The 442297-nt window shown below is 64.9% G+C and carries 434 protein-coding genes, 12 tRNA genes, 2 pseudogenes and 1 riboswitch (2 of these 449 running past the window's edge); of the genes and pseudogenes, 171 read left to right on the top strand and 277 right to left on the bottom strand.

The genetic code is table 11. The annotated features are described in order from the left end of the window. Positions 1-1563, top strand: partial view of an EAL domain-containing protein gene (locus CTR55_RS09975; protein WP_296285796.1) — the 3' portion only. The gene continues 1314 nt to the left of window position 1, outside the view; the window shows 1563 of its 2877 coding nt (coding positions 1315-2877); its start codon lies off the left edge, out of view; the stop codon is at positions 1561-1563. A 6-nt stretch (positions 1564-1569) separates the two neighbouring features. Here CTR55_RS09975 and CTR55_RS09970 read toward each other — a convergent pair whose 3' ends face one another. Then, complete coding sequence (locus CTR55_RS09970; RefSeq protein ID WP_296285794.1) at positions 1570-2193, bottom strand: XRE family transcriptional regulator; 624 nt, start codon at positions 2191-2193, stop codon at positions 1570-1572. A 111-nt stretch (positions 2194-2304) separates the two neighbouring features. Between CTR55_RS09970 and CTR55_RS09965 the strand changes: the two genes are divergently transcribed. The 3 genes from CTR55_RS09965 to CTR55_RS09955 are packed head-to-tail and all read left to right on the top strand — an operon-like array spanning position 2305 to position 4938. Next, positions 2305-3417 (top strand): FAD-binding oxidoreductase, encoded by a 1113-nt coding sequence (locus CTR55_RS09965; protein ID WP_296285792.1) that lies wholly within the window; start codon positions 2305-2307, stop codon positions 3415-3417. Positions 3418-3437: 20 nt separating this feature from the next. Next, positions 3438-3812, top strand: coding sequence for a RidA family protein (locus tag CTR55_RS09960; RefSeq protein WP_184589263.1), 375 nt, complete (start codon positions 3438-3440; stop codon positions 3810-3812). Between the two features lie 58 nt (positions 3813-3870). Next, a complete protein-coding gene (locus CTR55_RS09955; RefSeq protein WP_296285788.1) occupies positions 3871-4938 on the top strand; it encodes a hypothetical protein in 1068 nt (355 codons plus the stop codon). 84 nt (positions 4939-5022) lie between these two features. Here the strand turns inward: CTR55_RS09955 and CTR55_RS09950 are convergent, their stop codons facing one another. Beyond that, positions 5023-5469, bottom strand: a complete 447-nt coding sequence (locus CTR55_RS09950) for an Hsp20 family protein (RefSeq protein ID WP_296285787.1) — start codon at positions 5467-5469, stop codon at positions 5023-5025. Positions 5470-5616: 147 nt separating this feature from the next. Between CTR55_RS09950 and CTR55_RS09945 the strand changes: the two genes are divergently transcribed. Further along, the gene (locus CTR55_RS09945) at positions 5617-6363 is read left to right on the top strand and encodes an SDR family oxidoreductase (protein ID WP_296285784.1); all 747 of its coding nucleotides are present in this window, start codon (positions 5617-5619) and stop codon (positions 6361-6363) included. A 122-nt stretch (positions 6364-6485) separates the two neighbouring features. Here the strand turns inward: CTR55_RS09945 and CTR55_RS09940 are convergent, their stop codons facing one another. From CTR55_RS09940 to CTR55_RS09890, 11 genes are all read right to left on the bottom strand, one after another. Next, a complete protein-coding gene (locus CTR55_RS09940) occupies positions 6486-7445 on the bottom strand; it encodes a tRNA-dihydrouridine synthase (RefSeq protein ID WP_296285782.1) in 960 nt (319 codons plus the stop codon). A 76-nt stretch (positions 7446-7521) separates the two neighbouring features. Beyond that, positions 7522-7977 (bottom strand): thioesterase family protein, encoded by a 456-nt coding sequence (locus CTR55_RS09935; protein WP_296285781.1) that lies wholly within the window; start codon positions 7975-7977, stop codon positions 7522-7524. Next, positions 7974-8624, bottom strand: coding sequence for a bifunctional 4-hydroxy-2-oxoglutarate aldolase/2-dehydro-3-deoxy-phosphogluconate aldolase (locus CTR55_RS09930; RefSeq protein ID WP_296285780.1), 651 nt, complete (start codon positions 8622-8624; stop codon positions 7974-7976). Before CTR55_RS09930 ends, CTR55_RS09935 begins: the two co-directional genes overlap by 4 nt. Before the next feature lie 167 nt (positions 8625-8791). After that, a complete protein-coding gene (locus CTR55_RS09925) occupies positions 8792-9631 on the bottom strand; it encodes an alpha/beta fold hydrolase (protein WP_296285779.1) in 840 nt (279 codons plus the stop codon). Positions 9632-9645: 14 nt separating this feature from the next. Continuing rightward, entirely contained in the window at positions 9646-10185 is a 540-nt protein-coding gene (locus tag CTR55_RS09920; RefSeq protein WP_296285777.1) for a TetR/AcrR family transcriptional regulator, read from the bottom strand. Positions 10186-10356: 171 nt separating this feature from the next. Next, a tRNA-Glu gene (locus CTR55_RS09915) sits at positions 10357-10432 on the bottom strand. Between the two features lie 58 nt (positions 10433-10490). Then, positions 10491-10566, bottom strand: a tRNA-Ala gene (locus CTR55_RS09910). Positions 10567-10610: 44 nt separating this feature from the next. Beyond that, a tRNA-Glu gene (locus CTR55_RS09905) sits at positions 10611-10686 on the bottom strand. Between the two features lie 68 nt (positions 10687-10754). Beyond that, a tRNA-Ala gene (locus CTR55_RS09900) sits at positions 10755-10830 on the bottom strand. 281 nt (positions 10831-11111) lie between these two features. Continuing rightward, positions 11112-12596 (bottom strand): glutamate--tRNA ligase, encoded by a 1485-nt coding sequence (gene gltX, locus CTR55_RS09895; RefSeq protein ID WP_296285776.1) that lies wholly within the window; start codon positions 12594-12596, stop codon positions 11112-11114. A gap of 61 nt (positions 12597-12657) precedes the next feature. Then, on the bottom strand, positions 12658-13578 hold the full coding sequence (locus tag CTR55_RS09890; protein WP_296285775.1) for a LysR family transcriptional regulator: 921 nt from the start codon (positions 13576-13578) through the stop codon (positions 12658-12660). 109 nt (positions 13579-13687) lie between these two features. On the opposite strand from CTR55_RS09890, the gene CTR55_RS09885 reads away from it, so the two are divergent. After that, the gene (locus CTR55_RS09885) at positions 13688-14722 is read left to right on the top strand and encodes an HlyD family secretion protein (protein WP_296285774.1); all 1035 of its coding nucleotides are present in this window, start codon (positions 13688-13690) and stop codon (positions 14720-14722) included. Positions 14723-14771: 49 nt separating this feature from the next. Continuing rightward, entirely contained in the window at positions 14772-16271 is a 1500-nt protein-coding gene (locus tag CTR55_RS09880; protein WP_296286508.1) for an MDR family MFS transporter, read from the top strand. Between the two features lie 154 nt (positions 16272-16425). Here CTR55_RS09880 and uvrB read toward each other — a convergent pair whose 3' ends face one another. Beyond that, complete coding sequence (gene uvrB / locus CTR55_RS09875; protein WP_296285773.1) at positions 16426-18441, bottom strand: excinuclease ABC subunit UvrB; 2016 nt, start codon at positions 18439-18441, stop codon at positions 16426-16428. Positions 18442-18625: 184 nt separating this feature from the next. Between uvrB and CTR55_RS09870 the strand changes: the two genes are divergently transcribed. Together CTR55_RS09870 and CTR55_RS09865 are read left to right on the top strand one after the other, a co-directional pair. Beyond that, positions 18626-19822 carry an amino acid aminotransferase gene (locus CTR55_RS09870; RefSeq protein ID WP_296285772.1) on the top strand — a complete coding sequence of 399 codons (1197 nt, stop codon included), beginning with the start codon at positions 18626-18628 and terminating at the stop codon, positions 19820-19822. A 68-nt stretch (positions 19823-19890) separates the two neighbouring features. Beyond that, positions 19891-19966 (top strand) — tRNA-Asn (locus CTR55_RS09865). 411 nt (positions 19967-20377) lie between these two features. Here CTR55_RS09865 and CTR55_RS09860 read toward each other — a convergent pair. The 9 genes from CTR55_RS09860 to CTR55_RS09820 form a co-directional block, all read right to left on the bottom strand. After that, on the bottom strand, positions 20378-20725 hold the full coding sequence (locus tag CTR55_RS09860) for a ComEA family DNA-binding protein (RefSeq protein WP_296285770.1): 348 nt from the start codon (positions 20723-20725) through the stop codon (positions 20378-20380). A gap of 192 nt (positions 20726-20917) precedes the next feature. Further along, positions 20918-22906 carry a nucleoside-diphosphate sugar epimerase/dehydratase gene (locus tag CTR55_RS09855; RefSeq protein WP_296285768.1) on the bottom strand — a complete coding sequence of 663 codons (1989 nt, stop codon included), beginning with the start codon at positions 22904-22906 and terminating at the stop codon, positions 20918-20920. 71 nt (positions 22907-22977) lie between these two features. Further along, the gene (locus CTR55_RS09850) at positions 22978-24003 is read right to left on the bottom strand and encodes a glycosyltransferase family 4 protein (protein WP_296285767.1); all 1026 of its coding nucleotides are present in this window, start codon (positions 24001-24003) and stop codon (positions 22978-22980) included. Then, on the bottom strand, positions 24000-24962 hold the full coding sequence (locus CTR55_RS09845; RefSeq protein ID WP_296285766.1) for an SDR family oxidoreductase: 963 nt from the start codon (positions 24960-24962) through the stop codon (positions 24000-24002). The genes CTR55_RS09850 and CTR55_RS09845 overlap by 4 nt, the downstream gene beginning before the upstream one ends. A 56-nt stretch (positions 24963-25018) precedes the next feature. Further along, positions 25019-26170 (bottom strand): tetratricopeptide repeat protein, encoded by a 1152-nt coding sequence (locus CTR55_RS09840; protein ID WP_296285764.1) that lies wholly within the window; start codon positions 26168-26170, stop codon positions 25019-25021. Beyond that, a complete protein-coding gene (locus CTR55_RS09835) occupies positions 26163-26468 on the bottom strand; it encodes a LapA family protein (protein WP_296285763.1) in 306 nt (101 codons plus the stop codon). Before CTR55_RS09835 ends, CTR55_RS09840 begins: the two co-directional genes overlap by 8 nt. 33 nt (positions 26469-26501) lie before the next feature. Next, positions 26502-26786 (bottom strand): integration host factor subunit beta, encoded by a 285-nt coding sequence (ihfB, locus tag CTR55_RS09830; RefSeq protein ID WP_015478091.1) that lies wholly within the window; start codon positions 26784-26786, stop codon positions 26502-26504. A gap of 198 nt (positions 26787-26984) precedes the next feature. Beyond that, entirely contained in the window at positions 26985-27584 is a 600-nt protein-coding gene (locus CTR55_RS09825) for an FMN-dependent NADH-azoreductase (protein WP_296285762.1), read from the bottom strand. Between the two features lie 148 nt (positions 27585-27732). Next, on the bottom strand, positions 27733-28047 hold the full coding sequence (locus CTR55_RS09820; protein WP_296285760.1) for a 3-phosphoglycerate kinase: 315 nt from the start codon (positions 28045-28047) through the stop codon (positions 27733-27735). Between the two features lie 55 nt (positions 28048-28102). On the opposite strand from CTR55_RS09820, the gene CTR55_RS09815 reads away from it, so the two are divergent. The 4 genes from CTR55_RS09815 (at position 28103) to CTR55_RS09800 (ending at position 32350) form a co-directional block, all read left to right on the top strand. Then, complete coding sequence (locus CTR55_RS09815) at positions 28103-29029, top strand: LysR family transcriptional regulator (RefSeq protein ID WP_081519335.1); 927 nt, start codon at positions 28103-28105, stop codon at positions 29027-29029. Positions 29030-29060: 31 nt separating this feature from the next. Beyond that, positions 29061-29852 (top strand): alpha/beta fold hydrolase, encoded by a 792-nt coding sequence (locus CTR55_RS09810; protein ID WP_296285759.1) that lies wholly within the window; start codon positions 29061-29063, stop codon positions 29850-29852. Between the two features lie 29 nt (positions 29853-29881). Then, the gene (locus tag CTR55_RS09805; RefSeq protein WP_296286507.1) at positions 29882-30442 is read left to right on the top strand and encodes a peptidylprolyl isomerase; all 561 of its coding nucleotides are present in this window, start codon (positions 29882-29884) and stop codon (positions 30440-30442) included. A 75-nt stretch (positions 30443-30517) separates the two neighbouring features. Then, positions 30518-32350: an ABC transporter ATP-binding protein gene (locus CTR55_RS09800; RefSeq protein ID WP_296285758.1), complete on the top strand. Its 1833-nt coding sequence runs from the start codon at positions 30518-30520 to the stop codon at positions 32348-32350. A gap of 196 nt (positions 32351-32546) precedes the next feature. On the opposite strand, the gene CTR55_RS09795 is transcribed toward CTR55_RS09800, so the two are convergent. The 3 genes from CTR55_RS09795 to zwf are packed head-to-tail and all read right to left on the bottom strand — an operon-like array spanning position 32547 to position 35384. Next, on the bottom strand, positions 32547-33194 hold the full coding sequence (locus CTR55_RS09795; protein ID WP_296285757.1) for a bifunctional 4-hydroxy-2-oxoglutarate aldolase/2-dehydro-3-deoxy-phosphogluconate aldolase: 648 nt from the start codon (positions 33192-33194) through the stop codon (positions 32547-32549). Positions 33195-33211: 17 nt separating this feature from the next. Further along, on the bottom strand, positions 33212-33928 hold the full coding sequence (gene pgl / locus CTR55_RS09790) for a 6-phosphogluconolactonase (RefSeq protein ID WP_296285756.1): 717 nt from the start codon (positions 33926-33928) through the stop codon (positions 33212-33214). Next, positions 33915-35384: a glucose-6-phosphate dehydrogenase gene (zwf, locus tag CTR55_RS09785; RefSeq protein WP_296285755.1), complete on the bottom strand. Its 1470-nt coding sequence runs from the start codon at positions 35382-35384 to the stop codon at positions 33915-33917. The genes pgl and zwf overlap by 14 nt, the downstream gene beginning before the upstream one ends. A 186-nt stretch (positions 35385-35570) precedes the next feature. On the opposite strand from zwf, the gene CTR55_RS09780 reads away from it, so the two are divergent. Beyond that, positions 35571-36428 carry a MurR/RpiR family transcriptional regulator gene (locus CTR55_RS09780; RefSeq protein WP_296285754.1) on the top strand — a complete coding sequence of 286 codons (858 nt, stop codon included), beginning with the start codon at positions 35571-35573 and terminating at the stop codon, positions 36426-36428. Between the two features lie 28 nt (positions 36429-36456). Here the strand turns inward: CTR55_RS09780 and def are convergent, their stop codons facing one another. Next, on the bottom strand, positions 36457-36996 hold the full coding sequence (gene def / locus CTR55_RS09775; protein WP_296285753.1) for a peptide deformylase: 540 nt from the start codon (positions 36994-36996) through the stop codon (positions 36457-36459). 238 nt (positions 36997-37234) lie between these two features. Between def and CTR55_RS09770 the strand changes: the two genes are divergently transcribed. After that, on the top strand, positions 37235-37789 hold the full coding sequence (locus CTR55_RS09770) for a magnesium transporter (protein WP_296285752.1): 555 nt from the start codon (positions 37235-37237) through the stop codon (positions 37787-37789). Positions 37790-38244: 455 nt separating this feature from the next. Beyond that, positions 38245-38658, top strand: coding sequence for a DUF5064 family protein (locus tag CTR55_RS09765; RefSeq protein ID WP_296285751.1), 414 nt, complete (start codon positions 38245-38247; stop codon positions 38656-38658). Positions 38659-38660: 2 nt separating this feature from the next. Here the strand turns inward: CTR55_RS09765 and CTR55_RS09760 are convergent, their stop codons facing one another. Beyond that, positions 38661-39497 (bottom strand): S1-like domain-containing RNA-binding protein, encoded by an 837-nt coding sequence (locus tag CTR55_RS09760; RefSeq protein ID WP_296285749.1) that lies wholly within the window; start codon positions 39495-39497, stop codon positions 38661-38663. A gap of 282 nt (positions 39498-39779) precedes the next feature. Beyond that, entirely contained in the window at positions 39780-41546 is a 1767-nt protein-coding gene (locus tag CTR55_RS09755; protein WP_296285748.1) for an ABC transporter transmembrane domain-containing protein, read from the bottom strand. Between the two features lie 166 nt (positions 41547-41712). On the opposite strand from CTR55_RS09755, the gene CTR55_RS09750 reads away from it, so the two are divergent. The 4 genes from CTR55_RS09750 (at position 41713) to CTR55_RS09735 (ending at position 44700) form a co-directional block, all read left to right on the top strand. Then, a complete protein-coding gene (locus CTR55_RS09750; protein ID WP_296285747.1) occupies positions 41713-41919 on the top strand; it encodes a hypothetical protein in 207 nt (68 codons plus the stop codon). A 199-nt stretch (positions 41920-42118) separates the two neighbouring features. Then, positions 42119-43228, top strand: a complete 1110-nt coding sequence (locus CTR55_RS09745) for an AI-2E family transporter (protein WP_296285746.1) — start codon at positions 42119-42121, stop codon at positions 43226-43228. A 191-nt stretch (positions 43229-43419) separates the two neighbouring features. Next, positions 43420-44142, top strand: coding sequence for an RNA pseudouridine synthase (locus CTR55_RS09740; RefSeq protein WP_296285744.1), 723 nt, complete (start codon positions 43420-43422; stop codon positions 44140-44142). 291 nt (positions 44143-44433) lie between these two features. Beyond that, complete coding sequence (locus CTR55_RS09735) at positions 44434-44700, top strand: hypothetical protein (RefSeq protein WP_296285742.1); 267 nt, start codon at positions 44434-44436, stop codon at positions 44698-44700. A 92-nt stretch (positions 44701-44792) separates the two neighbouring features. On the opposite strand, the gene CTR55_RS09730 is transcribed toward CTR55_RS09735, so the two are convergent. Together CTR55_RS09730 and CTR55_RS09725 are read right to left on the bottom strand one after the other, a co-directional pair. Next, on the bottom strand, positions 44793-46607 hold the full coding sequence (locus tag CTR55_RS09730; protein WP_296285741.1) for a monovalent cation:proton antiporter-2 (CPA2) family protein: 1815 nt from the start codon (positions 46605-46607) through the stop codon (positions 44793-44795). 58 nt (positions 46608-46665) lie between these two features. Continuing rightward, positions 46666-47379 (bottom strand): lipoate--protein ligase family protein, encoded by a 714-nt coding sequence (locus CTR55_RS09725; protein WP_296285740.1) that lies wholly within the window; start codon positions 47377-47379, stop codon positions 46666-46668. Between the two features lie 262 nt (positions 47380-47641). Here CTR55_RS09725 and CTR55_RS09720 point away from each other — a divergent pair, with 262 nt between their 5' ends. Further along, the gene (locus CTR55_RS09720) at positions 47642-48844 is read left to right on the top strand and encodes a GGDEF domain-containing protein (protein WP_296285738.1); all 1203 of its coding nucleotides are present in this window, start codon (positions 47642-47644) and stop codon (positions 48842-48844) included. Positions 48845-49112: 268 nt separating this feature from the next. Here CTR55_RS09720 and CTR55_RS09715 read toward each other — a convergent pair whose 3' ends face one another. The 10 genes from CTR55_RS09715 to ccmA form a co-directional block, all read right to left on the bottom strand. Beyond that, positions 49113-49520 (bottom strand): hypothetical protein, encoded by a 408-nt coding sequence (locus CTR55_RS09715; protein WP_296285737.1) that lies wholly within the window; start codon positions 49518-49520, stop codon positions 49113-49115. A 22-nt stretch (positions 49521-49542) separates the two neighbouring features. Then, complete coding sequence (gene ccmI / locus CTR55_RS09710; protein WP_296285735.1) at positions 49543-50754, bottom strand: c-type cytochrome biogenesis protein CcmI; 1212 nt, start codon at positions 50752-50754, stop codon at positions 49543-49545. After that, entirely contained in the window at positions 50751-51233 is a 483-nt protein-coding gene (locus CTR55_RS09705) for a cytochrome c-type biogenesis protein (RefSeq protein ID WP_296285733.1), read from the bottom strand. Before CTR55_RS09705 ends, ccmI begins: the two co-directional genes overlap by 4 nt. Continuing rightward, on the bottom strand, positions 51230-51772 hold the full coding sequence (dsbE, locus tag CTR55_RS09700; protein ID WP_296285732.1) for a thiol:disulfide interchange protein DsbE: 543 nt from the start codon (positions 51770-51772) through the stop codon (positions 51230-51232). The genes CTR55_RS09705 and dsbE overlap by 4 nt, the downstream gene beginning before the upstream one ends. A 2-nt stretch (positions 51773-51774) precedes the next feature. Beyond that, on the bottom strand, positions 51775-53748 hold the full coding sequence (locus tag CTR55_RS09695; RefSeq protein WP_296285731.1) for a heme lyase CcmF/NrfE family subunit: 1974 nt from the start codon (positions 53746-53748) through the stop codon (positions 51775-51777). A gap of 1 nt (position 53749) precedes the next feature. Beyond that, positions 53750-54235, bottom strand: coding sequence for a cytochrome c maturation protein CcmE (gene ccmE / locus CTR55_RS09690; RefSeq protein ID WP_296285729.1), 486 nt, complete (start codon positions 54233-54235; stop codon positions 53750-53752). Next, complete coding sequence (ccmD, locus tag CTR55_RS09685) at positions 54232-54408, bottom strand: heme exporter protein CcmD (RefSeq protein WP_296285727.1); 177 nt, start codon at positions 54406-54408, stop codon at positions 54232-54234. The genes ccmE and ccmD overlap by 4 nt, the downstream gene beginning before the upstream one ends. Next, a complete protein-coding gene (locus tag CTR55_RS09680) occupies positions 54405-55151 on the bottom strand; it encodes a heme ABC transporter permease (RefSeq protein ID WP_296285726.1) in 747 nt (248 codons plus the stop codon). The genes ccmD and CTR55_RS09680 overlap by 4 nt, the downstream gene beginning before the upstream one ends. Before the next feature lie 65 nt (positions 55152-55216). Continuing rightward, positions 55217-55888, bottom strand: coding sequence for a heme exporter protein CcmB (gene ccmB / locus CTR55_RS09675; protein ID WP_296285725.1), 672 nt, complete (start codon positions 55886-55888; stop codon positions 55217-55219). Then, on the bottom strand, positions 55885-56541 hold the full coding sequence (gene ccmA, locus CTR55_RS09670; protein ID WP_296285724.1) for a cytochrome c biogenesis heme-transporting ATPase CcmA: 657 nt from the start codon (positions 56539-56541) through the stop codon (positions 55885-55887). The genes ccmB and ccmA overlap by 4 nt, the downstream gene beginning before the upstream one ends. A gap of 258 nt (positions 56542-56799) precedes the next feature. Between ccmA and CTR55_RS09665 the strand changes: the two genes are divergently transcribed. After that, positions 56800-58401, top strand: coding sequence for a flagellar hook-length control protein FliK (locus tag CTR55_RS09665; RefSeq protein WP_296285723.1), 1602 nt, complete (start codon positions 56800-56802; stop codon positions 58399-58401). After that, positions 58398-58739, top strand: coding sequence for an EscU/YscU/HrcU family type III secretion system export apparatus switch protein (locus CTR55_RS09660; protein ID WP_296285722.1), 342 nt, complete (start codon positions 58398-58400; stop codon positions 58737-58739). Before CTR55_RS09665 ends, CTR55_RS09660 begins: the two co-directional genes overlap by 4 nt. A 6-nt stretch (positions 58740-58745) precedes the next feature. Here the strand turns inward: CTR55_RS09660 and CTR55_RS09655 are convergent, their stop codons facing one another. From CTR55_RS09655 to CTR55_RS09515, 29 genes are all read right to left on the bottom strand, one after another. After that, a complete protein-coding gene (locus CTR55_RS09655) occupies positions 58746-59243 on the bottom strand; it encodes a hypothetical protein (RefSeq protein WP_296285721.1) in 498 nt (165 codons plus the stop codon). Between the two features lie 162 nt (positions 59244-59405). After that, positions 59406-59765: a DUF2802 domain-containing protein gene (locus tag CTR55_RS09650; RefSeq protein ID WP_296286506.1), complete on the bottom strand. Its 360-nt coding sequence runs from the start codon at positions 59763-59765 to the stop codon at positions 59406-59408. A 49-nt stretch (positions 59766-59814) separates the two neighbouring features. Next, complete coding sequence (locus CTR55_RS09645; RefSeq protein ID WP_138520549.1) at positions 59815-60294, bottom strand: chemotaxis protein CheW; 480 nt, start codon at positions 60292-60294, stop codon at positions 59815-59817. Between the two features lie 73 nt (positions 60295-60367). Beyond that, positions 60368-61291 (bottom strand): CheW domain-containing protein, encoded by a 924-nt coding sequence (locus CTR55_RS09640; protein ID WP_296285720.1) that lies wholly within the window; start codon positions 61289-61291, stop codon positions 60368-60370. A gap of 112 nt (positions 61292-61403) precedes the next feature. After that, positions 61404-62192, bottom strand: a complete 789-nt coding sequence (locus tag CTR55_RS09635; protein ID WP_296285718.1) for a ParA family protein — start codon at positions 62190-62192, stop codon at positions 61404-61406. A 49-nt stretch (positions 62193-62241) separates the two neighbouring features. Beyond that, positions 62242-63123: a flagellar motor protein MotD gene (gene motD / locus CTR55_RS09630; RefSeq protein ID WP_296285717.1), complete on the bottom strand. Its 882-nt coding sequence runs from the start codon at positions 63121-63123 to the stop codon at positions 62242-62244. A gap of 13 nt (positions 63124-63136) precedes the next feature. Then, entirely contained in the window at positions 63137-63877 is a 741-nt protein-coding gene (locus CTR55_RS09625) for a flagellar motor protein (RefSeq protein WP_296285716.1), read from the bottom strand. Continuing rightward, positions 63877-64998: a chemotaxis response regulator protein-glutamate methylesterase gene (locus CTR55_RS09620; protein WP_296285714.1), complete on the bottom strand. Its 1122-nt coding sequence runs from the start codon at positions 64996-64998 to the stop codon at positions 63877-63879. The genes CTR55_RS09625 and CTR55_RS09620 overlap by 1 nt, the downstream gene beginning before the upstream one ends. Positions 64999-65069: 71 nt before the next feature. After that, positions 65070-67277 carry a chemotaxis protein CheA gene (locus CTR55_RS09615; RefSeq protein ID WP_296285713.1) on the bottom strand — a complete coding sequence of 736 codons (2208 nt, stop codon included), beginning with the start codon at positions 67275-67277 and terminating at the stop codon, positions 65070-65072. A gap of 31 nt (positions 67278-67308) precedes the next feature. After that, the gene (locus tag CTR55_RS09610) at positions 67309-68091 is read right to left on the bottom strand and encodes a protein phosphatase CheZ (RefSeq protein ID WP_296285712.1); all 783 of its coding nucleotides are present in this window, start codon (positions 68089-68091) and stop codon (positions 67309-67311) included. A gap of 18 nt (positions 68092-68109) precedes the next feature. Then, on the bottom strand, positions 68110-68484 hold the full coding sequence (locus tag CTR55_RS09605) for a chemotaxis response regulator CheY (protein WP_085988857.1): 375 nt from the start codon (positions 68482-68484) through the stop codon (positions 68110-68112). 197 nt (positions 68485-68681) lie between these two features. Continuing rightward, a complete protein-coding gene (fliA, locus tag CTR55_RS09600; protein ID WP_296285710.1) occupies positions 68682-69431 on the bottom strand; it encodes an RNA polymerase sigma factor FliA in 750 nt (249 codons plus the stop codon). Beyond that, positions 69428-70255, bottom strand: coding sequence for a flagellar synthesis regulator FleN (gene fleN / locus CTR55_RS09595; RefSeq protein ID WP_017520297.1), 828 nt, complete (start codon positions 70253-70255; stop codon positions 69428-69430). Before fleN ends, fliA begins: the two co-directional genes overlap by 4 nt. A 164-nt stretch (positions 70256-70419) precedes the next feature. Then, positions 70420-71730, bottom strand: coding sequence for a flagellar biosynthesis protein FlhF (gene flhF, locus CTR55_RS09590; protein ID WP_296285709.1), 1311 nt, complete (start codon positions 71728-71730; stop codon positions 70420-70422). Positions 71731-71767: 37 nt separating this feature from the next. Beyond that, the gene (flhA, locus tag CTR55_RS09585; RefSeq protein WP_296285708.1) at positions 71768-73891 is read right to left on the bottom strand and encodes a flagellar biosynthesis protein FlhA; all 2124 of its coding nucleotides are present in this window, start codon (positions 73889-73891) and stop codon (positions 71768-71770) included. Positions 73892-73933: 42 nt separating this feature from the next. Next, a complete protein-coding gene (locus CTR55_RS09580) occupies positions 73934-74326 on the bottom strand; it encodes a hypothetical protein (RefSeq protein ID WP_296285705.1) in 393 nt (130 codons plus the stop codon). Positions 74327-74334: 8 nt separating this feature from the next. After that, positions 74335-74766, bottom strand: coding sequence for a hypothetical protein (locus tag CTR55_RS09575; RefSeq protein WP_296285703.1), 432 nt, complete (start codon positions 74764-74766; stop codon positions 74335-74337). 78 nt (positions 74767-74844) lie between these two features. Next, the gene (gene flhB, locus CTR55_RS09570) at positions 74845-75981 is read right to left on the bottom strand and encodes a flagellar biosynthesis protein FlhB (protein ID WP_296285701.1); all 1137 of its coding nucleotides are present in this window, start codon (positions 75979-75981) and stop codon (positions 74845-74847) included. Beyond that, the gene (gene fliR, locus CTR55_RS09565; protein ID WP_296285699.1) at positions 75981-76757 is read right to left on the bottom strand and encodes a flagellar biosynthetic protein FliR; all 777 of its coding nucleotides are present in this window, start codon (positions 76755-76757) and stop codon (positions 75981-75983) included. The genes flhB and fliR overlap by 1 nt, the downstream gene beginning before the upstream one ends. Next, entirely contained in the window at positions 76757-77026 is a 270-nt protein-coding gene (gene fliQ, locus CTR55_RS09560) for a flagellar biosynthesis protein FliQ (RefSeq protein WP_017520291.1), read from the bottom strand. The genes fliR and fliQ overlap by 1 nt, the downstream gene beginning before the upstream one ends. Before the next feature lie 184 nt (positions 77027-77210). Further along, on the bottom strand, positions 77211-77975 hold the full coding sequence (gene fliP / locus CTR55_RS09555; protein WP_296286505.1) for a flagellar type III secretion system pore protein FliP: 765 nt from the start codon (positions 77973-77975) through the stop codon (positions 77211-77213). Between the two features lie 23 nt (positions 77976-77998). Then, complete coding sequence (gene fliO, locus CTR55_RS09550; protein WP_296285698.1) at positions 77999-78496, bottom strand: flagellar biosynthetic protein FliO; 498 nt, start codon at positions 78494-78496, stop codon at positions 77999-78001. A gap of 1 nt (position 78497) precedes the next feature. Further along, the gene (gene fliN / locus CTR55_RS09545; protein WP_296285697.1) at positions 78498-78968 is read right to left on the bottom strand and encodes a flagellar motor switch protein FliN; all 471 of its coding nucleotides are present in this window, start codon (positions 78966-78968) and stop codon (positions 78498-78500) included. 22 nt (positions 78969-78990) lie between these two features. Beyond that, the gene (gene fliM / locus CTR55_RS09540) at positions 78991-79962 is read right to left on the bottom strand and encodes a flagellar motor switch protein FliM (RefSeq protein WP_296285696.1); all 972 of its coding nucleotides are present in this window, start codon (positions 79960-79962) and stop codon (positions 78991-78993) included. Between the two features lie 9 nt (positions 79963-79971). After that, on the bottom strand, positions 79972-80493 hold the full coding sequence (gene fliL, locus CTR55_RS09535) for a flagellar basal body-associated protein FliL (RefSeq protein ID WP_296285695.1): 522 nt from the start codon (positions 80491-80493) through the stop codon (positions 79972-79974). A gap of 803 nt (positions 80494-81296) precedes the next feature. Beyond that, complete coding sequence (locus CTR55_RS09530; RefSeq protein WP_296285694.1) at positions 81297-82595, bottom strand: flagellar hook-length control protein FliK; 1299 nt, start codon at positions 82593-82595, stop codon at positions 81297-81299. A gap of 66 nt (positions 82596-82661) precedes the next feature. Further along, positions 82662-83003: an Hpt domain-containing protein gene (locus tag CTR55_RS09525; RefSeq protein ID WP_296285692.1), complete on the bottom strand. Its 342-nt coding sequence runs from the start codon at positions 83001-83003 to the stop codon at positions 82662-82664. A 114-nt stretch (positions 83004-83117) separates the two neighbouring features. Further along, a complete protein-coding gene (locus CTR55_RS09520) occupies positions 83118-84815 on the bottom strand; it encodes a SpoIIE family protein phosphatase (RefSeq protein WP_296285690.1) in 1698 nt (565 codons plus the stop codon). Positions 84816-84843: 28 nt separating this feature from the next. Beyond that, positions 84844-85149 (bottom strand): STAS domain-containing protein, encoded by a 306-nt coding sequence (locus CTR55_RS09515; RefSeq protein WP_296285688.1) that lies wholly within the window; start codon positions 85147-85149, stop codon positions 84844-84846. Between the two features lie 255 nt (positions 85150-85404). Here CTR55_RS09515 and CTR55_RS09510 point away from each other — a divergent pair, with 255 nt between their 5' ends. From CTR55_RS09510 to CTR55_RS09500, 3 genes are all read left to right on the top strand, one after another. Then, positions 85405-86121, top strand: a complete 717-nt coding sequence (locus CTR55_RS09510) for a TorF family putative porin (protein WP_296285687.1) — start codon at positions 85405-85407, stop codon at positions 86119-86121. A gap of 294 nt (positions 86122-86415) precedes the next feature. Next, positions 86416-87219 (top strand): AraC family transcriptional regulator, encoded by an 804-nt coding sequence (locus CTR55_RS09505; RefSeq protein WP_296285685.1) that lies wholly within the window; start codon positions 86416-86418, stop codon positions 87217-87219. A gap of 49 nt (positions 87220-87268) precedes the next feature. Continuing rightward, positions 87269-87886, top strand: a complete 618-nt coding sequence (locus tag CTR55_RS09500; protein ID WP_296285683.1) for a LysE family translocator — start codon at positions 87269-87271, stop codon at positions 87884-87886. 9 nt (positions 87887-87895) lie between these two features. Here the strand turns inward: CTR55_RS09500 and CTR55_RS09495 are convergent, their stop codons facing one another. The 31 genes from CTR55_RS09495 to CTR55_RS09345 all read right to left on the bottom strand — a co-directional run bounded on the left by CTR55_RS09495 (position 87896) and on the right by CTR55_RS09345 (position 128898). Next, on the bottom strand, positions 87896-88549 hold the full coding sequence (locus CTR55_RS09495) for a DUF1345 domain-containing protein (RefSeq protein WP_296285681.1): 654 nt from the start codon (positions 88547-88549) through the stop codon (positions 87896-87898). Then, on the bottom strand, positions 88537-89373 hold the full coding sequence (locus CTR55_RS09490; RefSeq protein WP_296285680.1) for an aminoglycoside phosphotransferase family protein: 837 nt from the start codon (positions 89371-89373) through the stop codon (positions 88537-88539). Before CTR55_RS09490 ends, CTR55_RS09495 begins: the two co-directional genes overlap by 13 nt. Positions 89374-89425: 52 nt before the next feature. After that, positions 89426-89869, bottom strand: coding sequence for a flagellar export protein FliJ (fliJ, locus tag CTR55_RS09485; RefSeq protein ID WP_296285679.1), 444 nt, complete (start codon positions 89867-89869; stop codon positions 89426-89428). Between the two features lie 121 nt (positions 89870-89990). After that, positions 89991-91346 carry a flagellar protein export ATPase FliI gene (gene fliI, locus CTR55_RS09480; protein WP_296285678.1) on the bottom strand — a complete coding sequence of 452 codons (1356 nt, stop codon included), beginning with the start codon at positions 91344-91346 and terminating at the stop codon, positions 89991-89993. After that, positions 91336-92133, bottom strand: a complete 798-nt coding sequence (gene fliH / locus CTR55_RS09475; RefSeq protein WP_296285677.1) for a flagellar assembly protein FliH — start codon at positions 92131-92133, stop codon at positions 91336-91338. Before fliH ends, fliI begins: the two co-directional genes overlap by 11 nt. Position 92134: 1 nt before the next feature. Continuing rightward, positions 92135-93151, bottom strand: a complete 1017-nt coding sequence (gene fliG, locus CTR55_RS09470) for a flagellar motor switch protein FliG (RefSeq protein ID WP_296285676.1) — start codon at positions 93149-93151, stop codon at positions 92135-92137. Then, on the bottom strand, positions 93144-94937 hold the full coding sequence (gene fliF / locus CTR55_RS09465) for a flagellar basal-body MS-ring/collar protein FliF (protein WP_296285675.1): 1794 nt from the start codon (positions 94935-94937) through the stop codon (positions 93144-93146). The genes fliG and fliF overlap by 8 nt, the downstream gene beginning before the upstream one ends. 19 nt (positions 94938-94956) lie before the next feature. Continuing rightward, positions 94957-95286 (bottom strand): flagellar hook-basal body complex protein FliE, encoded by a 330-nt coding sequence (gene fliE, locus CTR55_RS09460; protein WP_296285673.1) that lies wholly within the window; start codon positions 95284-95286, stop codon positions 94957-94959. A gap of 670 nt (positions 95287-95956) precedes the next feature. After that, positions 95957-96295 carry an endonuclease domain-containing protein gene (locus tag CTR55_RS09455; protein ID WP_296285671.1) on the bottom strand — a complete coding sequence of 113 codons (339 nt, stop codon included), beginning with the start codon at positions 96293-96295 and terminating at the stop codon, positions 95957-95959. Positions 96296-96448: 153 nt separating this feature from the next. Next, positions 96449-97864, bottom strand: a complete 1416-nt coding sequence (gene fleR, locus CTR55_RS09450) for a sigma-54-dependent response regulator transcription factor FleR (RefSeq protein WP_296285670.1) — start codon at positions 97862-97864, stop codon at positions 96449-96451. 5 nt (positions 97865-97869) lie between these two features. Continuing rightward, on the bottom strand, positions 97870-99099 hold the full coding sequence (locus CTR55_RS09445; RefSeq protein WP_296285668.1) for an ATP-binding protein: 1230 nt from the start codon (positions 99097-99099) through the stop codon (positions 97870-97872). A 122-nt stretch (positions 99100-99221) separates the two neighbouring features. Continuing rightward, complete coding sequence (locus CTR55_RS09440) at positions 99222-100697, bottom strand: sigma-54 dependent transcriptional regulator (RefSeq protein ID WP_296285667.1); 1476 nt, start codon at positions 100695-100697, stop codon at positions 99222-99224. Positions 100698-100966: 269 nt separating this feature from the next. Continuing rightward, complete coding sequence (locus CTR55_RS09435; protein ID WP_296285665.1) at positions 100967-101263, bottom strand: flagellar protein FliT; 297 nt, start codon at positions 101261-101263, stop codon at positions 100967-100969. 14 nt (positions 101264-101277) lie between these two features. Further along, the gene (gene fliS, locus CTR55_RS09430) at positions 101278-101658 is read right to left on the bottom strand and encodes a flagellar export chaperone FliS (RefSeq protein ID WP_296285664.1); all 381 of its coding nucleotides are present in this window, start codon (positions 101656-101658) and stop codon (positions 101278-101280) included. Positions 101659-101781: 123 nt separating this feature from the next. Beyond that, complete coding sequence (fliD, locus tag CTR55_RS09425) at positions 101782-103233, bottom strand: flagellar filament capping protein FliD (protein WP_296285663.1); 1452 nt, start codon at positions 103231-103233, stop codon at positions 101782-101784. Positions 103234-103315: 82 nt separating this feature from the next. Next, positions 103316-103666: a flagellar protein FlaG gene (locus tag CTR55_RS09420; RefSeq protein WP_296285662.1), complete on the bottom strand. Its 351-nt coding sequence runs from the start codon at positions 103664-103666 to the stop codon at positions 103316-103318. A 77-nt stretch (positions 103667-103743) separates the two neighbouring features. After that, positions 103744-105249, bottom strand: a complete 1506-nt coding sequence (locus CTR55_RS09415) for a flagellin (RefSeq protein ID WP_296285661.1) — start codon at positions 105247-105249, stop codon at positions 103744-103746. Positions 105250-105595: 346 nt separating this feature from the next. Further along, positions 105596-106897: a flagellar hook-associated protein FlgL gene (gene flgL, locus CTR55_RS09410; protein WP_296285659.1), complete on the bottom strand. Its 1302-nt coding sequence runs from the start codon at positions 106895-106897 to the stop codon at positions 105596-105598. A gap of 21 nt (positions 106898-106918) precedes the next feature. Then, the gene (gene flgK, locus CTR55_RS09405) at positions 106919-108955 is read right to left on the bottom strand and encodes a flagellar hook-associated protein FlgK (protein WP_296285658.1); all 2037 of its coding nucleotides are present in this window, start codon (positions 108953-108955) and stop codon (positions 106919-106921) included. Positions 108956-108967: 12 nt separating this feature from the next. Continuing rightward, positions 108968-110224: a flagellar assembly peptidoglycan hydrolase FlgJ gene (flgJ, locus tag CTR55_RS09400; RefSeq protein ID WP_296285657.1), complete on the bottom strand. Its 1257-nt coding sequence runs from the start codon at positions 110222-110224 to the stop codon at positions 108968-108970. 10 nt (positions 110225-110234) lie between these two features. After that, complete coding sequence (locus CTR55_RS09395; protein WP_296285655.1) at positions 110235-111377, bottom strand: flagellar basal body P-ring protein FlgI; 1143 nt, start codon at positions 111375-111377, stop codon at positions 110235-110237. Positions 111378-111412: 35 nt separating this feature from the next. Further along, positions 111413-112105 (bottom strand): flagellar basal body L-ring protein FlgH, encoded by a 693-nt coding sequence (gene flgH / locus CTR55_RS09390; protein ID WP_296285653.1) that lies wholly within the window; start codon positions 112103-112105, stop codon positions 111413-111415. Between the two features lie 69 nt (positions 112106-112174). Further along, a complete protein-coding gene (gene flgG / locus CTR55_RS09385) occupies positions 112175-112960 on the bottom strand; it encodes a flagellar basal-body rod protein FlgG (protein ID WP_296285650.1) in 786 nt (261 codons plus the stop codon). Positions 112961-113028: 68 nt separating this feature from the next. After that, complete coding sequence (gene flgF, locus CTR55_RS09380; RefSeq protein ID WP_296285648.1) at positions 113029-113778, bottom strand: flagellar basal-body rod protein FlgF; 750 nt, start codon at positions 113776-113778, stop codon at positions 113029-113031. 252 nt (positions 113779-114030) lie between these two features. Further along, the gene (locus tag CTR55_RS09375) at positions 114031-115536 is read right to left on the bottom strand and encodes a flagellar hook protein FlgE (RefSeq protein WP_296285645.1); all 1506 of its coding nucleotides are present in this window, start codon (positions 115534-115536) and stop codon (positions 114031-114033) included. Between the two features lie 27 nt (positions 115537-115563). Continuing rightward, positions 115564-116262, bottom strand: a complete 699-nt coding sequence (gene flgD / locus CTR55_RS09370; protein WP_296285643.1) for a flagellar hook assembly protein FlgD — start codon at positions 116260-116262, stop codon at positions 115564-115566. Between the two features lie 19 nt (positions 116263-116281). After that, complete coding sequence (gene flgC, locus CTR55_RS09365; RefSeq protein ID WP_017520252.1) at positions 116282-116728, bottom strand: flagellar basal body rod protein FlgC; 447 nt, start codon at positions 116726-116728, stop codon at positions 116282-116284. Between the two features lie 5 nt (positions 116729-116733). Further along, on the bottom strand, positions 116734-117141 hold the full coding sequence (gene flgB, locus CTR55_RS09360) for a flagellar basal body rod protein FlgB (RefSeq protein ID WP_296285639.1): 408 nt from the start codon (positions 117139-117141) through the stop codon (positions 116734-116736). Between the two features lie 783 nt (positions 117142-117924). Further along, positions 117925-119109, bottom strand: a complete 1185-nt coding sequence (locus tag CTR55_RS09355; RefSeq protein WP_296285638.1) for a thiolase family protein — start codon at positions 119107-119109, stop codon at positions 117925-117927. A gap of 172 nt (positions 119110-119281) precedes the next feature. Further along, positions 119282-128416: a retention module-containing protein gene (locus CTR55_RS09350; RefSeq protein ID WP_296285636.1), complete on the bottom strand. Its 9135-nt coding sequence runs from the start codon at positions 128414-128416 to the stop codon at positions 119282-119284. 137 nt (positions 128417-128553) lie between these two features. After that, entirely contained in the window at positions 128554-128898 is a 345-nt protein-coding gene (locus CTR55_RS09345; protein ID WP_296285634.1) for a hypothetical protein, read from the bottom strand. Here CTR55_RS09345 and CTR55_RS09340 point away from each other — a divergent pair. From CTR55_RS09340 to CTR55_RS09330, 3 genes are all read left to right on the top strand, one after another. Beyond that, entirely contained in the window at positions 128897-130255 is a 1359-nt protein-coding gene (locus tag CTR55_RS09340) for a TolC family outer membrane protein (RefSeq protein WP_296285632.1), read from the top strand. The two genes, CTR55_RS09345 and CTR55_RS09340, sit on opposite strands and share 2 nt — an antisense overlap. A gap of 178 nt (positions 130256-130433) precedes the next feature. Beyond that, entirely contained in the window at positions 130434-132596 is a 2163-nt protein-coding gene (locus tag CTR55_RS09335) for a type I secretion system permease/ATPase (protein WP_296286503.1), read from the top strand. 5 nt (positions 132597-132601) lie between these two features. Further along, positions 132602-133954: an HlyD family type I secretion periplasmic adaptor subunit gene (locus CTR55_RS09330; protein WP_296285631.1), complete on the top strand. Its 1353-nt coding sequence runs from the start codon at positions 132602-132604 to the stop codon at positions 133952-133954. 186 nt (positions 133955-134140) lie between these two features. On the opposite strand, the gene soxR is transcribed toward CTR55_RS09330, so the two are convergent. Beyond that, positions 134141-134620, bottom strand: a complete 480-nt coding sequence (gene soxR / locus CTR55_RS09325; protein WP_296285628.1) for a redox-sensitive transcriptional activator SoxR — start codon at positions 134618-134620, stop codon at positions 134141-134143. A 74-nt stretch (positions 134621-134694) separates the two neighbouring features. On the opposite strand from soxR, the gene CTR55_RS09320 reads away from it, so the two are divergent. After that, entirely contained in the window at positions 134695-135051 is a 357-nt protein-coding gene (locus CTR55_RS09320) for an antibiotic biosynthesis monooxygenase (RefSeq protein ID WP_296285627.1), read from the top strand. A gap of 97 nt (positions 135052-135148) precedes the next feature. Here CTR55_RS09320 and CTR55_RS09315 read toward each other — a convergent pair whose 3' ends face one another. The 4 genes from CTR55_RS09315 to CTR55_RS09300 all read right to left on the bottom strand — a co-directional run bounded on the left by CTR55_RS09315 (position 135149) and on the right by CTR55_RS09300 (position 139171). Then, a complete protein-coding gene (locus CTR55_RS09315; RefSeq protein ID WP_296285626.1) occupies positions 135149-135592 on the bottom strand; it encodes an acetyltransferase in 444 nt (147 codons plus the stop codon). 178 nt (positions 135593-135770) lie between these two features. Beyond that, positions 135771-137381: an ABC-F family ATP-binding cassette domain-containing protein gene (locus CTR55_RS09310; protein WP_296285625.1), complete on the bottom strand. Its 1611-nt coding sequence runs from the start codon at positions 137379-137381 to the stop codon at positions 135771-135773. 297 nt (positions 137382-137678) lie between these two features. After that, complete coding sequence (locus CTR55_RS09305) at positions 137679-138278, bottom strand: DTW domain-containing protein (protein ID WP_296285624.1); 600 nt, start codon at positions 138276-138278, stop codon at positions 137679-137681. Further along, positions 138275-139171: a LysR family transcriptional regulator gene (locus CTR55_RS09300; RefSeq protein WP_296285622.1), complete on the bottom strand. Its 897-nt coding sequence runs from the start codon at positions 139169-139171 to the stop codon at positions 138275-138277. Before CTR55_RS09300 ends, CTR55_RS09305 begins: the two co-directional genes overlap by 4 nt. A gap of 288 nt (positions 139172-139459) precedes the next feature. Here CTR55_RS09300 and speB point away from each other — a divergent pair, with 288 nt between their 5' ends. From speB to CTR55_RS09270, 6 genes are all read left to right on the top strand, one after another. Next, positions 139460-140419 carry an agmatinase gene (speB, locus tag CTR55_RS09295; protein ID WP_169940816.1) on the top strand — a complete coding sequence of 320 codons (960 nt, stop codon included), beginning with the start codon at positions 139460-139462 and terminating at the stop codon, positions 140417-140419. Between the two features lie 16 nt (positions 140420-140435). Continuing rightward, the gene (locus CTR55_RS09290) at positions 140436-140846 is read left to right on the top strand and encodes a nuclear transport factor 2 family protein (protein ID WP_296285619.1); all 411 of its coding nucleotides are present in this window, start codon (positions 140436-140438) and stop codon (positions 140844-140846) included. Between the two features lie 25 nt (positions 140847-140871). Further along, entirely contained in the window at positions 140872-142386 is a 1515-nt protein-coding gene (locus CTR55_RS09285; protein WP_296285618.1) for a cytosine permease, read from the top strand. Between the two features lie 113 nt (positions 142387-142499). Then, entirely contained in the window at positions 142500-143879 is a 1380-nt protein-coding gene (locus CTR55_RS09280) for a sodium:solute symporter (protein WP_296285617.1), read from the top strand. A gap of 100 nt (positions 143880-143979) precedes the next feature. Next, entirely contained in the window at positions 143980-145581 is a 1602-nt protein-coding gene (locus tag CTR55_RS09275) for a 5-guanidino-2-oxopentanoate decarboxylase (RefSeq protein WP_296285615.1), read from the top strand. A 315-nt stretch (positions 145582-145896) separates the two neighbouring features. Continuing rightward, the gene (locus tag CTR55_RS09270; protein WP_296285613.1) at positions 145897-146622 is read left to right on the top strand and encodes an MBL fold metallo-hydrolase; all 726 of its coding nucleotides are present in this window, start codon (positions 145897-145899) and stop codon (positions 146620-146622) included. A 74-nt stretch (positions 146623-146696) separates the two neighbouring features. Here the strand turns inward: CTR55_RS09270 and CTR55_RS09265 are convergent, their stop codons facing one another. The 4 genes from CTR55_RS09265 to CTR55_RS09250 form a co-directional block, all read right to left on the bottom strand. After that, positions 146697-146831 (bottom strand): PA1414 family protein, encoded by a 135-nt coding sequence (locus tag CTR55_RS09265; RefSeq protein WP_275094722.1) that lies wholly within the window; start codon positions 146829-146831, stop codon positions 146697-146699. Between the two features lie 175 nt (positions 146832-147006). Then, positions 147007-147885, bottom strand: coding sequence for a DMT family transporter (locus CTR55_RS09260; protein ID WP_296286502.1), 879 nt, complete (start codon positions 147883-147885; stop codon positions 147007-147009). A gap of 247 nt (positions 147886-148132) precedes the next feature. Further along, complete coding sequence (locus tag CTR55_RS09255; RefSeq protein WP_296285610.1) at positions 148133-149230, bottom strand: extracellular solute-binding protein; 1098 nt, start codon at positions 149228-149230, stop codon at positions 148133-148135. A 114-nt stretch (positions 149231-149344) separates the two neighbouring features. Next, a complete protein-coding gene (locus CTR55_RS09250; RefSeq protein WP_296285609.1) occupies positions 149345-150385 on the bottom strand; it encodes a histone deacetylase family protein in 1041 nt (346 codons plus the stop codon). A 253-nt stretch (positions 150386-150638) separates the two neighbouring features. Between CTR55_RS09250 and CTR55_RS09245 the strand changes: the two genes are divergently transcribed. From CTR55_RS09245 to CTR55_RS09235, 3 genes are all read left to right on the top strand, one after another. Then, positions 150639-153098, top strand: a complete 2460-nt coding sequence (locus CTR55_RS09245; RefSeq protein ID WP_296285608.1) for a DUF3772 domain-containing protein — start codon at positions 150639-150641, stop codon at positions 153096-153098. Positions 153099-153303: 205 nt separating this feature from the next. Beyond that, positions 153304-154350 (top strand): class I SAM-dependent methyltransferase, encoded by a 1047-nt coding sequence (locus CTR55_RS09240; RefSeq protein ID WP_296285606.1) that lies wholly within the window; start codon positions 153304-153306, stop codon positions 154348-154350. Positions 154351-154483: 133 nt separating this feature from the next. Then, entirely contained in the window at positions 154484-155053 is a 570-nt protein-coding gene (locus CTR55_RS09235) for a hypothetical protein (RefSeq protein WP_296285604.1), read from the top strand. 69 nt (positions 155054-155122) lie between these two features. Here CTR55_RS09235 and CTR55_RS09230 read toward each other — a convergent pair whose 3' ends face one another. From CTR55_RS09230 to CTR55_RS09215, 4 genes are all read right to left on the bottom strand, one after another. Further along, positions 155123-155338, bottom strand: coding sequence for a DUF3079 domain-containing protein (locus CTR55_RS09230; RefSeq protein WP_296285602.1), 216 nt, complete (start codon positions 155336-155338; stop codon positions 155123-155125). Between the two features lie 134 nt (positions 155339-155472). Further along, on the bottom strand, positions 155473-156492 hold the full coding sequence (locus tag CTR55_RS09225; RefSeq protein ID WP_296285601.1) for an AraC family transcriptional regulator: 1020 nt from the start codon (positions 156490-156492) through the stop codon (positions 155473-155475). Between the two features lie 208 nt (positions 156493-156700). Further along, a complete protein-coding gene (locus CTR55_RS09220; protein ID WP_184593066.1) occupies positions 156701-157882 on the bottom strand; it encodes a VWA domain-containing protein in 1182 nt (393 codons plus the stop codon). A 104-nt stretch (positions 157883-157986) separates the two neighbouring features. Beyond that, positions 157987-158832: a MoxR family ATPase gene (locus CTR55_RS09215; RefSeq protein ID WP_296285598.1), complete on the bottom strand. Its 846-nt coding sequence runs from the start codon at positions 158830-158832 to the stop codon at positions 157987-157989. A gap of 299 nt (positions 158833-159131) precedes the next feature. On the opposite strand from CTR55_RS09215, the gene cysK reads away from it, so the two are divergent. From cysK to CTR55_RS09200, 3 genes are all read left to right on the top strand, one after another. Then, a complete protein-coding gene (cysK, locus tag CTR55_RS09210) occupies positions 159132-160106 on the top strand; it encodes a cysteine synthase A (RefSeq protein ID WP_296285597.1) in 975 nt (324 codons plus the stop codon). 211 nt (positions 160107-160317) lie between these two features. After that, positions 160318-161412, top strand: coding sequence for a polyamine ABC transporter substrate-binding protein (locus tag CTR55_RS09205; protein WP_296285596.1), 1095 nt, complete (start codon positions 160318-160320; stop codon positions 161410-161412). A gap of 441 nt (positions 161413-161853) precedes the next feature. Next, on the top strand, positions 161854-162759 hold the full coding sequence (locus CTR55_RS09200) for a DMT family transporter (RefSeq protein WP_296285595.1): 906 nt from the start codon (positions 161854-161856) through the stop codon (positions 162757-162759). A gap of 175 nt (positions 162760-162934) precedes the next feature. Here the strand turns inward: CTR55_RS09200 and CTR55_RS09195 are convergent, their stop codons facing one another. Further along, positions 162935-163840 carry a DMT family transporter gene (locus CTR55_RS09195; protein ID WP_296285594.1) on the bottom strand — a complete coding sequence of 302 codons (906 nt, stop codon included), beginning with the start codon at positions 163838-163840 and terminating at the stop codon, positions 162935-162937. An 85-nt stretch (positions 163841-163925) separates the two neighbouring features. Continuing rightward, the gene (locus tag CTR55_RS09190) at positions 163926-164423 is read right to left on the bottom strand and encodes a GNAT family N-acetyltransferase (RefSeq protein WP_296285593.1); all 498 of its coding nucleotides are present in this window, start codon (positions 164421-164423) and stop codon (positions 163926-163928) included. Between the two features lie 163 nt (positions 164424-164586). On the opposite strand from CTR55_RS09190, the gene aceK reads away from it, so the two are divergent. Further along, positions 164587-166323, top strand: coding sequence for a bifunctional isocitrate dehydrogenase kinase/phosphatase (gene aceK, locus CTR55_RS09185; RefSeq protein WP_296285592.1), 1737 nt, complete (start codon positions 164587-164589; stop codon positions 166321-166323). Between the two features lie 90 nt (positions 166324-166413). Here the strand turns inward: aceK and CTR55_RS09180 are convergent, their stop codons facing one another. The 4 genes from CTR55_RS09180 to CTR55_RS09165 form a co-directional block, all read right to left on the bottom strand. Next, the gene (locus CTR55_RS09180; RefSeq protein ID WP_296285591.1) at positions 166414-166938 is read right to left on the bottom strand and encodes a DUF2937 family protein; all 525 of its coding nucleotides are present in this window, start codon (positions 166936-166938) and stop codon (positions 166414-166416) included. 89 nt (positions 166939-167027) lie between these two features. Further along, a complete protein-coding gene (locus tag CTR55_RS09175) occupies positions 167028-167801 on the bottom strand; it encodes a class II glutamine amidotransferase (protein WP_296285590.1) in 774 nt (257 codons plus the stop codon). Positions 167802-167804: 3 nt separating this feature from the next. Then, the gene (locus CTR55_RS09170; protein ID WP_296285589.1) at positions 167805-168251 is read right to left on the bottom strand and encodes an HIT family protein; all 447 of its coding nucleotides are present in this window, start codon (positions 168249-168251) and stop codon (positions 167805-167807) included. Between the two features lie 64 nt (positions 168252-168315). Next, positions 168316-168786, bottom strand: coding sequence for an MFS transporter (locus tag CTR55_RS09165; protein ID WP_296285588.1), 471 nt, complete (start codon positions 168784-168786; stop codon positions 168316-168318). 103 nt (positions 168787-168889) lie between these two features. On the opposite strand from CTR55_RS09165, the gene CTR55_RS09160 reads away from it, so the two are divergent. Beyond that, the gene (locus CTR55_RS09160; RefSeq protein WP_296285587.1) at positions 168890-170950 is read left to right on the top strand and encodes a S9 family peptidase; all 2061 of its coding nucleotides are present in this window, start codon (positions 168890-168892) and stop codon (positions 170948-170950) included. Then, positions 170950-171291, top strand: a complete 342-nt coding sequence (locus CTR55_RS09155) for a CPCC family cysteine-rich protein (protein ID WP_296285586.1) — start codon at positions 170950-170952, stop codon at positions 171289-171291. The genes CTR55_RS09160 and CTR55_RS09155 overlap by 1 nt, the downstream gene beginning before the upstream one ends. A 7-nt stretch (positions 171292-171298) precedes the next feature. On the opposite strand, the gene CTR55_RS09150 is transcribed toward CTR55_RS09155, so the two are convergent. Beyond that, complete coding sequence (locus tag CTR55_RS09150) at positions 171299-171748, bottom strand: YcgN family cysteine cluster protein (RefSeq protein WP_296285585.1); 450 nt, start codon at positions 171746-171748, stop codon at positions 171299-171301. A gap of 258 nt (positions 171749-172006) precedes the next feature. On the opposite strand from CTR55_RS09150, the gene CTR55_RS09145 reads away from it, so the two are divergent. Then, positions 172007-172600: a nitroreductase family protein gene (locus CTR55_RS09145; RefSeq protein ID WP_296285584.1), complete on the top strand. Its 594-nt coding sequence runs from the start codon at positions 172007-172009 to the stop codon at positions 172598-172600. Between the two features lie 141 nt (positions 172601-172741). Here the strand turns inward: CTR55_RS09145 and CTR55_RS09140 are convergent, their stop codons facing one another. The 3 genes from CTR55_RS09140 to rnd all read right to left on the bottom strand — a co-directional run bounded on the left by CTR55_RS09140 (position 172742) and on the right by rnd (position 175422). Beyond that, entirely contained in the window at positions 172742-173674 is a 933-nt protein-coding gene (locus tag CTR55_RS09140) for a D-2-hydroxyacid dehydrogenase (protein WP_296285583.1), read from the bottom strand. A gap of 249 nt (positions 173675-173923) precedes the next feature. After that, complete coding sequence (locus CTR55_RS09135; RefSeq protein ID WP_296285582.1) at positions 173924-174217, bottom strand: YcgL domain-containing protein; 294 nt, start codon at positions 174215-174217, stop codon at positions 173924-173926. 65 nt (positions 174218-174282) lie between these two features. After that, a complete protein-coding gene (gene rnd / locus CTR55_RS09130; RefSeq protein ID WP_296285581.1) occupies positions 174283-175422 on the bottom strand; it encodes a ribonuclease D in 1140 nt (379 codons plus the stop codon). Between the two features lie 134 nt (positions 175423-175556). Between rnd and CTR55_RS09125 the strand changes: the two genes are divergently transcribed. Next, positions 175557-176618, top strand: a complete 1062-nt coding sequence (locus tag CTR55_RS09125; RefSeq protein ID WP_296285580.1) for an SMP-30/gluconolactonase/LRE family protein — start codon at positions 175557-175559, stop codon at positions 176616-176618. Positions 176619-176622: 4 nt separating this feature from the next. Here CTR55_RS09125 and CTR55_RS09120 read toward each other — a convergent pair whose 3' ends face one another. Beyond that, complete coding sequence (locus tag CTR55_RS09120; protein ID WP_296285579.1) at positions 176623-177417, bottom strand: lysophospholipid acyltransferase family protein; 795 nt, start codon at positions 177415-177417, stop codon at positions 176623-176625. Positions 177418-177497: 80 nt separating this feature from the next. Between CTR55_RS09120 and CTR55_RS09115 the strand changes: the two genes are divergently transcribed. The 4 genes from CTR55_RS09115 (at position 177498) to CTR55_RS09100 (ending at position 181258) form a co-directional block, all read left to right on the top strand. Then, on the top strand, positions 177498-178352 hold the full coding sequence (locus CTR55_RS09115) for a sulfurtransferase (protein WP_296285578.1): 855 nt from the start codon (positions 177498-177500) through the stop codon (positions 178350-178352). A gap of 115 nt (positions 178353-178467) precedes the next feature. Continuing rightward, positions 178468-179121, top strand: coding sequence for a tetratricopeptide repeat protein (locus CTR55_RS09110; protein WP_296285577.1), 654 nt, complete (start codon positions 178468-178470; stop codon positions 179119-179121). Between the two features lie 182 nt (positions 179122-179303). After that, the gene (locus tag CTR55_RS09105; RefSeq protein WP_296285576.1) at positions 179304-179783 is read left to right on the top strand and encodes a hypothetical protein; all 480 of its coding nucleotides are present in this window, start codon (positions 179304-179306) and stop codon (positions 179781-179783) included. Between the two features lie 185 nt (positions 179784-179968). After that, positions 179969-181258: an outer membrane protein transport protein gene (locus CTR55_RS09100; protein WP_296285575.1), complete on the top strand. Its 1290-nt coding sequence runs from the start codon at positions 179969-179971 to the stop codon at positions 181256-181258. A gap of 182 nt (positions 181259-181440) precedes the next feature. On the opposite strand, the gene CTR55_RS09095 is transcribed toward CTR55_RS09100, so the two are convergent. After that, positions 181441-182010, bottom strand: coding sequence for a MarR family transcriptional regulator (locus tag CTR55_RS09095; protein ID WP_296285574.1), 570 nt, complete (start codon positions 182008-182010; stop codon positions 181441-181443). A 114-nt stretch (positions 182011-182124) separates the two neighbouring features. On the opposite strand from CTR55_RS09095, the gene CTR55_RS09090 reads away from it, so the two are divergent. Genes CTR55_RS09090 through CTR55_RS09080 form a run of 3 tightly spaced genes read left to right on the top strand, consistent with a single transcriptional unit; the run spans position 182125 to position 182899 of the window. Then, positions 182125-182349, top strand: a complete 225-nt coding sequence (locus CTR55_RS09090; protein ID WP_296285573.1) for a glutaredoxin domain-containing protein — start codon at positions 182125-182127, stop codon at positions 182347-182349. A gap of 10 nt (positions 182350-182359) precedes the next feature. Beyond that, a complete protein-coding gene (locus CTR55_RS09085) occupies positions 182360-182614 on the top strand; it encodes a DUF2024 family protein (RefSeq protein WP_296285572.1) in 255 nt (84 codons plus the stop codon). Between the two features lie 3 nt (positions 182615-182617). Further along, positions 182618-182899 (top strand): Rho-binding antiterminator, encoded by a 282-nt coding sequence (locus CTR55_RS09080; RefSeq protein ID WP_296285571.1) that lies wholly within the window; start codon positions 182618-182620, stop codon positions 182897-182899. Positions 182900-182914: 15 nt separating this feature from the next. On the opposite strand, the gene CTR55_RS09075 is transcribed toward CTR55_RS09080, so the two are convergent. Further along, positions 182915-183454: a DUF2058 family protein gene (locus CTR55_RS09075; RefSeq protein WP_296285570.1), complete on the bottom strand. Its 540-nt coding sequence runs from the start codon at positions 183452-183454 to the stop codon at positions 182915-182917. Positions 183455-183616: 162 nt separating this feature from the next. Here CTR55_RS09075 and CTR55_RS09070 point away from each other — a divergent pair, with 162 nt between their 5' ends. After that, positions 183617-184549 carry an aspartyl/asparaginyl beta-hydroxylase domain-containing protein gene (locus tag CTR55_RS09070; protein ID WP_296285569.1) on the top strand — a complete coding sequence of 311 codons (933 nt, stop codon included), beginning with the start codon at positions 183617-183619 and terminating at the stop codon, positions 184547-184549. A gap of 161 nt (positions 184550-184710) precedes the next feature. Here CTR55_RS09070 and mazG read toward each other — a convergent pair whose 3' ends face one another. The 6 genes from mazG to CTR55_RS09040 form a co-directional block, all read right to left on the bottom strand. Continuing rightward, on the bottom strand, positions 184711-185544 hold the full coding sequence (gene mazG, locus CTR55_RS09065; RefSeq protein WP_296285568.1) for a nucleoside triphosphate pyrophosphohydrolase: 834 nt from the start codon (positions 185542-185544) through the stop codon (positions 184711-184713). Next, positions 185537-187795, bottom strand: a complete 2259-nt coding sequence (relA, locus tag CTR55_RS09060) for a GTP diphosphokinase (protein ID WP_296285567.1) — start codon at positions 187793-187795, stop codon at positions 185537-185539. The genes mazG and relA overlap by 8 nt, the downstream gene beginning before the upstream one ends. Before the next feature lie 89 nt (positions 187796-187884). Beyond that, entirely contained in the window at positions 187885-189255 is a 1371-nt protein-coding gene (gene rlmD, locus CTR55_RS09055) for a 23S rRNA (uracil(1939)-C(5))-methyltransferase RlmD (protein WP_296285566.1), read from the bottom strand. A 1-nt stretch (position 189256) separates the two neighbouring features. Next, positions 189257-190156, bottom strand: coding sequence for a cysteine synthase CysM (gene cysM / locus CTR55_RS09050; protein WP_296285565.1), 900 nt, complete (start codon positions 190154-190156; stop codon positions 189257-189259). Positions 190157-190268: 112 nt separating this feature from the next. Beyond that, positions 190269-191615 (bottom strand): sensor histidine kinase, encoded by a 1347-nt coding sequence (locus tag CTR55_RS09045; RefSeq protein ID WP_296285564.1) that lies wholly within the window; start codon positions 191613-191615, stop codon positions 190269-190271. A gap of 1 nt (position 191616) precedes the next feature. Next, entirely contained in the window at positions 191617-192327 is a 711-nt protein-coding gene (locus CTR55_RS09040; protein WP_296285563.1) for a response regulator transcription factor, read from the bottom strand. Positions 192328-192454: 127 nt separating this feature from the next. Between CTR55_RS09040 and CTR55_RS09035 the strand changes: the two genes are divergently transcribed. From CTR55_RS09035 to CTR55_RS09020, 4 genes are all read left to right on the top strand, one after another. After that, complete coding sequence (locus tag CTR55_RS09035) at positions 192455-195226, top strand: ATP-binding protein (protein WP_296285562.1); 2772 nt, start codon at positions 192455-192457, stop codon at positions 195224-195226. Positions 195227-195243: 17 nt separating this feature from the next. Beyond that, entirely contained in the window at positions 195244-196233 is a 990-nt protein-coding gene (locus CTR55_RS09030) for a 2-hydroxyacid dehydrogenase (RefSeq protein WP_296285561.1), read from the top strand. A gap of 62 nt (positions 196234-196295) precedes the next feature. Continuing rightward, on the top strand, positions 196296-196736 hold the full coding sequence (locus CTR55_RS09025; protein WP_296285560.1) for a hypothetical protein: 441 nt from the start codon (positions 196296-196298) through the stop codon (positions 196734-196736). Continuing rightward, the gene (locus tag CTR55_RS09020) at positions 196733-197131 is read left to right on the top strand and encodes an META domain-containing protein (protein WP_296285559.1); all 399 of its coding nucleotides are present in this window, start codon (positions 196733-196735) and stop codon (positions 197129-197131) included. Before CTR55_RS09025 ends, CTR55_RS09020 begins: the two co-directional genes overlap by 4 nt. A 7-nt stretch (positions 197132-197138) precedes the next feature. Here the strand turns inward: CTR55_RS09020 and dinB are convergent, their stop codons facing one another. After that, entirely contained in the window at positions 197139-198257 is a 1119-nt protein-coding gene (dinB, locus tag CTR55_RS09015; RefSeq protein WP_296285558.1) for a DNA polymerase IV, read from the bottom strand. Positions 198258-198428: 171 nt separating this feature from the next. Here dinB and CTR55_RS09010 point away from each other — a divergent pair. The 6 genes from CTR55_RS09010 to CTR55_RS08985 all read left to right on the top strand — a co-directional run bounded on the left by CTR55_RS09010 (position 198429) and on the right by CTR55_RS08985 (position 203669). Further along, positions 198429-198505 (top strand) — tRNA-Met (locus CTR55_RS09010). A 116-nt stretch (positions 198506-198621) separates the two neighbouring features. Next, positions 198622-198698, top strand: a tRNA-Met gene (locus CTR55_RS09005). Between the two features lie 117 nt (positions 198699-198815). After that, a tRNA-Met gene (locus CTR55_RS09000) sits at positions 198816-198892 on the top strand. Between the two features lie 163 nt (positions 198893-199055). Beyond that, the gene (gene mprF, locus CTR55_RS08995) at positions 199056-201689 is read left to right on the top strand and encodes a bifunctional lysylphosphatidylglycerol flippase/synthetase MprF (RefSeq protein WP_296285557.1); all 2634 of its coding nucleotides are present in this window, start codon (positions 199056-199058) and stop codon (positions 201687-201689) included. 1 nt (position 201690) lies between these two features. Further along, entirely contained in the window at positions 201691-202965 is a 1275-nt protein-coding gene (locus CTR55_RS08990) for an AcvB/VirJ family lysyl-phosphatidylglycerol hydrolase (protein WP_296285556.1), read from the top strand. 140 nt (positions 202966-203105) lie between these two features. Beyond that, positions 203106-203669 carry a cytochrome b gene (locus tag CTR55_RS08985; RefSeq protein WP_296285555.1) on the top strand — a complete coding sequence of 188 codons (564 nt, stop codon included), beginning with the start codon at positions 203106-203108 and terminating at the stop codon, positions 203667-203669. A 210-nt stretch (positions 203670-203879) separates the two neighbouring features. Here the strand turns inward: CTR55_RS08985 and CTR55_RS08980 are convergent, their stop codons facing one another. Beyond that, a complete protein-coding gene (locus tag CTR55_RS08980) occupies positions 203880-205013 on the bottom strand; it encodes a GNAT family N-acetyltransferase (protein WP_296285554.1) in 1134 nt (377 codons plus the stop codon). Positions 205014-205227: 214 nt separating this feature from the next. Here CTR55_RS08980 and CTR55_RS08975 point away from each other — a divergent pair, with 214 nt between their 5' ends. Then, positions 205228-205476: a hypothetical protein gene (locus CTR55_RS08975; RefSeq protein ID WP_296285553.1), complete on the top strand. Its 249-nt coding sequence runs from the start codon at positions 205228-205230 to the stop codon at positions 205474-205476. On the opposite strand, the pseudogene CTR55_RS08970 reads toward CTR55_RS08975, so the two are convergent. Beyond that, positions 205477-205620: pseudogene (locus tag CTR55_RS08970) on the bottom strand (glycosyltransferase family 1 protein); the annotation flags it as partial. Between the two features lie 59 nt (positions 205621-205679). Then, complete coding sequence (locus CTR55_RS08965) at positions 205680-206489, bottom strand: UDP-2,3-diacylglucosamine diphosphatase (RefSeq protein WP_296285551.1); 810 nt, start codon at positions 206487-206489, stop codon at positions 205680-205682. Between the two features lie 138 nt (positions 206490-206627). On the opposite strand from CTR55_RS08965, the gene CTR55_RS08960 reads away from it, so the two are divergent. From CTR55_RS08960 to CTR55_RS08950, 3 genes are all read left to right on the top strand, one after another. Further along, a complete protein-coding gene (locus CTR55_RS08960) occupies positions 206628-207392 on the top strand; it encodes an AraC family transcriptional regulator (RefSeq protein WP_296285550.1) in 765 nt (254 codons plus the stop codon). 68 nt (positions 207393-207460) lie between these two features. After that, positions 207461-207802, top strand: coding sequence for a tRNA-binding protein (locus CTR55_RS08955; RefSeq protein ID WP_296285549.1), 342 nt, complete (start codon positions 207461-207463; stop codon positions 207800-207802). Between the two features lie 87 nt (positions 207803-207889). Next, a complete protein-coding gene (locus CTR55_RS08950) occupies positions 207890-208756 on the top strand; it encodes a DMT family transporter (RefSeq protein ID WP_296285548.1) in 867 nt (288 codons plus the stop codon). Positions 208757-209071: 315 nt separating this feature from the next. Here the strand turns inward: CTR55_RS08950 and rfaD are convergent, their stop codons facing one another. Both rfaD and CTR55_RS08940 read right to left on the bottom strand, forming a co-directional pair. Beyond that, the gene (gene rfaD, locus CTR55_RS08945) at positions 209072-210064 is read right to left on the bottom strand and encodes an ADP-glyceromanno-heptose 6-epimerase (RefSeq protein WP_296285547.1); all 993 of its coding nucleotides are present in this window, start codon (positions 210062-210064) and stop codon (positions 209072-209074) included. A gap of 125 nt (positions 210065-210189) precedes the next feature. Continuing rightward, positions 210190-210474 carry a SelT/SelW/SelH family protein gene (locus CTR55_RS08940; protein ID WP_296285546.1) on the bottom strand — a complete coding sequence of 95 codons (285 nt, stop codon included), beginning with the start codon at positions 210472-210474 and terminating at the stop codon, positions 210190-210192. Between the two features lie 70 nt (positions 210475-210544). Here CTR55_RS08940 and CTR55_RS08935 point away from each other — a divergent pair, with 70 nt between their 5' ends. Further along, positions 210545-212749, top strand: a complete 2205-nt coding sequence (locus tag CTR55_RS08935) for a patatin-like phospholipase family protein (protein WP_296285545.1) — start codon at positions 210545-210547, stop codon at positions 212747-212749. 233 nt (positions 212750-212982) lie between these two features. Here the strand turns inward: CTR55_RS08935 and CTR55_RS08930 are convergent, their stop codons facing one another. The 5 genes from CTR55_RS08930 to recQ form a co-directional block, all read right to left on the bottom strand. Next, the gene (locus CTR55_RS08930; protein WP_296285544.1) at positions 212983-215070 is read right to left on the bottom strand and encodes a FimV/HubP family polar landmark protein; all 2088 of its coding nucleotides are present in this window, start codon (positions 215068-215070) and stop codon (positions 212983-212985) included. 449 nt (positions 215071-215519) lie between these two features. Next, positions 215520-215954, bottom strand: a complete 435-nt coding sequence (gene slyA / locus CTR55_RS08925; RefSeq protein ID WP_296285543.1) for a transcriptional regulator SlyA — start codon at positions 215952-215954, stop codon at positions 215520-215522. A 106-nt stretch (positions 215955-216060) separates the two neighbouring features. Then, a complete protein-coding gene (locus CTR55_RS08920; RefSeq protein ID WP_296285542.1) occupies positions 216061-217077 on the bottom strand; it encodes a DUF2804 domain-containing protein in 1017 nt (338 codons plus the stop codon). A 135-nt stretch (positions 217078-217212) separates the two neighbouring features. Next, positions 217213-218379 carry a GGDEF domain-containing protein gene (locus CTR55_RS08915; RefSeq protein ID WP_296285541.1) on the bottom strand — a complete coding sequence of 389 codons (1167 nt, stop codon included), beginning with the start codon at positions 218377-218379 and terminating at the stop codon, positions 217213-217215. A gap of 223 nt (positions 218380-218602) precedes the next feature. Continuing rightward, positions 218603-220747, bottom strand: a complete 2145-nt coding sequence (recQ, locus tag CTR55_RS08910; protein WP_296285540.1) for a DNA helicase RecQ — start codon at positions 220745-220747, stop codon at positions 218603-218605. Between the two features lie 196 nt (positions 220748-220943). Between recQ and CTR55_RS08905 the strand changes: the two genes are divergently transcribed. From CTR55_RS08905 to lapD, 4 genes are all read left to right on the top strand, one after another. Beyond that, positions 220944-221531 (top strand): YecA family protein, encoded by a 588-nt coding sequence (locus CTR55_RS08905; RefSeq protein ID WP_296285539.1) that lies wholly within the window; start codon positions 220944-220946, stop codon positions 221529-221531. A gap of 7 nt (positions 221532-221538) precedes the next feature. After that, on the top strand, positions 221539-221940 hold the full coding sequence (locus tag CTR55_RS08900) for a YbaN family protein (protein WP_296285538.1): 402 nt from the start codon (positions 221539-221541) through the stop codon (positions 221938-221940). Between the two features lie 155 nt (positions 221941-222095). Next, on the top strand, positions 222096-222797 hold the full coding sequence (gene lapG / locus CTR55_RS08895) for a cysteine protease LapG (protein ID WP_296285537.1): 702 nt from the start codon (positions 222096-222098) through the stop codon (positions 222795-222797). Positions 222798-222809: 12 nt separating this feature from the next. Continuing rightward, entirely contained in the window at positions 222810-224765 is a 1956-nt protein-coding gene (gene lapD / locus CTR55_RS08890) for a cyclic di-GMP receptor LapD (protein WP_296285536.1), read from the top strand. Between the two features lie 114 nt (positions 224766-224879). Here the strand turns inward: lapD and pap are convergent, their stop codons facing one another. Then, a complete protein-coding gene (gene pap, locus CTR55_RS08885) occupies positions 224880-226385 on the bottom strand; it encodes a polyphosphate:AMP phosphotransferase (RefSeq protein WP_296285535.1) in 1506 nt (501 codons plus the stop codon). Positions 226386-226494: 109 nt separating this feature from the next. Here pap and mnmC point away from each other — a divergent pair, with 109 nt between their 5' ends. Both mnmC and CTR55_RS08875 read left to right on the top strand, forming a co-directional pair. Then, positions 226495-228462, top strand: coding sequence for a bifunctional tRNA (5-methylaminomethyl-2-thiouridine)(34)-methyltransferase MnmD/FAD-dependent 5-carboxymethylaminomethyl-2-thiouridine(34) oxidoreductase MnmC (gene mnmC, locus CTR55_RS08880; protein ID WP_296285534.1), 1968 nt, complete (start codon positions 226495-226497; stop codon positions 228460-228462). A gap of 54 nt (positions 228463-228516) precedes the next feature. Beyond that, on the top strand, positions 228517-229266 hold the full coding sequence (locus CTR55_RS08875) for a sulfite exporter TauE/SafE family protein (RefSeq protein WP_296285533.1): 750 nt from the start codon (positions 228517-228519) through the stop codon (positions 229264-229266). Between the two features lie 3 nt (positions 229267-229269). Here the strand turns inward: CTR55_RS08875 and CTR55_RS08870 are convergent, their stop codons facing one another. Continuing rightward, positions 229270-229749: a MarR family winged helix-turn-helix transcriptional regulator gene (locus tag CTR55_RS08870; RefSeq protein ID WP_296285532.1), complete on the bottom strand. Its 480-nt coding sequence runs from the start codon at positions 229747-229749 to the stop codon at positions 229270-229272. A 132-nt stretch (positions 229750-229881) separates the two neighbouring features. Between CTR55_RS08870 and CTR55_RS08865 the strand changes: the two genes are divergently transcribed. The 4 genes from CTR55_RS08865 (at position 229882) to CTR55_RS08850 (ending at position 235032) form a co-directional block, all read left to right on the top strand. Then, positions 229882-231651, top strand: coding sequence for an N-acetylglutaminylglutamine amidotransferase (locus CTR55_RS08865; RefSeq protein ID WP_296285531.1), 1770 nt, complete (start codon positions 229882-229884; stop codon positions 231649-231651). 79 nt (positions 231652-231730) lie between these two features. After that, entirely contained in the window at positions 231731-233521 is a 1791-nt protein-coding gene (gene ngg, locus CTR55_RS08860) for an N-acetylglutaminylglutamine synthetase (protein WP_296285530.1), read from the top strand. After that, a complete protein-coding gene (locus CTR55_RS08855; protein WP_296285529.1) occupies positions 233518-234741 on the top strand; it encodes an osmoprotectant NAGGN system M42 family peptidase in 1224 nt (407 codons plus the stop codon). Before ngg ends, CTR55_RS08855 begins: the two co-directional genes overlap by 4 nt. A 60-nt stretch (positions 234742-234801) precedes the next feature. Further along, complete coding sequence (locus tag CTR55_RS08850; RefSeq protein ID WP_236201709.1) at positions 234802-235032, top strand: YheU family protein; 231 nt, start codon at positions 234802-234804, stop codon at positions 235030-235032. A gap of 303 nt (positions 235033-235335) precedes the next feature. Here the strand turns inward: CTR55_RS08850 and CTR55_RS08845 are convergent, their stop codons facing one another. The 10 genes from CTR55_RS08845 to CTR55_RS08800 form a co-directional block, all read right to left on the bottom strand. Then, the gene (locus CTR55_RS08845) at positions 235336-235665 is read right to left on the bottom strand and encodes a YnfA family protein (protein WP_296285528.1); all 330 of its coding nucleotides are present in this window, start codon (positions 235663-235665) and stop codon (positions 235336-235338) included. Between the two features lie 20 nt (positions 235666-235685). Next, on the bottom strand, positions 235686-236111 hold the full coding sequence (locus tag CTR55_RS08840) for a hypothetical protein (RefSeq protein ID WP_024766159.1): 426 nt from the start codon (positions 236109-236111) through the stop codon (positions 235686-235688). A gap of 243 nt (positions 236112-236354) precedes the next feature. Beyond that, positions 236355-237167 carry an SDR family oxidoreductase gene (locus CTR55_RS08835; protein WP_296285527.1) on the bottom strand — a complete coding sequence of 271 codons (813 nt, stop codon included), beginning with the start codon at positions 237165-237167 and terminating at the stop codon, positions 236355-236357. A 167-nt stretch (positions 237168-237334) separates the two neighbouring features. Then, positions 237335-237634: a hypothetical protein gene (locus tag CTR55_RS08830; RefSeq protein ID WP_296285526.1), complete on the bottom strand. Its 300-nt coding sequence runs from the start codon at positions 237632-237634 to the stop codon at positions 237335-237337. Positions 237635-238034: 400 nt separating this feature from the next. After that, a complete protein-coding gene (locus CTR55_RS08825; RefSeq protein WP_296285525.1) occupies positions 238035-238193 on the bottom strand; it encodes a DUF3309 family protein in 159 nt (52 codons plus the stop codon). A gap of 120 nt (positions 238194-238313) precedes the next feature. After that, positions 238314-238940 (bottom strand): 3'-5' exonuclease, encoded by a 627-nt coding sequence (locus tag CTR55_RS08820; RefSeq protein WP_296285524.1) that lies wholly within the window; start codon positions 238938-238940, stop codon positions 238314-238316. Next, on the bottom strand, positions 238937-240727 hold the full coding sequence (locus CTR55_RS08815; protein WP_296285523.1) for a putative nucleotidyltransferase substrate binding domain-containing protein: 1791 nt from the start codon (positions 240725-240727) through the stop codon (positions 238937-238939). Before CTR55_RS08815 ends, CTR55_RS08820 begins: the two co-directional genes overlap by 4 nt. A gap of 75 nt (positions 240728-240802) precedes the next feature. Further along, positions 240803-242458, bottom strand: a complete 1656-nt coding sequence (locus CTR55_RS08810) for a cation acetate symporter (RefSeq protein WP_296285522.1) — start codon at positions 242456-242458, stop codon at positions 240803-240805. After that, positions 242455-242766: a DUF485 domain-containing protein gene (locus CTR55_RS08805; protein WP_296285521.1), complete on the bottom strand. Its 312-nt coding sequence runs from the start codon at positions 242764-242766 to the stop codon at positions 242455-242457. Before CTR55_RS08805 ends, CTR55_RS08810 begins: the two co-directional genes overlap by 4 nt. Before the next feature lie 212 nt (positions 242767-242978). After that, entirely contained in the window at positions 242979-243833 is an 855-nt protein-coding gene (locus CTR55_RS08800; RefSeq protein WP_296285520.1) for a glycine betaine ABC transporter substrate-binding protein, read from the bottom strand. A 283-nt stretch (positions 243834-244116) separates the two neighbouring features. Here CTR55_RS08800 and CTR55_RS08795 point away from each other — a divergent pair, with 283 nt between their 5' ends. Then, on the top strand, positions 244117-244338 hold the full coding sequence (locus tag CTR55_RS08795; protein WP_296285519.1) for a DUF2061 domain-containing protein: 222 nt from the start codon (positions 244117-244119) through the stop codon (positions 244336-244338). Positions 244339-244412: 74 nt separating this feature from the next. After that, a complete protein-coding gene (locus CTR55_RS08790; protein ID WP_296285518.1) occupies positions 244413-245972 on the top strand; it encodes a beta (1-6) glucans synthase in 1560 nt (519 codons plus the stop codon). Position 245973: 1 nt separating this feature from the next. On the opposite strand, the gene CTR55_RS08785 is transcribed toward CTR55_RS08790, so the two are convergent. Further along, the gene (locus tag CTR55_RS08785; protein WP_296285517.1) at positions 245974-246339 is read right to left on the bottom strand and encodes a hypothetical protein; all 366 of its coding nucleotides are present in this window, start codon (positions 246337-246339) and stop codon (positions 245974-245976) included. Between the two features lie 111 nt (positions 246340-246450). Here CTR55_RS08785 and CTR55_RS08780 point away from each other — a divergent pair, with 111 nt between their 5' ends. From CTR55_RS08780 to CTR55_RS08760, 5 genes are all read left to right on the top strand, one after another. Then, positions 246451-247017 (top strand): hypothetical protein, encoded by a 567-nt coding sequence (locus CTR55_RS08780; RefSeq protein WP_296285516.1) that lies wholly within the window; start codon positions 246451-246453, stop codon positions 247015-247017. Between the two features lie 68 nt (positions 247018-247085). Next, positions 247086-247571 (top strand): GNAT family N-acetyltransferase, encoded by a 486-nt coding sequence (locus CTR55_RS08775; protein ID WP_296285515.1) that lies wholly within the window; start codon positions 247086-247088, stop codon positions 247569-247571. A gap of 85 nt (positions 247572-247656) precedes the next feature. Next, positions 247657-249006 carry a serine/threonine protein kinase gene (locus CTR55_RS08770; RefSeq protein ID WP_296285514.1) on the top strand — a complete coding sequence of 450 codons (1350 nt, stop codon included), beginning with the start codon at positions 247657-247659 and terminating at the stop codon, positions 249004-249006. A gap of 4 nt (positions 249007-249010) precedes the next feature. After that, complete coding sequence (locus CTR55_RS08765; protein WP_296285513.1) at positions 249011-249823, top strand: VacJ family lipoprotein; 813 nt, start codon at positions 249011-249013, stop codon at positions 249821-249823. A 139-nt stretch (positions 249824-249962) separates the two neighbouring features. Further along, a complete protein-coding gene (locus CTR55_RS08760; protein ID WP_296285512.1) occupies positions 249963-250823 on the top strand; it encodes a pirin family protein in 861 nt (286 codons plus the stop codon). A 125-nt stretch (positions 250824-250948) separates the two neighbouring features. On the opposite strand, the gene CTR55_RS08755 is transcribed toward CTR55_RS08760, so the two are convergent. Beyond that, positions 250949-252133 carry a patatin-like phospholipase family protein gene (locus CTR55_RS08755; RefSeq protein WP_296285511.1) on the bottom strand — a complete coding sequence of 395 codons (1185 nt, stop codon included), beginning with the start codon at positions 252131-252133 and terminating at the stop codon, positions 250949-250951. A gap of 46 nt (positions 252134-252179) precedes the next feature. Continuing rightward, positions 252180-253112, bottom strand: coding sequence for a lipid A biosynthesis lauroyl acyltransferase (locus CTR55_RS08750; RefSeq protein ID WP_296285510.1), 933 nt, complete (start codon positions 253110-253112; stop codon positions 252180-252182). Between the two features lie 144 nt (positions 253113-253256). Here CTR55_RS08750 and minC point away from each other — a divergent pair, with 144 nt between their 5' ends. The 6 genes from minC (at position 253257) to CTR55_RS08720 (ending at position 258009) form a co-directional block, all read left to right on the top strand. Further along, entirely contained in the window at positions 253257-254207 is a 951-nt protein-coding gene (gene minC / locus CTR55_RS08745) for a septum site-determining protein MinC (RefSeq protein ID WP_296285509.1), read from the top strand. Positions 254208-254268: 61 nt separating this feature from the next. Then, positions 254269-255084 carry a septum site-determining protein MinD gene (gene minD, locus CTR55_RS08740; RefSeq protein ID WP_296285508.1) on the top strand — a complete coding sequence of 272 codons (816 nt, stop codon included), beginning with the start codon at positions 254269-254271 and terminating at the stop codon, positions 255082-255084. Continuing rightward, a complete protein-coding gene (minE, locus tag CTR55_RS08735) occupies positions 255081-255335 on the top strand; it encodes a cell division topological specificity factor MinE (RefSeq protein WP_296285507.1) in 255 nt (84 codons plus the stop codon). The genes minD and minE overlap by 4 nt, the downstream gene beginning before the upstream one ends. 84 nt (positions 255336-255419) lie before the next feature. Further along, a complete protein-coding gene (locus CTR55_RS08730) occupies positions 255420-256055 on the top strand; it encodes an RluA family pseudouridine synthase (protein WP_296285506.1) in 636 nt (211 codons plus the stop codon). Positions 256056-256244: 189 nt separating this feature from the next. Further along, the gene (locus tag CTR55_RS08725) at positions 256245-257534 is read left to right on the top strand and encodes a M18 family aminopeptidase (protein WP_296285505.1); all 1290 of its coding nucleotides are present in this window, start codon (positions 256245-256247) and stop codon (positions 257532-257534) included. Between the two features lie 73 nt (positions 257535-257607). Beyond that, positions 257608-258009, top strand: a complete 402-nt coding sequence (locus CTR55_RS08720) for a GFA family protein (RefSeq protein WP_296285504.1) — start codon at positions 257608-257610, stop codon at positions 258007-258009. A 177-nt stretch (positions 258010-258186) separates the two neighbouring features. Here CTR55_RS08720 and CTR55_RS08715 read toward each other — a convergent pair whose 3' ends face one another. Beyond that, on the bottom strand, positions 258187-258903 hold the full coding sequence (locus CTR55_RS08715; RefSeq protein WP_296285503.1) for a UTRA domain-containing protein: 717 nt from the start codon (positions 258901-258903) through the stop codon (positions 258187-258189). 331 nt (positions 258904-259234) lie between these two features. Here CTR55_RS08715 and CTR55_RS08710 point away from each other — a divergent pair, with 331 nt between their 5' ends. The 6 genes from CTR55_RS08710 to CTR55_RS08685 are packed head-to-tail and all read left to right on the top strand — an operon-like array spanning position 259235 to position 264431. Continuing rightward, positions 259235-260293: an ABC transporter substrate-binding protein gene (locus tag CTR55_RS08710; RefSeq protein ID WP_296285502.1), complete on the top strand. Its 1059-nt coding sequence runs from the start codon at positions 259235-259237 to the stop codon at positions 260291-260293. A gap of 57 nt (positions 260294-260350) precedes the next feature. Further along, positions 260351-261160 carry an alkaline phosphatase family protein gene (locus tag CTR55_RS08705; protein WP_296285501.1) on the top strand — a complete coding sequence of 270 codons (810 nt, stop codon included), beginning with the start codon at positions 260351-260353 and terminating at the stop codon, positions 261158-261160. Continuing rightward, a complete protein-coding gene (locus CTR55_RS08700; RefSeq protein ID WP_296285500.1) occupies positions 261157-261999 on the top strand; it encodes an ABC transporter permease subunit in 843 nt (280 codons plus the stop codon). The genes CTR55_RS08705 and CTR55_RS08700 overlap by 4 nt, the downstream gene beginning before the upstream one ends. Continuing rightward, positions 261983-262786 carry an ABC transporter permease gene (locus CTR55_RS08695; protein WP_296285499.1) on the top strand — a complete coding sequence of 268 codons (804 nt, stop codon included), beginning with the start codon at positions 261983-261985 and terminating at the stop codon, positions 262784-262786. Before CTR55_RS08700 ends, CTR55_RS08695 begins: the two co-directional genes overlap by 17 nt. Then, positions 262783-263778, top strand: coding sequence for an ABC transporter ATP-binding protein (locus CTR55_RS08690; protein ID WP_296285498.1), 996 nt, complete (start codon positions 262783-262785; stop codon positions 263776-263778). Before CTR55_RS08695 ends, CTR55_RS08690 begins: the two co-directional genes overlap by 4 nt. Beyond that, the gene (locus CTR55_RS08685) at positions 263778-264431 is read left to right on the top strand and encodes an HAD family hydrolase (protein ID WP_296285497.1); all 654 of its coding nucleotides are present in this window, start codon (positions 263778-263780) and stop codon (positions 264429-264431) included. Before CTR55_RS08690 ends, CTR55_RS08685 begins: the two co-directional genes overlap by 1 nt. Positions 264432-264458: 27 nt before the next feature. Here CTR55_RS08685 and CTR55_RS08680 read toward each other — a convergent pair whose 3' ends face one another. Next, complete coding sequence (locus CTR55_RS08680) at positions 264459-265625, bottom strand: site-2 protease family protein (RefSeq protein ID WP_296285496.1); 1167 nt, start codon at positions 265623-265625, stop codon at positions 264459-264461. A gap of 28 nt (positions 265626-265653) precedes the next feature. Next, positions 265654-266616, bottom strand: coding sequence for an NAD(P)H-quinone oxidoreductase (locus CTR55_RS08675; protein WP_296285495.1), 963 nt, complete (start codon positions 266614-266616; stop codon positions 265654-265656). Positions 266617-266754: 138 nt separating this feature from the next. Here CTR55_RS08675 and CTR55_RS08670 point away from each other — a divergent pair, with 138 nt between their 5' ends. Both CTR55_RS08670 and CTR55_RS08665 read left to right on the top strand, forming a co-directional pair. Further along, positions 266755-268833, top strand: a complete 2079-nt coding sequence (locus CTR55_RS08670; RefSeq protein WP_296285494.1) for a carboxy terminal-processing peptidase — start codon at positions 266755-266757, stop codon at positions 268831-268833. 98 nt (positions 268834-268931) lie between these two features. Further along, entirely contained in the window at positions 268932-270680 is a 1749-nt protein-coding gene (locus tag CTR55_RS08665) for a bifunctional diguanylate cyclase/phosphodiesterase (RefSeq protein WP_296286500.1), read from the top strand. A 1-nt stretch (position 270681) separates the two neighbouring features. Here the strand turns inward: CTR55_RS08665 and CTR55_RS08660 are convergent, their stop codons facing one another. From CTR55_RS08660 to CTR55_RS08650, 3 genes are all read right to left on the bottom strand, one after another. Continuing rightward, the gene (locus CTR55_RS08660; protein ID WP_296286498.1) at positions 270682-271098 is read right to left on the bottom strand and encodes a sel1 repeat family protein; all 417 of its coding nucleotides are present in this window, start codon (positions 271096-271098) and stop codon (positions 270682-270684) included. Positions 271099-271168: 70 nt separating this feature from the next. Next, positions 271169-271534: a hypothetical protein gene (locus tag CTR55_RS08655; protein ID WP_296285493.1), complete on the bottom strand. Its 366-nt coding sequence runs from the start codon at positions 271532-271534 to the stop codon at positions 271169-271171. Beyond that, positions 271531-271848, bottom strand: a complete 318-nt coding sequence (locus CTR55_RS08650) for a helix-turn-helix transcriptional regulator (RefSeq protein ID WP_296285492.1) — start codon at positions 271846-271848, stop codon at positions 271531-271533. The genes CTR55_RS08655 and CTR55_RS08650 overlap by 4 nt, the downstream gene beginning before the upstream one ends. Positions 271849-271945: 97 nt before the next feature. Here CTR55_RS08650 and CTR55_RS08645 point away from each other — a divergent pair, with 97 nt between their 5' ends. Then, positions 271946-272692: a transporter substrate-binding domain-containing protein gene (locus CTR55_RS08645; protein ID WP_296285491.1), complete on the top strand. Its 747-nt coding sequence runs from the start codon at positions 271946-271948 to the stop codon at positions 272690-272692. Here CTR55_RS08645 and CTR55_RS08640 read toward each other — a convergent pair. From CTR55_RS08640 to CTR55_RS08625, 4 genes are all read right to left on the bottom strand, one after another. Next, on the bottom strand, positions 272680-273105 hold the full coding sequence (locus tag CTR55_RS08640; protein ID WP_296285490.1) for a DUF1232 domain-containing protein: 426 nt from the start codon (positions 273103-273105) through the stop codon (positions 272680-272682). The two genes, CTR55_RS08645 and CTR55_RS08640, sit on opposite strands and share 13 nt — an antisense overlap. A gap of 374 nt (positions 273106-273479) precedes the next feature. After that, a complete protein-coding gene (locus tag CTR55_RS08635; RefSeq protein ID WP_296285489.1) occupies positions 273480-274226 on the bottom strand; it encodes an FKBP-type peptidyl-prolyl cis-trans isomerase in 747 nt (248 codons plus the stop codon). Between the two features lie 286 nt (positions 274227-274512). Then, a tRNA-Asp gene (locus CTR55_RS08630) sits at positions 274513-274589 on the bottom strand. Positions 274590-274602: 13 nt separating this feature from the next. Continuing rightward, a tRNA-Val gene (locus CTR55_RS08625) sits at positions 274603-274678 on the bottom strand. A 177-nt stretch (positions 274679-274855) separates the two neighbouring features. Between CTR55_RS08625 and rdgC the strand changes: the two genes are divergently transcribed. The 4 genes from rdgC to CTR55_RS08605 all read left to right on the top strand — a co-directional run bounded on the left by rdgC (position 274856) and on the right by CTR55_RS08605 (position 277670). Next, entirely contained in the window at positions 274856-275776 is a 921-nt protein-coding gene (rdgC, locus tag CTR55_RS08620) for a recombination-associated protein RdgC (RefSeq protein ID WP_296285488.1), read from the top strand. A 71-nt stretch (positions 275777-275847) separates the two neighbouring features. Further along, positions 275848-276804, top strand: a complete 957-nt coding sequence (locus CTR55_RS08615; protein ID WP_296285487.1) for a bile acid:sodium symporter family protein — start codon at positions 275848-275850, stop codon at positions 276802-276804. A gap of 134 nt (positions 276805-276938) precedes the next feature. Continuing rightward, positions 276939-277253, top strand: a complete 315-nt coding sequence (sugE, locus tag CTR55_RS08610; RefSeq protein ID WP_017522056.1) for a quaternary ammonium compound efflux SMR transporter SugE — start codon at positions 276939-276941, stop codon at positions 277251-277253. 207 nt (positions 277254-277460) lie between these two features. Further along, complete coding sequence (locus CTR55_RS08605; RefSeq protein WP_015478234.1) at positions 277461-277670, top strand: cold-shock protein; 210 nt, start codon at positions 277461-277463, stop codon at positions 277668-277670. A 68-nt stretch (positions 277671-277738) separates the two neighbouring features. Here the strand turns inward: CTR55_RS08605 and CTR55_RS08600 are convergent, their stop codons facing one another. The 4 genes from CTR55_RS08600 to CTR55_RS08585 all read right to left on the bottom strand — a co-directional run bounded on the left by CTR55_RS08600 (position 277739) and on the right by CTR55_RS08585 (position 283643). Beyond that, complete coding sequence (locus CTR55_RS08600; protein WP_296285486.1) at positions 277739-279613, bottom strand: MFS transporter; 1875 nt, start codon at positions 279611-279613, stop codon at positions 277739-277741. A gap of 168 nt (positions 279614-279781) precedes the next feature. Continuing rightward, entirely contained in the window at positions 279782-281947 is a 2166-nt protein-coding gene (locus CTR55_RS08595) for a TonB-dependent receptor family protein (RefSeq protein WP_296285485.1), read from the bottom strand. Positions 281948-282154: 207 nt separating this feature from the next. Beyond that, positions 282155-283006: an AraC family transcriptional regulator gene (locus tag CTR55_RS08590; protein WP_296285484.1), complete on the bottom strand. Its 852-nt coding sequence runs from the start codon at positions 283004-283006 to the stop codon at positions 282155-282157. Positions 283007-283073: 67 nt separating this feature from the next. After that, positions 283074-283643 carry a GNAT family protein gene (locus CTR55_RS08585; protein ID WP_081520201.1) on the bottom strand — a complete coding sequence of 190 codons (570 nt, stop codon included), beginning with the start codon at positions 283641-283643 and terminating at the stop codon, positions 283074-283076. Between the two features lie 261 nt (positions 283644-283904). Between CTR55_RS08585 and CTR55_RS08580 the strand changes: the two genes are divergently transcribed. Next, a complete protein-coding gene (locus CTR55_RS08580) occupies positions 283905-287381 on the top strand; it encodes a PAS domain-containing hybrid sensor histidine kinase/response regulator (protein ID WP_296285483.1) in 3477 nt (1158 codons plus the stop codon). Between the two features lie 148 nt (positions 287382-287529). Here the strand turns inward: CTR55_RS08580 and CTR55_RS08575 are convergent, their stop codons facing one another. After that, on the bottom strand, positions 287530-287988 hold the full coding sequence (locus CTR55_RS08575; RefSeq protein ID WP_296285482.1) for a DMT family transporter: 459 nt from the start codon (positions 287986-287988) through the stop codon (positions 287530-287532). A gap of 82 nt (positions 287989-288070) precedes the next feature. On the opposite strand from CTR55_RS08575, the gene CTR55_RS08570 reads away from it, so the two are divergent. After that, positions 288071-288985 carry a LysR family transcriptional regulator gene (locus tag CTR55_RS08570; RefSeq protein ID WP_296285481.1) on the top strand — a complete coding sequence of 305 codons (915 nt, stop codon included), beginning with the start codon at positions 288071-288073 and terminating at the stop codon, positions 288983-288985. Between the two features lie 4 nt (positions 288986-288989). On the opposite strand, the gene CTR55_RS08565 is transcribed toward CTR55_RS08570, so the two are convergent. Beyond that, positions 288990-289808, bottom strand: a complete 819-nt coding sequence (locus CTR55_RS08565) for a MerR family transcriptional regulator (protein WP_296285480.1) — start codon at positions 289806-289808, stop codon at positions 288990-288992. Between the two features lie 272 nt (positions 289809-290080). On the opposite strand from CTR55_RS08565, the gene CTR55_RS08560 reads away from it, so the two are divergent. From CTR55_RS08560 to CTR55_RS08545, 4 genes are all read left to right on the top strand, one after another. Beyond that, positions 290081-290980 (top strand): M24 family metallopeptidase, encoded by a 900-nt coding sequence (locus CTR55_RS08560; RefSeq protein WP_296285479.1) that lies wholly within the window; start codon positions 290081-290083, stop codon positions 290978-290980. After that, positions 290977-292749: an SDR family oxidoreductase gene (locus CTR55_RS08555; RefSeq protein ID WP_296285478.1), complete on the top strand. Its 1773-nt coding sequence runs from the start codon at positions 290977-290979 to the stop codon at positions 292747-292749. Before CTR55_RS08560 ends, CTR55_RS08555 begins: the two co-directional genes overlap by 4 nt. A gap of 8 nt (positions 292750-292757) precedes the next feature. Continuing rightward, complete coding sequence (locus CTR55_RS08550; protein WP_296285477.1) at positions 292758-293648, top strand: metal-dependent hydrolase; 891 nt, start codon at positions 292758-292760, stop codon at positions 293646-293648. Between the two features lie 89 nt (positions 293649-293737). Next, a complete protein-coding gene (locus CTR55_RS08545) occupies positions 293738-295084 on the top strand; it encodes an FAD-binding oxidoreductase (protein ID WP_296285476.1) in 1347 nt (448 codons plus the stop codon). A gap of 122 nt (positions 295085-295206) precedes the next feature. On the opposite strand, the gene rmuC is transcribed toward CTR55_RS08545, so the two are convergent. The 4 genes from rmuC to CTR55_RS08525 form a co-directional block, all read right to left on the bottom strand. Then, a complete protein-coding gene (gene rmuC, locus CTR55_RS08540) occupies positions 295207-296571 on the bottom strand; it encodes a DNA recombination protein RmuC (protein WP_296286497.1) in 1365 nt (454 codons plus the stop codon). A 570-nt stretch (positions 296572-297141) separates the two neighbouring features. Next, positions 297142-297351: a hypothetical protein gene (locus CTR55_RS08535; RefSeq protein ID WP_296285475.1), complete on the bottom strand. Its 210-nt coding sequence runs from the start codon at positions 297349-297351 to the stop codon at positions 297142-297144. Between the two features lie 77 nt (positions 297352-297428). After that, positions 297429-298193, bottom strand: coding sequence for an RES family NAD+ phosphorylase (locus tag CTR55_RS08530; protein WP_296285474.1), 765 nt, complete (start codon positions 298191-298193; stop codon positions 297429-297431). Then, positions 298194-298562, bottom strand: a complete 369-nt coding sequence (locus CTR55_RS08525; RefSeq protein WP_296285473.1) for an antitoxin Xre/MbcA/ParS toxin-binding domain-containing protein — start codon at positions 298560-298562, stop codon at positions 298194-298196. Between the two features lie 283 nt (positions 298563-298845). Here CTR55_RS08525 and CTR55_RS08520 point away from each other — a divergent pair, with 283 nt between their 5' ends. From CTR55_RS08520 to CTR55_RS08510, 3 genes are all read left to right on the top strand, one after another. Next, complete coding sequence (locus CTR55_RS08520) at positions 298846-299328, top strand: GreA/GreB family elongation factor (protein WP_296285472.1); 483 nt, start codon at positions 298846-298848, stop codon at positions 299326-299328. A 143-nt stretch (positions 299329-299471) separates the two neighbouring features. Further along, entirely contained in the window at positions 299472-299819 is a 348-nt protein-coding gene (locus CTR55_RS08515; RefSeq protein WP_017522075.1) for a carboxymuconolactone decarboxylase family protein, read from the top strand. A 100-nt stretch (positions 299820-299919) separates the two neighbouring features. Continuing rightward, complete coding sequence (locus CTR55_RS08510) at positions 299920-300285, top strand: hypothetical protein (protein ID WP_296285471.1); 366 nt, start codon at positions 299920-299922, stop codon at positions 300283-300285. A gap of 88 nt (positions 300286-300373) precedes the next feature. Here CTR55_RS08510 and CTR55_RS08505 read toward each other — a convergent pair. From CTR55_RS08505 to dapA, 5 genes are all read right to left on the bottom strand, one after another. After that, positions 300374-300463 (bottom strand) — tRNA-Ser (locus tag CTR55_RS08505). A 95-nt stretch (positions 300464-300558) separates the two neighbouring features. Beyond that, complete coding sequence (gene purC / locus CTR55_RS08500; RefSeq protein WP_296285470.1) at positions 300559-301269, bottom strand: phosphoribosylaminoimidazolesuccinocarboxamide synthase; 711 nt, start codon at positions 301267-301269, stop codon at positions 300559-300561. A gap of 29 nt (positions 301270-301298) precedes the next feature. Next, complete coding sequence (locus CTR55_RS08495; RefSeq protein ID WP_296285469.1) at positions 301299-302057, bottom strand: MBL fold metallo-hydrolase; 759 nt, start codon at positions 302055-302057, stop codon at positions 301299-301301. Next, complete coding sequence (gene bamC / locus CTR55_RS08490; RefSeq protein ID WP_296285468.1) at positions 301996-303186, bottom strand: outer membrane protein assembly factor BamC; 1191 nt, start codon at positions 303184-303186, stop codon at positions 301996-301998. Before bamC ends, CTR55_RS08495 begins: the two co-directional genes overlap by 62 nt. A gap of 13 nt (positions 303187-303199) precedes the next feature. Beyond that, the gene (gene dapA, locus CTR55_RS08485; protein ID WP_296285467.1) at positions 303200-304078 is read right to left on the bottom strand and encodes a 4-hydroxy-tetrahydrodipicolinate synthase; all 879 of its coding nucleotides are present in this window, start codon (positions 304076-304078) and stop codon (positions 303200-303202) included. 171 nt (positions 304079-304249) lie between these two features. Here dapA and CTR55_RS08480 point away from each other — a divergent pair, with 171 nt between their 5' ends. Both CTR55_RS08480 and CTR55_RS08475 read left to right on the top strand, forming a co-directional pair. Next, positions 304250-304807: a glycine cleavage system protein R gene (locus tag CTR55_RS08480; protein ID WP_296285466.1), complete on the top strand. Its 558-nt coding sequence runs from the start codon at positions 304250-304252 to the stop codon at positions 304805-304807. A gap of 25 nt (positions 304808-304832) precedes the next feature. Beyond that, positions 304833-305303 carry a peroxiredoxin gene (locus CTR55_RS08475; RefSeq protein ID WP_296285465.1) on the top strand — a complete coding sequence of 157 codons (471 nt, stop codon included), beginning with the start codon at positions 304833-304835 and terminating at the stop codon, positions 305301-305303. A 96-nt stretch (positions 305304-305399) separates the two neighbouring features. On the opposite strand, the gene CTR55_RS08470 is transcribed toward CTR55_RS08475, so the two are convergent. Next, positions 305400-306479: an AI-2E family transporter gene (locus CTR55_RS08470; protein WP_296285464.1), complete on the bottom strand. Its 1080-nt coding sequence runs from the start codon at positions 306477-306479 to the stop codon at positions 305400-305402. A 54-nt stretch (positions 306480-306533) separates the two neighbouring features. Beyond that, positions 306534-306785 (bottom strand): sulfurtransferase TusA family protein, encoded by a 252-nt coding sequence (locus CTR55_RS08465; protein ID WP_296285463.1) that lies wholly within the window; start codon positions 306783-306785, stop codon positions 306534-306536. Positions 306786-307012: 227 nt separating this feature from the next. On the opposite strand from CTR55_RS08465, the gene CTR55_RS08460 reads away from it, so the two are divergent. After that, complete coding sequence (locus CTR55_RS08460) at positions 307013-308449, top strand: M48 family metalloprotease (protein ID WP_296285462.1); 1437 nt, start codon at positions 307013-307015, stop codon at positions 308447-308449. 62 nt (positions 308450-308511) lie between these two features. On the opposite strand, the gene nadA is transcribed toward CTR55_RS08460, so the two are convergent. From nadA to CTR55_RS08375, 17 genes are all read right to left on the bottom strand, one after another. Next, positions 308512-309570, bottom strand: coding sequence for a quinolinate synthase NadA (gene nadA, locus CTR55_RS08455; protein WP_296285461.1), 1059 nt, complete (start codon positions 309568-309570; stop codon positions 308512-308514). Positions 309571-309729: 159 nt separating this feature from the next. Further along, positions 309730-309805: transfer RNA gene (locus CTR55_RS08450), tRNA-Lys, on the bottom strand. Between the two features lie 59 nt (positions 309806-309864). Next, positions 309865-310539 (bottom strand): 7-cyano-7-deazaguanine synthase QueC, encoded by a 675-nt coding sequence (gene queC / locus CTR55_RS08445; protein ID WP_296286496.1) that lies wholly within the window; start codon positions 310537-310539, stop codon positions 309865-309867. A gap of 38 nt (positions 310540-310577) precedes the next feature. After that, entirely contained in the window at positions 310578-311225 is a 648-nt protein-coding gene (gene queE / locus CTR55_RS08440; protein WP_296285460.1) for a 7-carboxy-7-deazaguanine synthase QueE, read from the bottom strand. A gap of 199 nt (positions 311226-311424) precedes the next feature. Continuing rightward, a complete protein-coding gene (gene ybgF / locus CTR55_RS08435; protein ID WP_296285459.1) occupies positions 311425-312267 on the bottom strand; it encodes a tol-pal system protein YbgF in 843 nt (280 codons plus the stop codon). Positions 312268-312273: 6 nt separating this feature from the next. Continuing rightward, the gene (gene pal / locus CTR55_RS08430) at positions 312274-312780 is read right to left on the bottom strand and encodes a peptidoglycan-associated lipoprotein Pal (RefSeq protein WP_296285458.1); all 507 of its coding nucleotides are present in this window, start codon (positions 312778-312780) and stop codon (positions 312274-312276) included. A gap of 52 nt (positions 312781-312832) precedes the next feature. After that, complete coding sequence (gene tolB, locus CTR55_RS08425) at positions 312833-314131, bottom strand: Tol-Pal system beta propeller repeat protein TolB (protein WP_296285457.1); 1299 nt, start codon at positions 314129-314131, stop codon at positions 312833-312835. Continuing rightward, positions 314128-315183 carry a cell envelope integrity protein TolA gene (tolA, locus tag CTR55_RS08420; protein ID WP_296285456.1) on the bottom strand — a complete coding sequence of 352 codons (1056 nt, stop codon included), beginning with the start codon at positions 315181-315183 and terminating at the stop codon, positions 314128-314130. Before tolA ends, tolB begins: the two co-directional genes overlap by 4 nt. Continuing rightward, positions 315180-315644 carry a protein TolR gene (tolR, locus tag CTR55_RS08415; RefSeq protein ID WP_296285455.1) on the bottom strand — a complete coding sequence of 155 codons (465 nt, stop codon included), beginning with the start codon at positions 315642-315644 and terminating at the stop codon, positions 315180-315182. The genes tolA and tolR overlap by 4 nt, the downstream gene beginning before the upstream one ends. Before the next feature lie 24 nt (positions 315645-315668). Next, on the bottom strand, positions 315669-316364 hold the full coding sequence (gene tolQ, locus CTR55_RS08410; RefSeq protein WP_296285454.1) for a protein TolQ: 696 nt from the start codon (positions 316362-316364) through the stop codon (positions 315669-315671). A 1-nt stretch (position 316365) separates the two neighbouring features. Next, positions 316366-316812: a tol-pal system-associated acyl-CoA thioesterase gene (gene ybgC / locus CTR55_RS08405; protein WP_296285453.1), complete on the bottom strand. Its 447-nt coding sequence runs from the start codon at positions 316810-316812 to the stop codon at positions 316366-316368. A 52-nt stretch (positions 316813-316864) separates the two neighbouring features. After that, a complete protein-coding gene (ruvB, locus tag CTR55_RS08400; RefSeq protein ID WP_296285452.1) occupies positions 316865-317923 on the bottom strand; it encodes a Holliday junction branch migration DNA helicase RuvB in 1059 nt (352 codons plus the stop codon). 10 nt (positions 317924-317933) lie between these two features. Beyond that, complete coding sequence (gene ruvA / locus CTR55_RS08395; protein ID WP_296285451.1) at positions 317934-318539, bottom strand: Holliday junction branch migration protein RuvA; 606 nt, start codon at positions 318537-318539, stop codon at positions 317934-317936. Between the two features lie 34 nt (positions 318540-318573). Continuing rightward, a complete protein-coding gene (gene ruvC, locus CTR55_RS08390; protein WP_207885031.1) occupies positions 318574-319098 on the bottom strand; it encodes a crossover junction endodeoxyribonuclease RuvC in 525 nt (174 codons plus the stop codon). Between the two features lie 110 nt (positions 319099-319208). Then, the gene (locus CTR55_RS08385; protein ID WP_296285450.1) at positions 319209-319955 is read right to left on the bottom strand and encodes a YebC/PmpR family DNA-binding transcriptional regulator; all 747 of its coding nucleotides are present in this window, start codon (positions 319953-319955) and stop codon (positions 319209-319211) included. Positions 319956-320025: 70 nt separating this feature from the next. Further along, on the bottom strand, positions 320026-321804 hold the full coding sequence (aspS, locus tag CTR55_RS08380; protein WP_296285449.1) for an aspartate--tRNA ligase: 1779 nt from the start codon (positions 321802-321804) through the stop codon (positions 320026-320028). Positions 321805-321847: 43 nt separating this feature from the next. After that, entirely contained in the window at positions 321848-322117 is a 270-nt protein-coding gene (locus tag CTR55_RS08375) for an FmdB family zinc ribbon protein (RefSeq protein ID WP_296285448.1), read from the bottom strand. 245 nt (positions 322118-322362) lie between these two features. On the opposite strand from CTR55_RS08375, the gene CTR55_RS08370 reads away from it, so the two are divergent. The 3 genes and pseudogenes from CTR55_RS08370 to CTR55_RS08360 all read left to right on the top strand — a co-directional run bounded on the left by CTR55_RS08370 (position 322363) and on the right by CTR55_RS08360 (position 323645). Beyond that, entirely contained in the window at positions 322363-322833 is a 471-nt protein-coding gene (locus CTR55_RS08370; protein WP_296285447.1) for a Dps family protein, read from the top strand. Between the two features lie 215 nt (positions 322834-323048). Continuing rightward, positions 323049-323360 (top strand): annotated as a pseudogene (locus CTR55_RS08365) (cold shock domain-containing protein membrane protein); the annotation flags it as partial. Positions 323361-323405: 45 nt separating this feature from the next. After that, positions 323406-323645, top strand: coding sequence for a cold-shock protein (locus CTR55_RS08360; protein WP_296286494.1), 240 nt, complete (start codon positions 323406-323408; stop codon positions 323643-323645). A gap of 53 nt (positions 323646-323698) precedes the next feature. Here CTR55_RS08360 and CTR55_RS08355 read toward each other — a convergent pair whose 3' ends face one another. Beyond that, a complete protein-coding gene (locus CTR55_RS08355) occupies positions 323699-323905 on the bottom strand; it encodes a SlyX family protein (RefSeq protein WP_296285446.1) in 207 nt (68 codons plus the stop codon). Positions 323906-323908: 3 nt separating this feature from the next. Further along, the gene (locus tag CTR55_RS08350; RefSeq protein ID WP_296285445.1) at positions 323909-324334 is read right to left on the bottom strand and encodes an HIT domain-containing protein; all 426 of its coding nucleotides are present in this window, start codon (positions 324332-324334) and stop codon (positions 323909-323911) included. 714 nt (positions 324335-325048) lie between these two features. Here CTR55_RS08350 and CTR55_RS08345 point away from each other — a divergent pair. After that, entirely contained in the window at positions 325049-326362 is a 1314-nt protein-coding gene (locus tag CTR55_RS08345) for an OprD family porin (protein ID WP_296285444.1), read from the top strand. A gap of 84 nt (positions 326363-326446) precedes the next feature. Here the strand turns inward: CTR55_RS08345 and CTR55_RS08340 are convergent, their stop codons facing one another. Next, positions 326447-326854 (bottom strand): PaaI family thioesterase, encoded by a 408-nt coding sequence (locus CTR55_RS08340; RefSeq protein ID WP_296286493.1) that lies wholly within the window; start codon positions 326852-326854, stop codon positions 326447-326449. A gap of 111 nt (positions 326855-326965) precedes the next feature. Between CTR55_RS08340 and CTR55_RS08335 the strand changes: the two genes are divergently transcribed. Next, positions 326966-328681: a proline--tRNA ligase gene (locus CTR55_RS08335; protein WP_296285443.1), complete on the top strand. Its 1716-nt coding sequence runs from the start codon at positions 326966-326968 to the stop codon at positions 328679-328681. Between the two features lie 8 nt (positions 328682-328689). Next, positions 328690-329646 (top strand): hypothetical protein, encoded by a 957-nt coding sequence (locus tag CTR55_RS08330; RefSeq protein ID WP_296285442.1) that lies wholly within the window; start codon positions 328690-328692, stop codon positions 329644-329646. A 3-nt stretch (positions 329647-329649) separates the two neighbouring features. On the opposite strand, the gene CTR55_RS08325 is transcribed toward CTR55_RS08330, so the two are convergent. Then, positions 329650-329925: an acylphosphatase gene (locus CTR55_RS08325; protein WP_296285441.1), complete on the bottom strand. Its 276-nt coding sequence runs from the start codon at positions 329923-329925 to the stop codon at positions 329650-329652. Next, positions 329925-330395: a TlpA disulfide reductase family protein gene (locus tag CTR55_RS08320; protein WP_296285440.1), complete on the bottom strand. Its 471-nt coding sequence runs from the start codon at positions 330393-330395 to the stop codon at positions 329925-329927. Before CTR55_RS08320 ends, CTR55_RS08325 begins: the two co-directional genes overlap by 1 nt. Positions 330396-330425: 30 nt before the next feature. Between CTR55_RS08320 and CTR55_RS08315 the strand changes: the two genes are divergently transcribed. Then, positions 330426-331835 carry a PilZ domain-containing protein gene (locus CTR55_RS08315; protein WP_296285439.1) on the top strand — a complete coding sequence of 470 codons (1410 nt, stop codon included), beginning with the start codon at positions 330426-330428 and terminating at the stop codon, positions 331833-331835. A gap of 185 nt (positions 331836-332020) precedes the next feature. Continuing rightward, complete coding sequence (locus tag CTR55_RS08310) at positions 332021-332416, top strand: hypothetical protein (RefSeq protein WP_296286492.1); 396 nt, start codon at positions 332021-332023, stop codon at positions 332414-332416. A gap of 4 nt (positions 332417-332420) precedes the next feature. Here the strand turns inward: CTR55_RS08310 and CTR55_RS27380 are convergent, their stop codons facing one another. Next, the gene (locus tag CTR55_RS27380; RefSeq protein WP_363710894.1) at positions 332421-332615 is read right to left on the bottom strand and encodes a hypothetical protein; all 195 of its coding nucleotides are present in this window, start codon (positions 332613-332615) and stop codon (positions 332421-332423) included. 168 nt (positions 332616-332783) lie between these two features. Continuing rightward, positions 332784-334013, bottom strand: a complete 1230-nt coding sequence (locus tag CTR55_RS08300; protein WP_296285438.1) for a YihY family inner membrane protein — start codon at positions 334011-334013, stop codon at positions 332784-332786. Between the two features lie 125 nt (positions 334014-334138). Here CTR55_RS08300 and arsC point away from each other — a divergent pair, with 125 nt between their 5' ends. Genes arsC through CTR55_RS08285 form a run of 3 tightly spaced genes read left to right on the top strand, consistent with a single transcriptional unit; the run spans position 334139 to position 335535 of the window. After that, positions 334139-334492: an arsenate reductase (glutaredoxin) gene (arsC, locus tag CTR55_RS08295; protein WP_296285437.1), complete on the top strand. Its 354-nt coding sequence runs from the start codon at positions 334139-334141 to the stop codon at positions 334490-334492. Further along, a complete protein-coding gene (gene wrbA, locus CTR55_RS08290; RefSeq protein WP_296285436.1) occupies positions 334489-335085 on the top strand; it encodes an NAD(P)H:quinone oxidoreductase in 597 nt (198 codons plus the stop codon). Before arsC ends, wrbA begins: the two co-directional genes overlap by 4 nt. Continuing rightward, complete coding sequence (locus tag CTR55_RS08285) at positions 335086-335535, top strand: DUF2069 domain-containing protein (protein WP_296285435.1); 450 nt, start codon at positions 335086-335088, stop codon at positions 335533-335535. A gap of 24 nt (positions 335536-335559) precedes the next feature. Here CTR55_RS08285 and hda read toward each other — a convergent pair whose 3' ends face one another. After that, positions 335560-336264 carry a DnaA regulatory inactivator Hda gene (gene hda, locus CTR55_RS08280; protein ID WP_296285434.1) on the bottom strand — a complete coding sequence of 235 codons (705 nt, stop codon included), beginning with the start codon at positions 336262-336264 and terminating at the stop codon, positions 335560-335562. A 146-nt stretch (positions 336265-336410) separates the two neighbouring features. Next, positions 336411-337451 (bottom strand): DUF2066 domain-containing protein, encoded by a 1041-nt coding sequence (locus CTR55_RS08275; RefSeq protein WP_296285433.1) that lies wholly within the window; start codon positions 337449-337451, stop codon positions 336411-336413. A 213-nt stretch (positions 337452-337664) separates the two neighbouring features. On the opposite strand from CTR55_RS08275, the gene purM reads away from it, so the two are divergent. Genes purM through CTR55_RS08260 form a run of 3 tightly spaced genes read left to right on the top strand, consistent with a single transcriptional unit; the run spans position 337665 to position 340103 of the window. Then, a complete protein-coding gene (purM, locus tag CTR55_RS08270) occupies positions 337665-338726 on the top strand; it encodes a phosphoribosylformylglycinamidine cyclo-ligase (protein ID WP_296285432.1) in 1062 nt (353 codons plus the stop codon). Continuing rightward, a complete protein-coding gene (gene purN / locus CTR55_RS08265) occupies positions 338726-339376 on the top strand; it encodes a phosphoribosylglycinamide formyltransferase (protein ID WP_296285431.1) in 651 nt (216 codons plus the stop codon). The genes purM and purN overlap by 1 nt, the downstream gene beginning before the upstream one ends. Before the next feature lie 10 nt (positions 339377-339386). Next, a complete protein-coding gene (locus CTR55_RS08260; protein ID WP_138526296.1) occupies positions 339387-340103 on the top strand; it encodes a DUF3108 domain-containing protein in 717 nt (238 codons plus the stop codon). 211 nt (positions 340104-340314) lie between these two features. On the opposite strand, the gene CTR55_RS08255 is transcribed toward CTR55_RS08260, so the two are convergent. From CTR55_RS08255 to CTR55_RS08235, 5 genes are all read right to left on the bottom strand, one after another. Beyond that, positions 340315-341256 carry a DUF2167 domain-containing protein gene (locus tag CTR55_RS08255; protein ID WP_296285430.1) on the bottom strand — a complete coding sequence of 314 codons (942 nt, stop codon included), beginning with the start codon at positions 341254-341256 and terminating at the stop codon, positions 340315-340317. A 255-nt stretch (positions 341257-341511) separates the two neighbouring features. Then, entirely contained in the window at positions 341512-342063 is a 552-nt protein-coding gene (locus tag CTR55_RS08250) for a glutathione peroxidase (protein WP_296285429.1), read from the bottom strand. A 48-nt stretch (positions 342064-342111) separates the two neighbouring features. Then, on the bottom strand, positions 342112-342234 hold the full coding sequence (locus tag CTR55_RS08245) for a hypothetical protein (RefSeq protein WP_296285428.1): 123 nt from the start codon (positions 342232-342234) through the stop codon (positions 342112-342114). Further along, a complete protein-coding gene (locus CTR55_RS08240) occupies positions 342231-343424 on the bottom strand; it encodes an MFS transporter (protein WP_296286491.1) in 1194 nt (397 codons plus the stop codon). Before CTR55_RS08240 ends, CTR55_RS08245 begins: the two co-directional genes overlap by 4 nt. Positions 343425-343498: 74 nt before the next feature. Next, the gene (locus CTR55_RS08235) at positions 343499-343915 is read right to left on the bottom strand and encodes a MarR family winged helix-turn-helix transcriptional regulator (protein WP_296285427.1); all 417 of its coding nucleotides are present in this window, start codon (positions 343913-343915) and stop codon (positions 343499-343501) included. Positions 343916-344089: 174 nt separating this feature from the next. Here CTR55_RS08235 and CTR55_RS08230 point away from each other — a divergent pair, with 174 nt between their 5' ends. Then, positions 344090-345910: an acyl-CoA dehydrogenase C-terminal domain-containing protein gene (locus CTR55_RS08230; protein WP_296285426.1), complete on the top strand. Its 1821-nt coding sequence runs from the start codon at positions 344090-344092 to the stop codon at positions 345908-345910. Positions 345911-346182: 272 nt separating this feature from the next. Here the strand turns inward: CTR55_RS08230 and CTR55_RS08225 are convergent, their stop codons facing one another. The 10 genes from CTR55_RS08225 to cobO form a co-directional block, all read right to left on the bottom strand. Continuing rightward, positions 346183-346998 carry an adenosylcobinamide-GDP ribazoletransferase gene (locus CTR55_RS08225; protein ID WP_296285425.1) on the bottom strand — a complete coding sequence of 272 codons (816 nt, stop codon included), beginning with the start codon at positions 346996-346998 and terminating at the stop codon, positions 346183-346185. Positions 346999-347010: 12 nt separating this feature from the next. Further along, complete coding sequence (gene cobC, locus CTR55_RS08220) at positions 347011-347598, bottom strand: alpha-ribazole phosphatase family protein (protein WP_296285424.1); 588 nt, start codon at positions 347596-347598, stop codon at positions 347011-347013. Further along, entirely contained in the window at positions 347595-348650 is a 1056-nt protein-coding gene (gene cobT, locus CTR55_RS08215; protein WP_296285423.1) for a nicotinate-nucleotide--dimethylbenzimidazole phosphoribosyltransferase, read from the bottom strand. The genes cobC and cobT overlap by 4 nt, the downstream gene beginning before the upstream one ends. Next, positions 348647-349168 carry a bifunctional adenosylcobinamide kinase/adenosylcobinamide-phosphate guanylyltransferase gene (gene cobU, locus CTR55_RS08210; protein ID WP_296285422.1) on the bottom strand — a complete coding sequence of 174 codons (522 nt, stop codon included), beginning with the start codon at positions 349166-349168 and terminating at the stop codon, positions 348647-348649. Before cobU ends, cobT begins: the two co-directional genes overlap by 4 nt. A gap of 184 nt (positions 349169-349352) precedes the next feature. Continuing rightward, the gene (locus CTR55_RS08205) at positions 349353-350792 is read right to left on the bottom strand and encodes a cobyric acid synthase (protein WP_296286489.1); all 1440 of its coding nucleotides are present in this window, start codon (positions 350790-350792) and stop codon (positions 349353-349355) included. An 8-nt stretch (positions 350793-350800) separates the two neighbouring features. Next, positions 350801-351820, bottom strand: coding sequence for a threonine-phosphate decarboxylase CobD (gene cobD, locus CTR55_RS08200; protein ID WP_296285421.1), 1020 nt, complete (start codon positions 351818-351820; stop codon positions 350801-350803). Beyond that, a complete protein-coding gene (cbiB, locus tag CTR55_RS08195) occupies positions 351820-352932 on the bottom strand; it encodes an adenosylcobinamide-phosphate synthase CbiB (RefSeq protein ID WP_296285420.1) in 1113 nt (370 codons plus the stop codon). The genes cobD and cbiB overlap by 1 nt, the downstream gene beginning before the upstream one ends. Continuing rightward, positions 352929-353579, bottom strand: a complete 651-nt coding sequence (gene bluB, locus CTR55_RS08190; RefSeq protein WP_296285419.1) for a 5,6-dimethylbenzimidazole synthase — start codon at positions 353577-353579, stop codon at positions 352929-352931. The genes cbiB and bluB overlap by 4 nt, the downstream gene beginning before the upstream one ends. Next, complete coding sequence (locus CTR55_RS08185) at positions 353576-354871, bottom strand: cobyrinate a,c-diamide synthase (protein ID WP_296285418.1); 1296 nt, start codon at positions 354869-354871, stop codon at positions 353576-353578. Before CTR55_RS08185 ends, bluB begins: the two co-directional genes overlap by 4 nt. A gap of 262 nt (positions 354872-355133) precedes the next feature. Beyond that, entirely contained in the window at positions 355134-355745 is a 612-nt protein-coding gene (gene cobO, locus CTR55_RS08180) for a cob(I)yrinic acid a,c-diamide adenosyltransferase (RefSeq protein WP_296285417.1), read from the bottom strand. 269 nt (positions 355746-356014) lie between these two features. Next, positions 356015-356238: riboswitch (cobalamin riboswitch) on the bottom strand. Positions 356239-356368: 130 nt separating this feature from the next. On the opposite strand from cobO, the gene CTR55_RS08175 reads away from it, so the two are divergent. From CTR55_RS08175 to CTR55_RS08155, 5 genes are all read left to right on the top strand, one after another. Beyond that, positions 356369-357514 (top strand): MlaE family lipid ABC transporter permease subunit, encoded by a 1146-nt coding sequence (locus CTR55_RS08175; protein ID WP_296285416.1) that lies wholly within the window; start codon positions 356369-356371, stop codon positions 357512-357514. Next, positions 357511-358296, top strand: coding sequence for an ATP-binding cassette domain-containing protein (locus CTR55_RS08170; RefSeq protein WP_296285415.1), 786 nt, complete (start codon positions 357511-357513; stop codon positions 358294-358296). The genes CTR55_RS08175 and CTR55_RS08170 overlap by 4 nt, the downstream gene beginning before the upstream one ends. Continuing rightward, a complete protein-coding gene (locus tag CTR55_RS08165) occupies positions 358297-359235 on the top strand; it encodes an MlaD family protein (RefSeq protein WP_296285414.1) in 939 nt (312 codons plus the stop codon). Next, complete coding sequence (locus CTR55_RS08160; protein ID WP_296285413.1) at positions 359232-359864, top strand: ABC-type transport auxiliary lipoprotein family protein; 633 nt, start codon at positions 359232-359234, stop codon at positions 359862-359864. The genes CTR55_RS08165 and CTR55_RS08160 overlap by 4 nt, the downstream gene beginning before the upstream one ends. Positions 359865-360282: 418 nt before the next feature. Then, entirely contained in the window at positions 360283-360573 is a 291-nt protein-coding gene (locus CTR55_RS08155) for a LasR-specific antiactivator QslA (protein ID WP_296285412.1), read from the top strand. Between the two features lie 162 nt (positions 360574-360735). Here the strand turns inward: CTR55_RS08155 and CTR55_RS08150 are convergent, their stop codons facing one another. The 3 genes from CTR55_RS08150 to CTR55_RS08140 form a co-directional block, all read right to left on the bottom strand. After that, entirely contained in the window at positions 360736-360987 is a 252-nt protein-coding gene (locus CTR55_RS08150) for a hypothetical protein (RefSeq protein WP_296285411.1), read from the bottom strand. Between the two features lie 199 nt (positions 360988-361186). Continuing rightward, positions 361187-361393: a hypothetical protein gene (locus tag CTR55_RS08145; protein ID WP_296285410.1), complete on the bottom strand. Its 207-nt coding sequence runs from the start codon at positions 361391-361393 to the stop codon at positions 361187-361189. A gap of 120 nt (positions 361394-361513) precedes the next feature. Next, positions 361514-361948 (bottom strand): hypothetical protein, encoded by a 435-nt coding sequence (locus CTR55_RS08140; protein WP_296285409.1) that lies wholly within the window; start codon positions 361946-361948, stop codon positions 361514-361516. Between the two features lie 254 nt (positions 361949-362202). Here CTR55_RS08140 and CTR55_RS08135 point away from each other — a divergent pair, with 254 nt between their 5' ends. From CTR55_RS08135 to CTR55_RS08115, 5 genes are all read left to right on the top strand, one after another. Then, on the top strand, positions 362203-363204 hold the full coding sequence (locus CTR55_RS08135) for a D-cysteine desulfhydrase (RefSeq protein WP_296285408.1): 1002 nt from the start codon (positions 362203-362205) through the stop codon (positions 363202-363204). 119 nt (positions 363205-363323) lie between these two features. Then, positions 363324-364124, top strand: coding sequence for a cystine ABC transporter substrate-binding protein (gene tcyJ, locus CTR55_RS08130; protein WP_296285407.1), 801 nt, complete (start codon positions 363324-363326; stop codon positions 364122-364124). Continuing rightward, entirely contained in the window at positions 364124-364795 is a 672-nt protein-coding gene (tcyL, locus tag CTR55_RS08125) for a cystine ABC transporter permease (RefSeq protein WP_296286487.1), read from the top strand. Before tcyJ ends, tcyL begins: the two co-directional genes overlap by 1 nt. After that, entirely contained in the window at positions 364792-365559 is a 768-nt protein-coding gene (tcyN, locus tag CTR55_RS08120) for an L-cystine ABC transporter ATP-binding protein TcyN (RefSeq protein WP_296285406.1), read from the top strand. Before tcyL ends, tcyN begins: the two co-directional genes overlap by 4 nt. Positions 365560-365685: 126 nt before the next feature. Continuing rightward, positions 365686-366384: a pirin family protein gene (locus tag CTR55_RS08115; RefSeq protein WP_296285405.1), complete on the top strand. Its 699-nt coding sequence runs from the start codon at positions 365686-365688 to the stop codon at positions 366382-366384. A 63-nt stretch (positions 366385-366447) separates the two neighbouring features. On the opposite strand, the gene CTR55_RS08110 is transcribed toward CTR55_RS08115, so the two are convergent. From CTR55_RS08110 to ttcA, 6 genes are all read right to left on the bottom strand, one after another. Continuing rightward, entirely contained in the window at positions 366448-367110 is a 663-nt protein-coding gene (locus CTR55_RS08110; protein ID WP_296285404.1) for a class I SAM-dependent methyltransferase, read from the bottom strand. A gap of 15 nt (positions 367111-367125) precedes the next feature. Further along, positions 367126-367656 (bottom strand): C40 family peptidase, encoded by a 531-nt coding sequence (locus CTR55_RS08105; RefSeq protein ID WP_296285403.1) that lies wholly within the window; start codon positions 367654-367656, stop codon positions 367126-367128. 80 nt (positions 367657-367736) lie between these two features. Further along, a complete protein-coding gene (locus CTR55_RS08100; RefSeq protein ID WP_296285402.1) occupies positions 367737-368363 on the bottom strand; it encodes a C40 family peptidase in 627 nt (208 codons plus the stop codon). Between the two features lie 69 nt (positions 368364-368432). Next, on the bottom strand, positions 368433-369197 hold the full coding sequence (locus CTR55_RS08095; protein ID WP_296285401.1) for an NAD-dependent deacylase: 765 nt from the start codon (positions 369195-369197) through the stop codon (positions 368433-368435). A gap of 29 nt (positions 369198-369226) precedes the next feature. Continuing rightward, positions 369227-369898: a DNA-3-methyladenine glycosylase I gene (locus tag CTR55_RS08090; protein WP_296285400.1), complete on the bottom strand. Its 672-nt coding sequence runs from the start codon at positions 369896-369898 to the stop codon at positions 369227-369229. 35 nt (positions 369899-369933) lie between these two features. Next, positions 369934-370761, bottom strand: a complete 828-nt coding sequence (ttcA, locus tag CTR55_RS08085) for a tRNA 2-thiocytidine(32) synthetase TtcA (RefSeq protein WP_296285399.1) — start codon at positions 370759-370761, stop codon at positions 369934-369936. 101 nt (positions 370762-370862) lie between these two features. Here ttcA and CTR55_RS08080 point away from each other — a divergent pair, with 101 nt between their 5' ends. From CTR55_RS08080 to CTR55_RS08070, 3 genes are all read left to right on the top strand, one after another. Next, a complete protein-coding gene (locus CTR55_RS08080) occupies positions 370863-371459 on the top strand; it encodes a DNA-J related domain-containing protein (protein ID WP_296285398.1) in 597 nt (198 codons plus the stop codon). Between the two features lie 160 nt (positions 371460-371619). Continuing rightward, positions 371620-372216, top strand: a complete 597-nt coding sequence (locus tag CTR55_RS08075) for a Yip1 family protein (RefSeq protein ID WP_296285397.1) — start codon at positions 371620-371622, stop codon at positions 372214-372216. A 262-nt stretch (positions 372217-372478) separates the two neighbouring features. Next, positions 372479-372976, top strand: a complete 498-nt coding sequence (locus CTR55_RS08070; RefSeq protein WP_088419775.1) for a SprT family zinc-dependent metalloprotease — start codon at positions 372479-372481, stop codon at positions 372974-372976. Positions 372977-372982: 6 nt separating this feature from the next. On the opposite strand, the gene CTR55_RS08065 is transcribed toward CTR55_RS08070, so the two are convergent. Both CTR55_RS08065 and CTR55_RS08060 read right to left on the bottom strand, forming a co-directional pair. Then, positions 372983-374164, bottom strand: coding sequence for a CaiB/BaiF CoA-transferase family protein (locus CTR55_RS08065; RefSeq protein ID WP_296285396.1), 1182 nt, complete (start codon positions 374162-374164; stop codon positions 372983-372985). Positions 374165-374206: 42 nt separating this feature from the next. Continuing rightward, positions 374207-375346: an acyl-CoA dehydrogenase family protein gene (locus CTR55_RS08060; RefSeq protein WP_296285395.1), complete on the bottom strand. Its 1140-nt coding sequence runs from the start codon at positions 375344-375346 to the stop codon at positions 374207-374209. Positions 375347-375491: 145 nt separating this feature from the next. Here CTR55_RS08060 and CTR55_RS08055 point away from each other — a divergent pair, with 145 nt between their 5' ends. Then, the gene (locus tag CTR55_RS08055) at positions 375492-375956 is read left to right on the top strand and encodes a GNAT family N-acetyltransferase (protein ID WP_296285394.1); all 465 of its coding nucleotides are present in this window, start codon (positions 375492-375494) and stop codon (positions 375954-375956) included. 194 nt (positions 375957-376150) lie between these two features. Here the strand turns inward: CTR55_RS08055 and CTR55_RS08050 are convergent, their stop codons facing one another. Beyond that, positions 376151-377467 carry an OprO/OprP family phosphate-selective porin gene (locus tag CTR55_RS08050; protein ID WP_296285393.1) on the bottom strand — a complete coding sequence of 439 codons (1317 nt, stop codon included), beginning with the start codon at positions 377465-377467 and terminating at the stop codon, positions 376151-376153. Between the two features lie 300 nt (positions 377468-377767). Here CTR55_RS08050 and CTR55_RS08045 point away from each other — a divergent pair, with 300 nt between their 5' ends. Then, entirely contained in the window at positions 377768-378700 is a 933-nt protein-coding gene (locus tag CTR55_RS08045) for a DedA family protein/thiosulfate sulfurtransferase GlpE (RefSeq protein WP_296285392.1), read from the top strand. A gap of 93 nt (positions 378701-378793) precedes the next feature. Here CTR55_RS08045 and CTR55_RS08040 read toward each other — a convergent pair whose 3' ends face one another. Genes CTR55_RS08040 through CTR55_RS08030 form a run of 3 tightly spaced genes read right to left on the bottom strand, consistent with a single transcriptional unit; the run spans position 378794 to position 380759 of the window. After that, on the bottom strand, positions 378794-379033 hold the full coding sequence (locus CTR55_RS08040) for a zf-HC2 domain-containing protein (protein ID WP_081515839.1): 240 nt from the start codon (positions 379031-379033) through the stop codon (positions 378794-378796). After that, on the bottom strand, positions 379027-379635 hold the full coding sequence (locus CTR55_RS08035; RefSeq protein WP_296285391.1) for an RNA polymerase sigma factor: 609 nt from the start codon (positions 379633-379635) through the stop codon (positions 379027-379029). The genes CTR55_RS08040 and CTR55_RS08035 overlap by 7 nt, the downstream gene beginning before the upstream one ends. 2 nt (positions 379636-379637) lie before the next feature. Next, a complete protein-coding gene (locus tag CTR55_RS08030) occupies positions 379638-380759 on the bottom strand; it encodes a beta-ketoacyl-ACP synthase III (RefSeq protein WP_296285390.1) in 1122 nt (373 codons plus the stop codon). A gap of 424 nt (positions 380760-381183) precedes the next feature. On the opposite strand from CTR55_RS08030, the gene CTR55_RS08025 reads away from it, so the two are divergent. Beyond that, complete coding sequence (locus CTR55_RS08025; RefSeq protein WP_296285389.1) at positions 381184-381696, top strand: ankyrin repeat domain-containing protein; 513 nt, start codon at positions 381184-381186, stop codon at positions 381694-381696. A 1-nt stretch (position 381697) separates the two neighbouring features. Here the strand turns inward: CTR55_RS08025 and CTR55_RS08020 are convergent, their stop codons facing one another. Further along, the gene (locus tag CTR55_RS08020) at positions 381698-382600 is read right to left on the bottom strand and encodes a LysR family transcriptional regulator (protein WP_296285388.1); all 903 of its coding nucleotides are present in this window, start codon (positions 382598-382600) and stop codon (positions 381698-381700) included. Positions 382601-382703: 103 nt separating this feature from the next. Here CTR55_RS08020 and CTR55_RS08015 point away from each other — a divergent pair, with 103 nt between their 5' ends. Further along, on the top strand, positions 382704-383894 hold the full coding sequence (locus CTR55_RS08015) for an MFS transporter (protein ID WP_296285387.1): 1191 nt from the start codon (positions 382704-382706) through the stop codon (positions 383892-383894). Here CTR55_RS08015 and CTR55_RS08010 read toward each other — a convergent pair. Then, entirely contained in the window at positions 383876-384940 is a 1065-nt protein-coding gene (locus CTR55_RS08010; RefSeq protein ID WP_296285386.1) for a GGDEF domain-containing protein, read from the bottom strand. The genes CTR55_RS08015 and CTR55_RS08010 overlap by 19 nt on opposite strands. 185 nt (positions 384941-385125) lie before the next feature. On the opposite strand from CTR55_RS08010, the gene CTR55_RS08005 reads away from it, so the two are divergent. Beyond that, positions 385126-385545 carry a 3-isopropylmalate dehydratase gene (locus CTR55_RS08005; protein WP_296285385.1) on the top strand — a complete coding sequence of 140 codons (420 nt, stop codon included), beginning with the start codon at positions 385126-385128 and terminating at the stop codon, positions 385543-385545. 19 nt (positions 385546-385564) lie between these two features. Here CTR55_RS08005 and CTR55_RS08000 read toward each other — a convergent pair whose 3' ends face one another. After that, the gene (locus tag CTR55_RS08000; protein ID WP_296285384.1) at positions 385565-386002 is read right to left on the bottom strand and encodes an HIT family protein; all 438 of its coding nucleotides are present in this window, start codon (positions 386000-386002) and stop codon (positions 385565-385567) included. 132 nt (positions 386003-386134) lie between these two features. On the opposite strand from CTR55_RS08000, the gene CTR55_RS07995 reads away from it, so the two are divergent. Next, a complete protein-coding gene (locus tag CTR55_RS07995; RefSeq protein WP_296285383.1) occupies positions 386135-386839 on the top strand; it encodes a glutathione binding-like protein in 705 nt (234 codons plus the stop codon). 243 nt (positions 386840-387082) lie between these two features. On the opposite strand, the gene hrpA is transcribed toward CTR55_RS07995, so the two are convergent. The 3 genes from hrpA to fadD1 form a co-directional block, all read right to left on the bottom strand. Continuing rightward, a complete protein-coding gene (gene hrpA / locus CTR55_RS07990) occupies positions 387083-391156 on the bottom strand; it encodes an ATP-dependent RNA helicase HrpA (RefSeq protein WP_296285382.1) in 4074 nt (1357 codons plus the stop codon). Positions 391157-391320: 164 nt separating this feature from the next. After that, positions 391321-393006, bottom strand: coding sequence for a methyl-accepting chemotaxis protein (locus CTR55_RS07985; protein ID WP_296285381.1), 1686 nt, complete (start codon positions 393004-393006; stop codon positions 391321-391323). An 85-nt stretch (positions 393007-393091) separates the two neighbouring features. Then, positions 393092-394777 carry a long-chain-fatty-acid--CoA ligase FadD1 gene (gene fadD1 / locus CTR55_RS07980; RefSeq protein ID WP_296285380.1) on the bottom strand — a complete coding sequence of 562 codons (1686 nt, stop codon included), beginning with the start codon at positions 394775-394777 and terminating at the stop codon, positions 393092-393094. 525 nt (positions 394778-395302) lie between these two features. Here fadD1 and CTR55_RS07975 point away from each other — a divergent pair. Next, on the top strand, positions 395303-395539 hold the full coding sequence (locus CTR55_RS07975; RefSeq protein ID WP_296285379.1) for a YdcH family protein: 237 nt from the start codon (positions 395303-395305) through the stop codon (positions 395537-395539). Positions 395540-395633: 94 nt separating this feature from the next. Here the strand turns inward: CTR55_RS07975 and fadD2 are convergent, their stop codons facing one another. Beyond that, a complete protein-coding gene (gene fadD2 / locus CTR55_RS07970; protein ID WP_296285378.1) occupies positions 395634-397322 on the bottom strand; it encodes a long-chain-fatty-acid--CoA ligase FadD2 in 1689 nt (562 codons plus the stop codon). A gap of 305 nt (positions 397323-397627) precedes the next feature. Here fadD2 and CTR55_RS07965 point away from each other — a divergent pair, with 305 nt between their 5' ends. The 3 genes from CTR55_RS07965 to CTR55_RS07955 all read left to right on the top strand — a co-directional run bounded on the left by CTR55_RS07965 (position 397628) and on the right by CTR55_RS07955 (position 400366). Then, positions 397628-398581 carry an alpha/beta hydrolase gene (locus CTR55_RS07965; protein WP_296285377.1) on the top strand — a complete coding sequence of 318 codons (954 nt, stop codon included), beginning with the start codon at positions 397628-397630 and terminating at the stop codon, positions 398579-398581. Beyond that, the gene (locus CTR55_RS07960; protein ID WP_296285376.1) at positions 398578-399048 is read left to right on the top strand and encodes a MaoC family dehydratase; all 471 of its coding nucleotides are present in this window, start codon (positions 398578-398580) and stop codon (positions 399046-399048) included. The genes CTR55_RS07965 and CTR55_RS07960 overlap by 4 nt, the downstream gene beginning before the upstream one ends. Before the next feature lie 142 nt (positions 399049-399190). After that, positions 399191-400366 carry an MFS transporter gene (locus CTR55_RS07955; RefSeq protein ID WP_296285375.1) on the top strand — a complete coding sequence of 392 codons (1176 nt, stop codon included), beginning with the start codon at positions 399191-399193 and terminating at the stop codon, positions 400364-400366. On the opposite strand, the gene CTR55_RS07950 is transcribed toward CTR55_RS07955, so the two are convergent. The 7 genes from CTR55_RS07950 to CTR55_RS07920 form a co-directional block, all read right to left on the bottom strand. Continuing rightward, positions 400350-401204: an HlyD family secretion protein gene (locus tag CTR55_RS07950; RefSeq protein ID WP_296285374.1), complete on the bottom strand. Its 855-nt coding sequence runs from the start codon at positions 401202-401204 to the stop codon at positions 400350-400352. The two genes, CTR55_RS07955 and CTR55_RS07950, sit on opposite strands and share 17 nt — an antisense overlap. 13 nt (positions 401205-401217) lie before the next feature. Further along, complete coding sequence (locus tag CTR55_RS07945) at positions 401218-401427, bottom strand: DUF1656 domain-containing protein (protein WP_296285373.1); 210 nt, start codon at positions 401425-401427, stop codon at positions 401218-401220. Beyond that, positions 401414-403402 carry an FUSC family protein gene (locus tag CTR55_RS07940; RefSeq protein ID WP_296285372.1) on the bottom strand — a complete coding sequence of 663 codons (1989 nt, stop codon included), beginning with the start codon at positions 403400-403402 and terminating at the stop codon, positions 401414-401416. Before CTR55_RS07940 ends, CTR55_RS07945 begins: the two co-directional genes overlap by 14 nt. A 181-nt stretch (positions 403403-403583) precedes the next feature. Beyond that, complete coding sequence (ccoM, locus tag CTR55_RS07935) at positions 403584-403694, bottom strand: cytochrome c oxidase subunit CcoM (protein WP_024764625.1); 111 nt, start codon at positions 403692-403694, stop codon at positions 403584-403586. A gap of 203 nt (positions 403695-403897) precedes the next feature. Further along, complete coding sequence (locus CTR55_RS07930; protein ID WP_192430650.1) at positions 403898-404059, bottom strand: hypothetical protein; 162 nt, start codon at positions 404057-404059, stop codon at positions 403898-403900. Further along, on the bottom strand, positions 404056-404655 hold the full coding sequence (locus CTR55_RS07925; protein ID WP_296285371.1) for an alpha-ketoglutarate-dependent dioxygenase AlkB: 600 nt from the start codon (positions 404653-404655) through the stop codon (positions 404056-404058). The genes CTR55_RS07930 and CTR55_RS07925 overlap by 4 nt, the downstream gene beginning before the upstream one ends. Positions 404656-404703: 48 nt before the next feature. Then, a complete protein-coding gene (locus tag CTR55_RS07920) occupies positions 404704-405009 on the bottom strand; it encodes an aspartate-semialdehyde dehydrogenase (protein ID WP_296285370.1) in 306 nt (101 codons plus the stop codon). Between the two features lie 228 nt (positions 405010-405237). Here CTR55_RS07920 and rapA point away from each other — a divergent pair, with 228 nt between their 5' ends. Together rapA and CTR55_RS07910 are read left to right on the top strand one after the other, a co-directional pair. Continuing rightward, positions 405238-408090, top strand: coding sequence for an RNA polymerase-associated protein RapA (rapA, locus tag CTR55_RS07915; RefSeq protein WP_296285369.1), 2853 nt, complete (start codon positions 405238-405240; stop codon positions 408088-408090). Between the two features lie 314 nt (positions 408091-408404). Next, positions 408405-408857: a universal stress protein gene (locus CTR55_RS07910; protein WP_296285368.1), complete on the top strand. Its 453-nt coding sequence runs from the start codon at positions 408405-408407 to the stop codon at positions 408855-408857. Positions 408858-408925: 68 nt separating this feature from the next. Here CTR55_RS07910 and CTR55_RS07905 read toward each other — a convergent pair whose 3' ends face one another. After that, on the bottom strand, positions 408926-410584 hold the full coding sequence (locus CTR55_RS07905) for a phosphoethanolamine--lipid A transferase (RefSeq protein WP_296285367.1): 1659 nt from the start codon (positions 410582-410584) through the stop codon (positions 408926-408928). A 296-nt stretch (positions 410585-410880) separates the two neighbouring features. Between CTR55_RS07905 and CTR55_RS07900 the strand changes: the two genes are divergently transcribed. Continuing rightward, positions 410881-413043, top strand: a complete 2163-nt coding sequence (locus CTR55_RS07900; protein WP_296285366.1) for a bifunctional diguanylate cyclase/phosphodiesterase — start codon at positions 410881-410883, stop codon at positions 413041-413043. Positions 413044-413059: 16 nt separating this feature from the next. On the opposite strand, the gene CTR55_RS07895 is transcribed toward CTR55_RS07900, so the two are convergent. Together CTR55_RS07895 and CTR55_RS07890 are read right to left on the bottom strand one after the other, a co-directional pair. Next, positions 413060-413851 (bottom strand): TIM barrel protein, encoded by a 792-nt coding sequence (locus tag CTR55_RS07895; protein ID WP_296285365.1) that lies wholly within the window; start codon positions 413849-413851, stop codon positions 413060-413062. Continuing rightward, complete coding sequence (locus CTR55_RS07890) at positions 413848-414747, bottom strand: NAD(P)-dependent oxidoreductase (protein ID WP_296285364.1); 900 nt, start codon at positions 414745-414747, stop codon at positions 413848-413850. The genes CTR55_RS07895 and CTR55_RS07890 overlap by 4 nt, the downstream gene beginning before the upstream one ends. Positions 414748-414903: 156 nt before the next feature. Between CTR55_RS07890 and CTR55_RS07885 the strand changes: the two genes are divergently transcribed. From CTR55_RS07885 to phnE, 4 genes are read left to right on the top strand one after another with little or no spacing between them, the layout of a single operon-like run. Continuing rightward, positions 414904-415761 carry a putative selenate ABC transporter substrate-binding protein gene (locus CTR55_RS07885; RefSeq protein WP_296285363.1) on the top strand — a complete coding sequence of 286 codons (858 nt, stop codon included), beginning with the start codon at positions 414904-414906 and terminating at the stop codon, positions 415759-415761. Then, positions 415758-416564, top strand: a complete 807-nt coding sequence (locus tag CTR55_RS07880; RefSeq protein WP_296285362.1) for a phosphonate ABC transporter ATP-binding protein — start codon at positions 415758-415760, stop codon at positions 416562-416564. Before CTR55_RS07885 ends, CTR55_RS07880 begins: the two co-directional genes overlap by 4 nt. Then, a complete protein-coding gene (locus tag CTR55_RS07875) occupies positions 416558-417400 on the top strand; it encodes an ABC transporter permease (RefSeq protein WP_296285361.1) in 843 nt (280 codons plus the stop codon). The genes CTR55_RS07880 and CTR55_RS07875 overlap by 7 nt, the downstream gene beginning before the upstream one ends. Beyond that, positions 417397-418167, top strand: a complete 771-nt coding sequence (gene phnE / locus CTR55_RS07870) for a phosphonate ABC transporter, permease protein PhnE (RefSeq protein WP_296285360.1) — start codon at positions 417397-417399, stop codon at positions 418165-418167. Before CTR55_RS07875 ends, phnE begins: the two co-directional genes overlap by 4 nt. Before the next feature lie 165 nt (positions 418168-418332). On the opposite strand, the gene CTR55_RS07865 is transcribed toward phnE, so the two are convergent. The 5 genes from CTR55_RS07865 to CTR55_RS07845 form a co-directional block, all read right to left on the bottom strand. Then, the gene (locus tag CTR55_RS07865; RefSeq protein ID WP_296285359.1) at positions 418333-419034 is read right to left on the bottom strand and encodes an ATP-binding cassette domain-containing protein; all 702 of its coding nucleotides are present in this window, start codon (positions 419032-419034) and stop codon (positions 418333-418335) included. A 3-nt stretch (positions 419035-419037) separates the two neighbouring features. Next, positions 419038-419805 carry a high-affinity branched-chain amino acid ABC transporter ATP-binding protein LivG gene (gene livG / locus CTR55_RS07860; RefSeq protein ID WP_296285358.1) on the bottom strand — a complete coding sequence of 256 codons (768 nt, stop codon included), beginning with the start codon at positions 419803-419805 and terminating at the stop codon, positions 419038-419040. Continuing rightward, complete coding sequence (locus CTR55_RS07855; RefSeq protein ID WP_296285357.1) at positions 419802-421058, bottom strand: high-affinity branched-chain amino acid ABC transporter permease LivM; 1257 nt, start codon at positions 421056-421058, stop codon at positions 419802-419804. The genes livG and CTR55_RS07855 overlap by 4 nt, the downstream gene beginning before the upstream one ends. Further along, positions 421055-421978, bottom strand: a complete 924-nt coding sequence (gene livH, locus CTR55_RS07850; RefSeq protein ID WP_296285356.1) for a high-affinity branched-chain amino acid ABC transporter permease LivH — start codon at positions 421976-421978, stop codon at positions 421055-421057. The genes CTR55_RS07855 and livH overlap by 4 nt, the downstream gene beginning before the upstream one ends. Before the next feature lie 116 nt (positions 421979-422094). After that, positions 422095-423216 carry a branched-chain amino acid ABC transporter substrate-binding protein gene (locus CTR55_RS07845; protein ID WP_296285355.1) on the bottom strand — a complete coding sequence of 374 codons (1122 nt, stop codon included), beginning with the start codon at positions 423214-423216 and terminating at the stop codon, positions 422095-422097. A 307-nt stretch (positions 423217-423523) separates the two neighbouring features. Between CTR55_RS07845 and CTR55_RS07840 the strand changes: the two genes are divergently transcribed. The 3 genes from CTR55_RS07840 (at position 423524) to CTR55_RS07830 (ending at position 424848) form a co-directional block, all read left to right on the top strand. Beyond that, positions 423524-423841, top strand: coding sequence for a DUF2288 domain-containing protein (locus CTR55_RS07840; RefSeq protein WP_296285354.1), 318 nt, complete (start codon positions 423524-423526; stop codon positions 423839-423841). Between the two features lie 65 nt (positions 423842-423906). Next, positions 423907-424272 (top strand): DUF5064 family protein, encoded by a 366-nt coding sequence (locus CTR55_RS07835; RefSeq protein ID WP_296285353.1) that lies wholly within the window; start codon positions 423907-423909, stop codon positions 424270-424272. Between the two features lie 243 nt (positions 424273-424515). After that, complete coding sequence (locus tag CTR55_RS07830) at positions 424516-424848, top strand: hypothetical protein (protein ID WP_296285352.1); 333 nt, start codon at positions 424516-424518, stop codon at positions 424846-424848. A gap of 53 nt (positions 424849-424901) precedes the next feature. Here the strand turns inward: CTR55_RS07830 and CTR55_RS07825 are convergent, their stop codons facing one another. From CTR55_RS07825 to xerD, 5 genes are all read right to left on the bottom strand, one after another. Further along, positions 424902-425183 carry a DUF3509 domain-containing protein gene (locus tag CTR55_RS07825; protein ID WP_296285351.1) on the bottom strand — a complete coding sequence of 94 codons (282 nt, stop codon included), beginning with the start codon at positions 425181-425183 and terminating at the stop codon, positions 424902-424904. 181 nt (positions 425184-425364) lie between these two features. Next, entirely contained in the window at positions 425365-426774 is a 1410-nt protein-coding gene (gene thrC, locus CTR55_RS07820; RefSeq protein ID WP_296285350.1) for a threonine synthase, read from the bottom strand. A gap of 51 nt (positions 426775-426825) precedes the next feature. Beyond that, entirely contained in the window at positions 426826-428130 is a 1305-nt protein-coding gene (locus CTR55_RS07815) for a homoserine dehydrogenase (RefSeq protein WP_296285349.1), read from the bottom strand. 174 nt (positions 428131-428304) lie between these two features. After that, positions 428305-429033, bottom strand: a complete 729-nt coding sequence (locus tag CTR55_RS07810; protein ID WP_296285348.1) for a thioredoxin fold domain-containing protein — start codon at positions 429031-429033, stop codon at positions 428305-428307. Positions 429034-429212: 179 nt separating this feature from the next. Further along, entirely contained in the window at positions 429213-430109 is an 897-nt protein-coding gene (gene xerD / locus CTR55_RS07805; protein ID WP_296285347.1) for a site-specific tyrosine recombinase XerD, read from the bottom strand. 88 nt (positions 430110-430197) lie between these two features. On the opposite strand from xerD, the gene CTR55_RS07800 reads away from it, so the two are divergent. Next, entirely contained in the window at positions 430198-432042 is a 1845-nt protein-coding gene (locus CTR55_RS07800) for a sodium:proton antiporter (RefSeq protein WP_296285346.1), read from the top strand. 98 nt (positions 432043-432140) lie between these two features. Then, positions 432141-432818: a hypothetical protein gene (locus CTR55_RS07795; RefSeq protein ID WP_296285345.1), complete on the top strand. Its 678-nt coding sequence runs from the start codon at positions 432141-432143 to the stop codon at positions 432816-432818. Positions 432819-432973: 155 nt separating this feature from the next. Here CTR55_RS07795 and CTR55_RS07790 read toward each other — a convergent pair whose 3' ends face one another. The 6 genes from CTR55_RS07790 to ffh all read right to left on the bottom strand — a co-directional run bounded on the left by CTR55_RS07790 (position 432974) and on the right by ffh (position 437010). Beyond that, complete coding sequence (locus CTR55_RS07790) at positions 432974-433387, bottom strand: acyl-CoA thioesterase (protein ID WP_296285344.1); 414 nt, start codon at positions 433385-433387, stop codon at positions 432974-432976. Between the two features lie 150 nt (positions 433388-433537). After that, the gene (gene rplS, locus CTR55_RS07785) at positions 433538-433888 is read right to left on the bottom strand and encodes a 50S ribosomal protein L19 (RefSeq protein ID WP_017522234.1); all 351 of its coding nucleotides are present in this window, start codon (positions 433886-433888) and stop codon (positions 433538-433540) included. A gap of 43 nt (positions 433889-433931) precedes the next feature. Next, positions 433932-434696, bottom strand: coding sequence for a tRNA (guanosine(37)-N1)-methyltransferase TrmD (trmD, locus tag CTR55_RS07780; protein ID WP_253444704.1), 765 nt, complete (start codon positions 434694-434696; stop codon positions 433932-433934). 5 nt (positions 434697-434701) lie between these two features. Continuing rightward, positions 434702-435238, bottom strand: coding sequence for a ribosome maturation factor RimM (gene rimM, locus CTR55_RS07775; protein ID WP_296285343.1), 537 nt, complete (start codon positions 435236-435238; stop codon positions 434702-434704). A gap of 5 nt (positions 435239-435243) precedes the next feature. Continuing rightward, positions 435244-435492 (bottom strand): 30S ribosomal protein S16, encoded by a 249-nt coding sequence (rpsP, locus tag CTR55_RS07770; protein ID WP_296285342.1) that lies wholly within the window; start codon positions 435490-435492, stop codon positions 435244-435246. 144 nt (positions 435493-435636) lie between these two features. Next, on the bottom strand, positions 435637-437010 hold the full coding sequence (ffh, locus tag CTR55_RS07765; RefSeq protein ID WP_296285341.1) for a signal recognition particle protein: 1374 nt from the start codon (positions 437008-437010) through the stop codon (positions 435637-435639). Positions 437011-437231: 221 nt separating this feature from the next. On the opposite strand from ffh, the gene CTR55_RS07760 reads away from it, so the two are divergent. The 3 genes from CTR55_RS07760 to CTR55_RS07750 all read left to right on the top strand — a co-directional run bounded on the left by CTR55_RS07760 (position 437232) and on the right by CTR55_RS07750 (position 440967). Next, complete coding sequence (locus tag CTR55_RS07760; protein ID WP_296285340.1) at positions 437232-438032, top strand: inner membrane protein YpjD; 801 nt, start codon at positions 437232-437234, stop codon at positions 438030-438032. A 42-nt stretch (positions 438033-438074) separates the two neighbouring features. Beyond that, on the top strand, positions 438075-439367 hold the full coding sequence (locus CTR55_RS07755) for an HlyC/CorC family transporter (protein ID WP_296285339.1): 1293 nt from the start codon (positions 438075-438077) through the stop codon (positions 439365-439367). A gap of 286 nt (positions 439368-439653) precedes the next feature. After that, a complete protein-coding gene (locus CTR55_RS07750; protein WP_296285338.1) occupies positions 439654-440967 on the top strand; it encodes an MFS transporter in 1314 nt (437 codons plus the stop codon). 165 nt (positions 440968-441132) lie between these two features. On the opposite strand, the gene CTR55_RS07745 is transcribed toward CTR55_RS07750, so the two are convergent. Continuing rightward, positions 441133-441858 carry an SGNH/GDSL hydrolase family protein gene (locus tag CTR55_RS07745; protein ID WP_296285337.1) on the bottom strand — a complete coding sequence of 242 codons (726 nt, stop codon included), beginning with the start codon at positions 441856-441858 and terminating at the stop codon, positions 441133-441135. Next, positions 441855-442297, bottom strand: partial view of a formate-dependent phosphoribosylglycinamide formyltransferase gene (gene purT, locus CTR55_RS07740; protein WP_296285336.1) — the 3' portion only. The gene runs 739 nt beyond the window's last position; only the last 443 of its 1182 coding nucleotides appear in the window; the start codon falls outside the window, past its right edge; it ends in the stop codon at positions 441855-441857. Before purT ends, CTR55_RS07745 begins: the two co-directional genes overlap by 4 nt.

The following is a 442297-nucleotide window of genomic DNA, read 5'->3' as shown; positions in this document are numbered from 1 at the left end:
CAGACCGCCCTGGGCATCAACATCTGGGCCGACGCGGATGAACGCCTGAACATGATCGCCGCGCTGAACCGCGACGGCTTCGTCCACCACCTGGAAATGCGCGGCCGCCACCGCGACGGCACAATCAAGACGGTAGACGTGTCGGTGGAGCCGATCGAGCTGGGCGGCGTGAACTGCCTGCTGCTCACCGCTCGCGACACCAGCGAGCTGCGTGAGGCCGAGGCGCGCATCCAGCACTTGGCCTATCACGACGCCCTGACCGACCTGCCCAACCGCGCGCTGCTGATGGACCGCCTCAAGCAGCAGATCGCCCTGCTGCAGCGCCACAGTCTGCGTGGCGCGCTGCTATTCCTCGATCTCGATCACTTCAAGCACATCAACGACTCCCTCGGCCACTCCGTCGGCGACTCCATCCTGCAGATGGTCACCGCGCGCCTGGAGGCCAGCGTGCGCCAGGAAGACACCGTGGCGCGCCTGGGCGGCGACGAGTTCGTGGTGCTGCTTACCGGCATCGAAGGCAGCCGCCTGGACACCGCGCAGCAGGTGCGCCAACTGGCGGAAAAACTCCGCGACCTGCTGGCCGAACCCATGCTACTCGACGGCCACCGCCTGCAGATCACCCCAAGCATCGGCATCGCGCTGATCCCCGACGACGGCGCAACCCCGGACGACCTGCTCAAGCGCGCCGACATCGCCATGTACCGCGCCAAGGACGCCGGGCGCAACACCGTGCAGTTGTTCCACGAATCCATGCAGCAGGCCGCCAGCGAGCGCCTGCGCCTGGAGAACGGCCTGCGCATGGCGCTGGTGCGTCGTGAGTTCAATCTGCATTACCAGGCCCAGGTGGACGCCCGCGACTCTCGCATCGTCGGCGCGGAGGCGCTGCTGCGCTGGAGCCACCCGACCCGCGGCCCGCAGTCGCCGGCCGGCTTCATCCGCGTACTGGAAGACAGTGGGCTGATCGTCGAAGTCGGCCAATGGGTCATCGAGGAGGCCTGCCGCACCGGTGCGCGACTGCTCGCCGAAGGGCTCATCGACATCGAGAACTTCAGCCTGAGCGTGAACATCAGCCCCCGGCAGTTCCGCCAGAGCGATTTCGTCGAACGCCTCCTGGCCCTGCTGCACAAGACCCAATTGCCACCCAGCCTGCTCAAGCTGGAGATCACCGAGGGCATCGTGATCCAGCAACTGGACGACACCATCGCGCGCATGGAGCGTCTGCGCGAGGCGGGTGTGCAATTTGCCATGGACGACTTCGGCACCGGGTATTCGTCGCTCACCTACCTCAAGCGCCTGCCGGTGGACAGCCTGAAGATCGACCAGAGCTTCGTTCGCGACGCGCCCAACGACAGCAACGACGCGGAAATCGTCCGCGCCATCGTGGCAATGGGCAAGAGCCTGGGGCTGGAACTGGTGGCCGAGGGGGTGGAAACCCCGGAACAACTCGCGCTGCTGGCAGAACAAGGTTGCCACCTGTACCAGGGCTACCTGTTCAGCCGTCCGGTGCCGCTGGACGACTTCATCGCACTGCTGCCCCGCCGCGATATCCAGCAGGCGACCTGAGGCCCGCTACTGCGCGGGCCGCAATTCCGACATCACCACCATCACCTGCGCCTCGTCGGCTTCGCCATCATTGAGGTAGAGGTGGCCAACGCTGCTGTCGAAATAAGCTGTCTCGCGCGTGCCGATACTCACCGACTCCCCCGTCTCGAACTGGATGCGCACGCGGCCGGACACCACCATGGCGAACTCCTGGCCGGGGTGGCGGACGAAGTCGTCGAACTCGCCGACCTCGCGGGCGAAGATGCGCGCATACAGCGGCGTCATGCTGCGCTGCGGGAAATCGCCGGCAATGGGGTAGTACTCGTAGCCGCCCGTGTCGTAGCCGGCGGCGTCATCGATGCCGGTCTTGACGAAAGTCTTCAGCCCCATCAGCCCGCCGACGGACGGCAATGGGCGAAACAACTGGGCGATATCCACCTGCAAGGCGCGGGCGGCGGCAGCCAGCTTATCGTAGCTCACCGCGACCTGCGCCAGCTCCATCTTCGACAGGGTGGAAACCGCCACGCCAGACAGGTCGGAGAGCTGTTTCAGGGTCAATTTCTGCTGCTTGCGAACCGCCCGCAGGCGCGCACCGACTTCGTCTCGATCCAGTTGCTGGGGCTTGGGTAGTGCCTGGGCGGTTTCGCTCATGGGACATCTCGTGAGGGGGCCGACGAAAGTTTACCGGGCCTTGCCTTTGGCGCAAAAATTCTCATATCTTAGATTTCTCACATAAGAGAAATTCTCCAGAAGGCCCTTGCAGTGAGCCATTTCGATTTCGTCATCATCGGCGCCGGCATTGCCGGCGCGTCCCTCGCCTACCGCCTGAGCGAGACCCACAAGGTACTGGTGCTGGAGCGCGAAGAGCAGCCCGGCTACCACTCCACCGGGCGTTCCGCCGCCATGTTCATGGAGGCCTACGGCACGCCGCAGATCCAGGCGCTGACCCGTGCCAGCCGCGCCTTCTACGAGAACCCACCAGTGGGTTTCACCGAGCACCCGATCCTCACGCCGCGCGGCTGCCTGTACGTCGGCGGCCCGGAACACGTCGAGCTGCTCAAACAGGCCGAGTCCACGCCGGGCGTGGAACGCATCAGCACCGAGCAGGCGCTGGAATTCCTCCCCGTCCTGCGCGCCGAGGCCATCATCGGCGCCCTCTACGAACCGGACGCCCGCGATCTCGACGTACACGCCCTGCACCAGGGTTATCTGCGCGCACTGCGCCAGCGCGGCGGCGAGCTGCGCTGCAACCGCGAGCTGCTGTCGGCAGGCTATGCAGATGGCGCGTGGACGCTCGAACTCAGTCAGGGCGAAACCATCCAAGCCGCGCAACTGGTCAATGCCGCCGGCGCCTGGGCCGATCACGTCGCGGAACGCTGCGGCATCCGCCCAGTCGGCCTGCAGCCTTGCCGCCGTACTGCCTTCACCTTCCCGGCACCGGTAGGCATGGACATCAGCCGCTGGCCGACAGTGATCGGCATCGACGAAAGCTTCTACTTCAAGCCGGACGCCGGTCAGCTGCTCGGCTCGCCCGCCAACGCCGACCCGGTCGAGGCGCAGGATGTACAGCCCGAGGAACTCGACATCGCCCTGGGCGCGCACCACATCGAAGAGCACACCACCCTGGCGATCCGCCGGCCGAACCACAGCTGGGCCGGCCTGCGCTCCTTCGTCGCCGATGGCGACCTGGTGATTGGCGAGGACGCGCAGAACCCGGCGTTCTTCTGGCTGGCCGCCCAGGGCGGCTACGGCATCCAGTCCGCCGATGGCGTGTCGCGCCTGGCCCAGTCGCTACTGCTCGGCGAGGCACTGCCCGAATCCCTGCGCCAGCAAGGCGTCGATCCCCAGCGCCTGAGCCCGGCGCGCCTGCGTTGAATTCCCCCGGAGACCTTAGAATGAGCGATATCCAGCGTTACCCCAGCACCCTGCCCTTCCCCTTCTCCCGCGCCGTGAAGGCCGGCGGCTTCCTGTTCCTGTCCGGACAGATCCCGATGACCGCGGACGGCCAGGTGGTGAAAGGCGACATCCAGACCCAGACCGAAGCGGTGATGACCCGCATTGCCGAGAGCCTGGAGGCCTGTGGCGCCAACTACTCCCAGGTGGTGAAAGCCACCGTGTGGCTGTCGGACATGGCGCACTTCGCCGGCTTCAACGAGGTGTACAAGCGCTACTTCGAACAGGGCCTGCCGGTGCGCTCCTGCGTGGCATCGGCACTGGCGCTGGGCGTGGACGTCGAGGTGGAAGTCCAGGCCTACGTCGGCCAGGCGTGACCCTTTCCGGCCCCGCCGCGAGCGGGGCCGCTCTCATAACAACAACAGAGTCTCGATCATGAAAACCAGTCTCAAGCTCGGCGGGGCATACATCGGCCTGGTGGTGGGCGTCGGCTTCGCCTCGGGCCAGGAGATCCTCCAGTTCTTCGGCGGCTTCGGCATCATGGGCCTGGCCGGCGCGGTGGTGGCGCTGGCGCTGTTCGCCTTCCTGCTGATGAACCTCTACCAGATCGGCAGCCGCCTGCAGACCCAGTCGCACAAGGAAGCCATGGAGTACATCTGTGGCAAGCCGCTGGGCCGCGTCGTCGACCTGATGCTGACCTTCTTCCTGTTCGGCACCATGGTGGTGATGTTCGCCGGTGCCAACTCCTCCTTCGAGCAGCAACTGGGCATCGGCCACTCCATCGGCGGCATTGTCCTCGGTGTGCTGACCGTCATCACCGTGTGCCTGGGCCTGAAGCGGGTGATCACCCTGATGAGCCTGATCACTCCGGTGCTGATGGTCATCGTGGCGATCATCGCCGTCTACGCGCTGACGCATATCCAGAAGCCGCTGGCGGAGCTGGAGCAGATTGCCCTGGCGGTGCCACACCCGGCGCCCAACTGGCTGCTCGGCGCGCTGCTGTACGTCTCCTACAACGTCGCCGCCACCGCGGCGGCAGTGGTGGTGATGGGCGGCAGCGTGGCGAACCTGCGCACTGCGGCAATGGGCGGCGTGTTCGGCGGCATCGGCGTGGGCGTGCTGATCCTGGCCATGGCCCTGGTGATGCTGGTGCAGATCGACGTGATCGGCGGCAGCGCCATTCCCACGCTGCTGCTGAGCAACAACATCGCCCCGTGGTTCGGCGATGTGATGCTGGCCCTGCTGCTGGTGAAGCTGTACTGCACCACCAGCGGTTTCGCCTACACCCTGGCCGCGCGCTGCGCCGCCTACGGCGTGCCCTTCCGCGTGGCGACCGTGGTCGCGGTGGTACTCGCCTTCATCGCCAGCCAGGTGGGCTTCGTCAAGCTGGTGGGCCTGGTCTATCCGGCCATGGGTTACCTGGGCTTCGTGCTGATGGCGGCGATCATCTTCGCCTGGTGGCGCAACCGCTCGGCGCCGTCGCCCGACCAGCAGAAGGCCTGATCGACGCACGAACAAAAACGCCCGTCTCTTGCGAGACGGGCGTTTTGCTTTGCGACTACGGTCCGGCTAACGCCGGGACACTGCTTAGCCTTCGATGGCCGGGGTCTGGCCGTTGATGGCGATCCGCTTGGGCTTGGCTTCTTCCGGAACGATGCGTACCAGCTCGACGCTGAGCAGCCCATTCTTCAACTGCGCGCCCTGTACCTCGATGTGGTCGGCGAGGCGGAACGACAGCTTGAAGGCGCGCTGGGCGATGCCCTGGTGCAGGTAGGTAACGTTCTCGGAAGCCTTTTCGCGCTTGCCGCCATTGACGGTCAGCACGCCGCGCTCCACTTGCAGCTCCAGGTCTTCCTCCTGCAGGCCGGCAGCGGCGATGACGATGCGGTACTGGTCGTCACCATGCTTCTCGACGTTGTAGGGCGGGTAGGAACTGCCGCTTTCACTGCGCAGGGCGGACTCGAACAGATCGTTGAAACGATCGAAACCGACGGACTGGCGGAACAGCGGGGCGAGGGAAAGGACGTTGCTCATGCGAATCTCCTGAAATTTTCAGCAAGGTATGATCTGGAGCCTGACATCAGAACTCCGCTGCGGGACCCGACTTCGGCCTCCCGCAGGAACATAGATTGGGCTGCCCAAAATTATTTCAAGCCCCCCTTTGCCACAGGAAGATTCTCCATGCACAAGGTCATGTTGATCACCGGCGCCAGTCGCGGCATCGGTGCCGCCACCGCGCTGCTCGCCGCTGAGCGCGGCTTCGCCGTGGCAATCAACTACCGCCGCGAACGTGAAGCAGCCGAGGCGCTGGTCGCGCAGATCACAGCCAATGGTGGGAAGGCGCGCGCCTTCGCTGCCGACGTAGCGAACGAGGAAGACGTGCTACGGCTGTTCCGCGAAGTCGACGAAGCCTTCGGCCGCCTCGACGTACTGGTGAACAACGCCGGCATCCTGGAACGCCAGATGCGCCTGGAAGACATGGACATAGCGCGCCTGCAGCGAGTCTTCGCGGTGAACGTCACCGGCACCTTCCTCTGCTGCCGCGAGGCAGTGAAGCGCATGGCCCGCAAGCATGGCGGCGAAGGCGGGAGCATCGTCAATGTCTCCTCCATGGCCTCGCGCCTGGGTTCGCCCAACGAGTACATCGACTACGCCGCTGCCAAGGGCGCGGTGGACAGCCTGACCATCGGCCTGGCCAAGGAAGTGGCGGCAGACGGCATCCGCGTGAATGCGGTGCGACCGGGGCTGATCAACACCGAAATCCACGCCAGCGGTGGCGAACCAGGACGGGTGGCGCGCCTGCAATCGGCGATTCCCCTGGGCCGGGGCGGTGAGGCGGAAGAAGTGGCGCGGGCGATCCTGTTCCTCGCCTCGGACGAGTCCAGCTACAGCACCGGCGGTTTCGTCGATGTCAGCGGCGGGCGCTGATTCGGCGTTGTCACGGACCACGCTTTTGTAGGAGCGAGCTTGCTCGCGAAGCGTCCAGACAGCGACTTCAGCCGGTTGACCTGTTCGCGAGCAAGCTCGCTCCTACGAAGAGCGGTACGGAGTCAGGCAGCGGCCTCGATTTCAACCTGCAGCATCCGGTCCAGCACGTCGCAGTCATGCTCGCGGCGCACCTGGGCGAACAGCTCCACGGCTTCGGGATAACTGCGCGTGAGCATCCCCAGCCATTGCTTCAAGCGCCCCGGTGCATAGCGCGGCGCCAGCTTGCGCCGGGCCTGGCGCCAGAAGTCGTCGAGCAGTACGCGCACTTCCGACCAGGGCATCGGTACCACCTCGCGGCCATCGCGCCAGGCGGCGATCTGCCGGGCGAGGTCCGGGCGGGAGACCAGCCCGCGACCGAGCATGATGTCCGCCACCCCACTGATGGAGCGGCAACGGTGGTAATCCTCCAGCGTCCAGACTTCGCCATTGGCGAACACCGGCACCTTCACCGCATCGGCCACTTTCGCCACCCACTCCCAATGCGCCGGCGGCTTGTAGCCGTCGGCCTTGGTCCGCGCGTGCACCACCACATGGGCGGAGCCGGCATCGGCCAGGGCGCGGGCGCAGTCGATGGCGCCGTCCGGGCTGTCATAGCCCAGGCGCATCTTCGAGGTCACCGGAATGTGCGCGGGCACGGCGCGGCGCACCGCCTCGATGATGCTGAACATCAGCTCGGGCTCTTTCAACAGCACCGCGCCGCCACGGGAGCGGTTCACCGTCTTGGCCGGGCAGCCGAAGTTCAGGTCGATCACCGGGGCGCCCAGCTCGCAGGCCTGCACGGCGTTTTCCGCCAGCAGCTGCGGATCCGATCCGAGCAGTTGAACGCGCATCGGCACGCCGGCGCGGGTACGGCTGCCGTGCGCCAGTTCCGGGGCGAGCGCCAGGAAGGACGACGGCGGCAGCAGCCGGTCATTGATACGGATGAATTCGGTGACGCACCAGTCGATGCCGCCGACGCGGGTCAGCACATCGCGGAGGATGTCATCTACCAGACCCTCCATCGGGGCCAGGGCGATCTGCACGGGAGAATCTCGGGCTATGGCAAAGGCCGCGGATTGTAGGGAATGCGCCGCGCCGGGAAAAGCGCGGCACGACGGATCACGCGCCGGCGGCCACGGTCTCCGGGGCGAGCAGCGCGCGGCCGTAGCCCTCGATGAACTCCACCGGCATGCGCTTGGGCTTGCCGCTGGACAGTTCGATGCAGACGAAGGTGGTTTGCGCGCGCAGCAGGGTCAGTGCGTCGGCGGGGCGCACCAGCTGGAAGTGACGGGTCATCTTCAGGCGCTGGTCGGATTCGACGATCCAGGTGCCCAGCTGCAGCTGCTCACCCTCGTATGCGGCCGCCAGGTAGTCCACCTCGTGGCGCACCACGGCCATGGCGCGGTCCAGGCGACGGTACTCGGCCAGGTCCAGGCCCAGGCTCTGGGAGTGGCGCCAGGCACAGCGCTCCAGCCAGCTCACATAGACCGCATTGTTGGCGTGGCCGAGGCCATCAATGTCCTCGGCCTTGACTTCGATATCGATGACGAATGGATCGGGCAACTGCCAGCTCATACCGAATGCTCCAGGCTTGCGGCCAGCGCGCGCGCTTCTTCGGCCAACTGAGTGATCTGATCCCAGGCACGAGCACGCACCAGGCTGGGGGGTGCGATCCAGGTGCCGCCGACACAGGCGACATTGGGCAGGCGCAGCACGTTGAGCAGGTTTTCCTGGGTGATGCCGCCCGTCGGGCAGAAGCGAATGCCGGCAAAGGGCGCCTTGAGGCTTTTGAGCATCTTGATCGCGGCGTTGCCGTCGGCCGGGAACAGCTTCAGTGAGCGGTAGCCGTACTCCAGCGCCACCAGCACTTCGGAAGGCGTCATCACACCCGGCAGGAACGGCATCTTGGCGTCTTCCGCCGCCGCCACCAGGCGCGGCGTGCAACCAGGACTGACGGCGAATTGCGCACCGGCATCGCGGGCTTCCTGGAACTGCTCGGTGTGGATCAGCGTGCCGGCGCCGACGATCATTTCCGGCAGTTGGCGGCGAATCTCCGCCACCGCGTCCAGCGCCTGCGGCGTGCGCAGGGTCACTTCCAGCACCCGCACACCACCGTCGTACAAAGCGCGGGCCAGGTCACCGGCCAGCGCCACCTCATCGATCACCAGCACCGGCATGACCGGGCGCGCCTGTTGCAGCACCCAATCCATCGACAGACTCATGCAATCCCCCAGTCGGCCACCCGCGTGCGCAAGACCTCGCGCCCAGGCCGGGGCGGCCGGAAATGCCCGAAAGTCTACGCCAGGCCGCCGGGCCTGACGACCCGCAACAGGCCAACATGAAACGAAAACGGCGGCTTGTAGCCGCCGTTATCAGGCGGGTGAATGACTCAGGAAGCCAACGCCAGGGGTAGCGGCGTCTCGACCTCTTCCAGCAGCTCCAGAATGGCTTCGGTGACCGCTGCATCCGCCAGCACCCGGTGATGACCGCCATCCTTCAGACGCAGCAGGCGACTGCGCGACCAGGCCTCGTGGATGGCCGCAGCCTCGCCCACACGCACGTACCTGTCGTCCTCGGCGTGCACCACCAGGCCGGGAAAATCCAGCCGATAGCGCGCGACGTCCAGCTGTTTGGCGGCGATCCCCGCGCGCCCTTCGATCATGCGGATGAAGCGCGAGCGCGCCACAGGCGGCAAGCCGACCATCCTGGAGAAACCACGCAGAACCCCCAGCACATTGCTCGGCGCGCCGATGGTCACCAGCGTCTCGGTACGCAGACCCATTTGAGTCGCTAGCAGCGCGCTGGCTCCGCCCATGGAATGGCCGATCACGGCGCGTAGTGGAGGCAGTTCGCTGGACGCTTCCAGCAAGGCGCGGGCGAACAGCACGATGTCCGCTTCCTGACCGGGCGAGCGGCCATGCCCCGGACCGTCCAAAGCGATCACCCCGTAGCCGGCACCCACCAGCTTCTCGATCAGCGTGGCGAACTGGGTGGGGCGCCCTTCCCAACCGTGCATCAGCAGCACCGCCGGCCCCTCGCCCCAGCGCAGGGCGGACAGGCCGAAGCGCAAGGTGACACGTTCAGAGCTGGCCAGCAGCGGCAGCTCCCAGTCACGCGGCGCGTATTCGTTGGGCGTCACGAACAGCTGACGCATGCGCTGCGCCGCCCATTGCGGTGCCACACGACCCAGGGTGGCGTTGACTCCTCGAACCCAGCTCAGACTGTTCATTTTGACGCACCTCTTCAGATCACCGCTTTTTTTGCGGCACGCAGGACACGGTCGGACAGGTCGCCATTACCCAAGGCACGGGCCAGCGCCAGTCCGCCAATCATCAAAGCCATGTCGCTGAGCACGGTGTCGATTTCCTCAGGGCGGCCGGCCAGCGCCGCCACCATCAGCTCCACGTGCTCTTCCAGGGTCTGGCGGAAGCCCTCCGGCAGGTTGGCCACTTCGTTCAGCGAACTGGGGATCGGGCAGCCGTCCTCTTCGGTATCACGGTGCTTGCGGGACAGGTAGAACTGCGCGGTCAGCGCGCGGCGCTCGGCAAAGCTCAATTGCGGGTCAAAGCGCTTGAGCCCTTCCCGGCGTTTGGCGAGCAACTCGCGGAAGGCCTCCAGCATCAGCGCGTCCTTGCTCTCGAAGTGCGAATAGAAGCCACCCACCGTCAGCCCCGCCGCCGACATCACCTCACCCACACTGGGGCCGACCGGCCCGTGCTGCAGCAATGCGCTGGTAGCGGCGGAAAGGATGCGTTCGCGGGTCTGGGCTTTCTTGTCGCTCATGGCTGGCTTCTCGCTCGGACAAAATATTATGTGGAGAATATTATTCTCATAATAAAAATCGGCAAGCAGAAAGCGCGACCACTGGTCGGAGGAAAATTTTCGGGAGGGAGAAAAAACAAAAGGGCCACTGAAAGTCTCAGTGGCCCTATAGGCATCGCAGAGCGATAAAAATGGCGTCCCCTAGGGGACTCGAACCCCTGTTACCGCCGTGAAAGGGCGGTGTCCTAGGCCACTAGACGAAGGGGACATATCCTTCGAAGAAACCCACCAGGCGGTGGATTCTGGCTTCATCCCGATTGGGAAATTGGTGGAGCTAGACGGGATCGAACCGTCGACCTCTTGCATGCCATGCAAGCGCTCTCCCAGCTGAGCTATAGCCCCAGATGACTCTGGCTGACGATGCGAACGCATCGTCGCTGGAATAGTGGCGTCCCCTAGGGGACTCGAACCCCTGTTACCGCCGTGAAAGGGCGGTGTCCTAGGCCACTAGACGAAGGGGACGCAAAACCTTCGATATAAGCTCTGTCCGGACCAGACAAAACTTACTGGACTCTTGGTCCATAAGAATTTGGTGGAGCTAGACGGGATCGAACCGTCGACCTCTTGCATGCCATGCAAGCGCTCTCCCAGCTGAGCTATAGCCCCAAAGTACCGCTGGATCTACCGTTCCGCTCCGTCCTGCCAGTGCAGTTCGTCGCTGGAACGGGGCGCATCTTAGGGGCGGGACGAACCCCTGTCAACACTATTTTTTCAGATCTCTAATTTTTTTCTCCCACAGAACAATCACTTATGTGACCGCCCCCGTTTCCGGCCAGCGAAATTCGCGGCTCGCCTCCCCTCCTCCGACTCAGCCGCAACCACCGCCGCAGGCAAGGAAAAGGCCGGGCGCTTTGCAGCGCCCGGCCTTTTTTAGTGTAGGAAAGAACTCAGGAGCCGATGGCGTCGCGAATCTTTTCCCACTCCTTGGCTTCCTTCTTCGACGCACCACCCAGCAGCTCCAGGGCCTGGCGCAGGCGATAGCGCGACAGGTCAGCGCCGAGGATCTCCATGGCATCAAGCACCGACACCGAGCTGACCTGGCCGGTGATGGCCGGGAACATCAGCGGCATCACGTCACGCAGCTTGAGGCCCAGATGCTCGGCCACGGCCTGGATGGTCGCAGTGATGCGATCCTTTTCCCACTGGCGCAGCGCTTCGAGCTTCCACAGCACCAGTTGCAGGACCTGGCGGACCTGGGTGGCGTCAAGCTTCTTGTGTTCGAACAGTTTGGCGTCCAGCTGCACGCCGCCACTGAAGAAGAAGCCGGCCAACGGAGCGATCTGGCTGAAGTTCTCCACGCGGCCCTGCACATGCGGAGCGATCTTCATCAGGTACTCGGGGTTGAGCGCCCACTTCTGCACTTCCCTGGCGAAGTCCTCGACGGACAGTTCGCGAATCCACTGGCCGTTCAGCCAGGAGAGCTTCTCGATGTCGAAGATCGGACCACCCAGCGACACGCGGGACAGGTCGAAGTGTTCGATCATCTCCGCCAGGCTGAATTTCTCGCGCTCGTCGGGCATGGACCAGCCCATGCGGCCGAGGTAGTTCAGCAGCGCCTGGGGCAGCAGGCCCATGCGCTCGTAGAAGGTGATGGAGGTGGGGTTCTTGCGCTTGGACAGCTTGCTCTTGTCCGGGTTGCGCAGCAGCGGCATGTAGCAGAGCACCGGCTGTTCCCAACCGAAATACTCGTACAGCTTGATCAGCTTGGGCGCCGAGGGCAGCCACTCTTCGCCGCGCAGGACGTGGGTGATGCCCATCAGGTGGTCGTCGACCACGTTGGCGAGGAAGTAGGTGGGCAGCCCGTCGGCCTTCATCAGCACCTGCATGTCCATGCGGTCCCACGGGATTTCCACGTCGCCACGGAGCATGTCCGGGACCACGCAGACACCCTCGGTCGGCACCTTCATGCGCACCACATGGGATTCGCCGGCAGCAATGCGCTTGGCCGATTCCTCTTTCGCAAGGTGCATGCAGTGGCCGTCGTAGCGCGGGGTTTCCTTGCGCGCCTGTTGTTCGGCACGCAGCGCGTCGAGGCGCTCGGAGGAGCAGAAGCAGGGGAAAGCATGGCCTTTGTCGACCAGCTCATCGCTGTACTGCTTATAGATGGCGCCACGTTCGCTCTGCCGATACGGGCCGTGCGGGCCGCCGACGTCCGGGCCCTCGTCCCACTCGATACCCAGCCAGCGCAGCGCGTCGAAGATCTGCTGTTCCGATTCGCGGGTCGAGCGCACCTGATCGGTGTCCTCGATGCGCAGAATGAACTGGCCGCCGTGCTGGCGGGCGAAGCAGAGGTTGAACAGCGCGATATACGCGGTGCCGACGTGCGGGTCGCCGGTGGGAGACGGCGCGATACGGGTGCGGACTGTGGTCATGAAGGCTCTCGTGTGCAGCAATTCTTCGTGTGAAGCGGACAGCGCACGACGGCGCGCGCGCTCATGGGTGCGATGGTATCAGGCGGGCCGCCTTCGGCTCCAGCCAACGACCGGGATCGATAGGCAGGTTGTGGATCAGGAAGTCGAGAAATGCCTTCACCTTCATCGCCTGGAAGCGCCGCGACGGATAGACGGCATACAGCTCGCCCACCGGCAACTGGACCTGGGGCAACACTCGAACCAGATGACCACTGGCCAGTTGTTCATCGACGATCAGCTCTGGCAGCGAAGCAATTCCCACCCCGGCCAGCACGGCTTCGCGGGCGAAGGTGATGTTGTTGCACGACAGCACCCGGTGACACGGTACGGTTTCCCCGCGAAGCGGCCAATAGCGCTGGGAGTCCGCCTGGAGCAGCACCGCACGGTGGCCGGCCAGTTGTTCGACGGTGTCCGGGCGGCCGTGCAGCGCCAGGTAATCCGGGCTGGCGCACAGGCAGCGGTTGGTGGTCAGCATGCGCCGGGCGATCAGGGTCGAGTCTTCTGGCTGGCCAACCATGATGACGATATCCACACCCTCCTCCAGCGGATCGACGGTGCGCGAGGTCAGTTCAACCTCGGCATTGATCTGGGGGTAAAGGTTCATGAATTCGCCCAGCACCTTGGCCAGGTACATCTGGCCGAACTCAATGGGCGCGCTGATCCGCAACAATCCCGAGGGGGCCTGCTGCAACTGCATCACGGCCTGCTCGGCTTCGGCAAAGTCGTGCATGATCTGCCGGCAACGGTCGTAGTAGGCCTGACCCACCTCGGTCAGGCGCAGCTTGCGGGTCGTACGGTTGATCAGGCGTACGCCCAGGCGCTCTTCCAACAGCGCGATGCGCCGGCTCACCGTGGACTTCTGCATCCCAAGACTGTGCGCGGCCTGGGTGAAACTGTGCAGCTCCACCACTCGAGTGAAGATCAGCGCATCATCCAGCCCCATGATTGTTCCCTATAAGCAACAAAGTTTCCGAAGTGTAGCGGCTACGTGCCGCCACGGAACACTGTTACATTGGCAAACATTTTTTGGCCAACCAAACGCTCGTTTACCTATGCCCGCACAATTACAACGCCGCCTGACCGTGTTCTTCATCATCCTCGCCGTGGTCGCCCTTGCCTTCCTGGCGCGCTGGTACTTCGTCGGCCGCTTCGTCGAGACCACCGACAATGCCTACGTGCAGGGTGAAATCACCCGCATCGCCAGTCAACTCGGCGCCCGCGTCGATGAGGTGCTGGTGCAGGACAACCAGCATGTGGAGAAAGGCCAACTGCTGGTGAAGCTGGAAACCGCCGACTTCCAGCTGGCGCTGGACCGCGCCAAGGCCACCCTGGCGACCCGCGAGGCGGAATTGGAGCAGGCGCGCAGCAAGCTCAAGGGCCAGACCAGCATGATCGCGGCCAGCGCGGCCGACGTGAACGCCAGCCAGGCCACTCTCGGCCGCACCGAGGTCGACCTCGGTCGCGCCCAGGCACTGCGCAAGCCTGGCTATGTGTCGGAGGAGCGCGTGACCACCCTGGCCGCCGACTCCAACGTCGCCCGTTCCCAGGTCGCCAAGGCCCAGGCCGACCTGCAGGCCCAGCGCGTGCAACGCGAAACCCTCGGCACCGATGTGCAGCGCCTGCAAGCGCAGATCGAGAGCGCCCGCGCAGATATCACCCAGGCCGAGATCAACCTCGCTCGCACCGAAATCCACGCCCCAGTCAGCGGCCTGGTCGGCCAGCGCGGCGCCCGCGTCGGTCAGTACGTGCAGGTGGGCAGCCAGCTACTGTCGCTGGTGCCAGACGACGGCATCTGGGTCCAGGCCAACTTCAAGGAAACCCAGATCGGCAAGATGCGCCCCGGCCAGACTGCCAAGCTGGTGTTCGACTCCTTCCCCGACCAGCCCATCGAAGGCCAGCTGCAGAGCCTGTTCGCCGCCTCCGGCGCGCAGTTCAGCCTGCTGCCGCCGGACAACGCCACCGGCAACTTCACCAAGGTGGTGCAGCGCATTCCGGTCAAGATCACGTTCGCCGACGACAATCCGCTCAAGGGGCTGATCCGCCCGGGCATGTCCGTCGCGGCCGAGGTCGAGCTGGGTGGCCGGTGATGCGCTGATCCGGCCGGTCGGGGAACCGACCCGCCGCGACTGGATCGCCGTGTTCAGCGCCATGCTCGGCGCGTTCATGGCGGTGCTCGACATCCAGATCACCAACTCTTCGTTGAAAGACATCCAGGGCGCGCTGGCCGCCACCCTGGAAGAAGGCTCATGGATCTCCACCTCCTACCTGGTGGCCGAGATCATCATGATCCCGCTCACCGCCTGGCTGGTACAGCTGCTCTCGGCGCGCCGGCTGGCCTGGATGATATCCGTCGGATTCCTGTTCTCTTCTCTGCTCTGCTCGTTCGCCTGGAACCTGGAGAGCATGATCGTGTTCCGCGCCATGCAGGGCTTCACGGGCGGCGCGCTGATTCCCCTGGCCTTCACCCTGGCGCTGATCAAGCTGCCGGAGCACCACCGCCCCAAGGGCATGGCGCTGTTCGCCATCACCGCGACCTTCGCGCCCTCCATCGGCCCGACCCTGGGCGGCTGGCTGACGGAGAACTTCGGCTGGGAATACATTTTCTACATCAACATCCCGCCGGGCCTGCTGATGATCGCCGGCCTGCTCTACGGCCTGGAGAAGAAGGAAGCGCACTGGGAACTGCTCAAGAGCACCGACTATGCCGGCATCGTCACCATGGCCATCGGCTTGGGTTGCCTGCAGGTGTTCCTCGAGGAAGGCCACCGCAAGGACTGGCTGGAATCCAGCCTGATCGTCAGCCTGGGCAGCATCGCCGTGGTCAGCCTGATCCTCTTCGTGATCCTGCAGACCTCACGACCGAACCCGCTGATCAACCTGGGCATCCTGCGCAACCGCAACTTCGGGCTGTCGAGCATCTCCAGCATCGGCCTGGGAATGGGCCTGTATGGCTCGATCTACGTGTTGCCGCTGTATCTCGCGCAGATCCAGGGCTACAACGCCATGCAGATCGGCGAAGTGATCATGTGGATGGGCGTGCCGCAGCTGTTCCTCATTCCACTGATCCCCAAGCTGATGAAGATCATCGAGCCGCGCCTGCTCTGCGCCATGGGCTTCGGCCTGTTCGGCATGGCGAGTTTCTTCTCCGGGGTGCTCAACCCGGACTTCGCCGGCCCGCAGTTCAACCAGATCCAGCTGCTGCGCGCCCTCGGCCAGCCGATGGTGATGGTCACCATCTCGCTGATCGCTACTGTCTACCTGCAGCCGCAGGACGCGGGCTCGGCTTCCAGTCTGTTCAACATTCTGCGTAACCTCGGCGGCGCCATTGGCATCGCCTTGCTGGCAACCCTGCTGGATAGCCGAGCCAAGGTCTATTACGACTACCTGCGCGAAGCGGTGGTGCCGGTGAACGGCGCGGTGGACGAGCGCCTGGCGCAGCTGACCTCGCAACTGGGAACACAGCAGGCTGCGCTGGGCAAGATCAGCGAGATCGTCCACCAGCAGGCGGCGATCATGGCTTACAACGACGCCTTCCACGCTATCGGCATCGTGCTGGCAGTGAGCATGCTGGCGGTGCTGCTGACCCGCCCGCTGCCGGCGGGCATGGGGGCTGGGGCGGGAGCTGGGGCGCACTGAGCATCCCGCGCTACGCCACCCCTTGCAGGAGCGAGCTTGCTCGCGAACCTTGTGTCACGACGGGGCCTGAAGGTGCTGGGCGATTCGCGAGCAAGCTCGCTCCTACGAAAAGCTGGGCCAGGACCGTACTCGCCAGCCGGCGAGTCCCCATCACTCAGCCCATCGACACCATCCGATCACGCAACTTGCCGATCTCGTCGCGCACCCCGGCCGCGGCCTCGAACTCCAGGTCGCGGGCTAGCTGATACATGCGTTCTTCCAGTTGCTTGATGCGCTTGCCGATCTCGTCCGGCGTGCGCAGCTCGTTCTCGTAGCGCCCGCTCTCCTCCGCTACCTTCGCCAGGCTGCGGCGCTTGCCCTTGGCGCCCGGTACCACGGCACCCTCGAGGATGTCCTTGATGTCCTTGGTCACGCCCTTGGGCACGATGCCATGCAATTCGTTGAAGGCCACTTGCTTGGCGCGGCGGCGGTCGGTCTCGTTGATTGCCCGCTCCATCGAGCCAGTGATCTTGTCGGCATAGAGAATCGCCTTGCCGTGCAGGTTTCGTGCGGCGCGGCCGATGGTCTGGATCAGCGAACGCTCAGAACGCAGGAAGCCTTCCTTGTCCGCATCGAGAATGGCGACCAGCGCCACTTCCGGCATGTCCAGGCCCTCGCGCAGCAGGTTGATGCCCACCAGCACGTCGAACTTGCCCAGGCGCAGGTCGCGGATGATCTCCACCCGCTCCACGGTGTCGATGTCCGAGTGCAAGTAGCGCACGCGCACATCGTGGTCGCCCAGGTAGTCGGTGAGGTCTTCGGCCATGCGCTTGGTCAGGGTGGTGACCAGCACGCGCTGCTCCAGCGCCACACGTTTGCCAATTTCCGAGAGCAGGTCATCCACCTGGGTGGTCGCCGGGCGGATTTCCACTTCCGGGTCGACCAGGCCAGTGGGCCGCACCACCTGCTCGATCACCCGACCGGCATGCTGCTCCTCATAAGGGCCGGGAGTCGCCGAAACAAAGATAGTCTGCGGGCTGATCGCCTCCCACTCCTCGAAGCGCAGCGGGCGGTTGTCCAGCGCCGAGGGCAGGCGGAAGCCGTACTCCACCAGGGTTTCCTTGCGCGAACGGTCGCCCTTGTACATGGCGCCAACCTGGGGAACGCTGACATGGGACTCGTCGATCACCAGCAGGGCGTTGTCCGGCAGGTAGTCGTAGAGGGTCGGCGGCGGCTCGCCGGGGCCACGCCCGGAGAGGTAGCGCGAGTAGTTCTCGATGCCGTTGCAATAGCCCAGTTCAAGAATCATCTCCAGATCGAAGCGGGTGCGCTGCTCCAGGCGCTGAGCTTCCACCAGCTTGTTGTTGGCGCGCAGGTAGTCCAGGCGCTGCTTGAGCTCGGCCTTGATGTGCTCCATCGCCTCCAGCAACGTCTCCCGCGGAGTGACGTAGTGGCTCTTCGGGTAGAAGGTGAAGCGCGGCAGCTTGGTCAGCACCTCGCCGGTCAGCGGGTCAAAGGCGGCGATGTTCTCCACCTCATCGTCGAACAGCTCGATGCGGATGGCCTCCAGGTCCGATTCCGCCGGGAAGACATCGATGACGTCGCCGCGCACGCGGAAGGTGGCGCGGGCGAAGTCCATGTCGTTGCGGGTGTACTGCAGGCTGGTCAGGCGGCGCAGCAACTCGCGCTGATCCATCTTGTCGCCGCGATCCAGGTGCAGGACCATCTTCAGGTACGACGCGGGGTCACCCAGGCCGTAGATCGAGGACACGGTGCAGACGATGATGGCGTCCTTGCGCTCCAGCAGCGCCTTGGTCGCCGACAGCCGCATCTGCTCGATGTGGTCGTTGATCGAGGAGTCCTTCTCGATGTAGGTATCCGAGGACGGCACGTAGGCCTCGGGCTGGTAGTAGTCGTAGTAGGAGACGAAGTACTCCACGGCGTTATTCGGGAAGAAGGCCTTGAATTCGCCGTAGAGCTGCGCAGCCAGCGTCTTGTTCGGCGCCAGCACCATGGTCGGGCGCTGCACCTGGGAAATGACGTTGGCGATGCTGAAGGTCTTGCCCGAACCGGTCACCCCCAGCAGCGTCTGGTGCGACAGACCCGCTTCCAGCCCCTCGACCATCTGTCGGATGGCTTCCGGCTGGTCGCCGGCGGGCTCGAATCGCGAATCCAGTTGAAAAATCGACATGGGAACCTCGCATTGGCGTGTGACGCTTCGGTCGCCAAAGCGTCATACCAGTCGAAAAGCATGCGCGACAACTCGCCGCCTGCCGTAGAGGCCTATATAATACCGGCCCGTCGACGCAACCCCCAGCGCCGTGAGCGGGTGGGTTGCAATTGCACTTCACTCCCGCCTTAGAGCTGCTGCCAAAATGAGTCTGTTCTCCGCTGTCGAAATGGCCCCTCGCGACCCGATCCTGGGCCTGAACGAAGCTTTCAACGCCGATACCCGTCCGGGCAAGATCAACCTGGGCGTTGGTGTGTACTACAACGAGGAAGGCCGTCTCCCGTTGCTGCGCGCCGTACAGGCCGCGGAGAAGGCCCGCATCGAGGCCCACGCTCCGCGCGGCTATCTGCCGATCGAAGGCATCGCCGCCTACGATTCGGGCGTGCAGAAGCTGCTGTTCGGTGCTGATTCCGAGCTGCTGGCCGAAGGCCGCGTGGTCACCACCCAGGCCGTCGGCGGCACCGGCGCACTGAAGACCGGCGCCGACTTCCTCAAGCGCCTGCTGCCCAACGCCACCGTTGCCATCAGTGACCCGAGCTGGGAAAACCACCGTGCGCTGTTCGAAGCGGCCGGCTTCCCGGTGCAAAACTACCGCTACTATGACGCCGCCACCCAAGGCGTGAACCGCGTCGGCCTGCTGGAAGACCTCAACGCCCTGCCCTCGCAGTCCATCGTTGTGCTGCACGCCTGCTGCCACAACCCGACCGGCGTCGACCTGACCATGGACGACTGGAAGCAGGTTCTGGACGTGCTCAAGGCCAAGGGCCATGTGCCGTTCCTCGACATCGCCTACCAGGGCTTCGGTGATGGCATCGACGAAGACGCCTCCGCTGTGCGCCTGTTCGCCCAGTCGGGCCTGAACTTCTTCGTTTCCAGTTCCTTCTCCAAGTCGTTCTCGCTGTACGGCGAGCGCGTTGGCGCTCTGTCGGTGGTGACCGACAGCCGTGAGGAATCCGCCCGCGTCCTGTCCCAGGTCAAGCGCGTGATCCGCACCAACTACTCCAACCCGCCGACCCACGGCGCCAGCGTCGTCGCCGCCGTGCTGAACAGCCCGGAACTGCGTGCCGTGTGGGAAGAGGAACTGGGCGAGATGCGCACCCGCATTCGCACCATGCGCGTGGCCATGGTCGAGCAACTGGCCACCCTGGGCGCCAAGCGTGACTTCGGCTTCGTTGCCCAGCAGCGCGGCATGTTCTCCTACTCCGGCCTGACCGCCGAGCAGGTGGAGCGCCTGAAGAACGAGTTCGGTATCTACGCCGTCGGCACCGGCCGTATCTGCGTTGCTGCGCTGAACAACGGCAATCTGGACACCGTTACCCGCGCCATCGTCCAGGTGCTGTAAAAAATCAGGGGAAGTCGTCGGGGCTATGTTGACTTCCCCTTTTTAATCAGTAAGATACGCCCCGTTGTTCCGCGATAGCTCAGTCGGTAGAGCAAATGACTGTTAATCATTGGGTCCCTGGTTCGAGTCCAGGTCGCGGAGCCAAAAATTCAAAGCCCTCGGCACATGCCGGGGGCTTTTTTATTGGGCGTGGACTCTCTCCAGGGACTGCGTCCCAGGTGATTCCCCCTTCGGGGCCGCGCTGAAGCGCGTTCGGCTAACGCCGTCGAGTCCAGGTCGCGGAGCCAAAAATTCAAAGCCCTCGGCACATGCCGGGGGCTTTTTCATTGGGCGCTGGACTCTCTCCAGGGACTGCGTCCCAGGTGATTCCCCCTTCGGGGCCGCGCTGAAGCGCGTTCGGCTAACGCCGTCGAGTCCAGGTCGCGGAGCCAAAATTCAAAGCCCTCGGCACATGCCGGGGGCTTTTTTATTGCAGCGAAAAAAGAACCTTCACTCTCTGCACCACCCTGAGAAAACCGGTCATCGACCGGCTTTCTCATTTCATCAAGTGACGGTTCAGAGCGAAATGCGGTCGCGGTTCTTATCCAGAGTGCCCTTGCCGATGCCCTTCACCTCCAGCAGCTGATCGACCGTGGCGAACGGGCCGTGGGCGGTGCGGTAATCAACGATGGCCTGGGCCTTGACCTTGCCAATCCCCTTCAGCGACTTCTGCAGCTCCTCGACCGATGCACTGTTGATATTCACCGACTCCACCTGCGAGACAGGTGCCTTCGCAGCCGGCGCAGCTGTTTCGGTGGCGGGCTGAGCGGTGGGATCGGCTTTCGTGGCCGCCTGGGCGATGCCTCCGAAGGAGAGGCTCGCCAGCAGGATCATGCTTGCAACGGATAGCAGGCTCTTTTTCATGGGTCATTCCTGGACGTAGATAGCGGTAGGCGGTCGCGGTTGCGCCGCCTGGAAAACATATCGCCAGGAATGACCTTGAAAACGTCGGTTTAGAGAGTCGGCGGCAATTTCCGCTGCCGCCGACAGATCACCAAGAAAGGGCTGACAACGCTCACAGACGCAGCAATCACAGCGTCTGCTAGGAGCCCTGGATCAGGGCTCCATCCGCCGCTGCTGGTGGATCAGGTCGACAATCTCGCCCTCAGGGCAATAGCCGCTGACGGTTTCCCGCAACAGTTGCCGCACCCGAGCGTAATTGCCGTGCTCCACCGCCTTGAGCAGATCGGCCAGGACCAACTTGAAGCCTTCCCAGGGCATCAACTCCTCGTTGGCCTTCATGATCATCGGATGCTCGGTGACGCTGACGTTGTCGCCGATCAGCAGCTCTTCATAGAGCTTCTCACCGGGACGCAGGCCGCTGAACTCAATGGAGATATCGCCGTGAGGCGCACGCTCGGAACGAACGCTCAGACCGGACAGGTGGATCATGCGCTCGGCCAACTCGAGGATCTTCACCGGCTGCCCCATGTCGAGCACGAACACGTCGCCGCCGCGCCCCATGGAGCCCGCCTGGATCACCAACTGGGCTGCTTCGGGAATAGTCATGAAATAGCGGGTGATGCCCGGATGGGTCACGGTAACCGGCCCGCCACGCTTGATCTGCTCGCGGAACAGTGGGATGACGGAACCGGACGACCCCAGCACATTACCGAAGCGCACCATGGTGAAACGGGTCTTGTTGACCTGGTGCACGCCGGATTTATCGCCAAACAGCACCGGTGCAGATTCCTGACTTAACGCCTGCAGGATCATCTCCGCGAGGCGCTTGGTGCTGCCCATCACATTGGTCGGGCGCACTGCCTTGTCGGTAGAGATCAGGACGAAATGTTGTACACCCGCCTGCACCGCCACCTGAGCGGTATGCAGAGTGCCCATGACGTTGTTCAGCACACCTTCAGAGATGTTGTGCTCGACGATGGGCACATGCTTGTAAGCCGCGGCGTGATAGACCGTGGCGACTTTCCAGGTACGCATGACATCCAGCAGGCGCTCGGCACTGCGCACCGAACCCAGGATCGGCACCAGTTGTACTGCGAGAGACTCGCGCTTGATGCGGTTTTCCAGCTCCTGGTGAACCCGGTAGAGGTTGTATTCGCTGTGTTCGAACAGTACCAGCACGGTCGGCCCGGACCCGAGTATCTGGCGGCAAAGTTCAGAGCCAATAGACCCCCCGGCGCCAGTTACCATCACCACTTCGCCGCGGATGCAGTGTTCGAACAGCTCCTTGCGCGGCTCCACCGCATCCCTGCCCAGCAGGTCGGCGATGTCCACTTCCTGGATGTCATCCACACGCACCCGACCGTTCGCCAGATCGATGAACCCGGGAACGCTTCGTACATGGACCGGGTAAGGCTCGAGCAAACCGAGAATCTCGCGGCGACGGGCTCGGGTCGCGGACGGGATGGCCAGCAGCACTTCCTGCACACCGGTCTCGTCGATCATCTGCTGGATATGCTTGGGCTTGTAGACGCGCAGCCCGGCAATGACGCGGTTGGCGATCTCGTCGTCGTCATCGATGAAGGCCACCGGCCGCATTGCACGCCCCAGGCGCAACGCCGCCACCAACTGGTTGCCGGCAGAGCCGGCCCCATAGACGGCGACCTTGGGCAAGCCGTCCTGCTGCTTCAGGAAAGGAACGGCCTGAACCGTGCTGTACCAATCCCCCATGAAATACTGGCGCATCGCCAAACGCAGGCCACCGATCAACAGCAGGCTCAGCCACCAATAGTTGAGCACCAGGGAGCGCGGCACCATCTCGGTCACCGAGCGGTTCCAGTAGACGATCAGCGACAGCAGCAATGCGGAGACCGTAACGGCCTTCCAGATCGCGATCAGCGCATCATTGCCAAGGTAACGCATGACCGCTCGGTACATGCCGAAGCGAATGAACAACGGAATCGCCACCATCGGCGCCACAACGAACAGCCAGCCATGAACCCGGAACGGATACTCCAGATCGTCCGTTCCCAGACGCACGATGAACGCCAACCACAAGGCGAACCACACCAGGAAAATATCGGTGGCGACCTGCAGTAACCGTTTATGTCGTCTCGGAAGCCTCAACAGGCGTTCTCGGAGCATCAGCGCTTGTCCTTAATCCTGAGCGGAGAAAATAGTCCACCCGCTACATTGACCACCAAATCCGGCGGAGTTCAGCTCACTTCCTGTTCATCCGGACGGCCTGCACCCAGATGAGCTACGACAAGCACCAGAGGAGCATAGGCCACAATCAATGCCAGCAAGCCCGAAACATGCCCTAGCGCCACCAGCAAAGCCAGCGGTACCAGCCACAGCACATTGATGGCCGTCACCGTCAGCGACACCCGCAGGTGGCTACCGTAGCGTCGCGATGCCCGCTGATAGGCATGGCTGCGATGCGCCTCGTAGACACGCTCGCCACGCATCAGGCGACGGATCAAGGTGAAGGTGGCATCCACTACAAACACGCCGAGCAGGATCAACCAGCTCCAGACCAGTGGCGAAGCCATCGACCCCGCCTGCAATGCCAGCCCTCCCAGGATCAGTCCGAGGAAGCCGCTACCCGCATCCCCCATGAAGATCCGTGCCGGGGGGAAATTCCACACCAGAAACCCTGCTACAGCCATGCCCAGGATCAAGGGCAGCCAGACCAACTGTGGCGCCCCGACGAGCCAGCTGCAAAGGGCGCCGCCCAGGCAGACGCTGATGGCCTCCAGGCCGGCGATCCCGTCGATACCATCCATGAAGTTATACAGATTGAGCAGCCAGACCAGGAACACCAGCCCCAGGAAGTCGCCCATCAGGCCCAGATCCAGCGTCCCCCAGGGTACTGGCAGCGCGGGTACGCCTCCCAGCCAGCAAAGCAGCCAGAGCGCGGCGACAAAATGTCCCAGCAGCCGCCAACGCGCGGGGATATGTTGGTGATCGTCAAGGAAACCAATGACCGCCACCAGGGCACCAGCCGGCAACAATGCCAACAGGCTGCGCCCATCCACCGCCCCCAGGACGCCAGCCAACGGCAGGCAACCGAGAAAGCCCAGCACAATGGCCACGCCACCGCCACGCGGTGTGGGAACCTGGTGCGAGCTGCGGGCATTGGGAATGTCCATGATGCTGCGCGCCAGTGCATAACGACGTACCCCGGCTGTCATCGCCCAGGATGCGACAAACACGGCCACCAGCAGAATCCCCATGCTCATCGTCCCGGCTCCTGACCGCATCCCCGCGCCGTTTCCCGCAGCGCCTGCTCGACACTGACGGGAGGAGTCCAGGCCAATCGACTGCGCGTGGCGGAAATGTCCACCTGCAACGACCCCAGCAGACGCTGCACCTGCTGCCCCCGCCCCGTCAGCAGCCCGAGCAGACGCAGCAGCGCAGCCGGTATCGGCAGCAAGCGCGGCCGAACCCCCAGAGCCTTGCTCAGGCCACGGCAAAGCTGTGCGGTCGACATATCCTCACCGTCACTGACCAGGAAAACCTGCCCGGCCGCCGCAGGATGGCGAGAGCAGAGCAGCAACAGATCGACCAGGTTGTCCCGCGCCACCAGGCTGCGGCGATTGTCGATGGCGCCGAAGGGCAACGGCAATTGCCGCTGCAAGGCGCGCATCAGACTGGCAAAGTTGGCTTTCACACCCGGACCATAAACCAGCGGCGGGCGCACCACTGCCACTTCCAGACTCGTCTGCCGGGCAACGTCGAACAACGCCTGCTCAGCTTCGAGCTTGGACTGCCCGTAGGGATCCTGCGGTTGCGGCTCAGCGTCGGCGGTAAACGGATGGCCCGGCGCGGTTGCCTCGCCATTGACCTTGATCGAACTGACGAAGACGAAGCGCTTCACTCCCGCCGCCGCCGCTTCCTGCGCCAGGTGGCGGGTCGCCTCGACGTTGACTGCGCGAAACTCGGCAAGGGGATCGGCCGCCTGCTCGTCCATGACATGGACGCGCGCAGCGCAATGAATCACCACATCGACCCCCTGCAGCGCCGACGCCCAGGATTGAGCCACGCTCAGCCCGTCGATGCGAGCCACCTCGACACCGTCCGGCCAGGAGGTTGCAACGCCGCGCTGGGCGACGCGAACCTGTACATCGTTTTCCTGGCACAAGCGCGCCAGCACGCCTCGGCCGACAAACCCGCTCGCGCCCGTCAGTAGAACCTTCAATCAGATACCTGCAGAACCTGACGCCAGCGGCGTCTTCCATGTTTTGAGCGAGCGCGTCAGAGCGGCGAAATGACCGGGCGCAACGCGTTCCAAGCATGACAACTGGGACATTGCCAATGCAGTTCGCGACCGGCAAAACCACACTTGCCGCATCGATAGCGCGGCATTGTCTTATACAAACCGATGATTATCGGAGCGATTTTCTCAGTCGGCGAGTCTTTTTCAGCATCCTTGCCGGCAACTTCCAAGTACTCGCCAACGCCCTGCCACGAAGGATGACGCTCCACCCGCTCCAGCAAGCTTTCGCGCCAGGTCGACGAGCTTGCCGACTGCCCACACTCCGCCAGTAGCGCGAGAATGGCCGGCGGCACCTCTTCCCCCTCGGCCAACTCACGCAGACAGTCGTGCAGTTCGGGCAGATCCAGCCCGTCATGGCGGCGCAACAACGGCACGACCTCACCCAGGAAAGCCTTGGCATCGCGTGCCAGCTCGCCGATGGTGGCAATCGCCGCTGCCTGGTCCTTGCGCCAGAGCTCGCAGTCCAGGCGCATCAGCATGGCGCGCACGCAACGCTTGTCCACGCGGCGGGCCTCGCGCAGCAGTTCCTGCATGGCGCTGCGATCCCCGGTCCGGCCCTTCTCCTGGGCCAACTCGCAGTAATAGTTGGCCAAGGCGGCACTGAGTTCCGGGCGGCTCGGGACCAGCCGGGCGGCCAGTTCGATGGCGCGCGACCAGTTTTTCTCGCGTTCGCAGATCAGCCGCTGCTCATCCAGCGCTTCGTGGGAGATAGGCTCCTCACCCTGCTGCGTCAGCTCGTCCAGCAGCTCTTCGGCGCTACCCAGCAGGCCGCCGGCAATATAGTCACGCGCCAGCTCCAGACGTACCTGCGCGACCAGCGAACCATCCTCACCGGCGCGGCCGAGCAGGTCCTGGTGAATATGGATGGCTTTCTCGATATCGCCCCGGCGGCGAAACAGATTACCGACATGCAGGTGGCTTTCGAGGGTTTCCGGGCTGACGACCAACCCTTGGGAAAGGCTCTCCAGCGCGTCGTCGGAATGCCGCTCCAGCAGGTTGTGCATGTTGTGGACGCGGGCCCGAAGAGTCTCTTCCGGAGCCGCTTCAGGCCTGGAAAGAGAACGACGCCCCAACCACCAGCCGATGGCCAGGGCGCAGAAGAAGAACAGCGTGGCGATGACGCTAGGCATGATCCGTCAGCGACTTTTCACGCAGCGCGTCATTCTCCTTGCGGAAACGGGTGACTTCGGAGCGCAGCCCGGTCATGCGGACGTGCGCCTTCGCGCGAAAGGGGATGCTCAGCAACAGGCCGATTGCGCCGCCGACGACGAAGGCAAGGGAGATGAAGACCACCAGCGGCCACTGCGGCGACTGCCAGCCGAGGAAGGTCAGCTGCGCAGGCTGCAGGTTTTCCAGGACGAAAACCACAACGACAGCGGCCAGGACGACCAGCGCCAGAATCAGCAGAAAACGTTTTGCCCGAAGCATGGACACTCCTTCTTGAAGACGGGTACCCCGGGGTCACTCGGGTTCGTTGACGCGATCGCGCAACTCCTTGCCGGGCTTGAAGTGCGGGACGAACTTGCCGTCCAAACGCACGGATTCGCCGGTTTTCGGATTACGGCCGGTACGCGGTGCGCGGTAATGCAACGAGAAGCTACCGAACCCCCGGATTTCGATGCGATCCCCAGTGGCCAGAGCCTGGGACATTTGCTCAAGCATGGTCTTGATCGCCAGCTCCACATCCTTTGCGGAAAGCTGCCCCTGATGGGTGACGATTCTCTCGATCAACTCCGACTTGGTCATGGTTTTCCCTTCTTTTTCAAGCGGCTAGATCAGCTCTAGGTTCTTTTAGCACGCTGGTCATGCTTTGAACAGCCCGAACCCGAAGGATGTGTTTTCCCGCCGGTCAAGCGCTTGCCGAATAAAAAATGGCCGATCTCGGGGGAGGAGATCGGCCACGGTCGCGCCCAGGAGCGGAGGGCGCGCAAGGGAGAAAGCGAATCAGGCGATGGCGGCGAGCTGTGCCTTGGCCTTGGCCAGGCCCTTCTCGGCGAACTCACCGCCCATGTTCAGGCCTTCGGCGTGGATGAAGGTCACGTCATGAATGCCGACGAAGCCCAGCGCCTGGCGCAGGTAGGGTTCCTGGTGATCCAGCGCGCCACCGGCGTAGACGCCACCGCGGCTGGTCAGGACGAAGGCGCGCTTGCCGGTGAGCAGGCCTTGCGGGCCGGTCTCTGTGTATTTGAAGGTGACGCCGGCGCGCAGCACGTGATCCAGCCAGGACTTCAGGGTGCTGGGGATGGCGAAGTTGTACATCGGCGCCGCCAGAACCAGCACGTCGGCGGCCTGCAGCTCGGCAGTCAGCAGGTTGGAGCGTTCCAGCGCCGCGCGTTCGATTGCGCTGTGCTCCTGCGCCGGCTTCATCCAGCCGCCCAGCAGGTTGGCGTCCAGGTGCGGCACCTGCTCGAGGGCCAGGTCACGGACCTGAACTTCGTCCGCCGGGTGAGCGGCCTGCCACTGGGCGATGAAATCGCGGGTCAGTTGGCGGGAAACGGAACCTTCCTGACGGGCACTGCTTTCGATAACCAGGACGCGGGACATGGACTGGACCTCCATCGGTCGTTGAATATGTCGATGGAGGCCATCCTAAAGATTAATAAATCGATAAAAAAGCGTAAAAAATCGCTTCTAATTATCGAATAAATTGATTTCTTGCTATGCTGCTTCTAGTCTTGTCCGGCAAGCGTACTCAGGACGGATTACAGGTCAGCTTGATGCGCAGCTTGATCACCGCGCGGCTGAAGCTGGAAGTCAGGTTGGCTTCCTTGCCCGGCGCCATAGTGGCCTTGCGCACATGAGGCGTCTCGGGGCCGTTGACGAAGACCGCGGTACAGGTCACATCCTGCTGGCCGCCATTGCGCAGGATGATTGCGCCCATCTGGTCGCCGATGTCCTGGGTCTCGACATCCACCTCGGTGCCATTGAGGCTCTTCTGCACTTCGATGGGATAAGCCAGGGCGGTCAGCGGCAACAGTGCCAGAACGGCGCAACAGAATTTTTTCATGGCGGTCTCTTGTGGGTCTTCTGCGGACCGCCAGATTAGACAAGAGGAAGCGAGGATGAAAGCGCCCCGCGTTACCCTGGACCAGTGGAGAACCCTGCAGGCCGTGGTCGATCACGGTGGATTCGCCCAGGCGGCGGAAGCCCTGCACCGTTCGCAGTCGTCGATCAGCTACACCGTGGCACGCATGCAGGAGCAACTCGGCGTGCCGCTGCTACGTATCGATGGGCGCAAGGCCGTACTCACCGAAGCCGGCGAAGTGCTGCTGCGCCGTTCGCGGCAACTGGTGAAATCCGCCGGCCAGCTGGAAGAGCTGGCCCACCACATGGAACAGGGCTGGGAGCCGGAAGTCCGCCTGGTCGTCGACGCCGCCTACCCCACCGTACGCCTGGTCCGTTCGCTGTCGGCCTTCATGCCGCAGAGCCGCGGTTGCCGCGTACTGCTGCGCGAAGAAGTGCTCTCCGGCGTCGAGGAAGCCCTGGTGCAGGGCCACGCCGACCTCGCCATCAGCGGCCTGAACATCCCTGGCCACCTGGGCGCCGACCTTTCCATCGTCGACTTCGTCGCCGTTGCTCATCCCGATCACCCATTGCATCGTCTGCAGCGTGAGGTCACCCACCAGGACCTGGAAACCCAGATGCAGGTGGTGATCCGTGACTCCGGTCGCCTGCAGCCACGCGACGTCGGCTGGCTCGGCGCCGAGCAGCGCTGGACGGTGGGCAGCCTGGCCACCGCCGCCACCTTCGTCAGCAACGGCCTGGGCTTCGCCTGGTTGCCACGACACATGATCGAGCGCGAGTTGCGCGACGGCCAGCTCAAGCCGCTGCTGATGAAACAGGGCGGCGTGCGCGAGAGCCGCTTCTATCTTTACCCGAACAAGGAAAAGCCCCTGGGCCCGGCCACTCAGATCCTCGTGGAGCTGCTGACCACCTTTGCCAACGTGCCCCTCGACGCCCATTTCGCCGCCCCGGAAAGCCCGGCCTGACGCCACAGGCCGCACGAACAAGGAGCCCTTCATGCCGTTCTTCGACCACGCCGGTCACCGTCTGCACTACGAGGAAAGCGGATTCGGCACACCGGTGCTGCTGGTGCACGGGCTCGGCTCCAGCACCCGCGACTGGGAGTACCAGGTGCCGGAACTGGAAAAGCGTCACCGGGTGATCGCCCTCGACGTGCGCGGTCACGGCCAGTCGGACAAACCGCGCCAGCGCTACAGCATCGCTGCCTTCGCCGAGGACGTGATCGCCCTGCTCGACCATCTGAGCCTGGGTCGTGTGCATCTGGTCGGCATCAGCATGGGCGGCATGATTGGCTTCGAACTGGCTACCCGCTGGCCGGAACGACTCAATAGCCTGACCATCGTCAACAGCGCCCCGGAAGTGAAACCACGCAGCCTGCGCGAGTATCTGGAAGTGGCGCGCCGACTGTTCCTCGCCCATGTCCTGGGCCTGGACACGGTGGGCAAGGCGCTGGGCAAGATGCTTTTCCCCAAGCCCGAACAGAGCGACCTGCGCCGCAAGATCCAGCAGCGCTGGCCGCAGAACGACAAGCGCGCCTACCTCTCCAGCCTGCACGCCATCCTCGGCTGGGGTGTGCAGGAGCGCCTCGCGCGCATAACCTGTCCAACCCTGGTGATCAGCGCCGACCGCGACTACACCCCGGTATCGCTCAAACAGGCCTACGTCGGGCGCCTGCCCAACGCGCGCCTGGTGGTGATCGAGGACTCGCGCCACGCGACGCCGCTGGACCAGCCGGAACGATTCAATTCCACCCTGCTCGACTTCCTCGATCAGGTCGACCATCCCTAGAACCTTCAGGAAACATCCGCCAAATGACCCTGTTCAAACGCTTCCTGCTCGCTGCCTGCTCCCTGGTCCTGGCCAGCTCGGCAATCGCCGCCGACGCCAACAAGCCGCACGTGCTGCTGTCCACCACCTCGGGCGAAATCGAAATCGAGCTGTACGCCGACAAGGCACCGATTTCTGTGAAGAACTACCTGTCCTACGTCGACAGCGGCTTCTACAACGGCACCATCTTCCATCGCGTGATCCCCAACTTCATGATCCAGGGCGGCGGCTTCACCGAGGCCATGAAGGAGAAGGACACCCAGGCGCCAATCAAGAACGAGGCCGACAACGGCCTGCTCAACGAGCGCGGCACCCTGGCCATGGCGCGTACCAGCGACGTCAACTCCGCCACCAGCCAGTTCTTCATCAACCTGACCGGCAACGACTTCCTCAACCACGGCTCCCGCGACTTCGGCTACGCCGTGTTCGGCAAGGTCGTGCGTGGCATGGGCGTGGTCGACCAGATCGCCGGCGTAAAGACCGGCAACCGCGGCATGTTCCAGGACGTACCGACCACCCCGGTGGTCATCCTCTCCGCCAAGCGTCTGTGATTCTGCGGAACCACGGCTGACGGAGGCCATTGACGGCAGGGCCGGGAAGGCCCTGCCAACAACCCGAGAGCCATCATGCTTTACCGTCGTTTCGAACGTCTGATCGATCCCTTCCGCGACGCCCCCGAGCGCATGCCGCCGTCCGACGTCATCCGCTTCTACGTCTACTACCTGCGCCAGGTCTGGCCGGTATTCCTCGCCCTGCTCTTCGTCGGCCTGATCGTCGCGCTGATCGAAGTCGCACTGTTCAGCTACCTCGGGCGCATCGTCGACCTCGCACAAGGCTCGGCCCCCGCCGACTTCTTCAGCCTGCACGGCCGCGAACTGGCCTGGATGGCCGTCGTCGCACTGATCCTGCGCCCACTGTTCAACGGCCTGCACGACATGCTGGTGCACCAGAGCATCAACCCCAGCATGACCAACCTGATCCGCTGGCAGAATCACCGCTACGTGCTCAAGCAGAGCCTGGGCTTCTTCCAGAACGACTTCGCCGGGCGCATCGCCCAGCGCATCATGCAGACCGGCAACTCCCTGCGCGACTCCGCCGTCCAGGTGGTCGACGCCATCTGGCACGTGCTCATCTACACCATCAGCGCCCTGGTGCTGTTCGCCGAAGCCGACTGGCGCCTGATGATTCCGCTGATAGTCTGGGTGTTCGGCTACATCGGCGCCCTGGGCTACTTCATCCCGCAGGTGAAACGCCGCTCGGTGGAAGCCTCCGATTCGCGCTCCAAGCTCATGGGGCGCATCGTCGACGGCTATACCAACATCACTACCCTCAAGCTGTTCGCCCACACGCGCCAGGAAGAAAACTACGCCCGCGAAGCCATCGACGACCAGACCCGCAAGGCCCAACGCGCCGGTCGCGTGGTGACCTCGATGGACGTCACCATCACCATTTTCAACGGCCTGCTGATTGCCGGCACCACGGGCCTGGCCCTGTGGCTGTGGACCCAGTCGCTGATCTCGGTGGGCGCCATCGCCCTGGCCACCGGCCTGGTCATCCGCATCAACAACATGTCCGGCTGGATCATGTGGGTGGTGGGCGGCATCTTCGAGAACGTCGGCCAGGTGCAGGACGGCATGCAGACCATCGCCCTGCCCCGCCAGGTGGTCGATGTGCCTGATGCCAAGCCGCTGGAGGTGAAGCACGGGGAAGTGCGCTTCGACCAGGTATCCTTCAGCTACGGCAAAGGTGGCGGCTTAATCAGCGGCCTCGACCTCACCGTGCGCCCCGGCGAGAAGATCGGTCTGGTCGGCCCCTCCGGCGCCGGCAAGTCGACCCTGGTGAACCTCCTGCTGCGCCTGTATGACCTGGAAGGCGGTCGCATCCTGATCGACAGCCAGGACATTGCCCACGTCACGCAGGAAAGCCTGCGCGCGCACGTCGGCATGGTCACCCAGGACACCTCGCTGCTGCATCGCTCGATTCGCGACAACCTGCTCTATGGACGTCCGGATGCCAGCGATGAGGAGTTGCAGGACGCGATCCGGAAAGCTCGCGCCGCGGAATTCATCCCGCAGTTGAGCGATGCCGAGGGCCGCACCGGCCTCGACGCCCATGTCGGCGAGCGCGGCGTGAAGCTCTCCGGCGGCCAGCGCCAGCGCATAGCGATCACCCGCGTGCTGCTCAAGGACGCGCCGATCCTGATCCTCGACGAGGCCACCTCGGCGCTGGACTCGGAAGTGGAAGCGGCGATCCAGGAAAGCCTGGAGACCCTGATGCAGGGCAAGACGGTGATCGCCATTGCCCACCGCCTCTCCACCATCGCGCGCATGGATCGGCTGGTGGTGCTGGAGCATGGCCGCGTGGTCGAGAGCGGCAGCCATGCCGAACTGCTGGCCCATGGCGGGCTGTATGCGCGGCTCTGGCGACACCAGACCGGCGGGTTTGTCGGAGTGGATTGAGCGGCATCGCTGTCGTTGCTGAGCGCCCTGCGACAGGCTTTTTGTAGGATGGTGTGGAGCTTGCGATACCCATCGGCTTTTCCTTCCGAGCCATTGATGGGGGTATCGCTGCGCTCCACGCCATCCTACGAAGAGCAGTCTTGTGGAATTCATAAAAAAGCCCGGCATAAGCCGGGCATGTCCAGATCGGGACAGCTCAGTGTGTATCCAGTAGCGCCAGCGCCTCGCGGCTCAGGCGCTCGACCGTGGCCCAGTCGCCGCTGTCGATGGCAGCCTTGGGCAGCATCCAGCTGCCGCCCACGCACATCACGTTGGCCAGCCGGTAGTAGTCGTTGAGGTTATCCGGGCCGACGCCGCCGGTGGGGCAGAAACGCACCTCGGGGAACGGGCCGCCAAAAGCCTTGAGCGCCTCTACCCCGCCAGCGACCTTCGCCGGGAACAGTTTGAAGCGACGCAGGCCATGGCGGTACGCGGCCATGATTTCCGACGCGGTCGCCACGCCCGGTAACAGCGGCACCGGGCGGGTCACGGCGTACTCCAGCAACTGCTCGGTGCAGCCCGGCGTGACGATGAACTTCGCCCCCGCCTCTTCCGCCTGGCGGAAGGTCTGCGCGTCGAGCACGGTGCCGGCGCCAATGAGCAGCTCCGGGCGCTGCTCGCTCAACTGGCGAATCGCGGTGAGGCCCAGCGACGTCCGCAAGGTCACTTCCAGAACGGTGATACCGCCGGCGGCCAGCGCGTCCGCCATGGGCAGGATGTCCGCCTCGCGGTCGATGGTGATCACCGGCAGGATGCGCGCGCGCTGCGCCAGGGCATCGATCTGCTGGATGTGTTGTTCAGACATTGCGGTAACTCCGTGCCTCAGGGGCACCAGTGGATCGAAAGAGGTGAACGCAGGAACGCATTGACCGGCATGCGCTGGTCGTCGTTGTCACTCAGCGCCTGGCTCAGGGTGGCCAGCCTGGATTCGCCCTGAATCGCCAGTATCTGCACCCGCGCGCCCTGCAGCACGGCGCGGGTCAGGGTCAGGCGCTGGTGCGGTACGGTCGGTGCCCACATCGACAGGCAACGGCGCGTACCGGCGGGGTCGAGCGCCTCGACCAGATTGGCGCTGCCGGGGAACAGGGACGCCGTGTGGCCGTCATCGCCCATGCCCAGCACCAGCACGTCGATCGGCAGCATCAGCTCATGCAGGTAGCGGTCGGCCTTGTCGGCCGCCTCTTCCAGGCTGGTCGCCGGCTGGTAGAGGCCGATGAACTGCGCCTTGGCCGCCGCGCCCTTGAACAGGTGACGGTGCAACAGGCCGGCGTTGCTGTCGGGGTGCGACTCGGGCACCCAGCGTTCGTCGGCAAGGCTGACGGCCACTTTCGACCAGTCCAGCACCGCGCCGCTCAGGGCTTCGAGGAATGCCACTGGGCTGCGCCCGCCGGACACCACCAGCAGCGCACGGCCGCGCTCGATCAGCGCCTCGCGCAGTGCATCGGCGACGGCTTCGGCCAGGCCGCGAGCCTGTTCGGCGGCGTCGTTCCAGGTCTTCCAGGCCATGCCTTCAGCCAGTTTCGGTTCAGAGATCGCCATACCAGTCCCTCCCGTCGCGTGCGATCAGGGCAACCGAGGCCTGCGGCCCCCAACTGCCAGCCGGGTAGGGCTTGGGCTCCTCACCCAGGCGCCCCCAGCCGGCGATCAGGCCGTCACACCATTTCCAGGCGGCCTCGATCTCATCCTTGCGGACGAACAGGTTCTGGTTGCCTTGCGTGACTTCCAGCAACAGTCGCTCGTAGGCATCCGGCGTCCGGGCGGTCTGGAAGGTTTCGGAGAAATTCAGTTGCAGCGGGCCGGTACGCAGTTGCATGCCCTTGCCCAGGCCCTGGTCCTTGGTCATCACCTGCAGGGAAATGCCCTCGTCCGGCTGCAGGCGGATGATCAGGCGGTTGCTGATCAGCGAACGCTGCTCCGGGGCGAAGATGTAGTGCGGCGGCTCCTTGAAGTGGATGACGATCTGCGAATGCTTCTGCGGCATGCGCTTGCCGGTGCGCAGGTAGAACGGCACGCCGGACCAGCGCCAGTTGCGGATATCCACACGCAGGGCGACGAAGGTCTCGGCATCGCTGTTGGAATTGGCATTCTCCTCGGCGAGATAGCCAGGCACCGCCTTGCCGTCGATGTAGCCGGCGGTGTACTGGCCGCGCACCACGCGGGTCGCCAGTTGCTCGGGGGCGATCGGCTCCAGCGCGCGCAGCACCTTCACCTTCTCGTCGCGGATGCTGTCGGCGGTGAGGTCCGCTGGGGGGTCCATGGCGATCAGGCAGAGTAGTTGCAGCAGGTGGTTCTGCACCATGTCACGTAGCTGGCCGGCCTTGTCGAAGTAGCCCCAGCGGCCTTCGATGCCGACCTTCTCGGCCACGGTGATCTCGACGTGGGAGATGTGGTTCTGGTTCCACTGCGTTTCGAACAGACTGTTGGCGAAGCGTAGCGCGATGAGGTTCTGCACCGTCTCCTTGCCCAGATAGTGGTCAATCCGGTAGATGCGGTTTTCCGGGAAGAAGCGCGCCACCGCGTCGTTCACCGCGCGGGACGACTCCAGGTCGTGGCCGATGGGTTTCTCCAGCACAACCCGAGTGCGCTCGGCGAGGCCGGCGGCAGCGAGGTTCTCGCAGATGCCTCCGAACACCGAGGCAGCGGTGGCGAAGTAGGCGACCAGGGTCTTCTCGTCACCGACCAGCTCGGCCAGTGCCTGGTAGGAGCCGGCATCGAGGAAATCCAGGCTCAGGTGATGCAGGCGCGCCTGGAAGCGGGCCCAGACGGTTTCGTCCCACTCCTTCGCTGGCACGGCCTGGCGAAGACGGCTCTCGATGGTCGCCAGGGGCTCTTCGCTGGCACCGTCGTCGCGGGCCAGGGCGAGAATGCGGGTATCGCGGTGCAGCAGGTCTTCGCGGTCGAGCTGGTAGAGCGCCGGAATCAGTTTACGCAGGGCAAGATCACCCAGGGCGCCGAACAGCGCGAGGGTGCAGGGCAGAACGCGGACTTCAGGCATTTGTTGTTACCAACCAAATTTTGAACGATATTTAGCCTTCTACGCCAGCATTAAGACAAATATGTAGTAATTAAACAACATATTTTTACCGCCTCGCGCCGCTGTTGGTCGCCTGCCGGCCTGACGTTAGGATAGCGCCGCTGACCGTAGCCAACCGGTCAACCGTCGATTGCCCAAGGAGCACGGATGAAAAACCTGCTGGAGCATATCCAGAGCCGTCTGGAACAGCTGAACAAGGCCGAGCGCAAGGTCGCCGAAGTGATCCTGCGCGACCCGCAGCAGGCCACGCGCTTCAGCATCGCCGCGCTGGCCCAGGCGTCGAGCGTCAGCGAGCCAACGGTGAACCGTTTCTGCCGCTCGTTTGGCATGAGCGGCTACCCGGAACTGAAGATCCAACTGGCCCAGAGCCTGGCCAGCGGCGCGGCGTTCGTGACCCAGGCGGTGGCCGCCGACGACGGTCCCGAAGCCTACACGCGGAAGATTTTCAGCAGCACCATCGCCTCGCTGGACAGCGCCCACAAGCTGCTCGACCCGAAGCTGATCGACCGCGCCGTGGATCTGCTGATCCAGGCCCGGCAGATCCATTTCTTCGGCCTCGGTGCGTCCAGCTCCGTGGCGCTCGATGCGCAGCACAAATTCTTCCGATTCAACCTGGCGGTGTCGGCCCACAGCGATGTGCTGATGCAGCGGATGATCGCCTCGGTGGCGCACACCGGCGACCTGTTCGTGGTGATTTCTTACACCGGCCGCACCCGCGAGCTGGTGGACGTGGCGCACCTGGCGCGGCAGAACGGTGCCTCGGTGCTCGGCCTGACCGCCGCCGATTCGCCGCTGGCCAAGGCCAGCACGCTGAGCCTGGACATTCCGCTACCGGAGGACACCGACATCTATATGCCGATGACTTCGCGGATCATCCAGCTGACCGTGCTCGATGTACTCGCCACTGGCGTGACCCTGCGCCGAGGCGTGGACTTCCAGCCGCACCTGCGCAAGATCAAGGAGAGCCTGGTGGCGACGCGCTACCAGCTCGACGAGGAAGACTGAGCGCTCCTACAGGAAAGCCCCTGCGCCGTCAGTCATCCGCGTTCGGATCGAGCCCCGGGAACAACACCTCGGTAAAGCCGAACTTGCTGAAATCGGTAATGCGCGACGGGTACAGGCGGCCGATCAGGTGGTCGCATTCGTGCTGCACCACGCGAGCGTGGAAGGCTTCCACCGTGCGGTCGATGGGTTGTCCTTGCGGGTCGACGCCCTGGTAGCGGATGCGCTGGTAACGATTCACCGCGCCGCGCAGGCCTGGTACGGAAAGGCAGCCCTCCCAGCCCTCCTCCAGCTCATCGCCGATGGGCGTAATCACTGGGTTGAGGAGGATGGTCGCTGGCACTGCCGGCGCGTCCGGATAGCGCTCGCTGCGCTCGAAACCGAAGATCACCAGTTGCAGGTCGACGCCGATCTGCGGCGCGGCCAGACCGACGCCGCCGACGTGGTGCATGGTCTCGAACATGTCGTCGATCAGTAGCTGCAGCTCGGCGCTGCCGATCATCGAATCGGGCACCGGTGGGGCGATGCGCAGCAGGCGCTCGTCGCCCATCTTGAGAATCTCGCGGATCATCTCGGCCTCGTTCGCCGTTGTGTGAAAGCGGCATGCTTCCAATGAGAGCTGCATCCTCGGCCCCACTGGCCGCTCTGGCAACCCCGCTACCGCCGGGCAGCGCCCCGCAGGCCGCGTCGTCACGGTGTTAGACTGATTTCTGCCGACAACCATCGAACGACGGATATTTGCCGATTTTCGCGGCAGATAGCGATCGAACCCTGGGGGAATCTTGCGTTCCGGGGGCGGGAGGTTCGTCATGAACAGGCATTACTACATCAGCGACAACCTGGACGATCTGGAACAGGTCGAACAGGAGCTTTCCGAAAGCGGTATCGGCATCGAGCAAATGCATGTGCTCAGCGACAGCGATGCGGACATGCAGGAGCACCGTCTTCACGAAGTGCCCTCGATGATGAAGAAGGACGTGGTGCACTGGGGCAAGATCGGCCTCATGATCGGCGCCGCGCTGGCCGCGCTGGTGCTATTGGTGGGCTACCTGAGCGGCTGGACGCAGACGGCGGCCGGCTGGATTCCCGTGGTGTTCCTCGCCGCGGTGCTGCTGGGCTTCAGTCTGTGGGAAAGCAGCTTCTTCGGCCTGCAGCGCCCCAGCGGCGACGTACGCCGCTTCCAGGACAACCTGCATGAAGGCCGTCATGTGTTCTTCGTCGATGTGAAGCCCGAGCAGGAACCGGTGCTGGACATGGTGGTGCGCCACCACCCGCGCCTGGAGATCGCCGGTTTCGGCAGCGCCATGCCGGCCTGGTGGCTGTCCATCGAACAGGCCTGGAACCGCTTCCGCCACATGATGTGACGCAAAGGCGCTGTCCAGCGACCGCCCTCTCCCGCGCTGCTGATGCCCGCGGCAGGTGGGTTGCGGACCAGCCTAACGAGACCGTCCGCCGTTCAGCCGCGCCCAGAACAGTTAGCCGGCTATTGATTTAAATCACCCGCCGACCTCCAGCCGGGTTCGACACTATTCGAGCCCCAATTCTCAGGAGGCTGGGAAATGCCCACATCACCCAACCAGCAGCTTGGCCTGGCCACCCCACCGCCCTGATGGTCGGTACCATGATCGGGGCGGCATCGCCTCTCTGCTATAAGGCGTCGCGAAAAGCGCCAACTCCAGCGCCATACTGAGCGGCTGGGTCATCAGCGGCGTCGGTATGCAGATGTTCGCCTTTGCCCCCCAGAGCCTGTCCAACCGCAAACCTGAATTGGACGCGCGCTTTGGCTTTCAAGGAGAAAAGTGCTTCCCAGGAGAACAGCATGACCACGCCCACCCAGGTCACCATCCATTCCAGTGTTGGCCTCGACCAGCAGCAATACCGCATCCGCCTGAGCTACAAGGTGGAGAATGCCGCCAGCCGCGATGCGCAGGTGAAATTCGAACTGGACGGTGAGATCGACGGCCAGCCGTTCAAGGACGGCTTCGAGCTGCCCGGCGATATCGCCTTCAACTTCGCCGCCAGCGCCACGCGCATCCTGCGTCGCCACGGCCTGCGAGTCTGCCATGGGCCGATACTGCGCTTTCGCAGGGAACACGACCGGGTGTTCGACGACCTGCGCCGTCAACTCAAGGCTGAGCCGGGTACGCCGATCGACCTGCAGCGCATGGACTCACTGGCACCGGCACAACCGCGCTGCGCAGTGGCCGAATCCATCGTCCGCGGGCGGAGCTAGCCTCAGGCCAGTTCGATACCGTCGTCATGAATGACGATCAACCCCTGCTTGAACAACCCGCCGATGGCCTTCTTGAAGTTGCCCTTGCTGACGCCGAACTGCTGGGCGATGGCCTCCGGCGGGCTCTTGTCGCTGAGCGCCAGTTGGCCGCCGGCCTCGCGCAGGGCCTGGAGGATCTGCTCGCTGAGCGCATCGGACAGGCCAGCGCCCGCCGGCTGCAGGCTCAGGCTGATCTTGCCGTCGGCGCGCATTTCCTTGATGTAGCCCTTCTCGCGCAGGCCACCACGGAGGAACTTGAAGGCCTCGTTCTTGTGGATCAGGCCCCAATGCTTGCCTTCGATGATCGCCTTGTAACCTAGGTCCGTGCGCTCCACGACCAGCAGCTCGACTTCCTGGCCGGCACTGTAGTTAGCCGGAGTATTGTCCAGGTAGCGGTCCAGGCGCGCGGTGGCGGTGATGCGGCGGCTGCGCTCATCAAGATAGACGTAGACCACGCAGTAGTCACCGACCTGCAGCGGGCGCTTCTCTTCCGAGTGCGGCAGCAGCAGGTCCTTGGGCAGGCCCCAGTCGAGGAACAGGCCGATACGGTTGACCTCGACCACCTTGAGGCTGGCGAAGCCGCCGACCTGCACCTTGGGCTTCTGCGTGGTGGCGATCAGGCGGTCTTCGCTGTCCAGGTAGATGAACACGTTGAGCCAGTCGCCCACTTCGGTGTCTTCGTTCTTCGGCACGTAGCGTTTGGGCAGCAGGATTTCGCCATGGCTCTCGCCATCCAGGTAGAGACCGAAATCGGTGTGCTTGACCACCTGCAACGAATTGAACCGACCTATGACTGCCATGACGCTTACCTCGTGAACGGGGCGAGCATTCTACGCGCATTGGAACCGGAATGCCGGACAAGTGTAGGAGCGAAAGGGCACCCAGCGCTTGCTCGCGAACGAGGTACTCGGCGAGCACGACCATCCATCGTTCTGCCCAACGGTCCCCTCTACCGCTTGCGGAGGAGGGTTAGGGAGGGGGAGCGGAGTCCAACCGACGTCCGTCGCGAATCCCCCCCTCCCCAGCCCTGGCGACGCGCCCCGCTCCGAAGGGAGAGGGAGCAATCCGTGTGAGGCGAGATATCAGCGCTCTACCTGGCCAAACTGCAGTTCCGCCAGGCGCGCATAGAGCGGGCTGCTGACCACCAGCTCGGCGTGCCGCCCCAGCGCTACCAGGCGGCCGTGCTCGATCACGGCGATACGGTCGGCGTTGAGCACGGTGGCCAGGCGATGGGCGATCACCAACGTGGTGCGGTCGCGCATCAGCCCCGGCAGCGCCTGCTGGATCAGGTGCTCGCTCTCGGCATCCAGTGCGCTGGTGGCTTCGTCCAGCAACAGAATAGGCGCGTCCACCAGCAGCGCGCGAGCAATGGCCAGGCGCTGGCGTTGGCCACCGGAAAGGCCCAGGCCACTCTCCCCCAGGTGTGTCTGGTAGCCCTGCGGCAGGCGCAGGATGAATTCGTGGGCATGGGCCGCGCGGGCCGCCGCCTCGACCTCGGCGTCGCTGGCGCCCGCTCGGCCGTAGCGAATGTTCTCCTCCACCGTGCCGAAGAACAGCGCCGGGTTCTGCGAGACCAGGGCGAAACTGCGGCGCAAATCCGCCGGGTCGAGCTGGGCGATGGGCTGGCCGTCGATCAGGATGCGCCCCTGCTGCGGATCATAGAAGCGCAGCAGCAGGTCGAACAGGGTGGATTTACCAGCGCCGGACGGGCCGACCAGCGCCAGGGTCTCGCCCGGTTCCACGCGCAGATCGATGCCGTCGATCGCCCACTGCTCCGGGCGCGATGGATAGGCGAAACGCACGGCCTGCAAGTCGATACTGCCGACGATGCGTTCGGGCAGGCGTAGCAGGTTACTGGTCGGCGCAACGATTTCACTGCGCGCCCGCAGCAGCTCGGCGATGCGCTCAGCGGCGCCGGCCGCGCGCTGCAACTCGCCGATCACTTCACTGAGCGTGCCGAAGGCCATGCCAACGATCAGGCTGTAAAACACGAAGGCCGCCAGGTCGCCGGGGCTGATGCGCCCGGCGATCACGTCCATGCCGCCGACCCAGAGCATCACGCCCACCGCGCCCAGCACCAGCAGGATCACCACGCTGACCAGCCAGGAGCGCTGCAGGATGCGTTTGCGCGCGGTATCAAAAGCATCTTCGACAGTGCGGCCGAAGCGAGCTCGGTCCTGCGCCTGGTGGTTGTAGGCCTGCACCGTCTTGATCTGGCCGAGGGATTCGCCGACGTAGCTGCCGACGTCCGCCACGCGATCCTGGCTGAGCCGCGAAAGACTGCGCACGCGGCGGCCGAACAGCAGGATCGGCGCGATCACCAACGGCAACGAGGCGACCACGATGCTGGTCAGCTTGGCGTTGGTGAAGAACATCAGGATGATCCCGCCCAGCAACATCAGCACATTGCGCAGCGCCATGGACAGCGAAGAGCCGATCACCGATTGCAGCAGTGTGGTGTCGGCAGTCAGGCGCGACTGGATTTCCGAAGACCGGTTGTTCTCGTAAAAGCCGGGGTGCAGCTCGATCAGGTGGTCGAACACACGCTGGCGGATATCGGCGACGAAGCGTTCGCCGATCCACGACACCAGATAGAAGCGCACAAAAGTTCCCACCGCCAGGCACAGCACCAGCAGAAAGAAGATGCCGATGGCGCGGGTGAGCAGTGGTTCGGACTGGGTGATGAAACCCTGGTCCACCAGCAGGCGGATACCCTGCCCCAGGGAAAGGGTGATGGCGGCGGTGAACAGCAATGCCAGTAGGGCGCCGACGGCGCGCCAGCGGTACGGCGCGAGAAACGAACGAGCCAGGCGCAGGGCATTGCGCTGGCGGGACGACAGCAGGGACATGGTGGGCTCAAGACGGCCGGAATGGGCTGAGGGTAGCACCGCCGGAGCGCCATAGGCGAAGGACGTTTCAGACAAGGGAAAGGGACCGTTCGTTCCGATCCCTCCCCGAAAGGTGCTCGTTTGATGTACAATGGGCGGCCAATTTGCGTAGACAGGTATGGCAGATATGACCACGCAGCCCTCCACCCGCCAGAAAGCCACCCGCCAGAAAGCCACTCCAAAAGCTCCCGCTGCCACCGCAACCAGCGAAGCACTGGACGCTCAGATCGCCGCCTTCCTGAATTCCGGCGGTGAGATCCAGCAGATCGCCAAGGGCGTCACTGGTCAGAACTACGGCGCACCGAGCCGCCACATCAGCCTCGGCAAGAAGTAAGACTTCGCAGGCAAGCCTGCCGGCTCCCGGTAGGCTGCCCGCCTCCTCCGCGCGCCCTCCCCCGTGATACACCCCCGCTTTACACTTCAGTTTCCGCAATTCCGAATGTCCCGTCTTGCCTCCGCACCTTGCACTCGGGCAGAGTCCGCCGATAGTTAGGACTGGGTCGAACCACGACCCCCTCGCAAGGAGCACACCCATGCTGCCCTCTCCGGAAAAGCTGCTTTCGCGCAACCTGCTCGACGTGCTGATCCGCGCCGGCCTGATCCTGTTGCTGGCCCTGTTCTGTTTCCGCATCTTCCATCCCTTCCTCGACCTGATGCTCTGGTCGGTGATCCTCGCCATCTCGCTCTACCCTCTGCACCAGCTGCTCAGCCACTGGCTAGGCGAGCGCCCCAACAGCGCGGCGACGCTGATCGTAGTGTTGGGCCTGGTGATCCTGCTGGTGCCGGTAGTGATGATCGGCATGTCCATGGCCGATTCGGTGCGCGACCTGGTGCATGCCATCCAGAACCGCACCTTGCAGATCCCGCTGCCGCCAGACTCGGTGCAGAACTGGCCGGTGGTCGGGCAGTACATCTACCCCTTCTGGCACCGCGTGGCCACCGACTTCATGGGCGTGGCGCAGCAGGTGGCGCCGCACCTGCAGGGCGTGGCGAAGAAGGTCGCCGGGCAGGCGGCAGGCGTCGGCATGGGGCTGATGCAGTTCCTCGCCGCCTTCGTCATCGCCGGGGTGATCATGGCCTACGGCAAGCTGGGTAGCCGGACCGCCTGCGACATCGCCATCCGCATTTCCGGGCCGGACCGTGGCCCCGGCCTGGCCGAGCTGTGCACCGGCACCATCCGCGCGGTGGCCCAGGGCGTGGTGGGCGTGGCCTTCATCCAGACGCTGATCCTCGGCCTCGGCTTCATCGTCATGGGCATCCCCGGCGCCGGCCTACTCGCGCTGGGCGTACTGCTGCTGGGCATCACCCAACTGCCGGTGGTGCTGATCACCTTGCCGGCGATCGCCTATGTGTTCATGACCAACGATTCGCTGCTGGTGGCCATCCTGTTCACCATCTGGACCGCCGCCGGCGGCCTCAGTGACAACGTGCTCAAGCCGCTGATGTTCGGCCGTGGCAGCAAGGTGCCGATGGCGGTGATCCTGATCGGCGCCCTGGGCGGCATGCTCAGTAACGGCATCATCGGCCTGTTCGTCGGGCCAGTGGTGCTGGCCCTGGGTTACGAGCTGTTCATGTCCTGGGTCCACGAGCGCGAAGCGCCCGTTGCACCGCCCGCCGAACCACCCGTGCAGCCTGCCCCCTGATATCCCGCTCGCGGTGCGAACCGCGGGCGCTCACCCTGCAATGGACTGCTCCCGATGTCGCAACGCGGCTCCCCTACTGTCGCCAGCCTTCTGCTCTCGCCACTTGGTCTGAAGGTGTGACCGGAAGCAGCGCGGATCATTCCGCCGGCTTGCGGTTACAATGGGAGCTTTCCCCTGTCTGGTTACCCGAAATGTCCGAAGCCATCCGCCTGTCCAAGCGCCTCGCCGAGCTGCTGCCCTGTTCGCGCCGCGAAGCCGAGCTGTACATCGAGGGCGGCTGGGTCACGGTGGACGGCCAGCGTGTCGAAGAGCCACAGTTCAAGGTCGATACCCAGCGTATCGAGTTGCTGCCGGGCGCCTTCCCCGAGCCGATTCCGCCGGTGACCATCCTGGTGCACAAACCCGTCGGCTTCGGCAGCGGCAACGGCGCCAATTCCGCCCAGCAGTTGCTGACGCCGGACAAGCGCTGGGCCGAGGACAACCTGCAGCAACGCCTGCTGCGCAAGCACTTCGGCCACCAGTTCAACACCACGGTGCTGGAAACCGACGCCAGTGGCCTGCTGGTCTACACCCAGAGTCGCGGCGTGCAGCGCCGGCTGGTGGACGAGGCAGACAACATCGAGCACGAGTACGTGGTCGAAGTCAGCGGGCAGATCGCCGACAACGGCTTGAAGCGTCTGTGCCGCGGCATGCTGATCGACGGCCGCGAGCTGCCGCCACTGAAGGTCAGCTGGCAGAGCGAAAACCGCCTGCGCTTCGCCGGCAAACAGTTCCGCCCTGGCCAGATCGCCGCCATGTGCCGCGCCGTCGGCCTTCACGCCGAATCGATCCGTCGCCTGCGCCTGGGTGGCGTGGCCATGGGCAAGCTGCCCGCCGGCCAGTGGCGGTTCCTGCAGCCGGGCGAGAAGTTCTGAGACCCTGACCTGCAGGAGCGAGCTTGCTCGCGAACCCGCCTCAAGTTGCAGTCAGTTCGCGAGCAAGCTCGCTCCTACGAAGAGCCAAACCGCTCTGCGATGAGGCTTTGCGCCGCCATCGATAACGTCGATAGTCACCAGTCGACGCATTCAGTTCTCTTGATAGTCCGCGCGCGGCATCTTTGCCCTATCAACTCGCTGGCAGGAGATTCGCCGGCCCCGCCATCGGGCCGCAGGGGCGAACAAGCTACTCGCGAGACGCCCCCAACGGATCGTCAAGAGGACACCTCCATGCAAGTCATTCTCGATTTCCTGCTGCTGGTCGGCTCCCTGGTGGAGCTGCTGCTGTACGTCGCTCTGGCCAGCGTGGTGCTTGCCACCGTCCTGCTGCTCGGCGGAATCGCCGTGCTGACCCTGCGCTCGCCGGGCTCGGCGGTGGTCATCCCCGACCGTCGCCCTTCGGCCAGCCGCCAGCCTCGCCCCGCGGTGAAACATCAACTGGCCCGGCCAATACTGGTCGCCGTGGCAAACGATCCGATCCTGGCGAAGTCCGCCTGAATCAGTCCTGCCTCCCTTCAGCCCCCCTGAGCGCAACGTCCTGTCGCGCCTGCAAACATTTCCCCTGACAGCAACGGAATACTGCCTGGCCGTCAGTGGTGGCCGATGCCCTGGTCTTCCAGGTGGTCGGCCTCGAACAGGGTTTCCAGCTCCTTGCGCGCCTCGCGGGCGGTCTGGATCACCGCCTTCTCGTCGTCGTAGACGCGGTACTGGGCCATCAGCACCGCTTCGTCGTGGCGCTTGAAGCGACGGATGCGCGCGGCAACCTGCTCCTCGTTCAGACCCAGGCCAGTGAGCAGCAGGCGGCTCATCTCCAGGCTTGAGTGGAAGGTTTCGCGCACCGGCGTCGCGTCGGCGTCCAGCAGGTGGTAGACGTGTTGGCGGTTACGCGCCCGGCCGATGACTTTCATGTGCGGGTAGAGCTTGCGCACCAGCCGCGCGGTCTCGATGTTGGTCTGCGGGTCGTCGGTGGCGACGACGAAGAACTCGGCCTTCTCCACCTGGGCAGCACGGAGGATTTCCGGGCGTAGCGGGTCGCCGTAGAAGATCGGGATGTTGCCGTAGCTGCGGGTCAGCTCGATGGTGTCCACCGAGGTATCCAGTGCGACGAAGGGCACCCCCTGCGCACGCAGGATACGCGCGACCACCTGGCCCATCCGGCCCATGCCGGCGATCACCACACGCGGCGCGTCATCCGGCAACTGGCGGTACTCGGGCGGCGGCTCGCGCAGGGCGGCCGGTTTGGGTTTGATGCTGCGCGCCAGGGCCAGCACCAGCAGCGGGGTCATTGCCATCGACAGGGTGATGCACAGCACCAGCAGCGAGTGCAGCTTGCCGTCCATCAAGTCCTGGGCCAACGCGAGCTTGAACACCACGAAGGCGAACTCACCGCCAGCGCCCAGCAGCACGCCCAGGCGAATCGCCGAGACTTTATCCAGCCCGCCAGCCAGGCGACCAATGACGAACAGCAGCGGCAACTTGATGCCCAGCAGCAGCAGGGTCAGGCCGATCACCAGCAGCGGCTCGCTCTTCATCAGGCCGAGGTCGGCACTCATGCCCACACTGATGAAGAACAACCCGAGCAGCAGGCCCTTGAAGGGTTCGATCTGCGCTTCCAGCTCATGGCGGTATTCCGAATCCGCCAGTAGCAGGCCGGCGAGGAAGGCGCCCAGGCCCATGGAAACGCCGGCCTCTTCCATCAGCCAGGCAGTACCGACCACCACCAGCAAAGCCGTGGCGGTCGACAGGTCGGCCTGACCGGTGCGCGCCACCGTACGGAACACCGGGCGCAGCAGGAAGCGCCCGCCGATCACCACCACGGCGACACTGCCGACCACTTCCATCACATGGGCCCAGTCGCCGCCCGCTGCCGCCGAGTCAGCGCGCGCACCGAGCAGCGGGATCATGGCGATCAGCGGGATGGCAGCGATGTCCTGGAACAGCAGGATGGCGAAGCCCAGGCGGCCGTAGGGTGTCGTCAGTTCCTTGCGCTCGGCGAGAATCTGCAGGCCGAAGGCGGTAGACGACAGCGCCAGCCCGCCGCCCAGCACCACGGCGGTATTCACCGGCAGGTCGAAAGCCAGCACGGCGATGCTGCCGATGGCCAACGCGGTAATCAGCACCTGAGCCAGGCCCACACCGAACACCTGCTTGCGCATCACCCACAGGCGTTTGGGCGACAGTTCCAGGCCGATGATGAACAGCAGCAGCACCACGCCCAGTTCGGAGAGGCTGGCCACGCTGTCGGGGTTGTCGATCAGCCCCAGCAGCGACGGGCCGATAAACACCCCGGCGAGCAGGTAGCCGAGCACCGCGCCCAGTTGCAGGCGCTTGGCAATCGGCACCATGAACACCGCCGCGAGCAGGAAGACCACTGCCGACTGCAGGTAATTCGTCCCATGTTCCATGTATCAAGACTCCTTGGAAGGGTTGGGGCGAAGCGAAGATCCACCCATATCGTTCATCTCAGACATCCAGCGCCACACCCTCGGCCAGCAGATGTCGCTGGAACTGCCCTGCGAGCGCAGCGACCTGCTCCCACGGCTGCTCGTAGCGTTCATCCAGCGCCACATGGCTGGCGGCACGCACGCGCACGTCGAGCCCGCAGTTCTCGTAGAACGCATTCACTGCCGCCACCATCGGCTCGCGCTGGTTTTCCATCAGGATGGCGCCGTGGGCCAGCACCACATAGCGCCCGTCACTGGGCCGGCGGCGCCAGCGCTGGGCAGTGCCGACCAGCTTGCGACCACCCAGGTTGACGTTGTAGCGACCATCGCAGAAGGCGCCCTCCACTTCCCCCAGCCCCGGATCGAGGCCAAGCGCGGCAAGCCAGTCGCACAGCGGCTGACACAGGCGCAGGTAGGCGGTTTCGATGCGCGTCTGTTCGTTGTCGCTCGGCGGGATCGCATAGACCAGTGCGACGTTGAGCACGCCAGCGGATTGCGGTACCGGCTCACCACCGGTATCACGCAGGGCGATCGGCCAGCCCAGTCCTGCGCACGCGGCCTCGGCGGCGCCGAAGCCTTCCAGGCGACTCAGCCGGCGCGGCATCACCAGGGACTGCTCCAGCGGGCGCCAGAACAACAGGCCGCTGTCGCGATCACCAGCGAAGGTGGCGTCGAGCAGCGCGCGCTCGGCATCCAGGCCCTGCTGTGCCGACAGTCGTTGCACTCTATTCATGACAGCGTCCTTGGGATGAATGATGCTCACCATGGGGTTCATGGCAGCATGGGTGAACAAACCGGGTTGCGGACTATGCCCGCCGAGGGCCTATCCGACAATGTTCCCGGCCAATTTGTTGCCGCACTCAAACATTTCAGCGTAGCGGCCTGTGACTGCCGTGGTGTCGCGCCAGGTCAATGCGATTTCAAACTGCCCCGCAACGAAGCGGCGCTGCGTCTATCCTGCTACTGGCCAGCACTTGCGCAGGAGGCCAGAGACCGTGCCCAGGACGTTGCTCCAGCGTCTGCACCACGCCATTGCGGTCAACGACGCGCTGGCGCTACCTATCGCCCGGGAAAACCTCCGGCGGCTGTACTTTTCCGCGCTGCTGGCGGTGCCTTTCGACCTGATCCACATTCTGGTCTTCCGCCTCAACCTGCAGGGCTCAAGCCCCGAATACGATGACTGGCGGCTGGACATCATCCGCGTCCATGTCGTCGTCGCCGTGCTCTTCACCCTCCTCGGCCTGCTCGCCTGGCAGGCCTCGCCACCACGGCGCAGCACGCCGCTGTGGTATATGCAGACGCTCACCGTGCTGGGCAGCGCCTTGGTACTGGGGTTCGGCATCGCCATCACCGGCGCCGACCAACAGGTCACCAGCAGTATCACGCCCTTCCTCATGGCCTCGGTCGCCACGGCGCTGATCATCCTGCTGCGACCGACCCTGGCGGTCGTTCTCTATATCCTCGCTCTGGGCGCCTTCGAACTGACCATGGCGCTGACTCAGGGGAGCCCGCAGCTACGGCTGTCGAACCAGATGGGCGGACTGACCATCTGCGGTATTGGCCTGGTGCTGTCGTTCATCCTCTGGCACGGCCATGTGCGCAACCTGCGCCAGCGCGAGTTCCTCCGCCAGCAACGGCTGGAACTGGAGGAAAAGAACCGCCAGCTGGAATACCTGGCCGGCCATGACCCGCTGACCGGGCTGTTCAACCGCCGCCAGTTCGACCAACTGGTGGGCATGGAGCTCTCACGCGCCACTCGCCAGCCGGCACCGATCAGCCTGCTCATGGTGGACCTGGATCATTTCAAGTTCATCAACGACCGCTACGGCCATCCACTGGGCGACGAAGTCATCCGCCACACTGCGACCCTGCTGAGAAACCACACGCGCACCGGGGACAGCGTGGCGCGCCTGGGCGGCGAGGAGTTTCTCCTGCTGCTGCCCGACACTTCACAGCCCCAGGCGCGGGTCATCGCGGAGAAGGTACGCCGCCTGCTGGAGGAAACCCCTCTCCCCATGAAGGACGGCCTGCTCTACCTCACGGCGAGCTTTGGCATCGCCTGCCTGGACGCAGGCCTGCCGGGCACCTACGAAGGACTCTACGCGGCGGCGGACAAGGCGCTGTACAAGGCCAAGGCGAGCGGGCGCAATCGGGTGGAGGTGATAGCGCTGGGTGCGGAGATGGGGACGTTCGACTGACGGCCCAAACTCTCTGCTATCCCGAGTGCGTAGGAGCGGACTCCGTCCGCGATAGGCTGGGTCGCGCTCCCGGGTTGGCAGCAGCGCGTTGAGATGATCGCGGACAGAGTCCTACCTGAAATATCGCGCTGGGGCATGCCCTCTCCCCCGCCCTGGCTGCGCGCCTCGCTCCGAAGGGAGAGGGTTAGGGAGAGGGCGGTGGGCACAACCGAGTAATGGACCGTTCGCGAGCAAGCTCGCTCCTACGAAAAGCCGGTAGCGCTGTGCGTTACTGCGCGTATTTACGCGTCAGCCCCGGTGGTACACCGCTGCTGTCGGTCTCAGTCCACGGGCCCTGCGGGCCGACGCCCCAATACCAGCCGCCATCCCAGTGGTAATAGGTGCGCTGGCGGTAGTAGAGATCCTTCTGCCCCTGGATCACGTAAACGCCCAGGCTGGCGTCCCAGCGGCCCTTGCCGCCGGGCGGCGGGGCGAACTGGGTCGGACGCTTGGACACAGCTGCCGGTTTGGACGGCTGCGGGGTGATAGGCGAGCTGGAGGTTTTTGCCGGGGGGATCGGCTTGCCCGGCTGCGAGGGCGGCAACGTCTGCACGGGCGGCTGCTCCGGCTGCTGCGGTTGCACCACGCAACCACCCAGTACCAGCATGGCGCCCAGCGCCAGCAATCTGCCCTTCATCGCTCAACCCTCTCTTGTCGTATTACTTCTGGTCCGGACTGTCGATTGTCACGCTCTGCTCGCCCGCCTGGGAAGTAGACAACGAAGCGCTTCGTCCGATCCATTCCCCCGCGGTGGCGTTACCGGCACGGGAGATACGCGCAACCAGCTGCACCTGCGGATGCTGGGAGAGCTTGAGCTGCGGCATCATCGCGTCGGCATCGCTGAGCGAAACCTCGCTGGGCAGGTCGGAGACCTTCAGGCGCTTCACCGCCAGCGGCATCGGCGGGCCGCTCACGGCGCGGGCGAAGACGAACACGCTGTCGTCCGGCTTGACCTGGCCCTTCACGGCGGCGGTCAGGTCGACCTTCACCTTCAGGGTCACGCCAGCCGTGGCGGCGGCAATCGGCGCCTCGGGCGGGGTCTGACCCTTCTCGACCATGCGCTGGCGGGCGCGCTCGATGCCACCGGCGATGGCATCGCGGGAGGGATCGTCCGGCGGCAGCACCGCGACCAGGCGGCCCCAGTAATCGATGGCATCGGCGTACTTCTCGCCCTCGAAAGCGGCGATGCCGAGCAGGCCGAGGGTGGTGACTTCCTGCGGGTCCTTCTTCAGCGCTTCGTCGGCCAGATCGAGGACCTGCTGGCTGAGCGCCTTGTCACCGGCGAAGTACAGCGCCTGGGCCCACTGACCAAGGACCTCCGGTTGACGACCGGAAAGGCGCGCGGCCTGCTCGAATGCCTTGGCAGCGTCGGCGGCGCGGTTCTGGGTCATGTAGGTGCGGCCGAGGAAGTACCAGCCTTCGGCGGAGTCCGGCTGGGCCTGCACCGCGCGCTCCAGGCGGGCGGTCATCTCCTCCATGGACTTGGGCGCCTGGGCGAACTCGCGGGCCAGCTCGACCTTGTCGCTGGCGCCCCAGTGCAGGTAAAGGCCCAGGGCGAGGAACGGCAGGACCAGCGCAGCCAGCAGCGGCGCGGCGCGGCCGAGGCGGGAGCGGCGGTCATCGCCGGCGCCCTCGGTGTCGGAGAGCAGCTCGCGGGCCGCTTCGGCGCGGCCGGCTTCGAACTGCGCGGCGTCCAGGGTGCCGGCGTCACGCTGGGTACCCAGCTCGGCCAGACGCTCCTGGTACAGGGCGACGTTGAGGGCGGTGCGGTCTTCCTCGGCCTGGGCCTTGCGGCCGCGCAGCAGAGGGACGAGGAGGAATGCCAGGGCTACCAGCAACAGCAGGCCGGCGGCGAGCCAGAAATCGATCATTTGTCTTGGTTATCCAGCAATTGGTCGAGACGCGCCTGCTCCTCGGCGGACAGCGTGGTGGAAGTGGCCGCGGACGGGCGACGGCGGCGCACGACGATGGCGCCGATGACGATCACGCCCAGGCCCAGCAGAACGGCGGGACCGAACCAGAGCAGCCAGGTGCGCTCGCTGACTTCGGGCTTGTAGCGCACGAATTCGCCGTAGCGGTCGACCATGTAGTCGATGATCTGCTGGTTGCTCTTGCCGGCCGCCATCTGGGTGAAGATCTGCTTGCGCAGGTCGGCGGCGATCGGCGCGTTGGAGTCGGCGATGTCCTGGTTCTGGCACTTGGGGCAGCGCAGCTCGGTGGTCAGGTCACGGAAGCGCGCGCGTTCCGCGTCATTGGCGAACTCGTAGGTATCGATGGCGGCGTGGGCAATGCCGGTGAGGCACAGGCCCAATCCAAAAGAGAATGCGGCGGCGGCAAGAAGACGCTTCATTTGCCCTCCGCTTCGTCGACCAGGCCCTGGTAGATCGGCGCCAGCTGTTCACGCCAGACCTTCTCGTCGACGGCGCCGACCAGCTTGTGGCGGATGATGCCGTCCTTGTCGATGATGTAGGTCTCCGGCGCGCCGTAGACGCCCAGGTCCAGGCCCAGGGTGCCCTGCGCATCGGCGATGTTCAGCAGGTAGGGGTTGTGCAGCTCCTTGAGCCACTTCTGCGCGGCGGCGTCATCGTCCTTGTAGTTGATGCCGTAGATCACCACGCCCTTGGCGGCAAGGTCAGTGAGCACCGGGTGCTCGAAGCGGCAGGTCGGGCACCAGGTGCCCCAGACGTTGACCAGCGCCGGCTTGCCCTTGATATCGGCCTCGGTGTAGGTCTTGCCCGGCTCGGTGACGCTGGGCAGGGAGAACGCCGGGAACGGCTTGCCGATCAGCGCCGAGGGCAGCTCGCTGGGGTCCAGCCACAGGCCACGGAAGAGGAACACCGCGACGACCAGGAAGATCGCCAGGGGCAACAGCAGGATCGCACGCTTCACACTCAGGCTCCCTGTCCGGCAAGGCCCAGGGCCTCGCGTACACGCGTTTTCACTTTCAGCCGATAGCGACGGTCCAGCGCCGCCAGCACGCCGCCCAGGGCCATCATCAGGCCGCCGAGCCAGATGAAGCGCACGAAAGGCTTGATGTGCACGCGCACGGCCCAGGCGCCATTCTCCAGCGGCTCACCCAGGGCGACGTAGAGGTCGCGGGTCAGGCTGCCGTGGATGCCGGCTTCGGTCATCATCGAGCTCTGTACGCTGTACAGGCGCTTCTCCGGGTGCAGCGTCGCAACTTCGGAACCGTTGCGGGTCACCAGCACGGTGCCCTTGTCGGAGGTGAAGTTCGGGCCTTCGAAGTGATGGGTACCCTCGAAACGGAACTGGTAGCCGGCCAGCTCCACCGACTCGCCCGGCGCCATGCGCAGGTCGCGCTGGGCGCTGAACTGGCTGGTGAGGACCACGCCGATGGCGCAGATGGCGATACCGAAGTGCGCCAGCTGCATGCCCCAGTAACTGCGGTTGAGGCCCGCAGCGCCGGCGATCACGCCCTTGTGGCGAACCTTGTCGAAGAAGTCACGCACACCGGCCAGCACCACCCAGGCGGCCAGCATGAACACGCTCAGCACTTCCCAGTGCAGCTCGCCGTACAGGAAGCTGCCGAGACCGCCCAGCACCACGGTGCCGATCAGCACCGGGGTGAGCATGTTGCGCAGCCAGCGGGTCGGGGTGTCCTTCCAGCGCACCAGCACGCCGACCGCCAGGGTCAGCATCAGCGCCGCGATCAGCGGCACGAACAGCGCGTTGAAGTACGGCGGCCCGACCGACAGCTTGGCGCCGCTGATGGCGTCGAGCACCAGCGGGTAGAGGGTGCCCAGCAGGATCATCGAAGCGGTGACCACCAGGATCAGGTTGTTCAGCAGCAGCAGGGTCTCGCGGGACCACAGCGCGAAGCCGACCTGGCTCTTGACCACCGGCGCGCGCAGGGCGAACAGCGTCAGTGAGCCACCCACCACCAGCAGCAGGAAGGCGAGGATGAATACGCCGCGCTCGGGGTCCGAGGCGAAGGCGTGGACCGAGGTCAGCACGCCGGAGCGGACCAGGAAGGTACCCAGCAGGCTCAGCGAGAAGGCTGCGATGGCCAGCAGCACGGTCCAGCTCTTGAACACACCGCGCTTCTCGGTCACCGCCAGCGAGTGGATCAGCGCAGTGCCCACCAGCCAGGGCATGAAGGAGGCGTTTTCCACCGGGTCCCAGAACCACCAGCCGCCCCAGCCCAGCTCGTAGTAGGCCCACCAGGAGCCGAGCACGATGCCGATGCCAAGGAAGGTCCAGGCCACCAGCGTCCACGGCCGCGACCAGCGCGCCCAGGCGGCGTCAAGGCGACCGCCGAGCAGCGCGGCGATGGCGAAGGCGAAGGCTACCGAGAAGCCCACGTAGCCCATGTAGAGCATCGGCGGGTGGAAGATCAGGCCCGGGTCCTGCAGCAGTGGGTTGAGGTCGTTGCCGTCGGCCGGCACCTGCGGCAGCAGGCGGCTGAACGGGTTGGAGGTGATGATCAGGAACAGCAGGAAGCCGGTGCTGATCATGCCCATCACGGCCAGCACGCGGGCCAGCATCACTTCCGGCAACTGGCGGGAGAACACCGACACGGCGAAGGTCCAGCCGCCGAGGATCAGCGCCCAGAGCAGCAGCGAGCCTTCGTGGGCGCCCCACACGGCGCTGAACTTGTAGAACCAGGGCAGCGCGCTGTTGGAGTTGCTGGCGACGTAGGCCACCGAGAAATCATCGTGGAGGAAGGCCCAGGTCAGGCAGCCGAAGGAGAACAGCAGGAAGGCGAACTGCCCCCAGGCTGCCGGGCGCGCCAGGCTCATCCACTGGCGATCGCCGCGCCAGGCGCCGATCAGCGGGAAGAACGACATCACCAGCGCCATGCACAGCGCGAGGATCAGCGAGAGGTGGCCGAGCTCGGGAACCATGTCAGTTACTCCCCTGTTGCGGCGCGGCGCTGCCGTTCTGGCTGGCCTCGTAGTGTTCCAGCTTGCCGCTGTCCTTGAGCGCCTTGGTGACTTCCGGCGGCATGTACTTCTCGTCGTGCTTGGCCAGCACTTCGTCAGCGGTCAGCACGCCAGCGGAGTCGATCTTGCCGAGGGCGACGATGCCCTGCCCTTCGCGGAACAGGTCCGGGAGGATGCCGCGGTACTTCACCGTGACCTCCCTGGCGAAGTCGGTGACCACGAACTCCACGTCCAGCGAGTCGCCCGAGCGTTTCAGCGACCCCTTCTCGACCATGCCGCCGGCACGGATGCGCGTGTCATGCGGGGCTTCACCGTTGGCGATCTGGGTCGGGGTATAGAACAGGTTGATGTTTTCCTGCAGCGCCGACAGCGCCAGGGTGACGGCAACCCCTACGCCAGCGACGATGGCGAGGACGATGTACAGACGCTTCTTGCGGACCGGATTCACTTGCTGGCCTCCCGGCGCAGACGACGCGCCTCTTCTTGCAGGTAACGCCGGCGCGCCACGATTGGCGAGACGACGTTGATCGCCAGGACCACCAGGCAGATGGCGTAGGCGGACCACACGTAAGGGCCATGGTGACCCATGGCGATGAAATCGGAGAAGGACTCGAAACTCATAGCGCGCGCTCCACCTCGGCCTTGACCCAGCTCGCGCGGGCTTCGCGCTTGAGCACTTCCAGGCGCATGCGCATCATCAGCACCACGGCGAAGAAGCAGTAGAAGCCGGCGACCATCATCAGCAGCGGAATCCACATCTCCGGCGGCATCGGCGGCTTTTCAGTCAGGGTGAAGGTGGCTGGCTGGTGTAGGGTGTTCCACCAATCCACCGAGTACTTGATGATCGGGATGTTCACCACGCCAACGATGGCCAGCACCGCGCAAGCCTTGGCCGCGCTGTCGCGGTTGGTAATGGCCTGGCCCAGGGCGATGATGCCGAAGTAGAGGAACAGCAGGATCAGCATCGAGGTCAGGCGCGCGTCCCAGACCCACCAGGCGCCCCAGGTCGGCTTGCCCCAGATGGCGCCGGTGACCAGCGCAACGAAGGTCATCCAGGCACCGATGGGCGCGGCGCACTGCACGGCGACGTCGGCGATCTTCATCTTCCAGATCAGCCCGACCGCGCCGGCCACCGCCAGCATCACGTAGCAGGACTGGGCGAGGAACGCCGCCGGGACGTGGATATAGATGATCCGGAAGCTGTTGCCCTGCTGGTAATCCGGCGGTGCGAAGGCCAGGCCCCAGACGGTGCCGGCGCCGATCAGCAGGATCGCGGCGACCGCGAACCAGGGCATCCAGCGTCCGCTGATCTCGTAGAACCACTTGGGCGAGCCAAGCTTGTGAAACCAAGTCCAGTTCATCATCAGGCTCTGTACTTCAGGGCTCTAGTCTGCCGCCAGTCCCGCTTCCCAGGCTGGCGATCGTTCGTTCACTCGCCGACGCTGATCTTCAGCCCGGCGGCGATGGCAAAGGGCGTCAGCGTCAATGCTAACGCCGTCAGGCTGGCCAGCCACAACAGGTGCCCGGCGGTGGGCATTCCCTGCAGCGAGGCCTGCAGCGCTCCGCTGCCCAGGATCAGCACCGGAATGTAGAGTGGCAGGATCAGCAGGGCCAGCAGCAGGCCGCCGCGCTTGAGCCCTACCGTCAGTGCCGCGCCGACGGCGCCCAGCAGGCTCAGTACCGGCGTGCCCAGCAACAGCGACAGCAGCAGGTCCGGCAGGCAGCGCGCCGGCAGGCCCAGCATCAGGGCGAACAACGGCGACAGCAGCACCAGGGCCAGCCCAGAAACCAGCCAGTGTGCCAGCACTTTGGCCAGGACCAGTAGTGGCAGGGGGTGCGGCGAAAGGACCCACTGTTCTAAAGAACCATCCTCGAAATCGCTGCGGAACAGGCCATCCAGCGACAGCAGCACCGCCAGCAAAGCCGCAACCCAGACCAGGCCCGGCGAGAGGTTCTTGAGCATTTCCGATTCGGGGCCGACCGCCAGCGGGAACAGCGCAATGACGATGGCAAAGAACACCAAAGGATTAGCCAGCTCCGCCGGACGGCGGAACAGCAGGCGCGCTTCGCGGGCGAGCAGCAGGGTGAAGACGTTGCTCATTGCGCCGCCATCTCCCGCGCATGCTGGCCCAGGTCGAGGGCACGGTAGCCCTGCGGCATGCGCTCCAGGGTGTGGTGGGTGGTCAGCACGACCATGCCGCCTCGCTCGCAATGGCTGGCCAGGTGTTCTTCCAGTTGCGCCACGCCCTGTTTGTCGAGGGCGGTGAAGGGTTCGTCGAGAATCCACAGCGGCGGCGCATCGAGATAAAGGCGTGCCAGGGCCACGCGGCGCTGCTGGCCGGCGGACAAGGTATGGCTGGGAACGTCCTCGAAGCCGCGCAGGCCGACAGCTTCCAGTGCGCGCCAGATGGCATCGCGATCGGCCGGCTGGTGCAGGGCGCAGAGCCAGGCGAGGTTCTCTTCAGCGGTGAGCAGGCCCTTGATGCCGGCGGCATGGCCGATCCACAACAGCAGGCGGGCGAGTTCGTGGCGTTGCTCGGTCAGCGGCTTGCCATTGAGCAGCACGTCACCGGCGGTGGGCTGCATCAACCCGCTGAGCAGGCGCAGCAGGCTGGTCTTGCCGCTGCCATTGGGACCGACGATCTGTAGCATCTCGCCAGCGCCCAGTCGCAAATCGAGACGCTCGAACAGCATGCGCCAGTCCCGCTCGCAGGCGAGCGCCACGGTTTCGAGGAGGGGATGGTTCAAGGGCATTGGCAACCGTCAGGCAGAAAAATTCAGTGGTGCAAAAAAGCGGCCATACCGCCCGGACCGCCAAGCGCGGCCTCGGGCGGCGCATTATACACAGCCGTTCCTACGCCAGACGTCAGGTTTTTCGACAGGGTGTAACGTCAAAACAGCGCACCCTCCCCCCTCTCCCTCCGCCCCATTCCCGCCGGACGGTCTAAAGTGCCGGCAACTGCCGCCGATACAGTGGGCGTAATCCCGTTCCGTCTTCCAGTCAGGTTTCCGATGCCGAGCGAAATTGGCGCTTCCCGCCCGCTACCGCCTACGCCGTCGCTGCGCAACACGCAGAGCGCGGCCGAGCTGACGCTCAAGCTCGCGCAGAGTCTGGGCGACCTGATCCCGCCCGGCGAAAAAGCCAGCGCCGAAGTGCTCGCGGTACGCGAGACCCCAGTCAATTTCCAATTGCTGCTGCGCCTGACCATGGCCAGCGGCCAGCAGGCTCTGGTGGTTGCGGACAGCCAGCAGGCGCTACCCAAGGGCAGCACCCTGGAACTCGCAGCGCTGAACCAGACCCAACTCACCGCCACCCTGATCAATCAGACGAGCCTCACCCAGTTGAGTGCGGGAGGTCGCCAGGGGCCGCTGGGCAGCCTCGACCTCAACCTGCTTCCGGTGGGCACGCTGATCCAGGGCAAGATCGACGCGAGCCAGCTGCTCGCCCAGGGCAAGGCCGAGCAGGCCGTCTACAAGGTGCTGGTGACGCTGCTCAATACGCCGCTGGCGGGGCGCCAACTGAGCATCGAGTCGCCCAACCCGCTGCCACAGGGCAGCCTGCTCAGCGCCCGCGTACAGAGCCAGCAGGCCCTGCAGTTCCTGCCGCTGGACACCCGCCTGGACCAACTCATCCTCAACAACCAGCTGTCCGCGCAGCAAAGCCGCCAGGGTTCGCTGGAGGGTCTGTTCAACGCGCTGCAAGGCGCAGGTCGCGGACAGTCGATGTCGCCCGAGCTGCACCAGGCTGTGGACAAGTTGCTCGCCGCCCTCCCCGATGTCCGCCAGCTCAGCGACGCCAAAGGCGTCGCCCAGGCCCTGCAACACAGCGGAGCCTTCCTCGAAGCCCAGCTATTGCGCGGCGCCGAAGCGCTGCCGCAGGACCTCAAGGCCAACCTGCTGCGGCTGATCGCCCAACTGCTGCCGGCCACCCAGAACGGCACTGCCGCCGGCGTACTCGGCAACCTGCCCGGCAACGCCCTGGCCGGGGCCAGCAACCTGGCGCAGTCGCTGCCGGCCTTCGTCCGCAACGCCCTGGGCGTGCTGGGGCAGGCCGGCGGGCGTACTCCCCCGCCAGCCAGCTTCCCGCTGCCCAGCCGGCTGGCGCACCAACTGGAGAATGAAGGCGACCTGGAGTCCCTGCTCAAGCTGGCCGCGGCCGCCGTCTCGCGCCTGCAGACACACCAGCTCAGCAGTCTCTCGCAGAGCGAAGTACTGCCCGACGGCACCCTGCTCAATACCTGGCAGATGGAAATCCCCCTGCGCCAACAGCACCAGTTGGTGCCTTTGCAGGTACGCATTCAGCAGGAAGAAAAGCCTGCCAGCGAGCGCGACCCACAGCAACAGGACACGCTCTGGCGGGTGGAGCTGGCTTTCGATCTCGAACCGCTGGGCCCGCTGCAGGTCCAGGCCACCCTCGCCCACGGCAGCATCGCCAGCCAGATGTGGGCCGAGCAGGCCAGCACCGCCAGCCTGATCGACCGCGAACTGGGCACCCTGCGCCAGCGCCTGAACGATGCCGGCCTGACCGTCGGCGAGCTGTCCTGCAGCCAGGGCAAGCCGCCCCAGGGCCCGCGTACCGCGGTGGAACAGCGCTGGGTGGATGAGACCGCATGAAGAAGCAGAAGACACCGCCGCGCCAGGTCATCGCCCTCAACTACGACGGCCAGAATGCCCCGACGCTGACGGCCAAGGGCGACGACGAACTGGCCGAGACCCTCCTCGCCATTGCCCGCCACCACGAAGTGCCGATCTACGAGAACGCCGACCTGGTGCGCCTGCTGGCGCGACTGGAACTAGGCGAGGCGATCCCCGAGGCGCTCTATCGCACCCTCGCAGAGATCATCGCCTTTGCCTGGCACCTCAAGGGCAAGAGCCCGCTGAACAATCGACCCAGCCCACAGGAAGGCGATGCTCCGCGGCTACTGGAACGACCGACGCCCCACCCCGACTGAAGCCGATCAGCGCTGGCAGTCACTGCCTGTCAGGCAGGACAGGTGATCACCGGAAGGCGCGTAATCATGGAATTCGCGCACCGAAGAGCGAATCGGCCGCTCATCCTCGCTGTGGTAGAGCACCATGCTGCTGGTCACTTCGCGCAGTTGCGCCAGCGATACCGGCTTGTCCAGCACATCCAGCAACGGCACGCGGTTGGCCCAGGCCCACTGCATCAGGCCGCTCTTTTCCTCGGCGCTGTAGTGTCCGACCAGCAGGAACTGGCGGAAGGTGTTGCTCTGGCTGAGCGCCTTCAGGCTGAGCAGCTCGCCCGCGCCCGGACGAAAATCGTCGTGGATGAACAGGCTGTAGCGCTGCCGGCTGGCCAGCGCCTTGCGCACCTCGTCGAGGTTCAGGCACAGACTCAGGTGATAGAACTCCAGGCGGTTGAGCAGCACGCTGTAGTTCAGCAGCCTGCCGGGATGCGAGCACAGCACCATGGCCCGGTGGGAAATGGTCGCCATATCGATAGCCTCGGGAAATATTGACGAGGCCAATTTAGCGACGACTTGCCACTTTTCTTATCAGACGAGTCCTAATTGCCGGTAGTGAAATTCCTACAAGCAAGGAATCCCGATAAACGGCAGAAGTGGGGAGAACAGCGTACTCCAGGCCTCGACGCGGGCTCAGTCCCGCGCCTTGCCCTGATGCAGGCGAGCAACCAGCTCGGCTTCAGCCTGGGACAGGCCACAGCTCTGGGTCAGGTCTTCAGGGCTCGCGCCCATGCCAACCAGACGCGCCGCCTGGCTGAAGGACAGGCTGGTGGGGTCGCGCTGCTCGATGCGCACCAGGCGCTCGGGCAGCGGCGCGACCTGCTTGTTCAGCTCGCGCAGCTCTTCGCCCATGCGGATGTTGACCTGCTGGTAGGACTCGATGCGCTTGCCCGCATCCTTCAGGCGCTGCTCGAACGCCGCAAGCTGTTTTTCCAGCAGCACCGTCTGCGCTTCCTGCGCGCGCTGCCGGCCGGACAGCCATACGCATGCCATGGCCAGGCCAACGCAGGCAACCCCCAGTACCACCAGAGCGATCAGCACCTCAGATGCTCTCCAGCTCCGACCATTCTTCCTCGGTCATCATCTTGTCCAGCTCGACCAGGATCAGCAGTTCGCCGTTCTTGTTGCAGACGCCCTGAATGAACTTCGCCGACTCATCATTACCAACGTTGGGCGCGGTCTCGATCTCGGACTGGCGCAGGTAGACGACCTCGGCGACGCTATCGACCAGGATGCCCACCACCTGCTTGTCGGCTTCGATGATGACGATGCGGGTGTTGTCCGAGACCGGCGCCGGGTCCAGGCCGAAGCGCTGGCGGGTGTCGATCACGGTGACCACGTTGCCGCGCAGGTTGATGATGCCCAGCACGTAGCTCGGGGCGCCGGGGACCGGAGCGATCTCGGTGTAGCGCAGCACTTCCTGGACCTGCATCACGTTGATGCCGTAGGTCTCGTTGTCCAGGCGGAAGGTGACCCACTGCAGAATCGGATCTTCGGCACCTTGCGCTGACGTTTTCTTCATATCCCCTCGCCTCTTCTGGTTCCACGCCGCCTGCGGCGCAGAGGTTTTCGTTCAATTGAGTGGTGGCCCAGCCTCAGGGCTGCAGGCGCTTGGCGGCGCCGCTGGCGATCAGTTCGGCCAGGGCCGAGACGTCGAGCAGCGCGCACATCTGGTCGATCACCGTGCCGGCCAGCCACGGGCGTTGCTGGCGCTGGCTGCGCCATTTCACCTCGGACGGGTCCAGGCGCACCGAACGGCTGACCTGGTGCACGGCCAGCCCCCATTCGTAGCCCTGCACGGAGATCACGTATTGCAGCCCTTCGCGGTAATCGTCGCGGTAACGCTCGGGCATCACCCAACGCGCGGTATCGAGCACCTTCAGGTTGCCGTTCTGGCCCGGCAGGATGCCGAGGAACCAGTCCGGTTGGCCGAACAGCGGGGTCAGGTCGTGCCCTGCCAGCGGGTAGATCGAGCCCAGGCACACCAGCGGCACCGCCAGGGTCAGCCCGGCAACGTCGAACAGCAGGCACTCGAAGGGTTCGGCAGCCCACACCGGGCGACCATCGTCGAGCAGCTTCAGCGGCGCGACAGGCATCTCGGCGCTGCCAGGTTGGTGCAGGTCGATGACCTGGCCAATCTGCACCGGCGGCTCATCAACGGCCGGGTCATCGATAACCGGCGGCTCGATAACCGGGGCCTTGGCGACCGGCGCGCGAACGGCAACGTTGAGGCGCGCATCGCGAACCTGCTCCTCGAGCACGGCGGCCTCGAACTCATCGAGGCTGACGCTGATGTCCGAGGTCTGAACCACCGCCGTCTGGGGCTCGGCGGTCAGCGGCACGACTGGCTCGCTGACGACCAGTGCCACCGGGGCGACCGGAGCCTGAACAACGGGCGCGGCAACAGGCTGCGCCACCGGCTCCGGCGCGAAGTCTTCGAAAGTGGCCTCCTGCAGCAGCGCGTCCAGGTAGGACTGCAGCGCGAGCTGGGGGCGCGTGGCGGTAGCGGAACGACTCATGAGGGATGACCGCGCAAGGTGACTGTCCAGCCTATCGGCAGCGGGCGCACAGGACTTGAACGCATCCGTCGGATTCTTTTGTTCAGGCCGGCCTTCTTCAGCAACAGCATCTTCAGGCTACCTGGCTCGCCGGCACATGGGCCAGCAGATGCTTGAGCAGCGCACGGTAGGCGATCACGCCGCGGCTGTTGCTGTCATTGCGCGAGGGCACCATGCCCAGGCGGCTGGCGTCGCGCAGCTTGGTATCCACCGGAATGAAAGCCTGCCAGAGCGTATCCGGGTAGGTGTCACGCAGCACCCGCAGGGTGCCCAGGGAGGCCTGGGTGCGGCGGTCGAACAGGGTCGGCACGATGGTGAACGGCAGCGCCTGCTTGCGCGAGCGGTTGACCATCTTCAGGGTGTTGACCATGCGCTCCAGGCCCTTGAGGGCGAGGAACTCGGTCTGCACCGGAATCACCAGGTGCTGGCTGGCCGCCATCGCGTTGACCATCAGCACGCCCAGCAACGGCGGGCTGTCGATGATCGCGTAATCGAATTCGTGCCACAGCTGCGCCAGACTCTTGGCGATCACCAGGCCCAGGCCGTTCTGCCCCGGCGACTGGCGCTCCAGGGTGGCCAGCGCGGTGCTCGAAGGCAGCAGGCGGATGTTCTCGTGGCTGGTGGGCAGCAGCAGCGACCGGGGCAGCCCCTCGGGCACGTTGCCCTGGTGCAGGAACAGGTCGAACACGCTGTGCTCCAGGGTGTCCGGGTCATGGCCGAAGTAGCTGGTCATCGAGCCATGGGGGTCCAGGTCGACGATCAGCACACGCTTGCCGGCGTCCGCCAGCAGGCCCGCCAAGGCAATGGAGGAGGTGGTCTTGCCGACGCCACCTTTCTGGTTGGCTACCGCCCAGACTTTCATAGTGCTGGCTCCCCGCAGGCCGTGAGTCGGATCAGGGTCATCATGTCGTTCAGTCCCCTGCCGATGACGAAGAATTGACGGCGCCGCTCGCGGGCGCCTCGCTGGCTATCACTGGTGCAGATTGCGTGCCAGCATGCCGCAGTACCGGGTCCGGCTGCGCCTTGCCGCTACCCACGCCGCTGATGCTGCGGCGCACCTCCAGGTTACGGGAGATCACCAGCACCACCCGGCGGTTGCGTGCGCGGCCATCCGCCGTGGCATTGTCCGCCACGGGCTGGAATTCGCCATAGCCCACCGCCGCCAGCCGACCGGCGTCGAGGCCGTCCTGGGCGAGCATGCGGACGATGCTGGCGGCGCGGGCCGCCGACAGTTCCCAGTTGGTCGGGTACTGCGAATTGTGGATCGGCACGTTGTCGGTGAAGCCTTCGACGTGCACCGGGTTGCGGTAAGGCGCCAGAATCATGGCGACCTTCTCGATGATCGCGAAGGCGGCGTCATTGGGAATCGCATCGCCGCTGGGGAACAGCAGGCTGGAATTGAGGGTGATCTCGATCCAGAACTCGTTGCCGCGCACCGACAGCTGATCGGTGGAAATCAGGTCGCCGAAGGCCTGGCGCACGCTCTCGGTGATCTGCTGCAGGCTATCGGGGTTGCCCTGGGCCTGGCCCTCGTCCTGCGGCTCGTTCAGCGACTGGTCCGGCTGCGCGGTACGCGGGCGCTCCTCGCCAACGGGAATCGGGCGGATCGAGCGGTCCGGCTGGTTGAACACGCCGGTCAGGGTTTCCGAGAGGATCTTGTACTTGCCCTCGTTGATCGAGGAGATCGAGTACATCACCACGAAGAAGGCGAACAGCAGGGTGATGAAGTCCGCGTAGGACACCAGCCAGCGTTCGTGATTTTCGTGTTCCTCGTGGCGCCGACGGCGAGGCATGCGCATCCCCTCCTCAGCCGACGAAGCCTTGCAGCTTCAACTCGATGGAGCGCGGGTTCTCGCCTTCGGCGATGGACAGCAGCCCCTCCATCAGCATTTCGCGGTAGCACGACTGGCGCAAGACGACGCTTTTCAGCTTGTTGCCGATGGGCAACAGCAGCAAGTTGGCCAGGCCCACGCCATAGATGGTGGCGACGAAGGCCACGGCGATACCACTGCCCAACTGGCTGGGGTCGGCGAGGTTGCCCATCACATGGATCAGGCCCATCACCGCGCCGATGATGCCGATGGTCGGCGAGTAGCCACCCATGGCTTCGAATACCTTGGCGGCCGCCAGGTCGCGGCTCTCCTGGTTGTACAGGTCGACTTCGAGGATGCTGCGGATGGCTTCGGGCTCGGCGCCGTCCACCAGCAGTTGCAGGCCCTTGCGCGCATAGGGGTCGCGCTCGGCGTCGGCGACGGCTTCCAGGCCCAGCAGACCTTCCTTGCGCGCCGTCATGCTCCAGCCAACCACATGGTTGATGCCGCCGACCAGGTCCAGCTTGGGCGGCAGGATCATCCAGCGCAGCAGGGTCAGGGCGCGCTTGAGTACCGCCACCGGGGTTTGCAGCAATGCGGCAGCCAGCGTGCCGCCGACCACGATCAGTGCCGCCGGGCCATTGGCCAGGGCACCGACGTGCCCGCCCTCGAGGAAGTTGCCACCAATGATGGCAACCATCGCGAGAATCAGGCCGACCAGGCTGAGGACATCCATCAGCCGCAGGCCTCGGACAGGTGACGGCCGATGTCGTCCAGGCTGTACACCGCATCGGCCAGGCCCGCCTTGGCGATGGCCATGGGCATGCCGTAGATCACGCAGCTGGCTTCATCCTGTGCCCACACCTGGGCGCCGCCCTGCTTGAGCATGCGCGCCCCTTCGCGGCCATCGGCGCCCATGCCGGTGAGGACCACCGCCAGCACCTTGTCGCCATAGGCCTTGGAGGCGGAGCCGAAGGTCACGTCAACGCAGGGTTTGTAGTTGAGGCGTTCGTCACCGGGCAGGATGCGGATCGCGCCGCGAGCGTCGACCATCATCTGCTTGCCGCCGGGGGCCAGCAGGGCCACGCCAGGGCGCAGGATGTCACCATCTTCTGCTTCCTTGACGGTGATCCTGCAGAGCTTGTCCAGGCGCTCGGCGAAGGCCTTGGTGAAGGCCGCCGGCATGTGCTGGATCAGCACCAGGGGTGCGGGGAAGTTGGCAGGCAGCTGGGTCAGGACCCGCTGCAGCGCCACCGGCCCACCGGTCGACGTGCCGATGGCTACCAGCCGGTAGGGCTTACGCTTTGGGGCAGCGGAGGTCGTCGGCGCGGTGGCGGCGGGTGCGTGACTGCCGCCTTGCGCAGTCGGCGCAGTGGCAGGGCGAGAGATGCTGCCGGCAGCGCTCGGCGCAGCGGCCGGGGCGCTGGAAGAATAGGACGAATAAGCCGCGAAGCGACGGTTGCTCTTGGCAATGGTATGGACTTTCTCGCACAGCAACTGGCGGACCTTGTCCGGGTTGCGCGAGATGTCTTCGAAATTCTTCGGCAGGTAATCGACGGCGCCGGCGTCCAGCGCGTCCAGGGTCACCCGCGCGCCCTCGTGGGTCAGCGAGGAGAACATCAGGACCGGCGTCGGGCAGCGCTGCATGATGGTCCGCACGGCGGTGATGCCGTCCATCAGCGGCATCTCGTAGTCCATGGTGATCACGTCGGGCTTGAGCGCCAGCGCCTGATCGATCGCCTCGCGGCCATTGGTCGCCGTGCCGACCACCTGGATCTGCGGGTCAGCCGAAAGAATCTCCGAGACGCGGCGGCGGAAGAACCCCGAATCGTCCACCACCAGGACTTTGACAGCCATAGACACTCCTGAAAAAACGTCTTCCATCACACGGACGGGCGCGGGGTCATCCCACGGCCCGCCCCTGGCGGTCAGATACGACGGGCGTAGCGCTTGAGCATGCTCGGCACATCGAGGATCAGCGCAATGCGGCCGTCCCCGGTGATCGTTGCCCCGGCCATGCCCGGTGTGCCCTGCAGCATTTTGCCCAGCGGCTTGATCACCACCTCTTCCTGGCCCACCAGTTGGTCGACCACGAAGCCGATGCGCTGGGTGCCCACGGAAAGGATCACCACATGGCCCTCGCCCGGCTCGTCGTGCTGCGCGCCCGGCACCAGCCAGCGCTTGAGGTAGAACAACGGCAAGGCCTTGTCGCGGACGATCACCACTTCCTGGCCGTCGACCACATTGGTGTTCGACAGGTCGAGGTGGAAGATTTCGTTGACGTTGACCAGCGGGAAAGCGAACGCCTGGTTGCCCAGCATCACCATCAGGGTCGGCATGATCGCCAGGGTCAGCGGGACCTTGATGACGATCTTCGAGCCCTGGCCCTTGGCCGAGTAGATATTGATGATGCCGTTGAGCTGGGAAATCTTGGTCTTCACCACGTCCATGCCGACGCCACGGCCGGAGACGTCGGAAATCTCGGTCTTGGTCGAGAAACCCGGGGCGAAGATCAGGTTGTAGCAATCGGACTCGGACAGGCGATCGGCCGCGTCCTTGTCCAGCAGGCCCTTCTCCACGGCCTTGGCGCGCAGCACGTCCGGGTCCATGCCTTTGCCGTCGTCGGAAATCGACAGCAGGATGTGGTCACCCTCCTGCTCGGCGGACAGCACCACCTTGCCCGAGCGCGACTTGCCGGCGGCTTCGCGCTCGTCCGGGCCTTCGATGCCGTGGTCCACCGCGTTGCGCACCAGGTGCACCAACGGGTCGGCCAGGGCCTCGACCAGGTTCTTGTCGAGGTCGGTCTCTTCGCCGATCAGCTCGAGATTGATCTCTTTCTTCAGGTTGCGCGCCAGATCGCGGACCTGGCGCGGGAAGCGGCCGAAGACCTTCTTGATCGGCTGCATGCGGGTCTTCATGACCGCCGACTGCAGGTCAGCGGTGACCACGTCGAGGTTGGAGACAGCCTTGGCCATCGCCTCGTCGCCGCTGTTGGCGCCCAGGCGCACCAGGCGGTTACGCACCAGCACCAGTTCGCCGACCATGTTCATGATCTCGTCCAGGCGGGCGGTGTCCACGCGCACGGTGGTTTCCGCCTCGTTGGCCGGCTTCTCCACGGCAGCAGCAGCGGGCTTGGCGGCTGCCGTCGGTACTGGAGCCACGGGTTTCGACGCCGGCGCGACGACAGGCTGAGTCGTCGGCTTGGCGGCCGCGACCGGCTCTTCCTTGGCGCCGGTGAACTGGCCCTTGCCGTGCAGCTCGTCGAGCAGCTTCTCGAATTCGTCGTCGCTGATGTTGTCGTCGGCGGCAGCCGGGGCAGTCTCGGCCTTCTGCTCAGTAGCGGCGGCCTCGACAGCAGCAGCGGTGGCCGCTTCTTCCTTCGCGCCGGTGAACTGGCCCTTGCCATGCAACTGGTCGAGCAGCGCCTCGAACTCGTCGTCGCTGATCTCGTCACCAGAACCCGCGGTCGGCGTCTCGGCAACCGGTGCCGGAGCTGCGCTGACGGGCTCCTTGGCAGCAGCGCTGAACTGGCCCTTGCCATGCAACTGGTCGAGCAGTGCTTCGAATTCGTCGTCGGTGATGTCGTCGCCGCCGCTACCGACCGGCGCGACGGGCGCGTCAGCGGCGGGTTCGAGGGCATCCATCAGTTGTTCGAACTCGGCATCGGTGATGTCGCCATAAGCGGCCGGGGCTTCTTCCACGACGGGCTCGGCAACGGCCGCGGCGGGAGCTTCGGCAGGAGCGGCGTTCGGGTCGGCCAGACGCGACAGCGCAGCGAGCAACTCGGGCGTGGCCGGGGTCGGCTCCTGCGCATCGCGCACCTGCTGGAACATGACGTTGACGGTGTCCAGCGCCTGCAGGACCACATCCATCAGCTCGGCATCCACGCGGCGTTCGCCCTTGCGCAGCATGTCGAAGACGTTCTCGGCGATGTGGCAGCACTCCACCAGCGCATTCAGCTGGAGGAAGCCCGCACCACCTTTGACGGTATGGAACCCACGGAAGATTGCGTTGAGCAGGTCCATGTCATCCGGGCGGCTTTCCAGCTCGACCAGTTGCTCGGACAGTAGCTCGAGAATCTCGCCGGCCTCCACCAGGAAGTCCTGGAGGATTTCGTCATCGGCGTCGAAGCTCATTCAGTGCTCCCTCTACAGCGTCAACCGACGCTTAAAAACCAAGGCTGGACAACAGGTCGTCGACATCGTCCTGACCGGATACGACGTCCTTTCTTGTATCGGCAGCAATCTGCGGACCTTCACCCTTGGACGATCTTTCTTTTTCCACCGCGTCGCGCATGCTCTCGTGGTCATGCTCGATGCCAGCGTAGCGATCGACCTGCCCGGCCATGCAGACCAGCTTGACCAGGTTCGACTCGACCTCGGTGACCAGCTTGGTAACGCGCTTGATCACCTGCCCGGTGAGGTCCTGGAAGTCCTGCGCCAGCAGGATGTCGTTCAGGTGCGAGGAGAGCTTGCGGCTGTCCTGGGCGCTGATGTAGAGGAACTGTTCGACGCGCTTGGCCAGGTCGCGGAAGGCTTCGGGGCCCAGCTCGCGGCGCATGAAGCGCGACCAGTCTTCCTGCAACTCCTTGGCCTGGGTCTCGATGTGCATGACCACCGGGGTGCACTCCTCCACCAGGTCCATGGTGCGATTGGCCGCTTTCTCGGTCATCGTCACCACATAGGACAGGCGGTCGGTGGCGTCGGCGATCTGCGAGACTTCCTGGGCGCGCGGGGAGTTGGGGTCGATCTGGAAGTTGACGATGGCGTTGTGCAGCTCGCGGGTGAGCTTGCCCACTTCCTGGTAGAGACCGCGATCACGCGCCTGGTTGAGCTCGGAGATCAGTTGCACGGCGGTCTGCACGTCGCCCTGCTCCAGGCACTCAACCAATTCGTGTGCGTGTTTTTTCAGGGTCGACTCGAAGTCACCCGTGGATTCGTTGAAATCCATGACGCCCTCTTGTCAGCCTCAGCTGCCGACCCGCTCGAAAATCTTCTCGATCTTTTCTTTCAGCACCTGAGCGGTGAAAGGCTTGACCACATAGCCGTTGACCCCGGCCTGGGCCGCTTCGATGATCTGGTCGCGCTTGGCTTCGGCGGTGACCATCAGCACCGGCAGGTGCTTGAGGCGCTCGTCGGCGCGGACCGCGCGCAGCAGGTCGATGCCGGTCATGCCGGGCATGTTCCAGTCGGTCACGAGGAAGTCGAAGTTGCCGCTGTGCAGCATCGGCAGCGCAGTGGTGCCGTCGTCGGCTTCTGCGGTGTTGGTGAACCCCAGGTCCCGCAGGAGGTTCTTGATGATGCGCCTCATCGTGGAAAAGTCGTCCACGATGAGAATTTTCATGTTCTTGTCCAAACCTGCCTCCATCGATACCAAACGCGCCCTGGCGGGCGTGCCGTCAATTCATCGAGCGTCGTGCGCTCTTTGCCGCGGGTGCGTCAAAGGGACGTCACCCAAAAATTCGTAAGCCTCTAACTTGCCTAAAGAAAATGCCTTCAGACTTTTCGCTAGGAACAAGCAGGCGCGAAACTACCCGATGCTCAGCGAGCGCGCCACTCCGCCAGCCGCGAGCGCAGGCGCGCGGCGCACTGGCTGTGCAGCTGGCTGACACGGGATTCGCTGACCCCCAGCACTTCGCCGATCTCCTTGAGGTTGAGCTCCTCGTCGTAGTACAGGGCCAGCACCAGCCGCTCGCGCTCGGGCAGCTTGGTGATGGCGTCGGCCAGGGCCGCCTGGAAGCGTTCGTCTTCCAGCCCGTGGGACGGCTCGTTCTCGTGGTGCGAAGCGTCTTCGACAAAGCCGCTCCCCTGGTCACCGTCCTGCAACATGTCATCGAAGCTGTACAGACGGCTGCCCTGGGTGTCGCTGAGGATGCCGTAATAATCTTCGAGACTCATATTGAGTTCGGCAGCAACCTCCTGATCTTTAGCGTCACGTCCGGTTCGCGCCTCGACGGCGCGGATGGCGTCGCTGACCATGCGGGTATTGCGGTGCACCGAACGCGGGGCCCAGTCACCCTTGCGCACCTCGTCGAGCATGGCGCCGCGGATGCGGATGCCGGCGTAGGTCTCGAAGCTCGCGCCCTTGCCGGCGTCGTATTTCTTGGCAGCCTCCAGCAGGCCGATCATGCCGGCCTGCATCAGGTCCTCCACCTGCACGCTGGCCGGCAAGCGGCCGAGCAGGTGGTAGGCGATGCGCTTGACCAGAGGCGCATGCTTCTGGATCAGCAGTTCCTGGGAGTTGTGCGCCTGTGCCTTGCTGTACATACGCGCTCCGGAGGCCGCGGTCATACGGCCGAACCCGTGGGATGTTGCACCAGGCGCTCGACGAAGAACTCCAGGTGCCCTCGTGGGTTGGCCGGCAGCGGCCAGCTGTCGACCTTCTGCGCCACCGCGCGGAAGGCCAGGGAAGCCTTGCTGCGCGGGAACGCCTCATACACCGAACGCTGCTTCTGCACCGCCTTGCGCACCGACTCGTCGTAGGGAATGGCGCCGACGTACTGCAGCGCCACGTCCAGGAAACGGTCGGTGACCTTGGTCAGCTTGGCGAACAGGTTGCGGCCCTCCTGCGGGCTGTGGGCCATGTTCGCCAGCACGCGGAAACGGGTCATGCCGTAGTCGCGATTGAGCAGCTTGATCAATGCGTAGGCATCGGTGATGGACGTGGGTTCATCACAAACGACCAGCAGCACTTCCTGCGCTGCCCGGACGAAGCTCACCACCGAGTCGCCGATGCCGGCGGCGGTGTCCACCACCAGCACGTCGATGTTGTCGCTGATGTCGCTGAAGGCCTGGATCAGGCCGGCATGCTGCATCGGCGTGAGGTGCACCATGCTCTGGGTGCCCGAGGCCGCCGGAACGATGCGAATGCCGCCAGGCCCCTGGAGGATCACGTCGCGCAGGTCGCATTCGCCTTCGATCACGTCGGCCAGCGTCCGCTTGGGCGACAGGCCCAGCAGCACATCGACGTTGGCCAGGCCCAGGTCGGCATCCAGCAGCATGACGCGACGGCCCAGATCGGCCAGCGCCAGCGACAGATTCACCGACACGTTGGTCTTGCCCACGCCACCCTTGCCACCAGTGACCGCGATTACCTGAACGGGATGCATGCCCATATCAATACCTTGTCTCGTCGTTCGACCGTCGCGCTTCTGGCGCTTCGGCTAATCCGGCTGCGGTGCTCTACCGCCGCCGGTGCTCGCGGATCTTCTGACAGAGCATCCGCATCGCTTGGGCGGCTCAACCGGCCGCCCCACGCCCCACCCGGGGCTCACAATCCTCAGCTGGCGCGACGCACCGGCTGCTGATAAAGACCGGCAAACAGGTCGGCCATCGCTTCTTCGCTCGGTTCCTCCGGCGACTGCAGGCTCACTGCACGGCTGACCAACTGGTGCGCGCGTGCCACCTGCAAGTCATCCGGGATCTTCGGCCCGTCAGCCAGATAGGCTACCGGGAGATGCTGGCTGATAGCCAGAGCCAGAGCTTCGCCGAGGCTACCCGCTTCGTCCAGTTTGGTCAGGATGCACCCGGCCAGCCCGCAGGAACGATAGTTCTGCCAGGCGGCCTTGAGCACCTGGCTCTGGCTGGTCGCAGCCAGCACCAGGTAATTCTTCACGTTCAGGCTCAGCGACGACAGCGCTTCGAGCTGCATGCGCAGCGCCGGATCGTTGGCGGGCAGGCCGGCTGTGTCGATCAGCACCAGACGCTTGCGCGCCAGCGGCGCCATGGCCTGGATCAGCGACTGGCCGGGGTCGACCAGGGTCACCGGCACGTTGAGGATGCGGCCCAGGGTCTTGATCTGTTCCTGCGCGCCGATACGGAAGCTGTCCATGGACACCAGCGCGATGCTCTGCGCGCCGTATTTCAGCACGTAGCGGGCAGCCAGCTTGGCCAGGGTCGTGGTCTTGCCCATGCCGGCCGGGCCGACCAGGGCGATCACCCCGCCCTGCTCCAGCAGGTCGGTTTCCGGGGTGTTGATGGAACGTGCCAGGTGCGCCAGCACCATGCGCCAGGCCTGCTTCGGGTCGGCAATGGAAGCCACGCGCTCCAGCAGCTTGCGCGACAGGTCGGCCGGCAGGCCCATGCGCTGCAGGCGGCGCCACAGGTTGGCCTGTTTCGGACGCTGGCTCTGCAGCTGATTCCAGGCGATGGAGCCCAACTGCACTTCGATCAGTTCACGCAGGCCATTGAGTTCGAAGCGCATGGCTTCCAGCGCCTGCTGGCCTACGGCGCCAGCTACCGGGGCGGCCGGTGCCGCCATGGCTTCGGCCAGGGTTTCGGCGGCGCTGCGGCGCGGCGCTTCGGTGCCGTACATTTGACGGTCCTTGCGCACGCCCTCGCTGGCACGGGCCGGAGTGGAAAGGTCGGCCTTGGCCTGGGCGATCGTCGCCTGGGTCTTGCGCAGCTCGGCCTCCAGCGCAGGGTTCGGCTTGCTGGCCGCGATCGGGGCCTGGTAATCCAGCGCCGCGGTCAGCTCCACGCCGCCGGCGACCCGGCGATTGCCGATGATCGAGGCGTCCGGGCCCAGCTCGTCACGGACCAGTTTCATGGCCTGACGCATATCAGCGGCGAAGAAGCGTTTTACCTGCATGGCCTGGGACCTCGATGCGCTCTATCTATTCTTCCGACTACTGCTGCCCAACGGTGGCAACAATGGTGACCTGTTTGTTGTCGGGGATTTCCTGGTAAGCCAGCACGTTCATGGTGGGAACCGCCATCCGGGCGAATCGCGACATCATCGCGCGGATGGGACCTGCCACCAGCAGAATCGCCGGCTTGCCAAGCATCTCCTGACGCTGCGCCGCTTCAACCATCGAGCGTTGCAGCTTTTCGGCCATTCCGGGTTCCAGCAACATGCCGTCTTCGGAGCCCTGCCCGGCCTTCTGAAGACTATTGAGCAATATCTGTTCCAACCTCGGCTCCAGGGTGATCACAGGCAGCTCCGGCTCTAGTCCCACAATGGTTTGCACGATTGCACGGGCCAGCGCGACGCGAACCGCCGCCACCATCGCGGCGGGATCTTGACTCTTCACCGCCACGTTGGCGATGGCTTCGGCAATGGTGCGGATGTCCCGTACCGGCACCTGCTCCTGCAGCAGCGCCTGCAACACCTTGAGCAGCGTCGACAGGGAAATCATCCCCGGCACCAGCTCTTCGGCGAGCTTGGGCGAGGTCTTGGCCAGCAGTTGCATCAGTTGCTGGACTTCCTCGTGGCCGAGCAGCTCGTGGGCATGCTTGTGCAGCACCTGGTTCAGGTGAGTGGCGACCACGGTACTTGCGTCGACCACGGTGTAGCCCAGGGACTGCGCCTGATCGCGCTGCGAGGCTTCGATCCACACGGCTTCCAGGCCGAAGGCCGGGTCCTTGCCGGCGATGCCGTTGAGAGTGCCGAACACCTGGCCGGGGTTGATCGCCAGGTCGCGGTCCGGGTAGATCTCGGCCTCCGCCACGCTGACGCCCATGAGCGTCAAACGGTAGGCGTTGGGCAGCAGGTCGAGGTTGTCGCGGATGTGCACCGACGGCATCAGGAAGCCCAGGTCCTGGGACAGCTTCTTGCGTACGCCCTTGATCCGCGCCAGCAATTGACCGCCCTGGTTGCGATCCACCAGCGGAATCAGGCGGTAGCCCACTTCCAGGCCGACCATGTCCACCGGCGTCACGTCGTCCCAGCCCAGCTCCTTGGTCTGTTCGGCACGCTGCGCGGGCAGCAGTTCCTGCTGGGTCTGGGCTTCCTGCTCGGCCTTCTGGCTGGCCTGGCGCTGGCGGTGCCAGATCAGGTACGCACCAGCGGCAGCCAGGCCGCCCAGGCCGATGAAGGACACATGCGGCATGCCGGGCACCAGACCCATGGCGATCAGGATGGCCGCCGAGATGGCCAGCGCCTTGGGCGAGGCGAACATCTGCCGGTTGACCTGCTGGCCCATGTCCTCGGCGCTGGAAACGCGGGTCACCATGATCGCGGCGGCGGTGGACAGCAGCAGCGAAGGCAACTGCGCCACCAGACCGTCACCAATGGTCAGCAGGGCGTAAACCTTGCCGGCGTCGCCGAAGCTCATCGAGTGCTGGACCATGCCGATGGCCACGCCACCGATAAGGTTGATGAAGAGGATCAGCAGGCCGGCAACGGCGTCACCGCGGACGAACTTGCTGGCACCGTCCATGGAGCCGTAGAAGTCGGCCTCCTGGGCCACTTCGGCGCGGCGTGTCTTCGCTTCGCCCTGCTCGATCAGGCCGGCATTGAGGTCGGCGTCGATGGCCATCTGCTTGCCGGGCATGGCGTCGAGGGTGAAACGCGCGCTCACCTCGGAGATACGCCCGGCGCCCTTGGTGACCACCACGAAGTTGATGATCATGAGGATCGCGAAGACGACGATACCGACGACGTAGTTGCCGCCGATCACCACCTCGCCGAACGCCTGGATCACCTTGCCCGCGGCCGCGTGGCCATCGTGGCCGTGCAGCAGCACGACGCGGGTGGAAGCGACGTTCAGCGCCAGGCGCAACAGAGTGGCGACCAGCAGGATGGTCGGGAACACGGCGAAGTCCAGCGGGCGCAGGGCGTACACGCTGACCAGCAGCACCACGATGGACAGGGCGATGTTGAAGGTGAACAGCACATCCAGCAGGAACGGCGGGATCGGCAGGGTCATCATCGCCAGCATGGCGAGCAACAGCAGCGGCACGCCGAGGTTGCCCCGGCTTAGCCCCACCAGATTGCTGCGAACAGTGCCGATCAGTTGCGTACGATCCACCCGAAACTCCCTTGCGCGTGGGTGGCCGAGTCGGCCACCGGATCAAACTTTTGACGCCCAACGGGCATCCGCACAGGGTTTTGCAGGAAGCGTTCCAACTTTCTCGACTGTGTGGAAATGCCTGGCGCAGAGCGGCCAGGCGGATGGCGAACTCCACGCGGCTGCGCTTCCAGGTCTTGTAGCGAGGACGAACGGCAGGCAGAGCAACGCCACGCCAATGCAGCCGCCGATGGGCAGGGCCAGCAGCCGCCGCTGCATTGAGGCGATCCAGCCGCTGCCGAGGGTGCTGGCAAGGTCGGTGACCGGGCTTTCCAGGCGGGGAACGGTGATGGCGGATGGGATGTCTTCCTGCGCGGCATCGGCGGTATCCACCGTGTTCGCCGGTTCGTCAGGCTGTGCCGCCAGCGCGAGGGGCACGCCCAGCAGGAAGAGCAAGGTTTTCATCAGGCAGCCGTTCGCGGACGCCCACGCAGGGCCTGGAGAACGCCCATCGACAGCTTCGGGTCATGCAACTGGCCGTGCCAGGCACGGAAGGCACTGAAACCGAGGCTGATGACGGCATAGACAGTGACCAGAATGCCAAAGAGCCCGATCAGCGCACGGCTGGCCAGTTCGAGCAGCTCGATTTCCCCGTCCCGCGCGACCACCCCAAGGGACCCGATCAGCAGGCCGGCAGCCACGCTGAATAGCAGCACGGATAGAAGCAGGTCCAGTACCCGCAGCATCACCTCGCGCGCCAGCGGTAACGCTCTGCGCCGGAGCAGGAGATAGCCCAGCACCAGCAACGGAGCAGACCAGAACGAAACGTAGAGGAGCAGCGGCGAGACAACGGGGATGAGTACGGCGATACGGCGGTCGCGGGCAGTGCTTTCCATGGCTTTACTCTGTGCCTCCTGGCAGCGGTGAGAACCTCGGATGCTAGTACAACCCACCGACGCGCGCAGCCGACCCGATCACTCGTCGCGGCGCAAATCCGGCGGAATCGGCAGGTCCGGCATTGGCCCGGGGCGTTTGCCCTTGCCGGCGCGGAACTGCTTGAGCTGGTAGACGTAGGCCAGCACCTGCGCCACGGCGAGGTAGAGGCCGGCGGGAATCTCGTGATCCAGCTCGGTGGAGTAATACACCGCCCGCGCCAGCGCCGGCGATTCGAGCACCATGACCTTGTGCTCCTGGGCGATCTCGCGAATCTTCAGCGCCATGAAGTCGTTGCCCTTGGCCAGCAGTTTGGGCGCGCCGGTGGCGGCCGGGTCGTACTGCAGGGCGACGGCGAAGTGGGTCGGGTTGGTGATCACCACGTCGGCCTGGGGCACGGCCTGCATCATTCGCCGGTTGGCCATCTCGCGCTGCATCTGGCGGACCTTGGCCTTGACCTCCGGCTTGCCCTCGGAGTCCTTGTACTCGTCCTTGACCTCCTGCTTGGTCATCATCAGCTTCTTGCGGTTGTCCCAGAGCTGGTAGGGCACGTCGAAAGCGGCGATGAGCATCAGGCTGCAGGCTAGCCAGAAGGCACTCCAGCCCACCACTTTGGCGCAGTGGATCAGCGCCTGCTCCATCGGTTCGTGGGCCATGGCCAGCAGGTCGTCCTGGTCGGACTTGAGCACCAGGATGGCCACCGCCAGCACCACGGTGAATTTCACCAGCGCCTTGGACAGCTCCACCACCGAGCGCACGGAGAACATGCGCTTGAGCCCTTCCAGCGGGTTCATCCGGCTGAACTTGGGCGCCAGCGCCTCGGCCGAGAACAGCCAGCCGCCCAGCGACACCGGCCCGATCAGCGCTGCCGCCAGCAGCACCGCGAGGATCGGCCAGACGCCGTCACCGGCGATCTTCGCCGCGGCCGCCAGCAGGTTGAGCATGCTCTCGCTGTTCATCAGCGTGGCGCGGTCCAGCTCGAAGCTGCTACGCATCAGGCGCATCAGCGCGTCGGCCAGGTTGGCGCCATACATCAGCAGCGCACCGGCGCCAGCCACGAGCACGGCGAGGGTGTTCAGCTCCTTGGATCGCGGCAGCTGGCCTTTCTCGCGCGCCTCCCGGCGCCGTTTCTCGGTGGGTTCCTCTGTCTTGTCTTCGCTGCTGTCGTTCTCGGCCATCAGCGGGCCCTCACGAGTTCGCGAAGCAGTTGCAGCCCCTCGCTGGCGAGCGACTGGTACTGCGACAGGATATCGGCGCTACCGATCCAGACGATGATGAAGCCCATGATCAGGGTCAGCGGGAAGCCGATGGAGAAGATGTTCAGCTGCGGCGCGGCGCGGGTCATGGCGCCGAAGGCGAGGTTGACCACCAGCAGCGCGGTAACCGCCGGCAGCGCCAGGATCAGCCCGGCGCCGATCACCCAGCCAAGCTTGCCGGCGACGGTAATCAGGTGATTGCCCGACAGCCCCTCGCCCACCGGCAGGGTCACGAAGCTCTCGGCGAGCACCTCGAACACCACCAGGTGGCCGTTCATGGCGAGGAACAGCAGGGTCACCAGCATGGTGAAGAACTGCCCCAGCACCGGCACCGAGATGCCGTTGGTAGGGTCGATCATCGAGGCGAAGCCCAGGCCCATCTGCATGGAGATGATCTGCCCGGCGATGACGTAGGCGTGGAACATCAGCTGCAGGGCAAAGCCGAGCATGGCGCCGATGAGGATCTGTTCGCCGATCAGGAACATGGCCTTCATGCTCAATGCATCGACCTGCGGCATCGGCGGCAGGCTGGGCACCAGCACCACGGCGATCGCCAGGGACAGGTAAAGACGCACTCGGGTGGGCACCAACTGGGTGCCGAAGATCGGCATCACCATCAGCAGGCTGGCGATGCGGAACAGCGGGAACAGGAAGGACCCGATCCAGCTGCCAATCTGCGCATTGCTGAGTTCAAGCATCAGCCGATCAGCGTGGGGATGCTGGTGATCAGCGTCTGGGTGTACTCCATCAACTGCCGAATCAGCCAGGGCCCCAGCACGATGAGGGTGAGCAGCACCACGATCAGGCGCGGCAGGAAGCTCAGGGTCTGCTCGTTGATCTGCGTGGCGGCCTGGAACATCGCCACCAGCAACCCCACCAGCAGGCTGGGGACGATCAGGATGGCGACGATCATGGCGGTCAGCCAGAGCGCTTCACGGAACAGGTCGACGGCGACTTCGGGGGTCATGGTCAGTCCTCTTTCGCCCCGGCACGCAGGAGTGGCGAGGGTAGCAGTGTGCTGTGCGTAGGATGGGTGAAGCTTGCGATACCCATCGGCGATATCTGCGGAGTACTCGATGGGTATCGCTGCGCTCCACGCCATCCTGCGGAGTCACCGGGAGCTGTTGTTCCGGCCGAGCAGTCGGGCATCGCTACACCGTCCCGAAACTGCCGGCGAGCGTGCCGATGATCAGCGCCCAGCCGTCCACCAGGACGAACAGCATGATCTTGAACGGCAATGAAATGATCAGCGGCGAGAGCATCATCATGCCCATCGCCATCAGCACGCTGGACACCACCAGGTCGATGATCAGGAACGGAATGAAGATCATGAAACCGATCTGGAACGCGGTCTTCAACTCCGAGGTGACGAACGCCGGCACCAGGATGGTCAGGGGCGTGGCTTCGGCACTCTGGATGTCGGTGCGCTTGGACAGGCGCACGAACAGCTCCAGGTCCGACTGCCGGGTCTGCGCCAGCATGAAAGCCTTGATCGGTCCTTCGGCGCGACTGAGCGCCTCCTGGGCGGGAATCTGCTCACTGAGGTAAGGCTGCAGAGCGGTGGCGTTGATCTTGTCGAACACCGGTGCCATCACGAACATCGTCAGGAACAGCGCCAGGCCTACCAGGATCTGGTTCGATGGCGTGCTCTGCAGGCCCAGCGCCTGGCGCAGGATGGAGAAGACGATGATGATCCGGGTGAAGCTGGTCATCAGCATGACGAACGCCGGGATGAAGCTCAGCGCGGTCATGATCAGCAGGATCTGCAGGCTGACCGAGTACTCCTGCTGCCCCTGCGGATTGGTGGTCACGGTGATCGCCGTCAGCTGCGTCGGATCGGCGGCGAAGGCCTGCGGCGCCACCAGCGCCAGCAAGGCCAGTAGCAGCGGCGCGGCTCGCCTGAGGACGTCGATCAGCACGGCAAGGTTCGGCGAGCGGGTCACTGCGGGCGGCCCTTGTCCTTGTTCAGCAGTTCCAGCAGGCGCTGGGCGAATTCCGGCTGCGCCGGTTCCGATTCGGCAGCGTGCACCGGCTGGCGCATGACGTGCAGCGGAGTAATGCGGCCGGGAGTCAGGCCCAGCAGCACCTGCTCCTCGCCCACCTGCACCAGCACCAGGCGGTCGCGCGGGCCGAGGGCCTGGCTGGAGATCAGGCGGATCGCCTGGTTGCTCTTCGGGCCAACCTGTTGCACCCGGCGCACCAGCCAGGCGAGCAGGAAGATCAGCCCGACCACCAGCACCAGGCCCAGCAGCAACTGCATCAGCTGCGCGCCGGCGCTACCGGTGATGAGGTTCGGCGTGGAGCTGGCGTGGACGATGGCCGGGTTGGAGGCCGGCGCCTTGGCCGCTTCCTCGCCCAGGGCGAAGAGGGACAACCCCAGCAACGGCAGGGCACAGAGGTTAACGAGCAGGCGGGGACTCGCGAGCAGGCGGGCCATGTCAGCGCAGCTTCTTGATGCGTTCGCTGGGGCTGATCACGTCGGTGAGGCGGATGCCGAACTTCTCGTTCACCACCACCACTTCGCCGTGGGCGATCAGCGTACCGTTGACCAGCACGTCCAGCGGCTCGCCGGCCAGGCGATCGAGTTCGATCACCGAGCCCTGGTTGAGCTGCAGCAGGTTGCGGATGCTGATGTCGGTGTGGCCGACCTCCATGGAGATGGTCACCGGAATGTCCAGGATCACGTCCAGGTTGGGGCCTTCGAGGCCGGCAATGGTCGGCGCCTTGGGCGCCATGCCGAACTCTTCCATGGGCGCGCGCGGCGCGGCCGGAGCCACTGGCGTGGCGCCGCCCTGGGCCATCAGCGCGTCGATGTCGTCCTGGTTGGCGTCACCCGATTCGGAGAGCGCCGCGGCCCACTCGTCGGCCAGCGCCTGTTCTTCGGGAGTTACGTTTTCTTCGTCAGACATGGTGGGTCCTCTGGGGATTCGCTCAGCGCGGGCGCACGAGCGGATCGAGAATCTGCAGAGCCAGGTTGCCCTTGTGCGAACCCAGCTTGACCTTGAAGGAAGGCACGCCGTTGGCGCGCATGATCATGTGCTCGGGCAGCTCCACCGGGATCACATCGCCGGGCTGCATGTGCAGGATGTCGCGCAGCTTGAGCTGGCGGCGGACGACGGTGGCGCCCAGCGGCACGCTGACATCGAGGATGTCTTCGCGCAGGGCGTTGATCCAGCGCTCGTCCTGGTCGTCCACGTCGGACTGGAAGCCGGCGTCGAGCATCTCGCGGATCGGTTCGATCATCGCGTACGGCAGGGTGATGTGCAGGTCGCCACCGCCGCCATCCAGTTCGATGTGGAAGGTGGAGACCACCACCACTTCGCTGGGGCTGACGATGTTGGCCATCGCCGGGTTCACCTCGGAGTTGACGTACTCGAAGGCAATCGGCATCACCGCGTGCCAGGCTTCGGCGAGGTCGACGAATGCCTGCTCGATGACCATCCGCACCACCCGCAATTCGGTGGGGGTGAACTCGCGGCCCTCGATCTTGGCGTGACGACCGTCACCGCCGAAGAAGTTGTCCACCAGCTTGAACACCAGCTTGGCGTCGAGGATGAACAGCGCGGTGCCGCGCAGCGGCTTCATCTTCACCAGGTTGAGGCTGGTGGGTACGTACAGCGAGTGCACGTACTCGCCGAACTTCATCACCTGCACACCGCCCACGGCGACATCCGCCGAGCGGCGCAGCAGGTTGAACATGCTGATGCGGGTGTAGCGGGCGAACCGCTCGTTGATCATCTCCAGGGTCGGCATGCGCCCCCGGACGATACGGTCCTGACTGGTCAGGTCGTAGGACTTGATCGCCCCCGGCTCGACGTCGGACTCGGTTTCCACCACGCCGTCGTCGACGCCGTGCAACAGCGCGTCGATCTCGTCCTGGGAAAGTAGATCCTGCATGGCCATGGCGGGTACCTACTGCAATACGAAATTGGTGAAAAGCACTTGCTCCACGGTCAACTGACCGGTCGCCTTCTTCGCCAGTTCCTGAAGGCTGGCGGTTGCCTGCTGACGGAGCATCTCCTTGCCGACCGGCGTCACCAGCGTGTCGAAATTCTGACTGGAGAACAGCATCACCAGTTGATTGCGCACCAGCGGCATCTGCTCGCGTAGCGCATCCATCTGCGCCTGGTCACGGCCCATCAGGGCGACGGCTACCTGCAGATAGCGCTGGCGGCCGTTCTGATTGAAGTTGACCACGAAGGACGGCGCGAGGATCTCGTACACCGCCTGCTTCTTCGTCGGCTCGGCATGTTCCGCCGTCTTGGCTGCGACCTCGTCGGGCTTGGCGCTCTTATTCAGGAAGAACCAGGTACCGCCCACCGACGCGCCCACCGCCAGCAGGAAGGCCAGCACGATGATGATGATCAGCTTCAGCTTGCCCTTGCCGGGCTCCTGACCATCGGGGAGAGAAGGCGTCTGTTCTTTCTTGGCCATGCCAATTATCCGTCACTATTCCGGCGCAATGCGCTGATACCGGGGTAGCAGCAAAGGCTGTGCCAGTTTGGGAATGTCCTGCTGGCGCAGCCGCGGATATTACAGACTAGAAGGCGGATGTCACGGGGAGGAGTAAGAATTTTCCTCAGCGCCGGATAGAACCGGTGTTGAGGCGGTTCGCGAGCAAGCTCGCTCCTACAGCCAGGCGACGTGACCGCTCTTCGTAGGAGCGAGCTCGCTCGCGAACGAGTTGAACCTGGCGCTCGGGCTTACACCCTCTCCCCAGCCCTCTCCCTGAAGGGAGAGGGAGCAGACCGGCGCTGCCGGCTGGCACGGCGTTTCGCTTGACACTGAACAGGCCCCTCTAGCGCCGGATAGAACCGGTGTTGAGGCGGTTCGCGAGCAAGCTCGCTCCTACAGCCAGGCCGACGTGACCGCTCTTCGTAGGAGCGAGCTCGCTCGCGAACGAGTTGAACCTGGCGCTCGGGTTTACACCCTCTCCCCAGCCCTCTCCCTGAAGGGAGAGGGAGCAGACCGGCGCTGCCGGCTGGCACGGCGTTTCGCTTGACACTGAACAGGCCCCTCTAGCGCCGGATAGAACCGCTGTTGAGGCGGTTCGCGAGCTAGCTCGCTCCTACAGCCAGGCCGACGTGACCGCTCTTCGTAGGAGCGAGCTTGCTCGCGAACGGGGTGAACCTGGCGCTCGGGCTTACACCTTCTCCCCAGCCCTCTCCCCTCGGAGCGGGCGCGCAGCCAGGGTTAGGGAGTGGGTGCTCCAGGACACCCACAGAAGTACCGGTGAATCACGCGTAGTAATCCACCAATCCCCTGCCCTGCGCTGCCGATTGCGCGCGGATCTCGGACACGCCGCTGATCATCGGCTCGTCATCGCCGTCAGAGCCGGCCACGCGCCGCGAACCGCCACGCTCGTCGCCGCTCTGTTGCTGCTGCCAGCCACGACCCGACTGATCGGAGACGTTGACGTCCAGTTGCCCCATGCCCTGCTGGTTGAACATCTCGCGCAGGCGGTGCTGCTGGCTGTCCAGCGCTTCGCGGACATTGGCGTTGGCGCTGACGAAGTTCACCTGGGTCTGGTCGGCGCTCATGTGGATGCGTACTTCCAGACGGCCGAGGTCCGCCGGGTCCATCTGGATCTCGGCGGACTTGAGGTTCTGCGACGACATCCACATCACCCGATCCACCACCTGGTCGGTCCAGCCATTCTGTTGCACCGACACCGGCTGCCCAGGCACCAGCGGGTTCACCGGGCGGTTGGTCATCGCCTGCGGCGTGTTCAGCGCCTGGGTCAGGGAGTCCAGGCGCGCGGTAAAGGAATCATTGCGCGGCGCTTCAGGCTTTGTCTCCATTTGCAGTTCCGGCAACTGCTGGCTCAGGTCGCCAGCGGCCTGCAGCGCCCCTTCCGCCAACTTGCCTTCGGCGCTCTTGGCCGTGGCATCCGGGTTCAGCGCGGCCAGGGCGGCGGAGAGGTCCAGCTTGGCCTTGCCATCCGCCGGCGTGTCTGCCGCCTTGGTCGCCAGCTCACCAGAGACCTGAGTCTGCTGAGCCTGTTGCGCCTGGTCCTGGGCGCCCTGGCCGAGGGCCATGCTCACGCCGGGCAAACCATTGAGCTTCTCCAGGTCACCATCGGTGCTGGCTGCGGTCTGCTGGCCGATACCACTGCTGATCACCAGCGGCGGCGCTTCGGTGGCCGGCAGTTGGCCGGTCATGCCGAGCATCAGCAGCGGATCGAGAGTCGCCTCGGGTTTCTCGTCACCTTCGGCCACCTTGCCTTCGTCACCGTTGTTGGCAGCGTCGGCCGGCAAGGCCTTGCCGTCTTCGGCAACCGCTGGTTTGTCGGCGGCAGTGGCGTCCTTGGAATCGCTGGCCTTGGCGCTCTTGTCGGGGTTGTCCCTGGGCTTCTCGGTCTTGGGCTTGGCCGCCTTGTCCGGGCGCTCGCTGGCGGCCGGACGCTGCTCCTGGGCATAGACGTCGGCGAAGCTGGAGCCCCTGTCGTTGCTGGCGTTAGCCGACTTTTGCGGCACCGCCGCCTTGGGCCTGGAGTCAGGCGTGGGCGTCAATAAAATATCCGGGGCGACAGCCATCGGAGTGCTCCGTTGAGGTGAATATCCAACACGGAGATAGCAAGGGGCGGGCCAACTCGAAATAGGTCAGGGGCGACCCGGCAGCAGCAGGGTGCGAACGATGCCGAACTCGTGCTCGACCTTGGCGATCAGGCCCTCGGCAGTGGCCAGGTCGTTGTGTCGCGCGGCTTCCTCCAGGCGCTTGCACAGGCTGCTCAGCACCGCCGCGCCCATGTTGCCGCAACTGCCCTTGAAGCTGTGCGCAGCGTGGCGCAGGGTCGGTGCATCGCTGGCGGCGAAAGCCTCGCGGATGCTGCGCAGGCGCTCCTCGGAGTCACCGAGGAAGGTCTCTACCAGGAGCGGGTACTCGTCTTCCATGATCGACAGCAAATTGCTCAGCACGACGCCATCGAGATGCGGCTCGGACATGGGGCACTCCCTGAAGGATGGCTCGCCACCCTTCAGAACCTATTCATAATCTGCCTGCGCTGGCCCGGGCTCGGCGAGACTCTGAACAAGTTCAGGGGGACAAGAAGGCCCCGATTATGCCTGAGCCGACCAGAAGAACTCCACGGAGACCGCCTTGCCATCGCCCGACCATTGACAGCGGTCAGCCAGTTGCCGAACCAGCGTCAGCCCGCGCCCACAGAGGCTGCCAGCGGCCTTCTGCGAAGCCAGCACCGCGCCCACGTCGAAGCCGTCGCCGCTGTCCTCCACCCGCACCAGCAGCCTCCCGCCATCGCCGTGGGGCGCGAGGTCGAGATGGAAGCGCACGAAGCCGTCGCGCAGCGTGGCAAGGCGCTTGGTGCGCTCATGGTAGTAACGGGCGAAACCGGCGGAGTCGCACTTGAGCGTGGAGTCCAGGCCCATCACACCGTGCTCCAGGGCGTTGGAGTACAGCTCGGCGAGCACGCTGTAGAGCGCACCGCCGCGCGGGCGCAGGTCCTGCACTTCCATCAGCAGTTGCAGCAGGAAGGGCAGCGGATTGAAGTGGCGCAGCGTCGGCGCACGGAATTCGAAACTGGCGGACCAGTCCAGCGGGCTGCTCAGACCATTGTCGGAGAACGCCAGCGGCGGACGCTGCAGCGAGTCCTCGGGGACCAGTGCGATCTCCAGCATGCTGACATCGTCCTGGGCCTCACCGCGAAAGCGCGACACCGCCGCCTGGATGCCGTCGAACAGGCGTGACGGTGCGAGGCCCTCGGCGTACACCTGGCGCAGGCGCTCCTCGCCGAAAGCCTCGCCTGTGGCATTGCGCGCTTCCAGCACGCCGTCGGAGAAGAGGAACACACGGTCGCCCTCCTCCATCGCGTAGATCTCGAAGTGGTCGCTGAAGGCCGTGGGGTCGAGAATCCCCAGCGGCAGGTGGCGCGACACCAGCGGCTGCAATTCGCTGCTGCCCTGGCGGTGCAGATAGCCATTGGGCAGGCCGCCGTTCCATACCTCCACCAGGCCGCGCTGGAAGCTCAGGTTGAGCACCGCGGCGCAGCAGAACACCCCCACCGGGAGAATGCGTTTGAGCTTGGCGTTCATCTCGCGAAGGATGTCCGCCATTGGGTAGCCCTTGGCGGTCATGCCATAGAACACCTCGGCCAGCGGCATGGCGCCAATGGCCGCCGGCAAGCCGTGGCCGGTGAAGTCGCCGAGCAGCACATGCATGCCCCCCGAGGGCTTGAACGCCGCCAGCAGCAGGTCGCCGTTGAACAATGCGAAGGGCGATTGCAGGTAGCGAATATTCGCCGCGCTCAGGCAACCCGAGTGCGCCACCTTGTCGAACACCGCCTTGGCCACCCGCTGCTCGTTGAGCAGGTGTTCGTTGTGCCGGGCGATCAGGTCGCGCTGCTCCAGCACCATCCGCTGCAGATGATGCAGGCGACCCATGGCGCGGATCTTGGCTTCGAGGATGACGCGGTTGTAGGGTTTGGACAGGAAGTCGTCGCCGCCCGCCTCCAGGCTCTGCACCAGCGCCTCGGGCTCGCTCAGCGAGGTGAGGAAGATGATCGGCACCAGCTCCTCGCCGGCCTGCCGGCGAATCCGCCGGGCCGCCTCGAAGCCGTCCATCACCGGCATCAACGCATCCATCAGCACCAGCTGCGGGCGTTCCTGGGCGAACAATGCCAGCGCTTCCAGGCCGTTGGCGGCGGTCAGCACGCGGTGCCCCTGGCGGCTGACGATGGTCGACAACAGCAGGCGATCGGCGGCGTTGTCGTCGGCGATCAGGACGGTGAGAAGTTCGGACATGGCCGTTGCCATTGCGGGGCGTAGCGCGTCAGTTGATCTTGAACAACTGCTCGAAGTTGGAGATCGCCAGCACCTTGCGCACGTCCGGGTTGCAGTGCGCCAGGCTGATCTGCGCGCTCTCGCCGCCGGCATGGTCGCGCAGCAGCAGGAGCATGCCCAGCGCCGAGCTGTCGAGGTAGGTGGCGCCCTTGAGGTCCACCACGTAGCGCTTGGGCGTGGTCTCGACGCGCTCGTAGGCGTCGCGGAATTCCTGGTGTGCGCCGAAGTCGAAACGTCCCTGGACCACGATGGTGAGCTCCTGCCCGTCAGCAGAAGGAACGGAAGTGATGGCCATGGGATTCTCCTTATCGATCGATGGTCGCGCACGAACTTGAAGATGTAGCAGTTAGCGATGACAGCGGCAACCTCGACATCTGAAGGAAATTCACCCGCAAAAGGCGAGGGAATTATCCGACAACGTACGAATGACCTGAAATGGACTACCGGACCGCACAGGCCAGGCAAATGCCGTAACCTTGATCCACGCGATTCGGGGCTCGGGGTTCGTTGGACACCCGCAGCGGGTCGCGCCAGGCAAGAAGGGAGGAGCATGTACAAGTCCATTCTCATCGCGGCCTGCGTGTTTTGCGCGGCGCCGTACGCGGCTGCCCAGGTGATGCAGCGCGAGCTGGGCGATTTCGAACTCAGGTTCGCCAACTCGCCAACCCGCAGCATGGCCCAGGGGCTGGTCCAGCCGGGGCAGGCCAACAGCGCCCAGGGCGGCCTCGACATCACCCACGACAGCGGGTGGTATGTCGGCAGTTGGACGTCGAACCTGGAACAGGAAAAACCACTGGAGATCGACAGCTACGCCGGTTTCAAGCAGCCACTGGGCGACGGCAAGCTGGGCTACGAAGTGGGCACCCTGCGCTACAGCCGCCCGGAACAGCCCGACTACGACAGCCAGGCCCTGTACGGCGGCCTCTCGGTGTTCGGCAGCCGCCTCGGCGCAGCCTACAGCGCCCAGGCCGGGCGCAGCACCACCACGCTGTTCACCGACCTGGGCGTGCAGCAGGACCTCGGCTTCGACGTGACCTTCAAGTATTCCACCTACAGTCTCGCTTCCCCCGTGAGCCTGAACAGTGGCGGCAGCGTCAACGGCTTCGGCGACTGGTCGCTGAACTTCAGTCGGCCGTGGAACGGTATCGACCTGAACTTCTCCTACAGCGGCAGCAGCCTCACGGGTGGCGATTGCAGCGCCTACTCCGGGCACAACGCCTATTGCGACTCGGCGTTCATGCTCAAGGCGTCGCGGCCGTTTTTCTGAGGCTACGTATGCTGCGGACTCCCGAATCCCCTCACCCCAGCCATCTCCCGGAGGGAGAGGGGGCAGACCGCTGCCTGGGGTAAGTTCGCCGCTCTCCCTGCGTCAGCATTTCCGACTGACGTCGACTTCCCCGCACACTCCGAACGGCCCCCTCTCCCCCTGGGAGAGGGCTGGGGTGAGGGCGAGACCGCGCGCCGAAAGCTCCCGGCGCCAAGAAGTCAATTTCATTCAAGATCGTCAGCGCGCGAAGGACTACTCTGCCAATCACCTTCCCGCCCTCGCAGGCCCGCCCCGATGCTGCACCGAGTGAACTGCACTACCGCCGCCCTGCCCGGCCTGCGTACCGTCGAGATCCTCACGCAGCGCAGCTTCCCGCGACACGCCCACGACGAATACGGCATCGGCTTGATGCTCGAAGGCGGCCACCGCTCGTGGAGCGGCCGCGGCCAGGTCGAGGCCGGGCCGTGCGACATCATCACCGTCAGCCCCAACGAACTGCACGACGGCATTCCCCTGCGCGGCGCTCCGCGTCGCTGGTGGATGCTGTACGTCGAGCCGACGGTGATCGCTCGACTGGCCGGCGACGAAATGGCTGGCCGGGAGTTCTCCCTGCCTTCCCTCGCTGACCCGCGACTTGCCCGGCGCATCGCCAGCGTGTTGCAGCACCTGCCGGAAGCCTCCGCAGATGAAGCCACTGAAGGCCTGCTCGACCTGTTCGGCGAACTGCTTGACCCGCGCTTCGACACGAGCGTGGCGACCCTGCCCTCCCGCAGCGTGGTGCGCATGCTCGAACGGATTCACGACGACCCGCGCAACGCCCCCACGCTGGCGGAGCTGGCCGATATCGCCGGACTGACAACCTACGCGGCCTTGCGCCGCTTCCGCCGCGAGCTAGGCACCACGCCCCATGCCTACCTCCTGCAGCACCGCGTGCGGCAGGCCCACAAGGCCATCGGCGCTGGCCACACGCTGGCCGAAGCCGCTCTGCTCGCCGGCTTCGCCGATCAGCCCCACATGACCCGCGCGTTCGCCCGCCAGCTAGGGCTGACACCGGGGCAATGGCGCACTTCGCTCAAGCATCCACCACACGCCCCCTGAGCCCACAGGCCACACGGCCTTTCCCCGCCAACAGAGGAAACCCACGGGAATGAACGCAGAATTCCTGCTGACGGCGTTCGTCGTCGTTTTACTGCCCGGCACCGGCGTGCTCTACACCCTGGCTGTCGGCCTCGGCCTTGGCGCCCGCTCGGCGACCCTCGCGGCGCTGGGCTGCACGCTGGGCATGCTGCCGCAACTGCTGCTCGCCACCTTCGGCCTGTCGCTGATCCTGCAGGCCAGCGCGACCAGCTTCCAGGCCATCAAACTGCTGGGCACCGCCTACCTGCTGTTCATCGCCTGGCAGGTGTTTCGCGGCAGCGGCGCGCTAGCGCTGGATTCAGCCAGCCACCCGCGCAGCACGGCGCAACTGGTGGGCAACGGACTCTGGCTGAACCTGCTCAACCCCAAGCTGGGGCTGTTCTTCCTGGCTTTCCTGCCGCAGTTCGTGCCGCCCGGCAACGAGGACGCCAAGGCGCTGTTCCTGATGCTGGGCCTGGTGTTCGCGCTGATGACCTTCGTCGTGTTCATCGGCTATGGGCTGCTGGCGTCCTGGGTGCGCGACTACGTGATTGGGCGCCCGGCGGTGATGAGGCTGATCCGCTGGAGCTTCACCCTCGCGTTTGTTGTGCTGGCGCTGCGTCTGGCGGTCGAGACGCTCCAGCCCTGATCAGTCCGGCTAGCCGATCAACCCCGCGCCCATGTTGATCGCCAGCCCGAGGATCGCGGTGTTGAACAGGAAGCCGATCACCGAATGCGCCAGCACCACTTTGCGCATGGCACGCGAGGCAACCACCACGTCGGAGGTCTGCACCGCCACGCTGAGGGTGAAGGAGAAGTAGAGGAAGTCCCAGTAGTCCGGGTTCTGCTCACCCTCGGGAAAACGCAGCACCGGCTGCGCCGCGTCGGCCGAGTAGAACTGGCGGGCGTAGTGCATGGTGAAGGTGATGCCGATGAGGAACCAGGAGCCGAGCACGGTGCTGGCGGTGAAGGCATAGCGGGCGAGCTTCTCGCTACCGTTGGCCTGCCCGGCGGTGGCCAGCTCGAAGACGATGGCGACCAGGCTGGCCACTGCGGCGACGGTAACCAGCACCAGCACCGCCTCGGCATTCTCGTCCTCGATCTCGGCCAGACGGCGCACTTCCGACGGTGCCGCGCGCAAGGCCAGCCAACCGATCAGCAATACATAGAGCCAGGCCATGCAGTTCCAGCCCAGCAGGACGCGGGTCATGGGCGTGAGTTTGTAGCAGGCCAGCGCCACCACCACACCGACCACACAAGCGCTGATCAGGCGCGGATGTGCCTGCAGCAGGGCGCGGTTCAGGCGCAGCATGCGCTGCGGTCCAGCTCGGCCGCGGCCAGGTGCGCCACGCTCAGGTCGCTGTCGGCAACCATGCCGTCGTCGAGGAACCACGCGGCGGAGAGGCCGGCAAAAGCCAGCACCCACTCCAGCAGGCGGCGCCGGTCAACGCTGGCGTGCTCGACGATCACATCCAGTTGGCGGAGGAAACGCGCCCGCTCGCGGGAGGTCGGCAGATCCGGGTTGCACAGCAGGTTGGCGTAGTCGAACAGCCGCTCGCCATGGAGGCGCTTGGGGTCGATCGCCAACCAGCCGCGCGGGCCGAAATCGAGGATGTTGTCGTGGTGCACGTCGCCGTGCAGCACGGCGTGATCATGCTCGCTGGCCAGCAGCGCCTCGGCGGTTTCCAGGCAACGCGGGAACAGGCCACCGTAGCGCGTGGCGGCGGGAGCAAGGTCACGAAACCACGGACGCAGGCCGAGCAGCTCCGGCGGCGGCGCATCCCGCGGCCGGTGCAGGCGCTGTACCACGTCGCAGACAATGCGGCTGGCCTGGTCGTCCTCGCCGTGCAGCGCCATGTGCATCAGCGAGCGCTTGCCCTCGGCGCGCTCCATCAGGATCGCATCGCGCTCGTGGGCGAACACCTGCGCGGCGCCCTCGCCACCCCACCAGCGCATCACCTGCGCACCACCCTGCTCGTCCACGTCGAGCGCGACCTTGATCATCGCCGCGCGGCCCTGCCAGCGGACAGGCAGCAGATGGCTGGAATGGGTAATGATGGGCTCGCCCTCGGGGATCAGTTCCCACAGGCGTAGCAGGTGCTGGAAATCGGCGGGGCGCGGGGGTGGAAGCGGCATGGAGGGGGTCCGGTCAGAGCTCAGACTGGAGCCTAGCACGGCCATCCGCCGGTCAATCCGCCGAAGGCCTCAGGCGCTGGGCGAACTCGTCGAGCTGCTTCTGCTCGTACTTGTCGGCGGCCAGTCGTGCTTCCTCGCGGTAACGCTCCACCAGTTTGCGCAGTCCTTCCAGGCGGGTGTACTTCTCCTGCCAGGCGGCACGCGCCTTGTCGACAATGCCCTGGTGCCAGTCCACCGCGCGGTTCTGCTGCTCCACCGCGCCTTCGAGCTGCGACAGGAAGCGCTGGTAGTTGATCAGCCACTGGCCGCTGACGCCCTGCTGGCCGTTGCGGATCCACTGCTGCTGGTAGTCGAAGCGGTAGCGTTCCAGCTCGGCGAGCTTGCGCTGCGCCTGCTGCAACTGGCCCTGCACCTGGCCGAGCTGGCGCGCGGTTTCGCGCTCGGCCTTGAGCGCCATCTCCACCACCGGGGCGAGGCGTTCGGCGCGGCGGTTCATAGGCTCACTGCAAACCGTAGGATGGGTGGAGCGGAGCGATACCCATGCTGCAACTCGCCACGAGCTGAAAGACGATGGGTATCGCAAGCTCCACCCATCCTACGAGAGCGTGCATCTGTCATCAGCCGGCCTTGCCGCTGACGACGGCATCCAGCAGCAGGCGGCTGTCGTCGAGGTTCTGGCTTTCGTCCAGGGCCTGGCGGAGGAACTGGCGCATGATCGGGAAGCGCTGGATGGCCAGGTCGGTTTCCGGATCACCGCCGGCCACGTAAGCGCCGACGCTGATCAGGTCGCGGCTCTGCTGGTAGCGCGACCACAGTTGCTTGAAGCGCTGGGCGTCGCGCAGGTGTTCGGGCGTAGTGACCTGGGGCATCACCCGGCTGATGGAAGCTTCGATGTCGATGGCCGGGTAATGACCTTCCTCGGCCAGCCGGCGCGACAGCACGAAGTGGCCGTCGAGCACACCCCGCGCGGCGTCGGCGATCGGGTCCTGCTGGTCGTCGCCTTCGCTGAGCACGGTGTAGAAAGCGGTGATCGAACCGCCGCCCTTCTCGCCGTTGCCGGCACGCTCGACCAGACGCGGCAGCTTGGCGAACACCGACGGCGGATAGCCCTTGGTCGCCGGCGGCTCGCCGATGGCCAGGGCGATTTCACGCTGGGCCTGGGCGTAGCGGGTCAGCGAGTCCATCAGCAGCAGGACGTTCTTGCCCTTGTCGCGGAAGTACTCGGCGATGCGCGTGCAGTACTGCGCGGCGCGCAGGCGCATCAGCGGCGCGTCGTCCGCTGGCGAGGCGACGACCACGGAACGCTTGAGGCCTTCCTCGCCGAGGATGTGCTCGATGAATTCCTTCACCTCGCGGCCCCGTTCGCCGATCAGCCCGACCACGATGATGTCGGCCTTGGTGAAGCGGGTCATCATGCCCAGCAGCACCGATTTACCGACGCCGGTACCGGCGAACAGGCCCAGACGCTGGCCACGGCCGACAGTGAGCAGGGAGTTGATCGAGCGGATGCCGACGTCCATCGGCTCATGGATCGGGTCGCGCGCCAGCGGGTTGATGATCGGGCCGTCCATCGGCACCCAGTCCTCGGCGCGCATGCCGCCCTTGCCATCCAGCGCGCGGCCGACGCCGTCGAGCACGCGACCGAGCATGGACATGCCCATGGGCAGGCGGCCGGAATCCGGCAGCGGCACCACGCGGGCGCCGGGGGCGATGCCGACCAGGCTGCCCACCGGCATCAGGTAGATCTTGCTGCCGGAGAACCCCATGACCTCGGCTTCCACCTGCACCGGGTGATAGCCGCCGTCGTTGATCACCTGGCAGCGGCTGCCGACGGCGGCCTGCAGGCCTTCGGCTTCCAGCGTCAGGCCGACCATGCGCAGCAGGCGGCCCTCCACCACCGGCTGCGCCGGCAGGCTCACCGCGTCGCTGTAACCTTGCAGGCGGCGGGCGAAGCTGACGCGGTCAAGGCGCATCGGGAGCGCTCTCGCCGCTGTCGAAGTCCACTTGCATGTCCGGCTCCAGCGCGTGGGTCGCCTGGTCGCGCTGCTGCTCGAAGAGTTGCTTCACCGCCTGGGCCAGACGCGTCTCGACAGTGGCGTCGATGCGCGAGTGTTCGGTTTCGATACGGCAGCCGCCGGGCAGCAGACCGTCGTCCTCGATGATTTTCCAGCTTTCCTCGTGCCGGTCGCGCAGGGCCTTCACCAACTCGAAGTCCTGCGGGTTGACCTGGATGCGGATGTTGCTGGCGCCCATGGGCAGCAGCTTGAGCGCCTCGCGCAGCACCAGGCGGATCTGGCTGGAATCGGTGGCCAGCTCACGCTGCACCACCTGGCGCACCACGTGGGTCACCAGGTTGAGCATGCCCTGCTCGAGCATCTGGTCCTGCTCGGCGATGGGCTCGAGCAGGTGCGACATCAGGGTTTCGAGATTCTGCAGGCGCGGTTGCAGCGCCGCGTCAGCTTCCTGTCGCGCCTTCAACTGGCCTGCGTGGAAGCCGTCCTTCTCGCCGGTGGAAAAGCCCTCGTTGTAAGCCTCCTGGCGGATGGCCTCGAGTTCGTCCAGCGTCAGCGGCTTGACCTCTTCCTCCGGCACCTCCTCGATCTGCGGCGGCTCCTCGGCCACCGGCTCGGGTTCAGGCTCGGGCTCCGGGACTGGTCGCACGGGGTCGAAGCTGGGCAGCGACCAACGGTCGAAGCCCGCCACGTCGCGTGCGCGGATCAGTTCGCTGAGCTTGTCTTCATCTCTGGCCGGCGGTACCACGTCAGATCATCTCCTCGCCGCCCTTGCCACCCAGCACGATTTCGCCGGAGTCCGCCATACGACGGGCAATGGTGAGGATTTCCTTCTGCGCACCTTCCACTTCGCTGACCCGTACCGGGCCCTTGGCCTCCAGGTCGTCGCGCAGCAACTCGGCGGCACGCTTGGACATGTTGCGGAAGATCTTCTCGCGGATCGCCTCGTCCGAGCCCTTGAGCGCCAGCACCAGCACGTCCGAGGAGATCTCGCGCAGCAGCGCCTGGATGCCACGGTCATCGACGTCGGCGAGGTTGTCGAAGACGAACATCAGGTCTTCGATCTGGCCCGACAGGTCTTCATCGACGTCGCGGATGGCGTCCATCAGCGCGCCTTCGACCGAGCTGTCGAGGTAGTTCATGATGTCCGCCGCGCGCTTCACGCCGCCCATGGTGGTGCGGGTGGAGTTGGCGTTGCCGGCGAACTGCTTCTCCAGGATCAGGTTCAGTTCCTTGAGCGCGGAGGGCTGCACGGTGTTCAGCGAGGACACGCGCAGGATGATGTCCAGGCGCACCTTGTGGTCGAAGTGACTGAGCACTTCACCGGCCTGGTCCGGGTCGAGGTAGGCGACCACGATGGCCTGGATCTGCGGGTGCTCGTAACGGATCACGTCGGCTACGGCGCGCGGCTCCATCCACTTCAGGCTGTCCAGGCCGCTGGTGTTGCCGCCCAGCAGAATGCGGTCGATGAGGTTGTTCGCCTTGTCCTCGCCCAGGGCCTGGGTGAGCATCTTGCGGATGTAACTGTCGGCGCCCACGCCCAGGCTGGTCTGGTCGCCGACGATCTCGACGAACTCGCCCATCACCTGTTCGACCTGCTCGCGGTGCACGTTGCGCATCTGCGCCATGGCCACGCCGACCTTCTGCACTTCCTTAGGGCCCATGTGGCGCAGCACCTGCGCGGCATCGGTCTCACCCAGGGAGAGCAGGAGGATGGCGGCCTTGTCGACCTTGTTCAGTTTGGCGCTCATGCGGGCTTCACTCATCGGAATTGATCCAGTCCTTCACTACCTGGGCAACGCGCCCCGGGTCCTGGGCGACCAGTGTCTTGATCGCATTCAATTGTGCATCGTACCCCTCGGTGGGGCTGGGCAGCAGGATACTGGCCGGGCCGCCGAGGCTCACGCGGTCTTCCGACAGCTCGCCATCCAGGCCGCCCAACTCGCCCAGGCCGCCCTCGCCTGCCGCGCCACCGGCCACCAGGGCCTTGCTCTTGTTGCCCGACAGGTTGTTCAACACGGGGCGCAGCACGCCCAGCACCAGCACCAGGATGAAGACGATGCCCAGCACCTGCTTGATCACGTCCCAGAACCAGGGCTGCGAGTAGAACGGTGGCGCAGCGATTTCCTCACCCAGCTCCGGGGCGAACGGCGCGTTGATCACACTGACGCTGTCGCCACGGCTGGCGTCATAGCCTACCGCGTCCTGCACCAGGCGAGTGAAGCGGCCCAGCTCGTCGGCGGTCCACGGCTGGTGGCTGACCTCGCCCGTCTTCGGGTCGGCGATCATGCGGTCATCCAGCACCACCGCGACGGAAAGCCGGCGCAGGCGACCCTGTTGCTGCTTGGTGTAGCTCACCGAGCGATCCAGCTCGTAGTTGCGGGTGTTCTGCGCGCGCTTGTCGGTCGGGTACGGCGCCAGTTCGGGCTTGCCGGTCTTCGGGTCGATGATCGGCTGGCCGTTGGCGTCCTTCAGCGGCTGGCCCGGCGCGACGTAGTCGGACGGGGCGCTGCCAGTGGCGCTCTGCGGCGCGCTGGCCGGCGCGGGCGGCTGGTTCGACAGCGCTCCCGGCACGCCCTGCGGGCCGTTGCTGTTCTGCCGTTCCTCGTTGTTGCTCTGCTCACTGCGCAGGGCCGGCTGGTCCGGGTTGAACGATTCGGACGTCGATTCCACCGCGCTGAAATCGACGTCGGCGGACACCTCGGCCTTGTAGCGGCCGTTACCCAGCACCGGCGCGAGGATGCTGTGCACGCGCTGGGTGAAGTTGGTTTCCATGCGGCGGGTGAAGTCAAACTGCTTGCCGGCCATGGTCAGCTCGGAGAGCTCCTGCTGATCGGAGAGCAGATTGCCCTTCTGGTCGACCACGGTGACCTGGGATTTGTCCAGCTCCGGCACACTGGTAGCGACCAGGTTGACGATGGCCAGTACCTGGCTCGGCTCCAGGCTGCGGCCCGGGTACAGCTCGACCAGCACCGAGGCGCTGGGCTTACGGTCGTCACGGACGAACACCGAGCTCTTGGGGATCGCCAGGTGCACACGGGCGCCCTTGACGTTGTTCAGGCTGGAGACGGTGCGCGCCAGCTCGCCTTCCAGGCCGCGACGGTAATTGGTCGCTTCCATGAACTGGCTGGTGCCCAGCGCCTGCTCCTTGTCGAGGATCTCGAAGCCGACGTTGCTGTCGGTCGGCGCCAGGCCGGCGCCAGCGACCTTCATGCGCGCACGGCCGAGGTCGTCGGCCTTCACCAGCAGCGCGCCGGAGTTGGGTTCGATCTTGTAGCCGATGTCGGCAGCGGACAGCGCCTCGACCACCTTGTTCGCATCGACGCCATTGAGGCTGCCGTACAGCGGCTTGTAGTCCGGCTGCTGCGACCACAGGACCATGCCGAAACCGATGGCGATGCTCGCGGCGAGGCCGACCAGCAGGCCGACCTGGCGCAGCACCGGCATGTCCGCGAGGTTCTCGAGAAACGTCAGGCCCAGCAGCGGCTTTTTCGGCGCGTCGGCACCGACCTTGGCCGGCACCTGGCTGTCAACAACGGAGGATTGGGACATTACCTACGATCCTCGCCGCTCAAACCGGCATCTGCATGATGTCCTGGTACGCCTGCACGAGCTTGTTGCGTACCTGGGTCATCGCCTGGAAAGAAACACTGGCCTTCTGCGAGGCGATCATCACCTCGGTGAGATCGACACCGCCCTGCCCCATCTCGAAAGCGGACGCCATGTCGGAGGCGACCTGTTGGGTACCGTTCACCTTGTCCACCGCCTGCCCGAGCAACTGCGAGAAGCTCGGCGCACCCGGCTCAACCGGCGCGGCCTGGGTCTTCGCCTTGGCCATGGCCTCCATTTGCATGGAGCGCATTTCCAACAACAGACGATTGAACTCGACACCCTGACTCATCACTTACCCCTCCGACTGGCCGCGGTTTTTTGACACTGCGCGGCGCTTTGCAAAGGTGATTGCAACTTGGGTGCCAGGTTTTCGGAGAGTGGGAAAATGCGCAGGATGATTCTGGAGCGGAACAGCAGTAGGCAACTTGGAATATCGGAGCAAGCCGCCCGCCCTCACCCCAACCCTCTCCCAGGGGGAGAGGGGGCAGATCGGCGCGACGGATGAGAACGGCACCCCGCCGGAGACTTCGCAGTAAGAGGCTTGGGATATCGGCGCAAGCCGCCCCCCCTCACCCCAACCCTCTCCCAGGGGGAGAGGGGGCAGATCGACGCGGCAGATGAGAACGGCAACCCGCCGGAGACTTCGCAGTAAGAGGCTTGGGATATCGGCGCAAGCCGCCCTCCCTCACCCCAACCCTCTCCCAGGGGGAGAGGGGGCAGATCGGCACAGCGGATGAGAACGGCAACCCGCCGGATACTCCGCAGTAAGAGGCTTGGGACATCGGCGCAAGCCGCCCTCCCTCACCCCAACCCTCTCCCAGGGGGAGAGGGGGCAGATCGGCGCGAGTGGTAATAGCGGCATTCAACCGGACGCCTCGCAGCATCAGGAAAAGCGCCAGATATACAACTGGCAGAGGACAGCCCCCTCTCCCTCCGGGAGAGGGTTGGGGTGAGGGCAATTACCTCACTCCGGGCTCGACCTCCAAGCGGAGCGCTTCGAGCACAACATCAATTCTGAAGAGAACATCGTGATTCCAGAATCGGACCACCCGAATCCCCTGTCTCACTAGCCAAGCATCCCGCTCAGCGTCGTGGGCGGACTCCAGATGCTGCCCGCCATCGAGCTCGACGGCCAACCGCAGCTCATGACAGTAGAAATCCAGCACGTAGACACCACAGGGCACCTGCCGCCGAAACTTCAATCCGAGAAACCTCCGGTCCCGCAGATACCCCCAAATCCTGCGCTCAGCGTCGGTTTGCCGTCGCCGCAACTGTCGCGCGAACTCCACCTCGTCCATGACTCACTCCCTGATCGATCACCAGGGAAACAGTCCTGCATCCCGCCATCGGCATCTGCCGGACGAGGACTTTTTTCAGCCGCAGAAACCACCGAGTCCCCACCAAGAAAAAGCCCGCACAACGGCGGGCCAAGAGGGGAACCCGTCAAACCATCAACTGGCGTACAGATACGCCTCCACATCCATCCCCGCATCGCGCATCTGCGCGAGCTTGTAGCGCAGGGTGCGCGGGCTGATGCCCAGGCGTTCGGCGGCTTCCTTGCGGCGGCCGCGCTCGCTGCGCAAGGTGTCGATGATCATCTGGAACTCGCGGCGCTTGAGGTCTTCGCCCAGTTGCCCGGCCTCAGCGGAGACCGGTGACGGAATGTCGACGCTGGCCGGAGGCTGCGCCGCCAACGAAGTCGGCACCGCCGCCAGCAGCGGGCGCGGGGCCAGGCCGATAGGCGCGCTCAGGCACAGGTCGGCGGCCTGGATCTGGCCGCCCTGCTGCAGGATCAGCGAACGCTGGATGGCGTTGTCCAGCTCACGCACGTTGCCCGGCCAGGGGTGCGTCAGCAAAGCGGCGCGGGCGTCGTCGGCCAGGCTCACCGGCGCATGATTCATCTTGCGCGCGTACTTGGCCAGCAGGCGTTCGGCCAGCGGCAGGATGTCGGCGGGACGCTCGCGCAGCGGCCGCCAGGCCAGCGGGAAAACCGACAGGCGATAGTAGAGGTCTTCGCGGAAACGGCCGGCGGCGACTTCGCCGAGCAGGTCGCGGTTGGTGGTGGCGAGCACGCGAATATCCAGGCTGATCGGTTTGCGCGCTCCGACGCGCTCCACCTCCCGCTCCTGCAGCACCCGCAGCAACTTGGCCTGCAAGGCCAGCGGCATCTCGGAGATTTCGTCGAGCAGGAGGGTGCCGCCGTCGGCCAGTTCGAACTTGCCTGGCTGGGCGGCGATGGCACCGGTGAAGGCGCCCTTCTCGTGGCCGAACAGGGTGGCCTCGAGCATGTTGTCCGGGATCGCCGCACAGTTGATGGCGACGAAGGGTTTGCCGACGCGAGGTGACTGCTGGTGGATGTACTGCGCCAGGACTTCCTTGCCAGTGCCGGACTCGCCGGAAATCAGCACGGTGGAATCGCTGCGGGCGACGCGGGCGGCCAGCTCCAGCAGTTGCTGGCTGGCCGGCTCCAGGGCCACCGGGCCCTCGCCGCCACTGGCAGGGACGGCGCCCAATGCATGGCGGGCGACCAGCTCCAGCAAGGCACGCGGCTCGAAAGGTTTGACCAGGTAATCGGCCGCGCCCTGGCGCATGGCATCCACGGCGCGGTCGACCGCACCGTAGGCGGTCATCAGCAATACCGGCAGTTGCGGGTAGCGCTTGCGGATCAGGCCGAGCAACTGGTGCCCGTCCATGCCAGGCATGTTCACATCGCTGATCACCAGGCTGAAGGCGTCCTTCTCCAGCGCCGGCAGCGCGGCCTCGGCGCAATCGACGGCAACGAAGTCATGCCCGCCGAGCGACAGGGTGTCGGCGAGGGCTTCACGAAGGGCGCGGTCGTCTTCGACCAGCAGGACTTTGGCGGCCATGGAAATCACTCCTCGTGGACGACGGGTTGAGCCACGATCAGCGGCAGGATCAGGGTGGCGCTGGTGCCGAAACCTGGGCGCGAACGCAGGCGCAGCTCACCCTGGTGGGCCTTGGCGACGGCTTTCACCACGGCCAGGCCGAGGCCGGTGCCGGTGGTCTTGGTGGTGAAGAACGGCTCCCCCAGGCGCGCCAGGGTTTCGCCGCTCATGCCCGGCCCGTTGTCGCTGATGGCCAGGCGCAGGCTGTTGTCGCGCTGGTAGAGGTGCACCTTCAGGCGTACGTCACGGCCGGCGGCCTGGATGGCGTTTTCCACCAGGTTGAGCACCGTGCCGACCAGGGTGTCGCGGTTGCACAGCAGTTCGCCCACGCGAGCGTCGCACTGCCAGCGCACGTTCAGGCCGGCGACATGGGATTCGGCGGCGGCGCGCAGGCTGGCGAAGAGTTGCTTGGGGACCAGCCGATCCGGCAGCGGCAGTTCGCCACGGGCGAACACCAGCATGTCGCGCACCTGGCTTTCCAGCTCGTGCAGGCGCTCCTTGATGCGGCCGGCGAAACGCTGCTGCTGTTCGACCGGCAGCTCGCCTTCACTCAGGTGGCCGGCGTAGAGCATGGCGGCGGACAGCGGGGTACGGATCTGGTGGGCCAGGGAAGCGACCATGCGCCCCAGGGCGGACAGGCGTTCGTGGCGGGCCAGTTGGTCCTGCAGGCGACGGGTTTCCGTCAGGTCGTTGAGCAGCACCAGTTGGCCGGGCTCGCCGTTCAGCGGGCGGATGGCGATGGACACGCGGCGGCCATCGCGCAGGGACACTTCGTGGCCGTCATCGGCGCGCGGGGCGAAGCTGCGGGAGATCACCTCGCGCCAGAGCATGCCCACCAGCGGCTTGCCAAGCAGCGCCACCGCCACTGGATTGGCGTCGCGCACGACACCCTGGCCATCGATCACGATGACGCCGCCAGGCAGCACATCGAGCAGGCTCTGCAGGCGGTTGGCCAGGCGCTCCTTCTCGGCCAGCTCCTGCATGCGCTGCGCGCTGACCAGGGCCAGCTCGCCCTTCAGCTCGGTAACGCGCGCTTCCAGCAGGCTGTAGGACTGGTTGAGCTGGCTGGACATCTGGTTGAACAGCGCGAAGGTCTGCTCCAGATGGGCGCGGCTCTGCTGCTCCACCGGCACCTGCAGTGGGTCTGCAGGCAACTGGGAAGCGAGTTCAGTCTGGCGGTGGGTGACGGGCATCATGCGGTTTTTCCTCATCCGTCCGACGGCGTGAATCTGTCGGTCGGATGAGTCTTAGCAAACCCCGTGCCTAAAATTTACTCGTTATATTTCAATGACTTAGAAAAACGAGTGTGACGGAGGCGTCAATCCTCCGCCATTTCCTCTTCGCGGCGGCTCATGCCGTACTTGCGCATTTTCTCCACCAGGGTGGTGCGGCGGATACGCAGGCGTTCGGCGGCACGGGCGACCACGCCACTGGCGTCGTCCAGCGCCTGCTGGATCAGGCCCTGTTCCAGGTTGGCCAGGTAATCCTTCAGGTCGATGCCCTCGGCCGGCAGCATCGCCGGCGAGTCGAGGCCCGGCAGGCCGGCAGTGATCGCCGCGCGTTCTTCCAGTTCCTCGCGCAGGCTGGTCGCCAGCTGCTCGTCCTCGTCGTCGACGTGGCGGAACTTCTTCGGCAACTCGCCCACGCCGATTACGCCGTAGGGATGCATGATCGCCAGGCGCTCGACCAGGTTGGCCAGCTCGCGCACGTTGCCCGGCCAGTCGTGACGGCAGAGCGACATGATGGCGGCGGAGTTGAAGCGGATCGAACCGCGCTTCTCGTGCTCCATGCGCGAGATAAGTTCGTTCATCAGCAGCGGGATGTCCTCCACGCGCTCACGCAGCGGGGCCATCTCGATGGGGAAGACGTTGAGGCGGTAGTACAGGTCTTCGCGGAAGCTGCCGTCCTCGATCATCTTCTCGAGGTTCTTGTGGGTCGCGGCGATGATGCGCACGTCCACGTTCTGCGTCTTGTTGCTGCCCACGCGCTCGAAGGTGCGCTCCTGCAACACGCGCAGCAGCTTGACCTGCATCGGCAGCGGCATGTCGCCGATTTCGTCGAGGAACAGGGTGCCGCCGTTGGCCAGCTCGAAGCGACCGGCACGGGTGGTGATGGCGCCGGTGAAGGCGCCCTTCTCGTGGCCGAACAGTTCGCTTTCCAGCAGCTCCGCCGGGATCGCGCCGCAGTTCACCGGCACGAAGGGCGCATCGCGGCGCTTGGAGTGATAGTGCAGGTTGCGCGCGACCACTTCCTTGCCGGTGCCGGACTCGCCGAGGATCAGCACGCTGGCGTCGGTATCGGCGACCTGCTGCATCATCTGCCGCACCTGCTGGATGGCACGACTGGTGCCCACCAGGCTGCGGAACAGGTTGGGTTCGCGCTGACGGCCGCGCTCGCGGGCCTGGTCGTACATCTCGCGGTAGACCTGGGCGCGGTGCAGGGAGTCGAGCAGCTTGTTGTAGCTGGGCGGCATCTCGAGGCTGGCCAGCACGCGGCGGCGCAGCTCTTCGGGCCACTCGTTGGGCACCGGCTCGCCCATCAGCAGGACGGGCAGGTATTCATCCCAGGCCGCGAGCTGCTTGAGCAACTCCAGCGCCCCGCCCTTGCTCTCCACGGCGCCGACCAGTACGCAGAGTACGTCGCGACTGCCGTTGGGCAGCGGATCGACGACCTGGCGCCAGTCACGACTGCCACAGGACAACTGGTCTTCACCCAGGAAACTGATGATCACCGAGAGGTCTCGGCAGCGGTCCTGGTTGTCGTCGATCACGAGGATTTTCGTTTCGCGCCACATCTTAGCTTGTCATCCCGGGCTTGAAGGCCGTCGTACGGCGGCTGACACGATCTGGCCACAGCACAAATTCCTCGTGCTAGCCAGCATTTGGCCACTAGTTAAGTCAAAAATGTGGCTCGAGTCAAATTTATGGCGTGTTTTTTTTGATGTAGCCCGACGAAGGGTGTTGATCCCCGTCATGGCAATCGAACTGGAGGGTAGTTCGAAGTGTAGGCGGCGGCCACCGGCACCTGGCCGCTCACCGCCGAAAGAAAGCCGATCCGGACGGATCAGCCGAACATCTGGTAAACCTTGGCGCCCTGGCTGGAGCGGCGCACAGCGGTCAGCTCTTCGCCGATGGCGGTGCGCTGGGCAGTGCAGACCTGGACCAGGTCGGCGTACAGCGCCAGCAACTGCTCCATGGTTTCGCGCAGGGCCTGCTCGTCGCGCGTGGCATCCTGCATGGCCACATCGACCTGCTCACGGCACTTCTGGTCGAGGTCGCCGATGGCTTCCCAGTCCTGGTTGTGCAGGGCGGTGCTCAGGGCAGCGCGGGTTTCGTTGAGTTGAAGCATGGCCTGGCTCATGACTGTTCCTTCCTTCAGGCGGCGATCGCGTCCCAGCCCGATTTTACTTCACGCAGCAGCCCCGAGACTTCATCGAGGATCGCAGCGTCACCATTGCGGTTGGCCTCCAGCAGACGCTCGGTCATGTACGCGTAGAGGCGGTCAAGGTTCAGCGCCAACTCGCCGCCCGCTTCCGGGTTCAGCGCTTCGCGCAGGCCGCCGACGATGCCGATGGCCTTGCTGATCAGCTCGCCGCGCTCGGCCAGCTGGCCGCGCTCGACGGCGCCACGGGCCTGGGCCAGACGCTCCAGACCACCCTGCATGAGCAACTGGATCAGGCCGTGCGGCGAGCTCTCGGCGACGCGCGCTTCCAGGCTGACTTGCTGGTATTGCTTCATGGCTTTCATGGCGTACATGGCAGGCTCCTGCTGCGAATTCTCTTACTGACCAAGGTATCGGCCAGTGAAGCGGGAGCTTGAAGACTAGTTTGCGATTTTTTCACCGTGGCCACGCTTCAGCGGGCCACGGCGGATTCAGGATCAGTTCTTGGCGAACGGCAGGCTGGCGAGCTGGCTGGTGAGGCTGTTGGCCGTGGATTGCAAACTGCCCACCAGCGAATCCATCGCGTTGAACTGCTTGAGCAAGCGTTCCTGCAGCGAGGTGATCCGCCGGTTCAGATCGACCTGCTGTTTATCGACGCTTTGCAGCGTGGTCTGCAGTGCCTTGTTGCGCAACTCCAGAACACCGCCAGTATCGGTATAGGGTTTGAGGGTGTTGGTCAGTCGAGTGGCCAGCCCCTTGTCACCGACGAAGAGGTTGGCGACATCCTCGAAGTTGGCGCTGACCATCTTGTCCAGCTTGGTGGAATCCAGCTCCAGCGTGCCGTCCTGCTTGGTGGTGATCCCCAGGTCGGCCAGTACACGCACACCACCGTCCCCCTGGGTGGCGACCAACTCGTTGCGCACGCTGCTCAGCAGGCTGCGCACCGTAGCATCGCCCACCAGTGCGCCGGTCACCGGAGCCTTGTCCTCACCCACCTTGGTGACGACGGTCTGCTCCTTGATCGTGCCCATCAGCTTGTTGTAGGCATCGACGAACTTCTTGATGTTCGACTTGACCCCATCGGTGTCCAGGCTGACGCCGACGGTCAGCGGCTTGCCGGTCTCGGTCACACTCTTGAGGTTGAGGGTCACACCTTCCAGAGCGTTCTCCACGGTATTGGAGTTGCTCGTGACCTTGAGCCCGTCGATGGTCAGCTCGGCGCTCTTGGCACGGCTCAGCATGCGCGCAGCGGCCGGGTCACTCGGTACCGGCGGATCGACGGCATCCGGGTCGGTCGGGGCGGCACTGGGGGTGAAGGCCAGGCTGTTCAGGCTGGCACTGCCACTACCATCGTCACCGCTGACGTCGACGGAGATGTCCTTGCCATCCCCCATCTTGCTGCTGCTGAGAACCAGGCGCGAGCCATGGGCATCGGTCACGATGGTGGCGCTGATCCCCTCATCCTTGCCGGTCTTGTTGATGGCATCCCGCAGGCCCGCCAGGGTGTTGTTGCTGTCGTTGACATCAATGGCCGGCAGCGCGGTATCGCCCAGCTTGATGGTCAGGCTGCCCTTGCCGAAGGTCGCGGCCTGATCGCCGTTGGATGGCACAGCCCCCAGGGCAACCTTGCTGCCCTGAGCCAGTTGCTGGACCTCGACCTGGTAGCTACCCACACCTGCCTTGGCGGTACCGGTCGCAGAGAGGATGTCGGCCTTGGAAGAGCTGACGGATCGCCCCTGGAATTTGTCGACCTTGTTCAGGTCGGCCAGTGCGGTCTGGAAATCGCTGATGGCGCTCTTCAGGCTCCCCAGCGCGGTGATCTTGGCGGTGGTGTCCTTGCTCAGCTTATCGATCTGGTTCTGCTTGGGGGCCTTTTCCGCCGCCACAAGCGTACTGACGATATTGTTGATATCGAGGCCCGAGCCAAGCCCAGTGATGGTGGTAGCCATTTTCCTTCTCCGTCAAGAAACCGCGCAAATCTCCGCTGAACAGAAACGCGAGCAAGAACTGCGCCAGGTACTCATACCCCAGTCAGGCACGCGTTTCGAACATCAGGCTGCGCATATCTTCCAACCGGGCGGCAAGTTTGAGCACTTCCTCGGAAGGAATTTGCCGCACCACTTTGCCGGAATCACCATCGATGACCTTGACCACGACATCGCCGGTCGCATCGTCGATGCTGAAGTTCAGATTGCGGCGCACGCCTTGTACATGTTTCTGGATATCCGACACGGCGGCATCCAGACGGGCACGTACGTCACGCGCATCCTCTGCACCAGCCTGCGCATCCGGCTTCGCGGCGGCAGTGGCGGAGGGAGGCGCGGGCTCGCTGCGCGAGGCGCCCTGGAACGCCGATGCTCCGGCTACGTTGCCAACGTCCATGGTTCACTCCTTCGCAAAGCCAAAAGGGAGGAAGGGTTGCCCCTTCCTCCCGTAGTCGGATCGACTATCCCTCAACCTTAGCGGAGCAGGCTGAGCACCGACTGCGGCAGTTGGTTGGCCTGGGCCAGGATCGCGGTACCGGCCTGTTGCAGCACCTGGTTCTTCGACAGGGTCGCGGTTTCCGCGGCGAAGTCGGCGTCCTTGATGCGGCTGCGGGCGGCATCGACGTTCTCGGAGATGCTCTGCAGGTTGGCGATGGTGTTGTCGAAACGGTTCTGCACCGCACCCAGGCTGGAACGGGTGTTGTCGATCTGGGCCAGGGCCGAGTCGATGATGCCGATGGCCTTCTGGGCGCCGTTCACGTCGCTGATGTCGATCGACTGCACGGTGTCCATGGTGGAGTTGGCGGCAGTGTTGGCGAAGATGGTCGAGTCTGCGCTGGCCTGGATGCTGAAGCCGCTCAGCGAGGTCACGCGGATGTCACCGCTCACCAGGGTGGAGTCGTTGCCGCCTTCGGTCAGAGTCACGCTGGTAACGGCATTGTCATCGTAGTCGTAGGACTTGAGATCGACGCTCTGGTTACCAGCGGTGCCGACGGCGAAGTCCGAAATGCCGATGTTGCTGCCGTCTTTGGCTTCGAGGGTCAGGCTGCCTTTGTCGTCGATCTTGGCAGTAACACCGGTAGTGGACGACTTGGCGTTGATCGCATCACGAACGCTGGACAGGTCGGTAGCGTCGCTGACGTTGGCGGAGATCGCAGTGCTGGCACCGCCCTTACCGCTCAGAGTGAAGGAGACGTTACCGGTGCCGGACAGGTTCGACAGAACAGTCTTGGTGCGAGCCTCGGCCTTCACGCCGGTAGCCGACTCTTTAGCGTTGATGGCGGCAGCCACATCAGCAGCACTGCTACCAGCAGCACCACCCACGGAGGCGGTGGTCGCCTGACCGTCCGGACCGGTGATGGTCAGGGTGTTGGCAGTCATGCCGTTGCCGGCTGCGGGGATAGCGGCAGCGGCGGCGGTTGCGGTACCGAACATGGTGCCGGCAGCAGCACGACCTTTGATCGAGTGAGTACCCAGGTCCGTGGAGCTGGCAGCGCCGACGGAAACGCTGATGGTCTCACGGGCGTTGGAGCCAACCTGGAAGTCGACGTTGGTGAAGGAGCCGTCCAGCACCTTGCGGCCACCGAAGGTGGTGGTGTCGGCGATACGGGTCATTTCGTCCTGGAGGGCGCTGACCTCTTTCTGCAGGGCCTTGCGGTCGGTGGCATCGTTGGTGCCGTTGGCCGACTGCAGGGACAGGTCACGCATACGCTGCAGGATGTTGGTGGACTGCTGCAGGGCGCCTTCAGCGGTCTGCGAAAGCGAGATGCCGTCGTTGGCGTTGCGCACGGCAACGTTCAGGCCGCTGATCTGGCTGCTCATGCGGTTGGAGATCTGCAGGCCGGCGGCATCGTCCTTGGCGCTGTTGATGCGGTTGCCGGTGGACAGACGCTGCAGCGAGGTATTCAGGGCGTTCGACGAACCGCTGAGGTTACGCTGGGTGTTCAGGGAAGCAATGTTGGTATTGACGGTAAGGGCCATGGTGGTCTCCTTCAGTGGTCCTGTTAGTTCCTGAGCCTGCGATATCCCGGCCTGCTTGCTCAGGGACACCAAGAATTCGCATTCGAATTGTTTATCGGCGCTGATCCAGTGAGCTTTAGCGAAATTTCAAGAGATTTTTTTCAGCTTGCGGATCAGTCACTTACAGACACTTACCGGCAAGAGCACGGGTAGGAGCGAGCTTGCTCGCGAAGGATTCACAGGCAGCAGCGGAGCCCAGGGGGTTCGCGAGCAAGCTCGCTCCTACAAAAGGGGTTCCGTGCAGAAATTTTGTCGACAAAAAAGCCCGCGGCTTTAGGCGCGCGGGCTTCGTTGTTCTCGAAGACGATCAGTTGAGGTAATTGAACAGGCTCAGCCCACTGATCTTTACGTAGCTCTGTTGCGCCGCCTGCAGGACGGTCGACTGCATCGACAGGCGCGACAGCGCTTCGGCGTAGTCCAGGTCCTGCAGGTCGGAGATGACGCCCGCGTTCACCAGCTTCACGTCGTCGATGAATATCTCGGTGGAGTCGATGGTATTGAGCCGCGCACCGATCTGCCCGCGCCCCTTGAGTACCTGCCCGCTGGCTGCGTCCAGGTTGGAGATGGCAACCCCGGTTGCGTCGCGGATGGCCTTGCTGCTCTCGGTGTCGTCCCCACCCTTTTCCAGTGCCTTGCGCAAATCCGAAACCACGTTCAGCAGGCTGCGCTTCTCGCTGTCAGGATCACGCTTGATGCTGAACTCGTCACCGGCCTTCGGGGTGCCATCGAGGATCACACTGACGCCACCGTAACGGATGTAATCCTTGGTCAAGGGGTCATCGTCGATGGCGCCGGTACTGAGCTGCCCGGTCGGCGGAGTGGTCGGGTCGTAGGTAGTCCAGTCGTAACCGGCCGGCAACTGCGTCGGGTCGTAAACGACATAGTTGTTCTGATCGAGGAAGTGAATACCGACGCCATCCGTAGGTTGCGGCGGATTACTGGTCGGGAACACGGTGTCATAGTCCACCTTGTCCTCGACCATGCCCAGGGATATGCGCCCGGTTCCGGTGTTCGCGGCGGCGCCAGCGGTGCTCACCCGATTGGCGTTGGCAACGTCCTCGAACAGGAACTTGCCGCTGTCGCCGACGCCCAGGAGGGTGCTGCTGGCAATCTGCAGTTGGCGCTGACTTTCGTCGCCCTGGTAGCTGTAGGTGCCATCCGCGTTGCGCACGAAGGGCTGGGTGTCGCCCTGCGAGCCGGAGAACAGATACTTGCCACTGGCATCCTTGCTGTTGAGCAGGTTCAGCAGTTCGTCTTCGCGTTGCGACAATTCGGTCCCCAGGGCCTTGCGGTCGGAGTCATCCCTGGCGCCGTTGCCCGCCTCCACCGCGATCTCGCGAATGCGCTGGATCACGTTGCCCACGGAATTGAGGATCGACTCCTCCGTCGTCAGGCTGTTCTTCGCCGCCGTGATGTTGCTTTTGTACTGGTCGTTGAGCGACTGCTCCTGGCTCAGCTGCAACAGGCGCACCGAGGCCACCGGGTCGTCCGCCGGGGTGAGGATGCGCTTGCCGGTGCTGATCTGTTCCTGGGTGCGGGTCACGCTGCCGTAGTTCTTCTGCAGCCCGCCGACGGAGTTGTTGTACGCCTGGATAGTGGAGATGCGCATGGTCGAATCCTTCGTCAGCTATCAGCGGAACGCGCCGATCAGGGTGTCGAACAGCGATCGGGCGACCTGGATCACCTGGGCCGACGCGCTGTAGTACTGCTGGAACTGGATGAGGTTGGCGGCCTCTTCGTCCAGGTTCACGCCCGACAGCGAATCGCGGTTGTTCTGGGCCTGATTGAGCACGGTGTTGCTGGCGTCGGCGTTGTTGCGCACCTGCGCGGTCAGGGTACCGATGCGCTCCACCAGGCCGCCGTAGGCGTCGTTGTAGGAGGCGCCGGTGCTGCCGGTGCCGCCCACGGTGGCCTTGCTTTGCAGGCCGGACAGCGCCAGGGCATTGCTGTTGTCGGAGATGCCCTTGGTGTTCATACCGACCGTGAAGCTGTCGCCGGCCTGGGGCACGCCGCTCAGGGTGAATTCGTAGCTGTAGCTGTTGCCGCTGCCCGGGTCGGTGTAGTCCAGGCGCACGGTGTTGGTTTGCCCGGAGGTCAGGCCACCCGTCGAGGGCGACACGTAGCTCAGGGTCGCGCCCGCTGGCAAGGTGCCGGTCAGGCTGTTGCCGGTGGCGTCGAAGCTCAGCTTCAGGCCGTTGGCGCCGAACAGGTTCTGCAGGTCGCCGGTGTTGATCGGCGACGGGCCGCCGACGAGCTTGGGTTGGCCAATGGAACCGGTGCCGCGGTTGTTGGTGGTGGACTCGCTGCGCGCGGTGCCGGCAAAGGCCAGTTGATCGCCCTTGGTCAGCACCGTGCTGATGTCCGCCGCACCGCGCCGGGTCGGCTGCAGGGTGAAGCCGTCGCCCGCCGGCGGCAGTGCGTTCATGGTCATGGTGAAGCCCTGCTTCGCCCCGTCCTTGTCGGCAAAGTTCAGGGTGTAGGTGGCAGGTACTCCGCTGGAAGTGACGGTGACGTCGATGGGCTCGTTGTCGCTCAGGCGGCGTGCCGTGAACTTGGTGCCGTCGTACTCCACCCGGTAATCACTGGCGCCCAGCTTGCTGGTGTCGGTGATCTGCAACTGGGCATCCACCGTGCCGGTATTGGTCGACTGCGCCAGCACGCGCAGGCGCGCGATGCTCGGGTCGTTGATGTTGCCGAACAGGTTGCTGCCGGCATTGCCGGAGAGGTCCAGACCCTGGCCGAGCTGCTTGTTGACGGTGTCGGCGAAGGTCAGGGCGATCTGCCCGAGCTTGTTGTACGAGGCATCCAGCGCGGTGTCGCGGTAGGCCAGCAGGCCGCCCATCTGCCCACCGGAAATCTGCGTGGTGATGGTCTGGGTGGCGCTGCCGCTGACCAGTTGCACTTCGTAGCGGCTCGGGTCATTGGTGCCCGGCACGACCTGCAGCGCCGACGTGCTGGTGCCCACCACCAGCGGCTGGCCGGTGCCGATGAACAGGTTGACCGAGCTGTCGTCCTGGGGCACGGCCTGCACGCCGATCAGCTCGGAGAGCTTGCGGATGGTCTCCTCGCGGGCATCGATCAGGTCGTTGGGCTGCCCGCCGGCGGCCTTGGCCTTGGCGATGGCGTCGTTGTAGCTGGCGACGCTGGACGCCAGCGAGTTGACCTGGCTGGCCAGCGAGCCGAGCTGCTGGTTGATCAGGCTGTTCTGCTTGTCCAGCTGGTCATAGAGGGTGTTGAACGACTTCGACAGCCCCTGCGCCTCGGCCAGCAGCGCCTCGCGGCCTTCGGTAGCCGACGGGTTGGCGGCGGCGGTCTGCAGCGCGGCGAAGAACTTCTGCAGCGCCGGGCTGATGCCGGTGGTGGTATCGGAGAGCAGCGAGTCGAGCTGTTCGATCTGGCCCTGGAAGGCACTCAGTTCATTGGCCTGGCTGGTGGCGGTGCGCACCTGCGAGAACAGGTAGTCGCTGGCGAGCCGGCGCACGTCCACGACCTGGCTGCCCGAACCGATGTAGCCGGCGCCGCTGTACTGCGGGATGCCGCTCTGCTGCACCGATTGCTGACGGGAATAGCCGGGCGTGTTGACGTTGGTGATGTTGTGGCCGGTCACCGTCAACGAAGTCTGGCTGGAACGCAGGCCAGACAGGCCAATGGAAAGTAGATCGCTCATCGCTCTTTGTCCTTATCCCAGGGGCGGGGTGTCCGCCGCGGCGACCGCCTGGTAGACCTGCATCTGCCGGGCGATCTGCGACACCTTGCGGGCGTAGTTCGGGTCGGTGGCATAGCCGGCCTGCTGCAGTTCCTTCATGAACTGTTCGGGGCGCCGGGTGGAGTCCAGGGCGTCCGAGTAGCGGTCGTTGTTCTGCAGGAAGCTCACGTAGTCGTTGAAGCTCTGCTCGAAGGAGTCGTAGGAGCGGAACGCCGCGACTTCCTTCACTTTCTTGCCGTTCTCGTACTCGCTGGTCAGCGCCTGCGCGGAGTCGCCGCCCCAGCGGGAGCCGGTCTTGATGCCGAACAGGTTGTGGCTGCTGGAGCCGTCCTGGTCACGAATGATGGATTTGCCCCAGCCGGTTTCCAGGGCGGCCTGGGCCACCAGGTAACGGGCATCGACGCCGATGCGTTCGGCGGCCTTCTGCGCCATGGGCAACAGGGTGGAGACGAACTCGTCCGCCGAGGCGAAGGCCGACTTGCCCGGCGCCCGTGACGGCTGGGCGTCGCGGCGAGCGCTGACGTCCCCGACTGAGGCGGAGGCGGAAATGGCGGCGGCCGCCGCGTCCACGTCCCGCACGGCGTTGGCGAAGGACTTGGCGGTCTGCCAGTCGTTGCCGGCCAGGGGCTTGCCCTGCTCTTCCGACTGGGCGGCGCCCGGGACGATGCCAGCCATCACGCGGTCGGCGAGCTTGCCCGGCAGTGCCAGGCGACGGGCATTGAGCAGCTTGGAGTCGTCACGGCCCTGCTCGGGTTGCGGCAAGGGTTTGCCACTGGCGTTCACGCCGGTGGTGGACGGCCAGCTGGCGGTGCTGTTGAGTTTCGAATGAGCGCCAGCGACCTGGGCGAAGGGATTCGCCGCGCCGCTGTGCTTGCCGCCATTCATCTTCGACAACTGCCGGGTAAGCACGTCCGACAGGCCGATGCCGCGGCCCTGGGTGGACAGGCTGACGGACAGCTGCTGGTCGTACATTTCCTGGTACTGCTTGGTGGTCGAGGTATTCATGAAGTTGCCCTCGGCCAGCACGTCGTTGGCCGAGCGCATGGACTTGAGCATTTCGTTCATGAACAGCGATTCGAATTCCTGGGCCACCTTGCGGATGTTGCCCTCGCTGTCGCGGCCGGAACCGTTCTTCAGCTGCGCCAGGCGATTGAGGTCGGTGTAGGCCCCGGAATTAGTCCCGGAGCTCTTGGTTCCAGGAGCAGCGCCGGAAAGCAGTTTGGCATCCACGTCGGCGTCCTCAGATCACGATCAGGTCGGCTTGCAGCGCGCCGGCCTGTTTCAGGGCTTCGAGAATCGCCATCAGGTCGCCGGGCGCGGCGCCCACCTGGTTAACGGCACGGACGATTTCATCCAGCGTGGTGCCGGGGCCGAACTTGAACATCGGCTTGGCTTCCTGCTCGGCGTTCACCCGCGAACGCGGGACCACGGCGGTCTGGCCGTTGGAGAACGGGCCGGGCTGGCTGACGATCGGGTCTTCGGTGATGGTCACGGTCAGGCTGCCGTGGGTCACGGCGGCCGGCGACACGCGCACGTTCTGGCCGATCACGATGGTGCCGGTGCGCGAGTTGATGATGACCTTCGCCACCGCTTCGCCAGCCTGCACGTCGAGGTTTTCCAGCACCGACATGTAGTCCACCCGCTGGTTCGGATCCAGCGGCGCGCTGACGCGCACCGAGCCGGCATCCACGGCCTGGGCGACGCCCGGGCCGAGCAGTTCGTTGATGCGGTCGACGATGTGCTTGGCGGTGGTGAAGTCGGGGCGGTTGAGGTTCAGGGTCAGCGTGTTGCCCTGGTCGAAGCCGCTCGGCACCGAGCGCTCGACGGTAGCGCCGCCGGGGATACGACCGGCCGACGGCACGTTGACGGTGATCTTGGAACCGTCGCGGCCTTCGGCGTCAAAGCCGCCGACCACCAGGTTGCCCTGGGCCACGGCGTAGGTCTGGCCGTCGATGCCCTTGAGCTGGGTCATCAGCAGGCTGCCGCCGCGCAGGCTCTTGGCGTTGCCGATGGACGACACGGTGATGTCGATGACCTGGCCGGGCTTGGAGAACGGCGGCAGGTCGGCATGGATGGACACCGCGGCGACGTTCTTCAACTGCACGTTGCCGACGTTGGCCGGCACCTTGATGCCGAACTGCGCCAGCATGTTGTTGAAGGTCTGCAGGGTGAACGGCGTCTGGGTGGTCTGGTCGCCCGTGCCATTGAGGCCGACGACCAGGCCGTAGCCGATCAACTGGTTGTTGCGCACACCCTGGATGGTGGCGATGTCCTTGAGCCGCTCAGCATGAGCCGCCGGAATCACCAGCCATGCACAGAGCAGCAGGAAGATGTAGGAGCGAGCTTGCTCGCGAACACCTTTGGCAGAGAACTTCGCGAGCAAGCTCGCTCCTACAATGGCCATGACATTCACCCTGCTCAGAACGGGAACAGCGGGCTGAGGAAGAAGCGATCGAACCAGCCCGGCTGGCTCGCATCGGCGAACGCACCGGTGCCCGAGTAGGTGATGCGCGCATCGGCGACCCGGTTGGAAGCGACGGTGTTGTCGGTGGCGATATCGTCCGCGCGGATCATGCCGGCGATGCGCACCAGCTCGTTGCCGGTGTTCAGGGTCATCCACTTCTCGCCGCGCACGGCGAGGATGCCGTTGGGCATGACGTCGGCCACGGTAACGGTGATCGAACCGGTCAGGCTGTTGCTCTGCCCGGCCTGGCTGTCGCCCTTGGCATCGCGCGAGCCGCCGTATTCGGCGGAGAGGCTGAGGTCGGCGCCGCCGATGGGGTTGTTGGTGGTCAGGCCGCTGCCCAGCATCGAGGTCAGCCCCATCTTGGTCTTGCTGTCCTTGGAGATGTCGGCGCTGGCTTTCTTGCTGGCCTGGGTCTTCTCGTTGAGGGTGATGGTGATGATGTCACCCACGCGGAAGGCCTTGCGGTCCCCGTAGAGGTTGTTGTCGAAACCCGACTGGTAGATCGAACCGTTGTTCTGCGCAGCCGGCATGGGGGTACGCGGCAGCACCGGAGCGTAATAGGGATCGTCCGGTTTCGGCGGCGGGCTCACGCACCCTGCCAGCGTGGCGATGGCCAGCAGCGGAAGGAGGTGGGAACGGTTCATCTACAGCTACCTCTCGGGGAGAGCGACTACGGGATCAGCGGGCCCGCAGGCCCGGGTATTCCTTGGGGATTAGAGGTTCTGGGTGACGAACGACAACATCTGGTCGGCGGTGGAGATGACCTTGGAGTTCATCTCGTAGGCGCGCTGGGTGGTGATCATGTTCACCAGCTCCTCGACCACGTTGACGTTGGAGTTTTCCAGGGTGTTCTGCTGCACCGTGCCCAGCCCGGTCAGGCCCGGGGTGCCGACCTGCGGCGCGCCGCTGGAGCCGGTTTCCAGGAACAGGTTGTTGCCGATCGCCTGCAGGCCGGCCGGGTTGATGAAATCGGCGGTCTGCAGGTTGCCGATGATCTGCGGCTGCGCGTTGCCGTTGGTGGTCACCGAGACGGTGCCGTCCTGGCCAACGGTGAAGGTCTGGGTTTCGTTCGGCACGACGATGGCCGGCTCCAGCGCGTAACCGTTGGCGGTGACGATCTGGCCATCGGAGTTCAGGTGGAAGCTGCCGTCACGGGTGTAGCCGACGGTGCCGTCGGGCATCAGCACCTGGAAGAAGCCGCGACCGTTGACCGCCATGTCCAGCGGCTGGTCGGTGGTCTGCAGGCTGCCTTCGGTGAAGTTCTTCTGCGTGCCGACGATGCGCACACCGGTACCCAGTTGCAGGCCCGAGGGCAGCTGGCTGTCCTGGGTGGAGTTGGCACCGGGCTGGCGCTTGATCTGGTACAGCAGGTCCTGGAACTCGGCGCGATCACGCTTGAAGCCGGTGGTCGAGACGTTGGCCAGGTTGTTGGAAATGGTGGTCAGGTTCATGTCCTGGGCGGACAGACCGGTCTTGCTGACCCAAAGTGCCGGAAGCATGTCGATCTCCTCGGACGCCGGATTCGTGGCGCCTCGAACGGTTAATCAGGTTCTAATCAGGCTCTAAATCAACTGAACTGCAAAACACGCGCCATGGCCGCCGAATCGTCTTCGGCGGTGCGCATCATCTTGACGTGGAGCTCGAACTGGCGGGACAGCGAGAGGATCGAGGTCATCTCTTCCACCGCGTTGACGTTGCTCGCTTCGAGGAAGCCGGATTCGACCTGGGCGTTGGCGTCGGCCTGCACCGCCGGCTGGCCGGGCTGCTGCTTGATGCGCACCAGGCCGTCGGCGCCCTTCTCCAACTGCTTCGGGTCCGGGCTGACCAGTTTGATACGGTCCACTTCGGCCACCACGTTGGGGTTGTCGCCCAGGCCGCGGATGCTGATGGTGCCGTCCTCACCGATGTCGATCTTTTCCTGCGGCGGCACGGCAATCGGCCCGCCATTGCCGATCACCGGCAAACCGTCGCCGGTGCGCAGTTGGCCGAGGGCGTCGATTTCCAGGCTGCCGGTACGCACGTAGGCTTCGCCGCCATCGGGCGCCTGCACGGCGATCCAGGCATCACCCTTGGCTGCCACGTCCAGGTCACGCCCGGTTTCCTGCAGGCTGCCGGCGGAGAAGTCGGTGGCCGGACGTTCGCTCATGGCGTAGACCCGCGACGGAAAACTGTCGCCGAACACCTGCATCGAACGCGCCTGCTCGAAGTCACGGCGGAAGCCGTTGGTGGAGATGTTCGCCAGGTTGTTGGCGTGGGCGCGCATGGCCAGGGTGTTCTGGCTTGCACCGCTCATGGAGACGTAAAGCATCTTGTCCATCGAATCCTCCAGACCCGCGTACGGGTTGTCTTGAAAGCGATAGAGCAAGTGCCGTGCCAGAGTCGCGAATAACCCGCAAGCGGCTGATATATAAAGGCTTATAAAAAGAAAGAGCCCCAGAAGGGGCCCTCGGAAGCCGTTGGCGGCGACGGTCTGCCGCCACCGGCAAGGGGAAAGTTGCCGCCTGCGCCGTGATACCGGCGCGGGGCTCGCCGCCCGCCTCCCTTTTATGCGGAGGCGGAGACGGCGGCGTCAACGCAGATTGATGATGGTCTGGGTGACCGCGTCTTCAGTCTGGATGGTCTTGGCGTTGGCCTGATAGTTGCGCTGGGCGACGATCAGGTCCACCAGTTCATTGGACAGGTCGACGTTGGAGGCTTCCAACGAGCCCGACTGCAAGGCTCCGAGGGTACCCGAGCGCGGCGTGCCGACCACCGGCTCGCCGGACTCCGAGGACTGCACCCAGGAAGTCTTGCCGATCGGGGTCAGGCCCTGGACGTTGGCGAAATTCGCCAGCACCACCTGGCCCTGCACCTTGGACTGGCCGTTGGTGTAGCGGGCGAAGATATTGCCTTCGTCGTCGATCTCCAGGCCCGACAGCTGGCCGGTGGTGTAGCCATCCTGGTTGACGGCATTGACCGCAAAGGCGGTGGCGTACTGGGTCGACTTGCGGATGTCCAGGGCAATTCCGCCGGTGTTCGCGGTGGCGCCGTTGGCGCTCCAGGTGGCCGGGGTCTTGCCGTCGGAGATGGCCGGAACCCAGTCGCCCATGACCAGGGTGCCGTCGGTAGGATTGACCGTGAAGGCATCGCCGGTCCCGTTATCCACCGGGGTCTGGGTCAGCAGTTGGCCCGCCGGGCTGAAGGTCAGGTTGACCTGGTACGGGCTGGTACCCATGCCGCTGACGGCAGCCAGCACACTGGCCGGGGTGGCGCCGGTGGCGGCAGCGGCGGCATTGGCGGCGGCAATCGCGGCAGGCGTGGCGCCCGAGCCGGCAACCGCAGCGGCAACGCTGGCAGGCGTGGCGCCGGTGGCGGCAGCGGCCGTAGTTGCCGAGCTAATCGCGGTGCTGTCGTCGGCCGGGTTGGCCGGGTTGCGCCCGTCGACCAGCACGTTCATGGCCCAGGTGTTCGCCCCGGTCTTGGTGAAGTACTGGGTCATGACATGGGCATTGCCCTGGCTGTCATAGATGTTCACCGAGGTCGAGGAGTTATAGGTGGTCGGGTCGCTCGAGTTGAACGGGGTGACCGTCGGCGTGGTGTTGGTGGAGTTCAGGTTGACCGTCTGGCTGACCTGGCTGGTGGCCTTGGGCGCCTGGTTCGAGGTCTCGATGCGCAGGTCGCCGACCACGCCACTCTGCAGCTGGCCCTGGGCGTTCACCGGGTAGCCTTGCAGGCGGTAGCCGTTGTTGTCGACCACATAGCCGCTCTTGTCGGTGCCGAAGTAGCCGGCACGGGTGTAGCTCACCGCGCCGTTGTTGCTGGTGACGAAGAAGCCGTTGCCGTTGATGGCCATGTCCAGGGCGTTCTGGGTCGAATCGATGGTGCCCTGGTTGAACAACTGCGACACGTTGGAGAGCAGCACGCCGCTGCCCACCGGGTTGCTGCCGCTACCCAGCACGGACGCCGCGTAGACGTCGGAGAACTCCGCGCGGGACTGCTTGAAGCCCACGGTGCTGGCGTTGGCGATGTTGTTGCCGGTGGTGTTGAGGTCACTGGAAGCGGCCTTGATACCACTGAGCCCGATATTGAAAGACATGCTTAGCTCCTGGTCGGTAGCGCCGACTTACTGGCCAATGATCTGGACTTTGGACAGGCCGATGCTGCCCAGCCCGGCGAGATTGAGGGTCAGCTCGCCACCGTTCTGCCCCAGGGTCACGCTATCGACGTTGGCTGGCAGGAAGGTGGTCAGGCCGTAGGTCTTGCCCTCGTAGTTGGTCTGCGCTTCGAACTTGTAGCGGCCGGGCGGCATGAGATTGCCGCTGGAGTCCTTGCCGTCCCACATGAAGCTGACGTTGCCGGCGGTCTGCTGGCCCATGTCGACGCGGTTCACCAGGGTGCCACTGTCGTCGTAGATGTTGACCCAGCTGTTGGACGTGGTCACCGGCAGGGTGTAGGTGCCCTTGAAGGTTTCGGCGGTATCCACCACCGATTTCTCGGTCGGCACGATGACCTTGCGGCCCACCAGCGAGGAGGCCTGCAGGGCCTGGGATGACTGGTAGTTGGAGAGCACGCTGTCCATGCTGGTGTTCAACGACTGGATGCCTTCCACGGTGCTGAACTGCGCCAGCTGGGCAATGAACTCGCCGTTCTCCTGGGGCGACATCGGGTCCTGGTTGTTCATCTGCGCCACCAGCAGCTTGAGGAACTCGTCCTTGCCGAGGTTGCTCTTGCCAGCCGTGGCGGTGCCGCTGCTGTCCTTGTTGACCGCATACTGGTCCAGAACCGAGCTGGAGCCGTTGATGCTGCTGTTATCGATGCTCATCGTGCTCTTTCCTCAGCGCTTACTGACCCAGGGTCAGGACCTTCTGCATCATCTGCTTGGCGGTGTTCATCATTTCCGCGTTGGTCTGGAACGAGCGGCTGGCGGAGATCATGTCGGCCATCTCCTCCACCACGTTGACGTTCGGGTAATAGACGTAGCCGTCCTTGTCGGCGGCCGGGTGGTTCGGCTCGTAGCGCGGCACCAGCGAGCTCTTGTCTTCCACCACGCCCAGCACCTGCACACCGGAGCCGGCCTGGTCGGTCTCGCCGAACAGCGACCCCTGGTCGCCGCCACCCTGGGCTTGCTGGAACATGGTGGCGAACACCGGATGGCGGGCGCGGTAGGTCTGGTCGACGCTGGAGGAAACGGTCTCGGCGTTGGCGATGTTCGATGCGGTGGTGTTCAGACGGGTGGTCTGGGCACTCATGCCGGTTCCGGCGATGTTGAAGACACTGGCGAGCGACATGGCGATTACTCCCCGCGCAGGGCGTTCATCAGCCCTTTGAACTTGCTGTTGAGGAAGGTGAACGAGGCCTGGAACTGCACGGAGTTTTCCGCGTAGTTGGACTGTTCGATCTGCTCATCGACGGTGTTCTGGTCGATCGACGGCTGGGTCGGATTGCGGTACTTGAGCGACTCGTCACCGATGCCGAAACCATCCGCGGCAATGTGATGCGCGTTGGTCAGGGTGGCGCTGAAGCTACCGTTCTTCATCTTGTCCGACTGGGCCGCCAGCACCGAGGCGAAATCCAGATCGCGCGCCTTGTAGTTGGGCGTGTCGGCGTTGGCCAGGTTATTGGCCAGGACTTCAGCGCGCTGGGAGCGGAAGCTCAGTGCTTGCTGGTGGATGCCGAGGGCTTTGTCGAAGCTGATGCTCATGGTCGCGAACCTGTTTGCCGGTGTGGGCTTGCGAACACTTCAGCAAGGTGCGTGCCATATTTTAATTTCCTTTATAATCAAGGCGTTGAGGAAATTCCAGAAGCGGCAAGGGGCGGCAAACAGCGGCAAAGCGGCAAGTGCTTTCCTTGCCGCCGCAGGCAAGGCGGCAAGCTTGCCGCTGCGTTTTGCCGGCACCGTCCTGGCCTTTCGCAGGAACGAGCTTGCTCCGACAAGATCAAGAACCCCTCACCCTAACCCTCTCCCGCAAGCGGGAGAGGGGACCGTCCGGTGCAGGATGAAACCACAGCATCAGCTGGCACGATCTGCCCCCTCTCCCTTTGGAGCGGGGCGCGCAGCCAGGGCAGGGGTGAGGGGGCGCGCTGGCACAGATATCCCAGAAGAAGACAGTTGCTCCTACCTGAAATCCGTGCCAAGGCTTGCCCTCACCCTAGCCCTCTCCCAGGGGGAGAGGGGACAGTTCAGAGCAGGATGAAACCATGGCGTCAGCCGGCAGGTTCGGCTCCCTCTCCCTGAGGGAGAGGGCTGGGGTGAGGGGGGAAACACAGGCACGGACTATCCAGAGGAAGACAGTTGCTCCTACGATAATCGCGGCGGATCGAACCTGGAAACGCCCCGGCTCCCATGCCAAGGCCTGGCCGCCGGAGCCGCAATGAAAAACCCCCGGCGTCTCCGCCGGGGGTTTCTCGCAGGTGCCGAATCGCCTGCGTGGAGCGGCCAGCACCCTTCGGGCAAGGGCCTGCGCCCTCGCCCGCCGTGCTCAACTCAGCGCACGGCCTCGAACAGCCCGGTGGCGCCCATGCCGCCGCCTACGCACATGGTCACGATGCCGTAGCGCAGGTTGCGGCGCTGCAGTTCGCGCACCAGGTGGCCAACCTGGCGCGAGCCGGTCATGCCGAAGGGGTGGCCGATGGAGATGGAGCCGCCGTTGACGTTGTACTTGTCGTTGTCGATGCCCAGGTGATCGCGGGCGTACAGGCACTGCGAGGCGAAGGCTTCGTTGAGCTCCCAGAGGTCGATGTCGCTGACCTGCAGGCCCTTGGCCTTGAGCAGCTTGGGCACCGAGAACACCGGGCCGATGCCCATCTCGTCCGGCTCGCAGCCGGCGACGGTGAAGCCGCGGAAGAATGCCTTGGGTTTCAGGCCCAGTTCCAGCGCCTTGTCCAGGCTCATGATCAGGGTCATCGAGGCGCCGTCGGAGAGCTGCGAGGCGTTGCCGGCGGTGACCGAGCCGTCCTCGGCGAACACCGGCTTGAGCGAGTTCAGGCCTTCGAGGGTGGTCTCCGGGCGGTTGCAATCGTCGCGGTCGACTACGCCGTCGAGCACCTTCTTCTCGCCGGTGGCCTTGTCTTCCACCAGGTACTTCACGCTCATCGGCACGATTTCGTCGTCGAACAGGCCTTCGGCCTGGGCGCGGGCGGTGCGCTGCTGGCTCTGCAGGGAGTACAGGTCCTGCTGCTCACGGGTGACGTTGTAGCGGCGGGCGACGATCTCGGCGGTCTGGCCCATGGGGTAGTAGATGCCGGGGAACTCGTCCTTCAGGCGCGGGTTCACGAAGTTGTCGAGGTTCTGCTTGCCCATGGTCAGGGTGATGGACTCGACGCCGCCGGCCACCAGGATGTCGCTGCAGCCCGAGGCCACCTGGTTGGCGGCAATCGCGATGGCCTGCAGGCCCGAGGAGCAGTAGCGGTTCAGCGTCATGCCGGCGACGTGGGTGCCCAGGCGCGACAGCACGGCGGCGTTGCGGCCGATGTTGTGGCCCTGGGCGCCTTCGTTGGAGCCGGCGCCGACCACGCAATCGTCCACCAGCAGCGGGTCGAGGTTATTGCGCGCCAGCAGCGCGTCGATGCAATGGGCGACCATGTCGTCCGGACGGGTCATGTTGAATTTGCCACGGAAGGACTTGGCCAGGCCGGTACGGACGCTGTCGACGATCACCACTTCGCGCATGGGAAACCTCATTGCTTGTTGTTGGAGGAGGGTTTGGCCCCGAGCATAGGCGCCAGTGAGGACGCAGGGCGACGATCATTCACCAGCCGTATAGCCGTGCCCCGTCCCTTGTTGGGCAGGCGCAAACGAAACCGCCGCCCAGGGGCGGCGGTTTCGGCTTGCGTGACGCGACTCAGACGGTATCGGTCTTGATCGCGTGGTCCCCGAGCAGGCCGTTGAGCACGGTCTGCGTATCCCCTGCCGAGAGCACGCCGTTGCCGACATGGCCCGCGTACTTGGCGGAGAGATCGACGTTGGCCAGGTCGACGGTCTGGGTGACGGCGCCATTGCTGGTGGGGCTGACGCCGATGGTGGTGGTGCCGGCACTGACCGAGAAGCTCAGGTAGTGCGCCAGCGACGACGCCGTGGCGGCCTCCCCTTGCAGCAGGTCGGCGAAGTTCAGCACGTCATGCTCGGCGATGTTGAAGTCCTTGATCACATCGTGGCCGGTATCGCCGGACTTCCAGATGAACTCATCCGCCCCGGTGCCGCCGTACAGGATGTCGTCGCCGGGCCCGCCGATCAGCTTGTCGTTGCCGCCCTGACCGAACATCAGGTCATTGCCGGCGCCGCCTTCGAGGATGTCGTCGCCGCCGCGGGTATCACCGGCGACGTTGAGCTGATCCGCGTGCTGGATGATGTAGTTGCTGATCGTGGCCGCCGTCGGCGCCGTGCCGTTGGTGGCGGTCAGGTAGTCCACCAGTCCCTGGAAGCCCTGCCCGTTGTGCGTGCCGGCAGCATGCCCGGCCCAGGCCAGCTGGTCGGTGTTGATGACATCGCCGAACAGGATGTCGTTGCCTGCGCCGCCGACCAGGTGGTCGTTGCCCACGCTCACCGGTGTGCTGGTGCTGAAGCCTTCCTGCAACGCCGCCTGCAACTGCTCGGCGGTGTTGATGATCTGCGGCTGGCCGACCGTGTTGGAGAGGTTGGTGCCATCGACATTGGTCACCACGGTGCCGGTGGTATTGGTGTTGTCGAAGTAACGCAGGTAGTCGCTGTTGATGCCGTTGCCGATACCGATGGCATTGACCGATACCGAGTCGCCGCCGATGAGGGTGCCAGCGTGGTGCAGCATGTCGTTGCCCGAGGTGATCGCGACGTTCATGTCGTTGTAGCTGGTGCTGCTGCCACTGCCGGAGTTGCCGTTGTAGACGGTCGGGTTACCGTCGGTGAGGAAGAACGCCAGGTTGACGTAACCATGGGCCGCATCGGCGTGGTTGGTGCCGACCTGGGTGTTGAACCATGCCGAAGCCTTCTGCATGGCATCGTCATAGTTGGTCGCACCGCTCGCACTGAGGGCGTTGATCGCAGTGATGAGCAAGGTCACGTTGGCCGCAGTCAGACCGTTGTAGCTGACGCGGGTGGCGCTGTCGCTGAACGATACCAGGCTGACGTTGATGACCCCGTCGTGGCCCTTGATGGCGTTGACCAGGTTGACCAGCGCGTTCTTCGCCAGGTCCATGCGCGACAGGGTCCCAGTGCCGGAAGCATCCCTCATGCTGGTGGAGGTATCGACGATCAGCGAGATGTTGTAGTTCTTGCCCGGCTGGGTATAGACCGACACCCCGCCCGGATCGCCGATCAGCACGTCGCTGCCACCGCCACCGCTGATGGTCCCGGCCTTGTCCACATCCTGCGGGTTGGGCAGAGTGTGCTGGGTGCTGGAGCCATCGAGGTCGCTGCTGTTGCTACCGACCACCAGCAGCGGCTGCGGCGTGCTCAGGTCCACGCACAGGTTCAGCCCGGTGCTGTCGCCATCGCCGTCGGTGATGCCGACGTGGAAGTTGAGGTCGATATCGTCAGGCAGGACCGACTGCCCGGCGGAGACGGTGACGAGGCGGTAGTCGCCGCTGTTGCTGCTCAGTACCACGCTGTTGAAGCCACCCTCGGACAGCTGGAAGGCCGAGCCGCTGGTGAAATGACCATCAGTCAGCAGGTTGAAGGAGGCCGAGCTGTTTTCGCCATAACCGGCCGGCGGCGAGAAGGTGCCGGTTGCCAGCACGACACCACCGTCGCCCAGCACTTTCCAGCTCAGCACGTCGCTGGTGGAGAGTTTCTGCACGTCGAAGCTGACGTCGTAGATCTTCTCGCTGAAGGCGATGTTGAGGTTCTCGCCGGGGGTGATGAGGTTGTTGCCGCCCACACCCATGCCGTTGTCGGAGGGGTTCACGTTGCCGTTGGGGCTGGTGAAGACCACCGTAAGACCATCGGAGGACAGACTGACGGAAGGCCGCGGGCCGCCGGCGGAGACCTGGGTCAGGTCGTACTCCACCGTCGAAATCGGCCGCGAGTTGAGTACTTCGAAGCTGTAAGTGCCGTCACCGTTGACCTTGATGACGAAGAAGGCTTCGTTGGAGTCGTCGTAGGCGGTCAGTTGCGAGCCGCCACCGGCCAGTTGGGTGACCACATAGGTCAGGCCGTCCGGCGCGGTATTGCCGCTGAGGTCGAAGGCACCGCGGCCGTCACCGCCAAAACTCACGTCAAGCGTGCCATTGAGCACGAAGCCGGGAACCTCGGCGACGTCCTGGCAAGGCGGTTCGCTGTGCACCACCGGCAGGTCGTCCTGCACGTTGATCACCAGCGAGCCACTGCCCAGGCTGACCGGATCGCCGTCGCCGTCGGTGGCCTTGATCACGCCGCCGAGGTTGAGCGCCAGTTGCTCGGCATCACTGCCATTGTGCAGCGGATGGTCCAGCGGACCGACGAGCTTGAACTCGTAGTTACCCGCCGCATCCACCGACAGGGTAAAGATGGTCTTGGCACCGGCCGTGGCGGTCAGCAGATTGCCGACCACGCTGTAGCCCAGCTCCACGCCACCGGAGCGCAGGTGCTGCGAGATCAGCGACGAGTAGTCGCCGGTCAGCGAGAACGCACCGGGGCCATCCGCACCGAAGTTCACCAGGGCGCCGAGCGAACCCTTGGCCACCGTGGTGTCGCTGGCGCCGTCGGGGTTGCCATTGGGCAGGGCATCTTCCATGACCTGGCCGGTCAGGCTGCCGCCCGCAATGAGCGCCGGGCCGTCGTCCTTGAACACCAGCTTGTCGCCCAGGTCGATGCTGGCGGACTTGTGGTCGCCATCGCCGTCGGTGATGGTCGCCACCAGGGAGATCTTGTTGCCCAGCGGGCTGACCGAGTCGTCGGGGTTGGTGGCGTCAGCGTGCTTGAATGCCATTTGCTGGTCGAGCTTGAGCTCGCCGGTAGCGCTGTCGAGGGTCAGGCTGAACGCAACCGCGCCGCCAGTATTGCCCACGCGGCCCTCGACCAGGGTATCGCTGACCTTGACCAGCACGATGCTTTGCCCGCTGGTGGTCTGCAGCCCGCTCGCGGTGCCGCTGGTGGCGGAGAGGCTGTAGCCCACGCTGCCGCCGTCGGCGCCGGTGCTGGAGGTAAAGGCGCCGCTGAAGTTGCCGCTGGCGTCGGTGGAGAGCACCGTTTCATCCACCGTCAGGGTCGGTGCATTGTCGGCGTTGGCGTTGATGCTCGGGGCATCGTCGTGGAACACCAGCTTGCTGCCCAGGTCGATGGAGGCGCTGTCGCTGTCACCTTCCTTGTCGGTGATGGTGCCGGTGAGGGTGATCTTGCCGATGGCGATGCTCAGGGTTTCATCGTCGCTGTTGCCGTCGGGATGGATGAAGGCCACGCGCTGGTCGAGGGTGAGCGCACCGCCATCGGGGCGCACCACAAAGGCGATGGCGCCTGTGCCTTCCACCTTGCCGACGACGCCGTTGCCATCGTTGAACAGCAGGATGCGTGCGCCACCCGCGCTTTCGCGCAGGCCACTGTCGGTACCATCCACGGTGCTCACTTTGTAGCTGATCGCACCAGCGCCGTCGGCACCGAAATCAGTGGTGAACAGCGTCGCCACGTCAGGCGCTTCGACGCGGGCGTTGCTGGCCAGGTTGGACTCGTCCACTTCCAGACGAATGTCGGCGTCCGTGCACGGCTGGATGCTCGGGCCGTCATCGAGGAAGGTCAGCTTGCTGCCCAGGTCCACGCTGGCCGAAGCGTGGTCGCCGTCGCCATCGGTGATGGTCGCAGTGAGGGTGATCTTGTCAGTGCCGATGCTCAGCGGATCATTGGCATCGGTGATCACCGGGTGCACCAACGCACGCTGCTGGTCGAGGGTGATCGCGCCGTTGTTGGCGGTCACGCTGAAGGCCACCAGATTGGTGCCCTCCACACGGCCTTCCACGCCGTTGGCGGTGTTGTAGAGGAAGATCTTGCTACCGGTGGCAGTGTCCCGCAGGCCACTGTCGGTGCCGTCGGTGGTGGTGACCTTGTAGGTAATACCGCCGGCACCGTCATTGCCGAAGTGGCTGGTGAACAGCGCCGTTACATCGTTAGCGGAAGCCTGGGCGTCAACACTCAGCTTGGTCTCATCCACCGTCAGCCGGATATCGGCGTCGGTGCACGGCTCGATGCGCGGGCCATCATCGTAGAACACCATCTTGCTGCCCAGGTCGACATGGGCCGACGCCTTGTCGCCGTCACCATCGGTGATGGTGGCGGTGAGGGTGACCTTGCCGCTGTCCAGGCGCAACGGTTCGTCCGAGTCGGCGGCATCCGGGTGTACCAGGGCCAAACGCTGGTCGAGCTGCAGGGCGCCATGGTCTTCGCTGACCACGAAGGCGATGGCATTGCTGCCCTCGACGCGGCCGACCACGGTGTCGTTCTCGTTGAACAGCAGGATGCGATCACCGCTTGCGGTTTCACGCAGGCCACTGTCGGTGCCATCCACGGTACTGACCTTGTAGGTGATGCCTCCCGCGCCATCGGCGCCGAAGTGCGACTCGAACAGCAGCGAAACCAGGCTGTTCTCGACGCGGGCATCGTTGTCGAGGATGGTCTCGTCCACCTCCAGGCTGATGTCGTAGATGCTGGACGGGGCAATGCTCGGGCCGTCGTCGAGGAAGGTCAGTTTGCTGCCCAGGTCGATGTGGGCACTGGCGCTGTCGCCATCCTTGTCGGTGATGGTCGCGGTCAGGGTGACCTGGCCGCTGAGGCTCAGGGAATCATCGGGGTTGCTGGCGTCCGGGTGCGCCATGGCACGCAGCTGTTCCAGGGTGACCTTGCCGTCGCCATCGACGAACACGCGGAAGACCACGGTGCTGGTGCCCTGCAGGCGGCCTTCGATACCCGCGTCGGTGTTGTACAGGTAGACCTTCTGGCCGGTCGCGGTGTCCTTCAGGCCGGTGTCGGTGTTGTCGGCCCCGGCCAGCTTGTAGGTGATATCGCCGGCGCCGTCCGCACCGAAGTGGGTGGTGAACAGGTCGGCCACCGAGGCGCTGCTGGTGTCCGGCGTACCGAGGTGGGTCTCGTCGACGCTCAGCTTGATGTCGACATCGTTGCACGGCGCGATGCTCGGGCCGTCGTCGAGGAAGCTCAGCTTGCCGCTCAGGTCGATATGCGCCTGGGCACTGTCGCCGTCCTTGTCGGTGATGGTCGCCGTGAGGCTGATGCTGTTCGAATCGAGGCTGACGCCTTCGTTATGGCTGTCCGGATCGAGGTGTACGACGGCGCGTACCTGGTCGAGGGTGACTGTGCCGTCCTGCCCCAGGGTCACGCGGAACGCAACTGTGCCGCCTTCACCGCCCACACGGCCTTCCACTCCCGTGGCGGTGTTGAAGAGGAAGATCTTGCTGCCGGTTTCGGTGTCCTTCAGACCGCTGTCGGTGTTGTCCTGGGTCTCCACCTTGTAGGTGATCCCGCCCGCGCCATCAGCGCCGAAGTGGGAGGTGAACAGGTCGGACACCGTGATCGAACTGGTGTCGGTCACGCCCAGCTCGGTTTCGTCCACCGTCAGCTTGATATCCACGTCCGCGCACGGCGCGATGCTCGGGCCGTCGTCGAGGAAGCTCAGCTTGCTGCCCAGGTCGATATGCGCGGAGGAGCTGTCGCCATCCTTGTCGGTGATGGTGGCGGTCAGGGTCAGGGTGTTCGGGTCGAGGCTGACGCCTTCATTGGCATCGCTGGTTGGGTGAACGACGGCGCGCACCTGGTCGAGGGTGATCTTGCCGTCCTGCCCCAGAGTCACGCGGAAGGCGACTTCGCCATTTTCACCGCCCACGCGCCCTTCCACACCGTTGGCGGTGTTGAACAGGAAAATCTTGCTGCCGGTTTCGGTGTCCTTCAGGCCGCTGTCGGTGTTGTCCTGAGCCTCGACCTTGTAGGCGATCCCGCCCGCGCCATCGGCGCCGAAGTGGGAGGTGAACAGGTCGGACACGCTGGCCGTGCTGGTGGCATCCAGATTGAGCTGGGTTTCATCCACCGTCAGCTGGATATCGTGCTCGGTACTCGGCGCAATGCTCGGGCCGTCGTCGAGGAAGCTCAGCTTGTCGCCCAAGTCGATCTGCGCGGTGGCGCTGTCGCCATCCTTGTCGGTGATGGTGGCACTGAGGGCGATCTTGCCGGCCAGATTCAGCGCATCGTTGGCATCGTCGGGATCGCCATGCGCCAACGCGCGCAGCTGTTCCAGGGTGACCTTGCCGTCCTGGCCGATGGTCACGCGGAAGGCCGTTTCGCCGCTGGTTTCCAGGCGCCCTTCCACACCGCTGGCGGTGTTGAAGAGGAATATCCTGCTGCCGGTTTCGGTGTCCTTCAGGCCGCTGTCGGTGTTGTTGGCGGCTTCGAGCTTGTAGGTGATCGAACCCTGGCCGTCCGCGCCAAACTGGCCGTTGAACAGCTCGGCCACCGAACTGGTGCTGGTCGCCGGCTGACCGAGGGTGGTTTCGTCCACACTCAGGTGCAGGTCGCCACCTTCGATGGGCGCAATGCGCGGGCCGTCATCGAGGAAGGTGAGCTTGCTGCCCAGGTCGAGCCCGGCACTCTGGTGGTCGCCGTCGGCGTCGGTCACTGTGGCGGTCAGGCTGATCCTGCCTTCGCCCAGGCTCAGCGGATCGTTGGCGTCCGTGCTGTCCGGATGGACCAGCGCACGTACCTGATCGAGGGTGATCTTGCCGTCCTCACTCAGGGTCACGCGGAACGCGACTGCGCCATCCACGCCGCCCACGCGGCCTTCAACACCGTTGGCGGTATTGAAGAGGAAGATCTTGCTGCCAGTCTCCGTGTCCTTCAAGCCGCTGTCGGTGTTGTCGGTGGTGCCGACCTTGTAGGTGATCGAGCCGGCGCCGTCTGCGCCGAACTGGGCATTGAACAGGTCGCCCACCGCTACCGTGCTGGCGGCGTCCTGGCTCAGGTCGGACTCGTCTACCGTCAGGTGCAGGCCTTCGCTGCTGCCCAGCGAAATGCTCGGGCCGTCATCGAGGAAGGTGAGCTTGCTGCCCAGGTCGAGCCCGGCACTCTGGTGGTCGCCGTCGGCGTCGGTCACCGTGGCGGTCAGGCTGATCTTGCCTTCGCCCAGGCTCAGCGGATCGTTGGCGTCCGTGCTGTCCGGATGGACCAGCGCACGCACCTGATCGAGGGTGATCTTGCCGTCCTCACTCAGGGTCACGCGGAAGGCGACTGCGCCATCCACGCCGCCCACGCGGCCTTCAACACCGTTGGCGGTATTGAAGAGGAAAATCTGGCTGCCAGTCTCCGTGTCCTTCAGGCCGCTGTCGGTGTTGTCGGTGGTGCCGACCTTGTAGGTGATCGAGCCGGCGCCGTCCGCGCCGAACTGGGCATTGAACAGGTCGCCCACCGCCACCGTGCTGGTGGCGTCCTGGCCAAGACTGGATTCGTCCACCGTCAGGTGCAGGCCTTCGGTGTCGCCCACGGCGATGGTCGGGCCGTCATCGGTAAAGCTCACCCGGCCGCCCAGATCGATGGAGCTGCTGGAGGACACGCTGTCGCCGTCGCGGTCGGTGACCGTCACGTTGCCCTGCAGTTGCACCAGGCCGGAGTCGAGCACGGCCTGCTGGCTGGCGTAGTTGCCGTCGCTGCCCGGCAGTACGTGGTCCACGGCGCTGAACTGGGTCAGGGTGACCACACCGGTGCTGCCATTCACAGACAGGCTGAAGACGGTGTTCTCACCGTTGACACCAGCGGCGCTGGCGGAAGTGGAAGCGACAATGGCGCCGCCCACGCTGTACAGGTAAATAGCTGCGCCGCCGCTGGTCAGCCCCGAATCGGCGCCGTTGCCACCAACCAGGTTCAGGCCATAGGAAAGCTGGGTGGTGCCGGCGCCGTCGCCGCCGTAGTTGGCGGTCACCTGGAAGGCCGAGCTGTAGTCGGCGGTCGAGGTGTCGAAGGCTGCGCCGGCGGTATTGGCGTCATGGGTCTGCAACAGCACGTCCACGCCGTTGTTGGTGGACAGGCTGGCCTGCGGCGCATCGTCGACGACGCCTACGGTCAGGCTGCCGCCGGCCGGGGTGCCGTTGCCATCGGTGATGGTGTAGGGAATCTCGAGGGTCAGGGTGTCTTCGCTGCCCTTGTCCGGGTGGTCCAGCGGCTGCTGCAGATTCAGCTCGAAGGCACCGGTGTTGATGTCAGTGATAGTCAGAGTGAACACCGGGGCGCCGTTGGCGCTACCGGTGAGGGTCAGGCCGTCCGGGCTGACGCTGTAGGTCAACGGCACGCCGCCGGAAGTCAGGTTCGGCAGGCCGGCGGTACCCCAGGAGAAGCTGCCGACACCGTCGGAACCAAAGCTGTAGCCCAGGCTGCCGGTGAAGGTCGAACCTTCGCCCGCGCCGTTGGGCAGGCCGCCGGGCAGGCCGGCCTCGAACACGCTGGCCGCTCCCGGTCCGGCGCTGGGCACGCCATCCGGCGGAAGCACCGGCGGTTCAGCCTCGGCGCGTACATCCGGCGTACCGTCGAATTCACGCAATGGCAGCGGACCTGAACCGATCGGCCCGGTGGGGAAACCGATATCCGGATCGAGGTGCCCGCCGACTTCAGTGAGCAGAACGAAAGAGTGCCCGCCACCGGGTTTGCCGTTGGCGGCGCCCGCGGCGCTCGGGCCAGCGGCGGTGGCCTCAGCGGCCTGGGTCGGGTCGACACCCGCAGCGATGGCGGCCTGCAAGGCCTTGACGTCGGTGACGTCCTGTTGCGTCGGCGTCGCCGGCTGTTGCTGGGCAACCGCCTGGTCACCCTGATCCGACTGGTGCGCCGCGGAGAGCATCTGCGCGGTCATCGGCAGGGCGCTGTCGCGGCCCAGCGTGATCTCGCCGCCACCGGCGATCTTCAGCGCTACCGCGCCATTGGCGCCGGTGACCAGCTGCTCACCGACAAAAACCTTGTCTCCCTGTTCCAAAGGACGACGCGATCCATCGGCGGCTACCGCAAACACTTCGCCGATTACCTTGCTGACGACACCCATCAAAGTAGCCATGAGTCCTTCCTCCGCTGCACATCCAGCGCCCGGTTCCACCGGCACGCAATTGACCGAAACAGGCCATGGCACGCTTGTATCCGGATGCTGCGAAGAAAGTTGCGAAGGGAGCAAAAAGGACTGCTAGCGTTTTTGCATCAAAAAGCCAGCGACAATTTTTTGTCATGCTGGCCACGCGTTTCTTGTCCTTCTGCGGTGGTCCCCGCCCTAACTGCTACAAACCGTACCTGGCTTCTTCTGCAAGCACCTGCTCCGGCCCATACCCAGGAAACACGAGGGCTTGCACGTTCAAACAATGTGCTGCTTTTCACAGGGCTCATAAGACTTTTTCCGAATAACCCTTGTGAAAAATTCTTCTGAGCTTCTCGAAAAGTTGTTCTTAGCTCTGATGTTACAGGCGTGAAACGCTTGATAAGAGAAAAAAGCCAATAAATTGGCGATCCGAGAGCATCGAAGGACGAGAACACCAGGAGCAAAGCCATGCGCAGTCGTAACGCGGCATTATGGAGCGGTGTATTTTTGGCGGTGTCGGGGACTCATGGGCAGGCCATGACGCTGACCGAAGCTATACAAAGCACGCTGCAATACCACCCGGAAATCAGCCAGAGCGTAAACAGCCGCCTCACCGCGGATGAAGAACTGAAATTCGCCAGGGGCGGCTACCTGCCCAGCGTCGACCTTCTCGCGGGCTATGGGCGCGAGAACACCGACAGCCCCAGCACACGCGCCCTGGGTAACCACAACGACGAAACCCTGACCCGCGGCGACGCGGAAATCCGTCTGCGGCAGATGCTGTTCGACGGCTTCGGCACCCCCAACGAGGTCAAGCGCAACGAGGCCAATGTCAATTCCAAGGCCTTCCGCATCCTCGGCACCTCGGAAACCGCCGCCCTGCGCACCGTCGAGGTCTACCTCGACGTGCTCAAGCGCCGCGAGATGGTGACGCTGGCGAAGAACAACCTGCAGGCCCACGAACGTATCGGCGACCAGATCCGCCTGCGCAGCGAGCGCGGGGTCGGCAGTACCGCCGACAACGACCAGGCCATCGCCCGTCTGGCCCTGGCGCAGAACAACCTCTACACCGAGGAAGTGAACCTGGCCGATGCCGAGGCCAGCTTCTATAGCGCCACCGGGCGGATGCCCGACCAGCTGGAAGCGCCCTCCACGGTGAAGGCGGACCTGCCACCGGACCTGCTCGAAGCACGCCAGGGCATGCTCAATGAAAACCCGCTGCTGAAATCGGCGCAGGCCGACGTCAACGCCGCCGAATCCCAGTACGAGGCGGCCAAGGCGCCCTTCTACCCGCGCTTCGACGCCGAACTGGCCAAGGCGGCCAACAACAACGTCGACGGTGACGAGGGCCACTACAACAGCTGGGAAGCCCAGGTCGTGATGCGCTACAACCTGTTCAACGGCATGCGCGACAAGGCCCACCTCAACGCCACCTCGCACCAGATCGGCGAGGCCCAGGACATCCGCAACAACGCGCTGCGGCTGCTCAACGAGAACCTCTCGCTGGCCTGGGACGCGATGGAAAACGCCAAGAAGCAGACCCAGCCGGCCCGCGAGTACGCCGACTACACCCGCAAGGTGCGCGAGGCGTACCAGCAGCAGTTCACCCTCGGCCAGCGCACCCTGCTCGACCTGCTGGACAGCGAGAACGAACTGTTCACCGCCAACCGCCGCTACACCGAAGTGCGCTACACCGAGGAATACTCGATGTACCGCGTGCTCGGCAGCATGGGCGGACTGCTGCGCTCACAGCATGTGGTAGCGCCGCACGAGTCCGTGGCCCTGTCGGATGTGAAGAACGAGGCACGCCTGCCTGACCTGAAATAAGAAAGTCGCATGCGTCCGTCACTGTGCCCCGCGCCGCCCGGTGTCGGGGCGACGGCCGTGAAGCGACACGACAGGGCACGGAGAACCCGACGACCGGCCTGCGCCAGCGAACACCTGCAAGTGTTCGCCAGTGGCCGCCGGCGCGGGTTGGCCCGGCCCGGGAGGAAGTAGCGTGACCATGATCATCCAGGAGCGCGGCACAACCGCGCCGGGCGATCCGCGCCTGAGCCATGACGATCCCCTGCTCGACGGACTGCTGATCCTCTGCCGCCTGCATGGCTGCGCGGTCAGCCGCAACAGCCTGTCCGCCGGCCTGCCGCTGCGCGACCAGCGCATCTCGGCCGCCCTGCTGCCCCGCGCCGCCGCCCGTGCCGGGCTGCAAGGGCGACTGCTGCGCCGCGAGCTGAAAAGCATCTCCAACCTGAACCTGCCGGTCCTGCTGCTGCTCAACGATGGTCGCAGCGCCGTGCTGCGCCAGTGGCGCGACGATGGTCAGGCGCTAATCCTGCCCTGCGAGACCGAAGGCGGTGAACAGTCCGTGAGCGCCGACGAGCTGGCCGCCCAGTACAGCGGCCAGGCCCTCTTTGCGCGCCCGCGCCATGAGCTGGAGGCCGCGCGCAAGCCACTGGTGCCGCGCGTCGAAGCCTGGTTCCGCGACACCCTGCGGCTGTCGCGCTGGCTCTATACCGACGCCCTGGTCGCCAGCCTGCTGATCAACTTGCTGGGCATGCTGGTGCCGCTGTTCGTCATGCAGACCTACGACCGCGTGGTGCCCAACCAGGCGCTTTCGACCCTCTGGGTACTCGCCACCGGCCTGCTGATCGGCACCCTGTTCGAACTGCTGCTGCGGGTGCTGCGCTCCAACCTGCTGGACATGGCCGGCAAGAAGACCGACGTGGTGCTCTCCGCCACCCTGTTCGAGCGCATCACCGGCATGTCGCTCAAGGCCAAGCCCGAGACCGTCGGCGGCTTCGCCCAGAGCATCCATGACTTCCAGGGCCTGCGCGAATTCCTCACCGCCTTGACCCTGACCAGCCTGATCGACCTGCCCTTCTCGCTGCTGATGATCCTGGTCATCGGCCTGCTCGGCGGTTGGCTCATCGCGATTCCGCTACTGGCCTTCCCGCTCACCATCGCCTTCGCCCTCATCATCCAGAGCCGTCTGCGCGACACCGTGCAGAAGAGCCTGACCCTGGGCGCCGAACGCCAGGCCCTGCTGATCGAGACCCTCGGCGGCCTGGAAACCCTCAAGGCCTGCGGTGCCGAAAGCGAACGCCAGTACCGCTGGGAATCCACCCACGGCGCCCTGGCGCGGCTGGACAACCACGCGCGCTTCCTCTCCGCCCTGGCCACCAACGGCACCCTGTTCCTCCAGCAATTCGCCGGCCTGGCAATGATCTGCGCGGGGGTCTACAGCATCCTCGAGGGCAACCTCAGCGTCGGCGCGCTGGTCGCCAGCTACATGCTCAACAGCCGCGTGCTCGCCCCGCTGGGGCAGATCGCCGGGCTGATCACCCGTTACCAGCAGGCTCGCCTGACCATGAAGAGCACCGACGCGCTGATGGAGCTACCGCAGGAGCGCCAGGCCCGCCAGCGCCCGCTGGAGCGCACCCAGTTGCATGGCGCGCTGGAAGTGCGCCAGCTCAGCTTCAGCTATCCAGAGCAGGCCACCCCGGCGCTGAACCACGTCAGCCTGCGCATGGCTCCCGGCGAGAAGATCGGCATCATCGGCAAGAGCGGCTCGGGCAAGAGCACCTTCGGCCGCCTGCTGATGGGCTTCTATCACCCCGACGAAGGGCAGATCCTGCTCGACGGCCTGGACCTGCGCCAGCTCGACGTCGCCGACCTGCGCCAGCAGATCGGCTACGTCGCCCATGACCTGCCGCTGCTGGCCGGCAGCCTGCGCGACAACCTGACCCTCGGCGCGCGCTACGTCAGCGATGCACGGATGCTCGAAGTGGCCGAGCTGACTGGCGTCAGCGAACTGGCCCGGCAGCACCCGGCCGGCTTCGACCGCCCGGTGGGCGAGCGCGGCCAGTTGCTTTCCGGCGGCCAGCGCCAGGCGGTACTGATGGCCCGCGCGATGCTGCTCGACCCGCCGATCCTGCTGCTGGACGAACCGACCAGCGCCATGGACAACAGCAGCGAGGAAATCCTGCGCAAGCGCCTGCACGAGGCCTGCCGCGACAAGACCCTGCTGCTGGTCACCCACCGCACCTCGATGCTCAGCCTGGTCGACCGCCTGCTGGTGCTCGACAGCGGCCGCATCGTCGCCGACGGCCCGAAAGACGCGGTCATCGAAGCATTGCGCAAGGGCCACGTCGGCCCGGCAGCGGGGTAATGGCCATGCACTTCTCACAATCGATCCGCGGCTACCTGGGCGGCAACGGCGCCCGCGACACCGAGTTCATGCCCGAGGTCCAGGGCACCCTGCTGGAAGATTCGCCCAACGCCACCCGCATCACCCTCTGGGCGGCGCTCGGGTTATTGGTAGCGGCCATCACCTGGGCCTACTTCGCCGACATCGAGGAAGTGACCAAGGGCGAAGGCAAGGCCATCCCCTCTTCCAAGGTGCAGACCATCCAGAACCTGGAAGGCGGCATCGTCTCGGAAATCTTCGTCCGCGAGGGTCAGGTGGTGGAAAAGGGCCAGCCGCTGCTGCGCCTGGACGACACCCGTTTCTCCTCCAACAAGGGCGAGTCCGAGGCCGACCGCAACTCCCTGGAAGCCCGCGTCGAACGTCTGAGCGCGGAAGCCGAAGGGCGCGAACCGGTGTTCAGCGACGACCTGAAGAAGGCTGTGCCGCTGATGGTGGAAGACCAGCTGGCGTTCTACCAGACCCGCATGCAGCGGCAGAACAGCGAGTTGAGCATCCTCCAGGAACAGCTGCGGCAGAAGGGTCAGGAGCTGCAGGAGTTCCGCGCCAAGACCCAGCAGTACCGCTCAAGCCTCGGGCTGGTGCAGCAGGAAATCAACATGTCCGAGCCGCTGGTGAAGGCCGGCGCGGTGTCCCCGGTGGAACTGTTGCGCCTGCGTCGCAGCGCGGTGGAAATCAGCGGCGACCTCAACGCCACTAACCTCGCCATCCCCCGCGCCGAAGCGGCGGTGAACGAAATCCAGCGCAAGATAGAAGAGTCGAAGCTGGGCTTTCGCAGTGATGCGCTGAAGGAGCTCAACGACGTCCGCACCGACCTCAACAAGCTCACCGCCACCAGCCGCGCCATCGACGACAAGGTCAACCGCACCCTGGTGGTCGCGCCCCTGCGCGGCATCGTCAAGCAGCTCAAGGTGAACACCATCGGCGGCGTGGTGCAGCCGGGCAACGACATGGTGGAAATCGTCCCGCTGGAGGACAACCTGCTGGTGGAGGCGCGGGTGCGCCCGCAGGACATCGCCTTCCTCCACCCCGGCCAGCCGGCCACGGTGAAGTTCACCGCCTACGACTACACCATCTACGGCGGGCTCAAGGCCAAGCTGGAAATGATCAGCGCCGACACCATCACCGACGACAAGGGCAACAGCTTCTACATGATCCAGGTGCGCACCGACAAGAACCACCTGGGCACCGACGCCAAGCCCCTGCTGATCATCCCCGGCATGGTGGCGACGGTGGACATCATCACCGGCGAGAAGAGCGTGCTGGACTACATCCTCAAGCCGGTGCTCAAGGCTCGGTGGGAGGCGTTGCGGGAGCGGTGAGTTGCTGGCCGGACTCGCCGCTCGGGCTTGCCCGCACCCCAGCCCTGGCTGCGCGCCCCGCTCCGGAGGGAGAGGGCGTAGTTCGTACGGGCCCACTCGCGCAAAGGCACCCGGCTAACTCATCTGCCGCACTTCACTCGGGACAGTCCCCTCTCCCTCTGGGAGAGGGTTAGGGTGAGGGGCTTTTCAGCTCTCCCCCCCTCCGAACTCACTCCCCCGCCAATGCGCCCCCGGCCCCTCCTCCGCCAACCGATCCCCCGGATTGCGCAACGGGCAGGCCTCCATCGACAGGCAGCCGCAGCCGATGCAGCCATCGAGTTGATCGCGCAACAGCAGCAACTTCTCGATCCGGTCGTTCAGGTCATCCCGCCAGCGCGCCGACAGCCGCGCCCAGTCCGCCGCCGTCGGGTTGTGCCCGGTCGGCAGCGATGCCAGCGCCTCGGCGATCTCCCCCAGAGGAATGCCCACTCGTTGCGCGACCTTGATCACCGCCACCCGGCGCAGCGTGTCGCGGGAATAGCGGCGCTGGTTGCCGGCGTTGCGCGAGCTGGCGATCAGGCCCTTGGCCTCGTAGAAGTGCAGCGCGGAAACGGCGACGCCGGCACGCTTGGCCAGCTCGCCGACACTCAGCTCGCGGTGCATGGAGCAGGAAGAAGATTTTTTCATGGGCTATTGACCTCAACTTAAGTTGAGGTTTTACCCTCGCCAGGCATTCGGTTCAAGCCAGGGAGCCAAGGAACATGACGCAACCCGCCCCGATCACCGCCCATGCCTGCGTGGACGATCCGCACTTCATCCTGCAGATCGAGATCGACGTAACGCCCCAGCAACGCCCGCACATCGCCGCGCGCCTGTGCGATTACCTGTCGCAACTGCAGGATCTGTTCTACCTGCGCCCCGGCTACCTCGCCAGCGAGCTGCATGCCGAAGGCGAGCCGCAGCGCCTGATCGGCCGCCTGCACTGGCGCCGCAGGGAAGACTGGGAAGCCGCCTGGGACTGCCGCCACACCGCCAGCGACCTGTTCGCCGACAGCCTGCTCAAGCTCGGCGCGCGGAGCATTCGCTTCGGCAGCGGCGAGACAGAACACAGCGCGTGAACCTGTTGTAGGAGCGAGCTTGCTCGCGAACCGCTTGACTCCGCTGCTGCGGGAGATTTGTTCGCGAGCAAGCTCGCTCCTACAGGTAAACCGTGCCTTATTCGGGGGCCGGCAGGCTCATGTGCAGCAACGGGAAGGGCCGCCCCTCGCCATCGGTGGGCGAGCGCCCGGTCTGGACGAAGCCGTAGTGCCGATAGAACCCCACCGCCTGCGGGTTCTGCTCGTTGACGTCGACGCTCAGCGTGCCGCGCATTTCGCGTGTGAAATCGAGCAGCGCGCGGCCGATGCCCTGGCCACGCCGTTCCGGGTCGATGAAGAGCATTTCCACATGGCTGTCGTTGAGCCCGATGAAACCCAGCGGGCGGTCAGCATCGTCCACCGCCACCCAGACCTCGACGGCGGGCAGGTAGAGGTCACGGACCTGGGGCAGCAGTTCGTCGATATCCGACGCCTGGAGGAAGTGGTGGGTCGCGCGCACGGCGCCCAGCCAGATGTCGAGCAGCCGCGGATTGTCCGCAGCGATGCGTTGGCGAATGAGCATGAATGCATCCTGATTCAGCAGATCACAAAGGGATAGCGCGCCACGCAAGGTGACGGCCGTTGGAGCGTCGGCAGCATGAATGCCCGCTTCGCGATTCAACGCCTGGGCGGAACACGGCAGAGGCAGCCGGAAAGAGAGGGAGGTCGATCCTACCCAGCCCTACCCGGCCGGTAAACCCTTAGCCGACCGACCAGCGCCAGCCGTCCTCCGCGCATTCCAACCGCGCCTCCAACTCCAGCCGGCCCAGAAACGCCGCGTCATGGGACACCACCAGCAGCGCGCCGCGGTATTGCCGCAACAGGTGCTCCAGCGCCTCACGGGACGGCAGGTCGAGGTGGTTGTCGGGCTCGTCCAGGAGCAGCAACTGCGCCGGGTGCTCGGCGTAGAGCTCGCAAGCCAGCGCCGCCTTCAGCCGCTCGCCGCCACTGAGCAGCGCGCTGGGCAGCTCGACCCGCGCGGCCGGCAAACCCAGTTGCGCCAGCCGGGTGCGCAGCACCGCAGGGTCCACCACGCGATTGCGCTCCTGCAGCAGCTCCAGCACCGAGCGCTCGGGCGAAAGAGCGGCGAGATGCTGATCGAGATAGGCACTGCGCACCTTCACTTCGCGCGAGCCCGCAACTGGGTCGAGCACACCCGCGATCACCTTGAGCAGGGTCGACTTGCCGCTGCCGTTGCGCCCAGTGACTGCCACGCGGCGCGGGCCGCTCAACTGAATGTCCAGCGGCGCGGCATTGCCGAACGGCAGGCGCAGCGCTTCCAGCAGCAACACACCACGGGATTCGGGCAACTCGCCGTCCGGCGCGTTCAGCACCACCGTAACGTCTTCGCGCAACTGCCCGAAAGCGTCATGCACCTCCCGCGCCAGCCGCTCCCGACGTTCATCATGCTGCGTGGCCAGGCGGGCGATGCTGGTCTGGCTGCGCTCCTTCTGCCGGTCGACGAGGATCTTCGCCTGATTGGCTTGCTTCGCCTCCTTGCGTCCCTTCGCCTGTCGGTGCTCCTGGCGCTCGCGCTGCTCCTGCATGGCGTGTTGCTGGCGATCACGCTCCAGCTTGCGCCGCTGCAACTCGCGCTGGGCGTTGTCCTGCTCATGCTGGCGCACCTCGCGGTAGAAGGCATAGCCGCCGGAGTAGCTGCGCAGGCCTGAGGGCGACAGCTCGACGATGCGCTGCATGTCGTCCAGCAGCAAACGGTCATGGCTGATGAGGATCAGGCCGCCGCGCCAGCGTTGCAGTTGCTCACGCAGGGCCTCACGGCCGGCGCGGTCGAGGTGGTTGCTCGGTTCGTCGAGGATCAGCCAGTCGGCGTCGCTGAGCCAGGCGCCAAGCAGCGCCACTCGCGTGCATTCGCCGCCACTCAGGCGCGAGGCGGGCGTGTCCGGCATCAGGTGCGCCAGTCCGGCGAGAGCCAGTTCAGCTTCCAGGTGGGCGCGGATATCCCAGTGGCCGTCGAGGCGCTCGAAGTCAGCGGGATCGACACCACCGTTCTCGACGCGGGCCAGCGCATCCAGCAACGGCTGCACACCGGCCAGCTCCGCAACGCTGCGGAACGCCTGCGGCTCGATGCGCTGCGGCAGGTAATGTAGCGGCCCGGATGCCAGGCAGCGGCCGGCGCTGGCGGCCAACTCGCCGGCCATGATCCGCGCCAGCACGGACTTGCCCGCGCCATTGCGCCCGACCAGTGCGGTGCGGCGGTCGTCGAAGGTTTCGGTGAGGTCACTCAGCAGCAGCTCGCCGCTGGGCAATTGGAAAGCGACGCCTTGCAGCGCCAGGGTGAACGGGCTCGTCATGCGCAGTACCAGATTGATGCCGGAAATCCCTCGGGAACGGGCCAGGGAAGGAAACGGGCCGTGAAACCACGGCGGCATCAATTGCGCATTGGACGAACACCTCGCGAAGGGGGATGAGGGGCGCAGTATAACGAGTCGACCGCAGCAAGCGAATCCGCCGGCCGCCCCGGCACAGGTTTTTCGTAGGAGCGAGCTTGTTCGCGAACCCGCTTGACGCCGTCGTTGCCGGTACTCGTTCGCGAGCAAGCTCGCTCCTACAGGTGGAGACCGCGTCCGGATACCAGTCAGGGTCCACCGTCAGGCGGAAGAACGCGGCCCATGATTACGCCGGAAGGTCTCCTCGCCCATCGCGGAGATCTGCCCCTCGATCAGCGCATCGAACGGGCGCAGCAGGTCGGCGTGGGACTGCGGCGCGTCCAGCGCATCGAGCGCCTGCACCACCGCCTCGATGGTCGACAGCGCACCTTCGGCCGGCGCCTTGCGCAGGCGGTAGCGCGAGGTCAGTCCTTCGGGCAGCACCACGCGTGGCAGCGCCGCGAGGTTCGGATTGAGGTGCAGCAGCTTGCGCGCCTTGCGCCAGGTGCCGTCGGGCACGACCAGCAGGCGCGGTTTATCCACAGGCCGCGCGGCCAGGTCGGCCAGCGCCACGGCGGCTTCGCCGGGGAACAGCAGCCAGGCGTCCCAGGCGGACAGGTCCAGATCGCTGAAATCCTCGCCCACCAGCAGCTCCGCATTGGCCAGGCCTAGCGCCGCCAGACGCGCGGTGTTCAGCGCATGCCCGACCTCGCTCGGGTGCTGCAGCAGGAGCACGCGGGTGCGGTTGTCCAGGCGCGGGATCAGCGCACACAGACAGTGGTTCAGCGGACGCTCGCAGCGCGGGCAGCGGGCGCGGCTCATGGCTGGCTCGGCTGGGCGCGCAGCAGGTCGCGGAAGTTCTGGATCAGCGGTTCGCGGGAGCGGCCGCGACGCAGGATCAGCGAGAACGGCGCCTGGTAGCCGAAGGTCGCCGGTAGCAAGGCGCGCAGGCGTCCCTGATCCACCCAGGGATGGGCGTAGTGCTCGGGCAGGTAGCCGATGTAGCCACCGGAAAGGATCAGGATCAGCTGTGCCTCCATACTCTCCACGGTGCCGGCGCTGTGCTTGAAACCGTGCCGCGCCAGCTCCGCCTGGCTCCAGTAGCCACGGCCGACCATGCGCTGCTGGGTGATCAGTTCGGCAGGGATGCGCCGGCCGTCGAACAGCGGATGGCGGTCGCTGCAGTACAGCCAGTGCTGCTCTCTATATAAAGGCTGGTAGAGCAGGCCGTTCATCCGGCTGAAGAAGGAGCCGATGGCCAGGTCCAGGCGGTTATCCAGCACCGCCAGTTGCAGCTCGTAGGGACTCTGCACCTGCAAATGCAGGTGCACTGCCGGGTGCAGGCCGCTGAAAGCGCCGATCACTTCGGCCAGCGGCAGCGCCGGGTCGGTCACGGTGGAGTCCAGCACGCCAAGGTTCAGGGTGCCGCGCAGCTCGCCCTTGAGGGTCGCCGCATAGCGCTCGAAGCCCTCCAGTTCGCCGAGGATGCGCAGGGTTTCCTGGTGGAACAGCTCGCCCTTGCTGGTCAGGCCGAAGCCGCCGCGACCCCGGTGGCACAGCACGATGCCCAGCTGGTTTTCCAACTGGCTCATGTAGGTACTGATGGCCGAGGTCGACAGGTTCAGTTCCTGCTGGGCGGCAGCGAAGCCCTGGCTACGCACCACGCAGGCGAAAATCCGCAGCAGTTTGACGTCGGGTAGTGCGCTCGCGCTCATGAAGACTCCGCAAAACCGCGGCCGAGCCGCTCTAGTTCAGTACTTTCTGTACCTGACAAACGGATGATAGCAAGCCACCTATCTATTCAGGAACCGCAGGCCACAGGCCCGGCAGACCGTCTGCTGCGGCAAGGTGGCGCAGTCTAGCGACCCCAATTAGTTTAGAAAACTCTGAAGTGATTATTTGTAGCCAGCGATTTTTTCCACTACCGCCCCTGACGAGAATCGACCCCCAGTATTCAACAAGCCTGTTTCCACGAAGACAGCGATCAGCCTGAGGCCCTCCCCATGGACAAGAAACTTCACCAGCCCCTGGGCGGTAACGAAATGCCGCGTTTCGGCGGCATCGCCACCATGATGCGCCTGCCGCATATCCAGTCCCCCGAAGAGCTCAACCAGCTCGATGCCGCCTTCGTCGGCGTGCCGCTGGACATCGGCACCTCCCTGCGCTCCGGCACCCGTTTCGGGCCGCGCGAAATCCGCGCCGAGTCGGTGATGATCCGTCCGTACAACATGGCCACCGGCGCCGCTCCGTTCGACTCGCTGAACATCGCCGACATCGGTGACGTGGCGATCAACACCTTCAACCTGATGGAAGCGGTACGCATCATCGAGGAGTCCTACGACAAGATCCTCGACCACGGCATCCTCCCGCTGACCCTGGGCGGCGACCACACCATCACCCTGCCGATCCTGCGTGCCATCCACAAGAAGCACGGCAAGGTCGGCCTGGTTCACATCGACGCCCACGCCGATGTGAACGACCACATGTTCGGCGAGAAGATCGCCCACGGCACCACCTTCCGCCGCGCGGTGGAAGAAGGCCTGCTGGACTGCGACCGCGTGGTGCAGATCGGCCTGCGTGCGCAGGGCTACACCGCCGAAGACTTCAACTGGAGCCGCAAGCAGGGCTTCCGCGTGGTGCAGGCCGAAGAGTGCTGGCACAAGTCGCTGGAACCGCTGATGGCCGAAGTCCGCGAGAAAGTCGGCGGCGGCCCGGTCTACCTGTCCTTCGACATCGATGGCATCGACCCGGCCTGGGCGCCCGGTACCGGCACCCCGGAAATCGGCGGCCTGACCACCATCCAGGCGATCGAGATCGTTCGTGGCTGCCAGGGCCTGGACATCATCGGCTGCGACCTGGTCGAGGTCTCCCCGCCTTACGACACCACCGGCAACACCTCGTTGCTCGGCGCCAACCTGCTGTACGAAATGCTCTGCATCCTCCCGGGCGTAGAGCGCCGCTGAGCGCACGAGCACACAGATGAATAACGACGCCTGCGTAGCACAGGTGCTGGAGGCTGCCCGCGATCTCGTGGCAGCCTTCGCGCGCACCGACACCGAAGCCTACTTCGCCGCCTTCAGCGAAGACGCCAGCTTCATCTTCCACACCTGGCCGCAGCCGCTGCTGTCGCGCGCGGCGTACCGCGAGGTTTGGGAAAGCTGGCTGCGTGACGATGGTTTCGAGGTCCTTGACTGCCTTTCGAGCAACACCTTTGTCAGCCTGCAGGGCGAAGACGTGGCCGTGTTCTGCCACGACGTCGCCACGCGGCTGCGCATCCAGGGAGAGGAAAGCCTGAACCACGAACGGGAGACCATCGTCTTCCGCCGTGATCCGAAACAGGGCCGCTGGCTGGCCACACACGAGCACCTGTCACCGTCTCCGACGCCATAAAGACAGGGCTCCCCGGGAGGAAGTCATGGATAACAAGAACAAAGCACACGCCATCACCACGATCGAGACATTCGGGGTCGAACAGATCCCGGACAACGAACGCAACGCTACGCCCACCGACCTGTTCCGCATGATCTTCGGTGGCGCCAACACCTTCGCCACCGCCGTGCTCGGCAGCTTCCCGGTACTGTTCGGGCTGTCGTTCCAGGCCGGCGTCTGGGCCATCGTCCTCGGCGTACTGGTCGGTTCGATCATCCTCGCGCCGATGAGCCTGTTCGGCCCGCTCAACGGCACCAACAACGCGGTCTCCTCGGGCGCCCACTTCGGTGTGCACGGGCGGATCGTCGGCTCGTTCCTGTCGCTGCTCACCGCCGTCGCCTTCTTCTCGCTCTCCGTGTGGAGCTCGGGTGACGCACTGGTCGGCGGCGCCAAGCGCCTGTTCGACCTGCCGGAAACCGACCTGACCCTGGGCCTGGCCTACGGCCTGTTCGCCGTGCTGGTGCTGATCGTCTGCATCTACGGTTTCCGCTTCATGCTGATGGTCAACAAGATCGCCGTGTGGGCCGCGAGCCTGCTGTTCCTGCTCGGCCTGTTCGCCTTCTCCGGCCCGTTCGATGCTGGCTACGCAGGCACCGTGCAGATGGGCAGCGAAGGCTTCTGGGCTGCCTTCATCGGCGCCGCCCTGCTGGCCATGAGCAACCCGGTATCGTTCGGCGCCTTCCTCGGTGACTGGGCGCGCTACATCCCGCGCCAGACCTCGCAGAAGCGCATCATGCTGGCGGTGATCTGCGCCCAGCTGGCGACCCTGATCCCGTTCCTGTTCGGCCTGGCCACCGCCACCATCGTCGCGGTCAACGCCCCGGACTACATCGCGCAGAACAACTACGTCGGCGGCCTGCTGGCCGTTTCGCCGAGCTGGTTCTTCCTGCCGGTGTGCCTGATCGCGGTGATCGGCGGCATGTCCACCGGCACCACCTCGCTGTACGGCACCGGCCTGGACATGTCCAGCGTGTTCCCGCGCCTGCTCAGCCGCGTGCAAGCCACCCTGCTGATCGGCCTGCTGTCCATCGCCTTCATCTTCATCGGTCGCTTCGCCGCCAACCTGGTGCAGAGCGTGTCCACCTTCGCCGTGCTGATCATCACCTGCACCAGCCCCTGGATGGTGATCATGATCCTCGGCCTGGTGATCCGTCGTGGCTTCTACCACGCCGATGATCTGCAGGTGTTCACCCGTGGCCAGGAAGGCGGCGCCTACTGGTTCCACAACGGCTGGAACTGGCGCGGCATGGGTGCGTGGATCCCCAGCGCAGCCCTGGGCCTGTGCTTCGTCAACCTGCCGGGCCAGTTCGTCGGCCCGCTGGGCAACCTGGCTGGCGGCATCGACATCAGCCTGCCGGTCACCCTCGGCATGGCCGCCCTGCTCTACGTCGCCCTGTTGCGCACCTTCCCCGAGCCCGCCGGCGTCTACGGCCCCAAAGGCCCTCGCTGGGTCGGCAGCCATGACCGCCCGGTCCGCGGCATCAACGAGCCGGCGGCCTGACGCGAGGCGCACGACCTGAAAGTTTCCATCGGACCGGTTGCCGCCGGTCCGGTGCCCTACCGCACGCCACAAGCGCGCGGCAACAATGACAATGCAAGTGTGAGGAGCCGACCATGGCGTTAGATCTGATCGTCGTACTGATATATGCCGCTGGCATGTTGTGGCTGGGCTGGTACGGCATGCGCCGCGCCAAGACCCACGAAGACTACCTGGTGGCCGGCCGCAACCTCGGCCCGTCGTTCTACATGGGCACCATGGCTGCCACCGTACTGGGCGGCGCCTCCACCGTGGGCACCGTGCGCCTGGGCTACGTCCATGGCATCTCCGGCTTCTGGCTGTGCGCTGCGCTGGGCGCCGGCATCATCGCGCTGAACCTGTTCCTCGCCAAACCGCTGCTCAAGCTGCGCATCTTCACCGTGACGCAAGTGCTGGAGCGCCGCTACAACCCCATGGCCCGCCAGGCTTCGGCGGTGATCATGTTCGCCTACGCGCTGATGATCGGCGTGGTCTCCACCCTGGCCATCGGCACCGTGATGCAGGTGCTGTTCGGCCTGCCGTTCTGGGTGTCCGTACTGCTGGGCGGCGGTGTCGTGGTGATCTACTCCACCATCGGCGGCATGTGGTCGCTGACCCTCACCGACATCGTGCAGTTCATCATCAAGACCGTCGGCCTGATGTTCATCCTGCTGCCGATCTGCCTGTACCGCGTCGGCGGCTGGGACGAACTGGTGGCCAAGCTGCCGGCCAGCGCCTTCAGCTTCCACACCATCGGCTATGACACGATCATCACCTACTTCCTGATCTACTTCTTCGGCATCCTGATCGGCCAGGACATCTGGCAGCGCGTGTTCACCGCCCGCGACGACAAGGTCACCAAGTACGCCGGCACCGCCGCGGGCGTGTACTGCGTGATCTACGGCCTGGTCGGCGCGCTGATCGGCATGTGCGCCAAGGTCCTGCTGCCTGACCTGGACAACGTCAACAACGCCTTCGCCGCCATCGTCAGCGCCGCCCTGCCGGACGGCATCCGTGGCCTGGTGATCGCTGCGGCCCTGGCCGCGATGATGTCCACCGCCAGCGCCGGCCTGCTCGCCGCCTCCACCACCATCACCGAAGACCTGCTGCCGATCTTCACCGGCCAGCGCTCCACCCGCCTGAGCCTGAACCGCATCTGCACCCTGCTCACCGGTATCGTGGTACTGGGCATCGCCCTGGTGGTGAACGACGTGCTCAACGCCCTGACCCTGGCGTACAACCTGCTGGTGGGTGGCATGCTGATTCCGCTGATCGGCGCCATCTACTGGAAGCGCGCCACCACCGCCGGCGCGATCACCAGCATGGCCCTGGGCTTCGTCACTGCCCTGGTGTTCATGTACAAGGATGGCCTCGACGCCAACACCCCGATCTACTACAGCCTGGCCATCGGCCTGGTCAGTTTCATCGTCGTCAGCCTGCTGTCGCCGCGCCCGGCGCCGGTCGCCGACGCGGCCTGATAAGAACGTGCGCTAGGCAAAAGGGCGCGGCGAGCTGATCTCCGCGCCCTTTTGCATGAATGATGACCACGACCTCACCCACGAATTTTAAGGAACTGCCATGACCACCTGCGGCGAATTCCTCGTCAAGCAACTCGAAGCCTGGGGCGTCGATACCGTCTTCGGCATCCCCGGCGTGCACACCGTCGAGCTGTACCGCGGCCTGCCCCACAGCGGCATCCGCCACATCACCCCGCGCCACGAACAGGGCGCCGGCTTCATGGCCGACGGCTACGCGCGCGTCACCGGCAAGCCGGGCACCTGCTTCATCATCACCGGCCCGGGCATGACCAACATCCTCACCGCCATGGGCCAGGCCTACGCCGACTCCATCCCCATGCTGGTGATCAGCAGCGTCAACGAGCGCTCGCGCCTGGCCCACGGCAACGGCTACCTGCACGAGCTGCCGAACCAGCGCGCCATGGTCGCCGGCGTCAGCGCCTTCAGCCACACCCTGATGAGCGTCGACGAGCTGCCCGCCGTACTGGCCCGCGCCTTCGCCGTGTTCGACAGCGAGCGCCCACGCCCGGTGCATATCGAACTGCCGCTGGACATCATCACCGCCCCGGCCGACCACATGCAGGTGCTGCCGCGCGTGCAACTGGCCCGCCCGGCCCCGGCGCGCTCGCCGCTGCACGAGGCTGCCGCCAAGCTGGCCAAGGCGCAGAAGCCGCTGCTGCTGCTCGGTGGTGGCTGCGTCGCCGCCCAGGCCGAAGCCCGCGCCCTGGCCATCGCCCTCGACGCGCCAACCGCACAGACCATCAACGCCAAGGGCCTGCTGCAGCCGGACCACCCGCTGCTGATCGGCAGCAACCAGTCGCTGATCCCGGTCCGTGAACTGGCGCTGGAGGCCGACGTGGTGCTGGCCATCGGCACCGAGCTGGGCGAGACCGACTACGACGTGGTGTTCGACGGCAACTTCAAGATCGGCGGCGAGCTGATCCGCATCGACATCGACCCGCAGCAACTGATGCGCAACTTCGCGCCGACCATCGCCATCCAGGCCGACGCCCGCACCGCCATGCGCGCCCTGCTGGAGCTGCTGCCGGCCCGCGAGGCCGACACCGCCAGCCCCGGCGCCCAGCGCGCAGCCAAGGTGCGTGCGCAACTGGCCGAGGACTTCAGCGGCTGGGCGCACTACCGCACCCTGTTCGACAAGATCCTCGAAGTGCTGCCCGATGCCCGCTTCGTCGGCGACTCGACCCAGACCGTCTACAGCGGCAACCACCTGGTGGAACTGGACGGCGGCCGCCGCTGGTTCAACGCTTCCACCGGCTACGGCACCCTGGGCTACGGCCTGCCGGCGGCAATCGGCGCCAAGCTCGGCGAGCCGGGCCGCCCGGTGATCAGCCTGATGGGCGACGGTGGCCTGCAGTTCACCATGACCGAACTGGCCAGCGCCGTGGAAGCCAAGGTGGGTATCGTCGTGCTGCTGTGGAACAACTACGGCTACGGCGAGATCAAGCGCTACATGGAACGCCGCGACATCACCCCGCTGGGCGTGGACATCTACACCCCGGACTTCCTCGCCATCGCCAAGGGCTTCGGCTGCGCCGCCGAGCGCGCCCGCGACCACGATCACCTGCAGGAGCTGCTGCGCAGCGCGCCGAGCGATCGCCCGCTGATCGTGGAAGTGATGGAAGCGGCGCCTTTCGCGCCGTAAGCAATCGTAGGGCGCATAACGCGCCAGCGTTATCCGCCGCGAATCCTCGATACCCCGGCCAACGGCGGATAACCGTGAACGGTTATTCGCCCTACGTTCAAGTCACTTCATCCAGCCCTGCCCTCTCCCAGGGGGAGCGGGAGCCCGCCAGAGCCGAGCGGCGGCGCAGCTACCGGCGACGCCGCTCCAATCCCCCAAGGCTCCGAACGGTTCCCTCTCCCCCTGGGAGAGGTTAGGGTGAAGCGAACCTGGCCTCGCAGCGGGGTTTGTTCGCGAGCAAGCTCGCTCCTACACCAAACGCCCGGAATCCGACTCATGAAGATCGTCACCCGTGACCGCTGGTTCGAGGTCCGTCACTGCTACGACGGCGTCAGCCTGATTCACGAGCCCTACATCCGCCCCTTCTATCGCTGCAACCTGTGGCACATCCAGGGTCGTGAGCGCGACGTACTGGTGGACAGCGGCTCCGGCCTGGTCAGCCTGCGCGAGCAACTACCCTGGCTCACCGAGCGCCCGCTGCTCGCCGTCGCCAGCCACACCCACTTCGATCACATCGCCGGCCACCACGAGTTCGACGAGCGACTGGTACACCCCGCCGAAGCCGACATCCTCGCCAGCCCCGACGGCGAGCGCACCCTGGCCACCGCCTTCGTCGACGACCCGATGTTCGACGCGCACCCGGACTGCCCGCTGTGCTACGCCGAATACCGGGTCAGGGCCGCGCCAGCGACCCGCACTATCGACGAAGGCGACGTGCTCGACCTCGGCGACCGTACCCTGCAGGTGCTGCACACCCCCGGCCACTCGCCGGGCGGCATCAGCCTGTGGGAAGAGAAGACGCAGACGCTGTTCTCCGGCGACATCATCTACGACGGCCCGCTGATCGAGGATGCCTACCACTCCAACCTCGACGATTACGCCGCAAGCCTGGCGCGCCTGCGCGAGCTGCCGGTGCGCACCGTGCACGGCGGGCACTTCGAGAGTTTCTCCGGGGAAAGGCTGAAGTCGATGATCGACGACTGGTTCAAGGCCCACGAATGACGGGCAATCCGTGAAGAACCCATAAAAAAACCCGCCGATTGGCGGGTTTTTCTTTTGCGCTTGGCGGGGCGCGATCAGTAGCGCCGGCGCTGTTCCATCAGGCGACGCTGCTCGTCGCTGCGGATGGGGATGGGTTGCAGTCGTGGAGGCTCGATCAAGCCGAGCGCGACACCGAGTTTCCACGCAATGCTTTGCAGCCAGACTTTCATGGAACGCCTCCTCGTGCGAATTCAGGTCGGGCAGCCCGTTACCACCATGGGCCGCCCTAGGAAGAATAGCCCGGCGTCCCACTCTCCGCCCGTGCCACTCACTCCTTGCAACAAAGACTATCGCCTTACCCGTCCGCAGCGCCTGACCTGAATCAAGAGTGCGACATTTCCTATATCAGCGGCGCAGCATCCGGCGAATCCACTGCTCGCTGCTCACCAGGGTGATACCCGCCAGCACCAGCACGGCACCGGCGACAAAATTCAGGGTCAGTGGCTCACCGAGAATCAGCACGCCAAAAGCGATGCCGAACATCGGCGTCATGAAGGAGAACACCGCGAGATTCGAAGCCAGGTAGCGGCGCAGCAACCAGAACCAGGTGAAGTAGCTGAAGAACGACACCACCAGCCCCTGGAACAGCACGCTGCCCACGCCGATGGCGGTGAAGCTCACATCGTGCGTCTTCCCCAGCGCCAGCGCGGCGAAGGGCAGCAGCAGGGCTGCGATCAACAGCTGGTAGAACAGCGTCAGGATCGGCTTCGCCTCGGACAGCCGCGTGGTGCGCACCGCCACCGTGGTCATGCCCCAGGAGAACCCGGCCAGCACACCGAAGGCATCGCCCAACAGCATGCGGCCGTCCATGTTCGCGACGTCGAAGCCACCGCCGAAGCACAGGGCGATCCCCGCGAAGCACACGCCGATCCCCACCCATTGCAGCCGTCGCAGGCGCTCGCTGGGCAGCAGGAAATGCAGCGCCAGCGCGGAGAAGATCGGCGCCGTGTAGATGAACACCGCCATGTGCGAGGCCGACGTATAGACCAGCCCCTGGGCGATGAAGAAGAACTCGGCGGCGAACAGCACGCCGGCCAGCAGCCCACCCTTCAGCGTGCCCTGGCGCAGGAAGCCTTCCCAGCCGCCGCGCCAGCACATCAGCAGACCAACCACCACGGCGGCCACCAGGTTGCGCCCGAAGGCCTGCATGATCGGTGCGATATCGGGCGCGGCGAGTTTCACCATCACCGCCTGGATGCCCCAGATGACGCACAGCCCGGTCATGACCTGGATGGCGAAGGCGTCGGCGCCCTTGCGTTCGACGATATTGGCTTGAGTATTCACGGGCGCCTCCTTGCGAAGGCATGGGCAACGTTCCGGCAGGTCATGGCAAGGCTCGGCAGCAAAAGGCATAAAGCGGGAAGCCCGAAAGACAATCGGCGGACTTCCTCGAAGAAAGTCCGCCGATCATGCCAGTTCGCGCCCGCCGGCCGCCAACGGAAATCCGCTGCTCAGCCAGCCGCCAGCGACATTATTTCCCGGATTTCACCTGGGTCCAGGTGCGGGTACGGATGCGCTCCAGCTTCGGCGGCAGCATCTCCACCGAGAACAGCTTGGCCTGCACGTCCGCCGGCGGGTAGACGTTGGGGTTGTCGTGCAGCTCCCTGGAGATCAGCCCGTCCGCCGCCTGGTTGGGGTTGGCATAGGCGACGTAGTCGGAGATCGGCGCGACCACTTCCGGGCGCAGCAGGTAGTTGAGGAAGGCATGGGCCTGCTCGACGTTCTTCGAGTCCCTCGGGATCGCCAGCACGTCGAACCAGGCCGCCGCGCCTTCCTTGGGAATGCGGTACTCGATGTGGATGCCGTTGTTGGCTTCCTTGGCGCGGTTGGCCGCCTGCATCGCGCCGCCGGACCAGGCCAGGGCCACGCAGACGTCGCCGTTGGCCAGATCGGTAACGAATTTCGACGAGCTGAAGTAGGTGATGTGCGGGCGCAGTTTCGCCAGCAACGCCTCAGCCTTCTTGTAGTCGTCCGGGTTGTGGCTATTGGGCGACAGGCCGAGGTAGTGCAGCACCTGCGGGATCACCTCGGTGGGCGAATCGAGGAAGGCCACGCCACAGGATTTCAGCTTGGCGAGGTTTTCCGGCTTGAACACCAGGTCCCAGGAGTCCAGCGGCGCGTTGTCGCCGAGCACGGCCTTGACCTTGTCGACGTTGTAGGCGATGCCATTGGTGCCCCACATGTAGGGCATCACGTACTGGTTGCCGGGGTCCTTGCTCTCCAGCACCTTGAGCAGTGCCGGGTTGAGATTCTTCCAGTTCGGCAGCTTGCTCTTGTCCAGCGGCTGGAACACGCCGGCCTTGAGGTAGTTGGGGAGGAAGCTGTCGCTGGGCACGACCACGTCATAGCCCGAATGCCCGGAAAGCAGCTTGGCTTCCAGCACTTCGTTGCTGTCGTAGACGTCGTATTGCGGCTTGATGCCGGTTTCGCTCTGGAAGCCCTTGAGGGTGTCCGGGCCGATGTAGTCGAACCAGTTGTAGATGCGCACTTCCGGCGCAGCGCAGGCGGCGCTGGCCGTGACGAGGGTGGCGGCGGCGAGCAGGCCGCGCAGCGCGGTATTCTTGTTCATGTCCTTCCCCAGTTGGATGCGCTCGCACTCTGACCATTACCAACAACGGGTCGCGAGCAATCAAAAGCAATCGGGCGGATTCTCATCCGCCCGACGTCACTCAAGGTGTAGCTATCAGCGTGCAGCGCCTTCGTAGCCCTGCAGCACGTTCACCGCGTTGACGCCGATCGCCTCCACCGCGTAACCGCCTTCCATGATGAACAGGGTCGGAATCCCCAGGGCGGCAATGCGCTCGCCCATCTTCAGGTAGTCCGGGCTGTCCAGCTTGAACTCGGAAATCGGGTCGTCCTTATACGTATCCACGCCCAGGGAGACAACCACCGCGTCCGGCGCGTAGTCCGCGATCTTGCGGCAAGCGTCTTCCAGCGCGGCGAACCAGCCGTCCCAGCCGGTGCCATGGGGCAGCGGGTAGTTGTGGTTGTAGCCCTCGCCGGCGCCTTCGCCGTGCTCGTTGGCGTGACCGAGGAAGTACGGGTACTCCACCAGCGGGTCGCCATGGATCGAGGCGAACAGCACGTCGTTGCGGCGGTAGAAGATGTCCTGGGTACCGTTGCCGTGGTGGTAGTCCACGTCAAGGATGGCCACGCGCTTGGCGCCCTGGTCGAGGAACGCCTGGCTGACGATGGCGGCGTTGTTCAGGAAGCAGTAGCCGCCCATGAAGTCGCTGCCGGCGTGGTGGCCCGGCGGACGGCACAGGGCGAAGGCGGTGCTGGCACCCTGGCGCATGTGGTCCTGGGCAGTCAGCGCGACCTGCGCCGAGCTGTATATGGCCTGCCAGGTGCCGGCGGTGATCGGCGCCTCGGTGTCGAAGCTGTAGTGGCCCACTTCGCCCATCAGCGCAGTCGGGATCGGACCGTCACGCAGCAGGCGGCGCCCCGGGAAGGTGGTGGAGACCAGGTCACCGGTGTGGCCTTCGGCGGCCCAGCGGGCCCAGGCGCCCTTGAGGAATTCGACGTAGCGGGTGTTGTGCGCACGCAGGATCGGCTGCATGCCGAAGTCCTTGGGCTCGATGATTTCGCCCAGGTTCTGCGACTTCACGCGGGCCAGCACGGTGTCCGCGCGGCTGGGCATCTCGAAGCAGGGCTGGAGTTTGCCGTCGACCAGTTCGGACTGGCCAAAATGCAGGCGGTGATCATCGCTGTACACGGTAAGCATGGGAGTACCCTCTGAAGGATTCTTGTTGTCCGGTGACGGGAATTCTGCCCAGCGACCGCGCCACACAGAACAGCGGAAGCGGCCAAAAGGGGATCGATATGGCCAGAATTTATGACCTTTAACCATCTGCACACAGGGATTATCCCGATTCGATCTGCAAAGGCCAGTCCGTGCGGCGCTATGCTCCAGGGAATTGTCCGGGCCATGGGCCGGTCGAACATCGATAAGCGTTTTGACCACAGGATGGGGGAACATGCGGGAAACCTTCGTACGCGCCTGTAGCCGCGCGCTGCTGATGCTGACCTTGTCGCTGGCCGGCATCGGCGCCGTGCTGGCGGACGAACCGACCGATCTCCAGGCCGGCGATTCGATTCAACTGCCCGAACTGCCCGAGGACGCCAGCCTCGACCAGTTGAGCGACCGCCTCGAACTGATCCGCCAGCGCGTCTCCGCCGACAGTGACGACGGCCTGTTGTCGAACCTGCGCCAGTCAGCGCTGGCCGTTCAGGCCCGCGCCGAACAGAGCGCCACTGACCTCGGCACGCAACTGTCGCGCACCGAAGACCAGCTCAAGGTGCTCGGCCCGGCCACGCCCAATGAGGCCGAGAACCTGAGCAACCAGCGCAACGACCTGGTCGCCGAGCAGAAACGCCTGCAGAAGCAGCAGGAACGCGCCAACCAGCTGGACAAGGACGCCCAGGACCTCGCGGCGCAGATCGTCAACCTGCGCCGCAGTCAGTTCAACTCGCAGATCGCCACCCGCTATCCGCCGCCGCTGAGCCCACGCTTCTGGTCGAACCTGATCCGCCCTACGGCGGATGACCTGTCGCGCCTGCAGAACATGCGCGAACAGATCGGCAGTGCCTTCGCCACGAGCTGGCAAGCCGAGCACCGCTGGCCCTTCGTCGCCAGCCTGATCGCCGCGGCGCTGCTGTGGATCCCGGGCAGGCGCCTGCTGGAACAGTTGCTGACCAAGGCGATGATCCGCTGGATTCCGGTCGGCCGCCTGCGCCGAAGCGCCCTGGCGGTGGCGGTCAGCCTGGCCACCATCGTCACCCTCGGAGGCGGCGCCACGCTGATCCATGAGGGCCTGAACTGGCACGAGCAGCTCAGCGGCAACATGGTCAACCTGGGCGATCAGATGCTCTCGCTGGTGATCTTCTGCACCTTCACCGCCGGCCTGGGCCGCGCGCTGTTGGCGGTGCAGCGACCGTCCTGGCGCCTGCCCGACTTGCCCGACCCGGTGGCCACCGCCCTCTCCCCTTTCCCCTGGCTGATGGCCTGGCTGCTGCTGGCCCTGGGCACGGTGGATCGCATCAACAGCTCCAGCGGCGCGAGCCTTGCCCTCACCGTGGCGGTCAACGGCATCACCGCCCTGACCACGGCCCTGCTGTACGGTATCGCGTTGTATCGCTACCGCCGCGCACGCCGCGAAGCCGAGGGGCACGAGACCTCCCCGCTGGCCGGCATCATCGCGCTGGCGATGCTGATCACCGTGCTGCTGATCGTCCTCGCGCTGGTCACCGGCTACCTGTCGCTGGCCTATTTTTTCGCCGGCAAGCTGCTCTGGGCCAGTGTGGTCGGTGCCTCCGGCTACCTGCTGACAACACTCTTCGTCGATCTCTGCGAAGTGCTGTTATCGCCCAAGCAACCCATTGGCGCGCGGCTCGCGGAGACCCTCGGCGTCGACCCGCGTCACCAGGCGCAGTTCGCCACCTTGCTCACCGGCGCCGGGCGCACGCTGCTGGTGCTGTCCACCCTGCTGATTGCCTTCTCCACCTCCGGTACCAGCCCTGGCGAGCTGCTCCAGGGCCTGGTGCAACTGCTGGAAAGCGGCCAGTCCCTGGGCCGCCTGAACATCGTCCCGCAGGACATCCTGCTGGCACTCGGCACCCTCGCCGCCGGGCTGTTCGGCCTGCGCCTGCTCAAGCGCTGGCTGGCCGACGAACTGCTGCCGGAAACCAGCATGGACGCCGGCATGCGCGCCTCACTGGTGACCCTGGTGGGCTACATCGGCATGGTCATTCTGGTGCTGCTGGTGCTGTCGGCGCTGCGCATCAACCTCACCAGCCTGACCTGGGTGGTCAGCGCCCTGTCGGTGGGCATCGGCTTCGGCCTGCAGGCCATTGTGCAGAACTTCATCTCCGGCCTGATCCTGCTTACCGAGCGCCCGGTGAAGGTGGGCGACTGGGTCAGTCTCACCGGTGGGGTCGAAGGCGATATCCGCCGGATCAATGTGCGCGCCACGGAAATCCAGATGGCCGACCAGTCCACGGTGATCGTGCCCAACTCCCAGTTCATCTCGCAAAACGTGCGTAACGTGACCATGGGCAGCGCCCTGGGCGTAGTCGGCATCAACCTCACCCTGCCGCTGGACACCGACGTGCAGAAAGTTCGTGAACTGATGCTCAAGGCCTATACCGAGCACCCGAGCATCGTCGAAACGCCCGCCCCGTCGGTGACGTTCAAGGATCTCAGCGCCACCGGCCTGACCCTGGCCGCCTCGGGCAACGTCAGCAGCCCGCGCGCGGTTTACTCAACCAAGAGCGACCTGCTGTTCACCCTCTTCAGCGGCTTGCGCGAGGCGGGCATCAACCTCACCGTGGCGCAAAACCTGATCCTCCAGCGCCCCCAGGTGGCACGTATCGAACCGGCCGATGAAACGGCAACACCGCAAGTCGGCGACGCCGCCGGGCCGAATCCGCCGCCGTAGAATGAAGGGGTTACGCCGGCGAGGTGGCCGCCTTGCCGGCCTTTGCGCAACAGTCCCGCGCGGGAGCTGGCGTTGCGCCTGTAGCGCCCGTGCCTGCCGTTGGCCGGCGCCCGTCGCGGCTCGGGCCGCCTGCGTCCCTGCCGCTCCGCATTCCACGGTTTCCCGCCGAGCGGCTGCCCGGCGGGTTCGCAGGGGAGATCGCGCGATGGACGAAGCCAGACTCAACGACTTCATGGGCAAGCTGGTCACCGACATGGGTGGCGCGGCGATGCTCGCCAACATCATCCTGGGCGAGGAACTGGGCCTCTACAAAGCCATGGCCGATGGTCAGTGGCTCAGCCCGGCGCAACTGGCCGAGCGCAGCGGCTGCAATGCCCGCCTGCTGCGCGAGTGGCTGAGTGCCCACGCCGCGTCGGGGTACATGGAGCACCAGGACGGCAACTTTCGCCTGCCCGAAGAGCAGGCCATGGCGCTGGCCATCGAAGATTCGCCGGTCTACGTCGCTGGCGGTGCCGCCGTGGTCGCCGCGCTCTACCACGACAAGGACAAGCTGGTCGCCGCCATGCGCGGCGACGGCGGCCTGGCCTGGGGTGACCACCACCCCTGCATGTTCTCCGGCACCGAGAAGTTCTTCCGCCCCGGCTACCGCGCGCACCTGGTGGCCGAGTGGCTGCCGGCCCTGGGCGACGTGGTCGGCAAGCTCCAGCACGGCGCGCGGGTCGCCGATGTCGGCTGCGGTCACGGCGCCTCCACCATCGTCATGGCGCAATCCTTCCCCGCGTCGAACTTCGTCGGCTTCGACTATCACCAGCCGTCCATCGAGGTGGCCAACCAGCGCGCCGACCAGGCCGAGGTGGCAGGACGCGCCAGCTTCCAGCGCGCCAGCGCCAAGGATTACCCCGGCAACGACTACGACCTGATCTGCTTCTTCGACTGCCTGCACGACATGGGCGACCCGGTGGGCGCCGCGCAACACGCACGCCAGGCACTGAAGCCGGACGGCACGGTGCTGCTGGTGGAACCCTTCGCCAATGACCACCTGGACGACAACCAGAACCCGGTCGGCCGGCTGTTCTATGCCGCCTCGACCTTCATCTGCACGCCGAACTCGCTGTCGCAGGAAGTCGGGCTGGGGCTGGGTGCCCAGGCCGGTGAAGCACGCTTGCGCAAGGTGTTCGAGGAGGCCGGTTTCAGCCGCTTTCGCCGTGCTGCGCAAACGCCGTTCAACCTGATTCTCGAAGCTCGCCCCTGAGCTATCCGAAGACTGCCCTCAGCGCCCGCCATCCGGGCGCTGAGCCGCCGAATCAATTCGTCATTTGCCCGTCATCAATCCGTTATGCAGCCCCTTGAAACTCGCAGGCTTTCAACCCCAGGGAAGCCCCCAGATGTTCAATAAGAAAGCTGCCAGCAATGTTGCATCGCTCACCCTGCTCGTCGCCGCCCTCGCGGGCTGTGCCGGCCAACAGCAGGTCGCCAGCAAGGAAGCCACGCCCAACAACGACGACTGGTACCTGGTGCGCACCGAATCGACCCTCTACGTGTTCGATGACGCCGCCGTCTACCGCGACTACGTCGTGACGGGCAAGACCACCTACACCAAGGACGTGGGTGAGAAAGACAAGTTCGGCCAGGACATCGTGCTGGTGGTGCGTGCCGAGGACCAGGGCAAGGATGTGAAGAAGATCGCTGGCTACCAGTTCCTCAAGCAGAGCCTGCCGCCAGCCGCCGGTTTCTATGGCGAAATCCGCCAGGAAGGCGTGATCTACGTGGCCCAGCGCTACGGCGACATGGTCGATATGAACGGCCTGGGCGAGCCGATCTTCCGCCACACCGAAATCGCCAGCGGCCCCAACGGCGAGCGGGTGGTCTACCTGATGCAGAAGGAAGAGAAGAAGCCGGTCAGCCTGATCGCGCGCTTCCAGAAGCTCTACGGCATCACCCCGGCCAAGGGCTGATGACGTGAAAGCGCGCACTCCGGGGAGGGAGTGCGCGCTTTTGTTCTTTCGGTACCGCCAGGGCGAGTGCTAGTGGGAAGGTTCCAGCTGCACGGCGGGTATAGTTTCCGGCGCCTCGATACCCCAGTCACCGAACTGGTACCAGTCGTCGCCGAGCATCTCGGCCGGGTGCATGGTGCGATCAGCACCGTTGCCGCAGGCCAGGTTGGTCGCCGGGCAGTAGCGGTCACAGCCCCAGCAGATGCGCTCGGGGTGCGGTGGATTGAGCGGGAATTTCTTGGCCATGGTCAGGCCCTCGGGGGGTTCCTTGTGGGATCCCTGAAGGCTACGCCTGTCGGATCGGCCTGATCCTTGATCTGCGACAATTTCGCGCGGGTTTCATGCCCGGCTCTTTAGGCGCGGTTTTTATGCACCGCTCTTCATGCACGGAAGTGGCTCGGCGGTTGCCCGCTCCAGCGCTGGAAGGCGTGCCGCAGGCTGGCAGTCTCGCTGAAGCCCAGTTCCTCGGCGATACGGTAGATCGGCATATCACCTCCCTGCAGCAGCTCCTTGGCGCGGGCGAAGCGCAGCTCGTCGAGCAGTTGCTGGTAGCTGGTCTGCTGTTGCTGCAGGTGGCGGCGCAGGCTGCGCGAGGAACAGTTCAGGCGGCGCGCCAGCTCTTCCAGGCCCGGCGGCTCCTGCAGGCGCTCACCGAGGATCGCGCGGACCTTGTCCAGCCAGGCGCGGCGCGCGGCCAGGTCGATGTTCTGGCGGCGACACTGCTCCAGCATCTCCCGGTGGGTCACCGCGTCGGCCAGAGGCAGGCGCATGTCCAGCCAGCTCGCGGGGAAGCCAATGGCGCTGCGCGAGCCGTCGAAACTCAGCTGGCAGCCGAACAGCGTGCTGTAGGCGGCGCGGCGCTCGGCCGGACCTTCGTAGTCGAACTCGGCAAGCACCAGGGGCAGTGGCTGCCCCAGAAGATCGGCGCAGGCAACCTTCAGCGAGCCCAGGCACAGCTCGGTGTTGAACGGACGCAGCTCCTCCTCTTCGCCATAACCGGTGGCAACCAGCCAGGCCATGTCGCCGTCCACTTCCAGCGCAAGGTGGAAGTAGGTGCCCAGCAGCACCGGGTAGCTCAGGCCGATGCGCAGCGCCTCACCCAGGGTCGGTGCGGAGATCAGTGCGTAACCCAGCAGACCGTAGGCTGTGATCCGTGTGCGTACGCCCAGGCGCAGGCCCAGGGCCGCCTCGCCCGCAAGGTTCTGCACGTTGCCGAAGACCTGCTGCTCCTGCCACGGGCTGACCAGCCGGCGCAGGTCGAGCAGGTCGTCGCCGGTGATGCCGCTGCCCTCGAGAATGGACTCGCGGCTGTGCCCCTCGGATTCCATCAGCGCGACGGTCAGCGAGGTCATGTGCAGGGAGTTGAGCCAGGTGGAGCGGGAGAAGGTCAGAGGATTCATGCGATGCCCATCGTAGACGCTACGGCGCGCCGTCAGGTGTTACCGCGACAGGCGCAGGTCAGGAGCAGGCAAGTTGCGTGCCGGCCACTCGGTGTGGCCGTATCGATCCCCATGCCATGGGGCCTTCAACGCAAAACGGAGGTTATGCACCTCCGCTACAGGGTTACCTTTGCGGACAGAAGGACGGTGCGTGTGCACCGTCCTGTGCTCAACCGCGGGAGAGGAAACGCATGCCCTCTTCGAGGCCGCTCAAGGTCAGCGGGAACATCTGCTCCTTCACCAGCTCACGGACCAGACCGGTGGAGGCGGTGTAGTTCCAGGTGTCCTTCGGGTAGGGGTTGATCCAGATGAGCTTCTTGTACTTCTCCATGAAGCGCTGCATCCAGACGTAACCGGCCTCCTCGTTCCAGTGCTCGACGCTGCCGCCGGCCTGGGTGATCTCGTAGGGCGCCATGGCGGCGTCGCCGACGAACACCACCTTGTAGTCCGGCCCGTACTTGTGCAGCAGGTCGAAGGTGGAGGTGCGCTCGCTGCCGCGGCGCAGGTTGTTCTTCCACACCGACTCGTAGATGAAGTTGTGGAAGTAGAAGTACTCCAGGTGCTTGAACTCGGTCTTGCAGGCCGAGAACAGCTCCTCGCAGACCTTGACGTGGGCGTCCATGGAGCCGCCGATATCCAGCAGCAACAGGAGCTTCACGGTGTTGCGGCGTTCGGGACGCATCTGGATGTTGAGCAGGCCGGCATCCTTGGCGGTGTGGTCGATGGTGCCGTCGATATCCAGCTCTTCCGCCGCGCCTTCGCGGGCGAACTTGCGCAGGCGGCGCAGGGCGATCTTGATGTTGCGCGTGCCCAGCTCGACCTGATCGTCGAGGTTCTTGTATTCGCGCTGGTCCCAGACCTTGGCGGCCTTACCCTGGCGCTTGCCGGCGTCGCCGACGCGGATGCCCTCGGGGTTGAAGCCGCCGGAGCCGAACGGGCTGGTGCCGCCGGTGCCGATCCACTTGTTGCCGCCGGCGTGGCGTTCCTTCTGCTCTTCCAGGCGCTTCTTGAACTCCTCGATGAGCTTGTCCAGGCCGCCGAGGGACTGGATCTGCGCGCGCTCCTCGTCGGTCAGCAAACGCTCGAATTCCTTGCGCAGCCACTCCTCGGGGATCAGCGCCTTGAGGTGGTCGTCGAGCTTTTCCAGGCCCTTGAAGTAGGCGCCGAAGGCCCGGTCGAACTTATCGAAATGGCGCTCGTCCTTCACCATGATGGTGCGGGCGAGGTAATAGAACTCGTCCATGTCGGCGAACACGACGCGGTGCTTGAGCGCATCGATCAGGTCGAGCAGCTCGCGCACCGACACCGGCACCTTGGCCGCGCGCATTTCGTTGAACAGGTTGAGCAGCATGGCTGCGTCCTCTCGTGGAGCACATGCCCTGTAGGAGCGAGCTTGCTCGCGAAGCCGCAAAAAGCTTCGCGAGCAAGCTCGCTCCTACGAAGAGCCAGTCAAATTCAGCGCGATGCGCGGCGGCTCATGAAGGCGAGGCGCTCCAGCAACTGGACGTCCTGCTCGTTCTTCACCAGGGCGCCGGCCAGCGGCGGGATAGCCTTGGTGGGGTCGCGCTCGCGCAGCACGGCTTCGCCGATGTTGTCGGCCATCAGCAGCTTCAGCCAGTCCACCAGTTCGGAGGTGGAAGGCTTCTTCTTCAGGCCCGGCACCTTGCGCACGTCGAAGAAGATGTCCAGCGCCTCGCTGACCAGCGTGCCGCTGATCTTCGGGTAGTGGACGTCGACGATCTTCTGCAGGGTCTCGCGGTCGGGGAAGGCGATGTAGTGGAAGAAGCAGCGGCGCAGGAAGGCGTCCGGCAGCTCCTTCTCGTTGTTGGAGGTAATGATGATGATCGGGCGCTGCTTGGCCTTGATGGTCTCGTCGGTTTCGTAGACGTAGAACTCCATCTTGTCGAGTTCCTGCAACAGGTCGTTGGGGAACTCGATGTCGGCCTTGTCGATTTCGTCGATCAGCAGGATCACCCGCTCTTCGGCCTCGAAGGCCTCCCAGAGCTTGCCCTTCTTCAGGTAGTTGCGCACGTCGTGGACCTTTTCCACGCCCAGTTGCGAGTCGCGCAGGCGGCTGACCGCATCGTACTCGTAGAGGCCCTGGTGGGCCTTGGTCGTGGACTTGATGTGCCAGGTGATCAGCTTGGCGCCGAAGGACTCCGCCAGCTGTTCGGCGAGCATGGTCTTGCCGGTGCCCGGCTCGCCTTTCACCAGCAGCGGGCGCTGCAGGGTGATGGCGGCGTTGACCGCCAGCTTGAGGTCGTCGGTGGCGACGTAGGACTGGGTGCCTTCGAACTTCATCGGTGAATCCTCGAACGATAGCGGGCCGGGCGTTCTGCCGGGCCGGGCGAATGGGCGGACAAGCTGCGACTATACCGCGCAGCCAAGGCGAGTGTGAACGCAGACGCGGCATTCAGTCATTGAATGGCGGGTCAGGGGATGACTGATCGAAATCGAGCCGGGAAGGACAAGATTACTTTACATCGACGCCCTCTTCAGCGGTCTGTCCGAAAGCCGGGCCCACGCCCACCGACTGGACTACCAGGCCCGCCGGGCATAGGCTGCTGGGTCTGCACAGCTCCGAACCCAAGGAACGCATCATGAGCCGCATTTTCGCCGACAACGCGCAGTCCATCGGCAATACGCCGCTGGTCCAGATCAATCGCATCGCCCCGCGCGGCGTCACCATCCTGGCCAAGATCGAAGGCCGCAATCCAGGTTATTCGGTGAAATGCCGGATCGGCGCCAACATGATCTGGGACGCCGAATCCAGCGGCCGCCTGAAGTCGGGTATGACCCTCGTCGAGCCGACCTCCGGCAACACCGGCATCGGCCTGGCCTTCGTCGCCGCCGCCCGTGGCTACAAGCTGATCCTCACCATGCCCTCCTCCATGAGCCTGGAACGCCGCAAGGTGCTCAAGGCCCTGGGTGCGGAGATCGTCCTGACCGAACCGGCCAAGGGCATGAAGGGCGCCATCGCCAAGGCCGAGGAAATCCTCGCGAGCGACCCGGCCAGGTACTTCATGCCGGCGCAGTTCGACAACCCGGCCAACCCGGCGATCCATGAGAAGACCACCGGCCCGGAAATCTGGAACGACACCGATGGCGCGGTGGACGTGCTGGTGGCCGGCGTAGGCACTGGCGGCACCCTCACCGGCGTGTCGCGCTTCATCAAGAACACCAAGGGCAAGCCGATCCTCTCGGTGGCCGTCGAGCCGGTCACCTCGCCGGTGATCAGCCAGGCGCTGGCCGGCGAAGAGATCAAGCCCAACCCGCACAAGATCCAGGGTATCGGCGCCGGTTTCGTACCGAAGAACCTCGATCTGTCGCTGGTCGACCGCGTCGCTACCGTCGCCGACGAAGACGCCAAGAACATGGCCCTGCGCCTGATGCAGGAAGAAGGCATCCTCTGCGGTATTTCCAGCGGCGCCGCCATGGCCGCCGCGGTGAAGCTCGCCGAAGAGCCGAACATGCAGGGCAAGACCATCGTCGTGGTGCTGCCGGACTCGGGCGAGCGCTACCTCTCCACCATGCTGTTCGATGGCCTGTTCGAGGACCAGGAACTGGTTCAGTAAGACTTTACCCGCCCCGCAACGGGGCGGTTTCCTACCGGCCGTTCCGATCGGGTGCGGCCTGGGTCACGTGCGCTGTCTGCGGACCCGCAGGCAGCCGTGGCCCCTCGCCATGTTCCGACAAAATGGTTAATTCTTGCCCAGCCCGCGACGCAGCGTCGCCCATCTCCAGCCGATGGCCCGGGCATTCCGCACCGTTGTCAGGAACACAAGAATGAAAATTTCCGCCCCGTTGCTCTCCACCCTCGCACTTTCTCTCACTGTCGCCACCGGCGCCGCCCAGGCCGACAGCGTCAAGATCTACAACTGGTCCGACTACATCGCCCCGGACACCGTACCGACCTTCACCAAGGAAACCGGCATCCAGGCGACCTACGACGTCTACGACAGCAACGAGACCCTCGATGGCAAGCTGATGACCGGCAAATCCGGTTACGACATCGTGGTGCCGTCGAACCACTTCATGGCCAAGCAGATCCAGGCCGGCGCGCTGAAGAAGCTGGACAAGAGCCAGCTGCCGAACTGGAAGAACCTCAACCCGGTGCTGATGAAGGCGCTGGAAGTGAACGACCCGGGCAACGAGCACGGCTTCCCCTACCTGTGGGGCACCACCGGCATCGGCTACAACCCGGCGAAGATCAAGGAAGTGCTCGGCGACAATGCGCCGATCGACTCCTGGGACATCTTCTTCAAGCCCGAGTACATGGAGAAGCTGGCCAAGTGCGGCGTCGCGGTGCTGGACAACGGCCCGGAGCTGCTGCCGATCACCCTGAACTACCTGGGCCTGCCACATCACAGCCAGAAGCTGGATGACTACAAGAAGGCCGAGGAAGCCCTGCTCAAGGTGCGTCCGTACATCCGCTACTTCCACTCCTCCAAGTACGTCAGCGACCTGGCCAACGGCGAGATCTGCGTGGCCATCGGCTTCTCCGGCGACATCCTGCAGGCCGCCACACGCGCCAAGGAAGCCAAGAACGGCGTGGAAATCCAGTACTCCACCCCGAAGGAAGGCTCGCCGCTGTGGTTCGACATGATCGCCATGCCGAACGACGCACCGGACGAGAAAGCCGCGTATGCCTTCATGAACTACCTGCTGCGCCCCGAAGTGATGGCCGGCGTCAGTAACTACGTGCACTACGCCAACGGCAACCTGGCCGCCGACGCGCTGGTGGACAAGGCAATCAAGGCCGACCCGGCGATCTACCCGCCGCAGGACAAGATGGCCAAGCTGTTCGCCCTCGAATCCATGCCGATGAAGATCGACCGCGTGCGTACCCGCACCTGGAACACCATCAAGACCGGCAAGTAAGCGTCACCCTTGCCTGACAACGCGCGGCCCTGGCCGCGCGTTGTCGTTTCTGTCGCGGGAGTCGCGCTTTGCCGCGCGGCTCGCGCAGGGCTCGTCAGCAGCGAGCCGGGCCGCTATAGTCAGCCCACGCAGCGCAGTCGCTGCCCCACTGAACAGGTTCGCCTACCATGTCCCGATACCCATTGCCCGATCCGGCAATCATCGCTGCAGCCTCCCCGGCACGCGGTGCGGGTGCGGGCGCGGCCTGCCCTCCCCCGCCCCCTGTCGTCGCTGTCGCGTCGCCTCCGCCTCCCGGTGCGGCCTACCCGCCCCCCGGCGTGAGCTTCTGACGCCACCCGCGTTTTCCATCGCCTGGTTTTCCGCGCTCGACTGACGCGGCTCCCGGCCTGTGTCCGGCCCTTCGAAGGCCGGTCGTGATCTGCCTGACGACAGGTGCATTACATGATTTCGTTCAACCGCTCGTCCCTGGCTGCCCTGGCCAGCACTTCCCTGTTCGTGCTGCTGTGGAGCAGCGCCGCCATCATCAGCAAGTGGGGCCTGGCCCACGCCTCGCCGATGGTGTTCCTGATCGCCCGCTTCGGCACCGCGCTGGTGGCGCTGCTGATCCTCTCCCCGCTGATCGGCCTGCGCTGGCCGCGCGAACGCAGGCAGATACGCCACGCCATCCTCACCGGCCTGGTGATGTTGGGCATCTACCCGATCTTCTATCTGATGGCGCTGGACCTGCACGTCACTCCCGGCGTCATCGCCACGGTGCTCGGCGTGCAGCCGATGCTCACCAGCTTCCTGCTCGAACGCCGGCATTCGGCGCCGCGCCTGGGCGGCCTCGCACTGGGCCTGATCGGCCTGGTGATGGTGGTCTACCAGAGCATTGGGCTATCGGGCCTGACATTCGCCGGGCTGGCCTGCTGCCTGCTGGCGTTGCTGTCGATCACCGGCGGCTCGATCCTGCAGAAGAACATCCGCGAGAACCCGCTAGGCACCCTGCCCCTGCAGTACATCGCCGGGCTCGTCTTGTGCTTCGCCGTAGCGCCCTTCCAGCCGCTGCATGTGGAGTGGAATGCCGCGTTCATCCTCAGTGCCCTGTGGATGGGCCTGATGGTCTCGGTGCTGGCCACCGTGCTGCTCTACCGGATGATCGCGGCAGGCAACCTGGTCAACGTCACCAGCCTGTTCTACCTGGTGCCGGCGGTCACGGCGCTGATGGATTACGCAGTGTTCGGCAATAGCCTGTCCGCCCTCGGGCTGCTGGGCATGGGGTTGATCGTGGCGGGGTTGATGCTGGTGTTTCGCCAGGCAGCCCCGGCGCGTGGTGCGGCGACAAGAGAAGTAGCGGACAACTGTTAGTCCACTGCTTACCGAGCCCCCTCACCCCAGCTCTCTCCCGAGGGGAGAGGGGGCCGTTCGGAGGAAAAGGAAAGCTCAGCGCTCACCGGATGCACAGGACAGTCCCCTCTCCCTCCGGGAGAGGGTTAGGGCATCCTCTTCGCCGAGGTCCCACTGCCTTCCCCTCGACAGCCATTCACCCCGCCGCCTCCACCTTCGGCTGCGGCGCGGGGCGCAAGACCAGCCACAGCGCCAGGGCGATCAGCACGCCGCCCTGCAGGTGCGCCCAGGACAGCGACTCGTCCAGCAGCAACACCCCCCAGAACACCCCGAACGGCGGAATCAGGAAGGTCACCGTCATGGTCTTCAGTGGGCCGATGCTGGCCAGCAGGCGGAAATACAGGACATAGGCGAAGGACGTGCAGAGGAAGCCCAACCCGGCCAGCGCCAGCAGGATCTTCGGCTCGGCCAGCGGCGCCAGCGGCATGTCCAGGCTGGTACCGAGGAAGAACGGCAACAGGCATAGGGTCGCGCCCGTCTGGCTGCCCAGGGCCGAGACAGCGAAGTCCATGCCGCCCTGATCGTTGATCCAGCGTTTGGTGATGAAACCGGCGAAGCCGTAACAGGTGGTCGCCACCAGGCAGGCCGCCGCGCCCCACAGCAGCGCGGCGTCGAACGGCACCGGGCCGGCGCGGGTCAGCACCGCCACCCCAGCCAACCCCATCAGTACGCCACCGGCCTTGGCGCCGGTGAGCGCTTCACCAAAGAACAGCGAGCCGATCACCACGCCCATCAGCGGCGTAGTGGCGTTGAAGATCGCCGAATAGCCCGCCGGTAACACCTGCGCCGCCAGGCTGTACATCAGCACCGGGATGCCCGAACTGATCACGCCGATGATCAGGATGCGCCCGAACTTGCCGCGAAAGTCCCAGCGCGTACGAAGCGCCAGCAGGATCACCACCAGCCCGATGGCCGAGAGGAACACCCGGAAGAACGCCGTCGGCATCACGCCGATGACCGGCACCAACTGGCGCATGAACAGGAAGCTGGCACCCCAGATGGCGGCCAGGGCGAGCAGGTTCAACAGGGCGGCGGGGGTCATCGGCAACAGCTCCAGGGCAGGTAATCCACCAGCCTACGCCGGTGGCGAATACCATCCATCCACAGCTGACTTTCAAAGTCCACCGTCAGATGCAACGCAGCCGCGCCATGCTCAGCGCATCGGCGAATACTCCATCGCGGAAGGCGTAGTCGCGTAACGTACCTTCATCGACAAAGCCGAACTTGCGGTATAGAGCGATGGCCGGCTCGTTGTCGGTGTAGACGGTCAGCTCGACGCGGCGCAGGTTCATCCAGTTATCGGCAATCTCCAGCAACTCAGCCAACAACCGGCTGCCAATGCCACGCCCCTGCCAGGCCACGGCGACACCCATGCCAATGCTGCCGCAATGGCTACGGCGCAAACGGGTGAATTTCTCGAGGGTGGCAGTACCGACCAACTCACCCTGATGCATGGCCGCCAACGTCACCAGCCCTTCGCAATCCAGGGTCATCCGCTTGCGCCACAGCTCGGGTGCCTGATACGGCATTTGCAGCACCTGGCGAGCCACGGCGGGGTCGTTGTAAAGGGCCGTCAGGCCAGTGATGTGCTGCTCGGTGTAGCGTTCGATGCGGATGTCTTGCATGGCGTGCCGGCTCCTTGCCGAAAGCTGATTCCCCGGAGAACGGCGGACCAGCATACCCACTGAACCCGCAGGAAATCTGCACGATCCTCCGGCGAAATCGCCCTTTCCCTCGCCCTTCGGCGTGGCTAAGCTCGCTGCAGAAGAAACCTGCAGAGGCACTCCCATGGCTCAGCACTGGCCGGCGACCGAGATCGCGACCCTGATCCTCGAAGGCTTCGACGACTACCGCGCGAAGTTCCACCAGATCACCGCCGGGGCCCCGGCGCGCTTCGAGCAGGCGCTCTGGCAGGAAGCCCAGCGCGCCTCCGCCGAGCGCATCGACCTGTACGAGGAAATGGTCGCCGAGACCGTCGGCCGACTGACCCGCGCCATGGCCGGCATCGACCTGGTGGACGTGGAGCGCTGGCCGATCGCCAAGAGCGCCTACATCACCCTGATCGACCCACGGCTGGACGACGAGCTGGCGGAAACCTGGTTCAACTCGATCTTCTGCGGCCTGTTCAGCCACGACAACATCAGCGACGGCACGATGTTCGTGCACACCACCCGGCCCTCGCTGCGCGCCCACTCCCGCGACCCGCACACGCGCATCTACCGCCCCGGCGGCAAGCTGCGCCAGGCGCTGGCAAACATCTGCGACGACTACCGATTCGCCGTGGACTACGACGACCGCGAGCGCGACCTGGAACGCCTGGACAGCCTGCTGCACGCCAACCTGCCGGACTGGGTGTGCAAGGACCCGGCCCTGACCATCGAGCTGATCGGCTCGGTGTTCTACCGCAACAAGGGCGCCTACCTGGTGGGCCGCCTGTTCACCCCGGACGAGCAGTGGCCGCTGGTGTTCCCGCTGGTGCACCACGAGGGGCGCGGCATCCAGTTCGACACGGTGATCACCGACGAGGCGGAAGTCTCGATCATCTTCTCCTTCACGCGCTCCTACTTCATGGTCGACGCACCGGTGCCGGCGGAAATGGTCGCCTTTCTCAAGCGCCTGCTGCCGGGCAAGCACATCGCCGAGCTGTACACCTCAATCGGCTTCTACAAGCAGGGCAAGAGCGAGTTCTACCGCGCGCTGATCAACCACCTGGCGACCACCGACGACCGCTTCGTCATGGCCCCCGGCGTGCGCGGCATGGTCATGAGCGTGTTCACCCTGCCCGGCTTCAACACCGTGTTCAAGATCATCAAGGACAACTTCAACCCGGCCAAAACCGTGGACCACGCCACGGTGATCCAGAAGTACCAGTTGGTGAAGAACCACGACCGTGTTGGTCGCCTGGCCGATACCCAGCAGTTCGCCGACTTCCGCTTCCCGGTGAGCAAGTTCGCCCCGGACTGCCTCGCCGAACTGCTCGACGTTGCACCCTCCACCGTGATGCTGGAAGGCGACGTGGTGCTGATCCGCCATTGCTGGACCGAACGGCGCATGACTCCGCTGAACATCTACCTGGAGCACGCCACCGAGGCGCAGGTAGAAGAGGCGCTGAACGACTACGGACTGGCCATCAAGCAGTTGGCTGCGGCGAACATATTTCCCGGCGACATGCTGCTGAAGAACTTCGGCGTCACCCGCCATGGCCGCGTGGTGTTCTACGACTACGACGAGATTTCCTACCTCACCGAGGTGCACTTCCGCCACATCCCGCCGGCACGCTACGAAGAAGACGAGATGTCGTCCGAGCCCTGGTATTCGGTGGGCCCGATGGACGTGTTCCCGGAGGAGTTCCCGCGCTTTCTGTTCGTCGACCTGAAGCTGCGCCGACGCTTCGCCAAGCTGCACGGCAACCTGTTCGACGCGGATTACTGGAAGGGATTACAGGAACAGATTCGCGCCGGGAAGGTGATCGATGTATTCCCCTACCGTCGCCATGAATCGCCGGAAGAAGCGCTGGCACGCTGATGTCGCCCGCAGGTAGCACGCCATCCTACGTTGGAGGCCCATCGGCGAGACCAGCGCTGGGGCAGACATAGAATCCCCTACGAAGAGCCGTCAGTTCCAATGCCGCCGCGAAGCGCGACGGTTGTCCCCCAGGCCGACCAGCGCCGCCACCGAGGCCATCAGCACTTCGGCGATCCACGCCAGCAGCAGCCCGCCAGCCAGCGCCCAGCCGATCGCCTCGGGCTCCAGTACCACCTGGTAACGGTAATTGGCGTAGGTTTCCTGCAGCAGCTCGTGGTTGGGCGCGGTCACCATGTGCAGGGCGCGCTGGTACCAGGAGCCCTGCAAGGCCTGCCATTCGTTCTCGAACAGCTGGGCACGACGTATCAGGCGCTCGAGGTTGTCGGCATCGCGCTGGAACACCGGGTCGGCGCTGCCACGGTAGTGCGCCACCAGAGCATTCAGGTCACCCTGAAAGAACTGCCCGGAGGTGTCCTTGAAGCCTTGCAGCGCCTGTGCCGCCTCGATGCGGTGGGCGTCGACGCGTTGCGCGTAGTCCTTGATGTACCCCGGTACCTGGACCGCGACCATCAGCCCCAGTGCGAACAGCACCATGCGTATGTAACTGCGCAGCATCGTTTCCCCCCTCGTTTTTATGGTGTGCAAGGCGCCGGGAGATTCTCCCCGATGCCAACGCTGCGTTCCGGGACTGCCTCACGTCCCGCTCAGATGCGGCCCTGGGTGACGATCTCGCCCCGCCACCAGAGCATCCATTCGCCGCCCTGCATCAGGGTCCAGTTCTCGTTGTCGGTCAGTGGTTCTGTGGCGATCACCGTGACCACATCGTTGGGTGTGGTTTGCGACTGGAAATCCACGGTCACGTCGGCATCGCGCAGGCGTGCCGGGCCGAACGGCGCGCGACGGGTGATCCAGGCCAGCTTGGTGGTGCAGAAGGTGAACAGCCAGTCGCCGTCGCTGAGCAGGCAGTTGAAGACGCCCTTCTCTCGATAGGAAGCGCAGGCGGTGACCAGCGTGGGCAACAGCACCTCCACCGGAACGGGCTCGGGGAACGCCCGGCGCACCCGGTTGAGCAAATCGCAGAAGGCCGCTTCGCTGTCGGTGTCGCCCACCGCGCGGTACAGACCGGGCTCGGGCTGGAAATCGGCGAGCTGGCCGTTGTGGGCAAAGGTCCAGTAGCGCCCGCCCATCTCGCGCACGAACGGATGGGTGTTGGCCAGGCTGACCTTGCCGACGTTGGCCTGGCGGATATGGCCAATCACCGCTTCGCTCTTGATCGGGTAGCGCTGCACCAGCCGCGCGACTTCCGAGTCGACGCTGGCGGACGGGTCCTGGAACAGTCGCACGCCGCGCCCTTCATAGAAGGCGATGCCCCAGCCGTCGCGGTGCGGCCCGGTGCCGCCGCCGCGCTGCATCAGCCCGGTGAAACTGAAGACGATGTCCGTCGGGACGTTGGCGCTCATGCCGAGCAACTCGCACATGAATCAGTTCTCCTCCATCAGTGCCTCGCGCAGCTGATGCAGCTCGCGTTCCAGGCGATTCTGCATCCTTTTCCGCCCCAGCGGCAGGAACCGCGTGAGCATGCGTAGCAGCAAGACTGGCAGGTCGTTCAGCTCACGCGGGATAAGGTGCAGATGAAAATGTGCAACGTGCTGGTTGGCCGCCGGGCCGTCGTTGACCAGCAGGTTGATGCCGACCCGCCCGAAGCCGGCGCGGCGCAGGACTCGCTCCATGCGTTCGGCCAGCGGGATCAGGTCCTGCTGCGCAGCCTCGGAGAGCTGGTGCAGGAAAATCGCATGCTCGCGGGCCACCAGCAGCAAGTGCGCAAGGCGCAGCGGGAAGATGTCCAGCAGCACGATGAAATGGTCGTCTTCGTAGAGGGTACGGGCCGGCACGCGACCGGCCGCGATGGCGCAGAACACGCAGTCCATGGGAACTCCTCGAAAGGCCGTTCAGTTCATGCTGGACGCGTGCGGGGCAGGACGCAAGGCCGGTCTACAGGCGCGGTTCGATCCGCGCGCGGTTGTCGTGCCGCTCGCTCGGGTGGGCGTCCACGCCCTCGACCAGCTCAGGCTGCATCAGTTGGCGCAGCGTCGGCTCGTCTTCCGCTTCCTTGTCCTGGCGGCGCTTCTTCATCGCGCGCTCCAGCGGCCAGCGGATCGCCACGAACAGCAGGTACAGGGCGAACGCCGCGAGCAACACCAGGGCGAGGTCGGAGACGGCGCGCCAGGCGTTGTTGCCGACCTTGAACAGCACGTCGAGCGCAGTGATGGCGATCGCTGGGGCGTACAGGTTGTTCGTCGGGTCCACCGGGGTCGGGGTGAACAGCAGGACGAGGACGATCACCCGCAACGGCTCGCGCAGCCAGCGCCACATCCAGCCGGTCATCAGGAACCAGACCAGGGTCAGGCCAAGGCCGGCGGCGATGTAGGCGCCCCAGGCAAGCATGTAATCGTGTTCGTTCATGCGCGTGCGTACGTGCGGTGTCGACAGAGGGGTGCGTATGATAGCCGCTTTTCCCCATGGGTGCGCAGCCGGGCGTCATCCATGCCGTCCCCAAGGAGTCGCCATGACCGACCGTCAGCCCCCCATCGCCCGCCGCGAGGCCGCCGCCGATCCCTATGCCTGGCTGGAAAACCGCGACGCCGAAGACGTTCTCGACTACCTGAAAGCAGAAAATGCCTACCTGGAAGATCAGCTTCTTCCTCAGATGAAGCTGCGCGAAACCCTGTTCCAGGAGATCAAGGGCCGCATCCGCGAGACCGACCTATCGTTGCCCACGCCCTGGGGCCCGTGGCTCTACTACCAGCGCACCACTGCCGGTGACGAGTATCCGCGCCACTACCGCAGCCCGCGTCCGGCCGACGGTTCGTTGAGCGTCGACGAGAGCGCCGAGCAGTTGCTGCTGGACCCGAACGTCCTGGCCGACGATGGTTTCCTGTCGATTGGCGCCTTCAGCATCAGCCCCGACCATTCGAAGCTGGCCTACAGCCTGGATACCAGCGGCGACGAGATCTACACCCTCTACGTGAAGGAACTGGCTGACGGTAGCGTCACCACCCTGCCCTTCGACGATTGTGACGGCAGCCTGACCTGGGCCAACGACAACCGCACCCTGTTCTTCGGCGAGCTGGACGACACCCACCGCCCGCACAAGCTCTATCGCCACCGCCTGGGCGACAGCGGCGCGCAACTGATCTTCGAGGAGCCCGACGGGCGTTTCTTCCTCAACTGCTACCGCGCCAGCTCCGAGCGCCAGTTGGTACTGCTGCTGAACAGCAAGACCACCAGCGAAGCCTGGGTGCTGGATGCCAACACACCCGAGGGTGAGTTTGTCTGCCTGGCGCCGCGCGAGGAAGGCCACGAATACTACCCGGACCACGGCCGTCTTGAGAGCTCCTGGGCCTGGCTGATCCGCAGTAACCAGACTGGCATCAACTTCGCCCTCTACCACGCCAGCGAAGCGCAGCCGACCCGCGCCCACTGGCAGGAGTTGGTGGCGCACCGCGACGACGTGATGCTCGAAGGCCTGACCCTGAGCGCCAGCGCCCTGACCCTGAGCCTGCGCGAAGGCGGCCTGCCAATCGTCGAGGTCCACCCGCACGGCCAACCGGCGCACCGCGTCGACCTGCCCGACGCCGCCTACAACCTTTATGTGCAGGACAGCCTGGAGTTCGACAGCGCGGTGATCCGCCTGCGCTACGAGGCGCTCAATCGCCCGGCGCAGATTCGCCAGCTGGAGCTTTCCAGCGGTGAACAGAAAGTGCTGAAGGAAACCCCGGTAGAAGGCCCGTTCGACGCCGACGCCTACGAAAGCCGCCGCCTCTGGGCCACCGCCGCCGACGGCGTGCAGGTGCCGATCAGCCTGGTCGGCCGCCGCGAGGTGCTGGAGAACATCGCCCGTGGCGAACCGGCTCCGCTCTACCTCTACGGCTACGGCGCCTACGGCGAGAGCCTCGACCCGTGGTTCTCCCACGCGCGCCTGAGCCTGCTGGAACGCGGCTTCGTCTTCGCCATCGCCCATGTGCGTGGCGGCGGCGAACTGGGCGAAGCCTGGTATCGCGCCGGCAAGCTGGAACACAAACAGAACACCTTCAGCGACTTCATCGCCTGTGCCGAACACCTGCTGGGCCAGGGCTACAGCACCGCGGCGCAACTGGCCATCAGCGGCGGCAGCGCCGGCGGCCTGCTGATTGGCGCGGTGCTCAACCAGCGCCCACCGTTGTTTGCCGCCGCCATCGCCGAAGTGCCCTTCGTCGATGTGCTCAACAGCATGCTCAACCCCGACCTGCCGCTCACCGTCACCGAGTACGACGAATGGGGCAACCCGCAGGAGCCAGAGGTCTACGAGCGCATCCGCGCCTATGCGCCGTACGAGAACGTCAGCGCCCAGGACTACCCCGCGCTGCTGGTGGTGGCCGGCTACAACGACAGCCGCGTGCAGTACTGGGAAGCCGCCAAGTGGGTGGCCAAGCTGCGGGTGAGCAAGACCGACGAGCGCCTGCTGCTGCTCAAGACCGACCTGGGCGCTGGTCACGGCGGCATGAGCGGCCGCTACCAGGGCCTGAAGGACGTGGCGCTGGAATACGCCTTCCTGTTCAAGGTGCTGGGCATCGAAGGCAACGCCTGATGCTCTACACCTGCCCCTGCTGCGGTTACTTCAGTTTCGGCGACCCTCCGGGGTCGTACGAAATCTGCGAGATCTGCTTCTGGGAGGACGACCAACTGCAGCTCTGCTTCCCCGATGCACGCGGCGGCGCCAACGCGGTCAGCCTGATCGAGGCACAGGTCAACTTCGTGCAATGGGGCGCCTGCGAACGGCGCCTGCGCGGCCAGGTGCGCCCGGCGACCATCGATGACGAAAAGGACGAGCGCTGGTTCCCGCTGTGGGAAAAACGTGTGGAACTGCCCGATGGCGCAGCGCCGCTGACCGGCGAAGAAGCCTGCTACTGGCTGCGCACGCCGGGCTGAGTGCGGCTCAGCCGGCGCGGAAGATCAGGTGCTCTTCCCAGTCGTCTTCGGCCACCGAGTTCTCACTGAGCATGCGCCCCGATTGCGAGATGCGCTCGTGGTGCACCGCGTCCGGGTCGCCACAGACCAGGTGGTGCCACAGCGGCAGGTCCTTGCCTTCGGCCACCAGGCGGTAGCCGCAGGTTGGCGGCAGCCACTGGAACTCGTCGGCCTGTGCCGGAGTGAGCTGGATGCAATCAGGCACGCTGGCGCGGCGGTTGGCGTAGTCGGTGCAGCGGCAGGTCTTCATGTCCAACAGCTTGCAGGCGATTCGCGTGTAGTAGACGGCGCCGTCATCCTCGTCTTCGAGCTTCTGCAGGCAGCACAGGCCGCAGCCATCGCACAGCGACTCCCACTCTTGCTGATCGAGCTGGTCGAGGGTCTTGCGTTTCCAGAAGGGTTCGACTTTGGCGGCCATTTTTTAATCAGGGGCTATTTCACGGGGCGCAAAGTCTAAGCCCGTCGCGCGCGCAGGCCAAGCGCAGGCGACCATTGACCGCGCAGCCCTTGCCAGAGCGGGCCGCGCTGGTTAGCTTGAGCGACCCACGGGCCCGGTCCGCCGCCGCTTTGCTGCGCGACCCGCCAGCCGCTTCAAGCAGCCGCGCCGCCCGTTCCCACCGCGATGCCCGGCCGACCACGGCACCATCGGCAGATTCCAGCCCTTACAGGAGCCACCATGAGCGCCAACCCTCGCGTTTCCGAGCACCCCATCGACCCGCAGTTCATCAATCGCTGGTCGCCGCGCGCCTTCAACGGCGAAGACATTCCCCAAGCCACCCTGCTGAGCTTCATCGAGGCCGCGCGCTGGGCGCCGTCCTCCTTCAACTCGCAGCCCTGGCGCTTCCTCTTCGCCCGGCGCGACACACCGAACTGGCAGCGTTATCTGAACCTGCTGGGCGAATTCAACCGCGGCTGGGCGCAGCACGCCTCGGCGCTGGTGGTGGTGCTGTCCAAAACCACTTTCGCCCCGCCCGGCTCCAGCGAAGAGAAGCCAGCCCTGTGGCACAGCTTCGACACCGGTTCCGCCTGGGGTTTCCTCGCCCTGCAGGCGAGCCTGGCGGGCTGGCACACCCACGGCATGGCTGGCTTCGACCGCGAACTGGCACGCACCGAGCTGAAGGTGCCGGCGGACCACGAGATCCACGCGGTGATTGCCATCGGCAAGCTGGGCGACAAGGCGATCCTCTCCGAAAGCCTGCAAGCCCGCGAAGTGCCCAACGCCCGCCGCCCGCTGGCGGAGATCGTGGCCGAGGGTGATTTCTCGCTCTGACTGAACACGGTTCCCTGTAGGAGCGAGCTTGCTCGCGAACCTGCACGGCACGGAGTTGAGTAGTTCGCGAGCAAGCTCGCTCCTACAGAAAAGCCAAAAGAAAAAGGCCCCTATGGGGGCCTTTTTTTGTGCTCGCAGCGGTCAGTAACCGCGCGAGAAATCCACCTCGCCGCGCATCGCCTGCCCCGCCCAGAAGCGCGTGAGGTTGTCGCGGAACAGGTCGATCAACAGGCTGGGCAGCGTCGGCGCGGCGCTATGGCCGGTCAGCAATAGGCGGGGCGTGTGCCAGAACGGGTGCGACGGCGGCAACGGCTCCTGGCGGCAAACGTCGATCACCGCACCGGCCAACTGGTTGCCCTCCAGCGCCGCGACCAGGTCCTCGTCCACCACCGAGGTACCACGCCCGGCATTGAGGAACAGCGCGGTGGGTTTCATCCGCTGGAACAGCGGGAAGTTGTAGATATCCGCGGTTTCCGGCGTGTCGGGCAGCAGGTTGATCACGTAGTCGGCGGTCCCGGCCAGACGCGGCAGGTCATCCAGCCCACCCATGCGGCCGAAGGGCACCAGCGCACGCGGGTTCTTCGCCACGCCAACCAGCTCCACGCCGAAGGGCGCCAGCATGTGCGCCACGGCCTGGCCGATCTCCCCGGTGCCGACGATCAGGACCTGCCGGCCACTCAGGCTGCCCGGCGCACGGTCGTCCCACTGCACGCCGACCTGGCTGGCCAGGCGGCCGAGGAACTGGCGTTCGTGGGCGAGCATGTAGGTGAGCAGGTACTCGGTCATGACCTGGCCGAAGATACCGACGGCGCGGGTCAGGGCGTAGTCCTTGGGTAGGTCGTCGCCCAGCAACGGGGTGATGCCCGCCCAGCTGGACTGGATCCACACCGGGTGCACGCCCTTGCGCAGCAGTTGCGCAGCCAGGGTCGGCTCACCGAGCCAGACCGGGCATTGCGCCGCCGCGTCCAGCAGGGAATCGGGGTTATTGCCGGAGATGACCGTCAATTGAGGTTCAGCCGCCATCAGCAGGGCGGCGTAGAGGGCGTGTTCGCGATCGAGTACGAGCAGGCGCATGGTCAGGCCTTTCGCTTCGAACGGTGGAGCATTTCCGGCTGGCGCATCTGGACTCGCTTCAAGGGAGCTTCCCTGGGGAAATCGTCGTCAGTTCTAGGGAAGTCAGGCGGCTATAGACACAGCCAGAGACCAAGCGTTCCGCTCCGTTGAACCCTATTTCTGAGCGCATCATGCGCTCAAGCCGCGCACTTGCACAGTGCCAGCACTGGGCAAATACGCGGCTTGAGAGGGGCGCTGCCAGATTCGCGGTCAGACTGGATCGTTGCGGCGCAGCAATTCCTCGGGGAGGTGCTGGATGTATTCCTCTTCCGCCGGCGGCATCTGCAGGTGGAAGCCTTGTTTCTCGATGTTGTCCAGCACGACGTTGATGTCTTCGCGGGCCAGCTGGCGCTCGGGGCTCAGGACCAGATCGAAGGCGTGCTGCGGTGCGCCGAACGCGACGATCAGCGCCTCGGGCACACGGCTGAGGGCCTCGCGCTTGTCGACGTACAGGTACATCTCGTTCTTGCGCGGACTCTTGTAGATGGAGCAGATGCGTTTCATGTCGGTATTTTTCGCATTTGGAGCGGGCCGCATTTGGAGCGGGCCGCGTTATGGAGTGGGTCGCGTTATTCGGGGGTCTGGGCAGCCAGGCTGTCCAGCAGGGCCTGCCCCATCAGCTCGCGGCGCCAGCCTTGCAGCGAATCGGGCAGTTGGTAGGGTCCGTTGGGCCAGCCGGTCTTGAGCAGGGCTTCGAGAATCTTCTTGCGCAGCATCAGCTCCGGCGCCATGTCCAGGCGTTCGGCCTCCTTCTGGCCGACTTCGCGCAGTTTCTTCAGCACCGGGGTGATCTCGCGCGGCAGCGGTTCGGGCAGGGTTTGCGGCCAGACGGCTTCGGGCAGCTTCGCGGCATGGGCCATCAGTGCGATCAGGGCATCGCCGTCCTGGCGCACGGTCCGCGGGTGCATATCGTCGATACGAGCCAGCGCGACCTTGTCGCTGGGTTGGAAGCGCGCCAGCGGCCACAGGGTGTGCTCGCGCAGCACATGGTTGCGCGGCTTGTTGCGCACCCGCGCCTGCTCCTCGCGCCAGACGCACAGCTCACGCAGCACGGCCAGTTGCTGGCGACCCAGCTTCCACGCCAGCTTGACGTCGAGGTAGGCCTCCTGCGGATCGCTGACGCGACTCTGGTTGCGGGTCAGGTCGGTGCCATCGGCCAGCAGCCACTGCAGCTTTTCATCGCTCAGGCGCGGCGCCAACTTCACGTAGACCTCGGCCAGGTGCTGCACATCTTCGGCGGCGTAGCGCACCTGCATATCGGTCAGCGGGCGTTGCAGCCAGTCGGAGCGGGTTTCGTCCTTGGGCAGGTCGAGGCCGAGGATTTCCAGCACCAGCCTGGAATAGCCCATGGAATGCGGCATGCCCAGGTAGGCAGCAGCCAACTGGGTGTCGAACAGCGGCTGCGGCAGGCTGCCGGTCAGGCGCTGGAAGACTTCCAGGTCCTCACCGCAGGCATGGAATACCTTGACCACCACCGGCGACTCCAGGATCGCGGAGAACGGCGACCAGTCACGGATCAGCAGCGGGTCGATCAGCCACACACCGGTGCCGTCGCCCACCTGCACCAGCCCGGCGGCCGGGTAGAAGGTATCGACACGCATGAACTCGGTATCGAGTGCGAGGTACGGCAGTTCTTTCCAGTCCTGGCACTTGCGCTCCAGGGTGGCATCGTCGCGAATCCACTGTATGTCGAGGACGGTCACGAACATCTCCTTCGTTTCGGTGCGCGCAGTATATAGAGATGCATGATGTGCGAGCATTCCACTCGGCCATTGGTCTGTGACGATTGGCCTGCAATCTCTACGCTTTGCTCCGCCCACAACTACAAGAAGGCAGCTTGCGCATGAAAAAGCTTCTCGGACTGGTCGTCCTGCTGGTCGCCGCCCTGGCGGTCTACCTGGCGCTCACGCCCAGCCCCATTGACCCGCTGGCCTGGACGCCGCCCAAGGCGCCGCCGATGACCGGGGTGATGGAACCCAACGATACGTTGATGAAAGCCGAACTCCTCGCCCAGGGCCAGATCGTCGGCCCTGAAGACACCGCCGTGGACAGCCACGGCCGGCTGTTCGCCGGGCTGGATGACGGGCGCATCGTGCGCATGGGCAGCGACGGCAAGGCCGAGACCTTCGTCGAAACCGGCGGCCGCCCGCTGGGCCTGGCGTTCGACAAGAGTGGCAACCTCATCGTCGCCGACGCCTGGAAAGGCCTGCTGGAGGTCGACCCGCAAGGCAGAATCCGCGTGCTGACCGACTCTGCCGACGGCGTTCCCTTTGCCTTCACCGACGATCTGGACATCGCCAGCGACGGGCGCATCTATTTCAGCGACGCCTCCAGCCGCTTCCACCAGCCCGACTACCTCCTCGACCTGCTCGAAGCCCGTCCCCATGGGCGCCTGCTGCGCTACGACCCGGCGACCGGCAAGACCCAGACGCTGCTCAAGGACCTGTACTTCGCCAATGGCGTGGCGTTGTCGCAGAACGAGGATTTCGTGCTGGTCAACGAGACCTACCGCTATCGAATCACCCGATACTGGCTCAGGGGCGAAAAAGCCGGGCAGCATGAGGTCTTCATCGACAACCTGCCGGGCCTGCCGGACAACCTCGCCAGCGACCGCAGCGGCACCTTCTGGGTCGCCCTGCCTTCACCGCGCAAGGCCGATGCCGATGTGATCCAGCAGATGCCCTGGCTGAAACGCCAGCTCACCAAGTTGCCGCGCGCCGTCCTGCCCAAGCCGGTGCCCTACGGCCTGGTGATCCAGGTGAACGAGAAAGGCGAGATCGTGCGCAGCCTGCACGACACCAGCGGCCAGCACCTGCGCATGGTGACCTCGGCGAAGCCGGTGAACGGCGTGCTCTACCTGGGCAGCCTGGAGAACGATCGCATCGGACGGCTGGTCCTGCACTGACGCCTCAAGCCGGCGTCTGCTCCTCACGGGCAGGCGCCGGAGCGGGCGCCGCGACCGGCTCCAACAGCTCCAGCATGCGCTCGCGCACTTCGGCCATCAGTGCCTCCACCCCATGGTCGGTGAAAGCCGTGGAGTCGATTGGCGCGCCGACATGCACTTCCACCGGCATGCCGAGGTTCAGCTTCAGGCCACCGGCTGGCAGCAGTTGCTGGATACCGCGAATCGCCACCGGCACGATGATCGCGTCGGTCTGCTGGGCCAGGCGGAAACAGCCCTTCTTGAAAGGCTGCAACTGGCCGTCCTTGGAGCGCGTGCCCTCGGGCGCGGCCCAGAGCACGATGCCGCTCTCCATCATTTCCCGCGCCCTGGCCAGGTCGGCCATGGCCTGGTGACGGTTGTGCCGATCGATGGACGGGAACTCCGCCGCGCGCATCGCTGCGCCCCATACCGGTACGGCAAACAGCTCGCGCTTGGCCAGCATGCGGATCGACCCGGGCAGCGTCACGAAGATCGCCGGGATGTCGTAGAAGCTGGAATGGGTGCAGAGGATCATGTAGCGACGGCCATCGCCGAAGTCCGGCACCTCGCCGTGGCGGCTCAGGCGCGCACCGGTCAGGCGCAGCAGGCTGCCGGACCAGTCGCGGGTAAAGCCGTCGACCTTGCTGCGACGCAACCGGCCCATGGCACCGAGGGCCAGGACCCGGACGCTGTAGCCCAGGGTGATCAGAACGGTCGCCACGCCCACCAGGGCAACGCGCAGCGGGCCGGCCTTGCGCGGCGCCGATTGCTGGTTGTGCATGTTCGCCAACTCCCCACCAACTTTTCATCGTACAAGCCTTATGATGCGTTTCGGCCCCGTCACGACACAGGAACGCGCCCATGACCCAAGCCCGCCTGCTCACGCCCGAGCAACTGGCCGCCCGCCTCGATGACCCGAATCTCGTTCTGCTCGACTGCCGCTTCGCCCTCGAAGACCCGGCCTACGGCGCGCGCAGCTACCAGGAGAACCACATCCCCGGCGCGCACTTCGCCGACCTCAATCGCGACCTGTCCTCCCCGGTGATGCCGGGCGTCACCGGCCGCCACCCGCTCCCCGACCCACAGCTTCTGCAAGAGAAACTGCGCGCCTGGGGCCTGAACGCCGACAGCGAAGTGGTGCTGTATGACGATGGCCCCGGCGCCTTCGCCGCCCGCGCCTGGTGGCAGCTGCTGTGGCTGGGCAAGAGCGAGGGTGTCTACCTGCTCGATGGCGGCCTGACCGCCTGGCGCGGTGCCAGCCTGCGCCTGACCACGGCTGAATCGCCACTGCGCCCCGGAGACTTCAAGGGCGAGCCGGACAACAGCCTGCTGATCAGCGCCAGCGAACTGGCCGCGAAACTGGGCGACGCCGAGCTGCCGCTGATCGACGCACGCGGCCTGCCGCGCTTCCGCGGCGACATCGAACCTATCGATCCGGTCGCCGGGCACATCCCTGGCGCACAATGCGCCGCCTTCACCGACAACCTCGGCAGCGACGGCCGTTTCCTTCGACCGGAACACCTGCACCAGCGTTTCGCCGGCCTGCTGCGCGGGCGCCCCGCCGAGCACCTGGTGGCCTACTGCGGCTCCGGCGTCACCGCCTGCCACAACCTGTTCGCCCTGAGCCTCGCCGGCTACCCGTTGGGGCGCCTGTATGCAGGCTCCTGGAGCGAATGGATCACCGACTCCCGGCGCCCGGTGGCCAAGGGCGACTGATCCACCCGCTCTGGCAGAAAAAACGGAAGGGGCTTCGCACCGGCGCCTTCCGTTCCTATGGATAGGTGCAGGGGCATCCGTCAGACTCATGCCCGAATTTCAAAGGAGTGATCCCATGCCCTCGCGCATTCGCCAAACCTTGCTCGCCAGTTTGCTGCTAGGCCTGTGCAGCGCCGTCCCGGCTTACGCCACCGCCCTGGAGGCCACTCCCTGCGAGATCCAAGACCAATGGTCGGACCTCTACGGCGAAGATCTGGTGAAGGCGGCCAAGGCCGGCCACGCCAGCGCGCAATACACGCTGGGGCTGGAATACGACTCCGGCAGTGACGAGTACGACCAGGACTATGAGAAAGCCGCCTACTGGTATGAGAAGGCCGCGCAGCAGGGCCACGCTTGCGCCCAGTACAACCTCGGCAACGCCTACGACAATGGCGATGGCGTCGAGCAGGACCCCGCCAAGGCGGTGTTCTGGTATCAGAAGGCCGTCGACCAGGGCGACAAGGACGCCCAGTTCAACCTGGCGATCATGTACGAAAACGGTACTGGCGTGACCCGCAGCTACAAGAAGGCCTTTGCCCTATATATGCAGTCGGCCAAGCAAGGCGATGTGGACGCCGAGTTCGAAGTGGCGGAGAGCTACTCCAAGGGCCGCGGCGTGGCGAAGAACCCGGCGCAGGCGCGTGCCTGGTACCAGAAAGCGGCTGACCAGGGCCACGAAGAGGCGGAGGAAAAGCTCGCGACGATGCCGGAGTTACCGCCAAGTATCTAATCGCCAGAAGGAATATGCAGAAAAGCAGCGCCGACGAAACAATTTAAAAACAGTCCTTTACATCATCTTCATCGCACTACACTTCAAATCGAGCGGCTAAGTCCGCTTCCGGCGGGGCCGAGGATAATCATCAGAAGCTGCCAAGACGCCCAGCCCCGCCGGTCATCGATGACGAGGATGTCATGGGAATCGCCGCGAACGATCTTTGCCAGTATGTGATTCGCCCTACCCTGCAATATCTGGGGCGTCACAGTGTCGCGGCCGAATCGCTGCTGCTGGGGGCAGCGGCCTGTCAGTCGGCGCTGGGGAGCGCCCTCGATGACAGCCATGGCCATGGGCTGTACCGCATTGGTGAACTGCGGCACCAGACGCTCTGGGACGGATTCCTGGCGCTGGACCCCGAGCTGGCCAGCCGCGTCCGCGGGCTGGCCAGCCAGCATGCGTTCCTCGATGCGCCCCACCTCGAACTCACGGTCAACCTGCGCTACAGCACCGCCATCGCCTGGATGCTGGTGGAGGCGGAGCACCTGCCCCTGCCACTGGTGGACGACCCCATGGAGCTGGCCCGTGTCTGGCGTCAGGTCTTCCACCCTCACGGACGCCTCCACGACTTCGTCGACGCCTGGCACAGCTATGTCGGAAATTTCAGTCGGGTCGCCTAGCACTCAACCACGCAAACCGTGACCGATCGGTCAGAAATTATTTACTTACCGCGACGAACGGGCGCCCTCCAGATGGAACGCTTGTTTGAGCCCTGAAGCCCAAGGTAGAGCGCCTGCCCAGCACTACCCAAGACCCGGGAATCTTGGTAGCTTGCGCGCCGATAAACACAGGAGTTGCTCTTACAATGAAAACAACATGGCTTAAGACCACCCTCGCACTGACCATTAGCGCTGCCTCCGCTCAGGTGCTTGCCAACGGCATCGCCATCAACGAGCAGAGCGCCAGCGGCGCCGGTACCGCCTACGCGGGCCGCGCTTCCTCGGCATTGGACGCCAGCACCATCTACGGCAACCCTGCCGGCATTTCCAAGCTCAAGCGAACTGAAGTCAGCGGCGGTCTGGCCGTTGTTTCCGCGAAGGACGACATCAGCGACGCGCACAGCACCGCCTCGGGCAGCAACAAAGGCGATTCCGTACCGCTGGCCGCCGTGCCGTTCGGCTACTTCGCCACTCCGCTGGACGACAAGGTCAGCGTCGGCCTGGGCATCTACGTGCCGTACGGCATCATCAACGACTACGAAAGTAGCTTCCAGGGCCGTTCCCATGGTTCCTACAGCAAGGTCCAGGTGATCACCGTCCAGCCGACCATCAGCTACAAGTTCAACGACGTGGTGGCTGTCGGCTTCGGTCCGACCATCAACCGCATCGACGGCAAGCTGGAGAACTACCTGAACACCGGCGCGCTGAACGGCGCCCTGGGTGGCAACGGCGATGACACCAAGATCAGCATCAAGGGCGACGACACCGCTACCGGTTACAACGTCGGCCTGTTGATCACCCCGACCGAGAGCACCTCCATCGGCGCCACCTACCACTCCAAGGTGAAGTACGAGCTCAAGGGCCACACCACCGTGTCCAACTCGCCGGCCGGCCTGTTCGACTCGCGCATGGACGCCAACCTGGACATCACCCTGCCCGAGTCCCTGGACCTGTCCATCACCCAGAAGCTGGATGACCGCTGGACCGTCTACGGTGGCACCACCTGGACACGCTGGAGCCGTCTGGAGTCCATCGAGGTGCAGAACACTGGCGCTCCGCTGCCGCAGTTCAACACCATCGGCGAAGACCTGAGCTGGCACGACACCTGGTCGGCCGCCATCGGTACTTCCTACCAGTACAACGACCAGTGGGTGCTGCGTACCGGCTTCGCCTACGACCCGTCGCCGACCACCAACGAGCACCGCACCGTGCGCATCCCGGTGGGCGATCGCAAGATCTTCACCCTGGGCGCCGGCTACTCGCCCAACGCCGACATGACCTTCGACTTCGCTTACGCCTACCTGTGGGAATCCACTGCCGGTGTGAACCAGCCGGACGGTCAGGAACTGGCGGGCATGCAACTGCAGCCGGGCTACAGCGCCAAGTACGACAACAGCGCCCACGGCCTGACCGCGCAGATGACCTATCGCTTCTGATCGTTTCTGCGTGACGAAAAAGCCGGGCAGATGCCCGGCTTTTTCATGCCTTCTCGCCCGACACGACAGCGTTTTTTTGTAGGAGCGAGCTTGCTCGCGAACCGCCTTGAGTCGAACTCGCCGGATACTTCGTTCGCGAGCAATCTCGCTCCTACGAAGAGCAGGGCCGCCGCCGCGGAGGCTCAGGCCGCCTGATCCGGCTCGGCGTGCTCGCGGCAGATGAGGTCAGCCTCGGCGACCTCCAGCCGCTCCCCCGTCAACCCGCACAACGCGCCATCGTCCAGCCGCTGGTGGAACCGGCAGGTACGGCACAGGCCGAAGCCCGGCACATTTTCCTGGCGCTGCACGGTCGCCAACAGCTCGCGCAGCAGCTCGACCAGCAACTCACTGCGCTGCCCCAGCGTTGCCTCGGCGCGCCGCAGGAAAGCCGGCGGCACCAGCGCATCGATCAGGTCCCGGCCTTCTTGTGTCAGCTCCAGGTGCACGCTGCGGCGGTCCTGCGCATCCGGACGCTTCTCGATCAGCCCCTTGGCCTCCAGCGCCTTGAGCGACTGCGACACCGTGCCCTTGGTCAATCCGAGGAAATCCGTCACCCCCAATGGCGTATTCGAATAGCGGTTGCAGCGCGCCAGGTAGTTCAGCGCGCTCAGCTGGATCGGCTGCAGGTCGGCCATCAAGGGCTGCTCGCGCGCCCAGACGCGCATCAGGCTGGCGATGCGTTCGAGATAGTCGTACAGGGTCGTATCGGTCATGGGCTAATCCTCTCGATAGATAGTATCGATCAAAAACCAGTTTGACAGAAGGTCAATTTCAATCGCAGACTGAACTGGTATCGAATCGATACCTAACTGATCAGGAGAAGCGTCATGAGCAAAGCCATTTATTACCATGCCGGCTGCCCCGTCTGCGTCGAAGCCGAGCGCACGCTGCTGCCGCTGCTGAACCGGGAAGTGGAAGTGGTGCACCTGGGCGAGCAGTCGCCACGTGTCGCCGAAGCCGAAGCGGCTGGCGTGAAATCGGTGCCGGCGCTGGTGGTCGATGGGCAGGTGCTACACCTGAACTTCGGCGCCGCCCTTGTCGACCTGAAGTAAGGAGCGCGCCATGCAGGTCCACGTCTACGACACTCACGTGCGCACCCGCGATGGCCGCTATTTGCACTTCGATGTTCTGGTCCAACCGGACGATGCCAGCCGCGCCGAGGAATTCGCGGCGCACTGGCTGGCATCGCGCGGTATCCAGGCCGACGACGTGCAGGCGAGCCGTTGCCAGTTCTGCCACAGCGAGTTTTCCACGCCAGCGGTGGAAACAGCCTTGCAGAACCCGGGTTACTACATCATCGAAATGGAGGGCTGCTGAGGCATGGACGCCTACCAGCCACTGCACTGCGATCTGCATGACTACCTGGAGATCGCCTGCCTCCACCGCTACTGGCTGCGGATCGAGTTGCGTGACTGCCTGGCGTTCGACGCCCAGGCTTTCACCACGCACACGCGGCGAAACACGGACGGAATGCTGGAGGAGTACCTGGAAGTACGAGTGGACGATGCCAGCCGGGAGTTCCGGCTGGACCGTCTGCATGCCGTCACGCCGCTATCGGCGCAGGCATTGTTCGGGAGAGTGGAGCTCAACCCGGCTGGCTGAGCGGCCGTAACGACCTCACCACATGAGGTCGTCGGGCACCACGTAATCCTTGTACGGATCGTCGTCGTCCGGCTCGCCGCTGGGCTCGCTGAGCAGGATGACACGGCGCTCGTCGCGCTCCTGGATACGCAGCGCGGCGTCACGCGGAACGATCTCGTAGCGGCCGTCGTAGCTGACGATGGCCAGGCTGCCACGACTGAGCTTGTCGCGGATCAGGTCATTCACCGCGATGCGCTTGACCTTCTTGTTGTCGACGAAATTGAAGTAGTCGTCCGACTCCATCTTCGGCAGGCGCGTGCCCTCGATCAGTTGCTTGATCTGCGCAGTCTTGGCCTTCTTGTCAGCCTTTTCCTGCTGCTGACGATTAAGTTCGGTATCACGGGCCAGCTTTTCGGCCTGAGCCTGCAATGCCGCCTGACGCTGGCTGTCATCCTTGACCACCTGGTTCTTGTGCTCCAGGCGTTGCTGTTTCTGCTTCTGCTTGCCGGCCTGCTTGGCCTGCTTCTCGTTGACCAGCCCGGCTTTCAGCAACTGGTCACGTAATGACATGCTCATGAAGTAAGGCTCTCCAACAGCCCATAGTGATGCCAGACAAATCCCAGACTAACGCATAGCTGCGGCGGGACTGCCCTCAAGGGGTATAATCCTCGGGCCTGTGCCAGCGCAGCGCAAGTGCCTGGCTCGATTTCACTCATCTGGAGCGGACTCGTTACCGCCATGCTGAAGCTCATCGTTCTCGCGATACTGGCCATCTTCCTCGTCGCCATCCTCTACGTACACCTGCGCGGCAAGGTGCGGCTGCCCTTCCTGCGCCAGGTGGTGAACCACTCGGCCTGGTTTGCCCCGTACAACTCGCTGATGTACCTGAACTCCAGCGTGCCGTCCAAGCCCTACCTGGACCGCGAGCGCTTCCCCGAACTCGACAAGCTGCGCGATAACTGGCAGATGATCCGCGAGGAAGCCGAGAAGCTGTTCGACGAGGGCTACATCCGCGACGCGCTGAACAACAACGAGGCCGGCTTCGGCTCCTTCTTCAAGAAGGGCTGGACCCGTTTCTACCTGACCTGGTACGACGGCGCCCTGCCCTCCGCACAGCGACTGTGCCCCAAGACCGTGGAGCTGGTGAGCAGCATTCCCAACGTCAAGGGCGCGATGTTCACCCGCCTGCCCCCGCGCAGCCACCTGAACAAGCACCGCGACCCCTACGGCGGCTCTCTGCGTTACCACCTCGGCCTGGCAACGCCAAACTCCGAGGAGTGCCGCATCTTCGTCGACGGCCAGCCTTATGCCTGGCGGGACGGCCAGGACGTGATGTTCGACGAAACCTTCGTCCACTGGGTGAAGAACGAGACGGACGAATCGCGCCTGATCCTCTTCTGCGACGTAGAGCGCCCGCTCAAGTCACCGCTGCTGACCCGCATCAACCGAAGCGTCAGCGCCTTCCTCGGCCGCGCCACGGCGCCGCAGAACGTCGAGGGCGAGCGCGTCGGCGGGATCAACCAGGCCTATTCGGTGCTGATCCGCTTCGGCGACGCCGTGGGCAGTAAGGTGAAGGTCTTCAAGCGCGCCTATCCCACGGCCTATCGCATCGCCCGGCCGGTGCTCGCGGTGGTGTTGCTGGTGCTGGTCCTGCGCTGGTTGTTTGGCTGACTAGCAGCCACCTGTAGGAGCGAGGAGGACGCCTAGTTATTGCTCGCGAACAGATTTCCCGGCAGCGCCGGCATTCAGCGGTTCGCGAGCAAGCTCGCTCCTACGAAAAACCATGAAAAAGCCCGGAATCATCCGGGCTTTTTCATGGTTGGGAGAACAACTTATCCACAACTGAGCGGGTTCTTCTCGTCGCGCTTGGCAGCGCCCCACAGCTCGTCCATCTCTTCCAGGTTGCTGTCTTCCAGCGTGCGCCCCTGGTCACGCAGGGCCGTCTCGATGTAGCGGAAGCGCCGTTCAAACTTGGCGTTAGCCGCGCGCAGGGCAGTCTCCGGGTCGACCTTGAGCTTGCGCGCCAGGTTGACCACCACGAACAGCAGGTCACCCACCTCTTCCGCCTGGGCCTCGGCGTCACCGCCGGCCATGGCTTCGAGCACCTCGTCCAGCTCCTCGCGAACCTTGTCCACCACCGGCAAGGCATCGGCCCAGTCGAAGCCGACCTGGGAAGCACGCTTCTGCAGTTTGTTGGCACGGCTCAACGCCGGCAGCGCATTGGGTACGTCGTCCAGCAGGGACAACTGCACCGGCTCGGCAGCCTTGGCGGCGCGCTCCTCGGCTTTCAGTTCCTCCCAACGCTGCTTGACCGCGGCTTCCGCCAGCTTCGCTGGGTCCGACTCGCCGTACAGGTCCCCGTCGGGGAACACATGCGGGTGGCGGCGGATCAGCTTAGTGGTGATCCCATCGACCACCGCATCGAACTCGAAACGCCCCTCCTCCCGAGCCAACTGCGCGTAATACACCACCTGGAAGAGCAGGTCTCCCAACTCCTCGCGCAGATGATCGAAGTCACCGCGCTCGATGGCGTCGGCCACCTCGTACGCCTCTTCGAGGGTGTAGGGGACTATGGTTGCGTAGCTCTGCTTGAGGTCCCAGGGGCACCCGTGCTGCGGGTCGCGCAGCCGGGCCATGAGGTACAGCAGGTCGTCGAGCTTATGCATCCTTGGCACTCGCGCGGTCACGCCGCGCCTCGATGATGTTGGGCAGCTGCGAGATGCGTCCCAGCAGGCGACCCAGCGAGTCGAGGCCGGGGATCTCGATGGTCAGGCGCATGATTGCGGTGTTGTCTTCCTTGTCCGAGCGGGTGTTCACCGCCAGCACGTTGATGCGTTCGTTGAGCAGCATCTGCGAGACATCGCGCAACAGGCCGGAACGGTCGTAGGCCCGGATGATGATATCCACCGGATAGGTGCTGACCGGCACCGGGCCCCAGCTGACCTGGATAATCCGCTCTGGCTCACGCCCGGCCAGCTGCAGCGCCGTGGCGCAGTCCTGGCGGTGGATGGTGACGCCGCGACCGAGGGTGATGTAGCCGACGATCGGGTCGCCCGGCAGCGGCTGGCAGCAGCCGGCCATCTGCGTGAGCAGGTTGCCGACGCCCTGGATCTGGATGTCGCCACGCTTGCCGTGGCCGATCTTGCTCGGCTTGCGCGGGATGAGTTCGAGCTGTTCGGTGCCGCGCTCGGGCTCGACCAACTGCTGCGCGTAGTTGACCACGTGGGCCAGGCGCAAGTCGCCAGCACCCAGAGCGGCGAACAGGTCTTCACCCGTCTTGTAGTTGGCCTTCTCGGCGAGCTTCTCGAAGTCCACCGGCGGCAGTGCCAGGCGACCGAGTTCGCGCTCGAGCATGGACTTGCCGGCCGCGACGTTCTGGTCGCGCGCCTGCAGCTTGAACCAGTGGACGATTTTCGCCCGCGCCCGCGAGGTAGTGACATAACCCAGGTTCTGGTTGAGCCAGTCACGGCTCGGCGCGCCCTGCTTGCCGGTGATGATTTCCACCTGCTCGCCGGTCTGCAGGCTGTAGTTCAGCGGCACGATGCGGCCGTTGATCTTGGCGCCACGGCAGTTGTGGCCGACCTCGGTGTGTACCCGGTAGGCGAAGTCCAGCGGAGTGGAGCCCTTGGGCAGGTCGATGGCGTGGCCGTCGGGGGTGAAGACGTAGACCCGGTCGGGCTCGATATCCACCCGCAGTTGCTCGGCCAGGCCACCGATGTCGCCCAGTTCCTCGTGCCACTCGAGCACCTGGCGCAGCCAGGAAATCTTCTCTTCGTAGTGGTTGGAGCTGGCTTTGACGTCGGTGCCCTTGTAGCGCCAGTGCGCACAGACGCCCAGCTCGGCTTCCTCGTGCATGGCGTGGGTGCGGATCTGCACTTCCAGCACCTTGCCCTCGGGGCCGATCACCGCGGTGTGCAGCGAGCGGTAGCCGTTTTCCTTGGGGTTGGCGATGTAGTCGTCGAATTCCTTGGGGATGTGCCGCCAGAGGGTGTGCACGATGCCCAGCGCGGTGTAGCAGTCGCGCATTTCCGGCACCAGCACGCGCACGGCGCGCACGTCGTAGATCTGGCTGAAGTCCAGGCCCTTGCGCTTCATCTTCCGCCAGATGGAATAGATGTGCTTGGCGCGGCCGGAGAGGTCAGCCTTGATGCCGGTGGCGGCCAGGGCGTCCTTGAGCTGCCCCATGACGGTGGCGATGTACTGCTCGCGGTCCAGCCGGCGCTCGTGCAGCAGCTTGGCAATCTGCTTGTACTGGTCGGGCTCGAGGTAGCGGAAGGACAGGTCTTCCAGCTCCCATTTGATGTGGCCGATGCCCAGGCGGTGGGCCAGCGGAGCGTAGATGTCGAAGACTTCGCGGGCGACGCGCATGCGCTTTTCTTCGTCGGCGTTCTTCACCGCGCGAATGGCGCAGGTGCGCTCGGCGAGCTTGATCAGCGCGACGCGCACGTCGTCGACCATGGCCACCAGCATCTTGCGCAGGTTCTCGACCTGCGCCTGGGTGCCGAGCACCAGCGACTGCCGCGGGATCAGGCTGGCACTGATCGCCGCCATGCGCAGCACACCCTCGATCAGCTTCGCGACCACCGGGCCGAAGCGCTGCGCCACGTCCTCCAGCTTGACCTTGCCTTCGCGCACGCCACGGTAGATCACCGCGGCGACCAGCGATTCCTGGTCCAGCTTGAGGTCCGCCAGGATTTCGGCGATCTCCAGTCCCGTCTGGAAGCTGGAGGTGCCGTCCGCCCAGGAGTTGTCCGTCGTGCTGACCGCCTTGTGCTCCACCTCGCGGGCGAATTCACAAGCTTCCAGCAGGACCTTGCGATCCAGTCCCGGGACCAGGGTCTGGACATGGTCCAGCCAGGCCTCGAGATTGATACTGCCGTCGGTGTTGACCGGCTGGTGCGCTCTCACCTGTACCATCGTGTCTACCCTTCCCCACGGTGCGCCACAACACACCGCTCACTGCGCCGGCCTTTCTTGCTTGAGCCGGTCGGATTGCGCAGGCCTTCCTAGCCTGCCTCGAACAAAGCCATGGCCTCGACATGGGCCGTCTGCGGGAACATGTCGAGGATGCCGGCACGCTTCAGGCGATAGCCCTGTCGGGCCAGTTCGCCAGCATCGCGCGCCAGGGTCGCCGGGTTGCAGGACACATAGAGTACCCGCTCCGCGCCCAGTGAACGCATCTGCCGCGCCGGCTCGAAGGCTCCGTCACGCGGAGGGTCGAGCAGCACGGCGGTGAAATCCTCCGCCGCCCAGGGGGCTTCGGCAAGCGGTTTCGTCAGGTCAGCCTGATGGAACCGGGTATTGGCCAGCCCGTTGGCCCGGGCATTGGCGGCGGCGCGCTCGACCATGGTCTGCACACCTTCCACGCCGACCACCTCGCGCACCTGGCGCGCCAGCGGCAGGGCGAAGTTGCCCAGGCCGCAGAACAGGTCCAGCACGCGCTCGTCGCTGCCCGGCTTCAGCCAGTCCAGCGCCTGGGCGACCATCGCCTCGTTTATCGGCGCGTTCACTTGAACGAAGTCGCCGGGGCGGTAGGCCAGCGTCAGATTCCAGGCTTCGAGCCGGAAGCCAAGCCCGCGCTTCACAGTGTTTGCTGCATCGTCGGGGCAAAGCGTCGGTTCGCCGTCACCTTGCAACCACAGTTGCACATCCCGTGCCGAACAGAATTCCAGCAGTCGCGCGCGGTCGCTATCGGACAAAGGTTCGATATGCCGCAACAGCAACGCGCTGGACGTACCGTGGAACAGCTCGACGTGGCCGAGGGACTGCGGCTTGGCGAAGCCTCGCAGCAACTCCGGCAACTCGCGAGCGAGAAATTGCAATTCCGGCACCAGTACCAGGCAGTCGTCGAAGGCCACGATGGCCTGGCTGGCGGCGGCGCGGAAGCCGACTTCCAGGCGCTTGGCCTTCACGTCCCAGCGCACGGCGAGGCGGGCGCGGCGGCGGTAGCCGAACTCTGGCCCGACCAACGGCGCGGCCCACTCTTCCGGCGTCAGGCCGGAGAAACGCTCAAGCTGCTCGGCGAGGGTGCGCTGTTTGAGCGCCAACTGATCGGCATGGGACAGGTGCTGCAGGCTGCAGCCGCCACAGGTGCCAGCCACCGGGCACGGCTCGGTGCGGCGGTTGGCGGCAGCAGTGAAGATGCGTTCGCTGCGGGCGTCGACGATCTGCGCGCGAGCGGAAAGCACGCGGGCTTCCACCGACTCGCCCGGCAGGGCGTTGTCGACGAACCAGGTGCGCCCGTCGATGTGGGCGATACCGCGGCCGTCGTGGGCCAGGCGCTCGATGTTCAGGCGCTGTTTCTTGCCCACCGGTACCGCAGGGCTGCGCGCTCCGCCGCTGGGCTGGAAGCGCAGGCCGGATCTCTGCTTGGCCATGTCAGTTGGAGTCGAACACGCCCGAGGACAGGTAACGGTCGCCACGGTCGCAGATGATCGCCACCAGGGTCGCGTTTTCCAGTTCGCGCGACAGGCGCAACATCGCCGCCACCGCACCGCCGGAGGACACGCCGCAGAAGATGCCCTCTTCGCGGGCCAGGCGGCGCATCACGTCCTCGGCCTCATGCTGCTGCATATCGACGACGCGATCGACGCGGGTGGCATCGAAGATCTTCGGCAGGTATTCCTGCGGCCAGCGGCGGATGCCGGGGATGGACGAGCCTTCCATCGGCTGCAGGCCGACGATCTGCACGTTGGGATTCTGCTCCTTGAGGTAGCGCGACACGCCCATGATGGTGCCGGTGGTGCCCATGGAGCTGACGAAATGGGTGATCTGACCGCCGGTCTGCTGCCAGATTTCCGGGCCGGTGGAATGGTAGTGGGCGATCGGGTTGTCGCCGTTGGCGAACTGGTCGAGCACCTTGCCCTGACCTTCGCGTGCCATCTGGTCGGCAAGGTCGCGGGCGCCTTCCATGCCCTGCTCCCTGGTCACCAGGATCAACTCGGCGCCGTAGGCGGTCATCGCGGCCTTGCGCTCGGCAGTGGAGTTGTCGGGCATGATCAGGATCATGCGGTAGCCCTTGATCGCCGCCGCCATCGCCAGGGCGATGCCGGTGTTGCCGGAAGTAGCTTCGATCAGCGTGTCGCCGGGCTTGATGTCGCCGCGCAGTTCGGCACGGGTGATCATCGACAGCGCCGGGCGATCCTTCACCGAACCCGCGGGATTGTTCCCCTCGAGCTTCACCAGCAGGGTGTTGGAAGTCTCCCCGGCCAGGCGCTGCAGGCGCACCAGCGGGGTATTGCCGACGCAATCGGCGATAGTCGGGTACTGCACGGTCATGGGGGCACTCGGCTCCGAATCGCGAAAGGGGATGACTCGCTATGATACCGGCAAACGACGCCCCGCCATACGAAACTTCCTAACAAGCCGTGTTCGACGGCCGCGAGCCGTCTCAGGCCGCCGCCGCGTCCGGCAGGCGCAGGTGCACGCGCAGGCCCGCCTCGGCGCAGTCTGCCCACAGCTCGCCACCCTGCATACGCAGCGAGCTGCGGGCGATGCTCAGGCCCAGGCCGAAGCCTTCGCCGGTGCGGGCGTCGGAGAGCCGGGTGAAGGGCAGGAAGATGCGTTCCAGATCAGTTTCCGGCACGCCCGGGCCATCGTCCTCCAGCCAAAGGTGCCAGCCGCCGGACTCGTGCCGGCCGCTCAAGCGGATGCGGCCATCCTCCGGGGAGTGGCGGATGGCATTGCGCAGCAGGTTTTCCAACGCTTGCGCCAGGCCATTGAGATGGCCACGCACGCGACAGTCCGCTGACACTTGATAAAGGAAGCGCTCGGCGCCCCAGCCCGCCTCGAAGCGCGCATCGTCCACCAGCAGGTCCCACAGCGAGCGCAGGTCGATCGCTTCCAGCTCAAGGCGCGGGCGTTCGGTGTCCAGCCAGGCCAGCTCCAGCGTGTCGCCAACCAGACGCTGCATCACTTCCACTTCGCGTTCCACCCGCAGGCGCAGCGCGGCTTCGCTGATTGGGCTCTCGCCGGCAACGCGCAAGCGACTGAGCGGCGTACGCAGCTCGTGAGACAGATCGCGCAACAGCTGGCGCTGCAAGCCGACATGGCCGCGCAGGCGCTCGGCCATGTGGTCCAGCGCGCGGCCCAGTTCGCCAAGCTCGTCGCGGCGGGCGATCAGTTCCGGTCCGGCGACCGAGCCGAGGTTATCCGCCTGCAAGGCGTTGGCGTGTTCGCGCAGGCGCTTGAGCGGGCGCACCAGGCGGCGGTAGATCAGCCAGCAGAGCAGCAGGGCGAGGATCGCTGGCACCAGCGCATGGCTGATGGACTGGCGCAGGAAGGTCAAGCCGCCGGGCAGATAGCGCTGTGGCAGTTGCACGACGAGCCGGCCAGCGCTCGGCTCGTCCGGGAAGGGAATGCCGATATACGGCAGAGTCACCGAGCGCGAGCTCACCGGCCAGTCCAGCCCGCGCTGGAAGGTCAGGTGCGCCACGTCCGCCATCGGCAGCGGCTGCGAGCCCAGCGACTGCAAGCGGCCATCCACCACCACCATCCAGACCGGCTCGCGTTGCTTCATCTGCGCAAGCCAGGCATCGACGCCCGCCGCGCCACCTGCACGCCAGGCTTGCTGGGCCTGGCCGGCATAGCCGGCGAGCACCTGCCGCGCCGTTTCGGAGAGGTAGTAGCTGTCGCGCTCCATCTGCTTGCCCCAGTTCCAGGACAGCCAGATCACCGACAGGCACAGCACCACCAGGGCGACGGCGAGCTTCCAGAACAGCGAGTGACGACCGGGCATGTCAGTCCTCGGCCTCGGCGAACACGTAGCCCTTGCCCCACACGGTGTGCAGTTGGTGGCGCAGGTAGCTGATGGCCTGCAGCTTGCGGCGCAAGTGGCTGACGTGCATGTCCAGGCTGCGGTCGTGGGCGGTGAAGGCACGGTGCAGCACGTGCTGATAAAGGAAGGGTTTGCTCAGGGTCTCGCCCTGGCTGCCAAGGAAAGTTTCCAGCAGGCGGTACTCGGTGCCGGTCAGCCCGGCCCACTGGCCGTCGAGGCCGACGTCGTCCTTCTGCGGGTCCATCTGCAATCCGGTGGGCGCGCCGGCCAGCGACTGGCTGCCGCGCTCCAGCGCCACGCGGCGCAGCACCGCGTCCACGCGCACGCTCAGCTCGGCGAGGCTGAAAGGCTTGGGCAGGTAGTCATCGGCGCCCTGGGAGAAACCGGCGATACGGTCCTGCTCGGCGCCCAGCGCGGACATCAGGATCACCGGCACCGCACGCTCGCGGCGCAGGGTGCGGAGGATGTCCAGGCCACTGATGCCGGGCAGCATGATATCCATCAGCACCAGGTCGTAGTCGCCGCCGCGCGCCTGCACCAGGCCCTCATCGCCGTCCTGGCACCAGGTGACCTCGAAGCCGCGCTCGCTCAGGTGGGAAGACAGGTGGGCGCCCAGGGTCGGGTCGTCCTCGATGGTCAACAGGCGCAGCCCGGACGAAGCGATGGCATTCATATCAAATAAGAGTGATTAGCAATTGCGTGAAGTATTCCCGATTCCTTGCCTGCTCGGCAAGGCAAAGGGCTTCCGACGAAGGTCTGAACCGCTACACTGCCGGGGATAAACGCATCGGAGGAAGCGCGTGTTCAAGGATCTCGGCATCAAGGGACGGGTACTGCTGCTCACCCTGCTGCCCACCAGCCTGCTGGCGCTGGTACTGGGCGGCTACTTCACCTGGGTGCAGCTGGCGGACATGCACGCCCAGTTGATCGAGCGCGGACAACTGATCGCCGAACAACTGGCGCCGCTGTCCGCCCCGGCCATGGCCAGCCACAACAACGAGCTACTGGAGCGCATCGCCAACGAGGCGCTGGACCAGCCCGACGTGCGCGCCGTGACCTTCCTCGATCCGGACCGGGAAAAGCTGGTCCACGCCGGCCCCAGCATCCTGACGCCAATGCCCAGTGGAGACGGCTCGCACCTGAGCATGGCGAGCAACCTGGACACCACCCACTTCCTCCTGCCGGTGCTGGGCAAGCACCGCAGCCTGTCCGGCGACCCGGACCAGGACGCCGAGAAGCTGCTGGGCTGGGTGGAGCTGGAGCTGTCGCACCACGGCACCCTGCTGCGTGGCTACCGCAGCCTGTTCACCAGCCTGCTGCTGATCGGCGCAGGCCTGGCCGTCACCGCCCTCCTCGCCCTGCGCATGAGCAGAGCGATCAACGCGCCGCTGGGGCAAATCGCCCAGGGCGTGGCCCAGCTCAAGGAAGGCCGGCTGGAAACTCGCCTGCCGGCGCTGGGCAGCCATGAACTGGACGAGCTGGCCGGCGGCATCAACCGCATGGCCGAGGCGCTGCAGAGCGCCCAGGAAGAGATGCAGCACAACATCGACCAGGCCACCGAGGACGTGCGGCAGAACTTGGAAACCATCGAGATCCAGAACATCGAGCTGGACCTGGCACGCAAGGAAGCCCTCGAAGCGAGCCGGATCAAATCCGAATTCCTCGCCAACATGAGCCACGAGATCCGCACCCCGCTCAACGGCATCCTCGGCTTCACCAACCTGCTGCAGAAGAGCGAGATGACCACCCGCCAGCAGGACTACCTGGGCACCATCCACAAGTCCGCCGAGAGCCTGTTGGGGATCATCAACGAGATCCTCGACTTCTCGAAGATCGAGGCCGGCAAGCTGGTGCTGGAAAACATCCCGTTCAACCTGCGCGAACTGATCCAGGACACCCTGACCATCCTCGCCCCCGCCGCCCACGAGAAACACCTGGAGCTGGTCAGCCTGATCTACCGCGACACCCCGCTGCAGCTGGTGGGCGACCCGCAGCGCCTGAAGCAGGTGCTGACCAACCTGGTGAGCAACGCCATCAAGTTCACCCACGACGGCAGCATCGCCGTGCGTGCCATGCTCGAAGACGAGAGCGACGACCGCGCACAATTGCGCATCAGCGTGCAGGACACCGGCGTCGGCCTCAGCGATGCCGACCTGCGTGCGTTGTTCCAGGCCTTCAGCCAGGCCGACAACTCGCTGTCCCGGCAGGCCGGCGGCACCGGCCTGGGGCTGGTGATTTCCAAGCGCCTGATCGAGCAGATGGGCGGCGAGATCGGCGTCGAAAGCAGCGCCGGCGACGGCTCCGAATTCTGGATCAGCCTCAACCTGCCCAAGGCCCGCGACGACGGCGACGACCTGCCGCCCACCCTGGCCGGCGGCCTGCGCGTGGCGCTTTACGAACCCCATGAACTGACCCGTACCGCCCTGCACCACCAATTGGAAGACTGCGGCCTGGAAGTCACCGAGTTTCCCGACCTCGCCGCGCTGGAAAAGGCCCTGCTGGCCGGGCCGGCGGACCAGGCGCCGATCACTCTGGCGCTGCTCGGCGTGACCGCCGCCGAACACCCGCCCGAGGCGCTGCGGCAGTCCATCCGCGAACTCGAACAGCACGGCTGCAAGAGCCTGGTGCTCTGCCCGACCATCGAACAGGCGCACTACAACGACGTGCTGCCCGACGCCCAGGTGCAGAGCAAACCCGCCTGCACACGCAAGCTGCAACAGGCGATGAATGAACTGCTGCACCTGCGCCCCTTGCGCAAGGACAAATCCGTCAACGGCCGGCTCGAGCGCACGCCGCGCCTGCTCTGCGTCGACGACAACCCGGCCAACCTGCTGCTGGTGAAGACCCTGCTGAGCGACATGGGGGCGGACGTGATAGCCGTGGACAGCGGCCTGGCGGCTGTCGAGGCGGTGCAGCGCGAACGCTTCGACCTGGTGTTCATGGACGTGCAGATGCCGATCATGGACGGCCGTCAGGCCACCGAGGCAATTCGCCACTGGGAAAGCGAGCGCGAGGTCAGCCCGGTGCCGATCATCGCCCTCACTGCACACGCCTTGGCCAACGAGAAACGTGCGCTGCTGCAAGGTGGCATGGACGACTACCTAACCAAGCCGATCGACGAGCGCCAACTGGTCCAGGTGATCCTCAAGTGGACCGGCCTGGCCTTGGGCGAGCCGCGCGACGAACGCCCGCGCCACACCGAATCGGCCCTGGGCAGCCTCGCGGTCCTCGACGCAGAGGAAGGCCTGCGCCTGGCCGCCGGCAAAGCGGAGCTGGCTGCCGACATGCTCGGCATGCTGCTCGCCTCGCTGTCAGCCGACCGCCAGGTGATTCGCCAGGCCCGCGAGCGCAACGACCGCAGCACGATGCTCGAGCGCATCCACCGCCTGCACGGTGCCACCCGCTACTGCGGCGTACCGATGCTGCGCGCTGCCTGCCAGCGCGCCGAGACGCTGCTCAAGCAAGGAGATCCGGACGCCCCTGTCGCGCTGGACGAACTGGACCAGGCCATGGCCGAACTGGCACAGGCGACCGAGGCCCGCGTAGAAGCCGAAGCCGGCCAGCCGCACTGAAGACGGAAACCCAAGCGATGCGCATCATCCTGTTCAGCAACCAGACCTACGACCGCGACAGCTTCCTCGCCGCCAATCACAGCCACGGCTTCGAGCTGCATTTCCAGCAGGCCCAGCTACGCGAAGACACCGTCGCCCTGGCCATGGGTTTCGAGGTGGTCTGCCCCTTCGTCAACGACAGTCTGTCGCGCCCGGTGCTGGAGCACCTGGCTGCCGGCGGCACGAAACTGATCGCCTTGCGCTCGGCCGGCTACAACCACGTTGACCTGGCCGCCGCCCACGCTTTGGGACTGGCGGTGGTGCGCGTACCAGCCTATTCACCCCACGCCGTGGCCGAGCACGGAGTGGGGCTGGTCCTGGCGTTGTGTCGGCACCTGCACCGCGCCTACAACCGCACCCGCGAAGGCGACTTCTCCCTGCACGGCCTGACCGGTTTCGACCTGCACGGGCGCACCGTCGGGGTGATCGGCAGCGGGCAGATCGGCGAAGTCTTCGCCCGCATCATGAGCGGCTTCGGCTGCAACATCCTGGCCTACGATCCCTACCCCAACCGCGCCATCGAAGGCCTCGGCGGGCGTTTCGTCGAACTGGACGAGTTGCTCGCGCAGTCCGACATCATCAGCCTGCACTGCCCGCTCAACGCGGCCACCAAGCACCTGATCAACGCCCAGAGCCTTACGCGCATGAAGCGTGGCGCCATGCTGATCAATACCGGCCGTGGCGCGCTGGTCGACACCCCGGCACTGATCGAGGCGCTGAAAAGCGGCCAACTCGGCTACCTCGGCCTGGACGTCTATGAAGAGGAAGCCGAAATCTTCTTCGCCGACCGCTCCGACCAGCCGCTGCAGGACGACGTACTGGCGCGCCTGCTGACCTTCCCCAACGTGATCATCACCGCGCACCAGGCCTTCCTCACCCGCGAAGCACTCGCCGGAATTGCCCAGACCACCCTGGCCAACATCGCGGCCTGGCAGGCCGGCAACCCGGCCAACCTCGTCGAGGGTTGATCGGATGGTGCTCGCATCCGCACGCCTCGCCCCCTAGAATGCCGCGCTTTCCCGGAGGACCCATGGCCCAGCACGACTTTCGCTACACCCTGCTCAACCCGCAATTCACCCTCAACGAGTGCCGCGCGCTGACTCCGGGCCGCTATCAGGTCACCGGCATCGGTGGCTCGATCAAGGTCGGCGACACCCTGCTGGTCAGCCTCAAGGGCAGCAAGAGCCTGAGCATGACCCTGGCAGTGGAAAAGGTCCGCCACCTGATCAACCCGCCGGGGCAGTGGATGGCCGTGGCCAAGGGACCGGTGTTCCGTGAACTGGGTATCCATAAGTGGAAGGTCAATTGCGACGGTTGCGGGGCTACACTGGACTTCGAATTCGCCGTCGATGCCACCCTCGGCAAGGCTGCCCAGCAGCCAGCCGCCGAACTGCGCATCGCCGAACTCGGATGGGCCAAGGCCGGTAATCGCCACCTGTGCCCGGACTGCCAGAGCAAGGAGACCGCATGAAAGCCCTGATCGCCAGCGCCTGTACCGCGCTGGCCCTGGCCGGCTGCGCCAGCAAGCCGGCACCTGAAGCCGAGCAGACCTACCGCGTGGAATGGGTCGGCGAGCGCCCGCTGATCGACTACACCCACATCAGCCTGACCCTGGATGGCAGCGGCCGCGCCTACGGCAGCGCCGGCTGCAACCACTGGTTCGCCAGCTACAAGCTCGAAGGCGACCAGTTGACCTTCGGCCAGCCGGGCGCCACCCGCAAACTCTGCGCCGATCTGGTGATGGAGCAGGAACAGCAGTTCCTCAAGATGCTCGGCACCGTGCAGCGCTGGGATATCACCGACGAAGGTGAACTGCGCCTGTGGCCGGCCAGCGGCCGCGCCATGCGTCTATGGCCGGAAGGCTGAGCCTCAGCTAGAACAGACTGAGCTGCTCATGGGCGCCGCGCAGGTCCACCAGGCGCACGCCCACGCCAATCAGCCGCACGGCCTTGTTACCGCGCTGGAAGGCCTGCCCCAGCAGCAGCCGGTAGCTTTCCAGGTCCCGCGCGGCACCGGCCTGTTCCAGGGTGGTCTGGGTGAAGTCGTGGAACTTCAGCTTGATGAACGGCTTGCCCGGCCGGTAACTGGTGTCCAGGCGCGTCATGCGTCGCTCCAGCTCGCCCAGCAGTGACGGCAACTCCTCCTGGCAGGCGGCGAGATCCGGCAGGTCCTGATCGAAGGTGTTTTCCACACTGATCGACTGGCGCCGGCTGTCCACCTGCACCGGGCGCTCATCGATGCCGCGCGACAAGCCCCAGAGCCGCTCGCCGAAGCTGCCGAACTCCTTGGCCAAGCGGATCCGCGACCAGTCGCGCAGGTCCGCGCAGGTGCGAATCCCCAGGCGCGCCAGCTTCTCCGCGGTGACCTTGCCCACGCCGTGCAGCTTCTTGACCGGCAACTCGGCGACGAAGCCGTCCACCTCATCCGGTGTCACCACGAACAATCCATTCGGCTTGCGCCAGTCGCTGGCGATCTTGGCGATGAACTTGTTCGGCGCTACCCCGGCCGACACCGTGATATGCAACGTTTCCCAAACGCGCTGGCGAATCTCCCGAGCGATGCGCGTGGCACTGCCGCCACAGCGCTCGCTGTCGCTGACGTCGAGATAGGCTTCATCCAGGGACAGTGGCTCGATTTGCTCGGTGTAGTCGCGGAAGATCGCATGGATGTCCCGCGAGGCCTCGCGGTAGACATCCATGCGCGGGCGCACGATGGTCAGGTCCGGGCACAGTTTCACGGCGGTGCGCATGGCCATCGCCGAATGCAGCCCATAGGCGCGCGCCTCGTAGTTGCAGGTCGCGACCACGCCACGCTTGTCCGGCGAACCGCCCACGGCCAGCGGCTTGCCCGCGAGGGTCGGGTCGTCGCGCATCTCGATGGCGGCATAGAAGCAATCGCAATCGATGTGGATGATCTTTCTCTGCCGTGTCACGAAGAAGGCGCCTGCATCACCGTCGGAAGCCGCCTGGAAAGGCAGCAGAAACCCATCCATGGTAATGCAAAAATCCGCCACCTCGGTTATCCACAGCCGCGAAAAACCCAACCCAGCGAGACGCCGGTGCAAGCCCTCACGTTGCTATACGCCGTCGCTAAATAATTGATAAAAAATCACTTTTCCCAATTTATCGGTTGACACGAAGGCGCACTGGCGTAGAATGGCCGGCGCGGGATGGAGCAGTCTGGTAGCTCGTCGGGCTCATAACCCGAAGGTCGTAGGTTCAAATCCTGCTCCCGCAACCAGATACAAGAAAAAGGCCACTCTTCGGAGTGGCCTTTTTCGTTTGCGCGCGATTTAAATAATTGATCGAAAGCTAAATATCGATTGACAAGACCTTTCACATCCGTAGAATGGCCGGCGCGGGATGGAGCAGTCTGGTAGCTCGTCGGGCTCATAACCCGAAGGTCGTAGGTTCAAATCCTGCTCCCGCAACCAGACACAAGGAAAAGGCCACTCTTCGGAGTGGCCTTTTTCGTTTGCGCGCGATTTAAGTTGTTGATCAAAAACGAAAATATCGTTTGACACGAGTCTTCATCTCTATAGAATGGCCGGCGCGGGATGGAGCAGTCTGGTAGCTCGTCGGGCTCATAACCCGAAGGTCGTAGGTTCAAATCCTGCTCCCGCAACCAGACATCAAGAAGAAAGCCACTCTTAGGAGTGGCTTTTTTCGTTGTGCCGGAAAATTGATCGCCCACGGGTGGCGTCTCACGGATCAGGAAAATACTCTTCCGGAGACTTGGGAATTCGCGTCAGTGCCCCTACTCTGTCGCGCTAAATCGATTGAGGTGCCCGATGAGCGCCAACCCTGCCACTCCCGATACCCCTGCCAGCGAAGACGCTCCTACCCGAGCGACCTGGCTCAACTGGGTCAATGCCAATCGTCAGGCACTCGGCCTGGGCGTGACCCTGGTGCTGTTCAGCCTGGCGCTGATCGCCTGCTATCACCTGCTGCGCGACATCGACGCCTACTCCCTGCACGACGCCCTGCTGGATGTGCCCACCACCTCGCTGCTTGGTGCCTTCGCCGCCACCGTGGTGGGTTTCATCTTCCTGCTCGGCTATGAATGGTCCGCCAGCCGCTTCGCCGGCGTGAAGCTGCCCACCCCGGCACTACTGACCGGCGGCTTCTCCGCCTTCGCCATCGGCAACGCCGTGGGCCTGTCGATGCTCTCCGGCGGCTCGGTACGCTATCGCCTGTATGCCCGCCAGGGGCTGGGGGCCGGTGACGTTGCGTTGATGACCCTGTTCGCCAGTCTGTCGCTGGGCTGCGCTCTGCCGATACTGGCGGCGCTCGCGGCACTGAGCGATCTTTCCGACGCCTCCCTCGCCCTGCACCTGCCGGAGTGGCTGGTGGCCGTGCTGGCGCTGGCCATCATCGCCCTCTGTCTATGGTTGGTGGTGGCCGTCGAACGCCGCCGCCTGCCGGAACAGCCCTCACCCGACAGCCATCTGGTCCGCTTCGGCCGTCGCACCCTGCGCCTGCCAGCTCTGCGCCTGTCACTGCTGCAACTGCTGATCACCGCGCTCGATGTGGCCGCCGCCGCCACCGTGCTTTACCTGCTGCTGCCGGAAGCCCCGCCCTTTGGCGCCTTCCTGCTGGTCTACCTGATTGCCCTGGCCGCCGGCGTGCTCAGCCATGTGCCGGGCGGCGTCGGCGTGTTCGAAGCCGTGCTGCTGGCGGCCTTCGCCGGCCAGTTGGGCGCTGCGCCACTGGCCGCCGCGTTGCTGCTGTATCGCCTGATCTACGTAGTGCTGCCGCTGATCGCCGCCTGCCTGCTGCTGCTGTTCCTCGAAGCACGCCGCGTGCTGGTGGCCAAGCAGGCCGTGCGAGTGGCCTCCGGCTTCGCCGCGCAGATCCTCTCGCTGCTGGTGTTCATCTCCGGCATCGTGCTGCTGTTCTCCGGCGCCACGCCATCCATTGACACTCGCCTGGACGACATCGGCTTCCTCGTCCCGCACCGCCTGATCGACGCCTCGCACCTGGCCGCCAGCCTGATCGGCGTTCTCTGCCTGTTGCTCGCCTACGGCCTGCGCCGCCGCCTCTCTGCCGCCTGGGCGCTGACCCTCGGCCTGCTGAGCGCAGGTGCGGTGCTCTCGCTGCTCAAGGGCTTCGACTGGGAAGAAGCGCTGATCCTCAGCTTCACCGCCGCCCTGCTGGTGATCTTCCGCAGTGCCTTCTATCGCCGCAGCCGCCTGATGGACCTGCCCTTCTCGCCGCTGTACCTGGGTGCCGCCGCCTGCGTGATCGCCGCGTCGATCTGGCTGCTGCTGTTCGCCTACCAGGACGTACCCTACAGCCACGAACTCTGGTGGCAGTTCGCCCTCGACGCCGACGCCCCGCGTGGCCTGCGCGCCGCCCTGGGCAGTTGCCTGCTGCTGGCCGCCCTGGCGCTGTACTGGCTGCTGCGTACCGCGCCGCCGGCGATCCACGAGCCTACCCGCGAAGATCTGGATACCGCCGCCGGCATCCTCGCCAACTCCGCGCAGCCCGATGGCGGCCTGGCCCTGTCGGGCGACAAGGCACTGCTGTTCCACGAAGGCAACGACGCCTTCCTCATGTATGCCCGCCGTGGCCGCAGCCTGGTGGCACTGTTCGACCCGATCGGCCCGGCCCAGGCCCGCGCCGAACTGATCTGGCAGTTCCGCGACCTCTGCGACCTGCACCACTCGCGCCCGGTGTTCTACCAGGTGCGTGCGGAGAACCTGCCGCTGTACATGGACATCGGCCTGACCGCGCTCAAGCTCGGCGAGGAGGCGCGGGTCGACCTGCGCCGCTTCGACCTGGAGAGCAAGGGCAAGGAGATGAAAGACCTGCGCTACACCTGGAACCGCGGCCAGCGCGATGGCCTGAGCCTGGAGTTCCATGACGCCGGACAAGCGCCGATGGACGAGCTGCGCGCCATCTCCGATGCCTGGCTGGGCGGCAAGAACGTCCGCGAGAAAGGTTTCTCCCTCGGCCGCTTCACCCCCGAGTACCTGCACTATTTCCGCGTCGTCGTGGTCCGCTTCCAGGGCCGCGCCGTGGCCTTCGCCAACCTGCTGGAAACCTCCGGCAAGGAATTGGCGAGCATCGACCTGATGCGCGTGGCACCCGACGCACCCAAGCTGACCATGGAGTTCCTCATGCTCGGCCTGATCCTGCATTACAAGGAGAGCGGGCACACCCGCTTCAGCCTCGGCATGGTGCCCCTGGCCGGCTTGCAGCCGCGCCGTGGCGCCCCGCTGACCCAACGTCTCGGCGCGCTGGTTTTTCGCCGGGGTGAGCAGTTCTACAATTTCCAGGGGTTGCGGCGCTTCAAGGACAAGTTCCAGCCCGACTGGGAACCCCGTTACCTGGCCGTGCCCGCCGGACTGGATCCGCTGGTGGCCCTGGCCGATACGGCCGCCCTCATCGCAGGCGGCCTGAGTGGATTGGTAAAACGCTGATATGTTGAAACGTCGCTGGCGACACCTGCTCGCCCTCCTCCTGCTGATTATCATTGCCGTCGGCCTGCTGCTGTGGAGCCGCCCGGCCTCGCAGGCCTCCCTCGAACACCGCCAGCTCGCCGACGGCAGCGCCGTCGCCCTGGCCATTCCCAGCAAGCAACCGAACGCCCGGGTACTGCTGGCCGTGCAGGCCGACCAGAAACTCGACGACGGCCAACTCCTGGCCCTGGCCCACGACAGTGGCGCCCGTGTGGTGCAGTTCGTCTTCCCGGACAAGGACTGCGCCACCCAGCAGGCCCGCATCAAGGCCGCCAGCGAACTGCTCGACGGCCAGCCGACCCTGGTCGCCGGTATCGGCCCCGGCGGGGCCTACGCCTTCCGCTGGCTCGCCGGGCAGAGCGACGACAAGGCCAAGGCCCTGTCGGTCGGCTTCTCCCTGGAAAAGCCCGACTGCGCCGCCACCCCACTGCCGACCAGCGCCGCCCATGGCCACTGGCTGGCCGCCTGGAACGACAACCCGGACGACGCCAGCGCGCGCTTCGCCCGTGGCCTGCAGAACGCCGAGACGGTGATCAGCGACTACGACACACCGCTGTCCAAGGTGCTCGCCGACCAGTTGCACCAACTGCTGCAAGGCGGTGGCGGCAATGTGCCGGTGGTGGAAGTCCCGGCCGCCAAGCCGTCGGACACCGTCACCCTGTTCTATTCCGGCGATGGCGGCTGGCGCGACCTGGACCGCGACGTTGCCGCGCAGATGGCCGAGCTGGGCTATCCGGTGGTGGGCGTCGATGCGCTGCGCTACTTCTGGGAGCACAAGACCCCGGAACAGAGCGCCGCCGACCTCGCCCTGCTGATGCAGCACTACCGCGAGAAATGGGGTGCCAAGCACTTCGTGCTGGCCGGCTACTCCTTTGGTGCCGACGTGCTGCCGGCGATCTACAACCGCCTGCCAGCGGACGCCAAGAAGGACGTCAGCGCAGTGATCCTGCTGGCCTTCGCCCGCAGCGGCAGCTTCGAGATCGAGGTACAGGGCTGGCTCGGCAAGGCCGGCCAGGAAGCCGCCACCGGTCCGGAAATGGCCCGTCTGCCAGGGCCGAAAGTGCTCTGCGTGTACGGTATCGAAGAGAAGGACGAGAGCGGCTGCACCCAGCCGCAATCAGTGGGCGAGAACCTGCAACTGCCCGGTGGCCACCACTTCGACGAAGACTACCCGGCCCTGGCCAAGCGACTGGTGAACGCCATCCGTTCCCGCCAGTCAGCCGACGACGAAGGCTGACCGACATCAAAAGGGCCGCACATTGCGGCCCTTTCACTTTGGCTTAACGGTTTTTCAGACACGTTTAAGGCTCTATGCTCAGACTGGCAACCCCGTCGTAAGAACGCGGCGTACGAAACCGAGCCACACAAGGAACCGTCATGAGCCTGTCCAAGCCCCCATCACGCTACGGAAAGCTGTCCATTGCCATGCACTGGATCATGCTTTTGCTGATCGCCGCTACGTACGCCTGCATCGAGCTGCGCGGCAACTTCCCCAAGGGCAGTGAAACCCGCGAACTGTTCAAACAATGGCATTTCATGCTCGGCCTGAGCGTCTTCGTGCTGGTCTGGTTGCGCCTCGTCGGCCGCTTCATCTATCCCACCCCGCCCATCGTCCCGGCACCACCGGCCTGGCAGATGGCGCTGGCGAAGCTGGCGCACCTGGCGTTGTACGGCCTGATGATCGGCCTGCCGCTGGCCGGCTGGATCATCCTCAGCGCCGCCGACAAGCCGGTGCCGTTCTGGGGCATGGAGCTGCCACACCTGGTAGACAAGAACCCGGACCTGGCCAAGCAGGTGAAGTACTGGCACGAAACTATCGCGGTACTCGGCTACTGGCTGATCGGCCTCCACGCGCTGGCCGCACTGTTCCACCACTACATCAGCCGCGACAACACCCTGGTGCGCATGCTGCCGGGCAAGGGTGAGGCGAAGCCGGAGTAACTCTGCACACAGGGCGCATTGCGCAGTGATACACCCTGCTCCGACACCCGCCCCTGGGCGACCAGTAGGATGGTGTGGAGCGAAGCGATACCCATCGTTTGTATCACGGAGCCGGCTGATGGGTATCGCAAGCTCCACCCATCCTACAAATTGACCTCACGGAAAGGCTACAAGCGGGCCATGCCCGCAACAGCCGGATGAGCGTTGCAGCTAAATGCCGCACTCCTGCCGATAAGGCAGCGCCGCGCGGGCCTCTTCGGCGTAGGCCAGGATGCCCGCCCGCTCGCCCACCAGGAACTCTTCCACCGCATCGCGCAGCCCCGGATGCCCCAGGCGATGCCAGGAACGCGTGATCACCGGCTCGAAGCCGCGGATCAGCTTATGTTCGCCCTGCGCTCCGGCGTCGAAGCGCTGCAGGCCATGGCCGATGGCGTAATCCAGGCCCTGGTAGAAACAGGTCTCGAAGTGCAGGCGGTCGAACTCCGCCAGGCAGCCCCAGTAGCGACCGTACAACGTATCGCCGCTCAATAAACTGAAGGCCATGGCGACGGGTCGGCCATTCTGATGGGCGAACACCACGCGGATCGCCTCCGGCATGCGCTCGCCGATCAGGCTGAAGAACGCCCGGCTCAGATAAGGCGCCTGCCCACGCACCTCGTAGGTGCTGCTGTAGCAGGCGTAGACGAAGTCCCAATGCGCCTCGGAAAGCTCACACCCTGGCATCCAGACGAAGTCCAGCCCGAGCCCGGCGACCTGCTCGCGCTCCTTGCGCAGTTGCTTGCGCTTGCGCGAACTGAGCGCGTCGAGGAAATCCTGGAAATCGCGGTAGCCGCGATTGCTCCAGTGGTACTGGCAGCCCAGGCGCTCCAGCCAGCCGTCGGCATCGCGCAGCAGCGCATCGGCGGCAGGATCGGTGAAGTTCACATGCACGCCTGAGCAGCGCCCCTCGTCCACTTCACCCGCCAGCGCACCAACCAGGCTCAACGCCGCTTCCGGCGCGCCCAGCAGGCGAGCGCCACCCACTGGCGAAAAGGGAATGCCCACCAGCAGCTTGGGGTAGTAGGGAATGCCGGCGCGCAGGCAGGCGTCCGCCCAGCTCCAGTCGAATACGTACTCGCCGTAGGAATGGCTCTTCAGATAGGCCGGCGCGGCGGCCAGCAGACGGCCATCGTCGCCCAGCAGCACCCGATGGGCCGGCTCCCAGCCGGTGCGACCGCCGACGCTGCCGCTTTCCTCCAGGGCTGAGAGAAAGGCGTGGCGCAGGAACGGCTGGTCGTCCGGCAACAGGGCGTCCCACTGACAGGCGTCGACTTCGGCGAGGCGGGAAAGGGTCTGGATTGGCATGGCCGACAGTCTGGCGCTCCGGGCCGACCTTGGGAAGGTTCGAGCGGGAAATCTCCAGTGAAGGAGACATTCGCGTTCGTCGGTATACGGCAAAAAGCCCTGCCGGCTGGTCTATGTTGGGGGTTACCAAGGCTTGCCGGGCGCACAGCGCCAGCATCGTTCCGCCCGCCACCCGCCCTTCGGGGTCTTTGGCGAACCGCCAGGAGGACACCCCATGAGCCTGATGCAATGCGAGTACCGCAAGTACACCATCACTGCCGACGTCGTCGAACACCCCGGCCTGCCCACCCCTTGGGCCGCCGGCTGCCACATCACCAGCCCGGACGGGCATACCACCAAACGCAAGACGCTGCCGGTGGAATTCGCCTTCATGTCGGACCTGGAGAAGGCCCAGCACGCCTCCATCGCCCACGGTAAGTGGCTGGTGGACCAGAGCCTGGACCACGATCGCCAGCTGTTCTGATCAGCCGCTGCCGTAGCCCGGCTCTTCACTAACCGGCAAATCCGTCAGGCGAACCTGAAGCGCCAGGAATTCCTGCGCCGATGCCCGCCAGGCCTGCTCGCGCGCCCACTGCGCGCAGGCGCGGCGATCCCGTTCCAGTGCCCGCAGGCTGGTGACCACGCCGTTGACCTGCGGCTGCCAGGCATCGGTAACGATCAGCAGCCTCACGCTGCCGACTCGACCACCGCTGGCTCGGCAACGCGGGCCTGCTCGTCGGCCAGACGGTAGAGCTGGATGCTACCGTCCCAGTGCTCGATCAGCGCCGAGCAGGACTCCACCCAATCGCCGCAGTTGAGGTATTCCACCTCGCCGATCTGGCGGATCTCCGCGTGGTGGATATGCCCGCAGACCACGCCGCTCAAACCACGCTTCTGGACCTCATGGGCAATGGCTTCCTCGAAGTCGCCGATGAAGTTCACCGCCGACTTCACCTTGTGCTTGAGGTAGGCCGACAGCGACCAGTAGCCGTAGCCATACCGGCTGCGCCAGTGGTTGAGCCAGCGGTTCAGGGTCAGGGTGAATTCGTAGGCGGAGTCGCCGAGGAAGGCCAACCACTTGTGATAGCGGGTGATCACGTCGAACTGGTCGCCGTGGATCACCAGCAGCTGGCGGCCGTCGGCGGTGCTGTGGACGATCTCGTCGACCAGACGGATGTTGCCCAGCAGCAGCGAGGAATAGCGGCGCAGGAACTCGTCGTGGTTGCCGGTGACGTAGATCACTTCGGTGCCGCGCTTGCTCATGGTCAGCAGGCGGCGAATCACGTTGGTGTGCGCTTGCGGCCAGTAGATGCCACCGCGCAGCCTCCAGCCATCGATGATGTCGCCCACCAGGTAGATGCGGTCGGCGTGGTAGCGTTTGAGGAAGCCGGCCAGGTGCTCGGCCTGGCAGTCACGGGTGCCCAGGTGGACATCGGATATCCACAGGGTGCGTACCCGTTGTTTCTTCGTCGGCGTCATGCGTTGCGCGCTGCTCATCGTCGGCGACCTCCAGAGGGGTTTTTCCGAGTGTCAGCGCACGCGGTGAAACGAAAGTGACCGACTGGCGACAGTCCCGTTACAGCCCACGGCACGCTAGACTGTCAGCCTGTCCGCCAGCCCAGAAAGCCGCTTCGCATGAACCAGATTCTCTCCCTGCGCCATTACAGCCACGACCACCTCGCCCACAGCCACAGCCATGCGCAGCTGGTGCTGGGGCTGTCCGGCAGCCTGGATTTCGAAGTGGGTGGACGCGGCAGCCTGGTGACCCGGCAGACCTTCGCCGTGGTGCCGCGTGACGAGCACCACGCCTGCGCCAGCCCCGATGGCAGCCGCTGCCTGGTGGTGGACCTGGAAGATGAGGAGGACCTGCTCGGCGGTCTCGGCCTGCACAGCGATGCCGGCCGCCGCCTGCTGGAAACCCCGGGGCAGCGTCTGCTCAGCAATGACCAGGCGCAGCTGGTGCACTGGCTCGCCGGCAGCTCGCTGCATGACCCGGTACTGGCGCGCCAGGGCGCGATCCTGCTACTCGCCAGCCTCGCCGCCGGCCAGCAGCGCATCGAGGAACCGACGCAACTGCCGCTGGCCAGTCTCGACAGCTACATCGACCGCCACGCCGCGCATCCGCTGCAGGTCGCCGACCTGGCGCGGCTCGCCGGGCTTTCCGCCGCACGCTTCCACGCCCGCTTCCTCGCCGAAACCGGGCAGACGCCGATGGATTACGTCCGCCAGCGCCGCCTGCAACTGGGCCGTGATCTGCTGCGCGGCTCGCACCAGTCGGTGGGTGAGATCGCCGCACAAGTCGGCTACGCCTCGCAAAGCGCCTTCACCGCCGCCCTGGTGCGCCAGTTCGGCACCACTGCGCGCCAACTGCGCCGGGAGGCGCGCGACAATCCTCGCTAGCCGCGCGACAGACAGCCTCGTGCCCAGGGCCTAGACTGCCGACCATCGAACTGAACAAGAGAACAGAGATGTCGGCAGACACCATCGAGTGGCAGGATTTCGAGCGCGTGGAACTGCGCGTGGGCACCATCGTCCAGGCCGAACCCAACGTGAAGGCGCGCAAGCCCGCCTACATCCTCCAGGTCGACCTCGGCCCGCTGGGGATCAAGACCTCCAGCGCGCAGGTCACCGCGCACTATGAAGCCAATGAGCTGATCGGCCGCCAGGTCCTGTGCGTGTGCAACTTCGCACCAAAATCCATCGCCGGCGTACGCTCGGAAGTGCTAGTCACCGGTGCGTACGACAGCGACGAGAAAGTGGTGCTGGCCGGTTTCGACAAGCCGCTGCCCAATGGCTCACGACTGGCCTGATCGACGCGTCACTCCGCGCCGGCGGTCCCGGTGCGCCATCTCAGCTCTCGAACAAGGCCCGTCACCACAGCCGGCGGGTTCACAGGCATGAAGCAGGTTACCCAACTCACTCCCCGCGGCGCCCTGATCGGCCTGCACATCGGCGCCCTGATGTTCGGGTTGTCCGGCATCTTCGGCAAACTCATCCTTGCCGGCCCGTTGATCATCGTCTTCGGTCGCGCGCTGTTCGGCTCGCTGTCGTTGGCGGCGGTATTCGCCGGGCATTTGCGTCAACAGAAGCGCCCCACGCTGAAACAGGCAGCCATGCTGCTGGGCGGCGGCGTGTTGCTGTGCACCCACTGGCTGACCTTCTTCATGGCGGTGAAGGTCGGCAACGTCGCCGTCGCCACCCTCGGCTTCGCCAGCTTCCCGGCCTTCACCGTACTGCTGGAAGGCCTGCTGTTCCGCGAGCGCATCCGCAAGGGCGAGTACGGGGTGGTGGTACTGGTGTGCATCGGTTTGATGATGGTCACGCCGAGCCTGGATTTCAGCGACGGCGCAACCCTCGGCCTGCTCTGGGGTACCCTCTCCGGCCTGCTGTTCGCTCTGCTGTCGCTGGCCAACCGGGTGAGCGTGCGCGGCATCGACCCGATCCAGGCGGCGCTGTGCCAGAACCTGACGATCATTGCCTGCCTGCTGCCGCTGGTGCTGTTCGAGCTGCCCTCGGTACGCGGCATGGACTGGCTGTGGCTGGTGGCGCTGGGCGTGCTCTGCACCGGTGTCGCCCACAGCCTGTTCGTTGCCAGCCTGCGACTGATCAAGGCGCGCACGGCAGCGGTGATCTTCGCCCTGGAGCCGGTCTACGGCATCGCCTTCGCCGCCGTGCTGTTCGGCGAAGAGCCGAGCCTGCGGATGCTGGCGGGCGGCGTGCTGATCATCTTCGCCACCTTCCTCAGTGCGCGCGGGTCGCACTGACTCCGCGTATATCGTCATGCCAGCTCTAGTGTAGGAGCGAGCTTGCTCGCGAACCGCTTGGCGCCGGAGCAGGACCTGTTCGCGAGCCAGCTCGTTCCTACAAGGGCTGAATCGGCGCGGGCGGCAAAAAAAGAAGGCCGCCCCGCAGCATGCGAAACTCGAACCTTGCCCCGGGGAGGGAATGCCAAGGATTCATCGCACGACAGCCTGCGTGGCGGCCTGTTCGGTTGGGTGCCTGTGGACATTGTCTCGCGCGTTCCCCCTGCGCAGTGTCAGCGGAGGGTAAAGACTGGGTAAAGCCCGTTACACGCGGTATCAGTCCTGTTGCAGGAGCCAGCGGCAATAGCGCTGTACCCCCTCCTCCACGCCCATCATCGGCGCGCGATAACCCGCCTCGCGGAGAAAGGCGATGTCGGCGCAGGTGTAGCACTGGTACTTGCCTCGCAGCTCATCCGGGAACTCGGTGTATTCCAACAACTCGGCACGGACTGCCGCGTCCAGGGTCAGCGGCTGCAGGTCCTGCTGTTCGCGCAGGGTATTGATCACCGCCAGCGCCACGTCGTTGAACGGCTGGGCACGGCCGCTGCCGAGGTTGAAGATACCGCTGCGCTCGGGGTTGTCGAGGAAGTACAGGTTGACCTTCGCCACGTCTTCCACCGAGACGAAATCGCGCAGGTGGCCACCGGCCGGGTAGTCGCCGTATTCGCCGAACAGCTTCACCTTGCCGGTCTCGCGGAACTGGTTGAAGCAGTGGAAGGCCACTGACGCCATGCGCCCCTTGTGCTGCTCGCGCGGGCCGTAGACGTTGAAGTAACGGAAGCCGGCAACTTGGGTGCGGGCGGTGGGCAGCACCTTGCGCACGCGCTGGTCGAAGAGGAATTTCGAGTAGCCGTAGACGTTCAGCGGCCGCTCGCAGGAGCGGGTTTCACGGAACTCATGGCCGCCGCCATAGACTGCCGCCGACGAGGCATAGAGGAACGGCACGCCCAGCGACAGGCTGGCGTCCAGCAACTCGCAGCTGTAACGGTAGTTGTTGTCCATCATGTAGCGCCCGTCGCGCTCCATGGTGCTGGAGCAGGCGCCCTGATGCAGCAGCGCGCGCACCACGCCGAAGTCGCCACGGGCGTAGCGCTCGATGAAGTCGCGCTTGTCGAGGTAGTCGCTGATGTCACAGTCGGCGAGGTTGGCGAACTTGTCGCCTTCGGTCAGGTCATCGACCGCGATGATGTCAGTCTCGCCGCGCTGGTTCAGCGCCTTGACGAGATTGCTGCCGATGAAACCGGCGGCGCCAGTGATGATGATGCTCATGGTGGGGGCATCCTCTGCGGAGAATGGATGCCATCAGACTAAGAGTGGGACGCGCGTACGCCGTTGACATGAAGCAAACAAGTTAGCCAGCTATCGAATTATTCCGCCGACCGGTAGCGGCGGACTCAGGAGCGGTCGTTGTGCCCCAGGTCGCGCTGCGGATCGATGCAATCGCGCACCCGCTGCTTGAGCACCTTGGCCTCGGGGAAACCGCCGTCGGCCTTGCGCTCCCAGATCTGTTCGCCGTCACAGCTGATGTGGAAGATCCCACCCGTGCCCGGCACCAGGCTGACCTTGCCCAGGTCGTCGCCAAAGGTGCTCAACAGTTCCTGCGCCAGCCAGGCGGCGCGCAGCAGCCACTGGCACTGGGTGCAATAGGTGATGACGATTTCGGCTTTGGCTTCGGACATGAATCAGACTCTGCTGTAGGACGCGATCCTATAATACCGGTCTGAAACACCCTACCGGACTCTTCTCTTCATGCGCCGACTGCTGTTCGCCCTCCTCCTGCTCCTTCCCCTCGGCGCCCTGGCGGCGAACACGCCGCCGAAGATCGGCCTGGTTCTCTCCGGCGGCGCGGCGCGCGGCCTGGCGCACATCGGCGTGCTGAAGGCGCTGGACGAACAGGGTATCCATGTCGACGCCATTGCCGGCACCAGCATGGGCGCGGTGATCGGCGGCCTGTACGCGGCAGGCTACACGCCCAGGGAGCTGGAGCAGCTGGCCCTGGGCCTGGACTGGAAGGAGGCGCTGTCCGACTCGCCACCACGGGTCGACGTGCCGTTCCGCCGCAAGCAGGACGACCGCGACTTCCTGGTGAAGCAGAAGCTCAGCTTCCGCGACGACGGCACTCTCGGCCTGCCGCTGGGGGCGATCCAGGGGCAGAACCTGTCGATGCTGCTGGAGAGCCTGCTGGTGCACACCAGCGATACCCGCAACTTCGACCAGTTGGCGATCCCCTTTCGCGCCGTCGCCACCGACATCTCCACCGGCGAGAAGGTGGTGTTCAGCAAGGGCCACCTGCCCCAGGCGATCCGCGCCAGCATGTCGATCCCGGCGGTGTTCGCCCCGGTAGATGTCAACGGCAAGCTGCTGGTGGACGGCGGCATGGTCGACAACATCCCGGTGGACGTGGCTCGGCAGATGGGCGTCGACGTCGTCATCGTGGTCGACATCGGTAACCCGCTGCTGGACCGCAAGCAGCTGACCACGGTAGTGGACATGCTCAACCAGTCCATCACCCTGATGACCCGCAAGAACTCCGAGGCGCAGCTGGCGACCCTGACGTCCAGCGACATCCTCGTGCAGCCGCCACTGAGCGGCTACAGCTCCACCGACTTCGGCCGTGTGCCGCAGTTGATCGACGCCGGCTACCGCGCCACCAGCATCCTCGCGCCGCGCCTGGCGATGCTGCGCAAGCCCGCCGACGCCGAGGCGGTGGCACTGAACGAGGCGCGCACGCCGGGCGAGCGACGGCCGGTGATCGATCGTATCGAGGTGGAGAACAACTCCAAGGTCAGCGACGACGTCATCCTCCACTACATCCGCCAGCCGCTGGGCGAGCCGCTGGACCTGGAGCGCCTGCAGCGCGACATGAGCACCCTCTACGGCCTGGATTACTTCGACCAGGTGCAGTACCGCGTGGTGCACAACAAGGCGGGCAAGGATGGCAAGGCGGGCAATGCGCTGGTCATCCACGCCTACGGCAAGCGCAGCGGCACCGACTACCTGCGCCTGGGCCTGAACCTCTCCGACGACCTGCGCGGCGACAGCACCTTCAACGTCGGCGGCAGCTACCGCATGAACGGCATCAACCGTCTCGGCGCGGAATGGCTGACGCGCCTGCAGATCGGTGACCGCCAGGAGCTCTACAGCGAGTTCTACCAGCCGCTGGACGTGGGCTCGCGCTACTTCGTCGCGCCCTACCTGTTCAACCAGGCGCAGAACGTCGAGGCCACCGACAACGACGACCCCATCGCCGAGTACCGCCTGGAGCGCTACGGCTACGGCCTCAACCTCGGGCGGCAGATCGCCAACAATGGCGAGTTCCGCCTCGGCGTGGCCCAGGCCTTCGGCAAGGCCGACGTGCGGGTGGGCGAACAGGACCTGCCCAACTACCACTTCAACGAAGGCTATGCCCAGCTGCAGTACTCCTTCGACACCATGGACAACGTCGACTTCCCCCATGAAGGCGAGAACATCCAGACCTCGTTCCGCGAGCACACGCCGTCGCTGGGCGACGACGACCGCTACCGGCAATGGGACATCCGCCTGGACAAGGCGCTGAGCAGCGGCCCGAACAGCTGGCTGCTGGGCGGCGGCTACGGGCGCACCATCGACGACGCCGATGTGGTGGTTTCGAGCTTCCTCCTCGGCGGCGCGCGGCAGCTCTCCGGCTACCGCCAGGACGCGCTGGCCGGGCAGAACTACAGCCTCGGGCGAGTCATCTACTACCGGCGCATGACCGAGCGCTCCTTCCTGCCGCTGGACTTCCCCTTCTACCTGGGCGGCAGCCTGGAGCGTGGGCGGGTGTGGAACAACGACAACAGCTACGACACCGGCTACGTCAACGCCGGCAGCCTCCTCATGGGCTTCGAGACACCGCTGGGGCCGCTGACCTTCAGCTACGGCCTGAACGATGCCAGCGAGCACGCGGTGTACATCAACCTGGGCCGCAACTTCTGAGGTCTCGCGCAGAAGGAACAGGCAACCTGTAGGAGCGCGCTTGCTTGCGAGCGGAGTTCCGGCGGGTTTCCAGGTGTGCGGCTCGCGAGCCAGCTCGATCCTACAGCCGGGAGAGGCCGCCAAGCTTGCCCTCAGCGGATCTTGTCCGCGAAAGACAAGCAGGCCCCGCACTGCAATTTCCTGCTCCAAGAAAAAGCCCGGCATCGGCCGGGCTTTTTCATACGCGGTGAGGATCAGGCAATCAGCGCCAACAGTTCGCGAGCTTCAGCCTTGGCCTTCGAGTCGCCGCTGGCAATCACCTGCTTGAGGATGCCGTAGGCCTCTTCCAGGTTGCCCTGGTCGATACAACGACGGGCGCGGTCGAGGCTGGCCAGCAGCTCGTCGTGCTCGTGGCCGATATCGTCCGGCAGATCGAAGGTCAGTGCATCTTCCACGCCCTGGGTCTTGCTGCCATGGCCGAACATCTCGCCATGCTCGCCCAGGTCCAGCTCGGTGATTTCCGGCAGCTCGTGCAGGTTGCTGCGGAAGTCCGATGGGACCTCCTGCACGATCTTCGCCGCGGCCTTGCCCTGCTTGGGCGAGTCGAAGGGGTTGTCGAGCTTGTCCCAGTCCAGGTCCAGCGACAGGTCGCTGAGGTTCATGGCGAAGTCCGGCTGCTCCTGCGGGGCCTTGACCGGCTCCGTGATAACGTCTTCGGGCTCGCCCAGCTCCAGGTCATCCCAGTCGGTGAGCGTCTCACCGGTAGGCGGCTGAAGGGCGTCTTCGATGCTGACCAGCATCGCCGGGTAGCGCGATTTGAGCTGGTCGATCTGCTTCTGGTCACCCCCTATAGCCACCAGGCTGCGCTCTTCCTCGTGGAAAGCGTTGATGTCACCCAGTTCGGCCAGGACCAGCAGCAACTTCATGCGCAGTTCACGACGGCCTGGCTCGGCATTGACCGCCTTGCGCAGCATGTCGCGAGCCTGATTGAAGCGGCCGTAGGCAATGTAGATATCCGCGCCTTCCAGGCTGTCCGCGCTGGCGGCCGGCAGACGGGCGACGCCCGATTCCGGCGTGGCGACCACCACAGGATGCGGGGTCGACACTGGCGCCACCACGGCAGCGGTCAGCGGTTTGGCCGGAGGAAGCGGCTTGACCAGTTCGGCGGCGGTCGCACGCAATGGCGGCATCTCCACCGGCTTTTCTTCGCGCTGGCGGCGGGCGAACAGCAGGCCGACCAGCAAGGCGCCAAGGGCGCCTGCGCCCAGCCAGGGCCAATAGTTGAACCCGGAGCCCACTGCGTCCTGCGCGGGGGTTGCCGGCTGGGCAACGCTCGGGGCTGGAGCATCTTGCGACGCCGGTGCTACCGCATCAGGGGCGGCGGGTACGGCATTGCTCGGAGCATTGGCCATCGGCGCATTAGCGGCCGGCGCGCCGCCGGCGGCATCCGCGCCCTGGCGGCGATCCAGCTCGGCCTGTAACGACTGCACCTGCTGGTCGCGACTCTGCAGCGCCTGCTGGAGGGTTTCCAGCTGCTTCTGCAGATCGTCCATGCGCTGGTTCATCTGATCGCGCTGGGCGTTGGCCAGGAGCAAGTCAGCTTCGACCTTGGCGAAATTGGCGTCACCGGCCGGCGGTGCCGCATTGCCTTGAGCTTGAGCGTTGGGCGCGGTCGATTGCGCTGCCTGAGCCGCGCTGGCCGGCTGTGCGGCAGCCGACGGCGACACAGTGGCTGGCTGCGCCAGGGCGGCGGCATTTGCGGAATCGGTAAGTTGTTGGCCCTGCGGCAGAACCAGCGTCTGGCCGACCTTCAGCCGATGCGGGTCGCCATTGACGAAGGCCTGCGGGTTCAATGCGACGATGCTGTCCATCAACTGTGCGCGCGAGGCTCCGCTGCCGGCCAGGTGCGAAGTGATCTTCCACAGGGTGTCATTGCGCACCGTGGTATAGCGGCCGTCACCTGCCGGCAGCGGCGGCTGCGTTGGTGCGCGACGCACCGGCTCCGAGCGGTAGCTATCCGGGCGGTAACCGGAAGACTGCGCAAGTGCCGCCCCGTTCATCCCCACGCTGGCGGCCACGCTGCGATTGGCGCTGTTGTACTCCGGCGGATCGATCAGCAGGGTGTACTCGCGCAGAATGCGGCCATTGGGACGCTCCACGGCGATCAGGAAATTCAGGTAAGGCTCGTGGACCGGTTGCGTGGACACCACCTTGATGTAGCCACGCCCGTTGCGGATCACCGGAGTGAAACGCAAGCTCTGCAGGAACACGAAGCGGTCGACGCCGGCGTTCTCGTAATCGGCGGGACTCGCGAGTTTCGCGATCAGTTCGTCGGATGTCATGTCGCCGGTTTCGAGCAGGGCAATCTCGGCATCCAGCGGCTGGTTCAGCCCGGAATGCAGCGTGATATCCCCAAGACCGAGGGCATTCGCGTGAGCAGAGACAAAAACCGAAAGTGCGGCAAGCGTCAGCGGAATTCTATTTATTCGAGCCATAACCCCATCCCCTTATGTCCGGGTCTGCACGCCATTCCCTGACCACTCGAAAGCGGCAGGCTGAACCTGTCCACACACTGGAACCATGCCGGACTGCAGACCGTCACGCACTACTCCTCTGTACCTTGCAGAGTACAGGCCGTCTGATATCACGGATTAGGTGGTGCGCTGGGTTTGGTCAAGAAAGATCGTCGAAAAACCGGCGAATGGTTAAGGGAGGGATAGCGAATGGCCGGCGCCCCCGCAAAGGACCGCCAGAAAAATGGCTACTTTACCCGAATAACGTGACGGATTGCTCAGTTCCGCTCGAGATTGCCGAGAATCCGACTGAGCGTTTTCTGGCACAGCGCGATTTCTTCCTCGGAAATCCCCGCCAGCACTTCGTTACGCACGGCGGCAGCGATGTTCTCGATATCGGAAATCAGGACATCTGCCTTGGGGGTCAGGGCGATGCGCTTGGCGCGGCGATCCTCAACCACGGCCTGGCGACGGACCAGCCCCTGGGCTTCCAGGCCGTCGAGCAGACGGGCCAGGGTTGGGCCCTCGACGCCAACCGATTGCGCGAGTTCGCGCTGGGTGGGGGCGGCGGCGTGACGCGCCAGGTGCAGCAGCACCAGCCAGCGCGCCTGGGACAGGCCGAGGTGGCTGAGACGGCGGTCGAGTTCAGCCCGCCATGCACGCGAAGCCTGGGCCAGTTGGGTACCGAAGTAGTGCTTATCGTTGTCTGACATTGTCTTGCAGCGTTCGGGAATGAGTCGGTATGTTGATTTGACTAATTATTAGCCAGCTAATCAAGCCCGTACAATGACAGATTGTCGCAGGGTGTGACGCAAGGCCTCACCACTTCGCATATTGGTCCTCGACAAAGCCCCACAGATTGTCAATGCGCACCTCTTGCTGCCCCACCGGTCGCAGCACACCGCTGAAGCGCCCGAAGATCTGCTTGAAGTTGCTCGCCAGCACCCCGAGATTGAGGCGCTCCTGGTGCAGGCCATGGGCCTCGAAGCGCAACTCGACCTGCCCGTCGAAGGAGCGGATGGTCCAGGGCTGGAGCGGCCGGTCGCGGTCGAACTCGAAGCGTACGCTGTCGACTTTCACCAACCGGCCATCCAGCCAGTAGCAGTTCTCGGTGAAGCTGGTCTCGTTGACCCCGCACGACAGGTTCAGGCCGACTCGCCGCCCCTGCGCCTCGCCGGACAGGCACGCCCAGTTCCAGAAGGTCTCGCGGCGCATGTAGCCGGCGGACCAGTCATGGTGTGCGTAGGCATCCAGCTCGCGCAGATCGTAGTTGCCCAACGCGCTGCGCACCTCGCCGTGGCAGTGCACGCCGGCGACCTTGCGCGCATAGACCCAGCCGTTCACCGCCGTCGGGGTGCAGAGACTCATGGGCTCGAAGGCCGGCTGATCCTCGCTGAAGCGCGCGTCGATGCGCGTGCCGTCGTCCAGCTCGACCAGCAGACGCTTCTCCAGGGGAGACGAGCCGTTCTCCAGGCGCAGCAGGTTGCGCCCCTGGCGCAGTTCGCAGACACCGTCGTTGGGGCTCTGCGAGAAGCTCGAGCCGCGGCCCAACGGGCACTTGAACTGGCGCTCGATCATCCGCCCGCTTTCAGGGTGGTAGAGGTAGACGAAGCCGATGGACAACAGACTCAGGTCCGCCAACGCGCAGCCGCCGATCAGTGTCGGGCTGATCAGGCCGAAGTACTGGAACTGGTGGAAGCTGCGCCACTTGCTCAGCGCGCCGAGGCGCCGGCCCATGGGCGAACGGAAATCGAAGTCGCGGTGGTTGATGGTCGCCGGAGTGCCGGGAAAGATGCCGTAGTGCGGTTGGCCGTTAGGCTGGATCAGCTGCTGCATGGGCGCGGGCTCGGTGACGGGGACCGGCGCATGCTAGCACCGGGCCTGCGCGCGCCGCAGTCACCCACGGCGCCAGTGCGGGGGACGGAATGGGCCACGTCGCAAGACACCGGACTCTCTGCAGGAGCGTTTCGCTCAGGCGACCACCTGGTTGCGCCCGAACGCCTTGGCCTCGTACAGCGCCCGGTCGGCATGCTCGTAGATGCTGCGCAGCGGGTGCCCGGTTTCCGGCCACAGACATGAGACGCCGATGGACAGCGTCACTTCATCCGCCGTCAGCGAGCCCTCGTGGGCGATGCCCAGGGCCTGCACCGATTCGCGCAGCACCTCCGCGCGCTCCTTGGCTTCACGCTCGCTGGCACCATAGAGCAGCACGGCGAACTCCTCGCCACCCAGGCGCACCGCCATGTCCAGCGGGCGCCGTGCGCTGAACATCAGCACCTCGCCGATGCGCTGCAGCACGCCATCGCCGGCCTGGTGGCCGTAGCGGTCGTTGTAGGCCTTGAAGTGATCGACATCGCAGAGCAGCAGCGCCAACCCGACACTCTCGCGCTGCGCCTGGCGCCACAGGCGCTCTAGCTGGCGATTGAAGCTGCGGCGGTTGTGCAGGCCGGTCAGCGCGTCGTGTTCGGCCATGACCTTCAGCAGGCGGCTGATCAGGAAGTGCTGGCGGGATTTGTAATCGAGCAGGTAGCAGCCCACCGCACCGACCAGGTTGCCGAACAGCAGGAACACCACATTGCTGACCAGCTTGGGCAACGGCAACCCCGCATAGAGCTCGAAGCCCACGTAGGCCAGCAGGATCACCGAAGCGCAGCCAACCGCCTCAGTGAAACGCAGCCCGATCAGGAAGTAGGCGGCCATGCTGACCAGCAGCAGGCCTTCGTAGGGATAGCTCTGGTCCACGGTGTGGGCGATGCCGGCGACCGCCGCCGCACCGATGCCGACGCTGAGGATGCACGCCAGGCTCAACGGCACCAGCAGGTGGATATGCCGACGCTGCAGGATCAGCCCGCCGCAGACAGTCAGCAACACCAGCACGCCGATACGCACCGCGAGCATCTGCCAATGCTCCGGAGCACCGATGAGGAAGAAATCGATAGCCGCCAGCGCCAGCCAGATCAGCACGCCGATGGTCAGCGCGGTGCGCTTGAGATCGAAGCTGTCTTCCAGCAGGTAGTGGCGATATTGGGTTTCGAGGTCGGGCTCGAAGCGCAGGCGACGAAAGCCCTGGGAGAGCTGTTCGGCATAGGCATTGGAGCGGACGTCGTCCAGCCAGCTTTGTTGTTGTGACACACTCACCTCTTCTCGTGGAGGTCTAAGTGCCACCATAGCCGTTCGGGACGTGCGTCACAAGTTTGTCGTTTTGCCCCGTCACGAAACTGACGACCCCTGGTGCGACGAACTCTACCCTTGCCGTAGGAGCGGTCGCCGTCCGAGATGGGCAAGCCCAGCTCCTTGGCTGTCCGGAGCGAACGGTGAATCGATCGCGGACGAAGTCCGCTCCTACGCCGGTACCTACCGCTCAGACTTCCAGCTCGGCCTGCAAGGCAGCACGCACGCAGTGCAGGACACCCAGCGGCACGCGGCCCTCGAACAGCTCGGCGATCGCCGTCACTGGAGGAAGCTCGCCGTCCTCGTCGAGGAAGGCGTCCTGGATCTCGCCCAGCAGTTCCTCGGGCAGGTCCAGTGCCTGCTCCAGGCCCAATTGTTGGCGGCCGATGGCTTCGGCCAACAGGCTGTAGACGTTCTTCTCGCTGCAATCGAGCTGGCGGGCGATCTGCGCCGGCGTCATGCCGGCGCGGGCCAGGGTCACCAGTTCATGGCGCAGGTCGGCAACCGGTGCCGGAGTGTCCGGCGCCTTGTCCGATTCGGTGAGCACATCGAGGAAGGCCTGGCCGTAGCGCTCCAGCTTGCGCGCGCCAACGCCGCTGACCTGGGCCATGGCGGACAGCGTAGTGGGCTGGCTACGCAGCATTTCCAGCAGGGTCGCGTCGGGGAAGATGACGTAGGGCGGCACCGAGTGCTCCTCGGCCAGCTTGCGGCGCAAGGTACGCAGGGCCTCCCACATCTCGCGCTCTTCCTGGCGCACCAGTTGGCTGGCCGGGCTGGCGCCGCCGGAGGAAGAAGACTTGCTGCGCTGCGGTTTGGGATCGCGGCGCAGGGCCAGCGTCTCCTCGCCGCGCAGCAGCGGACGGCAGGCATCGGTCAGGCGCAGGCCGTTGAAGCCGTCGACGTCGACATCAGCAAAGCCACGGGCGACCAGTTGGCGGAACAGCGTGCGCCATTCGTCCTCAGCACGGGACTTGCCGATTCCGAACACCGCCAGGTGCTGGTGGCCGGCACTGCGCACCTTCTCGTTATCCTTGCCCAGCAGCACGTCCACCAGGTGGCCGACGCCGTAGCGCTGGCCGCTGCGGTAGATGGCCGACAGGGCCTGGCGCGCAGGTTCGGTGGCGTCCCAGGTTTCCACGCCGTCGACGCAGATGTCGCAGTGCCCGCAGGGGTTGGGCATTACCTCGTCGAAGTAGGCCAGCAGGGCCTGGCGACGGCAGCGGGTTTCCTCGCACAGCGCCAGCATGGCTTCGAGCTTGTGCCGTTCGACGCGCTTGTGGCGCTCGTCGCCTTCGGAGTTCTGCATCATCTGCCGCAGCAGCAACACGTCCTGCAGGCCGTAGGCCATCCAGGCATCGGCGGGCAGGCCGTCACGGCCGGCGCGGCCGGTTTCCTGGTAGTACGCCTCCAGGCTCTTGGGCAGGTCCAGGTGCGCGACGAAGCGTACGTTGGGCTTGTCGATACCCATGCCGAAAGCGACGGTCGCGACCATGATCAGCCCTTCCTCGTTGAGGAAGCGCTTCTGGTGATAGGCACGCAGCTCGTTGGCCAGCCCGGCGTGGTACGGCAGCGCCGGGAAGCCTTGGCTGGAGAGGAACTCGGCGACCTCCTCGACCTTCTTGCGCGACATGCAGTAGACGATGCCCGCGTCGCCACGACGCTCGGCGAGGAAACCGAGCAACTGCTTGCGCGGCTGCTCCTTGGGCACGATGCGGTAGAAGATGTTCGGCCGGTCGAAGCTGGAGAGGAACTGCTCGGCGTCCTGCAAGTGCAGGCGCTGGATCATTTCCTCGCGGGTACGCATGTCCGCCGTGGCGGTCAGGGCGATGCGCGGCACATGCGGGAACAGCTCGGCGAGCTGGCCCAGTTGCAGGTATTCGGGACGGAAGTCGTGGCCCCATTGCGACACGCAGTGCGCTTCGTCGATGGCGAACAGGCCGATCTCCAGGCGCTGCAGGAAGGCCAGCATGCGCGGTTGAACCAGGCGTTCCGGGGCGAGGTAGAGCAGCTTGATCTCACCGCGCTGCAGGCGGTCGGCGATCTCGCGCTGGGCCTCGGGGCTCAGCGAGGAGTTCAGCGCCGCGACCGGCACGCCCAGCTCGTCCAGCGTGGCGACCTGGTCTTCCATCAGCGCAATCAGCGGCGAAACCACCACGGTCAGGCCGCTCCGCAGCAGCGCCGGGACCTGGAAGCACAGCGACTTGCCACCGCCGGTGGGCATCAGCACCAGGGCATCGCCGCCGTTGGCCACGCGCTCGATGATCCGCGCCTGATTGCCGCGGAAGGCGTCGTAACCGAAAACGTCTTTGAGGATGCGCAGGGCCTGATCAAGCATGGGGGACTCCGAATGAAGCCGCGCATTATACGCAAGCGATCCGCCCGCGACCGGCACCTTGTCCGGGAAACTGCGGAAAAATCCGCCACATGCGTCCAGACCCCGCGTCGGCGCGGGCCGCACGGGTATTTGGCTTTTGCCGCAGGCCGGCGGAAAGACTACAATTCGGGACCGATCACCTCCGAGGTAGTACCCGATGTCCTTCGCCGACCAATTGTCCCGCCTGCAAGCCTTTCTCGATGCCGATGACCTGCACGAGGAAGCCTTGGACTACGTGGCGGCACACGGCTACCTGACCGCCCTGGCGATCTGCCCGGAGGAAGTGCCGGAGCGCGAGTGGATCGACGCCCTGTTCGCCGAGCCGCCGCACTACCGCAGCGAGGAAGAGCGCAGCGAGATCGAATCCACCCTGGTCCAGCTCAAGGCGCACATCATCCGCCAGATGGCCGGTGACGAGGAGCTGGAGCTGCCCTGCGAACCCTACCTGGGCGCCGAGCCGGACGACTCCGACATCCGCGGCTGGTGCATCGGCTTCATGGAAGGCGTGTTCCTGCGTGAGGCGATCTGGTTCGAGCAGGCCGAAGAAGAAGTCAGCGAACTGCTGCTGCCGATCATGGTCGGTTCCGGCCTGTTCGACGAACAGCCGGAGTTTGACGAGATCGCCAGCGACCGCGGGCTGGTCGACGACATGGTCGCGCAGATCCCCGAGCTGCTGACCAACCTGTTCCTGCTGTGCCAGGCCCCGGAAGAGAAGCCGGCGCTCCTGAAGCCACGCACCCACTAAAAGCTCGATGTCTTCGCGGGAAATCCGCCAGAGCCGCCACGCCTGGGTTCGCTACCTGCTACTCGGCGTCGGCTGGCTCAGCGTGGTATTGGGCGTGATCGGCATCTTCCTGCCGGTCCTGCCCACCACGCCCTTCCTCCTGCTCGCCGCTGCCTGCTTCATGCGCAGCTCGCAGCGCTTCTACGACTGGCTGGTGAACCACCCGCGACTCGGCCCCTGGATTCGCGACTACCTCGACGGCGAAGGTATCCCGCTCAAGGGCAAGGTCTACGCCATCGGCCTGATGTGGTGCAGCATCCTGGTTTCCGGCTTCCTGGTGCAGCGTCCCTGGGCCTGGGCGTTCATGCTGACCAGTGCAACGCTGGTGAGCATTTACCTGATTCGGGTGAAGACGCGGCGGTTGGATTGATCCCGCCGCCGACGCGAACACCGCCCCACCCTGCGCGCCCCTCCTCTGAACCCCACCAAGCCCCGTACGACGTGGCTTTTCACCCAATGGCGATACGCCAGCGCAACTTCTCGAAGACCGCCTAGACTCCACACATCCCACATGGAGCGCTGGCGATGCAGCCACCCCGAGGAGCCCTCTGGCTGTTCGCCAACCCGCTGCGTCTGCGGGCCGGCGTGCTGCTGCTCGCGCTCCTCGCGCTGACCGCCGGCGCTGCCTGGAATTTCGACACCATCCTGAAGAACGCCGAGCAGCGCTACGGCAACCTCGGTACCGCCAAGACCCGCATCGAATCCTGGGGCCGACTGATCGCTGACAGCGAAAACCTCGACGAGCCAGCCAAACTCAAAGCGGTCAACGCCTTCTTCAACGGCGCCCTGGTGTTCACCGACGACCGCACCGTCTGGCGCCAGGACGACTACTGGGCGACGCCCATCGAATCCCTCTACAAGGGTGCTGGCGACTGCGAGGACTACTCCATCGCCAAGTTCGTCACCCTGCGCCGCCTCGGCGTCGCCAGCGACAAGCTGCGCATCACCTACGTCAAGGCGCTGCAGCAGAACCAGGCGCACATGGTGCTCACCTACTACGCCTCCCCCGCTGCCGAACCGTTGGTACTGGATAACCTGATCCCGCAGATCAAGCCCGCTTCCCAGCGCAAGGACCTCCTGCCCGTCTACGCCTTCAACGCCGAGGGGCTGTGGTTGCCTGGCGCCAACGGCGGCAAGCGCACCGGCGACAGCAAGAAGCTGTCGCGCTGGCAGGACCTGTTGACCAAGATGCGCGCCGAGGGCCTGGACCTCGACGAGACGCGATAGGAGAACCCCGGCATGTCATTGCTCAAGCAACTGTTCCTGGCGATCTGCCTGTTCCTGGTGGTGGCCTTCGCCGGCAGCTTCGCCGCCAGCCTGGAAAGCTCCCGCGAGCAGATGATCAGCCAGTTGCGCTCCCACGCCCAGGACGCCGCCACCGCGCTGGGGCTGTCGCTCACCCCGCACGTGGATGACCCGGCGATGATCGAACTGATGGTCAGCTCGATCTTCGACTCCGGCTACTTCGCCACCATCCGCGTGGTGAGCATTCCCGAGGGCAAGGTCATCGTCGAGCGCGACAGCGACACGCAGAACCAGCAGGTGCCGAGCTGGTTCGCCAAGCTGGTCAACCTCAAGGCCCAGGGCGGCGACGCGCTGATCATGCGCGGCTGGGAACAGGCCGCGCGGGTCGAGGTCGTCAGCCATCCGCAATTCGCCCTGGCCAAGCTGTGGGACGGCGCGCTGGGCAGCCTTGCCTGGTTGCTGGCCTGCGGGCTGGTCAGCGCGATCCTCGGCGGCTGGCTGCTGCGTACCCAGCTCAAGCCGCTGGACCAGATGGTGCAGCAGGCCCACGCCATCACCCGCCGCGAATTTCTCACCCTGCCCAGGGAGCCGCGCACCCCGGAACTCAAGCGTGTGGTGCAGGCAATGAACCAGATGGTCGACAAGCTCAAGGCACTGTTCGCCGAGGAAGCCACCCGCAGCGAAAAGCTGCGCGAAGAGGCCTACCAGGACAGTCTCTCGGGCCTGGCCAACCGTCGCCTGTTCGACGCGCGACTGGATGCCCAGCTGTCACCCAGCGAACAGAACGCCGCCGGCTACCTGTTGCTGCTGCGGCTGAACGACCTGGCCGGGCTCAACCAGCGCCTGGGCGGGCAACGTACCGACGCGCTGATCCGCGACGTGGCCGAGCTGCTGGAGCGTGAGCGTGAGCAGCACGGCACCCCGGACTGGCTGGCCGCGCGCAGCCGGGGCGGCGAGTTCACCCTGCTCGCGCCTGGCCTGGACAGCGCCAGCGCCGAGCAATTGGCCGATCAACTCAGCGCCGCCCTGGAGAACCTGCGCAACACCGGGGCCAGTGACTGCACACCCGTCGCGCACCTGGGGCTGAGCGCCTTCCGCCCCGGCGAAGCCGCGGCCAGCGTGCTGTCCCGTGCCGACCAGGCGCTGGCCCAGGCGCAGGGATCGCCGGATCGCCCCTGGCAGCGCCTGGACAGCTCCGGCGGCCAACCCGCGCAGGACTCCCGCACCTGGCGTGAATGGCTCGACGATGCCCTGCAGAAGGGCAAGCTGCAGCTGTGGTTCCAGCCTGTGCGTGCCTGCGCCGAGAATGGCGAGTTACTGCACCAGAAGGTTCTCGCGCGGCTGCTCGACCCCAAGGGCGAAGCCGTCGCGGCCGGGCAGTTCCTGCCATGGATCGAGCGCTTCGGCTGGTCCGCGCGCTTCGACCTGGCGATGCTCGAACACGCCCTCGCCCACCTGGCCCAGCAACCGGCGCCGCTGGCCCTGTCGCTGTCGGCGGAAACCGTGCGCAGCGCCGAACCCTTGCGCCAACTGTTCGAGATCCTCCGCGCCCACCCGCGGGAAGCGCAGCTGATGATCCTGGAAGTGGACGAGCGCTACCTGCCGCCGCCAGCCGAGCTGGAGAAACTTGCCCAGTCGGTCCAGGACGTCGGCGCCAGGCTGGGGCTGCAGCACTTCGGCGGGCGCTTCAGCCTGATCGGCAACCTGACCCGCCTTGGCCTTGCGTACCTGAAGATCGACGGCAGCTATATCCGCTCCATCGATCAGGACAACGACAAGCGCCTGTTCATCGAAGCCATGTACCGCGCCTCCAACAGCATCGACCTGCCGCTGATCGCGGAGATGGTTGAGACCGAAGGCGAGTTGCAGGTGCTGCGCGAGATGGGCATCGCCGGCGCGATGGGGCGTCTGGTCGGGGCGCCGAAGCCTTCGCAGAGGAACGGCGGGTAGACCGTCGACCCAGCCGACGGATCGCGGGCATGGGCCAGGCCCGCCCCTTCCTACAGGGGAATGCGGTGCCATGCGGTTCGCGAGCAAGCTCGCTCCTACAAAGAGCCAGACGTCTCAGTCCTTCTTGCCCTTCTTCGCACTGGCGTAAGCCGCCTCCAGCGCATCGTTGATGGTCTTCAGCACCTTCACCCGCGCATAGCGCTTGTCATTGGCCTCCACCAGCGTCCAGGGCGCGATCTCGGTGCTGGTGCGGTCGACCATGTCGCCCACCGCGTCCACGTAGAGGTCCCACTTGTCGCGGTTGCGCCAGTCCTCCTCGGTGATCTTGAAGCGCTTGAAGGGGATCGACTCGCGCTCCTTGAAGCGCTCCAGCTGGGTGTCCTGGTCGATGGACAGCCAGAACTTCACCAGCACGATGCCGTAGTTCGTCAGTTGCTCCTCGAAGTCGTTGATCTCTGCGTAGGCACGTAGCCAATCAGCGTCAGAGGCGAAGCCCTCGACCCGCTCCACCAACACGCGGCCATACCAGGAGCGGTCGAAGATGGTGAACTGCCGGCGCGCCGGGATGTGCCGCCAGAAGCGCCACAGGTAGGGCTGCGCGCGCTCCTCCTCGGTCGGCGCGGCAATCGGCACGATACGGTACTGGCGCGGGTCCAGCGCGTCGGTGACGCGGCGGATGGCGCCGCCCTTGCCAGCAGCATCGTTGCCTTCGAACACGGCAATCAGCGAGTGGCTGCGGAAGCGCTTGTCACGCATCAGCGTGGCCAGACGCGCCTGCTCCTTGGCCAGTTGTTCCTTGTACTGGTCCTTGTCCAGCGACAGGCTCAGGTCCAGCGCGTCGAGCAGCCCCTTGTTATCCAGGCTGGACACCAGTGGCGCCGCATGGGGCTGCGGGGTCGGGCGGTCCTTGCGCTTGAGCGCGGCCTGCAGGCTTTCGAGAATGGTGCGGCCGACCGTCAGGCTGCGGTAGCGCTCATCGGAGCCCTCCACCACATACCAGGGCGCGTAGTCGCGGCTGGTGCGGCGCAGCACGCGCTCGCCGTAGCGCACGAACTTGTCGTAGACCTCGTTCTGCTTCCAGTCGATCTCGCTCAGCTGCCAGCTGCGCGTCGGGTCATTTTCCAGTGCCTTGAGGCGCTCCTTGAGCTGCTTCTTGGAGAGGTGGAACCAGAACTTGAAGATCAGCGCGCCCTCGTCGGAGTACATCCGCTCGAAGCGCTCGGCATCGTTGATCAGGCCATCGAGCTGGCTGTCCTTGATCTCGCCGGTGACCCGCGCGTAGAGCATCTGGCTGTACCAGTTGCCGAAGAAGATGCCGGTGCGGCCCTTGGGCGGCAGGCGGCGCCAGAAGCGCCACTGCGGCGGCCGCGAGAGTTCCTCGTCGGTGGGCAGGAGGAAACTTTCCACGCGGATCAGGCGCGGATCCATCCACTCGTTCAACAGCTTCACCGTCTCGCCCTTGCCGGCGCCCTCGATGCCGTTGATCAGGATGATCACCGGGAAGCGCGCCTGCTGCTTGAGCTCGTACTGCGCCTCGAGCAGGGCCTCGCGCAACACCGCGACTTCCTTCTCGTAGGTTTCCTTGTCGATGGAATGACCGATCTCGGCGGACTCGAACATGCAGCTCTCCTTGTTTCGAAGTGAATAGAAGGTAGCGGAACTGACGCAGCCTGTCCTCGGAACGGATCGGCTAAACTGCCGCCTTCGTTTCCCTGCATTGCCTTCCTTCATGCCAGATATCAGCAGCGCCCAGATCGACTGGGACGAGAACGGCCAGCCCACCTCCCGCGTCTATGACGACGTGTATTTCTCCCCCGTCTCCGGCATCGAGGAGACGCAGCACGTATTCATCAACGGCAACCGCCTGCGTGAACGCTTTGACGCGCTGCCTGCCGGCGGGCGCCTGTGCATCGGTGAAACCGGCTTCGGCACCGGGCTGAATTTTCTCTGCGCCTGGCAGCTGTTCGAGGCGCTGGCGCCGCGGGATGCGCGGCTGCACTTCGTCACCACCGAGAAATACCCAGTGGCGCCGGAAGACCTGCGCCGCGCCTTCGCCCTCTGGCCGGAGCTAGCGGCTCTGTCGGGGCAGTTGCTGGAGCAGTACGTGGCGATCCACCCCGGCTTCCAGCGCCTGGTATTCGCCGGCGGCCGCGTGGTGCTGACCCTGTTGGTGGGTGACGTACTGGAGACCCTGCCGGAGCTGGACGCGAGCATCGACGCCTGGTTCCTCGACGGTTTCTCCCCGGCGAAGAACCCGCAGATGTGGAACGACGCGCTCTACGCGCAGCTCGCGCGCCTGTCGGCGCCGGGCACGACCCTCGCTACCTTCACCAGCGCCGGCTTCGTCCGCCGTGGGCTGATCGCCGCCGGCTTCAAGATCCGCCGCACACCTGGCTTCGGCAAGAAATGGGAGATGTCCCAGGGCGAGTTCATCGGTGCCGCGCAACCGGCCGGCAAACCCTGGTATGCCCGCCCAACCCGCGCGAAGCATGCGCGCGAAGCATTGGTGATCGGCGGCGGCATGGCCGGTTGCGCCAGCGCCGCCAGCCTAGCCATGCGCGGCTGGCAAGTGACGCTGATCGAGCGCCATGCAGGGCTGGCAGAGGAAGCCTCGGGCAATCCGCAGGGCGTGCTCTACCTCAAGCTGTCCGCCCATGGCACTGCGTTATCGCGGCTGATCGTCAGCGGTTTCGGCCACACGCGGCGGCTGATCCAGCGCCTGCAGAAGGGTGAGGAATGGTCCGATTGCGGCGTGCTGCAACTGGGCTTCGATGAGGCCGAGACCCAGCGCCAGAGCAAGCTGGCCGAAGCCTTCCCGCCGACCCTGTTGCGCCAGCTGGACAAGGCCGAGGCGGAATCCATCGCCGGCATCGGCCTGCCCGCCGGCGGGCTGTTCTACCCCGAAGGCGGCTGGGTACATCCGCCCGCGCTGTGCCGGCACCTGGCGCAGCATCCGAACATCCGCGTGCTGACCGGCGAGGAAGTCCGCCTGCAACGCGAAGCCGATGGCTGGAGTGCCTGGAGCGGCGAGCAGAAGCTCGCCAACGCGCCCGTTGCCATCCTCGCCACCGCCGCCGAAGTGCGCCGCTTCGCCGGGGCCGAGACACTGCCGATGAAGCGCATCCGCGGGCAGATCACCCGCGTACCGGCTACCGCCGAGAGCTCCGCCCTGAGCACCGTGGTGTGTGCCGAAGGCTACGTCGCCCCGCCGCGCCACGGCGAGCACACCCTGGGCGCCAGTTTCGAATTCAAGCGAGACGACACCGAGCCATCATTGGAAGAACATCTGGGCAACCTCGACCTGCTGGCAGAGATATCCACAGACCTGACAGAGCGAATGCACATCACCCAGCTCGACCCCGCGACCCTGCAAGGCCGCGCCGCCTTCCGCTGCACCACCCAGGACTACCTGCCACTGGTGGGCCCGCTGGCGGATCGCGAAGCCTTCGCCCAGGCTTATGCGGTGCTCGGCAAGGATGCGCGCCAGGTACCGGAGACGCCCTGCCCCTGGCTCAACGGCCTGTACCTGAACAGCGCCCACGGCTCACGCGGGCTGGTCACCGCGCCACTGGCCGGTGAATTGCTGGCGGCCTGGATCGACGACGAACCGCTACCCTTGCCCCGCGCCGTGGCCGAGGCCTGCCACCCGAACCGTTTCTTCCTGCGCGACGTCGTGCGCGGCCAGAAGAATTCCTGATCATTTCGCGGTTCATCGACAGAACCGCGCCAGCCTCCAGAGCGGACCACCGACATGGATGCACTGCTGCTTGAATCTTCCGCCATCGGCCTGATCCTCGGCCTGCTACTGGGCCTGACCGGCGCCGGCGGCTCGCTGGTGGCCCTGCCCCTGCTGCTCAGCCTGCACCTGCCGCTGCACGACGCCATCGGCGTCAGCCTCGGTGCCGTCGCGCTGTCGGCGGCCATCGGCGCAATACCGCGCGCGCGGCAGGGTCAGGTGGCGTGGAAGCCGCTGTTCTGGCTGGTCATCACCGGCTGGCCGGGCAACGCCGTTGGCCAGTGGCTGGGGAAATTCATCCCGGACGCGTGGCTGATAGTCGGTTTCTGCCTGCTGGTGCTGTGGTCGGCCTGGCGCATGTGGCAAGGCTCCAGCCAGCCGATCACCGGCGACAAGCCGATGCGCAACGGCCCGCTGCTGGGCGTCGGGCTGGCGGTCGGCGTGCTGTCGGGGCTGATGGGCGTGGGCGGCGGCTTCCTTATCGTGCCAGGGCTGCTGTGGTTCACACCGCTGTCGATGCTGGCGGCGACGGCAACCTCCATGGCGGTGATCGCCCTGGTTTCCGGCGGCGGCTTCCTGCTCTATCTCACCCATGCACAGCCGCCACTGCCCCTGCTGGCCTGCCTGGCGGCGGGTGGCGCGCTCGGCGTGCTGTTCGGCAATCGCCTGGCAGTGCGCCTGGGTGGCGCGACACTGCAGCGCCTGTTCGCGCTGATGCTGGTGGCCGTCAGCCTGTCGCTGGCCGCACAGAAGCTCATCAACTGACGCTTAGAACTCTTCGTCCTCGGCGCCGGCACTGGGCGTCTCGAACAGTTCGGCGGCGCGCAGCAGCCCAGCCAGGATCGCGTGCTGCTCCCACTCCGGCAGCCCGGCGAAACGTTCCAGCGCGTGCTCGGGCAGCAGCGCGGGGCTGTGCTTGAGGGCCTGGCGACCGTCGGACTCCAGGCTCATCCACTGCTTGCGCCGGTCGTCGTCATCGCGCCGCCGGCTGAGCAGGCCCTTGCATTCCAGGCGGGTCAACGCACTGGAGATCGACGACTGCGACAACGCCACCTGGCGCGCCAACTGACCAGCGGTTATCTCCCCCTCCAGCTCCACGACCTGCAGGATCAGCAGCTGCAGCGGCGTCAGTTCGCCTTCGCGACCCAGGCTCTTGGAGTGCACCTCAGCCGCCTGTTGCAGGCGCCTGAGGGCCTGCAACATCGCGAGTGCGTGGGCGTTGCGCATCGAAGTCTTGCTCTCGGCCATTTCAGTCCACCTGCTGCTCCGTCATTTTTTCTCAATGAAATCAGATAGAACTCTCGCCAGATCGACGGGTCATCCCCTAAGGCGTCCGTGAGGCGCCACCCACTTGATCCCCAACGGAGAACCGGTAAGGAAATGTGCGGAATTGCAGGAGAACTACGTTTCGATAAACAGGCTGCGGACCTCTCCGCAGTCGAACGAATCACCCATCACCTTGCCCCTCGGGGCCCCGATGCCTGGGGCTTCCACAGCGAAGGGCCGGTGGCCCTGGGGCACCGGCGGCTGAAGATCATGGACCTGGCCGAAGCCTCCGGTCAGCCAATGATCGACACTGCGCTGGGCCTGTCGCTGGTGTTCAACGGGGCAATCTACAACTACCCCGAGCTGCGCGGCGAGCTGGAAGCCCTGGGGTACCGCTTCTTTTCCGGAGGCGATACCGAAGTACTCCTGAAGGGATACCACGCCTGGGGTGAACAACTATTGCCGCGCCTCAATGGCATGTTTGCCTTCGCCATCTGGGAACGCGACAAACGGCGCCTGTTCATCGCCCGCGACCGTCTCGGCATCAAGCCGCTGTACCTGTCGCAGACCGGCCAGCGCCTGCGCTTCGCCTCCAGCCTGCCGGCGCTGCTCAAGGGTGGCGACATCGACCCGGCGCTGGACCCGGTGGCGCTCAACCACTACCTGAACTTCCACGCCGTGGTGCCTGCGCCGCGCACCCTGCTGGCCGAGGTGCAGAAGCTGCCGCCGGCCACCTGGATGACCATCGACGCCGACGGCCACAGCGAGCGCCAGCGCTGGTGGACGCTGGACTATGGCCCGTTGCCGGACGAGCGTGAACTGACCCTGGACGACTGGGAAGACCGCCTGCTAAACAGCCTGCGCGATGCCGTGAGCGTGCGTCAGCGTGCCGCCCGCGAAGTCGGTGTGCTGCTCTCCGGCGGGGTGGATTCCAGCCTGCTGGTCGGCCTGCTGCACGAAGCCGGCGTCGAGGACCTGCTGACCTTTTCCATCGGCTTCGAGGATGCCGGCGGCGAGCGCGGCGACGAGTTCCAGTACTCCGACCTGATCGCCCAACGCTATGGCACCCGCCACCACCAACTGCGCATCGACGAGAACGAAGTCATCTCGCAGTTGCCAGCGGCCTTCCGCGCCATGAGCGAGCCGATGGTCAGCCACGACTGCATCGCCTTCTACCTGCTCTCGCGGGAAGTCTCGAAGCACTGCAAGGTGGTGCAGAGCGGCCAGGGCGCCGACGAGCTGTTTGCCGGTTACCACTGGTACCCGAAGGTGGCCGGTGCCAAGGACCCGCTGCAGGCCTACCGGGCGGCCTTTTTCGACCGCAGCCACGGCGAGTACCTGGACACCATGCGCGAAGCCCTGCGGGTGGAGGACGTGGCCAGCGAGTTCGTCCGCGAGCACTTCGCCCAACCCGGAGCGGACGACCCGGTGGACAAGGCGCTGCGGCTGGACAGCACCATCATGCTGGTCGACGACCCGGTCAAGCGCGTGGACAACATGACCATGGCCTGGGGCCTGGAGGCGCGCGTGCCGTTCCTCGACTACCGCGTCGCGGAACTGTCGGCGCGTATCCCGCCACGCTTCAAGCTCGGCGACGGCGGCAAGCAGGTGCTCAAGGCCGCCGCGCGCAAGGTTATCCCCAGCGAGGTCATCGATCGGCCCAAAGGCTACTTCCCGGTGCCCGGTCTGAAACACCTGCAAGGCAATACCCGCACCTGGGTCAGCGAACTGCTGCTGGACCCGAGCCAGGACCGTGGGCTGTTCGAGACGGCAATGCTCGACCGTCTGCTCAGCGACCCGGCGAGCGACCTCACCCCGCTGCGTGGTTCCAAGTTGTGGCAGTTGGCGGCCCTCAACCTCTGGCTGACGGAACAAGGCCTATAGAGCCGGTTGGTGCCGTTTGCAGAAACGGCGCCAACCCTTCCCGAAAGCCCAGGACAGATGCCTTATCAGGGAGCGCAAGATGAAACCCCATTCCAACCTGCCCCATCCCCACAACCAGCGGCTGCTGCGTGGCCAGACGCCGACCTACGAACGTCTGCAGGCGCGCTTCGCCGGCGACCACGCGGAGAGCCACGGCCCGCTGATCCTGCAATGCGGCTGGGGTCGCCTGCTGATTGGCCACACCTTCTCCAGCCCCGACAAGCTCGCCGCCGAACTGCTCAACGAACGCCCCGGCGAACGCGACATCGCCCTCTACGTGGCCGCGCCACAACAGGTGCTGGCGCACGCCCCGCAACAACTCTTCCTCGACCCGTCCGACGCGCTGCGCCTGTGGTTCACCGACTACCGCCCGGCGCGCCGGCCCTTCCGTGGCTTCCGCATCCGCCGCGTGCACAGCGACGACGACTGGACGGCAATCAACCGCCTGTACCTGTCGCGCGGCATGCTGCCGGTCGATCCATCCAACGTCACCCCGCGTCACCAGGGCGGCCCGGCCTACTGGCTGGCGGAGGACGCCGAGACTGGCACGGTGATCGGCACCGTCATGGGCATCAACCACGCCAAGGCCTTCCGCGACCCGGAAGGCGGCTCCAGCCTCTGGTGCCTGGCGGTGGACCCGCAATCCAGCCGGCCGGGCGTCGGCGAAGCGCTGGTGCGCCACCTGATCGAGCACTTCATGAGCCGCGGCCTGGCGTACCTCGACCTGTCCGTGCTGCACGGCAACCAGCAGGCCAAGTCGCTGTACCGCAAGCTGCGCTTCCGCGAGCTGCCGACCTTCGCGGTGAAGTGCAAGAACGGCATCAACCAGTCGCTGTTCCTCGGCCCTGGCCCGGAGGAAGGCCTTAACCCCTACGCCAGGATCATCGTCGACGAATCCCATCGACGCGGTATCGAGGTGCAGGTGCAGGACGCCGACGCCGGCCTCTTCACCCTCACCCAGGGCGGCCGGCGCATCCGCTGCCGCGAGTCGCTGTGCGACCTGACCAGCGCGGTGAGCATGAGCCTGTGCCAGGACAAGACCCTCACCCACCGCGCTCTCGACCGGGCCGGCCTGCGCCAACCGCAGCAGCGCGTGGCTGCCAGCGCGGAAGAGAATGCCGCGTTCCTCGAAGAACACCGTGCACTGGTGGTCAAGCCGGTGGACGGCGAACAGGGCCAGGGCGTCGCCGTGGACCTGCGCACGCCCGAGGAAGTGGAGAACGCCATCGCCCACGCGAAGCAATTCGACGTCCGCGTGATCCTCGAGAGTTACCACCCAGGGCAGGACCTGCGCATCGTGGTGATCGGCTACGAAGTGGTGGCCGCCGCCATCCGCCGCCCCGCCGAAGTGATCGGCGATGGCCGGCACAGCATCCGCAAACTGATCGAAGCGCAGAGCCGTCGGCGCCAGGCCGCCACCGACGGCGAGAGCCGCATTCCGCTGGACGGCGAGACCGAACGCACCCTGAGCGCCGCCGGCTTCAGCTATGACGACGTGTTGCCCAGCGGCCAGCGCCTGGCTGTGCGACGCACCGCCAACCTGCACACCGGCGGCACCCTGGAAGACGTCACCGAGCGCCTGCATCCCGCGCTGGCCGAGGCCGCCACCCGTGCGGCGCGGGCCTTGGAAATTCCAGTCACCGGCCTCGACCTGCTGGTCACCGAGGCCGACCAGGCGGACTACGTGATCATCGAAGCCAACGAGCGGCCGGGGCTGGCCAACCATGAGCCACAGCCCGTCGCCGAACGCTTCGTCGACCTGTTGTTCCCGCTGAGCCGCGAACTGCTGCACCGCGACCAGCCACACCCCAACGTGGAGGCCCCGGCATGAGCCCATTGCCACAACCGGACCTGAACTACCTGCAACGCGTGCTGCTGGAAATGCTCGCCATCCCCAGCCCCACCGGCTTCACCGACACCATCGTGCGCTACGTCGCCGAGCGGCTGGAAGAGATCGGCGTGCCCTTCGAGATGACCCGCCGCGGGACCATCCGCGCGACCCTGCTGGGCCGGCGCAAGAGCCCGGACCGCGCGGTCTCTGCTCACCTCGACACGATTGGCGCGATTGTCCGCGAGATCAAACCCAATGGTCGCCTGGCACTGGCGCCAGTGGGCTGCTGGTCGAGCCGCTTCGCCGAGGGCAGCCGGGTCACGGTGTTCTGCGAGAACGGCGTGTTCCGTGGCAGCGTGCTGCCGCTGCTGGCCTCCGGGCACGCCTTCAATACCGCCGTGGATACCCTGCCGATCAGTTGGGACCACGTCGAGCTGCGCCTGGACACCTACACCGCCAGCCGCGCTGACAGTGAATCCCTTGGCGTGGCCATTGGCGACTTCGTTGCCTTCGACCCACTGCCGGAGTTCACCGAAAGCGGCCACATCAGCGCCCGCCACCTCGACGACAAGGCCGGCGTCGCCGCGCTGCTGGCCGCGCTGAAGGCCATCGTGGAGAACGGCCAGGTGCCGCCCATCGACTGCCACCCACTGTTCACCATCACAGAGGAGATCGGCTCCGGCGCGGCCGGCGCGCTGCCCTGGGACGTCAGCGAGTTCGTCGGCATCGACATCGCCCCGGTGGCCGAGGGGCAGAACTCCAGCGAACACGCGGTGAGCGTGGCGCTGCAGGACTCCGGCGGGCCTTACGACTTCCACCTCTCGCGCCACCTGCTGCGCCTGGGCGAACGCCACGAGGTGCCGGTGCGCCGGGACCTGTTCCGCTACTACCACAGCGATGCGCAGTCGGCGATCACCGCCGGCCATGACATCCGCACCGCGCTGCTGGCCTTCGGTTGCGATGCCACCCATGGCTACGAACGCACCCATATCGACAGCCTCGCCGCGCTGGCAAAACTGCTCACTGCCTACATGCTTAGCCCGCCGGTGTTCGACAGCGATGCGGAACCCAGCGAGGGCACGCTGGAGCGCTTCAGCAAGCAGCTGGAGCATCCGGTGCACATGGAAAGCACCACCCATGTGCCGCCGGTGGACGACCTGATCGACAGCGGCGATGGGGCGTCCGACAAGGGCAAGGACCCGGACCGGAACAAGAACTGAGGCTGCACTCGGCGCAGCGCGGGACTACAATCCCGCGCTGCGATTCACGAGTAGCCAGTCATGCTGATCCCCTTCGAGCTCATCGAAGCCGACACCCTCAACAACCTGCTGGAAGACTTCGTCACCCGCGAAGGCACCGACAACGGCGACGACACGCCGCTGGATGTGCGCGTGGAGCGCGCGCGGCATGCGCTCAAGCGCGGCGAGGCGGTGATCGTCTTCGACCCGGAAAGCCAGCAGTGCCAGTTGATGCTGAAAAGCGAAGTGCCGAGGGAGTGGCTGGAGGACTGACATAGCCGTTCTGGAACGTTTCATGCCCATTGCGCCGGCTGAATACCACGTAGGATGGCGTGGAGCGCAGCGATACCCATCGATTGCACGCACCCACAGCATGGGTATCGCAAGCTCCATCCATCCTACGCTGAAGCTCAGTGGCAAAGTGGGAGCAGGCCCCTTGTAGGAGCGAGCTTGCTCGCCAACCCGGCGCTCGCCGACCACTCATCGGCAGCCGGTTACTCCGTTCGCGAGCAAGCTCGCTCCTACAGGTTCAGGCTGCATAACGCCGTCGGCGTTATTCGCCAGATGTTGAGCGGATCAGGGCGCGAAGCGCGGCCCGAGCAGCACCACGCTGGCGCCGATCACGCACAGCGCCACGCCCACCCAGTCGCTCCACAGCGGGCGACTCTTCTCGACGAAGGCCAGCCAGAACAGCGAGGCGGCGACATAGATGCCGCCGTACGCGGCATAGGCACGCCCGGCGTAGTTGGCTTCGACGCGGGTGAGCAGCAGAGCGAAGACGGTCAGGCTGAGCAGGCCGGGAATTATCCACAGGGCGCTCTTGTCCAGGCGCAGCCAGAGGTAGAAGGCGTAACAGCCGCCGATCTCGCAGAACGCGGCGAGGACGAACCAGAGGTAGTTGATCACAGCGGTCTTTCCTGGAGGGCTCAGCCGCGCAGGCCGCCCTCGCGTTCCCAGGCGCAGCGTACTTTCAGCTCACCTTCGCGAGGGCTGTGGAAGCCGTTCTCGGATTCCCAGCGGAAGGTGTGGCTGCCGTTGACTTCGGTTTCCAGGTGCACCACCGCGCTGGCCCAGTAGAGGCGGCGCAGCAGGGCTTCGAACTGTTCGACCCAGAGTTTCCACTCGTATTCGATGGTCTGGTAGCTGGCGCCGAAATGGATCACCTGGGACTGGTAGAGGCCCGCGCCCTCGGTCTCGCAGCGGCTGAACATCTCGCGGCCGAGGAACGGCCAGGCCTCGCCCATGGGCAGGCTGTCGAGCACCTTGCGGTTGGCGGCACGGCGCAGGCGGCGCTCCATCGAGTCGCCGGGCCAGTCGCGGATACAGCCATAGACGATGGATTCACAGTGCAAGCGGGTTCTTCCTTCAATAACACGCAAGCCTTCTAACACAGGCCTGCCCACACGCAAAGCGCGAATCCCCACCGCTGCGCAGTGGCCCGAAAAAGCAAAAGCCCCGCGACATGAGCGGGGCTTTCACCGGGGTCCAACGTACTTCACAGCCAGGCAGGCCGGTGACTAAAACTAACCCTTTGCACTGACCTGGGCAAGCCCTCTCTTTCACTGCACCGAAAGGGGGCAAGACCCGTGTGAATATCAGGAGAGACTACGGCGTTTGGCCTGCATCTTCTCCGCCATTTTCGCCATCTCGTCGTAGATCGCCTGGGGGTTCTGTTGCTTGATCTGCCAGGCCATGCGGCCCTGTTCGTGGGGCAGGATCATGAACACGTCGCGGGCCACTTCCTGGTGGATGTAGTCGGCGATGTCGGCAGCGCTGATCGGCGAGCTTTCCAGCAGCTTGCCGACCTGGGTCTTCATCTCCGGGCTCGGGCCGCGGAAGGAGTCCAGCAGGTTGGTCTGGAAGAACGACGGGCAGACCACGTGGACCTTCACATCGACCAGGCTGAGGTCGGCCAGCAGGCTTTCCGAGAGCGCCACCACGCCGGCCTTGGCCACGTTGTAGTTGCTCATCGCCGGGCCCTGCATCAGCGCGGCCATGGAAGCGATGTTGACGATGCGTCCCTTGCTCTTCTCCAGCAGCGGCAGGAAGGCCTTGCAGCCCTTGACCACGCCCATCAGGTTGATCGAGATCTGCCAGTCCCAGTCTTCCAGCGACAGTTCGCTGAAGAACCCGCCGGAGGCAACGCCGGCGTTGTTGACGATGATGTCGATGCCACCGAATTTCTCTTCGCAGGACTGCGCCAGCTGGGTCAGCTGGCTGTAGTCGCGCACGTCGCAGCGCTGGGTAAAGCCGTCACCGCCGGCCTCGCGCACCAGCTTGAGGGTTTGGGCAAGGCCTGCTTCGTTGACGTCGGCCAGCGCCAGCTTCCAGCCCTCGCGGGCCCAGCGCAGGGCGATTTCGCGTCCGAGGCCGGAACCGGCGCCGGTGATCATGATGCGATTTTGCATAGGGGAGGTCTGCCTTTTCTTGTCTTGTTCGGGACGGGTGATCGACAACGCTTTGTCGACGACTGTGGCCCGAAGTGTAACCAAGGCTTTGTGCTTCCAGCGGCGAAATCAGGGCGCTGAATGCCCCTGGCAAACCGCCGGCGCACTAGCGCTTCATGGGGTGCAGGTCAGGCCTGGAGAAGCACGCAGAGCTTGCCCAGCACCAGGGCGATACCGGCGGCGACAAGCAGGTGGGCAGCACAGTTGATGCGCTCGCGCTTGAGCTGGGCCAAGCCGCTGATGCGGTAGCGCAGTATGAAGATGCCCAAGGCCACGGGAAGGGCCGGGCCGAGGAAGGCGAACTGCCAATAGCGATCGAGGTTGACCACCGGGTCCAGGGTCATGGCTTCGGCCAGCGGCAGCAGGCCCAGCCCGCACTGGACGAGCAACCACACCACGCCCAGCACAACCAGTACAACGCCCAGCATCCCTAAGACTCCCTGATGGCAAAGGCCCAGTATGTTAATACAGGCACTCCGCCAGGGCTGTGCGACGAATCACCCTGTGACGTATCGGCGCTGTGACGTATGCGGGGAAAGCTGATACCCGCCAGAGCGAGGGTCGAGCAATTGCGGACGGAGTCCGCTCCTACCTGAAATCCCGTGCCAGGGCCTGCCCTCACCCTAGCCCTCTCCCAGGGGGAGAGGGGACAGTTCGGAGCAGGATGTAACTATGGCATCAGCCGGCAGACTCGGCTCCCTCTCCCTTCAGGGATAGGGAAAACCCAGGCACGGATTTTCAGAAGAAGACAGTTGCTCCTACGATGCCGGGAATTTCGGTGCTTTTCGTAGGAGCGGATTCATCCGCGATGTTCTTGCCGGAGGCAGGTCAGATCCGCCCAAGCAACAACAGCACCAGCAGCACGACCAGCACCACGCCAATCACGCCCGAGGGGCCGTAACCCCAGCTGCGCGAGTGGGGGAAGACCGGCAGACCGCCGATCAGTAGCAGGATCAGAATGATCAACAGGATGGTCCCGAGTCCCATATCGTCTCTCCTCCTCCAGTCAACGAGGAGCGATGGCTCGCGGTGGTGCGATTGGCCAGCGCTTATCGTTTCCGACTGGGAGGGCGCACGGAAGATTCAAAGAATCTGCGCGCGCCGGAGTCAGCTCAGATCGCGGGGCAGCGAGCCCTTGCGCAGGCGCAGGAACATCAGCGCGGCGGTGCGCGCATCGCCGATGGCGGTGTGACGGCCTTCGATGGGGATATCCAGGTTGCGCGCCAGGGTGTCGAAGCGCAGGTCCAGGTGCAGGTCGGGAAAGCGCCGGCTCATCTTGCGGTGGTAGATCTCCGAGACCTCCACGCGAGGGTTGTCCAATGTTGCATCGAACTGCTCACGCAAGTGTCGGCGCAGCACGGCAACATCGAAGGACAGGTAGTAGCCCAGCAGCGGCCGGTCGCCGACGAAGGCCTGCACCCGACGCAGCGCCTCCACCAGCGGCAGCTGGCCTTCGAGGTCGGCGCGACGCAGCTTGTGGATGCGGATCGACTCGCCGTCCAGCGACGGCGGCGGCTCCACCAGCAGCTCCAGACGCTCGCCGAGGATCAGCTTGCCACGCCGGATCACCACCGCGCCGATGCTGAGGATGTCGGCCTTGCGCGGGTCGAGGCTGGTGGTCTCCAGGTCCAGCGACACCAGCTCTTCCGCCTCCGCCGGGTCGTGCCGCCACCAGTAGAGACGGCGGCGCCAGGCGGACCAGTGCGGATCGGGGGCAACGATGCAGGCGTTCATCGGGTCTCCAGGTGAAATTGGCGGGTCAGGCTCTGCTTGAACTTCTTCACCGTGTGCAGCCCGAAGCGCAGCAGGTCGCGCTCGTGGCGGCTGAGACGGGAAACATCGAGCCCCTGTTCGCGGCCGTCGCGTTGGCCATCCAGTTGCTGGCGCAGGCGCAGCTGGAGGAACAGTTCGAAGGCTTCGACCAGGTTGTCGGCCAGCGCTTCATCCAGCACGCCGAGCGCCTTCAGCGCGGCAAGGCGACCGAGGGTGCCGCGCTCGTCCAACCCTTCGCGCACGGCCAGCACGCGAGCGCCGTGGACGATGGGGAAGATGCCGCCACGCTTCACGTCCAGGTGCGCGTCCTGGGTCTTCAACTGCCCGAGGAAGGTCAGTGGCGTGTCAAACTGCAGGGCCGGCAGGGCCAGGTCGCTCATCCAGCGGCTGCTGTCGCCGGCCAGTTCGTGCAGGCATTCGCTCAAGCCGTCGAACAAACGCCGGTTGCCCGCCACCGGCCAGGCATCGGCGAGGATCGACAGGCGCATCAGCTGTTCGGGGCGACCTTGCAACGGCAGCTCGCGCAACTCGCGCTGCCACTCCGACAGCGGCTTGCACCACTCCGGCCGGCTGGCCATCACGCCGCCAGGGCACGGCGGATAGCCGAACTCCAGCAACGCAGCGGAGAAGCGCTGCATCAGCAACAGGCCCTGCTCGATGGGCAGGCCGTCGTCGAGGATCAGCGCGTTGTCCTGGTCGGTCTTCAGCAGCTGCTCCGCGCGCCCTTCGCTGCCCATCACCAGCAGGCAGCAGCGACCGCGCAGCACCGGCGGCACCTGCAGTTCGAACAGGCGCTCGAGCAGTTGTTCGTTGAGCGCGCTGACCAGTTGCATGATGAAACGCAGGCGGATGCCATTGCCCGCCAGGGTCGCGATCAGCGTGTGCAGGGTCTCGGCGGCGGCGCGCAGCTCGGCCTCGCTTTCGGCGCGGGCAATGCGCAACGCCAGCACGTGGGAATGGGTGGAGAACAGGCTGAGCACCTGGGTCAGGTGCAACAGGCCGACCACCCTGCCCTCCTCGCACACGGCCACGCGCTCGATGCGCTGGCGGGTCATGAGGATCATCGCGTCGAAGAGAAAGTCTCCCAGTTCGACGTGGCTCAGCGGGCGGTGCGCCAGCGGGCCGATGGGTTGCGCCTCGCTGAAGCCATCGCGGAAGTGCGCGGTCATCAGGTCGGTGCGGGTCACGATGCCCAGCGCGCCGTCCTCGCGCACCAGCAGAGCGTCGGCGCCCTGGCTGAGTTGCAGGCGCGCGGCATCCCCCAGCGGCAGACCGGGCTCGACTTCGATGGCCGGCAACAGGTGTTCAGGGGCGATGCGGGTGAGGATGAATTCGGCGAGGTTCTGCCCGTCACGGCGCTCCAACTGGCGCTTGCTGGCCAGGTCCGCGCGGAAGAAACGGGCGAACTGTGGGTTGTCCATGCACAGCTGGTGGAACACCGCCGCCGGCAGTTCGTAGACGATGCTCTCTTCCACCGCCTGGTAGCGATGCTTGCTGCTGCCGGAGAACAGCCCGCGCACGTCGAACAGGTCTTCGGCACCGTAGTGGGCGAACAGCTTGCCGTCCTCGCCGCGCTCCTCGATCACGCCCTTCATCAGGACGAACAGGCAAGGCACCGGCGCCCCGGTTTCGAGTAGCACTTCGTCGACCGTGTAGTAGCCCACGCTCAGCGCATCGCGCAGTTGCTCGCGCTCCAGCGGGCGGAGCTGGTCGAAGGGTGGCGAGGCGAAGTTGAAGTCGTCGGACATCCGTATTCCATCCCGGTCAAAAAAGCGGGGCCGGAGGTGTTTCCACCTCCGGCCCCGGCAGGTTAGCTCAGGCTATCAGTGGGCAGCGGCGCCACTGGCCCCCAGGCCGGTCTGCGAACGGATGAACTGCGGGAAGAAGCGCGCGCGCTCTTCGTCGGCAGCGGTCGACTTGTCGGTGATGGAGAAGAACCAGATACCGATGAAGGCCACGGCCATGGAGAACAGCGCCGGGTACTCGTACGGGTAGATGGCTTTCTCGTGGCCGAGGATCTGAACCCAGATGGTCGGGCCGAGGATCATCAGGGTCACCGCGGTGATCAGGCCGAGCCAGCCACCGATCATTGCGCCACGGGTGGTCAGGTTCTTCCAGTACATCGAGAGCAGCAGCACCGGGAAGTTGCAGCTGGCGGCGATGGAGAAGGCCAGGCCGACCATGAAGGCGATGTTCTGCTTCTCGAACAGGATGCCGAGGACGATCGCGACCACACCCAGGCACACGGTGGTGATCTTCGAGACGCGCAGTTCATCCTTCTCGTTGGCCTTGCCGCCCTTCAGCACACTGGCGTACAGGTCGTGGGACACGGCCGAGGCACCGGCCAGGGTCAGGCCGGCAACCACCGCGAGGATGGTGGCGAAGGCCACGGCGGAGATGAAGCCCAGGAACAGGCTGCCACCGACGGCATCGGCCAGGTGCACAGCGGCCATGTTGTTGCCGCCCAGCAGCGCGCCGGTGGCGTCCTTGAAGTCCGGGTTGGTGCTGACCAGCAGGATCGCGCCGAAGCCGATGATGAAGGTCAGGATGTAGAAGTAGCCGATGAAGCCGGTGGCGAAGAACACCGACTTGCGGGCTTCCTTGGCGTCACTGACGGTGAAGAAGCGCATCAGGATATGCGGCAGGCCGGCGGTCCCGAACATCAGTGCGAAGCCCAGGGAGAACGCGGAGATCGGGTCCTTCACCAGGCCGCCGGGGCTCATGATCGACTCGCCCTTGGGGTGAACCTTGATAGCTTCGGAGAACAGGGTGCTGATGTCGAAGTTGACGTGCTTGAGCACCATGATCGCCATGAAGGTGGCGCCCGAGAGCAGCAGCACGGCCTTGATGATCTGTACCCAGGTGGTCGCGAGCATGCCGCCGAACAGCACGTACAGCACCATCAGGATGCCAACCATGACCACGGCGACGTGGTAGTTCAGGCCGAACAGCAGCTCGATGAGCTTGCCGGCGCCGACCATCTGCGCGATCAGGTAGAAGGCCACCACCACCAGCGAGCCGCAGGCGGACAGGGTGCGGATGTCCTTCTGCTTCAGGCGATAGGACGCCACGTCGGCAAAGGTGTACTTGCCCAGGTTGCGCAGGCGCTCGGCGATCAGGAAGAGGATGATCGGCCAGCCGACGAGGAAGCCGATGGAGTAGATCAGGCCGTCGTAGCCGGAGGTGAACACCAGCGCGGAAATGCCGAGGAAGGAAGCGGCGGACATGTAGTCGCCGGCGATCGCCAGACCGTTCTGGAAGCCGGTGATGCTGCCGCCAGCGGTGTAGAAGTCAGCGGCGGATTTGCTGCGTTTGGAGGCCCAGTAGGTGATGCACAGGGTCAGGCCAACGAAGGCGACGAACATGACGATGGCGGAGACGTTCAGCGGCTGGCGCTGCACCTCGCCGGTGAGGGCGTCAGCCCAGAGTGCAGGAGCGAAAGCGGCCAACGCGAGGGCCGCAGAAATTCGGCCTTTCATTGCTGGGCCTCCTTGAGGATTTCCTGATTCATGCGATCGAATTCGCCGTTGGCGCGGCGCACGTAGATGCCGGTGAGCACGAAGGCCGAGAGGATCAGCCCGACACCGATGGGGATGCCCCAGGTGACGGACGAGTCGGCACTGATCTTCGCGCCGAGCAACTGCGGCTGGAAGGCGATGACCAGGATGAAGAGCACGTACAGGCTCAACATGATCAGGGAGAGCAGCCAGGCGAAGCGCTCGCGCTTGGCCACCAGCTCTTTGAAGCGCGGATTGGTATCAATCCGCTGGTAGATGCTGTCGTTCATTTTGTTGTTGTCCTCACAGCGGGGATGACGCGGATGTCGTCGATCTCTAATTTATGTGTCCGCCGCAAGCGCTCCAGACGACTTTAGTCGTAGCGCTTGGCCAGGATTTTCGAACAAGCCCGGAATAGACACGTCCGCATAAAAAAATCCCCCGCAAACCTTTCGGTTCGCGGGGGATTTTTCTGTGTCGCGCGAGGGTACGCTCTAGGCGATCACAGCCACTCCTTCACCCGGTCCGGATGCGCCTCGACCCACTTCTTGGCGGCCACCTCCGGCTTCTCGCCATTCTGCACGGCAAGCATGACTTCGCCGATTTCCTGGCCGTCCTTCCACTGGAACTTCTTCAGGAAGGCCCAGACTTCCGGTGCCTTCTTCTCCAGTGCCGGGTTGGCCACGCTGTCCACGTGTTCCTCGTCGCCGTAGACCTTTTTCGGGTCTTCGAGGAACTTCAGCTTCCACTTGGCGAACATCCAGTGCGGAATCCAGCCGGTCACCGCCACGGCCTTCTTGTCGTTCTCCGCGCGGGTCAGCTCCGAGATCATGCCGCTGCCGGAACTCGCCACCAGCTTGTAGTCCAGGCCGTAGTCCTTGATCGCCTGGTCGGTCTTGAGCATCACCCCGGCGCCAGCGTCGATGCCGACGATGCGACCGCCGAAATCGTCCTTCTGCGCCTTGAGGTCCTCGATGCTGTTGGCTTTCACGTAGTCGGGGACAATCAGGCCGATCTTCGCGCCCGGGTAGTTCACGCCCAGGTTGACCACCTTGTCCTTCATCTTCTCGTAGTAGGCGCCGTGAGTGACCGGCAGCCAGGCCGAGAGCATGGCGTCGAGCTTGCCGCGCGCCACGCCCTGCCACATGATCCCGGCGGCGACCGGCATCAGCTTGACCTGGTAGCCGAGTTTCTCGCGCATGATCTCGGCGGCGACATGGGTGGTCGCTACGCTGTCCGACCAGCCGTCCACGTAACCGATGGTGATTTCCGGCTTGGCCGCCGCACCGGCCAGCCCGGCAGCCGCCGACAGCACCAGCCCTGCGCCCAGGCCCATCAGGCGTCGCATCATTCGCATGGTTTTCTCCCCGTGATTTTATTGGCGCGTCCGGGCGAGCCCGGCGCAGTTCGCGGTCTTGGCCGCCCCTTCATGATCGGCGCACGCTGCTGGCGAACTGCTCTGAGAGCGACGCCAAACGGTCCGATCCACGACAGAACCCGTCCATCCACGACCGCGCCATTCCCTATACGACGGCACTGCCGGCCTATCGCCGCCATACAGAGGCTCGATTACCCGGCCGCGCTCCTGCGCAGTAGCCTTTCAGCAACGGAGAATCATTCTCGACTGGAGGCTCGCTACCATGCTCAAGACCGTCACTTTCACCCTGATGCACTTCGTGATCGCCTTCAGCGTCGCCTACGCGCTGACCGGCAGCATCGCCGTGGGCGGCCTGGTGGCGGTGGTCGAGCCGCTGTGCAACGCGGTGGGCTTCCACTTCCACGAGAAGTTCTGGAAGCGCATCGAGGGCAACGCCGCAGGCGATTCGGCACCGACGCACCACTGGATTCATCGCCACGCCTGAGTGCCACGCGCGGGCACTGACGGCGGTCGGCGGCGTTGCTAAGATGCGCGCCTCGCCACGGCTCGCGTGCCCCCATGCCACAGTTCTCGCGCTTTCCGCTTCGCCCCTATTGCCTCGCCCTGCTGCTCGCCCTGATGGCCCTCTGCGGGCTCTGGTACGGCCTGGGCAAACCGGTAGTCCTGCCCGACGCGGCCACGCCCACGCACAAGCTGCAGTGCGCGTCCTACAGCCCGTTTGCCAAGGACCAGTCGCCCTTCGACCAGCCTTTCGTCCTGCGCCCGGAGCAGATGGACGCCGACCTCGCCCTGCTGGCGACGCGGTTCGACTGCGTGCGCACCTATTCCATGACCGGCCTGGAAGGTATTCCGGCGCTGGCCCGCAAGCATGGCCTGAAGTTGATGCTCGGCGCCTGGGTCAACGCCAACCCGGTGGATACCGAGCGTGAAGTCCAGGCTCTGATCAAGGCCGCCAACGACTATCCGGACGTGGTGCAGGCAGTGATCGTCGGCAACGAGACCCTGCTGCGCAAGGAAGTCACCGGGCACTACCTGGCCGGACTTATCCACAAGGTGAAGGCCCAGGTGCGCCAGCCGGTGACCTACGCCGATGTCTGGGAGTTCTGGCACCAGCACCCGGAGATCGCCCCGGCGGTGGACTTCATCACCATCCACCTGCTGCCCTACTGGGAAGACAACCCGCGCGGCATCGACGATGCCCTCGCCCACGTGGCGAAGATCCGCGAGGACTTCGGCCGCGAGTTCGCCCCCAAGGATATCCTCATCGGCGAGACCGGCTGGCCCAGCGAAGGCCGCCAGCGCGAGACCGCCCTGCCCAGCCGGGTCAACGAGGCGCGCTTCATCCGTGGCTTCGTGCACATGGCCGAGGAGCATGGCTGGCATTACAACCTGATCGAGGCCTTCGACCAGCCGTGGAAGCGCCAGAGCGAAGGCGCGGTGGGCGGCTACTGGGGCCTGTTCAGCGCCGACCGCGAGGAGAAAGGCGTGCTCGCCGGGCCGATCAGTAATCTGCCGAGCTGGCCGCTGTGGCTGGGCCTGTCCGGCGTGATCCTGCTCGGCGGGCTGCTGGTGGGCGGCCGTCCCGCCTCTACCCGCAACGCCCTCCTGCTGCCCTTGGCCGGTGCGCTGGGGGCCGGCTGCATCGGCCTTTGGCTGGAGCTGTCGGTGATTACCAGCCGCTTCTGGGGTGAGTGGCTTTGGGCAGCGGCACTGGTCGGCCTCAACCTGCTGGTGCTGCTGCACATCAGCCTCGCCCTGTCGGCTCGCGCAGGCTGGAGGGCAAAAGCGTTCAATGCGCTGGAGAAGCGCGCCGGCCTGTGGCTGGCCGCCGCCGGATTCGCCGGCGCGGTGCTGATGCTCGGGCTGGTCTTCGATGCGCGCTACCGCAGCTTCCCCAGCGCGGCCCTGCTGTTCCCGGCGCTGGTCTACCTGTGCCGGCCGGTTGCGGCACCACGTCGAGAAACGCTGCTACTGGCGCTGATCATCGCCGTCGGAATTCCCGCACAACTGGCGCTGGAAGGGCTGAGCAACCTGCAGGCGCTGGGCTGGGCGGCCGTAAGCCTGCTCCTGCTCGGCGCGCTGTTGCGGGGGCTGCGCCCCGCATCCCGGACGACTTGACTCAGCGGGACTGTGCGCGCACCAGGCGCAGCCCGGCCAGCACCACCGCGAACACTGCGAGCCCGGCGTTGTACAGCACCAACGCCGGCAAGGTGAACAGCATCGCCAGCACCGCCAGCCACCACCCCGCCTGGCGGGGCACGAAGAAGGCCAGCAGCGAAAGCCCCAGCGCCAGCTTGCCGAACACCCCGAAGTGGATCGCCCAGCCCAACTGCGAGCGCACGCCGCACTCCCAGCGCGTGGCTTCGTCGGCGCAGAGGCCAACCCAGCGACCATCCTCCATCAGCCCGAAACGCAGGCCATAGCTGGCCGCCAGCCAGAGCGCCAGGGCGAGCAGCAGGAGAATCACGGGTAAACGACGGGACATGGCGCCACTACTCCGGGCAGGCGGGAATTCGGCGCCCAGCATAACCAGCGCCAAGAGCGATGCAAGGGGGGGCGATCCCTGGCTAAACTTCGCCCACCAACGGAGCCTTCGATGAAGCGATCGACCCTGTTCCTGCTGGCCTGCGTGGCCACCAGCTTCTGGTGGCTGTGGCCGACCGACCAGCCCCAGGCACCGCAGCAGCACAGCCAGGCCCAGCCCGACGGTGGCTTCCGCGTCGAGCGCTATTCGATCTATCCGCTGCAGGACTTCACTATCGAGGCACGCGTGCTCGGCCGCGAGGATTACCACCTGGGTCGCGAGGCCGAGCTGTCGCCCACCGACCTGGCGCTTGGCTGGGGGCCGATGGACGATCCGAAGGTGCTGGCCGATATCCGCATCAGCCAGGGCAACCGCTGGTTCTACTGGCATGCCGACAAGCTGCCGATTCCCCGCCGCGAGCTGGAAACCCATGCCGCCAACATGCACATGATCCCGGCCAACGACAGCGTGGCGCGCGCCCTGGCCCAGGTCAGCGCCGGCGAGCACATTCGCCTGTCCGGCAAGCTGGTACGCGTGGAAGGCGACGACGGCTGGCGCTGGGTCAGCTCGCTGACCCGCGATGACACCGGTGCCGGCGCCTGCGAGCTGATCTGGCTGGAAAGCCTGGAGCGTTACTGAAGCGCCTGTTGCCAGAGACGCGGCGCATTGGGCATGCTCGGACGCCCCCGCTCTCCAAGGAACGCCCCATGCCTCGCGTCACCCTGCGCCCTGCCGTCCCCGACGACATCCCGCTGATCCTCGACCTCATCCGCGAACTGGCCGACTACGAAAAGCTGCTCGACGAAGTGAAAGCCGATGCCCAGCGCATGCACGACCACCTGTTCGGCCCGCGCCCCTACGCCGAGGTGCTGATCGGCGAGGTGGACGGCGCGCCGCAAGGTTTCGCGCTGTTCTTCCACAACTACTCCACCTGGCTAAGCCAACCGGGTATCTACCTCGAAGACCTCTATGTACGCCCCGCCGCCCGTGGCGCCGGCCTGGGCAAGGCGCTGCTCAGCGAACTGGCGAAGCTGGCGGTAGAACGCCACTGCGGACGCCTGGAGTGGTCGGTACTGGACTGGAACGAACCGGCCATTGGCTTCTACCGCAGCCTGGGTGCGTGCCCGCAAGACGAGTGGACCGTCTATCGTCTGACCGGTGACGCCCTGCGTGACTTGGCACGCAAGGGCTGAAACGAGCATCGCACTTGTGGGAAATGTGCTGGTCTTAATGCGCGCTCACCCTAGAGTTGGCCTCCTCTTGAAAGGACTCCGAACCATGATACTTCTACGCCGCGTGGCCGCCCTGATCGGCAGCCTCGCACTGGGACTCGCCGGGCCCGCTTCCGCCCGCGATGTGGACCAGGCCAGCTACGGCTATCCATTGGTCAACCCGTTCGAGGCGACCATCGCCACCACCCCACCCGAGCTGCGCCCGGAGTTGCCGACGGACGACGACATCCGCCAGTCGGACTACGCGCTCAAGTTGCGCCCCGAGCGCGAGCACGAGCTGCCGAGCAACTTCTGGCCGGTGAAAAAGCTGCACTACCGCCTGGCCCGCCAGGATCACGAAGCGCCACTGGTCTTCATCATCGCCGGCACCGGCGCGCACTACTCCAGCAGCACCCCGGAATACCTCAAGCGCCTGTTCTACAGCGCCGGTTACCACGTCGTGCAATTGTCCTCGCCGACCAGCTGGGACTTCATGGTCGGCGCCTCCCAGGTCGCCACCCCCGGTTACACACCCGACGACGCCGATGATCTCTACCGGGTAATGCAGGCCGTGCGCGCGCAGCATCCGGACCTGCCCATCAGCGACTACTACCTGACCGGCTACAGCCTCGGCGCGCTGCATGCGGCCTTCGTCAGCAAGCTCGACGAGACCCGCCGCAGCTTCAACTTCAAGCGCGTGCTGCTGCTCAACCCACCGGTGAACCTCTACACCTCGGTGAGCAACCTGGACAAGATGGTGCAGACCGAGGTCAAGGGCATCAACGACACCAACACCTTCTACCAGGTGGTGCTGTCCAAGCTGACCCGCTACTTCAAGCAGAAGGGCTACGTCGACCTCAACGACGCTTTCCTCTTCGACCTGCAGCAGTCCAAGCAGCACCTGTCCAACGAAGAAATGGCCATGCTGATCGGCGCGGTGTTCCGCTTCTCGTCCGCCGACATCGCCTTCACTTCCGACCTGATCAACCGCCGCGGCCTGATCACCCCGCCCAAGTACCCGATCACCGAAGGCACCAGCCTGACGCCCTTCTTCAAGCGCGCCATGCAGTGCGACTTCGAGTGCTACATGACCGACCAGTTGATGCCACTGTGGCGCGCCAAGTACGACGGCGGCAGCCTGCCGCAGCTGATCCAGCAGGTCAGCCTGTACGCCCTGAAGGACTACCTGCACGACAGCCCGAAGATCGCCGTGATGCACAACGCCGACGACGTCATCCTCGGCCCGGGTGACATCGGCTTCCTGCGCAGCACCTTCGGCGACCGCCTGACGCTTTACCCGCGCGGCGGCCACTGCGGCAACCTCAACTACCGCGTGAACGCCCAGGACATGCTGGGCTTCTTCAAGGGACAGGATGCCTCGGCCGCAGGCATCGCCACCGCGCAGACAGGGAACTGACTCCATGCCATTTCGCCATTCCTGGACCCTCGCCTTTCTGCTCGCCTGCGGCTACGCCCAGGCCGAGACGCCGCAACCGGTACAGCCACCCGCCACCAGCAAATTCGACACGGCACCGGACGAAGACGGCTTCAAGCACCCGCTGGATGTACTGAAGTTCAATCCCGGCCTGGATCAGCGCGAATTCGAACGCGCCACCATCGATGCCCTCACCGTCTATGACCCCTGGGAGTCGTGGAACCGTCGGGTCTACCACTTCAACTACCGCTTCGATGAATGGGTATTCCTGCCCGTCGTGAACGGCTACCAGTACGTGACCCCGCACTTCGTGCGCACCGGCGTGAGCAACTTCTTCAGCAACCTGGGCGAAGTGTCGACCCTGCTCAACAGCGTCGCCCAGCTCAAGCCCGAGCGCGCCGCCAACAGCACTGCGCGGCTGCTGTTCAACACCATTCTCGGCATCGGCGGCCTGTGGGACCCGGCCACCGCCATGGGCCTGCCGAAGATCAGCGAGGACTTCGGTCAAACCCTGGGCTACTGGGGCGTGCCGGATGGGCCGTACCTGATGCTGCCCATCCTCGGCCCCTCCAACCTGCGCGACACCGGCGGGCTGGTCACCGACTTCGTCGCTGCCCGCGAAGTGAACTACCTGAACTACTCCGACCTGAGCCGCGAATACTGGGAGCTGCCGGTCCTGGAAATCATCGACAAGCGCTACAGCAACAGCTTCCGCTACGGGCAGATGAACTCTCCCTTCGAGTACGAGAAGCTGCGCTACTTCTACACCGAAGCCCGACACCTGCAGATCCAGGAGTGACCCAGGAAACGCCGCCCTCGGGCGGCGTTTTCTTTCCTTAAACAATCAGATTATTCGATATATAAGTCGAAAAAACCGCAACCATTAATCCATCAATTGGGAATAGGATGCTCTCCATTCACAGATCAAGGAGGTTCCTATGACCCGTCTACGTACCGTGATCGACCAGCACATCGGCCACCCAGCCTCCGACGGCGCCGGTGTGCGCCTGACCCGCGTGATCGGCGGCCCCGGCATCGAGCGCTTCGATCCGTTCCTGATGCTCGACCAGTTCGACACGCAGAACCCCGACGACTACATCGCCGGCTTCCCCGCCCACCCGCACCGCGGCTTCGAGACCGTCACCTACATGCTCGAAGGGCGCATGCGCCACGAAGACCACCTGGGCAATCGTGGCCTGCTCAAGCCCGGCGGCGTGCAGTGGATGACCGCCGCCCACGGCATCATCCACAGCGAGATGCCCGAGCAGGTGGAAGGTGCCATGCGCGGCTTCCAGCTGTGGCTGAACCTGCCGGCGAAAGACAAGCTGTCCCCGGCCGGCTACCGCGACATCGAACCCGAGGACGTGCCGCGCGTGACCACCGCGCAAGGTGTGGGCGTGACCGTGATCGCCGGGCGCTTCGACGACGGAGAGACCGCTATCGACGGCGCCGTGCAGCGCCCCGGTACCGAGCCGCACTACTACGACCTGGTGCTGCCGGCCGGCACTTCCGTGGCTCCGCGCATTCCGGCGGGCCATCGGGTGATGCTGTACGTCTACGAAGGTTCGCTGCAGGTGCCGGGGGAGCGCGGCGACGAGACCGTCGCCACCAACCGCCTGGTGCGCCTGGGCCAGGGCGATGAGATCCGGCTCTCCAGCGATCAGGGCGCGCGCGTCCTGCTGCTGGCCGGCAAGCCGCTCGATGAGCCGATCGTGCAGTACGGCCCGTTCGTGATGAACAGCCGAGAGGAAATCGAGCAGGCCCTGCGTGATTACCGCGATGGGGTGTTCGCGGTTTGACTCATACGCACAAAGACAGGCTGGTGCAGGAGCGGACTCCGTCCGCGATAGGTCCGCTTCGCGCCGGGAGTCAATCGCGGACAGAGTCCGCTCCTACGCTCACGGAAACCCAGTAATTGACCGGCCTACAGCGACCAGTCCTCCATCCCCAGAAAGCGCGCGATCTCCGCGCGCTTTTCCATGGCATCGTGATAGCCCAGTTCGATCAACGCATTGCAATAACCCGGCTCGAACAACAGGTAGCTGAGCACTCCCGCCCCGCTAGCCTTGGTTGCGCCCGGCCCATGCAGGAACAGGCGCAATGCCCGTGGCAATTCGTGGCGGTACTGCGCGGCGATCTCGTCCAGCGGCCTGCTCGGTGAAATCAGCAATACATCCACCGGCGCCAGCCCCAGCGTCGCCCGGCGCGCCTCTTCGGGCACCAGCGAGCTGAGGAAGTTGATGCGGTGCAGCAACTCGATGTCGCCTTCCAGACTGTCGATAAAGGTGCTGTTCAGCAGATGAACGCCCACCTGGGCCAGGCTCGGCGGCTGGCCCGTCCGATAATTGGCCACTTGTTCGTTGGCGCTGCCGACCGTGGGGTTACCGCTCACGCCAATCACCAGCACGCGGTTGGCGCCCAGGTGCAGCGCCGGGCTGATCGGCGCCTGCTGGCGCACCGCGCCGTCACCGAAGTACTCGCGAAGGATCTTCACCGGGCGGAACAACAGCGGGATCGCCGAGCTGGCGAGCAGGTGCTCGATCTGCAGCCGCGTCGGCACACCGATGCGGCGGTGGCGCAGCCAGGGATCGATGGTGGCGCGGCCCTGGTAAAAGGTCACCGCCTGACCGGATTCATAACCGAAGGCAGTGACCGCCACGGCGCGCAAGTTGCGGCGACGCACGGCGGCAGCGATACCTGACAGGTCCAGTTCCCGTTCGAGGAGGTAGCGCAGTGGCGTGCTGTCCAGCAGCGCTACCGGCTCGCGCTTGCCCAGCCCCAGCAGACTATGACCGAGGAACTTGAAGGCCTGGCTGAACACGCCGGGCCAGTCGGCGCGGTACACCTGGCCGGTGCGAAAGCCCTTCCAGACCTGCGTCAGGCGCTCCACCGCGCCAGAGAAGGACAACGCCCCGCAGGCCAACCCGACGGCGTTGATGGCGCCGGCGGAAGTACCCACGATCACCGGGAAGGGATTCTCGGCGCCCTCGGGCAGCAGCTCGGCGATGGCGGCCAGCACACCGACCTGATAAGCCGCCCGCGCGCCGCCGCCGGAGAGGATCAGACCCGTAACGGCAGGACAATCTGGGGGAGTGGCGGAGTCGGTCACGGCAGAAGTCCTTATCTCGTCGATTCCAGCGTAGCCCGCCAACGCACTACTTCTTCTTGTCGTAGAGCTTGGGCTCGCCCTCGGGGCGGCTCTTGAAGCGGCGGTGCGCCCAGAGGTACTGCTCGGGCTGGCGGCGGATCTCGCTCTCCACCCACTGGTTGATGCGGATGCAGTCGGCCTCTTCACTCTCGCCGGGGAAGTCTTCCAGCGGCGGGTGGATGGTCAGGCGGTAGCCGGAACCATCGGCCAGGCGCGACTGGGTGAACGGCAGCACCAGCGCACGGCCCAGGCGGGCGAACTTGGTGGTGGCGGTGACGGTGGCGGCCTGGATGCCGAACAGCGGCACGAACAGGCTCTGCTTGGCGCCGTAGTCCTGGTCCGGCGCATACCAGATGGCCCGTCCGGCGCGCAGCACCTTGAGCATGGCGCGTACGTCTTCGCGCTCGATGGCGGTGGCGTCGGCGTTGTGTCGCTCGCGGCCAGTACGCTGGACGAAATCGAACACCGGGTTGTCGTGTTCGCGGTACATGCCATCGATGGTCTGTACCTGGCCCAGCAGCGCCGCGCCGATCTCCAGGGTGGTGAAGTGCATGGCCATGAGGATCACGCCCTTGCCTTCAGCCTCGGCCTTCTTCAGATGCTCGATGCCCTCGATGTGGGCAAGCCTGGCCAGGCGCGCCTTCGGCCACCACCAACTCATGGCCATCTCGAAGAAGGCGATGCCAGTGGAGGCGAAGTTTTCCTTGAGCAGGCGCTTGCGCTCGGCAGCGGACAGCTCCGGGAAGCACAACTCCAGGTTGCGTGCAGCAATCGCCCGGCGACTCCCCACCGCGCGGTACATCAACGCGCCCAGGGCGCGTCCCAGGCCGAGCAACGCCGGGTAGGGCAACTGGACCACCAGCCACAGCACGCCAAGGCCGAGCCAGAGCGGCCAGTGGCGGGGATGGAGGAACTCACGGCGAAAGGTGGGGCGGTCCATGGAACTTTCCGGTCACGATCGAAGCCCGACATTCTACCTTGCCGACACGCGCGGCGCTTCCTGTGTGGCCTAGCCATCGGCCACGCTTGCGGCTACCGGGGCGGTCCGCTATAAGTCCAACCCATTTGATGACGCAGTCCGACCATGAGCCAAGCTGACCTTCTCGACCACGATCCCGTATTCCAGCTCAAGGGCAGCATGCTGGCCGTCACCGTTCTGGAACTGGCCCACAATGACCTGCCGCGCCTGGATCGCCAGCTCGCCCAGAAGGTCGCCCAGGCGCCCAATTTCTTCCGCGACACCCCGCTGGTGCTGGCGCTGGACAAACTGCCCGACGGCGAAGGCCAGCTCGACCTGCAAGGCGTGCTGGACATCTGCCGCCGCCATGGCCTGCGCACCCTGGCCATCCGCGCCAGCCGCGAAGAAGACATCCGCCTGGCCACCATGTTCGACATCCCGGTGCTGCCGCCGTCCGGCTCCTCTCGCGAGCGCGTGGTCGAGGCCAAGGACGCCGTCCCGCAGGTGACCGGCGCCGCGCCGGTGCGCCGCCCGCGTGGCGAGAAACTCTCTGAGAAGGTGGTCGAGCAGGCCGCCGGCGCTGGCGTGCAGGCCGAGAAACCGGCTGAGCAGCCCGCCGAGACCAAGCACGAGGCGCCGGCCGAGGCGAGCGCCGAGCCAACCGCCGAAGCGCAGGAAGCCGCCCAACAGGACGCCGCGCCGGAAGCTGTTCCGGAAAAGCCTGCCGAGCCACCGGTACCGGTCGTCCGGCCGACCAAGCTGGTCACCACCCCGGTACGCGGCGGCGTGCAGATCTACGCCGCCGGTGGCGACCTGATTGTGCTCGCCCCGGTCAGCCCGGGTGCGGAACTTCTCGCCGACGGCAACATCCATGTGTACGGTCCCATGCGTGGTCGCGCCCTGGCCGGCGTCAAGGGCGATACCAGCGCACGGATTTTCTGCCAGCAACTGGCCGCGGAACTCGTGTCCATCGCGGGTAATTACAAGGTCGCCGAAGACCTTCGGCGCAGTCCGCAATGGGGGCAGGCGGTGCATGTCAGCCTGTCGGGTGACGTGTTGAACATCACCCGCCTTTAACGGATACTGCCGCGAAATTAAGTGACCAGAATTCTTCGTTTTTTCTTTGGGGTGAATCACCTTGGCCAAGATCCTCGTAGTCACTTCCGGTAAGGGTGGCGTCGGTAAAACCACCACCAGCGCAGCCATCGGCACCGGCCTGGCCCTGCGCGGCCACAAGACCGTCATCGTCGACTTCGACGTAGGCCTGCGTAACCTCGACCTGATCATGGGCTGCGAACGCCGCGTGGTTTACGACTTCGTCAACGTCATCAACGGCGAAGCGACCCTGACCCAGGCCCTGATCAAGGACAAGCGCCTCGAGAACCTGTTCGTGCTGGCCGCCAGCCAGACCCGCGACAAGGACGCTCTCACCCAGGAAGGCGTCGGCAAGGTCATCGAAGAGCTCAAGCAGTCCTTCGACTATGTCATCTGCGACTCCCCGGCCGGCATCGAGAAAGGTGCCCACCTGGCCATGTACTACGCCGACGAGGCGATTGTCGTGACCAACCCGGAAGTTTCCTCGGTCCGTGACTCCGACCGCATGCTCGGCCTGCTGGCGAGCAAGTCCGCCCGCGCCGAGAAAGGCGAAGGCGCGATCAAGGAACACCTGTTGCTGACCCGCTACAACCCGGAGCGCGTCACCAAGGGCGAAATGCTCGGCGTCGAGGACGTCGAGGAAATCCTGGCCATCCGTCTGCTCGGCGTGATCCCGGAATCCCAGGCGGTGCTCAAGGCATCCAACCAGGGCGTACCGGTCATCCTCGACGAAGAAAGCGATGCCGGCCAGGCGTACAGCGACGCCGTCGAGCGACTGCTGGGCAAAGAAATGCCCCACCGTTTCCTCGACGTGCAGAAGAAAGGATTCCTGCAACGACTGTTCGGAGGACGTGAATGAGCCTTTTAGATTTCTTCCGCAGCCGGAAGCCGCAAAACAGCGCCTCCATCGCGAAAGAAAGACTCCAGATCATCGTCGCCCATGAGCGCGGCAACCGTTCGCAACCGGATTACCTTCCGCAGCTGCAGAAAGACCTGCTGGAAGTGATTCGCAAATATGTGCCCATCGACCAGGAGCAGATTCAGGTCGAGCTGGCCAACCAGGGCAGCTGTTCGATCCTGGAACTCAACATCACCCTGCCGGAACGTTGATACGGCGGTGGTGAACCTGCGGCGGCCTTGGCCGCCGCAGGCGTTTCTGTCTCTCACTTTTCGCGCAATGGCGCACGAGTTTCCATGCCGCTTTCCCAGATCGAATTCGTCCATGAGGATGCCGCCCTGCTGGTGGTGAACAAGCCCACCCTGCTGCTCTCCGTGCCCGGTCGCGCGGACGACAACAAGGACTGCCTGATCACCCGCCTGCAGGAAAACGGCTACCCGGAAGCGCGCATCGTCCACCGCCTGGACTGGGAAACCTCCGGCCTGATCGTGCTGGCCCGCGACGCCGACAGCCACCGCGAGCTGTCCCGCCAGTTCCACGACCGCGAGACCGAGAAGGCCTACGCCGCTTTGTGCTGGGGCGAGCCGGAACTGGACAGCGGCCGTATCGAAGCACCGCTGCGCTACGACCCGCCGACCAAGCCGCGCCATGTGGTGGACTTCGAACAGGGCCGCCACGCGCTGACCTTCTGGCGCGTCATGGAGCGCCACGGCAACTGGAGCCGAGTCGAGCTCACGCCGATCACCGGCCGCTCGCACCAACTGCGCGTGCACATGCTGAGCATCGGCCATCCGCTGCTTGGCGATCGCCTGTATGCCGAAGGTGAAGCGCTGGAACTGCGCGACCGCCTGTGCCTGCACGCCTGCATGCTCAGTCTGACCCACCCGCAGACCGGCGAGCGCCTGCGCTTCGAGTCTCCTGCGCCGTTCTGACGCCTTCGGCTGTTGTAGGAGCGAGCTTGCTCGCGAACCTCCCGGCACCAATGTCGCCGGCTGAATCCATTCGCGAGCAAGCTCGCTCCTACAAGGGCTTCTGCGCGGGCGCGCAATGGCGCGCCTGAACGGGCCGCGGATTCGCGCATTTACGTTAAACTTCCGGCCATTCGCTGTCCGGAGTTACCCATGCGTACAGAACTCAACCAGGGCCTGATCGATTTCCTCGCGGCCTCCCCCACCCCCTTCCACGCCACCCAGGCCCTCGCCCGCCGCCTCGAAGAGGCTGGCTACCAGCGCCTGGACGAGCGCGACGCGTGGCGCACCGAAGCCGGTGGCCGCTACTACGTCACCCGCAACGACTCCTCGCTGATCGCCTTCAAGCTCGGCACCGCGCCGCTGCTGGAGAACGGCCTGCGCCTGGTCGGCGCACACACTGACAGCCCGTGCCTGCGCGTCAAGCCCAACCCCGAGCTGGTGCGCAACGGCTACTGGCAGCTGGGTGTCGAAGTCTACGGCGGTGCGCTGTTCGCCCCCTGGTTCGACCGCGACCTGTCCCTGGCCGGCCGCGTCACCTTCCGCCTGGCCGGCAAGGTCGAGAGCAAGCTGATCGACTTCCGGGCGCCTATCGCGGTGATCCCGAACCTGGCGATCCACCTCAACCGCGAAGCGAACATGGGCTGGTCAATCAACGCGCAGACCGAATTGCCACCGATCCTCGCCCAGGTCGCCGCTGGCACGACCCGTGACTTCCGCGACCTGCTCGGCGAACAGTTGCAGCTGGAGCACGGCATCACCGCCGACGCCGTTCTTGACTACGAGCTGAGTTTCTACGACACCCAGCGCGCCGCCGTGATCGGCCTGGACCAGGCGTTCATCGCCGGCGCCCGCCTGGACAATCTGCTGTCCTGCTTCGCCGGCCTGCAGGCCCTGCTGGGCAGCAACGATGAGCAGAGCGGCGTGCTGGTCTGCACCGACCACGAAGAAGTCGGCTCCTGCTCCGCCTGTGGCGCCGACGGCCCGTTCCTGGAGCAGGTGTTGCGCCGCGTGCTGCCCGAGGGCGATGCCTTCACCCGCACCGTTCAGCGCTCGCTGCTGGTCTCCGCCGACAACGCCCACGGCGTGCACCCGAACTACGCCGACAAGCACGACGGCAACCATGGCCCCAAGCTCAACGGCGGCCCGGTGATCAAGATCAACAGCAACCAGCGCTACGCCACCAGCAGCGAGACTGCCGGTTTCTTCCGCCACCTGTGCCTGGAAAACGAAGTGCCGGTGCAGAGCTTCGTGACCCGTAGCGACATGGGTTGCGGCTCCACCATCGGCCCGATCACCGCCAGCCAGATCGGCGTGCGCACCGTGGACATCGGCCTGCCGACCTTCGCCATGCACTCCATCCGCGAGCTGGCCGGCAGCCAGGACCTGCACTACCTGGCCAAGGTACTCAGCGCCTTCTACGACAGCGCCGACCTGCCCTGACCCGAACGCCCGGCACCCGCCGGGCTTTTTTTTGTGAAGAGTCATTCTGGAGAGTCTTCGAGGAGAGCCCGCCATGCCCTTCAACGGAAGCTGCCTGTGCGGCGATATCGGCTATGAGATCGATGGCCTGGACATGCCGATCGGCCACTGTCACTGCCGAACCTGCCAGAAGGCCCACGCGGCGGCCTTCGCCAGCACCGCCGGGGTGATGCGCGAGCACTTCCGCTGGACCCGCGGCGCGGACAAGGTGGCGGCGTATGAGTCGTCGCCCGGCAAGCTGCGCAAGTTCTGCCCGCGCTGTGGAACGCAGTTGATCGCCGAGCGCGACGGCCAGCCTCACGTCATCGTCCGCGTGGCCAGCCTTGACGACGACCCGGGCGTGCGGCCGGCGCGGCATATCTGGGTATCCCATGACCGCCCCTGGCTGGCACAGGAAGGGATTCCGGCCTATCCGGAATGGAATCCGGATCGGTGAAGGGGAATGTGTTTTTCGTAGGAGCGAGCTTGCTCGCGAATCGTGAAGCGTCGGAGTTGCCTGATACGCCCTCTCCCTGAAAGGAGAGGGTTAGGGAGAGGGTGTAAACCGGCAGTGACGTCGTTGGGCTGTTCGCGAGCAAGCTCGCTCCTATACGTCGGGTTCAGCGGTAGCGGCTCAATCCGGCACTTCCACGCTCACATGAATCGCATCGTGCCGCCAGAACTCCAGGTCGCAATCGATGATGCGCCCATGCTGGTCGCCGTTGATGCGGGTGATGCGCAGCGCCGGGCTGCCCTCGGCGACGCGCAGTACGCTGGCCGCCTCACCATGCAGGGCGGTGGGCACCATGTCGAAGCGCACGCGGCCGTAGCGGATGTCATAGCGGCTGGCATACAGCTCAGTGAGTGAACAGGTCAGGTCGCTGTCGAGAATCCCGGGGAAGTACGCCGGGTTGAGGTAATGCTCGACATAGAGCACCAACCGCCCGTCGATCCGCCGCACCCGGCGAATCTGGTAGACGCTGGACAGCGCCGGCAGCTCCAGCAGTTCGCAGATCGCCGCGCTGGCAGGAATCTGCCGCGCCGACAGCACCTCGGTCGCCGGCACCCGCCCCTGCCCTTCCACCATCGCGTGGTAGTGGCTGCGCACCAGCGGGTTGTACAGCAGGCGCGGCGGCGAGACGAACCAGCCGCGGCGTTCCTCGCGGTAGATCAGCCCCTGCGCCTCCAGTTGCCCCAGTGCCTCGCGCAGGGTGATCCGCGTGGTGTCGAACAGTTCGCTCAGCTTGCGTTCAGCCGGCAGCTTGCCGCCGGCGCTGAGCAGGCCGCTGTCGATCTGTTCGATGAGTGCGCGGCAGATCGCCGTGACCGTGGGTAGCGCCGTATCGCGCATTCGATTCCCTCTTTTGGACTAGTCCAGCCCCAGAACAGGGCATTTCCTTCCCCTTGCGGGGTGCGGTCATCCTAGGAAAGCCCGATGACCGTCCCGTGACAATGCCTTTGCAAGCAGCGCCCATGCCAGTTAACGACACCAGCGTAGACCAGGCGGATCAAGGCGTTGGCGATGGTCTACGCTTTTCCCCTACGACCCGCCGGCAGCTCAAGGCCGGGCCGGCGCGCCTGGGGCGTACATCAAACTGTCATCCGCCCTGCATAGATTGGCCTGCGTCTTGCTGATCTAGACCACGCTTGAAAACACCGAACTTCATCCGAAGGAGCACCGAATGAAACGCTTGCTTGCTTCATTGCTGGGATCGGCCATTGCCTTTGGCAGCGGCCTCGCCATGGCGGCCACCGCCGATCTGCAATCGCTGGAAGCCGCCGCCCGCAAGGAAGGCCAGGTCAACAGCGTGGGCATGCCCGACAGCTGGGCGAACTGGAAGGACACCTGGAAGGACCTGGAAAGCAAGTACGGCCTCAAGCACATGGACACCGACATGAGCTCGGCCCAGGAGCTGGCCAAGTTCAAGGCCGAGAAGGAAAACGCCAGCGCCGACATCGGCGACGTCGGCGCCGCCTTCGGTCCCATTGCCGTACAGCAGGATGTCAGCCAGCCCTACAAGCCCAGCACCTGGGACCAGGTGCCGGATTGGGCCAAGGACAAGGACGGCCACTGGGCGCTCGCCTACACCGGCACCATCGCTTTCATCGTCAACAAGCAGTTGGTGAAGGACGTTCCGCACAGCTGGGCCGATCTGCTCAAGGGCAAGTACAAGGTCACCATCGGTGACGTCAGCACCGCCGCCCAGGCCGTCAACGGCGTGCTGTCCGCTTCCATCGCCAACGGCGGCGACGAGAAGAACATCAAGCCCGGCCTGGAGTTCTTCGCCCAGTTGGCCAAGCAGGGCCGCCTGTCGCTGACCAACCCGGTGATCAACACCCTGGAGAAGGGTGAAGTGGAAGTCGGCATCGTCTGGGACTTCAACGGCCTGAGCTACCGCGACCAGATCGACCCGTCGCGCTTCGAGGTGCTGATTCCTTCCGACGGCTCGGTGATCTCCGGCTACACCACCATCATCAACAAGTATGCGAAGAACCCGAACGCCGCCAAGCTGGCGCGTGAATACATCTTCAGCGACGCCGGGCAGATCAACCTGGCCAAGGGCAACGCACGCCCGATCCGCGCCGAGCACCTGACCCTGCCCGCCGAGGTGAAAGCCAAGCTGCTGCCCAACGAGCAGTACGCCAAGGCCCAGCCGATCAAGGACCCCAAGGCCTGGGAAGAGACCTCCAAGCGCCTACCGCGGATGTGGCAGGAAAACGTCATCATCAACATGCAATGACGCCCAGCCGCCCCGGTTCGCGCCGGGGCGGCCGTGCTTCGACAAAGGCCCCGCCCCATGCGCCACGACGTCATCCTGGTCGTCCTCGACGGCCTCAACTACAGCGTCGCCCATGACTGCATGGGCCACCTGCAGGCCCTGTGCAATGCCGGCCGCGGCCAGCTCTACCGACTCGAATGCGAACTCCCCTCGCTGTCGCGCCCGCTGTACGAATGTATCCTCACCGGCGTGCGTCCCATCGACAGCGGCATCCTGCACAACGACGTGTCACGCCTGTCCAACCAGCGCAGCCTGTTCCACTACGCCCGCGATGCCGGCCTGACGACTGCCGCCGCGGCGTACAACTGGGTCAGCGAGCTGTACAACCGCACGCCCTTCGACCCGGCGCGCGACCGTCATACCGACGACCAATCCCTGCCGATCCAGCACGGCCACTTCTACTGGACAGACCACTACCCCGACTCACACCTGTTCACCGACGCCGAGTCGCTGCGCCGCCGGCACGCACCGAACTGCCTGCTGGTGCACCCGATGAACATCGACGACGCCGGCCACAAGCACGGCCTGGGCACGCCGCAGTACCGCAACAGCGCGCGGCACGCCGACATCATCCTTTCCGAGTACCTGCACCAGTGGCTGGCCGCCGGCTACCAGGTGATGGTCACCGCTGACCACGGCATGAACGACGACCGCAGCCACGGCGGCATCCTCCCCGAGGAGCGCGAAGTGCCGCTGTTCGTCTTCGGCGAGGCGTTCAGCCTCGATGACCAGGCGCGCCCGCGCCAGGTCGAACTCTGCGGCACGCTGTGCGAGATACTCGGCGCCGCCCACGACAAGCCGGTCTGCCGGGAGCTGCTCAAGGCATGAGATCGAACACCGGGAAACTCTTCGCCCTGCTCTGCCTGCTGCCCTTCGCGCTGTTCTTCTTCGCGTTCCAGTTGGCACCGCTGCTGTGGGTGATGATCAACAGCGTGCGCACCGGCGACGGCTGGGGCCTGGCCAACTTCAGCGAGATCTTCGGCTCGCCGTTCTATCTGCAGGCAATCCGCTACAGCCTGGAAATCTCGCTGTGGTCGAGCCTGATCGGCCTGCTGATCGCCGTGCTCGGCAGCTACTCGCTGCGCCAGGTGGATAGCAGGCTGCGCGACTTCGTGATGGCCTTTGCCAACATGACCAGCAACTTCGCCGGGGTGCCGCTGGCCTTCGCCTTCATCATCATCCTCGGTTTCAACGGCGCCATTACCCTGCTGCTCAAGCAGGCCGGGCTGATCCAGGACTTCAACCTCTACTCGAAGACTGGCCTGATCATCCTCTACACCTACTTCCAGATTCCCCTGGGCGTGATGCTGCTCTACCCGGCCTTCGACGCCCTGCGCGAGGACTGGCGCGAATCTGCCGCGCTGCTGGGCGCCAGCCAGTGGGCCTTCTGGCGGCACATCGGCATCCCGGTACTGACGCCGGCGCTGCTGGGCACCTTCGTCATCCTGCTGGCCAACGCGCTGGGCGCCTACGCCACGGTCTACTCGCTGACTACCGGCAACTTCAACGTTGTGCCGATCCGAATCGCCGGGCTGGTGTCGGGCGACGTGTTCCTCGACCCGAACATGGCCAGTGCGCTGGCGATGGTGCTGGTCGGCCTGATGACCATCATCACCCTGGCCCACCAGTGGCTGCTGCGCCGGAGCTACCATGTCGAGAAACGCTAGCCCGCTGTACCACCGCGTGGTGGTCTATGCGCTGTTCCTGATCCTGCTTGTGCCGCTGGCCGCCACCCTGCTCTATTCGCTGGCCACTTCGTGGAGCGCCAGCGTGCTGCCGGACGGGCTGACCCTGAAGTGGTTCCTGACCCTCTGGAGCGACCCGCGCTTCCTCGTCGCTTTCGGCCAATCGCTGCTGGTGTGCTTCGGCGCGCTGATCCTCAGCGTGGTGCTGGTGCTGCCGCTGATGTTCGTCATCCACTACTACTTCCCGCGCCTGGACGCGCTGATGAACGTGCTGATCCTGCTGCCCTTCGCGGTGCCTCCAGTGGTGTCGTCGGTTGGCCTGCTGCAGCTCTACGCCTCGGGCCCGGTGCCCATCGTCGGTACGCCGTGGATACTCATCGGCTGCTACTTCACCATCGCCCTGCCCTTCATGTACCGGGCGATCAGCAACAACCTGCAGGCGATCAACCTGCACGATCTGATGGACGCCGCCCACCTGCTCGGCGCCAGCACCTGGCAGGCCGCCCTGCTGGTGGTGCTGCCGAACCTGCGCAAGGGCCTGATGGTGGCGCTGTTCCTGTCGTTCTCCTTCCTCATCGGCGAGTTCGTCTTCGCCAACCTGCTGGTGGGCACCCGCTACGAGACGCTGCAGGTGTTCCTCAACAACATGCGCAACAGCAGTGGCCACTACACCAGCGCGGTGGTGGTCTCCTATTTCCTCTTCGTCCTGCTGCTCACCTGGGCAGCAAATCGGTTGGGCTCTGATAACAAAGAGATGGACAAGACATGAGCTTCCTCAGCGTCGAGACACTGAACAAGAGCTTCGGCAGCACCACGGTCTTCCAGGACATCGACTTCGCCGCCGAGCGTGGCGAGTTCGTCACCCTGCTCGGCCCCAGCGGCTGCGGCAAATCCACCCTGCTACGCTGCATCGCCGGTCTCACCGCGGTGGACAGCGGGCGCATCCTGCTGGACGACGAAGACATCGTGCCGAAAAGCCCGCAAAAGCGCGGTATCGCCATGGTGTTCCAGAGCTATGCACTGTTCCCCAACATGACCGTCGAGCAGAACGTCGCCTTCGGCTTGCGCATGCAGAAGGTGCCCGCAGCGGAGTCCGCGCAGCGCGTGCGCGAGGCGCTGGAGATGGTCGAGCTCGGCCCGCTGGCCGCGCGCTATCCACACCAGTTGTCCGGCGGCCAGTGCCAGCGCGTCGCCCTGGCCCGTTCGCTGGTCACCCGCCCGCGCCTGCTGCTGCTCGACGAGCCGCTGTCGGCGCTGGACGCGCGCATCCGCAAGCACCTGCGCGAGCAGATCCGCCGTATCCAGCAGGAACTGAAACTGACCACGGTGTTCGTCACCCACGACCAGGAAGAAGCCCTGACGCTGTCCGACCGCATCGTGCTGATGAACGCCGGGCGCATCGTCCAGAGCGGCGACGCCGAGACGCTCTACACCGCTCCGGAAAACGCCTTCGCCGCCGGTTTCATCGGCAACTACAACCTGCTCGAAGCAGCCCAGGCGACCAGGCTGCTGGACCGTCCCTTCAAGCAGCAGGTGGCGATCCGCCCCGAGTCCCTGCGCCTGAGCATGGAGCCGGGCGAGGGCATCCCGGTTCGGGTACTCTCCCACAGCCTGCTGGGCAACGTGATTCGTTACCGGGTCGACGCCAGCGGCGTCGAGCTGACCGTGGACGTCCTCAATCGCAGCGCCGAGCGCCTGTACCCGGCCGGCACCCAGCTCGGCCTGCAAATCGACATTGAAAGCATTCGGGAGGTGGCCTGATGGCCCTGGTGATATTCGACCTCGACGACACCCTGATCGACGGCGACTGCGCGAGCCTGTGGAGCCAGCGCATGGCCGATCTCGGCTGGGTGGATGCGGAGTCGTTCCTCAAGCGCGACGCCGAACTGATGGCGCAGTACGCGCAGGGCAAACTGCCCATGGAGGACTACATGGCCTTCGCCCTGGAGCCGATGGCCGGGCGCAGCGTGGATGAGATCGAACGGGAAGTGGAAACCTTCGTCGAGGACGTGATCGAGCCGCTGATCCACAGCGACGCCTGCACCACCCTCGCCCGCCATCGCGAGGCCGGCGACCGCCCGCTGGTGATCTCTGCCTCGGGCGTGCACCTGGTCAAACCCATCGCCGAACGCATCGGCATCGACGAGGTGCTGGCCATCGATCTGGAGGTGGTCAACGGCCACTACACCGGCCGCACCGTCGGCGTGCTGACCTACCGCGAAGGCAAGGTGCTGCGCCTGCTCGACCTGCTCGAAGGCGACGACAGCCCGCTGGCCGAGGCGCACTTCTACTCCGACTCGCGCAACGACCTGCCGCTGCTCAAGCTGGTGGGCAAGCCGCATGTGGTGAATGCCGACCCGGTGCTGCTGGAGCACGCGCAGAAGATGGGCTGGGACGTCCTGAACTGGAAGTGAGCCCGGCATGCCGGCCTGCCTGAACCGTCAAGCCGGCAACATCTCCAGCAGATACTTCTGTATACGAAGCTCTTCCGTCTCCTGGGACAGGTCCGGTGACAGCCGCGCGGAGGCCACCGCCCGATTGAGCTGCTGGCGAAACGCCTGTTGATCTCCTGCGTCTGCAGCGCGCATCGCCAGGCAGCGCGCCCAGATGCTCGCGTATTCGCGTTTCAGGCGCTGCGGCAGCAACTCGTCGAACAACCCGAGCGCACTCCGGGAGGCAACGGCCTGGGCGAACGCCAGCTCGGCGCCGATCAACCGGAGCATGTCGTAAAGCACCGTTTGCAGCGCCTCAGGAAGAGCGTTGCGCTGAACCTGGAAAGCAGCATCCAAGGCGGCGGCCTCCTGCCAGCGCCCCTGGATCTGCAGTGCGCGTAGACGGATGGATAGCGCCACCAGCGGCATCGGCGACTCCTGGGATTCGAGCAACTCCAGGTCCGCTTCGGGCATCTGGTCCGCACACAGCCCCGAGCAGGACAGCCCCATCAAACGAGCGAAAGCCAATTGCGGATGTTCCGCATCCATCCCCCGCCACCAGCGCAGCATCCACAAGCCGTCGCTGACCTGCTTGAGCTTGCCCTGCACCGGCAACAGATTGGCGATCCCCATGCAGGCATTGGTCGCGGCCACCGCGAGCAGGCCCCCCTGTGCAGGACCATCTGCCAGCGCCAGCGAAACCAGCCCCGCGAACACGGCCACGACCAGGTTCGCCAACGGACCACCGGCATTGAACCAGACATGCTGGCGCCGCCAGGGACCACGCGGGTCGGCGAAGGCCATCACATAGCCGGCGAGTTTCTGCGGGTGTTTCGGCTGCCGGCTGAATGTCCAGCCCTGGCGCTGCATGCGGAAATCCCAGCGACCGACGCGCAGGCGCATCACCGTCATACCGCCCAGGCGCGCGCCCAGGAAGTGCCCGAATTCATGCACGAAGATGGACTGGTAGATGGCCACGAAGCCGAGCAGCAGACCGGGGACGATCCACACCGCTCCGACCGGCATCGAGAGCATGCTCAGGGCCATGCCCAACGCGCCCGTCGCACCCCCGAGAAAGATCATCAGCAGCCTCAATGGCGTGTTGAGCCACTCAGGCAGTGACCAGAGACCGGCAGCATTGCCGGCTCTGGTTTGCGACATCCCTGTCTCGCTCATGGCTGCACCCCCTGCGCCAAGTGCCCGATCAGCTCAGGCTTTCGTCGATCAGTACCACCACTTTGCCCTGCACCTGGTTGCTCGCCAGCGCATCGAACGCGCTCTGCGCTTCGCGCACCGGGAAGGTGCGCTCCAGTTGCGGGCTCAGCTTGCCAGTTTCGAACAATGGCCAGACCTGCTGCCCCAGCTCGGCGATCAGCTGTGCCTTGAAGTCAGCATCGCGCGAACGCAGGGTCGAACCGATCAGTTGGATACGCTTGCCCAGCAGCAACGCCAAGTCCAGTTCAGCCTTGCGACCACCCATCAGACCGATAACCACCCATCGCCCGTCACGGCCAAGGATTTCCAGATCCAGCTTGGCGTAGTTCGCGCCCACCGGATCGAGGATCACATCGAAGGGAGCGAAATCCCGAAGCGATTCGAGGCTCTCGCCGCGCAGGGCGCCGCCTTCTGCACCCAGACCCTCGCAGTACGCGAGACGGTCGGCCGAACCGACGCTGACCCAGCACGGGCTGCCGAAGGCCTTGCACAGCTGGATACCCGCCGAGCCGACGCCGCTGGCGCCTGCGTGCAACAGCACCTTCTCGCCCGGCTGCAGTGCACCGAGCATGAACAGGTTCAACCACGCGGTGGCGTACACCTCGGGCAGCGCAGCGGCTTCGGCCAGGCTCAGGCCGGCGGGTACCGGCAAGGCATGACGCCCATCGACCACCACTTCCTCAGCCATGCCGCCACCGGCCAGCAGGGCGCAAACGCGGTCACCCACCTGCCAGGTACTACCGGCGCCGACCTCGGTCACCACCCCGGAACATTCCAGGCCGATGATGTCGCTCGCCCCCGGTGGTGGCGGGTAAAGACCGGCCACTTGCAGCAGGTCGGCACGGTTGAGTCCCGCCGCGGCGACCTGAATTCGGATCTGTCCCTGTGCGCAAGTCGGGTTCGCGCGCTCACCCCACTCCACTCGCCCTTCGATGCCTTGCAATGCGTTCACGCTGCCTCCATAGTGACCTTGCAGGGCCCGATCCGTAAGGTCGGGCCCTTTCTTCGCGCCGAATTCACCTGCGATTGAACCCGGCGCCGCCAATTAAGGCCTAATATGCGTCATAACTCCGCGATCAGTCGAATCAGCATGAAGCGATTTTTGCCCCGTACCGCCCTGTTGTTCATCCTCGGCGCCACCGCCTTTTCCTCGTTCGCGGCGACCACCAGCCCGAACGTCTGGGATGGCCTGCAGCCCGACCGTGATCAGGTGATCGCCAGCCTCAACATCGTTGAGTTGCTCAAGCGCCATCACTACAACAAGCCGCCGCTGAACGACGAGCGCTCGGCGAAAATCTACGACAGCTACCTGAAGACGCTCGACCCGGCGCGCATGTACTTCACCGCCGCCGACATCGACCAGTTCGCGCCTTGGCGTACCCAGTTCGACGACTTCCTGAAAAGCGGCGAATTGGAACCGGGCTTCACCATCTACAAGCGTCATCTCGACCGCCTCAAGGAGCGCCTGGATTTTGCCCTGGCCACCCTGAACAAGGGCGTCGACAAGATGGACTTCAAGGCTGACGAATCGCTGGAAATCGATCGCGAGAAATCACCCTGGGCAAAAGACAGCGCCGCGCTCGACGACCTGTGGCGCAAGAAGGTGAAGGACGAAGTCCTGCGCCTGAAGATCGCCGGCAAGGACAACAAGGCCATCCAGGAACAACTGACCAAGCGCTACAAGAACCAGCTGATGCGCCTGGAGCAGACCCGCAGCGAAGACATCTTCCAGGCCTACATCAACGCCTTCGCCCAGACCTACGATCCGCACACCCAGTACCTGTCTCCGGACAGCGCGGAGAACTTCGACATCAACATGAGCCTCTCGCTGGAAGGCATCGGCGCTGTACTGCAGAGCGACAACGACTACGTGAAAGTCGTGCGCCTGGTACCCGCCGGCCCCGCCGAGAAGAGCAAGCAGATCGCCACCTCCGACAAGATCATCGGCGTCGCCCAGGGCAAGGGCGAGATGGTCGACGTGGTCGGCTGGCGTCTGGATGAAGTGGTCAAGCTGATCCGCGGCCCGAAAGGCTCGCAGGTCCGCCTGGAAGTGATCCCGTCGACCAACGCGCCGAACGACCAGACCAGCAAGATCGTCACCATCACCCGCGAGGCGGTGAAGCTGGAAGACCAGGCGGCGAAGAAGTCGGAAATCACCATTGAACACGAAGGCAAGAACTACAAGCTGGGCATCATCGACGTGCCGGCGTTCTACCTCGACTTCAAGGCTTACCGCGCCGGCGATCCGAACTACAAGTCCACCACCCGCGACGTGAAGAAGCTGATCGCCGAACTGCAAAAGGACAAGGTCGACGGCATCGTCATCGACCTGCGCAACAACGGCGGCGGCTCCCTGCAGGAAGCCACCGAGCTGACCGGCCTGTTCATCGACCAGGGCCCGACCGTGCTGGTGCGCAACAGCGACGGCCGCGTCGACGTGCTCAACGATGACGAGGGCAAGGCCTTCTACACCGGCCCGATGACCGTACTGGTCAACCGCCTGTCCGCCTCGGCCTCGGAGATCTTCGCTGGCGCCATGCAGGACTACCACCGCGCGCTCATCGTCGGTGGCCAGACCTTCGGCAAGGGCACCGTGCAGACCATCCAGCCGCTCAACCACGGTGAACTGAAACTGACCCTGGCCAAGTTCTACCGCGTCTCCGGCCAGAGCACCCAGCACCAGGGCGTGATTCCGGACATCAACTACCCGTCCATCGTCGACGACAAGGAAATCGGCGAGAGCGCCCTGCCCGACTCCATGCCGTGGGACACCATCAAGCCCGTGCTGAAGGCCCAGGCCGATCCGTTCAAGCCGTTCATCGACCAGTTGCGCACTCGTCACGACGCGCGCACCGAGCACAACGCAGACTTCGTCTACGCCCGTGAGCGCCTGGCCCTTGCCCAGGAGCTGATGAAGGAGAAGACCGTCAGCCTCAACGAGGCCAAGCGTCGCGCCCAGCAGACCAGCATCGAGAACCGTCAACTGGCCATGGAGAACGCCCTGCGCAAATCCAAGGGCCAGGAGCCGCTCAAGGAGCTGAAGAAGGAAGACGAGAACGCCCTGCCGGAAGAGGACAAGACCAAGCCGCAGGACGACGCGTACCTCACCGAGTCCGGGCACATCCTGATCGACTACCTGAATCTGGACTCCCAGGTCGCAAAACACTGATCGGATATCATCAAACAGTCATGACGCTGTCGTGAAATGCACAGGGCCGGGAAACCGGCCCTTTGCTTTGACAGCCACCGAGAACCGTCATGACCGTCATGACCGTCACCGAGCAGTTGAGCGCGCTGGACCATATCCTCGCTCACGGCGACCTGCACTGCCTGTTCCAACCCATCCTGTCGCTCTCCGAAAGGCGTCTGGTGGGCTACGAAGCCCTCACCCGCGGCCCGTCCAGCGGCCCCCTGCACTCGCCCCTGCCGCTGTTCAGCATTGCGCGCAGCAGCGGCCGCCTCAGCCAGCTGGAGCTACTGTGCCGGCGCAAGGCCTGCGCGCGCTTTCGCGACCTGAAACTCGAAGGCAAGCTGTTCCTCAATGTGTCCCCGGAATCCCTGCTGGAACCAACCCATCAGCCCGGCCGCACGCTGCAGTTGCTGCAGACCTTCGGCATCTCGCCCAGCGACGTGGTGATCGAGTTGACCGAGCAGACGCCCATCGAGGACTTCACCCTCCTCGACACCGCGCTGCACCACTACCGCGCCATGGGATTCTCCATTGCCCTGGATGACTTGGGTGCCGGCTACTCCAGCCTGCGCCTGTGGTCCGAGCTGCGCCCCGACTACGTGAAGATCGACCGCCACTTCATCGAAGGCATCCACCTGGATGCAGTGAAGCGCGAGTTCGTCGGCTCGATTCTGAAGATGGCCCACGCCTCCCGCGCCCAGGTGATTGCCGAAGGCATCGAGATTGCGGAGGAGCTGGCGGTACTGTCGGAGATGGGCGTGGACCTGGTGCAGGGCTACCTGCTCGGCCGCCCCAGCGAAACCCCGCCACGCGACGCTCGCGCACTGCTGCCGGAAGTGGACAGCGCCGGCGCGCTGCTCGCCGAGGATCAATCCGACCTCGAACCACTGCTGCTGGAACAGCCGGCGGTCCGCGACAACACGCCCATCGGCGACGTGCTGGAAGCCTTCCGCGCCCAGGCCAACCTGAACTCCCTGGCGGTGCTGGACAGTCACGCCCAACCGGTGGGCATCGTCCACCGCCATGCGCTGTCAGACGCCCTGCTCAAGCCCTTCGCCCCGGAGCTGTATGCGCGCAAGCCGATCAGCCGGCTGATGAGCGAAGACTTCCTCGCCGTAGAGCGCAGCCAGTCGCTGCAGCAGGTCAGCCGCCTGCTCACCAGCCGCGCACGGCAGCGCATCGAGGAAGATTTCATCATCACCCTCAATGGCCGCTACCTGGGTTTGGGCCGGGTGATCGACGTACTCAAACTGATCACCGAGCTGAAGATCCGCCAGGCGCGCCATGCCAACCCGCTGACCTTGCTGCCCGGCAACGTACCGATCCAGCAATGCCTGGCGCGGTTGCTCCAGCAGGGGCGGGAAGCCGTGGTCTGCTACGTCGATATCGACAGTTTCAAGCCGTTCAACGACCTCTACGGCTATGCCCGCGGTGACGAAGTCCTGCTGTGCCTGGCCCAATGCCTGGGCGAGCGGGTGGACCCGACTCGGGACTTCGTCGGCCATATCGGCGGGGACGACTTCATACTGGTGTTGGGAACACAGGACTGGCGCGAGCGGCTCAATCACCTGCTGGAGGGTTTCCAGGGCCAGTGCCGACGCTTCTACAGCCGTGAGCACCTGGACGCGGGCTGTTTCGTTGCGCACAACCGCCAGGGGCGGCGCGAAGAATATCCGCTGCTATCGCTGTCGATTGGCGTGGTACATGTGAAGAGTGGCGCCGCGCAGCGCCTGGATGCCAGTCAACTGGCCGGGCTGGCCTCGGAGGCCAAGCGCCACGCGAAGAACATGCCCGGCTACAGCCTGCACATCCTCACCGCCGAATGAGTCAAAGGCCCAACTGGCGAGCGCGCGCCTCAAAGCGCTCGGCCTGGGCCTCATCGGCCTCGAGACCGGGGCCGCCGCTGCGATAAAGCTCGCCGAGCTTGCGTGCCGCCAACGGATGGCCCGCCTCGGCGGCTTGGCTCCAATAACGCATGGCTTCCTGCGCATCGGCCGCACGACGAGTATCGCCCTTGAGCGATTGCACACCCACCTGATAGGCCGCCTTGTGGTCACCCGCCGCAGCGGCCAGACGCAGCAGACGCAGGCCCTCCTCGCGAGCACCAAGCCCCTGCCCGCGGAACAGCAGCAGGTGCCCGTAGAAACTCTGCGCGCCGACGTCACCCAAAGCAGCCATGCGCGAGAACTGGCCCTGCATCCACGCCCAGGAGCGCGGCTGGCGAACCATCCACGGCCACCCCATCAGGCGTCGTGCCACGGCGTAACTCAACCGCGCACGCAGGCGCCAGAACAGCTCGCGAGGGTTGGCCACGTCAAAGCTCCTCGGGGTACTCGAATTCGAACACGCGGGCCACTTCCGCCGCGTGCCAGCCGGCGGCAGCCGGGCCATCCGGCGCACCGGAGAAACGCCCGAGCTGTTCGACGTGCTCGAAGAAGCCGGTGCGCGGCAGACGGCTGGCACCCTGGCTGATTACCAGCGAACTGCGCAGTGGGCGACCAGCACGGGCATCCAGAGCCGCCAAGTGCTCCAGTGCTGCGGTCAGCACGGTCATGGCCGGGGTCGGCAATTGCAGGCGCTCGATCAGCGCCCGGTAGGTGAGCAGGTGGCGCTGGCGGCGGGCGTCTTCCAGCTCGCCGAGCAAGCCTTCCCAATGTTTGCGACTGATCTGCACGCTCAAGAAGCCGACTCCCCAGTGCCCAGGGCACGACGCAGGCCATGCTGGATGGCGTCGCTGGCTTCGCGTTCGCCGTTCTCGATCAGTTCCAGGTAGGACGGGCTGATGCCTACTGAGCGCGCCAGCATTTCCAGGGAGAAGCCACGGGCTTCGCGCAGTGCTTTCCAGTCCAGCTTCTCGTCGAATGTCGGAGCGGCTGCGGGTTTGACGACCTGGGCGGCACCTCGGCCGGCGGCTGCCAGCAGTGCCTGGTACTCCCCCCAGGGAACCACGGCGTACTCCGCTTCGCCGTCACGCATGATGACTTGAACGTTCATGACAACACTCCTTGCAGGCGGCCATCTTAACAGTCTGATGCGCGCCTGTGCCGGCTATACTGCGCACCGCCTCTCGCCACCAGACATGGGGACCGACTTGCAGCGCTTCCTTCCATTCTGCCTCTGCCTGGCCAGCGCCCTGTGCAGCGCCGAGGAACTGCGCTGGGGCTATTCGCCAAGCAACGGCATGCCCTACGCAGAAAGTATCGACCATGAATTGGCGCCTGGCTTCATCCGCGATCTGGGCGAAATCGTCGGAAAGCGCCTCGGGCTCGAGGTTCGCTTCGTGGAAACACCGGACAAACGTGCCGAACCCGCCCTCGCCCAAGGCGCGATTCATTTGTTGTGCATCAACAATCCGCAGTGGATGAAGGCACCGGAGAAGCTGCACTGGTCGCCCAGCCTGTTCGAGGAAGAAGACGCCCTGGCCCAGAGGGCGGATGCACCGCCGGTGGAAAACCTCGCGCAGTTGCATGACATTCGCCTCGGCACCAGCCTTGGCTACGTCTACCCCGCTCCGCTGATGCAGGCCTTCGCCGAAGGTCGCGTGAAACGCGCCGATGTGCGTGATCTGGATACTCGCCTGCACATGCTCGAACTCGGTCGCCTGGATGCGTTGATCGAGATGCGCCGACCGATGGAGTACCTCCTCGCACAACACCGCGAGCTACCCGTGGCCATCAGCCGCCGCAATGTGCAGCGCTATTCCATCCATTGCTCGTACGGGCCGGCGCTACCGCTCGCCGCCGAGCGCCTGGATGCCACTCTGCAGATGATGGTGGATGACGGCACCATCCAGCGCCTGCTCGGCGAGCAGAATGCGCGGCTGCGTCAACGACGCTGAACGGATTCCGGCGCCGGCAGTTGCTTCAGCGCTTCGCGGACTTCCACGCCCTGACCGTCGCGCCAGAGCTTGAAAGCATCGATCTCCGACTGCCAGCGGCGCACTACCCACGCCAGCACCGCCAGGTCATCGAGGAAGCCAACACCCAGCAGCCAGTCGGGGACCAGGTCCACCGGAGACAGGAAGTACAGCAACGCCGCCACTACGGAGACCAGCGCCTGAGAGCTGATACCACGGTAGTCGCCGCGCACCCAGGCCACCAGCAGCTCCTGCAGCAGTTTCAGATCGGTCTTGGCCAGCTTCGCCCGGCCACTCTTGCGCGCGACAGCAAACAGCAGCGCGGGTATCCGGCCGCCGGCGATAAAGCGGCTGGCGAGCTTCAGGAAGCGGTCAAATCCCGGAGGCTTTTTCATCGATTCACCTCGATAGGAATATTCGTACAGCGCGGGTTCAGGTTATCCACCTTTCCTGTGGATAACTCTGTTGAAAGCCACCCACGATATCGCCAAAACGCCCGAGCCATGAGGGCTGCAGACAGATCGGCGATTTTTTGTTCACCCCTACAAATACGTTAAAAATCATGCAGTTGCGGCTAAGCGAAGGGATCGGCAATGTCAAGGGGAGGGCATTGCTTCAACTGCGTCAAATATGTGCATAAGGGTAACACCGGCCCCAAGGTTACTCCCTTTCAGACCCGCCGGTCAGCGGGCCGTTCCAGAGCGCTCCTTGCACAAATGAAAACGCCCCGTGGGTAACGGGGCGTTTTCTCTGGTACGAGGGTACTCAGTTACTTCTTCGGCGCTTCCGCGGCCGGCGCAGGAGCTTCGGCTTCGGGCTGGTTCGGGTCCTTGATGGCCAGCAGTTCCAGATCGAACACCAGGACCGAGTTGGCCGGAATGGTCGGGCTCGGGCTCTGAGCGCCGTAGGCCAGTTCGCTCGGGATGAACAGCTTGATCTTCTCGCCGACGTGCATCAGTTGCAGGGCTTCGACCCAACCCGGAATCACGCCGCCAACCGGTAGATCGATCGGGCTGCCGCGCTGGATGGAGCTGTCGAAGACCGTACCATCGACCAGCTTGCCTTCGTAGTGAACGGTGACGACGTCGGTCGCCTTGGGCTGGGCGCCATCGGCCTTCTTCACGACTTCGTACTGCAGACCGGACTTGGTGGTGACCACACCGTCGCGCTTGCCGTTCTCGGCGAGGAATTTCTTGCCGGCTTCCAGGGCTTCGGAGTTCTTCTTGGCGACCTGCTCTTCAGCGCGCTTCTGCAGGGCGGTGAAGGCTTCGGTCAGCTCTTCGTCGGTCAGCTTCTGCTTCTGCTTGCCGACGGCGTCTTCAATACCCAGGGCGACGGCTTTCGAATCCAGGTCATTCATGCCTTCCTGGGCGAGGCTCTTGCCCATGTTCAGGCCGATGCCATAGGAAGCTTTCTGCGCAGGAGTCTTGAGTTCCACTTCGGCGGCCTGTTTGTCGCAGCCCGCGAGAACCAGGCCGACCAGCGCGATCGCTGCCGCCAACCGATGTTGTTTCATGCTGAATCCTTGTCTTTGCGCCGTCATGGCTGAAGTAATGAAGCCGCGAGCTTATCAGGCGCTCGTGGCCAGTGGCTATGGGCAATAGGAACCACCACCACGAGAGAAGTTCCCACAGCAAACTTATAAGAAAATTAACAGGATAAGTCAGACGGCCAGCACGGAATCGCTGTGATCGAAGCGGGCAACTTTCGACGAGAAGCTTTCGCAGGAAAGACTGTCGCAGGCAAAGAAAGGCGGGCAACAAAAAAGCCCCCAGGCATTGCTACCTGAGGGCTTTGAATTGTGGCGCAGCGGACGGGACTCGAACCCGCGACCCCCGGCGTGACAGGCCGGTATTCTAACCGACTGAACTACCGCTGCGTCGGACCTCGAGTGGTGGGTGATGACGGGATCGAACCGCCGACCCTCTGCTTGTAAGGCAGATGCTCTCCCGGCTGAGCTAATCACCCTTCGTCTCGAAGTGGGGCGCATTCTACGGAGGACATTGATACCTGGCAAGCCCCCGAATGAAAAAAATTTTCAGATGTTCCAAAGGCTTAGATGAAGAGGATGAATGACGAAACGGGGTTGGCCTGAACCGCTCCGAACGGAATAATGCATCCTTTGCATCCAGGAGTTAGCCCCTCATGTGGTTCCGCAACCTGCTCGTATACCGCCTCACCCAGGATCTGCAGATCGACGCCGATACCCTGGAGAAGGCCCTGGCCAGCAAGCCGGCGCGCTCCTGCGCCAGCCAGGAACTGACGACCTACGGTTTTTCCGCGCCCTTCGGCAAAGGCCCGGACGCCCCGCTGGTGCATGCCAGCGAAGGCTTCTTCCTGGTCAGTGCACGCAAGGAAGAGCGCATCCTCCCCGGCAGCGTCGTGCGTGACGCGCTCAAGGAGAAGGTCGACGAGATCGAAGCCACGCAGATGCGCAAGGTCTATAAAAAGGAGCGCGACCAGCTCAAGGACGACATCGTCCAGACCCTGCTGCCCCGCGCCTTTATCCGCCGCTCGGCGACCTTCGCCGCGATCGCCCCGAGCCTTGGCCTGATCCTGGTCGATACCTCCAGCGCGAAGAAGGCCGAAGACCTGCTCTCCACCCTGCGCGAAGCACTGGGCTCGCTGCCAGTTCGCCCGCTGACCGTGAAGACCGCGCCGACCGCTACCCTGACTGACTGGGTGAAGACCCAGGAAGCCGCCGGCGACTTCTTCGTCCTCGACGAGTGCGAGCTGCGCGACACCCACGAGGATGGCGGTGTAGTGCGCTGCAAGCGCCAGGACCTGACCAGCGAGGAAATCCAGCTGCACCTGACCGCCGGCAAGTTGGTCACCCAACTGTCCCTGGCCTGGTCGGACAAGCTGTCCTTTGTCCTCGACGACAAGGTGGCAATCAAGCGCCTGCGCTTTGAAGACATGCTGCAGGAGAAAGCGGAGCAGGACGGCGGCGAAGACGCCCTCGGCCAGCTCGACGCCAGCTTCACCCTGATGATGCTGACCTTCGCCGAGTTCATCCCGGCGCTGATCGAAGCGCTCGGCGGCGAGGCGATGCCCGAAGGCATCTGATGCCCTGGCAGGCGCCGCGTCCGCGCGGCGCCTGCCCTATAAACAGGCCCACATAAATAGAAGGACGGCCCATGCGTGCTCTCATCCTGCTCAGCCGCTTCATGGGTAACACCTTCGCCCTCTGGGTGCTGCTCTTCGCCCTCCTGGCGTTCTTCGTGCCCACCCTCTTCACTCCGCTCACCGTCGCCATCGTACCCATGCTCGGCGTGGTGATGTTCGGCATGGGCCTGACGCTCAAGGTCGAGGACTTCGCCGAAGTCGCCCGCCACCCATGGCGCGTCACTCTCGGCGTGATTGCCCACTTCGTCATCATGCCCGGCATGGCCTGGCTGCTCTGTCAGCTGATGCAGCTGCCGGCGGAAATCGCCGTGGGCGTCATCCTGGTTGGCTGCTGCCCCAGCGGCACCGCCTCCAACGTGATGACCTGGCTGTCGCGCGGCGACCTGGCGCTGTCGGTAGCCATTGCCGGCGTCACCACCCTCCTCGCCCCGCTGCTCACTCCGGCACTGATCTGGCTCCTGGCCTCGGCGTGGCTGCCGGTATCGTTCGGCGCGTTGTTCTGGTCGATCCTGCAGGTAGTCGTAGTACCTATCGTGCTCGGCCTCGTCGTCCAGCGTGCGCTCGGCGCGCGAGTGCGTCATGTGGTGGACGTGCTGCCGCTAATCTCGGTGGTGTCCATCGTGATCATCGTCGCCGCCGTGGTCGCCGCCAGCCAGGCGAAGATCGCCGAATCCGGCCTGCTGATCATGGCCGTGGTGATACTGCACAACGGCTTTGGCTTCCTGCTCGGCTACTTCACCGCCAAGGTCTTCGGCCTGCCACTGGCGCAGCGCAAGTCGCTGGCGCTGGAAGTCGGCATGCAGAACTCCGGCCTCGGCGCCGCCCTTGCCAGCGCTCACTTCTCGCCCCTGGCGGCGGTGCCCAGCGCGCTGTTCAGCGTCTGGCACAATATCTCTGGCGCCGCGCTTTCCACCTGGTTCCGCCGCATGACCGACGAGCCATCGGTCCGGAAACAGGCACCGCTATAGGGCAACGAACCGGCGCCGGGTTGCCCGGCGCACCGGTTTTGTGCAAAATAATGCACATCGTGAGGACGACCTCACCACCTTCCGGTGCTCCAGCGGGGACGGCCCTCCATACCATCCACCGTCTGGAGAGCTCCATGTCCTGGATCATTCTGTTCGTCGCCGGCCTGTTCGAAGTCGCCTGGGCTGTCGGCCTGAAGTACACCGAAGGTTTCACTCGACCGATACCGACCGCGCTGACCGTGCTGGCAATCATCACCAGCATGGGCCTGCTGGGTTTGGCCATGCGCAATCTGCCGCTGGGTACCGCTTACGCCATCTGGACCGGCGTCGGCGCAGTGGGCACCGTCATCGTCGGTATTGTGCTGTTCGGCGAGTCCATGGCACCGGTACGCCTGCTCAGCGTTGCGCTGATCCTGTGCGGACTGGTCGGCCTGAAATTGAGCCACTGACGCTGTATCGGTTCTCGATACCGGCGGGATGTCGCTTTCCCGAAAATTTGTCGGTATGCTGCGGGCCACTGTGTTTGCTAGGGTCACTGTGGCTCGTGACCTGATGGGGCCATTCCCCATCACCCGGCTTCGACTGCACCTTGCAACTCAGGACGAGCGCGGACCTTTTCCGCAAAACAATCTTCAATAAGTTCAAGGTGTAATTCCATGTCGAATCGTCAGACCGGCACCGTCAAGTGGTTCAACGACGCTAAAGGCTTCGGCTTCATCACCCCGGAAAGCGGCAACGATGTATTCGTTCACTTCCGCTCCATCCAGGGCAATGGCTTCAAGTCGCTGCAGGAAGGCCAGAAGGTCTCCTTCATCGTCGTGGAAGGCCAGAAGGGCCTGCAGGCTGACGAAGTTCAGGTTATCTGATCCTCGTCCTGCACCACGAAAAAGCCCCGGCATTGCCGGGGCTTTTTCTATTGCGCTGCCGTTGAAATCTAGCGAGCGGCGCCTCGCAGTTCGGCTACCTGCTCCTGCAGCATCAGGCGCTTGGCCTCTTCCGGCGCCACCGGCTGGCCAGCCACCAGACAGACGTGTGACCACAGGCGGCGCAGGAAGCCCTTCTGCGGATCGCGGCTGAAGAAGCTGCCCCACAATCCCTGCAGCGCCATCGGAATCACCGGCACCGGGGTCTCCTCGATGATGCGCTCCACGCCGCTGCGAAACTCGTTCATCTCACCGTCCAGAGTCAGCATGCCCTCGGGGAAGATGCACACCAGCTCCCCTTCGCGCAGGTACTCGGCGACCTTGGCAAACGCCTTCTCATAGGTCGCGGCATCCTCATTGCGCCCGGCAATCGGCACAGCACCGGCAGTGCGGAAGATGAAGTTGAGTACCGGGATTCGGAAGATCTTGTAGTACATGACGAAGCGCACCGGTCGACGCACGGAGCCAGCGATGAGCAGCGCGTCGACGAAGGACACATGGTTGCACACCAGCACAGCCGGGCCTTCATCGGGGATGGTTTCGAGGTTGCGGTGGTCGACCCGGTACATCGAGTGGGTCAACAGCCACACCAGGAAGCGCATGGTGAACTCAGGCACGATCTTGAAGATGTACACATTCACCGCGACGTTTGCCAGCGAGAGCACGAGGAACAGCTCGGGGATCGACAGCTTCGCCACCGACAGCAGCAGGATCGAGACGATCGCCGCGGCCACCATGAACAGCGCGTTGAGGATGTTGTTGGCGGCGATGACCCGCGCACGCTTGTCTTCCTCGGTGCGCGCCTGGATCAGCGCGTACAGCGGGACGATATAGAAGCCGCCGAAGATACCGATGCCGAGGATATCCGCCAGCACCGCCCAGGACTGCGAGTGCTCCAGTACCGCCAGCCAGTGGTAGGGCTGCTCGCCCTGCGGGAAGCCGCCCGAATGCCACCAGAGCAGAATGCCGAACAGACTCAAGCCAAAGGAGCCGAAGGGCACCAGGCCGATCTCCACCTTCTTGCCCGAGAGCTTCTCGCAGAGCATCGAACCCAGCGCGATGCCCACGGAGAACACGGTGAGGATCAGCGTCACCACACTCTCGTCGCCGTGCAGCAACTCCTTGGCGTAGGTCGGGATCTGGGTGAGATAGACCGCGCCAAGGAACCAGAACCAGGAGTTGCCCACCAGCGAACGTGATACCGCCGGGCGCTGGTGCAGGCCGAGCATGAGGATGGCCCAGGACTGGCGGAAGATGTTCCAGTCCACCTTCAGGTCCGGCAGCGCCGCCGCCGCGCGCGGGATATTGCGGCTGGCGAGGAAGCCACAGATCGCCACCAGTACCACGGCAATGCCGACGCCGGCGGCGTAGTCCTGCCGTGACATCAGCACGCCCGCACCGATGGTGCCGCAGAGAATGGCTAGGAAGGTACCCATCTCGACCAGGGCATTACCGCCCACCAGTTCGTCTTCGCGCAGGTGCTGCGGCAGGATCGAGTACTTCACCGGGCCGAACAGCGCCGAGTGAGTGCCCATGGCGAACAGCGCCAGGAACAGCAGCGGCAGGCTGCCGAACACAAACCCCGCAGCGCCAACCGCCATGATCACGATCTCGGCCAGCTTCAGCGCGCGCATCAGCGCGTCCTTGTTGAACTTCTCGCCGAACTGGCCGCCCAGGGCGGAGAACAGGAAGAACGGCAGGATGAACAACAGCGCGCAGAGGTTGACCAGCAGGTTGCGGTCACCGCTGACGGTGAGGTGATAGAGGATCGCCAGGATCAGCGACTGCTTGAAGATGTTGTCGTTGAACGCACCCAGCAGTTGGGTAATGAAGAAGGGCAGGAATCGCTTGGTGCCCAGCAGGGCGAATTGCGAGTGTTGAGACATCGTCCTTGTATACCTGCGTAGCGGCCTTGAGCCGGAATGACAGCATGGATGTGACGGCAACCGCGTGAAGAAAAGCCACATTTTCCGCACAAATCCATTCGAATGCCGCAATCCGTGCAATAAAAAGCCCGTCGCGAGGGACGGGCTTTTCAATGGGCCGGGGCGACGTCAGAAGCCGACGCTGCCCTGCACGTAGAAGGTGCGCGGTTCGCCAAGGTAGATACCGGCGTTGTTGTCGCTGGAGCGGGTGTAGTTCATCTGGTCGAAGAGGTTCTTCACCCCAGCGGCCACCTTCAGGTTCGACGCCTGCGGGCCGAAGTCGTAGCCCACGCGGGCGTTCCACAGCATGTAGCCGGGAATGTCGCCGTACTGGCCGTCCGCGGTCGGCTCGGTGATGTAGTCGCCGGTGAAGCTTCCGTTGGACTTGGTGGTCGGGCCGGGCGCGCGCTGCTTCGATTGGGCGAAGCCGTCGAAGTTGTAGGTCCAGCGGTCGTGCTCGTAGCGCAGGCCGATGGTCGCCACCTGGCGCGAGTACAAAGGCAGGTCGCGGCCCTTGAAGCCGGGGATTTCGCCTTCGTAGGTCGCGCGGGTGTAGGTCAGGGTGCCGTACGCGGTCAGGCCGGCGAGCAGCGGGTCGAGCGCGGCCATGTCGTAATGCGCCGAGGTCTCGATGCCCTGGTGCTTGGTGGCGCCCAGGTTGGTCCAGCCCACGTCGTTGCTGATGTACTGCAGCTCGTCGTCAAAGTCGATGTAGAACAGCGTGACTTCGCCACCCCAGCTGCCATTGTCGTAGCGGGTGCCCACTTCGTAGGTCTTCGCCTTCTCCGGTTGCAGGCCACTGGCGGTGTCGTTGCCGCTGCCGCCCTGGCCGAGCTGGAAGTACTGCAGGCTGCCGAAGGAGGTCTCGTAGTTGGCGAACAGCTTCCACTCATCGGACAGGTGATACATCACCGCCAGCGCCGGCAGCGGCTCGTTGTAGTCCTTGCTGCGGTTCTTCTCCTGGACCGGTTTGCCCTTGTTGTCGATCACCGGGCGCTCATGCCAGTCGGTGGAGATGCGCTCGAAGCGAATGCCCGGAGTGACGGTCCAGTTGCCCACGTCGATCTTGTCGTCGAGGTAGATGGAGTTCGCTTCGGTGCCGCCGGTGCGATCCTGGTAGGTATGGCCATCGGCGCCGGGGATCGGCGTCGGGATGTTGTTGACCAGACCGACCTGGCTGGCGCGCTCGTGCATCGCTTCCTTGAGGTAGCGGTAGCCGATGCTGGCTTCCTGGGTGGTCGGGCCGACCATGAAGATCTTCGACACGCGCGGCTCGATGCCGAAGGTGTGGTAGTCGCGCGGGTAGGACGCCAGGGTCTTTAGGTCGCGGTTGGCGATGGTGCTGCCACGGAAGCTGTCGCTGTAGTAGGTCAGCACTTCGACCTGGGTGAGATCGTCGATCTGCCGCTTGTACTTGAGCGAGAAGTCCTTGCGACGGCCAGTGAAGTTGTCGTAGTCGCGCACGGACTGGTACGGGTCCTTGTCGAATTGCGCCTGGGTCAGGCCGCCGGGCATGTCGGCGCTGCCATCGTAGTAATGGAAATTCGCCGAGAATTCGTCGACGTCGGTGGGCGCCCAGTGGGTCTTGAACATCACGTCGTCGATGTCGGTGGCGTCGTTGCCGTCGCGGTAGCCCGCGCCTTTAACGCCGGAATACAGCAGCGCGGCGCCCATGCCGTTGTCGGCGGTGCCACCGAGGAAGGCGTTGTAGAGCTTCTTCCAGCCGCCGTGGGAAGCGGTTTCCACGGTGCTGCCGACGTCACCGGAGAACTCCTTGGGGATCGCCCGGGTGACGAAGTTGATCACCCCGCCGACGTTCTGCGGGCCATAGCGTACGGAGCCAGCGCCACGCACGACGTCGACGCTGTCGAGGTTGCCGACCGACAGCGGGAACATCGACAGCTGCGGCTGGCCGTAGGGCGCCACGGCGGCCGGAACACCATCGATGAGCACGGTGGAGCGCGGTGACAGGCGCGAAGTCAGACCGCGCACGCCGACGTTGAGGGAAACGTCGCTGCCGCCGGTACCGTTGTTGTCCTGCACCTGTACGCCGGGAATGCCGCGCAGCACGTCGCGCACGTTCTGCGCGCCCTCTTCGATCATCTGCTCGCGGCGCACCACGGTGCGCGCACCAGGGTGGTTCTGCACCACTTGCTGATCAGCCTCGCCGAGCCAGTCACCGACGACGGTGACGCTCTCCAGCTCCTTGCTCTCTTCCTCGGCTTGCGCCGGCTGCAGCGGCGTGGCCAGGGCTACGGCGATCGCCAGGCGCGACCACGAACGAACGTGCGACATGCTTCTCCCTCCCCGGGTACTTCGTGAAGGGGGCGAAAAATACGGTCAGGTGTAAATTTTGTAAATGCAAATGTATCGCAAATGACAAAATATTTCGGTTGACTCGAATTCTCTTTTAGGCATTTCGATCGACTGCTCATCGCCGACTCAGCACCCGGCCAGCAGCCCTGCTGCAGCAGTGGATCGGCGGGAAGCAAGGCGCAAAGATCAGGCCGAACGGAACGACCGCGCGCAAGCCTGGCGGTATTCGCCAGGACCGACGCCATAGGCTTGCTTGAACTGCCGGCTGAGGTGGCTCTGGTCAGCGAAGCCCAGCTGCGTCGCCACGTTTACCGGCATGCATCCCTGCTTGAGTAGCGCCCGCGCCTGCTCCAGCCGGCGCTGCTTGAGCCAGGCGTGGGGCGGCAGGCCGGTGGCCTTGCGGAACACGCGAGCGAAGTGGAAAGGCGACAGCCCGACGGCGGCCGCCAGCTCCTCCAGCGACGGCGGCTCCATCAGCCGCGCGCCGAGCAGCTCGCGGGCGCGAGCCACGGCCACAGGCTCATTGCCTGCCGATGGTGCCTCGGGAATCCGCGCGTGACGCTGGAACAGCAGCAGGAGCGCCTCGCGCCAGCAGGTCTGGCGCTGCAGCACGCTGGCGTCGGAATCCAGCAAGTGGTGAGCGGCGAACAGCGCCTGCACCAGCTCGGGGTCGAACACCACGCTGGCGTCGAAGGACGGCGTACCGCCTGATTCCAGTTCCAGCTCCGCCAGCACGCCGGAGACCTGCGCCAGCTCCGGGTAGAAGCCGCGGTAGCGCCAGCCGGCCTCGTCGGCCTTGGAACCGGTATGAACCTCGTCGGGGTTGATCAGCACCACGCTGCCGGCCGGGGCGAAGTGTTCGGCGCCGCGATGGTGGAAGCGCTGCGCGCCCTGCTCGATCATGACGAAGGCGAAGCCTTCATGGACGTGGGGCGAGAACACCTGCTCGATGTAACGCGCGTGCAGCAGCTCGACGCCGCCCAGCTCCTGGGCGCGCCAGAAGCGGGTGCGTTCGCCGTTCGCGTGGTGTTCTGCCATGGTCCTGCCTCGATGTCGCTCCGCGCGCGCTGCAGAGCGCGCGGGTCGATCACCTTACACCGCCCCTTCAGCCGTTGAAACCAGCTTCCAGCGCGGCCTTCACCTGCGGCCATTCCTGGTCGGTGATGCTGTAGAGGATGGTGTCGTCCAGTCGCCCGCCGGCCAGGCGCCGGTGGTTGCGCAGCACGCCCTCGCGCACCGCGCCGAGCTTCTCGATGGCGCGCTGGGAGCGCTCATTGCTGGCGGCGGTCTTGAACTGCACGCGTACCATCTTCCAGCTGTCGAAGGCGTGGCGCAGCATCAGGTACTTCATGGTGGCGTTGAGGCCGCTGCCGTGCTGGGCCTGGTCCAGCCAGGTAGCGCCGATCTCGCAGGCCGGCAGCGCCGGGAGGAAGTCCATGAAGCGCGTGGTGCCGACGATCTGGTTGCCCAGGCGCACCACCAGCGGCAGGGCGCGGCCCTCGCGCTGGTCGGCCAGGCCCTGGCGGTACCAGTCCGGGCGCCCCGGGGCACTCATGAACTGCAGGACGTCGCGGTTCTGTTCCGCCAGCGTCACCAGATCCGGCACGTCGGCCTCCACCATGGGCTCCAGGCGCAGGGCCCCGCGCTGCAAGGTGATGGGTAACGGTCTGAACATGGCGCCCTCCTCGGAACACGACGCGAAATCATCGCTCACATCAGAGCGTAGCGGCCGGATGAAGTGCCGCGTACCCAACCGGGTGCGACGGACGGACCGCGAAAAGGCCGGCAAGCTACCAGTACGCAGCCCTCCCCTCAAGTGAGACGCGCGACACAGCGCCACTGAGACATTGGTAGCAGGTGTCTGACAGTTCCGGACTTTGGTGCGAAACTGCTGCGAGTGCTCCTGCGGGGGAGCCAGTTCACTTCCGGAGTCAGCATGTCGTTGTCCAGTGGGTTGATCGCAACGGTCGCCCTGCTCTACATGGCGGTCCTGTTCGCCATCGCGTTCTATGGCGACCGCCGTCGCGCCCCTCTTTCGCCGCGTGTCCGCGCCTGGGTCTACAGTCTCTCGCTGGCGGTCTACTGCACCAGCTGGACCTTCTTCGGCGCCGTCGGCCAAGCCGCCGACCAGCTCTGGTCGTTCCTGCCGATCTACATCGGCCCCGTGCTGCTGATGCTCTTCGCGCCCTGGGTGCTGCAGAAGATGATCATGATCAGCAAGCAGGAGAACATCACCTCCATCGCTGACTTCATCGCCGCGCGCTACGGCAAGTCCCAGGCGCTGGCCGTGGTGGTGGCGCTGATCTGCGTGGTCTGCGTGCTGCCCTACATCGCCCTGCAGCTCAAGGGCATCGTCCTCGGCGTGAACCTGCTGATCGGCGCCGGCCCCGACTCCACCGGCATCCGCGCCCAGGACACGGCACTGATCGTGTCGCTGATCCTCGCCCTGTTCACCATTGTCTTCGGTACCCGCAACCTCGACGTCACCGAGCACCACCGCGGCATGGTGCTGGCGATTGCCTTCGAGTCGCTGGTCAAGCTCACCGCCTTCATCGCCGTGGGCATCTTCGTCACCTTCGGCCTCTACGACGGCTTCGGCGACCTGGTCGACAAGGCCCGCGTCGCCCCGCAACTCACCGAGTACTGGAAGGAGACCGTGCACTGGCCGGCGATGTTGCTGCAGACCGGTGTAGCGATGACCGCGATCATGTGCCTGCCGCGCCAGTTCCACGTACTGGTGGTGGAGAACATCGAGCCGCGCGACCTCAACCTCGCGCGCTGGGTGTTCCCGATCTACCTGGTGCTGGCCGCGCTGTTCGTGGTGCCCATCGCCCTGGCCGGGCAGATGCACCTGCCCGCCGGCGTGATGCCCGACTCCTTCGTGATCAGCCTGCCGCTGGCCGAGTCACATCCGGCGCTGGCCTTACTGGCCTTCATCGGCGGCGCCTCGGCGGCCACCGGCATGGTCATCGTCGCCAGCGTGGCGCTGTCCACCATGGTCTCCAACGACATGCTGCTGCCCTGGTTGCTGCGCCGCAAAGGCGAGGCCGAGCAGCCCTTCGAGGTGTTCCGCCACTGGCTGCTGACCGTGCGCCGGGTGAGCATCGCGCTGATCCTCCTGCTGGCCTACGTCAGCTACCGCCTGCTGGGCTCCACCGCGAGCCTCGCCACCATCGGCCAGATCGCCTTCGCCGCCATCGCCCAGCTCGGCCCGGCGATGATCGGCGCGCTGTACTGGAAGCAGGCCAATCGCCGCGGCGTGTTCGCCGGCCTTGCCGCAGGCTCCCTGCTCTGGGCCTACACCCTGGTGCTGCCGGTGATCGCCAAGGGCCTGGGCTGGCCGCTGGAAACCTTCCCCGGCCTGGCCTGGCTCGCCGGACGGCCATTCGGCCTGAGCATCGAACCGCTGACTCTGGGCGTGCTGCTCTCGCTGATCGGCAACTTCGCGCTGTTCGGGCTGGTCTCGGTGTTCTCCCGCACCCGCGTCTCCGAGCACTGGCAGGCCAGCCGCTTCATCGGCCAGGAAATCTCGCAGAAACTCAGCTCGCGCTCGATGCTCGCCGTGCAGCTGGAAGACCTGCTGATGCTCGCCGCCCGCTTCGTCGGCGAGGAACGTGCGCGGCAGAGCTTCATCCGCTTCGCCTACCGCCAGGGCAAGGGCTTCACCCCCAGCCAGAACGCCAACGACGAGTGGATCGCCCACACCGAACGCCTGCTCGCCGGGGTACTCGGCGCCTCCTCCGCACGCGCCGTGGTGAAGGCCGCCATCGAAGGCCGCGAGATGCAGGTGGAGGACGTGGTGAAGATCGCCGACGAAGCCTCCGAAGTGCTGCAGTTCAACCGCGCGCTGCTGCAGGGCGCCATCGAGAACATCACCCAGGGCATCAGCGTGGTCGACCAGTCGCTGCGCCTGGTGGCCTGGAACCATCGCTACATCGAGCTGTTCGAGTACCCGGACGGGCTGATCTACGTCGGCCGCCCGATCGCCGACATCATCCGCTACAACGCCGAGCGCAACCTCTGCGGGCCGGGCGACCCGGACCTGCACGTGGCCAAGCGCCTGTACTGGATGCGCCAGGGCACGCCGCACACCTCCGAGCGGCTGTTCCCCAACGGCCGGGTGATCGAACTGATCGGCAACCCGATGCCCGGCGGCGGCTTCGTCATGAGCTTCACCGACATCACCAACTACCGTGACGCCGAACAGGGCCTGAAGGACGCCAACGAAGGCCTGGAGCAGCGCGTGCAGGAACGCACCTTCGAGCTGTCGCAACTGAACCAGGCACTCACCGAGGCCAAGGGCACGGCCGAGGCGGCGAACCAGTCGAAGTCGCGCTTCCTCGCTGCGGTCAGCCACGACCTGATGCAGCCGCTGAACGCCGCGCGGCTGTTCTCCGCCGCCCTCGCCCACCAGGAAAAACTCCCCGAGGAGGCCACCGAACTGGTGCGCCACCTGGACTCGTCGCTGCGCTCGGCGGAAGACCTGATCACCGACCTGCTGGACATCTCGCGCCTGGAAGGCGGCCGCGTCAGCGCCGACGTCGCGGCCTTCCCGCTGAGCAACCTGTACGACACCCTCGGCGTGGAATTCCGCGTACTGGCCCAGGAGCACGGTATCGACTTCCATGTACGCGGCAGCAAGCTGCGCGTGGAAAGCGACATCAAGCTGCTGCGCCGCGTGCTGCAGAACTTCCTCACCAACGCCTTCCGCTACGCCAAGGGCCACGTGCTGCTGGGTGTGCGCCGCGAGGCCGGGCACCTGCGCCTGGAAGTCTGGGACCACGGCCCAGGCATCCCGCCGGATAAATTGCAGGTGATCTTCGAGGAATTCAAACGCCTGGACAGCCACCAGACCCGTGCCGAAAAGGGCCTGGGCCTCGGCCTGGCGATCGCCGACCGGCTCTGCAAGGTGCTCGGCCACCGCCTGGAAGTACGCTCCTGGCCGGGCAAGGGCAGCGTGTTCAGCGTCAGCGTGCCGCTCGCCCGCCAGCCGGCCCCCGTGCCGCTCAACGGGCACAAGGTGGAAACCCCGGAACAGCTCAACGGCGCGCAAGTGCTCTGCGTGGACAACGAGGACAGCATCCTCACCGGCATGAACAGCCTGCTGACCCGCTGGGGCTGCCGCGTGCTCACCGCGCGCAGCCGCGAGGAGTGCCAGGCCCTGCTCGAAGGCGACGCTCGCCCGCAGTTGGCGCTGATCGACTACCACCTCGACGACGGCGAACTGGGTACCGACTTGATGGCCTGGCTGCGCACCCGCCTGGGTGAACCAGTGCCGGGCGTGGTGATCAGCGCGGACGCCCGCCCCGAACTGGTGGCGCAGATTCATGCGGCTGGCCTGGACTTCCTGCCCAAGCCGGTGAAACCGGCAGCGCTGCGGGCGCTGTTGAGTCGGCATTTGAGTTTGCGATAAGCCGCCCGATCGGGCCTTGGTAGCGGCGGCGGTTCGCGAGCAAGCGCGCTCCTACAGTCAATGCAAGCGCCGGAGCGCTTTTGTCGGAACGAGGGGGGCGCCTAGCCCTTGCTCGCGAACCCGCCCAGCACCATCTGCAAAAGCATCTTCAAACCACCCTCCCCCGCCACTGCAACAACACCACCCCGGCAATGATCAGCCCGACGGCCAGCAGGCCCTCGGGCGACAGCCGCCGCACCGCGAATCCCGCCCAGCCGAACTGGTCGCACAACGCCGACATCAACATCTGCCCCGCCACCACGCAGGCCAGGAAAGTCGCCGCACCCAGCTGCGGCGCGAGCATCACCGCAACGGTCAGATACGCTGCGCCGAACAGTCCGCCCAGCCAGCCCCACCAGGGCGTCGTGGCAATACCCGCTGCCGCCGGTAGCGGCACACGAAAAGCCAGCAGCGCGACGATCACCGCCGCCAGGCTGACCCCCAGCGAAGCCAGGCTGGCACTCAACGGGTGGCCCAGCTGGCGGCCGAGCAGCGAGTTGCTGCCAGCCTGCAGGGCAACCAACGCGCCTACACCGATGGCAGGCAGCAGAAGAAGCAGTTTCGACATCGTCTTTCCTCCGTTTCTTGTCGATGCACTCAGCTTCTGCTATCCATCTCACGCATGGAAATGAATGATCGGTACAGCATAAATGCACTCGATTCATGACTTGCGCCGCATCGACCTCAACCTCCTGGTGATCCTCGATGCCTTGCTGGACGAGCGCCACGTCTCCCGCGCGGCCGAGAGGCTGGCGATGACGCAGCCGGCAGTCAGCCATGCGCTCAATCGTCTGCGCGACCTGCTCGACGACCCGCTGCTGGTGCGCGCCGGCAACCAGATGCAACTGACCCGCCGCGCCTTCGAGCTGGCCGGGCCGCTGCGGGAAATCCTCGGCGGCGTACGCCGGCTGGTACTGGGCGACGATTTCGACCCGGCCAGCGCCGAACTTGAGCTGCGCCTGGGCATGTCCGACTACGGCGCCTGGGTGGTGCTGCCGACCCTGCTGCCGCTTCTGCGTCGCGAAGCGCCGGGTATTCACCTGGACGTGCGCCAGGCCTCGCGGGTGGGCATGGCCGAGCAGGTAGCGAGCGGCGAGCTGGACGGCGCGCTCGGCGTCTTCCCAATGCTGCCCGAGGGGCTGCGCGTGCAGCAGTTGTTCGAGGAACGTTTCATCTGCCTGTGTTCGAGGGAAACCCTGGGCGGGAGAAAACACCTGGACCTCGACGATTACCTCGCCGCCCCGCACTTGCGAGTCGCCCTGCAGCAGAGCCCGGCGGAGGAGATCGACAGCCATCTGGAAAAGCTCGGCCGGCGGCGCAAGGTGGCCGCCACCGTGCCGCATTTCAGCGTGGCGCCCAGCCTGCTGGCCGGCACCGCTCTGGTCCTGACGATTGCCGCGCGGATGCTCCCGGACGACCTCGAAAGCCACGGCCTGGCCAGCTTCGAGCCGCCACTGAAACTGGCGCCTTTCGATTTCGTGCATATCTGGTCGGAGACCAGCGAAGACGACCCGGCGCGGCGCTGGCTGCGCGGCAAACTGGCCGAGGTGGCCGGCCGGACCTGAGCCGTTACTCCGGCGTTTCCAGGCGCCGGAGGATTTCCCCGACGCGCTCGCCGAGCATCTCGTTGGCCGAGCGCTTCAGGCCGCGCGCCAGCTCCACCAGCACCACCTGCTCAGCCACCGGGCGCAGGCGCTGGAAGACTTCGGCAAGACGTTCGAGATCTGCCGCGCCGGGCAGCAGGTCGGCGCCGGGCTTGTCCACCAGGTGGGTCACCACCAGGCGCACGATGCCGGCGGCGAGGTGTTCGGTGTCGCTGCGCAGCACCGCCAGATGATCCAGCAGCGCCGCCAGCGGAATGCCGGCGCGGTACAGCTCGACGCCGGCATTGAACAGGCGCGGGCTGGGGATACTGATGCGCTCGCCGTCGAAGGCCAACAGGCCCTGCGCCAGCGCCTGGTCGATCACCGCGTCATTCAGCTCGTCGCCGAACAGCGCCTGCAGCTCGCTGAACTCGATGGTGCCGGCGGACTCCAGGTTCCACGGGCCGACGATGGCTTCGTCGAGGCCGAGCACATGGTCCAGGTCGCGGCCATGCTCCCAGCTTTGCAGCAGCTCCTTGATATTGGCGATGTTGTAGCCGCGCTCCAGCAGGCGGTTGATCAGCCGCAGGCGGCGCAGGTGGCTGGCGAAGTACACCCCGGCCCGGCCCCGGCGCTCGGGCGGCGGCAGCAGGCCGCGATCCTGGTACGCGCGCAGGTTGCGCACCGTGGTGCCGCCCTCGCGGGCCAGCTCATCCACCGTGTACTCGCGCTCTTCCTCCACCGTGGAGGGCGCATCGTCCGGGCGTTGCAGCAGACGCTGCAGGAGGTTCAGGGGTGTGCTCATGGCGCGGATGATAGTCACCGTTGCGCCTGTAGAACAATCGAAAGCACGAGTCCCAAAGTGATCCGCCGCACAGCCCGGCGGCCCAACCAAAGACGGGAACTGCACCCGCCGGAAATCTCCCGCCGCCCCACAACCCGCGCAGTCAGCGGCTCCGCGCCCCGGTAACACTCAGGGCGCGGCGTGCACGGCATGGCGCAACGCCCGCCGATGGGTCAGCATCGATCATGACATTGCTCAATGTCACGATAACAACAACCAGCCTGGAGAAAGTCATGTCCCAAGGCGCCTGGGTACGTAACCCCGTAGACCTGACCCCCGAAGACCTGCGGCACTTCCGCGAGACTCAGCAACTGGCCTACCGCTGCTGCGAAACCGTTGCCGGCGAACTGCGCCCAGGCATCAGCGAGCGCGAGACCGCCGCCCTGATGAAGACCTGGCTGCTCGATCACGGTGTGCGCGACTGGTTCCACCAGCCCTTCGCCTGGTTCGGCCCGCGTACCTCGTTCAAGGGCTTCGACGGCCTGCGCCACCTGGGCGGCTTCAACCTGGCCTTCTACCCCGGCAAGCAACGCCTGGAGGAAGGCATGCCCTTCATCCTCGACTGCGCACCAACCCTGGGCGCCTACACCGCCGACGTCGGCTACTCCGGCGCGCTGGGCCACAACCTGCTGGTGGAACGGCTGATGGACGACCTGCTGGCGCACCGCAACCTGATTCTCGAACAGGTGCGCCAACGCCTGCCGCTGGCGGAAGTCAGCCAGTCGGTGGACCGCCTCTGCCAGCGCCAGGGCACCCTGCCGCGACACAAGGCCTACCCCTTCGAAGTGCTGGCCCACCGCGTGGAAAAACTCGGCGCACGGAACAGCGGCCCATCGCTGGCGCGCTTCGGTGTGCGCAACATCGCCACGCTGATGAAGAACGCCCTGATCACCGGCCGCCGCGAAGGCTGGTCGCCGCTGTGGTCGAGCAACGATCGCTCGCAACATGCCCCGACACCCGGCCTCTGGGCGGTCGAGCCGCACCTGGGCGTGCGCGGCGTGGGGGCCAAGTTCGAGGAGCTGCTGGTGGTCACCGAAGACGACGCCTACTGGCTGGACGACGACCTGCCCCACGTGCGCCGCTGGATAGCACGCGGCCTGATCAGCACCCCGGCGCGGCGGGAAGTGGCATGAACGCGATGCTGGAAAAAGCACTGCCGACGCCGGAGCGTCTCGAGGTGCAATCGGGCAATGTGCGCCTCGCGGTATGGCGCTGGGGTGAGCCGCATCTGCCGATGGTCCTGTTCGTCCACGGCTACCCGGACAACCATGAAGTCTGGCTACCGCTGATCCGGCGCCTGTCCGGGCGCTACCAACTGGTCGCCTACGATGTGCGTGGCGCGGGCGAATCGGACAAGCCACGCAAGACCCGCGACTACCGCCTGGAGCTGCTCAGCCAGGACCTCAAGGCGGTGCTCGATGCCGTCAGCCCGCAGCGCGCGGTGCATCTGGTGGCCCACGACTGGGGCTCGATCCAGACCTGGGAGAGCGTCACCGATCCGCAGCTGCGCACACGCATCGCCTCCTACACCAGCGTCTCCGGCCCGTGCCTGGACCACGTCGGCTTCTGGATGCGCGACCGCCTGCGCCGCAAGACGCCGCGGGCGCTGCTGCAGATGCTCAGTCAACTGGTGAGTTCCTGGTACATCTATTACTTCCACCTGCCGCTACTGCCGTCGCTGTCGTGGCGCTTCGGCGCGGCGAAGGCCTGGCCGCAGTACCTGCGCAAGGTCGAAGGCATCCGCAACCCGGCACCCAACCCGCACCAGGCCAGCGACGGCGAGCATGGTGTGAAGCTCTACCGGGCCAACTTCATCACTTCGATCTTCAAACCGCGCAAGCGCCATACCGAGGTGCCGGTGCAACTCATCGTGCCGACCCGTGACCGCTACGTCGGCCAGCAACTGTTCCAGCAACTCTCGCTGTGGGCACCGCGCCTGTGGCGTCGCGATGTCAGCGCCGGGCACTGGCAGTTGCTCGCCGAGCCGACCCGGCTGGGCGGCTGGATCGACGAATTCGTCAGCCACATCGAGGGCGGCGAAGCCACGCCGGAACTGCAGCGCGCCGCGCTGAAACCCGGTGCCGGCCCCTTCGCCGGCAAGCTGGTGGTAGTCACTGGCGCGGGGGGCGGCATTGGCCGCTCGACCCTGCTGAGCTTCGCCGAACGCGGCGCCAGCGTGCTGGCCGCAGACATCGACCCGGCCGCCGCCGAGCGCAGCGCCGAACTGGCCCGCGCGGTGGGCGCCAGCGCCTACAGCTATTGCGTGGACGTGGGCGACAGCGCGGCCATGGAGCGTTTCGCGCAATGGGTGAAGAACAGCCTCGGCGTGCCCGACGTGGTGGTCAGCAATGCCGGCATCGGCATGGCCGGGCCGATGCTCAAGACCACCCCGGAAGAATGGGAGCGCCTGCTGCGCATCAACCTGTGGAGCGTGATCGACGGCTGCCGGCTGTTCGGCAAGCAGATGGTCGAGAGCGGCAAGCCGGGGCACCTGGTCAACGTCGCTTCCGGCGTGGCTTTCGCGCCGTCGCGCAACTACCCGGCCTACGCCACCAGCAAGGCGGCGGTGCTGATGCTCAGCGAGTGCCTGCGCGCGGAGCTGGCGAGCAATGGCATCGGTGTCAGCGCGGCGTGCCCGGGCTTCGTCGATACCGGCATCGTCCAGGCCACGCGCTTCGCCGGCCTGGATGACGAACAACAGGCGAAACACCGCGCGAAGGTACAGCGTTTCTACCGTCGGCGCCGGCTCAGCCCGGACACCGTCGGCGAGCGCATCACCCGCGCGGTGGAACGCAACCTGCCGGTGGTGAAGGTCGGCAGCGAAGTGCACCTGGGCGCCCTGCAGTGGCGCTTCATGCCCTGGCTGTCGCGCCTGTTCGCCCGCCTCAACCTGACTGCCTGAGAATCCCCATGAACGACCATCATCACAAGCTGGTGCAACGCAAGGTGCAGTTCGACTACTGCGATTCGCCCCTGCACTGGATTCCCGGCGAGGCCGAGGCGTCACACACCATCAACGTCATCCACATGATGCTGCCGGCCGGCGAGCTGTGGTTCTGCCGGCTGTACAACAAGGCCCTGCCCTTCGTGAAGGAAGGCCGCCTGCGCGACGACGTGCAGGGCTTCATCCGCCAGGAGGCGATGCACGCTCGCGCCCACAACGGCGCCCTGGAGCGCTACCTGAGCCACCATGGCATCGACACCACGCGCTACGTGAGGGTCATGGACTACCTGTTCGAGCAGTTGCTCAGTGACACGCCGCTGGGCCTCACCCTGTTCAATCGTACGGCCTGGCTCAAGCGCTGGTGGATCGGCCAGCGCTGCGCCATCGTCGCGGCGGTGGAGCACTTCACCTGCGTCCTCGGCAAGTGGATTCTGGAGGCCGATGCGCTGGACCGCGCCAAGGCCGACCCGGTGCTGCTGGACCTGTTCCGCTGGCACGGCGCCGAAGAGGTGGAGCACCGCAACGTCGCCCACGACCTGCACGTGCACCTGGGCGGCAGCTTCGTCAGCCGCCAGCTGTGGATGTTCGTGGTGCTGCCGCTGATCATCTACCTGTTCGCCTTCGGCACCCGCACCCTGTCGCGGCAGGACCCGAGCATCGTCAAACCGCGCTCCTTCGCCGCCATCTGGCGCGATGGTTCGCGCAATGGCGTGCTGCCGAAGATCGGCTCGGTGGCCACCAGCTTCCTGCGCTACTTCAAACCCTGGTACCACCCCGACCACGAGGCCAACACCCAGGAAGCGCTGGACTACCTGGCGCGCTCGCCGGCCGCCAGCCGGGCCGCGCGCGCCTCTTAAAGGCCTGTCGGCGCGCCCGCGCAGTGGATGCGCGGCGCACAGCAATCGCATACTGCGGCATCCGTTATTCGACTCAGGGATGCCGCCGTATGCCGATGGGAACCTACCCCCTTCACCCCGCCCTATCCTCCCGCGTGGAGCGTTTGCCGGAGCAGGTCGACGTGGTCATCGCCGGCAGCGGCATCATGGGCTGCGCCACCGCCTGGCAGCTGGCCGGCCTTGGCCTGAGCGTACTGGTGCTGGACAAGGCGGGCCTCGCCAGCCAGCAATCCACCCGCGCCTGGGGCTTCGTTCGCCAGCAGGCGCGCGACCCGGCGGAAGTACCGCTGATGATGGCGGCCATCCCGCTGTGGGAACGCCTGGAAGAAGAACTGCAACTGCCGCTGGAATGGCGCCACGGCGGCTGCCTGTACCTGGCCGAAACGCCGGAGCAGCAGCACCAGTACGAGGACTGGCTGAAAGTCGCCGCCAACTTCGGTCTCGGTACCCGACTGCTGAGCCGCGCAGAAGTCGTGCAACGGATGCCGGCGTTGAGCGACCCCGCACTCGGCGCCCTCTACACCGCCAACGACGGCCAGGCCGAGCCACGCCGGGTTGCACCCGGTTATGCACTACGGGCCATCGAGCGCGGCGCCGTGTTCGTCGAAGGCTGCGGCGTCACCGGCATCGACCGTGCTGCTGGCGCCATCTGCGGTGTGCAGACCGAGTGCGGCTACGTGAAGACCCGGCAGTTGCTGGTCTGCGCCGGCGCGAGCAGCTGGCGCCTGGTGCAAAGCCTCGGTCTGACATTGCCGCAACAGGCCGTACGCTGCACTGTCTCGCGCACCAGCCCAGGCCCGGACGTAGGCGCGCAGAGCTTCATCGGCCACGGCATCGGCTTTCGCCAGCGGGCCGACGGCAGCCTCAACCTCGCCGACGAAACCCAGGCCGATATCGACCTGAATCTCGACTATCTGCGCGGCGCCCGGCACTACCTGCCGCACCTGCCGGCCAACCGCGCGAGCTTCTCGTTCAAGCTCAATGGCGCGCTGCTGCACGACCTGCGCCAGCGCCTGCCGGGTTCGGAAAGCAACGTGAACGGCCCGGTGCTTGGCGAGCGCGATCCACAGGTGAAGGCCAACACCTCGCGCGTCTTCCAGGCGCAAAACAACCTCGCCCGGGCATTCCCAGCGCTGCGCGACGTGAAGGTGGTGGAAAGCTGGGCTGGCCTGATCGACGTGCTGCCCGACGGCATCCCGGTGCTTGACGCTCCGCCGGAAGTGCCCGGCCTGCTGATCGCCACCGGGTTCTGCGGCCACGGCTTTGCCATGGGGCCCATCGTCGGGCAGTTGATGAGCCAGTGGATTCACAAGGGCGAGTCCGGCATGGACCTGCATGCCTTCCGGCTGCGGCGCTTCGCCGATGGGACGGCAGGCAAGCCCTACTCGCTGTTCTGAGGGTGCGCTTTTCGTAGGATCGAGGGGGACGCCCAGTTCTTGCTCGCGAACAGAAGCCGCCGGCTGCATCAGCGCATCCAGGAAATCAGGCTTCGCGAGCAAGCTCGCTCCTACAAGAGCTGCTACTCGCCCTCTTCCACCAACGGCGCATCATCACTCAACGCTCGCTCCAGCCAGTCTGTCGGCAGGTTCTTGCTGGCCCGCGCGCCCAGCAGCTTCACCTGCTCGGCGCGGCTGATCAGGTTGCCGCGCCCTTCGCAGAGCTTGTTGCGCGCCGCCGCGTATGTCTTGTCCAGCTGTTGCAGGCGAGTGCCCATCTCGTCCAGGTCCTGCACGAAGAGCACGAACTTGTCGTACAGCGCCCCGGCGCGCTCGGCGATCTCGCGGGCGTTCTGGTTCTGCCGCTCCTGTCGCCACAGGCTGTCGATCACTCGCAGCGTCGCCAGCAAGGTAGTCGGGCTGACGATCACGATGTTGCGCTCGAAGGCTTCCTGGAACAGGTTCGGCTCGGCCTGCAGCGCCGCCGAGAAGGCCGCTTCGATCGGCATGAACAGCAGCACGAAGTCGAGGCTGTGCAGGCCTTCGAGGCGGCGGTAATCCTTCCCGGAAAGCCCCTTCACATGGTTGCGCAGCGACAGCACATGCGCCTTCAGCGCCTGCTGGCGGATTACTTCATCTTCGGCGGCGATGAACTGCTGGTAGGCCGTCAGGCTGACCTTGGCGTCCACCACCACCTGCTTGTCGCCGGGCAGGCGAATCAGCACGTCGGGTTGGAAGCGCTCGCCATCCGGCGCGCGCAGGCTGACCTGAGTTTCGTATTCGCGGCCCTTCTCCAGGCCGGCATGCTCCAGCACGCGCTCAAGTACCAGTTCTCCCCAGTTACCCTGGGTCTTCTGGCCCTTCAGCGCGCGGGTCAGGTTGGTGGCTTCCTCGCCCAGGCGCAGGTTCAGTTGCTGCAGACGTTCCAGCTCCTTGGTCAGCGAGAAACGCTCACGAGCCTCGGCCTGATAGCTTTCCTCCACACGCTTCTCGAAGGACTGGATGCGCTCCTTCAGCGGGTCGAGCAACTGCCCGAGCCGCTGCTGGCTGGACTCGGCGAAGCGCTGTTCGCGTTCATCGAAGATCTTCCCGGCCAGCTCGGCGAACTGTGCGCGCAGATCGTCCTTTGCGGCCTGCAGATCACCCAGGCGCTGCTGGTGATTGTCCTGCTGCTCGCGCAACTCGGCCGACAGTGCCGCATGCTCGGCGGAGAGCCGGCGCAGCTCGACTTCCTTGTCGGCGCGCTCGGCTTGCCAGTCTTGCTCGGCATTGCCCAGGCGCGCGCGCTCTTCCTTGCTCAATTCGACTTCGCGGCGCAACGCCGCCGCCTCGGCAGAAAGCTCGCCGTGCCGGCCGCTCAGGCGCTGGAAGGCCTCGCGATCCGCCTCAGCCTGGGCGGACAGACCGTCCTGCGCCAGTTGTGCCGTCGCCAGGCGCTCGCGCAGCAGGGTCGACTCCTGCTCCACCTCCACCCGCCGTGCCTGCAGGCGCCAGGCAAGCGCTGCCATGGGCAGCAATCCGGCGAGTGCACCGAGCAACAGGGCGGAAAGATCGAGGGGCATGCAGGGCTCCGGGGTGTGGCAATGGATCGCGCCAGTCTAACAGCCGGCCGCCTCAGGCCGCTTCGTCCGCTGTAAAGGCCCTGGAACAAGGCTCCTGAGCAAGCGCTCGGGACAATCCACAGAAACTGTGGATAACTCAGTGGAGAACTTGCTGAAAACAGCCCATACCCCCAGTGAACCGGGGCCGGGTGACAGATTGGTGATTTTTTCACCAATCAAAATTTCCCTTATTTTTCAATAAGTTAAAAAACGCAAGGAAATTTACGAGGTGGCCAACTGCAATGTTTCGAGGGCTTGACAGAGTGCGTCAGCATTGTGCACAAGTGCGCGCCACGCAGCAGCCGACCGCCCCGTTTCAGGGCGGCGGATAAGAAATATTCTCAGGTGAACCGCGTATTCAACCGGATAACGCACGCATCGGAAGCTCCCTCTTCCAACGCCGATTCCCGGAGAATGTCATGCGATCTGAATCTGGCGGCGCAACAAGCGCTGCGGCCGGGCAACTTTGGGCGGGCTGGGAAGCTGAATCGCCTGCTGCTCGGCGGCACAAACCCGCGCATAAATGCGCTCGGCCGCGCTGCGGCTGTTGCAGTCGTAGAAGAACTGATTGAGGTACACGCGCCAGCGACGATCGTCGCTGGGATGGACGGCTATCCGTATATCCATGGTCTGGCGCTCCCTGCTTGGCCATCCGGAAACATACACCGCTGACCATGACGCGTAGAGGGCGATACGATGAACGGTCAGGCCGGATGCGGCAGCCTGCCATCGATCAGGAATTGCTCACGTCGATGGATGCGCGGGCTGTCCGGCACCTGGGCATGCTTGAAGGCGACGTACTCCGAAGTGGTCTCGCAAAGCCAGGGCATCAGGTTGCGTGGCCGCTTCTCGGTGAAGGCCGAGGGGACGAACAGCGCCACATTGATACCGCCCTGCGGACAACGTGCCGAGCGATACTCGAAAGCCTCCACACCAGCATCCCGCATGGCGCTGCCCAGGCCCTGGGTGACGCTGTAATCCTGCGGATCGAGCAGCGCCTCGTGCTCGCGGAACGGAGGAAGGTGCAGGCGCACGCCCTTCTGTACCTGGAAGCGTGCTTCGAACGAGGCATGTTCGGAAAGAATCCGTCCGCTGGGCGGCGGCGTTGCCATGCCTTCCCACAGTACGAAGCGATAGAAAGCCGACTCCGCCATGGCCGTCTCCAGCTTGAGCGCGCCGTAGAACAGGCTCGGCTCATGGCGCCGGCCGAAGCGCGAGCCCCAGCGCAGCGGTGGATAGCGGAACGGCGTCTTCAATAGATAGTGCAGCGGCTCGGCCGGTGGCGGCATGCGCGGCTTGCTGGTTTCCAGCAACTCCTCCAGCAGCGACTGCTCTTCCAGGGTGTCCACCAGTTGCAGGGTCGCCACCTGGCCCTGGCTCTCCACCAGTCGCACCAGACGCCCGCGCATCGGGGCAATGACAGATTCCTCATGGTTTGCCCAGAGACGGGCCCCAGCCGCGACGGACATTCAGACCTTGCCCCGGATGGCGTCGAGATACTCGACCACCGCGACCAGCCCCTGCACCTGCTCCATCAACTGCAGCGGCACGCCACCCAGGTGACGGTTCTCGGTGCGCAGGAAATGGCGCATGTCTTCATGGTTGCCGCCGAACAGAGCGAACAGCGCGCGGTAGATACGCACCAACAGCAGCGCCAGTTCCCCGGTCTTGCTGTCCACGCGCAGACCGTTCTGCTTCCAGCGGCTCACCGCGCTGCGGTCTACGCCGACGATGGCGGCCAACTCCTGCTGAGTCATCGCCAGATGCTCGCGGGCGGTCAGCACCGCTTTCGCCAGGACGGTGTCGGCAGCCGGGTTTTCCTTCAGCAGAGCGCTCATGGCGAAACTCCATTCAGTGTATTTTCTGCAAAAATACCATCAAATGCTGTAAGCACACAAAGGCGGAGATGATCATTCCCACCCCCGAAACTCAGGCAGGACCCGGATCGTTAGGGAGATGAGCGTGGAAATACACACCGCCGAACGGTTTCGCCAGGAGCACAACATCAAGTAGTCCGCCCCCCTGTGCTGTGCCGGTCAGATACTCGGCAGCGAGCTGGAAAGGGTCGCGAGCATCGGGTAAAGGCCCTAGGATAGGCGCCTTTATTTCCAGCCTGCCGCCATGGACAAGAAACGCGCCTACCAATTGATCCTCAGCCGCCTTGCCGAAGACCTCGACGTCGCCGTGCGCGCCGCCCAGACGGCCCACGAGACCGCGACCCACGAGGAGAATATCGCCGAAAACAAATACGACACCCTCGGCCTGGAAGCCGCCTATCTCGCCGCCGGCCAGTCACGTCGCGTCGACGAGATCCGCCAGGCGCTGTCACTGTTCGAGAACCTGCAACTGCGCGACTTCGACGAAGAACAAGGCATTCAGACCAGTGCCCTGGTGCAACTGGCCAACGCACAGGATCAGCGGCGCTGGGTCTTCCTCGGCCCGGACGGCGCCGGCGTCAAGGTGCAGTACGAAGGCAGCGAGATCCTCGTCATCACCACCCGCGCCCCGCTGGGTAGCGCCCTGCTCCATCGTCACCCCGGCGACGAAGTGGAAGTCGGTACGGGCAGCGCTCGCCAGCGCTACGAAATCCTCGACGTCCATTAACGGGTGACGCACGCGCTTGCCCAACGGCAGTCGAGCGCATCGATGAAAACTCTGAGCAGAACAGACAATACCCGGCGAGCCGGCTGGCGCAGACTAAGCTTCAAGGCCACACCCCATCCCTCCCTGCCTCATGGAGAAGCATCATGCTGTTCAACTGGTCCGAGTACGTCCCCGCCGTGAAGAAAGCCTTCGGTGCCCTGGGCAAGAAACACCCGAAGATGATCGCCGCCTACCAGGCCCTGGAAGCCGCCGCCGCCGACGGCGACGCCCTGGATGCCAAGACCCGCGAACTGATCGCCATCGCCGTGGCCATCACCACCCGTTGCGACGGTTGCATCGGCGTCCACGCCGAAGCCGCCCGCAAAGCCGGCGCCACCGAAGCCGAGATTGCCCAGACCCTCGCCACCGCCATCTCCCTCAATGCCGGCGCAGCCTATATCTACTCCCTGCGCGCCCTCGAAGCGTACGAGTCCGCCGCCGCCCCGAAGTGAGCCGACGCCCGCGACGCCCTCCGGCGCCGCGGGCCAGCCTCTTTCCCTTCAGGACTCGGATGGGTTATCAGTGGGGCTTAGCCAACCAAAGCCTCGACCCATGCCCCAGCCCCTCAGCTTCTGGAAACTCACCCTCGCCATCGCCGCTGGCATCTGGCTCGGCTGCCTGGCCGTCGCCGCTACCGCGTGGCTGATCTGGCGCGACGTCCCGCCTGCTCTTGCTACACGGCTGGTTCAACCACCCGTGGCAACACCTGCCACCCTCCCTTCACCGCGCAGCAACGAAGAAATGTTCCAGCAATATCTGCAACGCCAGCAGGCCGTGCAGGAACAGCAGAATCGTCAGATCGAGAAATCGGCGCAGGAAAAGCGCTTCAACAGTGCCCCGTGCCAGTTCTGGCTACAGCAGTACCAGGCGAACCCCACGCAGGGGAATCGAGAGAAGATGGATGGGTATTGCGGGTGATGGGGCGTAGGGTGGAGATTTTCAGAGCGCAGAAAAGACGAAGCCCCTGAAATTCCAGGAATTTCAGGGGCTTCAGCCATTGCAATAATGGCGGAGAGATAGGGATTTGAACCCTAGGAACTGTTGCCAGTTCAACGGATTTCGAATCCGTCCCGTTCGGCCACTCCGGCATCTCTCCGTGCGGCGCGCATCATACCAGCTTGAAGCCCGAAGGCGAAGCCCTGTTTCAGGATTTTTTCGCGTGGTATCAGGCGCTTGCGCGCGCTCGTCGGATCAGAGCGGAACGCCGAGGCGGTGGGCCACTTCTTCGTAGGCTTCGATCACGTCGCCCAGCCCTTGGCGGAAGCGGTCCTTGTCCATCTTCTTGCGGGTTTCCTTGTCCCACAGGCGGCAGCCGTCCGGGCTGAACTCGTCGCCCAGGACGATCTTGCCGTGGAACACGCCGAACTCGAGCTTGAAGTCCACCAGCAGCAGGCCTGCGTCGTCGAACAGCTTGTTCAGCACTTCGTTGACCTTGAAGGAGTAGGCCTTCATTTCGGCCAGTTGCTCCAAAGTCGCCCAGCCGAAGGCCTGGACGTGGGATTCGTTGATGAACGGGTCGCCCAGAGCGTCGTTCTTCAGGAACAGTTCGAAGGTCGGCGGAGTGAGCCGCAGGCCCTCTTCCACGCCCAGGCGGCGCACCAGGCTGCCGGCGGCGTAGTTACGCACGACGCACTCGACCGGAATCATGGCGAGTTTCTTGACCAGCACTTCGTTGTCCGACAGCAGGGCATCGAACTGGGTCGGAATGCCGGCAGCTTCGAGCTTCTGCATGATGAAGGCGTTGAACTTGTTGTTCACCATGCCTTTGCGATCGAGCTGTTCGATGCGCTTGCCGTCGAACGCCGAGGTGTCGTTGCGGAACAGCAGGACGAGGCGGTCAGCGTCATCGGTGGTGTAAACCGACTTGGCCTTGCCGCGATAGAGTTCTTCGCGTTTTTCCATGATGGGCTCCGCTTGCTTAGGGGGTGGGCTCAGGCGATGGTGCGCCAGTCGAGTCCAGAATGCTGATCGGCTACCTGCAGCCAGTCCGGGTCGCACCCGAGGGTGTCGACGAAGCTTTGCCGGGCCAACTGCGGCGAGTTGTTCTTTTCGCTGAGATGCGCCAGCACCAGGTGCTGCAGGCTTTCCCAGCCCAGCTGGGCCACGAGTTCGGCGGCCTGCCGGTTGTTCAAATGTCCCCACTGGCCGCCTACACGGACCTTGAGTGGGTAGGGATACGGACCGCGGGCCAGCATGTCGGTATCGTGATTCGCTTCGATGATCAACGCATCGAGGCCACGATAGCATTCCAGCACCTGCGCCGTGGCGGCTCCCAGATCGGTGAGCTGGCCAAAGCGCTTCCGGCCATCGGAAAACACGTACTGCAGGGGCTCCCGCGCATCGTGGGAGACGCTCACCGCAGTGACTTCCAGGTCTTTCAGTACCAGACGGTCGCCGCACTTGAGCAGCCCCGTCGGTGTCACCGGCTTGCGCATTCCCTGCAAGGTGCCGGCGCTGAGGTACACGGGTATTCGATGGTGCCGGGCCAGCAGTTCGACGCCGTTGATGTGATCAGAGTGTTCGTGCGTGACCAGTATCGCGTCCAGCTGCCCGGGCTCTACGCCCAGGCGCGCCAGACGGCGGATGGTTTCACGCAGCGGGAAACCGCAATCGATCAGTATCCGGGTGTCAGAACTGCTCACCAAGGCCGAATTGCCCCGGCTTCCGCTCCCCAGGACCGCGAAGTGCATTGCGCATACTCTCCTGGAGTTTTTCCAACACGCCCTGCGCCACGTCAGCCGGTGCGGAGGTGTTGATGTCTTTGTCGACGGTAATCTGGACGGTGTTGCTCACGCTGGTCAGGCGAACCTGGTAGCGCTGAGCCTTGGCATCCTCTTCTTCCTTGGTCTTCTCGCCACCACCGAACATCCGGCTGAAGAAGCCGGGCTTGTCCTCGTCCTTTTTCTTCGCGCCTTCGGCAATGTTGACGTAGTACACGCCGAGGCTGCGGTTGAGGTCGTCAACGCGGATGTCGGCACGGTCCAGGGCGCGGCCTACGCTGACCCAGGCACGGTCGAAGTCGGAGTCGACAGTCAACACCGGGTTGCCACTGCCGTCCTTGTTCAGCTGAACGGCGCCGGGGGTGTCGTAATCCGAGTGCGCGGCGAGCAGGGAGACGGAGCCACCCTTCTCGGCGCTGGTGGCCATGCTGGCGATCATTTCGTCGAGCAGCGCGGCGTCCAGGCTCGGTACGACCGGTTTGGTCGGCCAGTCGGCGCTGGCGGTGCTGCCGGCCGGGCGAGTTTCGCTCAGCACGTAGACTTCGCTGGTGTTGGTCTGCACGCCCGGTTCGATGCGCACGCGAACACGCGCTTCGCTGTCAGGCTCCACGCCCGACACACGGCTGCTCAGGCGACGCGCCAGGGGTGCGGAGAGCTGCGACAGCGGCTGCCAGTTGGTGCTGAATTCGCCAGTCTGCGGACGCTCGTTGGCGATGGAGAAGCCGTTGTCCTGGAAGAACTGGTGGGCGACCGGCCAGACTTCGGCCGGCGGACGCTGAGCGACCAGCCAGCGCGAGTCGCCGCTTTTCTGCAGGCTGAAGTCGCTGACTTCGCCGGAGCCGGCCAGCGGTTGCGGACGCGGCACTTCGAATTCGCCTTCCTTCTCGGTGCTGGTGGCGACATTCATCGGAATCGGCAGCAGCGGGTCAAGCTGCTTGCTCTGCAGACCTTCGGGCACCTTCATCGGTGCGGTTTCGCGGGCGTTCAAATAATCGGCGCCACGGTCGCGGAAGTAGCCTTCCGGGCCCCACAGCCAGCCGCAGCCGGAGGTGTTGCCGATAACCAGGGCGAGCGCAGTCAGTCCTGCCAGTCGCTTCATGCGAGGGAGCTCCTTAAGCCAGCACGCCGGTCTGGCGCATGGCCTGACGCAGCGGTTCGTGGCAGCGCGGGCTGAGCCAGGTCAGGGGCAGGCGGATGCCCTCTGGAATCAGCCCCATTTCGTGCAGGGCGAACTTGACCGGGATGGGGTTGGATTCGATGAACAGCGCCTTGTGCAGCGGCATCAGGCGATCATTGATGGCGCGTGCGGCGGCGGCTTCGCCGCGCATGGCGGCGGCGCACAGGTCGCTCATGGCGCGCGGGGCGACGTTGGCGGTCACCGAGATGTTGCCCTTGCCACCCATCAGCATCAGCTCGACGGCGGTGGCGTCGTCGCCGGAGTAGACGAGGAAGTCCTTGCCGACGCGGTCCAGTACTTCCTTGCCGCGCTGCAGGTCGCCAGTGGCTTCCTTGATGCCGATGATGTTCGGCACCTTGGACAGGCGCTCGACGGTCTCGGGCAGCATGTCGCAGGCGGTGCGGCCGGGCACGTTGTAGAGGATCTGCGGAATGGCCACGGCTTCGGCGATGTGGCGGAAGTGCTGGTACAGGCCTTCCTGGGTCGGCTTGTTGTAGTACGGGGTCACCAGCAGGCAGGCATCGGCGCCGCCGGACTTGGCGGCCTCGGTCAGCTCGACGGCTTCGCGGGTGGAGTTGGCGCCGGTGCCGGCGATGACCGGGATGCGGCCGTTGACCTGATCGACCACGCGACGAATCACGTCCAGGTGTTCGCTGACGTCCAGAGTGGCCGATTCACCAGTGGTGCCGACCGCTACGATGGCGTTGGTGCCTTCCTGCAGGTGGAAATCCACCAGCTTCGCGAGGCTGTCCCAATCCAGTCGACCCTGAGCATCGAAGGGGGTGACCAGCGCCACCATACTGCCCGCAATCATGCAACCGCTCCTGCCGGAAAAATAAAGCCGTAATGGTACTGTCGCCACCGGCCACGCACAAGGTGACGCAGCGACCCGCGAGCGGCCAGTCATTCCCCTCATCGGCGCTTTTCGCTACCCTTTCTTCTTTGTCGATGCGGCCCGCTTGGCCGCCACTCCCAGGAAAGCTGCATGTCCGCCTCTCACCCTCGTGAACAATTCCTTCTGATCAGTGCTCTGGGCCCGAACCCGATGGAACTGACCAGCGTGCTTTGCCGCACCTGCATCGACAACCGTTGCTCGGTCGTCAGCAGTCGCCTGACTCGTCACGGCGAGTTCAGTGCGCTGGTTCTGCAGGTTTCCGGCAGCTGGGACGCCCTGGCCCGCCTGGAAGGGGGTCTGTCGCCGCTGGCCAAACGCCACGGTTTCACCCTCAGCGTTACCCGCAGCAATGTCCACGTCACCCGCGCCCAGGCCCTGCCGTATGTGGTCTACGTCAGTGCCGTATATCGACCGGACATCCTCAATGAGCTGTGCCAGTTCTTCAGCGATCACAACATCGAGCTGGAGAACCTCACCTGCGACACCTACCAGGCGCCGCACACCAACACCAGCATGCTCAACGCTACTATCACCGTGACCCTGCCGGCCGGCACCCAGATCAGTTGGCTGCGCGATCAGTTCCTCGATTTCGCCGATGCACTGAACCTGGACGCGCTGATCGAACCCTGGCGCCCGCAACATCCGTAAGGATGCTCTCGAGGAGAAAATCCGCATGGCCGTCGAACTGAACAAGCCCGTCGCCGATTTCCAGGCGCCAGCCACCAGCGGCGTCGACTTTCGCCTGTCCGAACTCAAGGGCAAGCAGGTCGTCCTGTATTTCTACCCCAAGGACAGCACGCCCGGCTGTACCACCGAAGGCCAGGGCTTCCGCGACAGGATCGAGGACTTCGCCAAAGCCAACACCCTGGTGTTTGGCGTATCTCGCGACGGCATCAAGTCCCACGAGAACTTCAAGGCCAAGCAGTGCTTCCCCTTCGAGCTGATCAGCGACAAGGACGAAGCCGTCTGCCAACTGTTCGACGTGATCAAGCTGAAGAAGCTCTACGGCAAGGAATACCTGGGTGTGGACCGCAGCACCTTCCTGATCGACACCAAGGGCGTGCTGCGCCAGGAATGGCGAGGCGTGAAGGTGCCCGGCCACGTCGACGCCGTGCTCGCCGCGGCTCAGGAACTGAACAACTGAGCCAGAGCTGAATTACTCCCCTGAAAGGCCGCTGATCAGCGGCCTTTTTCCTTTCGTTTGTCCCGCCCTGAATAAGGTGTCCCGTCCAGAACAACGTCACATCAGCGGGCTGACTTGCGGCTCCGGCGCCGGTTGGCGTGGCCAGGCATCCAGCACCGCCTTCACCAGGGTTGCCAGCGGAATGGCGAAGAACACGCCCCAGAAGCCCCACAGCCCGCCGAACAGCAGTACCGCACAGATGATCGCCACCGGGTGCAGGTTCACCGCCTCGGAGAACAGCAGCGGCACCAGCACGTTGCCATCCAGCGCCTGGATGATCGCGTGGGCGGCCATCAGGTAGATGAACTGGTCGCTCCAGCCCCACTGGAACAGCGCGATCATCGCCACCGGCACGGTGACCACGACGGCGCCGATGTAGGGCACCACCACCGACAGACCGACCAGCAGCGCGAGCAACGCCGCATAGTTCAGCCCCAGCACCGCGAAGGCGATGTAGGTCGTCACGCCGGTGATGAATATCTCGATGACCTTGCCACGAATGTAATTGGCAATCTGCTGGTTCATCTCGTTCCACACCTGCTTCATCAGCCCGCGCTCGCGGGGCAGATAGCGGCGGAACCAGTGATAGAAGCGACGGCGATCCTTGAGGAAGAAGAACACCAGGATCGGCACCAGCACCAGGTAGATCATGATGTTGACCACCACCGGCAGGCCCGACAGTGAGAAGGTCAACGCCCACTGGCCGAGCTGGCCCAACTCGCTGCGAGCCGCCTCGACAGTACGCAGCACCTGCTCCTCTGTGACCATGTCCGGGTAGCGCTCGGGCAGCATCAGCAGGGTCGCCTGCCATTCACCGAGCATGCCGGGCAGCTCGTTGAACAGGGTGAACAACTGCTTCCACAGCAGTGGCACCAGCACCAGCAGGAACACCGCAAGCAGGCCGAGGAACAGCGAATACACCAGCCATACGGCGAACAGGTGCGGCACGCGCAGGCGCTCCAGCACGCCAACCATTCCCTGAATGAGGAAGGCAATCACCATCGCTGCCAGCACCGGCGCGAGCATCCCGCCGAAAGTAAGGATGACGGTAAAGCCCAGACCAAGAATGACCGCCAGCACTATCGCCTCCTCGTCGGAGAAATAGCGCTGCATCCAGTCCTGTAAAACCTTGAGCATCAACAAAACCTGCGAAACGAAAGGGGCAACATCTCGGTCACCCGGGATCAGGGGCTACTTCTTGCGCAGCCAGTAGCGATAGACACCGGCTTCGACCTCTTCGTGGAGCAGCGAGTGCCCGGCAAGATCGGCGAAAACTCGGAAGTCGCGCTGTGAACCGGCGTCGGTGGCGATCACTTTGAGCACCGCTCCGCTTGGAAGACGGTTCAGCTCGAGCTTGGCCTTGAGCAGCGGCAACGGACAATTGAGACCGCTGGCATCCAGCTCCGCGTCACAGGCGGGGATGGACGGCGTAGATTCGGACATCGAAACGAACTCCGGTCAGGGCGCCCAAGAATACCGAAAGCGTTGGAAAAGTAACCAGGTCCGTCCGAGACCGCGTTCAATAATCAAGCCGTCAGCGCCAGGGTTAAAAAGGGCGGCAAAGCGCAAAATACCCATTTCGAATTGCGCCGCACTTCCGCCCTGCAAACTAGGCATAGGCGATAACGTGCGGCTAAAGTAGAGCCTTTCTCGGAACGAGCCTCGTGTACATGAAAGTACTCCGCCCTGCCCTGCTGTCGCTTGCTGTCGCCCTTGCCACGCCAGCCCTGGCGGACGACCTTCCTTCCCTGGGGGACGCCAGCTCGTCCATTGTGTCCCCGGAGCAGGAATTCCAGCTCGGCCGTGCCTGGCTGAGCATGCTGCGCAACCAGGTCGACACGCTCAACGATCCGCAACTCAAGGACTTCGTCGAGTCCAGCGTCTACCGTCTGGCCGAATCCAGCGAACTGCAGGACCACCGCCTGGCCTTCATCCTGATCCGCGACAAACAGATCAACGCCTTTGCCGCACCCGGCGGCGTGGTCGGCGTGAACGGCGGCCTGTTCATCTATGCCCAGACCGAAGGCGAATACATCGCGGTGCTGGCGCACGAACTCGGTCATTTGAGCCAACGCCACTTCGCCCGCGGCATCGAGGCGCAGCAACGCATGCAGGTCCCGGTGATGGCCGCCATGCTCGCCGGCATCATCGCCGCCGCGGCAGGCGCCGGTGACGCCGGCATCGCCGCGATCGCCGGCACCCAGGCCGCGGCCATCCAGAACCAGCTGCGCTTCTCCCGGCAGAACGAGCAGGAAGCCGACCGCGTCGGCGTCGCCACCATGGTCCGTGCCGGCTATGACCCGCGCTCCATGCCCAACATGTTCGAGCGCCTGGCCCGCCAGTACCGTTACGAGGGCAAGCCGCCGGAATTTTTGCTGACTCACCCGGTGACCGAATCGCGTATCGCCGACACCCGCAACCGCGCTGAGCAGTACCCCAAGGGCGGCAAGGAAGACTCGCTGCGCTACGAGCTGATGCGCGCCCGGGTCCAGCAGATGTTCGAAGACACGCCCGGCATGGCCAGCAAGCAATTCCGCGCGCAGCTCGACGAAGACCCGAAAAACGATGCCGCACGCTATGGCCTGGCGCTTTCGCAGACCAAGATCGGCCAGCTCAACGAGGCACGCAGCAATCTCCAGCAACTGCTGGCCAAAGCTCCCAACGACATCAGCTACAACCTGGCGATGGCCGACGTGGACATCACTGCCAACAAGCTGCCCGACGCCCAGGCGCGGGTGCAGAAGATGCTCGGCCAGTACCCGGACAGCTACCCCCTGATCCAGGCCAATGCCGACCTGATGATGAAGACCAATCGCGCCGCAGACGCCGAGAAGACGCTGTTCAAGCTCTCCCAGCGCCGCCCACTGGACCCGGACGTATGGAACCGCCTGGCCGACGCCTGCACCCTGAGCGGCAACGCCATCGGCGTGTACCAGGCCCGCGCGGAGTACTACGCACTCACCGGCGACTACAAGCAGGCCATCGAGCAGCTGGACTTCGCCAAGCGTCGCGCTGGCGGCAACTTCACCCTGGCCGCACGCCTGGATGCCCGCCAGCAGGAGTTCCGCGAACAGGAGCGCATCCTCAAGGAAATGATGGGCCGCTAGACCTTCCAGCCGCCCATGAAAAAGCCCGGCATCTGCCGGGCTTTTTCATTCGTACGGTCGCATCAGGCATTGCCCGCCAGCTTCAGCTTCGCCGCCTGGGTGAAGTCGAGCATGCGCTTGAGCGGCTTGATCGCCTTGGGAATCAGCGCCGGGTCGACGAAGATTTCGCCCGAGCCTTCCTTCAGGCACGCCAGGGTGCGCTCCAGGGTGTTCATGGCCATCCACGGGCAGTGCGCACAGCTGCGGCACGCAGCGCCGTTGCCGGCGGTGGGCGCTTCGATGAACTCCTTGTCCGGACACAACTGCTGCATCTTGTAGAAGATGCCGCGGTCGGTAGCGACGATGAAGCGCTTGTTCGGCAGCGTCTGCGCGGCCTTGATCAACTGACTGGTGGAGCCCACGGCATCGGCCAGGTCCACCACCGCCTCCGGCGACTCCGGGTGCACCAGGATCGCGGCGTCCGGATAGATCGCCTTGAGGTCTTCCAGCTGCTTGGCCTTGAACTCCTCGTGGACGATACAGGCACCGTCCCAGAGCAACATGTCAGCGCCAGTCTCGCGCTGGATGTAACGTCCCAGGTGCTGGTCCGGCGCCCAGAGAATCGGCTCGCCGTTGTCCATCAAGTGCTCGACGATTTCCACCGCACAGCTGGAGGTCACCACCCAGTCGGCGCGTGCCTTAACGGCGGCCGAGGTGTTCGCGTAAACCACCACGGTGCGCTCGGGATGCTTGTCACAGAAAGCGGAGAATTCTTCCACCGGGCAACCCAGGTCCAGCGAGCAGGTTGCCTCCAGGGTCGGCATCAGCACGCGCTTTTCCGGGTTGAGGATTTTCGCGGTCTCGCCCATGAAGCGAACACCGGCGACCACTACGGTCTGCGCCGAATGCTGGTTGCCGAAGCGAGCCATTTCCAGCGAATCGGATACGCAGCCGCCGGTCTCTTCGGCCAGCGCCTGGATCACCGGGTCGCAGTAGTAGTGCGCGACGAGCACGGCGTTCTGCGCCTTAAGCTCGGCGGCGATGGCCGCACGGTAGTCGGCCTCTTCCTGCGCACTCAGCACCCGCGGCTGCTTCGCCGCCAGATGGGCCTGGACCAGCAGGCGTTCGGAAATCTGGGACATCGTATGGAAACCCTCATCAGGCACGGTCTGATTATGCCGGCGATTTTATCACCACCGTCCTACGACGCGATGCGCCATGGATGCCCATACGGCGGACTTTTTCCGGCACATGGCAAAAGCCCCGTGACCTTTCGATCACGGGGCTTTTGTCTTACATGTTGGTGGGTCGTGTGGGATTCGAACCTACGACCAATTGGTTAAAAGCCAACTGCTCTACCGACTGAGCTAACGACCCAACGTGGGGCGTATAATACTGATTTCTAACGCAAAAACAACACCCTTCGAAAACTTTTTTCAAAAATACCGCGTTGGGTCGGAAATTCCAGCGGCGGAAAAGCCCTCGGAACGCAGTCGGCAGCTATCGCATTTACCACACGCACGCCCCTCATCATCGGCTTGGTAGCAAGACACCGTCAGGCTGTAATCCACACCCTGGGCAATGCCCGCCTCGATGATCTGAGCCTTGGAGAGGAACTGCAGCGGCGCCTGAATACGGAAACTGTCGCCCTCCACACCCGCCTTGGTCGCCAGGTTGGCCATGCGCTCGAAGGCCTCGACGAACTCAGGGCGGCAATCCGGGTAGCCGGAATAATCCACGGCATTCACACCGATGAAGATGTCTCGCGCGCCCAACACCTCCGCCCAGCCCAGGGCGAGCGAGAGGAACACGGTATTGCGTGCCGGCACGTAGGTCACCGGGATACCTTCACTGGGCGCTTCCGGCACATCGATGCTGCTGTCAGTCAGGGCCGAGCCGCCGATGCCATTCAGGTTCAGCCCGATCACCTTGTGCTCGCTCACGCCCTGCTGACGTGCCACGCGCTCGGCGGCCTGCAGTTCGGCACGATGACGCTGGCCGTAGTCGAAGCTCATGGTGTAGCAGTCGTAGCCCTTGGCCTTGGCCATGGCGACCACAGTCGCAGAGTCCAGGCCGCCGGAGAGCAGGATCACGGCCTTCTTGTCGTTCACGGTTTTCTTATCGGACATAAACAGGGGCTCCTCCGCGCTCAGTGGCCCGGCTCGTCATTCCAGAGAATCTTGTGCAATTGCAGCTGCAGGCGCACCGGCAGGTTATCGCTGACGATCCAGTCGGCAAGCGCGCGCGCATCCACCTCACGGTGACTGGGCGAGAACAACACCTCGCCGGCTCGTTGCTCCAGGCGGTACTCGATCAGCTTGGATACAGCCCAGTCATAGTCCTCGCGAGAGCAGATGACGAATTTCACCTGATCGTTAGAGGTCAGCTCGCCGATGTTCTCGTAGCGATTGCGCGCCACCTCCCCGGAACCGGGAGTCTTCAGGTCGAGAACTCGGCTGACGCGGCGATCGGTGGCGGAGATATCCAGCGCGCCACTGGTTTCCAGCGAAACCTCATAGCCGACATCGCACAGGCGCCCAAGCAGCGGGATGCAGTTGGGCTGGGCCAGCGGCTCGCCGCCGGTCACGCAGACGTAGCGTGGCCGGTACTGGGCAACCTGATCGAGGATGGTGTCGAGCGTCTGGATCTCGCCGCCACTGAAGGCGTAGGCGGTATCGCAGTAGTTGCAGCGCAGGGGACAGCCGGTCAGGCGTACGAACACGGTCGGCAAGCCGAAGGTGCGCGTTTCCCCCTGCAACGAGTAGAAAATCTCGGTAATGCGCAGGGTCTGTTGCATATCAGCCACGGGCGTGACGGCTATACAGACCATCCGCCTCCGTTGCGTTGGAGTCGTGGGCGCGCTCGCTGGGCGCCCGGAAAGCCCGGAACGCAGCAGACATCAGCCGAGCTGAAACCACTGACACCTTCCGGGGGCGGGAATTCTAACGAAAAAAACCCGCGACAAGCGCGGGTTTTCAGAACGGTGGCGCGGAGCCTTACTTGAGGTTCTTCAGGTCGCGCTGGGACAGCTGGGCGGCGGAAGAACCCGGGTACTGGGCTACGACCTGCTGCAGGATGCCGCGAGCCTTGTCGGTATTGCCCAGGCGGCGCTCGACGTCGGCGAGCTTGTACAGCGAGTCCGGCACCTTGGCGCTGCTCGGATAAGCCTGGCTGACACGGGCAAAGGCCTGGCCAGCGCCCTGCAGATCGCCCTTGGCGAGGTTCACCTCACCCAGCCAGTACTGCGCGTTGCCAGCGTACTGGCTGCTCGGGTACTTGCGCAGGAAGGCACCGAAGGCCTGGCTGGCCTTGTCGAAGTCCTTGGCCTTGATCAGGTCGAAGGCGGCGTCGTAGTACAGCTTCTCTTTTGCCGGATCACCCGGCTCACTGCTGGCGGCGGGCTGCTGTTGCTGGGCGGCGGCAACGCCTGCTCCAGCGGCAGCTCCGGCACTGGCGCCGGCAGCGGGGGAATTGGATTGAACTGCAGCACCGGCCGCTCCTGCACCTGCACCGCTGGAAAGGCGGCTGTCGATGTCCTGGAAGCGCTCCTGGTTTTCCTGCTTCATTTGCTGGATCTGGTTCTGCTGCTCTTCAAGCATGCCGCGCAGACGGGACAGTTCGTCCTGCATCTGCTGCAGCTGCATGAACAGCTGAGCCTGACCGGAGACGGGCGTATTCATCCCGCCTCCGGCGTAGGCGCCATCTGCGCCTGCGGTGCCATAACCCGAGGGCGGTGCGCTGGCATAGCCACCATTACCGTCCTGTACCGGAACCGCGGCTGCCGCCAGGAGGGGCAGTCCGCATGCGATCAAGGTCAGAAAACGCAGGCGCATTGGCATCAGGTCTTACTTCTTCAGCTCAACGCGACGGTTCTGGGCCCAGGACTGCTCGTCATGGCCAGTAGCGATCGGACGCTCTTTGCCGTAGGAAACCAGTTCCAGCTGAGCCGGGGAAACGCCCTGCAGTACCAGGTAGCGCTGAACGGCCTTGGCGCGACGCTCGCCCAGAGCCATGTTGTACTCGCGGGTACCGCGCTCGTCAGTGTGGCCTTCCAGGACTACGCGCTGGCCGGAACCTTTCAGGTCCTTGGCGTGTACGTCGAGGGCGCGCATGGCTTCCGGCTTCAGGTCGGAGCTGTCGTACTCGAAGTAGAAAGTGGTGATAGCACGCAGAGCGGCTTCGTCGCTCAGGGAGCCGTCAACGGCACCGCTGTTGGCGCCGTAGCCAGCGTTCGGATCAACGCCGCCATTGGCGCCTTCACCAGTAGCATCGCCTTTCTTGGACGAACAGCCTACGGCAACAGCCATGGCGAGGGCGATAACGGCAAATTTGCCGAATTTCAGCATTTCCATCATGTAACTCCTAATGAACCCCAGTGTATAAATTTGAAACAGTTGGCAACCGTCAGTTCAGGTAAGGGGACCAGGAAGGCTCGCGCACGTCGCCTTGAGCGGTGGGTAGCGGTAACCGAACACGTCCGTTGATGCTCACGAGCATCAACACGCCCCGGTCCTGCTGGCGGGTGGCATATATTAGCATCGTGCCATTTGGCGCAACAGTGGGCGAATCATCCAGGTTAGTGTTGGAAAGTACCCGGAGATTACCGCGCTGAAGGTCCTGCGCCGCGATCTGGAAGTTGGTGAAACCGTCCTGGCGGTGAACCATGACCAGGGTCTTCTCGTCCGCCGAGAGTTTCGGGTTGGCGTTGTAGTTGCCGATGAAGGTCACGCGGTCGGTAGCGCCCGAGTTCACGTTCATCTTGTAGATCTGCGGCTTGCCACCACGATCCGAGGTGAAGTACAGGGTCGAACCATCCGCGCCCCAGAAGGGCTCGGTGTCGATCGCCGAATTGTTGGTCAGGCGACGCAGCTGGCGGCTGCCCAGGTCCATCACGTAGATTTCCGGGTTGCCATCGCGCGACAGCACGAAGGCCAGACGATTGCCGTCCGGCGAGAAAGCCGGAGCGCCATTGAGGCCTTCGAAGCTGGAGATCTGCTCGCGGCGGCCAGTGTCGACGTACTGCATGAAGATGCGCGGACGCTTCTGCTCGAACGATACATAGGCAATGCGACGGCCATCGGGCGAGAAGCGTGGCGAGAGGATCGGCTCGCGCGATTGCAGCAGGGTCACCGGGCGGGCACCGTCATAGTCGGAGCGCTGCAGGGTATAGCGGGTGTTATCCACCGAGAAGCGCTCTGCAGTCACGTAAAGCAGCCGGGTGGAGAACGCACCCTTGATACCGGTGAGCTTCTCGAACGACTGGTCGGCGATGTAGTGCGACATGTCGCGCAATTGGTCGGTGGTGCCGCCCACGCTGCCGGTCATGATCTGCTGCTGGGTCGCCACGTTGAGCAGGGCATACTGGATCTGCAAGCGACCGCCGCTGGGCACGATATTGCCGACCAGCACGTACTGCGCGCCGAGGGCCTGCCAATCGCGGTAGATCACTTCGCTGGCCTGAGCCGGCTGGCTGATCATGTTCTGGCGCGGAATCGGTTCGAAGTAACCGGAGTTGCGCAGGTCGTTGCCAATGATGTTCGACATGTCTTCGGGCAGGACGTTGCCGCCCTGCCAGCCGAACGGAACCACGGCGATCGGGACGGCCGAGTCACGACCGCTGGAGATCACCAGCGGGTCGGCGGCCTGCGCTGCGCCGGCCACCAGGGCCAGGGCGAAGAGCGCAAAGCGAATCAGGGTACTCACAGATCTAAATCCTCCGGTTTGAAGACCATTCGGCGCTGACGATACAGGCTATCGAAAGTGGCGCGATCCAGATTTTGCAGTTCGGGAATACGGCCCACATTCTTGACCGCGGCCACCGCCGAATCGTCGAACGGTTTGTCGCCACTGGAGCGGGTCACGCTCACGTTGGTGATGGCCCCGCTCGGCAGCATCTGAATCAGCACTTCTACGCTCATTCCGTTACGAGCTGAAGGAGGACGGTTCCACTGCTGGCTCACCAGGCTGACGATCAGATCGTCGAAGTTACCCGCCACCTCATTACCTTGCTCGTCGGCCAGGGCCTGTTGCCGCTGCGTGTCGTCCGACAGCAGTTCAGCCAGGGCCTGGGCCTTCTTGTCTTCCTGCGCCTTGCGAGCTGCGGCGGCGGCTGAAGCGGCAGCCTTCTTCTTCGCAGCGGCGACCGCGGCAGCCTTCTTCTTGGCATCATCCGCGGCGGCTTTTTTCTTCGCGTCCTCGGCGGCCTTCTTCTTGGCTTCCTCGGCAGCTTTCTTCTTTGCCTCGTCGGCGGCCTCTTTCTTGGCCTCTTCTTCGGCTTTCTTCTTGGCGATGTCCGCCTGCTGTTTCTGCTCGGCAGCCTTGGCCTCAGCCGCTTTCTTGGCGGCTGCAGCGGCATCGGCCGCCTTCTTGGCGTCGTCCGCCTTCTTGGCGTCAGCGGCCTTCTCAGCGGCATCAGCAGCCTTTTGAGCCGCGTCGGCCTTCTTTTGTTCCTCGGCTTTCGCAGCAGCCAATGCCTGCTGCTCAGCCTTCTTCTGCTCGAGCTGCTCCTGCTCGTATTGCCGCGACGAGGTTTTCTTCGCCTCGCCGGCTATCTTCTGGTTGGTCTGCTGGGTCGCCTGGCTCTTGGACTTCAGCTGGTACAGGGTGGCCTGGACGATCGGCCGCGAAGGCGGCAGTTCAGGCGTACTGGCCCAACTGACGAACAGCATGGCGAAAATCAGGACATGCAGGGCCACGGCCAGCACCGTCGGCCAGAAGTAGCCTTCCGATTGAGAGCGCTCGAGCTGGTGCATCAATTACCTGGCGCCTCGGTAATCAGACCGACGTTGCCAACCCCGGCTTTCTGCAGGCCGCCCATGACAGCCATGACCGAGCCATAGTCGACAGCCTTGTCACCCCGGACAAAAACCTGGACTTTCTTACCTTGGCGGCTGTTCTCGGCCATGATGCCGGTGGCAGCGTTGACCAGTTGATCGAGCTCCACGGCAGTCTGGCTGCTCTTGCCCTGATCCGGGTCCACTTCCGAGCCCATGTTCCAGTAGTAGGTCTTGTCGGCCTTGATGGAGATGGTGAGCACGCGGGAGTCGTTATCCTGCGGCAGCGCTTCGCTGGAAACCTTGGGCAGGTCGACCTTGACCCCCTGGTTGAGCATCGGCGCGGTCACCATGAAAATGACCAGCAGCACCAACATCACGTCGATGTAGGGCACCACGTTCATTTCCGCGACCGGCTTGCGCTTGTGACGAACTCTTGCCATGACGGCTTACCTCTTGGTCGTCGATCAATCGTCGCTGGTGTGCACTTTGCGGTGCAGGATGGCCTGGAACTCGTCGGCGAAGGTGTAGTAACGGCCGATGAGCATTTCCGAGCGAGCGGCGAAACGGTTGTAGGCGATGACCGCGGGGATGGCCGCGAACAGGCCGATGGCGGTGGCGATCAGTGCTTCGGCAATGCCCGGCGCCACGGTGGCGAGGGTGGCCTGCTGCACAGTGGCCAGGCCACGGAAGGAGTTCATGATGCCCCACACGGTACCGAACAGACCGATGTACGGGCTGGTGGAACCGACGGTGGCGAGGAATGGCAGGCTGGTTTCCAGCTTCTCTTCCTCACGGGAAATGGCAACGCGCATGGCGCGGGAAACGCCCTCCATCACCGCATCCGGGTCAACGCCGGCCTGCTGGCGCAGACGGGAGAATTCCTTGAAGCCGGCACGGAAGATCTGCTCGACCCCCGAATCCGGATCGGGGTTGCTGCCCGCCTGACGATAGAGCTTGGACAGGTCGATGCCCGACCAGAAGCGCTCTTCGAAGGAATCCAGGGCCTTCTTCGCCGAGCGCATCATGTTGCTGCGCTGGAAAATCATGATCCAGGAAGTGACCGATGCGGCCACCAGGGTCAGCATCACCAGCTGTACCACGACGCTGGCGTTACTGATCAAGCTCCACATGGAAGTATGGTCGACGACGTTCGGTTCCACGTTAATCTCCTGCTGAAAGGGTGTCCGGACTGCCGGCAAATGCCGCACGCAACACATCTGGGATAGCGCGGGGTTTCAAGGTGTCCGCCCGCACGCACGCCACCAGGAATCGCCCCTCGCAGAGCAAGGTCGAATCCGACGCCCGTCGAACCTGTTGACGAAACTTCAGGCTCGCACGGTTCAACTCCTCCACTTCGGCGCTGACGAGCAGTTCGTCATCCAGGCGGGCCGGCGCGTGATAGCGCGCCTCGGCCGAATGAACGACGAAAAGCAGGTTCTCTTCCGCCAACTGCGACTGGGCGAAGCCCAGATCACGCAGCCGCTCGGTACGAGCCCGCTCCATGAACTTGAGGTAGTTGACGTAGTAGACGATGCCGCCGGCGTCGGTGTCCTCGAAATAGACCCGATACCGCTGTTGGAACGGCTGACCCCCGTGTTGCGCGCGCATACTCTAAAACCAAGTCCTGGCTTTGCCAATCGGCAATCGCCTACAAATGCAATTAATTACCATCTTCAGGGGCGAACAGATCCGGTGTCGCCGCCTCCCCCATCCGCTTCGGCACATTCAGGCCGAAATGCAGGTACGCATGCCGGGTCACTACACGTCCCCGAGGTGTGCGCATGATATAGCCTTGCTGGATCAGATAGGGCTCCAGCACGTCTTCAATCGTGTGCCTTTCTTCGCTGATCGCCGCCGCCAGGTTGTCGATGCCCACCGGACCACCGTCGAACTTGTCGATCATGGTCAACAGCAGGCGGCGATCCTGGTGATCGAAGCCTCTTTCGTCAACGTCCAGCAGGTTCAGCGCCTTGTCGGCAATGTCGCTGCTGATATGCCCGGTGCCTCGCACTTCGGCGAAATCCCGTACCCGCCGCAGCAGTCGGTTGGCGATCCGCGGCGTACCGCGCGCGCGCCGAGCGATCTCGTAGGCGCCTGCCGGTTCGATTTCCAGACCGAGGATGCCCGCCGAACGGGCGACGATGCTGGACAGGTCGTCGACACCATAGAACTCAAGACGCTGGACGATACCGAAGCGGTCCCGCAACGGGTTGGTCAGCATGCCGGCGCGCGTCGTCGCCCCCACCAGGGTAAAGGGCGGCAGGTCGAGCTTGATCGAGCGCGCCGCCGGGCCTTCGCCGATCATGATGTCCAGCTGGAAGTCTTCCATCGCCGGGTACAGCACTTCTTCGACGATCGGTGACAGGCGATGGATCTCGTCCACGAACAGCACATCGTTGGGCTCAAGGTTGGTCAGCAGCGCCGCCAGATCGCCAGGGCGCTCCAGCACCGGGCCGGAAGTACTCTTGATCGAGACGCCCATTTCCTGGGCGATGATGTTCGCCAGGGTGGTCTTGCCCAGGCCGGGCGGGCCGAAAATCAACGTGTGATCGAGGGCCTCCTGGCGCCCACGGGCCGCCTGGATGAACAGCTCCATCTGCTCACGCACCACGGGCTGACCGACGTAGTCGGCCAGCCTCAGCGGGCGGATGGCGCGGTCGAGCTGCTCTTCGCGGTCGCGACCGGTTACAGAGGAGATCAGGCGATCGGCTTCGATCATCGATGGCTACCTAGACCATGCCCTTGAGGGCACGGCGGATGAGTTCTTCGCTGGATAAGCCTTCCTCCTGCACGGCAGCCACGGCGCGGCTTGCCTCCTGGGGCTTGAAGCCCAGGGCAATCAGCGCGCTGACCGCATCGGATTCGGCGCTTGAGACTGCACCAACCAGCCGGGGTTCCACGACCAACGGTGCAATGGAAGGAATATTCTCCCACGCCTTGAAGCGATCTTTCAGCTCCACCAGCAGACGCTCGGCGGTCTTCTTGCCCACCCCGGGAATCTTCACCAGGGTGGAAGTATCCTGAGCCTGCACGCAACGCACCAGTTCATCGACCTCCAGGCCCGACATCAACGCCAGGGCCAGCTTCGGTCCTACGCCATTGAGGCGGATCAGCTCACGGAACAGTTCACGCTCGCGCTTCTCGGCGAAGCCATAGAGCAGATGAGCATCCTCTCGCACCACCAGATGGGTGTGCAGGGTCACCGGCTCGCCCAGGCTCGGCAGGCGATACAGAGTGGTCATCGGTACTTCGAGCTCATAACCCACGCCATTCACGTCAACAATCAGGTGCGGCGGTTGCTTTTCCGCCAGGGTGCCACGCAGGCGTCCAATCACAGGTGTTTGTCCTTGCTCATTAGGTTTCCGGATGTCACAGGCGCAACCTGCCGCCACGACGGCGGGCACCAACCAGTCCGTGCGGCACCAGGCTCTGCCGGGTGTGCGCGTGGCACAGGGCGATGGCCAGAGCATCGGAGGCGTCGATCTGCGGCTTCTGCGTAAGCTTGAGCAGGTGCATGACCATCATCTGGACCTGCTGCTTGTCCGCGCCGCCAGTCCCGGCAATCGCCTGCTTGACCTGGCTGGCGGTGTACTCGGCAATCTGCAGCCCCTCTTCCGCCGCCGCGACTATAGCCGCGCCACGCGCCTGCCCCAGCTTCAGCGCCGAATCAGCGTTGCGCGCCATGAACACCTGCTCGATACCCATCATGGTCGGCTGGTAGGTCTGGATGACCTCGCGCACGCCACGAAAGACGATCTGAAGGCGCTCGAACAGCTCGCCGTTGCCGGTACGGATGCAGCCCGAAGCCACGTACTCGCAGCCACGGCCGGTGTCGCGCACTACGCCGAAGCCGGTAATTCGTGAACCTGGATCGATGCCGAGAATCAGGGTCATGTCCGTCCGATCAAACCTTGTCCTGCACTTCAGATAACAAAAACCGGAAGCGGGAGGCGCCGCTGACGACCACTCCCGCTTCCGGCTTCAGTACATCGCCGGTGGTGGGATCAGCCCAGCTGGGCCATCACCTCGTCCGGGATGTCCGCATTGGAGTACACGTTCTGCACGTCGTCCAGGTCTTCGAGCATGTCGATCAGCTTGAGGACCTTCTGCGCGGTGTCCAGATCCAGGGTCGCAGTGGTCGACGGGATCATGGTGATCTCCGCGTCATCACCCTTGAACCCAGCTTCAGTCAGCGCTTCATTGACCGAGATGAAATCGGCGAAGGTGGTGAAGACGTCGATGGAACCATCGTCGTTGACCACCACATCGTCGGCGCCGGCTTCCAGCGCGGCATCCATCAGGGCCTCTTCGCTGACGCCCGGCGCATAGCTGATCTGGCCCTTGCGCTCGAACATGTAGGCCACCGAACCATCGGTGCCCAGGTTGCCGCCGCACTTGCTGAAGGCATGACGCACTTCGGCCGCGGTACGGTTGCGGTTGTCGGTCATGGCCTCGACGATGATCGCCACGCCGCTGGGCGCGTAACCTTCGTAGGTCAGCTCGGCCATGTTGTCGGCTTCGCTGGAACCCACGCCGCGCTGGATGGCGCGATCGATGGTGTCGCGGGTCATGTTGGAGGTCAGCGCCTTGTCCACGGCCAGGCGCAGACGCGGGTTGTCCGCTGGGATCCCACCGCCCTGCTTGGCAGCGACCGTCAGCTCACGAATGAGCTTGGTGAAGATCTTGCCCTTCTTGGCGTCCTGACGTTCCTTGCGGTGCTTGATGTTGGCCCATTTGGAATGACCAGCCATAACTCACTCCGTATCGCTTGTTTTCCGCAAGCGACGCCCGGATGCGGACGCCGCTTCAATTTGAATCGACTTACTCGGCGGCCTTCTGCTGCTCGCGCAGACGGATGTGCAGCTCGCGCAGTGCCTTGCCGTCCACGGTGCCCGGAGCCTGGGTCATGACATCGCCAGCGCTCTGGGTTTTCGGGAAGGCGATGACTTCGCGGATCGAGGCCGCGCCGGTCATCAGCATCACCAGACGATCCAGACCGAAGGCCAGGCCGCCGTGCGGCGGTGCACCGTACTTGAGCGCGTCGAGGAGGAAGCCGAACTTCTCTTCCTGCTCCGCATCATCGATGCCCAGCACGCGGAACACCGCCTGCTGCATGGACTTGTCGTGGATACGGATGGAGCCGCCACCCAGCTCGGTGCCGTTGAGCACCATGTCGTAGGCGCGGGACAGCTTGTCGGCCGGGCTGGCCTCCAGCTCTTCCGGGCTGCACTTGGGCGCGGTGAACGGGTGGTGCAGCGAAGTCAGGCTGCCGTCATCGTTCTCTTCGAACATCGGGAAGTCCACGACCCACATCGGCGCCCACTCCTTGGTGAGCAGATTGAGGTCATGGCCGACCTTGATACGCAGCGCGCCCAGGGCGTCGCAGACGATCTTGGCCTTGTCGGCACCGAAGAACACGATGTCGCCATCGACCGCGCCAACGCGATCGAGGATCTCGTTCAGGTTCGGCTCGGCGATGTTCTTCACGATCGGCGACTGCAGGCCTTCCACGCCCTTGGCGCGTTCGTTGACCTTGATGTAGGCCAGGCCCTTGGCGCCGTAGATGCCGACGAATTTGGTGTAGTCGTCGATCTGCTTGCGCGGCATGCTCGCTCCGCCCGGAACGCGCAGGGCGGCAACGCGGCCTTTCGGATCGTTGGCCGGACCGGAGAAGACCTTGAACTCGACGTCCTTGAGCTGATCAGCCACGTCGACCAGTTCCAGCGGGATGCGCAGGTCAGGCTTGTCCGAACCGTAGCGGCGCATGGCCTCGGAGAACGGCATGTGCGGGAACTCGTCGAACTCGACGTTCAGCACTTCCTTGAACAGCTGGCGCACCATCTTCTCGGTGATCTCGATGATGTCGCTTTCTTCGAGGAAGCTGGTCTCGATGTCGATCTGGGTGAATTCCGGCTGGCGGTCGGCACGCAGGTCCTCGTCGCGGAAGCACTTGGCAATCTGGTAGTAGCGGTCGAAGCCGGCCACCATCAGCAGCTGCTTGAACAGCTGGGGCGACTGCGGCAGGGCGAAGAAGTGACCCGGGTAGGTACGGCTCGGCACCAGGTAGTCACGCGCGCCTTCCGGAGTCGGTCGACCGAGGATCGGGGTTTCCACGTCGAGGAAGCCGTTGTCGTCCAGATAGCGGCGGATGCTGCTGGTGATGCGCGCGCGCAGCTTCAGCTTGGCAGCCATCTCCGGGCGACGCAGGTCGATGAAGCGGTAGCGCAGGCGGGTTTCCTCGCCCACGTCGGAGTATTCGTCCAGCGGGAACGGCGGGGTCTCGGCCTGGTTCAGCACTTCCAGCTCGTAACCCAGCACTTCGATGGCGCCGGAAGCCATGTTCGAGTTACGCGCACCTTCAGGGCGCAGGCGCACCTTGCCGGTGATCTTCACCACGTACTCGCTGCGCACGCGGTCGGCCTTGGCGAAGGTCTCGACGCGATCCGGGTCGAACACGACCTGGGCCAGGCCCTCGCGATCACGCACGTCGAGGAAGATCACCCCGCCGTGGTCGCGGCGGCGATGAACCCAACCGCAAAGAGTGACTTCCTGGCCGTCCAGGCTCTCGTTCAACTGGCCGCAATAGTGGCTGCGCATCATGGTGTGTTTCGCTTCTCGAAAGTCTTGAATTCTAGGGAACCGCTCATTCGCTGGCGGAGCAGCCGCCACCACCGCAACCGGTGGCCGGGCAGGCCGCAGAGGCGTCGCCGGAGGCGAGGTTCTTCTTCGCTCCGGTCTTGAAGTCGGTCTCGTACCAACCGCTGCCGCCCAGGCGGAAGCCCGGAGCCGACAACATCTTCTTCAATTCGGGAGCCTTGCAGGCCGGACAATCGACCAACGGCGCATCGCTGATTTTCTGGAGGGATTCCAGCTGATGCGCACAGGACTGGCACTGGTACTCGTAAATCGGCATGGGACACCTTGACTGATCACACGGCCACGGGCCCGCATCCCGCGGCAAAGATGCCGATTATAGCCTGAAAAATCCGCAGGTTGCAGCCAGGCACCGGCGACCGAAATGCCGGCTGGGCGCACAGCCCTCCGATAGATAACCTCAATCGATTGCTTTGATTTAGGCCAAGAGATTCGCGCCAATACGGGTGATAGCCTCCAATCCAACCCTTTCGAATCAGCCATGCCAACGATGAGGAGATCGCCATGGAAATCAACATTGGAATTGCCGAGCAGGATCGTGCCGCCATCGCTGAAGGCCTGTCCCGACTACTGGCCGACACCTACACGCTGTACCTGAAGACCCATAATTTCCACTGGAACGTTACCGGGCCGATGTTCAACACCCTGCACCTGATGTTCGAGGGGCAATACACCGAACTGGCGCTAGCCGTGGACAGCATCGCCGAGCGCATTCGTGCCCTGGGCTTCCCGGCGCCGGGCACCTACGCCGCCTATGCCCGCCTGTCGTCCATCCAGGAAGAGGGAGGCGTGCCGGATGCCCAGCAGATGATCCGCCTGCTGGTACAAGGCCAGGAGGCCGTGGTGCGCACCGCACGCAGCATCTTCCCACTGGCCGACAAGGTCGCCGACGAGCCAACAGCAGACCTGCTCACCCAGCGCATGCAAGTACACGAGAAGACCGCCTGGATGCTGCGCAGCCTACTCGCCGACTGATCCTTCCTTATATAAGGAAGCCTGCCCACGAGCGGGCTTCCCTCCCCTACGAATGGCCTAAGCGGTTGATTTGAGAAGGCAGGAGGTTTGCTGTTAAATACCTGCCGTGCGTTTCACGCATAGGCCGTCCGGCGCGCTTTCATTTTCTCATCCGGCGTCGCACTCAGGGACGGCTGCTTCTTTTTTCGTTTCCCGCTCAAGGTGAATCCGTAACCATGCTCAAGATCGTCCATCTCGTGACGGGCGTTGCCGCACTCGTACTCTCCCTTATCCCGAGCCTACGCAGCGATGCCCTGCCCTACCTGCAACAAAGCGATGCCATCTACCTGGCCCTGCTCGGCCTGACCAGCCTCCTGCTCGCTCCGGGCAGCCAGCTGAAACAACCTTCCGCCCTGCAAGGCCTGGCCACCGCCCTGGTGGTACTGGCCGTAGTCCTGCAGGCGCTGATCCTGCTCGCCCCGCTACCCTTCATCGGCGAACAGCCGGCCATCGTGCTGCCGCTGCTGAGCCTCGCCGGCGCAGTCGTGCTGCAGTGGGCCGCCAGCCTGAACCCGGCACGTCCCCACACGCCGATGGAAACTTTCGCCGGGGAAAACCGCGAAACCGGCACTGTAAAGTGGTTCAACACCTCCAAGGGTTTTGGCTTCATCTCCCGCGACTCCGGCGAGGACATCTTCGTCCATTTCCGCGCCATTCGCGGTGAGGGCCACCGCATCCTGATCGAAGGCCAACGCGTTGAGTTCTCGGTCATTCAGCGCGACAAAGGCCTGCAGGCGGAGGATGTGATAGCCGCCCTGCCCAACCGCCGCTGAACGCCACCCCCATGAAAAAGCCCGCCGATTGGCGGGCTTTTTCATGCAGGCAATCAATAGTGCGGCGGCGGAGCATCGTCTTCCGACACGCCAACCTGACCCTGCAGATCCTCCAGGCGCCGGAGCAGCACCTGCATCTGCAGGCGCAGACGCTCGATCACCCGCTCTTGCTCATAGACCACGTCGCTCAGGGTCTGCAACGCGTCATCCTGGAAAGCCAGCCGGCTTTCCAGATCCATCACTCGAGTCTCCAGATCCATCAGTCACTCCTGGCTGAAGCGAAAACCATCACCCAGCGCCATGCGCAACTTCTCGCGCACCCGCGCCAGCTCCTCGCCCGTATAAGGAACGGCCGGATGCCTGCCCCAGACCGGGCCCGGCCAGGCGACATCGTCCCTTTTACGCACGATCACATGTACGTGAAGCTGACTAACGACGTTCCCGAGGTTAGCCACGTTCATCTTGTCGGCATCGAAAGTATCCTTGAGCACTTCCGCCAACTGAGTCGCTTCCCGCCATAGCTGCTGCTGGTCAGCGGAGTCCAACTGGAAGATTTCACTGACGTCCTCGCGACGCGGCACCAGGATGAGCCAGGGGTACTGCGAGTCGTTCATCAGCAGCAGACTGCTCAGCGGGAAATCACCCACCGCGACGGTATCCTGCTTGAGCCGGGTATCCAGGGCGAACATAAGACCTCTCCTGTTCGACGTGCCTTTATTTAAGCCTAGCTCCGCGAAGGAGCCGAAGGGCGCGAAGAATACTAGAGAGCCCTCCCGGCGAACATGCCCGACCGACGCCTCCTCCCGGAGCGCGTTCGCAAGCCCTCCGCACCACGACCGCGCATGACGCGAATTGGCACATCCCAACAATAGGCGCGTGCAGGAATCTGCACGGCAATCACAGCCATCAGCGGCGAAAAATCGTTTAAACAGCTACAACTACGGGATGCCGGAAAACGACACACGCGCTCGTTGATGTTGCAAATCGCCAACAGAAGCCGTGAAATGCGCCAACACGTCGCAAGACGGGCACTGTGAAAGCAGCTCCGAGCATTTGTGCACGGTTGTTGCTAGAGGCAAGGACATCGCACCGACGACCACCCCAACTGGAGAAGTGGGCGCGGAGGCGGGAGAACTTAAGAAGTGGTCAATGGAATAGAGAGCCACAGGAGCTGAAGTACCAATGAAGCAATCAGGGGGCAATCTCTTTTTGCAACATGAGAACTGCTTGAATGCGACATGCGTCATGCAGTTTTGCGACAGTCCCGTAAAGGTTTTGTGTGTTTATTTGGGCAACTATCGCCAACTGAACACGCGTGCTATAAGTTAGCGCCGACAAAAAGAATGAGCCGTCACCGCGGCACTGTGATGGCAGATAATTTCAAAACCAAAGGAGCAATCACAATGAAAGTGATGAAGTGGAGCGCCATCGCCCTGGCGGTATCTGCAGGCAGCACACAACTGGCAATGGCCGAACCCTTCGTAGGCAATCAGGCTGACGCCAAAGGCTTTGTCGAAGACAGCAGCCTGAACTTCCTGGTTCGCAACTACTACTTCAATCGCAGCAACACCGGCGGCAAGGTCGACGCCCGTGACTGGACCCAAGGCTTCTGGGCCAACTTCAACTCCGGCTTCACCCAAGGCACCGTTGGTTTCGGTGTTGACGCCTTCGGCTACCTGGGCCTGAAACTCGACGGCGGCAGTGGCTACGGCGGCACCGGCAACCTGCCGGTTCACGATGACGGCGACAAGGCCGATGATTTCGGCAAAGCCGGTGCAGCCGTCAAGGTCCGCATCTCCAAGACCGAGCTGAAATTCGGCGACATGCAGCCCACCGCACCGGTGTTCGCTGTAGGCGGCACCCGTCTGCTGCCGCAGACCGCCAGCGGCTTCAGCCTGATGAGCAGCGAAGTCGATGGCCTGGACCTGGAAGCAGGTCATTTCTACTCCGGTACCGGCCAGGACACCACCAACCGCGATGGTGAGATCTGGGCTACCTACGCTGTCGTGGCAGCCAACTCAGCCGACTTCGTAGGCGGCAAGTACGCCTTCAACGATCAGTTCTCCGCTTCGCTGTATGGCGCCAAGCTGGAAGACATGTGGGACCAGTACTACGTCAACCTGAACTACACCCTGCCGATCGCAGACAATCAGTCGCTGGGGCTGGACTTCAACTATTACAACACCCGCGACGAAGGCAAATCCGAGCTGGGCGACATCAGCAACAACACCTTCTCGCTGGCCGCTGCCTATACCATCAGCGCTCACACCTTCACTCTCGCCTACCAGGACGTCAACGGAGACACCCCGTTCGACTATATCGGCATCGGCGATAACAATGGCGGCGGTGACTCCATCTTTCTCGCCAACTCCATTCAGTACTCCGACTTCAACGGTCCGGGCGAAAAATCCTGGCAAGGCCGTTACGACCTGAACATGGCCGAGTACGGCGTTCCGGGCCTGACCTTCATGACCCGCTACATTTACGGTAAGGATATCGACGGCACCCACGCTGACGATACCGCCTACGCCGGCTTCTATGGCAAAGACGACAAAGAGCGCGAGACCAACGTCGAAGCCAAGTATGTTCTGCAAAGCGGCCCGGCCAAGGACCTGTCCTTCCGTATCCGTCAAGCTTGGCACCGTGGCGACGCCAGCACTGGTGGCAGCGTCGACGAGTTCCGCCTGATCGTCGACTACCCGCTGTCCGTTCTGTAATCCAGAACGACCTGCAGGTAACTAAAAAGCCCGGCTTCTGCCGGGCTTTTTATTGCAACTTACCTACAACTACGAACGTATCTGTTACATCGGTAATACATATGTTCCGGTGACATGAGCCACCAACTCCTGCGGATTGCTGACCGAGTAGACAGCTACTTCGCAAACTACCTGCCGACGCCCCAACTTCAATATCTTTGCCTCCGCCAGCAGGTCTTCGGGCTTGGGCTTGCTCAAGAAGTTGATATTGAGATTGGAAGTCACCGCCATTTCAACGTTTTCCAGCTGAGCCAGGATCACCGCATACATTGCCGCATCCGCCAGCGCCATGATGGTGGGCCCGGACACCGTGCCGCCCGGCCGCACCAGCTTTCCATGGAAGGGAACCCGCGCGAACGCGCTGCGCCCTTCCAGCGCATCGATGCGGAAATCCATGTCGTCCGCCATGGGCAACCCCGCGCGGATGAACGCCTGTACCTGCGCTGCATTCAATCGACTCACACCACTCCTCCGTCTCCACCCGCCGCGCGCTGTACGCAGCCAGACCTGCACCGTACAATGCCCAGCCTATATCCCCCTTCGCAACCGACAAAACGGCCAAAGATGCGTACCAGTCAGTACCTGCTGTCCACCCTGAAAGAAACCCCTTCCGATGCGGTCGTCATCAGCCACCAGCTGATGCTGCGTGCCGGCATGATCCGCAAGCTGGCGTCCGGCCTCTACACCTGGCTGCCAATGGGTCTGCGGGTACTGCGCAAGGTGGAGACCATCGTTCGCGAAGAGATGAACGCCGCCGGCGCCCTGGAGGTGCTGATGCCCGCCATCCAGCCCGCCGAGCTGTGGCAGGAGTCCGGCCGCTGGCAGCAGTACGGCCCCGAGCTGCTGCGCCTGAAGGATCGCAATGACCGCGACTTCTGCGTCGGCCCGACCCACGAGGAAGTGATCACCGATCTCGCGCGCAACGAGCTGAACAGCTACAAGCAGCTGCCGATCAACCTGTATCAGATCCAGACCAAGTTCCGTGACGAAATCCGTCCGCGCTTCGGCCTGATGCGCGGCCGCGAGTTCATCATGAAGGATGCGTACTCCTTCCATGCCAGCCAGGACTCGCTGCAGGCGACCTACGACGTCATGTACGGCGCGTACAGCAAGATCTTCACCCGCCTGGGCCTGAACTTCCGCGCCGTACAGGCCGACAACGGCTCCATCGGCGGCAGCGGCTCCCACGAATTCCACGTGCTGGCCAGCTCCGGTGAGGACGACATCGTCTTCAGCGAGACCACCGACTACGCCGCCAACATCGAGAAGGCCGAAGCCCTGCCGCGCGAAACCACTCGCGGCGCCGCCAGCGAAGAGCTGCGCCTGGTCGATACCCCCGAGACCAAAACCATCGCTGCGCTGGTGGAAAAGTTCGGCCTGCCGATCGAGAAGACCATCAAGACCCTGGTGGTGCATGCCGCCGAGGAAGGCAAGCTGATCGCCCTGATCGTCCGTGGCGACCATGAACTCAACGAGATCAAGGCTGGCAACCACCCGCTGGTGGCCGCACCCCTGCAGATGGCCAGCGAAGCGGACATCAAGGCCGCCATCGGCGCCGCTCCCGGCTCCCTCGGCCCGCTGAACCTGCCGCTGCCCTGCATCATCGACCGCTCCGTTGCGCTGATGAGCGACTTCGCCGCCGGCGCCAACGTCGACGACCAGCACTACTTCGGCGTGAACTGGGAGCGCGACCTGCCGGTACCGGAAGTCGCCGACCTGCGTAACGTCGTCGAAGGCGACCAGAGCCCGGATGGCAAGGGCACCCTGGTGATCCGTCGCGGCATCGAAGTCGGCCACATCTTCCAGCTCGGCACCAAGTACAGTGAAGCCATGAAGCTCTCCGTACTGGGCGAGACCGGCAAGCCGGTCACCCTGCTGATGGGCTGCTACGGTATCGGCGTTTCCCGCGTGGTCGCCGCCGCCATCGAGCAGAACTACGACGACCGCGGCATCCTCTGGCCGGCCGCCCTGGCGCCCTTCCAGGTCGCCATCGTGCCGATGAAGTACGAGAACGAAGCTGTGCGCACCGCTACCGACAAGCTGTACGCGGACCTCACTGCCGCTGGCTTCGAAGTGCTGCTGGACGACCGTGACAAGAAGACCAGCCCTGGCGTGAAGTTCGCCGACATGGAGCTGATTGGCATCCCGCACCGCATCGTCGTCAGCGAGCGCGGCCTGGACGAAGGCACCCTGGAGTACAAGGGCCGCCGTGACGCCGAGTCGCAGCCAGTCGCCCTGTCCGACCTGCAAGCCTTCATCACGGCCAAGATCCGCAACTGAGCAGAGCAATGTCCACCCGAAGTACCTCCAGCCTCGTGGCTGCCGCCTTGTGCGGCAGCCTCCTGCTGAGCGGCTGCGCCAATCAGCTGCCGCAACGCAGCGAGCATGAAGAACGCGTCGAGCGCAAACTGCTCGACCACAGTCTGCAGATCGACGTCGGCACTCCGGGCACCCTGGAGCTGCCGCAGCGTCGTATCCGTGTGCAGGAGCAGAAGACTTTCGAAGTCACCGAGTTCGAAGTCACCCGTCGCTACGATCGCTATACGCCTTACCAGGGCTGGCGCAAGGTGTACGAAATGCCGCTGGGCGTCGTCGCCTTCGTCGGCGGCATCGGCGCCAATGTGGTCAACGTGTTCGCCCTTGGCAACCTGCCCGAAAGCGTCACCCGCGGCTGGATCCGCTACGGCATCGACGGCATGAATCCGTTCATGAACGTCGAGTCCAATGGCCGTGCCGAACAGAATCTGGCAGCCATCGACGAGAAGCAGCGCGACAAGCGCACCGAGTACTCCAGCCTACCCTGGTCGGAGCGCCCGGTGACCGTCACCGCCGGCAAGAACTCCCAGGAACTGCTCACCGATCGCCACGGCGTACTGCGCCTGAACCTGCTCGAAGGCCCCTTCAGCGACGACGAAGTCAGCCGCATTGGCCGTCTACAGTTCAGCGTCCAGGATCCTTCTGACGACACCCGCGCCGACGCCAGCGTGATGGTCAGCCGTTCACTGCGCGGCAAGCTCAAGGAAGCCCACGCGCTGATCTATGACGACCTGGAAGGTGACGACGTGCATCACTGGGTGCACCGGGTGAAGCGCCTCTCCGACCTCGGCATGGAAGAGGAAGCGAGCGAGCTGGAACAGAGCCTGATCGAACTGACCCGCAACGATCCGGAGCTGCAGAAGGAATTCCTTCACAGCCTGATGACCAACGCCGGCCGCCTGGCAGCGGACCCCGGCGCCAGCAACTGACGCTCAGCGACGGACGATAAAGCCGGTGATGCCCTGGGGCGTCATCGGCTGCAGTTCCACCGACGCTACCCTGGCCTTGACTGGGCCGCGCGCCAGCCACTTCTCCAGCTCGCGCACCGCCCCCTCCTCACCCTCGATCAGCAACTCCACACGACCGTCATCCAGGTTGCGCACCCAACCATCGATATCCAGACGCTCGGCCTGTTCCTCGGTGCTCTGGCGGTAATAGACGCCCTGCACCTTGCCGCTGATATAACCGTGCAGACAGATCCTGGCCATCACTGCTTCTCCTCGCGCAATGCGCTCAAGCGCGCCTGCAGGCCGGCAGCGGTCTGCTCACCGAGCAACTGCTCGCGCATCCTGCCCTCAGGGTCGATGAGGTAGGTTACAGGCAGCGCTTCGCTGCGCGGCAGGCTGTAGCGCGGCGCAGGGTCATCGGCCAGCACGGTGTACTGCACGCCCAGCGCCTGTGAAGCCTTCGCCAGGTCCGCATCGCGCAGCCCATCGAAATTCACCCCCAGCACCCGGAAGCCCTTCGCCTTGCCTTCTGCCGCGAGCTGATTCAACTCGGGAATTTCCTTGCGGCACGGCGCGCACCACTCCGCCCAGTAATTAATCACTAGCCACTGGCCATCTACGCTTGCAGCGGGTACTTTCTGTCCATGCTGATCGGTGCCATAGTCCGCCGAGCAGCCGGCCAGGATCAGGCCGGCCATCAAGCCCATCACAATACGGAGCCGCACTCCCATGCCTTCAATCCTCGTGTATGCGGGGTGGTCATGATGCTCGATGCCCTGCGTCTGGAGGTGCCGGACATCCTCGAAGAAGATGCCGAGGCAATGAGCAACCTGGCGGTCAGGCTTCAGGAATCGCGGCAGCAGCCCCTGCAGGAAGGTTTGCAGAAGGCTCTGGGCACGCTGTTCCGCCTCAACCGATGCGCGCTGACCTTACTGGAAAGACAGCGCGCCCTGCAAAGCCTCAGTGAAGAGTATCGGCACTACGAACGGCTGATCCGCCAGGAAAAGACGCCTCCTGCGCTCTTCGTGCACTTCTGCAGCGAACTCGCCGCCGGCTTCAAGCGCCTGCTGCTACAGATCCTGCACGGCCGTAAACCGTCCCGGCCACATATGGCCTGGTGCCTGTACATGGCGCAGCACTTTCTCGCCCAGGCCTTGCTGCGCCATTACCAGCAATATCAACAGCCACCAGGCAGCCTCTGGCGCGACAGCCACCTGCTCTACTGGATCGGCGAACACCAGGAGTGCCTGGACGAGCCCGTCGCGGCAGCATTCGACCCGGTTCCGGCGGGGACCTTGCGCGGGCTGTACCAGCAGATTCTGCTACTAGCCCTGAGTAACCCGTTCCATCTGACCGAGGGTGAAGCACCGCAACTGTTCAGCGCCCTTGCCCCCCTGGCCGCGCTGGGCCGCCTGCTGCCCTGGGATGACGAGGAACAGGAAGGCTTCGTCGTCGACCTCGGCTCGGACCAACCCTGCCTCGCCGTCGAGCAGACCACCGAAGCCCCGGCCGAGCAACTGCGCCGCCTGGAACTAGGCGCCCTGCTGATCGCGCTGCATGACCCCGCTCCCCTGCGCCGATTAGACCAGGGGGCGCTGCTGGCGCGCGTCCGCCATCACTGGCTAGGCCACCAGGCGCGTCGCCATGAGCGCGCCGAGCAAAGCGGCACTTGTCGCCTGGTGGTCGGCCTTGCAGCCATCCAGCAGCACCTGCTGGATGGCTCCGCCAGTCCCAGCCGGGAAGCGGCAATGATGGACGCCAGCGCCGGCGGCGCACGCATTCTCTGCACCGGCCAGCAGGCCGGGCAGCTTCCGGTCGGCCAACTGCTGCTGATCCCCAATGAAGGCGGAACTCCCACCCTCGCCGTGGTGCGCTGGCGACATCTCAACAGCGACGGGCTGCACCTCGGCCTGCGCTACCTGAAAGGGCTTCCCCGGCCGATCTGGCTACGCCGTGCACCTGACGCCCAGCGTCACCCCGGCGTCCTGCAGAGCACGCCGGAGCCGGGCAACGGCTGGTATCACGGGCTGTGGGTACCCCAGGGGCAGTTCGTCGAAGGCGAGAACCTCTGGCTGCAACTGGCCAGCTTTGACAACCAGACCATTCTGCCGCTGCCCGTCGCCAACCTCAGCACACCCCTGGTAGCACGCCACCCGCTACGCCTGGCCTGAATGTCGATTTTGGGAGAGAAGTCACAGGTAAGATCGGCAGTACGCCCGGAATAGCTGGCCACCGCGTCTCTATAATTCGAACGTTCGTTCTGACTCTCGGGACGATTCTCGCGCGCCGATAACTCAGCGGCCTTCAGAATGCGGCTGGCGCCATGTACGTCGGCCTCCATCGACAGGACAGCCCGATGCAGCCTACAGACCAGCTTGTCAGCAAGGTACCCAGCCATATTGTCGCCAGCGCGCGGCCGGCCAATGCGGCCAATGGAGGGCGACTGGCCGACTTCAATGTCGCGGCATGGCTGCATCTGCCCGGCGTGGCGGATCTGCCGGTGACGCTGGTGCTCAGTTATCGCGATGGTGAGCGCAGCCGGGAAGTGGTCATCGACCATGGCACGGTCAACAAACAGAGCCGCATCCTGCTCTCAGGCGTGGCGCGTCTGGCGTTTTCCCAGCGGATCGAGGATGCGCAGATCAAGCTGCGCTCGGCTGTTCCGCTGTCGCGGATGATTGCCGAAGAGGTCTTCATGCAGGCCGTGGAGCAGCAGGAAGGCGCCGCGCGCCCCCTGGCCACCAGCCTCTGAGGGATCAGCCCAACTGACGAACCTGGGTCTCGTCTGTCGAATCGGTCGCGACGGGTGCGGTGGTTTCCTGCGAGACGGTCGGCAGGAGCGACTCAGGCCAACTGCTGAAGTGCAGACCAGTGATTCTATTCAACCGCTCCAGAGCGCTCGTCAGATCGCGCTGATGCAGATGTACTACGTTGTTCTGGTCTTTTTTCATGGGTTCGCTGGCCTTGGAGGAACTTCTGAAGGACATCTATGTCCCGTCCGTTTCATAGCCAGGACATAGCCAGAACTGTGCCAATTCTGAAGAAGCGAGAATTGGCGCATTTCTGAGGACGCATGAAGCGCCCGAGGCATCAGAATCGCCGCAAACTGACGTTTTGCGTCACTCAGAATGTGACGGCTTCAACCATTTCGCCAGACTGTCACCGAACAGCTCCTGACGATCCGCCTGGTAGCGTGCCAAGGCCTCCTTCAATTCCGGATACCAGGGCTCATCCAGCTCCGCTGGCAGGGCATCCAGGCACGGCAGGGGCCAGGGGCTGCGGTTGAGCAGGTGATGCAGGCTATAACTGCCCAGGTCGCGGCACAGCACCCAGGCAGCGGTGGTCGAGCCGGCGCGGCAGACCAGTTGCTCGCCTTCCAGAAAATCCAGCACCTCTTCCCACTCGTCTTCCGGCAGCAGCCAACCTGCACGGTGCAGATGCGCCAGGCGCGTCGGCAGGCCGTGGCGCTGACGGTCGAAGAACACCCGCAGCACGCCGAGGATCACCAGCAGACGCGGCATGGCGCGGCGCCGCCAGAGACGGGTCGAGGACAGGTTGCAGACCAGCTCCGCGCCAAACAGCACGATCAGCCAGGACAGGTAGATCCACAGCAGGAACAGCGGCACCGTGGCAAAGGCGCCATAGATCAGCTTGTAGCCGGGAAAGAAGCTCACATAGAAGCCGAACAGCGATTTGGCCGCCTCGAACAGGATCGCGGTGAAGACACCGCCGGCCAGCGCATGCAGGAACGGCACCCGCGCGTTGGGTACCGCCGCATAGATCAGGGTGAAGGCGGCGACGCTAAACAGCAGGGGCATAACCTTCAGCAATGTCGCGGCCCCCGGAAGCGCATGGGGGCCAGAGAGCAACGACAGCGACGTGATATAGGTGGACATGGCAAAACCGGTCCCCAGCAGCAGCGGCCCGAGGCTGAGAATCGCCCAGTACAGCAGGAAGCGGGTAACGCCCCGGCGCGGCTGACGTACGCGCCAGATGGCATTGAAGGCCTTCTCGATGGTCACCAGCATGGTGAAGGCAGTGACCGCCAGGAAGGCCACGCCCAGCCAGGTCAAATGCCGCGCCTGCACAGTGAAGTTGCGCAAGTAAGCCTCGACCGCTTCTCCCGTAGAGGGCACGAAGTTGCGGAACACGAACAGCTGGATGCGCTCGCCCATGCCCTCGAAAGCCGGCACCGCCGAGAGCATGGCGAAGGTCACGGTCATCATCGGAACGACCGCGAACAACGTGGTGTAAGTCAGGGCCGCGGCGCTGTTGGGCGCCTTGTCGGCGAGGAAGCGCTGGACCAGATAGCGGCCGAATTCGACCAGGCCCTGCAGGCGTTCGTGCATGAAGTGTCCTTTGGCTGCACCGAAAAATCCGTCCTCGTAGATCACGGAGAACAACAGCGGTTCAGTCCAGTCCGAGGAGGCGGTTAGAATAGCCGCCACTTCATCGGCCTTGCGAGCCCCGGCACATGAGTCAGATTTCAATTTTCCACAATCCGCGCTGCTCCAAGTCCCGTGGAGCCCTCGAACTGCTCGAAGAACGCGGCATCCAGCCCGAGATCATCCGCTACCTGGAAACCCCGCCCAGCGCCGCCGAACTCAAGGCGCTGCTCGGCAAGCTGGGCATCAGTGCGCGTCAGCTGCTGCGCAGTGGCGAGGATGAATACCAGGAACTCGACCTGGCCAACCCGGCGCTGAGCGATGAGCAACTGATCGAGGCGATGACCCGGCATCCCAAGCTGATCGAGCGACCGATCGTCATCGTCGGCGACAAGGCGGTGATTGGCCGTCCACCGGAGAAGGTGCTGGAGATCCTGCCTTGAGTGCTTCCTACATCCTGGTTCTGTATTACAGCCGCCACGGCGCCACTGCTGAAATGGCCCGGCAGATCGCCCGTGGCGTCGAGCAGGGCGGCCTGGAGGCGCGCGTACGCACAGTGCCCGCGGTTTCCACCGAGTGCGAAGCCGTTGCTCCGGATATTCCGGCCGAAGGCGCGCTCTACGCCACCCTGGATGACCTGAAGGACTGCTCCGGCCTTGTGCTCGGCAGCCCGACGCGCTTCGGCAACATGGCCGCGCCGCTCAAGTACTTCCTCGACGGCACCAGCAGCCTGTGGCTGACCGGCGGCCTGGCGGGCAAGCCGGCGGCGGTCTTCACCTCCACCGCCAGCCTGCATGGCGGCCAGGAAACCACCCAGCTGTCGATGATGCTGCCGTTGTTGCACCACGGCATGATCATCACCGGCATCCCCTATAGCGAGCCCGCGCTGCTGGAGACGCGAGGCGGCGGCACGCCCTATGGCGCCAGCCACTTCGCCACTGCCGACGGCAAGCGCAGCCTGGACGAACACGAAATCACCCTGTGCCGCGCGCTGGGCAAGCGCCTGGCCGAAGTCGCCCGCAAACTGGAGAGTTGAATGGCCCGCAAGAACAAACCGCTGCCGCCCCTGGAGTGGCTCAAACCCCGGCTGGCCGCCAGCCGTGCGGTCGCCCTCGGCAGCTTCATCGGGCTGATCCTGCTCATCGTCATCTGGGACCTGCTGTTCGCCGACGCCCACGGTGCGGCGCACTGGGTCCCCTGGGCAGTGCTGGCGTTCAAGCTGCTGCCGCTGCTGGTGGTGGCGCCGGGCATCCTGATCGGCAGCGCACGCGGCCACGCCTGGGCGTGCTACGTGATCAACCTTTACTTCATCCTCGGCGTGCTCAACGCCTTCGATCCCAACCACGCCATCTTCGGCTGGGCGGAGATCATCCTCAGCGTGTCGCTGTTCTGTTCGGCGCTGATGTACACGCGCTGGCGCTTCCAGTACGACCGCAAGCTGGCCGGTGAAGGCCAGGAACCACAGCAGGAAGCGACGAGCGCCTGATCGGCGAATCAGGGAAACCGGGGCTTACCAGCCCATGGTTTCCTTGAGGAAGGGAATGGTCAGCTTGCGCTGCGCCTGCAGCGAGGCCTTGTCCAGTTCGTCCAGCAGATCGAAGAGGAACTGCATGCTTCGCGCGCCGCGGGTGAGGATGAAGCGCCCCACTTCGTCGGTCAGGTGCAGGCCACGGCGCGAAGCGCGCAACTGAAGGGCGCGCAGCTTCTCGTCGTCGGTCAGCGGGTGCAGCTGGAAGATCAGCGAGAGGGTCAGCCGCGATTTCAGGTCCGGCAGCTTCACCTTCAGCTCGCGCGGCGACACCGAGGCCGACAGCAGCAGCTTGCGGCCGGAGTCGCGCAGGCGGTTGAACAGGTGGAACAGCGCCTCTTCCCACTCGCGCTTGCCGGCCAGGGCGTCGAGATCGTCCAGGCACACCAGCTCGCGCTGTTCGAGGTTGTCGAAGATTTCCGGGCCGTAGGCCACCAGGTCTGCCATCGGCAGGTACACCGACGGCTCGCCCAGCTGTTCGGAGCGAATGCAGGCGGCCTGCAACAGGTGACTGCGGCCCACGCCATCGGCGCCCCAGAGATAGATCAGGCTTTCCGTCCACCCCGCTTCGGGCTCGCACAGACGCTCGACATAGCCGAGCGCCGCGGCATTGGCGCCGGGGTAGTAGTTGGCGAACGTTGCGTCATCGCGCAGACGTACGCTGAGTGGGAGCTGCATAGGAGTCATGCCGGGCCGGGCGTTTCTTCAATCGCTTGGGGTGGGCCTTGGTGACTGAAAGTTTATCCAAATCAGAAGGATAACGCAGCTCCCACGTGCGACTCAGAGCCACTGGAGCCTGGAAGCGGGACTTTGCCCGCCCCCAGACGCGTTCATCACCAGTGGAAGCGCAGGGTGTTCTGCGCTGGCACGGCGGCGTTCGGCACCGGCTGGCCATTGGCGTCCACCGCGGGTTGCGCCGGCTCGGCCGGGGCCTCCTGCAAGCGCGCCAGGGCCAGTTGCGCACGCAGTTGCTCGGCGCTGGCAGTCACGCGGTAGATGAGCTTGTTACCCTGGACCTCCACCAGCTTGGCGCCCATGGGCTCCAGCAGGCGCGAGACTTCGGCGTAACGGGCCAGGTCGGCGCCTTCGATTTGCAGGACCTGGGCCGAAGCCGAGCCGGCCGAACCGACGAAGCGCTGCGACAGGCGCTGGGAAACGCCCAGCATGACGGCATCGGCCAAGGCGTCCGGAGTATCGCCCTGGGCCTGGCCCTGCTCACGGCTATCGCCCATCCAGACGCGCCAGGTGGCGGTCCACTTGCCGTCGGCTTCCTTGGCGTCCACCGCCAGGAGGGCGTCGGCACCGTAGCGTTCAGAGGCCGACTTCAGCGCGTCAGGCTGGGCGGCATTGAGGTTTTCAGCGGTACCGACCTGCTGCTCGCTGAGGTCGGCGATCGGCAGGCGCAGCGGCAGGCCACGGCGCTGGGCAGCGCGGTTCAACGGTGCGGAGGCTTCCTGGCTATCACCCACCAGGCTGCTGCCGTTGGCGCTTTCGTTCAGCCACCAGGCCAGCACGCTCGGCCGGCTGGCGCCCCAGACAGACAGGCCGGCCTGGCGCAGGGCGTTGTCGGTGGCGGTCGGATCAAAGTCCACCACCAGCGCCATGGGCGGGCCATTTTCAAAGCCGTACTGGCTGATCAGTTGCTGCGGGTCCTTGAAGTAGCCGGCCAGGGCCGGGCTCTGCGCAGCGGAGGCATTGCCGGTCAGGCGCAGCACCAGGGTCTGCAGGGCACGGCTCAGGCCGGCATTGCGTTCGTCCGGCTGCTGGGAAGCGACCGGTTCGTGCACCTGGTACAGGTTACCCAGCGTTTCAGCGAAGGACGGCAGGCTGAACAGCGACAGACAGAGGATCAACAAGCGGGCGGTCAGGCGCATGGCGGGCTCTCGCGGAGTAAATCGAAGTTGCCAGCCTCCAACGAGCTGGCAAGGAAGGCCTATACCTTAAACAGCCGTCCGGCCAGCGGCAACAGCGCGAGATGGCCGCTGCCGGGCAAGCCTGATAAAATCCCGCGCCTCCCGCGCAGGCCGGGAAGCGCGAACGGCGCACCCGGCGGCAAGACGAATCATCCCTTTTAAAGGCCTGGATTTATGAGCAACAAGCAACCCTCGTTGAGCTACAAGGACGCCGGTGTGGACATCGACGCCGGCGAAGCCCTGGTCGAACGCATCAAAGGCGTCGCCAAGCGCACCGCGCGTCCGGAAGTCATGGGCGGTCTGGGTGGCTTTGGCGCTCTGTGCGAAATCCCGGCTGGTTACAAGCAACCCGTGCTGGTCTCCGGCACCGACGGCGTCGGCACCAAGCTGCGTCTGGCGCTGAACCTGAACAAGCACGACAGCATCGGCCAGGATCTGGTCGCCATGTGCGTCAACGACCTGGTCGTGTGCGGCGCCGAGCCGCTGTTCTTCCTCGACTACTACGCCACCGGCAAACTGAATGTCGACGTGGCTGCCACCGTGGTCACCGGCATCGGCGCCGGCTGCGAGCTGGCAGGTTGCTCCCTGGTCGGTGGCGAAACCGCCGAGATGCCGGGCATGTACGAAGGCGAAGACTACGACCTGGCTGGCTTCTGCGTCGGCGTGGTAGAGAAGTCCGAAATCATCGACGGCTCGAAAGTGGTCGCCGGCGACGCCCTGATCGCCCTGCCCTCCTCCGGCCCGCACTCCAACGGCTACTCGCTGATCCGCAAGATCATCGAAGTCTCCGGCGCCGACATCGAAGCCACCCAGCTGAACGGCCAGCCCCTGGCCGACCTGCTGATGGCTCCGACGCGCATCTACGTGAAGCCGCTGCTGCAACTGATCAAGCAGACCGGCGCGGTCAAGGCCATGGCCCACATCACCGGCGGCGGCCTGCTGGACAACATCCCGCGCGTCCTCCCGGACAATGCCCAGGCCGTGGTCGACGTGGCCAGCTGGCAGCGCCCGGCGGTCTTCGACTGGCTGCAGGAGAAAGGCAACGTTGACGAGACCGAGATGCACCGCGTGCTGAACTGCGGCGTGGGCATGGTCATCTGCGTCGCCCAGGATCAGGTCGAGGTTTCCCTGAAAGCCCTGCGTGACGCCGGCGAGCAGCCGTGGGTCATCGGCAGCATCGATGCTTGCGCCGCCGACGCCGAGCGCGTGGTCCTGAACAACCTGAAAGGCCACTGATGTCCACACCTTGCAATGTCGTGGTGCTGATTTCCGGCTCCGGCAGCAACCTGCAAGCCCTGATCGACAGTCTCGCCGGCACCGACACGCCGGCGGTGATCCGCGCGGTGATTTCCAACCGCGCGGACGCCTACGGCCTGGAGCGTGCGCGCAAGGCCGGCATCGAGACCTGCTTCCTCGACCACAAGGCCTACGCCGATCGCGAAAGCTTCGATGCCGCGCTGATCCAGGCCATCGACGGCTTCGACGCTGATCTAGTGCTGCTCGCCGGCTTCATGCGCATCCTCAGCGCAGACTTCGTGCGTCACTACCAGGGCCGCCTGCTGAACATCCATCCGTCCCTGCTGCCCAAGTACAAGGGCCTGCATACCCACCAGCGTGCGCTGGAGGCCGGCGACGCCGAGCACGGCTGCAGTGTGCACTTCGTCACCGAGGAACTTGATGGCGGTCCTCTGGTCGTACAGGCGGCAATCCCGGTACAGTCTGACGACACGCCGGAAACGCTGGCGCAGCGCGTTCACCTGCAGGAGCATGTGATCTATCCGCTGGCCATGCGCTGGTTCGCCGAAGGCCGAGTACGCCTGGGCGATCAAGGCGCCACGCTGGATGGGGAGCTTCTGCCCGCGTCCGGCTATTCGTACCGAACCTAGGAGATTCGCGATGCGTAGAGCTCTGTTATTCCTGATGGCCGTGCTGACCTTGCCGGCCCAGGCTTATGAGCTGGAACCGTTCGATGCCAGCTACACCGCCGACTGGAAGCAGATGCCCATCAGCGGTACCGCCTCCCGTAGCCTCAAGCAGGGCGATGGCGGCCGTTGGGAGCTGAATTTCAAGGCCTCCATGCTGCTGGCCAGCCTGACCGAGAACAGCACATTCAAGGTCGAGAACGACACCTACCTGCCGCTGACCTACCGCTGGGCTCGCGAAGGCCTGGGCAAGAACAAGCAGACCGAGCTCGATTTCGACTGGGCGGAGAAGCAGGTGCTGGGCAGCGACCGTGGCGACCAGGTGCGCCAGCCGCTGAACAAGGGCCAGCTGGACAAGTCCACCTACCAGCTCGCGCTGCAGCATGACGTGGCCGTCGGCAAGAAGGCCATGAGCTACCAGGTGATCGAGGGTACCGACACCGATACCTACGATTTCCGCGTGCTCGGCGAAGAGAAGGTCCGCACCCAGGCCGGCCTGATCACCGCGATCAAGGTGGAGCGCGTGCGCGACCCCACCAAGAGCAACCGCAAGACTATCCTCTGGTTCGCCAAGGATTGGGACTTCCTCCTCGTGCGCCTGTACCAGCAGGAGTCCGACGGCAAGGAATACCAGATCATGCTCAAGGAAGGCACCGTGAACGGCAAAGCGGTTCAGGGTGAGAAAGGCTGATCCTTCAGCACATGAAAAGCCGGGCAATGCCCGGCTTTTTCTTGCCTGCTCCAAACGGTGCCAGGCCTGTAGGAGCGAGCTTGCTCGCGAACCGCCCGACGCTGATACCGCCGGGAGCATTGTTCGCGAGCAAGCTCGCTCCTACGAAGAGCCAAAGAAAAAGCCGGGCAGATGCCCGGCTTTTTTGTGCCTCGAAAGTCAGGCCGGGAAATCAGCCTTCGTTCGACGGCTTGCGTTTGAAACGCCGGGCGAGCCAGCCGATGGCCAGGGCCGGGACGATCCACAGCTTCTTCAGCAGCACCAGCAAAGTGGCGAACAGGCCGACCTTGGCGGCGACCTTGCCGGCGATCAGCGCGCCCAGGCCGTAGGCGGCAACCTTGTCGACGCTGGGGTTGAAGTCGACATAGCGGCTGCCCGGATTGAACTCGGTCATCGCCAGTACCTTGCCGACGTTCTGCTCGATCTCCGGCAGTTGCTCCATGCCGGCGACGAAGTTCAGCACCAGCACACCTTTGCGGCCCAGCGCACGGATGTTGTAGTTCAGCGTGTGAGCCTTGGCGTCACCGAACTGCAGCTCCTTGGCCCAATAGAGCTTCTTCTCCGCAGCGTCATAACGCGGGGGTGCGGCCCAGCCGATCAACTGGATCGCCTCGAAACCCTGCTGCTCGCGCTGCGGGTTGGCTTCCTTGAGGTCGTCCTGCATCTCCTTGAGCATCTCGGCGTAGTCGATCTTCGCCGCGTCCTCATCGGAGACATAGCCACTCTCCTCGTACTGCACGGTCACCGCCCAGGACTCGGTAGCGAAAGGTGATACCCCGGCCGGCATCAGCATGCCCAGCGGCGGCTCGGAACTGGGTGGGTTGCCCCAGGCTTCCAGTACGCGCTCGGCGTCCTTGCCGTCGAGGAAGACGAAATTGTCCGGCAGGTCGAAAGTAGCCAGGTTATCGCCGACCACCACCTTGCCCTTCTGGAAGTGCAGGCTGGCGACGAAAGTCTCGGGCGACATCTCCTCGTCCGACTCGGCGGCGGGAGCAGGCGCAGCAGCAGAAGCAGCGGGGGCTTCGCTCTGGTTGGAGGTAGCAGGTGCGGCGAATGCCGGCGTGGCGACGGCTTGAGCGAGCAAGGCGGCCAGAAAGAGGGTTTTGCCATCCATAGGGGTCAATCTCCTGAATTGTATCCATGACATCGACGGCCAATTGCTGTGCCGTCGGGCTCGAATTGTCGCACTCCAGCGCCGAACCTGTAACAGAAAATTTCCAACCATGCGATGCGGGCGCACAAAAGCCCGGCTTTCGCTTTCTGTAGGAGCGAGCTTGCTCGCGAATGAGTTTCCGGCCGCACCGGTGCCATTCGGTTCGCGAGCAAGGACTGGGCGTCCCCCTCGCTCCTGCGAAAGCAGATCGGCGCGTCAGGGCTGGCTGGCGATAGCCTTCTCGATCGCCGCCCGCAGTTCCGGGTCATCCGGCTTGGTCAGGCTGGAAAACTGGGCGACCACCTTGCCCTGGCGGTCCACCACGTACTTGAAGAAGTTCCAGCGCGGTACCTGGTCGGCCTGCTGGGCCAAGTCCTTGAACAGCGGGATCGCCTCGTCGCCGCGGACGTGCTGCACCGAGGTCATGTTGAAGGTCACACCGTAGTTGCCGTAGCAGACCTTGGCGGTCTCAGCGGCGTCGGCATCTTCCTGCTTGAAGTCGTCGGAGGGCACGCCGAGCACTTCCAGGCCCTGGCCCTTGTACTGCTGGTAAACGGCTTCGAGGCCCTTGAACTGCGGGGTGAAGCCGCAGTGGCTGGCAGTGTTCACCACCACCAGCGGCTTGCCGGCATACAACTCGCACAGGTCGAGCACATCCTTGGAGCGCAGCTTGGGCAGTTCGCCCTGGGTCTTGAGCAGCGCCGGGCAGTCGGCGGCTTGCGCGGCCAGGGGCAACAGCAAAGTCAGGGCGAGCAAGGGAAGACGCATGGCAGTGATCCTCGATTTATCCCGCCACGCTACCCCGCGCGCCGGGCATCAGCAACTGCCCATGCCCAACTGCATCAGCGCCAGGCCGCCGCGTTGCCAGCCCCACCAGGCGAGGCCGACCAGTGCCAGGCCGAGGCCCAGCAGCAACCCGAGCACTACTGAACGCTTCATGCCACCCCCAGCGCCGTGCGCTCGACCGGGCGTTCGCGCACCGGCCAGTTGAGCAAGGCGGCGAGCAGGCTGAGGAGGATGGAAATCTGCCAGACCAGGTCGTAGTTGCCGGTGTGGTCATACACGTAGCCGCCCAGCCAGCCGCCGAGGAAGGCGCCGATCTGGTGGAACAGGAAGGTGATGCCGCCGAGCATCGACAAGTTGCGCACACCGAACAGCGTGGCGACCGTACCGTTGGTGAGCGGCACGGTGGACAGCCACAGCAGGCCCATGGCGATGCCGAACAGGTAGGCCGTCCACATCGTCAGCGGCGCCCAGAGGAAAGTGATGATCACCACGCCGCGCAGCAGGTAAAGGCCGGTGAGCAGCTTGGGCTTGCTCATCCGCCCGCCCAGCCAGCCGGCGAGGTAGGTACCGAACACATTGAACAGCCCCACCAGCGCCAGCACCGTGGTGCCGACGGTGGCCGGCAGGTGGCGGTCCACCAGGTAGGCCGGCAGGTGCACGCCGATGAATACCACCTGGAAGCCGCAGACGAAGAAGCCCAGCGACAGCAGCCAGAAGCCGGAGTGGCCGACGGCCTCGCGCAGTGCTTCGCCGAGGCTTTGTTCATGGCCCTGCATGGGCAACGGCTTGTCGCGCATCAGCGCCGCCAGTGGAACGATGAAAGCCACCAGCAGGCCCAGCACCAGCAATGCGGCGGACCAGCCCAGCCAGCCGATCAACCCCAGCGTTCCCGGCAGCATGATGAACTGGCCGAAGGAGCCCGCCGCCGCCGAGATGCCCATCGCCATGCTGCGGCGTTCCAGCGGCACCGCACGGCCGACCGCGCCGAGGATCACCGAGAACGAAGTACCGGAGAGGCCAATGCCGATCAGCAGGCCCGCACTCATCGACAGGCTGAAGGCCGAGTCGGAATAGCCCATCAGCACCAGGCCGACGGCATAGAGGATGCCGCCCACCAGCACGGTGCGCATGGCGCCGAAGCGGTCGGCGATGGCGCCGGTGAACGGCTGGGCGATCCCCCAGATCAGGTTCTGCAGGGCGATGGCAAAGGCGAAGGTTTCGCGCCCCCAGCCGAACTCGGCGCTCATCGGCGCGAGAAACAGGCCGAAGCCATGGCGGATACCCAGGGACAGGGCGAGGATCAGGGCGCCGGATAGCAGTATCCAGAACCCCGTGCGCGACAGCTTCGACATCGGTTGCTCCTGCACGGGTATATACCCGCTTTTGTTCGTTCTTCTAAACAGCACGCAGGCCGCCGCTAGCTCTCCAGCGCGACCAATTCATCCAGCAAGGCTTCCAGCTGACGGCGCTTGTCATCACCCAGGTGCGCCGCCACATCCTGCTGCGCCGCGTCCCAGGCTTCACGTCCGCGCACGATACGTTCGAGCCCGGCCGGCGTCAGCGCCACGATACGGTTGCGCAGGTCCTCACCCTCTTCCAGCTTCACCAGGCCATCGGCCTCCAGTGGCTTGAGATTGCGCCCGAGGGTACTGCGATCCAGCCCCATGGCCTCGGCCAGCTCGGAGATGCTCGGCTGCTCCAGCCGCGACAGGTGCCGCAGCAGGGAAAATTGCGCAGTGGTCAGCCCGACGCCCTTCAGGGCATCGTCGTAGACGCGGGTCACGGCGCGGGCCGAGCGACGCAGTTTGGTGCAGAGGCAGTGGGTGGTCAGCATGAATACGTGTATATACCCGCAACTTGCGCCCGGTCAATGGCCGGCGCGACCGATTGTCCCATCTGCCAGTGCGAGGCGTTGGCGCAGCCAAGGGCACCACCGCGGACCAGCCGTATAACTGCGGCCGTCCAGCCCCGCGCTTTCGACGGGGCGCATCACGGTCCGAGGTCCCCGATGCCCGTCTACAAAGCCCCGCTGCGCGACACCCGCTTCCTGCTCAACGAAGTCTTCGATTTCCCCAGCCATTACCAGAACCTGGTCAACGGCGGCGAAGCCACGCCAGACATGGTCGACGCCATCCTCGGCGAATGCGCCAGGCTCTGCGAGGAAGTGATCGCCCCGCTCTACCACAGTGGTGACGAGGAAGGCTGCCACCTGGAGAACGGCGAAGTGCGCACGCCCCAGGGATTCAAGGAAGCCTACGACGCCTACGTCGCCGGCGGCTGGCAGGGCCTGTCGCACCCGGTGGAATATGGCGGCCAGGGCCTGCCGATGAGCCTCGGCGCGCTCAAGCAGGAGATGCTGGGCACCGCCAACTGGCCGTTCTCGATGTATCCGGGCCTGTCACTGGGCGCGATGAACACCGTGATGCAGCACGGCACCGAGGAACAGAAACACACCTACCTCACCCCGCTCACCGAAGGCCGCTGGGGCGGCACCATGTGCCTGACAGAGCCGCAGTGCGGCACCGATCTGGGCCAGGTGAAGACCCGCGCCGAAACCAACGCCGACGGCAGCTACGCGATCACCGGCACCAAGATTTTCATCTCCTCCGGCGAGCACGACCTCACCGAGAACATCGTCCACATCGTCCTCGCCCGCCTGCCCGATGCGCCCAAGGGCACGCGCGGCATCTCGCTGTTCATCGTTCCCAAATTTCTTCCCGGAGTCGCCGGCAGCCTCGGCCCGCGCAACGGCGTGACCTGCGGCGCGCTGGAAAAGAAGATGGGCATCAAGGCCTCGGCCACCTGCGTGATGAACTTCGACGGTGCCACCGGCTACCTGATCGGCGAACCGAACAAGGGCCTGGAATGCATGTTCACCTTCATGAACAGCGCACGCATCGGCACGGCCATCCAGGGCGTCGCCACCGCCGAGTTGGCCTACCAGGGCGCACTCGCCTACGCCCGTGAACGCCGTTCGATGCGCGCCCTTTCCGGCACCAAGGAACCGGGCGAGATCGCCGATACCCTGATGCACCACGGCGACGTGCGCCGCATGCTGCTGACCCAGAAGGCCGTGGCCGAGGGCGGCCGCGCGCTGATCTACCTGGCCACCCAGTACGCCGACAAGATGATCCAGGGCCTGCTGACCAACGATAACGCCGAGTACGACCGCTGGGACGACAAGCTCGGCTTCCTCACCCCGATCCTCAAGGGCTGCCTGACCGAGCTGGGCCTGGAGAGCGCCAACCTCGGCATGCAGGTATTCGGCGGCCATGGCTACATCAAGGAACACGGCATGGAGCAGATCGTCCGCGACGCGCGAATCGCCACGCTCTACGAGGGCACCACCGGCATCCAGGCGCTGGACCTGCTCGGCCGCAAGGTGCTGCTGATGACCCAGGGCAAGGCCGTGCGCGACTTCACCCGGCAGGTGGCGAAGTTCGCCATCGAGCTGCTGAAGCAGGAGCCAGCCATGCGCGGCCGCGCGCTCACCCTGCTCAAGCTCTGCGCGCAGTGGAACCTGCTGACGATGCGCATCGCCCTCACCGCCCGCAAGCAACGCGACCTGGTAAGCACCGCCAGCCACGACTACCTGATGTTCTCCGGCTACGCCGCACTGGCGTATTCCTGGGCGCTGCAGGAAGCCGCCGCGCGCAAGCGCCTGCGCCAGGGCGGCAGTGAATCGAGCGACTTCTACAAGGCCAAGATCGCCACCAGCGACTTCTACTTCGCCCGTATGCTGCCGCGCGCCAAGGGGCATGCATCGGCGATGGCGAAGCCGGTGCGGTCGATCATGGGGTTGAAGTCGGAGCATTTCGCCTTCGATTGAGGAAGACGCAGAGCGATGCCCCCTCCCAAAGGCGGAGGGCCCATGTAGGAGCGAGCTTGCTCGCGAACAGATTTTCCGGCCGCATCGGCACCATGCGGTTCGCGAGCAAGCTCGCTCCTACAGGGTTGCTCCGGCTACGCTGGATATCGAGAACGTAGGATGGGTGGAGCTTGCGATACCCATGCTGTCGGTACAGGAACATTGATGGGTATCGCTACGCTCCACGCCATCCTACAAAGGCGTCCAGGCCGGGCCCGCGTCCGCCGGCGGGATCAGAGCGCCAACGCCACCAGCACCGCGCACTCGATCATTTCCAGCATCGCCCCGGCGGTATCCCCGGTGGTACCGCCCAGGCGGGCGATAAAGCGGCTGCGCAGCCAGACGAACACCACCAGCGCGACCACCAGCGCCAGCATCCCGGTCAGCCCCGCCAGCAGCATCAGCGCGGCGTTGGCCGCCAGCATCCACGGCATCGCACCGCGCGGCAGATGGTCGGCCAGCGCCTGGCCCAGGCCGCCCTTGCGCGCATAGTCGGTGGTGAAGAACAGCAGCGGCAGCGCGCAGCGCCCCAGCCAGGGCGCCAACAACAAGCCCCAGTGCTGGTGATTGCCGAGGATGGCGGTGATCGCCGCGAACTTCAGCAGCAGCAACAGCACCAGCGCAACGACCGCGGCCGGCCCGCAGCGCGGGTCTTTCATGATCGCCAACGTGCGTTCGCGGTCGCCCAGGCCGCCGACCCAGGCGTCCGCCGTATCGGCCAGGCCATCGAGGTGCAACGCGCCGGTAAAGGCCACCCACACCAGCAGGATCAGCGCGGCCTGCAACAGCAGGTGCACGCCACTGAGCAACTCGCCCATGGCAAACAGCACGGCACCGATCAGCAAGCCCACCAGGGGGTAATACAGCGTGGCGCGGCCGAACTGCTCCGGCGTCGGCATGTGCCCAAGGCGCACCGGCAAGCGGGTGAGGAACTGCACCGCCACCAGTGGCAGGCACCAGTCGCTGAGCTGGGCGACGCGCGCGTCCGCTCCGCTCTGCTCGGCAGGCTCGGGGGCCTCTTGCTCGCGATCCGGGTGTGGGTTGCTCATCAGGGTTTCGACTTAAAGTTGCGCCTTGTGGATGCGCCAGCCGTCACCCTCGCGGGTCACTTCCAGCGCCATGCATTCGCCGTGAGTCACCACCACTTCCAGCAAGCGTTTCGCCGGCAGGCCGTTGGCCAGGGCGCCGAGCAGGCGCATCACACCGCCGTGGGTGACGACCAGCACAGAAGATCCGGCATGGGTCTGGTAGAGGCGTTCCAGCGCCGCGAAGACGCGGGATTCGAAGTCGCCCATGGCCTCGCCACCGGGCGGCGGGAAGGTGTATGGATCGTTCCAGAAGCGCTCCAGCGCCGCAGCATCGCTCTCCATCAGAGTAGCTGGCGAAAGGCCTTCCCACTGGCCGAAATCCAGCTCCTGCAGGCCCGCCTCGAAGCCCAGCGGCAAACCATGGCGCGCCGCCAATTCCTCAGCGAAAGCCGCGCAGCGCTGCAAAGGCGAGCTGACCAGCGCCGACCAGCGGCACTCATCTGCCACCGCCGCACGCATCTGCGCCCAACCCGCTTCGGTCAGCGCGTCGTCCAGGCGTCCGCGAAAACCACCACCGAGTTCGGTTTCACCGTGGCGCAGCAGCTCCAGGCGCAGCGTCATGCCGGGCGATCCGACACCGCTGCCTCGGCGAAGGTCGCCATCCCCGCATGCAGCCGACACGCCTGGCGCAGCAGCGGCACTGCCAACGCCGCGCCACTGCCCTCGCCCAGGCGCAGGCCGAGGTCCAGCAGCGGCTGTGCGTTCAAGGCTGCGAGTACGCGGTTGTGCCCCGGCTCCGCACCAGCGTGGGCGAACAGCAGCCAGTCGCGGCAGTGGGGGTTGAGGTGCGTCGCGCACAGCGCGGCGGTGGTGCAGATGAAACCGTCCACCAGCGCCGGGATGCCCTTCTGCGCGCAGGCGAGATAGGCGCCTACCAGCGCGGCGATCTCGAAACCGCCGAGACGGCAGAGCGCCTCGAAGGGCTCGTCGCAGTGGGCGCGGTGCAGCGCCAGCGCGCGGTCGATCACTTCGACCTTGCGCGCGACGCCCTGCGCGTCCAGCCCGGTGCCAGGGCCGACCAGCGCCTGCGCCGGCTCGTCCAGCAGCGCGCAGGCGAGCGCCGCCGCCGAGCTGGTATTGCCGATGCCCATCTCACCACCGATGAACAGCTCGGTACCGGCCTGCTGCGCGCGGCGCACGGACTCGCGCCCGGCTTCCAGGGCGATCAGGCACTGGGCGGCGGTCATCGCTGGCTCCCGGGTGAAGTTGGCGGTGCCGGCGCCGACCATCACATGCTGTACGCCCGGCAGCGGCTCCAGCGGCGTGGCGGTCCCCAGATCAATCACCTCCAGGCGCGCGTCGAGGTCACGGGCCAGCACACTGATCGCCGCGCCGCCGCGCACGAAGTTGCGCAGCATCTCGACAGTCACCGCCTGCGGGTAGGCCGACACGCCCTCAGCCACCACGCCATGATCGCCAGCGAACAGGGCGATCCAGAGATGCTCCAGGCCCGGCCGCTCGCGGCCCTGCAGTCCGGCGAGACGGATGGTCTCCTCTTCCAGCCGGCCCAGTGCGCCACGCGGCTTGGTCAGCTGGTCCTGGCGTGCGGCAGCCTTGTCCTGCGCCACGCGGTCGATCGGCTGGGTGGATTGCAGCCACCATTGCAGACTCATAACGCTTCCCCCTTCAACACCATGGGCAGGCCGGCGACGGTGAACACCACGCGCTCGCTGACCTCGGCCAGGGACTGGTGCAGCCAGCCGGCCTCGTCGACATATCGGCGGCTGAGCTCGCCCATCGGCACTACGCCCAGCCCGGTTTCATTGCTGACCAGAAGGATGCGTCCGGGCAGTTGCGGCAGCACCTCCAGCAGCGCATCGATCTCGCCGCGCAGGCGCCAGCCGTCTTCATGGAGCAGCAGGTTGGTGACCCACAGGGTCAGGCAATCCACCAGCACGCAATGCTGCGGCGCTGCCAGGCGCTCCAGCGTGTCGGCCAGGGCCAGCGGTTCTTCCACCAGCCCCCAGTGCTCGGGACGGCGCTCGCGGTGCTGGAGGATACGGGTAGACATCTCGCCATCGCCGGCCTGCGCCGTGGCGACGTAAGTGACCGGCAGGCCGCTTTGCAGCGCCAGGCGCTCGGCCAGACGGCTCTTGCCCGAACGGGCGCCGCCGAGGATCAGTTCAAGCATGGATTCTCCCTTTGTAGGAGCGAGCTTGCTCGCGAACCGCATAACTCCGGCGTAACCGGGACGTTGTGTTCGCGAGCAAGCTCGCTCCTACGAAAAGCAGGCGTAGGGCGCATAACGCCCCCGGCGTTATCCGCCGAAACAGTGGCAAGACGAAACGGCGGATAACCGCGAACGGTCATGCGCCCTACAGTCCGCACAGTTCTCTCAGTTTTTCAGTATCCAGATGCGCCTCGACCTGATCGGCCAGGCGCTCGATGTCGCGTTCACGCAGGCCGTGGTAGTCGATGCTCTGCACCTCGCGCAGCCCGGCCCAGCGCAGCAGCGCGGAGCTGGCGGCACTGGACTCGAACAGCCCGTGCAAATAAGTCCCCATCACCTGGCCGTCGTCACTCAACGCGCCGTCGCAGCGGCCATCGCTCAAGCGCACGGCGGGGTTCGCCAGAGCCGGGCCTTCGGTGACGCCGGCATGAATCTCGTAACCACTCACCGGGGCCTCTTCCAACGCCAAGTGGCCGCCGACATTGCGCAGCTGCTTCTGCGGCTCCAGCACGGTATGGAAATCCAGCAGGCCAAGCCCCTCACTCTCGCCCGCCGCACCTTCCAGGCCGTGCGGGTCGGCCAGGGTGCGGCCGAGCATCTGCAAGCCGCCGCAGATGCCCAGCAGCTTGCCGCCATAACGCAGGTGGCGCTCGATGGCGGCATCCCAGCCTTGGGCGCGGAGGAAGGCCAGGTCCGGCCGCACGCTCTTGGAGCCCGGCAGGATGATCAGGTCCGCCGGTGGGATCGGCTGGCCGGGGCCGACGAAGGTCAGCTCCACCTGCGGGTGCAGGCGCAGCGGGTCGAAGTCGGTGTGGTTGCTGATGCGCGGCAGCACCGGCACCACCACGCGCAGGCGCTCGCCGGTCTTGGCGGTCTGGCGGGTGTCGATGGCGTCCTCGGCTTCCAGATGGAAATCCATCAGGTACGGCAGCACACCCAGCACCGGCACGCCGGTGCGCTCTTCCAGCCAGTCGAGGCCGTTCTGCAGCAGCGCGATATCACCGCGGAAGCGGTTGATAACGAAGCCCTTCACCCTTGCCCGCTCAGACTCGGAGAGCAGCTCCAGGGTGCCAACCAGATGGGCGAACACGCCGCCGCGGTCGATATCGGCGATCAGGATCACCGGGCAGTCCACCGCCTCGGCGAAGCCCATGTTGGCGATGTCGTTGGCGCGCAGGTTGATCTCCGCTGGCGACCCCGCCCCCTCCACCATCACCACCGGGTATTGGGCGCTCAGGCGCTGGTGGGATTCGAGCACCGCCTGCATCGCCACGCGCTTGTAGTCGTGGTAGGCCACGGCGTTCATGCTGGTGACCGCGCGACCGTGGATGATCACCTGGGCGCCGGTGTCGCTGTTGGGCTTGAGCAGCACCGGGTTCATGTCGGTGTGCGGCGCCAGATGGCAGGCCTGTGCCTGCACCGCCTGGGCGCGACCGATCTCGCCACCGTCAGCGGTCACCGCGCTGTTGAGCGCCATGTTCTGCGGCTTGAACGGCACCACTGACACACCCTGGCGAATCAGCCAGCGGCACAGCGCGGTCACCAGCGTGCTTTTGCCGGCATCCGAAGTCGTGCCCTGCACCATCAGCGTGCTCAACGCAGGCTCTCCATCTGGTTGAAGGTGCGCAGGCCGTGCTCCAGGCGTTCCCAGCCTTTCTCGTCCGGCGGCAGGCCGAAGCGCAGGCTGCCGGGCGTCTCGAACAGACGCACGAGAATGCCCTGGCGCGCCAGGTGGTCGCGCAGCGCTTGGGCGCGCATCGACACCACCCACTGGAACAGCGCCGTGCCGCCCTGCGGCGCGAAGCCGTGCTCACCGAGCAAACCGGCCAGGCGGCGGCTGGCGTCATGCAGGTCGCGGCGGCGCTGGATCTGTTCCTGGAACTCGCCCAGCACTGCCTGCGCCACCCAGCGCGTCGGGCCGCTCACCGCCCAGGGGCCGAGCAGTTTGGCCAGGCTTTCCAGCAGGCGCGGTTCGGCGAAGGCGAAGCCCAGGCGCGCGCCGGCGAGGCCGAAGAACTTGCCGAACGAGCGCAGCACAATCAGCCCCGGACGGCTGGCGCAGCTGGGCACCAGGCTGTGTTCGGGCGTGCAGTCCATGAAGGCTTCGTCCACCACCAGCCAGCCGCCGCGCTCCTGCAGGCGTGCGTGCCACTCCAGCAGCACGCCGGCCTCGATGCGTCGGCCGGTGGGGTTATTCGGGTTGACCACCACCAGCACGTCGAAGCGCTCCAGGTGATGAGGCACTTCCTGGTCGCTGACCTCGCGCAGGATATGCCCGGCGGCGCGCCAGGACTCGGCGTGCTCGGCATAACAGGGCGAGACCACGCCGACCTTGCCCGGCCGGCGCAATCGCGGCAGCAACTGGATCGCCGCCTGGCTGCCGGGCAGCGGCAGCAGCTTCTCGGCGCCATGCAGCTTCTCGAGGCCATAGTAGCGGCGTGCGGCGGCTTCCAGGCCGTCGCGGTCCTCGGGCAGGCGCATCCAGGTCGCCGCCGGCACGCTGGGCAAGGCCCAGGGCCAGGGCGAAATGCCGGTGGACAGGTCCAGCCATTCGGCGAGCGGAATACCGTACTGCTGCGCCGCTTTGCGCAACCGGCCGCCATGTTCGAGCATTAGAGCACTCCCAGGATGAGGATGACCGCCAGCCACAGCAGCACGCCCTGGCGCACCAGGGCCAGCGCGCGCCAGATGTCCGTGGCGGTCGGCGCCGGGCCTTCGCCCAGCTGCGGGCGTTGGTGGAGTTCGCCGTGGTAGCGGGCACAGCCGCCGAGCGACACGCCCAGCGCTCCCGCGCCGGCCGCCATCACCGGGCCGGCGTTGGGACTGTCCCATTGTGGCGCCTGTGTACGCCAGCAGCGCAGGGCGAGCCGGGTGTGACCAAGCAGCGCATAGGTGAAGGCCACCAGCCGCGCCGGAATGTAGTTAAGGACGTCGTCGATCTTCGCCGCTGCCCAGCCGAAGCGCTCGAAGCGCGCATTGCGGTAGCCCCACATGGCGTCAAGGGTGTTGCTCAGGCGATAGAGCACCACGCCCGGCGCGCCAGCCACGGCAAACCAGAACAGCGCGGCATACACCGCATCGCTGCCGTTCTCCAGCACCGACTCGGTGGCGGCGCGGGCCACGGCGGTGTCGTCCAGTTCGGCGGTTTCGCGGCTGACCATGTAGCCCACGCGCAGGCGTGCTTCGTTGAGGTCGTCGGCGCGCAGGGCCAACGCTACCGGTTCGGCGTGTTCGCCCAGGCTGCGCAGGCCCAGCGCGGCGTATAGCGCGAGTGCCTGGACGATCCAGCCAACGTAGGGCAGCAGGCTGAGCAGCAGCGCGAGCAGGGTCAGTGGGATGACCGCGATGATCCAGGCGGTGACGCCGTGGCTGCGCCAGGCGAGGCCGGGGGTGTCGCTCCCGGAAACATCGGAGTGTGAGGAAGCACCCTCTCCCCCGCCCTCTGACTGGGCGCCCCCCCCATGAAGGGAGAGGAAGCTGTCCGTGCCGGCTGACGCTAAGGTTTCAACCTGCTCCGTACGGTCCCCTCTCCCTTCGGAGCGGGGCGCGTAGCCAGGGTTAGGGAGAGGGGGCTCTTCAGCTCGGTCCGCCACCCGCGAACGATTGAACCGCCGCTCCAACCGATCCGCCAAACGCCCGAAAGCCACCAGCGGATGCCAGCGTTTCGGCTCACCCAGCAGGGTATCCAGCGCTACGCCGAGAACGCTCAGCAGGGCCAGGCTCATGGCTGTTCTCCCCAGTGGTTCTCGTACAGCAGCTCGCTGAGTGCGCGCGGTTGGCGCCAGCCTTCCAGGGCCAGCATCGGCGCCGGGTAGAACTCGCGGACCGGGCCGAGACAGATCACCGCCACGGCTTCGGCGCCCGCCGGCAAGCCCAGCAGGTCGCCCAGTGCGGCGGGGTCGAACAGCGACACCCAGCCCATGCCCAGGCCTTCGGCGCGGGAAGCCAGCCAGAGGTTCTGGATCGCGCAGGACAACGAAGCCAGGTCCATGTTCGGCAGCGTGCGGCGACCAAAGACGTGCGCCTCGCGGCCCTCCATCAGCGCCGCCACCAGCACTTCGGCGCAGTCGAGCACGCCTTCGACCTTCAGGCGCATGAACTCGTCAGAGCGCTCGCCCAACGCCTCGGCGGTGCGCACGCGCTCCTCTTCCACCAGGCGGTGGATCGACTGGCGCAGTTCCGGCGAGGTAGCGCGGATGAACCGCCACGGCTGCATCAGCCCGACGCTGGGTGCCTGGTGCGCCGCTTCGAGCAGGCGCGCGAGCAGTTCGGGCGCCACTTCGCCGCCGCTGAAATGGCGCATGTCGCGGCGCTCGGCGATGGCGCGGTAGAGCGCGGCGCGCTCCTCGGGAGTGTAAGCGTGCTCAGTCATGGTCTCAGCAGGGCTGCTGCGGCGTCCGGAGCGGACGGCAGGTAGAAGTGGATATAGGACGCGGTGAGCCGGCCACGGCGGAACACCGCTTCGGCCACCGGCTTGTCGTTGGGGCAGACGCCACGGGCCAGCGGCTCCTCGCTGCTGTCCAGCAACGAGTGGTGGAAGGTGTGCCCGCGCAGGGTGCCTTCGGGCAGCGTTACCGCTTGCAGTGCCAGGGCGGCCAGGCGCTTCTGCAGGCGTGCCTCGCCCGGCAGCAGGCCGAGCAGTGGCGCGCGTGCGCCGGCCACGTCGGTCAGCGCGTCGAGCAGATAGAGCATGCCGCCGCACTCGGCGAGGATCGGCTTGCCCATCTCGTGATGTGCATGGATGGCCTGGGCCATGGCGCGGTTCTCGGCCAGCGCCTGCAGGTGCAGTTCCGGGTAGCCGCCGGGCAGGTAGAGGCTGTCCACTTCCGGCAGCACCTGGTCACGCAGCGGCGAGAAGAACACCAGCTCGGCGCCCAACTCGCGCAGCAGGTCGAGGTTGGCCTGATAGAGGAAGGCGAAGGCGTTGTCCCGCGCCACGCCGATGCGTACGCCATCCAGGCGCGAAGTCTCGCGGCTCGACTCGGGCGCGGCAAAGCTCACCGGCAGCGGCAGTTCGGTACTGGCGCTGGCCGCCAAAGCATCAGCGGCGGCGTCCAGGCGGGCGTCGAGGTCGGCCAGTTCGTCGGCCTGCACCAGGCCGAGGTGGCGGCTGGGCAGTTCCACTTCGGTAGCGCGCGGCAAGGCGCCATACCAGCGAATCCACTCGGGCAGGCTGTCGCGCACCAGATCACGGTGGCGCTGGCTGCCAATGCGGTTGGCGAGCACACCGGAGAACGGCAGGTCCGGCTGATAAGTCGCCATGCCGACGGCCATCGCGCCGAAGGTCTGGGCCATGGACTGGCCGTTGATCACCGCCATCACTGGCACGTTGAAGCAGCGGGCCAGATCGGCCGCCGAGGGCGAACCGTCGAACAGGCCCATCACGCCTTCGATGAGGATCAGGTCGGCCTCGCCGGCCGCCTCCCAGAGCAGGCGGCGACTCTCCTCCTCGCCCACCATCCACAGGTCCAGCTGGTAGACCGGCGCAGCGCTCGCGCGGGCAAGGATCATCGGGTCGAGGAAATCCGGGCCGCACTTGAACACCCGCACCTTGCGCCCGAGGCGCGTGTGCAGGCGCGCCAGGGCGGCGGTCACGGTGGTCTTGCCCTGGCCGGAAGCGGGGGCGGCGATCAGCAGTGCGGGGCATTGGCGTGCTTCGAGCATCAGGTGCGCTCCGCAGTCATGGCGAGGAGCACCCTCTCCCGGAGGGAGAGGGGGCAGTTGGGTGCCATCTGCAGCCGTTGTGTCCGATGCGCGACAGTCGCGCCACCACTGAGCCCGCCAACAGCATCGGCTGGCGAGCGCAGATCTCCCACCACACGCCTAACGACCCCCTCTCCCACTGGGAGACGACTGCCGGGATGCAGGAGGTAGAGCGACGCAGGATGCCAAAGCCGAGGGCTGGGGTGAGGGCAAGCCACGAACATCAGAACTCCACCCCTTTCTGCGCCTTGATGCCGGCCTTGAAGGCATGTTTCACCAGGCCCATCTCGGTCACGGTGTCGGCGGCTTCGAGCATTGCCGGCTGCGCACCACGGCCGGTGGCGACCACATGCTGCATCGGCGGGCGGGCAGCAATATCGGCCAGCACGGTGTCCAGCTCCAGGTAGCCGTGCTTGAGGGCGATGTTCACCTCGTCCAGCACCACCAGGCCAACCTCCGGGTCGGCCAGCAGTTGGCGCGCCACATCCCAGGCGAACTGCGCCTTGGCGATGTCGCGCTGGCGGTCCTGGGTTTCCCAGGTGAAGCCTTCGCCCATCACATGGAAGCTGACTTCCTCGGGGAAGCGCCGGAAGAACGCCTCCTCGCCCGTGGTCGCGGCGCCCTTGATGAACTGCACCACGCCCACCTTCATGCCGTGGCCCAGCGCGCGGGCGACCATGCCGAAGGCCGAGCTGCTCTTGCCCTTGCCATTGCCGCTGTTGACCAGGAACACGCCGCGCTCACCCTGGGCCTGGGCGATCTTGTCGTCGATCACCGCCTTCTTGCGCTGCATGCGCGAGCGATGGCGCTCGTCCTTTTCCGGGGATTCAGTCATGGCAGGTTGCTCCTGAAAGGAATTGCACAGGCGTCAGGCTGCCGGCCGGATGGCAGCGAACGGGGAATGGAATGGGCAGGGTCGAACCGCTGGCGCGCGCAGGCGCCATGCGGCAAAGGTCGCCCAGCACGAGGGCTGAAGACCTGGGGAATAGGGATTTCACCTGAAGGATTCTCCGCCGCTCTCACCCGCGCGGCACTGACCAGTCGGGGCAGGCGGAGGACGGCAACGCACGGCGCAGACGGCCGGCGTCGGCAGCGCCTCCCGCGATGCCATGCGATGCAGCAGGCCGGTCTCCGGGCTTGCGAGTGACGCCGTGAGGCTGTCGATGAACCGCGCCTTCCCATGCCGAGGCACAGTGGCGGAATGCGGCTCAAAGCTCGCTTACCGTTGCGGGGGCAGCGCCGGAATGGTCGATGCGTGGATCGAGTTCACCGGCTTCCCTGTTTCACTCGCGGCTTGCGCCGAGAGCACCTGAAGCAGGCGCGCAGCTTAGTGGCAGGCGGGCTGGGGCGTCAATTGAACAGGATGTCGCCGAGGCCCGCCCTGAGCGCGGCGAAGGCTCTACAAAGCCTCACACAAGTCAAGTGGTCAGGGCGCATAACTTCGCTAGAATGCGAGTCATGACGACGACTGCCCAGCCCGGCCAGCTCCAGCTCGACACCTCCGCCAGCCCACCGCTGATGCACGTCAGCGGCGACTGGACGCTCGCGCACTTCGCCACGCTGGAAGCCCAGGTGGCCGCCCAGCGCCACGCCGACTCCCCCACCGCGCTGGACTTCGCCGGCCTTGGCGCGCTGGATACCGCCGGAGCCGCCCTGCTGGCCGAGATTATCGGCGGCGCAAGGATGAGCCAGCTGGAACAGATCGCCCGCAACCTGCCCGCCGAACGCCAGGCGCTCCTGCGCGCCGTGGGCAGCGCCATCACCCAATGCCGTCTCGACGAGAAGGCACCGCCGCCAGGCAACGCGCTGGGCGATGTGCTGGAGCGCATCGGCATCGCCACCCTGACCTTCCGCGAACACCTGGTCGGCCTGCTCGGTTTCATCGGCCTGACCCTGCAGACGCTAGTGCGCAACCTGTTCCGCCCGCGACGCTGGCGCCTCACCTCGCTGGCCGCGCACATGGAGGAAACCGGGCTGGACGCCGTCCCCATCGTCGCCCTGCTGACCTTCATGGTCGGCGCGGTGGTGGCCTTCCTCGGCGCCACCGTGCTGCAGAAGTTCGGCGCGCAGATCTACACGGTCGACCTGGTAGGCTTCTCCTTCCTGCGCGAATTCGGCGTGCTGCTCACCGCCATCCTGCTCGCCGGCCGCACCGCCAGCGCCTTCACCGCGCAGATCGGCTCGATGAAGGCCAACCAGGAAATCGACGCGATCCAGGCCCTGGGCCTCGACCCGGTGGAACTGCTGGTGCTGCCGCGCGTGCTGGCCCTGCTGCTGACCCTGCCGATGCTGACCTTCCTGGCGATGCTCTCCGGCATCTTCGGCGGCGGAGTGGTCTGCGCCCTGGCCCTGGACATCTCGCCGCGCATGTTCCTCTACATGCTGCAGAACGACATCGCCGTGCAGCACTTCCTGGTGGGCATCGTCAAAGCCCCGGTGTTCGCCTTCATCATCGCCGTGATCGGCTGCCTGGAAGGCTTCCGCGTCAGCGGCAGCGCGCAGTCGGTGGGCGAGCACACGACCTCCAGCGTGGTCCAGTCGATCTTCGTGGTGATCCTGCTGGATGCGACGTTCGCGCTGTTCTTCATGGAGATGGGCTGGTGAGCGAACCGATCATCGTCGTCCGCGACCTGGCCAACCGCTTCGGCACCCACGCCGTGCACGAGCATCTGGACCTCGACGTCATGAAGGGTGAAATCCTCGGCGTGGTCGGCGGCTCGGGCACCGGCAAGTCCGTACTGCTGCGCAGCATCATCGGCCTGCGCCAGCCCAGCGAAGGCAGCGTCCACGTGTTCGGGCAGAACCTGCCGGCATTACCGCCGCAGGAGCGCTCGAAACTGGAACGACGCTTCGGCGTGCTGTTCCAGAACGGCGCGCTGTTCTCCTCACTGACGGTGAGCGAGAACATCTGCCTGCCGCTGATCGAGCATGCCCGGCTGTCCCGCGCCGACGCGCAATTCATGGCCAAGGTGAAGATTTCCCTCGCCGGCCTGCCGCCCGATGCCGGCGGCAAATACCCGGCCGAGCTCTCCGGCGGCATGGTCAAGCGCGCCGCCCTGGCCCGCGCCCTGGCGCTGGACCCGGACATCCTGTTCCTCGACGAACCCACCGCCGGCCTCGACCCCATCGGCGCGGCGGCCTTCGACCAACTCATCCTGACCCTGCGCGACGCCTTCGGCCTCACCGTGTTCCTGGTCACCCATGACCTCGACACCCTCTACACCATCTGCGATCGCGTCGCCGTGCTCTCGCAGAAACGCGTGCTGGTGGTGGGGCCGCTGGACCAGGTCGCCCAGACCGACGACGCCTGGGTACAGGACTATTTCCACGGCCCGCGCGGCCGTGCTGCGCTGCAGGCCACCGAACACCTGCGGGAGGAAAGCTGAATGGAAACCCGTGCCCATCACGTGCTGATCGGCCTGTTCACCCTGGTCGTATCGATCGGCGCGTTGCTCTTCGCCCTGTGGCTGGCGCAGTCGAGCAACGACCAGAAGTACAAGCTCTACGACGTGATCTTCAACGAGGCGGTGACCGGCCTGTCCGAAGGCGGCACCGTGCAGTACAGCGGCATCCGCGTGGGCGACGTGGTGTCCCTGCGCCTGGACCCGAACGACCCGCGCAAGGTCCGCGCGCGCATCCGCGTCTACGACAGCACGCCAATCCGCGAAGACACGCGCGCCAAGCTCGCCCTCACCGGCGTCACCGGCCAGGCCATCATCCAGCTCTCCAGCGCCGCCCAGGACAGCCCGCCGCTGGCCAGCAAGGACGGCGAGGTGCCGGTGATCAAGACCATCCCCTCGCCCTTCGCCAAGCTGCTGGCCAACGGCGAAGACATCGCCACCAACATCAACAACCTGATCAACAACGTGAACCGCATGTTCTCCCAGGAGAACGTCGACCGCATCAGCCGCACCCTGGACCACATCGACCAGGCCACCGGCGTCGTCGCCGAGCAGCGCGGCGACATCCGCAAGACGGTGCAGGAACTGGCCGCCGCCAGTGAACAGGCGCGCCTGGCCTTCGCCAAGGCCAATGAAATGCTCGAACGCACCAACCAGACCTTGGGCAGCCGCGGCCCGCAGATGCTCGACGACACCCAGAAGACCCTCGCCGCCCTGCGCAACAGCAGCGAGCGCGTGGAAAAGCTACTCGACAGCAACTACGACTCAGTGAACGGCGGCCTCAACGGCCTGGGCGAAATCGGCCCGGCGATCCGCGAATTGCGCTCCACCCTGGAAGACCTGCGCGGCGTCACCCGCCGCCTGCGGGAAAACCCCACCGGCTACCTGCTCGGCCGCGAACGCAACAAGGAGTTCCAGCCATGACCGCCCTTCCCCGCCTGCTCGGCGTCGCCGCCCTGGTCAGTCTGCTGGGCGCCTGCTCGATCCTCCCGGAAGCGGAGAGCCCGGACTTCTACCTGCTACCGGCCACGCAACAGCCGACGCGCAGCACAGCGGTGGTGAACTGGTCGCTGCGGGTCAGCGCGCCGACCGCCAGCCTCGCGCTGGACAGCAACCGCATCGCCGTGGTCCCGCAGGGCAACCAGCTGAGCAGCTACCAGGGCTCGCGCTGGGCGAACCGCGCACCGGGGCTGCTGCGTGACCGCCTGCTCGACGCCTTCACCGCCAACGGCAGCATCCGCGCCCTGAGCAGCGACGAAAGCAGCCTGCAGGCCGACCTCGACCTGACCGGCGAACTGCGCGCCTTCCAGAGCGAGTACCAGAACGGCAAACCGGTGATCCACATCCGCTACGACGCCCGCCTGGTGCGCACCCTCGGCCTGCGCATCGTCGCCTCGCGCACCTTCGAGGTCAGCCAGCCGGTAGAGGGCAAACAGGTGCCCGAAGTGGTCAGCGCCTTCGGCAAGGCCGCCGACCAGCTTTCGGCGCAGGTGGTGGAGTGGACGTTGCAGCAAGGGAAGATGCAGAAGCTCACGCCACCGACACCACAGTAAGCACAAGGCCGGCGATTGCCGGCCTTTTTCATTGGGGCAGAGCATTCTGCTGACGCACTTCGCCCTTCATTTCTGACAGACGCCGCCGATACCTCCCCTGCGCGAGCACCTGTGCTTGCCGGTGTTGCAGGCTGCCCCTATGCTGCGCCCGTCACGGCCAAATCCGTGGCCGGGTTTGACAGCCCGTTGGAGTGGCGCGATTGCGCCAGCAGGTGCATGCGAAAAACGGCGAACGTTTTTCGTAGGCCTTGTCACGACTGTGATTTCTGATCGCAGGGTTTATGGCAGATCGCGCGGGGAGACCTCCCCGTGAGGTCTGCCGGCTCCACTTCCCGGTCTGTCAACCCCGCGTGGTCTGCCTCCATTGTTTGACAGCAATGGCGGCAGCTCCTGACCTCAACGAAGTGGAGTTACGCAAATGTCTTCAGACAACAACACCCTCGATCCCGAATCAGCCCTGCTCGACGCTCAGCCAAACGGCGATCAATCCCCCGTGTTCAAGCTTCCCGTGGACTGGCCGGAGGAGTCGCAACTCGTCATGGCCTACGGAGACGTGGTAGCCCGCGAATGGTTGTTTGCCCCAGGCGGCGAAACGCTCTGGGTCAACTTCGCCAAAGGCCGCACGCTGCAAAAGGACATGCTGAATCGGATGGCCTACGAAATCGGCTTCCTCAATCACTTGCAACGACAGTTCGAACGGCTGTCGTAAGGAGCGCGTGGCGGCTGGGGATGGCCCGAGCCGCCACTTTCAGCACGTAGGGCGCATAACCCGGAACGGGTTATCCGCCGCAACCCCTCCGGCGAATAACGCCTTAGGCGTTATTCGCCCTACAGGAAACCGTCAGAGCCCGTGCCGTTTCGCGAACCGCTGTCAGTGGCAGTGATACGGGCTTTCGCCTTCCAGCTCCTGGTCTGACTCCACATCCTTGATGGTGATGATGGCCTTCGGATAGACCGAGCAGAGGGAGTTGCGCACGGTATAGATACCGCTGCCATGGGCGAGGAATTTGCCGTTGCTCAGGGCCTTGCCGGACTCGTCATGGGCGCTGACTTCGTAGTTGCCGGTCATGGTGATGCAGCCAGCGAGCGCCAGCAGGGAAAGGACGGGAACGAGGAACTTCATGAATTCTCCTTGGACGCGAGGCGCCCCGCCTACCAAGGCGTAGGGCGGCGCGGTTGTCGATCCGTGACGTGTTCGCGGGAGCGGGAATGGCCAGCCAGCATGGCAAGGCCGATGCGGATACGACCCATGGCGGTCACCGCAGTTCAGCCAGCAGACCCGCAAGGGCGCCGGCTGAGGGAGTTTCGGACGAGAGGTCGTCTCAGCGCTTGCCCATGGAGCGACGCGAGCCGCGCGGGTGCGGTGGACGATATTCGGCCTGGTCGTGCGGCTTGCGGTGTTGATAGGCCGTTTTGGCTTGCTGCTGCGCGGCGAGCGCGGCCTTGGCGAGTTCTGCCAGGGACAGCGAAGGTTGTTCCTGGGAGGTTTCTGCGCTGTCGTCGCGCGGCGGCTGCTGAGAGGAAGTCATGGATGAACCGGATAGAAGGAGTTTGACCGGCACACATGATAGCCGAAGTGCCCTTTCCCGGCTGCTGTCCGCTCGGAGGAATCTCACGAGCGGCCTGGCATCACCTTTCAGATCGACCTGTCAGGTCGGTGGGAAGAGAGTATCCGGACGGGTGACGTACTCGGTCGCTTCCGCTTCCGTCAGTACCCAGATCTGACTGATCCGGCTATCCAGGCCCATCTTGATGCCGACGAACTTGCCGCTGATCTTCGGCAGCATGCCGTAAACCATGAAACGGTTGGTCTCATCACGGATGCGGATGGACACGGAGAGCGGATAACTGATGGTCTTTTCGTACAGCCCAAGGGTCACCACCTGGCGCAGCAAGGTCGGTTTCGGCCGTTTCAGGGTAATCACCGGAAACACGGCGCTATCGACGAAGCCGACCATCATCCCCGATGGAATCACTCGATCCGCCAGCGCCGGGCTGCTCAGCCCCAGCATCAACGCAAGTGCGCCCAGCAACTGAAGCGACCAGCGTTGCAGCGAAGCGCGTGAAAGTACTGCTGAAGTCATCGGATTTCCCGCCCTGGTTTTCCTGTTTTCGTTATCGCCCGGTTAATGATTCCGGATCTGAGCGTGGAGCGTAGCGGTTCGCCACGTCGCTGTCCGCACATTGATTCACAGCCTCTGGAGTTTCCGGCCGTGAGCTGGCGGATCGATGCGCGACATTCCAGTGCAGGCCGGCGTCACGCGTCCGCCGGCCACATTGCGGCAACCCCTCGGGCGCTCTATCGTGACGCATCCCGCCGCCGAATCGAGAACTCCTCATGAGCGCCCTGCGCGAAGCCCTCGCCCGCTTTCCCCGCCTCGACCTGGCCGGCGGCCCGACGCCTGTGGACAAGCTGGAGCGGCTGTCCGCACATCTGGGCCGCGAGCTGCATGTGAAACGCGACGACACCACGCCCTTCGCCCTGGGCGGTAACAAGGTGCGCAAGCTGGAATTCCTCGCCGCCGACGCCTTGAACGCCGGCGCCGATACCCTGGTGACCGCCGGAGCGATCCAGTCCAACCACGTGCGCCAGACTGCCGCTGTCGCGGCCCGACTCGGCCTGCGCTGCGTGGCGCTGCTGGAAAACCCTATCGGCACCGATGACCACAACTACCTGAGCAACGGCAACCGCCTGCTGCTGGACCTGTTCGGCACCGAGGTGAAACTCGTGGCCAACCTGGACACTGCTGACGAGTTGCTGGCGCAAACCGGCGGACACCTGCGCCGCGAAGGCCGCAAGCCCTACATCGTGCCCATCGGTGGCTCCAATGCATTGGGTGCCCTGGGCTATGTTCGCGCCGGGCTGGAACTGGCGGAACAGATTCGCGCCAACGGGCAGCGTTTCTCCGCCGTGGTGCTCGCCTCCGGCAGTGCCGGTACGCATGCCGGCCTCGCGGTAGCGCTGGCCGATGAGTTGCCGGAGCTGGACGTGATTGGCGTGACCGTCTCGCGCACCGATGCGGCGCAGCGACCGAAGGTGGAAGGACTGGTCCGCAGCACGCTGGAGCTGCTCGGCCACGCCGCGCCGGCAGTGCCTACAGTACAGCTGTGGGACGAGTATTTCGGCCCGCGCTACGGCGAACCCAATGCCGGCACGCTGGAAGCAGTACGCCTGCTGGCCAGCCAGGAAGGCCTGCTGCTCGACCCGGTGTACACCGGTAAGGCGATGGCCGGACTGCTCGATGGCATCCGCCGTGATCGCTTCGTGAAGCCCGGGCCTATCCTGTTCCTGCACACCGGCGGTTCGCCGGCGCTGTTCGCCTATCATTCGGCAAATTGAACAACCTAATAATCAGAACTAGGTATGTAATTTTTTATTATTTTATTGCATAACGATTCCGACCCTATAGTCGCCACGCGTTGACTAACCTGCTTAAAACACCAAAAACGGGGACCACCATGACCTTCTCCGCACTGCGACGTCATTTCCTGCTTGCCAGCCTGACCCTCACCCTCGGCGCCGGCCTGTTTGGCCAAGCCCAGGCCGCCGATGACCTGCTCGCCCAGATCAAGGAAAAAGGCCAGGTCCGCGTGGGCCTGGAAGGCACCTACCCGCCCTTCAGCTTCCAGGACGAAAACGGCAAGCTCGCCGGCTTCGAAGTGGACTTCTCCAACCTGATTGCCAAGGAGCTGGGCGCCACTGCCAAGCTGCAGCCGACCAAGTGGGACGGCATCCTCGCCGCACTGGAATCCAAGCGCCTCGACCTGGTGATCAACCAAGTGACCATCTCCGAGGAGCGTAAGAAGAAGTACGACTTCTCCGACGCCTACACCGTTTCCGGCATCCAGGCACTGGTGCGCAAGGGCGACGAAGGCAAGTACGACGCACCGGAAAAACTCGCTGGCGTGAAGGTCGGCGTGGGCCTGGGCACCAACTACGAGCAGTGGCTGCGCGAACATGTGCCGCAGGCTGATGTGCGCACCTATGAAGACGACCCGACCAAGTTCCAGGACCTGCGCAGCGGCCGCATCGACGTGATCCTGGTGGACCGCCTGGCCGCCTTCGACATGGTCAACAAGACCAACGGCGCCATGGCCCTCACCGGCGCGCCCTTCGCTCGCCAGGAAGCCGGTATCGCCCTGCGCAAGGGCAACCCGGAGCTGCTCGCGGCGCTGAACAAGGCCATCGAGAAACTGCGTGCCGATGGCACCCTGAAACAGCTCTCGGAAAAGTGGTTCAAGGCTGACGTGACCCAATGATCGACGCAAGCCTGCAGCTTGCGCTGGATTCCGCGCCCTTCCTGCTGAAGGGTGCGGTCTTCACGGTAGTCCTCAGCGTAGGCGGCATGTTCTTCGGACTGCTGCTCGGATTCGTGCTGGCGCTGATGCGCCTGTACGGTTTCACCCCCGTGCGCTGGCTCGCGCGCATCTACGTGTCGTTCTTCCGCGGCACGCCGTTGCTTGTCCAGCTGTTCATGATCTATTACGGCCTGCCCCAGGCCGGCATCGAACTCGACCCGCTGCCGGCGGCACTGATCGGCTTCTCGCTGAACATGGCGGCATACGTCTGCGAAATCCTCCGCGCCGCCATCGGCTCCATCGACAAGGGCCAGTGGGAAGCCGCCGCCAGCATCGGCATGACCCGCGCCGAGACCTTGCGCCGGGTGATCCTGCCGCAGGCCGCGCGCACCGCCCTCCCACCGCTGGGCAACAGCTTCATTTCGCTGGTCAAGGACACCGCCCTGGCCGCCACCATCCAGGTCCCGGAACTGTTCCGCCAGGCCCAGTTGATCACCGCGCGCACCTTCGAGGTCTTCACCATGTACCTCGCCGCCGCGCTCATCTACTGGATCCTCGCGAGCATCCTGTCGCACCTGCAGAACCGCCTGGAAGACCGGGTCAACCGCCATGACCAGGAGCACGACGCATGATCGAAGTCCGCCAGCTGACCAAGCAGTTCCGCGGCCAGGAGGTGCTCAAGGGCATCGACCTGACCGTCGAGGCCGGCGAAGTGGTCGCGATCATCGGCCCCAGCGGCTCGGGCAAGACCACCCTGCTGCGCTGCCTGAACCTGCTGGAAACGCCCAACGGCGGGACTATTCAGGTCGGCGACATCCTCATCGACGCCTCCCGGCCGCTGAGCAGCCAGCAGGGGTTGATCCGCAAGCTGCGCCAGCATGTGGGCTTCGTCTTCCAGAACTTCAACCTGTTCCCCCACCGCACCGCGCTGGAGAACGTGGTGGAAGGCCCGATCATCGTGAAGAAGGAACCCCGCGCCCAGGCCATCGAGCGCGCCCGCCAGTTGCTGGCGAAGGTCGGGTTGTCCGGCAAGGAGGATTCCTACCCCAAGCGCCTCTCCGGCGGCCAGCAACAGCGTGTCGCCATCGCCCGCGCCCTGGCCATGCAGCCGGACGTGATCCTGTTCGACGAGCCCACCTCGGCGCTGGACCCTGAACTGGTTGGGGAGGTCCTGACGACTATCCGCAGCCTGGCCCAGGAAAAACGCACCATGGTCATCGTCACCCACGAGATGAGCTTCGCCCGCGACGTGGCGAACCGGGCGATCTTCATCGACAAGGGGGTGATCGTCGAACAGGGCGACGCCAAGGCGCTGTTCGCCCACCCGAAAGAGGAGCGCACCCGCCAGTTCCTCAGCAAATTCCTCGATCAGGGCGAAAAGCGCGTGGCAGAATAGAATCGACTTATTCGATCAATATCTGCCGATATTTGCGCTTTTTTATCGATCAACTGCGAGAGAACATAGTCCCATGAACCGCGCGGACTGGCTCAGATGCCAGCCGCGCCCCACGAGGACTCAGTCATGATCGAACGCAGACCCTTCCAGCAACTCGGCGGCGCCAACCACGGCTGGCTCAACGCCAAGCACCACTTCTCCTTCGCCGAGTACTACGACCCCGAGCGCATGGACTGGGGCAACCTGCGCGTCTGGAACGATGACGAAATCGCCGCCGGCACCGGCTTCCCGCCGCACCCGCACCGCGAGATGGAAATCATCACCTACGTCCGTCAGGGCGCGATCACCCACCAGGACAGCCTGGGCAACAAGGGCCGTACCGAAGCGGGCGACGTGCAGGTGATGAGCGCAGGCTCGGGCATCGTGCACTCGGAGTACAACCTGGAGAAGGATGTCACCAAGATCTTCCAGATCTGGATCATCCCCTCGGTACGCGGCGGCACTCCGTCCTGGGGCGCCAAACCCTTCCCGAAGGGCGACCGCGCCGGGCGCTTCGTGACCCTGGCCAGCGGCCATGAAGAGGATGCCGATGCCCTGCGCATTCGCGCCGAAGGTCGCCTGGTCGCCGCCACCCTGAAGGCCGGGCAGACCGCCGAGTATGAACTGGGCAACGGTCGCCGCGCCTACCTGGTGCCGGCGGCGGGCAAGGTCGAGGTCAATGGCGTCGAACTGCTGGCCCGCGACGGCGCCGCCATCGCCGACGAGGCGGTGGTGAAGGTCACCGCGCTGGAAGACAGCGAAGTGATTCTGGTGGATGTCGCCTGATCCAGGCGGTAGTAACGACAAAGGCACGCCGGTTGGCGTGCCTTTTTTCTGTCCGATCCACCATCAACGCTTGCGGCAGAGACTCATGCCATCACCAATCGGCACCAGCGAATAATCCACCCGCGCATCGGCCTTCAGCGCCAGGTTGAGCTGCTGGATGGCACGCGTGTCCGCGCTTTCCGGGTTCGCTTCCAGCACTCGACCGCTCCACAGCACGTTATCGAAGACCACCAGGCCGCCTACCCGCAGCAGGGTCAGGGCGTGTTCCAGGTAGAGGGGGTAGTTGGCCTTGTCGGCATCGATGAAGACCAGGTCGAAGGCACCCTGCTGGTTACCTGTCTCCAGCGCTTTCAGCGTATCCAGTGCAGGCCCGAGGCGCAGTTCGATGCGCGAGTCGACACCTGCGTCCTGCCAGTAACGGCGCGCGATATCGTTGTATTCGCCGGGAAGATCGCAACAAAGGACAAGGCCGCCCTCTGGCAAAGCCTCGGCCATGCACAGGGCGCTGTAACCGGTGAAGGTGCCGATTTCGAGGATGCGCTTCGTGCCCGTCAGCTTGACCAGCAACGCGAGGAACTGCCCCTGTTCCGGGGCGACCTGCCAGCGGGACATGGGCAGCTTGGCAGTTTCGGCGCGCAGGCGTGCCTTGACGGGGGAATCACGCAGGGAAACGTCGAGAAGGTACTGGTAGAGCGAGTCGTCCAGGTTCAGTGTGCGGGTGGTCATGGGCCCTCCTGAGAATCAGGGATGGAGGGCGAGACTCTGCACGGCGAGGACGCGCTTGGCTTCCAGGAAGGCTTTCTGCCAATAGGCGCTGTCGAGGCTGTCCAGGCGTACGGTCCCGCCCGTTCTGGGCGCGTGAACGAAGCGCCCTTCCCCAACATAGATACCCGCATGGCTGACTCCACGTCCACCGCTGGTAGCGAAGAACACCAGGTCACCGCTCTGCAGGGACTCGCGGCCAACGGTGGGCGCGCGCAGGGTGATCATCTCGCGAGTGGAGCGCGGCAGCATCAGGCCAGTGGCATCGCGGTAGACATAGCCAATCAGGCCGCTGCAATCGAAACCGCCATCGGGCGTATTGCCGCCCCAGCGATAAGGCGTACCGACCAGGCCAATGGCACGGATCAGGACGTCGTCAGCAGCTTGCATGTTGTAGACGGGAGCTGAGCGCGTATTCACCACCGGAGGCGGCGACGGCGGAGTGCGACTGGCGCAGGCGGCCAGCGAGGCGAGAACAGCGAGGAGAATGATGCGCTGAAAAGCGAGCATGAGATGGCATCCCGTCAAGGAGTGCCATCACTTTGTACCAACAATGACTTGAGCGCAATACTTAAAGTAAAACTTTAAGTTTAGCGGGTCACCGTCTTCGGCTCGTAGCCCGGCTCGAGCACACGCTTGGCTTCCATGAAGCTCAGGCGCCAGTAGCTCTCGTCCAGACGATCCACCCGAACACCACCACCACGGCGGCTGGCAGAGTGAATGAACTGTCCGTCACCGATATAGATGCCGGCGTGGCTGACCCGACCGCGACCACGGTTGTTGAAGAAGATCAGGTCGCCCGGCTGCAGGTCTTCTTTCGAGACCAGCGGGACGTCCATGTTGATCATCTCTCGCGTGGAGCGCGGCAGGCTGATGCCCGCCTCTTCGCGGAACAGATAGCCCACGAAGCCGCTGCAATCGAAACCGGTCCGCTCCGATTTCCCACCAAAGCGGTACGGAGTACCGATCAGCGAAAATGCGCGGTCCAGAATGTCGGATACATGGGCAGTCGAACTGCCGTTCTCGTTTTTGGCCCCCTCGTCCTGCGACTCATTCACCAGCGCTATGTTGTGCTGGTTGACCTGGAACGCTGCTCGAGTAGCAGGCACTGAAGCGACCTGGTTCGGCTGCGATTCCGGCGAATGGCTGGCGCAAGCTGCCAGCAGCAGAACGAAACTCATGGGCACGAGGGGTGCTAAGCGTTTAAGCATGGGCACGACCGTGTCTCATTAGCTCCATTTATTAGCGGGCTAATTTGCCCGCTCAATGGGGGTAATGCAAGTTTTTTATAGCGGAATGTGACTCAGCAAGCGCGGCATAATGTCTAAGGCTCGACCCACCATTCTTTCTTCGACCACCGAACTCAGGTCGGTCAGCCGCGGATTCACCTCCGCAGTGAAGCCTCCCGCGTCCCGCGTGCGCAGCACCGGCTCGATGATGTAGGGGAAGCTCGCCGTGGTTCCCACCAGCAGAACGGCGTCGAATCCCTTGCGCAATTGCGCATAGAGCATGTCGATCGCGGCCTCCGGCAACATCTCCTCGAAAAGCACTACCGGCGGGCGCAACACGCCGGCGCAGCGCGCGCATTTGGGCGGCAGCGGGCCTTCCAGATACCCTGCCAGCTCGGCGCTTTCCTGCCCGCACGATTGGCAATACAGCGGCTCCAGTTGGCCATGGATCTCGATCAGCCGTTCCGGCGGCGAACCGGCACGGCGATGAAAGCCATCGATGTTCTGCGTCAGCACCCAACACTCCGGCTTGAGCCGTTGCAGCTCCGCGATGGCTTCGTGGCCGGCGTTGGGTTGCGCATTCAGGCAGGCCTTGCCCAGCTCCGCCAGGTACTTCCAGCACAGCGCCGGGTCCTTCTGCAGCATCGGGCCGGAAATCGCCACCTCGATGGGGATCCCTTCCGCCGTCCGGCCGTTGTATAGCCCGCCCAGGCCGCGATAGGTCGGCATGCCGGAATCGGCGGAAAGGCCGGCGCCGGTAATCACCAGGATGCGTTCAGCGCGGGCCAGTGCCGCACCCGTGCGGTCGATCGCCGAATCCATGCGCCCCTCCTCCGCGGCCGGGCCGCGTGTCAGTGGTTGACCGTGTACGACAGCATCATCGAGATATGGCTCAGCGGGCGAGCGCTTTGTTCCTGCCAGGTGTTGAAGGCCGCCTGCACCAGGGCCAAATCCTTCAGGCTGGTGGGAGTCTTGTCGACGATTTCCTGGGCCTTGAGCGCGGCGACCACGTCGTCACTGAGAACGAAAGTGTCCTTGCCGGCCATGCGCAGGAACCGCGGTGCAGACATGCCACCCAACTGATTGCCACGTTTGGCCAGCAGCTTCCACAGGCCGACGATGTCGCTGGACGGCCAGTCGGCCAGCAGTTGGCCGAAGCTGCCGTATTCACGGGCGATGTCCAGGACGAACTGGGCGTTGCGCGGCACGCTCTTGAGCTTGCCCAGGTGGCGGATCAGCCGGGTGTCCTGCATCAGGTTTTCCAGGCGCTCGCCGCCCATCAGCACGACCTTCTCCGGATCGAAGCCGAAGAAGACTTCCTCGAAGGCCGGCCACTTGGCGTCCACCAGGCTGTGCTTGAGGCCTGCGCGGAAGATGCGCAGGCTGATCAGCGACAAGTAGCGATCATTGCCGACCGCCGCCAGCTCGGCCGCCGACTTGGCCTGCGGCATCCGTGCTTCCAGGGCCTCGATCGAGCCGAAGCGGTTCAGGCAGTATTCGTACAACCACTGGTAATCGCGCATCGGGCGTCCTTGCGGGCTTTCTGTCGCTGCGGGGATCAGAGATTCATCACATCGACGAAGCGCGGGGTGGCAGTCTCGTCGATGCGCAGGCTGTTGAAGTCGAACAGATCGCGGTCGGCCAGTTGCGACGGCACCACGTTCTGCAGGGCGCGGAACATGATCTCGGTGCGCCCCGGCGACTTGCGCTCCCAGTCCAGCAGCATTTCCTTGACCACCTGGCGCTGCAGGTTTTCCTGCGAACCGCACAGGTTGCACGGGATGATCGGGAACTCCTTGAGCACCGAGTAGGCCTCGATGTCCTTCTCGTTGCAGTACGCCAGCGGGCGGATCACCACGTTGCGGCCGTCGTCGGACAGCAGCTTGGGCGGCATGGCCTTGAGGGTGCCGCCGTAGAACATATTAAGGAAGAAGGTTTCCAGGATGTCGTCGCGGTGGTGTCCCAGCGCCATCTTGGTCGCGCCGATCTCGTCGGCGTAGGTGTAAAGGGTGCCACGGCGCAGGCGCGAACACAGCGAGCAGGTGGTCTTGCCCTCCGGGATCTTCTCCTTCACCACCGAATAGGTGTCCTTCTCGATGATGTGGTACTGCACGCCGATGGATTCCAGGTACGCCGGCAGTATGTGCTCGGGAAAGCCAGGCTGCTTCTGGTCCATGTTCACCGCGACGATCTCGAACTGGATCGGCGCCACTTTCTGCAGGTACAGCAGGATGTCCAGCAGGGTATAGCTGTCCTTGCCGCCGGACAGGCAGACCATCACCTTGTCGCCGTCCTCGATCATGTTGAAGTCGGTGACCGCTTCGCCAACCTGGCGGCGCAGGCGTTTCTGCAGTTTGTTCTGGTTGACCGAAAGGGTGCTGGCCATGGTGCTCTGGAATCCGAAGGGCAAGACGAAAAGCCGGACATTTTACGCGCAAAGCGACGCATACCCCAGCCCCTCTATCGGGGTACTGCTAATCTGACAGCATGACGCCCGACCTCGATCCTTCCCTCGACCTGACAGACCAGCTCCTGCAGCTGCTGCGGGAAGCGCCTGAGGGAATCTCCGAATTCCAGTTGATCCAGCAATTGAAGGCTCGGCATTCCACCCATGTGCCCAATCTGCCGCTGACCGACAAACTGGTGCTGTTCCGCACCCACTTCATGGTCTTCAACGCGCTGTACCGCCTGCGCGACCGGCTCTGGGAAGAGAACACCGCGCACCTGGAGATCGGCCCGCTGCAGATCCGCCTTTCTCCCTATATGAGCGGGGTGCAGGCACTCGGCGAGCAGGACGCTCTGCGCGCTTATTACCTCGAAGAGAAGCACCTGAAGGAAACCACCGAGCGCGATGTGGAGAAGCTGCTGGAAAGCTTCTGGACGCGAATGCAAGGCAACGAGGAAAAGGCCGCCGCACTGGCCCTTTTCGAGCTGGAAGACGGCCCGGTGGACTACGCGCTGATCAAGCTGCGCTACCGCCAACTGGTCAGCCAGCACCACCCCGATCGGGGCGGCAGCACCACGCGCCTGCAGTCGATCAACAAGGCCATGGAAATTCTGCAGCGCTATTACAGCCGCCCGTGAAACTTCCATTTGCTCTAACCCCACGGACGACGTGGCCTGCAGCCATTCCTATACTGCGACTTAAGGTCGCATAGGTCGGCCGGGCACCGGATGACGCTGGCTACGCGTATTCGGCGCCTCGCTGGGGGGCGACCTTCTATAAGAAGAGGAGAATGCTGACATGATCCATCATGTGTGGGGGCTCTTCACCCATCCCGATCAGGAATGGCAGGACATCCGTGGCGAAGAAGAATCCATCAGCCACATGTACCTGACGCACGTCCTGATCCTCGCTGCCATCCCGGTCATTTCCGCCTACATCGGCACCACGCAGGTCGGCTGGGTACTGGGCAATGCAGGACCGGTCAAGCTGACGGCCGCCAGTGCGATCCAGCTGACCATCATGACCTACATCGCCATGCTCGCCGGCGTCGCCATCATGGGCGCATTCATTCACTGGATGGCCCGCACCTACGACGCATCACCATCGCTGACCCAATGCATCGTCTTCGCCGCGTACACCGCTACCCCGCTGTTCATCGGCGGACTGGCGGCGCTCTACCCGCACCTGTGGCTGGGCATGATCATCGGCACCGCCGCAGTTTGCTACACCGTCTACCTGCTCTACGTCGGCATCCCGACCTTCATGAACATTCACAAGGATGAAGGCTTCCTGTTCTCCAGCTCGGTACTGGCGGTAGGACTGGTGGTGCTGGTGGCGATGATGGCCCTGTCGGTCATCCTCTGGGGCAGCGGCGTCGGCCCGGAATACACTTGATCTCATGCTGTGCAAAAAAACCGGGCCCTCGTGGCCCGGTTTCTTTTTGGCTCTTCGTAGGAGCGAGCTTGCTCGCGAACAATGCTCGCCGGTGGCTCCATCGCCAGGTGGTTCGCGAGCAAGCTCGCTCCTACAGAAAAGCGGTGCTTGCCTGAAACGCCTTCCGACTTGCCTGAATCTGCAGGGCAGACGAGTGGCCGCGAGAAATCCTCCACCCGCGCTCCGACTGCGGCATAATCTGCCCCCGTCGGAGAACCACTGTATGCCCGAACAGCTCAACGCTCGCGTCGAAGCCTGCTACCAGCAGGCCGAAGCCTTCTTCCAGCGGCGCTTTCCCCGCCCGGAAGTGAGCTTCCGGCTACGCGGCCAGAAGGCCGGCGTCGCCCACCTGGATGAAAACCTGCTGCGCTTCAACCCTCAGCTGTACCGGGAAAACCACGAACACTTCCTGCAGCAGACTGTGGCCCACGAAGTGGCCCACTTGATCGCCCATCAGATGTTCGGCCCGCGTATCCGCCCACATGGCGAGGAGTGGCAGCTGATCATGCGCGGCATCTACGGCCTGCCGCCGGATCGCTGCCACACCTATGAGATCAAGCGACGCCGCTCCACCCGTTATCTGTACCGCTGCCATTGCGGCGAGGGCAACGAGTTCCCCTTTTCGTCCCAGCGCCACAACCTGGTCGCCCAGGGCCGCCGCTACTACTGCCGGCGCTGCCGCGCGACGCTGATCTTCACCGGCGAAACCCGCCGCGAGTGATGCTGGTCAGGCGATGACCTTCGCCGCCTTCAGCGCCTGCACCTGCTCGGCCGAATATCCCAGCTCCGCCAAGACTTCCGCCGTGTGCGCGCCCAATGCGGCGCCAATATGGCGTGGCTCGGGCAGGCCGGCAGAGAAGCGAATCGGACAAGCCACCTGCCGCTGCTCGCCACCCTTGCCGTTGGGCACCTGGGTGACCACGCCGCGTTCTCGCAACTGTGGATGCTCAACCGCCTCGGCCAGCGACAGCATCGGCTCGACGCAGGCGTCCAGCGCGGCGAAGCGCTCCTGCCACTGGGCGAAATCCTGCTTCTCGAACTCGATGGCGATCTCGCGCTTGAGCGCCTGCTGATCCTCCGACTTGGGCGAAAGCCCACGGGCGGCCAGCTCCGGGCGGCCGATGGCGGCGCAGAACTGCTGCATGAACTGCGGCTCCAGGCTGCCCACCGAGAACCAGCGACCATCACGGGTGCGGTAGTAGTCGTAGAAGCTGCCGCCGTTGAGCGCGAGGGCTTCCATCTCCGGCTCCACGCCCGCCGCGAGATAGCCCGCGCCGGCCATGCCGTGCAGGCTGAAGGCACAGTCGGTCATGCTCACGTCGACCTGCTGCCCCTCCCCTGTCTGCTGCCGATGGATGACCGCCGCCAGCAGCCCCATCACACCATGCAGCGAGCCGCCGCCAATGTCCGCCAGTTGCACACCCAGCGGCAGCGGGCCGCTCTCGCGGCGGCCGGTGTAGCTGGCGACCCCGGCCAGGGCCAGGTAGTTGATGTCGTGCCCTGCGCGGTCGCGGAACGGTCCGGTCTGGCCGTAACCGGTGATCGACACGTAGATCAGCTTCGGGTTGATCGCCTTGAGCGCCTCGTAGCCCACGCCCAGCTTGTCCATCACGCCGGGGCGGAACTGCTCCAGCACGATGTCGTATTCCTGCACCAGTTGCTTCACCACCTCCACCGCCTCGGCCTGCTTCAGGTCCAGCGCCATGCAGCGCTTGTTGCGGTTGAGGTAGGCGTGGCTGGCGGAGGTGCCGTCCACATGCGGCGGCAGCACGCGCACCAGGTCCATGCGCGTGGGGGATTCCACGCGCAGCACCTGGGCGCCCATGTCGGCCAGCAGCAGCGAGGCGAACGGCCCCGGCAGCAGGGTGGAGAAATCGAGGACTTTCAGTGAGGCGAGCGGGCCGTTCATGGGCACTCCTGTTTCGCTCAATCGATGCGTGGGCGCCGCGCCTCAGAGCTTCATGCCGCGGCTGATGATCTCTTTCATGATCTCCGAGGTGCCGGCGAAGATGCGCTGGATGCGCGCGTTCGCGTACATCTTGCAGATCGGATACTCCCACATGTAACCCCAGCCGCCGTGCAGTTGCACGCCTTCATCGACCACCTTGCACAGCAGCTCGGTGGTGAACAGCTTGGCTTCGGCGGCCACTTCGGGGGTGAGCTTCTTCTGGTTGTGGTCCATCACGCAACGGTCGGTGAAGACCTGCGCCACGTCGATCTGCGTGCGCATCTCGGCGAGCTTGAAGCGGGTGTTCTGGAAGTGCGCCACCGGGCGGTCGAAGGCCTTGCGCTCCTTCACGTAGTCGACGGTCGCATTCAGCGCCGCCTCGGCGCCAGCCACCGCGCCGCAGGCGTTGGTCAGGCGTTCCTGGGCGAGCATGTTCATCAGGTAGAAGAAGCCGCCCTTGGCATCGCCCAGCAGGTTTTCCTTGGGCACCTTCACCTCGTTGAAGAACAGCTCGGCGGTGTCCTGGCTCTTCATGCCCAGCTTCTTCAGGTTGCGCCCGCGCTCGAAGCCTTCCATCCCGCGCTCGACCACGAACAGGCCCATGGCGTGCTTGTTATTCGGATCGGTCTTGGCCGCGACTATCACCAGATCCGCCAGCAACCCGTTGGAGATGAACACCTTGGAACCGTTGAGGACGTAATGGTCGCCCTTGTCCACCGCCGTGGTGCGCATGCCGGCCAGGTCGGAGCCGGCCGACGGCTCGGTCATCGCCACCGCCAGGATGCTTTCGCCACGGATGATGCCCGGCAGCCAGCGGGCCTTCTGCTCGGCATTGCCGTATTCGGCGATATAGGGACCGCACAGCGCCGAGTGCAGCGGAATCATGAAGCCCGGCTCGTTGATGGCAGCCAGTTCCTCACACATGATCTGTTCGTAGCGGAAATCCTTCAGCGCGGTTCCGCCGTACTCCTCTTCCGCCCAGGGCAGCAGGAAGCCCATTTCCCCTGCCTTGCGCCAGACACTGCGGTCCACCACGCCGGCTTCCTCCCACTCCTCCTGGTGAGGCACCACTTCCTTATTGAGGAAGGATCGGAACGCATCGCGGAACAGGTTGTGCTCGGTCTCGAAGTGATTGCGCAGCATGGTCGACTCCCGGTGGGTTGAGTGCCCGCAGGGTAGGTGCTGGCTGCGCGCGGCCTCAATGACGCGAGCGCTCAGGGTCGATTGACGCAATCGCCCAGCAGATGCGAGTGTGAAACTTCCCAAAGCTGCACCGGAGAGCCCCCGCATGCAGATTCGCCCTTTCCAGGCGGAGGACATCCCGCCGTACGAAAGCTGGTTCGACGATCCAGTGCTCTACGCGCAACTGGGCCCGATGGATCGCTATTGGCTGGAACAGGTGCTGAAGGATGCGGACAAGGCCCAGTACAGCATTCTGCGTGGCGGCCTGCTGGTCGCGGTGGTGGGGGTTTGCCTGCCCACCCCGGCGCATCCGTATTACTTCGTCACCGACCTCGCAGTACGCCCGGAGTTACGCGGTTCTGGCGTCGGGCGCGAAGTGATGACGCTGGTGATGAGCCGAGCGGAGCTGCAGAGCAATCCCTTGTGGCGGGCCAGCGTCAGGCCGGATAACCCGGCGGCGCTGGCTTTCCTGATCAAGCTGGGCTGGACGCGACTGGAAATGGGCAATCCGTTCGATGAGCTGCTCGAGTTCGAATTTCGCCGACCGCCTGCCCGCCCCGGTTTCCGCTGATCAGGCATATGCGTAGGAGCGGACTCCGTCCGCGATGGCTAGCCGCCGCGCCAAGCCCACCCGATCGCGGATAAATCCGCTCCTACACAAGCAAGAAGTTCGGCGTTCGTAGGGAGGTAGTTTCCCGGTTCCCATAAAAAAACCCCGCCGGGGCGGGGTTCACACAAAGGAGTCAAACGGTAGAGCTGTAGTTCTTAGAACACGTACTGCAGGCGGGTTACGACACCGTTGCCGTCGTCGTCGCCGTTGGCGTTGCGGATGCCGTCGGTGCTGAGGTGCACGTAGTCCAGGGACACCTTCACGGCTTCGTTGGCATACCAGTTCACACCGATGGTGTTGGTGCTGGCCTTGGTGTCGCCCACGTCGCGGGTGGCGGTAGCCACGACCACGTTCGGGTCATCGACCTTGATGTGGTCGTAACGGTAGAAGACTTCCCAGGCACCGATTTCCTTGTTGGACGGCTTGATGGTGTCGAATTTGGCGCCATCGAGTTTGTACACGCGGGACTCACCGGTGATGGTGTAAGCCAGTTGGCCGTAGTAGCCGTCAGCCTTGATGTCCTGGTAAGCGTCGGCATCGGCCTTCAGCTTGCGCTTCAGGTATTCGGCCTGAGCGGAGAACGGGCCGAAGGCGTAGGCGAATTCAGCGCCCCAGGTGGAGTCATCCTTGTAGGAACCGGCCGGGCTCAGGGTGGCGCCGCCGAAGGTGGCGCGGTTGCCGTTTTCACCAGCGTCGTTACCGCCGTTGGTGGCGATACCACGCATGCCCAGACGCGGGCGGATGCGGGAGTCGAAAGCGGTGTCGTCCAGGTCGCGGTAGGCGTAGTCCACGCCGATGTGCAGGACATTGCCGTCGGTGTTCAGCGGAGCGAACACGCCACGGAGGTTGAACTGCTTGACGCTGTCGCCGTCGGTGTCGTCGGCGTCCTTGGCGTAGATGCCGGCGTCCAGGTAAGCCATGTTGGCGACGACACCGCCCACCTGGGCACCCATGCCGTCCTGGTGGGTGTTGATCCAGTCAGCCAGTTCGTAGGCCGAAGTACGCTCGGTGGCGGTGACCCACTTGGAGCTGGTGGCTTTTTCCAGACCGAAGTCCGGGTCGAAGCGGCCAAACTTCAGGGTAACCGGGCTGAAGCCGGTGTAGCTGAAGGAAGCTTCGTCGAAGTAGCCGTTATCAGAGTTACCCGAGTTGTGGGACATGTCGTAGTTGATCTGGTATTTCCAGTCTTTGTAGACAGTGCCGCCCAGTTCCAGGTAAGCGCGGCGGAAGTAGGCGCCGTCACCGTTGTTGCCGTTCTTGGTGTAGAAACCATCGAAGCGGCTGTAATCCGCTTGCAGACGGCCACCGAGCTTGAAGCTGAATTCCTTGTCGGTGGTGGCGACTTCAAGACCGCCTTTGGTCTTGATAACGATATCGGCGCCATCGGTGGTGACTGTGCCTGCGAAAGCCTGGGCGGAAACGGCCAGTGCCAGGGCAGTGGCGGCGTAACCGGCGAAGTGCTTACGGATCATCGAAGATTCCCCTTAATGGTATTTGCGTTGAACACGCCGAGTGCCTGGCTGCTGCGCGCCCCCCAAGGACTCGCACAGGCCGTTCTGGCGGCCCCCGTTTGTGTTGCTGGGAATCTTGGCGAGGGGTTATTTCAGAGCGGTTGCTCCTAGATAAAACTTTTATTACAAAGGAACTTTTGATTTCTTTATGGCATAAAGGTCCTAAGCCACGTCCCACAAGGCTTGCGGTACTTTCTGAAGTCCGCTTTGCCGGTATGCTGTCACCTTCCTTTGGAAGTCTTTTCCCGCTCAGGCTTTCCCATGCACGAACTGCAACCCCTGATCCAGCAGCACGGCTTGAGCCTGCTGTTCCTCAACGTCCTGCTGGAGCAACTGGGCCTGCCGATTCCGGCCTATCCGGCACTGATCGTCGCCGGTGCCCTCGCCTTGCAAGGCAGCGGCGTTCCGCTGGGTCAGGCGCTCGCGGTGGCCGTGTGTGCGTGCCTGATCGCAGACCTGATCTGGTTCTGCGCCGGGCGGCGCTACGGCGGCTTCATGCTGCGCAGCGTGTGCAAGGTTTCGCTGTCACCAGACAGTTGCATTCGCCAGAGTCAGAGCTTGTACCTGCGCATCGGCCCACGCGCGCTGCTGATCTCGCGCTTCCTCCCCGGCGCCAGCGCGCTGACCACCACCATGGCCGGCATGACGCGCACGCCGCTGCCACGCTTCCTCGCCTACGACTGCGCCGGCGCAGCGCTCTGGGCCGGCTCTGCGCTGATGCTCGGGAGCATTTTCAGCGATGCGGTGGACCGACTCCTGGGCTGGCTCACCGAATACGCCAGCGTTGGTGTCGCGGTGCTGCTGGGTGCCTTCGCATTGTTCATCGCCTGGAAGCTCTGGCAGCGCTTCAGCCTGCTCAAGCGCACCTCGCGGATACCGCGCATCAGTGTCGACGAATTGCGGGCGCGCCTGGACGGTGACGAACCGCCACTGATTCTCGATGTGCGCGCGCAATTCGATGACGAGGCAATACCCGGCTCCATCGCCTTCAGCCTCGATGGGGCGCTGGACGAGCTGCGCGGCAGCCTGGAGGACAAGGACGTGGTGATCTACTGCGCCTGCCCCCACGAGCTGTCCGCGGCGATGCTGGCGGAGCGGCTGCAGGCCTTCGGGCATCCGCGCACCTGGGCATTGTCGGGCGGGCTGGATGCGTGGCGGGCGCAAGCACCTGCGTCGGTCCTGAATCCGACGTAGGAGCGGACTCCGTCCGCGATTGGTATCCGCCGTGTAGAAATCGCGGATGAATCCGCTCCTACGCCAACACCAAGCGCAGGAGCAGCCTGAGGCTCAGCGTCGCGCGCTGTCCCGGCGCAGTTCGGCGAGGTGGTCGGCCAGGCGTTCCGAGTCGGGGCGCGGCGGGTCCGGCAGCAGGCGCAGGGTGGCCTGGGCCAGACGCATCTGCCGAAGGTAGCGCCGGCAATTTCGGCACAACAGCAGGTGCCGGCGCAGGGCGAGCTTCTCGCGCCAACCGAGCTGTTCGTCCAGCAGGTCGCTGGAGCGCGCCACCAGTTCCTTGCAGGTCAGCATTCCCCCGTCTCCTCGAAGTGCTCCACGGTGGCAAACACCTTCAGCCGCGCACGGTGCAGCAGCACCCTGGCATTGGAGAGTGAAACCTCCAGCAGATTACAGATCTCGTCCAACTCCAGCCCCTGGCGCTCGCGCAACAGCAACACACTGCGCTGCAGTTCGGAGAGACTGAGCAGGGTCTTTTCCAGGCATTCGCGCAGCTCGTCCTCGGCCAGCAGGGCTTCAGGCGAATCCTCGTGCCAGGCCAGCGGCGCCGGGCTCCAGTGGCCGTCAGCGGCGAAGCGGGAGTCGTCGAGGCTGCCGTGGGGCGCGGGCAGGTCGTCCAGCGAAACGTCACGGCGGACCTTGCGCAGGCGGGATTTGGCGGTATTGGCGGTGATGGTCAGCAGCCAGGTCTTGAGGCTGGAGCGCGCCTGGAAGCCATCCAGGTTACGCACGGCGGCGAGCCAGGCGTCCTGCACCACTTCATCGGCATGGGCGGCGCCGACGATGGCGATGGCCACGGCGCGCATCGCACCCTGGTAGGTCGCTACCAGGGTGCGGAAGGCCTGCTGGTCACCGGCCAGCAGGCGCGACAACAGCTCGCTGTCGTCGGCGGGCACGATCAGCGCTTGCGCAGGATCACGCTGCCGATGGAGTAGCCGGCGCCGAAGGAACTCAGCACGCCGATGGAACCGGCGGGCAGGTCGTCCTGGTACTTGTGCAGGGCGATGACCGAACCGGCCGAGCTGGTATTGGCGTAGGTGTCGAGGATCACCGGCGCTTCGTGGGCCTCAGCATCGCGGCCGATGAGCCTGCGGGTGATCAGCAGGTTCATGTTCAGGTTGGCCTGGTGCAGCCAGAAACGCTTCACGTCGCTGACCGGGATGTCGTTCTGCGCCAGGTGCTCGCCGATCAGCTCGGCCACCATGGGGCAGACGTCCTTGAACACCTTGCGGCCTTCCTGCACGAACAGCTTGTCGCGGCTGCCAATGCCCTCTTCCGCAGCGCGGTTGAGGAAACCGAAGTTGTTGCGGATGTTGTTGGAGAACTGGGTCAGCAGCTTGGTGCTGACCACGTCGAACTGGTGCTCGCTGGTGGCCTGGTCGGCGCGCTCGATGATCACGGCGGTGGCGGCGTCGCCGAAGATGAAGTGGCTGTCGCGGTCGCGGAAGTTCAGGTGGCCGGTGCAGATTTCCGGGTTGACCATGAGGATCGCGCGGGCCTGGCCCAGTTGCACGCTGTTCACTGCAGCCTGAATACCGAAAGTGGCCGAGGAGCAGGCGACGTTCATGTCGTAGCCGAAGCCCTGGATGCCGAGGGCGGCCTGCACTTCGATGGCCACGGCCGGGTAGGCGCGCTGCAGGTTGGAACAGGCGACGATCACCCCGTCGATGTCCTCCGGGGTACGGCCGGCGCGCTGCAAGGCCTGCTTGGCGGCGGCGGTGGCCATCTCGCAGAGGATGCCCCAATCCTCGTTGGAACGCTCCGGGATGCGCGGCGCCATGCGCTGCGGATCGAGGATGCCTTCCTTGTTCACCACGAAGCGGCTCTTGATGCCGGAGGCCTTTTCGATGAACGCCGAACTGGACTCGGACAGCGCTTCGACCTCGCCCCGGGCGATGGCTTCGGCATTCTGCTCGTTGTGACTGCGGACGTAGCTGTTGAAGGATTCCACCAGTTCATCGTTGGAGATGCTGAACGGCGGGGTATACAGGCCGGTTCCGCTGATCACGACTTTATGCACGGTCAATCCTCTTCTCAATCTGCGCCGCCGGGCCGGGCGGCAAGGTTAGGCATCAAGGTGCCCGCCCACTGGCCGGCACTGGATATTCGTCGCTCCGCGTCCTGGCGCGAAGGCTTAGGGATGGCAATCCCTGCAACAGGGCAGTGTGCCACTCCCACCCGCGGTGGGCACTTCTGCCCGCCCGGCGGTTTGCGGTTTCACCCAAGGTGCAACCGCTGATCGCTGATTATGCTGCAATTTTCGCCGAAAAGCCGCCGTGCGAGGACGGCAATTGCGCAAGATCATGGACGTAAATCACGCCGCGCCTGTCCTGAAGCAACGGATTGAAATTTTCCACCGGCACCATAGGCACAGTGTTGGCGCGCTCTGGCGCGCCAATCCTTATCCTTTCGTGCATTCCCGACTTTGCCAAGGAGACTTCAGGATGAGTGCCGCGAACCACCCGGAAATGGACGAACAGACCCTGGAATTCGCCAATCAGGTGATCGACCTTGCCCGCCAGGGTGACACCGAGCGTCTGAACGAACTGCTGCGTCAGGGCCTGCCGGCCAACCTGCGCAACCACAAGGGCGACAGCCTGCTGATGCTGGCCAGCTACTACGGCCACCACGACACCGTGGGCGTACTACTCGATCACGGCGCCGACCCGGACCTGCGCAACAACGCCGGGCAAACGCCGCTGGCCGGAGCCGCCTTCAAGGGCGACCTGGAGATGGTGCGCCTGCTGCTCAGTCGTGGGGCCCAGGTAGAGGGCGCATCCCCCGATGGCAAGACCGCGCTGATGATGGCCGCCATGTTCAACCACCCGGAAATCGTCCGCTGCCTGCTGGAGCACGGCGCTGATCGCGAAGCACGCGACGCCAGCGGCCTGACCGCGCTCACTGCGGCGAAGATGATGGGCGCGAGCGACACCCTGGCGCTGCTCGAAGCCGCCTGAGTCAGTCGATGCGCACGTGCTCGGCGAGGAAGTCGAGCAGCGCGCGCACCCGCGCCGGCAGATGCCCCGGCTTGCCCAGGTAAAGCGCATGCATGGGCTTGCGGTCACCGGGATTGAAGTCCTCCAGCACCGCGACCAGGCGCCCGGCGGCGATATCGTCGCGCACCTGGAACTCCGCCAGTCGTGCCAGCCCCAACCCCGCCAGCGCCAGATGGCGCACGCTGTCGCCGTCGCTGGCCAACAGGTTGCCGTTGGGCTCGGGATCGTCCGCCTGCTTGCCGAGTAATGGCCAGTCCGGTTCGATGCGCCGATAGCTGAAGCCCACGCAGTTGTGCTCGCCCAACTCACGCGGAGACTGCGGCGTACCGTGCCGCGCCAGATACTCGGGCGCGGCGACTATCTTGTGCCCGGACTCCCCCAGCGAGCGGGCCACCAGCCGCGAATCCCTTAGCGGACCGCTGCGAATAGCGACGTCTGCACGCACTTCCAGCAGGTCCACCACTTCATCGGTCAGTTGCAGGTCCAACTGCACGCCGGGGTAGCGCTCGAAGAACAGCGGCAGCGCCGGGATCAGGAACTGCCGGCCCACCGGCAGGTTGCAACTGATCCGCACCCGCCCCTGCGGCTCGGTGCTGGCCGAAGCCTCGCGCTCGGCTTCATCGAGGTCCGCGAGGATGCGCAGGCTGCGCTCGTAGAAGGCCGCACCTTCGGCGGTGAGCTGCTGGCGCCGGGTGGAGCGGTTGAACAGCCGCGCGCCGAGACGATCCTCCAGGCGCGCCACCAGCTTGCTCACTGCCGAGGGCGTCATCCCGCACTGCTGCGCGGCAGCGGTGAAACCGCCGGTTTCCACCACGCGGATGAAGACTTCCATTTCGCCGAAGCGGTTGACGTCAGGGCGGGCCATGCTGAATTCAATTCACAGGTGATTTGCTCAAAGGCAGTCTATATCAACAATACGCGCGGGGATAAGGTGGCGCCCATTCTTCGAATCCATCGGGAGAGCCCACGTGCCCATTGCCTTGTATGCCTTGACCGCCGGTGCCTTTGGCATCGGCGTTACCGAATTCGTGATCATGGGATTGCTGCTGGAGGTCGGCCATGACTTCGGCGTATCCATCTCCGCCGCCGGCCTGCTGATCTCCGGCTACGCGCTGGGTGTGGTGCTCGGTGCGCCGTTGCTCACCGCCCTCACCGCGCGCTGGCCGCAACGCCGCACGCTGCTCGGGCTGATGGTGATCTTTACTCTCGGCAACCTCGCCTGTGCCCTGGCGCCGGACTACGCCACGCTGATGGCCGCGCGGGTACTGACCTCCTTCGCCCACGGCACCTTCTTCGGCGTCGGCTCGGTGGTCGCCACCAGCCTGGTGCCGGCCGAACGCCGCGCCTCGGCCATTGCCCTGATGTTCACCGGCCTTACCGTCGCCACCATCCTCGGCGTGCCGCTGGGCACCTGGCTCGGCCAACTCTATGGCTGGCGCGCGGCCTTCTGGGTGGTGACCGGCATCGGCGTACTGGCGCTGGCGATCCTGGCGATCTATCTGCCGCGCCACAGCGCACCGCCGGCCGCTGGCAACCTGCGTGACGACTTCCGCGTACTGAAGCGCCCGGCCGTGCTGCTCGGCCTGCTGACCACCGTCCTCGGTTTCGGCGGCGTGTTTACCGTGTTCAGCTATGTCTCGCCGCTGCTGACCCGCCTCGCCGGCTTCTCTGAAAGTGCGGTGTCGCCGGTGCTGCTGGTGTTCGGCGGCGGCCTGGTGCTGGGCAACCTGCTGGGCGGCAAGCTCGCCGACCGCAAGTTGGTCCCTGCCCTGCTCGGTAGCCTGGTGGCGCTGGCGGTGGTGATGGGCCTGATGAGCTTCGCGCTGCAGAACCAGGTTGCCGTGGTCATCTTTATCGCCCTGCTTGGCGCCGCCGGTTTCGCCACCGTGCCGCCGCTGCAGATGTGGGTGCTGGAGAAGGCCCACGGCGCCGGCCAGAGTGTCGCGGCCAGCTTCAATATCGCCGCGTTCAACCTGGGCAACGCGCTGGGCGCCTGGCTCGGCGGCATGACCATCGACCACGGCCCCGGCCTCGCCGCGCTCCCCTGGGTCGGCGCCCTGCTGCCGGTCACGGCCATCGCCACCGCGCTGCTCTGCCTGCGCCTGGAGCGTGAACCGGCGATGCCGGCGGTGAAACCTGCTCAGACCGGGTCGCTGTAGACCAGGCGATTGCGCCCCTCGGCCTTGCCGCGATACAGGCGACGGTCGGTGCAGCGGTAGAGTTCGTCGGCATCCAGACCGTCGCTCGGCCACTCGGCGAGGCCGAAAGTCGCGGAGATCGGGATGCGCTGCCCGTGGTACATCAGTGGCGCCTCGTCGATGTCCCGGCGCAGGGACTCCACCAGCGGCGTGGCGTCGAAGCGGTCGGTGAAGGGCAGCAGCAGGCCGAACTCCTCGCCGCCCAGGCGGCCGATCAGGTCGGTGGCGCGCAGGCGGTGGCGCAAGCGGTGGCACAGGTGCTGCAGCGCCTTGTCGCCGGCATCGTGGCCCCACTGGTCATTGATGTTCTTGAAGTGGTCGACGTCCAGCACCACCAGCACCAGCCGCGTGTCATAGCGCGCCGCCTCCTGGATGCAGCGGTCCAGCGCGCGCTGGAAGCTCTCGCGGCTGGCCACGCCGGTCAGCGCATCGGTCAGTGCCAGATGCCGCAGTTGCTGGTAGGCGGCGGCACGGCGCCCTTCGTAAACGTGCATGAAGGCAATCACCAGCACGCCACAGAAAACACCGTTGCCGATATCAATCAGGCCAGGCGCATCCAGAGTGAGGCGGTTGGCATGCAGGTACATCAGCGTGGCCACCAGCATGAACGGCACCGCCAGCAGAAAGCCGCGCCACTTCCCCAGCAGCAGGTAGGCCATCACCGGCATCAGGTAGACCCAGACGAACGCCGTGGCCGAGGCGTTGGGCATGACGATGATGTAGAGGATGAAGCAGAAGGTCGGCAGCAGGTAGGCGATGATCCAGGGCACCAGGCGGCGTACGTGCTTGAGCCGGTATGAGGCCCACAGCAATAGCCCGCAGGTGGCCAGTTCGGCGCCGGATAGCCAGTAGTTGCCGGCGAAGAATTGCAGGATGGCGAACAGGCCCAGGGTTGCGCCGGTACAGGCGAAGATCAGCCGCATCAGCAGGCGATGGTCGGCCTCTTCCAGGCCGGTCGGTCCGACGCTGGACTCGAACAGGTGGTCGGGGTCGCTGTTGCGGTGCATCGGCCCTGCTCCTTGGCTCGACCGCCCAGCGGGTCGGCCTGAATGGCGGCGTCCGGGCGATCCTGCCCGATTCACGCTTTCAGAAGACTACTCCAATTTCCCACGCGCAGTGATCCAACCGACAGAAGTCGGCAGGATGGTGCGGGCTGCGCTAGCCTTCGCAGCAGCATTCCAGGAGGAAATCCATGCGTTCGATTCTTGCCGTCGTGTCCGTGCTTGCGCTTTCGGGCTGTGCCTCGTACCAGAGCGATGAAGTTCACCCCGTCCCCACCGATCGCCTGCTGGGCTACCAGCAACCGGGCAAGGACAGCGTCCAGGTCGACGTGACCCGCGACGTGGGCTATATCGGTGGCGGCTGTTACGTCGCCCTCACCATCGACCATGAGATAGCCGCGCGCATCGGCAAGGGCGAGTCGGCCAGCTTCCATGTGCCGGCGGGCAAGCACGTGGTCGGCATCATCGGCGACAAGGACGGCGATGGCCTTTGCAGCAAGGCCATGTTGCGCCGCGAATTGCTGGTGCCGCTGGTGCCCGGCGGCGACAACGCCTTCCGTATCGTCAGCGACAACCGCAGTGGTTTCGACATCAAGCCGGCAGTCGAGTAACCGACGGCCCGGGTGCGCCTCAGCCGTTCAGACGGGCAACGAGGCGCGCCTGCAGCTTCTCCAGCTCTCCCGCATCGGCCTTGTTCGCCGCATGGATGCCCAGGCCTTCACCGGCATAGCGCGGGACGATGTGCACATGAATGTGGAACACCGTCTGCCCGGCCGGCGCGCCATTGAACTGGGCGACCTGCACGCCATCGGGGTTCAGCTCTTCGACGATCACACCCGTCAGGCGCTGCACCACGCGCATCACCTTGGCCAGCGCATCGGGGTCGACTTCGAGGATGTTGCGCGCCGGGGAGTTCTTCGGAATCACCAGCGCGTGGCCGAAGGACTGCGGGAACAGGTCGAGGAAGGCGAGCACATCGTCGTCCTCGTACAGCTTGTAGCAGGGAGCCTCGCCGCGAATGATCTGGGCGAAGATGTTCTGCGGATCGTAGGTGCCGTGCAGGCTCATGCGGGGTTCCTTTTCCATTGACCGGGTAGGGGCGCACCATACCGGTTTGTCGTGTGCGGGTCATGACCGTCGGCGCGCGGAGGTCTATCCTGAGGGCCGACTCAAGTTCCCGCTCACCTGACCGGAGTATGCATGTCAGACCTTTCCGCGTTCCCCATCACCCGCAAATGGCCCGCCGAACACCCTGACCGCCTGCAGCTGTACTCGCTGCCCACGCCCAACGGCGTGAAGGTGTCGATCATGCTGGAAGAGCTCGGCCTGCCCTATGAGCCACACCTGGTCAGCTTCGAGCGCAATGACCAGATGTCCGCGGAATTCCTCTCGCTGAACCCGAACAACAAGATCCCGGCGATCCTCGATCCCAACGGCCCGGACGGCAAGCCGCTGGCGCTGTTCGAGTCCGGCGCGATCCTGGTCTACCTCGCCGACAAGACCGACTCGCTGATCGCCCCCGGCGCCAGCGGCCGCTATGAAACCCTGCAGTGGCTGATGTTCCAGATGGGCGGGATCGGCCCGATGTTCGGCCAGATCGGCTTCTTCAACAAATTCGCCGGCAAGGACTACGAGGACAAGCGCCCACTGCAGCGCTACGTCGACGAAGCCAAGCGGCTGCTGGCCGTGCTCGACCGCCACCTGCAAGGCCGCGACTGGATCATGGGCGAGCGCTACACCATCGCCGACATCGCCACCTTCCCGTGGATTCGCAACCTGATCGGCTTTTACGAAGCGGGCGAGTTGGTGGGCTTCGACAACTTCCAGAACGTGAAGCGTGTGCTGGAGCGCTTCCTCGCGCGGCCGGCGGTGCAGCGCGGGCTGAACATTCCCAAGCGCGACTGACCTCCGGTACCGACCTGCAGGAGCGAGCTTGCTCGCGAACAGATTCCCCGGAACCTCAGACGCTGGGCGGGTTCGCGAGCAAGCTCGCTCCAACAGAGAAGCAAAAGCCGCGCCCCCTTCTCCGTAGGGCGCATAACGCGCCAGTGTTATCCGCCGCGCAGGGATCGGCGGATAACCTGTTCCAGGTTATTCGCCCTACGGAACTGTTCGCGAGCAAGCTCGCTCCTACAAGATCAACCGCAGTCAGGCCTCGACCTGGCTCCACTGCTTCGACAGGCGCTTGTCCGACACCGGCACCTTCGTCCCCAACTGCTGGGCGAACAGCGAGACGCGGTACTCTTCCAGCATCCAGCGGTACAGCGCCAGCTCCGGGTCGCGCTTGCCTTCCTGGGCATGCTTGGCCAGGCGCGCCAAATACTGTTCCCAATACCCGGCCATTTCGCTGCTCCACACACGGTCGCGCTGGACCTGCCCGGCGACCTTGTCCAGGCGCTGCTCGATCGCCTTCAGGTAGCGCGGGTACTCCTTCAACCACTCCAGCGGCGTGTCACGCACGAAGCCGGGGTAGACCAGCTTGGCCAACTGGCCCTTCACGTCGTTCAGCGGCACCGTCATGGCAAGGTCGACCTTGCCCTTGAAGCGCTTCTGCAGGCCGTGCCAGAGCTTGAGGATTTCCAGGGTCAGGCGGGCGATGCGCTCGGCGTGCTCGGTCCACGCGCCACGCTTCTTCTCGGCCAGTGACGCGAGCCCGGCGCCGTCGCGCGGCAGATTGCTTTCACCGTCGAGAATGGCGCTGTCCAGACTGGCCAGCAGGATATCCTCCACCAACGACTCGACACGGCCCAGCTCACGGTAGAGCAGGCCCATGTCGGTCTGTCCCGGCAGCTTGCTGCGCAGAAACTTGGCCGGCTCGGCGAGCTGTTGCAGGAGCAGGCGCTGCAAGGCACGGCGGTGCTGGTAGTCGGCCTCGGCCTGGGTCGGGAAGCGGTTTTCCTTGACCACGCCTGCCTCCTCTACCAGCGCCGGGTAGACCGTCATCGACAGCCCGGCGATCTTCTGCTGGACCTTCTCCGCCACTTCGCCAAAGCCCTTGGCTTCCACCGGCTTCTGCGGCTTGTCTGCCTGCGGGATCGCCAGCGCGGCCTGGCTGGCCTCGGCGAAGCGCGCGGTGAGTTCGGCAAGGTCGCGGCCTTCGCCGAGGAACTTGCCACGGGCGTCGACCACTTCGATGTTCATCCGCAGGTGGCTTTCCACCTGGGTCTCGGCTTCCGCCCAGGCCTCTTCCGGCACGCGGCTGCCGGTCATGCGTTGTAGTTCTCGGCCGAGGGATGCGGACAGCGCGCCCTCGGCGAAGACCATCTTGCCCAGTGCCGCGCGGACGAAATCAGGCACCGGCACGAAGTTCTTGCGGATCGCCTTGGGCAGGCTGCGCACCAGTTCGATGCACTTGGCTTCCAGCAGCCCCGGCACTAGCCACTCCAGGCGCTCGGCAGGCAACTGCGGCAGCAGCGGCGCGGGTACGCGCACGGTCACGCCATCACGCACGTGGCCCGGCTCGAAGTGGTAGGTGAGCGGCAATTGCAGCTCGCCCAGTTGCAAGCGATCCGGGTAGAGGCCGGCGGTGACTTCGCTGGCGTCGCGAGCGAGCACATCTTCCTCGCGCATGATCAGCAGGTCCGGCTGCGCCTTGTGTTCGCGCTCGTACCACTTCTCGAAGTTGGCGGACTGGTAGATGTCCGCCGGCAGGCGCGCGTCGTAGTAGGCGAACAGGGTTTCCTCGTCGGCGAGGATGTCGCGGCGGCGCGCCTTGGCTTCCAGCTCGTCGAGCTTTTCCAGCAATTGGCGGTTGGCCGACAGGCACTTGGCGCGGCTGTTGATCTCGCCGCGCACCAGCGCCTCGCGGATGAACATCTCGCGGGACACCGGCGCATCGATCGGGCCGTAGTGCACGGCGCGGCGGCCGATGATGATCAGACCGTAGAGGGTGACCTGCTCATAAGCCACCACCTGGCCGCGCTTCTTCTCCCAGTGCGGCTCCAGGTAGTTCTTCTTCACCAGGTGGCCGGCCAGCGGTTCCAGCCAGTCCGGCTCGATCTTCGCAACCATGCGGGCGAACAGCTTGGTGGTCTCCACCAGCTCGGCGGCCATGATCCACTGCGGCTTCTTGCGACCGATCACACTGGAGGGGTGAATCCAGAAGCGTCGCTGGCGCGCGCCGAGGTAATCACCCTCCTCCGCCTTCTGGCCGATCTGACTGAGCAGGCCGGAGAGGATCGCCTTGTGCACGGCGGCATAGTCGATGTCGCGCGGTTTCGCCTCGGGCTCGCCGCCCTTGTAGGAGCGAGCTTGCTCGCGAACCTGCTTCGCACCTTTATCGACGGCGGGCTGGCGGCCTTTGTTGTCCTGGGGTTTCGCAGTGTTGGGCTGTTCGCGAGCAAGCTCGCTCCTACGGGTGCCACCGTCTGGCTTGGTGAACGGCAGCTGCAACTCGCGGCAGATCAGCGTCAGTTGGCGGTGCGCATCGCGCCATTCGCGCAGGCGCAGGTAATTCAGGAAGTTCTTCCGGCACCAGTTGCGCAGCGGGTTGGAGCCCAGCGCCTGGCGCTGTTCCTCGAAGCCGCGCCAGAGGTTGATCAGCGCGGCGAAGTCCGAGTCCGGGTCCTTCCACTGCGCATGGGCCTGGTCGGCGGCCTGCTGGCGGTCCATCGGCCGCTCGCGCGGGTCCTGCACCGACAGCGCGCTGGCCACGGTGAGCACTTCCGGCAGGCTGCCCAGTTGCGCGGCTTCCAGCAACATGCGGCCCAGCCGTGGGTCGACCGGCAGGCGCGCCAGCTGGCGGCCCAGCGGCGTCAACTGGCCCTCACGATTCACCGCCGAGAGTTCCTGCAGCAGGGTGAAGCCGTCGTTGATCGCCTTGCCATCCGGCGGCTCGATGAAGGGGAAGGCCTCGATGTCGCCCAGGCGCAGATGGAGCATCTGCAGGATCACCGCCGCAAGGTTGGTGCGCAGGATTTCCGGATCGGTGAAGGCCGGGCGGCCGTTGAAGTCTTCCTCGCTGTACAGACGTACGCAGATGCCCGGCTCGACCCGGCCGCAACGGCCCTTGCGCTGGTTGGCGCTGGCTTGCGAGACGGCCTCGATGGGCAGGCGCTGAACCTTGGCGCGGTAGCTGTAACGGCTGATGCGCGCGGTGCCGCTGTCGATCACGTAGCGGATGCCCGGTACGGTCAGCGAAGTTTCCGCGACGTTGGTGGCGAGCACGATCTTGCGCCCCGGCATCGGCGCGAAAATCTTCTGCTGCTCGGCCGGCGTCAGGCGCGCGTAAAGCGGCAGCACTTCGGTGTGGCGCAGGTTGGCCTTGCGCAGCATGTCGGCGGCATCGCGAATCTCACGCTCACCAGGAAGGAACACCAGCACGTCGCCGGGGCGCTTGCCGATCTCCCGCTCATGGGCGGCGATCTCGTCCAGTGCCCGCAGGATCCCCTGGTCCACGGAGAGATCGTCGAACAGCGCTTCACCGTTCTCGTCCTGCTCCGCCGCCAGCGGGCGGTACCAGGTCTCCACCGGGTAGGTGCGGCCGGAAACCTCGACGATCGGCGCATCGTTGAAGTGCTTGGAGAAGCGCTCCAGGTCGATGGTCGCCGAGGTGATGATCAGCTTCAGGTCCGGCCGGCGGTGCAGCAGGGTCTTCAGGAAACCGAGCAGGAAGTCGATGTTCAGGCTGCGTTCGTGGGCTTCGTCGACGATGATCGTGTCGTAGCGTTCCAGGTAACGGTCGTGCTGGGTCTCGGCCAGCAGGATGCCGTCGGTCATCAGCTTGATCAGTGTGCTGTCGTCGCTCTGGTCCTCGAAGCGCACCTGGTAGCCGACCAGCGAACCCAGCGGCGTGCCGATTTCCTCGGCGACGCGGGTGGCCACGCTGCGCGCGGCGAGGCGGCGCGGCTGGGTGTGGCCAATCAGGCCGTGGGTGCCGCGGCCCAGCTCCAGGCAGATCTTCGGCAGCTGGGTGGTCTTGCCCGAACCGGTCTCGCCGGCGATCACCACCACCTGGCTCTTTTCCAGCGCGGCCTTGATCTCGTCGCGCTTGGCGGCGATGGGCAGGCTGTCGTCGTAGCGCATCTTCGGGATGCTCGCGCGGCGCGCCTCGGCCTTGGCGCACGAAGCCTGGAAGCGCTCGGCCCACTGGGCGAGCTTGGCTTCGTCGGGGTGCTTGCGCAGTTCGTGGAGCTGCCGGCGCAGGCGATGGCGGTCGCGGATCATCGCGTGATCCATGCGCTGCAGGAGTTGTTCGGGAGTCGGCGTGCTATCTGTGGTCATCGGCTTCGCGGGCATCTGGGCGGGAGCGGCGCGAGCAAGTGCAAAGCCGGTCCCTGGAATGGGCTGTCATGGCGACAATTCGTGAATTGTCGCAAAAGACCGGCAGGGGCCGCCACGCCGATTACTTGGCGGCCCGGATCAGCGGGACTTTGCGCCCCGCCTGATCAGATGCGGAACTGGCCGACCAGTTGGCGCAGGCGCTCACCCAGGCCGTTCAGCTCGGTCGCCGTGCGCGCGCCCTTGGCTGCGTCGTCGGCCACGCTTTCAACGCCCCCGGCGATCTGGTGCACGCTGCGGTTGATCTCCTCGGCCACCGCGGTCTGTTCCTCGGCGGCGCTGGCGATCTGCGCGTTCATCGAGTTGATGGTGCCGATCAACTGGGCGATGGCGTCCAGCGACTGGCCGGCCTGGTTGGCTTGGCCACGGGTGCGCTCGGCCATGTCGCTGGCGCGCTGCATGGCATTCACCGAGCCTTCGGTGGTGCCGCGCAGGCGGTCGATCATCTGCTGGATTTCCCCGGTGCTCTGCTGGGTGCGGCTGGCCAGCGCGCGGACTTCGTCGGCAACCACGGCGAACCCACGCCCGGCCTCGCCGGCTCGGGCCGCTTCGATGGCCGCGTTGAGCGCCAGCAGGTTGGTCTGCTCGGCAATGGAGCGGATCACTTCGAGTACGCCGACGATGCCTTGCACGTCCTGGCGCAGGGTGTCGAGGGAATCGCTGCTGCTACGCACTTCGCCTGCCAGGTCGTTGATCTGCGCGACGCACAGGTCCACTTCGCGCTTGGCCGCCTGGCCCTCGCGGTCGGTCTGCTGCGCGGCATCGGCGGCCTGTTGCGCACTGCGCGCGACTTCCTGGGCGGCGGCGGTCATTTCGTTGATGGCGGTGGCGACCTGATCGGTCTCGTGGCGCTGGCCGTCCATCGCACGCTCGGAGCGCTGTGCCTGCTGGGCAACATCGCCCACCAGCCCGGACATCTGCTGAGTGGTGCCGGCCACCTGCTGCACCAGCACATGGATCTTCTCGACGAAGCGGTTGAACGAGCCGGCAAGTTCGCCCAGTTCGTCGTGGCGACCGAGGTTCAGCCGATGGGTCAGGTTGCCGTCGCCGGCGGCCATGTCGTCGAGGTTGTCGCGCACCTGCACGATGGGCTGGACGATGGTGCGGCTGAACAGCCCGGCGAGCACGCCGATCACCACCAGCAGCGCCAGCGCCGAGCCGCCCATGAGCAGCAGCAGGTTATCGATCTTGGCGTCGAAGGCGGCGCCCGCCGCCTGCGCTTCGCGCTCGACGTCGTCGAGGTTCAGCGAGGTGCCGAACACCAGGTTCCACTTGGGCAGGTAATGGGCGTAGCCGATCTTCGGCACGATGCTGTTGCCGCCCGGCAGGGTGAAGCTGTAGCGCACGTAGTGCTGGCCGCTCTGGCCGGCGCTGACCAGCTCGCGGATGGCGTAGACGCCATTGGGGTCACGGTAGCTGCTGAAATCGTCGCCCAGGCGCTCGTCACTGGTGCCCTGGAAGACGCGGACGGAGCGGGTGTCGTAGCCCCAGAAGTAGCCGCCCTGACCATATACGAGTCGCTTGAGGATCGCGATACCCTGCTCGCGCGCCTGAGCATCACCTTCGGCGGCCGCCTGGTAGACCGGCCCGACGGCAGCCAGGGCCACGTCGACGAAGTTCTTCAACTGCGCTTCGCGGTCATGCGTGAGGTTCTCACGGATCTGCGCCTCCTGCTGGGTCGACAACTGCATCAGGGCGACGGTGGCGATGGCGCACAACAGGACAGTGAGCAGCAGGATCGGAGCGATGGCCAGGAGCAGTACCTTGGCGCGCAGTCGAAGGACAGTGTTCAAGGCGATTACCTCAAGCAGATAAAGGGCGCGGCATCCTTGCCCGGATCAAAAAACCCGCCTCGCGGCGGGTTCTTTGTTTATCGGCTCAAGCCTTGAGTTTCTTGAGTTCCTCGTCGCGCAATTCGCGCCGCAGGATCTTGCCGACGTTGGTGGTCGGCAGGCTGTCGCGGAACTCGACGGACTTGGGTCGTTTGTAACCGGTGAGGTTGTCGTGCATGTGCTGCATGACTTGTTCCTTGGTCAGGGTAACGCCCGGCTTGGACACCACGAAGACCTTGATCACCTCGCCGGATTTCTCGTCCGGGATGCCAATGGCGGCGCACTGCAGCACGCCCGGCAGGGCGGCGAGCACGTCTTCCAGTTCGTTGGGGTAAACGTTGAAGCCCGACACCAGGATCATGTCTTTCTTGCGGTCGACGATCCGCATGTAGCCGTCTTCCTGGATGATCGCGATGTCGCCGGTACGCAGCCAGCCGTCCTTGTCGAGGATCTCGTCGGTGGCTTCCTGGCGCTGCCAGTAACCCTTCATCACCTGCGGGCCCTTGACGCACAGTTCGCCACGCTCGCCCAGCGGCAGGTCCTGGCCGTCATCGCTGATGACCTTGCACAAGGTCGACGGAACCGGGATGCCGATGGTGCCGATCTGGATGTTCTGGAACGGGTTCACCGAGACCACCGGGCTGGTCTCGGTCATGCCGTAGCCTTCGCAGATGGCGCAGCCGGTGACGTCTTTCCAGCGCTCGGCGGCGGCCTGTTGCAGGGCCATGCCACCGGAGAGAGTCAGCTTCAGCGCGGAGAAGTCCAGCTTGCGGAAGCCTTCGTTGTTGCACAGGCCGACGAACAGGGTGTTCAGGCCGACGAAGCCGGTGAACTTCCACTGCGACAGTTCCTTGACCATGCTGGCCAGGTCGCGCGGGTTGGTCACCAGGATGTTGTGGTTACCGGTGAGCATCATCGCCATGCAATGGAAGGTAAAGGCGTAGATGTGGTACAGCGGCAGCGGGGCGATGAGGATCTCGCAACCTTCGTTGAGGTTGGCGCCCATCAGTGCCTTGCACTGCAGCATGTTGGCGACCAGGTTGCGGTGGGTCAGCATCGCGCCCTTGGCCACGCCGGTGGTGCCGCCGGTGTATTGCAGCACGGCAACATCGTCGTTATGCGGCGAGGCTTCCCTCACCGCCTTGCCACGGCCCTTGGCCAGGGCGTCGGTGAGCTTCTGCGCATTGGCGATGTGGTAGGCCGGGACCATCTTCTTGATGTTCTTGACCACGAAATTGACGATGAAGCGCTTGAGCGGCGGCAGCATGTCACCCACTTCGGTGACGATGACGTTGCGGATGCCGGTCTTGGGCAGCACTTCCTCGGCCAGGTGCGCCATGTTCGCCAGGCACACCAGCGCCTTGGCGCCGGAGTCGTTGAACTGGTGCTCCATTTCCCGCGCGGTATACAGCGGGTTGGTGTTGACCACGACCAGGCCGGCGCGCATGGCGCCGAAGACCACGACCGGGTACTGGAGCACGTTGGGCAGTTGCACGGCGATGCGATCGCCGGGCTTGAGATCGGTGTGCTGCTGCAGGTAGGCGGCGAAGTCCCCGGAGAGTTTGTACATCTCGCCGTAGGTCAGGGTCTTGCCCAGGTTGCTGAAGGCAGGCTTGTCTGCAAAACGTTGGCAGGACTCTTTGAGTACCGCGAGGATGTTCGGGTACTGGTCAGCATTGATCTCGGCAGCGATCCCTACTGGGTATTTGTCCTTCCAGAAATTGTCGGTCATGGAAGCCCACTCCTAAGCAACAGCTCATCTTTACCGCGTACGCGGTTCTTTGTTGTGTTTGTGTCGCTTTCCCCAGCCTCGGGGAGCGAAAAGCGGGCCGAGATTATCAGCTTTGAGAAACAGCGACCAGCACCAAACACAGCCTTGTCAGTAAGAAAAATGACCGGAGACAGGCATTTCGGTCATCAATCTTCCACTCATCGGAAAAGCCCGTCCCAGAAGGGCTGCGGCCTTGTTGGATTGTCTGACAAAGTGGATTTCATGGAGATGAAACCGGAAAAAAGAACGGGGACTGGCGGTCAGACCTGTCCTCTTCGCAGGTGAGAATCGCCGGAGTTCGATCAGGCAGTTTCGCGCCCGCCCTGACGTCGGATACTGCACGCAGGGAAAGCACAAAGAGCTGCGGGTTGCGGAACATTTCATCCGCCAGGTACCGGCGAAATCACCTTCTGGAGATGATCTACCTCAACACCCGTCGGCTGCGGATCCCGCAGAGTACTTTTGCACTCTCCTGGAGAACCCCCCATGTTTCCCGAATTCCGCGAAAAGATTACCCGCCTGAAAGCCGAAGACCCGAATTTCGCCAAGCTCTTCCATAGCCATAACGATCTCGATCAGGAGATCAAGAACATGGAAGCCGGCATCACCCCTGCATCGCACGACACCATCGAGGCGCTGAAGAAGCAGAAGCTGCAGCTCAAGGACGATCTCTACGAGATCCTCCGCGAGAAAAAAAGCTGCTGTGGCGGCTGTGGTGGTTGACCGGCTCTGGCCGACAACCCGCTCTAAATAATCCCGCTCTAAATAAAAAAGGGGGCTGATCCTGGATCAGCCCCCTTTTTCATTCACGCTCGCCTCAGGCGGTTTCGCGCAGCTCCCGGCGCAGGATCTTGCCCACCGGGGTCATCGGCAAGGCGTCCTTAAGCACGATGTGCTTGGGTACCTTGTAGCCGGTGAAGTTTTCCTTGCAGTAGGCCTTGAGCTCTTCCACGGTCACCCCGCCCTCGCGAGCGACGACGAACAGCTTCACCGCCTCGCCGGATTTCTCGTCCGGCACGCCGACGGCCGCGCAGTTGGCGACTTTCGGGTGGGCCATGACCACGTCCTCGATCTCATTGGGATAGACATTGAAGCCGGAGACGATGATCAAGTCTTTCTTGCGGTCGACGATGCGGGTGAAGCCGTCCGGGTCGATCACCGCGATGTCGCCGGTGCGCAGCCAGCCTTCGGCGTCCAGCACCTCGGCGGTGGCGTCCGGGCGCTGCCAGTAGCCTTTCATGACCTGCGGGCCCTTCACGCACAGCTCGCCGCGCTCGCCCAGGCCGACATCATTGCCATTGTCGTCGATGACTTTCAGCGCGGTGCCCGGCACCGGCAGGCCGACGGTGCCCAGACGCGCCGCATCTCCGTAGGGGTTGGTGCTGACCACCGGCGAGGTTTCGGTCAGGCCGTAGCCTTCCACCACGGTGCAGCCGGTCATGGCCTTCCAGCGCTCGGCGGTGGCGGTGACCAGCGCGGTGCCGCCGGAATTGGTGACCTTGAGGTTGGAGAAGTCCAGTTCCTTGAACTCCGGGCGATCCATCAAGGCGACGAACAGCGTGTTCAGGCCCAGCAGAGCGGAGAAGCGCCACTTCTTCAGCTCCTTGATGAAGCCGGGAATGTCGCGCGGATTGCTGATCAGTACGTTGTGGTTGCCGTTGACCATCATGCACATGCAGTTCGCGGTGAAGGCATAGATGTGGTACAGCGGCAGCGGCGCGATCATCACCTCGTTGCCGACCTGCATCAGCGGCTTGCCGTCCGGGCCGTGCTGCTGCAGGCAGGCATGCACCTGCTGCATGTTCGCCACCAGGTTACCGTGGGTGAGCATGGCGCCCTTGGCCACGCCGGTGGTGCCGCCGGTGTACTGCAGCACCGCGATGTCTTCCAGGCCAACCTTGACCGGCTGCAGGCCATGGCCACGGCCCTGGCGCAGGGCGGCCTTGAAGGGGACGGCCTGGGGCAGGTTGTACTGCGGCACCATCTTCTTCACGTGCTTGACCACGGTATTGACCAGCAGCCCCTTGAGCGCGGGCTGCAAGTCGCCCATCTGCGCCTCGATCAGGTATTCGATGCCCGTATCGGGCAGCACTTCCTGCACCAGCTTGCCGAACAGGTTCACGTAGACCAGCGCACGGGCGCCGGAATCCTTGAACTGATGGCGCATTTCGCGGGCGGTGTAGAGCGGGTTGGTGTTGACCACAATGAGGCCGGCGCGCAGGGCGCCAAATACCGCGATGGGGTATTGCAGGATGTTCGGCATCTGCACGGCGATGCGGTCGCCGGGCTTCAGGTCAGTATTCTTCTGCAGGTAGGCGCCGAAGGCGGCGGACAGGCGGTCCAGCTCGGCGTAGGTCAGGGTCACGCCCATGTTGCTGAAGGCCGGACGGTCGGCGAACTTCTTGCAGGAGCGCTCGAAGACTTCCACCACCGATTTGTAGGCGGTGAGGTCAATGTCGCTGGGCACGCCGGCCGGGCGTTTGTCGTTCCAGAAATCAGGTTGCATTTATTCTTATCCTCATACCTGAGCGAAACCGAACCGTCATTGCGGTCATTCGACGGAAGCTAGCAGTTCCTTTGGTCATCGCAAAGACTCCAGGCGGCGTCATAGACTGCGTGAATCTTGCGCCACCATCCCGGCATGGCGCGGGATAGAGCCGACGGCCGCCTAGGACGGGGCTTACACGACAATGGCCGGGTGCTGTCAGCAATCCATACAGAACGTGTCCCGGCGTGGCAGAATCGCCCCGCTCGGCCCGTTTCATGTCCCATTCCAATAAGAATCGACCCACAAGAATCAGGATGGACCCCATGCCCTACGCCGCCTACTGGCTCGCCGCCAGCGACGAGACACCGCTCTATACCCGCCACTGGGCACCGGAAGGCCCGTCCCGCGGCGCCCTGATGCTGTCCCACGGCATGGCGGAGCATGCCGGCCGCTACGAGCGCCTGGGCCTGGCACTGAACGCAGCCGGCTACCACCTCTATGCCATCGACCAGCGCGGTCACGGCCGCACCGCCGAGAACGGCGAACTGGGCCACTACGCCGACCGCGGCGGCTGGGGCAAGGTGATCGGCGACCTGCACACGCTGAACCAGCATGTGCGCGAGGAACACCCGGACCTGCCGATCATCCTGCTCGGCCACAGCATGGGCAGCTACATCGGCACCGCCTACCTGATGCAGCACAGCGCCAGCGTGAAGGCGGCGGTGCTGTCCGGCTCCAACTACCAGCCGGCGGCGCTGTACAAGAGCGCCCGCGTCATAGCGCGCTTCGAGCGCTGGCGCCAGGGCCCGCTGGGGCACAGCGCGCTGATCGACTTCCTGTCCTTCGGCTCGTTCAACAAGGCCTTCAAACCCAATCGCACCGCCTTCGACTGGCTCAGCCGCGACCCGGTCGAGGTCGACAAGTACGTTGCCGACCCGCTCTGCGGCTTCCGCTGCAGCAACCAGCTGTGGATCGACCTGCTCGGCGGCCTGGCCGACATCACCCCGCTGGAGCACCTGTCGCACATCCGCGCCGACCTGCCGGTGATGGTCATCGGCGGCGAGCGCGACCCGGTCAGCCAGGGCAAGCGCCTGCGCGATCTCGCCCAGGCGATGACCCGGGCCGGGGTGCGTGACGTCCAACTGAAGATTTATCCCGACGCTCGCCACGAGTTGTTCAACGAGAGCAACCGCGACGAGGTCACCCGCAACCTGATCGACTGGCTGGCGGCGCACTGCCCCGTCCCGCAGGTCGAGAAAACCGAGGAGCCCCTATGACTTCCGTACAAAATGTTCCCTACGAAGAACTCGAAGTCGGCCAGAAGGCCAACTTCCAGCGCAGCGTCACCGAGCGCGATATCCAGCTGTTCGCCGAAGTCTCCGGCGACCGCAACCCGGTACACCTGGACGCCGATTACGCCGCCACCACCCAGTTCAAGGAGCGCATCGCCCACGGCATGCTCACCGGCGCGCTGATCAGCGCGGCGATCGCCACCACCCTGCCCGGCCCGGGCACCATCTACCTCGGCCAGAACCTGAGCTTCACCCGCCCGGTGAAGCTCGGCGACGAACTGACAGTAGAGTTGGAAGTGCTGGAAAAGCTGCCGAAGAACCGCGTGCGCATCAGCACCACCGTGCTCAACCAGGACGGCAAGGCCGTGGTCAAGGGCGAGGCCGAAGTCATGGCACCGACCGAGAAACTCAACATCGAACTGCCCGCCCTGCCGCCGATCACCATCGGCTGACGCGCGCTCCGGGGTCGGTCATCCGGCCCCGGAAAATTGTATACAGTTTCCCCCTCGACTACCCTGCCCCCGTCACATCACATCCACTTGGGATAACCGAAGGCTTCGTGCCCGAAACCCCTCACCGGGAATCGGAGCCGCCATGGACCTTCGACTGCTGTTGCTGTCCCTCTGCACCTTCGCCGCGGGTCTCGCCGAGGCCATCCTCACCGGCATCCTGCCCTCGCTCGCCGCCGACCTGCATGTCTCCCTCAGCCTCGCCGGCCAGCTCACCAGCCTGTTCTCCCTGAGCTTCGCCATCGCCGCGCCGTTGCTCGGCTGGCTCACCCGTGGCGCCGACTGCCGCCGGCTGCTGTTCATCACCCTGCTGGTATTCGCCGCGTTCAACGCGGGCGCCGCGATGAGTCCTGGCTACGTTGCGCTGCTGCTGATGCGCATCGGCATGGCCGCCTGTTGCGGGCTGCTGATCATGCAGGCCAGCCTGCTGGCGGTGGAGCTGGCGCCGCCGGCCCAGCGCGGGCGGGCCATCGGCCTGATCTTCATGGGCATCAGCGGTTCGCTGGTGTTCGGCGTGCCGGTCGGTGTGCTGGTCAACGACTGGCTCGGCTGGCGCTGGATCTTCGCCGCCATCGCCCTCTACTCCCTGCCGCTGGCCGCCCTGCTACTGATCGCCCTGCCCCGCCGCACGCTCGGCAGCCCAGCCAATGGCGCGGCCTACCGGCGCCAGTTGCGCAATCCGGCGCTGAACCTGGCACAGCTGGTATCGATCCTGCTGCTGGGCGGGCACTTCACCCTGTTCGCCTACATCACCCCGTGGTTCCAGCAGATCGCCGGGATCACCGACAGCCAGGGCATCGCCCTGACCCTGCTGCTGATCGGCCTGGCGGCCATCGGTGGCGGCTACCTGGGTGGCTGGCTGAGCGATCGTCTCGGCCATCGCCGCGCGCTGATGGTGGTACCGGTGCTGTTTGGATTGGCGATGCTGGCGATCCCGCTGAGCCTCGGTCACCCCTGGCTGCTGATCGGCGCCTTGATGATCTGGAGCACCATCAGTTGGATGATCTCGCCCGCGGTACAGAGCTACCTGCTGGCCAGCGACCCGGCCAGCGGCAGCGCAGGGGTGGCGCTGAACACTTCGGCCATGCACCTGGGCGTGGCCCTCGGCGCGGCGCTGGGCGGTGCGGTGATCAGCCTGGCCGGCATCGCCTGGACGCCCTGGGTGGGCGTCTCGCTGGTCGCCGCGTCGATCTTCTGCGCGACCTTGTCCTGCTGGCTTCAGCGCGAGCGGGCAGACGCCCCGCTCACGGCTTTACGGTGACGCTGGCGGTCATGCCGGCGCTCAGGTGCACGCCCTCGGGCACCTTGTCGAGGTGGATGCGCACCGGGATGCGCTGGGCCAGGCGCACCCAGTTGAAGGTCGGTTCGACGTTGGCCAGCAACTGGCTGTCGGGGACCGCGTTGCGGTCGGTGATGCCGCTGCTGATGCTCTCCACGGTGCCGTCGATGGCAATATCGCCGCTCATCAGCACCACCTGGGCCGGCTGGCCGATACGGATGCCGGGTAGCTTGGTTTCCTCGAAGTAGGCGGTGACGTAGAAGGACTTCTGGTCCACCAGCGCCATCATTGCCTGGCCCGCCTGAACATAGTTGCCCTGGGCCAGACGCAGGTTGGTGATCTGCCCGTCGCGCGGGGCGCGCATCTCACTGCGAGTCAGGTTCAGTTGCGCCAGGCGCACCTGGGCCTGCGCCTCGTCGTACTCGCTCTTGGCGATGGAGGCGTTGATCTGCGCGGTTTCCTTGTCCTCCGCACTGATCGCGACGATGCCCAGTTTGCTGCGCCGCGCGGCTTCGCTCACCCGCAGCAGGTACTGCTGGTGGCGGGTCTCGGCCAGGGCCTTGGCCTGCTCCAGGTTCGCCGCGTAGCGCTCGTGGTCGATGCGCATGATCAGGTCGCCAACCTTGACCTGCTGGTTGTCCTGCACGGCGAGGTCGGTGACCCAGCCGGAAACATCCGGGGCGATCACCACCACGTCGGCGCGCACGCGCGCATCGCGGGTCCACGGCGACAGCATGTAGTAGCGCCACAGCCACGTGCCGGCCAGCACGGCGGCGATGACCAGGGCAAGGGTGACGGCTACGCGAAGGTATCCGCGCATTCAACTTCTCCTCTCAGGGCGCCGCACTGAGCGCCCAGGTGATGCCGCAAAGAATAAGCACGAACAGCGCACAGTCGAACAGCGCTTCGTGCCAGATCCAGCGGCCGAAGGGGGTGGCCTGCAGCAGCAGGCGAAGGACGACGGTCAGCCCCAGGGCAAGCACCGCGTAGATGAACAGCGGGCTCAGGAAAACACCGCCCCAGCCGAACTCATGCAAGCCCATTGGCGTCCTCCAGATGGCACCACTGGCGCCAGGTATGGCGCAATTGCGCCAGCGCGGCTCGGGCCAGGCGGTTGGGTTCATTGTCGCCTTGAAGATCGTTGACCAGGGCTTCCTCCAGCGGCGGGCAGAGGCTTTCCAGGCGCTGCTCGCGCCCCGCGCCGGGGCCTTTTTCCAGCACGCTGCCCAGGGTGCCGAGGAACTGGTCGCGACGCTTGCGCAATGGCCCCTGGGCTCCGTTGAGGCAGGCACGCAGGTGGATCAACTCATTGCCCAGGTCAAGGGCGAACAGGCCATCCTGCCAGCGCCGCTGCTCTTCCTTGGGCAGCAGCGTGTAGTGTCGCGCCAGGCGAATCAGGCGGTCGGCCATGCGCCCGCCGAACCAGTTCTCGGCCTCGGCCAGCGGCCGCCGGGTCAGGCGTCCGAGGTCCTCGCAGGTGGCCTGGATCAGCCGGCGGTTGAGCCAGTCCGCGGGGAGGGTCAGCAGGCGGAACACCAACACGGCGAAGCCCACGCCGATGACGATGCCCTGGGCGGAGTTGAGCAGGGTTGCCAGGTCGTACTTCATCACGTTACTCGGCGCCACCAGGGTGACGAAGTGGATCGAGAAAGACGTCGCCGTGCCCGCCAGCGCCGGCGTGGCCATGCCCAGCAAGGCGAAGAACAGCGGCACGCCCAGCGCCAGGCAGAGCAATGGGAAACCATTCCACTGCGGCAACAACCACTGGCTGACCACCGTCGCCGCCGGAATCGCGTAGAGGATGCCGCGCAGGAAGCCCAGACCGATGGTGACGGCATTGTCACGGTTGGCGAACAGGCTGCAGATCACCGCTGCCAGCGTCATGCCTCCCGTGGCGGCAGGCCAGGCAGTGGCCATCCAGAAGGCCGACATGCCCAATAGCGCCAGCGCACTACGCAGGCCGTAGAACAACGCCATCAGCCCGTCGCGGTGCCAGGACAAGGTGCCGGTGGCGACATCGTCGACCCGCCCATCCGCCACCGCGCGCATGGTCTTCTCCGAGTTCAGGGCCTTGAGCAACAGCAAGGCGCAGCGGGTCAGGCAGTAGCGCAGATCGTTGGAGTAGTTTTCATCCAGGCCGGCCTCCTGCAGGCGCTCCTGCAGCGAGCGCAAGGCGTCGACTTGCGGATCGTCCAGTACGGCGCGCAACTCCTCGAACCAGGGCTGCAGGCGCGCACGGTCGTCGGCATCCAGTACGCTGCGCTGCCGAGCCACGCCGCGTGCGGTGCGCAGCAGGCTGAGCAGATCGCGGGAAAGTATCCGCAGCGCGCGCGAACGCATCCGTCCGCGGTATCCCTCGAACCAGGCGTGGTCGCGCTGCACATCGACTTCGACGATCTTTCCCAGCGCCTGCAACAGCCCCTTGATCTGCCGCGCGTCGGCATCGATTTCGCTGCGTGCGGCCTGCATGCCAGTGAGCCAGGTGGCGTGGGCCTGCTTGTCCAGGTTGGCTTCGACGCGGCGTGGCCAAAGGATGGCGCTGACCGCCGAGGCGCAGAGAATCCCCAGGCAGATTTCCGTACTGCGCGCCACGGCCTGGTCGAACACGCCCAGCGGATGGCTGATCGCTGGCAGGCCGATGATCGCCACGGTGTAGCCCGACAGCACGAAGGCGTAGGACACGTGATTGCGCAGGGAAGTGGAAGCTGCGGTGCAGAGGCCGAGCCAGAGCGAAATGGCCAGCAGGAAAAGCCAGGGGGTCTGGGCGAACAGCGCGAGCATCACCACCGACATGACCGTGCCGATCAGGGTGCCGATCAGGCGAAAAATCCCCTTGGCCACCACCATGCCCGAGAGCGGCTGGGACACGATGAACACCGTCATCAGCGCCCACTGCGGCTGCTCCAGGTCGAAGCGGAAAGCGCACCAGAGCGCCAGGCCGCCAGCCAGGAGGGTCTTGATCGCGAACTTCAGCGCCAGCGTATCCGGCGCAAGGAATGCCTGTAGCGTAGGTCGCACGCGGTCTCTCGAAAGGCCCGGGTCTATCGCTTAAAGATAGTCGGCAAAGGGAATGACGGAATCGTTGTCCACAATATTATTAGCAAGCTAACAATATGTCATCCCGACTTTCGGCGAGGCAAAAAAAACGGGCGACCTAAGTCGCCCGAAGTGCCTTGCGTGCTCTGTGACTCTGTAAGGATCAGCTCTTCTTGTGGCTGTCCTTCCAGATGAAAATTCCGACCCCGCCGAAGAAAACAACCATCAGTCCGACGGTAAGGATGCCTGCTAGAACCACTTCGTCGATGAACATGATGCTGGCCTCCTGTTGCCTACATCGTCTGGGGATGTGTGCAGATTACCGGTGGCCGGGCAGGACAAATTGACCTGGATCAATGGTCGACAAGGCGTTTTCCGGGGAGGGCCGGAGCACTGACGCAGGTCAAGTTTCGGTAAGGGGCGGGTGCGGCGGGAAGCCGCGCAGAGCGGGGCCTGGCGGCCCTGGGAGGGGGTTAATCAGCGTTTCTTGGGCTTGTTCTTGCCCTTCTTGCGCGGCTTGCCCAGCGGCAGCGCCTGCTCAAAGGCCTTGCGCACGTCCTGCAGGCGCTTTTCGTGCACATCGTGAATGCGCTTGTCGCGCTCGGCGGTGAAGTCGATCAGCTTGTCGTCGTTGCTCATGGCAGGGCATGCACCAGGCGGAAAGTCAGATTCAGGCGCGGCGCGACCGGACGGCGCGTCTTGGCAACCTGATGTTGCCAATAATGCTGTGTCGCGCCGGACATGACCAGCAGCGAACCACCGGAGAGTTCGATGGAATGTTCGATTGTGTTTCTTCCCTTGCGCCGCAGGTCGAAGCGCCGCGTACCGCCCAGGTTCAACGAGGCGACCACCGGGTTGCGCCCGAGCTCGGGCTCGTCATCGCTGTGCCAGCCCATGGAGTCCTGGCCGTCGCGGTAGTGGTTGAGCAGCACGCCGTTGAAGCGCTGGCCGGCCGCCGCCTCCACCGCCGAGCGGATTTCCGCCAGCAGCGGCGTCCAGGACAGCGGCGCATGGGTCAGGCCGGAATAGGTATAGAAGGCCTCGGGATCGCCGTACCAGTTGACCAGGCGCGGCACCGGGTAATCACGGCCATGCAGATGCACTTGCGGCTGCTCCCAGGGCGTCTCGGCGAGCAGTTGTTCCAGCCAGCAGGCAGCGCGCGACGGCGAGCACCAGTCGGGGATCAGGCGCAGTTCGGCATCGGGAAGAAGGATCGGGGCGTCGTTGAACAACATGGCAAGCTCGGGAGTTCGCTGATGAGAGCAGTCTACTCCCCGGCCAGGTCAGACCTCGACATCGATCCACAGCCCCTTGCGCGGCGCTCCCTGCACTTCGTCTCCCAGCTCCTCGACCTCCTCCAGTTCCTCCAGCGCCTCAGCCTCGGGCGTGCCGTCGGCCACCTGGCGACGCTTGCGCCGGCGCTGATACTCCTCTTGCAGCGCCTCTTCGTCGGGCCGGCGTTCCAGTTCCACACCGGCATTGCCCGCACTGGGCGCAGGCGGGGTCACCGGAGCGACATCCGGTCGCGGCCTGGGCACGTCCTGCTGGGCAGTGACGGGTGCCAGACTATGGGGAATAGGTGGCAGCATTGCGTTGGTCCTTGGGCGCTAGCCCTTGCAAGAAGCCCGATGGGAAGTCCTCTTGTCAGGCTATCGGCGAAGTTGCGACAGACTTGAGAGCGCCTCGCTACACTTTCCACGATTCGTGATGAGTGCGCGCCCGTAGCCGGTTACGCCAATATTTCAGACGACCGGAGGCGCCGACGGCCATCGCTGAACGCTGCGCGTTCCGGTACCATAGCCGGCTTTTTTTGGGAGGTGTCCATGGCGCAGTATCAACCCGGTCAACGCTGGATCAGCGACAGTGAAGCGGAACTCGGCCTGGGGACCATCCTGGCGCTGGATGGCCGCATGCTCACAGTGCTTTATCCGGCCACCGGTGATACCCGCCAGTACGCCGAGCGCAATGCGCCGCTGACCCGTGTGCGCTTCGCCCCGGGCGACGAGATCACCCACTTCGAAGGCTGGAAGATGACTGTCCGCGAAGTGGACGAGGTCGATGGCCTGCTGATCTACCACGGCCTCACCGCGCAGAACGACCAGCGCACCGTGCCGGAAACCCAGCTGTCGAACTTCATCCAGTTCCGCCTGGCCAGCGACCGCCTGTTCGCCGGGCAGATCGACCCGATGTCCTGGTTCGGCCTGCGCTACCACACCCTGGAACACCGCACCCGCCTGCTGCAGTCCTCGCTCTGGGGCCTGGGCGGTGCCCGCGCGCAACCCATCGCGCACCAGCTGCACATCGCCCGCGAAGTTGCCGACCGCATGGCGCCGCGCGTCCTGCTGGCCGACGAAGTGGGCCTGGGCAAGACCATCGAAGCGGGCCTGGTGATCCACCGCCAATTGCTCTCCGGCCGCGCCAGCCGCGTGCTGATCCTGGTGCCGGAAAACCTCCAGCACCAGTGGCTGGTGGAAATGCGCCGGCGCTTCAACCTCGAAGTCGCCCTGTTCGACCGCGAGCGCTTCGTCGAGAGCGATGCCGGCAACCCGTTCGAGGACACCCAGCTGGCCCTGGTGGCGCTGGAGTGGCTGCGTGAAGACGAAAAGGCCCAGGACGCGCTGTTCGCCGCCGAATGGGACATGCTCGTCGTCGACGAAGCCCACCACCTCGTCTGGCACCCGGAGCAGGCCAGCGCGGAGTACCAACTGGTCGAACAACTGTCCCAGGTCATCCCCGGCGTGCTGCTGCTCACCGCGACCCCGGAACAGCTCGGCCTGGACAGCCACTTCGCCCGCCTGCGCCTGCTCGACCCGGACCGTTTCCACGACCTGGAAGCCTTCCGCCGTGAAAGCAGCCAGTACCGCCCGGTTGCCGAGGCGGTGCAGGAACTGGTCGACCAGGGCACCCTCTCCCCCGCCGCGCGCCAGGCCATCCACGGTTTCCTCGGCAGCGAAGGCGACGAGCTGCTGGCCAGCGTCGAAGGCGGCAATGAAGAAGCCCGCGCCCGCCTGGTACGCGAGCTGCTTGACCGCCACGGCACCGGCCGCGTGCTGTTCCGCAACACCCGCGCCGCCGTGCAGGGCTTCCCGGAGCGCCAGCTGCACCCCTACGTGCTGACCAACCCGATCGAGTACATGGAGCTGCCGCTGGGCGAGCACCCGGACCTGTACCCGGAAGTGAGCTTCCAGGCCCAGGCCGAGGATGGCGACGAGAACAACCGCTGGTGGCGTTTCGACCCGCGCGTCGAATGGTTGATCGACACCCTGAAGATGCTCAAGCAGTACAAGGTACTGGTGATCTGCGCCCACGCCGAGACGGCGATGGACCTGGGCGATGCACTGCGCCTGAAGTCAGGTGTTCCGGCCACCGTGTTCCACGAAGGCATGAGCATCCTCGAGCGCGACCGCGCCGCCGCCTACTTCGCCGATGAAGAGTTCGGCGCCCAGGTGCTGATCTGCTCGGAAATCGGCAGCGAAGGCCGCAACTTCCAGTTCGCCCATCACCTGGTGCTGTTCGACCTGCCGGCCCACCCGGACCAGCTGGAACAGCGCATCGGCCGCCTGGACCGGATCGGCCAGAAGCACACCATCCAGATCCATGTGCCGCACCTGGAAAACAGCCCGCAGGAGCGACTGTTCCAGTGGTACCACCAGGCGCTGAACGCCTTCCTCAACACCTGCCCCACCGGCAACGCCCTGCAGCACCGCTTCGGCCCGCGCCTGGTAGAGCTGCTGGACGGCGGCGATGACGACGCCTTCGAGGCCCTGCTGGCCGAAGGCACCGCCGCCCGTGAAGCGCTGGAAGCCGAAATGCACAACGGTCGTGACCGCCTGCTGGAGCTGAACTCCGGGGGCGCCGGTGAAGGCGAAGCGCTGGTGGAAGAGATCGACGAACAGGACGACCAGTTCGCCCTGCCGATCTACATGGAGCGCCTGTTCGACACCTACGGCATCGACAGCGAGGACCACTCGGAAAACGCGTTGATCCTGCGCCCGAGCGAGAAGATGCTCGACGCCAGCTTCCCGCTGGGCGACGACGAAGGCGTGACCGTCACCTACGACCGCGCCCAGGCACTGGCCCGCGAAGACATGCAGTTCCTCACCTGGGAGCACCCCATGGTGCAGGGCGGCATGGACCTGGTGCTGTCCGGCTCGCTGGGCAATACCTCGGTGGCGCTGATCAAGAACAAGGCGCTCAAGCCCGGCACCGTGCTGCTGGAGCTGCTGTTCGTCAGCGAAGCCGTGGCGCCGCGCAAGCTGCAGCTGGGGCGCTTCCTGCCACCGGTGGCGCTGCGCTGCCTGATGGATGCCAATGGCAACGACCTGTCCGCACGCGTGTCCTTCGATACCTTGAACGACCAGCTGGAAAGCGTGCCGCGCGCCAGCGCCAACAAGTTCGTGCAGGCCCAGCGTGATGCACTGGCCAAGCAGTTCGCCCAGGCCGAGACCAAGATCACCCCGCGCCATGCCGAACGCGTCGAAGCCGCGCGCCAGCAACTGACCGCGACCCTGGACGAGGAGCTGGCGCGTCTGACCGCTCTCAAGGCCGTCAACCCCAGCGTGCGCGACAGCGAGCTGGACGCCCTGCGCAAGCAGCGTGACGACAGCTTGTCGATGCTCGACAAGGCCTCCCTGCGCCTGGAGGCGATCCGCGTGCTGGTCGCTGGCTGATCCTGCTACTGCGTCACGAAAAAGCCGCCACCGGGTAACCGGTGGCGGCTTTTTTCATGGGCCAACCGGCTGCGTAGGAGCGGACTCTGTCCGCGATGTCTAATCGGCGGCTCCCTGGGTGACCCTGGCGTGAGGATGAAACGATCGCGGACGAAGTCCGCTCCTACGCACAGGCAAGCCCCGCAATCAGCGAAACAAGCCTCTCTATTACCGGCGCTTTCAGACACACCGACTACCATTGACGCTGCGCAAGGGAATCTCGCCCATGGGGGGATAGAGTTTCCCTACCAAGCCACTCATTGAGGGAACACATCATGTACGAGCGCATTCTGGTAGCGGTGGACGGCAGCCCGGTTTCCGACCGAGCCCTGGTCGAAGCGGCCAAGTTGGCCCAACTGAGCGGAGGCGAGCTGCGTGTCGTCACCATCGTCGACAGCCCCCTGCGGCATCTGCCCGACTACGCCGTGTACTACAACCCGGAGCCGCTGCGCGAAGCCGCACTGAAAGCCGCCGATGACATCCTCGGCAAGGCGAAGGAAAAGATCGCCGAGTTCCCGGTGAAATCCAGCTTCGAGCGGGTCTGCCAGGAACGCGCCAGCGAAGAGATCGCCGAGCGCATCGAGATCGAAGCCGAAGCTGCCAAGGCGGACATCATCGTCATGGGCACCCACGGCCGCCGTGGCGTACGCCGCCTGATGCTCGGCAGCGTGGCCGAAGGCCTGCTGCGCGTCAGCAACCGCCCGGTACTGCTGGTTCGCGAGAAGTAACAGCGCCCGAAAGACAAAAGGCCCTGCGGTGCAAACCGCAGGGCCTTTTTCATGCTGCCCGCCACGCCTTACTGCGCAGCGGTCATATCGCGCCGGCAGGAGTGGAAGATGTCCAGGTCCGGCTGGTACAGGCTGGTGTGCACGCCATAAAGACCGAGCACCGAGTGGAACAGGTTGTCATGGCTCAGCTCGGCGCCATCGGCCTTCTTCTCCAGGCAGCCGCGGTCCACGCCCATGCCGCCCAGCGCGCCATTGCCAAACCACATCACCATGGGCACATGGGTCTGCGCTTTCGGTGCGATGGCATAGGGCGCGGCATGCAGGTACACGCCGTTCTCGCCCAGCGACTCGCCATGGTCGGAGACGTAGACCATCGAGGTGTCGAAGCGCTCCTGGTTGTGCTTGAGCAGCTCAACCACCCTGGACAGGAAGAAGTCGGTGTAGAGGATGGTGTTGTCGTAGACGTTCAGCAGCTCCTCGCTGCTGCAACTACCCAACTGGTTGGTGCGGCACACCGGGGTGAAGCGCTCCAGGGTCTTGGGATAGCGCTCGTAATACTCGGGGCCATGGCTGCCGTCGGCATGCAGGACGATGATGGCGTTGTCCTTCAGGCCGTCGATGTAGGCCTGCAGGTTCTGCAGCAGGGCTTCGTCCAGGCAGTTCTTGCCGTCACAGAAGGGACCGGGCTGATCCTTCGGGATATCGCGGTTGGGTACCCGCAGGCAAGTGCCCTTGCAGTCGCTGTTGTTGTCCAGCCAGAGCACTGACACACCAACACGCTGAAGGATGTCCAGCAGGCCCTGATTGGTCTTGCCCTTCTTGTCGCTGTAGTCCTCGCGGGGAAACTTGGAGAACATGCAGGGCACCGACACCGCCGTCGAAGTACCGCAGGAGCTGACATTGGTGAAGTTGAGGATGTCGAGCTTCTTCAGTTCCGGGTTGGTGTCGCGGGCGTAGCCGTTGAGGGAGAAGTGGTCCGCGCGGGCGGTTTCGCCAACCACGAAGATCATCAGCGACTTCCTGCCGTCAGCACTGACCTTGCGCGGCATGACCGCATCTTCGCCGATGGGCTGCACCACCAGGTTTTCCTTGATGCCCAGGCGTTGCTTGGTGAACTTGCTCACCGCATAGATGTAGTTGGTCGGGTTGATGAAGTGAGTCAGCTTCTCTTCCTGACGGAACACCGGGGCGTAGGTGGAATAGAAGGCGCCCACGCAGACGGCAACCACTACCAGGCAGCCGAAGATCACCAGCACCTTGTTCAGCAGGCCGCGAAAGAACGGGCTGTAGCGCACTGGCGTCATCCAGATGATCGCCGCCGGCAGCACGCCCAACAGCAGCAGGTAGCCGAGCATACGCAGGCTGAACAGCGCAGTGGCCTCGCCAGGGTTGGTCTCGACGACGTTCTGCACCATCACGGTATCGATCACGACACCGTAGGAGTTCATGAAGTAAGCCGCGGCCGCAGACACCAGCGCCACCAGGGTCAGCGCCGGCTTGAGCAGCGGGCGGAAGGACACCAGGGTCAGCAGCAAGGTAAAGGCCGCCCAGAGGAACAAGGCGAACGAGGCGAAGAACGCCACGCCCCACACACCCTCCATGGGGACCAGGCTGTTCAGCGCCCGCCAGGTGGCGAAGTTGTAGAACAGCACCAGGGCCAGCGAAAACAGCAGGACCAGCCGCGCGGAGCTGACCTGGGGGAAGAGGCGGCGCTTGCCCTCGGACATCGAGCGCACTCCTTACATCGATAGGCGGAGAGTAAATGGGATGGCCGAACCCTGCCGGCCGGCGGCGCAACTCTAGCGGGCAGTTAGTCAAAAAAGTGTCAAGTTGGCTACCCGATTTCGGCCAGTGGTCCGATCTACGATCACCTGGGCAGTTGGCACTACCGTACGTCGCGCCCTGCGTGGCTTTGCCCTGAAAATTCAGCCGACTCCTTGCAGCGTCACGACGACTTCCTAGACTCAAAGCAGAGTGATATCAATCCGCCTTCATCCCCCTCGACATCCGGAGCATCCCGCCCATGGACTGGCACCAGGACGCATTACCCGATGCTGTGCTGCTGGAGTGTTCTCACAATCCCGGACTGGTCCTGCTGGCCATCTTCATCGCCTGCGTCGCCAGCTTCGTCGCCCTGAACATCACCGCGCGAATGGTCCGCGCACCGCAACATGCTCATCGCTGGCAGTGGGTCGGCGGGATATGCCTGGGCAGTGGCATCTGGTCGATGCACTTCGTCGCCATGCTGGCCTTCCATTCCTCGGTGCCACTGCATTTTTCCGGCGGCCTGACACTGCTCTCGCTGCTCATCGCCATCGGCATCTGCGTGATCGCCATGCGCCTGCTGGCCCACGCCGGATTGAGCCCACTGCAGTACCTGCTGGCTGCCTGCTGCATCGGCGCCAGCATCGCCGGCATGCACTACACCGGCATGGCGGCCATCGAGTCGCCACCCATGCAGCATTACGACCCGCTGCTGGTCACGCTGTCGGTGCTCATGGCGGTGCTCGTGGCCTTCGTCGCCCTGGTACTGGCGCCGGTGCTGAACCGCCAGCCGGCGGGGCGCCAGTGGATCTACCAGATCCTTGCCAGCCTGTTGCTGGGCGGCGCCATTTCCAGCATGCACTTCACCGGCATGGCCGCCCTCACCCTGACCCTGCCGAGCTGGGTCGTGCCGGCGGCCGACCTGGGCCGTAACAATGCCATCCAGCTCGGCCTGATGGTCGGCCTGCTCGCCCTGGCGGTGGTGCTGGCCGGGCTCTGGGCCGCCTGGATCGAGGACAGCCTGGAAAGCAAGGAAAACGAGCTGAGCCGGGTCAATACCCTGCTCAACCAACTGGACAATGCCAACGCCTCGCTGCAGAAGCTGGCGAGCTTCGACGGCCTCACCGGCCTGCACAACCGCAACGCGCTGAACGAAGAGTTCGCCACCCGCCTGCAGCGCAACCGGCACAAGGGCCAGGGCATGGCGGTGATCCTGCTGGACCTGGACCACTTCAAGCGGGTCAACGACTCCCTCGGGCACCCCGCCGGTGACGAGCTGCTATGCATCGTCTCCGAACGCATCCGCAGCGCACTGCGCAGCACCGATCTGCTGGCGCGCTTCGGCGGCGACGAGTTCTGCATCCTTGCCGACCTGGGTGAGGATCACGAGGCGCGCATCCTCGCCCAGCGCCTGATGCAGCGCATGAAGGAGCCGATCAGCACCGCCGGGCGCAGCCTGGTGATGACCATGAGCGTCGGCATCAGCCTGTTCCCCAACGACGGCGAGCAGCCCGAGGAACTGCTCAAGCACGCGGACCTTGCGCTGTACCAGTCCAAGGGCAACGGCCGCAACGCGACGCACTTCTTCAGCCCGCACCTGAAGACCAAGGCAACCCAGGAACTGCAACTGGAAGAGGAACTGCGCAAGGCCCTGTGGGACGACGAGCTGGTGCTCTACTACCAGCCGATCCTGCGTATCGACCACGGCGATGTCGAGCAACTCGAAGCACTGGTGCGCTGGAAGCATCCGACCCGCGGGCTGCTGTCGCCGGACCGCTTCATCGGCCTGGCGACCGCCAACGGGCTGATCGGCGCGCTGGACTCCTGGGTGTTGCGCCGTGCCTGCCAGGACCTGAGCCGGCTGCATGACCTGGGCTACAGGAACCTGCGGGTGGCGGTGAACTGCTGCGCCAGCAACCTGGGCCGCGAAAGCCTGGTCGACGAGGTGCAGCACACCCTCGCCGAAACTGGCCTCGCCGCGCGCTACCTGGAGATGGAAGTCACCGAGAACGCCGTGATGGCCAACATCAACCAGGCCATCCCGGTGCTCAGCCGCCTGCGCGATCTGGGCGTGAGCCTGTCCATCGACGACTTCGGCACCGGCTATTCGTCGTTGTCCTACCTGCGCCAGCTGCCGCTGGATGCGCTGAAGGTGGACCGCTCGTTCATCCGCGACGTACCGCAATCGCGCCGCGACAGCGAGATCGCCCAGGCCATCATCGCCATGGCGCAGAAGCTGCACCTGAAGGTAATCGCCGAAGGCGTGGAGCACGCGCAGCAACTGGCGTTCCTGCGCGACAACCATTGCGAGCTGGCCCAGGGCTACCTGTTCAGCCGGCCGCTGCCCCTCACCGCGCTGGTGGAGTTCCTCGAGGCCTACCGCGAGGACAGCGACTCGGTGCTGCTGCGCAGCCAGGCCTGAGGCCCGTGATCCAGGCTCAGAAGTCGAACTTGCCCGCGCGCCAGCGCGGCAGCCAGCGCAGGGAATCGGCAGTGGTGCCGGTGGGGCGATATTCGGCACCCAGCCATCCGTCGTAGCCCACGTCGTCGAGGACCTGCAGCGGCACCTCGAACTCCATTTCACCCGAGCCCGGTTCGCCGCGCTCGGGGTAGTCGGCGAACTGAACGTGGCCGATCTGGCCCATCAGCGCGTAGATGCAATCCACCAGCTCCAGGCCCATGCGCGCCATGTGGTAGAGATCCAGCTGCGCGCGCAGGTTTTCCCGCGCCACGCGCTCGAGCATGTCCTGCAGGTGCTCAGGGGTGTTGAGCAGGAAGTCCTTCATGTCGTGGCAGTTGATGGCCTCCATCAGCACATCGGTGCCGCTGCCGGCGAACGCATCGCAGGTGGCGCGCAGGCGCTCGGCCAGGGTCTGCAGCGCGGCCTCGCGCTCCCGCCCCTCTACCAGGCGACCGGCCAGCACGTTGACGTGCTGCGGCTTGGCGATGCGCGCGTAGTCCAGCGCCTTGGCCAACGCCGCCTCGAACTCCGCACCGCGCTCCGCCACGGCAGCGATGCCCGGCCCTCCCTGCATCAGGTCGCCGGCCGGCAGATTGATCAACACCAGTGGCAAGCCGGCTTCGTCCAGTGCGGTCTTCAGGTCCTGCGCCGGCACGTCGTAGGGGAACTGGATTTCCACGCCCTCGAAGCCGGCCTTGGCGGCGGCGTCGATACGCTGCAGCAGCGGGACTTCGGTGAACAGCAGGGACAGGTTGGCGCAGAGCTTCATGCGGGGAATTCCTTCGACTGACGGTATTGCTCGACCAGGGTAGCCGGGTCGCGTTCGAGATTGCCCTGGCTGCCATGCAGGCGCATCAGTTGCGCGGCGAGGCCGCTCATGGGCGTGGCCGAGCCTTCCTCGCGGGAAAGCCTGACGGCGGTGTCCAGGTCCTTGAGCAGTGTGCGCACATGCCATTTCACGGGCTCGAAGCGGCTCTCGGCCATCTGCGGTGCGAGGATCTGCAAGGGCCTGGAGTCAGCGAAACCGCCGGCCAGAGCCGGGGCGATCAGGCTAGCATCGACGCCAGACTGCTCCGCCAGCGCCACCACTTCGGCGATCACCAGGGCATTGCAGGCAACGATCATCTGGTTGCACACCTTGGTCACCTGCCCTGCGCCGACATTGCCCATGCGCGTCAGTCGCTGGCCAAGGTGGGCGAGGATCGGCCGCACGCGCTCGATGTCCTCGACCCGGCCGCCGGCCATGATCGCCAGGGTGCCGGCTTCGGCGCCCGGCGTGCCGCCGGAAACCGGCGCGTCGACCCAACGCATGCCGGTGCGCGCTTCCAGCTCTGCGGCCATTTCGCGGGTGGCGGCCGGCTCCAGGCTGGAGAAGTCCACCAGCAACTGACCAGAACGAGCGCTTTCGACGATGCCTCCGGCACCGAACACCACCTCGCGTACCGCAGCGGTATCGGCCAGGCAGAGCATCACCACCTCGGCGTCGGCGCAAAGCTGCGCGGGTGTCTCCACGGCCCTGGCGCCTTCAGTGGCGAGCAGCTCGCGCTTGCTGGCGGAGCGGTTCCACACGGTCAGCGGGTAGCCGGCAGCGAGCAGGCGGCGCGTCATGGGTACCCCCATCAAGCCGAGACCGGCAAAAGCGAGGGATGGCAAAGGGGACGACATGGGGTGATCTCCAGTTCGACAGCAAGGCGGGCACGGGGGAGCGGCATTCTAGCAGGCGCCGCCATCGCCAGAAGTGCAATCCAGCAGCTGCCAAACAGGCGCGCCGCCACTATACTCCCGGAGTTTTTTCCGCCATTGAACCGGAGAACTCTCCCCATGCTGAAACGCTCCCTGGCGCTCGCCGCCGGTTTTGCCCTGTCCCTGTCCGCTGTTTTCGCCCATGCCGATACCCCCAAGGAACTGAAAGTCTCGGCCATTCCCGATGAAGCTCCTACCGAACTGCTGCGCAAGTTCAAGCCGCTGGGCGCCTACCTGGAAGAACAACTGGGCATGCCCGTGAAGTTCATCCCGGTGTCCGACTATGCCGGCGTGGTCGAAGCCCTGGCTTCGGATCGCCTGGACATGGCCTGGCTGGGCGGCTTCACCTTCGTCCAGGCGCGCCTGAAGACCGGCAACGCCATCCCGCTGGTGCAGCGCGAGCAGGACAAACAGTTCACCAGCAAATTCATCACGGCCGACCCGAACGTGAAATCGATCCAGGACCTCAAGGGCAAGACCTTCGCCTTCGGTTCGGTATCGTCCACCTCTGGCAGCCTGATGCCGCGCTACTTCATGCAGAAAGACGGCGTGGTGCCCGAGCAGTTCTTCTCCCGCGTGGCCTACTCCGGCGCCCACGACGCCACCGTCGCCTGGGTCCAGGCCGGCAAGGTCGATGCTGGCGTGCTGAACGCCTCCGTCTGGCAGAAGCTGGTGGACAGCGGCAAGGTCGACACCAACAAGGTGAAGGTCTTCGCGACCACCCCGACCTACTACGACTACAACTGGACCGTGCGCGGCAACCTCGACCCCGCGCTAGCGGAGAAGATCAAGAAGGCCTTCCTCGCCCTCGACCCGAGCAAACCGCGCGACAAGGAAATCCTCGACCTGCAGGCGGCCAGCCGCTTCATCGAAACATCGCCTGAAAACTACAAGGGCATCGAGGAATCGGCACGCGCCGCCGGCCTGCTGAAGTGACCCTGAAATTGACCGGCGTGGAGCACATCCACGCCAACGGCCAGCGCTCGCTTGCCGGCATCGACCTCAGCGTCGCTGCCGGTGAACGGGTGGCGATCATCGGCCCTTCGGGCGCCGGCAAGACCACCCTGCTGCGCATTCTGGCCACCGCACTGAAACCCGCCTCGGGCAGCTTCGAGCTGCTCGGCACCCAGCCCTGGGCGCTGAGCGCCCCCGCCCGCCAGCGCCTGCGCTCGCGCATTGCCCTGGTGCACCAGGCGCCACCGCTGCCACCGCGCCAGCGCGTGGTTACCGCCGTGCTCGCCGGCCGCCTCGGCCAGTGGCCACTGTGGAAGAGCCTGGCCAGCCTGCTCTACCCCGTCGACAGCGCCGGCGCCCGCAGCGAACTGCAACGCCTGGACCTCTCCGACAAACTCTTCGAGCGCTGCGACCAGCTTTCCGGCGGCCAACTGCAGCGCGTCGGCATCGCCCGTGCGCTGTACCAACAGGCCGAAGTGCTGCTGGCCGACGAACCCGTCTCGGCCATGGACCCGGTGCTCGCCGGCCACACCCTCGGCGTGCTCACCCGTGAAGCGCAGAACCGTGGCGTGACGCTACTGGCCAGCCTGCACGCGGTGGACCTGGCACTGGAGCACTTCCCGCGCATCGTCGGTGTGCGCGACGGCCGCATCGCCTTCGACAAGCCGGCGGCAAACGTCACTCCTGAAGACCTTCGCGCGCTGTACGCCAACGAACAACTTGGCCTGCAGGACGCGTCCTCGCCGGTGGGGAAACCGGTGGTGGTGCAGATTCCGCGATGCTGAAACCAGCACTCTCGAAGAGCCCGCCTCGCGACCCGGCAGCGCTGCCGCGCCTGCTGCTCACCCTGCTCGCCCTGGCCTTGCTGTGGCCGGGGCTGCGCCTGTCCGAGCTGGACATCGTCGGCCTGTTCAGCGGCGACAATGCGCGGACCATGGCCAACTTCCTCGGCGGCTTCTGGCCGCCGGCCCATGACGACGAATTCCTCGCCCTGCTCGGCCGCGCCACCCTGGAAACCCTGGCCATCGCCACCGCCGGCATGGCGCTGGCCTGGCTGATCGCCTTCCCCGCCGCGCTGCTGGCCACCCGCGCGCTGTCGATCTCCGCCCTGCCCCGCGGCGGCCTGCCGGCCTGGTGGGCGCGCGCTCTGCGCTGGCCGGTGCGCGGCCTGCTGATCGTGCTGCGCAGCGTGCCCGAGATCGTCTGGGCCCTGCTGTTCGTCCGCGCGGTTGGCCTTGGCCCCACCGCCGGTGTGCTGGCCATCACCATCACCTACGGCGGCATGCTCGGCAAGGTCTACGCGGAAATCTTCGAATCGGTGGACCCGCGTCCGACCCGCGCCCTGCTGCTGGGCGGCAGCTCGCGGCTGCAGGCCTTCACCTACGGCGTGCTGCCTTCGGCGGCGGCGGAATTGATTTCCTACACCGTTTACCGCTGGGAATGCGCGATCCGCGCCTCGGTGGTGATGGGCTTCGTCGGTGCCGGCGGCCTCGGCCAGCAGATCGACCTGTCGCTGCGTATGTTCGCCGGTGGCGAGGTGGCGAGCATCCTGCTGACCTTCCTGGTACTGGTGCTGGGCGCCGACCTGCTCAGCCGCTTCCTGCGCGGGAGGCTCGAATGACCGGCCTGCTGCGCAGCCTGGGCTGGCTGCTGCTGATCCTGCTCGCCGTCGGTGCGTCCTTCGCCTACCTGGAGATGGACACCGGAGGGCTGTTCGATGCGCGCGGCCTGGGGCAGATGCTCGATTACGGCCGCGACTTCCTCTCACCGGACCTGAGCGCCCCCCACCTCACCGCCGTTGGCCGCGGCGCCCTGGAAACCCTGGCCATGTCGGCCATCGGCACCCTGCTCGCAGCGCTGCTCGGCCTGCTCCTCGCGCTGCCGGCCGCAGGCCGCTGCGGGCGCATCGCGCAGAGCCTGTCGCGGCTGCTGCTCAACGCCCTGCGCGCAGTGCCGGAACTGGTCTGGGGCGCGTTGATGGTGCTGGCTGCCGGCCTCGGCCCGAATGCCGGCACGCTGGCGCTGGCGCTGCATACCGGCGGCGTGCTCGGCCGGCTGTTCGCCGAGGCGCTGGAAAACACTCCGGCCGCTCCGGCCGAAGCCGTGCGCCTGGCCGGTGGCGGGCGCGTCGCTGCCTTCGCCTACGGGACCCTTCCGGCGGTCTGGCCACAACTGGTGGCCTACATGCTCTACCGCTGGGAGAACAACATCCGCATGGCCAGCGTGCTCGGTTTCGTCGGCGCCGGCGGCCTGGGGCAGATGCTGTACTTCAGCCTCAGTCTGTTCCAGCAGGCCCAGGCAGCGACGGTGATCCTCGCCATGCTGGTGCTGGTGCTGTGCGTCGACAGCCTGAGCGCCTGGGCGCGGCAGCGCTGGGTTAGCGCGTAGCAGCGAGCTCGCGAACGAGCTCACTGGAGGCGCTCATGAACGAATGTCCCGGCAGCTCTATTGCCATCGGGGTTCGCGAGCAATCTCGCTCCTGCAGGAAAGCTTCGGATCGCTCGCAAAAAAAAACGGCCCAGAAGGGCCGTTTTTTTGTCGCCGCAGGAAGGATCAGCCGCCGAGGTACGCGTCGCGCACCTTGGGGTTCACCAGCAGGTTGGCGCCGGTGTCCTGCATGACGATGCGACCATTCTCCAGCACGTAGCCACGGTCGGCGAGCTTGAGCGCCTGGTTGGCGTTCTGCTCGACGAGGAAGACGGTGACGCCTTCCTGGCGCAGCTGTTCGACGATGTCGAATATCTGCTGGATGATGATCGGCGCCAGGCCCAGCGACGGCTCATCGAGCAGCAGCAGCTTGGGCTTGCTCATCAGCGCACGACCGATGGCGAGCATCTGCTGTTCGCCGCCGGACATGGTGCCACCGCGCTGGTTGAAGCGTTCCTTCAAGCGCGGGAAGAGCCCCAGGACCTTGTCCATCTGCTCCTGGTAATCGCCCTTGCTGGTGAAGAATCCGCCCATGGCCAGGTTTTCTTCCACGGTCAGGCGGGCAAACACGCGACGGCCTTCCGGCACGACAGCGATGCTCTTGCGCATGATCACGGAGGATTCCTTGCCGACCAGTTCCTCGCCCAGGTAGGTGATGCTCCCCGAGGAGGCGCGCGGCGAGCCACACAGCGTCATCAGCAGGGTCGACTTGCCGGCGCCGTTGGCGCCGATCAGGGTGACGATCTCGCCCTGCTGGACTTCCATGCTGACGTCATGCAGCGCCTGGATCTTGCCGTAGAAGGTGGAAACCTTGTCGAACTTCAGCATGACTCAGGCCTCCCCCAGATAGGCTTTGATCACATCCGGGTTGCCACGGATTTCTTCCGGGGTGCCGTCGGCCAGGGGAGTGCCCTGGTTGATCACGTAGATATGGTCGGAAATGCTCATCACCAGCTTCATGTCGTGCTCGATGAGCAGAACGGTGACGCCGTGCTCCGAGCGCAGCATGGCGATCAGCGCCTTGAGGTCCTCGGTTTCCCGAGGGTTCAGGCCAGCCGCCGGTTCGTCCAGCATCAACAGCTGCGGACGGGTCATCATGCAGCGGGCAATCTCCAGGCGACGCTGCTGGCCGTAGGCGAGGGTACCCGCCGGGCGGTTGGCGATGTCCTTGAGATTGACGATCTCCAGCCAGTGCGCGGCGTAGTCCAGCGCCTCTGCCTCGCGGCGGCGGAACGCCGGGGTCTTGAGCAAGCCAGCGAGGAAGTTGGTGTTGAGGTGGCGGTGCTGGGCGACCAGCAGGTTCTCCACCGCGGTCATTTCCTTGAACAGGCGAACGTTCTGGAATGTCCGCACCACGCCCTTGTGGGCGATCTTGTGGCCGGGCAGGTCCTGCACGGCTTCGCCGCGCAGGAGGATTTCACCGCCGGTGGGCTGGTAGAAGCCGGTCAGGCAGTTGAACACGGTGGTCTTGCCGGCGCCGTTGGGGCCGATCATCGAAACCACCTGCTTTTCCTTCACGTTCAGCGCCACACCGTTGACGGCGAGCAGGCCGCCGAAGCGCATGGTCAGGCCGTTTACTTCGAGAATGGTCTGGCTCATTTGCGCAACTCCAGATGCGGACGCTGCATGGGCAGCAGCCCCTGCGGACGCCAGATCATCATCAGCACCATGAGGGCGCCGAACATCAGCATGCGGTACTCGCTGAACTCACGCATCAGCTCGGGCAGCAGGATCATCACCACGGCGGCGAGGATCACGCCCAGCTGCGAACCCAGGCCACCCAGCACGACGATGGCAAGGATGGTCGCCGACTCGATGAAGGTGAACGACTCCGGGGTGACCAGGCCCTGGCGCGCGGCGAAGAAGCTGCCGGCGAAACCGGCGAAGCAGGCGCCGAGGGTGAAGGCCGAGAGTTTGATCAGCGTCGGGTTCAGACCCAGTGCACGGCAGGCGATCTCGTCTTCGCGCAGGGCTTCCCAGGCTCGGCCCAGGGGCATGCGCAGCAGGCGGTTGATCACGAACAGCACCAGCAACACCAGCAGCAGCGCGACCAGGTAGAGGAACACGACCTTGTAGTTCGAGTTGTAGGCGATGCCGAAGAACTCGTGGAAGGTCTGCATCCCCTCGGGCGCGCGGCGCTCGAAGCTTAGGCCGAACAGGCTCGGCTTTTCGATGTTGCTGATGCCGTTGGGACCGCCGGTGAGCCAGGTCAGGTTGCGCAGCAGGATGCGGATGATCTCGCCGAAGCCCAGGGTCACGATCGCGAGGTAGTCACCGCGCAGGCGCAACACCGGGAAGCCAAGGATGAAGCCGAAGAACGCGGCCATCAGACCGGCGATTGGCAAGCACACCCAGAAGCCCAGGCCGTAGTAGTGCGACAGCAGCGCGTAGCTGTAGGCGCCCACGGCGTAGAAGCCGACGTAGCCGAGGTCGAGCAGGCCGGCCAGGCCCACCACGATGTTCAGGCCAAGGCCCAGCAGCACGTAGATCAGGATCAACGTGGCGATGTCCACCGCGCCGCGCGAGCCGAAGAACGGCCAGGCGAGGGCGACGAGGATCAGCACCATGATGATCTTGCGCTGCACGGAGGAGTGGGTCAGGCGTTCGGCCAGCTTGGTGTGCGGGTGGGACAAGGCCTGTTTCACGCTGCCGCCGAAGGCGAAGCGGTCACGCACCAGTTGCCAGACGAACATGCCCACGGCACACGCGGCGATAGCCCATAGCGTTGACGGGGCGACGCCCTGCAACTGCAGGCCGATGCCGATCACGCTGAGTTTGATGCCGAGTACCGGGTAGGCAACGGCCATCACCAGCAGGGCGCTGAAGAACGCAGTCTTGAGTCTCTGGCTCATACCTTTTCCACCTCCGGGCGGCCGAGGATGCCGGTGGGGCGGAAGAGCAGGACGAGCACCAGCAGGGTGAACGCCACCACGTCCTTGTACTGGTCACCGAACACGTCGGCGCCGAAGGCTTCGGCAACACCCAGCACCAGCCCGCCGAGCATGGCGCCCGGAATGCTGCCGATGCCACCGAGCACCGCGGCGGTGAACGCCTTGATGCCGGCGAGGAAGCCGATATGCGGGTTGATCACGCCGTACTGCAGGCCCAGCAGCACCGCGGCCACGGCGGCCAGGGTGGCGCCGATGACGAAGGTCAGGGCAATGATGTTGTTGGTGTTGATGCCCAGCAGGTTGGCCATCTTCAGGTCTTCCGCACAGGCGCGGCAGGCGCGACCCAGGCGGGAACGGGAAATGAACATGGACAGGCCGTACATGGCCAGCAGGGTGACGATGAAGATCAGCACCTGCATGTAGGAGATGGTCACGCCGGTCATCTCGTCCGCGCCGATGATGAAGTTGCCCGGCAGCAGGTTGGGGATTGCCTTGTCCTTGGAATCCTGGGCCAGCAAGACCTCGTTCTGCAGGAAGATCGACATGCCGATCGCGGAGATCAGCGGAATCAGCCGGTTGCTTCCACGCAGAGGCCGATAGGCGATCCGTTCGATGCTGTAGCCGTAGGCACTGGTGACGATGATGCTCGCGGCGAAGGTGCAGATGATGACGACAGGCAGACTGACAATACCCATCATCGCCAGCCCCGTGATCACGATGAAGGCCACGTACGAGCCAATCATGTACACCTCGCCATGGGCGAAGTTGATCATGCCGATGATGCCATAGACCATGGTGTAGCCAATGGCGATCAGGGCATAGGTGCTGCCGACGGTGAGGCCGTTGATCAGCTGTTGCAGATAGTGATAGAGATCAGGCATTACCTAACTCCTCGGGCGTCGCGTGAAGCGGCGCTTGTGGCGCGACGGACCCCCGGAATACTCGGATAAACAAAGCCCACTGCGGATGCAGTGGGCTTTGTGTGGCGGCGGGTGGCTTACTTGGCTTCGGTCTTGGTGCCGTCCTTGTGCCACTGGTAGACCACGAAGTTGAAGTTCTTCAGGTCGCCCTTCTCGTCGAAGGCCAGGTCACCGGTCGGGGTCGCGAAGGTGTTGGAGCGCAGAGCGGCGGCAACCTTGTCGGTGTCCTCGCTGCCAGCTTTCTTGATGCCTTCGGCGATGACTTCAACGGCCGCGTAGGCCGGGAACACGAACGGACCGCTCGGGTCTTCGTTCTTGGCCTTGAAGGCGTCAACCAGCGGCTGGTTCTTCGGATCCTGGTCGAAGGATTTCGGCAGGGTCACGTAGAGGCCTTCGGAAGCCGGGCCGGCGATGGCGGAGATCTCTTTGTTGCCAACGCCTTCCGGACCCATGAAGCCGACCTTCAGGCCTTTCTCGGAAGCCTGGCGCAGGATCAGGCCCAGCTCCGGGTGGTAGCCGCCGTAGTAGACGAAGTCGACCTTGGCCTGCTTGAGCTTGGCGATCATCGCGGAGAAGTCCTTGTCGCCGGCATTGATGCCTTCGAACAGGGCGACCTTGACGCCAGCGTCTTCCAGGGTCTTCTTCACGGCAGTGGCGATGCCTTCGCCGTACTGCTGCTTGTCGTGGATCACGGCCACGGTCTTGGGCTTGATGTGCTCGACGATGAACTTGCCGGCGGTCGGACCCTGCAGGCTGTCCAGACCGATGGTGCGGAAGATCAGCTTGTAACCGCGCGAGGTGATGTCCGGGCTGGTGGAGGCCGCGGTGATCATCAGGATGCCTTCGTCCTCGTAGATGTCGGACGCCGGCTGAGTGGAGCTGGAGCACAGGTGGCCAACGACGAACTTGACGCCATCGTTGACGATCTTGTTGGCAACGGCCACGGCCTGTTTCGGGTCGCAAGCGTCGTCGTAGACCACGCCTTCGAGTTGCTTGCCGTCTACGCCGCCGGCCTTGTTGATCTGCTCAATGGCCATTTTCGCGCCAATGAACTGCATCTCCCCATACTGGGCGACTGCGCCGGTCACCGGGCCGGCAAGAGCGATCTTGATGGTGTCTGCGGCCATGGAGAAGCTGGCAACGCCGGCCAGGGCCATGGCGGTGAACAGCTGGGAAAGACGCTGAGTACCCTTTTTCATAGTGCTCCACTCTTCTTGTGTTTTCGTTTTTGTAGTCCTGGTTGCCGAAGGCTTCAGGACCGGGATTGCCCCGGACAGCCCACCGGCAACTGTACCGGTACAGTGTAGAGTGCCGCCGGACCGCTTGAAAAGCGGGAGGCGGGCAGCCAAATGTGGGCATGTCGCAAGATTGAAACAAACGTACAGAAAAACGGCGCTGTATGACTTCTCCTTAGGGATTATCTGTCACCAGCGAAATTGCCGTCCGAACCTTGCCTGGCGCGGTCCCGGCGCTATCATGGCGCCGTTCGTTGACCAGGTGAGATCCATGACTGAAGAAGCTAGCACCCTCTATGCCAAGTTGCTTGGCGAAACCGCGAAGATTTCCTGGCAGGAACTCGCGCCCTTCTTCGCCCGAGGCAACCTGCTCAAGGTCGCGGGTTCCGCCGATCTGGTGGAGGTGGCGATGGGCGTGGCCGAGGACGACAAAGCCAAGGTGGCTGCCTGGCTGACCCGTGGAGACCTGAGCAAGGTCGACGAAAACCTGGCGCAGGACTATCTTGAGCGCGACCCGGAGCTCTGGGCCGTGGTCATCGCGCCCTGGGTGCTGGTTCAAGAAAGAGTTCGAAAGGACGTTCTGCACTGACTCAGGACGATTCGAATTCACAAAGGCCAGCTAAACTGTCGGGATTCCATAGAAGGAGATTCGCCATGTTCGAACCGGGCCATCTGCATCTCCAGTCCCTTCCAGGGCTGGGGCAGCAGGAGATCGACGCTCACATCAACTATGAAGTTCGCAAGGATGCAGCAAAGGGCACGCTCGTCCACTTCACCATGAAGGGCGAGATTGACGGTAATTCGTTCACCGAAGAGTGGGACATGCCCAAGGAGCAGGCTTTCAATTTCGCCAGCGATGCCACCCGCATCGCGCAGAAGCATGGCCTACACCCGCGATTCGGCTCGATGGTGCGCAACCACAAGGAATATGACGCCATGTTCGAGGACATCCGTCAGAAACTCGGCACCCAGTCAGGCGAGCCGATTGATCTGGACAAGGTCATTCACGGCAGCGAGTAAGACGCCTATTCGAGTAAAGCCCGGCCAATGTGCCGGGCTTTTTATTGCGCGCTGCTTCCACTCGCTCGTCTGGCTTTTTCTGTAGGAGCGAGCTTGCTCGCGAAGCTCGTCAACGGTGGAACCGCCGTCGCTCCTACAGCCGACCTGCCCTCCTCTGCCTTTTCCGCCTGCGCTCCCGACGCGTCCGACAGACAGCGCGCCAGGGCTCACCAAGCATCTGCGGATACATCAAGGAGAGCCGCCATGAACGCCGATCACCTCAGCGAATCCCTCGCCCTGCTGCGCAAGCTGGCCCACGGTATCGACCCGCGCCACGACGCCCCCCTGGCCGTCGACGATCCTTGTCAGGCACCGGAGGTGATCCGTGCCCTCTTCCACGCCATCCACGCCCTGGAGGCACCTGCGCCCAAGCCCCGCTGCCTGCCGCAACAGGCCGGCAAGCCCTGGCAGACTGAAGAGGAAGAAGTGTTGCTGCAGCGCTTCGAGGCAGGCGAAACGGTGGCTGCCATCGCCCGTGAACACGGCCGCACCACTGGCGGCATTCGTTCGCGCTTGAAGTACCTGGGCAAGTTGTAGGGCCCCGAAACGAAAACGCCGCCCATTGGGCGGCGTTTTAGTTGCAGGTCGATTCAGGTGCCGTAGCTCAGCACCTGTGCACGCTGGCGCAACTGCGAGACTACATCGTCCTCCATGCGGCCTTCGGAGATCAGCAGATCGCGGCGGATGGTCTGCACCGCCTCCTCGCTCTGCCCATGGTCGGCCAGGTGCTGGCCTTCGATGACACGCCGCAGTACCACGTCTCCGTCGTCGTTAGTGAGGGTCAGAATTCGGCCGCCGTCAGGGCGTGCCGGGCCCAGGGAGGGAACGTAGGGAGCGAAGGCCTCGGTCAGCAGGGTGCTCAGCCGGTCCATGTCGTATCTCCTTGTTGCGAAATGAAAAACACAGGGAGAAGACCGCACGATCGGCGATAAAGTTCGCCGCTTTCAGTACCGTTGGTCATGACGACATGTTTCACGGCCTGACGCCCGCCCCCATTCGCGGACATGAAAAAGCCCGCCAGAGGGCGGGCTTCTTCGACCGGCGATCCGCGTGTTAGAGCGGCTTGCCGCGGTTGCCGTGAGCGCTGACGAAGGCCTGCACCTTGGCCAGTTCGTTCGCCAGCACGGTGCAACGTTCTTCCCGCTCGAACAGGTCGGTCAGGTGCGCCGGCAGTGCCGGAACGGCCTCGATGCCAGCCTTCTCCACCGCTTCCGGGAACTTGACCGGATGCGCGGTACCCAGGGTGACCATGGGCACGGCCAGGCTGCGACGGCATTCGCGGGCCGCACGCACGCCAATGGCGGTGTGCGGGTCGAGCAGCTCGCCGGACTCAGCGTAGACCTGAGCGATGGTCTCGCAGGTCTCCTCGTCGTTCACCGCGAGGGAATCGAACAGGCGGCGGGCTTCGGTCCAGCGGTCATCCTCGACGGCCAGCTTGCCGGTGGCCTTGAAGTTGTCCATCAGTTCGGCGACAGCCTTGCCGTTGCGACCGTGCAGGTCGAACAGCAGGCGCTCGAAGTTGGACGAGACCATGATGTCCATCGACGGCGACAGCGACGCGTGCAGGGTGTCCTTGTCATAGCGGTTGCCGGACATGAAGCGGTGCAGGATGTCGTTGCGGTTGGTCGCGACGATCAGTTGGCTGATCGGCAGGCCCATGTTGCGCGCCAGGTAGCCGGCGAAGATGTCGCCGAAGTTACCGGTAGGCACCGAGAACGCCACGGAACGGGCCGGTGCGCCAAGCTGCAGGGCGGCGTGGAAGTAGTAGACGATCTGGGCCATGATCCGCGCCCAGTTGATCGAGTTCACTGCCACCAGACGGGTGCCCTTCAGGAAACCCTGGTCGGCGAAGCTGGCCTTGACCATCTCCTGGCAGTCGTCGAAGTTGCCTTCGATGGCGATGTTGTGGATGTTCTCGCCGAGGATGGTGGTCATCTGCCGGCGCTGCACCTCGGACACACGGTTGTGCGGGTGCATGATGAAGATATCGACGTTCTCGCAGGCCTTGCAGCCTTCGATGGCGGCCGAGCCGGTGTCGCCGGAGGTCGCGCCCATGATCACCACGCGCTCGCCGCGCTTGGTCAGCACGTGGTCGAGCAGGCGGCCGAGCAGCTGCAGGGCGAAGTCCTTGAAGGCCAGGGTCGGGCCGTGGAACAGCTCCAGCACCCACTCATTGCCGTTGAGCTGGCGCAGCGGCGCCACGGCATTGTGGGCGAAGACACCGTAGGTCTCTTCGAGGATCTTCTTGAAATCGGCGTCGGAGATGCTGCCAGCCACGAACGGGCGCATCACGCGGAAGGCCAGCTCGTGGTACGGCAGGCCGGCCCAGGAGGCGATCTCTTCGACGGTGAAGCGCGGCAGGTTTTCCGGAACGTAGAGGCCGCCGTCGCTGGCCAGGCCAGCCAGCAGCACGTCTTCGAAGTTCAGCGCGGGCGCCTGGCCGCGGGTACTGATGTAACGCATGGTGTGAAACCTTCGGGTTGGCAGCGGCGCGCAGGCGCCGCCGCAGTCGATTCAGTTCAGTTGTTCGACGCGGATGCGTACGACATTGCCGACGACGTCATCCAGCGCTTCCAGCGCGGCGATGGCTTCGATGATGCGGGACTCGAGCACGCGGTGGGTAACCAGGATCATCGGCACCAGACCGTCATGCTCTTCGACTTCCATCTGCATGATCGATTCGATGTTGATGCCGCGCTCGGAGAGGATGGTCGCCACCTGGGCCAGTACGCCCGGATGGTCCTTGGCCTGGATGCGCAGGTAGTAGGCGCTTTCGCAGGCGTCGATCGGCAGGATCGGGTGGTCGGAGAGCGAGTCCGGCTGGAAGGCCAGGTGCGGCACGCGGTTCTCCGGGTCGGCGGTCATGGCGCGAACCACGTCCACCAGGTCGGCGACCACCGAGGAAGCGGTGGGCTCCATGCCGGCGCCAGCGCCGTAGAACAGCGTGGAACCGGCGGCATCGCCGTTGACCATGACCGCGTTCATCACGCCATTGACGTTGGCGATCAGGCGGTCGGCCGGGATCAGGGTCGGGTGTACGCGCAGCTCGATGCCCTTGTCGGTACGGCGGGCGACGCCCAGGTGCTTGATGCGGTAGCCCAGGGCCTCGGCGTAGTTCACGTCGGCGGTGGTCAGCTGGGTGATGCCTTCGGTGTAGGCCTTGTCGAACTGCAGCGGGATACCGAAGGCGATGGACGCGAGGATGGTCAGCTTGTGCGCGGCGTCGATGCCTTCGACGTCGAAGGTCGGATCGGCTTCGGCGTAGCCCAGCGCCTGGGCTTCCTTCAGCACGTCGGCGAAGGCGCGGCCTTTCTCGCGCATTTCGGTGAGGATGAAGTTGCCGGTGCCGTTGATGATGCCGGCCAGCCAGTTGATGCGGTTGGCGGCCAGGCCCTCGCGGATCGCCTTGATCACCGGAATACCGCCGGCCACGGCGGCTTCGAAGGCGACGATGACGCCTTTCTCGCGGGCTTTGGCGAAGATCTCGTTGCCGTGCACGGCAATCAGCGCCTTGTTGGCGGTGACCACGTGCTTGCCGTTCTCGATGGCCTTGAGTACCAGCTCATGGGCCAGGGTGTAGCCACCGATCAGCTCGATGACCACGTCGATTTCCGGGTTGTTCGCCACGTCGAAGATGTCGGCAGTAATGGGGGTACTGCCGGTTTCACACTTCGGATTGGGGCGACGGGCGGCAATCTGCGCAACCTCGATACCACGCCCGGCACGGCGGGCAATCTCCTCGGCGTTGCGTTTGAGTACATTGAAGGTACCGCCACCGACGGTCCCCAACCCACAGATTCCCACTTTCACCGGATTCACGCTGAAACTCCCCATGATTACAGCATCGGGGCGCCTGACACACCGATGCCCGCAACGAGGCGGGCGCGGCGGTAGGCACCGAGTCAGAACAGGCGAAGCGCCTGCTCCCTAGTCAAAAGGAATCGAACATTACGAATCGATTCCGCTTTAGTCAATCAGAGCGCAAGCCGCGGCTTACTTGGCTTCCAGCGCCAGCTTGGCGATCTGGGCAGCCGGCTGGTAGCCCGGCAGCATGGTGCCGTCGGCGAGGATGACCGCCGGGGTGCCCTGCACACCGACCATCTGGCCCAGGGCGAACTGCGCATCCACCGGGTTCTCGCACTTGGCAGCCTTCACTTCCTTCTCATGGAACATGTCGGTCATGGCTGCCTGGCGGTCCTTGGAGCACCATACGGCCTGCAGCTGCTGGTCGCCAGGCGAGTTCGGGCCCTGCCGCGGGAAGGCCAGGTAGCGCACTTCGATACCGCGTTTCTGCAGCTCCGGTACTTCGGCGTGCATTTTCTGGCAATACGGGCAGGTGGTGTCGGTGAAGACGGTGATGTGCGCCTTGGTCTCGCCTTTGGCCGGGAACACCACCATGTCCTTGGCGGGAATGGCGTTGATGGTCTTGGCCACGCCGGCGCTCTCGGCCTTCTCGGTCAGGTTGGTCGGCTTGCCGTCCTTCACCTGATAGATGTTGCCCTGCACGACGAACTGGCCGTCGGCGCTGGCATAGAGAATCCGGCCGCCCTTGAGCTGGACCTGGTAGATGCCTTCCAGGGGGCCCTTGGAAATGTTCTCGATGGGCAGGTCAGGCTGCAGGGACTGCAGGGTAGTACGGATCGCCTGATCCGGTTCGGCGGCCAGGGCGAGGGTGCTGACGAGGCCAAGGGCCGCGGCAGTCAGAAGTCGGGACAAACGCATGGAAAGCTCCTGATGTCAGTCGGCGAAGACTACCACACCAGACGGGGCAGGCCGAGCCGCAGGCTGTAGCCGGAAGCTTCGGCGGCTCTTCTGTAGGAGCGAGCTTGCTCGCGAACCGCACAACCCGGAAAGATTCGGAGAAATGCGTTCGCGAGCAAGCTCGCTCCTACAGTGTCAGCTCAGCCGCGGGGGTGGTGTTGGGTATGCAGGTCCTGCAGACGGGCACGGGCAATGTGCGTGTAGATCTGCGTAGTCGAGAGGTCGCTGTGGCCCAGCAGCATCTGTACCACGCGCAGGTCGGCGCCGTGGTTGAGCAGATGGGTGGCGAAGGCGTGCCGCAGGGTGTGCGGCGACAGGCTCTTGCCGATACCGGCGACCCTGGCGTGCAGTTTGATGCGGTGCCAGAAGGTCTGCCGGGTCATCTGCTCGCCGCGCAGGCTGGGAAACAGCACGTCACTCGGCTTACCGGCCAGCAGATCGCCGCGCGCCTCGCGGACATAGCGCTCGATCCAGCGGATGGCCTCCTCACCCAGCGGCACCAGGCGCTCCTTGCTGCCCTTGCCAAGCACGCGCACCACGCCCTGACGCAGGTTGACCTGCTCCAGGGTCAGCCCGACCAGCTCGCTGACGCGCAGTCCGCATGCATACAAAACCTCGAGCATGGTGCGATCGCGCAGGCCGAGCGGGTCGTCGGTCTCCGGAGCCGCCAGCAGGGCCTCCACATCCGACTCTGACAGCGACTTGGGCAACGGTTTTCCCAACTGTGGCAGCTCTATCAGCAGGGTCGGGTCTTCGCTGATCAACCCCTCGCGCAGGCAGTAACGATAGAAACCGCGCAGCCCGGAAAGGAATCGAGCCGTGGACCGTGCTTTGTAGCCCTCCCCCAGGCGCCAGGCCAGGTGGTCGAGGATCACATCACGCCCGGCCGACTCCAGCGCCACACCACGCTCATCCAGCCAGCCATTGAACAGGGCCAGGTCGCTTCCATAGGCGCTGCGGGTATTGTCGGAAAGGCCCTTCTCCAGCCAGAGGGCGTCGAGGAAACGATCGATCAATGAATGCGGTAGCGGGTTCATCTAAAGCCATGGCAAAGGAAGATGTGGCGCGGGTAGTCTTTCATAACCTCCATCCCCTCTCCAGTCTCGCAAAGGACGCCACTGCTCCATGGACGAACACAGCACCTACTACGCTCTTGCCGGAATCGGCGCTGCCTCCCTTGCCAGCCAGTGGCTCGCGTGGCGCCTGCGGCTACCGGCGATCCTGTTCCTGCTGCTGAGCGGCATACTGGTCGGCCCCGTGCTGCACCTGCTGTCGCCGGAGATGCTATTCGGGCCACTGCTGTTCCCGCTGGTCTCTCTCGCGGTGGCTCTGGTGCTGTTCGAGGGCAGCCTGACCCTGCACCTGGACGAGTGGAAGGAAATCGGCACCGTGGTGCGGCGCCTGGTCACCGTAGGCGCGCTCCTCACCTGGGGCGTGATCGCGCTGGCGACCCACTACCTGCTGGACTTCACCTGGGAAATGGCCCTGCTGTTCGGCACCCTCACCCTGGTCACCGGGCCTACGGTGATAGTGCCGATGCTGCGCGTGGTGCGGCCCAACGCCACGATCGCCAACATCCTGCGCTGGGAAGGCATCGTGATCGACCCTATCGGCGCCATTCTCGCGGTGGTGGTTTACACCTTCATCGCCGCGAGCGATGTCGGGGCCGGCTGGCTGGACAGCCTGCTGACCTTCTTCAGCGTGATCGGCACCGGGATCGCCGCCGGCCTGCTGGGCGGCCAGGCGCTGGGCGTTAGCCTGAGGCGCCACTGGCTGCCGGACTACCTGCACAACCTGGCCTCGCTCTCCGTGGTCCTCGGTGTCTTCGTCCTGTCCAATACCCTGATGTCCGAGTCGGGACTACTGGCAGTGACCGTGATGGGGCTGCGCCTTGCCAACATGCAAGGCGTCGACGTGCGGCACATTCTGCACTTCAAGGAGAACCTCAGTGTCCTGCTGATTTCCGGCCTCTTCGTGCTGCTGGCCGCGCGACTGGACCTGCCGGCGTTACTGGGCCTGGGGCCGATAGCACTGCTGGTGTTGGCACTGATTCAGTTCGTCGCGCGCCCACTGAACGTGCTGATCGCCACCGCCGGCTCCACGCTCAACTGGCGCGAGCGAGCGCTGTTGAGCTGGATCGCACCACGCGGCATCGTCGCCGCAGCCGTTTCAGCGATCTTCGCCATCCGCCTGCAGGAGGCCGGCCACGCCCAGGCCGGCGTGCTGGTCCCCCTCACCTTCCTGATCATCATCGGCACGGTGATCCTGCAGAGCGCTACGGCACGCCCCCTGGCGCGCCTGCTGAAAGTCGCCGAGCCGGTGCCCACCGGTTTCCTGATCATCGGCGCCAACCCGGTTGCCCGCGCCATTGGCAGCGGCCTGCAGAATGCCGGGGTGAAGGTACTGCTGACCGATTCGAGCTGGGAGAACACCCGCGCTGCGCGCATGGACAATCTACCCACCTATTTCGGCAATCCGGCCTCGCAACATGCCGAGGCACACCTGGACCTGATCGGACTGGGACATCTCCTGGCCCTGTCGCCCAACGCCGAGCTCAATGCCCTGATGTGCATGAGTTTCCGCCACGAGTTCAACGCGCGTCAGCGCTTCATCCTGCCCAGCAGCCAGGACAGCCGACGCAGCGAAAAGCATCGGGTCAGCGACCGTCATCGTGGCCGTGCGCTGGGCCAATCAGCGATCACCTTCCCGCAGATCGCCGGCCAGATCGCGCGGGGAGCGGAAATTCGGTCGACACTGCTCAGCGAGAACTTCGGCTGGGAGGACTACCAGGCCCAGCACGGCAACCGCGCACTGTTGCTGTTCGCCAGGGATCCGAGCGGACGCCTGCATATTGCCAGCCATGAGCAGCCACTGACTCCCAGCACGGGCTGGACGGTGATTTCGCTGATCGAGGAGGCGCCCGAAAATGCACCGAGTGCGCAAGAAACGACGCGCTCCGCAACAACCTGACGACCGGCCATGTCTGCCTATCTTTAGGCTGGTGACAGAATTCGTCTGGCAGACAATGATTGCACCACGCCATCATTGCACCGTACGAAGCCCACGCCATGCCCAGTCAACAGAACTCCCGCCTCGGCCAGATCCTTGTCAGCAAGGGGCTGATCACCGCCCATCAGCTGGACAAGGCCATCCAGCTCCAGCTCACCAACGGACTGCGCCTGGGCGAAACCTTGATCCAGCAGGGCTGGATCACTGAGCGCCAACTCGGCCGTGCACTGAAGAAACAGAACAACCTGCGCCTGGCGGCAACCTTGGTTGCGGCCCTGCTCAGCCCGTTCCAACTGGCCAACGCCGATGTGCAGCGCCAGGCGCCCAGCAGCATCACCCGCCATGAGACGCCCAAGGGCCTGAAACCGCTGAGCGACCGCGAGATGAGCGACGTCAGCGCCCAGGGCTTCGACGACACCCTGCAGAGCCTGCTGGTCAGCGCCGAAAGCGGCGACGGCGTCGGTGCGATCAAGCAGCTTTCCCGCCTGGTGATGCCAGTGGTGGATAGCCTCGACGCCGAGACCTCACTGCACGACGTGCAGTACGACACCGCACACGCCTCTTCCTCGCTGAACGCGGACGGCTCGATCAACGTGCGCCTGCCCAGCTCCATTGGCGAAGTGCGCTTCGACAACATCCGCGTCGCCGGCGCACCCAAGACCCAGAGCATGGGCAGCCTGAGCCTGCAGAACATCGACCTGTCCCAGGCCTCGCTGAAGATCAGCCTGCGCCACTGAGCGTTGCTGTAGGAGCGACGGGGACGCCATCGTTATTGCTCGCGAACCGCCCAACACTGACCTGGTCGGTTAAATTGTTCGCGAGCAAGCTCGCTCCTACGAAAAACTGCTCCCGTCTAAATGAATGAAGGCGCCCGTGGGCGCCTTCTTGCGTTTCAGGCCTCAAAGCCGGGCAGGACCGGCACCGGGCGCTTCTCGTCGTCAATGGCAACGAAACTGAACAGCCCATGGATGGCCTTCTCGCGGCCGTCGGCGGACATGCTCTCGACGAACACTTCCACTTCGACCTTGAGGCTGGTGTTGCCCACCTTCACCACCCGGCCGATCAGCTCGACGATGGAGCCGGCGGGAATCGGGTGTTTGAAATCGATGCGGTCGGTGGACACAGTCACCAGCGGCAGACGGCAGAAGCGTGTCGCGGCGATGAACGAGACTTCGTCCATCCAGGCCAGCGCAGTGCCGCCGAACAGGGTGTTGTGGTGGTTGGTGGTGGGCGGGAAGACCGCCTTGGTCACACGGGTTTCCGCCAGCTCTGTGCGACGGAGTATTTCTTGCTCTCTGGGGCTCATGCCACTGCTACCTGATGCAATAAAGGTGGCTGCCGGTGTTGCGGGTGTTGTGTTTCTAATGCGCTGACGAAGGCAGATGGCGCCGATCGCTAAACGACAGGCAAGAAAAAAGCAGCCCGTGGGCTGCTTTTTTCGGGAACAACCGGCGACTTAGGCCAGTTTTTCCTTGATGCGTGCTGCCTTGCCGGACAGTTCGCGGAGGTAGTACAGCTTGGCCTTGCGCACGTCGCCGCGACGCTTGACGGAAATGCTGTCAACCAGCGGGCTGTAGGTCTGGAAGGTACGCTCAACGCCTACGCCGTTGGAGATCTTGCGAACGGTGAAAGCACTGTTCAGGCCGCGGTTACGCTTGCCGATGACAACGCCTTCGAAGGCCTGCAGACGCTGACGGTCGCCTTCCTTCACTTTAACCTGGACGATTACGGTGTCGCCGGGGGCGAACGCCGGAATCTCTTTGCTCATCTGTTCAGCTTCGATCTGCTGAATGATCTTGTTGGTCATTTCGTGCTCCTAAGACAAGCGCTCGGCGCTCGCCATCGATACGTTAACTATCGTTCCGCTGGCGGATGTATTCCTCCAGCAGCTTTTTCTCTTCTCCAGAAAGCGAGCGGCAATCCAGAAGATCGGCACGTCGTTCCCAGGTCCTGCCTAAGGACTGCTGTAAACGCCAGCGCCGGATGTGTTCGTGGTTGCCGCTGAGCAGCACCTCCGGAACACGTTTGTCTGCGTACACCTCAGGTCGGGTGTAGTGCGGACAGTCGAGCAGGCCATCCGTGAAGGAGTCCTCCTCGGCGGAGTCCACGTGGCCCAATGCACCGGGCAACAACCGCGTGACCGCGTCAATCAGCACCATGGCCGGAAGCTCACCCCCGGACAAGACATAATCGCCAACCGACCATTCCTCATCGACATGCTCTTCAATGAAGCGCTCGTCGATGCCTTCGTAACGCCCGGCGATCAGGATCAGACGCTCCTCGTTCGCCAGTTCTTTCACGGCCGCCTGCGTGAGCTTGCGACCTTGCGGCGAGAGGTAGATCACCTTCACCGGTCCGCCTGCAGCTTGCCGGGCATCGCCCAACGCGCCTTCGAGCGGCTTGATTTTCATCACCATGCCGGGACCACCGCCGAAAGGCCTGTCGTCCACCGTCTGGTGACGGTCCTCGGTGTTGCTCCGCGGGTTGAAGCACTGAAGCTGAATCAGCTCCTGCTTGACCGCGCGACTCGTGATGCCGTAATCGCTGATGGCGCGAAACATCTCCGGAAAGATGCTGATGACCCCTATCCACATTGGCTGAAGGCTCTCATCCACATGAATTAGAAGTCCGCGTCCCAGTCCACCCGAATCTCACCGGCTTCCAGGTCTACCGAATGCACGCACTGATCCGTATACGGGAGCAGGCGTTCACGGTCGTCCAAGCTGCCTGCGCAGGGCTTGACTACCATCACATCGTTGGCGCCGGTCTCCAGCATGTGGTCGAGAATCCCGAACAGTTGCCCGTTCTGGTCGATCACCTTGAGACCTTCCAACTGGCTCCAGTAGAACTCGCCATCCTCCAGCACCGGCAGCTCGCTGCGCGGGACCAGGATTTCGAATTCAGCGAAGGTGCGGGCGATCTCGCGATCTTCCAGTCCCTTCAGCTTCACGACCAGGACATTGCCCTGTACGCGACCTTGAACCAGCTCCGCCTGTCGAACCTCGTTGCCACGCTTGAGCGTCCAGCGACGATAGTCCAGCAGGTTGTCCAACGGATCGGTAAAGGAATACACCTTCACCTCACCACGAATACCGTGCACCGATACGATCTTGCCGAGAACTACCATCTCCTCGGCGGGAGCAGGATTCGTGTTCATCGATCTCAGGCAGCCTTGGCGGCTTCCTTGATCAGCTGAGCAACACGCTCAGACGGTTGAGCGCCTTGGCTCAGCCAGTAGTTCAGACGCTCCTGGTTGACCGAGAACTTGGGCTCGGCGCCAGTGGCGACGGGGTTGAAGAAGCCGACGCGCTCAACAAAACGGCCGTCGCGAGCGTTGCGGCTGTTGGTCACGGTCAGGTGATAGAACGGGCGCTTCTTGGAGCCGCCACGAGCCAGACGAATGGTTACCATGCGTACGTTGTTCCTATGGTTTGCTTGCAAAAAAGAAATGCAGCCCTCGGGCACATAGCCCGAAAGGCCGCATATTCTATGAGCTAAAACCCCGCGCCGCAAGCCGCAGCGCGTCCGGTCCGCCAGGTGGCGAGCCGCCTGGGCTTACATCTTCGGCATGCCGCCGGGGAACATGCTCCCCATGCCGCGCATCATCTTGGCCATGCCGCCCTTGGCGGTGACCTTCTTCATCATCTTCTGCATCTGCTTGTGCTGCTTGATGAGGCGACCGACGTCCTGCACCTGGGTACCCGAGCCCATGGCGATGCGGCGTTTGCGCGAACCGCTGATCACTTCCGGATCACGGCGCTCGCCGGGGGTCATGGAGTTGATGATCGCCTCCATCTGCTTGAACTGCTTCTCCGCCGCGTTCTGCGCGTTGCCCATCTGCGACAGGTTGACGCCGCCGAGCATCGGCAGCTTGTCCATCAGGCCGCCGAGGCCGCCCATGTTCTTCATCTGTTGCAACTGATCGCGGAAGTCTTCCAGGTCGAAACCCTTGCCCTTCTTGATTTTCTTCGCGAGCTTCTCGGCCTTCTCGCGATCCATGCTCTGCTCGGCCTGCTCGATCAGGCTGAGTACGTCGCCCATGCCGAGGATGCGCGAAGCCACGCGATCGGGGTGGAACGGGTCGAGCGCTTCGCTCTTCTCGCCCATGCCGAGGAACTTGATCGGCTTGCCGGTGATGGCGCGCACCGACAGCGCAGCACCGCCACGGGCGTCGCCGTCGACCTTGGTCAGCACCACGCCGGTCAGCGGCAGCGCGTCATTGAAGGCCTTGGCGGTGTTGGCGGCGTCCTGGCCGGTCATGGCGTCGACCACGAACAGGGTTTCCACCGGTTTGATCGCCGCGTGGACCTGCTTGATCTCGTCCATCATGTCGGCGTCGATGTGCAGACGACCGGCGGTGTCGACGATCACCACATCGATGAACTTCAGCTTGGCTTCGCGAATCGCGGCCTCGGCGATGGCCACCGGCTTCTGGCTGGTATCGGACGGGAAGAAGCTCACGCCGATATCGCTGGCCAGGGTTTCCAGCTGCTTGATCGCCGCCGGGCGGTAGACGTCGGCGGACACCACCAGCACGGACTTCTTCTTGCGCTCTTTAAGGAAGCGCGCCAGCTTGCCGGCGGTGGTGGTCTTGCCCGCGCCCTGCAGGCCGGCCATCAGGATGACCGCTGGCGGGGCAGCATTGAGATCGAGGTCCTCGTTGGCCGCGCCCATCAGCTCGACCAGTTCGGCCTGGACGATCTTCACGAAGGCCTGGCCCGGGGTCAGGCTCTTGGAAACCTCGGTACCGACCGCGCGATCCTTGATCTTGGCGACGAAGTCCTTGACCACCGGCAGGGCCACGTCGGCCTCCAGCAGGGCCATCCGCACTTCGCGGAGCGTGTCCTTGATGTTGTCCTCGGTCAGCTTGGCCTTGCCGGTGACGTGGCGCAGCGTTTGCGAGAGGCGATCTGTAAGGTTTTCGAACATGCGCGTTCCTAATCAGGCCCGGTCGGACCAGGGTTTGGCTTGTCAGCAAGCCGCCGATTATAGCGAAGTGCGGCCAACGCCAACACCGCCGATGATCCCTATATGACAGACCGCGTCCCAACCCAGAAGCGAACTGTTCTCAGCGGCTTTCTAGGCGCGGGCGATCTGTGCCAAACTCAGCACCTTTCGGGTCCCCCGTCGACGGACTGTTCCAAGGACTTATGCAACCTCTGCTGCCCAGCCTGATCGCCGCCGTCCTTTATATCGGCACCACTGCCTACCAGGGCGCAAGCCTGGCCCGCCGCACCCCGCCGCAGAAACCGCTGCTCCTCCTGCTGGGCCTGATCGCCCTGCTCTGTCAGGTCTACAGCCTGAGCCAGGAGCTGCTGACGCCCGCGGGCCTGGCGCTGGACTTCTTCAACGCCGCCAGCCTGATCTCCGCCGCGGTCACCGCCCTGACCCTGCTGGCCTGCCTGCGCATTCCGGTGCACAACCTGCTGATTTTCCTTTATCCGCTCGGTGCGCTGACCACCCTGCTGGCCGTGCTGATGCCCCACGGCACCATCGAGCCGATCAATGAGCAGCCGGGCATCCTCGCTCACATCCTGCTGTCGATCCTCGCCTACGGCCTGCTGACCATCGCCGTGGTCCAGGCGCTGCTGCTGCTGGTCCAGGACCATCAGTTGAAGAACAAGCACCCATCGGGCCTGATTCGCAACTTCCCGCCGTTGCAGACCATGGAAAGCCTGCTGTTCGGCTTCCTCTGGGGCGGCTGGTCGCTGCTCTCGCTGTCGCTGATCTCCGGCTGGCTGTTCGTCGACAACCTGTTCGCCCAGCACCTGGCGCACAAGACCATCCTCTCCTGCTTCGCCTGGGTGGTGTTCGGCGTACTGCTGTGGGGCCGCCACCAGCTCGGCTGGCGGGGCCACAAGGCGATCCGCTGGACCCTCGCGGGTTTCTGCCTGCTGATGCTGGCCTACTTCGGCAGCAAGCTGGTCAAGGAATTCATCCTGCACATCTGACGCTAACGGCGGCGCCAACGCGCCGCTGAAGGACCTGCGCGCATGGAAGAGATCCACCCCGGCTACCTGATCGGCCTGCTGGTCTTCCTGATCCTCTGCTCGGCGTTCTTCTCCAGCGTCGAGACCGGCATGCTCAGCCTCGACCGCTACCGCCTGCGCCACCTGTCCAAGAAGGGCAACCGCGGCGCGCGGCGCACCAGCTGGCTGCTGCTGCGCACCGACCGTCTGCTCGGGACCATCCTGATCGGCAACAACTTCGTCAACATCATCGCCTCGTCCCTGGCGACCCTGCTGGCTCTGCGCTTATGGGGCGAAGCCGGCGTGGCGATCGCCACCGTGGTGCTGACGCTGATCCTCCTGATCTTCGGCGAGATCACCCCCAAGACCTACGCCGCCCTGCGTCCCGAGCGCGTAGCCTTCCCCGCCAGCCTGCCGCTGATCTGGATGCAGAAGCTGTTCAGCCCGCTGCTCTGGCTGATGACCGGCATCAGCAACCTCCTGCTGCGCCTGGGCGGCCTCGACCCGACCCAGCGCGGCGGCAAGCCGTTGAGCAACGACGAGCTGCGCAGCGTCGTCACCGACTCCAGCGAGAAGCTCACCCACAATCGCCAGGACATGCTGCTGAGCATCCTCGACCTGGAAAAGATCACGGTGAACGACCTGATGGTGCCGCGCAACGAAGTCCAGGGCATCGACCTGGACGACGAGCTGGAAACCATCATCGGCCAGTTGCGCAACACCACCCACACCCGCCTGCCGGTGTTCCGCAATGACATCAACCAGGTCGAAGGCGTGGTGCACATGCGCCAGATCGCCCGCCTGCTGACGCACAACCAGTTGACCAAGGAAAGCCTCAAGGCCGCGTGCCTGGAGCCCTACTTCGTGCCCGAGAGCACGCCGCTGTCGACCCAGCTGATCAACTTCCAGAAGCAGAAGCGACGCATCGGCATCGTCGTCGACGAATACGGCGAAGTGATCGGCATCATCACCCTGGAAGACATCCTCGAAGAAATCGTCGGCGAGTTCAGTAACCAGAACACCCTGCGCAACCCGGACATCCACCCCCAGGCCGACGGCACCTACGTGATCGACGGCTCGGCCAACCTGCGCGACATCAATCGCGCCCTCGGCTGGCAACTGCCCAGTGACGGCCCCAAGACCCTCAACGGGCTGGTCACCGAAGCGCTGGAGCAGATTCCCGACTGCGCGGTGTGCCTGAAGATCGGCCGCTACCGCCTGGAGATCCTGCAGTCCGGCGAGAACCGGGTAAAAAGCGTACGTGCCTGGCTGCCCGGCGCTCCGCCGAAAGAGCCCTACGCCGACGAGCTTGCCTGAGCCGCCCCGCCCGCCCCTATAATCCGGACGGCTTACCCAGCCTCCCACCGACGCCCGCCGCTACCCGTGACGCCGCGCCGGCCAGTCAATCGCACGCCCCGCCGAGCCTCGACCTTGCGTCGTTGCCTTGCGAAGCAGCCGGCCTCGCTCTGACCCACCGCGAGCCGCGCCCACCCTGCCCCGATCCGGGGCCGCGCTCGTACTCGCACCGTGGCGATGCCTCCTATGACGCCGGACACGACCGCCAGAGTCGTCGCCGTGCCTGACTGCCAGGGAATTTCCCCGTATGACCAGCGCCACCCTCGAAGCCGCACAGCCGGCCGAACAGACCAACTCCACCACCCGCGTCGCGGTGGCCAGTTTCATCGGCACCGCCATCGAGTTCTACGACTTCTACGTCTACGCCACCGCCGCCGCGCTGGTGATCGGCCCGGTATTCTTCCCACAGACCTCCGGCACCGCCCAGGCGCTCAGCGCCTTCATCACCTTCGGCATCGCCTTCCTCGCTCGCCCGCTGGGCTCGGCGTTGTTCGGCCACTTCGGTGACCGTATCGGGCGCAAGTCGACCCTGGTGGCCTCGCTGCTGCTGATGGGCATTTCCACCACACTGATCGGTCTGCTACCGGGCTACGACAGCATCGGCGCGTGGGCGCCGATCCTGCTCTGCGTGCTGCGCTTCGGCCAGGGCCTGGGGCTGGGTGGCGAATGGGGCGGCGCCGCGCTGCTGGCCACCGAGAACGCGCCCAAGGGTCGCCGCGCCTGGTTCGGCATGTTCCCGCAGATGGGCCCGTCGATTGGTTTCCTGGCCGCCAACGGCCTGTTCCTCTGCCTGGCCATGCTGCTCAGCGAAGAACAGTTCCGCGCCTGGGGCTGGCGTATTCCGTTCGTGCTCAGCGCTGTACTGGTCATCGTCGGCCTCTACGTACGCTTGAAGCTGGTGGAGACCCCGGTGTTCGCCAAGGCCATGGAGCGCCAGGAGCGTTCCAGCCTGCCGATCGCCGACCTGTTGAGCAAACACTGGCGCCCCACTCTGCTGGGCGCCATGGCGATGGTGGTGTGCTACGCCCTCTTCTATATCTCCACGGTGTTCTCCCTGAGCTACGGCGTCAGCACCCTGGGCTACAGTCGCGAGGACTTCCTCGGCCTGCTGTGCATTGCCGTACTGTTCATGGCCGCCGCCACACCAGTCTCTGCCTGGCTGAGCGACCGCTTCGGGCGCAAGCCGGTGCTGATCGTCGGCACCCTCGCCGCCATCGCCTCGGGCTTCGCCATGGAGCCGCTGCTGAGCCAGGGCTCGTCAGTGGAAGTAGCGGTGTTCCTGTCGCTGGAACTGTTCCTCATGGGCGTGACCTTCGCCCCCATGGGCGCACTGCTGCCGGAACTCTTCCCCACCCACGTGCGCTACACCGGCGCTTCGGCAGCCTACAACCTGGGCGGTATTCTCGGCGCCTCGCTAGCCCCGTACATCGCGCAGAAGCTGGTAGGTATGGGTGGATTGAGCTGGGTGGGCGGTTACGTGTCGGTAGCAGCGGCGCTCAGCCTGCTGGCCGTGCTGTGCCTGCGCGAGACCCGCGGGGATGATCTGAACGATATCCGCTGAGGAATTGCTCTTCTGTAGGAGCAAGCTTGCTCGCGGACGGCCCAACGCCAGGACAACTGGATACGTTTGTTCGCGAGCAAGCTCGCTCCTACAAAGAGCCAGGTACTGCGAGCTGAGCCTCGGGGCCAGCGGCAATTGGCGTACAACCGCGCATGGTTGTATGCCCTACACCTGCACCAGCCACTCAGCCAAGTGCTCACCCCACACCTGATAGCCCAGCGCCGACGGGTGATAGCCGTCGATGGCGAGGAACTGCGGCTGCATCTCCAGGCTCACGCTGCAATAGCCCGCCCCCTGCGCCAGCGCCAGAGCGCGGAGCTGGCGATCCAGCAGCGCCGCGCGCCACCCCAGCAACTGCCGCAACAGCCAAGGCAAAGCCGTGAAGTGCTGCAACGGCGGAACCGCCGTGCACACGACCCGAGCGCCACGTCCACGGAAGTGCTCGATCAGTCGTTCAAGAGAGCCCTGCCAGTGCCGACTGGAGCTGAAGTGCGTGGTGTCATTGACGCCGAAGACCAGCGCCACCAGCTCATAATCCTGTTCGGCGACCAGCGGCAGCAGGCGCTCGCAGGCTTCACCGGCAGTGATGCCGTTCTCCCCCGCCGCCCGCCAGACGACGGGCCGCTGGAGACGACCGGAGAGCGCCGAAGCCAGCCGGCCGGCCAGCGCGAAATCCAGGCAGGACGCGCCAACACCGGCAACGGTGGACTCCCCCAACAGCAATAGACGAAAGGGTTCGCCAGTCAGCTCCGCCCCGGCAACGCCCTCACGGACGCCCGCGGCGGGAGCCAGGCGCAAAGCCGTGCGCCGGGTGCGCACGGCCATGGGCAGGGCCAGCGGCAGCAGCGGCAACGCCGCCGCCCACCAGACCAGCCCCGCCCAGCGGCTCACAGTTCGACTTTGACCGCCTGGGCCGAGCGAGTGGCCTTGGCGCGGGCGGCGTCGATCGACTCGTCGCGCGCCAGGGCAACGCCCATGCGGCGCTGACCATCCACTTCCGGCTTGCCGAACAGGCGCAGCGCGGTGTCCGGCTCGCTCAGCGCGGCACCGAGGTTGCCGAAGGAAACCTGCTGCGACTTGCCTTCCACCAGGATCACCGCCGAGGCGGAGTCGCCCAGCTGGCGGATCACCGGGATCGGCAGGCCAAGAATGGCGCGGGCGTGCAGAGCGAACTCCGAGAGATCCTGGGAAATCAGGGTGACCAGACCGGTGTCATGCGGGCGCGGCGACACTTCGCTGAACCACACTTCGTCGCCCTTGACGAACAGTTCCACGCCGAACAGGCCGCGGCCACCCAGAGACTCGGTAACCGCCTTGGCCACCCGCTCGG

The sequence above is a fragment of the Pseudomonas sp. genome (assembly GCF_002796985.1).
Lineage (GTDB): Bacteria > Pseudomonadota > Gammaproteobacteria > Pseudomonadales > Pseudomonadaceae > Pseudomonas.
Note: the sequence above shows the minus strand (reverse complement) of the source record. Positions and strands in the feature narration are given on the sequence as shown.

Excerpts from the sequence above, each read along its gene's own strand:
- sugE (WP_017522056.1), top strand. The coding sequence starts at position 276,939 with ATGTCCTGGATCATTCTGTTCGTCGCCGGCCTGTTCGAAGTCGCCTGG.
- CTR55_RS09415 (WP_296285661.1), bottom strand. The coding sequence starts at position 105,249 with ATGGCCCTTACCGTCAATACCAACATTGCTTCCCTGAACACCCAGCGT.
- flhF (WP_296285709.1), bottom strand. The coding sequence starts at position 71,730 with ATGCAGGTAAAACGCTTCTTCGCCGCTGATATGCGTCAGGCCATGAAA.
- CTR55_RS09270 (WP_296285613.1), top strand. The coding sequence starts at position 145,897 with ATGAAGATCGTCACCCGTGACCGCTGGTTCGAGGTCCGTCACTGCTAC.
- CTR55_RS08535 (WP_296285475.1), bottom strand. The coding sequence starts at position 297,351 with ATGGATATACGGATAGCCGTCCATCCCAGCGACGATCGTCGCTGGCGC.
- CTR55_RS08285 (WP_296285435.1), top strand. The coding sequence starts at position 335,086 with ATGGCCCGCAAGAACAAACCGCTGCCGCCCCTGGAGTGGCTCAAACCC.
- CTR55_RS08975 (WP_296285553.1), top strand. The coding sequence starts at position 205,228 with ATGAGCCTGATGCAATGCGAGTACCGCAAGTACACCATCACTGCCGAC.
- CTR55_RS08350 (WP_296285445.1), bottom strand. The coding sequence starts at position 324,334 with ATGTTCGCCCTGGATACCCGGCTCAAGCAGGATACCGTCGCGGTGGGT.
- CTR55_RS08470 (WP_296285464.1), bottom strand. The coding sequence starts at position 306,479 with ATGCTCAAGGTTTTACAGGACTGGATGCAGCGCTATTTCTCCGACGAG.
- cysK (WP_296285597.1), top strand. The coding sequence starts at position 159,132 with ATGAGCCGCATTTTCGCCGACAACGCGCAGTCCATCGGCAATACGCCG.
- CTR55_RS09970 (WP_296285794.1), bottom strand. The coding sequence starts at position 2,193 with ATGAGCGAAACCGCCCAGGCACTACCCAAGCCCCAGCAACTGGATCGA.
- CTR55_RS08650 (WP_296285492.1), bottom strand. The coding sequence starts at position 271,848 with ATGAACGTTCAAGTCATCATGCGTGACGGCGAAGCGGAGTACGCCGTG.
- ybgF (WP_296285459.1), bottom strand. The coding sequence starts at position 312,267 with ATGCCAATGCGCCTGCGTTTTCTGACCTTGATCGCATGCGGACTGCCC.
- CTR55_RS09490 (WP_296285680.1), bottom strand. The coding sequence starts at position 89,373 with ATGCCGCTTCCACCCCCGCGCCCCGCCGATTTCCAGCACCTGCTACGC.
- CTR55_RS08135 (WP_296285408.1), top strand. The coding sequence starts at position 362,203 with ATGAGCGCCCTGCGCGAAGCCCTCGCCCGCTTTCCCCGCCTCGACCTG.
- CTR55_RS08585 (WP_081520201.1), bottom strand. The coding sequence starts at position 283,643 with ATGTTCAGACCGTTACCCATCACCTTGCAGCGCGGGGCCCTGCGCCTG.
- CTR55_RS09435 (WP_296285665.1), bottom strand. The coding sequence starts at position 101,263 with ATGAGCCAGGCCATGCTTCAACTCAACGAAACCCGCGCTGCCCTGAGC.
- CTR55_RS07950 (WP_296285374.1), bottom strand. The coding sequence starts at position 401,204 with ATGCGCGGATACCTTCGCGTAGCCGTCACCCTTGCCCTGGTCATCGCC.
- CTR55_RS08990 (WP_296285556.1), top strand. The coding sequence starts at position 201,691 with ATGTTGAAACGTCGCTGGCGACACCTGCTCGCCCTCCTCCTGCTGATT.
- recQ (WP_296285540.1), bottom strand. The coding sequence starts at position 220,747 with ATGCTTGATCAGGCCCTGCGCATCCTCAAAGACGTTTTCGGTTACGAC.
- CTR55_RS09240 (WP_296285606.1), top strand. The coding sequence starts at position 153,304 with ATGGACGAAGCCAGACTCAACGACTTCATGGGCAAGCTGGTCACCGAC.
- CTR55_RS09840 (WP_296285764.1), bottom strand. The coding sequence starts at position 26,170 with ATGCCTAGCGTCATCGCCACGCTGTTCTTCTTCTGCGCCCTGGCCATC.
- CTR55_RS09205 (WP_296285596.1), top strand. The coding sequence starts at position 160,318 with ATGAAAATTTCCGCCCCGTTGCTCTCCACCCTCGCACTTTCTCTCACT.
- CTR55_RS09920 (WP_296285777.1), bottom strand. The coding sequence starts at position 10,185 with ATGAGCGACAAGAAAGCCCAGACCCGCGAACGCATCCTTTCCGCCGCT.
- CTR55_RS09100 (WP_296285575.1), top strand. The coding sequence starts at position 179,969 with ATGAAAACAACATGGCTTAAGACCACCCTCGCACTGACCATTAGCGCT.
- CTR55_RS08320 (WP_296285440.1), bottom strand. The coding sequence starts at position 330,395 with ATGGGAGTGCGGCTCCGTATTGTGATGGGCTTGATGGCCGGCCTGATC.
- CTR55_RS08985 (WP_296285555.1), top strand. The coding sequence starts at position 203,106 with ATGAGCCTGTCCAAGCCCCCATCACGCTACGGAAAGCTGTCCATTGCC.
- CTR55_RS08770 (WP_296285514.1), top strand. The coding sequence starts at position 247,657 with ATGATACTTCTACGCCGCGTGGCCGCCCTGATCGGCAGCCTCGCACTG.
- fliO (WP_296285698.1), bottom strand. The coding sequence starts at position 78,496 with ATGGCCCGCCTGCTCGCGAGTCCCCGCCTGCTCGTTAACCTCTGTGCC.
- flgL (WP_296285659.1), bottom strand. The coding sequence starts at position 106,897 with ATGCGCATCTCCACTATCCAGGCGTACAACAACTCCGTCGGCGGGCTG.
- CTR55_RS07830 (WP_296285352.1), top strand. The coding sequence starts at position 424,516 with ATGAACGCCGATCACCTCAGCGAATCCCTCGCCCTGCTGCGCAAGCTG.
- rdgC (WP_296285488.1), top strand. The coding sequence starts at position 274,856 with ATGTGGTTCCGCAACCTGCTCGTATACCGCCTCACCCAGGATCTGCAG.
- CTR55_RS08555 (WP_296285478.1), top strand. The coding sequence starts at position 290,977 with ATGAACGCGATGCTGGAAAAAGCACTGCCGACGCCGGAGCGTCTCGAG.
- CTR55_RS08605 (WP_015478234.1), top strand. The coding sequence starts at position 277,461 with ATGTCGAATCGTCAGACCGGCACCGTCAAGTGGTTCAACGACGCTAAA.
- CTR55_RS08660 (WP_296286498.1), bottom strand. The coding sequence starts at position 271,098 with ATGGGGTGGCCGTGGATGGTTCGCCAGCCGCGCTCCTGGGCGTGGATG.
- CTR55_RS09110 (WP_296285577.1), top strand. The coding sequence starts at position 178,468 with ATGCCCTCGCGCATTCGCCAAACCTTGCTCGCCAGTTTGCTGCTAGGC.
- CTR55_RS09310 (WP_296285625.1), bottom strand. The coding sequence starts at position 137,381 with ATGACGAGCCCGTTCACCCTGGCGCTGCAAGGCGTCGCTTTCCAATTG.
- CTR55_RS09695 (WP_296285731.1), bottom strand. The coding sequence starts at position 53,748 with ATGGTTCCCGAGCTCGGCCACCTCTCGCTGATCCTCGCGCTGTGCATG.
- rimM (WP_296285343.1), bottom strand. The coding sequence starts at position 435,238 with ATGAACACGAATCCTGCTCCCGCCGAGGAGATGGTAGTTCTCGGCAAG.
- CTR55_RS09230 (WP_296285602.1), bottom strand. The coding sequence starts at position 155,338 with ATGGCCAAGAAATTCCCGCTCAATCCACCGCACCCCGAGCGCATCTGC.
- CTR55_RS08075 (WP_296285397.1), top strand. The coding sequence starts at position 371,620 with ATGATCCATCATGTGTGGGGGCTCTTCACCCATCCCGATCAGGAATGG.
- CTR55_RS08680 (WP_296285496.1), bottom strand. The coding sequence starts at position 265,625 with ATGAGCGAGACAGGGATGTCGCAAACCAGAGCCGGCAATGCTGCCGGT.
- CTR55_RS09245 (WP_296285608.1), top strand. The coding sequence starts at position 150,639 with ATGCGGGAAACCTTCGTACGCGCCTGTAGCCGCGCGCTGCTGATGCTG.
- CTR55_RS09665 (WP_296285723.1), top strand. The coding sequence starts at position 56,800 with ATGCCGAGCGAAATTGGCGCTTCCCGCCCGCTACCGCCTACGCCGTCG.
- dapA (WP_296285467.1), bottom strand. The coding sequence starts at position 304,078 with ATGATTGCGGGCAGTATGGTGGCGCTGGTCACCCCCTTCGATGCTCAG.
- CTR55_RS08565 (WP_296285480.1), bottom strand. The coding sequence starts at position 289,808 with ATGAGCACACCCCTGAACCTCCTGCAGCGTCTGCTGCAACGCCCGGAC.
- CTR55_RS09155 (WP_296285586.1), top strand. The coding sequence starts at position 170,950 with ATGCTCTACACCTGCCCCTGCTGCGGTTACTTCAGTTTCGGCGACCCT.
- CTR55_RS09190 (WP_296285593.1), bottom strand. The coding sequence starts at position 164,423 with ATGCAAGACATCCGCATCGAACGCTACACCGAGCAGCACATCACTGGC.
- ybgC (WP_296285453.1), bottom strand. The coding sequence starts at position 316,812 with ATGCGCGCGCAACACGGGGGTCAGCCGTTCCAACAGCGGTATCGGGTC.
- CTR55_RS08575 (WP_296285482.1), bottom strand. The coding sequence starts at position 287,988 with ATGTCGAAACTGCTTCTTCTGCTGCCTGCCATCGGTGTAGGCGCGTTG.
- CTR55_RS08090 (WP_296285400.1), bottom strand. The coding sequence starts at position 369,898 with ATGCGCGATTACCAGTGGTTGTACGAATACTGCCTGAACCGCTTCGGC.
- CTR55_RS08835 (WP_296285527.1), bottom strand. The coding sequence starts at position 237,167 with ATGCAAAATCGCATCATGATCACCGGCGCCGGTTCCGGCCTCGGACGC.
- slyA (WP_296285543.1), bottom strand. The coding sequence starts at position 215,954 with ATGTCAGACAACGATAAGCACTACTTCGGTACCCAACTGGCCCAGGCT.
- CTR55_RS08165 (WP_296285414.1), top strand. The coding sequence starts at position 358,297 with ATGGAAACCCGTGCCCATCACGTGCTGATCGGCCTGTTCACCCTGGTC.
- CTR55_RS08010 (WP_296285386.1), bottom strand. The coding sequence starts at position 384,940 with ATGCACCGCAACAGCGACCCCGACCACCTGTTCGAGTCCAGCGTCGGA.
- CTR55_RS08875 (WP_296285533.1), top strand. The coding sequence starts at position 228,517 with ATGGATGCACTGCTGCTTGAATCTTCCGCCATCGGCCTGATCCTCGGC.
- CTR55_RS08595 (WP_296285485.1), bottom strand. The coding sequence starts at position 281,947 with ATGTCGCACGTTCGTTCGTGGTCGCGCCTGGCGATCGCCGTAGCCCTG.
- cobC (WP_296285424.1), bottom strand. The coding sequence starts at position 347,598 with ATGACGCTGCGCCTGGAGCTGCTGCGCCACGGTGAAACCGAACTCGGT.
- CTR55_RS08000 (WP_296285384.1), bottom strand. The coding sequence starts at position 386,002 with ATGAGCCTGCACGGCACCTACGATCCGCAGAACATCTTCGCCCAGATC.
- CTR55_RS08355 (WP_296285446.1), bottom strand. The coding sequence starts at position 323,905 with ATGGATCTGGAGACTCGAGTGATGGATCTGGAAAGCCGGCTGGCTTTC.
- ruvB (WP_296285452.1), bottom strand. The coding sequence starts at position 317,923 with ATGATCGAAGCCGATCGCCTGATCTCCTCTGTAACCGGTCGCGACCGC.
- fliS (WP_296285664.1), bottom strand. The coding sequence starts at position 101,658 with ATGTACGCCATGAAAGCCATGAAGCAATACCAGCAAGTCAGCCTGGAA.
- fliI (WP_296285678.1), bottom strand. The coding sequence starts at position 91,346 with ATGCGCCTTGACCGCGTCAGCTTCGCCCGCCGCCTGCAAGGTTACAGC.
- CTR55_RS08185 (WP_296285418.1), bottom strand. The coding sequence starts at position 354,871 with ATGCTCGAAGCACGCCAATGCCCCGCACTGCTGATCGCCGCCCCCGCT.
- arsC (WP_296285437.1), top strand. The coding sequence starts at position 334,139 with ATGAGTCAGATTTCAATTTTCCACAATCCGCGCTGCTCCAAGTCCCGT.
- CTR55_RS09305 (WP_296285624.1), bottom strand. The coding sequence starts at position 138,278 with ATGAGCCGCGCCCGCTGCCCGCGCTGCGAGCGTCCGCTGAACCACTGT.
- CTR55_RS08615 (WP_296285487.1), top strand. The coding sequence starts at position 275,848 with ATGCGTGCTCTCATCCTGCTCAGCCGCTTCATGGGTAACACCTTCGCC.
- CTR55_RS09945 (WP_296285784.1), top strand. The coding sequence starts at position 5,617 with ATGCACAAGGTCATGTTGATCACCGGCGCCAGTCGCGGCATCGGTGCC.
- soxR (WP_296285628.1), bottom strand. The coding sequence starts at position 134,620 with ATGAAAAAATCTTCTTCCTGCTCCATGCACCGCGAGCTGAGTGTCGGC.
- fliR (WP_296285699.1), bottom strand. The coding sequence starts at position 76,757 with ATGCTTGAACTCAGCAATGCGCAGATTGGCAGCTGGATCGGGTCCTTC.
- fadD1 (WP_296285380.1), bottom strand. The coding sequence starts at position 394,777 with ATGACCGACAATTTCTGGAAGGACAAATACCCAGTAGGGATCGCTGCC.
- CTR55_RS09195 (WP_296285594.1), bottom strand. The coding sequence starts at position 163,840 with ATGACCCCCGCCGCCCTGTTGAACCTGCTCGCCCTGGCCGCCATCTGG.
- flgH (WP_296285653.1), bottom strand. The coding sequence starts at position 112,105 with ATGAACCGTTCCCACCTCCTTCCGCTGCTGGCCATCGCCACGCTGGCA.
- fliQ (WP_017520291.1), bottom strand. The coding sequence starts at position 77,026 with ATGACCCCCGAAGTCGCCGTCGACCTGTTCCGTGAAGCGCTCTGGCTG.
- CTR55_RS09645 (WP_138520549.1), bottom strand. The coding sequence starts at position 60,294 with ATGAAGAAAACGTCAGCGCAAGGTGCCGAAGATCCGATTCTGCAGTGG.
- CTR55_RS09150 (WP_296285585.1), bottom strand. The coding sequence starts at position 171,748 with ATGGCCGCCAAAGTCGAACCCTTCTGGAAACGCAAGACCCTCGACCAG.
- CTR55_RS09960 (WP_184589263.1), top strand. The coding sequence starts at position 3,438 with ATGAGCGATATCCAGCGTTACCCCAGCACCCTGCCCTTCCCCTTCTCC.
- CTR55_RS08790 (WP_296285518.1), top strand. The coding sequence starts at position 244,413 with ATGCCACAGTTCTCGCGCTTTCCGCTTCGCCCCTATTGCCTCGCCCTG.
- CTR55_RS09320 (WP_296285627.1), top strand. The coding sequence starts at position 134,695 with ATGACGCAACCCGCCCCGATCACCGCCCATGCCTGCGTGGACGATCCG.
- flgB (WP_296285639.1), bottom strand. The coding sequence starts at position 117,141 with ATGAGCATCAGCTTCGACAAAGCCCTCGGCATCCACCAGCAAGCACTG.
- CTR55_RS08065 (WP_296285396.1), bottom strand. The coding sequence starts at position 374,164 with ATGAACGGCCCGCTCGCCTCACTGAAAGTCCTCGATTTCTCCACCCTG.
- minC (WP_296285509.1), top strand. The coding sequence starts at position 253,257 with ATGAGCCAAGCTGACCTTCTCGACCACGATCCCGTATTCCAGCTCAAG.
- CTR55_RS08665 (WP_296286500.1), top strand. The coding sequence starts at position 268,932 with ATGACCGTCACCGAGCAGTTGAGCGCGCTGGACCATATCCTCGCTCAC.
- CTR55_RS09090 (WP_296285573.1), top strand. The coding sequence starts at position 182,125 with ATGAGCAAAGCCATTTATTACCATGCCGGCTGCCCCGTCTGCGTCGAA.
- CTR55_RS07895 (WP_296285365.1), bottom strand. The coding sequence starts at position 413,851 with ATGAAGCTCTGCGCCAACCTGTCCCTGCTGTTCACCGAAGTCCCGCTG.
- CTR55_RS07865 (WP_296285359.1), bottom strand. The coding sequence starts at position 419,034 with ATGCTGAAGTTCGACAAGGTTTCCACCTTCTACGGCAAGATCCAGGCG.
- CTR55_RS08730 (WP_296285506.1), top strand. The coding sequence starts at position 255,420 with ATGCCGCTTTCCCAGATCGAATTCGTCCATGAGGATGCCGCCCTGCTG.
- CTR55_RS08530 (WP_296285474.1), bottom strand. The coding sequence starts at position 298,193 with ATGTCCGTCGCGGCTGGGGCCCGTCTCTGGGCAAACCATGAGGAATCT.
- CTR55_RS09275 (WP_296285615.1), top strand. The coding sequence starts at position 143,980 with ATGACCACCTGCGGCGAATTCCTCGTCAAGCAACTCGAAGCCTGGGGC.
- queE (WP_296285460.1), bottom strand. The coding sequence starts at position 311,225 with ATGCAACAGACCCTGCGCATTACCGAGATTTTCTACTCGTTGCAGGGG.
- CTR55_RS08145 (WP_296285410.1), bottom strand. The coding sequence starts at position 361,393 with ATGACTTCCTCTCAGCAGCCGCCGCGCGACGACAGCGCAGAAACCTCC.
- CTR55_RS09355 (WP_296285638.1), bottom strand. The coding sequence starts at position 119,109 with ATGCGCGAAGTGGTGATCGTCGACAGCGTCCGTACCGGCCTGGCCAAG.
- fleR (WP_296285670.1), bottom strand. The coding sequence starts at position 97,864 with ATGGCCGCCAAAGTCCTGCTGGTCGAAGACGACCGCGCCCTTCGTGAA.
- CTR55_RS08905 (WP_296285539.1), top strand. The coding sequence starts at position 220,944 with ATGTCCTTCGCCGACCAATTGTCCCGCCTGCAAGCCTTTCTCGATGCC.
- CTR55_RS07995 (WP_296285383.1), top strand. The coding sequence starts at position 386,135 with ATGTCAGACCTTTCCGCGTTCCCCATCACCCGCAAATGGCCCGCCGAA.
- CTR55_RS09820 (WP_296285760.1), bottom strand. The coding sequence starts at position 28,047 with ATGAAAAAATTCTGTTGCGCCGTTCTGGCACTGTTGCCGCTGACCGCC.
- xerD (WP_296285347.1), bottom strand. The coding sequence starts at position 430,109 with ATGAACCCGCTACCGCATTCATTGATCGATCGTTTCCTCGACGCCCTC.
- CTR55_RS08695 (WP_296285499.1), top strand. The coding sequence starts at position 261,983 with ATGTCGAGAAACGCTAGCCCGCTGTACCACCGCGTGGTGGTCTATGCG.
- CTR55_RS09650 (WP_296286506.1), bottom strand. The coding sequence starts at position 59,765 with ATGGCATGCGTATGGCTGTCCGGCCGGCAGCGCGCGCAGGAAGCGCAG.
- CTR55_RS07965 (WP_296285377.1), top strand. The coding sequence starts at position 397,628 with ATGCCCTACGCCGCCTACTGGCTCGCCGCCAGCGACGAGACACCGCTC.
- ccmA (WP_296285724.1), bottom strand. The coding sequence starts at position 56,541 with ATGCCCTTGAACCATCCCCTCCTCGAAACCGTGGCGCTCGCCTGCGAG.
- CTR55_RS08955 (WP_296285549.1), top strand. The coding sequence starts at position 207,461 with ATGTCGGCAGACACCATCGAGTGGCAGGATTTCGAGCGCGTGGAACTG.
- CTR55_RS09250 (WP_296285609.1), bottom strand. The coding sequence starts at position 150,385 with ATGCTTACCGTGTACAGCGATGATCACCGCCTGCATTTTGGCCAGTCC.
- mazG (WP_296285568.1), bottom strand. The coding sequence starts at position 185,544 with ATGCATAAGCTCGACGACCTGCTGTACCTCATGGCCCGGCTGCGCGAC.
- aceK (WP_296285592.1), top strand. The coding sequence starts at position 164,587 with ATGGCTCAGCACTGGCCGGCGACCGAGATCGCGACCCTGATCCTCGAA.
- fadD2 (WP_296285378.1), bottom strand. The coding sequence starts at position 397,322 with ATGCAACCTGATTTCTGGAACGACAAACGCCCGGCCGGCGTGCCCAGC.
- CTR55_RS09780 (WP_296285754.1), top strand. The coding sequence starts at position 35,571 with ATGAAAAACCTGCTGGAGCATATCCAGAGCCGTCTGGAACAGCTGAAC.
- CTR55_RS09615 (WP_296285713.1), bottom strand. The coding sequence starts at position 67,277 with ATGAGCTTCGACGCCGATGACGAAATCCTCCAGGACTTCCTGGTGGAG.
- CTR55_RS07760 (WP_296285340.1), top strand. The coding sequence starts at position 437,232 with ATGCAACCTCTGCTGCCCAGCCTGATCGCCGCCGTCCTTTATATCGGC.
- CTR55_RS08760 (WP_296285512.1), top strand. The coding sequence starts at position 249,963 with ATGACCCGTCTACGTACCGTGATCGACCAGCACATCGGCCACCCAGCC.
- CTR55_RS08115 (WP_296285405.1), top strand. The coding sequence starts at position 365,686 with ATGATCGAACGCAGACCCTTCCAGCAACTCGGCGGCGCCAACCACGGC.
- CTR55_RS09260 (WP_296286502.1), bottom strand. The coding sequence starts at position 147,885 with ATGACCGGGCTGTGCGTCATCTGGGGCATCCAGGCGGTGATGGTGAAA.
- CTR55_RS08865 (WP_296285531.1), top strand. The coding sequence starts at position 229,882 with ATGTGCGGAATTGCAGGAGAACTACGTTTCGATAAACAGGCTGCGGAC.
- CTR55_RS09925 (WP_296285779.1), bottom strand. The coding sequence starts at position 9,631 with ATGAACAGTCTGAGCTGGGTTCGAGGAGTCAACGCCACCCTGGGTCGT.
- CTR55_RS09620 (WP_296285714.1), bottom strand. The coding sequence starts at position 64,998 with ATGGCTGTCAAAGTCCTGGTGGTGGACGATTCGGGGTTCTTCCGCCGC.
- CTR55_RS08920 (WP_296285542.1), bottom strand. The coding sequence starts at position 217,077 with ATGCAGCAGCTGATCCAGCCTAACGGCCAACCGCACTACGGCATCTTT.
- CTR55_RS09510 (WP_296285687.1), top strand. The coding sequence starts at position 85,405 with ATGTACAAGTCCATTCTCATCGCGGCCTGCGTGTTTTGCGCGGCGCCG.
- CTR55_RS09635 (WP_296285718.1), bottom strand. The coding sequence starts at position 62,192 with ATGAAAGTCTGGGCGGTAGCCAACCAGAAAGGTGGCGTCGGCAAGACC.
- CTR55_RS08670 (WP_296285494.1), top strand. The coding sequence starts at position 266,755 with ATGAAGCGATTTTTGCCCCGTACCGCCCTGTTGTTCATCCTCGGCGCC.
- CTR55_RS09505 (WP_296285685.1), top strand. The coding sequence starts at position 86,416 with ATGCTGCACCGAGTGAACTGCACTACCGCCGCCCTGCCCGGCCTGCGT.
- CTR55_RS09220 (WP_184593066.1), bottom strand. The coding sequence starts at position 157,882 with ATGCTGCTCAACCTGTTCAACGAAATGCGCGCGGCCAAGGTGCCGGTG.
- CTR55_RS08825 (WP_296285525.1), bottom strand. The coding sequence starts at position 238,193 with ATGGGACTCGGGACCATCCTGTTGATCATTCTGATCCTGCTACTGATC.
- CTR55_RS09170 (WP_296285589.1), bottom strand. The coding sequence starts at position 168,251 with ATGGACTGCGTGTTCTGCGCCATCGCGGCCGGTCGCGTGCCGGCCCGT.
- CTR55_RS08725 (WP_296285505.1), top strand. The coding sequence starts at position 256,245 with ATGCGTACAGAACTCAACCAGGGCCTGATCGATTTCCTCGCGGCCTCC.
- CTR55_RS08850 (WP_236201709.1), top strand. The coding sequence starts at position 234,802 with ATGCTGATCCCCTTCGAGCTCATCGAAGCCGACACCCTCAACAACCTG.
- CTR55_RS08335 (WP_296285443.1), top strand. The coding sequence starts at position 326,966 with ATGCGTACCAGTCAGTACCTGCTGTCCACCCTGAAAGAAACCCCTTCC.
- rnd (WP_296285581.1), bottom strand. The coding sequence starts at position 175,422 with ATGTTCGTGACCGTCCTCGACATACAGTGGATTCGCGACGATGCCACC.
- flhB (WP_296285701.1), bottom strand. The coding sequence starts at position 75,981 with ATGGCCGAGAACGACAGCAGCGAAGACAAGACAGAGGAACCCACCGAG.
- CTR55_RS09075 (WP_296285570.1), bottom strand. The coding sequence starts at position 183,454 with ATGAGCATGTCATTACGTGACCAGTTGCTGAAAGCCGGGCTGGTCAAC.
- CTR55_RS07955 (WP_296285375.1), top strand. The coding sequence starts at position 399,191 with ATGGACCTTCGACTGCTGTTGCTGTCCCTCTGCACCTTCGCCGCGGGT.
- CTR55_RS09950 (WP_296285787.1), bottom strand. The coding sequence starts at position 5,469 with ATGAGCAACGTCCTTTCCCTCGCCCCGCTGTTCCGCCAGTCCGTCGGT.
- CTR55_RS08205 (WP_296286489.1), bottom strand. The coding sequence starts at position 350,792 with ATGGTGCAGGGCACGACTTCGGATGCCGGCAAAAGCACGCTGGTGACC.
- CTR55_RS09165 (WP_296285588.1), bottom strand. The coding sequence starts at position 168,786 with ATGAACGAACACGATTACATGCTTGCCTGGGGCGCCTACATCGCCGCC.
- phnE (WP_296285360.1), top strand. The coding sequence starts at position 417,397 with ATGACCGGCCTGCTGCGCAGCCTGGGCTGGCTGCTGCTGATCCTGCTC.
- CTR55_RS09625 (WP_296285716.1), bottom strand. The coding sequence starts at position 63,877 with ATGGATGTCCTCAGCCTGGTCGGCCTGATTCTCGCGATGGTTGCCATC.
- hda (WP_296285434.1), bottom strand. The coding sequence starts at position 336,264 with ATGACTCCTATGCAGCTCCCACTCAGCGTACGTCTGCGCGATGACGCA.
- CTR55_RS09105 (WP_296285576.1), top strand. The coding sequence starts at position 179,304 with ATGGGAATCGCCGCGAACGATCTTTGCCAGTATGTGATTCGCCCTACC.
- CTR55_RS09755 (WP_296285748.1), bottom strand. The coding sequence starts at position 41,546 with ATGTCCCTGCTGTCGTCCCGCCAGCGCAATGCCCTGCGCCTGGCTCGT.
- CTR55_RS09040 (WP_296285563.1), bottom strand. The coding sequence starts at position 192,327 with ATGAATGCCATCGCTTCGTCCGGGCTGCGCCTGTTGACCATCGAGGAC.
- CTR55_RS07750 (WP_296285338.1), top strand. The coding sequence starts at position 439,654 with ATGACCAGCGCCACCCTCGAAGCCGCACAGCCGGCCGAACAGACCAAC.
- CTR55_RS08475 (WP_296285465.1), top strand. The coding sequence starts at position 304,833 with ATGGCCGTCGAACTGAACAAGCCCGTCGCCGATTTCCAGGCGCCAGCC.
- CTR55_RS09335 (WP_296286503.1), top strand. The coding sequence starts at position 130,434 with ATGATCATCCAGGAGCGCGGCACAACCGCGCCGGGCGATCCGCGCCTG.
- CTR55_RS09520 (WP_296285690.1), bottom strand. The coding sequence starts at position 84,815 with ATGTCCGAACTTCTCACCGTCCTGATCGCCGACGACAACGCCGCCGAT.
- CTR55_RS09795 (WP_296285757.1), bottom strand. The coding sequence starts at position 33,194 with ATGTCTGAACAACACATCCAGCAGATCGATGCCCTGGCGCAGCGCGCG.
- CTR55_RS09930 (WP_296285780.1), bottom strand. The coding sequence starts at position 8,624 with ATGAGTCTGTCGATGGATTGGGTGCTGCAACAGGCGCGCCCGGTCATG.
- fliE (WP_296285673.1), bottom strand. The coding sequence starts at position 95,286 with ATGAGTCAGGGTGTCGAGTTCAATCGTCTGTTGTTGGAAATGCGCTCC.
- flgD (WP_296285643.1), bottom strand. The coding sequence starts at position 116,262 with ATGAGCATCGATAACAGCAGCATCAACGGCTCCAGCTCGGTTCTGGAC.
- CTR55_RS08785 (WP_296285517.1), bottom strand. The coding sequence starts at position 246,339 with ATGTCCCGTCGTTTACCCGTGATTCTCCTGCTGCTCGCCCTGGCGCTC.
- pap (WP_296285535.1), bottom strand. The coding sequence starts at position 226,385 with ATGTTCGAGTCCGCCGAGATCGGTCATTCCATCGACAAGGAAACCTAC.
- CTR55_RS07840 (WP_296285354.1), top strand. The coding sequence starts at position 423,524 with ATGACTGAAGAAGCTAGCACCCTCTATGCCAAGTTGCTTGGCGAAACC.
- nadA (WP_296285461.1), bottom strand. The coding sequence starts at position 309,570 with ATGTCCCAGATTTCCGAACGCCTGCTGGTCCAGGCCCATCTGGCGGCG.
- CTR55_RS09735 (WP_296285742.1), top strand. The coding sequence starts at position 44,434 with ATGCAAGTCATTCTCGATTTCCTGCTGCTGGTCGGCTCCCTGGTGGAG.
- CTR55_RS08040 (WP_081515839.1), bottom strand. The coding sequence starts at position 379,033 with ATGCTGACCTGCAAGGAACTGGTGGCGCGCTCCAGCGACCTGCTGGAC.
- CTR55_RS08545 (WP_296285476.1), top strand. The coding sequence starts at position 293,738 with ATGCCGATGGGAACCTACCCCCTTCACCCCGCCCTATCCTCCCGCGTG.
- CTR55_RS07945 (WP_296285373.1), bottom strand. The coding sequence starts at position 401,427 with ATGGGCTTGCATGAGTTCGGCTGGGGCGGTGTTTTCCTGAGCCCGCTG.
- pal (WP_296285458.1), bottom strand. The coding sequence starts at position 312,780 with ATGGAAATGCTGAAATTCGGCAAATTTGCCGTTATCGCCCTCGCCATG.
- ccmI (WP_296285735.1), bottom strand. The coding sequence starts at position 50,754 with ATGATCGATTTCTGGCTCGCCGCCGGCCTGCTGTTGCTGGTAGCCCTG.
- CTR55_RS09605 (WP_085988857.1), bottom strand. The coding sequence starts at position 68,484 with ATGAAAATTCTCATCGTGGACGACTTTTCCACGATGAGGCGCATCATC.
- purM (WP_296285432.1), top strand. The coding sequence starts at position 337,665 with ATGAGCAACAAGCAACCCTCGTTGAGCTACAAGGACGCCGGTGTGGAC.
- CTR55_RS09345 (WP_296285634.1), bottom strand. The coding sequence starts at position 128,898 with ATGGCTTTGCTCCTGGTGTTCTCGTCCTTCGATGCTCTCGGATCGCCA.
- CTR55_RS08055 (WP_296285394.1), top strand. The coding sequence starts at position 375,492 with ATGCAGATTCGCCCTTTCCAGGCGGAGGACATCCCGCCGTACGAAAGC.
- CTR55_RS09935 (WP_296285781.1), bottom strand. The coding sequence starts at position 7,977 with ATGAGCTGGCAGTTGCCCGATCCATTCGTCATCGATATCGAAGTCAAG.
- CTR55_RS09870 (WP_296285772.1), top strand. The coding sequence starts at position 18,626 with ATGAGTCTGTTCTCCGCTGTCGAAATGGCCCCTCGCGACCCGATCCTG.
- CTR55_RS09070 (WP_296285569.1), top strand. The coding sequence starts at position 183,617 with ATGCTGAAGCTCATCGTTCTCGCGATACTGGCCATCTTCCTCGTCGCC.
- zwf (WP_296285755.1), bottom strand. The coding sequence starts at position 35,384 with ATGCCTGAAGTCCGCGTTCTGCCCTGCACCCTCGCGCTGTTCGGCGCC.
- CTR55_RS08345 (WP_296285444.1), top strand. The coding sequence starts at position 325,049 with ATGAAAGTGATGAAGTGGAGCGCCATCGCCCTGGCGGTATCTGCAGGC.
- CTR55_RS09750 (WP_296285747.1), top strand. The coding sequence starts at position 41,713 with ATGACCACGCAGCCCTCCACCCGCCAGAAAGCCACCCGCCAGAAAGCC.
- CTR55_RS08255 (WP_296285430.1), bottom strand. The coding sequence starts at position 341,256 with ATGGATGGCAAAACCCTCTTTCTGGCCGCCTTGCTCGCTCAAGCCGTC.
- fleN (WP_017520297.1), bottom strand. The coding sequence starts at position 70,255 with ATGGGCATGCATCCCGTTCAGGTAATCGCGGTCACTGGTGGCAAGGGT.
- ffh (WP_296285341.1), bottom strand. The coding sequence starts at position 437,010 with ATGTTCGAAAACCTTACAGATCGCCTCTCGCAAACGCTGCGCCACGTC.
- CTR55_RS07925 (WP_296285371.1), bottom strand. The coding sequence starts at position 404,655 with ATGTTGTTCAACGACGCCCCGATCCTTCTTCCCGATGCCGAACTGCGC.
- CTR55_RS08080 (WP_296285398.1), top strand. The coding sequence starts at position 370,863 with ATGACGCCCGACCTCGATCCTTCCCTCGACCTGACAGACCAGCTCCTG.
- CTR55_RS07795 (WP_296285345.1), top strand. The coding sequence starts at position 432,141 with ATGCCCAGTCAACAGAACTCCCGCCTCGGCCAGATCCTTGTCAGCAAG.
- CTR55_RS09330 (WP_296285631.1), top strand. The coding sequence starts at position 132,602 with ATGCACTTCTCACAATCGATCCGCGGCTACCTGGGCGGCAACGGCGCC.
- flgG (WP_296285650.1), bottom strand. The coding sequence starts at position 112,960 with ATGCTTCCGGCACTTTGGGTCAGCAAGACCGGTCTGTCCGCCCAGGAC.
- CTR55_RS08020 (WP_296285388.1), bottom strand. The coding sequence starts at position 382,600 with ATGGCCCGCCCTGACGTCAACCGCTTCGGCGAAATGGAAGTCTTCATC.
- CTR55_RS09660 (WP_296285722.1), top strand. The coding sequence starts at position 58,398 with ATGAAGAAGCAGAAGACACCGCCGCGCCAGGTCATCGCCCTCAACTAC.
- CTR55_RS08590 (WP_296285484.1), bottom strand. The coding sequence starts at position 283,006 with ATGGCAGAACACCACGCGAACGGCGAACGCACCCGCTTCTGGCGCGCC.
- CTR55_RS09200 (WP_296285595.1), top strand. The coding sequence starts at position 161,854 with ATGATTTCGTTCAACCGCTCGTCCCTGGCTGCCCTGGCCAGCACTTCC.
- CTR55_RS08765 (WP_296285513.1), top strand. The coding sequence starts at position 249,011 with ATGCCATTTCGCCATTCCTGGACCCTCGCCTTTCTGCTCGCCTGCGGC.
- CTR55_RS09530 (WP_296285694.1), bottom strand. The coding sequence starts at position 82,595 with ATGGCTGTCGCCCCGGATATTTTATTGACGCCCACGCCTGACTCCAGG.
- CTR55_RS08810 (WP_296285522.1), bottom strand. The coding sequence starts at position 242,458 with ATGAAAGGCCGAATTTCTGCGGCCCTCGCGTTGGCCGCTTTCGCTCCT.
- CTR55_RS08935 (WP_296285545.1), top strand. The coding sequence starts at position 210,545 with ATGCGCCGACTGCTGTTCGCCCTCCTCCTGCTCCTTCCCCTCGGCGCC.
- CTR55_RS09340 (WP_296285632.1), top strand. The coding sequence starts at position 128,897 with ATGCGCAGTCGTAACGCGGCATTATGGAGCGGTGTATTTTTGGCGGTG.
- CTR55_RS08025 (WP_296285389.1), top strand. The coding sequence starts at position 381,184 with ATGAGTGCCGCGAACCACCCGGAAATGGACGAACAGACCCTGGAATTC.
- CTR55_RS09705 (WP_296285733.1), bottom strand. The coding sequence starts at position 51,233 with ATGAAGCGTCTTCTTGCCGCCGCCGCATTCTCTTTTGGATTGGGCCTG.
- cobO (WP_296285417.1), bottom strand. The coding sequence starts at position 355,745 with ATGACTGAATCCCCGGAAAAGGACGAGCGCCATCGCTCGCGCATGCAG.
- CTR55_RS09610 (WP_296285712.1), bottom strand. The coding sequence starts at position 68,091 with ATGGATTTCAACGAATCCACGGGTGACTTCGAGTCGACCCTGAAAAAA.
- CTR55_RS09145 (WP_296285584.1), top strand. The coding sequence starts at position 172,007 with ATGAGCGCCAACCCTCGCGTTTCCGAGCACCCCATCGACCCGCAGTTC.
- hrpA (WP_296285382.1), bottom strand. The coding sequence starts at position 391,156 with ATGACCACAGATAGCACGCCGACTCCCGAACAACTCCTGCAGCGCATG.
- CTR55_RS08965 (WP_296285551.1), bottom strand. The coding sequence starts at position 206,489 with ATGAGCAGCGCGCAACGCATGACGCCGACGAAGAAACAACGGGTACGC.
- CTR55_RS09180 (WP_296285591.1), bottom strand. The coding sequence starts at position 166,938 with ATGCTGCGCAGTTACATACGCATGGTGCTGTTCGCACTGGGGCTGATG.
- CTR55_RS08780 (WP_296285516.1), top strand. The coding sequence starts at position 246,451 with ATGAAGCGATCGACCCTGTTCCTGCTGGCCTGCGTGGCCACCAGCTTC.
- CTR55_RS08260 (WP_138526296.1), top strand. The coding sequence starts at position 339,387 with ATGCGTAGAGCTCTGTTATTCCTGATGGCCGTGCTGACCTTGCCGGCC.
- flgK (WP_296285658.1), bottom strand. The coding sequence starts at position 108,955 with ATGAGCGATCTACTTTCCATTGGCCTGTCTGGCCTGCGTTCCAGCCAG.
- ruvC (WP_207885031.1), bottom strand. The coding sequence starts at position 319,098 with ATGACCCTGATTCTCGGCATCGATCCAGGTTCACGAATTACCGGCTTC.
- CTR55_RS08230 (WP_296285426.1), top strand. The coding sequence starts at position 344,090 with ATGCCCGTCTACAAAGCCCCGCTGCGCGACACCCGCTTCCTGCTCAAC.
- CTR55_RS09725 (WP_296285740.1), bottom strand. The coding sequence starts at position 47,379 with ATGAATAGAGTGCAACGACTGTCGGCACAGCAGGGCCTGGATGCCGAG.
- ihfB (WP_015478091.1), bottom strand. The coding sequence starts at position 26,786 with ATGACCAAGTCGGAGTTGATCGAGAGAATCGTCACCCATCAGGGGCAG.
- CTR55_RS08275 (WP_296285433.1), bottom strand. The coding sequence starts at position 337,451 with ATGCGCCTGACCGCCCGCTTGTTGATCCTCTGTCTGTCGCTGTTCAGC.
- CTR55_RS09235 (WP_296285604.1), top strand. The coding sequence starts at position 154,484 with ATGTTCAATAAGAAAGCTGCCAGCAATGTTGCATCGCTCACCCTGCTC.
- CTR55_RS08315 (WP_296285439.1), top strand. The coding sequence starts at position 330,426 with ATGATGCTCGATGCCCTGCGTCTGGAGGTGCCGGACATCCTCGAAGAA.
- CTR55_RS07855 (WP_296285357.1), bottom strand. The coding sequence starts at position 421,058 with ATGAGCCAGAGACTCAAGACTGCGTTCTTCAGCGCCCTGCTGGTGATG.
- CTR55_RS09175 (WP_296285590.1), bottom strand. The coding sequence starts at position 167,801 with ATGTGCGAGTTGCTCGGCATGAGCGCCAACGTCCCGACGGACATCGTC.
- CTR55_RS09280 (WP_296285617.1), top strand. The coding sequence starts at position 142,500 with ATGGCGTTAGATCTGATCGTCGTACTGATATATGCCGCTGGCATGTTG.
- CTR55_RS08160 (WP_296285413.1), top strand. The coding sequence starts at position 359,232 with ATGACCGCCCTTCCCCGCCTGCTCGGCGTCGCCGCCCTGGTCAGTCTG.
- tcyJ (WP_296285407.1), top strand. The coding sequence starts at position 363,324 with ATGACCTTCTCCGCACTGCGACGTCATTTCCTGCTTGCCAGCCTGACC.
- CTR55_RS07755 (WP_296285339.1), top strand. The coding sequence starts at position 438,075 with ATGGAAGAGATCCACCCCGGCTACCTGATCGGCCTGCTGGTCTTCCTG.
- CTR55_RS08570 (WP_296285481.1), top strand. The coding sequence starts at position 288,071 with ATGCACTCGATTCATGACTTGCGCCGCATCGACCTCAACCTCCTGGTG.
- CTR55_RS08070 (WP_088419775.1), top strand. The coding sequence starts at position 372,479 with ATGCCCGAACAGCTCAACGCTCGCGTCGAAGCCTGCTACCAGCAGGCC.
- CTR55_RS08715 (WP_296285503.1), bottom strand. The coding sequence starts at position 258,903 with ATGCGCGATACGGCGCTACCCACGGTCACGGCGATCTGCCGCGCACTC.
- CTR55_RS09315 (WP_296285626.1), bottom strand. The coding sequence starts at position 135,592 with ATGCTCATTCGCCAACGCATCGCTGCGGACAATCCGCGGCTGCTCGAC.
- tcyN (WP_296285406.1), top strand. The coding sequence starts at position 364,792 with ATGATCGAAGTCCGCCAGCTGACCAAGCAGTTCCGCGGCCAGGAGGTG.
- fliN (WP_296285697.1), bottom strand. The coding sequence starts at position 78,968 with ATGTCTGACGAAGAAAACGTAACTCCCGAAGAACAGGCGCTGGCCGAC.
- CTR55_RS08800 (WP_296285520.1), bottom strand. The coding sequence starts at position 243,833 with ATGCGAATGATGCGACGCCTGATGGGCCTGGGCGCAGGGCTGGTGCTG.
- CTR55_RS08245 (WP_296285428.1), bottom strand. The coding sequence starts at position 342,234 with ATGAAGCGTTCAGTAGTGCTCGGGTTGCTGCTGGGCCTCGGCCTGGCA.
- CTR55_RS08150 (WP_296285411.1), bottom strand. The coding sequence starts at position 360,987 with ATGAAGTTCCTCGTTCCCGTCCTTTCCCTGCTGGCGCTCGCTGGCTGC.
- CTR55_RS08375 (WP_296285448.1), bottom strand. The coding sequence starts at position 322,117 with ATGCCGATTTACGAGTACCAGTGCCAGTCCTGTGCGCATCAGCTGGAA.
- CTR55_RS07835 (WP_296285353.1), top strand. The coding sequence starts at position 423,907 with ATGTTCGAACCGGGCCATCTGCATCTCCAGTCCCTTCCAGGGCTGGGG.
- CTR55_RS07905 (WP_296285367.1), bottom strand. The coding sequence starts at position 410,584 with ATGTCCGAGGGCAAGCGCCGCCTCTTCCCCCAGGTCAGCTCCGCGCGG.
- CTR55_RS09115 (WP_296285578.1), top strand. The coding sequence starts at position 177,498 with ATGACCCAAGCCCGCCTGCTCACGCCCGAGCAACTGGCCGCCCGCCTC.
- gltX (WP_296285776.1), bottom strand. The coding sequence starts at position 12,596 with ATGACCACAGTCCGCACCCGTATCGCGCCGTCTCCCACCGGCGACCCG.
- fliJ (WP_296285679.1), bottom strand. The coding sequence starts at position 89,869 with ATGAACCGCCGCGCCGAACGCCTCGCCCCGGTGGTGGAGATGGCGCTC.
- CTR55_RS07920 (WP_296285370.1), bottom strand. The coding sequence starts at position 405,009 with ATGCTGCCACCTATTCCCCATAGTCTGGCACCCGTCACTGCCCAGCAG.
- CTR55_RS08710 (WP_296285502.1), top strand. The coding sequence starts at position 259,235 with ATGAAACGCTTGCTTGCTTCATTGCTGGGATCGGCCATTGCCTTTGGC.
- CTR55_RS09835 (WP_296285763.1), bottom strand. The coding sequence starts at position 26,468 with ATGCTTCGGGCAAAACGTTTTCTGCTGATTCTGGCGCTGGTCGTCCTG.
- CTR55_RS07975 (WP_296285379.1), top strand. The coding sequence starts at position 395,303 with ATGTTTCCCGAATTCCGCGAAAAGATTACCCGCCTGAAAGCCGAAGAC.
- CTR55_RS08495 (WP_296285469.1), bottom strand. The coding sequence starts at position 302,057 with ATGCACTTCGCGGTCCTGGGGAGCGGAAGCCGGGGCAATTCGGCCTTG.
- fliM (WP_296285696.1), bottom strand. The coding sequence starts at position 79,962 with ATGGCCATGCAGGATCTACTTTCCCAGGACGAGATCGACGCGCTGTTG.
- CTR55_RS08705 (WP_296285501.1), top strand. The coding sequence starts at position 260,351 with ATGCGCCACGACGTCATCCTGGTCGTCCTCGACGGCCTCAACTACAGC.
- CTR55_RS09760 (WP_296285749.1), bottom strand. The coding sequence starts at position 39,497 with ATGGCAGTCATAGGTCGGTTCAATTCGTTGCAGGTGGTCAAGCACACC.
- CTR55_RS07890 (WP_296285364.1), bottom strand. The coding sequence starts at position 414,747 with ATGTCGTCCCCTTTGCCATCCCTCGCTTTTGCCGGTCTCGGCTTGATG.
- CTR55_RS09525 (WP_296285692.1), bottom strand. The coding sequence starts at position 83,003 with ATGTCCGAGCCGCATCTCGATGGCGTCGTGCTGAGCAATTTGCTGTCG.
- def (WP_296285753.1), bottom strand. The coding sequence starts at position 36,996 with ATGATCCGCGAGATTCTCAAGATGGGCGACGAGCGCCTGCTGCGCATC.
- purC (WP_296285470.1), bottom strand. The coding sequence starts at position 301,269 with ATGGAAAAACGCGAAGAACTCTATCGCGGCAAGGCCAAGTCGGTTTAC.
- CTR55_RS09225 (WP_296285601.1), bottom strand. The coding sequence starts at position 156,492 with ATGAATCCTCTGACCTTCTCCCGCTCCACCTGGCTCAACTCCCTGCAC.
- CTR55_RS09770 (WP_296285752.1), top strand. The coding sequence starts at position 37,235 with ATGAACAGGCATTACTACATCAGCGACAACCTGGACGATCTGGAACAG.
- CTR55_RS09800 (WP_296285758.1), top strand. The coding sequence starts at position 30,518 with ATGCTTTACCGTCGTTTCGAACGTCTGATCGATCCCTTCCGCGACGCC.
- CTR55_RS09495 (WP_296285681.1), bottom strand. The coding sequence starts at position 88,549 with ATGCTGCGCCTGAACCGCGCCCTGCTGCAGGCACATCCGCGCCTGATC.
- CTR55_RS08110 (WP_296285404.1), bottom strand. The coding sequence starts at position 367,110 with ATGACCACCCGCACACTGAACCTGGACGACTCGCTCTACCAGTACCTT.
- CTR55_RS09515 (WP_296285688.1), bottom strand. The coding sequence starts at position 85,149 with ATGGCCATCACTTCCGTTCCTTCTGCTGACGGGCAGGAGCTCACCATC.
- CTR55_RS08300 (WP_296285438.1), bottom strand. The coding sequence starts at position 334,013 with ATGCACGAACGCCTGCAGGGCCTGGTCGAATTCGGCCGCTATCTGGTC.
- CTR55_RS08460 (WP_296285462.1), top strand. The coding sequence starts at position 307,013 with ATGAAAGTACTCCGCCCTGCCCTGCTGTCGCTTGCTGTCGCCCTTGCC.
- ccmD (WP_296285727.1), bottom strand. The coding sequence starts at position 54,408 with ATGAGTTTCGAGTCCTTCTCCGATTTCATCGCCATGGGTCACCATGGC.
- CTR55_RS07790 (WP_296285344.1), bottom strand. The coding sequence starts at position 433,387 with ATGAGCCCCAGAGAGCAAGAAATACTCCGTCGCACAGAGCTGGCGGAA.
- CTR55_RS09420 (WP_296285662.1), bottom strand. The coding sequence starts at position 103,666 with ATGGACGTTGGCAACGTAGCCGGAGCATCGGCGTTCCAGGGCGCCTCG.
- CTR55_RS08580 (WP_296285483.1), top strand. The coding sequence starts at position 283,905 with ATGTCGTTGTCCAGTGGGTTGATCGCAACGGTCGCCCTGCTCTACATG.
- CTR55_RS08155 (WP_296285412.1), top strand. The coding sequence starts at position 360,283 with ATGTCTTCAGACAACAACACCCTCGATCCCGAATCAGCCCTGCTCGAC.
- CTR55_RS09265 (WP_275094722.1), bottom strand. The coding sequence starts at position 146,831 with ATGAAAGTCTGGCTGCAAAGCATTGCGTGGAAACTCGGTGTCGCGCTC.
- CTR55_RS09085 (WP_296285572.1), top strand. The coding sequence starts at position 182,360 with ATGCAGGTCCACGTCTACGACACTCACGTGCGCACCCGCGATGGCCGC.
- livH (WP_296285356.1), bottom strand. The coding sequence starts at position 421,978 with ATGCCTGATCTCTATCACTATCTGCAACAGCTGATCAACGGCCTCACC.
- CTR55_RS09640 (WP_296285720.1), bottom strand. The coding sequence starts at position 61,291 with ATGAGTCGTTCCGCTACCGCCACGCGCCCCCAGCTCGCGCTGCAGTCC.
- CTR55_RS08095 (WP_296285401.1), bottom strand. The coding sequence starts at position 369,197 with ATGGATTCGGCGATCGACCGCACGGGTGCGGCACTGGCCCGCGCTGAA.
- livG (WP_296285358.1), bottom strand. The coding sequence starts at position 419,805 with ATGAGCCAGACCATTCTCGAAGTAAACGGCCTGACCATGCGCTTCGGC.
- CTR55_RS08225 (WP_296285425.1), bottom strand. The coding sequence starts at position 346,998 with ATGAGCAACCCACACCCGGATCGCGAGCAAGAGGCCCCCGAGCCTGCC.
- CTR55_RS08175 (WP_296285416.1), top strand. The coding sequence starts at position 356,369 with ATGACGACGACTGCCCAGCCCGGCCAGCTCCAGCTCGACACCTCCGCC.
- CTR55_RS09890 (WP_296285775.1), bottom strand. The coding sequence starts at position 13,578 with ATGGGGCTGGATGATGCGCTGATCTTCACTCGAGTGGTGGAGCTGCAC.
- CTR55_RS09445 (WP_296285668.1), bottom strand. The coding sequence starts at position 99,099 with ATGATGCCCGTCACCCACCGCCAGACTGAACTCGCTTCCCAGTTGCCT.
- CTR55_RS09815 (WP_081519335.1), top strand. The coding sequence starts at position 28,103 with ATGAAAGCGCCCCGCGTTACCCTGGACCAGTGGAGAACCCTGCAGGCC.
- CTR55_RS09135 (WP_296285582.1), bottom strand. The coding sequence starts at position 174,217 with ATGAAACGCATCTGCTCCATCTACAAGAGTCCGCGCAAGAACGAGATG.
- tolR (WP_296285455.1), bottom strand. The coding sequence starts at position 315,644 with ATGGCAAGAGTTCGTCACAAGCGCAAGCCGGTCGCGGAAATGAACGTG.
- CTR55_RS09850 (WP_296285767.1), bottom strand. The coding sequence starts at position 24,003 with ATGAGCATGGGGATTCTGCTGGTGGCCGTGTTTGTCGCATCCTGGGCG.
- CTR55_RS08855 (WP_296285529.1), top strand. The coding sequence starts at position 233,518 with ATGAGCCCATTGCCACAACCGGACCTGAACTACCTGCAACGCGTGCTG.
- CTR55_RS08005 (WP_296285385.1), top strand. The coding sequence starts at position 385,126 with ATGCGTTCGATTCTTGCCGTCGTGTCCGTGCTTGCGCTTTCGGGCTGT.
- CTR55_RS09655 (WP_296285721.1), bottom strand. The coding sequence starts at position 59,243 with ATGGCGACCATTTCCCACCGGGCCATGGTGCTGTGCTCGCATCCCGGC.
- bluB (WP_296285419.1), bottom strand. The coding sequence starts at position 353,579 with ATGACTGAGCACGCTTACACTCCCGAGGAGCGCGCCGCGCTCTACCGC.
- CTR55_RS08385 (WP_296285450.1), bottom strand. The coding sequence starts at position 319,955 with ATGGCTGGTCATTCCAAATGGGCCAACATCAAGCACCGCAAGGAACGT.
- CTR55_RS08640 (WP_296285490.1), bottom strand. The coding sequence starts at position 273,105 with ATGAAAAAGCCTCCGGGATTTGACCGCTTCCTGAAGCTCGCCAGCCGC.
- CTR55_RS09300 (WP_296285622.1), bottom strand. The coding sequence starts at position 139,171 with ATGAGCGCGAGCGCACTACCCGACGTCAAACTGCTGCGGATTTTCGCC.
- CTR55_RS08805 (WP_296285521.1), bottom strand. The coding sequence starts at position 242,766 with ATGAACGACAGCATCTACCAGCGGATTGATACCAATCCGCGCTTCAAA.
- CTR55_RS08330 (WP_296285442.1), top strand. The coding sequence starts at position 328,690 with ATGTCCACCCGAAGTACCTCCAGCCTCGTGGCTGCCGCCTTGTGCGGC.
- CTR55_RS08045 (WP_296285392.1), top strand. The coding sequence starts at position 377,768 with ATGCACGAACTGCAACCCCTGATCCAGCAGCACGGCTTGAGCCTGCTG.
- CTR55_RS08815 (WP_296285523.1), bottom strand. The coding sequence starts at position 240,727 with ATGTCCGACGACTTCAACTTCGCCTCGCCACCCTTCGACCAGCTCCGC.
- CTR55_RS09375 (WP_296285645.1), bottom strand. The coding sequence starts at position 115,536 with ATGTCTTTCAATATCGGGCTCAGTGGTATCAAGGCCGCTTCCAGTGAC.
- ttcA (WP_296285399.1), bottom strand. The coding sequence starts at position 370,761 with ATGGCCAGCACCCTTTCGGTCAACCAGAACAAACTGCAGAAACGCCTG.
- flgC (WP_017520252.1), bottom strand. The coding sequence starts at position 116,728 with ATGTCGCTCGCCAGTGTCTTCAACATCGCCGGAACCGGCATGAGTGCC.
- minE (WP_296285507.1), top strand. The coding sequence starts at position 255,081 with ATGAGCCTTTTAGATTTCTTCCGCAGCCGGAAGCCGCAAAACAGCGCC.
- mprF (WP_296285557.1), top strand. The coding sequence starts at position 199,056 with ATGAGCGCCAACCCTGCCACTCCCGATACCCCTGCCAGCGAAGACGCT.
- CTR55_RS07810 (WP_296285348.1), bottom strand. The coding sequence starts at position 429,033 with ATGCGTTTGTCCCGACTTCTGACTGCCGCGGCCCTTGGCCTCGTCAGC.
- thrC (WP_296285350.1), bottom strand. The coding sequence starts at position 426,774 with ATGCGTTACATCAGTACCCGCGGCCAGGCGCCCGCGCTGAACTTCGAA.
- CTR55_RS09215 (WP_296285598.1), bottom strand. The coding sequence starts at position 158,832 with ATGAAGTTCGAAGGCACCCAGTCCTACGTCGCCACCGACGACCTCAAG.
- rfaD (WP_296285547.1), bottom strand. The coding sequence starts at position 210,064 with ATGAGCATCATCATCACTGGCGCCGCCGGTTTCATCGGCAGCAATCTC.
- CTR55_RS09350 (WP_296285636.1), bottom strand. The coding sequence starts at position 128,416 with ATGGCTACTTTGATGGGTGTCGTCAGCAAGGTAATCGGCGAAGTGTTT.
- cysM (WP_296285565.1), bottom strand. The coding sequence starts at position 190,156 with ATGACCGTGCAGTACCCGACTATCGCCGATTGCGTCGGCAATACCCCG.
- ccmB (WP_296285725.1), bottom strand. The coding sequence starts at position 55,888 with ATGAGCAACGTCTTCACCCTGCTGCTCGCCCGCGAAGCGCGCCTGCTG.
- CTR55_RS08520 (WP_296285472.1), top strand. The coding sequence starts at position 298,846 with ATGGACAAGAAACGCGCCTACCAATTGATCCTCAGCCGCCTTGCCGAA.
- CTR55_RS08950 (WP_296285548.1), top strand. The coding sequence starts at position 207,890 with ATGAAGCAGGTTACCCAACTCACTCCCCGCGGCGCCCTGATCGGCCTG.
- CTR55_RS08370 (WP_296285447.1), top strand. The coding sequence starts at position 322,363 with ATGGAAATCAACATTGGAATTGCCGAGCAGGATCGTGCCGCCATCGCT.
- dinB (WP_296285558.1), bottom strand. The coding sequence starts at position 198,257 with ATGGATGGGTTTCTGCTGCCTTTCCAGGCGGCTTCCGACGGTGATGCA.
- CTR55_RS07910 (WP_296285368.1), top strand. The coding sequence starts at position 408,405 with ATGTACGAGCGCATTCTGGTAGCGGTGGACGGCAGCCCGGTTTCCGAC.
- CTR55_RS08720 (WP_296285504.1), top strand. The coding sequence starts at position 257,608 with ATGCCCTTCAACGGAAGCTGCCTGTGCGGCGATATCGGCTATGAGATC.
- CTR55_RS09810 (WP_296285759.1), top strand. The coding sequence starts at position 29,061 with ATGCCGTTCTTCGACCACGCCGGTCACCGTCTGCACTACGAGGAAAGC.
- CTR55_RS08870 (WP_296285532.1), bottom strand. The coding sequence starts at position 229,749 with ATGGCCGAGAGCAAGACTTCGATGCGCAACGCCCACGCACTCGCGATG.
- CTR55_RS08515 (WP_017522075.1), top strand. The coding sequence starts at position 299,472 with ATGCTGTTCAACTGGTCCGAGTACGTCCCCGCCGTGAAGAAAGCCTTC.
- CTR55_RS08795 (WP_296285519.1), top strand. The coding sequence starts at position 244,117 with ATGCTCAAGACCGTCACTTTCACCCTGATGCACTTCGTGATCGCCTTC.
- CTR55_RS09745 (WP_296285746.1), top strand. The coding sequence starts at position 42,119 with ATGCTGCCCTCTCCGGAAAAGCTGCTTTCGCGCAACCTGCTCGACGTG.
- CTR55_RS08940 (WP_296285546.1), bottom strand. The coding sequence starts at position 210,474 with ATGTCCGAAGCCAAAGCCGAAATCGTCATCACCTATTGCACCCAGTGC.
- CTR55_RS08600 (WP_296285486.1), bottom strand. The coding sequence starts at position 279,613 with ATGTCTCAACACTCGCAATTCGCCCTGCTGGGCACCAAGCGATTCCTG.
- CTR55_RS09575 (WP_296285703.1), bottom strand. The coding sequence starts at position 74,766 with ATGGAAAGCACTGCCCGCGACCGCCGTATCGCCGTACTCATCCCCGTT.
- CTR55_RS08465 (WP_296285463.1), bottom strand. The coding sequence starts at position 306,785 with ATGTCCGAATCTACGCCGTCCATCCCCGCCTGTGACGCGGAGCTGGAT.
- CTR55_RS09025 (WP_296285560.1), top strand. The coding sequence starts at position 196,296 with ATGGCCCAGCACGACTTTCGCTACACCCTGCTCAACCCGCAATTCACC.
- CTR55_RS09080 (WP_296285571.1), top strand. The coding sequence starts at position 182,618 with ATGGACGCCTACCAGCCACTGCACTGCGATCTGCATGACTACCTGGAG.
- CTR55_RS27380 (WP_363710894.1), bottom strand. The coding sequence starts at position 332,615 with ATGAAAAAAGACCAGAACAACGTAGTACATCTGCATCAGCGCGATCTG.
- lapD (WP_296285536.1), top strand. The coding sequence starts at position 222,810 with ATGTCATTGCTCAAGCAACTGTTCCTGGCGATCTGCCTGTTCCTGGTG.
- CTR55_RS09500 (WP_296285683.1), top strand. The coding sequence starts at position 87,269 with ATGAACGCAGAATTCCTGCTGACGGCGTTCGTCGTCGTTTTACTGCCC.
- fliA (WP_296285710.1), bottom strand. The coding sequence starts at position 69,431 with ATGACCGCGGCCTCCGGAGCGCGTATGTACAGCAAGGCACAGGCGCAC.
- CTR55_RS09160 (WP_296285587.1), top strand. The coding sequence starts at position 168,890 with ATGACCGACCGTCAGCCCCCCATCGCCCGCCGCGAGGCCGCCGCCGAT.
- CTR55_RS09020 (WP_296285559.1), top strand. The coding sequence starts at position 196,733 with ATGAAAGCCCTGATCGCCAGCGCCTGTACCGCGCTGGCCCTGGCCGGC.
- motD (WP_296285717.1), bottom strand. The coding sequence starts at position 63,123 with ATGCCTCGCCGTCGGCGCCACGAGGAACACGAAAATCACGAACGCTGG.
- CTR55_RS09140 (WP_296285583.1), bottom strand. The coding sequence starts at position 173,674 with ATGCGCCTGCTCGTACTCGATCGCGAACACGCCCTCTACGCCGCCCTG.
- CTR55_RS09120 (WP_296285579.1), bottom strand. The coding sequence starts at position 177,417 with ATGCACAACCAGCAATCGGCGCCGCGCAAGGCCGGCCCGCTGCGCGTT.
- CTR55_RS09095 (WP_296285574.1), bottom strand. The coding sequence starts at position 182,010 with ATGACCGATACGACCCTGTACGACTATCTCGAACGCATCGCCAGCCTG.
- lapG (WP_296285537.1), top strand. The coding sequence starts at position 222,096 with ATGCAGCCACCCCGAGGAGCCCTCTGGCTGTTCGCCAACCCGCTGCGT.
- rplS (WP_017522234.1), bottom strand. The coding sequence starts at position 433,888 with ATGACCAACAAGATCATTCAGCAGATCGAAGCTGAACAGATGAGCAAA.
- CTR55_RS08550 (WP_296285477.1), top strand. The coding sequence starts at position 292,758 with ATGAACGACCATCATCACAAGCTGGTGCAACGCAAGGTGCAGTTCGAC.
- flgF (WP_296285648.1), bottom strand. The coding sequence starts at position 113,778 with ATGGACAAGATGCTTTACGTCTCCATGAGCGGTGCAAGCCAGAACACC.
- CTR55_RS08900 (WP_296285538.1), top strand. The coding sequence starts at position 221,539 with ATGTCTTCGCGGGAAATCCGCCAGAGCCGCCACGCCTGGGTTCGCTAC.
- CTR55_RS08360 (WP_296286494.1), top strand. The coding sequence starts at position 323,406 with ATGGAAACTTTCGCCGGGGAAAACCGCGAAACCGGCACTGTAAAGTGG.
- CTR55_RS09440 (WP_296285667.1), bottom strand. The coding sequence starts at position 100,697 with ATGTGGCGCGAAACGAAAATCCTCGTGATCGACGACAACCAGGACCGC.
- CTR55_RS08480 (WP_296285466.1), top strand. The coding sequence starts at position 304,250 with ATGTCCGCCTCTCACCCTCGTGAACAATTCCTTCTGATCAGTGCTCTG.
- fliG (WP_296285676.1), bottom strand. The coding sequence starts at position 93,151 with ATGAGTGAAGCCCGCATGAGCGCCAAACTGAACAAGGTCGACAAGGCC.
- CTR55_RS08250 (WP_296285429.1), bottom strand. The coding sequence starts at position 342,063 with ATGCGTCTTCCCTTGCTCGCCCTGACTTTGCTGTTGCCCCTGGCCGCG.
- CTR55_RS08820 (WP_296285524.1), bottom strand. The coding sequence starts at position 238,940 with ATGAACGCCTGCATCGTTGCCCCCGATCCGCACTGGTCCGCCTGGCGC.
- pgl (WP_296285756.1), bottom strand. The coding sequence starts at position 33,928 with ATGGCGATCTCTGAACCGAAACTGGCTGAAGGCATGGCCTGGAAGACC.
- CTR55_RS09455 (WP_296285671.1), bottom strand. The coding sequence starts at position 96,295 with ATGGACGAGGTGGAGTTCGCGCGACAGTTGCGGCGACGGCAAACCGAC.
- CTR55_RS08510 (WP_296285471.1), top strand. The coding sequence starts at position 299,920 with ATGCCCCAGCCCCTCAGCTTCTGGAAACTCACCCTCGCCATCGCCGCT.
- speB (WP_169940816.1), top strand. The coding sequence starts at position 139,460 with ATGGACAAGAAACTTCACCAGCCCCTGGGCGGTAACGAAATGCCGCGT.
- CTR55_RS09740 (WP_296285744.1), top strand. The coding sequence starts at position 43,420 with ATGTCCGAAGCCATCCGCCTGTCCAAGCGCCTCGCCGAGCTGCTGCCC.
- fliD (WP_296285663.1), bottom strand. The coding sequence starts at position 103,233 with ATGGCTACCACCATCACTGGGCTTGGCTCGGGCCTCGATATCAACAAT.
- CTR55_RS09030 (WP_296285561.1), top strand. The coding sequence starts at position 195,244 with ATGCGCATCATCCTGTTCAGCAACCAGACCTACGACCGCGACAGCTTC.
- cobU (WP_296285422.1), bottom strand. The coding sequence starts at position 349,168 with ATGCTTGAACTGATCCTCGGCGGCGCCCGTTCGGGCAAGAGCCGTCTG.
- CTR55_RS09825 (WP_296285762.1), bottom strand. The coding sequence starts at position 27,584 with ATGTCCCGCGTCCTGGTTATCGAAAGCAGTGCCCGTCAGGAAGGTTCC.
- aspS (WP_296285449.1), bottom strand. The coding sequence starts at position 321,804 with ATGATGCGCAGCCACTATTGCGGCCAGTTGAACGAGAGCCTGGACGGC.
- purN (WP_296285431.1), top strand. The coding sequence starts at position 338,726 with ATGTCCACACCTTGCAATGTCGTGGTGCTGATTTCCGGCTCCGGCAGC.
- CTR55_RS09885 (WP_296285774.1), top strand. The coding sequence starts at position 13,688 with ATGCCCGCACAATTACAACGCCGCCTGACCGTGTTCTTCATCATCCTC.
- CTR55_RS09045 (WP_296285564.1), bottom strand. The coding sequence starts at position 191,615 with ATGCCCGGTCGTCACTCGCTGTTCTGGAAGCTCGCCGTCGCCCTGGTG.
- CTR55_RS08050 (WP_296285393.1), bottom strand. The coding sequence starts at position 377,467 with ATGATCCGTAAGCACTTCGCCGGTTACGCCGCCACTGCCCTGGCACTG.
- CTR55_RS09955 (WP_296285788.1), top strand. The coding sequence starts at position 3,871 with ATGAAAACCAGTCTCAAGCTCGGCGGGGCATACATCGGCCTGGTGGTG.
- CTR55_RS08960 (WP_296285550.1), top strand. The coding sequence starts at position 206,628 with ATGAACCAGATTCTCTCCCTGCGCCATTACAGCCACGACCACCTCGCC.
- CTR55_RS08105 (WP_296285403.1), bottom strand. The coding sequence starts at position 367,656 with ATGCTCGCTTTTCAGCGCATCATTCTCCTCGCTGTTCTCGCCTCGCTG.
- CTR55_RS08750 (WP_296285510.1), bottom strand. The coding sequence starts at position 253,112 with ATGGACCGCCCCACCTTTCGCCGTGAGTTCCTCCATCCCCGCCACTGG.
- bamC (WP_296285468.1), bottom strand. The coding sequence starts at position 303,186 with ATGAAGCGACTGGCAGGACTGACTGCGCTCGCCCTGGTTATCGGCAAC.
- uvrB (WP_296285773.1), bottom strand. The coding sequence starts at position 18,441 with ATGTCGATTTTTCAACTGGATTCGCGATTCGAGCCCGCCGGCGACCAG.
- CTR55_RS07800 (WP_296285346.1), top strand. The coding sequence starts at position 430,198 with ATGGACGAACACAGCACCTACTACGCTCTTGCCGGAATCGGCGCTGCC.
- CTR55_RS08525 (WP_296285473.1), bottom strand. The coding sequence starts at position 298,562 with ATGAGCGCTCTGCTGAAGGAAAACCCGGCTGCCGACACCGTCCTGGCG.
- CTR55_RS09715 (WP_296285737.1), bottom strand. The coding sequence starts at position 49,520 with ATGAAGGGCAGATTGCTGGCGCTGGGCGCCATGCTGGTACTGGGTGGT.
- CTR55_RS07875 (WP_296285361.1), top strand. The coding sequence starts at position 416,558 with ATGCTGAAACCAGCACTCTCGAAGAGCCCGCCTCGCGACCCGGCAGCG.
- CTR55_RS07960 (WP_296285376.1), top strand. The coding sequence starts at position 398,578 with ATGACTTCCGTACAAAATGTTCCCTACGAAGAACTCGAAGTCGGCCAG.
- CTR55_RS08560 (WP_296285479.1), top strand. The coding sequence starts at position 290,081 with ATGTCCCAAGGCGCCTGGGTACGTAACCCCGTAGACCTGACCCCCGAA.
- CTR55_RS09680 (WP_296285726.1), bottom strand. The coding sequence starts at position 55,151 with ATGATGAACTGGACTTGGTTTCACAAGCTTGGCTCGCCCAAGTGGTTC.
- CTR55_RS09765 (WP_296285751.1), top strand. The coding sequence starts at position 38,245 with ATGACCACGCCCACCCAGGTCACCATCCATTCCAGTGTTGGCCTCGAC.
- CTR55_RS08325 (WP_296285441.1), bottom strand. The coding sequence starts at position 329,925 with ATGGCCAGGATCTGTCTGCACGGTTATATCAGCGGCAAGGTGCAGGGC.
- mnmC (WP_296285534.1), top strand. The coding sequence starts at position 226,495 with ATGCCAGATATCAGCAGCGCCCAGATCGACTGGGACGAGAACGGCCAG.
- CTR55_RS09255 (WP_296285610.1), bottom strand. The coding sequence starts at position 149,230 with ATGAACAAGAATACCGCGCTGCGCGGCCTGCTCGCCGCCGCCACCCTC.
- CTR55_RS08235 (WP_296285427.1), bottom strand. The coding sequence starts at position 343,915 with ATGCTGACCACCCACTGCCTCTGCACCAAACTGCGTCGCTCGGCCCGC.
- CTR55_RS08830 (WP_296285526.1), bottom strand. The coding sequence starts at position 237,634 with ATGCTGGGCGTTGTACTGGTTGTGCTGGGCGTGGTGTGGTTGCTCGTC.
- CTR55_RS08060 (WP_296285395.1), bottom strand. The coding sequence starts at position 375,346 with ATGCTGCGCAATCACTTCGAGACCGAGCACAACCTGTTCCGCGATGCG.
- CTR55_RS08635 (WP_296285489.1), bottom strand. The coding sequence starts at position 274,226 with ATGAAACAACATCGGTTGGCGGCAGCGATCGCGCTGGTCGGCCTGGTT.
- rpsP (WP_296285342.1), bottom strand. The coding sequence starts at position 435,492 with ATGGTAACCATTCGTCTGGCTCGTGGCGGCTCCAAGAAGCGCCCGTTC.
- cbiB (WP_296285420.1), bottom strand. The coding sequence starts at position 352,932 with ATGAGCCTGGCCCTGCTGAGCGTTCTCGGCGTAGCGCTGGATACCCTG.
- CTR55_RS08700 (WP_296285500.1), top strand. The coding sequence starts at position 261,157 with ATGAGATCGAACACCGGGAAACTCTTCGCCCTGCTCTGCCTGCTGCCC.
- CTR55_RS08140 (WP_296285409.1), bottom strand. The coding sequence starts at position 361,948 with ATGACTTCAGCAGTACTTTCACGCGCTTCGCTGCAACGCTGGTCGCTT.
- CTR55_RS08930 (WP_296285544.1), bottom strand. The coding sequence starts at position 215,070 with ATGACATCCGACGAACTGATCGCGAAACTCGCGAGTCCCGCCGATTAC.
- CTR55_RS09730 (WP_296285741.1), bottom strand. The coding sequence starts at position 46,607 with ATGGAACATGGGACGAATTACCTGCAGTCGGCAGTGGTCTTCCTGCTC.
- ccoM (WP_024764625.1), bottom strand. The coding sequence starts at position 403,694 with ATGTTCATCGACGAAGTGGTTCTAGCAGGCATCCTTACCGTCGGACTG.
- CTR55_RS09285 (WP_296285618.1), top strand. The coding sequence starts at position 140,872 with ATGGATAACAAGAACAAAGCACACGCCATCACCACGATCGAGACATTC.
- CTR55_RS07930 (WP_192430650.1), bottom strand. The coding sequence starts at position 404,059 with ATGAGCAACGACGACAAGCTGATCGACTTCACCGCCGAGCGCGACAAG.
- relA (WP_296285567.1), bottom strand. The coding sequence starts at position 187,795 with ATGGTACAGGTGAGAGCGCACCAGCCGGTCAACACCGACGGCAGTATC.
- fliF (WP_296285675.1), bottom strand. The coding sequence starts at position 94,937 with ATGTCCCAATCCTCCGTTGTTGACAGCCAGGTGCCGGCCAAGGTCGGT.
- CTR55_RS07845 (WP_296285355.1), bottom strand. The coding sequence starts at position 423,216 with ATGAAAAAGGGTACTCAGCGTCTTTCCCAGCTGTTCACCGCCATGGCC.
- CTR55_RS09290 (WP_296285619.1), top strand. The coding sequence starts at position 140,436 with ATGAATAACGACGCCTGCGTAGCACAGGTGCTGGAGGCTGCCCGCGAT.
- CTR55_RS09860 (WP_296285770.1), bottom strand. The coding sequence starts at position 20,725 with ATGAAAAAGAGCCTGCTATCCGTTGCAAGCATGATCCTGCTGGCGAGC.
- rlmD (WP_296285566.1), bottom strand. The coding sequence starts at position 189,255 with ATGGCCAAGCAGAGATCCGGCCTGCGCTTCCAGCCCAGCGGCGGAGCG.
- CTR55_RS08775 (WP_296285515.1), top strand. The coding sequence starts at position 247,086 with ATGCCTCGCGTCACCCTGCGCCCTGCCGTCCCCGACGACATCCCGCTG.
- CTR55_RS09125 (WP_296285580.1), top strand. The coding sequence starts at position 175,557 with ATGAAAAAGCTTCTCGGACTGGTCGTCCTGCTGGTCGCCGCCCTGGCG.
- CTR55_RS08690 (WP_296285498.1), top strand. The coding sequence starts at position 262,783 with ATGAGCTTCCTCAGCGTCGAGACACTGAACAAGAGCTTCGGCAGCACC.
- cobD (WP_296285421.1), bottom strand. The coding sequence starts at position 351,820 with ATGCTCGAACATGGCGGCCGGTTGCGCAAAGCGGCGCAGCAGTACGGT.
- ngg (WP_296285530.1), top strand. The coding sequence starts at position 231,731 with ATGAAACCCCATTCCAACCTGCCCCATCCCCACAACCAGCGGCTGCTG.
- CTR55_RS07825 (WP_296285351.1), bottom strand. The coding sequence starts at position 425,183 with ATGGACCGGCTGAGCACCCTGCTGACCGAGGCCTTCGCTCCCTACGTT.
- CTR55_RS08310 (WP_296286492.1), top strand. The coding sequence starts at position 332,021 with ATGCAGCCTACAGACCAGCTTGTCAGCAAGGTACCCAGCCATATTGTC.
- CTR55_RS08980 (WP_296285554.1), bottom strand. The coding sequence starts at position 205,013 with ATGCCAATCCAGACCCTTTCCCGCCTCGCCGAAGTCGACGCCTGTCAG.
- CTR55_RS08685 (WP_296285497.1), top strand. The coding sequence starts at position 263,778 with ATGGCCCTGGTGATATTCGACCTCGACGACACCCTGATCGACGGCGAC.
- CTR55_RS09855 (WP_296285768.1), bottom strand. The coding sequence starts at position 22,906 with ATGCTCCGAGAACGCCTGTTGAGGCTTCCGAGACGACATAAACGGTTA.
- fliL (WP_296285695.1), bottom strand. The coding sequence starts at position 80,493 with ATGGCCAAGAAAGAACAGACGCCTTCTCTCCCCGATGGTCAGGAGCCC.
- CTR55_RS07900 (WP_296285366.1), top strand. The coding sequence starts at position 410,881 with ATGGACTGGCACCAGGACGCATTACCCGATGCTGTGCTGCTGGAGTGT.
- cobT (WP_296285423.1), bottom strand. The coding sequence starts at position 348,650 with ATGAGTCTGCAATGGTGGCTGCAATCCACCCAGCCGATCGACCGCGTG.
- CTR55_RS07885 (WP_296285363.1), top strand. The coding sequence starts at position 414,904 with ATGCTGAAACGCTCCCTGGCGCTCGCCGCCGGTTTTGCCCTGTCCCTG.